Here is a 455,405-nt window from a genome sequence, read left to right on the forward strand (position 1 = left end):
GGTGGGCACAACGGCATCCGCGACATCGCCTCAGCGCTGAAGACCCCGGAATTCCTGCGGGTCCGGGTCGGCATCGGGAGGCCGCCGGGCCGCCAGGACGCCGCCGACTTCGTCCTCAAGGACTTCGCGGGAACGGAACGGGAGCAGCTCCCGATGCTGATCTCGGACGCCGCGGACGCGGTCGAACTCCTCCTGAACGAGGGCCTGTTGGCTGCACAGACCCGGTTCCACGGCGCCTGACGCCCGCTCAGCTGAGCGGTGAGCGGTCGCGTCGGGCCTGACGCGTGCCGGCGCCGACGAGCGTCGCGCCCACCAGGAGCAGCCCGCTGATGAGCAGTGCGGCTGAGCTGGGGACCTCGGCTCCCGTCCGGGCCAACGGAGCCTCCGGTTCGAGTGGAGCGAGCCCCCACACGATGCCGAGCGAGGTGTGGAGCGCCCCCGTCGAGACACGGGGTTCGTCCGGGAGCGGTAGGCGACCGGTGACGGCGGACGTCACCGACCCGGTGGGGGCGAGGTCCGACGCGCGCGAATACCCGGTCAGGACCGCCTCGAACGTGTGGGAGAACGAGCCGTGGTCGAGTGCGGTCGGTGTCAGGACGAGCGGCTCGGTGCTGGTGCAGACCGTCGAGGCACCAGGCTCGATGAACTCGCTGCTGCAGGTGAGGCGGGTGTCCGGCGTCTCCGCGAGGGTGATGTCGCCCAGCGCGTTCTCGCCGGTGTTGGTGACCGTCGCGATGACACGCAAGCGGTCACCGGGGTCGATCGTGACGGTCTCGCCCTCGACCGGAACCCACGATCCGTCGGCACCCTGGATCTCGAGGTGGACGGTGCCCTCCGCGGCCAGCGCGGGGACGAGCACGCGATAGGTGGTCTCGTCCGTGCTGCTGAGCCCCGCGGCGGTCTGCTCCACGCGGACGACCGCCTCGCCGGACTCGACGACATCGGTGCTTGCGCAACTCCAGCGGCCGGCCGGGTCCACGGTGGTCTCACACAGGGTGTGGCCCTCGCCGTCGCGCACGGCGATGTCGGCGCCCGGCTCGCCCGTTCCGGCGGAGGTCGGTCGTGAGGACTCCACGACGGCGCCGGATGCCGGGCTCTCGATCACGACCCGGTCGACGGCGCTCAGGGCCGGCTGCGAGCCGAGGTCGAGCCCGCGGACGGCGTCACCCTCCACGGCGACGGTCAGCGAGCCGCGAGCGACCGGTGTGACGTCGACCTCGATCGTGCAGGACTCCTGTCCCGCCGCGAGGTCGCCGGTGAACGCGATGTCGGCCCCGGCCCCAGGAGCGGTCACCTCTGCCGTGCAGCTCGTGGTCACTCGCGGATCGGCTGTGACCGCGAGTCCGCCGGGCAGGACCGTCCGCACGGACCAGCCGGCCTTCGCGGCGAGTTCCGGGGTGTTGTGCACGATGAAGCGGAGACGGACCGTCTCACCGACGACGGCGGTGTCCTGCGACAGCTCGACATCGAGGGTCGGGGTCACGTCGATGATGCTCAGATCGTCGAAGGCGTGGTCGTTGCCCGATCCGCCGCCACGTCCGTTTCGCATCACGACGCCGATCGAATCATCGTCGATGAAGATGGAGGAGTCGGCCGCGAAGTGGCCGGCACGAGCCGAGACGCCGCCGTGGCTGAACGATTCGGCACGGTCGTCCGTGCAAGGATCGATCGCCTGCTCGGACACCGGGTGTTCGACGCCGTCGGAGGTTCGCAGCGCCAGCTGCAATGCGGTCGGCACCGCTGCGAAGCAGTTCAGGGACGCGACGTTCACGGAGGCGGTCAGGAAGCGGCCAGTGCCGGTAGCAAGTGGGATCGGCGTGGTCGTCTCCAGTTCGACCGCGCCGTCTGGACCGTTCGTCTGGGTATAGGCCGCAACGGCGGAGTTGGTTTCGGGACCGGTGCCGTTGAGGACGCCCAGCACTCCGGCGAGGGCACGGACGTTCGCCATGGCGCTCGCGGCATCGAGGCAGTCGCCGGGCTCGGCGCCCGTCACGGAGGCGGACAGGATGAAGCCGTTGCATGCCGCTCGGTCCGTCCAGAAGTCGTCGGCGTCGAACCGCAGGTCCGAATGGCCCAGGTAATCGCCGATCGACATGGGCGTACCGGTGTCGGGGGCGCGTTCGAAGTCCTCGTGGAAGACCTCACTGCGTGGAGTGCCTGCTGCGTCAGTCGGTGGCCCGGAGGCCGCCGCTCCGGCCGGGGCCGTTTGGATCATCGAGAGGGTCCATCCGACTGCCAGCACGAGCGTCGTGGTCAGGATCGGACGGAGTGGGCTGGTCGAAACGCGCATGCAGCATCCCAAGAAATCATCGGATGGGGGAGGCCGCCAGCGTAGCAGTGCTGGTCTGCTGAGATATCAGACGGTCGAGGGGTGAATACCCGAAGAAGCGGATGCCGACGGCTCAGGCGCGTACGTACCGCGAGATCAGCAGCTCGTCCGCGCGCAGGAGGTGCTGCAACCGCATCGGTCGCGGTGCTTCGGACGCGGGACCCGCAGCGACCCGGACGCTCTCTCCGCCGACGAGCGCCGGACTGATCGTCAGGCAGAGCTCGTCGACGGCGTCGGCGGCGATGAACGAGCCGAAGAGCGCCGGCCCACCCTCGCACAGGATCTGCCGCAGACCACGGTCGGAGAGTGCCTGGACGACTCGCGCCGGTTCGACGTGTTCCTCGCCGCACGCGACCACGTCGGCGACCGCCTCGAGTGCTGCGCGCTTCGCGGGGTCGGCGCGGTCGGTCGTCACGACGAGCGGCCTGACCGGAGCCTGGGTGAAGACCTCCGAGCGCAGGTCGAGGTCGAGCGAGCCCGACACGATCGCGAACACCGGGTGCAGGGGGAGGTCGTGGTCGTCGCGCCACATCGCGGCGTCGACATCGAGCCGCATGGCACCGTAGCCCTCGTCGCGCACGGTCCCGGCACCGACGAGCACGACATCGGCGAGTCGACGCAGGATGTCGAACACGGTCTTGTCGGCAGGGCCGCCGAGCCCGCCGGAGACCCCGTCGACGGTCGCTCCACCGTCCAGGCTCGTCACGAAGTTCACGCGGACGGTCGTGACGGAGCGGTCCTCGACGGTGTAGGCCGCCACGAGCTCGTCGACCGACAGCGGTCGGTCCTGCGCGGGGACCAGGCTCGTGATGCTGGGGGTGCTCATGTGACTCCTCGAGGGTTCCGGATCAGACGTTGTGGACGGGCGCCACCGGTGCGCGGAAGCCGAGGATCGCCTCGGTCATCCGCACGGCCGCGATCGACTCGGGCACGGCGTGCATCCGCACGATGCGGGCGCCGAGGAGGATGCACGCGGCAGCGGACACCAGGGAACCCTCGAGACGTTCCGACTTCGGCCGATCGAGGGACTCGCCGATGAAGTCCTTGTTCGAGACGGCGGCGAGCGTCGGCAGCCCGAGCGCGGCGATCTCGTCGAACCGTCGCGTGAGCTCGAGCGTCTGCACGGTGTTCTTGTTGAGGTCGTGCCCGGGGTCCACGATGAGCCGTGACTCGGGGATGCCGTGCGAGAGCGCGAGGTCGACGCGGGCTGCGAGGAAGGCGGCGACCTCACCGGCGACGTCGTCGTACTGGGGACGGGGATGCGGCTGCCTGGGCCTGGCGAGACTGTGCGTGATGACGAGGGTGGCCTCGCTCGCTGCGACGACGTCCGCGAGCGCCGGATCGTGGATCCCCGTGGTGTCGTTGATGACGGAGGCGCCCGCCGCGATGCAGGCCGCGGCCACCTCGGGGCGGAAGGTGTCGACGGAGATGACGACGTCGCTCCGTGCGGCGAGCGCCTCGACGACGGGGAGCACGCGGTCGATCTCCTCGGCGGTGGGGATCTCCGGCCCGGGGGCGAACTTGGCTCCGCCGATGTCGACCCAGTCGGCGCCCTGCTCTGCGGCGGTCACGGCGGCGTCGACGGCTCGGTCGAGTGAGAACGTCGCGCCCTGGTCGAAGAAGGAGTCCGGGGTGCGGTTGATGATCGCCATGACCGCGACCTGCTTCGAGAAGTCGAACGTCCGCGCTCCGATCCGGCGGATCGGTTGGCGGATCGGGGGGAGCGGGAAGCCGCCGGTCCGTTCGGGGTGTCGGTCTGACCGGGGCTCCGTGCTCGTCATGGGTCAATCATGACGCGTCCGGCGCGCGAGGATGCCGCGTGACGCGTCGTCCGCAGCCGATTGACAGCGGTGACCGGTGGGCGATGGGGTCATGGGTGTCGGTGGCTCGGCGTAGGCTGTCCCGGTGACGCTTCAGGGTTTGACTCACGCGCTTCGGCGCGCCGCAACGATCGACGATGCCCTCGCGTACGCGGGCAAGAGCGCGGACTTCTCCGTGATCGACGGGCTGCGTGCACCGCTCCTCGCGGCGCTCATGGACGAGCGCGGTCGGCAGGGTGCCGCCCAGGCGGCCCTCGTCGTCACCGCGACCGGCCGTGACTCCGAGCGGCTCCGCTCCGCGCTCAGCGACCTCATGCCCGAGGCCGAGATCGTCGAGTTCCCGGCCTGGGAGACCCTGCCGCACGAGCGCCTCAGCCCGAGCGCCGAGATCGTCGGCCGACGCCTGGAGGCGCTGCGGCGGCTCGGCGCCTGGACAGGGGAGCGGCCGTTCCTCCTCGTCGCGTCGGTGCGCGCCGCGCTGCAGCCCGTGGCCGACAACCTCACCGAGACCGCTCCGATCGAACTCGTCCAGGGCGGTCGCGGACACGACCTCGCCGCGATCGCGCTGCGACTCGTCGAACTCGCGTACACCCGGGTCGACATGGTGTCGCGGCGTGGTGAGTTCGCGTTGCGCGGTGGCATCCTCGACGTCTTCCCGCCGGTCGCCGACCACCCGTACCGGGTCGAGTTCTTCGGCGACGAGGTCGACGGCATCCGGGCGTTCTCGGTCGCCGACCAGCGATCGCTGCCCGAGCCGGTCGACGCGATCCGCCTGCCGCCGTCTCGGGAACTGCTCCTCAGCCCGGCCGTCCGGCAGCGCGCCGCGGAGATGCAGCACGAGTTCCCGAGCCTCACCGGCATCCTCGAGAAGATCGCGGAGGGCATCGCGGTGGAGGGCATGGAGTCCCTCTCCCCGGCCCTCGTCGACCGCCTCGTTCCGATCACCCACTACCTGCCGGATGGAGCGGCCGTCGCCGTCGTCTCGCCGGAGCGCGTCGTCACGCGGTCGATCAGCCTCGCCGAGACGAACCGCGAGTTCCTCGCCGCCGCATGGAGCGCCGCGACCGTCGGTGCGAACGCGCCGATCGACCTCGCCTCCGGCGACTTCATCTCGCTGGGCGCCCTGAAGGAGTCCGTCACCTTCAGCGCTCCCGGCCAGCCGGCGCCCGACCACCCGTGGTGGACGTTCAGCGGCTTCCGCGCCGGCCCCGACGTCGAGACGCTCCCGGAGCACCTCGAACTCGACGAGCTCCTCACCGTCACGGTCGACGGCGACACCGTGCCGAGCTTCCACGGCAACGTCGAGGGTGCCATCGAACACGTCGCCGACCGCATCCGCGAAGGGTGGACGGTCGTCGTCGCCGCCCGCGGGGTCGGGCTCGTCGAGCGCGCCGCGGACGTCCTCGCCGAGCACGAGATCGCCGCTCGCATGGTCGACGAGCTGCCGGCCGACCCGGAGCCCGGCGTCGCCTACCTGTTGCAGGCCGACGTCGAGGGCGGCTTCGAGCTCGAGACGTCGAAGCTCATGCTGCTCGGCGAGACCGAGTTCTACGGACGCACCGCCGGATACGACTCGCGCCTGGTCAAGAAGCTCGCCACCCGACGCAAGAACGTCGTCGACCCGATGCAGCTCCGGTCCGGCGACTTCGTCGTGCACCAGACCCACGGCATCGGCAAGTTCGTCGAGATGACCCAGCGCGAGGTCTCGAGCGGCGGACGCAACCCCGTGAAGAGCACCCGCGAGTACCTCGTCCTCGAGTACGCACCCTCCAAGCGCGGCTACCCGGGCGACAAGCTGCTCGTCCCCACGGACCAGCTCGACCTGCTCACCCGCTACGTGGGCGGCGAGGCTCCGCAGCTCAGCAAGATGGGCGGCAGCGACTGGTCGCAGGCGAAGAGCAAGGCGCGCAAGGCCGTCCGCGACATCGCCGTCGAGCTGGTCAAGCTCTACTCGGCGCGCATGGCGTCGAAGGGGCACGCCTTCGGCCCCGACACCCCGTGGCAGCGCGAGCTCGAGGAGGCGTTCCCGTTCGCGGAGACCCCCGACCAGCTGCAGACCATCGACGAGGTCAAGGCCGACATGGAGCGCGAGATCCCGATGGACCGCCTCCTCTCCGGCGACGTGGGGTTCGGGAAGACCGAGGTCGCCGTCCGTGCCGCGTTCAAGGCCGTCCAGGACGGCAAGCAGGTCGCGATGCTCGTGCCGACCACGCTGCTCGTCAAGCAGCACTTCGAGACCTTCCAGGAGCGGTTCGCCGGGTTCCCGGTACACCTGCGGCCGCTCAGCCGGTTCCAGTCCGACAAGGAGGCTCGGGAGGCGCTCGCCGGACTCGCCGACGGCACGGTCGACGTCATCATCGGGACGCATCGGCTCCTCACGGACAAGGTGCAGTTCAAGGACCTCGGTCTCGTGATCATCGACGAGGAGCAGCGGTTCGGTGTCGAGCACAAGGACGCCCTCAAGAAGTTGAAGACGAACGTCGACATCCTGGCCATGAGCGCGACCCCGATCCCGCGCACGCTCGAGATGGCGGTCACCGGCATCCGGGAGATGTCCACGCTCGCCACGCCACCGGAGGACCGCCACCCGATCCTGTCCTTCGTCGGTCCGTACAACGGCAAGCAGGTCGGTGCGGCGATCCGGCGCGAGCTCCTGCGCGAAGGCCAGATCTTCTTCGTGCACAACCGGGTCTCGTCCATCAGTCGGGTCGCGGCGGACCTCGCGGAGCTCGTCCCCGAGGCACGCATCGCCATCGCCCACGGACAGCTCGGCGAGGCCGCGCTCGAACAGGTCGTGGTCGACTTCTGGGAGCGTCGCTTCGACGTCCTCGTCTGCACGACGATCATCGAGACCGGCCTCGACATCTCGAACGCCAACACGATCATCATCGACCGCGCCGACAAGTACGGACTGAGCCAGCTGCACCAGCTGCGGGGTCGTGTCGGGCGAGGTCGTGAGCGCGCCTACGCCTACTTCCTCTACGACGAGCACAAGCCGCTCTCCGAGACCGCCCACGACCGGCTCTCGACCATCGCGGCCAACAACGAGCTCGGCAGCGGCATGCAGGTCGCCCTGAAGGACCTCGAGATCCGTGGCGCCGGCAACATGCTCGGCGGTGAGCAGGCCGGCCACATCGCGGGAGTGGGCTTCGACCTCTATCTCCGCATGATCGGCGAGGCCGTGTCCACCTTCCGAGGCGACGTCGCCGAGGGGCAGACCGAGCTCCGGCTCGAGCTACCCGTCGACGCACACATCCCCGAGGAGTACGTCGACAGTGAGCGGCTGCGGCTGGAGGCCTACCAGAAGCTGTCGGCCGCGTCCGGGCCGGCGGCCAAGGACGGTCAGATCGACCTCGTGATCGACGAACTCACCGACCGCTACGGCGAGCCGCCGGCACAGGTGAGCACACTCATCGCCGTCTCGAGGCTCCGCCAGCGTGCGCAGCGCTCGGGACTCAGCGACCTCATCGCCGTCGGACCGAACCTGCGGGTCACCCCTGCAGACCTCCCCGACTCCATCCAGACGCGGCTGCGACGCATGTATCCCGGCGCGAAGTACCTGGCCCAGACGAACACCGTCATCGTGCCGTTGCCGCGCGTCGGCGACGAACCGCTGGCCGACACCGACCTCATCGCCTGGGTGCAGCAGTTCCTGAACGCGATCTACCCGCTGCCGGAGGGCTCGACGTCGTCCTAGCGGGCAGCAGGAGATGGGCCCGCGGGACGACAGCGTCGGTACCCGCGGCCGATCCGACAGCCGTCGTCCATCCCTAGCGTGGAGGGATGAAGAAGTTCCTCCGCATCGTCCTCACCGGGGTCGTGGCGCTCGTCGCGCTCGTGCTCGCCGGGCTCCTCACGACCACCATCGTCAACACCGCCGCATCGGCTGCTGAAGCCACGCGCATCGAGGAGTACGGGCAGCGGGTCGAGGTCGACGGCAAACGCATGAACGTGTCGGTGACGGGAGACGGCGACCAGACGATCGTCCTGCTGCCCGGCTTCGGCACCGGTTCGCCCGTGCTCGACTTCTCGCCGCTCGTCGGCGAGCTCTCGTCGTCGTACCGGGTGGTCGTCGTCGAGCCCTTCGGCTACGGGCTCAGCGATCAGACCGACGTGCCGCGAACGACCGAGAACATCGTCTCTGAGATCCACGAGGCGGTCGCCGGGCTGGGCATCGACCGGTACGTGTTGATGGGGCACTCCATCGCGGGGATCTACGCGCTGGACTATGTCGAGCGGTTCCGCGACGAGGTGACGGCGTTCGTCGGCATCGACAGCAGCGTGCCCGACCAGCCGGGCATGGACGCCGCGCTGCCGGTCGACGCCCTGCGTGCGGCCAAGGCACTCGGCATCACCCGGGTCGTCACGGCGCTGTCGGGCGACCCGTACCCCGATCCGCCGTACGACCAGCACACGCGTGAGCAGCTCGGGATGATCTCGCTCCGCAACACCTCGAGTGCGACGTCCTCGGACGAGATGTCGCGCATCGGTGCGAACTTCCGTGCGGCGAAGGGGAAGACCTTCCCGACGGACCTCCCGGTGCTGCTCTTCGCCCAGCGGGACAACCCGACGGTGGAGGGGTGGCTGCCGCTCCATAAGGAGCAGGCCGCGAGCGTCGACCGAGGCGAGGTCGTGCCGCTCGACGCCGACCACTACCTGCACCACACGACGTCCCGCGAGATCGCCGCGGACGTCGACCGCTTCCTCGCGACTCCGGGCGTCGGGTAGCCGGTCGACGGGCCAGGCCGTCGGTCTGCGGACGGACGTATGCTGGTGCCCACGATCCCGTCGAGTCGGAGGAACCCATGGCGACCAGCATCCGGACGAAGCAGGAGCCGAAGGTGGTCGTGGCCGACGCCGTGGCCCGGCTCCGACAGACCTTCGACCGCGGCACCACGAAGCCCGTCGCTTGGCGGCTCCGCCAGCTCCGTGCGCTGAAGCAACTGCTCCTCGAACGGGGCGGCGAGCTCGAGCGGGCGCTGGCGACCGACCTGGGCAAGAGCGGTACCGAGGCGCAGATCACCGAGATCGGCCTCCTCGTCGGCGAGATCGACCACACGCTGAAGCACCTGAAGCGTTGGGTGCGGCCCCGACGCGTCGCGGTACCACTCACCCTCGCCCCGGCGTCGGCTTCGGTCGTGGCGGAACCGGTCGGCGTCGTCCTCGTCATCGGCCCGTGGAACTATCCGGTCCAGCTCTGCATCGGTCCCGTCATCGGGGCGCTCGCCGCGGGTGACGCCGTCCTGCTGAAGCCCAGCGAGCTCGCCCCCGCCACGAGCGCCGCACTCGCGCGCCTCCTCCCGGAGTACCTCGACGACCGTGCCGTCGCGGTCGTCGAGGGCGATGCGGAGGTCGCCACCGCCCTCCTCGCCGAGCGGTTCGACCACATCTTCTACACGGGTGGCGCCACCGTGGGCAAGGTCGTCGCCCGGGCCGCGGCGGAGCATCTGACCCCGATCACCCTGGAACTCGGCGGGAAGTCGCCGGTGTACGTCGACGACACCGTCGACCTCGCGGATGCGGCCCGCCGGATCATCTGGGGCAAGCTCATGAACGCCGGCCAGACCTGTGTCGCCCCCGACTACCTGCTCGCGACGCGGTCGGTCGCCGATCGGCTCGTCCCGTACCTGCGCGACGCGATCGCAGCCCTCTACGGCCCGGACCCCGCCGACAGTGCCGACTACGGCCGCATCATCTCCGACAGGCACTTCGACCGGGTCAGCGGTCTGCTCGACGGTCTCGAACCGGCCCTCGGCGGCGAGGTCGACGCCTCGGAGCGGTACATCGCCCCGACGGTCGTGAACGGCGTCGACACTTCGGCGTCGATCATGCAGGAGGAGATCTTCGGTCCGATCCTGCCGATCCTCCACGTGTCCGGGCTCGAACAGGCCATCGCGCACATCCGGGCGGGGGAGAAACCGCTCGCGCTCTACGTCTTCAGCGACGACCGCGCCACGCGGAAGCGGTTCACGCGCGACACCTCCTCCGGCGCGTTGGCGTTCGGCGTGCCGGCCGCCCACCTCCTCGTGCCGGGTCTGCCGTTCGGCGGTGTCGGGGCCAGCGGGATGGGCGCGTATCACGGTCGCCATTCCTTCGACACGTTCAGTCACGCGAAGGCGGTGTTCTCCAAGCCGCTGTCCCCGGACACGCTGTCGCTCGTCTACCCGCCCTTCACCGAAGCGCGCGACCGGATCGCGCGACTGATCTCGAAGACCGGCAGCACCGACGGCCGCCGCCCGTGGGGAGCCCGTCGGTGAGCAGCGAGCCCGTCGGCGAAACCTCCGCTGAGCGCCTCGTCGACGCCATGCGGCAGATCCGCGACCGCTGTGTGTGGACGCAGGGCATCGATCACGACATGCTCGTGCCGTACCTCATCGAGGAGAGCTACGAGCTCGTCGAAGCGGTCGAGGCCGGGACGCGCGACGAACTCGTCGAGGAACTCGGCGACGTGCTGTGGCAGGTCGTCTTCCATGCGGAGATCGCATCCCGTGACGCCGATGCACCGTTCGACTTCGACGACGTCGCCGAGGCCGTCACCCGCAAGATGGTCCACCGTCATCCGCACGTGTTCGGCGACGAAGCAGCGCCGACCCCGGATGACGTGGTGCGCGTCTGGAACGCCGCGAAGGCCGAGGAGAAGGCGAAGCGCAGCAGCGCGCTCGAGGGGATCCCGCAGGGGATGCCGTCGCTCGCCCTCGCCGACAAGGTGCTCGGCAGGGCCGTGCCGCTCGGAGTCGGACCGATGGCCGTCGCCGATGTCGTCGACGACGAGGACGCCCTGGGGGAGCAGCTCCTCGCCGTGGTCGCTGCAGCACGGGCGAACGGGCTCGACGCGGAACGGGCGCTCCGGGGTGCCGTCCGTCGGTTGAGCGCGCGGGTGCGGGACGCCGAGCGTCCGGTGGCGTCACCGACCGACGACTGAGCGAGGTTCGCCGGGCGCCTGCTCACGGTGCCCGTTCCCCGTCATGCCAGAATTGAGGCATGGCAGCTCCAGTGAACCCGCCGCGCGGCATGCGCGATTTCCTCCCCGCCGACAAGGCCCGCCGGGAGCACGCGCTGGGCACCATCCGTCGCGTCTTCACCGCGCATGGCTTCGACGAGATCGAGACGCCCGTGGTGGAGGAGTACGAGCGGCTGCACTCGGGGCTCGGCGGCGACAACGAGAAGATGGCGTTCAACATCCTCCGGCGGAAGCTCACCCCGGAGGCCATCGTGGCCGCAGCGGACAACCAGACCGAACTCACCGACCTCGGCCTGCGCTTCGACCTCACCGTGCCGCTCGCCCGGTTCTACGCGACGCACCGGGCCGAGCTCCCGCCGGTGTTCCGCTCGATCCAGATCGCGCCGGTCTGGCGCGGCGAACGGCCGCAGCAGGGCCGGTACCGCCAGTTCGTGCAGTGCGACATCGACATCATCGGAGAGTCGTCGAACCTCGCGGAGACCGAGCTCATCATCGCGACCCTCGGGGCCCTCGCCGAGCTCGGCATCACCGGCTGCAGCGTGCGGATCAACGACCGCCGACTCCTCATCGGGATGCTCGAATCGCTGGGCTTCCCCGCCGACGAGCACGCACAGGTGCTCATCACGATCGACAAGCTCGACAAGATCGGTCAGCAGGGCGTGGTCGCCGAACTGCGCGACCGTGGCGTCGACGCCACCGCCGTCGACGCACTCAAGGCCTTCTTCTCCCGTCCGCAGACGATGGAGTTCAACACCTTCGGCGAGCGGGCGATCCGCAAGGCGCTGCCGCTCGGTGCCGATGACGCCGTCGTCGCGGAGCTCGACGCGCTCGGGAAGGGCGTCGCCGCGGCGACCTCCCTCCAGGGTCAGCAGGCCGACCCCTTCGCGAACCCGCTGGTGTTCGACCCCTTCCTGGTGCGGGGCATGGGGTACTACACGGGCGCCATCTTCGAGATCGCGCACCCCGACCTCGGGTACTCGCTCGGCGGCGGTGGTCGCTACGACGGCATGATCGGGCGTTTCCTCGGCCAGGACGTGCCGGCGGTCGGATTCTCGATCGGCTTCGAGCGCATCGTCGACCTCATCGAGCTCCCCGCCGGAGCGGCCGCGGATGCCGTCGTGCTCGTGCACGACCGTGACGTGGCGCCGATGACGCTGGTCGCGTTGAAGGCCAAGCTCGTCGCCCAGGGGCGTCGCGTGCGCCTCGAAGCCCGTGTGAAGAACCTCAAGGCACTCCTCGACCGCGTGTCGGCAGCCGGTTTCGGCGCCTTCGCGTTCGTCTCGGCCGACTCGACGCTCGAGTCGCTCGAGTTCAAATCGCTCGACTGACGATTCCCGCACCCGCTTCCCGATCCTCGGCGCGCTTCCGAGCCGCTGCCCAGCTCGTCGGTGCAGGATGGAGCATTCGGCCGGATCGCCTCCCTCGAGCGATCCGACCGCTCTGCCCCCGATCGAAGAACTGGTTCCCCCGATGAGCGTCATGGCCCCTGCAGCGCGCCCGCAGCGCGCCCCGGAGTCGACCGGCCCCACGCGCCGCCGGGTGAGCCTCGTGCGGCGCCGGGCGACGACGCTCGCGCTGGCCGTCGGTGTCCCGCTCGCCCTGCTGACGGCCGCCCACGCCCTCGTCCCCGACATCCTCGGCCTCGGGCTCGTCTGGGACAACGCCCTGCCGTGGACGTGGGTCCTGCTGCCGGTGCTCTTCCTCGTCCTCCTCGTCGCCCGCACGCCGGGCGCCGTCATCGGTCTCCTCGCGCCGACGCTCGTCTGGGCCTTCCTGTTCGGCCCCGGCGTCGTCCCCATGGGCGACGGGCGCTCGGCGGTCCCGGCCGAGGCCTCCCTCACGGTCGCCAGCCAGAACCTCGGGCCGGAGGGCGATCCCGCGGTCATCGCGGGTTCCCTCCAGGCGAGTGGTGCGGATCTCATCGCGCTCCAGGAGATCGAGGACCACGACCGCGAACCACTCGCCGCGACGCTCGACGAGCAGTACCCGTACTCCGTGCTCACGGGGACGGTGGGTCTCTGGAGCCGCTATCCGATCGCCGACTCGGTCGGGCTGAAGCTCGGCCTCGACTGGTACCGGGCGATCAACGCCGTCGTCGACACCCCGTCCGGGGCCGTGAGCGTCTACGTGATCCACGCCGACTCCGCGCGTCCGGGTGCGCACGCCGAACGGGACGTGATGCTCGCGGAGTTGGCCGAAACCGTCGCGGCGAACACCCGTGATCGGATCGTCGTCATGGGCGACTTCAACGCCTCCGCCTCCGACCGGGCGCTCGCCGCACTCCAGAGCGAGGTGTCTGAGCCCAACCAGAGCGAGGGAGGCTTCGGACTCACCTGGCCGGCCGGGACACCGCTCATGCGACTCGACCACGTCTTCGTCCGCGGCATGACCGCGACCCACAACGCCGTCGGCGACGCCGAGGGCAGCGACCACCACGGCATCGTGTCGAGCTTCCGGCTCGACCGCTGACCGCGCGCCTCGGGCGACGATCCGCGGCTCTGCGCCCGTTCAGCCGATGTCACTAGACTGAGCGCGGGCGGCCGTCGTACCCGTCCCACGTCCCAATCCCCACAAGGAGAACATCAGTGGCACTCATCGAGGCAGTAGGCGCTCGCGAAATTCTCGACTCCCGAGGCAACCCGACCGTCGAGGTCGAGGTGCTCCTGGAAGACGGCACGGTCAGCCGTGCAGCAGTCCCGTCCGGCGCATCGACCGGTGCGTTCGAAGCGTACGAGCTGCGTGACGGCGATGCCGCACGTTACCTCGGCAAGGGTGTCGAGAAGGCGGTCGACGCCGTCCTCGACGAGATCGGCCCGGCACTCGAGGGCATCGAGGCGGACGACCAGCGCCTCGTCGACCACACCATGATCGAGCTCGACGGCACCGAGAACAAGAGCCGCCTGGGCGCGAACGCGATCCTCGGTGCGAGCCTCGCGGTCGCCCGTGCCGCTGCGGACTCCGCAGACCTGTCGCTCTACCGCTACGTCGGCGGCGCCAACGCCCACGTCCTCCCGGTCCCGATGATGAACATCATCAACGGTGGCTCGCACGCCGACACCGGCGTCGACATCCAGGAGTTCATGATCCTCCCGATCGGCGCTCCGAGCTTCCGTGAGGCGCTCCGCTGGGGGACCGAGACGTACCACACGCTCAAGGGCCTGCTGAAGTCGAAGGGCTTCGCGACCGGCCTCGGCGACGAGGGTGGCTTCGCCCCCGACTTCGAGCACAACCGTGCGGCCCTGGACTTCATCGTCGAGGCCATCGAAAAGGCCGGCTTCACGGTCGGAACCGACATCGCACTCGGCCTCGACGTCGCCTCCAGCGAGTTCTACAAGGACGGCGCGTACCAGTTCGAGGGCAAGGCGCTCAACAGCACCGAGATGACCGCGTACTACGCCGACCTCGTCGCGAACTACCCGCTCATCACCATCGAGGACCCGCTGGCCGAGGACGACTGGGCGGGCTACGCCCACCTCACCCCCGAGCTCGGCTCCAAGGTCCAGATCGTCGGCGACGACCTGTTCGTCACGAACCCGAAGCGTCTCGCCGACGGCATCGCCAAGGGTGCGGCGAACTCGCTGCTCGTCAAGGTGAACCAGATCGGGACGCTCACCGAGACGCTCGACGCGGTGTCCCTCGCACAGCGCTCCGGCTACACGACGATCCTGTCGCACCGCTCCGGCGAGACCGAGGACACCACGATCGCCGACCTCGCGGTCGCGACGAACGCGGGCCAGATCAAGACCGGTGCGCCTGCGCGCAGCGAGCGGGTCGCGAAGTACAATCAGTTGCTGAGGATCGAAGAGGAGCTGGGCCAGGCAGCCGTCTACGCCGGCCGCAGCGCCTTCCCCCGGTTCACCGCCTAAGCATCGTCACCTGAAGGCTCTCAGGGGTGCCGATCGGCACCCCTGAGAGCCTTCGTCGTGTGCGGGAGGCGCCTGTGAAGAAGCCATCGATGCCGGCCGGCGGCGAGTCGGAGCGCACCCCGTCCGGCAGCGGAGCAGCGTCCTCCTCGTCCTCCGGCTCGTCGAAGCAGCGACCGGCGTCGAAGCCCCGGTCGAGCTCCGCGGATGCCTCCGCCAAGCGCTCCTCCTCGTCGTCCAAGCGCCCGGCGGGAGCCACCGCGAAGCCCGCACGCTCCGCAGCGACAGCCCCGCGGTCGACGACGAAGGCCCCGCGATCCGCGTCGGCCGGTTCCTCGGCACCGCGCTCGCGGACCGGCTCGACACGGACCACCCCGGCACGCCAGTCGGACGCCGGTGGCTGGTTGCGGAGTCTGCGACTGTCCGGGTTCAGCGTCCTGCTCCTCGGGATCCTCGTGCTCGGGGTCGTCGTCCTCGCGCCGAACCTCAAGACTTTCCTCGAGCAGCGGCAGCAGATCGCCGCGCTGGAGGCCGGTGTCGCCGACACCCAGAAGCAGGTGGACGCGCAGCAGGCCGAACGCGAGCGCTGGAACGACCAGAGCTACGTCATGACCCAGGCGCGCGACCGCCTGTTCTACGCTCTACCCGGCGAGGTCAGCTACATCATCATCAACGACGTCGACCCGGCCTCGCTGCCCACCACCGAGACACCCGTGAGCGACACGCTCGTCGACTCGCAGTCCGACTGGCTCGACGGGCTGCTGTCCTCGCTCGTCGCCACCGGCTATTCGCCGGCCCCGGTCGCGACCGAGACCCCTGCTCCCACGCAGACGACGCCTCCCGCCGGCGGCTGACGTCCGGACGCAGTGGTGAACCCGGCGATAATGGAACCATGAGCACCCCTCCCTTCGGCCCCGTCTCCGAGCGCGACGTCGAGATCGTGTCGGCGCAACTGGGACGCCCGGCGCGGAACGTCGTCGGCATCGCGGCGCGCTGTGTCTGCGGCGCCCCGACGGTCGTCTCCACCGCTCCTCGCCTGGCCGACGGCACGCCGTTCCCCACGTTCTACTACCTGACCCACCCGGCCGCCACGGCCGCGGTCTCCTCGCTCGAGGCGACCCAGGTGATGAACGAGTACAACGAGCTCCTGGCCGAGGACGAAGCGGTCCGCGCTGCCTACGCCACCGCGCACACGGCCTACCTCGCCGACCGCACCTCCATCGCCGAGGTCGCCGAGATCGACGGGATCTCCGCCGGCGGCATGCCGGTGCGGGTCAAGTGCCTCCACGCGCTCGTCGGCCACGCCCTTGCGGCTGGTCCGGGCGTCAACCCCATCGGCGACCTCGCGCTCGACCGCGCGAGCTGGAGCCCCGAGGTGTGCGCATGCGCGGACGGCCAGGCGGGGCAGGGATAGGCCCCGCACGCGACGGGGGTCGCCTGTGGGGGAGTGACGGACCGCGACGCGGAGACCGTCGTCGTCCGCGCGGCCTCCGAGGTGCGCTGTCGGCGCTGTCCGCGGTGCTCCTGGCGTTCTCGCTCGTGGGGACGCAGGCGCTCCCGGCGTCGGCGGACACGGTGCGCGACATGCAGTACTGGCTCGGCGACTACGGCTTCACGACGGCCTGGGAGACGACGAAGGGCGCCGGTGTCACCGTCGCCGTGATCGACACCGGCATCGCGAGCGGTCCCGCGGAGATGACCGGCGCGGTCGCGGGAGGCGTCGACGTCTCCGGGCTCGGGAGTCCCGACGGCCGGACTCCGGTCGGGTCCGAGGGGAGCGAGCACGGGACGCTGGTCGCCTCGATGATCGCCGGTCGTGGTCGCACGGGCGGTGCCGGGGTCATCGGCGTGGCGCCCGAGGCGCGCTTGCTCTCCGTCTCGGTCGGGTTCGGCTCCGACGGGTCGGCCGTCGTCCCCTGGGACGACCAGATCGCGACCGCTGTCCGTTGGGCGGTGGACAATGGCGCGGACGTCATCAACATGTCCCTGACGCGTAACAGTCTCGACTGGCCGACGAGCTGGGACGACGCCTTCCTCTACGCCTTCTCGCACGACGTGGTCGTGGTGGCTGCAGCGGGCAACCGGGGGAGTGGGACGGTCGAGGTCGGCGCTCCGGCGACGATCCCGGGCGTGCTGACCGTCGCCGGTGTGGATCGCACGGGGTCGGCGAGCTTCGACGCCTCGAGCCAGGGCATCACGATCGCCGTCGCTGCGCCGAGTGAGCAACTCGTCGGGGTGACGCCCGCCGGGTCCTACGTGCAGTGGCAGGGGACGAGCGGGGCGGCGCCGATCGTCTCCGGACTCGTGGCCCTCGTCCGCTCCGCCTGGCCGGAGCTCAGCGCCGCCGACGCCATCAAGCGCGTGACGGCAACGGCGAAGCAGGTGGGCGACTCCGCGCAGAGCCCCATCTACGGTGCAGGTCTCATCGACGCCGCGAAGGCGGTCAGCGGTTCCGTCGGTCCGGCGACGACCTCGCCGGAGCAGCAGCTGTCCGACTGGATCACGCTCTACCGACGGGCACCGCAGGTCCCCGATCCCGATCCGGGTGCCGAGCAGCCGTCGCCGACACCGGAGCCGGTACCCCCGGCGATCCCGGAGAACGAAGCCGTCGAGGTGCGCGCCAACCCCTTCCTCCCGACGCCGAGCACCCTGCTCTACGGCTCGCTGCCACTGGCGCTCCTCCTCGGAACTGGTAGCCTGGTCACGCTCGGTGTCATAGGCGCTACCAGGCATTTCAAGCGGGTGCTGCAGAAGTAGTACTCTGTTCCGATATTCTCAGACACTCATCTGAACCAATCGTCTTGACGTAGGAGATCGTTCGCCGTGCCCAAAATTCTGATCGTCGGTGGTGGTTACGCCGGGTTCTACACCGCATGGAAGCTCGAGAAGCAGCTTCGTCGTGGTGAGGCCGAAGTCACCATGGTCGACCCGCTGCCCTACATGACCTACCAGCCCTTCCTGCCGGAGGTCGCCGCCGGTTCCATCGAGCCGCGTCACGCGGTCGTCTCGCCGCGTCGTCACCTGAAGCACACCAACGTGATCACCGCCAAGGTCACGGGCATCAACCACGCCGAGAAGAAGGCGACCATCACGCCTGAGGTCGGTGAGCCCTGGGAGGTCGACTACGACATCATCGTCGTCACCGCCGGAGCCGTCTCCCGCACCTTCCCGATCCCCGGTGTCGCCGACACCGCGATCGGGCTCAAGACCATCGAAGAGGCCGTCGCGATCCGCGACCGCGTGCTCTCCAACTTCGACAAGGCCGCGAACCTGCCGGCGGGTCCCGAGCGCGACCGCCTTTTGACGTTCACGGTCGTCGGTGGCGGCTTCGCCGGTATCGAGGTCTTCGCCGAGCTGCGTTCGTTCGCGAGCTCGCTGCTGAAGTTCTACCCGCAGCTGTCCTTCGAGGACACGCACTTCCACCTCATCGAGGCCATGGGGCGCATCATGCCCGAGGTCAAGATCGAGACGAGCCACTGGGTCCTCAAGAACCTGGCCGAGCGCGGCGCGCTCGTGCACCTCGACACGCAGCTGCAGTCGGCTGTCGACGGCAAGATCGAGCTCTCGACCGGTGAGTCGTTCGAGTCCGACCTCATCGTCTGGACCGCCGGTGTCATGGCGAACCCGGGCGTCGTCCGCGGTGGCGACCTCCCCGTCGAGGAGCGCGGTCGCATCAAGACCCGCGCCGACCTCCGTGTCGGCACCGACGACGACATCGTCGAGGGCGCCTGGGCGGCCGGCGACGTCTCCGCCGTCCCCGACCTCAGCGGTGGTGGCGTCGGCGGCTTCTGCGTGCCGAACGCTCAGCACGCCGTCCGTCAGGGCAAGCTCCTCGCGAAGAACATCACCGCGGTCCTCCGTGGCGAGGAGCCGAAGAACTACTTCCACAAGAACATGGGTGCGGTCGCCGGTCTCGGCATCGGCGTCGGTGTCTTCCAGTCCGGCAACCTCGCGATCAAGGGCCTCCCGGCCTGGTTCGCGCACCGTGGGTACCACGGGCTGGCCATGCCGAGCTTCGAGCGCAAGTTCCGCGTGTTCGGTGGCTGGTGGAACAACTTCTGGCTCGGACGCGACATCGTCTCCCTGTCGGCCGTGCAGAACCCGCGTGAGGCCTTCGAGACCTTCGCATCGCGCCCGAAGCCCCCGGCAGACGCTGCGGCCCCCGCAGCCGCTCCGGCGGCTCCCGCGGCGGCTGAGAAGCCCGCTCGCAAGGCTCCTGTGAAGCGTAAGCCGAAGGCCGTCGCCCCGGCCGAGGCAGCAGCGCCCGCCGCCGAAGCACCTGCTGCAGAGGCTCCCGCCGGCACCGGTGCCCCGACCGGTGCCGACGACGAGCAGGCCTACGCGACGCCCGCTGAGGAAGTCAGCGCGAACAAGTAGTCCGGACCGGAGCCCGGCTCCGTTCCTCGAGAGGCGCATGTCATCCGGTCCGCCGGGGCATGCGCCTCTCGGCGTTCGACGCCTCGATACGATGAGGTGCACGCCCCCGTAGCCCAACTGGCAGAGGCAGGCGACTTAAAATCGCCGCAGTGTGGGTTCGAACCCCACCGGGGGTACCATTCGGCCTCCTCGACCCAGATCGCCCCACCGTGTCGGCCCGTTTCCTGATGGGATGCACGGGTCGTGGGGTGTGCGAGCAGGTCACCGCCGAGTTCGACCGGACGGCGCGGCCATCGCGGACACCGGGAGGTGCCCCGCGGCGAGGACTGCCGCCGCGACGGCGATCCACGGGTTGCTCAACCACGCTGCAGCACAGAGGAACACCACGACCGGGAGGACTGCCATCGGAATCGGCACCCACCACCAGCGCTGGTACAGCATGGTCCCGTCGCGACCGCCGAGCAGATACCGACCCCACATCGCGTAGTACCCCACCAATGCGACGAGCGCCGGGATCGCCCACTCCCACATGACAACTCCCGGCGCGGTGATGGCCGGGACCACCAGGCACGACACTTGACCTGCACGTTCGAGCCAGATCAGCGGACGAGGTGCCCGCGTGGCGGGGATGGCGACGCTCGGTGGGAACCACAGCAGCAGGAGGTTCGGTGCCAGGACCGCGAGTCCGACGACCAGACCCCAGAAGGAAAACCCCATGCTCGGAGGATAGCTCCGACCGCGCTCGCCTCCCGTCGAGCGCTTCGCCGACTCCGTGGGCCCATGGCGACGACCGAGCGGCGTTCAGAGCAACGACGACAGCCGCGCCTTCCGTCGGTTCTCCCGGATGATCCACGCGACATCGGGGTGCCGCTCGTCGAGCTCGCGGAACGCGGGAAGGCCCGTTCCGGGTCGGGCAGCCACCGCGACGCTCCAGCAGTACCCGAGTGCCTGTCGGAGCGTTCTGGCGTCGTGCTGTCGGTTTCGTTCTGGCGGCAACGCGGCCAGGAACGCTGTTGTCATCTGGCACACCTCGATGGCCGCCGCTGCGACAGCCGGGTCGTGGAGCAGTCGCGGCTCACAGATCCCGGCGACGGCAGCGCGTTGCACGAGCGGCGACGCGTCTGCAGCCCATCCGCGAGCGACGTCCGTGAGCGCTGCTGCGTTCCTGTCTCCGAGATGTTGCAGACCGATGGCCACCCCTTCGCGGACCCGCCAGCGGGCGTCTGCGGCCAGCTCGCGGGCGACGCCCTCGGGCCCGGACCGTTCGGCACGGCTCCCGAGGACGGCGGCAGCGCACATGGCCTGGTATTCACCGCCGTCAGCGAGGAGCATGCGGGCATCGGCCTCATCCGCCTGGGCGAGCAGCGCCTCCAGGAGACTGAGGTTCGCGCGCGGACCGGGTAGCCCGGAGTGCTCACCGAGGAGCTGGGGCCACGCGCTGCGAGGGACGTTTTGCAACGTCGCGTCCCTCTTCGTCGCATCCGTCATGACGTGAGCATATGGTGCCTCGAGTCTCCGTCGCACGGCCGTTCCCATGGAAGGATGGACACATGGCTACCCGCACGATCACGACGCTCGTCGACGACCTCGACGGTTCCGACATCCCCCGCGGGCTGGGGGAGACGGTCCGGTTCGGCATCGACGGCGAGAACTACGAGATCGACCTGACCGACGACAACGCGGCGGCACTGCGCGAGACGCTTGCGTCGTACGTCGAGGCCGCACGACCCGTCATCGCGTCGGCGTCGCTCCGCCGCCTGCACTGAGCTGACGCCCGCACGGCGCGCTGTACCCGTCTGCACGTTCGCCTCGATCCTGCAAGGGTCCCTGCTGGGCGAGGGAGCGCGACTAGCGTGCTCAGCATGAGTACTCCGAGCGACCACGACCACGCACTGAACGACGACGAGCAGACGAGCAAGGACCGCGCGTACAGCCCCTCCAGCGAGGCGGAGACGGCGGCCAAGCAGGACGACGGGCAGCCCGTCGTCCGCGATCCCGACATCGCCTCCGGCATGATCGATGTCGCCCCCGGCACCGGTGGTCCTGACGACAGCGGCGACGTCGACGTCGACCCGGGCGAGCTCCACATCCCTCGTGATCCCGACAGCGCGCACTGAGACAACGATGCCCGAGTGTTGACCCCTGAATGGGGTTCGCAAAACGGACGACGCGAACGCGACACGGCGGTGTTGCGTCACGCAAGGTGCCTCCCGTCCGCTACCTTCGAGGTGGGGGCGTCACCCGTGAGCCGGTCCCGGAAGCCGCAAGCTTCCTGGTCGACCGGTTGCTAGACGCCTCAAGTGAGGGCGAGGTATTCGGGTTACCTCGCCCTCACGCTTGCCCACCGCATCTCCCGGCCCGACCGCACGTCCTCGACGGTAGGCTGAAACGATGCAGGAGATCACCCCCACCGAACTGAGCAAGCTCGAGCAGGCCGTCATCATCGACGTCCGCGAAGCCGATGAGGTCGCCGTCGCCAGCGTGCCCGGTGCCCGGCACCTGCCGATGTCGTCCTTCCTCGACCACCTCGACGAGGTACCCCGCGAAGAGACTGTGTACGTCATGTGCCACTCCGGCGGCCGCAGCGCCCGCGTCACGGGCTACCTCGAGCAGCAGGGCTACGACGCCGTGAACGTCACCGGAGGCATCACCGAGTGGGCTGCGAGCGGCCTGCCGGTCGATCGTCCCGCCGACGTCGGCTGAGGCCTGACGGGCTGACCGACCGTCGAGCGTTCGACCGTCGGTCAGCGCGCGTCGATCAGCGGCCGGAGGTGACGGTTCCAGGCCCAGGTCCCGGCTCCGATCGCCGCGAACGCGAGTGAACCGAGCAGGAGTCCGACGAGCGTGTCACCCGCACCCGGAACCGTCGCCGTCGGACCCAGGAGCCCGAACAGCAGGGTGAAGCCCACGAACGCGCTGCCGAGCCACGCCGGCTTCGACCAGGCGAGGATGGCGCGTCCACCGAGTGGTCCGAGGGGGAGGAGCGCGATCGACGCGGATCCGATCCCCGCGATCGCGGTCAGGTTCACCGCCTCGACCAGCATCGCGCCGACACCACCGTTCGGCTCGCCGGCCAAGGTCGAACCGAGCCAGGCGATCGAACCGAGCCCGGCGGCCGCAGCGATCCGGGCCAGCGCGAGGCGGCCCGCGATGCGTGGCGTGATGGCCTCGGAATCGGTCTCCACCGAGGCTGTCGAGCCGACGTCATGCGTTTCGGGTCTCCGGGTCGGGCGGAGTTCGGTCAGCAACGCGAAGAGGAGAGCCGGCTGGAGGGCCAGCAGGCGTGAGAGCGCGGTGACGATGCCGACCGGCACCAGTCCGCCGACACGGACGCTGACGCGCATCGAGCCCAGCCCGGCTCGGCGGGCGACGACGAGCTGCGCGAGGAGGCCCACGACGTTGATCGCGACCACGGCGACGAGCGAGGCGAACCACAGTCGGAGATACGCCGGCTGACCGCTCACGGGGTGCGCGAACATGAGGATGCCTGCTGCGAGCACGGCGGTGACGACGGCCAGCACCGTGCGACTCGGGAGCGGGACCGACGGGACCCGCTCGAACTCGTCCCTCGGTCGATTGCGCCCGGTCACCGCTGCACGACGACGGTCGGTGATCGTGGCGCGCCAGGGGGCAATGGAGGTCGCGAGGAGTCGGGCCGGGATCGCGATGAGCGCCACTGCCGCGAGGGCGAGGAGGGCGGCGAGCCACCACACCGGCTGGCCGCGGCCGTCGATCGTGGAGGCGAGGGTCTGCGTGAACGGCGTCGTCCCCGACCAGAGGCCGCCACCGCCGCTGGGCGGGGCGGCGCCGGGCAACGGCTCGCCGCTGGGCGACGGGGTCGGCTGCTGCGTCCCCGGAGCGGGAGCCCCTGGCGCGGGCGCAGGCTTGGAGCCGTCAGACGGCGATGGGGAGGCGGGCGGCGCCGGCGTGGCGGGCGCGGCCGATGCATCGCCGAACGTCAGGGTGATCGCCCTACTCGCCCCGCTCGTGTTGCCGGCGGCATCCTGCTGGATCGCGAGGACGACGTGCGCGCCCGCAGGCACGCCACCGCCCGAGCAGCTCCAGGCGCCACCGGTGACGACCGCCGTGCAGACCGACGTCGAGTCGGCGAAGACCGTGACGGTCGCGCCTTCCTCGCCGGTGCCGGCGTAGCTCGCCGCCGAGATCGGCATCGCCTGTCCTGCCGTCGGCGAGGACATCACGGGCGGGGCCGGAGCGTCGCGGTCGACGGTGAGCACGACCGGGGCGGACGCGTCGGAGCGCTCACTGCCGCTGAACGACGCCTGCTGCGTCGCCGTCACGGAGAGGTCGCCGGACGGAAGCGGCTCGCCCAGCACGCAGAACCAACTTCCGGAGCTGTCCGCCGCGAAACTGCAGGTGGCACCGGAGTCGGCACGGACCGTGACCGTCGCCCCGGGGTAGGCGGTGCCGCGGACGCCGCCGTTGCTCGGCGTCCCCGCGGTGATGGTGGGCGGGCCGAGCGCGGAAACGGAGATCTGAGCGGAGAGCGTCTCCGGACCGCCGACCTCGACGGCGGTGATGAGCAGTCCGCCGCCGTCGGGCAGGTCGATCGTGCAGGACCAGTCGGTGCCGTCGTCCTGCGGCAGGATGCAGACCGGCTCGAGACCGTCGCCGACCTGCAGCTGGACACCCGTGCCGGCGTCCTTCGTCCCGGTGACCGTGGTGCTGCCGCTGCCGATGAAGGAACCGGAATCGGGACTCGTGATGGTCGGCCCGTCGAGGGGCGGTGGAGTCGGCGTCGCCGCGCTCTCACTCGGGGTGGGGAGCGGCTCGGGCGTCGCGGATGCAGGACCCGCAATGGTCGTCGTCCAGAGTCCGGCCGAGAGGAAGACGGCGAGAAGGATCGCGGCGCGTCCGATCGAGCGATTCGATCGGACTCCTGTTCCTGCGCGCGCGTGTTCCCCGGTCACCGTCTCCATTCCCCCAAGATCACCGCGGGAAGTCAACCTCCCGCGCCAGATCGGGTCACATTCCAGGCCGATCCGCACGGAAAAATCGTCGCGACAGGTGCGCTCGGGCCGGCGGTCCGCCATACTGGCGCGACTGGGTCATCCGTCCCAGTCGAGTCGACCGCGATGGAGCGGCACGACCCGCAGGCGCCCCGGGAAGGGTTGCGATGCCGAGGATCTCCGTTGTCGACCGACGAGCCGAGCTGATCAGGGCCGCCCTCCGCGTCGTCGCAGCCGAGGGCGTCGCGGCCGCCACGACCCGGGCCATCGTGGCCGAGGCCGGGATGTCGCTCGCCAGCTTCCACTACGCCTTCGCCTCCCGCGACGAGCTCCTCGCCGAACTGGTCGCACACGTCGTCGAGCATGAACGCGTCGTCCTCGACGTCGGCGAGCTGCTGACGGACACTGAGGCCGGTCAGGAGCATCCGCCCACCCTCGAGGCCGTCGTCCGTGCCGGCCTCGAACGCTACGTCGACCTCCTCCGCGCCGATCCGGCTCGGGAGGCGGCGATGCAGGAGCTCAGCGCCTACGCGATGCGGATGCCGGGCCTCGAGCACCTCGCGCTCGAGCAGTACCGGCGGTACGAGGAGCTCGCGTGTGAGGCGCTCGCGCTCGCCGCAACGGTCAGCGGCAGCACCTGGACCCAGCCGGTCGACGAGATCGCGCGGACCGTCATCGCCTTCACCGACGGGCTGACACTCGGCTGGCTGGTGCGACGCGACGATGCCGAGGCCCGGCGACTCGTCGGGACGGTGGCGCACCTCGTCGCAACCCTCGCCGAACCGGGGCCGGGATGAGCGGCCTCGGCACCGCAGCAGTCGACCACTCGGCAGACCGACGGGTCACCGGGCGCTGGGTCGCCGCCTTCGCGGTCGCCTGGCTGGGCGTGTGGATGGCCCAGCTCGCCCCGCTGCAGCTCCTCCTGCCCGCGCAGATCGACGCGACGCTCGCTCCCGAGCACTGGGTGGACAGCGTCGTCGCCTTCGGGGTCGTCGCCGGGGCGGCCGGACTCTGCTCGATCATCGTGTATCCGCTGACGGGCGCCCTGTCCGACCGCACCCGGTCGCGGTTCGGGAGACGCCGCCCGTGGATCGCAGGTGGTGCGCTCGTCTTCGCCCTGGGGCTCGTCCTCCTCGGCCTCCAGACCGGCATCGTCGGCATCGGCGTCTGCTGGTGCCTCGCCATCATCGGCTTCTGCATCCTGGGAGCGGCGCTCACCGCGACCATCTCCGATCAGGTGCCCGTCGGACAGCGCGGCTTCGTCTCGGGTTGGATCTCCGCTCCGCAGGCCGTCGGGGTCATCCTCGGCATCGCCCTCCTGCTCCTGCTCGGCACCCGGATGGCCGTCGGGTACCTGGCACTCGCCGTCCTCCTCATCGTGCTCGTCGTACCGTTCCTCCGGCTGCCCGATCCACTCCCGACGGGTGATCGACCCGTGACGCTCACCGTGCACGCGCTCCTGGAGAGCCTCTGGATCTCACCGCGACGGCACCCCGACTTCGCCTGGACCATGCTCAGCCGCGTCCTCGTGAACCTCGGCAACGCCTTCAGCACCTCGCTGCTCTTCTACTTCCTGCTCTTCGGGCTGGGGGACGCCGACGCCGAGACCGACCTGCTGCTGGTCACGATCGTCTACACGGTGTTCGTCGTCGGGTCCTCGATCCTGCTCGGCCGTCTGTCCGACCGCATCGGACGACGACGCGTCTTCGTCGTCGCGGCCTCCGCCTCACAGGCGCTCGCCGCACTCCTGCTCGCGATCTGGCCCTCACTGCCGATGGGGTTCGTCTCGGCGGCACTGATCGGGCTCGGCTACGGCTGTTTCATGTCGGTCGACCAGGCGCTGGCGACGCAGGTCCTGCCGGACCCGGCGTCGCACGGCAAGGACCTCGGCATCATGAACATCGCCCAGGCGGTGCCGCAGGCGGTCGCCCCGCTCATCGGCGCGTGCCTCGTCGCCTGGCTCGGCGGATTCGCCGGCCTCTACCTCGTCTCCGCGGCCTGCGCCGTCGCAGGGGCGGTCGCTGTCACCCGAGTACGAGGAGTGCGCTGATGACCATCGAACTGACCGCCGGCGGCCGGGTGTCCGAGCCGATGCCCTGGCTCGACCCGAGACGGTACTGGGGCGGTATCGAGCGGGCCGTCTCGGACGTCGACTCGCCCGTCGCCGTCCTGCATCTCGGAGCCCTCCGCCACAACACGCACGACATGCTCCGACGTGCCGCGGGGAAACCGATCCGCATCGCCAGCAAGTCCATCCGCGTGCGAGCGGTGATCGACGCGCTCCTCAGACAACCCGGGTACGCCGGTGTGCTGGCCTACTCCCTGTCCGAGGCGCTCTGGTTGTCCGAGACGGTGGACGACATCGTGGTCGGTTACCCGACAGCGGAGCGCGGTGCCATCGCACGGCTGGCAGCCGACGAACGTGCGGCCTCGCGGGTCACCCTCATGATCGACTCCCTCGACCACCTCGACCTCGTCGACGCGGTGACACCACCGGAGCGACGCGCGCGGATCCGCGTGTGCATCGAGCTCGACGCCTCCTTCCGTGCACCCGCCCTCGGCCACGTCGGTGTCCGCCGCTCGCCCCTGCGCACGCCGGACGAGGTCCGGGCTCTCGCCGAGGCGGTCGTCGCCCGACCCGGCTTCAGCCTGGTCGGGATCATGGCCTATGAGGCGCAGATCGCCGGGCAGGGGGACGACCTCGCGGGGCGACCGGCGTGGTCGGCTGCGCTCCGCGCGATCCAGCGACGCTCGTGGGCCGAACTCCGGGAACGTCGTGCCGCCGTGGTCGAGGAGGTCCGAGCGGTCGCGGATCTGGAGTTCGTCAACGGCGGCGGGACGGGATCCCTGGAGCTGACCGCGTCCGACGACTCGGTGACCGAGATCGCCGCGGGGAGTGGCGTCTTCGGCGGGCACCTCTTCGACCACTACCGGGCGTTCACGCCGGCACCGGCTGCGGCGTTCGGTCTGTCGGTCGTCCGGAAGCCGTCGCCGGAACTGGCGACGATCCTCGGCGGCGGATGGGTCGCCTCCGGTCCGCCGGGGCTCGACCGCCTCCCGCTCATCGCGTGGCCGGAGGGCCTCGAGATGCTCCCGCGCGAGATGGCCGGCGAAGTGCAGACGCCGGTCGCCGGGGCTGCGGCGGCGTCGCTCAGGCTCGGCGACCGCGTCTGGTTGCGGCACACGAAGTCCGGGGAGCTCAGTGAACGGGTGGACGCCTTCCACGTGGTCGGCGACGACGGGGTGGAAGCCGTCCTACCGACGTACCGCGGCGAAGGGCAGGGGTTCGTCTGATGGGCAGGGCGACGGCGTGGACGAACTGGGCGCGCACCGAGCGGGCGTGGCCCGTGCGGGTCGAGCGGCCCGACTCGGTCGGCGCGGTGCAGCGCCTCGTGCGTGCAGCGGCGGGAGCGGGCCTCCCGATCAAGGCGGTCGGAGCCGGACACAGCTTCACCGGGATCGCCGTGGCGCCCGGTGTGCTGCTCGAGCTCGACGCCCTGAGTGGACTGATCAGGGTCGATCGGGAACGCAGCCGGGTGACCCTCCGCGCCGGCACGCGCCTCCACGACGTCCCGCGTCTCCTCGAACCGTTCGGTCTCGCCATGCCGAACCTCGGCGACATCGACCGGCAGTCCGTCGCCGGCGCGATCTCCACCGGCACGCACGGGACCGGGATGGCGTTCGGCGGCATCGCGACGCAGGTCGTCGGGGTGACGATGGTGACGGCGGACGGCGAGCTGCTGACGTCGGACGCCGAGCAGGAACCAGGGCTCCTCCCGGCGCTGGCGCTCGGGCTCGGGGCGCTCGGGATCCTCGTCGAGGTGACGCTGCAGTGCGTCCCGGCGTTCGTGCTGCACGCGGTGGAACGGCCGGAGTCGCTCGACGAGCTGCTGCCCGTGCTGCTCGACCGGGCCGCCGCCGTCGACCACTTCGAGTTCTACTGGTTCCCGCACACCGCGACCGCCCTGACCAAGACGAACTACCGGTTGCCGGGTGATGCGCCCACGCAGCCACTCCGCCCGGTCGCGAAGTGGATCGACGACACGCTCCTCGCCAACGGGGTCTACCGGGTCCTCTGCAACACGGGCGTCGCCGCGCCGGCCATCGTCCCGCGCGTGAACCGGCTCGCGGACCGCCTCGTCGGCGACCGAGAGTTCACCGATCGGTCGCCGCGGGTGTTCACCACGAGCCGCACGGTGCGGTTCGTGGAGATGGAGTACGCGGTGCCGCTCGAGCACCTCCCGACCGCGTTCGCCCGGATCCGCACGCTCATCGAGGAGCGGGGGTGGCGGATCTCCTTCCCCATCGAGGTCCGGGTCGCAGCGGCGGACGAGCTGTGGCTCTCCACCGCATCAGGACGCGCGACCGGATACGTCGCCGTGCATCGCTTCTTCCGCGAGGACCCGGGGGAGTACTTCCGCGCCGTCGAGGCGATCATGATCGAGCTGGGCGGTCGGCCCCACTGGGGCAAACTGCACGGCCGTGACGCATCGTCCCTGCGTGGCGCCTATCCTCGCTTCGACGAGTTCATCCGCCTCCGCGACCACCTCGACCCCGGCCGCCTGTTCGGGAACCGGTACCTCGCCCGCGTCCTCGGCGAGTGACAGCCGGCCGGGAGTCCGGTGCGTCCGCGCTGCACGCCTGCTGCGTGCTTCCTCCGAACTCCCCAAGGGCACCGGCGGGTCGCAGGTAGAATGGGCAGACCCGCTCTCCATCGACTCACAAGGAGCCCATCCTCATGGAATGGCTGATCCCAGTCCTCATCGTCGTCGCCCTGGTCGTCATCGTCGGCATCTACTTCTGGGTGACGTACAACTCGCTCGTGACGCTGAACGTGCGAGTCGAGGAGGCGTGGAGCGACATCACCGTCCAGCTGAAGCGGCGCGCCGACCTGATCCCGAACCTCATCGAGGCGGTCAAGGGGTACGCGGCGCACGAGAAGGCGGTGTTCGAGAACGTGACGAAGGCTCGTGCCGAAACGCTCACCGCCCAGGGACCGGCGGCCGTGAGTGAGGCCGAGACCCACATGCAGCAGGCGCTGAAGAGCATCTTCGCCGTCGCGGAGGCCTACCCGCAGCTCCAGGCGAGCCAGAACTTCCTCCAGCTCCAGTCCGAGATCGTCGACACCGAGGACAAGATCCAGGCCTCGCGCCGCTTCTACAACGGCGGTGTCCGGGAGCTGAACACCAAGGTCAAGGTGTTCCCGAACAACCTGTTCGCCAAGGGCCTCGGGTTCTCGGAGCACGACTTCTTCGAGGTCACCGACAACGCGGCGATCGCCGAACCGCCGCGCGTCCAGTTCTGACGTGCGGTAGCGCAGTCCCATGTACCGCGCCATCGCCAGGAACAAGCTCAACACGGTCCTGATCTTCGTCGTCTTCCTGGTCATCATCGGCGGCCTCGGTTGGCTCGCGGGGTATCTCTACCAGAACCTGACGATCACGATCGTGGTCCTCGTCGTGGCCGTCGTGTACGCGGTGATCCAGTACTTCTTCGCGGGGCGGCAGGCCATCGCGATGACCGGAGCGCAGCGCATCGAGCTGGCCGACAACCCGAGGCTGTACCGCATCGTCGAGAACCTCGCGATCACGACCGGGACGCCGATGCCCGAGGTGTACCTCATCGCCGACCCGGCACCCAATGCGTTCGCGACGGGTCGCGACCCCCAGCACGCGATGGTGGCTGCGACGACCGGCCTCCTCGAGATCCTCAACGACGCCGAGCTGGAGGGGGTCATGGCCCACGAGCTCGGTCACGTCCGCAACTACGACATCCGCGTGTCCATGGTCGTCTTCGGCCTCGTCGTCGCGATCGGGTTCCTCTCCGACATGCTCCTCCGGATGACGATCTGGGGAGGCGGCAACCGGAACAACAACAACGGCGGCAACCCCGTGATGCTCATCATCGGCATCGTGGCGATGCTCGTGGCGCCGCTGCTCGCGACGCTCGTCCAGCTGTCCATCTCGCGGCAGCGTGAGTACCTCGCCGACGCGACGGGGGCCCTCACGACCCGTCATCCGGAAGCGCTCGCGAGCGCGCTGGGGAAGCTCGCCGCGTACGGTCGACCGATGGCGAAGCAGAACTCGTCCATGGCGCACCTCTGGATCTCCGACCCGTTGAAGCCCGGCGCGGTCGCCCGCTTGTTCAGCACCCACCCGCCGCTCGTCGAACGGATCAAGCGCCTGAGCACCATCGGCGGCGGCTTCTAGGCGAGGACATCCCGGTCCCGGATACACGAATGGGGCGGCACCCGGAGGTGCCGCCCCATTCGGCGTTCAGGCGAGAACCGTTACTCGGTCTGCTCGTCGGAGTCGAACGTCACCGTGACCTTGTCGTCGGCGTCGATCGTGATCTTGCCGGGGAAGTTCAGGTACGTGTCCCACACCTGCTGACCCGCCACGGCGCTGCCGTACCAGGAGGCGTCGAACGAGCCGTCGATGCGGCCGTCCGAGGTGTAGAAATACGAACCGCTCTCGTCGACCTCGACGGTCGGGGGAGAGGTGAGCGTCCAGGTCACCGGGCCGACACTCGTGAACTGCTTCTGCTGCCAGTCCGGCATGACGCCACAGGTGGTGTCGAGCGTGGTGGCGTCGAGGCACTTCTCGATCATCGCGACGACCTGCTTCGTGACCTCGGTTGTGAGCGCCTCGGTGGCGGTCACGTCGATGTCGATGAAGGCCGAACCCTCGCCGGCGCTGTACGAGCTCAGCGTGATGGTCTGGGCATCGCCCTGCAGGAACTTGCTCTCCGGCGGAGCGACCGTGTAGATGGCCGGATAGGCGAACAGGCTCTCGTCGGACGCGCCGTCGAAGTTGACGCCGTTGACGCTGAACGCCGTGCCACCGAGACCGGTGTAGACGTTGATGCTGCCGACGAGGGAGCTGGCGAGCTTCCACTGGTCGAAGAACAGGAATTGCTTGCCTTCGCTCTCGAGCGTGACCGAGTCCTCGTACTTCTTGCCACCGAGTTCGTACGTGACCTGCACGCGTGCCTCGCCGTTGCGGTTGTAGACCCGGCCGACCTCGGGGTTCTTGATGCGCTCGTCGGCGCCCTTGAGGACCTCGTTGGTGAGCAGTGCGGTCGGCTTGACGGGTTCGGGGGCTGCCGCTTCGGCGTCGGGATCGGCCGACGCGGAGGGGTCCGGCGTGGCTTCGGGCTCTGCAGACTCGTCGTCGGTGCTGCCGACGATCGACGGGTCCGGCGCGACGAGGCTCGTCGCGAGCTTCGCGTCTCCGGCGGCGATGGCCTTGAGGTATTCCTCGACCTTCGCCTGCGGGCCGAACGCCGTGGTGTTCAGCACACCGATGGTGATGGCGGCTGCAGCGATGAGCACGAGTGCGCCACCGGCGATCGACGACCACAGGATGATCCGCTTCTTCTGCTTCGGGTCCATCGGTTGCTTCGGAGCGCCGGTCGCGTACGGGTTCTGCGCCGTCGCGTACTGGCCGTTGGGCTGCTGGCCCTGCTGGTACGGGTTCTGCGCGCCGGTCTGCTGTCCGGTCTGCTGACCGTAGGGAGCCGGGGGTGCCTGGTTCGGAGTCTGCTGCTGTCCGGACTGGTACGGGTTCTGCTGACCCTGCTGGTACGGATTCGGGGTCTGCTGCTGTCCGGACTGGTACGGGTTCGGGGTCTGCTGCTGGCCCGACTGGTACGGGTTCGGCGTCTGCGGCTGTCCGGACTGGTACGGGTTGGGCTGCTCCTTACCCTGCTGGTACGAGGGCTGCTGGTCGCCCTGGGACGGCTGGTGCTGCTGCTCGCCCGGGTTCGGCGGGCCTGGTTGCTGTGGTGTGGTGTCGTCGTTGCTCATGGGCGGGTTCCCCTCGTTTCGGACCATGAAGGTGCCCGCCAATCCTATAGTTGTTGTGTATCTCCTGAGAGTGATTGTGCAGGCTGAGCATGGGGAGTAGTGCCCATGTTCGGCGTGAGTGGGAGGAGCCGGGTGCCAAGGGCATGCGCCAACGGTGCCGCCAGCGTCCCGCGGTCGACGACGGCCACCGCATCGAGTCCCTGCCAGTGGGCCGTATGGCCGAGGAGCTCCGCCAGGCGTCCCGCGATCGCGTCATCGTCGACGGGACGAAGCCCCCTGACGACGGCATCCTGGTGTCCACGCTCGAACCAGGCGGACTGGACCCGCAGGACCCCGGCCTGACGGTCGCTCTTCAGGTCGACGCGCGCGACGATCTCGCCGTCGATGAGGACCGGGAGCACGTAGTAGCCGTAGACCCGCTTGGGCTCCGGCGTGTAGATCTCGATCCGGTAGTGGAGCCCGAACATGCGGAGGGCGCGTTCGCGGAACCAGACGACCGGGTCGAACGGGCTGAGCAGCGCGGCCCCCTCGATCCGCCGCGGCCGTCGGGCGTCGCGGTGCAACCATGCCTCCTGCGGCCCGCCGCGTCGCTCCCAGCCGGCCACGGTCACGGGTTCGAGGACACCGGCGTCCACGAGCTCGTCGACCGCTCGGCGGACCGCGGTCTGCGGCTTGATCCGGAAGTAGTCCGCGAGGTCGGCGACGGTCGCGACGCCGTGCGCTGCGGCGGCCTGCTCGACGAGCGCACGGATCGCATCGGCCCGGTCGACGTCGAGGTCGAGGAGGTGCTGCGGGAGCACCTGCTCGGCCAGTGCGTACCGGCGTTCGAACCGGTCGCGACCGGCCGTGACCACTTCGCCGTAGAGGAACAGGACCTCCAACGCCCGCTTCACATCGGACCATCCCCACCAGGGTCCGCGTCGGACGTTCGCGTCGTGTTCGATCTCACTCGCCTTCAGTGGCCCCTCGACGCGGAGGAGTGCTCGCACCCAGTCCAACATCTCCGTGTTCTGGCTCGCCCAGGCGGTCTCGTCGCCGGCATGCTTCGCGCGGTGCGCGTCCATCCGCCACCGGAACAGCGGCCACGAGTCGCGGGGGATGAAGGCCGCCTCATGCGCCCAGTACTCGAGGTAGGGCGCGTCGGCTCCGAGCGTCAAGCGATCGAGCAGTGTCTTGTCGTACCCGCCGAGCCTCGCGAACAGCGGCAGGTAGTGACTGCGCTCGAACACGTTGACGGAGTCGATCTGTAGGAGCCCCAGCCGGTCGATCGTCGAGCGCAGGGTGCGGGTACCCGCCGGGGTCGTGCGCTGCGGGGCGCCGAGTCCCTGCGCACCGAGCGCGATCCGTCGGGCGAGGGCGGGGGAGAGGGAAGCGGACACGGCCCGACGCTAGCACCGGCGTCGGACACCCGCCGTGCACTGCGGAGGCGCCGCCGCCCACCGGCGTCCGCATGCGCTCACCGGCATGTGCCAGCCCTACACTTGAGCAATGGCGGACGACACTCCGAAGACCTGGTGGGGACGCTTCCTCCCCGAAGCGGCCTCGCCCGTGCGCGAACCGGACCCGAGCGGATCGAGCAGCGTCCCGCGCGGCATGCGCGTGGCCGCAGCGTGGTCCTGGCGGATCCTGCTGGTGGCCGCGGTCGTCGCGCTGCTCGTCTTCCTCGTCGTGCAGCTCCGCCTCATCGTCATCCCGCTCCTCATCGCCGTCCTCGTCTCCGCGCTGCTGAAGCCTCTCGTCGACGTCCTGGTGCGTCACCGCTGGCCGAAGGGCCTCGCCATCGCACTCGCGATGGTCGGCACGCTCTCCGTGGTGAGCGGACTGATCTTCCTCGCCATCTCGCAGATCACCTCCCAGTTCGCCTCCGTACAGGCCCGCACCATGACCGCCTACGGCGATTTCAAGGCCTTCCTGCTCGCCAGCCCGTTGCACGTGACCGAGACGCAGCTCAACGACTTCATCGCCCAGGCGTTCGACTCGCTCCAGCAGGACAGCCAGGTCCTGCTCTCAGGCGCCCTGTCGATCGGTTCGACGCTCGGCCATGTCGCGACGGGCGTCTTCCTGACGCTCTTCTGTCTGCTGTTCATGCTCATCGACGGTCGGACGATCTGGCATTGGACGGTGCGCGTCTTCCCGCAGCGGGCACGCCCCGCCGTCGACAGCGCCGGTCGCGCAGGATGGCGGACGCTCGGCAACTACGTCCGCACGCAGATCCTCGTGGCCTCGATCGATGCGGTCGGTATCGGACTCGGCGCGTTCTTCCTCGGCGTCCCGCTCGCGATCCCGGTCGCCGTGCTCGTGTTCCTCGGCTCGTTCGTGCCGATCGTCGGTGCCGTCGTGACCGGAGCCGTGGCCGTCTTCCTCGCGCTCGTCTACAACGGTCCGGTCATCGCGCTGCTCATGCTCGGTGTCGTGCTCCTCGTCCAGCAGCTCGAGGGGCATGTCCTGCAGCCGCTCATCATGGGTACGGCCGTCAAGGTGCACCCACTCGCCGTCGTCCTCGCCGTCGCGGGCGGCACGCTCGTCGCCGGCATCCCCGGCGCCCTGTTCGCGGTGCCCGTGGTGGCCGTGATCAACGTGATGGTCCACACCATCGCCAGCGGCACGTGGCGGACCGGCGGCAATGCGCCGCCGGAACCGGGTACCGACGGCGCCATCTGGCAGACCGTCCCGAGCCCCAGGCGAATCCGTCCGGGCTCCCGCTCGTCCCACGAGCCGCAGGATCGCCCAGGCGATCAGGAGCCCCAGCACCCCAGCGAAGACCTCCGAGAGACCTCGTCCCCAGAAAGTCCAGGACCCCGCACACCATGACCGATACAACGACCACCACCCCCGTGTTCCCCGGCCCGTCGCTCGCCGCGTTCGAGCGAGCCAGGGACACCCTCGTCGGCACCGTCCAGCGCACGCCGATGGAGAGTTCCCGCTACCTCGCCGACGTCCTCGGCGTGCCCGTGCACCTCAAGTGCGAGAACCTCCAGCGCACCGGCTCCTACAAGATCCGCGGCGCGTACAACCGCATGTCCAGCCTGACCCCCGAGGAGCGGGCGCGGGGCGTCGTCGCCGCCTCGGCGGGCAACCACGCGCAGGGCGTCGCCTTCGCCGCCCGCGAGCTCGGCATCACCGCGACCATCTTCATGCCGGTCGGCGTCCCGCTCCCGAAGCTCGCCGCCACGCGCGACTACGGTGCGCACGTCATCCTGCGCGGCCACACGGTGGCGGAACCGCTGATCGCCGCCGCCGAGTTCGCCGCGGAGACCGGTGCCATCCTCATCCCGCCGTTCGACCACCCGGACGTCATCACCGGGCAGGGCACGCTCGGTCTCGAGATCCTCGAGGAGGTCCCCGACGTCGAGACGGTCATCGTGCCGATCGGCGGCGGCGGGCTCATCTCGGGTGTCGCGGGGGTCATGAAGCAGCGCGCGGCCCTCGAAGGACGCACCATCCGGGTGATCGGCGTCCAGGCGGCGAACGCGGCCGCGTACCCGGTGTCGCTGGAAGCAGGAACCCCGACGACCATCGCCGTGCAGCCGACCATCGCCGACGGCATCGCCGTGGCCCGTCCCGGTGAGCTCAACTTCGAGATGATCAGCGCGCTCGTCGACGAGGTCGTCACCGTCAGCGAGGACGACCTCGCCCGGGCCATCGTGGTCCTCCTCGAGCGTGCCAAGCTCGTCGTCGAACCTGCCGGAGCCGCCGGTGTCGCGGCGATCCTGGCCGGGAAGATCGAGCCGACCGGCACGACGGTCACCATCCTCTCCGGCGGCAACATCGACCCCCTCCTGCTGCAGCGGGTCGTCAGTCACGGACTCGCGGCGTCGGACCGCTACCTGACCCTGCGCATCCCACTGCCCGACCGGCCGGGCCAGCTCGCACGGACGGCGGAGCTCGTCGCGCAGGCCAATGCGAACGTCATCGAGGTGCTGCACACCCGACACGGACACGGCCTGCAGATCAGCGACGTCGAACTCGAGCTCAGCATCGAGACGCGCGGGCCCGACCACCGCGACCTCGTCGTGCAGACGCTCCGCGAGGCGGGGTACGACCCGCAGATCGTCGACGACTGATCCGACTGCCGGAACGCAGCAGGGCCCCGCCGTGTCGGCGGGGCCCTGCTGCGTCTGGTCGGTCGCGAACGACGCGACGTGCCGGATCAGGAACCGGTGTAGGTCTCCACCGCGCTGATCGACACGGTGATCTCCTTGCCGTTCGGCGCCTCGTAGGTGGTCTTGTCACCGATCTTCAGACCGAGGATGGCGGCACCGAGCGGGCTGCCTTCGCTGTAGACGTCGAGGTCGGTGTTGCCCGCGATCTCGCGGCTGCCGAGCAGGAAGCGCTCCTCGCCGCCCGCGACGACCGCCGTGATGACGGTGCCGGACTCCACGACACCGGTGGACTGCGGTGCCTCGCTCACCTTGGCGTCGCGCAACATCTGCGTGAGCGTCCGGATGCGGGCCTCCTGCTTGCCCTGCTCGTCCTTCGCGGCGTGGTAGCCGCCGTTCTCCTTGAGGTCGCCCTCTTCGCGAGCCGCTTCGATGCGCTTGGCGATCTCCTCGCGGCCCGTCGTGCTGAGGTGTTCGAGTTCCGCCTGCAGCCGGTCGAAGGCCTGCTGGGTGAGGAACGTCTCCTGGATCTGCTCGGACACGATGGAACTCCTTTGCATGGTGGGTCCGCACACGACGGCCGAAACGCCCGTCATATGCCAGACGCCCCGGCGGAATGCCGGGGCGTATGAAGTACTGCCTTCGAGTATCGCACGATCGGCGCGGGAGTGTGGCTCGCGCGCCGACGCCCTCGAGGGTCAGGAGCGGTGCTCGACCACCCAGCAGGTGTCGACGACGCCGGTGTTGCTGAGCTCCGTGGTGCGGACGCTCTCCGTGAAGGTGCGGGTGCGCTGCTCGGACGGCGGCAGCTCGACGACCTTCCATCCGACGACCGCGAACTGCTCGTTGAGCGCCTGGACCGAGCAGGCCATGGGGGTGTCCTGCGGACCGGTGACCTCGAAGGACACGCTGACCATCGTGTCGTCGACGATCTCGTGCGCCGTGTTGCGCGACTCGATGCTCGGCCGACTGCCGTCGAGACCGGCCCACACGACCCAGGCGACGAAGACGACGGCGAACGCTGCGGCGGCCAGCCAGATCAGGCGGCGGTCGCGGGCACGGTTGCCAGGGGTGCGTCCGTAGCGCGCCGCGATGGCGTCCTGAGGGCCGGCATCCTGCAGGGGAGAGGTCACGTCACGGGCTCCGGTTCGAACGGTTAAGCTGGACCAGGAGTGCGAGACGCCTCGAGGTCGACACCTCAAGCGTATTGCCTCTTCCTGGATGCGGAGTCCCGACCGCGTCGTCACGTCACGAGTCGCGAAGCGGTCCCCTCGCGCAGACCAGCCGGAAGGCGGAGCACCATGACCATGAGACTGCTCGCCGTGCACGCGCACCCCGACGACGAGTCGAGCAAGGGGGCGGCGACCCTCGCGCACTACCGGAGCCTCGGCGCCGAGGTCATGGTCGTCAGCTGCACGGGTGGCGAACGCGGCGACCTCCAGAACCCCGCACTCGCCGACGTCGCGATGATCGAGCGCGACCTCCCCGGATACCGTCGCCTCGAGATGGCCGCGGCGCAGGAGATCCTCGACATCGAGCACCGGTGGCTCGGCTATCAGGACAGCGGGATGGCCCGCGACGACGGCACGGTCCCACACGCGAGCTTCGCCGACATCCCCCTCGAGGTCTCGACCGGTGTGCTCGTGCGCATCGTCCGTTCCTTCCGGCCGCAGGTCATCATCACCTACGACGAGAACGGCGGCTACCCGCACCCCGACCACATCCGGTGCCACGAGGTGAGCGTCGCCGCGTTCGAAGCGGCGGCCGATCCCACGCGCTATCCCGAAGCGGGCGACCCCTGGCGCGTCGACAAGCTGTACTACGACCGCTCGTTCAGCCCCGCCCGGCTCGAGGCCGTGTACGCCTACCTGCTGGAGCACCACCCCGACGACCCGGCGGTCGAGCGGCTGGCCGAGATGCGGGAGTGGATGGCCGGCCGGCCCGATCTCGCGACGACGCACGTGCCCGTCGGCGACTTCTTCGAGGCTCGCGACGCCGCGCTCCGGGCGCACGGCAGCCAGGTGCCGCCGGACTCACCGTTCTTCTTCTGGCCCAACGACGTCCTCCGTGCCGCATGGCCGTTCGAGGACTACCAACTGGTCACGTCGCACGTCGCGTCGACCACTCCAGAGTCGGAGCTGTTCGACGGCATCGACACCAGCGAAGGAACCGCATGATGCACCACCTGTTCACCGAGGTCCTGTTGGCGGTCACGCCGTCGCCGTCGCCCTCGCCGGCGTTCGACGAGAACCAGGTGACGCCGGGACCGTGGGGCTTCGTGATCACCTTCGCCATCGCCGGCATCGTCGTCTTCCTCGTCATCGACATGGTGCGTCGCGTGCGCCGGGTCAACTACCGCGCGGAGATCGACGAGCGGCTCCAGGCCGAGGTCGCCGAGCGGGCAGCCGCGGACCGCGCGGGGAGCGACACCGGCGACGCGGCCCCCGCAGGCGTCGAGGACGACCCTCGCCCGCCGTCGGACCGGTCGGCCCGCTGACACCACCACCGCGACGCCTCGCCGCGCGCCGGGCCACGGGTTGTCAGCGGTTGTAGACCGGGGCGATCGCGATCAGCAGGATCCCGGTCCAGTGGCAGAGGAACGCGAGCACCGTGCACAGGTGGAAGAGCTCGTGGAACCCGAACCGCCCCGGCCAGGGGTTCGGTCGCTTCATCGCGTACATGACCGCGCCGACCGTGTAGAACAGGCCACCGGCGGCGACGAGCACCATCGTGGTGAAGTTGCCGCGGGCGATGTCGCCGAGGTACGCGACCGCACCCCACCCGAGTGCCAGGTAGAGCGGGACGTACAGCCACCGCGGGGCGTTGATCCAGAACACGCGGAAACCGATGCCGAGGAGCGCGCCGCCCCAGACGAGCACGAGCAGGAGGTTGCCCTGCGCCGGTGGTAGCGCGAGCACGGCGAGCGGCGTGTAGGTGCCGGCGATCAACAGGAAGATGTTGGCGTGGTCGATCCGCTTGAGGAGGAGCTTGACCGAGGGGCGCCAGGAGAACCGGTGGTAGAGCGCCGAGTTCCCGAAGAGCAGCATCGAGGTGAGCACGAACACCGTCGAACTCCACTTCGCGGCCGCACCCTGTGCGAGCACGACGAGGACGATGCCGGCGACGATCGAGATGGGGAAGATCCCGGCGTGCAGCCATCCGCGCCAGGTCGGTTTGACCTCCTCCGGTGCGGCGGCATCGTCGGCGGCGACCTCGAGCAACGGCAGCTTCGGCAGCTCGGGATCTCCACTCGTCATGGGTCCAGGATACGGGGTGGCACGGAACCCGTACTGGGAGCGATGCAGGAAACTGCACTAGCGTTGCAGGGTGATGACGAGGCATTCCGCACCGGTGGACGGCTTCCTGTACGGCGTCTACGCACGGCGCCTCCGGAAGGCGCTCACTCCGCAGACGCTGCCGCACCATGTCGCGATGATCATCGACGGCAACCGGCGGTGGGCCAAGCAGCTCGGGTACGACACCGCGGCGCACGGCCACCGGGCCGGTGCGGCGAAGATGCGCGAGTTCCTGACCTGGTGCGACGATCTCGGCATCGGCGTCGTCACCCTGTACCTGCTGTCGAGCGACAACCTGGTGAACCGCGCACCGGACGAGCTGGACGACCTCGTCGACATCATCGCCGACCTCGCCGAGGGGCTGTCGCACTACCGTGACTGGCGCGTGAAGCACGTCGGTTCGAGCGACGGGCTCCCGGAGTCGCTGCGCACGGCGTTGACGAGTGCCGAGGAGCGCACGGCCGACCGTGCTGGCATGCACATCAACCTCGCGGTCGGCTACGGCGGTCGCACCGAGATCGTGGACGCGATGCGCGCGATCGTCGCCAAGCACCACCTCGAGGGTCGGAGCCTGGAAGACCTCGCAGCGCTGCTCACCCCCGACCTCATCGGTGAGCACCTCTACACGGGAGGCCAGCCCGACCCCGACCTCGTCATCCGCACCAGCGGCGAACAGCGGATGAGCGACTTCATGCTCTGGCAGAGCGCCCATAGCGAGTTCTACTTCGTCGAGGCGCTCGGGCCCGACCTCCGTGAGGTCGACTTCCTCCGCGCCCTCCGCGACTTCTCCAGGCGTCAGCGGCGGTTCGGCGGATGAGCCGGTCCACGCCCGCCTCGGAGCCGGACGAGCCGGAGACGGCGTCCCGGTTGGAGACCTTCCAAGCGGGATTCGGTGAGGTCGACGGCTATCTCAACTACGGCAGTGTCGGTCCGTTGGCCGCGTCCGTCGTCCTCGAGGCCGCCCGCTGGAACGACGTGCTCGCGAGTGCGACGCCCGGAACGCTCGGCGCGGTCGACGGGCAAGACGAACGGATGCGGACCGCCGTCGGGACGCTCACCGGGTTCCGCGCCGACCAGGTCGTCGCCCAGCCCAACACCTCGCAGGGCCTCATGCACGCGATGTTCGGTCTGAGCGGCACGGTCCTGCTCTCCCGCCTGGAATACCCCACGCTGCCGCTCGCCGCGGAGCGGGCCGCCGAGCACCGGCACGTGCTCACGCCGAGATGGCTCGAGACGCGACGCGGAAACGTGACGGCTGAGAGCGTGCACGAACAGCTCGACGACACCGTCACCGCCGTGGCCGTGAGCCTCGTCGACTACCGCACCGGATACGTCTGCGACCTCGAAGCCGTCCGCGAGGTGATCGGCGACCGCCTCCTGATCGTCGACGCCATCCAGGGCTTCGGCGTGGTCGACGCCCCCTACGCCGTCGCCGACGTGGTCGCCTCGGGCGGGCAGAAGTGGATGCGCGCAGGCTGGGGCACCGGATTCCTCGCCCTGAGCGACCGCGCCGTCGAGCGGCTCGAGCCGGTCTTCTCGGGCGTGACCGGCACCGACGAGGCCTGGCCGTTCAGCGCTACCCCGGCACCGAGCGGATCCGTGCGCGCATACTCGATCACCAGGCCCGACCCGCTCGCGGCGGCGCGGTTCGCGGCGTCCTTGGAGGACACGGTCGCCGTCGGGACCGCGACGGTGCACGCGGCGATCGCCGAGCTCACGGCCGAGGTGATCGAGCTCGCGGACGAGTTCGGTGTCGCGGTGGTCTCCTCGCGAGACGAGCACGATCGCGCGGGCATCGTGGTCCTGGAGCCGGAGGAGTCCGTCCTCGACACGCTGTGGACCTCGCTCGAGAACCACGGCGTCACCGCGACGATCCGCGCCGGGGCCGTGCGGCTCAGCGTGCACGCCGGTACCAGTCGGCAGACGCTGGACCGACTGCGCGGTGCGCTGCTCTCGTTCGCGACGGCCGCGAGCTACTGAGCCGCCGTCCGACCACCGGCGGTCCAGGAGACGGCCCCCATCTGTTCACCTCCCCGTAACAGGACACGGGGCGTGTCGTCGCATCGATGTCGGTGGCCGGACGTACGTTCATCTCATCGGGCATGGAGCCCGGTCGAGACGGCCACACAAGTTCGGCTCGAAACCCTGCAGGCGGCCGTTTCGCACAGTGATCCGAGCATCAGATGCTCGGGGTGGGAGTGGTTGTGGCCTCGCGAGAAATCCAGAACACGTCAGCCGACATCGAGACGCGGGATGCGTCGACGAGACCGAGCCGACGACCTGCCGACCACACGGTGAGCGGGGGAGATCAGGCGCAGGCCGAGATCACCTACGTGCTCGACACCTCCGTGCTGCTGTCGGACCCCAAGGCGCTCTTCCGGTTCGCCGAGCACGCCGTCGTCATCCCGGTCGTCGTCATCAGCGAGCTCGAGGGCAAGCGCAACGACCCCGAGATCGGCTACTTCGCACGTCAAGCACTCCGCATCCTCGACGAGCTCCGCATCGAGCACGAGCGCCTCGACTTCCCGATCCCCGTCGGTGACGGCGGATCCCTGCGGGTCGAGCTCAACCACTCGAGCATGGCCTCGCTGCCGTCCGGTCTCCAGCTCGGCGACAACGACTCGCGCATCCTCGCGGTCGCGCTGAACCTGGCGAACGACGGCCTGACGGTCACGGTGGTGTCCAAGGACCTGCCGCTGCGCGTCAAGGCGGCCTCCATCGGTCTCCAGGCGGAGGAGTACCGGGCGGAACTCGCGGTCGACTCCGGCTGGACGGGCATGTCCGAGATCACCCTCGGCTCCGAGGACATGAGCACGCTGTGGGAGCGCGAGGAGGGGACGACGCCGATCATCGAGGACCTGCCGATCAACACGGGCCTCGTGATCCACTCCGACCGGGGATCCGCACTCGGGCGGGTCACGGGCAAGCGCAGCTACAAGCTCGTCCGCGGCGACCGCGACGTCTTCGGTCTGCACGGACGCTCGGCCGAGCAGCGGCTCGCGATCGACCTCCTGCTCGACCCCGAGATCGGGATCCTCTCGCTGGGAGGTCGAGCCGGGACGGGGAAGTCCGCGCTCGCCCTCTGCGCGGGTCTGGAGGCCGTCCTCGAGCGACAGGCGCACAAGAAGATCATGGTGTTCCGGCCGCTGTACGCGGTCGGCGGCCAGGAGCTCGGGTACCTGCCCGGCGACCAGGGCGAGAAGATGAACCCCTGGGGACAGGCGATCTTCGACACGCTCGGCGCGGTCGTCTCGCAGAACGTGCTCGACGAGGTGGTGGAGCGGGGCATCCTCGAGGTGCTGCCGCTGACGCACATCCGAGGCCGTTCGCTCCACGACGCCTTCGTGATCGTCGATGAGGCGCAGTCGCTCGAACGCAACGTCCTCCTCACGGTCCTCAGCCGGATCGGGCAGAACTCGCGGGTCGTCCTCACGCACGACGTCGCCCAGCGCGACAACCTGCGCGTCGGCCGCCACGACGGCGTCGCCTCGGTGATCGAGACGCTCAAGGGGCACCCGCTGTTCGCGCACGTCACGCTGACGCGCTCGGAGCGCTCGGCCATCGCGGCACTCGTGACCGAGATGCTCGAAGGGAACGAACTGGCCTAGCGGCCGTCGGCGGAGCGGGCCGGCGAGGCTCGCTCCGCCGCCTCCGGCCGCCTGTGGAGAACGCCGGAGGCCGGCACGATGATCCTCCTATCCTGACGGGATGCCCTCGCGACCGACCTCCACCGGCAGGCGGCTCCGCCCGCGTGTCGCCACCGCGGCGATGGCCGGCTCGACGCTGCTGCTCGTAGCCGTCACCGTTGCCCTGCTCGGCCCCGGCCCGCGTCCGGTCGTCATCGTGCTCGTCTGGCTCGCCTGCATCACGCCGCCGCTCGTGCGCAGCGACGTCGCGGAGCGGCGGCTCCCGAACCGTCTCGTGCTGCCGGCGCTCACCGTCGCGGTGCCGCTCACGGCCATCGATGCCGCAGTGCGTCAGGTGGCCCCGCTCGAACCGCTCCTGATGGGGTCCGCGGTCGGCGCCGTCCTGTACGCATGCGCCCTCTTCGGCGGGCTGGGCATGGGGGACGTGAAGCTCGGCGCGCTGCTCGGCCTCGCGGTCGGCTGCTTCGGGACGTCCGCGGTGCTGCTCTTCGCGGTGGTGTCGGTCTCCTCGGCCGGCCTCGCGGGTGTGGTCGTCGTGCTGGTCGCGCGCTCACGTGGTGGCTCCGCCGGTTGGCGCACGCGCATCCCGTTCGGTCCGTTCCTGCTGCTCGGCTGCTGGGGCGCGATCACCGCCACGGCGTGACCACACGGATGGAGACGGCCCCGGAACCGCGAGGGTTCCGGGGCCGTTCGGTGTTTCGACGAGCGGGTCGACTCAGCCGGGGTGCGTCATCGAGAGGACGTCGAGCGCCGTGTCGAGCTGCTCCTCCGTGATCTCGCCACGTTCGACGAAGCCGAGGTCGACGACGGCCTCGCGGACGGTGAGACCCTTGGCGACGGAGTGCTTGGCGATCTTCGCCGCCGACTCGTAGCCGATGATCTTGTTCAGCGGGGTGACGATCGACGGCGAGGAGCCGGCGAGTGCCGCAGCGCGGTCGAGGTTGGCCTCGAGGCCGTCGACGGTCTTGTCGGCGAGGACCCGGGTCGCGTTCGAGAGGAGACGGATGCTCTCGAGGAGCGCCGTGCCCATGACCGGGATCGCGACGTTGAGCTCGAAGGAGCCCGAGGCGCCGGCCCAGGCGATGGTCGCGTCGTTGCCGACGACCCGTGCGCCGACCATCAGGACGGCCTCCGGGATCACGGGGTTCACCTTGCCTGGCATGATCGAGGATCCCGGCTGGAGGTCGGGGATGTGCAGCTCGCCGAGACCGGTGTTCGGGCCGGAGCCCATCCAGCGGAGGTCGTTGCAGATCTTCGTGAGGCTGACCGCGATGACCCGGAGGGCCCCCGAGGCGTCGACGAGTCCGTCGCGTGCGCCCTGGGCCTCGAAGTGGTCCTGGGCCTCGGTGATGGGCAGCTCGGTCTCCTGCGCGAGCAGCTCGATGACGAGCTGGGGGAAGCCCTTCGGCGTGTTGATGCCGGTGCCCGTAGCGGTCCCGCCGAGCGGGACCTCTGCGACCCGGGGGAGTGCCGTACGCACACGCTCGATGCCGAGACGCATCTGGCGCGCGTAGCCACCGAACTCCTGGCCGAGGGTGACCGGCGTGGCGTCCATGAGGTGCGTCCGGCCCGGCTTCACCGCGGTCTTCCACAGCTCGGCCTTGCGCTCCAGCGAGACGGCCAGGTGGTCGAGGGCCGGGATGAGGTCGTCGATGAGGGCGCTCGTGACGGCGATGTGCACGGAGGTCGGGAAGACGTCGTTCGAGGACTGCGAGGCGTTGACGTGGTCGTTGGGGTGCACCGGGCTGCCGAGGCGCGCGCTCGCGAGCGTCGCCAGAACCTCGTTCATGTTCATGTTCGACGAGGTGCCGCTGCCGGTCTGGTAGGTGTCGACCGGGAACTGCGCGTCGTGCGCGCCGGTGATGACCTCGTCGGCCGCTGCGGCGATCGCGTCGGCGACACCCTGGTCGAGGACGCCGAGCTTGGCGTTGGCGAGTGCCGCGGACTTCTTGATCCGGGCCAGTGAGGCGATCTGCGCCGACTCGAGCCCGCTGCCCGAGATCGGGAAGTTCTCGACCGCCCGCTGCGTCTGCGCACCGTAGAGCGCGTTCGCGGGGACCCGCACCTCACCCATGGTGTCGTGTTCGATGCGGTACTCGGTTGCTGAGGTGTCTACCACGCTGTTCGTTCTCCTTCGTGCGATTGCGGTGGTGCTGCGCTCGACCGGTCGGTGAGCGGGGTGGAGGTCATTCGGGGACGGTGACGTCGCCGATCACGATGTCGGCGACGGCGGTGCCCTCGAGGAGCTTGTAGTTCGCGCCGATGATGGCGACCGTCCCGGCCGCCACGGCGTCGCTGATGAGCTCGGAGCGCGAGACGACCTCCATGACGGTGCGGCGGAGGTGGCGTCGTCCGACCTCGGAGGTGTCGACGGAGGCCGCGTCGATCGGTGCGGGGCCGGCGACCGCGCTCACGGCGGGGACGATCTGCTGGATCAGCTGGTCGATGTACGGGGGGAGCGGGGTGGCGTCCTCGATCTGCGAGTCGATCGCCGCGCGGACGGCGCCGCACTCGTCGTGCGCGAGCACGAGGATGAGTGGGACCTGCAGGACGCCGACGGCGTACTCCAGGGTGCCGAGCACCGAGTCGGAGACGATCTGGCCGGCGTTGCGGACGACGAAGAGGTCGCCGAGCCCTTTGTCGAAGATGATCTCGGCCGCGAGGCGGGAGTCGGAGCAGCCGAAGATGACCGCCTCCGGGGCCTGGGAGTGCGCGAGGGTGGCGCGGCGTTCGACGTCCTGGCGGGGGTGGGCGGGCTGACCGGCGACGAACCGCGCGTTACCGCGCTGCATCTCGCGCCAGACGGCACCGGGGCGCTTCTGGGTCATTCTGAGTCCGTTTCTGCAGGGGCGCCCGACGGGGCGTCGAGGTTGGCGGTGACCCCGGTGCGCACGGAGCGTGCGACATCGAGGACGTACTCGGGCTTCGCGGTGCCGAACACGGCGATCGTGCTCCGACCGGCGACGGTCGACAGGGCGTACGCGACGTTGCCGTCGTCGGAGCCGCTGCCGTTCGCGTATTCGACCCACTCGACGCCGTCGATCGTGACGGTTCCGGTGGGGCGTGCTTCGTCGAGCTCGGCGAGGAGCCAGGTGTCGTTGGCGTCCACGCCTTGCACGAGGCCGACGAACTCGTCGTCGGGGGAGATGAGTCCGACGTTCCAGGAGCGGATGTCGGGCGTGCCGGCGACCGGTGAGGCTGCGGTGCGGACGTCGGCGTAGTTGCTGCCCCAGTCGTCGCCGAGCTCGGGGGTGAGGAGCGGGACGGGGAGGTCGGGCTGTGCCTGACCGGCGAGCTGCGCGTAGTCGACGGTCGGTCGTTCCGGGGCTTCACCTCGGGGCACGGCGAGCACGATCACGACCACGAGGCCGACCGTGGCCAGGAGCGACAGGACGAGGTTGTTGACGGTCTTGCGCGACCGGTACAGGCGGGAGTTCTCCGCCTTGCGGTCGGCGGTCTCCTGCGGCGTCTCGGGGCGGCCGAGCTCGGCAACGACGCGCGGCGGCTTGGTGTCCTTCACCGCGGTGCGTCCGGAGTGCCGGATCCGAGCTGGGCGGCGCGTGCCGCGTCCAACCGTGCCTTCGCGCCGATCAGCCACTCCTCGCAGCGCTGGGCGAGCTGTTCGCCGCGCTCCCAGAGGCGGAGGGAGTCCTCGAGCGACGCCGAGCCCTGCTCCAGCTCGGACACGACACGCACGAGCTCGTCGCGTGCCTGCTCATAGCTGAGCTCCTGGACATCGGAGGGGGTTGGCATGCTTCTATCCTATTCGTCGTCGGTCCGGGCGGCAGCCGTGGCCGGGCCGGTACTGGAGGCGCCGATCGCGCCGGAGGCGAGGGTGACCAGGAGCTCCGTCCCGGCGGGGGCGTCGCCCTCCGCACGGATCACCGCGCCACCCGGGACGCCGGCCTCCGGGTCCGCTCGTTGGACGATGGCGTAGCCGCGGTCGAGCGTGCGCTGCGGTGACAGGGCGCGGAGGTGTGCGCGGAGTTCCGTCACCTCGCGCTGGGAGCGCTCGACGGCGCGGTCGATGAGCTCGGCACCCCTGGCGACCGTTCGGGTCAGCTCGTCCGCCCGCGAGTCGACGATCCAGGACGGGTCGGCGAGCGCGGGACGGGTGCGGAGCGTCGCGAGTCGGTCGATCTCGTGACCGAGCAACGAGGTCACCCGGGAGGACAACCGGACGCGGGCCTGCTGCACGCGAGCGAACTCCTCCGCGACGTCGGGGACGACCCGCTTGGCGGCATCGGTCGGTGTGGAGGCACGGAGGTCGGCGACGTCGTCGAGCAACGGGCGGTCCGCCTCGTGGCCGATGGCGCTCACGAGGGGTGTGGTGCAGGCGGCCGCGGCACGGACCACGCGTTCGTCGCTGAACCCGAGGAGGTTCTGGAAGTCGCCACCGCCGCGCGCGACGATGATGACGTCGACCTCGGGGTCGGCGTCGAGCGTCTGCAGAGCGCTCACGACGTCGCCGGGGGTGCGGTCGCCCTGGACGGCGGCGTGGACGACGCGGAACCGGACCGAGGGCCAGCGCAGTTCCGCGTTGCGCAGGACGTCTTTCTCGGCGTCGGAGTCCTTGCCGGTGACCAGCCCGATGCACTGCGGGAGGAACGGGAGCGGCCGCTTGCGCGACGCGTCGAAGAGCCCCTCCTCGGCGAGCTGCCGACGGAGCCGCTCGAGTCGCTCGAGGAGGTCGCCGATGCCGACGTGCTTCATCGCCATGACCTGCATGGTGAGTGTGCCGCCCTTGAGCCAGTAGTTCGGCTTGACCAACGCGACCACGTGGTCGCCCTGCTTGAGGTCGGCGGGGATCTTCGCGCGGACGGACGACCAGATGGTGAAGCCGACCGTCGCATCGATCTCGAGGTCTTTGAGCTTGCCGTAGACGTTGCCGCCCGAGGCGCCCCACTGCGTGATCTCGCCCTCGACCCAGACCGTGCCGAGGCGGTCGATGTAGTCGCGGAGCTTCGTGCCGAGGAGCGCGACCGGCCAGGGGGCTTCCATGGTGGCCGGTGCATCGCTCATCCCTCAAGCCTAGCCGCGAGCACCGACGGCGCGCCGGTCGCGGACCACCCGGCCGTTCACGGCCGACTCCCGAGCGCTGCCGCGTAGAATCCACACGTGACCGATCTCCGCGACGCCCCAGCCATCGGCCTCGGCATGCCGAGGCTCCGACGTATCGCCGGACGCCTCGCAGACCTCCCCGTCGCCGGGGAGAAGCGCGTCCTGCTGGCCGCCCCGCGCGGTTACTGCGCCGGCGTGGACCGCGCGGTCGTCGCCGTCGAGAAGGCGCTCGAGCACTACGGCGCGCCGGTGTACGTCCGGAAGCAGATCGTCCACAACGTGCACGTCGTCGATCAGCTCGAGGCCCGGGGCGCCGTGTTCGTGGAAGAGGTCGACGAGGTGCCGTCCGGCGCGCACATCGTCTTCAGTGCGCATGGCGTTTCGCCCGCCGTGGTCGATGCCGCCGCCGACCGCGGGCTGCTCGCGATCGACGCCACCTGCCCGCTCGTCACGAAGGTCCACCGCGAGGCCGTGCGCTTCGCCCGCGACGACTACGAGATCCTGCTCATCGGACACGAAGGGCACGAGGAGGTCGAGGGCACGGCCGGTGAGGCACCCGAGCACGTCACGCTCGTGACGAGCCCGGAAGCCGTCGACGACCTCGTCGTCGCCGACCCCGACAAGGTCGTGTGGCTCTCGCAGACCACGCTGTCGGTGGACGAGACCATGGAGACGGTCCGCCGCCTGCGCGAGCGGTTCCCGAAGCTCCAGGATCCGCCGAGCGACGACATCTGCTACGCGACCCAGAACCGTCAGGTCGCCATCAAGAAGGTCGCCCAGGACGCCGACCTCGTGATCGTGGTCGGGTCGGCGAACTCCTCGAACTCGGTGCGCCTCGTGGAGGTCGCGCTCGAATACGGCGCGAAGGCCGCCTACCGCGTCGACTACGCGCACGAGATCCAGCAGTCCTGGCTCGACGGCGTCGTCACCGTCGGTGTCACGAGCGGCGCCTCCGTGCCGGAGGTCCTCGTCGACGAGGTCCTCGAAGAGCTCTCCGGTGCCGGCTACGGCGCGGTGCAGGAAGTCAAGACGGCCGAGGAGGACCTCATGTTCTCCCTGCCGAAGGAGCTGCGCAAAGACCTTGCCGGCACGACCGATCCGCGCGCCCTGGGAGGGCGTCGACCATGAGCGAATCCCGCCCCCGTCCGCAGTTCGGTGAGTACGCGTCCCCCGAGGAGCAGCGTGCCCGGATCGCCGAGCCCATCGACGAGCAGCGGGCGGAGGAGCTCGGCATCGCGCCGGTCGTCCCCGTCGAACGGCAGCCACGGCAGCAGCAGGAGCCCACCCTCCGCGAGCAGACGCGCGAGCAGGCGCATGAGCCTGGGGTGATGCAGCCGGGCGCTCCGGCCGTGGCCGCCAGACGACCCGTCGCCGGAGACCGGATCGCGACGTCGATCCTGCTCGGACTCGGTCTCGTCGGCCTGATCTACACGATGCCGGGCATGCTGGACCTTCCCGGGCAGATTCGGCCGTTTCTCGTGCAGATGGGAGTGTCGGGGTACTCTTCCGACGGCCTCGCGAGTGCCATGGGCATCCTGGCGCTCGGTATTCAGATCGCGCTCTGGATGGGTGCCGTCATCCTGTCCCGCCGCTCGCTCCGCGCCGGCCGCATCACCTTCTGGATCCCGATCGTCGCCGGCGTCGTGGCGAACGTGGTCTTCATTCTCTGCCTCTCGGTGGCACTCGGGGCCGACCCCGCCGTCTTCGAGTACGTCCGCTCGCAGCAGCCGTAGTCATCCACACACGAAGAACGGGCCCGGCAGCGATGCCGGGCCCGTTCTGTTCGTGCAGGTGACTAGGAGGTGCTGGTGCCGTACGAGCCGAGCTGCTTCGTCGACTCCACGACGCGAGCGGCCATCGCCGACTCGGCGACCTTGCCCCAGGCGCGGGGGTCGTAGAGCTTCTTGTTGCCGACCTCGCCGTCGAGCTTCAGCACGCCCTCGTAGTTCGAGAGCATGTAGCCGGCGATCGAGCGGGTGAACGCGTACTGCGTGTCGGTGTCGATGTTCATCTTGACGACACCGTTCGCGACGGCCTCGGCGATCTCGGCGTCGGTGGAACCCGACCCACCGTGGAACACGAGGTCGAGCGGCTTGGGGCCGTGGCCGTACTTGGCGGTGAGGCCGTCCTGGATGGTCTTCAGCAGCTCGGGCTGGAGCTTGACGTTGCCGGGCTTGTAGACGCCGTGCACGTTGCCGAAGGTGAGGGCGGCCATGTAGCGACCCTGCTCGCCGAGGCCGAGCGCCTCGACGGTCGCGATGGCGTCGTCGAGGGTGGTGTACAGGTGCTCGTTGATGTCGTGGCTGACGCCGTCCTCTTCGCCGCCGACGACGCCGATCTCGACCTCGAGGATGGCGTTGATGGCCTTGGTGCGCTTCAGCATCTCGGTCGCGATCTCGAGGTTCTCCGTGAGCGGGACCGCCGAGCCGTCCCACATGTGGGACTGGAAGATCGGGTTGCGACCGGCCTTGACCTCTTCTTCGGAGGCGGCGATGAGCGGCATGACGAAGCCGTCGAGCGCGTCCTTCGGGCAGTGGTCGGTGTGGAGCGCGACGGTGACGGGGTAGTTCTTGGCGACCTCGGTGGCGAACTTCGCGAAGGCGATCGCGCCGGCGGCGCGGTTCTTCACGGTGTGGCCGGCGAAGTAGTCGGCGCCGCCCGTGGTGACCTGGATGATGCCGTCGGAACCGGCCTCGGTGAGGCCCTGGAGGACGGAGTTGATGGTCTGGCTGCTCGAGACGTTGAACGCCGGGTACGCGAACCCGTTCGACTTCGCCTTGTCGAGCATCGCTGCGTACTGTTCCGGGGTGGCGACGGGCATGTCTTCTCCTTGCGTGGGGACGATTCGCCTTGAAGTCTAGTGACTCGGGCTCCGAGGCATACGGCACGATGGGGACATGATCGAGCACGCCCCGGACACCGACCTCCTCGACGGCTTCCTCGACGCCACGCGGGCCGCCGCTGCCGCCGTCGCGGGTCTCGTGGGTGGCGGCGACGGCATGCGGATCGACGGGGTCGCCGTCGACGCGCTCCGCCGGGCGCTCGAATCGCTCCCGGTCGACGGGCGCGTCGTCGTGGGGGAGGGCGAGAAGGACCAGGCGCCCATGCTCTTCGTGGGCGAACGCTTCGGCACGGGTGCGGGGCCGGCGATCGACCTCGCCGTCGACCCCGTGGACGGCACCAAGCTCGCGGCCGCCGGGAAGCCGGACTCCGTCGCCGTCATCGCCATCGCCCCGCGCGGTGCGATGTTCGACATCGGCCCGGCGTACTACCTCGAGAAGCTCGTCGCGGCTGGTGCGGGACGCGAGCTGTCGCTCGGCGACCCGATCGCGGTGACCCTCGACCGGCTCGCCGCGCGGCTGGGGCGGCCGGTCGAGCAACTGCGCGTCGCGGTCCAGGACCGTCCTCGGAACGCGGCGACCGCCCAGGCCGTGACCGCCGCCGGTGCCGAGCTCGTGAGCTTCACGGATGGCGACGTCGCCCTGTCACTGCGGGCCGCGGCCGCCGACGGCGACCTCGATCTGCTCCTCGGCGTGGGCGGGGCCCCGGAGGGCATCCTCACGGCTGCCGCGGTCCGGGCCCTCGATGGCTGGATGACGGCGCGCTTCGCACCGCAGTCGCCGGAGGAACGGGAGCGGCTTATCGAGGCAGGGACCGATCTCGACCGCGAGGTCCCGCTCGACGAACTCTGCCGCGACGACGGCTGGCTGCTGCTCAGCGCCGTCACGTCGACCGCGCTCGCCGCCGGAGCCGAACTCGCCGGAGTCCGGGCCGGCGCTGACGGCGGTGTCACGGTCGAGTCCGTCGTCGTCGGTCCCGGGAGCCCGCTGACGAGGTCACGGAAGCGCCTCGATCGAGACGCATCCACCGGCCTTCCCGGCCCGGTTCGATAGGCTGAAACCCTCATCCACCGAAGCGTCGTGTCCCACGAGGCGAGCGATCCATGGAGGATCCAGTGACCCAGCCTGAAACCGGCTCCCACTATCTGCAACCCGACCGCAACCTCGCCATGGAGCTCGTGAGAGCGACGGAGGCCGCCGCGATCCGGGCGGCGCCGTTCATCGGGCGAGGCGACAAGAACGCCGCCGACGGTGCGGCGGTCGACGCCATGCGCGCCTTCCTCGGCACCGTCAACTTCGACGGCGTGGTCGTCATCGGCGAGGGCGAGAAGGACGAAGCGCCCATGCTCTTCAACGGCGAGCACGTCGGCAACGGCCGCGGCCCGTCCTGCGACATCGCGGTCGACCCGATCGACGGCACGAGCCTCACCGCCGCCGGCCGGCAGAACGCCCTCTCCGTCATCGCCGTGTCCGACCGTGGCAGCATGTTCGACCCGTCCGCGGTGTTCTACATGGACAAGATCGTCACCGGCGCCGACGGCATCGGTGTCGTCGACATCAGCCAGTCCATCGGCGACAACATCCGCGAGCTCGCGAAGGCCAAGGGCAAGCAGCCCGAGGACATCCGCGTCGCCGTCCTCGACCGACCGCGCCACGCGCAGCTCATCGAGGAGATCCGCGCGGCCGGAGCTGGAACGCGTCTGCTGCTCGACGGCGACGTCGCGGGTGGCATCAACGCCGCGCGCTACGACTCACGGATCGACATGTGCGTCGGCATCGGCGGCACGCCCGAGGGCATCATCACCGCGTGTGCGGTGAAGGCGCTCGGTGGCCTCATCCAGGGCAAGCTCATGCCGAAGGACGACGCCGAACGCGAGCGTGCGCTCGCGGCCGGTCACGACCTCGAACGTGTCCTCGGCGCGAACGACCTCGTACGCGGCGACAACACGTACTTCGTCGCGACGGGCGTCACCCACGGTGAACTCGTCGACGGTGTGCAGCGCAAGGGTCCGATCATCCGCACCGAGAGCCTCGTGCTGCGGTCGCGTTCCGGCACCATCCGTCGTGTCGAGGCGGACCACCTCGCTGCGAAGTGGCTGTAGCCGCTCTTCCAGCAGCGCGAAGCGCCCGGCTCCACCTCACGGTGGTGCCGGGCGCTTCGTCGTGCGGCGTTCGTGCCGGTCAGTCCTGGAGCCGGTGCGCGAGCCGGGCCTCGAGCTCGCTCGGCTCGGCATCGGACGGCTCCGGCGAGGGCTGCGCCTCCGGTGCGGTGAGGCGCTTCGGTGAGGCGTCGCTCTGGCTCACCTGACCGATGACCGTCGCCTCTTCGAGGGCGTCGAGCTTGCGCGCCGTGACGAGCACGCGGGTCTCGAACGACGAGGCGAACTGGTTGTAGTTGGTGACCGTGCTCTCGATCGACCGGCGCAGGCGGTCGGCGTGGTCCGACAGCGTCGAGAGCCGCTGGTAGAGCTCCTTGCCGAGGTCGAACAGTCGCTTCGCGTCCTCGGTGAGGACGTCCTGCTGCCAGGTGAACGCGACCGTCTTGAGGACCGCCCACAGGTTGACGGGGGAGGCGAGGGCGACCCGTTTGCCGAAGGCGTAGTCGAGCAGGCTCGCGTCGGCCTCGAGCGCTGCGGCGAGGAGCGACTCGCTCGGGATGAAGCAGATGACGAACTCCGGGCTCGACTCGAGGCCGCGCCAGTACCCCTTCGCCGCGAGGGCGTCGACATGCGACCGCACGGCCTTCACGTGCTGCGCGAGGAGGGCGGTGCGTCGCGCGGCCTCCTCGCCCGTCGCGGTGACGGGGATGGTGCTGGCTTCGAGGTACTGCGCGAACGGCACCTTCGCGTCGACCGCGATCGACTTGCCGCCGGGGAGCCGCACGACCATGTCGGGTCGGCCGACGCCGTTGTCGGAGGTGATGCTCGACTGCAGGTCGAAGTCGACGCGTTGTGTGAGGCCCGCGGCTTCGACGACGTTGCGGAGCTGGGTCTCGCCCCAGACGCCGCGGGTCGCGTTGTTCCGGAGCGCCGAGGCGAGCGACTCCGTCGTGGACCGCAGGCGTTCCTCGGACTCCGAAGCCGTCTTCAGTTGTTGTGCGAGCTCACCGTGCTGTCGGCTGCGCTGCTGCTCGAGTTCCGCGACCTTCGCCTGCATGTGTTCGAGGCTGTGCTGCACGGGCGCGAGGGCCTGCAGGACCTGACTCTCCTCGTGTTCCTGGCGCGATCGTCGTTCGGCGTCGGCGCGGTGGCGTTCGGCGAGCTCGCGGTACTGCTCGCGCTGGGCGTTCAGCTCACGCCCGAGACCGTCGGCTGTGGCGTCGAGGGCGGCGAGTTCGGCGCGCAGTGCGGCGCGGAGTTCCGCCTCCTTCGCGGAGGCGTCGGCGAGGAGCTGCGCCTGCTGGCCACGGAGGTCGGCGAGCTGGGCGGTGTGCCTGGCCTCGAGCAGCGCCGGGTCGACCGATCCCGTGCCGGTGCGCCGCTGCAGTAGGAGGACCGCCACGGCTGCGCCGATGACGAGTCCGATGAGGAGGCCGATCCCGAGGGCGAGTGCGCTGTCCATGCCCTCAGTGTGTCGCGGGCCGCCGACATCGCTCGGAGGCCGCGCGGCGACCGCGGGCTCAGGCGGCGACGGCCGTCCCGATCCGGCCGATCTTCACGCTCGTGAGCTGCGCGAGTTCGGCGATCGAGGAGGCGCCGTGGCGGGCGGCGGCGTGGATGATGATGTGCGCGGAGGCCTCGGCGTCGCCGGTGGCGTCGTGGTGCTGGAAGTCGTCGAACCCGGCGGCGAGGGCGGCCACCGGGAGCCGGTAGGAGTCGAGCTGATACGTCTTGCGTGCGACGTTGAGACTGCACAGGTAGCTGAGGTCGGGGCAGTCGAGGCCGGTGGCTGCGCACCCACCGCGGATGACGCCCATGTCGAAGCCGGCGTTGTGGGCGACGAGCGCGTCACCCTGGGCGAAGTCGAGGAGGGTGTCGAGCTGGTCCGCCCAACCGGGCGCACCGAGGACGTCGGTCGCGACGATCCCGTGGATGCGCGTGTTCCACTCGAGGAACGCGTCGTGTCCGGCAGGGGGCTGGATGAGCCAGCCCGCGCGGTCGACGACGGCGCCGTCTCGGACCCTGACGAGGCCCACGCTGCAGGCGGAGGCGGATGACGAGTTCGCGGTCTCGAAGTCGATGGCGGTGAAATCCAGTGGCACGTCCTCACCCTCGCACCAGCGTCCGACACCGCCCGGGTGGCACGCCGCATGCCGCTCGATCGACGGTGCCGATCCGTGCCCGGAGCGGAGGCGCGACCCACGGGGCCGCGCGGCCAAGTACGATAGACCCTCGTGGCTCTTACTCTCGGCATCGTCGGCCTGCCCAACGTCGGCAAGTCCACCCTGTTCAACGCGCTCACGCGCAACAACGTGCTCGCAGCGAACTATCCGTTCGCGACGATCGAGCCGAACGTCGGCGTGGTCGAACTGCCCGACGCCCGGCTCGGCAAGCTCGCGGAGATCTTCGGCAGCGAGCGCATCCTGCCCGCCGCCGTGTCCTTCGTCGACATCGCCGGCATCGTCAAGGGCGCGAGCGAGGGGGAGGGGCTCGGCAACAAGTTCCTCGCGAACATCCGCGAGGCCGACGCCATCGCGCAGGTCGTGCGCGGCTTCGCCGACCCCGACGTCGTGCACGTGGACGGCGACGTGAACCCGGCCTCCGACATGGAGACCATCAACACCGAGCTCATCCTCGCCGACCTCGAGACGCTCGAGAAGGCGGTCACCCGGTTCGAGAAGGAGGTCAAGGGCAAGAAGCTCGACCCCTCCGTCCTCGCGGCGGCGAAGGAGGCGCAGGACGCGCTGAACGCCGGCACCCCGCTCTCGGCGACGAAGATCGACCTCACGCCCATCAAGGAGCTCGGTCTCCTCACGGCCAAGCCGTTCATCTACGTCTTCAACGTCGACGAGGAGGTCCTCCAGGACCAGGCGAAGCTCGACGAGCTGGCCGCGCTCGTGGCGCCGGCGAAGGCCGTCTTCCTCGACGCCAAGCTCGAGTCGGAGCTCGTCGACCTCGACGAGGACGACGCCCGCGAGATGCTCGAATCGACCGGCCAGACCGAGTCCGGCCTCGACCAGCTCGCACGCATCGGTTTCGCGACGCTCGGCCTGCAGACCTACCTCACGGCGGGGCCGAAGGAGTCGCGCGCGTGGACGATCCCGCAGGGTGCCAAGGCGCCCCAGGCGGCCGGCGTCATCCACACGGACTTCGAGAAGGGCTTCATCAAGGCCGAGGTCATCTCCTTCGACGACCTCGTCGAGACCGGCTCCGTCGCCGAGGCCCGCTCCAAGGGCAAGGCCCGCATGGAGGGCAAGGACTACGTCATGCAGGACGGCGACGTCGTGGAGTTCAGGTTCAACGTCTAGCCCGTCGAAAGCGCACGTTCCGTCGTCGACAGGCGCTCCAATCGACGGAATGAGCGTTCTCGGTGGTGGTCACCGCTTCCGCCGCTGTTCCGCGATCCACGTGTGATCGGCGATCGCCGCTGAGACGGCTTCACGATACTGCGGGCCGTCTGCGCTGCGGTACAGATCCCTGCTGAAGAACTTCGACTCAGCTCGATAGGGCGCGCTGTTGTGGACACGCGTCGCGAGATCCGACAGGACATCGTGGTCGCCCGCGAGGTAGGCGGCGAGCTCGGTGTCGTTCAGTCGGATGAGCGCGGAATCGTCGATGAGGGCGCTGTAGCTGTACCTCGCGTGGAGGTAGAGCGAACCCTCCTGCTCGACGAGGAACCACATTCCCGGTTCATGGTCGACGTAGCGCACCGTCACCACCACCGTCTGGCGCGAGGGAGCAAGCCCGCGAGGGCGGCGACCCCGACGAGGGCGCTGACCGCGCCGAGGAAGCCCAGAGGGGTGTCGCGGAGCGGGCCGATGACGAGCAGGGCACCGAGGCCGAGCGCTGCCACGCCGAACCCGGTGAGCCAGCGTCGGCCGACCTTCGCCGATGGGCGGCGGCGGGATGGCCCGGCGGGTCGCGGGCGCGCCCGGCGCCGCGCACTCAGCGATGGTCCGCCGTCGTCTGGCCCTTCGACGGCACGCCCGAACCCGTCGACCCACGGACCGGCACCGACCTCGGGGCAGCGGTCGTGGACGTTCGTGTCGCGGGTCGAGGCATCCGCCGGGTGGGTAGGCATGGCTGCGGCGAGATCCACGTCGAACCTGACGGAACCGTCCGGCAGGAGGGCGTCGTAGCCCACGAACCGCAGCGGCCGTCGGCGCCATCTCGACCTGCCACGGAACGCCGTCGCGCGGACGGCGACGGGACGGTCGGGCGATTCGCGCATGGATCGATGGTGGCACATCGGGTCTCCGTGGTTCAGCACCCTGATGGTTCCGAAGCCCCTGCCGTCAGCGAGGTGCTGCTCCGGCGGTACGCTCGATGAGGCGCCACCCGAACGGGCGCCTGGGGGAGGCACCGGGTGACGATCGATCTGGCGAGCATGCTGGTGGTGGCGGTGATCGTCTGCGCCGCGTGCGGGATCTTCTACGGACTCGACAGCGCGCGAACCCTAGCCGGACGCCACCTGGCAGCCTGGATGTCGGGATTCGCCACCACCCTGCTCTCGGCGGTCAGCTATCTCGCCGCCACGCTCAACGGCGACTCGGTGTGGATCGTCGCCGTCGCCAACGCCGCCATGGTCGCTTCGATCGCCGCCCTGTGGGTCGGGTGCCGGCTGTTCAACGGTCGACGCAGCCTCGTGCTGCTCGGCACCCTCTTCGTCGGGGTGACGGCGATCTCCGCCGTCCTCGACCCCACCGACGACCCGGAGTGGGCCGGTACCATCGCCCGGCTCATCTCGCTCATCATGCTGTCGCTGCTCGTCGCGTACGAGGCACGGCGGGGGCGCATGCGGACGGCGCCGGCGACGCTGGTGCTCGTCGTCGTCATGATCCTGCACGCCGTGTTCACCGCCGTGCGGCTCGCGGTCTACCTCGCGGCGGGTCCTCACTCGGAGACCTTCGAGCGGCTGTTCAGCACGCCCATCGTGACCTACATGAACCTCGTGTTCGTCGTCGCGGTCGCCGTCGGCCTCGTCCTCCTGCGCTCCTGGGAGCGCAAGCAGCGCCTCTCCTCGGAGCGGATGGGCGTCCGCGCGGTGGGGCGCCGCGCGTTCATCGCCGAGGCGACCCGACTCCGCGACGGGCAACAGTCCGATCGTCGCCTCGCGATCCTCGTCGTGGCCATCGACGGCTACGGCGACCTCCGCCGCGCCTACGGGATGGCGACGGCGGGGGAGCTGGAGGCGCTGCTCGCCGCCGCGGTCTTCCGTGAGTTGCCGGCCGGGTCCGTCTGCACCCGCGTGTGGAGTGGGACGATCCTCGTGGCCACGTCGGTCGAACCGGGGCCGACCGGCCTCTCTGGGCTGCACGACCTCGCGGCACCGATCGCCGCCGGCTACCGCGAGGCCGTGACGCAGCAGCTCGACGGTTTCGCCGGTGCTGCGAACCTCGGCGTCGTGGTGGATTCGGCCGCGACGACCCCTGTCGAGACCCTCGTGTCGATCGCACGGACGGCCCGAGCCGACGCGGAGCGGCGAGGCGAATCGGTGCGGGTCGTCGAGTCCGCGTCGGAGACGCAGGACCGCTGACGGCGCGTACCGCTCAGCGACCCTGGCGCTTCTTGTACGGGAGCGGCTCGCCCTTGACCTTGGGCGCGCGACCCTTGCCCTTGTTCGCCTTGGCCTTGCCACCCGGCGCGGGAGCCGACTTCGCTGCCGCTGCCGCAGAGGCGTCGAGTTGGCGACGCGCCTCGATGAGGAACGCGTAGCCGGCGTCCGTCAGCTGCGTGGACTCCACGTCACGGGCGAACAGTTCCGCTCCGACGCTCTCCTCGAGCTTCCGGACGTCGGCGACGACGGTGCTTCTCGGCACACCGAGCGCCTTGGCCGCCTTCGCGAAGTGGAGGGTCTCCGCGGAGGCGACGAAGGAGCGCAGCTGCTTGTGGTCCATGCCCTCAGCCTACGGTCACGGCGTCAGGCTGCCGACCAGTGTCGCGTCAGCCACCCAGCTGGTCGCGTCGACGACGTCGCACGATCACCGAGGCGATACCCGCGAGCAGGCCGAGGCCGAGCAGGGAGCCGGCCACGATCGCGAGCGTGGATCCCTGGAACCCGGTGTCGGGGAGCCTCGTGATGTCTCCGGCCGGAACCGCCGGCTGACCGGGGACCTGCGGAGTGCCCGGCGGGACGGCCTCCGTGATGACGATCGTCGATTCGATGGAGTCGTCGGGTGCGGTGCCGTTGCTCGCGGTGATGGTCACCGTGTAGGTCCCGGGCGTCGTCGGCGTACCGGTCACGCCACCGGTCACGCCGTCGAGGACGAGTCCCGGGGGCAGGGCACCCGAGGTGACGGTGTACGTCGCGTCGGGGCTGCCGGTCGAGGTGACCGTGCTGTCGTACGTCGTGCCGACGGTGCCGCCGGGGAGCGGAGTGGAGGTGATCTCCGGGCTCGTGGTCACGGCGGAGCCGCTGCCGTCGTCGCAGCCGGTCGGCCGGTTGATGACGGTGTTGATGAGCGTCACGGCGCCGGTGGAGGCGAGGAGACGTCCTTCGACGACCGTGCCCGCTCCCGTGGAGATGGACGTGTCGGCGAGGATCGTGCCGACGAAGGGCGCGCCTCCGTCGAGCGTGGCCTCGCTGCCGACACGCCAGAACACGTTGCAGGCGCTTGCGCCGCCGACGAGGGTCACCGAGGAACCGGTGGCGGTCTTCAGCGTGCTCGCAGCCTGGAAGACCCAGACCGACTCCGCGGTACCGGTGAGCGTCACGTTCCCGGTGAGGGAGATCTCTCCACCGGCGTAGACACCGGGAGTGAGGTTGAGGTCGGTGAGGTCGCCGACCTGCTGCGGGGCCGGTGTGAGGCTGGAGGCGACGCCCATCGCGGTGAGGAGGTCGTTCTTGGCGAGGGCGGCGGGCTCGTTCGTCACGTTCTGGGTGCCGTTGACGAGGCCCGGGGGGAAGCCGGTCACGGAGCTCCCCGGGCTGAGCCCGAGGTCGCCGTTGATCGTGGTCACGCCGGTGTTGGTGACGGTCGATGCGGCGAGGACGCCGTAGTCGGCTGCCGTGCCGAGGAAGATCGGGCCGTCGATCGAGGTCGCGGCGTTCGCCGGTCCGGCACCGATGGCCAGGAGTCCGACGGTCACGACTGCCGCTGCGGCGAAGAGCCGTGGGCGAGTGCGACCGGGTCTGGCGCTGTGGTCGAGTGGGGAGAGTTCGAGGCGCATCAGGGCCCCTTCCATGTGGGAGGGGCGCGAAGCCAACGAGAATGGCGACATCAACCGCAACTGTTCCCTGTGTACCACCTTCGGGGGTCGCGCGGTCAGCTAGCGCTCCTGACGTAGCCAATCGTTATCTCGGTGCGATACGCTACTCCGCCGACTCGTGGCGCGGAATGAACGTTCGGTGAAGCCTGCTCCGAATGAGACGATTGCAGCATGACTGCAACGCTCGTGGCCCAAGGCCTGGCCGGAGGACACGGCCACCGCACGCTCTTCGACGGCCTCGACCTGACGGTGGCGCCGGGGGACGTCATCGGGGTCGTCGGGATGAACGGCGCGGGGAAGTCGACGCTGCTGCATCTCCTCGGCGGCTCGCTCGAACCGCAGGCCGGCACGATCACGCTGTCGCCCTCCGACGCCTTCGTGGGCGCGCTCCCGCAGGAACACGAGCGCGTCGTCAGCGAGAGCGTCGCCGCCTACATCGCCCGGCGCACCGGCTGTGCCGCGGCGACCGAGGCGATGGACGCGGCCGCCGCGGCGCTCGCCGAACCCCCGCAGGCAGGCGCGGACCCCGCGGACGTCTACTCCGCCGCCCTCGACCGCTGGTTGGCGAGCGGGGCGGCCGATCTCGAGGAGCGGATCCCCGCGGTCCTCGCCGACCTCGGGCTGGACCTGGACGCGGATGTCACGACCACGATGATGACCTCACTGTCGGGCGGGCAGGCCGCTCGCGTCGGACTGGCGGCGCTGCTGCTGTCGCGATTCGACATCGTCCTCCTCGACGAACCGACCAACGACCTCGACCTCGACGGTCTGGAGCGGCTCGAACGCTTCGTGCAGGGATTGCGCGGGGGTGTGGTGCTCGTCAGCCACGACCGTGAATTCCTCGCCCGCTGCGTCACCCGCGTCCTCGAACTCGACCTCGCGCAGCAGAGCAACCGTGTCTTCGGGGGCGGATACGAGGCCTACCTCGAGGAGCGCGAGGTCGCCAGGCGGCACGCCCGCGACGCCTACGACGAGTTCGCCGACAAGAAGGCCGACCTCATCGGTCGTGCCCGGGTGCAGCGGGAGTGGTCCAGCCAGGGCGTGCGGAACGCGATGAAGAAGGCACCCGACAACGACAAGATCCGGCGGAAGGCCTCGGCGGAGTCCTCGGAGAAGCAGGCCCAGAAGGTCCGGCAGATGGAGAGCCGCATCGCCCGGCTGGACGAGGTGGAGGAACCGCGCAAGGAGTGGCAGCTGCAGTTCACGATCGGCAGCGCACCGCGCTCGAGCACGGTCGTCGCCACGCTCTCCGAGGCCGTCGTCCGGCAGGGCGACTTCCAGCTCGGCCCCCTGTCCCTCCAGGTGAACGTGGGCGATCGCATCGGCATCACGGGGCCCAACGGCGCCGGCAAGTCCACCCTGCTCGCGACGCTGCTCGGTCGCCGCGAACCCGATGCGGGCAGCGCGAGCCTCGGCTCCAGTGTGCGGATCGGCGAGATCGATCAGGCCCGCTCCTTGCTCGTCGGCTCGGAGCCGCTCGCCGACCGCTTCGAGGCGATCGTGCCCGACCTCAGTCCGGGAGAGGTCAGGACGCTGCTGGCGAAGTTCGGGTTGAAGGCCGACCACGTGAACCGGCCCGTCGACGAGCTGTCGCCGGGGGAGCGCACCCGCGCCGGGCTCGCGGTGCTCCAAGCCACCGGGATCAACCTGCTGGTCTTGGACGAGCCGACGAACCACCTCGACCTCGCGGCCATCGAACAGCTCGAGGAGGCGCTCGAGGGCTACGACGGGACACTCCTGCTCGTCACGCACGACCGCCGCATGCTCGACACCGTCCGGATCGAACGGCGGTGGGTCGTCGAGGCCGGGCAGGTCACCGAGCGCTAGTGGTGATCGTCATCCGGGCCGTCGGTGGAGACCCTCGCCGGACATGAGCGAGGACCCCGCGGCGTTCGCCGGGCGGGGTCCTCGTCGTTCAGGGGGCGCGTCAGTCGCGCAGCTGCTCCTTGTAGTCGTTCTTGGCCTCGGTGGTGTCGCGCTCGGCCTCGGCCTTCTTCACGTCGGCCTCCGCCTGCTTCACCTTGGCGTCGGCCTTGGCCTCGTCCAGCTTGTCGCTGATGCGCTCCTTGGTGTCGTCGACGGCCTCGCCGATCTTCTTGCCTGTCGCCTCAGCAGCGTCCTTGGCGTTGTCCAGGAATCCCATCGTCAACTCCGTCTCTGATCCCGACTGTCGGTCACAATTCAAGCGTCGTGCACCGATGCCTGCGCGGCAACCACTTGTGTTCCGCTGCGTCGGCGGCTAGCGCGTGCGACGGCGCGTTCAGGGTGCTGGGGCGCCACCGTCGGTCGGGGTCGCGTGCGGCAGCCAGTCCTTGAGGATGACCTCCTCGGGGTCGACCAGACGCTCCGTGTGGAGGTCGTACTCCGGGTCACGTTCGGCGAGGAACCGGGTGACGGCGTCAGCGTCCTCATTGTCGTGTCGACGTCGTGCGCGGTCTGCCGCGTCCTGCTCGGTGCTCATGGATCCCACCGTAGCCCAGCCTCCGTCGGTGGGCGCCGCCAGACACCCGGCATCGGACACCCGGCACCGAGCGCGCGGCCGGATCCGTCCGCTCGGTCGTCGTGGGGTTCAGCGCAGGCCCGCGACGGCCTCCACCGAGGCGACGACGGCGCTCGCCGTCCGGTCCAGATCGGCCGCGGTGACGGCGGCGGTCCAACTGAGGCGCACAGCGGTCTGCGCGACCTCCGGAGCGATGCCGATCGCGAGGAGGACCGGCGACGGCTCGTCGCTGCCGGCGGCGCACGCGGAGCCGCTCGAGGAGACGACGCCGCGCCGTTCGAGTTCGAGGAGGACCGCCTCGCCCGAGGTCCCGGGGAACACGAACGACGCGATACCCGGCAGCCGTCGTTCGGGGTGGCCCGTCAACCGAGCGCGCGGGACCTCGTTCAGGACCCTCGCGATGAACTCGTCACGCAATCCACTGACACGGTCGACCGCTTCCACCCGATCACGCTCGGCGAGCTCCAGCGCCGTCGCGAGCCCGACGGCGGCGGCCACCTGTTCGGTCCCGCTCCGGCGCCCGCGTTCCTGCCCCCCACCGTGCAGCAGCGGTTCCAGGGGCAGCGACCCGCGAACGGCGAGCAGTCCGACCCCCTTCGGCGCCCCGAGCTTGTGACCGGCGAGGCTCAGCGCGTCCACGCCGAGGCGGTCGAGTCCGAGGGGAAGCCACCCTGCCGCCTGCACGGCGTCGGTGTGGAACGGGACGCCTGCGGCGCGCGTGACGGCCCCGAGTGCCGACAGGTCCTGGACCGTGCCGATCTCGTTGTTGGCCGCCATCACCGAGACGAGCACCGTGTCCGGCCGGAGTGCCGCGGCGAGTTCTGCCGGGTCGACCAGGCCGGTCCCGTCCACCGGGAGCACGGTGGCCTCGACCCCGTGGAACCGCGTGAGGTATGCGACCGATTCCGCGACCGCCTCGTGCTCGATCGGCGAGGTGACGACATGGCGTCCGCGATCGAGGGCCGCCAGAGTGATGCCCTTGACCGCGAGGTTGTCCGCTTCGGTGCCACCCGAGGTGAACACCACGTCGCCAGGTCGGACGCCCAGCACGGTCGCGACGCGTCGCCGGGCGTCCCGTAACGCTCCGGCCGCCGCCTCGCCGACGGTGTGATGGCTCGACGGGTTGCCGAAGGTGCTCGTCAGGTACGGCCACATCGCCTCGAGCACCTCGGAGCGCACCGGCGTCGTCGCCGCGTTGTCGAGGTAGAGCATCTCAGTCGACCGAGACGTCGAGTCCGAGGTCGAGGGAGCGGACACTGTGCGTGAGGGCACCGGAGGAGATGACGTCCACACCGGTCTCCGCGATGGCCCGCACCGTCGACAGCGTCACGTTCCCGCTCGCCTCCACGATGGCGCGGCCGGCGATCAGCGCGACGCCCTCGCGGAGCTCGTCGACGGTGAAGTTGTCGAGCATGATCGTGTCGACGCCCGCCGCGAGTACCGCCTCGATCTGGTCCAGGCGGTCGACCTCGACCTCGATGGTCGTCGTGTGCGGGAGCTCCTCGCGGGCCCGCAGCAGCGCCTCGGTGACCGTCAGCCCGCGCTCGAGGAGGACCGCCAGGTGGTTGTCCTTGACCATGACCGCGTCGGAGAGCGAATGGCGGTGGTTGTGTCCGCCGCCCGATCGCACCGCATGGCGCTCGAAGACGCGCAGGCCCGGGGTCGTCTTCCGGGTGTCGACGATGCGGGCGCGGGTGTCCGACACGGCGTCGACGTAAGCCGCGGTGATGGTCGCGATGCCGCTCATCCGCTGGACGAAGTTCAGGGCGACGCGCTCGGCGGTCAGGACGGCACGCGCCGGACCCGACACCATGGCGATGGTGTCGCCCGCGGCGAACCGTTCGCCGTCGGCGACGAGGAACGCGACCGTGATGCGTGGGTCGGTCAGTCGGAACGCCGCTTCGAACACGGCCGAGCCGCTGAAGACGCCCGCCTCTCGAGCGGCCAGGGAGGCCGAGGCCGTGGCGTCCTCCGGGATGAGGGTCGCCGCCGTGAGGTCACCCCACGGGGCGTCCTCGACGAGGGCCGCGGTGACGGTGGTGTCGATGAGGTGTGGGGTCAGCATGGTGCGAGCACGGTTCCGTTCACGGATGGGTGGGTGGTGGGCTGGGACGCGGTGCCCGAGGTGGCGAGGACGATCGCGATGGGCGACGCCCGATCGGGATCGACACCGGGATGGTCGTCCCTGGCGTGGGCACCGCGCGACTCGGTGCGGGCGAGGGCAGCGGCGACCACGGCCCGGGCGAGCAGCAGGAGGTTGCGGTCCTCGGCGGCCCCGACCGACCGCGGTGCGGTGACGACGTCGTCGAGTTCGGTCGACCACCGGTCCAGGGTCCGGCGGGCGAGCTCGAGACCACGCGCCTCACGGACCAGCCCGGCATCCCGCCACATCACGGCGTGGAGCGCCGACCGGCTGAAAGGCTCGATGGGATCCGCTCGGAGCCCGGGATCGTCATCGGCCGCACGGGGATCCAGGACGACCCGCTGACCGCCGAGCCTCGGGCGACCGGCGATCGGACCCGGTTCCGCATCGATCGCCGCGACGGCGCGGGCCGCGAAGACGGCACCCTCGAGGAGCGAGTTGGAGGCGAGGCGGTTGGCACCATGGACGCCTGTGCGTGCGACCTCGCCCACGGCGAGGAGCCCGGGCAGGGTTGTCCGGCCGTCGAGGTCCGTGGCGATGCCGCCCATCCAATAGTGTGCGGCCGGGGCGACGGCGACCGGTGAGCGCGACCAGTCCACGCCGGAGGCTCGGAGATGCTCGTGGATCCCCGGGAAGCGCGCGGCGAGGCGGTCCGCACCGAGCGCGGTGGCGTCGAGCGTCACCGGCGCGCCACCCTGCGCTGCCATGGTCCGCGCGATCCCACGGGCGACCACGTCGCGGGGCGCCAGCTCGGCGTCGGGGTGGAGCGCCCGCATGAAGCGTTCACCGTTCGCGTCCCGGAGGACGGCCCCCTCGCCGCGGACGGCCTCGGAGACGAGGAAACTGCCGGGTGCGGCGAGTGCGGTCGGGTGGAACTGGACGAATTCCACGTCGGCCAGCACCGCCCCGGCACGGAGTGCTGCAGCGGCGCCGTCGCCGGTCGCCACCGCCGGGTTGGTCGTGAACGGGTAGAGCTGTCCGACACCGCCGGTGGCGAGGATCACCTGGTCGGCGTCGACGGTGAACGCACCGCGCTCGGAGGACCGGAGGTGCACACCGGTGACCGTCCCTGCCGTGACCACCAGGTCGACGAGGACGGTGTGCTCCAGCACGGTGACCCGCCGGGCTGCGAGCGTCTCGACGAGCGCCGTCTCGATCGCCGCGCCGGTCGCATCGCCGCCGGCGTGCAGCACCCGGGGGTAGGAGTGGGCCGCTTCGAGGCCCTTCGCGAAGGCGTCGCCGTCGCGGTCGAACGCCACACCGAAGTCGATGAGCTCGCGGATCCGTTCGGGCCCCTCGGTGCAGAGCACCCGCACGGCCTCCTCGTCGCACAGCCCCGCGCCGGCCAGCAGCGTGTCCCGGACGTGGTCCTCGACGCGGTCGTCGTCGAACATGACCCCGGCGATCCCACCCTGGGCATAGCGCGTATTGCTCTGGCCGAGGACGTCCTTGGTGACGACCACCACGTCGTGCCGTTCGCTCGCGTGGATCGCGGCCACGAGACCGGCGATCCCGCTCCCGACCACGAGCACCGTCGCCATGTCAGCCGGCCTGGGTTCCGGTGGCGACCGGCGGCTTCGCGGCGAGCATGCGCTCGAGCGACAGCCGCGCCGGGACGGCCACGTCGTCGGACACGGTGATGCGGTTGAGCACCTCGCCCGCGACGAGTCCCTCGAGCACCCAGGCCAGGTAGCCGGGGTGGATGCGGTACATCGTCGAGCAGGGGCAGATCACATCGTCGAGGCAGAAGATGGTGTGCTGCGGGTACTGCGCGGCGAGGCGCTGCACCATGTTGATCTCGGTGCCGATCGCGAACGTGGTGCCGTCCGGCGCCGCCGCGATGGCCTTCTGGATGTAGTCCGTCGACCCCGCTTCGTCTGCCGCGTCGACGACCGCCATCGGGCACTCGGGGTGCACGATGACCCGGACGCCGGGGTGCTGCGCCCGGGCGCGGTCGATCTGATCGACGGTGAACCGCTTGTGCACCGAGCAGAAGCCGTGCCACAGGATCACCTCGGCCTGCTCGAGGTCGGTCGCCTCGTTGCCGCCGAGCGGGCGGTTCGGGTTCCACATCGGCATGTGCTCGAGTGGCACCCCCAGCTTCTTGGCGGTGTTCCGACCCAGGTGCTGATCCGGGAAGAACAGCACCCGCTGTCCCCGCTCGAAGGCCCACCGCAGGACCGTCTCCGCGTTGCTGGACGTGCAGACGATCCCGCCGTGCCGACCGCAGAAGCCCTTGAGCGCCGCCGAGGAGTTCATGTAGGTGACGGGGATGACCGGTACCCGGCCGTCGGCGTCCGGTTCGGTCCCGTAGAGCGCCTCGAGGGCCTCCCACGCCTCCTCGACCTGGTCGATGTCCGCCATGTCGGCCATCGAGCATCCGGCGGCGAGGTTCGGGAGGATCACGGCCTGCTCGGGACCGGACAGCAGGTCGGCGGTCTCGGCCATGAAGTGCACGCCGCAGAACACGATCGCCTCGGCCTCGGTGCGGGCCTTGGCCGCGTTCGCGAGCTGGAAGGAGTCGCCGATGTAGTCGGCGTGCTGGACCACCTCGTCGCGCTGGTAGAAGTGTCCGAGGATCACGACGCGGTCTCCGAGCGTCTGCTTCGCGGCCACGATGCGGCGGTGGAGCTCATCGTTCGAGGCGTCGCGGTAGGCGGCCGGGAGCTGGCCTTGCCGAGGCGAACCGGTCGGGATGACGTCGCCCATCGACGCTCCAGGGCCGTAGCTCGGCGGTTGCAGGTCGAACACCCAGGGCCCGGCCGCGAGTTCGGGCGCGCAGGTCGCGCCGTCGGACGCACCCTCGGTGATCTGCTGGATGGTGTCGTCGACGGATGCGGTGATGGTCATGCTGGCTCCTCGGACTGCTGACGGGTGGTGGTCGGGGTGGACGTCGTGGGCCTGCGGCTCGTCGACCGGCCGGGCGACGGGGTCTCCGGTCGGTTGACGGGCTGGGTCCATCGGTAGAGCCGCGCCGGGCGGTGGCGCCCACCGGTACGGAGTTCGTCGGTCTGCAGGACGAGACCGGAGGACTCGACCTGGCGTCGGAAGTTCGCGGGGTCGAGTTGCTTCTGCAACACCGCCTCGTGCACCTCCCGGAGTTCGGAGAGGGTGAAGGTCTCCCCGAGGAAGGCGTGCGCGATGTGGCTGTACTCCAGCTTGTTGCGGAGCCGCCACAGGGCGTACTCGACGATGTCGCGGTGGTCGAACGCCAACGGGGGGAGTGCGTCGGCCGGGAACCAGCGGACGTTCTGGCCGAGCCGCGTGCGCTTCGCCTCGTCGGACCCGACGAGCGCCCAGTAGACGATCGAGACGACCCGCTCGGCGGGGGAGCGGTCGAGGTCGCCGAACGCGTAGAGCTGCTCCAAGTACCGCGGACGGAGGGAGGTGGTCGTCTCCAGGGTCGACGAGGCCGCGTCCGCGAGGGATTCCGCGGCACCGAGCGGACCACCCGGCAGCGCCCAGAGGCCGTCGTAGGGCTCACGGATGCGCCGGACGAGCGGGAGCCAGATGCCGGGTGCCGGATCGGTCGCGCCGAACCCGTCGTCGGCCCGGAGCGTGAAGATGACGGTCGAGACCGCGAGGCCGACCTGCGGGTCCGTCTGCTCCACGGGAGTCGTGGATCGCTGCATGGGGTCTCCGGGTTCCGGAGCACGGGCGGCACTTCAGGTAGAAATGACCTGTACTCGATACAGGCTTAGTGTACACCTGACTCGAACAAGGTCCTGCGCCGAGGCGACCACTCGCGATATGCTGGCGGCTCAATCGAACATCGGGCCGCGAACACGATGCGGGAGAGCCGGTACGCCGGCACCGAAGGAGCAAGCCTCCCCGCCAATCTCTCAGGTCCTGTACCGCATCGGACTGGCCACTCTGGAAAGCAGCGCACGTTCGTGGTGCGCTCGCCGACGGTGAAAGCAGTGTCCGCAGCAGCGGCACTCGTGAAGCTCTCAGGCCAATGACAGAGGGGGAGTTCCCAACGGGCACCGTCTGGTGTCCGCAGCGCACCACGCGACCCCGGAGAACTCGTGACCGACCTCGAACGAACCAGCCCGCTCCATGCCGTCCACGAAGCCGCCGGCGCGAGTTTCACGGACTTCGCCGGATGGCAGATGCCCGTACGGTACTCGAGCGATCTCGCCGAGCACCACGCCGTCCGCACCGCCGCCGGCATTTTCGACATCTCCCACATGGCCGAGATCCAGGTCGTGGGCGACGACGCAGCCGACTTCCTCGACCAGGCGCTCGCGGGCAAGCTGTCCGCCATCGACCTGCTCCAGGCCAAGTACTCCCTGCTGCTGAACGAGGCCGGCGGCATCGTCGACGACCTCGTCGTCTACCGCAACGGCGAGCACGAGTACCTCGTCGTCGCGAACGCGGGCAACCACGACGCCGTCGTCGCAGCGCTCACCGAGCGCGCCGCGGCATTCGAGCACGTGGTCGTCATGGACCGCAGCGACGAGATCGCGCTCATCGCCGTCCAGGGGCCCGCCTCCCGCGCCATCCTCCAGGCGACCGAGGGGCTCCACATCCTGGACGAGCTGCCCTCCCTCGACGAGGTGAAGTACTACCGCGCGACCGGTGCCTCTTTCGAGAACGGCACGGTCTTCATCGGGCGCACCGGCTACACCGGCGAGGACGGGTTCGAGCTGTACGTCGACGCGGCCGACGTCGTCGAGCTGTGGAACGCCATCGTCGCCGCCGGGACACCGCTCGGGCTGGTCCCCGCCGGCCTCGCCAGTCGCGACACGCTCCGCCTCGAAGCCGGCATGCCGCTCTACGGCCACGAGCTCGGTCCGGACATGCTGCCGGTCCAGGCCGGACTCGGTCGCGTCGTCGCGCTCGGGAAGCACGGCACGTTCGTCGGACGCGACGCCGTCGAGGCAGGCCCGGCGGACGGTGCACCGGTCCTCGTCGCCCTCGTCTCCGAGGGGCGTCGCGCCGGTCGTGCCGGTTACCGCGTCCTCGCCGGCGACACGACGGTCGGCGAGGTGACGAGCGGGGCACTGTCGCCCACCCTCGGGCACCCGATCGCCATGGCCTACGTACACCCCGACCACGCCGAGCCGGGCACCGTGCTCGACATCGACGTCCGCGGCACGCGGATCCCCGCGACCGTCACCACGCTCCCCTTCTATTCGAGAGAGAAGTAACCCATGGCCGACAAGACCACCCTCAAGTACACCGCCGAGCACGAGTGGATCCGCGTCGAGGGCGATCTCGCCGTCATCGGGATCACCGACTACGCCGCCGAGAAGCTCGGTGACGTCGTCTTCGTGGACCTCCCCGCCGTCGGCGCGGCGCTCTCGGCCAGCACCGTGGTCGGCGAGATCGAGTCCACGAAGTCCGTCGGCGAGCTCTTCGCCCCGCTCGACGGCGAGGTCGTCGAGGCCAACGACGCCGTCGTCGACGACCCGTCGCTCGTCAACAGCGACCCGTTCGGTGCCGGCTGGCTCGTCTCCGTCCGGTACGACGCGCTGCCCGACACGCTCCTCAGCTGGGACGACTACGCCGCGCTGGTGGGCGAGTGATGGCGGACCGCTTCGCAGAACGGCATATCGGAACCGACACCGCAGCCCAGGCGACGATGCTCGCCGCCGTCGGATACGACAGCGTCGACGCCCTGCTCGCCGCGGCCGTCCCGTCCGCGATCACTGCCGCCGAACTCGCCTCGTCGAGCATCCCCGACGCCGCGACCGAGCGGGCGGCGCTCGCCGAACTCCGAGAGCTCGCCGGCCGCAACACGGTGAACCGGAGCCTCATCGGTCTCGGCTACTTCGACACGATCACGCCGGCGGTCATCAAGCGGAACGTGCTCGAGAACCCCTCCTGGTACACGGCCTACACGCCGTACCAGCCCGAGATCTCGCAGGGCCGCCTCGAGGCGCTCATCAACTTCCAGACGATGGTCGCCGACCTCACCGGTCTCGACACGGCCAACGCCTCGATGCTCGACGAGAGCACCGCGGTCGTCGAAGGCATGCTCCTCGCGCGCCGGGCCTCGAAGCTCGCCGACGCGACGTTCATCGTCGACGCCGACGCGTACCCGCAGACGAAGGCGCTCCTCCGGAGTCGCGCCGAAGCGGTCGGCATCGACCTCGTCGAACTGCCGTTGTCGACCACCTCGGCCGAGGACCTCCCGGCGGCGTTCGGCGTCTTCGTGCAGTACCCCGGCGCCTCCGGGCTCGTATGGGATCCGTCGGCGGTCCTCGCGGCGGTCAAGGCGGCCGGCGGCGTGTCGGTCGTCGCGGCCGACCTCCTCGCCCTCACGCTCATCTCCTCGCCCGGTTCCCTCGGCGCGGACATCGCGGTCGGGACGAGCCAGCGCTTCGGTGTGCCGATGGGCTTCGGCGGGCCGCATGCAGGGTACCTCGCGGTCCGCAAGGGCCTCGAACGCCAGATGCCCGGTCGCCTCGTCGGCGTCAGCCAGGACGCGGCGGGTCACCCCGCGTACCGGCTCACGCTGCAGACGCGTGAGCAGCACATCCGCCGCGAGAAGGCCACGAGCAACATCTGCACGGCCCAGGTCCTCTTGGCCGTCATGGCCGCGATGTACGCCGTGTACCACGGGCCCGACGGGCTCAAGCGGATCGCACAGTCGGTGCACGCGACCACCGCGAGTGCAGCCCGTCTGCTGGAGTCGGCGGGTGTCGAGGTGCTCACGGAGCACTACTTCGACACCCTGCAGGTGCGGGTCGCCGACAGCGCGGCGGTGGTGGCGGGCGCGCACGACCGCGGCCTCCTGCTGTGGGCCGTCGACGAGACGACCGTCTCGATGAGCTTCGACGAGGTGAGCGCGGTCGAGAGCGTCGTCCCGACGCTCGTCGAGGTGCTCACGACCGCTGGGACCGCCACCGTCGGAGAGCCGTCGGCATACGTCTTCGACGAAGGGTCGTCCGCCTCGGCGTTCGGACCGAGCGCCGTGTCGGAGTACCCGGCCGCGCTCGCCCGCGAGACCGAGTACCTCACGCACCCGGTGTTCAACACGCACCACTCGGAGACCGCCATGATGCGGTACCTCAAGCAGCTGGCCGACCGCGACTACGCGCTCGACCGCGGGATGATCCCGCTCGGTTCGTGCACGATGAAGCTCAACGCCGCCACCGAGATGGAGGCCGTCACCTGGCCCGAGTTCGCCGGGCTGCACCCGTTCGCCCCGCGCGAGGATGTCGCAGGCTCGCTCGAACTCGTCGACCAGCTCGAGACCTGGCTGGCCGAGGTCACCGGTTACGACTCCGTGTCGCTCCAGCCGAACGCCGGCAGCCAGGGTGAGCTCGCCGGTCTCCTCGCCATCCGCGGCTACCACCGCGCGAACGGCGACGAGCAGCGGACGGTCTGCCTCATCCCGTCGAGCGCGCACGGCACGAACGCGGCCTCGGCCGTCCTCGCCGGCATGCGGGTCGTCGTCGTGGCGTGCGACGAGCAGGGCAACGTCGACCTCGACGACCTCCGGGCGAAGATCGAGGCCAACGCCGAGTCCCTCGCCGCGCTCATGATCACCTACCCGTCCACCCACGGCGTGTACGAGCACGAGGTGAAGACGATCACCCAGGCCGTGCACGACGCCGGCGGCCAGGTCTACGTCGACGGTGCGAACCTCAACGCGTTGCTCGGGTACGCGCGGTTCGGGGAGTTCGGCGGCGACGTCTCGCACTTGAACCTGCACAAGACGTTCTGCATCCCGCACGGCGGTGGCGGCCCCGGTGTCGGGCCGGTCGCGGCGAAGGCGCACCTCGCGCCGTTCCTGCCCGGTCACCCGCTGGCGCAGCGCGCCGAGCACCCGCTGCTCGGCGGCGGGACGGTCGTGCACGCCGGCGGTCCGATCTCGGCGGCTCCCTACGGCAGCCCGAGCATCCTGCCGATCTCGTGGGCGTACGTCCGCATGATGGGTTCGGAGGGGCTCCGCGAGGCGACCGGGGCCGCGGTGCTCGCGGCGAACTACATCGCTGCGCGACTGCGCGACCACTATCCCGTCCTGTACACGGGCGACAGCGACCTCGTGGCGCACGAGTGCATCCTCGACCTCCGTCCGCTCAAGGAGGCGACCGGGATCTCCGTCGACGACGTGGCGAAGCGCCTCGTCGACTACGGCTTCCACGCGCCGACGATGTCGTTCCCCGTCGCGGGGACGCTCATGGTCGAGCCGACCGAGAGCGAGGACCTCACGGAGGTCGATCGCTTCGTCGACGCGATGATCGCGATCAAGGCGGAAGCGGACGCCGTCGCGGCGGGCGAGTGGCCTGCCGACGACAACCCGCTCGTCGGGGCGCCGCACACGGCCCAGTCGGTCATCGAGGGGGAGTGGACGCACGCGTATTCGCGCGAGCTCGCCGTCTACCCCGTGCACACGCTCGTGCGCACGAAGTACTGGCCGCCGGTGCGTCGCATCGACCAGGCCTACGGCGACCGCAACCTCGTGTGCGCCTGCCCGCCGCCCGAGGCCTTCGCCTAGCCGGTCCATGAGCACTCCCTCGCCCATTCGTGGGCGAGGGAGTGCTCATTCTCGCCGACAGATCGGCGAACGGGTCGTCAGGACGACTTCGTCGCCGCGAAGATCTCCGGCCACCAGGCCACGGCGAGCGGGAAGCCCGCGAACGAGATGATGTCGATGACCGTGTGTGCCACGACCAACGGCATCACCCGACCCCAGCGCTTGTAGCACCAGCCGAACGCGATCCCCATGGCGACGTTGCCGAAGAAGGGCCCGATGCCCTGGTACAGGTGATAGCTCCCGCGAAGGACGGCGGTCGACAGGATGATCGTCCACCACCCCCACCCGATTTCGCGGAGCCTGGTGTACAGGTAGCCGATGATGATGACCTCCTCCTGGAGGCCGGCGCGGAGTGCGGAGAAGACGAGCATCGGGATCGTCCACCAGTACATGGTGTCGGGGAACGTCGAGACCGCGACCGTGACGCCGAGGGCGCGTCCCAACGCGTACACACCGATGCCCGGGACACCGATCGCGGCGACGAGGAGCAGACCGCGGCCGAGGTCGCGTCCGGGGGAGCGGAGGTCGAGTCCCATCCGCGCGAAGCCGGTGCGTCCGGGCTGCCAGAGCAGGTAGATGACGAGGGCGACCGGCGCGAGCTGGAAGAACAGCCCGAGGAACTGGTAGCTGAAGTCGAGCCACTCCCGGGTGGCCTGCGTGGTGTTGATCGCCGCCGACTGATCGGAGAGCGGTGGCCCCGCGGTGAGCTTCGCGATGAGCGAGATGATCGAGTACACCGCCGACGCCCCGAGGCTCAGCGCGAGCACGATGCCGATCTCCCACCACCGACGGCTGTCTCCGGCGCCCTCGGGGAGGTTTGGTCCCCGCTCGGTGGTGTTCTGCTCGCTCACCGGTCCATTCTGCTGGCTGGTGGCTCCGAGCGCACCGCATAGCATCTGCGCGTCCACTCGGCTGATGCCGGGAGCAAAACGGCTTACGATTCGTATCCAGAAGGTGGATGCGACCGCACGAGTTTTGCGATCACGACCGTTCTCGTGCGTGGCAGGCGGGATCCGTGCACGAAAAAGCACTCCGGAGCAACAATCCGTCGATTGGGTTACCGCTGTGTAACGTTTGGCGTCCCAGTTTGCTCGCCGTCCTGCTTCTGCTTATCGTCAGAGTATTCAAAGAGCGATCCAGCGCACACGATGCGCTGGTTTTGCTTGCCCTTTCCCCAAGGAGGAACTGTGAAGTTCAGTCGGTTCGGCTCTGCCGCCGCCATCATCGCAGCCGGGGCTCTCGTCCTCACCGGATGTTCCGGTGGCGGTTCCAGCAGCGAGAGCACCAGCAGCGCATCATCCATCATCACGACCAACGGCTCCGAGCCGGAGTCGGGCCTCATCCCCAGCGACACCAACGAGGTCGGTGGCGGAAAGATCCTCGACGAGATCTTCGCGGGCCTCGTCTACTACGACGCCAAGGGCAAGCCGGTCAACGACCTGGCTGAGTCGATCGAGACCGACGACTCGATCACCTTCACGATCAAGATCAAGCCGGACCAGAAGTTCACCAACGGTGACCCGGTCGACGCCGAGTCGTTCGTGAACGCTTGGCAGGACGCCGCGCTCCTCTCGAACGCTCGCAAGAACAGCTACTTCTTCGAGGACATCAAGGGCTTCAGCTACGACGCCGACCAGCCCCTCACCGGCCTCAACGTCGTCGACGACACGACCTTCACGGTCGAGCTCAACGAGGCTCGCTCTGACTTCCCGCTGCGCCTCGGATACTCCTCGTTCTACCCGCTGCCCAAGTCGGCGTTCGACGAGGCTGGCAAGGTCACGGCCGAGTTCGGTCAGAACCCGATCGGCAACGGCCCCTACAAGCTCGACGGCGAAAAGGCCTGGAAGCACAATGAGTCCATCGCGCTCGTCACCAACGACGAGTACAACGGTGGCCGCAAGCCGAAGAACGGCGGCGTGACGATCAACTTCTACGCCAGCTTCGACGCGGCGTACGCCGACCTGCTCGGTGGCAACCTCGACGTCCTGGACCAGATCCCCGACTCGGCCATCTCCACCTTCCAGGACGACCTGGGTGACCGCGCTGTGAACCAGCCCGCTGCCGTGTTCCAGTCCTTCACCATCCCGTCCCGCCTCCCGCACTTCAGCGGCGAAGAGGGTCAGCTGCGTCGTCAGGCGATCTCCTACGCGATCAACCGCAAGCAGATCACCGACGTCATCTTCGAGGGCACCCGCACCCCGGCGACCGACTTCACCTCGCCCGTCATCGACGGCTACTCGAAGGACATCCCCGGCAACGAGGTGCTGACCAACGACGACAAGAAGGCCAAGGAACTCTGGGCCGAGGCTGACGCCATCTCCCCGTGGGACGGCTCCTTCCAGATCGCCTACAACGCCGACGGACCGCACCAGGCCTGGGTCGACGCGGTGACGAACAACATCAAGAACACGCTCGGCATCGAGTCCTCCGGTGTTCCGGTCGCCGTCTTCGGTGACTTCCGCGAGAGCATCACGAGCCGTCAGATCCAGACCGCGTTCCGCAGCGGATGGCAGGCCGACTACCCGGGTCTGTACAACTTCCTCGGCCCGCTGTACGCGACCGGCGCTTCCTCCAACGACGGCGACTACTCGAGCCCCGAGTTCGACAAGCTGCTGAGCGAGGGTGCGAGCGAGTCCGACCTGGATGCCGCGAACAAGAAGTTCCAGGAGGCCCAGGAGGTCCTGTTCAAGGACCTGCCCGCCATTCCGCTCTGGTACCAGAACGTGAGCGGTGGTTTCGGCGAAGGCGTCCAGAACGTCGAGTTCGGTTGGAACTCCGTGCCCCTCTACTACGAGATCACCAAGTAATCTTGTAGACGGCACCACTGGGTGGGTCCGGTTCTTCCGGGCCCACCCAGTTTTCACGAGTTCAGGAGTCCCGCTTTGGGCAATTACATCCTCCGCCGTATCCTGCAGGCCATCCCGGTCCTGCTCGGTACGACCTTCCTCATCTACTTCATGGTGTTCGCCCTCCCGGGCGATCCCATCCTCGCGCTCTTCGGTGACCGGACCCCCAGCCCGGCCGTCCTCGAACAGTTGCGCGCGGAGTACAACCTCGACAAGCCGTTCATCGTGCAGTACTTCCTGTACCTCGGCGGCATCCTCACCGGCGACCTCGGTACCTCGTTCTCCGGGCAGCCGGTCTCCGAGATCCTCGCGCAGACCTTCCCGGTCACGCTCCGCCTCGCTGTCCTCGCCGTCTTCTTCGAGATGGTCGCCGGCATCACGATCGGGCTCGTCTCGGGACTCCGCAAGGGCGGTATCTTCGATGCGTCCTTCCTGGTCGTCAGCCTCATCCTCATCTCGCTGCCGGTCTTCGTGGTGGCGTTCATCGCGCAGTTCGTCTTCGGCATCCAACTCGGTTGGTTCAGGGTGACCGTCGGTGCCGGTGCGCCGATACAGGACCTGTTACTTCCGGCGCTCGTACTCGCGACGATCAGCTTCGCGCAGATCACCCGCCTGACCCGCGGCGCCGTGATCGAGACCCAGTCGCTCGACTTCGTGCGCACCGCGGCCTCGAAGGGCCTCAGCCGTCGTCGCATCATCCCGGTGCACATCCTCCGTAACTCGCTGATCCCGGTCGTCACCTACCTGGCCGTCGACTTCGGTGTGCTCATCGTCGGAGCGACGGTCACCGAGGGCATCTTCAACGTGCCCGGTGTCGGTCGCACGCTCTACCAGGCGATCATCCGCGGGGAAGGGCCCACCGTCGTGTCCTTCGTGACCGTGATGGTGCTCGTCTATCTGCTCGTCAACCTGCTGGTCGACCTGCTGTACGCCGTGCTCGACCCGAGGATCCGCTATGTCAAGTCATGATCAGGAACCACAGATGAAGCGTTCATCCACGCACTTCGTCGCCCCGCTGGAGGAGACGCCGCTTGCGGTGATCGATGCTGTCAAGGTCGACGAGAAGCCGAGTAACCTCTGGACCGACGCCTGGGCGTACATGCGCCGTCAGCCGATGTTCTGGATCTCGGCCGTACTCATCGTGCTCGTCGTCGTCGTGTCGCTGTTGCCCGGCCTGTTCTCACACGTCGATCCACGGAGCTGCAATCTCGACAACAGCCTCGGCGATCCGTCGCTCGCACACCCGCTCGGCTTCACGAAGCAGGGCTGCGACATCTACTCGCGGGTCATCTTCGGTGCCAACACCTCGCTCGCGGTCGGGCTCATCGTGACCGCGATCGTCTGCGTGCTCGGCATCAGCTTCGGTGCGTTGTCCGGCTTCTACGGCGGCTGGGTCGACTCGGTGCTCTCGCGCATCGGCGACATCTTCTTCTCGATCCCGTACATCCTCGCCGCGGTCGTCGTCATGTCGGCTCTCGCCGCATATCGCAGTGTCTGGACCATCTCCCTCGCGGTCGGACTGTTCGTCTGGCCGAGCGTCGCGAGAGTGCTTCGTGCTGAGGTCCTGCGAGTGAAGAACGCGGACTACGTGCAGGCCTCCATCGCTCTCGGCGTCTCGCGGTTCCGGATCCTCGTGCGCCACGTCCTGCCGAACTCGATCGCCCCGGTCATCGTCGTGATCACGCTGTCGTTGGCCTCGGCCATCGTCGCAGAAGCCACGCTCTCGTTCCTCGGCGTCGGACTCGGCTCGGAATCGATCTCGTGGGGCGCGGACATCTCGCAGGCCCAGCGCGACCTCCGGACCGCTCCGCAAGTGCTCATCTACCCGTCCATCGCGCTCTCGCTCACCGTGCTCAGCTTCATCATGCTCGGCGAGGTCCTGCGCGATGCACTCGACCCGAAGGCGAGGGCACTCCGTTGAGCAGCCACACCCCATCGGCCGGCGCACGCACCGGGCAGCCGCTCCTCGAGGTCAAGGACCTCGAGGTCGGGTTCCGGACGCAGAGCGGCACCGTCCAGGCCATCCGTAAGACGAGTTTCACCATGATGCCCGGTGAGACGGTCGCGATCGTCGGTGAATCGGGTTCCGGGAAGTCGACGACGGCGCACGCCATCATCAACCTGCTCCCCGGGACCGGCAAGATCACGGGCGGCGAGATCCTCTTCGAGGGTCGTGACCTCTCCAAGCTCTCGCGCAAGGAGATCGAGGACGTCCGCGGACGCCTGATCGGTTTCGTGCCCCAGGACCCGATGTCCAACCTGAACCCGGTGTGGAACATCGGGTTCCAGGTCGAGGAGGCCATCCGTGCCAACGGCATCGCCCAGGGCAAGCAGGCCGTTCGCGCCAAGGCGATCGAGGTCCTCCAGCAGGCCGGTCTGTCCGACGCCGACCGTCGCCTGAAGCAGTTCCCGCACCAGTTCTCCGGCGGCATGCGTCAGCGCGTGCTCATCGGTATCGGTCTGTCCTCGAGCCCGAAGCTGCTCATCGCGGACGAGCCCACCTCGGCGCTCGACGTCACGGTGCAGCGGAAGATCCTCGACCACCTCGAAAGCCTGACCCGCGACAGCGGCACGGCGCTGCTCTTCATCACGCACGATCTCGGCCTCGCCGCCGAGCGCGCTGAGAAGCTCATCGTCATGTACAAGGGGCAGATCGTCGAGGCCGGTCCGTCGGTCGAGATCCTGCAGAACCCGGTGCACCCGTACACCCAGCGTCTTGTCGCTGCGGCGCCGAGCCTCGCATCCCGTCGTATCCAGTCCGCGACCGGGTCGCTGGAGACGCTCGAGCACGAGGCCCCGGCCGGTTCCGAGGGGATCGACCTCATCGTGGCAGCGGAGCACCGTGCCGCCGCGCAGCTCGATCTCGCGAAGGTCGAGCCGGCGATCGTCGTCGACGACTTGGAGAAGGTGTACAAGATCCGTGGACAGAAAGGTCAGGCGAGCGAGCTGAAGGCTGTCGACGGTGTCTCGTTCCAGATCCCGAAGGGCACCACCATGGCGCTCGTCGGCGAGTCCGGTTCGGGCAAGTCCACGGTCGCGAAGCTGCTGCTCCAACTGGAGACTCCGACCTCGGGCAGTATCCGCATCGGTGGCAAGGTGATGGAGGGGCTCGATCGCAAGGGCCTCCTCGCGCTGCGCCGCAAGATGCAGCCGGTCTTCCAGGACCCCTACGGCTCCCTCGACCCGCTACGGAACATCGGGAACACGATCGCTGAACCGCTCGTCACGCACAAGGTGGGCGACAAGGCCTCCCGCCGTGCGCGCGTGCTGGAGCTCCTCGATCAGGTCTCGCTGCCGCAGGCGGTCGCGACCCGGTACCCGAACGAGCTCTCCGGTGGACAGCGTCAGCGCATCGCGATCGCCCGCGCACTCGCGTTGAAGCCGGAGATCGTCGTCCTCGACGAAGCGGTGTCCGCGCTCGACGTCCTCGTCCAGGCGCAGATCCTGCAGTTGCTCGCCGACCTCCAGTCGGAGCTGCAGCTGACGTACCTCTTCATCACCCACGACCTCGCGGTCGTGCGCGTGATCGCCGACAACGTCGCGGTCATGCAGAAGGGGAAGATCGTCGAGGCGTCGACCACGGACGACGTCTTCGAGAACCCGAAGCAGCAGTACACACGCGAACTCCTCGACGCCATCCCCGGCGCCGGGATCGAGCTCGCGCTGTAACCCGCGCAGAACGCCGAAGGGCGGTGCCACGGAGCGATCCGGGGCACCGCCCTTCGGCGTTGCGGGAGGTGTCCGCCGGTCGCTAGACGAGGAGCGCAGAGGCGACGCCCCAGGCGAGGAGTGCCGCCGTGACGCCCAGGGCGACGACGTCCCAGCGAGAGGTGGCGAGGCGGTCGTCCTTCGGGTCGATCCGACCCCAGCGTTCGTGGGCACGGTCGATGAGGTCGACGGCAGTCGGACCCTCGTTTCCGGCACGACCGGGTCGGCGGACGCCTGCAGCGCGGTCCTGATGGTCGACCCCGCTTCGTCCGGCACGTCCGCCGATCAGCGACGGGCGGTCGAGCCCAGCGCTCGGTGCGCCCCAGCTGGTGATCTTCCGCCCGTCCCGCAGGAGCACCGTGAGCTGGTAGCGGCTCGTCGCCTCCTCCATGCGCGACCAGGGGATGTCGTGGATACGCCCGACGTTCACGACCGTCAGCTGCGACGGTTCGATGATGATGCACGGACGGACGAGGACGAGGTAGACCAGCCACACGACGAGGACCTCCCACGGGAGCGCCTGGACCGCGAAGCCCCAGGCTCCACGGCTCACGGCGTCGATGATGAAGAAGACCATGAGGATGGCGGTGACCCCGAGGATCCAGAAGCCGCTCGTGCTCCGCAGGGTGGTCCGATTGCCGGCGTTCGTCGCTTCGTTCACGTCCACCATCCTTCCAGGCCGCCGACCCTCGGGCGCCGCTCGGCTCGATCAGGCGGTGACGAGCCGGTCGCTCTCCGCATGGTGGCACGCGACGAGCCGTCCGTCGACCGGGCGCTCTCGTGGATCGTCGCGTTCGCAGACCGCCTGCTTGTCGGCCGGCAGCAGCTGGAACAACGGGCACCGGCTCCGGAAACTGCAGCCGACCCGGTCGTCGCTGGGGGAGGGGAGGTCGCCGTTCAGCAGGATGCGCCGCCGACTGCGTTCGATCTCGGGGTCCGGGACCGGCACCGCGGACAGGAGCGCCTGCGTGTACGGGTGCTTCGGGTCGTCGAAGATCGTGGCGCTCGGTCCATACTCGACGATGCGTCCGAGGTACATGACCGCCACGTCGTCGGCGATGTGGCGGACGACGGCGAGGTCGTGGGCGACGAAGAGGTACGAGAGTCCGAGCCGCTGCTTGAGGTCTTCGAGCAGATTGATGACGCCGGCCTGGACGGAGACGTCGAGCGCGGAGACCGGCTCGTCGAGCACGAGGATCTTCGGTTCGACGACGAGCGCCCGAGCGATGCCGATGCGCTGTCGCTGTCCACCCGAGAACTCGTGCGGGTATCGGCCGGCGAAGGACGGCTCCAAGCCGACGAGTTCGAGCATGGCCCCGACGCGGGAGCGGATCTCGGCGGGGGAGACCCCGTGGACGGTCAACGGTTCACCGATGATGTCCTCGATCGTCATGCGCGGATCGAGTGAGGCCATCGGGTCCTGGAACACCACCTGGATGTCGCTGCGCAGCTTCCGGCGGTCGGGCTTCGACAGCGTCGCGGTGTCGACCCCGTTCACGTGGATGCTGCCGCCCTGCGTCCTGGCGAGTTCGAGGATCTCCATGATCGTCGTCGTCTTCCCGCACCCGGACTCGCCGACCAGGCCGAGGGTGCGCCCGCGCTGGACACTGAACGAGACCCCGTCGACCGCGCGGACCGTGCCGATGTTGCGACGGAACACGACGCCCTTCGTGAGCGGGAAGGCGCGGGTCAGGTCACGGACGTCGAGGACGGTCTCCGGGGCGACCTCCGCGACGAGCTCCTCCGGCACCTCGTCCGGCCGAGGGAAGATCTCCGGGCGGCGCAGCGATCCGTCGGCGATCTCGCCGGCGCGGATGCACGCGGCGGTGTGATCGACCGAGGTCGTCGGGTCCTCGACGGGCCCGTCGAGGACGGGGAGCAACGCCGGTTCGCCCTCGAGGCACGCGGCCACGGCGATCGGGCAGCGCGGGGCGAAGGGGCAGCCGGTCGGCACGGTCGTCAACAGCGGTGGGCGTCCTTCGAGCGGGACGAGTCGCTCTTGCTGGTTCGCCGCCATGTTCGGCATGGAGCGCAACAGACCGATCGTGTACGGCATGAGCGGTTCGCGGAACAGCGGGACCACGGGCGCCGTCTCGACGATCCGGCCCGCGTACATCACGGCCACCCGGTCGGCGTTGCCGGCGACGACACCGAGGTCGTGCGTGATGAGCACCACGGCGGCGCCGGTGATGTCCTTCGCCTTCTGGAGCACCTCGAGGATCTGCGCCTGGATGGTGACGTCGAGTGCGGTGGTCGGCTCGTCGGCGATGATCAGCTGCGGGTCGTTGGCGATGGCGATCGCGATCATGGCCCGCTGACGCATGCCACCGGAGAACTCGTGCGGGAACGACTTCGCACGCCGCTCCGCGTTCGGAATGCCGACGATCTTCAAGAGTTCGACGGCCCGGGTCTCTGCTGCGCGCTGCGAGAGCGCGGAGTCGTGGAGGCGGAGGCCTTCGGCGATCTGCTGACCGATCGTGTAGACGGGCGTGAGCGCCGAGAGCGGATCCTGGAAGATCATGGCGATGTCCCGCCCGCGGATCTTCGACAGCTCCTTGTCCGATTGGCCGAGCAGCTCGACGCCGTCGTAGCGGATGCTGCCGCTCACCTGCGCGTTGGTGGGGAGCAGCCCCATGACGGCCATCGAGGAGACGCTCTTGCCGGAGCCCGACTCGCCGACGATGCCGAGGAACTCTCCACGCCGCACCTCGTAGGAGACACCGCGGACGGCATGCACGGGCGTGCCGGCGTTGGGGAAGGTGACGGTGAGGTCGTCGACCTTGAGGAGCGGCGCGGTCGCCTGGGGGTCAGTCACGGTTGGCTCCTGAGGTCGGGTCGATGGCGTCGCGCAGGGCGTCGCCGAGGAGGCTGGAGGCGAGCACGGTGATGACGAGGATCGCTGCGGGGAAGACGAACAGCCAGGGCCGAGTCACGGCCGCACTCGCACCGGCGGCGAGCAGGGTGCCGAGCGAGACGTCGGGCGCCTGCACGCCGAAGCCGAAGAAGCTCAGGGTCGTCTCCGACAGGATCGCCGCGCCGATGCCGAGCGTCGCGTCGATGATGAGGAGGCTCGCGACGTTCGGGATGATGTGGCGACGGATGATCGTGAACCCGGGGACGCCCATGAACCGGGCCGCCTTGACGTACTCGCGTTCGCGGAGCGACATCGTCTGCCCACGGATGACGCGCGCGAGCACCATCCAGCCGAACAGGACGAGGAAGACGACGAGGGCGAGCCAGGACAGCGACTTGAACGCCGGGCTCAGGAGCACGAGGAGGAAGAAGCCGGGGATGACGAGGAGGAGGTCGATGAGCCACACGATCGCCTTGTCCCAGACGCCTCCGACGTAGCCGGCGATGGCCCCGACGAGTCCGGCGATGATCGCAGCGCCCGGGCCGACGATCAGACCGATGACGATGGACTTCTGCAGCCCGACGAGCGTCTGTGCGTACACGTCCTGGCCGATGTTGTTGGTACCGAACCAGTGGTCGAGCGAGGGCGGCTGGCTGAAGGCGAGGCCGTCCTGGTCGGTGAACGACCAGGGGGAGAGCAGCGGGCCGATGAACGCCCAGAGGATGATGAAGAGGAGGACACCGCCACCGATGCGGGCGCGCTTCGTGGCGAGCACCTTCCGCAGGATCGTGCGCCCGCGGGACTGCGGACGCTTGGGGGCGTCCGCCATCTTCTCCGGGTCGCCGACGGTGAGGGTCGAGGGGTCGGTCAGTGCCATGTCGTTACACCCGCACTCTCGGGTCGAGCGCCGCATAGATCACGTCGGAGAGCGTTCCGGCGATCAGGACGAGGATGGAGGTGAACAGGATGGTCCCAGCGGCGGCGTTGATGTCCGAGTTCGAGACGCTCGTGAGGAGGTACTCGCCCATGCCGTGCCAGCTGAAGACGTTCTCCGTCACACTCGCGCCGGTGAGGATGAGCCCGAAGGAGTAGGCGAAGAACGTCGACATCGGGATGAGCGCGACGCGGACACCGTGCCGGATGATCGCGGAACCGCGGGTCCGGCCCTTCGAGCGCGCGGTCCGGATGTAGTCGGCGCTCATCACGTCGAGCATGGCGCTGCGCTGGTACCGCGAGTACGAGGCGACGGCGCCGACGGTGAGGGTGATCGTGGGCAACAGCAGATGCATCGCCCGGTCGCCGAACTGTGTCCAGAACCCGCCCTGGAGGCCGGCGGTGTACTCGCCGGTGAAGTTGATGACGTTCGTGCCGACCGCCTGGTTGAGGGACGTCGCGAGGATCATGAGCACGACGCCGATGACGAAGACGGGCATCGCGAGGATCGTGAACGAGGCGTAGGTGATGATCTGGTCACTGGCCCGGTATTGGCGGACCGCGCCCCACACGCCGAGGGCGACGCCGATGACCGCGCCGAGGATGGTGCCGATGACGAGGAGGCGGAGGCTCGTGCCCGAGCGCTCGAAGATGTCGGCGGTGACCTGGGTGCCGCGCGTGCTGATCCCGAGGGAGCCGGTGGTCACCAGTTGCGTGACCCAGTCCCAGAGGCGTTCGAGCAGCGGGACCTTCGGGTTCACGCCCATCTTGTCCAGCGCCGCATCGATGGACGCCTGGGGGATGGGCGGGTTCTTCCCGAGGAACCGGGCCGACGGCTGGAGCGTCATGCTCACGAGCACGTAGCCCAGCATGGTGGCGATCGCGGAGAGGAACAGGTAGTTGACCAACCGCCGTGCAATGAACCCGATCATGTACCAGCCTTGCGAAGTCGTTGTGCGGGACCGCGTCGTCCCGTCAGCTGTGCTCCCCTCGTGGGGGTGGAGACACTGTAACCCCCAAGTGTCTGGAATCAGAAAACGACGCGTGTTCTCAGGAAACGAAACGTATGTTTCCGGCACGTGTTGCCGATAAATCGAAACGGTAACAATTCATCCCCACTTGTGGGGGATCCCCGGAGCGGGTGCAAGATGGTCCACATTGGCCTGCGCGCCTTCCGCTCCGCATCGGTGCGGCCTTGCGCAGTTACACGTCACGAAAGGTGGATCTCGATGAGTTCCAGAACACAGGGATCGAAGCGGCGCGGCGGGATGATCCTCGCCGGCGTCTCGATCGTCGCCCTCGCATTGACGGCTTGCACCGGAGGCGGTTCAGGCGGTGGCGGCTCGACGTCGAAGCCCGCCGAGCTGTCCGGCACCGGCTGGGAGCGCGCCGACGCCGACCAGATCGCCCAGGGCGGTTCGCTCAACCTCGCCGTCGACGCGATCCCCGCGAACTGGAACCTCTACAACCTCGACAGTGGCACCGTCGACGACCAGTTCCTCAGCAACCTGTACACACCGTCGTTCATCAACATCAAGGAGGACGGCACCTGGGAGGCGAACCCCGACTTCGCGACCTCCGTCGAGCTGAAGACCGAGGACCCGCAGGTCGTCGAGATCAAGATCAACCCGGACGCCGTCTGGTCGGACGGCACCGCCATGAGCGTCGACGATTTCGCCGCGACCTGGAAGTCGCTGAACGGCGTCGACCCCGCCTACGCGCCTACCGCCACGAACGTGTGGAAGGACATCGAGTCCGTCACCGCCGGCGACAGCCCGCAGGACGTCCTCATCACGTTCAAGAACAAGAACGCGGACTGGCCGTCGATCCTCGGCAACATCTGGCCGAAGTGGCTCGGCGCGACGCCGGAGTCCTTCAACACCCTCTGGGCGACCGGACCCTATGCGGCCGACGGCACGACCTACGTCTCCGGCGGTCCGTACATCGTCAGCAAGATCGACCAGACCGGCGCGGTCGTGACCTTCGAGCCCAACCCGAAGTGGTGGGGCGACAAGCCGAAGCTCGACAACATCATCTTCAAGCAGGTGTCCCGCTCGGGTCTCGCGCAGGCGTTCTCGAACAGTGAGATCGACGTCTTCAGCATCGGCTCGAACGCCGACAACTACGAGACGGCCAAGAAGCGCAGTGACGCCGAGATCCAGCGTTCGCGTGGAACGACGTACAACCACATCACCCTGAACGGCACGTCCGAGGTCCTGAGCGACCCCGAGGTCCGCCAGGCGTTCGCCAAGTCGATCAACCGTCAGACCATCGCCGAGGCCCGCCTCGCAGCGATCGACGCACCGACCGACCTGCTGAACAACCTCATCTTCCTTCCCGGCCAGGACGGCTACGAGGACGACGCCTCCAAGGTGCTCGGCTACGACATCGACGCCGCCAAGAAGCAGCTCGACGACGCCGGTTGGAAGGAAGGCAGCGGTGGCATCCGCGAGAAGGACGGCAAGAAGCTGACCGTCCGCTACGTCATCGACTCCGACAACCCGGTCTCGGCCGAGACCTCGCAGCAGGTCCAGGCCATGGTGAAGGAGTCCGGCTTCGACCTCCAGATCGACACCGTCCCGTCCGACGACTTCTTCACGAAGTACGTCACCACCGAGACCCGCGACTTCGACGCCGTGAGCTTCGCGTGGCAGGGCACCGCGTTCCCGATCTCGAGCACCGAGTCGATCTTCTACCCGGCCGACTCCGGGCAGAACTTCCCTGGCGTCACCGACGATTCGCTCGGCGAGCTCTGGGCGAGCGCCAACGCGGAGCTCGACCCCGACAAGCGCCTCGAGATCGCGAAGGAGATCGACAAGAAGATCGTCGCCCTCGCGACCACGCTGCCGCTGTTCCCGGTGCCGTACACCTACGGCGTCAAGACCGGCCTCGTGAACTACGGGCCGACCCAGTTCGAGACCATCGACTGGAAGAACGTGGGCTGGAAGAAGTAAGCATCAGCACGCGTTCGATCTGAACGCAGCCTCGACGGGCATCGGCGGGAAACCGCCGGTGCCCGTCGCCGTTCAGCCCCCGGCCAGAACTCCTGCGGTATGATGGTCCGTCGGCACCATCGTGCCCGAATCCCATCCACTTGAAGGAAGCCACCCTTTTATGGCGCTCGCCACTCGTTCCGATCTGCGCAATGTCGCGATCGTGGCCCACGTTGACCACGGCAAGACGACCCTCGTCGACGCCATGCTGCGACAGACCAACTCTTTCGCCGAACACGCCCACCTCGAAGAACGCGCCATGGACTCGAATGAGCTCGAGCGCGAAAAGGGCATCACCATCCTCGCCAAGAACACGGCGATCTCGTACAAGGGCGAACACGCCACCGACGGCCCGATCACGATCAACGTCATCGACACCCCGGGTCACGCCGACTTCGGTGGAGAGGTCGAGCGCGGCCTGTCCATGGTCGACGGCGTCGTCCTCCTCGTCGACGCGTCCGAGGGCCCCCTCCCGCAGACCCGCTTCGTGCTCCGCAAGGCGCTCGAGGCCAAGCTGCCCGTCATCCTCCTGGTCAACAAGACCGACCGTCCCGATGCGCGCATCGACGAGGTCGTCGTCGAGAGCCAGGACCTCCTCATCGGACTCGCCAGCGACATGGCCGACGACGTCCCCGACCTCGACCTCGACGCCATCCTCGACGTCCCGGTCGTGTACGCCTCGGGTAAGGCCGGCCGTGCGTCGTCCACCAAGCCCGCCAACGGCGAGCTGCCCGACAGCGAGAACCTCGAGCCACTCTTCGAGGCCATCCTCGAGCACATCCCGGCTCCGCAGTACGACGACGAGCACCCGCTCCAGGCGCATGTCACGAACCTCGACGCCTCGCCGTTCCTCGGTCGCCTCGCGCTCCTGCGCATCTTCAACGGCACGTTGAAGAAGGGCCAGACGGTCGCCTGGGTCCGCCACGACGGCGACGTCCACAACGTCCGCGTCACCGAGCTCATGATCACGAAGGCGCTCGACCGCTACCCGGCCGAGAGCGCCGGCCCCGGCGACATCGTCGCCGTCGCCGGTTTCGCCGACATCATGATCGGCGACACCCTGGCCGACCCCGAGGACGTCCGCGCGCTGCCGGCCATCACGGTCGACGACCCGGCCATCTCGATGACGATCGGTACCAACACCTCGCCGCTCATGGGCAAGGTCAAGGGCCACAAGCTCACCGCACGCATGGTCAAGGACCGTCTCGACCGCGAGCTCATCGGTAACGTCTCACTCAAGGTCCTCGACATCGGTCGACCCGACGCGTGGGAGGTCCAGGGCCGTGGAGAGCTCGCGCTCGCCATCCTCGTCGAGCAGATGCGTCGCGAAGGCTACGAGCTCACCGTCGGCAAGCCGCAGGTGGTCACGAAGCGTATCGACGGCAAGGTCCACGAGCCGTACGAGCACCTGACCATCGACGCTCCCGAGGAGCACCTCGGCGCGATCACCCAGCTCCTCGCCGCTCGCAAGGGTCGCATGGAGAACATGTCGAACCACGGCACCGGCTGGGTCCGCATGGAGTTCATCGTCCCGTCGCGCGGCCTCATCGGCTTCCGCTCCGAGTTCCTCACCGCCACGCGCGGTACCGGCATCGCCAACGCGCTCGCGCACGGCTACGGCGAGTGGGCCGGCGCGATCACGACGCGCAACAACGGCTCGATCGTCGCCGACCGCTCCGGCGTCGTCACCCCCTTCGCGATCATCGCGCTGCAGGAGCGCATGTCGTTCTTCGTGCAGCCGACCGAAGAGGTCTACGAAGGCATGGTCATCGGCGAGAACTCGCGCAACGACGACATGGACGTCAACATCACCAAGGAGAAGAAGCTGACCAACATGCGTCAGTCTTCGGCCGACAACTTCGAGTCGATGACGCCGCCGCGTGTCCTCACGCTCGAGGAGAGCCTCGAGTTCGCCCGCGAGGACGAGTGCGTCGAGGTCACGCCCGAGCACGTGCGCATCCGCAAGGTCGAGCTCGACGCTCAGGCCCGTCAGCGCAGCTACTCGCGTCTCAAGAAGCAGTCCGAGTAGGCAGTAGCCGCTCCAACCCGATGCCCGGTCCTCTCAGGAAGACCGGGCATCCGGTCGTTAAGCTGATCGCATGCGCCGACCCGCCTCCCTCGCCCTGCTGGCCGCCCTCGTCCTCGCTCCGACGCTCGCCGGGTGCAGCGTCATCGAGTCGACCGTCAAGGACTCCGTCGAGCAGGGTATCCGCGACGCCACCGGTGGCGACTTCGACGTGAACCTCGACGAGGGGCTGCCGGACGGCTACCCCGTCGACGCGGTCCCGGTGGTCGACGGCACGGTCAACGGCGGACGTGGGACGGTCGACGGCAAGGACACCTTCGTCGTCACGGTGCAGGCGACCGATGCGGCCACCGCAGCCAAGGATGCGCTCGTCGCGGTGGGCTTCACGGTCGACGGGGAGATCGCGAACGGCGACGGTTCGATCGTGACGCTGTCGACGACGGCCTACGACGTGAAGCTCGTCGCCTCGGCGGACAGCATCCTCTACACGGTGACGGTCAAGTAGCCGCCCTTCCGGTCCCTGAGCGCCCTTCCGGTCCCTGAGCTTGTCGAAGGGCGCACTTCGACAAGCTCAGAGACCAGGCTCAGCGACCGGGCAGGTCCTACGCGAAGAGCGTCTCGCCGACCCAGCCGTCCTGGTTCGCGCCCGGCGGCACCGCGAAGATCGCCGACCCGACGTGCTTGATGTACTCGTTGAGCGCATCGGTGGCCAGCGCGCGCTGCACGTCGATGAACTGCTTCGGCGATCGCTGGTACGACATGAAGAACAGTCCGGCGTTCAACCGCCCGAGGTCGTCGTTGCCGTCGACGAAGTTGTATCCGCGTCGCAGGAGCTTCGTGCCCTTGAGCTGGGTCGGGTGCGCCAGGCGCACGTGCGAGTGCTTGTCGATGAGCGGCTGATCCGTAGCCCCGACCGCTTCGAAGTCGGGCTCGGAGAACTCCTTGCCGCCCGACAGCGGTGCGCCCTCGCCCTTGCTCCGACCGATGACCCGCTCCTGCTCCTGGAGCTGCGCGCGGTCCCAGGTCTCGATGATCATGCGGATCTTGCGGACCACGAGGTAGGAACCACCGCTCAGCCAGGCGGCGCTGTCCCCGTCCTGGACCCACACCTGCTCTTCGACCGTCTTCGTCTCCTCGGACTTGACGTTCGCAGTGCCGTCTTTGAAGCCGAACAGGTTGCGCGGGGTGACCTGACTCGTAGAGGTCGACGAGGTGCGACCGAAACCGAGCTGCGACCAGCGGATGGAGGCACGTCCGAACGCGATGCGGCTCAGATTGCGGATCGCGTGCACGGCGACCTGTGGGTCGTCGGCGCAGGCCTGGATGCAGAGGTCGCCGCCGGTGAGGCCCGCCTGCAGGTTGTCGCCCGTGAAGCGGGGGAGCTTCTCCAACTCGGCAGGGCGCCGGTCGGCGATGCCGAACCGGTCCGTGCCGTCCTCGGCGGTGAAGAGTGTGGGTCCGAACCCGAAGGTGATCGTGAGCCCGCTGGCGGGCAGTCCGAGCGCCTCGCCGGTGTCGACCGGGGGAGCGAGCGGGGAGCCGTCCACGGCGCCACCGTCGGCGACCTCCTGGCCCTGCGTCATGCGTGCCGCGGCGACACTCCAGTCCTGGAGCAGCTCGACGAGCTCCTCCCTGGTGGTCCCCGCCGACACGTCGTACGCGGCGAAGTGCAGGCGGTCCTGCGCCGGCGTGGTGATCCCGCTCTGGTGCGCCCCGCTGAAGGGGTAGACCGTCGTGACGCCCGAGGCACTCGCCGAGGCGCTCACGGCTGCGGTGATGGCCGCGGTCGCCCCGGCTCCGGCCGCCAGCCCCGCGGCGCCTGCTCCGGCGAGGCCGAACAGCGCCCGTCGCGACAGCCCGCGCCGTGGGGTGTCGCTCGGCGGTGCGGACGCGGCGCCGGGTCCAGGTTCGGTGGGCGCCGATCCTGCCTCGGGTGCAGGGGGCGTGGGGGGAGTGTGCTCGGTCATCGGACCTCATGCTATTCAGGGATGGCTGGAAGGCCGCAGGGCCGGAACCCCCAGAATGCTCTGAGCGGTTCCGGCCCGGCGCGCCGCGGAGGCGGCGGTGGATCCGGTCGGTGTTACTCGGCGACGCCGAGCACCGTGTGGGTGAGCTGCGACAGCGGCTCGGAGAGGGCGTTCACCTGGTCGGAGAGCTCCTTGCGCTGCTCCTCGGTGACGGTGTCGTAGCTCACGAAACCGTTGTCGAGGCTGCCGTACTTCGCGAGCAGGTCCTGCAGTGCCGTGAACTCGGTCTCGATCTGGCCGACGAGCTTCGTGCCCGCGTCGCCCTTGCTCGCGGCGATGTCCTTGACGTTGCCGAACGCGACCTCGGCTCCCTGCACGTTGGCCGCGAAGTCGTAGAGGTCGGTGTGGGACCACCAGTCCTCCTCGCCGGAGATCTTGCCGACGGCGACCTCGTCGAGGAGACCGATGGCGCCGTTCGAGATGTCGCCGAGGCTCACGGTGAAGTCCTTCTCGGAGACGAGGTCGAATAACTGCTGCACGTCGTCGACGAGACCGGTGGCGAACTGCTGACGCTGCTCCGGCGTCGACGGCGTCCAGTCCAGCAGCGCGCTCGTGCCGTCGGAGTTCAGTGCGTCGGCTGCCGGTGGCCAGAGGTCCTTCTCGATCCGGTGGAAGCCGGTCCAGTCGAGTCCTTCAGCCACGGCGTCGACCTCGCGGTAGTCGATCTTCGGGTCGAGGTCGCCGAAGGCCTCGGCCGTCGGCTCGATGCGTTCGTACGAGACGCGCGTCGTCGCGAACAGCTGACGGGCGGTCTCGTCGTCGCCGGCGGCGTACGCGTCGGTGAAGGCCTTCACCTGCGGCACGAGTTCGGCCACCTGGGACTTGATGTAGGCGACGTAGTTCGTCACGGCCTGGTCGGTGAGCGCCTGCTCGTCCTTCGAGACGGCGGCGTTCTCGCCCGTCACGGTGAACTCGGCGAGGCCGACCGGTGCGCCGACGAGCTGGAACTTGCAGGCCGTGTAGTACGTGCCGGGGTTCAGCTGTGCGACGTAGGACACCGTCTGGCCCGGCGTCACGTTCTCCTTCTCGCCGACGATGCGCAGCTTGTCCGAGGCGAGGATCTCGAACTCGTTGACGTCGGTGCCGTTGTTGGTGATCGAGAAGGTCACGGCACCGGCCGTCGCCTTCGCCACGGACACCGAGCACGAGTCGTCGGTGATGGCGACGGTGAGTGCGTCGCTTCCCGTCTTGTTCGGGACGCATCCCGTGAGGGCGAGGGCGAGGACGCCCGCGCCGGCGAGGCCGGCGATGATGCGGTGCTGCATGGAGACTCCTGTCGGAAGGTGCTGGTGCTTGGTTCGTGGTGGGTCGGGGACCGGTCAGGCGTTCGTCGTGACCGGTTTCGTGACCGAGGTCGGGCGCCGACGGCCGAGTCCTGAGACCCGGATGAAGCAGACGAGCGTGACGATCAGGTACAGCAGCCACGCACCGAACTGTGCCCACGTCGGGGCGGGGGTGAAGTTGAAGAGTCCGCCGAGGACGGTGCCGTACCAGCTCGTCGGAGGGACGACGGCGCTCAGGTCGAACGCGGCCTGCCCCCAGCCGGGGATGACGCCCGCCTCCTGGAGGTCGCCGACGCCGTAGGCGAGGACGCCGGCGGCCACGACGACGAGGAAGAGGCCGGTCCACGTGAAGAAGGTCCCGAGGTTGATGCGGACGAATCCGCGGTAGATGAGATAGGCGATGACGACGGAGGTGAGGATGCCGAGGAGCGCGCCGATCGAGCCGACGACGGCGTTCTCGCCGGAGTTGACGCTTGCCCAGATGAAGAGGGCGGTCTCGATCCCCTCGCGGCCGACGCTGATGAAACCGAGCACGATGATTCCGATCGCCGACCCGGCGACGGCGGCGTCGAGTCGTGACTCGAGGTCGTGCTTGAGCTCTCGGGCGTTGCGCCCCATCCAGAAGATCATCCAGGTGACGAGCCCGACGGCCAGGATGGACAGTCCGCCGCCGAGGATCTCCTGCGCCTGGAAGCTCAGCCCGTACGGTCCCCAGGTGAGGATCGCACCGACCCCGAGCGAGACGACGATCGCGACGGCGACGCCGAGCCACAACCGGGGGAGGACGTCCCGGCGGCCGAGCTTGTTCAGGTAGGCGACGAGGATGCCGACGATGAGGCCGGCTTCGAGGCCTTCGCGGAGGCCGATGAGGTAGTTCGCGAGCACGTGACCGGACTTTCGGGCGTCGAGCAGGCGGTCGCCCGGGGGAGGCCGTCGTCTGCGGGGTGGGGTTGCATCCGAGGGCGCGCCGGGCGGGGACCGTGGTCCGGGCGGGGCGCTGCGACTTCGGAACGCGGTTGGGTAAGGCTAACCTTATCCGACGTCGACCATAGCGCCTGACACCGAGGGTGTCCAGATACAATCGGCGGATGACCGATCCGGCCCCCGACCCCAGCCTCCCAGACGGCCGCACGGTCGGCGACGACCGCTGGTTCCCGCCGACACCGCCGCAGCCGGACGCACCGCACGAGCCGTCCACGGCGTCGCGGGTGATCGGGATCGTCCTCGCGTTCCTCGTCGGTCTGGCGTACGGCGCCATCGGCACGGTCGCGCACGCCTGGGCGCCCTCCGTCCTCGGTGTCGCTCTCCCGGTCGGGCTGGTGCTCGGCATCCTCGGTGTGGCCATGCTCCTGATCGGACTCCGGATCGTCCTGGGAGACCGGCTCGCAGCGTCGGCAGCGGCGCTCGGGGTCATCCTCATGATCGGGATCCTGCTGCTCGAGAGCACCGGTGGCTCCGTCCTCATCCCGCAGAGCGTCTCGGGCCTCGTCTGGACCATCGCCCCCGGCCTCATCGCCGTCCTCGTCGTGGCGTGGCCGAAGCTCCCGGAGCGCGCCCGCAGGCGCGACGACCGTCCCGCGGGACCGACGCCCGAACCGCTCCCCGTCTCGCCGCAGGCGTAGACTGGACAACTCAGTGCTCGTGAAGGGAGCCACCCGCCCGTGACCTACGTGATCGCCCTGCCGTGCGTCGATGTCAAGGACCGCGCCTGCATCGACGAATGCCCCGTCGACTGCATCTACGAGGGTGAACGGTCGCTCTACATCCACCCCGACGAATGCGTCGACTGCGGTGCGTGCGAGCCGGTCTGCCCGGTGGAGGCCATCTACTACGAGGACGACCTCCCCGAGGAGTGGGCGGACTACTACAAGGCCAATGTCGAGTTCTTCGACGAGGTCGGTTCCCCGGGCGGGGCCGCGAAGGTCGGCGTGATCCCCTCGGACCACCCGCTCATCGCCGCGCTGCCGCCCCAAGCCCACGAGTAGTCGCGTGGCACTGCAGCCGCTGCCCGACTACCCCTGGGACCTCATGGTCCCGTATGCGGAGCAGGCCCGTCGGCACCCCGACGGCATCGTCGACCTCTCGATCGGTTCGCCGGTCGATCCGACTCCCGGCCTCATCCGGGATGCGCTCCGGGCGGCCACGGACGCACACGCCTACCCGACCACGGTCGGCACGCCCGAACTCCGGCAGGCGATCGTCGACTGGTTCGCGCGCCGTCGTGGCGTCGACGGGCTCACCCTCGACGCCGTCCTCCCGACGATCGGCTCGAAGGAACTCGTCGCGCTGCTCGCCTTCCTCCTCGGCCTGGGCGCCGGCGACACCGTGGTCCACCCCGTGGCCGCCTACCCGAGCTACGCGGTCGGCGCGGCGATCGCCGGAGCCGAGGCGTTCGCGTCCGACGACCCCGCCGAATGGCCGGAGAGCACCCGGCTGGTCTGGCTGAATTCCCCCGGCAACCCCGACGGTCGTGTCCTGTCGGTCGACGAGCTGCGGACAGCCCGAGCCAGAGCCCGCGAACTGGGCGCCGTCCTCGTGGGCGACGAATGCTACGCGGAACTCGGCTGGGAGAGGGAGTGGTCCGACACGCCGACCCCGTCCGTGCTCGATCCGCGCGTGACCGACGGCGACACCGAGGGTGTCCTCGCGATCTACTCCCTGAGCAAGCAGTCCAACCTCGCCGGCTACCGTGCCGCGTTCCTCGCGGGCGACGAGCGCCTGGTGCGTCGGCTGGTCACCGTGCGGCAGCACGCGGGTCTCATGCTGCCGGCCCCGCTGCAGGCCGCCATGGTCGCGGCACTCGGCGACGACGCCCACGTCGCGGAGCAGAAGGCTCGGTACCGCGCCCGACGTGAGGTGCTGCTCCCGGCCGTCCGCGAGGCCGGGTTCCGGGTCGACCGCAGCGAGGCGGGACTGTACCTGTGGATCACCGAGGGCCAGGACGCCTGGGTGAGTATCGACCGGCTGGCGTCGATCGGTGTCCTCGCCGGCCCGGGGGTGTTCTACGGCGAGGCCGGGCCGCAGCACGTGCGGCTCTCCCTGACCGCCACCGACGAGCGCATCGCGGCCGCCGCGGCCAGACTTCGGGGCCTCCGCCCGATTTCGGGGTGAACTCCAAGGAAGTCGCCGGATCACTGTGGGAAACAACAGTTGGGTCCGAAGCCGATTAGGCTGTATGTGACACGCCGTCGTATCGGAGGGCGATGTCGAGTCCCTATCGCACGAAGATATGAGGAGGCGCCGTGGGCGACGTCGAGAAACAGGCTTCCACCGAGACGCATCAGGTCACCCTGAACTACCCCGGCGGAACGGCCGAATTCCCGATCCACCAGTCAGCCCAGGGCGCGTCGAGTATCGACATCTCCTCGCTCACGCGGCAGACCGGCCTGACCACGCTCGACTACGGGTTCGTCAACACCGCGGCGACCAAGTCGGCGATCACGTACATCGACGGCGACCAGGGCATCCTGCGCTACCGCGGCTACCCGATCGAGCAGCTCGCCAAGCAGTCGACCTTCCTCGAGGTCGCCTGGCTGCTCATCCACGGGGAGCTCCCGACGGCCGACGAACTCGGCGGATTCGACGAGAAGATCCGGCGCCACACGCTCCTCCACGAGGACCTCAAGCGGTTCTTCTCCGCGCTCCCGCACACGGCCCACCCGATGGCCGTCCTGTCGAGCGCCCTGCAGGCCATGTCGACCTACTACGAGTCGGACGCCAACCCGCACGATCCCGACCACGTCGAGCTCACGACGGTCCGCATGCTCGCGAAGCTCCCGGTGATCGCCGCCTACGCGCACAAGAAGTCGGTCGGGCAGGCGTTCCTCTACCCCGACAACTCCCTGAGCTTCGTCGACAACTTCCTCAAGCTGAACTTCGGCAACCTCGCCGAGCCCTACGAGATCGATCCCGTCCTGTCGAAGGCGCTCGACCTCCTGCTCATCCTGCACGAGGACCACGAGCAGAACGCCTCGACCTCCACGGTCCGCCTCGTCGGCTCGACCGGAGCGAACCTCTACGCCTCGGTGTCCGCCGGTATCAACGCCCTGTCGGGTCCGCTGCACGGTGGCGCGAACGAGGCCGTCCTGCAGATGCTCGGCCGGATCCAGGAGTCCGGCGAGGGCGTGCAGCGCTTCGTCGACCGCGTGAAGAACAAGGAAGACGGTGTGAAGCTCATGGGCTTCGGGCACCGCGTCTACAAGAACTACGACCCGCGCGCCAAGCTCGTCAAGGAGAGCGCCGGCGAGGTGCTCCGTGCCCTCGGTATCAACGACCCGCTGCTCGACCTCGCTCAGGAGCTCGAGCAGATCGCCCTCGAGGACGACTACTTCAAGGAGCGCAAGCTCTACCCGAACGTCGACTTCTACACCGGTGTCATCTACAAGGCGATGGGCTTCCCGACGCGGATGTTCACGGTGCTCTTCGCCATCGGACGCCTGCCCGGGTGGATCGCCCACTGGCGTGAGATGAATCTCGACCCCCAGACGAAGATCGGACGCCCGCAGCAGCTGTACACGGGCTCGCCCGAGCGGCCCTTCCCGACGCGCTAGTCCCGTAGGTTCCTGAGCCTGTCGAAGGGTGGTTCCTGAACCTGTCGAAGGGCGGCCCCGCATCCACCTCGGATGCGGGGCCGTTCTGTGTTCGGGGACGCCGGGTCAGGCGTGCAGTGCCGCGTTCAGCTCGACGCCCGAGCCCGAGCGGGGGAGCACCTCGACGGCACCGGTGAGCGAGTTCCGACGGAACAGGAGGTTGGGGACACCCGACAGCTCGACCGCCTTGACCGTGCGCGGCGCGCCCTCGGCCGTGGCCGCAGCACCCGCGAGGACGACCTTGGTGCCCGCGGTCACGTAGAGACCGGCCTCGACCACGGAGTCGTCGCCGATCGAGATGCCGATGCCGGAGTTGGCGCCGAGGAGGGCGCGCTGACCGATCGCCACCCGCTGCGTACCACCGCCGGAGAGCGTCCCCATGATCGACGCACCACCGCCGATGTCGCTGCCGTCGCCGACGACGACGCCCTGCGAGATGCGGCCTTCGACCATCGACGCGCCGAGGGTCCCGGCGTTGAAGTTGACGAAGCCCTCGTGCATGACGGTGGTTCCCGGTGCCAGGTGGGCGCCGAGCCGGACGCGTGAGGCGTCGGCGATCCGGACCTTGTCGGGCGTCACGTAGTCGAGGAGTCTCGGGAACTTGTCGATGCCGGTCGCGTGGATGCCGGCGCGGAGGAGCGACGGTCGGAGACGGTCGAAGTCCGCGGGGTGCACGGGGCCGGCGTTGGTCCAGACGACGATCGGGAGGTGCGCGAAGACACCGTCGAGCGAGATCGTGTTCGGCTGGACGAGCAGGTGGCTGAGCAGGTGCAGCCGCAGGTAGGCGTCCGGGGTGCTCTGCGGAGCGGCCTGCAGCTCGATCTCGACGGTGACGATGTCGATGCGGACGGCCCGGCGCTCGTCGTCGGTCGCGAGGGCCTCGAGGTCTGCGGGGGCGATCCAGCGGTCGCGGCCCTCGGGGATCCGTCCGAGCGAGGGCTCGGGGAACCAGGTGTCGAGCACGGTGCCGTCGGCGGCGATGGTCGCGAGGCCGGAGCCCCAGGCGTGAGTCGGAACGGGGGTCTCGGCAGGCGCAGCGGTCATGGCTCCAGGGTACCGGCCAACACTCAGGCCGACGGCCAATACACTGGTGCCATGCCAGCCGAAGTCCCCGTACTCGACCTGTCCGTCTCCTCGGTGGAACTCACCCAGCAGCTGTGCGACATCGCCTCCGTCTCGGGGGATGAGGCCCGCATCGCCGACGCGATCGAGGCGTCGCTCGAGGGGCTCGAGCACCTGACGATCGTGCGCGACGGCGACACGGTCGTCGCTTCCACCTCGCTCGGACGTGCCCAGCGGGTCATCATCGCCGGACACATCGACACCGTCCCGATCAACGGCAACGTCCCGACCCGGTTCGAGGAGCGCGACGGCGAGGCGGTGCTCTGGGGTCGGGGACGGTCGACATGAAGGGCGGCGTCGCGGTCCAGCTGAAGCTCGCGGCTGAGCTCACCGATCCCGTCGTCGACATCACCTGGATGTGGTACGACAACGAGGAGGTCGCATCCGACCTCAACGGCCTCGGTCGTCTCGCGCGGAACCGTCCCGACCTGTTCGTCGGCGACTTCGCGATCCTCGGCGAGCCGAGCAACGCCGGCGTCGAGGGCGGCTGCAACGGAACGCTCCGCGTCCACGTGAGTGCCCACGGCAAGCGGTCGCACGCGGCCAGGAGCTGGGTCGGCGTCAACGCCATCCACGCGATCTCCCCGGTCCTCGCGACACTCGCCTCGTACACGCCACGGGAGGTCGAGGTCGACGGGCTCGTCTATCGCGAGGGCGTCAACGCGGTCGGGATCACCGGCGGCGTCGCCGGGAACGTGATCCCCGACCTCGTCACCGTCGAGGTGAACTACCGCTTCGCTCCGAGCCGGACGGGTGCCGAGGCGCTCGCCCACCTCGAGGAACTCTTCTCCGGCTTCGAGGTCGTGCAGACGGACGTCGCGGAGGGCGCTCGTCCCGGGCTCGACGCGCCGATCGCCCAGGACTTCCTGGCCGCGGTCGGCGGCACACCGGCCCCGAAGTACGGCTGGACGGACGTCGCACGCTTCTCCGCACTCGGCGTCCCCGCCGTCAACTACGGACCGGGTGACCCGCTCCTCGCCCATGCCGACGACGAACGCGTCCCGCTCGCGCACATCGAGGACTGCGAGCGCGGGCTCCGTGCCTGGCTGACCGGGCCCGATGGTCGCTGACGCGGCCCACTCGACCGAGGTCGAGGAGCGGCCGTCGGTGCTCCGGCGCTGGGCCCGCCTGCCCTGGTGGGGGCGGATCGTCATCGTGTACGTGTCGTCGCGCCTGGTGACGACCGTGATGTTCGCGGTCGCGAGTCTGCTGCAGGCGCCGGACTCCCGGTTCGGCGCGTTCCCCTCGCTGGGGACGCTCGCCGCCGGCTGGGACGGACAGTGGTACTGGTGGATCGCGACGTACGGCTACCCGACCCAGCTGCCGCTCGACGACGCCGGCCGGGTCGCGGAGAACGCGTGGGCGTTCATGCCGGTCTATCCGGGGGTCGTGAAGGCGCTCTCGGTCGTCACCTTCCTGCCGTGGCCGGTCATGGCCGTGATCGTCTCGCTGTGCTGTGGCCTGGGGGCGGCCCTGCTGTTCCACCGGCTCCTGCGCATCCGCCTCGGCGATGAACGGGCGATGTTCGCCGTCGTGCTGTTCTGCATCGCCCCGCTCAGCGCCCTGTTCCAGGTCGCCTACGCCGAATCGATGTTCCTGCTGCTGCTGACGCTCGCGCTGCTCCTGCTCGTGACGCGCCGGTACGGCTGGCTCCTCACGGTCATCCCGGTCATGGCGTTCACCCGCCCCGGAGTCCTGGCCTTCTCGCTCCTGCTGGGCCTCCATCTCATCGTGCGGATCGTCACGCGACACCGCGACCCGCTGGGGCGCCGCGAGGTCGTCCTCATCCTCGCGGGCGGGGCACTCGCCGCCGTCGCCGGATTCGCGTGGATGGTCATCGCCGGCCTCGTCACCGGGACGCCGGAGGCCTACCTCGAGACGGAGCTGGCGTGGCGGGCCGCCTTCATCGGGGAGCAACCCCTCGTCCCGTTCTCCGCCTGGATCCAGGGCGGCCAGTTCTGGTTCGGAGATGGTCCGGGCATCGCCGTCGTCGTAGCGGTCTTCGTCGGCTCCGTCGTGCTCCTGTTCCTCCCGCCGGTGCGTCGGCTCGGAGCCGACCTCCGGTTGTGGGTGGGGTCGTACCTCCTCTACCTCTTCGCGGTGTTCTTCCCGCAGACGAGTGTCTTCCGGCTGCTCGTCCCGGTCTTCCCGCTCCTCGGTGCGGTCGCCGTCCCACGGAACCGCTGGTACCGCGGCGGCGTCGTCATCGTCTCGCTGGCGCTGCAGTGGTGTTGGATCTTCGTCATGTACGGCCTCGCGAACGCGTATTGGACCATTCCCTGAGCGCGGATCGGGCGTCATCCTGCGCCTCGCCGCGCTCAGGATTATCACGAGCCCCCGTGATACGAGATAATGGGGGTCAGTCGAACAACGAGAGGGGACTCGCATGGCCGCAATGAAGCCACGCACCGGAGACGGGCCAATGGAGGCCGTGAAGGAGGGTCGGCTCATCATCGTGCGAGTGCCTCTTGAAGGGGGAGGGCGTCTCGTCGTGTCGGTCAACGACGCAGAGGCTCAAGAACTGCATGATGCACTCGCGGGTGTGGTGAGCGCGGGCTGATCCCCGTCACCGACGCCGCATGAGCTGAGAACCGGCCGTCATCACTGCTCGCAGAGTCAGGATGGCGGCCGGTTCGTCGTCGTGCGGAGCGCTCAGAGGTTGGGTTTGGTGATCTGCAGGAGGCCGTCGCCGGCGGGGGACAGGGCGCTGACGACCGCGTCGGACGCGGAGATCTCCTGGACGAGCGAGCGGAACAGTCCTGTGGTCTCGTCCCGCTGAGCCGGATCGGCCACGCGACCTCGCCAGAGCGCATGCGGGACGAGCACGGTGCCGCCGGGACGCACCAAACGGAGTCCGTGCTCGACGTACTCGATCACCGATCCCGGGTCGCCGTCGACGAGGACGAGGTCGTAGGAGTTCTCGTTCATCCGCGGAAGGACGTCGAGTGCGCTGCCGGTGATGAGGCGGATGCGGTTGGTCGTGATGCCGGCCTCCGTGAACGCCGCGCGTGCCTGCTGCTGGTGCACGATCTCGGTGTCGATGGACGTCAGCACCGCGCTCGTGGCGCCTCGGAGCAGCCAGAGCCCGGAGACGCCGGTGCCGGTCCCCACCTCGACGATGGACTCCGCGCGGGTGGCCGCGGCCACCACCGCGATCTGCGCGCCGATCGCCGGGGAGATCGGTTCGACACCCAGTTCGTGCGCGTGAGCGCGGGCCGTGAGCATCGCCGCGCTCTCGACGACCACGTCGCCCGCGTACTTCCAGTTGAGATTGTGTTCTGACACCTTGCCTCCGGATCCCAGCGTATGGCCTGGAACTGCTCCGACAGCTGAGGCTCGCGCGGTAGTCTGATGTCGTGTTCGGTCTGACCTTCGACAAACTCCTCATCATCGGGGTCATCGCCGTGTTCCTGCTGGGTCCGGAACGGCTGCCGTACTACGCCTCGCAACTGGCGCGACTCGTCCGCACCCTCCGCGACCTCGCCTCCGGTGCCAAGGACCGGATGCGCGAGGAGATGGGGCCGGAGTTCGACGAGGTCGACTGGAAGAAGCTCGACCCACGTCAGTACGATCCGAGGCGCATCATCCGCGAGGCGCTCCTCGACGACGAGCCCCCGGTGGCGCCGACGGTCGCGACGACCGCTCCGCTCGACGCGGCTCCCGCGGCCGCCGCTGCAGCCGTTCCGTCGCTCGAGAAACCGAAGTCGATCCAGGCGGCGACCGACGAGCGCCTGCGCCGACTCGCAGCCGGGGAGACCGCCGCGCCCCCGTTCGACCTCGAAGCCACCTGAGTCCGCTTCGGTCGCACGCGTCCGACCCGGACGGCTCAGTTCGTGCTGACGCCGAGACGGCGACCGGCGAGGCCACGCGGTCTGGCAGCGAGCTGTCCGGCCAGCCGGAGGATCTCGGCGGCCGCGGGATCCGTCGAATCCGAGAGCACGATCGGCAGCCCGGCATCTCCACCTTCCCGAAGCGGGACGCTGAGCGGGACCGAGGCGAGGAGCGGTACCGGTGCGTCCTGGCCGATCGACAACCGCGCTGCGAGCGCCTCGCCACCCCCTGAGCCGAACAGCTGCAGGATGCTGCCGTCGGACTGGGGGAGACCCGCCATGTTCTCGATGACGCCGTGGACGCGCTGCCCGGTCTGGCGCGCAACCACGCCGCTGCGCTCGGCGACCTCGGCGGCGGCCGGCTGCGGTGTCGTGACGACGAGCACCTCGGCGTGGGGGAGCAGCTGGCCGATGGAGATGGCGACGTCCCCGGTGCCGGGCGGGAGGTCGAGGAGCAGGACGTCGAGGTCGCCGAAGAACACGTCGGTCAGGAACTGCTGGATGGTGCGGTGGAGCATCGGTCCGCGCCAGGCGACGGCGACGGCGGTGGTGCCGTCCGTCGGTGCGTCGATGAACATGCCGATCGAGACGACCTTCACGCCGTGGGCGACCGGTGGCAGGATCATGTCGCCGACCTGCGTCGGTTTGACGGCCACGCCGTCCTCGACCAGGCCGAGGAGCCCCGGGATGGAGAACCCGTGGACGTCCGCGTCGACCAGGCCGACCCGCAGACCACTGGCGGCGAGTGCGACGGCCAGGTTCGCGGTCACCGTCGACTTCCCGACACCGCCTTTGCCGCTCGTCACGGCGTACACACGGGTCAGTGAGTCCGGGCCGAACGGGATGCCACGGGCGCTCCGGCCGCCTCGCAGGCGCTCCGTGAGCGCTTGACGCTCCGCCGTCGACATCACCTGGACGTCGACCGCGACGCTCGTGACCCCGGGGGTCGCCGCGGTGGCCTCACGCACGTCGCGCTCGATGCTCGCCGCTGCCGGGCAGCCGACGATCGTGAGCTTGATCGTGACGTCGGCCGCACCGTCGTCGTCCACCGTGATCGGGCCGACCATGTCGAGTTCGGTGATCGGTTTGCGGATCTCGGGGTCGATGACGCGGGCGAGAGCGGTCCTGATCCGCTCGGCGAGGCCGGTGTCGGCCGCGTCGGCGTCAGCCACGCCGACGCTCGGGCCCGTCGTGTTCGGGCTGGTCGGCGCGATCCCGATCGAGTTCCTCGAGCAGGGAGCGCAGTTCGGCGCGGATGAAGTCCTTCGACGCCATGTCCTTGAGGGCCAGGCGCAACGCGACGACCTCACGGGCGAGGTACTCGGTGTCGGCGAGGTTCCGTTCGGACCGCTGCCGATCCTGCTCGATCTGCACGCGGTCGCGGTCGTCCTGGCGGTTCTGGGCGAGCAGGATGAGCGGCGCCGCGTAGGAGGCCTGGAGGGAGAGCACGAGCGTCAGGGCGACGAAACCGATGTCGACGGAGTCGAACCGGAGGGAGAGCGGTCCGTAGGTGTTCCAGCCGATCCAGAGGATGACGAAGAGCGTGAGGCCGAGCAGGAACCACGGGGTGCCCATCGCCCGGGCGATCCACTCCGTGAAGCGGCCGAAGCGGTCGCGCGAGGCCGGCGCGCGGCGGATGGACCGCACGGAACTGCGAAGTCCCTTCGGAGCGTCGAGCCTGATCTCATTGCGGGGAGCTCGTGCCACGACCTGCCCTCCTTCCGTTCGATCCGAGCCGCTGTTCCGACGGCGGGAGTTCGTCGTTCTCGTCGATGCTGCGCCAGTCGTCGGGGAGCAGGTAGTCGAGCACGTCGTCGATCGTCACGACCCCGAGCAGGCGGTGCTGTTCGTCGACGACGGGCACCTGGACGAGGTTGTAGCTGGCGAGGATCCGCGAGACCTCGGCGGCGGAGGTACGGACGCCCACCGGGTCGAGGCTCTGATCGAGCAGCGTGCCGAGGCGCTCGTGCGGCGGGTATCGGAGCATGCGCTGGAAGTGCACCATCCCGAGGAAGCGTCCGGTGGGCGACTCGTACGGCGGCAGAGTGATGCACACGCCTGCGGCCAGCGCGGGAGCCAGCTCGGAGCGGCGGATCGACGCGAGGGCCTCCGCGACGGTGGCGTCGGCGGAGAGGATGATCGGCTCGGTCGTCATGAGACCACCCGCGGTCTCCGGGTCGAACCGGAGCAGCATGCGGACGTCCTCCGCCTCCTCCGGTTCCATGAGCTCGAGGAGGTGCTCTCCGCGATCCTCGGGGAGCTGGGCGATGAGGTCGGCGGCGTCGTCGGGCTGCATCTGGTCGAGGACGTCAGCCGCGCGGTCGTCGTCGAGCTGGCCGAGGATCTGCACCTGGTCGGTCTCGGGCATCTCCTCGAGCACGTCCGCGAGTCGGTCGTCGGACAGCTCCTCAGCGACCTCGATCATCCGGTCGCGCGGGAGGTCGAGGAGCGTGTTCGCGAGGTCGGCCGGTTTCAGGTCGGCGTAGGTCGCGATGAGCTGCTCGGCGGACTGCGCCTCGCCGAGTTCCTGCTCCTCGCGCAGCTCGTTCCAGGTGGCGAAGGTCGTCGGGCCCTTCACGAAGGGGGAGGCGGTGGTCTTCGGGCGGCGGACGAACAGCTGCGACACCTGCCACTCGCCGGGCCCCTGCTCCTCGATGGCGACATCCTCGATCGTCGCCTCCTCGCCGGTGGTCCGGAAGACGACACGTCGGCCGAAGAGTTCGGCGATCACGCGTACCTCGCCACCGCGCTGCTCGAACCGGCGGACGTTGATGAGTCCCGTGGTGATGATCTGCCCGGCACCGATGCTCGTCACGCGGCCGATCGAGACGAACACGCGGCGCTTGCCGGGGATCTCGACGATGAGGCCGACGACCCGCGGTGGTTTGCCGGTGCGGTAGACGACGAGCACGTCCCTGACCTTGCCGACACGATCGCCCGCGGGGTCGAAGACGGTGCACCCGGCGAGCCTGGCGACGAACACTCTGGTTGCACTCACGACTACTAACCTACCCGCCGGTGGTCGGCCTGGAGTGCCCGCTCCGGGCGGGGTGAGAGGATGGAGGTATGAGTGATCCGCGACAGTTCGGCCGGAAGGGCGCCCCGGCGCTCGGCGTCATCCCGCGAGGCGAGACGGTGGCCAGCTACGAGAGCTACGAGTCCGCGCAGGCCGCGATCTCGTCGCTCGCCCACACCGATTTCCCGGTCAAGGAGATCTCGATCGTCGGCAGCGATCTCAAGAGCGTCGAACGCGTCACCGGTCGCCTCAGCTACGGCCGTGCTGCGGGAGCCGGTGCGGTCAGCGGTGCCTGGCTCGGACTGTTCCTCGGGCTCGTCCTCGTCATCTTCAACCCCGAGACGAACCTCATGCTGCTCGGTGCCGCGGTGCTCATGGGTGCCGCGTTCGGCATGCTGTTCGGCATCGTGTCGTACTCGGTGACCCGCAAGCGGCAGGAGTACACCTCGGCCACGCTCGTCGTCGCGACGCGCTACGACCTCATCGTCGGCGGTGAGCTCGCGAACCGTGCACGCAACCTCCTGGAGCGCGGCCCGGAGTCCGACGCGGGCTGATCCAGCCGCGTCAGGCTCCGAGCCGTCGCCCGACGGACGGGCTCAGCGCGCGAGCCAGGCCTCGACCTCGTCCGCGGTGCGCGGGATGCCGGCGGAGAGGTTCTCCGCGCCGTCCTCGGTGACGAGGATGTCGTCCTCGATCCGGACGCCGATGCCGCGGTACTCCTCGGGGACCGTGAGGTCGTCGACCTGGAAGTAGAGGCCGGGCTCGATGGTGAAGACCATGCCTGGCTCGATCACGGCGTCGGCGTACATCTCGCGACGTGCCTGGGCGCAGTCGTGCACGTCGGTGCCGAGGTGGTGGCTCGTCCCGTGCACCATGTACCGCCGGTGCTGCTCGTTCTCCTTCAGGAGCGCTTCCTCAGCGGTGACGGGGAGCAGGCCCCACTCGGCGGTCTTGCGTGCGATGACCGCCATCGCGGCCGCGTGCACCTCGCGGAACCGGATGCCGGGGCGGACGATGGCGAAGGCCTCGTCGGCCGCCTCGCGGACGGCTTCGTAGACCCTGCGCTGGACCTCGGTGAACGTGCCGGACACCGGGAGCGTGCGGGTGATGTCGGCGGTGTAGTAGCTGTCGAGCTCGACGCCGGCGTCGATGAGGATGAGGTCGCCCGGGACGACCCGTCCGTCGTTGCGTGTCCAGTGGAGGATGCAGGCGTGCGGTCCGGCGGCGGCGATGGTCTCGTACCCGACGCCGTTCCCATCGGCGCGAGCCCGCCCGGCGAAGACGCCCTCGACGATGCGCTCGCCGCGCTCGTGAGCGAGGATCTTCGGGAGTTCGGCGATGACGTCGTCGAAGCCGCGCGCGGTCGCGTCGACGGCGAGACGCATCTGCGCGATCTCGTAGGCGTCCTTCACGAGGCGCATCTCCGACACGGCGCGCGTCAGCTCGTCGTCGACGTCGACCGTGAGATCGGCGGCGTCGGCCGTGAACGCCGAGAGGTCGGCGGTCGTGACCGCGAGGTCGGCCGCCACCTGGGCGAGCGACGGACGCGCACCGATCCAGAACTCGCCGATCGCGGCGTTCGTGTAGAACTCGTCGGTGTCGCGGCCCGCTCGCTCTCGGAAGTACAGCGTCGCGGTGTGGCCGGACCCCTCGGGATCGAGCACGAGGACGCTGTCGGGCTCGGTGTCGGCCGCCCAGCCGGTGTAGTACGAGAAGGCGGAGTGCGCCCGGTACAGGTAGTCGGTGTCGTTCGACCGCTGCTTCATCCCGCCCGCGGGGAGGACGAGACGCTGACCGGGGAACTGAGCGGACAGGCGTTCACGACGAGCCGCTGCCAGGCCGGCGGTCTCCCGCGGCTCCGGCAGGACCTCGGGGCGGTCCGCCCACCCGGTGCCGATGAAGGCACGGAAGCCCTCGGACCAGGCGGCCGCCCGGTTGGAGGTCGCCTCGGTCTGGACGGTGTTCGAACTGGATGTGTCTGCGGAAGTCGCCATGCCCCCATTGTCGCACTGCGGTGGCGACAGGTGCCCGTCGCTCAGCCCGCCGTGCGGGGGAGCAGCGTCGCGACCACGGGCCGGTGATCGCTGCCGGTGCCGTCGACGTCGGTGAGCACGCGAGCCGACACGGTGACCCATCCCGGTGACGCCATGACATGGTCGATCGGCGCGCCGAGGACCGCCGGGAGCTCGGTCGGCCAGGTACCGAGCCCGGCTGCCGCGTCGGCCGCGGCGGCGTCGTGGCATGCGCCCAGGTCGCCGACGCCGCGCAGTCCGGCGAGGTGGTCGAGCGTCGCGTTGAAGTCACCGGCCATGATCATGTCCGCGTCGTCGGTGCAGCGGTCGGCGAGATCGGCGAGTTCCGAGCGCCAGTCGTCGAGCCGACTCGGCAGTGGGGCCGTGGTGTGGACGGCGACGAGGGTCGGTCCGCGACCGAGGACCGGATCGGCGATGAGGGTCTCCGAGCGTTCGATGGCGGTCGGCCCGGTCGCCGTCGGTACGCGGACCGCGTACTCGCCGAGTCCGGTGCTGATGAGGAGGCTCGTCCCTCCTGCGTCGGCGGTGGTCGAATGCGCCACCATCGGCCGTCCGGCGGCGGTCATCGTGGCGGCGACGACCGCCGCGGTGTCGGACGAGGTCTCCGGGAGGGCGACGACGTCGGCGCCCTCACGCACCGCGATCGCCGCGATCGTCCCGGGGTCGACGGCGTCGCCGAGGGTGTTCCAGGCGAGGACCGTGACCTGATCCGCGAGATCGGTCGCCTCACCGGCGACCATCTGATCGTCGACCCCGCGGTTGGCGGTGACGACGGCGCCGGTGACCGAGACCGCGGCGAGGACGACCGCCAGGAAGGCGGGGAGCACGCGGAGGGATCCCCGGACCAGGATCGTCGTCACGAGGCAGAGGAGGGCGCCGCCGGCGGCGGCGATCGCCACGACGAGGCGGAACGCGCTCAGTTGGACGACGACCTGGGCCTGTTCGAGACCGAACAGACCGGGGAGGACGGCCACGACCAGCAGGGCCGTGGTCGCGATCGCGAGCACGGCCGCGATGACGCCACCGACGGTCTTCAGCACCCGCGTCAGCGTAGGCGAGCGGTCTGGGAGTCCTCGGGGCGGGACCTGCGACTAGGGTGGAAGCGTGGTGAGCGCTCGAGACATGCACGGCCCCGCCGATCTGCACACGCACTCGAGCGTCTCGGACGGCACGGAGACGCCGACGCAGCTGATGCGCGCTGCCGGTGCCGCAGGGCTCGGCACGATCGCCCTCACCGACCACGACTCCACCGCCGGCTGGGCCGAGGCGGCCGTCGAGTCGCGTCGCCAGGGCATCACGCTACTCCCCGGAATGGAACTGAGCACCCGCTACGAGTGGCGGAGTGTGCACCTGCTCGCGTACCTCATCGATCCGCTGAACGGCGACCTGCTCCAGGAGACCGCGAAGATCCGGGAGTCCCGGCTCCGGCGGGCCGAAGGCATCGTGGCACGCATCGGTGACGACTACCCGCTGTCCTGGTCGGACGTCCTCGCGCAGACCCGCGAAGGCGCGACTGTCGGCCGGCCCCACATCGCCGACGCCCTCGTCGCCCTCGGGATCGTGGCCGACCGTGGTGAAGCCTTCGACGGCATCCTGCATCCGCGCACCGGGTACTACGCGCCGCACTACGCGCCCGACCCGCTCACGGCGGTCAAGCTCGTCCGCGCCGCCGGTGGTGTCCCGGTGATCGCCCACCCGGTCCCGGCCGGTCGCGACCGGATGCTGCCCGAGCCGTACTTCCGCGAGCTCGCCGATGCGGGTCTGTTCGGGCTCGAGATCGAGCACCGCGAGAACACCGAGGAGGGCAAGGTCGTCGTGCGCCGGATCGCCTCAGAGCTGGGCCTCGTCGCTACCGGCTCGAGCGACTATCACGGCACCGGTAAGCCGAACCGCCTCGGCGAGAACACCACGGACATCGACGTGGTCCGGCGCATCGTGGGCGAGGCCACCGGCTCGGCGCCCGTCCTGCCCGACTGACCCGCGGCGCGTCGGGAGTTCCCGTCGAACCTCTTCCGGTCACTGAGCCTGTCGACGTGCTCACGGAGCGTCCGGCTCCGAGCGCAGCGCTCGCGACATGCGGAACGCCCGCATCCGGAAGGGTGCGGGCGTTCTGCGTGGTGGATCTACGCCGTCGGTGCCGGGGGTGCGGTGCGGCGCGTCCGGCTCCGACGGCGGGGAGCGCTGTTGCCGTCGCGGTGCTCCGGACCGTGGCCGTCGTGTGTGCCTGCCGCAGGCGCGCTGCGGTCGACGGTGTCGGTCGAGGCGGCGTCGTGCGTCCGCGAGTGGGCGCGGGTGCTCGGCTGGGACTCGAGCCGGGTGCTGGTCGGCTGGGTGCGGTCGCCTCCGCGTCCGCCGCGCTCACCACCGCGACCGCCGCTGGTCCGCGAACCGTCGCGTCCACCGCCGGTCCGGGAACCGTCGCGTCCGCCTGCGCTCCGCGAACCCTCGCGTCGCGGAGCGGGCTCGACGGCCTTGGCGGGCTTCAGTCGGCCCTTCGTGCCTTCGGCGATCCCGAGGTCGGTGAACAGGTGCGGGCTCGAGGAGTAGGTCTCCGTCGGCTCCGGCTGGCCGAACTCGAGGGCGCGGTTGATGAGCGCCCACTTGTGGAGGTCGTCCCAGTCGACGAACGTGACGGCGATACCCGTCTTCCCGGCACGACCGGTACGGCCGACGCGGTGGAGGTACGTCTTCTCGTCCTCGGGGATCGTGTGGTTGATGACGTGGGTGACGTCGTCGACGTCGATGCCACGGGCGGCGACGTCGGTGGCGATCAGGACGTCGCGTTTGCCAGCCTTGAACGACGCCATCGCCCGCTCGCGCTGCTCCTGGTTCAGGTCGCCGTGCACCGCCGCGGCGTTGAACCCGCGGTCGGTCAGTTCCTCGACGAGCTTCGCGGCGGCACGCTTGGTCCGCGTGAAGATCACGGTCTTGCCGCGACCCTCGGCCTGCAGGATGCGCGAGATCACCTCGTCCTTGTCGAGCGAGTGCGCGCGGTAGATGAGGTGCTTGATGTTGGCCTGCGTGAGCCCCTCGTCGGGGTCGCTCGCCCGGATGTGGATCGGCTTGCTCATGAAGCGGCGGGCCAGGGCCACGATCGGACCGGGCATGGTCGCCGAGAACAGCATCGTGTGACGCGCGGCTGGGGTCTTGGAGAAGAGCTTCTCGATGTCGGCGAGGAAGCCGAGGTCGAGCATCTTGTCGGCCTCGTCGAGCACCATCTCGGTGATGCCCGAGAGGTCGAGGAGACGCTGGTTGTTGAGGTCGATGAGACGGCCGGGCGTTCCGACGACGATCTGGGCGCCGGCCTTCAGCTGCTCGATCTGCCCCTCGTAGGCCTTGCCACCGTAGATGGAGACGAGCGTCGTGGAGCGGTTCGAGATGAGGATCTCGATGTCCTCGGACACCTGGACGGCGAGCTCACGGGTCGGGACGACGACGAGGGTCTTGACGCCGGGAGCCGGGTCGAGGCCGAGGCGCTGGACGATCGGGATGCCGAACCCGAAGGTCTTGCCCGTGCCCGTCTTGGCCTGGCCGATGATGTCCTGGCCGGCGAGCCCGAGGGGGATCGTCTGCTCCTGGATGGGGAATGGTTCGATGATGCCCTTGGACGTGAGGGCGTCGACGATGTCCTGGTCGACACCGAGATCAGAGAAAGTCACGGAGATACCTGTCAGTGCAGTCATGGTCTACACCTTCGATTGCACACAGGTGTAGGGCCCCGATCCGACGCCGGGGCACGGCTATTCTACCCGGGAGGTCCCGAGAGGCCGCTGGGCGCGCGGGACACGGCGATCGGCGTGCTGCGGATAGGGTGGTCGCATGGCTCGTTGGTTTGCACGACGTCGGCGTCCCGGCACGCAGACGCCTCGTCTGCGCTCGCGGGAGGACGCCGTCCAGGCGACCCGCGTCGACCTCCACGAGCTCGCGCCCAGCACCGCGGACTACCTCGGTCAGGTGGCGCAGCTGCAGCTCGGGTTCTTCATGACGCTGTCGTTCGCCGTCGAGCACGCTCCGAACGACGCCGATCGGGAGACGCTCGCAGAGGCCGCCGCCACGGCGCTGCGCAAGCACCAGGCGCTGCTCGCGTGGCTCCGGAGGACGAGCGACGACCCGGGCGCCGTGCTCGAACCCTACGCACGCACGCGGGACGAGTTCCAGGCGATCCTGCGAACCGGTACCTGGGACGAACTCCTGCTGGGCGTCCTCGTGGCGCGGGGCTTCCTCGACGAGTTCTTCGCGCAGCTCGCACGCGGCCTGGACGGAGCGGACGCCCGGGATCTGGCTGCCATCGTCGCCCCCGGTCCCGAGGAGGACCCGCTCGTCGGGATCCTGCACCGGGTGATCGCATCGCATCCGGAGCGCGCTTCGACGCTCGCGATGTGGGGCCGCCGGTTGCTCGGCGACACCATGCTCGTCGCCAGGTCGGCCCTCGTGACCGAGAGCAAGGCGCTGCCGGACGACGCCCGGGTCGAACCGGTCTACACGGAGCTCATCGCGAACCACACCAGACGGATGGACGCGCTCGGGCTCACGGCCTGACCGGTCGTCCCCTCCGACACGACGACGCCGCCGCTCCGGCTGGAGCGACGGCGTCGATCGATCGAGCGCCTCGGGTCAGGCGGCGACGCCCTGCTGCAAGCGGGTCAGCATCGCCTCGTCCGACGAGGTGCGGACGCGGACGAGCACGAGGTCGACCACCACACTCACGATGACGGACGCGCCGAAGGCGAGCACCCAGATCCAGCCGCCGTCCCACGCCATGCCGGCCCACGTCGCCGCGACCCAGACCACGGCGGCGACGAGCGTCGCGACCGCCGGGATGAGGGCTGCGCCGTGCTGGTCGCGGCCGGGCAGGAGGTAGCGGACGGCGAGACCGAGGATGGCGCCGCCGAGCACGACGAAGAGGAGTTCCATGGTCAGCCGACGAATCCGATGCGGCGGGACTCCTCGGTTCCGAGCTCGACGTAGCCGATGCCCGCGGTCGGGATGAGGTAGCTGGTGCCCTTGTCGTCCTTGAGTGCGAGCAGCTTGGCGTCCGTCTCGAGCGCGGTCTTGACCGCCTGTTCGATCTCCGACGCCGGCTGCGAGGTCTCGAAGCCGATCTCGCGAGGGCTGTTGAGGATTCCGATGCGAATTTCCACCTTGAGTGCCTTTCGGTTGCGTAGGGCAAGACTACGGGAGTCGTGGTCCTCCGACCGGCGCGGGTCGGCTGCTGTCAGCGAACAGCGGAACGCCGGTCGGCCGTCGCGGTGATGTCGGGAGCCTCCGGTAACGTGCGGACCATGACCGTTCCCGACGCCTCCGACGATCCGACGGGTGCGGTCCGTGACGCGGGCCGCGCGCCCGCCGGCGACCCGGCTGTCGGCATGGGTGTCCGGCTCGACGACTCGCAGGACGCCGTGCTGCGGCTCGCGGACGACCGGTCCGCCGTCGTACTGGGGGCTCCCGGCACGGGCAAGACCACCACGCTCATCGAAGCGGTGGCGGAACGCGTGCACTCGCGCGGCCTGCGCACCGACGAGGTGCTCGTCATCGCCTCCTCCCGGTCGTCGGCGCAGGTCCTCCGCGACCGCCTCGAGGCACGGGTCGCGCGCGCCACACCCGGATCCCTGGCGCGCACCGCCATCTCCCTCGCCCTCGAGGTCATCGCGGGCTCCGGGGCGTTCGCCGGTTCAGGACGACCGCGGTTGCTGACGGGCGGCGAGCAGGACCAGACCATCGCCGAGCGACTCCTCGGCGACGAACAGGACGCGACCGGTCCGCTGTGGCCAGCGGAGCTCGGTCCCGAGGTCAGGCGCCTGCAGGGGTTCCGCACCGAGCTCCGGAACCTCATGGAACGCAGCGTCGAACACGACGTCGCGCCAGCCGAGCTACGTCGGCTCGGTACCGAGCACGGGCGTCCGGAGTGGGTCGCGTCCGCGGGCTTCATCGAGGGGTTCCTCGCCGACGACTGGCGCGGACACCTCACGCCCGCGGCGGCCCTCGCCCGCGCCGTCCGGCTCCTCGACGAACAGGAACCGGGGACGGGCGTGCTCCGCAGCCTGCGGGTGGTCTTCGTGGACGACGCCCAGGAGGCGACCCACGGCGTCCTGCAGCTGTTCGCCGCGCTCGCCCGACACGGGGTCGCGATCGTCGCGTTCGGCGACCCCGACCTCACGACGGGTGCCTTCCACGGTGCCCGTGCCGACGCCCTCGGGCGGTTCGCCGAGGTGCTCGGCCGCCCGGTGGACACGCTCGTGCTCGAGCAGGTCCACCGCGGGACACCGGACATCCGGGCGACGGTCCGCGGCGTCGCCGAGCGCATCGGCACGGCCGGCGCCGGACTCCATCGCACGGCCGCGCCACCGGTCGATGACGCGGAGACGCCCGAGCACTCCGTCGTCACCGTGGCGGCCGGTTCCCCGGCCGAGCAGATCGCGGTCGTCGCACGCTTCCTCCGCGAGCGCCACGTCCTCGACGGTGTCGCGTGGGCCGACATGGCGGTGGTCGTCCGCAGCGGCGGGCTGATCCCGGCGATCGAACGGGGTTTGTCCTCCCTCGAGGTGCCCACCCGGGCGAGCACCGGCGGAGCACCGCTGCGCGACCACCCGTTCGTCAGGTCGGTCCTCCTCGCCATGTCGGTGGCGCTCGGGCGGACGCCGCTCGACGCCGAGGTCGTGACCGAACTCCTCCACAGCGCGCTCGGCGGACTGGACTCGATCGGGGTCAGGCGACTCCGGGCCGCGCTCCGCCACGCCGATCTCGCTGAGGGCCTCGACCGCAGCGCGGACCGCCTGCTGGAGGAGGCGTTCGCCGTCCCCGGTGCACTCATCGGACTCGAGACGCCCTCCGCCGCCCGCGCCCGCTCACTCGCCGACAGCCTCGCCGAGGCGAGCGCGCAGGCAGCGGCGGGCGCGTCCGCCGAGGAACTCGTCTACGGCCTCTGGTCGCGGAGCAGACTCGAGCGCTCCTGGGTCTCGCTGTCGAAGGGCAGCGGTCAGGCCGCCGAGGAGGCGAACCGCGACCTCGACGCGATCACCCAGCTGGCCGACGCGGCACGGACCTTCGTCGAGGCGGAGCCCGACACCCCGGCCTCCGTCTTCCTCGACCGCCTGCTCGAACAGACGGTCGGCGACGACTCCCTCGCGCCGACCGGCCTCCGGGAGGCGGTCACGATCGCGACGCCCGCCGCCCTGGTCGGTACCGCGTTCGACACGGTCGTCGTCGCCGGCATGCAGGACGGCGTGTGGCCCAACCTGCGGGTCCGCGACTCACTGCTCGGCGCCTCGGAGCTCGTGGAGCTGCTGGAGGGCACGGCCACGGCGACAGCGGACGCACGACGCGCGGTCCTCCACGACGAGCTCCGACTCTTCGCCCAGGCGACCTCCCGTGCGCACCGGTCGCTCATGGTGGTCGCGGTCGTCGACGACGACCACCAGGCGAGCCCGTTCCTCACGCTGCTCCCGGAACCCGATCCGCACCGGGCGTCCCTGTCGCCCCTGTCGCTCCGCGGCCTCGTCGGCACCCTGCGTCGCTCGCTCACTCGCCGGATCCGCCCCGCGGACCCTGCCGAGCGTGCCGCGTCCGCCTCGGCCCTGGCCATCCTCGCGACAGCGGGAGTACCCGGCGCCCCGACCGAGGAGTGGTACGGCGTGGCCGCACCGAGCTCGACGGCACCGCTGCACGACCCCGCCGTCGAGGAGCTGCCGGTCTCCCCGTCCCGCATGGAGGCCTTCGAGGAGTGCCCGCTGCACTGGGCGATCGCCCGACTGGGCGGCGGTGCCTCCGGGTTCGCCTCCGGGCTCGGCACGATCGTGCACGCCGCGCTCGAGCACGCGGAGTCCTCCGACGAGGCCGCGCTCTGGGCAGCGGTGGAGGACCGCTGGGACGAACTCCACTTCGAAGCGGACTGGGAGGGCGCGGCGACGAAACGGCGTGCGGCGGAACTCGTCCACCGGCTGTCGGCGTACCTCCACGACGCGGAGCGGGCGGGCGTGACCTCGATCGGCAACGAGAGCCGGTTCAGCCTCCGCATCCCCATCGGTGAGCTGGGCGGCGCGGCCGTGCTCGGCGGCTCGATCGACCGCGTCGAGCTCGTGCCCGACACCGACGGGACACGGCGCGTCGTGATCGCCGACCTCAAGACCGGCAGCTCGGCGCCGAGACAGGACCGGGAGGTCGCCGACATGGCGCAGCTCGGCGCCTACCAGCTCGCGCTGGCGTCCGGCGCGATCGCCGGTACGGAGGGGCTGCTGAGCGGTGGCGCGAAGCTCATCGTCGTGTCGGCAGGCACGAAGCGCAAGGAGTACTACGACCCGGCCCAGCCGGCCTTCGACGACGAGGCCCTCGAGCGCTTCCGCGAGCGTGTCCTGTCGGACGCGATCGGCATGGCGGGAGCGGTGTTCGAGGCCCGTGTCGGGACCCACTGCCATGACCCGTTCGCGTTCGGCGAGTGCGCCATCCACGTCGTCCCGGCGGTGAGCTCATGAGCACGGAGGAGACTTACTCGGCCGAGATGCTTGCCGGCCTGCTCGGCCTTCCGCAACCGACGACGCAGCAGGTCCATGTCATCGAGGCACCCATGGCCCCGGTCCTCGTCGTCGCCGGTGCCGGCAGCGGGAAGACCGAGACCATGGCCTCACGCGTCGTGTGGCTGCTCGCCAACCGGCACGTGAGCGTCGACGGGATCCTGGGGCTCACCTTCACCAGGAAGGCCGCGGGTGAGCTGGCGGCACGGATCGGCAAGCGGATCGCCGCCCTGCAGGACATCGGGATCCTGGATCCCGCGGCAGACGCGCTCTTCGACCGTCCCGAGGTGTCCACCTACAACGCCTATGCGAACGCCCTGTTCCGCGACAACGCCCTCCTGGTGGGCCGTGAGCCCGAGTCGGTCCTGCTGTCCGAGGCGTCCGCCTGGCGACTCGCGCGACGCGTCGTGGTCCGGCACGGAGACGAACGGCTCGCCGCCCTCGGCAAGTCCGTCGACCAGGTCGCCGAGCTCGTCCTCTCGCTGAGCCATGAGCTCGCCGAGATCGACGGCACCACCGAGGAGCTGCTCGGCTTCGTGGAACGGTTCGTCGGCATCGGCGAGCTCCCCGACGGCGGTCGCGGGGCGTACGCGCAGATCGACCAGGCCGTCGAGGTCGTGGGTGCCCTGCCGGTCCTGCTCGACCTCGCGCACCGGTACGCCGACGAGAAGCGCCGGCAGGGACTCGTCGAGTTCTCCGACCAGGTCGCCCTCGCGCTCGCCGCCTGCGAACGTTCGCCGAAGGTCGCCGCCGTCGCGCGCGATCGCGCGGGCGTCGTCCTGCTCGACGAGTACCAGGACACCTCGGTCGTGCAGACCAGACTGCTGTCGACCCTGTTCGCCGACCACCCCGTCATGGCGGTCGGCGACCCGCACCAGTCCATCTACGGCTGGCGCGGCGCGAGCGCGGCGAACCTCGCGCGGTTCTCCCGCGACTTCAGTCGCGAGGTCGCCGCCACCCAGTTCAACCTGTCCACGAGTTGGCGGAACGACCATACGGTTCTCGAAGCCGCGAACGTCCTCGTCCGCCCGTTGCAGCAGCAGGCGCAGACGGCGGGGAAGCTGCGTGTCCTCGACCTCGAGCCGAAGCCCGGCGCCGGGGCGGGCTCCCTCGCCGTCGAGTTCCCCGAGACCGGTGCCGAGGAGATCCGGATGGTCGCCGAGTGGTGCGCCGACCGGTTGCTCGCCGAACGCGGGGGAGATCCGGCCGGTTCGGCAGCGATCCTGTTCCGGGCGCGTCGACCGATGCAGGAGTTCGCCGACGGCCTCGCCGCCCTCGGCGTCCCGCACCACATCCTCGGCCTCGGCGGTCTGCTCTCCTCGCCGGAGATCGTCGACGTGACGGCGGCACTGCGCGTCATCCACGATCCCGGTGCCGGGTCCTCGCTCATCAGGCTGTTGAGCGGACCACGCTGGCGGATCGGCGTCCACGACCTCGGTCACCTCGTGGAGGTGGCCCGGTACCTGCAGGCCATCGACTGGAAGACGAAGCGGTACGACGCCGAACTGGCCGCCCGGCTCCGCGAGTCGGTCGCCGACGACGACGGGCGGTCGATCATCGACGCGCTCGACTTCATCGCCGCCGACCGCGTGCCGGCCGGCCTCGCCGCCGGGTTCACCGACGAGGCGCGTTCGCGTCTCCGGGAGGCCGGTCTGGTGTTCGCCTCCCTGCGGCGTCGTGCGGGCAGCGGCCTCCCCGATCTCGTCAGAGCGGTCGAGCGCGAGTTGCGACTCGACATCGAGGTCGTCGCGAACGAGTCGACCGGATCCGCGGCGCGCGCTCCGGCCAGACTGCAGGCGTTCCACGACGAGGTCATCTCGTTCATCCAGGCGGAGGAGCAGGTGACGCTCGGCAGCCTGCTGGCCTGGATCGACCGCTCGCTCGCCCGAGACGACCTCGGACCGGCGAGCGACGCACCCGACCAGGGTGCCGTCCAGCTGCTCACCATCCACGGTTCGAAGGGCCTCGAATGGGACCATGTCGCGATCCCGCGGCTCGTGGTCGACGAACTGCCCGCCAAACCGAAGGACGGCAAAGGCTGGGTGCGTCTCGGGACGCTGCCGTACGACTTCCGAGGCGACGCGGCGGAGCTGCCGGAATTCGCCTGGCGGACGGCCGAGACGCGGAAGGAGGTCGTCGACGCTCAGCTCGCCTTCTCGGAGGCGCTCGGCGAACGCGCGCTCGACGAGGAACGCCGGCTCGCGTATGTGGCGGTGACCCGCGCCAAGCACGACCTCCTGCTCACCGGCTCGTTCTGGTCGGGCGATCGGAAGCGGCCCCGTGCCGCGAGCACCTATCTTCTGGAGCTGGCGTCGGCGGGGGTCATCGCACCGCTCCCCGCCGCATCCGCCTTCGAGGAGAACCCGGTCGACTCCGGTGCCGCGGTCCTCGACTGGCCACTCGATCCGCTCGGAGCGCGTCGGAGCGTCGTCGAACGGGCGGCGGCCGAGGTCGAGCAGCGGCGCGGGCGACCTGAGTCCGAGCTGCTGGCGACCCTCGGCCCCCTCGAGAACGAGCTGACGCTGCTCCTCGAGGAACGACGCCGTGCCGCGACGACGACCGCGCGCGGTGAACTCCCGGTGCGCATCCCCGCGTCCAAGTTCAAGGAGTTCGTCACGGAACCGGACGCCGCACTCGAACGACTGCGTCGCCCCGTCCCGCAACGGCCATACCGGCAGACCCGCCTCGGAACCCGGTTCCATTCGTGGGTCGAGGCGCACTACGGACGCTTCGGATTGCAGGAGCTGGTCGACGCGCTCCCCGAGGAGCTCGACGTCGAACGCCCGGGCCGGACGCGTCGGAGGGGATCGGGTTCGAGGAGCTCACCGAACGGTTCCTCGCCTCGGAATGGGCTGACGTCCGGCCGGTCGAGGTCGAGACCGAGATCCACGTGCCGCTCGGTGACACCGGACGAGTGGTGGTCTGCAAGCTCGACGCGGTGTTCGAACGCGGGGACCGGTTCGAGATCGTCGACTGGAAGACCGGCGCGGTACCCACGACGCCTGAGGACGTACGGAACGCCTCGTTCCAGCTCGCGCTCTACCGTCTGGCGTACGCGCACCACCGGGAGGTCGACCCCGAGCGCGTCGACGCCGTGCTCTACTACGTGAGCCACGACGTGCAGCTCCGGCCGGAACGCCTCTACTCGGAGGAGGAGCTCCTGTCGGAGTGGGAGCGGTCCTTCGGGGAGGCGGCCGAGTCCCAGAGCTCGAACGACGAGGTGTCGATCTGATCCGTGGCGTTCGGGTCCGCATCGGTTCCGGCGTGGTCGCGATCGTCGTCGGTCTCAGCGTCGTCCGTGTCGTCGACGTCCGAGCCGCCGGGATCGCGGCCGAGGGCGCGCTCGAGCTCTGAGCGGTCGTAGGTGTCGGTCTGCATGGCGATGCCGGGGGAGGACGAGCCGATCGGTGTGCGGTCGAGCATGTCCTCGACCTCGTCGACGTCGAGGACGGGTCCGGTCGTGGTGCCGAGGGGGTCCGTCACGTCGCCGAGCACGCGGTCGACGAGCCCGTCGAGCATCGCGACGGCGTCCTCGACGATGGTCTCGTCGTGGCTGTCGCGACCGTGCAGGAGCCAGCGCGCGATCTCGAGTTCCGCGTAGAGCCGGGCGCGGAGGGTGACGAACCGGTCGGGTCCGCGAGAGCACGAGGCGGCGTAGGCGGACAGGGCCTGCTCGCCGGTCGCGCCGAGCGTCGCGATCCAGTGGAGGTCGAGGGCCGGGTCGCCGACCCGCAGTGAGCCCCACTCGATGACGCCGTTGACGAGGCCATGGCCGTCCTGACGGATGACGAGCACGCGGTCCGCGGCGAGGGATCCGTGGATGACGGTGGGCTGGAACTGCCAGAGCGAGTGGTCCTCGACGGCCGCCTGCCAGCGCTCCCGGACGGCGGTCGGGAGGAGCCGCGTCTCGGCGGCGCGGGACACGATGCGGTGCGCGTCCGCCCGGATGAGCTCGGTGGACAGCAACGGGAGGCCCGCTTCCGCGATGAACGCCGTCGGGAGGGAGTGGATCGCGGCGACCGCGGCACCGAGCGAGTCCGAGAGGACCTCGTCGCGGCCGAGCGCGGTCGGGTCGAGGTGACTGCCGGCCACGAAGTCGAGCACGACGGCGCGAGTGCCGTCGACGGGCAGTTGGCCCACGACGGTCGGGGCGTCGAAGGGCAACCTGCTGCGGATACCGGGCGTGAGTGCGCGCAGGGCGATGAGGTCCGCGGACTGCTCCGTCTCGGCCTGCTGCGAGGTCGGGATGCGCACGATGAGCTCGCGCCCATCGCCCGTCACGAGACGGGCCGCGTCGTAGTTCCCCTCGCCGCCGGCGGTGTGCGCGCCGGACCCGCGGACCTGGAGGTCGGCGACGGCCGAGGTGGCCAACGCGGCTAGAGTGAGATGGGATCTGGCCATGACATCCAGGGTACGGGGCCGTCCCGGTGAGCCGCGCTCGCCACGCCCTCAGAGAGGTTGTCCATGACGATTCAGGTTCGCGCACTCGCCGGTCTACCGCTCGCGAGGGGCGGACTCGACCGTCACGGCGAGCTTCGTTCCCGACCGGACGTGCTCGACGAGCTGCGGGTCGACCCGAACGCCCGAGCCGTCGTCCTCCGCGGTCGGCGCGCACTCGTGACCGGCGACGCGCTCGACCTCCTGGTTCCCTCCGATCTTCCCGAGCCGGAGCTCATGGTCTACCTCGGAAGCACCGTCGAGGACAGCCCTGGGACGCCACCGGGCACGGACATCCTGCTCTGGGTCCTCGCCGACGCCGACGCCGACGCGATCACCGAGGATGAGGACCGCTGGTTCGACCTCCGTCGGAGCGGACATCGCCTGTCGGACCGCGATGTCGGGATCCTGGCGACGTCGCTCGCCATCGCCGGCTGGCATCGTGCCGAGCCGTTCTGTGCGCACTGCGGCTCGCCGACCACGGTCCGCAACGCCGGCTGGGCGCGGCACTGCCCGGTCGACGGCAACGAGCTCTTCCCGCGCATGGACCCCGCGGTCATCGTCGCCGTCGTCGATCCTCAGGGACGGATCCTGCTCGGGTCGAACGCGATGTGGGAACACAACCGGTATTCGCTGCTGGCCGGGTACGTCGATGCCGGCGAGTCCCTCGAGCAGGCCGTCGCCCGCGAGATCTTCGAGGAGTCGGGAATGCGTCTCGGCACGCCCGTCTACCTCGGTTCGCAGCCGTGGCCGTTCCCGCGTTCGCTCATGCTCGGTTTCGTCGCCCCGCTCGCGGCGGATCAGGATCCGGAGGCACTCGTCCCGGACGGTCAGGAGATCCTCGACCTGCGGTGGTTCACGCGGGAGGAACTCGAGGACCCGTCCACCGACGTCATCCTCCCCGGACCGTCGTCGATCGCACGAGCCGTGATCGACGAATGGCTCCGCGGATCCTGGTCTCGATGAGGCGCGGTACCACCGAGGGTCGACGATGAGCAGCCCGGCCGAACTGCTGGCCGGACTCGACCCCGACCAGGCCGTCGCGGCAGAGGCGCTCCGGGGCCCCGTGTGCATGCTCGCCGGCGCAGGCACCGGCAAGACCCGGGCGATCACCCATCGCATCGCCTACGGCGTCGCGACCGGGACGTACACGGCGTCGCGCGTCATGGCGCTCACCTTCACCAGTCGCGCGGCTGCGGAACTGCGTGGCCGGCTCCGGGCCCTCGGCGCCGAGGGGGTCTCGGCCCGGACCTTCCACGCCTCCGCACTCTCGCAGCTGAACTTCTTCTGGCCCCAGGTCGTCGGCGGACCGGTTCCCGCGCTCGTCGAGAGCAAGGGCAGGGTCCTCGGGCACGCGGCGGAGCGACTCCGGTTGCGGGTCGACACGGCGACCCTGCGCGACGTGGCGGGCGAGATCGAATGGCGTAAGGTGTCCGGCCTGACCCTCGAGCAGTACGCGGCGTCGAACCGCCCGCTGCCGGCCAAGCTGTCCCTCGAGCAGGTCGTCTCGCTCCAGGAGACCTACGAGCAGTTGAAGGACGAGCGCCGACGCATCGACTTCGAGGACGTCCTGCTCGCCTGCGCCGGCATGATCGAGACCGAGCCCGCCGTCGCCATGCAGGTGCACGAGCAGTACCGGTTCTTCGTCGTGGACGAGTACCAGGACGTCTCGCCGCTGCAGCACCGACTCCTCGAACTCTGGTTGGGCGGTCGACGGGACGTGTGCGTCGTCGGCGACGCGAGCCAGACCATCTACTCCTTCGCCGGTGCCCGGTCCGACTACCTGCTCGACTTCCCGACCCGGTATCACGACGCCACGGTCGTCCGGCTCGAGCGCAACTACCGCTCCGCCCCGCCCGTCGTGGCCGCGGCGAACACGCTCATGCGGGGTCGTCCGGGGGCACTGCACCTCTCAGCGGCCACCGCACGCGACGACGAGGGCACCCAGACCGCACGGCCCGAGACGCCGGCGGTCGGCCTGCGGCAGTATCCGAACGAGCTGTCCGAGGCGAGAGGCGTGGCCTCGGAGATCCTCGTGCAGCTGCAGGCGGGCGTCCCGGCCTCGGAGATCGCCGTGCTCTACCGGATCAACGTCCAGGCGGCGGCGTTGGAGACGGCCCTCGGCGAAGCCGGCATCCCCTACGTCATGCACGGCTCCAAGCGCTTCTTCGAGCTGCCCGAGGTGCGGCAGGCCCTGCTCCAGCTCCGCGCGGCCTCCGTCTCGATCAGCGGCGAGCCCCTGTTCAAGTCCGTGAGCGACGTGCTCCGGTCGCTCGGCTGGAGCCAGGACCCGCCCGACGGCGGCGGTGCGGTGCGCGACCGCTGGGAGTCGCTCAACGCGATCATGGGGCTCGTCGACCAGGCGCCGGAAGGCACCTCGTTCCGCGCCTTCACGGATGAGCTGCAACTGCGGCAGGCCGCTCAGCACGAACCGACGGTCGAGGCGGTCACGCTGGCGACGTTGCACTCGGCGAAGGGCCTCGAGTGGGAGGCGGTGCACCTCATCGGGCTCTCCGAGGGATACCTGCCGATCTCCTACGCGAAGCAGTTCGAGCAGGCGGACGAGGAACGGAGGCTCCTCTACGTCGGCATCACGCGCGCCAAGCGGCTGCTCAACCTGTCCTGGTCCGAGATGCAGCAACGCGGTGGTCGACGCGAGCCGTCGCGGTTCCTGGCAGAGCTCGGCATGCGCACCTCGAGTGCTCCCGGACGACGCGGCGCCTGACCCCACCGGTAGCGGCGTCGACCACCAGCTGGGTGCTCGCGAGGATGGGCTGGGACGCGTCGAGATGGCGGATCACCAGGCGGGTCACGCGGGTCGCGACCTCCGCGCCGAGGAGCTGGGTGTCGAGCGGCGAACGGCGGCCGAGGAGCTGGGATGCGACGGCCGGCCAGGTCGGATCGTCGTCGGTGCGGTGCAGTTCCACGCAGTGCAGGCACGGCCCTGAGCCGGGTGTCACGAACGGCCCGATCCTGACGACACGATCACTGAAGACGACCGGCAGGTGCGGGACGTCGTCGCGCAGCCAGCGCGTGTACCGACTCGGCGGGATGACGAAGTCGGCGAAGAGGACGGCGACGTCGACGTGGTCGGGCTGCGGCCCGGGTTGCGTCGACACGGACTCCGGCGGTAGGAGTCCGACCGCCTCCTGCTCGGAGAGGAGGCGTCGGACGAGCTCGGCCGCCGGGCTCGCGCCGTCCACGACGATCCGGCGCGTCTCGGCGGTTCCGGAGGTGGGGCCGTGGTGCTCGATCACCGGGTCGAGTGTCGAAAGGACGCGATCGAATTCCTGGGCCGGGATGTCGAACGCGTCCGGCAGTCGTCGTTCGACCAGGTCAGGGAAGCCGGCACGCAGTGCCGCGACGACCTGCTCGGTCTCGGTCCGGACGCTGTCGAGCACGACCGCTTCATCGACGCCCACCTGCAGGCTGTGCGGGGTCCGCCAGAGCAGTGGTCTCCTGGGATCGAGGCGCGTCGTCATCCATCGATGATGGCGGGTCGACGACCGGTCGCGTCGGCACTGTCCACAGCTCGCCCGGTAGGACGAGCTGTGGAGCGTCGCCGTGGGTCAGACCGGGGGGCCGCCGGCACCGTTCGGGCCGGAGGGCTCCGAACCGGGCTCGTCGTCGTGCTGGTCGCCGCGTTCCTCGCCACGGAGGAGGTCTTCGAGCGCGAGATCCATCTCGTCCTGCTCCGGACGCTCACCCCTGGCCTCGGCTTCGAGGCGCGCGATGAGGGCCTCCGGGGCGTCGATGTCGGCTGCGGTGGGCACGAGGTCGGGGTGCGACCACAGGGCGTCGCGCTGCGCGGTGCCCACGGCATCGGTGACCTGCTGCCACATCTGCGCAGCCTCACGCAGCCGGCGGGGGCGCAGTTCGAGTCCCACGAGTGCACCCAGGGCCTGTTCGGCCGGCCCACCGGCGGCGCGGCGTCGGCGGACGGTCTCCGCGATGGCCGCGGAGCGGGGGAGACGCTCGGTGGCTGCCGCGGTGACGACGTCGACCCAGCCCTCGATGAGGGCGAGCGTCGTCTCGAGTCGAGCCAGGCTCGCGTCCTGTGCCTCCGTGCGGGCGGGGATGAGCGCTCCGCTCGTCATGGCCTCGCGGAGTTCCTCAGGGTTCGACGGGTCGAAGCTCTCGGCGAGTTCCTCGAGTCGCTCGGTGTCGATCCGGATGCCGCGCGCGAAGTCGGTGATCGAGGAGATGAGGTGCAGGCGGAGCCAGCGGGCGTGACGGAAGAGTCGTGCGTGCGCAAGTTCACGGACCGCGAGGTAGATCTGGACCTGATCCGCCGGGATGTCGAGACCCTCGCCGAAGTCGGCGACGTTCTGGGGCACCAGGGCTGCCTCGTTGTCGTCGAGCAGTGGGATGCCGATGTCGCCGCCGGAGACGACCTCCTTGGAGAGCTGACCGACGACCTGTCCGAGCTGCATCGCGAAGAGCGTGCCGCCGATGCCGCGGACGAGCTGTCCGGCGTTCGCGATCATGCTCGACAGCTCCTCGGGCGCGCGTTCCGTGAGCACGCCGGTCAGGGCGTTCGCGATGTTCGTGGCCACCGGCTCGGCGAGCTGCGTCCAGAACGGCATGGTCTTCGTGGCCCAGCGGGTCCTCGTGTACAGGGCCGGTTCGCTCGACAGCTCGGCCACGTCGGTGACGTCGGCGAGCCACAGGGAGGCGATGTGGAACGCTTGCTCGAACGCCGCACGCTGCTCGGGCGTCGTGTCCTGGGAGCCGTCCCCGGCGATGGTCTTCGCCTGCTGGAGCGAGGTGTCCCAGTTGATACCGTCCCCACCGGAGCGGAGTGCGCCCTGGAGCTGCGACATGAGCGCAGCGAGACTGGCCGGATCGCTGGGGAGGCCGGCGGCGCCGGCGAGCTGGCTCGCGTCGAACGAACCGTTGCCGGAGAGGAGCTCGCGGAGCATGTCGCGGAACTCGTCCTCCGGACTCTTGTCGGAATCCTCTGGCACGTCAGCCGCCTCTCAGATAGCTCGGTGCTGGGCCTTCTACGCTAGTCGCACCTCGCTGAAGAATCGCCGGGGTATGGTTGGTCGGGTTTCCGCCCACCGCGAACACTCCGGAAGGCTTGCATGTCGCTCTTCGCCGATGAGGCTCCCACCGCTTCGGCGCCGACCGGTCAGGGTCGCAATCGTCGCGCCCGGTTCGGGTGGATCGTGCTCAGCCTCTCGCTCGTCCTCCTCGGAGTGCTGTCGGCGGTACCCGCGCCGTACGTCATCGAACAGCCGGGTCCCGTGTTCAACGTGCTGGGTACGACCGAGGGCGACGACGGCGACGTCCCGCTCATCGAGGTCCACGACGAGCAGACCTACGACACCGGCGGCACGCTCGACATGCTGACGGTCCAGCTGGTCGGGAATCCGCAACGGAGCCCGGGCTGGCTCGACATCGTCTCGGCCTGGTTCGACCCGAGCCGCGCCGTCGTGCCGATGGACCTCTACTTCCCGCCCGGCGTCACGACCGAGCAGCGCGACGAGCAGAACGCGACCCTCATGGTCGATTCGCAGCAGGACTCGGTCGCGGCGGCGTTGCGCGAGCTCGGATACGAGGTCCCCGAGCACATCGTGGTGGCACAGATCGCGGAGGGCGCCCCCGCGCAGGGTGTGCTGCAGCTCGACGACGAGATCGTCGCGGTCGACGGTACGCCGGTGACCGGCCTGGCGGCCCTGCGGGACGCGATCAACGCCAACGGCACGGACAAGCCGGTCACGATCGACATCGTGCGCGGGGGAGCGGCGAGCACCGTCGAGATCACGCCGACGACCGCGACCGCGTCCGACGGGACGACCTCGACCGTGATCGGCATCGGTACCAAGACCACCTACGACCTCCCCGTCGACATCACCATCCAGCTCGACAACGTCGGCGGCCCGAGCGCCGGGATGATGTTCGCGCTCGGCATGATCGACCTGCTCACGCCGGGTGAGCTCAACGGCGGGAAGGACGTCGCCGGTACCGGGACGATCGACGCCGACGGGAACGTCGGCGCGATCGGCGGTATCCGGCAGAAGCTGTTCGGCGCGAAGGACGCCGGGGCCGAGTGGTTCCTGGCGCCGGAGAGCAACTGCGACGAGGTCGCCGGACACGTCCCCGACGGGTTGACGGTCTTCGCCGTGAAGACCCTCGACGATTCGCTCGCAGCGCTCAAGGCCATCGCGGACGGAGCCGACACGAGCAAGCTGCCCACCTGCTCGGCCGGTTGAACGCTTCGGGCGCTCTCTCAGCCCGGCCGCTTTAGGATGGGTGGGACGACCCCTATCTGAAGAGGCCACACGTGACATCCGCAGCAGCAGAGAAGCCCCTGTCCACTCAGCGCCGACGCGCCCCGATCGCGATCACGGTGGCGATCATCGCCGCGCTCCTGATCGGGTTCTTCGTGTTCTCGGGGTTCTACGCCGACCTGCTGTGGTTCCAACAGCTCGGCTTCACCGAGGTCCTGACCACGCAGTGGATCGCGGCGATCGCCATGTTCCTCGTCGGGTTCGTGGGTATGGCCCTGCCCGTGTGGCTCGCGATCGAGATCGCCTACCGGACACGCCCGGTGTACGCGAAGCTCAGCTCCCAGGTCGACCGCTACCAGCAGGTCGTCGAGCCGCTGCGCCGACTCGCGACCTACGGTATCCCCGCGCTGTTCGGCCTCTTCGGCGGTGTCGCCGCCGCTTCGCGCTGGCAGCTGGTCCTGCTCTGGATGAACGGTACGCCCGCAGGCACCAAGGACCCGCAGTTCAACCTCGACGTCTCGTTCTACCTCTTCGACCTGCCGTTCTTCCAGGCCGTGGTCGCCTTCTCCTCGGCGGTCGTCCTGATCGCCCTGATCGCCACCGCCGTCGTCACCTACCTCTACGGAGGCATCCGGGTGGTCAGCCGCGAGGTCTGGATCTCGATGGCAGCCCGCGTACAGATCTCGGTGCTCGCCGCGCTCTACCTCATCCTGCAGGCCGTCAGCCTCTGGCTCGATCAGTACACGACCCTGAACGACACCGGCACGCTCATCACCGGAGCCTCGTACACCGATGTCGCCGCGACCATCCCCGGTCGGGTGATCCTCGCCGGGATCGCGCTCATGGTCGCCGTCCTGTTCGTCGTCACCGCGTTCACCGGCCGCTGGCGTCTGCCGCTCGTCGGCACAGCGCTGCTGATCGTCGCGTCGCTCATCGTCGGCAGTCTCTACCCGTGGATCGTCCAGCGCTTCCAGGTGGAGCCGAACGCGAAGAGTCTCGAGACGCCGTACATCAAGCGGAACATCGACATGACGCGCGACGCCTACGGGATCGCCGGCGTGGAGGAGGAGGAGTACGCGGCGACCACCGACGCGACTCCCGGTGCGCTCCGTCAAGACGCCGAGACCACGGCGAACATCCGGATCATCGACCCGTCGCTCGTGAGCGCATCCGTGGCCCAGCTGGAGCAGTTCAAGCAGTTCTACTCCTTCGACAAGCAGCTCGACGTCGACCGCTACAACATCGACGGCAAGACGCAGGACGCCGTCGTCGCGGTCCGCGAACTCAACGTCGCCGGTCTCGACAACTCGCAGTCGTGGATCAACAACACGGTGGTGTACACCCACGGGTACGGGCTGGTCGCCGCCTACGGCAACCAGCGCTCGGCCTCCGGCGAGCCGGTCTTCCTCGAGTCCGGCATCCCCACCACCGGCTCGCTCGGCGATTTCGAGCCGCGCGTGTACTTCGGCGAGCAGTCGCCCGACTACTCCATCGTCGGTGCCCCCAAGGGCTCCGACCCGGTGGAACTCGACTATCCGTCGGGCACCCAGGGCGAGTCGCAGACCTACACCACCTTCGATGGCGACGGCGGGCCCAAGCTCGACAACGTCTTCAAGAAGCTCGTCTACGCCCTGAAGTTCCAGTCCGAGCAGATCTTCCTGTCGGACTCCGTGAACAGCAAGTCGCAGATCCTCTACGACCGCGACCCGCTCACCCGGGTCCAGAAGGTCGCCCCCTACCTGACGCTCGACTCCGACCCCTACCCGTCGGTGGTGGACGGTCAGATCGTCTGGATCGTCGACGGATACACGACGAGCGCCAGCTACCCGTACTCGAAGACCGTGAGCCTGTCGGACACCATCTCCGACTCGGTCACGCCGGCGCAGAACTACGCGCTCGACGACGTCAACTACATCCGGAACTCGGTGAAGGCGACCGTCAACGCGTACGACGGCAAGGTCACGCTCTACAGCTGGGACGACCAGGACCCGATCCTCAAGACCTGGCAGAAGGTGTTCCCGTCGACGGTCAAGCCGATGTCGGACATGTCCGGCGACCTGATGAGCCACGTGCGGTACCCGGCCGATCTCTTCAAGGTCCAGCGCTCGGTGCTCGGTCAGTACCACGTCACCAACGCCGGTTCGTTCTACTCGAGTGAGGACGCCTGGGTCACCCCCAACGATCCGCAGTCGACCGACACGAACAAGACCTATCAGCCGCCCTACTACCTGACGATGCAGTTGCCTGGCCAGGAGTCTCCCTCCTTCTCGCTGTACTCGACGTTCATCCCTCGTCAGGGCGGTGAACAGTCGCGGAACGTGCTCACCGGCTACCTCGCGGTCGACGCGAACGCCGGCGCCGAGGACGGTAAGCGGAGTTCCGACTACGGCAAGATCCGACTGCTGACCCTCCCGAAGGACGACACCGTGCCGGGCCCCGGTCAGGTGCAGAACACCTTCGACTCCGACCCGAGCGTGTCGAGCCAGATCAACATCCTGAAGCAGGGTCAGACCGAGGTGCTGAACGGCAACCTGCTGACGGTGCCCGTCGGAGGTGGGCTGCTGTACGTCCAACCGGTGTACGTGAAGTCCACGGGCGACACGAGCTTCCCGCTGTTGCAGAAGGTGCTCGTGGCCTTCGGCGACAAGATCGCGTTCGAGGACACCCTCGACGAAGCGCTCGACGTCCTGTTCGGTGGAGACTCGGGTGCCGACGCCGGTGACACGAACGTGCCGGGAGACAGCACCACACCCCCGACGGACGGCACGGACACCGGAGGCGGCACCGACGGTGGAACGACCCCGAGCACGGGTGACCCGACGGTCGACGCTCAAATCAAGACGCTCCTCGACCAGGCGAAGGCTGCGATGGTCGAGAAGGACGCCGCGATGGCGAGCGGCGACTGGGCTGCTTACGGGGTGGCGGACAAGAAGGTGTCGGACGCTCTCGCGCAGGCTCTCGCGCTGCTGAACGGCTGATTCCGAGCCCACGATCCGAACGGCGTCGCCCTGACGGGCGACGCCGTTCGGCGTTCCAGGGGGAGGGATTCTGCCGGCGACGGGGTCCTTGGCGGTACGCGATTTGCACGGCCCCAGAATGCATGCTAGGTTTATCTCTTGTGCCGCAGGGTGGAGCAGTTCGGTAGCTCGCTGGGCTCATAACCCAGAGGTCGTAGGTTCAAATCCTGCCCCTGCAACAGAAAAGATGAAATCCCGGTCTCCTCGAGACCGGGATTTCGTCGTTTGCGGAGATAGTCGCCCGCAGCCGGCGAGCGGTGGGTCAGTCCATCGTCGCGACGGGGAGGCCGAACGCTGCTGCCACGCCGGCGTTGGTGACCGCACCCGCGTGGACGTTGACGCCCGCGCGGAGCGCTGCGTCGGCGGCCACCGCTTCTCCCGTGCCCTGGTCGGCGATGGCGAGTGCGTACCGGAGGGTGGCGTTGGTCAGCGCGCGTGTCGAGGTCTCCGGGACGGCGCCGGGCATGTTGGCCACGCAGTAGTACAGGCTGTCGTGGACCCGGAACGTCGGGTCGTCGTGCGTCGTCGGCCGGGAGCCCTCGAAGCAGCCGCCCTGGTCGATCGCGATGTCGACGAGCACCGAGCCGGGTTTCATGTCCGCCACCATGGCGTCGGTGACGAGCTTCGGGGCCTGAGCCCCGGGGATGAGGACCGAGCCGATGACGAGGTCGGCGTCGCGGAGCTGCTCCGCGATCTCGTACGCCGATGACGGTCTGGTCTGGATCTGCCCGCTGAAACGGTTCTCCAGCTCGCGCAGGCGAGGGATGGAGATGTCGATGATCGTGACGTCCGCCTGCATGCCGAGCGCGTTGGCCGCGGCGTGCTCGCCCGCGACCCCGCCGCCGATGACGACGACCTTCGCCTTGGGGGTTCCGGGCACGCCGCCCAGGAGGATTCCGCGTCCGCCGGTGGCTCGCATGAGGTGGTACGCGCCGACCTGCGTCGACAGTCGTCCCGCGACCTCGCTCATCGGCTGCAGGAGCGGCAGGGAGCGATTGGGGAGTTGGACGGTCTCATAGGCGATCGCGGTGGTCCCAGAGGCGAGCAGGGCGTCGGTGAGGGGGCGGTCCGCTGCGAGGTGCAGGTAGGTGAAGAGCGTCTGGTCGGCCCGCAGGAAGCCGTACTCGGCGGCGACGGGCTCCTTCACCTTGAGCAGGAGGTCGCCCGTCGCCCATACGGAGGCCGCATCGGCGGCGATGGTCGCACCGGCGGCGCGATACGCTTCGTCGGGATTGCCGGACCCGAGGCCGGCGCCCGCCTGGACGACGACCTCATGGCCGTGTCGGACGAGTTCGTGGACGCCGCCGGGCGTCGCCGCCACCCGGTTCTCGTTGTTCTTGATCTCCGTGGGGATGCCGATTCGCATGGCTGGTTCCTCTCGCAGGCTGGGCCAAGGCTCGGCTCTCCCGCTCGTCGGTGGACGGTGTGCGACTATTCTGAGGTTGCTGCGTTTCAGGCTCATGAACACCGCAGCTTTCATGGAATCTCCTCTAAAAATCGCTGATGATTTGGAAAAGATCGAGAGCAGGCGCAGCATGACGAACAATCTGCACAGCAGTGCGGACCTCGACGACGTCGATCACGCACTCCTGCGGCTCCTCCAGGAGAACGCGCGCATGACGAACGCCCGCATGGCGGAGCTCGTCGGCATCGCGCCCTCGACGTGCGTCGCCCGGGTGCGGTCGCTCGTCGATCGCGGCGTGATCACGGGGTTCTCGGCGCGTATCGATCCGGTCGCGGTCGGGCTCGGTCTCGAGGCGCTCATCAGCGTCAACATCAGGGCAGGAGCTCGAGCCCGTATCGCCGAGTTCAGCGCCGGCATCCGACAGCTCCCGGAAGTCGTGCAGGTGTTCTTCCTCGGCGGCTCCGAGGACTTCGTCATCCATCTCGCGGCGCGGGACAGCGCCCACATCCGCGACTTCGTCGTCGAGCACCTGTCGGCGGATCCGACGGTCGCCTCAACGCGCACGAGTCTGGTGTTCGATCACTCGTTCATCGGCGTCGCGGTGGGGGAGTGACGGTGATCCGCGGCTGTACCGGCCGGGTGAAGATCACGAACGCATAACGAAGGACTCGAACGGAAAACCCTGACCATGTTCGGTTTTGCAATGGAGTCCGTGTGCGATGTCCGCCTTTTGGGGGATCCTCGATTAGCCAGCAGCTGTGAGTTTCGTTAGCGTTGTCGACGGCCCGCAAGGGCTGACCCACGTAACCGCGTCCCGCCCCCTGTCGCCCCGCGACGGCGTGCTGGACGTACGGTCGAACGCCACGCGGTAGCCGTTGTCGCCCCACGTGATCCGAGCCCGCGCGCTGTCCATCAGTGCGCCGATGGGGCGGATCGAGAGCCGTTCGACCCGGCCTGACGATCGACAGGAAGAGCGCACCGCGGTTCCGCGTGCGCTTCCAGGAGAACACATGACCGAAACGATTGCCGTCTCCGCGACGGGACTGTACAAGGTCTTCGGCAGGAAGCCGAAGGAAGCCGTGAAACGCCTGCAGGCCGGTGCCGCGCGTGACGAACTCGCCTCCGGCGGGACCACCGCAGCCGTCATCGACGCCTCGTTCGAGGTGAAGCAGGGCGAGATCTTCGTCGTGATGGGCCTCTCCGGCTCGGGCAAGTCGACGCTGATCCGGATGCTCAACGGCCTGCTCGAGCCGACGGCGGGCACCGTGACCATCGCCGGGAAGCCGATCTCGGGGGTGTCCTCGAAGCAGCTACGTGCGGTCCGACAGGACGACATCTCGATGGTCTTCCAGCACTTCGCCCTCCTGCCGCACCGCACGGTGCTCGAGAACGCCGCCTATGGACTCGAGGTGAAGGGTGTGCCGGCCGCTGAACGACGCGAGCGGGCCCAGGCCGTCGTCGAGCGCGTCGGGCTCGCAGGCTGGGAGGACAAGCTCCCGGGCCAGCTCTCCGGCGGGATGCAGCAGCGCGTCGGCCTTGCCCGCGCACTCGCCTCGGACACCGACATCCTCCTCATGGACGAGGCGTTCTCCGCGCTCGATCCCCTCATCCGCCGCGAGATGCAGGAGCAGCTCGTCGAGCTGCAGGCCGAGCTCGGCAAGACCATCGTGTTCATCACCCACGACCTCAACGAGGCGATGTTCCTCGGCGACCGGATCGCCGTCATGCGTGACGGCCGGATCGTCCAGGTCGGCACCCCGAACGACATCCTGACCGACCCGGCGAACGACTACGTCGCCCAGTTCGTCCAGGACGTCGACCGCGCCCGCGTCCTGACCGCCGGTGGCGTGATGGAACCCGCGCGCTCCGTCGTCTCCGCGTCCGCCGGACCCAGGGCTGCCCTGCGCATCATGCGCGATCTGCAGACCTCGACCGCCTTCGTGGTCGGTCCGGGCCGGCAGCTCCTCGGCGTCGTCCGCGACAAGGACGTGCTGCGTCTCGTCCGTGCGGGCGACCACCAGCTCGGGAGTGTCATCACCGCCGACCTCGCCACGGTCTCGCCGGAGGCGGCGCTCGTCGACCTCTTCGAGTCCGCCGTCGAGAGTGCCCTGCCCGTCGCCGTCGTGGACGAGCGGACGCGCCTGCTCGGCGTCGTCCCGCGGGTGACCCTGCTCGCCGCCGTCGGCAACGTCCCGACCAACACGGATGAGATCAGCCTTGTCGGACCGCCGGCGACGGTGCCTGTCGAGCTCATCACGGCGACCCTCCGGTCGACCGCGGAGGACCCGCAGCACCCCGACGACGTGACCTCGTCGATCGAGACCAGCGCCGCCGAACCGGCAGCGAGCCTGCCGGAAGGGAGTGTCCGATGAACGGCATCCGTCTCCAGTCGTCCGGGTTCCTGGACGCCATCACCCGCCCCGAGATCGGTGCGTGGGTCGAAGCCTTCGTCGACTTCATCACCGACGTCTTCCAGCCCGTCTTCGACGTCATCCGGACCGTCTTCCAGGGGCTGTACGACGGCGTCGACCTCGCGCTCAGCGGTCCGCCGTTCTGGGTGATCATCATCGTCGCCGCGCTGTTGGCCTTCGTCGCGCGGGGCCCGGTGTTCGCCGTCGGCTCCGCGGTCGGGCTGCTGATCATCGTCGGCGTCGAGCAGTGGGACAACGCGATGGACTCGCTCTCGCTCGTGCTCGTGGCCGGTCTCATCGCCATCGTGATCGGGATCCCACTCGGCATCCTGGCGGCTCGCTCGAAGGTCGCGTCGTCGATCATCCGCCCGTTGCTCGACTTCATGCAGACGACTCCTGCGTTCGTGTACCTCATCCCCGCGCTCATCCTGTTCCGCATCGGCGTCGTCCCGGGCATCGTCGCGACGATCGTCTTCGCGCTGGCCCCGGCAGTCCGTCTCACGGAACTCGGGATCCGCAACGTCGACCGCGAGGTCGTCGAGGCCGGCAACGCGTTCGGTGCTTCCTCCTGGCGGATCCTGCGTCAGATCCAGCTGCCGCTCGCGATGCCGAACATCATGGCCGGAGTCAACCAGGTCATCATGCTCTCGCTCTCGATGGTCGTCATCGCCGGCATGGTCGGCGCCGGCGGCCTGGGAGGCGACGTCGTCAAGAGCCTCTCCCGGATCGACATCCAGCTCGGTTCCGAAGCGGGCCTGTCGGTCGTCATCCTGGCGATCTTCCTGGACCGTCTCACCGCCTCCCTCGGCGGCGGTCGCAAGCAGCGCGGCAAGCGTACGAAGGCTGCCCCGGCCTCGCCCGCCGGGATCCGCCCGGCACCGGCCGCAAGCACCACGACGACCGACAGCACCGCCTCAGGCGAGGAGCAGCGCACCCCCGCCGAGTCGCCGACCGCCGTGCGGTGACCCACCGGCACACAGCTTTCCATCCGACGACACCGATCCCCGCGTCACGCGGGACGAAAGGAATCATCGAACATGCAGTACCGCACCAAGATCGCAACCACCATCGCAGCGGGGGCGGCGGCGACGCTCGCCATCTCCGGCTGCTCCGCCGGCGCCGCTGATGAGACGCTCGAGAACGGCGACAAGCAGGCGGTGACCATCGCCGTGTTCAGCGGCTGGGACGAGGGCATCGCGGCCTCCGAGCTGTGGAAGGCCGTGCTCGAGGAGCAGGGCTACGACGTCACCCTCGAGGAGGCGGAGCCCGCCCCGGTGTTCTCCGGCCTCAGCACCGGTGACTACGACCTGACGCTCGACGTCTGGCTGCCGACGACCCACGCGAGCTACATCGAGAAGTTCGGTGACGACGTCGTCGACCTCGGCGCCTGGAACACCGACGCCAAGCTCACGATCGCCGTCAACGAGGACGCCCCCGTCGACTCGCTCGAGGACCTCGCGGCCAACGCGGACCTCTTCGACAGCCGCCTCGTCGGCATCGACCCCGGTGCCGGACTCACGGAGGCGACCCAGGACAAGGTCATCCCCGAGTACGGCCTCGACGACTGGGAGTTCCTGACTTCGGGCACCCCGGCGATGCTGTCGGAGCTGAAGGCCGCGACCGACGCCGGTGAGAACATCGCCGTCACGCTGTGGCGTCCGCACTGGGCCTACGACGCGTTCCCGATCAAGGACCTCGAGGACCCGAAGGGCGCGCTCGGGGACGCCGAAGGCATCCACAGCTTCGGCAAGGCCGACTTCGCGGACGAGTACCCGACGCTCGCCGGGTGGCTGAAGGACTTCGACTTCGACTCGGAGCGACTGTTCTCGCTCGAGAACGCGATGTTCAACGAGGGTGACTCGAAGGACTACGCGCCGGTCGTCAAGCAGTGGATCAGCGACAACCAGGAGTACGTGGACTCGCTCACCAAGTAGCGGATCGATGAGACGACGGGCACCGGAACGATCCGGTGCCCGTCGTCTCGTGCGTCGGAGCCTCAGCCGCGGAGTCGGGCGAGACCCTCGACCGCCCGCTCCAGGACCTCGACGCGTTTGCAGAACGCGAACCGGACCAGTGACGCGTAGTCCGGGTCGTGCCGGTCGAGGCAGAACGCCGACAGCGGCACCGCCACGACGCCGGCGAGCGCGGGCAGCGCCCGGCAGAACGCCGCAGCATCGTCGAAGCCCAACGGTGCCGCATCGGCCACGATGAAGTAGGTGCCGTCCGGCCGGAAGGTGTCGAAACCGGCGGCTGAGAGGCCCGCGCTCAGGAGGTCCCGCTTGCCGCGCAGGTCGTCGGCGATGGCCGTGAACGAGGCGTCGGGCAGTCGGAGTCCGGTCGCCATCGCCGGCTGGAACGGTGCGCCGTTGACGTAACTGAGGTACTGCTTGACCGTCGAGACGGCCGAGACGAGTTCGCGGGGTCCGGTCAACCAGCCGATCTTCCACCCGGTCGTGCTGAAGGTCTTGCCACCGGATGAGATCGTGAGTGTGCGTTCGGCGGCACCCGGCAAGGTCGCGATCGGAACGTGCCGGACGTCGAAGCTCAGGTGCTCGTAGACCTCGTCGGTCACGATGATCGCATCGTGGCGCTCCGCCAACTCGGCGACCAGGTCGAGCGTCGCGCGGCCGAGGACGGTGCCGGTCGGGTTGTGCGGTGTGTTGACCAGAATGACCCTGGTCCGGTCGGTGACGGCGGCGCGGAGCTCGTCCGGGTCCGCCTGGAAGTCGGGTGCGCGCAGCTTGACCGTCCGATGCCGCCCACCGGCGAGGGCGATGAGTCCGCCGTACGCGTCGTAGAACGGCTCGAAGGTCACGACTTCGTCGCCGTGCTCGACGAGGGCGAGCAGGGTCGCGGCGAGCGCCTCGGTCGCTCCGGCGGTGACGAGCACCTCTCCCTGCGGGTCTGGCTGGAGACCGTAGAACCGTCGCTGGTGCTCGCTGATCGCGGTGCGGAGGTCGAGGGTGCCCGGGCCGGGCGGGTACTGGTTCTCGCCGCGCTCGATGGCCGCGACCGCCTCGGCCAGGACGGCCTCGGGTCCGTCCTCGTCGGGGAACCCCTGGCCGAGGTTGACGGCTCCGGTCTGCAGCGCGAGCGCGCTCATCTCCGCGAAGATCGTCGACGAGACGTGTCCGTCCTCGTCGACGAGGCCGGCGCCTTCGGCGGTGCGCCGCCAGGGTCCGTCAACCACCATGTCGATATCCTTCCGTGGCCGCGGGCGCGGGCCGCTCCCAATCTAGGACACCGTGCGCAGGTCCTTACGGCGAAGACCTAGCCGGCGCACAGCGGGCGCGAATGAAACACTCAGCTCAGCACGGGAAGCTGACTGCGCTTGGAAGGAGCAGAATCGCCATGACCGACACCGCAGACGGACAGCAGCCCGCCGAACACCCCCAGTCCACCCCGAACGGTGAGACCGCGCCGCAGTCCGCACCCGCTGAGCAGGCGGGCGGCACCGTGCCTCCCGCGGGCGAGGCACGGCCGTCGACCTCAGGAGCGTACTTCCCGCCCCCGACCGCGATGCCACCGGTCGCACCGCCCGCCGGTCAGCCGACGCAGCCGCCGTACGGCGCGGCCCAGCAGGGCTCGCCGTACCAGCAGGCGCCGCAGCACCCGTCCGCAGCCTTCTCCCGTCAGCAGCAGCCGAACCCGTACGCCGCGTACCAGCAGCCCACCGGTCAGCAGCCCACGGCACAGCCGCAGCCTGGTCAGCAGCACGGTCCCTACGGTGCGTCCCCGTACGCCCAGCAGCCGACCGGGCAGCACCCCGGTGTCCCGACGCCTCCGGCAGCGCGCACGAAGAAGACCAACCGCCCGCTGGCGGGCATGGTCGCGATGCTCGCCGTCGGCGCCCTCATCGGAGGAGCGTCCGGCGCCGGGGCGACGCTCTGGGTCACGAACGCGACGAAGTCGAGTGTCTCGAGCAACGAGGCGGGCTCGAAGGCGTTCACCATCAACGACGACGCCGACGTCAGCCTGACCACGGCCATCGCCGCGACGGCCGGACCGAGCGTCGTGACCCTCTCGGTCCAGGGCGGGCAGAGCGCCGGGACCGGCTCGGGGATCATCCTCAGCAAGGACGGTTACGTCCTGACGAACACGCACGTGGTCACCCTGGACGGCCAGGTCGCCGACCCGACCATCCGGGTCACCGATGCGAACGGCAAGCTGTACAACGCCAAGATCGTCGGCACGGACCCGATCTACGACCTGGCGGTCATCAAGCTCGAGGACGCCTCGGGTCTCAGCCCGATGGAGTTCGCGAACTCCGACAAGCTCAACGTCGGCGAGACGGCCGTCGCGATCGGTGCGCCGCTCGGACTGGCGGGAACCGTCACCGACGGCATCGTCAGCGCCCTCAACCGGAGCATCACCGTCGCCTCCTCTGCCGTTCCGGACTCCGGATCGAGCGACGACGGCGGGTCCGGCGACTCGAACGGCGACAACCAGAGCCCCTGGAACTTCGACGTGCCGGGGCAGACCACCCCGACCGCGCCGACCTCCTCGATCTCCATCGCGGTCATCCAGACCGACGCGGCGATCAACCCCGGCAACTCGGGTGGCGCGCTCGTCGACGGCACCGGCAAGCTCATCGGGGTCAACGTCGCGATCGCGAGCGCCGGAAGCACCGACTCGTCGTCGCAGAGCGGCAGCATCGGTGTCGGCTTCGCCATCCCGGCGAACATCGCCAAGCGCGTCTCGGACGAGATCATCAAGACGGGCAAGGCGACCCACGGCCTGCTCGGTGCGACCGTGAAGGACGCCTCGAGCGACGCCAAGAGCACGGTCGCCGGCGCGCTCATCGACAAGGTCACCGACAACGGCGCCGCGCAGGCCGCGGGTCTGAAGTCCGGGGACATCGTCACCGAGTTCAACGGCGTCCCGGTCACCGGTGCGAACGACCTGACCGCTCAGGTGCGGGCGCTCGCGGCGGGGGCGACGGCGAAGCTCACCTTCACCCGCGGCAACGACTCGCAGACCGCCGAGGTCACGCTCGGCGAGCTCGCGCTCTGACACCCGGGGCGTCACGCCCCGGAGGACGCCCGCACGGCCTCCGTGCGGGCGTCCTCCGCGTCCGGGCCACCCCGACGACCGGCTGCTAGGCTCGATCGAACGAAACACGGAGTGAACCCCCATGTCGAACGACACAGGCCAGGCCGACGCACCGTCGTCGCCCGGAGTCTCCTACGTGATGCCGGTGTTGAACGACGTCCGACACGTCAGAGCAGCTGTCGACAGCCTCCTGGCGCAGGACTACGCCGGCGACGTGGAGATCACGATCGCCGTCGGGCCGAGCATCGACGGCACGACCGAGCTCGTCCGAGAGCTCCAGGCGGCCGACCCCCGCATCCACGTGCTGGAGAACCGCGTCGGGTCGACCCCGGCCGGGCTCAACCTGGCGATCGCCGCGTCGACGCATCCGATCGTCATCCGGGTCGACGCCCACTCGGAGCTGCCCGACGACTACGCGCGTCTCGCGGTCGAGACCATGCTCCGCACGGGGGCGCAGAACGTGGGCGGCATCATGGACGCCCAGGGACGCACGAGCTTCGAGACGGCGGTGGCGCGGGCGTACGGCTCGCGTGTCGGACTCGGTGGCACACCCCACCACGTCGGCGGTCGAGAGGGGCCCGCCGACACGGTCTACCTCGGCGTCTTCGACCGCGAGATGCTCATGCGGGTGGGCATGTTCGACGAGCGCATCAAACGCGGACAGGACTGGGAGCTCAACCGCCGGATCAAGCAGGCCGGCGGCCTCGTCTGGTTCACGCCCGCGTTGCGCGTCGTCTACCGCCCGCGTGCGAGCATGCGCGCCCTGGCGCGACAGTTCTTCTCCACCGGACTCTGGCGCGGCGAACTCAGCCGGAGTTTCCCCACCCGCGGCACGCTCCGCTACTTCGCGCCACCGGTCCTGGTGCTCGGCATCGTGCTCGGCACGCTGCTCGGGCTCGGAGGCCTGGTCCAGCTGGGGGCGGGTGCGACACCGTGGCTGCTCCTCGGGTTCGCGGCCCCCATCGCCTATGCGGCCATCGTGCTGCTCGCGAGCATCGTCGTCACCGGGCGGGACGGGATACGCACGAGCCTCTGGATGCTCGCCGTCCTGCCGTGCATCCACTTCTGCTGGGGCACCGGGTTCGTGCTCGGCTACGGCTCGCTCGCGAAGGGCATCTCCGCGCTGCGCAATCCACCGAAGGCGGTCTAGATGTCGGATCCCAGCACGGCCGGAACCGGGCCGAGGCTCACGCCCCCGCGGACGATCGCCGAACTCCGTGCCGTGGCGCAACCGCCGGAGGTCCGTGCGCGGAAGAACGCCGAGCACTGGACCGCCGACCTCTATCTGCGAGACCTGTCGCCGTACGTCACCTGGTTGCTGCTGCGCACGAGCATCAGCGCGAACGGCGTGACGGGTCTGATGATCCTGACCGGCTGGGCCACGGCCGCCGCGCTGCTCATCCCCGGATTCGGCGGTGCGGCCCTCGCACTCGTGCTCGGGCAGACCCAGATGCTCGTCGACTGCTGCGACGGCGAGGTCGCGCGCTGGCGGCGGACGTCGAGTCCGGCAGGTGCGTTCCTGGACTCCGTCGGCCACTACTCCACCGAGTCGCTCATCGCGATCGCGCTCGGTGTCCGTGCCGCCGCGTGGCCGGTTGATGCGCCAGCGGACCTGGTCTGGATCACCCTCGGATTCGCGCTCGCGCTGTTCGTCGTGCTCAACAAGGCGCTGAACGACATGGTGCGGGTCGCCCGCGCCGGCTTCGGGGCGCCGAAGCTCACCTACTCGACGGAGGAGTCGGCACCTCGTGGGGGAGCGCTTGCGACGGCGCGGACGGTGGCGCGGTTCCTGCCGTTCCACCGCCTGTTCCACTCGGTCGAACTCACGATGGTGATCTTCGCCGCTTCCGTGGTCGGTCTGTTCGTCGGCGACGTCGAGGCGATGCGCTGGGTACTCGCGATCCTCGTACCGCTCGCGCTCCTGACGCTCGTCGGGCATTTCGTCGCGATCGTCTCGTCGAAGCGGCTCCACGCGTGATGTCCGGCCCGATCCCGGTCACGCGCTCCGTCGGTGTCGTGGTCCTGACGCAGGGGACCCGCCCGGTCGAGCTCACTGCAGCAGTGGAGAGCGTGCTCGCCCAGCAAGCGGTGGAGCTCGACGTGGTCGTGGTCGGTAACGGCTGGCAGCCGACCGGGCTTCCGGACGGCGCCCGAGGCCTGGCCCTGTCCGAGAACCTCGGGATCCCCGCCGGACGCAACCGTGGTGTCGAGGCGGTGCAGGGGGAGTTCGTCTTCTTCCTCGACGACGACGCGACCATCCCGTCCACCACGTTCCTCCGCGACGCCATCGCGATGCTCGACGCGGACCGGTCCATCGGCCTCATCCAGCCCCGGCTCGCCGACGCGGACGGTGCAGCGACGCCGTCCCGCTGGGTGCCGCGAACCCGCGACAAGGACCCCGGGCATTCGAGCGCCGTGTTCTCCTGCCTCGAAGCGGCCGTCCTGCTGCCGCGGTCGGTGTTCGACGCCGTCGGTGGGTGGGCCGACCCGTTCTTCTACGCGCATGAGGGCATCGAGCTCGCCTGGCGGGTCTGGGACCAGGGGAGGCGAGCCTGGTACGAGGCCTCCCTCGAAGCGAACCACCCGGTGACCGAACCGACGAGGCATACCGCCTACTACCGGCTCAACGCGCGGAACCGGGTCTGGCTCGCACGGCGGAACCTCCCCGTACCGCTCATTCCGCTGTATGTGGGCTCCTGGACCGCGATCCAGGTGATCCGGTGGTGGCGGAAGCCGGAGGCCCTCCGCCCCTGGTTCGGCGGCTGGCGTGAGGGCTGGCGGACGGACCCCGGCGAACGTCGCCCACTGCGCTGGCGGACGGTCTGGCGGATGACGCGCGCAGGGCGACCTCCGGTCATCTGAGGGGCGGGTGCCCGTCGTGATCCCACCGTGACCTGGCGTCGTTACGCTTGACGGATGCTGGAGCTGACATGGGCCTGATCAGAGACGGTCGTCGTGCCATCACGCTCGCCAAGGACTTGCTCGCCAACCGCCGGGCCAGAGCCGTCCTCGCGGCGCAGATGCAGGCGGCTCCCGTGATCGAGCCGGGGCGCTACAAGGTGGCCGTGTACTTCGCGGACGGCGCCGTCAACATGTACCAGATCCGCCAGTGGTACCGGCCGCTCGCCGAACTGTCGAAGCAGTGGCCCGTCCTCATCCTCAGCCGCGGTGCGACGGCGGCGGCGAAGCTGTTCGAGGAGTCGCCGATCCCGACGGCCTACGTCCGGACGGTCGTCGCCCTCGAGCGCACGCTTGCCGAACAGGACATCCGCGTCGTGCTGTACGTCAACCAGAACGCCAAGAACTTCCAGATGTTCCGCTACGGCTCCCGCTGGCACGTCTTCGTCAACCACGGCGAGAGCGACAAGATGTACATGACGACGAACCAGTTCAAGGCCTACGACTACAGCCTCATCGCCGGCCAAGCGGCGAGGAACCGGCTGGAGCGGGTGCTCTGGGACTACGACTTCGACAAGCGCGCGATCATGATCGGCCGCCCCCAGGCCGACCACTATTCGGGCGAACTGCCTTACACGCCCGATGAGCGGACCGTCGTCCTGTACGCGCCCACTTGGGAGGGCGACCGCGCGGCCGCGGCGTACGGCTCGATCGCGAGCCACGGCGTTGCCCTCGTCCGAGCACTCATCGCGACCGGGCAGCACCGCGTCGTGTACCGTCCGCACCCGAGGAGCGGTGTCGTCGATCCGGCCTACGCGAGCGCGAACCGCGAGATCATGGCCGCGCTCCAGGAGGCGAACCGTGCGGACGCCTCGGCCCAGCACGTCGTCGACACGGGTGCCGACCTCGGTTGGCAGCTGGCGGCGGCGGACGCGGCCATCGTCGACATCTCCGCGATGGTCTACGACCGCCTCGCGAGCGGGAAGCCGCTCATGATCACCCGTCCCGTGAATCCGGAGGCGGAGATCGACACCGGAGGGTACCTCTCGGCGTGCGAGTGGCTCGATGCGTCGGCCGCCGCGGACATCGTCGACGGCGTCGACCGACTCCTCGGTGATCCAGAGACGGTCGCTCGACTGCAGCACTGGGTCGAGTACTACTTCGGCGACACGACGCCGGGAGTGACGACGGCGAGGTTCCACAGCGCCATCGAGCATCTGATGTCGGAATGGGAACGGTTCGCCCTCGCGCACGCCGATGGCCGGCCGAAGCTCGACGAGCATGAGGACGATGAGGACGAAGACGAGGATGACGACGAGAGAGGACGCGCCTGAGGCGCCCTGAGCCGTTGAGTCCGCGCCCAGGAGAACCGCGTAGGGTCGGGCAGGTGAATCCGTCCTCCGGGCGACTGGCCTCCCTCGACGGAGTCCGTGGTGTCGCCAGCGTCGTCGTGGTGCTCTACCACGTGTCGTTGCTCGCACGACCTTTCGCGACCGGCCGGATCTCGGAGCCCGCCTGGGACATCGCGACCGAGACACCATTGAAGCTGCTCTTCGCCGGTACCGAGGCCGTGCAGGTGTTCTTCGTCCTGAGCGGTCTCGTCGTCGCACTCCCGCTGTTGCGAGGCGGCGCGAGCTGGCCGGGGTTCTTCGCCGCCCGATTCGTGCGGCTCTACCTCCCCGTGTGGGGATCGCTGCTGTTCGCCGCCGCCCTCATCCTCCTCATCCCGAGGGACCCGGCGTCGGTGACCACCGGTGAGTGGATCGCGAACGCGAACGCGACGAGCGTCGACCCGCTGCACCTCCTGAGGGAGGCCACCCTGACGCCGGCGAGCTACACCCTGGTGAACACCCTGTGGTCGCTGCGCTGGGAGCTGATCTTCACGCTCCTCCTCCCGATCGCCGTCCTGCTCGCTCGATTGCTGCGCCGCTGGGCGTGGCCGGTCGCCGCACTGATGTCCGTGATCATGGTGCTCGGACGGGTCGCGGGACTGGACGCCGCCGTGTACCTGCCGGCGTTCTTCATCGGTACGCTGATCGCCGTCCGGCTCGACGACCTCCGAGCCTGGGCTGCGGATCGGTCCCGCCCGCTGCAATGGGCGTTGCTCACGGGCGGGTCCGCGCTCCTGCTCGTCGCGAGCTGGCTCTCGCGACCGTTCGTCGAATCCTCATCGACGCTCGGTCAGGCGCTCTGGGGCCTGTCGGGTGTGGGCGCGGCCGGCCTCATCGTCGTCGCCATCGGAAGCCCGTTCGCCCGGCGGCTCCTCGAGGCGCCGCCGGTCCTCTGGCTCGGGAAGGTGTCCTTCAGCCTGTACCTCGTGCACGCCCCGATCCTGGCCACACTCGCCTTCTCGTTCGGAGATGAGCGTTGGTGGCTGGTCGGGATCGTCGGTGTCCCACTGAGCCTGCTGGTCGCCGCCGGGTTCTTCCAGCTCGTCGAGCGTCCGTCCCACGGCCTGGCGCGCAGCGTCGGTCGGGGGGTACAGGCGGGGGTCGCTGCGGTGCGTTCCCGGATGCTCAGCCGACGCGAGGAACGAGCGCGTTCCGCTTCTTCCGGCGAGCGGCCGCGTGCAACTCCTGAGCCCACCGACGGGTGACGGCCTCGTCGTCGTACTGCTCCGCGGTCGCCCTGGCGTGCTGACGCATCGCATCCACCTCGCCCTCGGGGAGCGACAGGAGGCGTTCGATGGCGGCTGACACGACGGCCGGTTCCGCGGACGGCACGAGGAACCCGTTCCAACCGTCACGGACGATGTCGGCCGGCCCGTACGGTACGTCGACGACGATGGGGAGACACCCGGCCGCCATCGCCTCGATGAGCACGAGTGGGAAGCCCTCGGAGGTCGAGGTCATGACGAGGAACGAACCCGAGCCGAGCTGCCGCCGGGCCGAGCGGTCGTAACCGTGCAGGACGACGCGGTGGTCCGGGTCCTCGGCGGCGAGGAGCGTCTGCAACTCGTCGAGCAGTTCCCCGCCGCCGTAGACGTCGAGTGTCGGGGGAGGCCCGTCCACCGGGGTGGTGGCGAGGACGGCGCGGATCGCGTTCGCCGGCCGTTTCCGGGCCGTGAGCGAACCGAGGAACATGCCGCGGCTGCGAGGCCGAGGTGCACGCGCGACGTCCGGTGCGACGAGTTCGCGCGAGTTCGGGATGACCCCGAGCGAGGCGTGCTCGCCGAGCATGGTCGTCACGTCCGCGAGCTGGCGGTCGCTGAGGAGGGCGACGAGGTCGAAGTCGTCGAGCGCCTCGAACACCGCTCGCCGTGACTCCCGCAGCCGACCGTGTGGTCGTTCCGTGCCCTGGAGGTGCGAGGCGTGCACCACATGCGCGGTGACGACGTTGCGTTTCCGGTAGCTCAGGACGAACGGGGCGATGGTCTTGCTGTCGACGATCATCCAGGCCGGAGCGCCCGCGGTGAGCGCGTCGAACCAGGCGCGGTACAGGGACCAGATGCGCCCCCAGGACCGGACGGGACGGCCCTGGTCGTCGCAGAGGACCACGGACCGGCCGCCCTTGACACCCCGCTCGCGCGTGTCGCGGCGGTCGGACAGGAGCAGGGTGCCGTCGGTCCGGTAGACGTCCACCTGCAGGATCTGACCGGACTCGTCATGTCGCTCGCGGCTGAGGACCACGTCGCCGCGGCGTCGTTCCACGCTGCCGTCCTCCAGGGGGAGCGGGGTGAACCCGTGGCGGGCCAGGTCGAGGGACCCACCCGGCAGGGGGTTGTCGCGCAGCCAGTCCCAGAGGTTGACGACCCGGAGGCCGTCGATCAGGTCTCCTCGCGTGCGCAGCCGTGCCTCCAACTCGGGGTAGTCCGCGCGGTGGTCGAAGGTGAGGACGTCGACGGGGGTGTCGGCCAATCGGATGAACGCGCGCGAGCGCTGGAGCATCGCCTCCGTCATGCCGCCGAAGTCGTCCGACAGACCCCAGGTCACCGCGAAGTGGCGGCCTTCCGGGAAGGGCTTCTGGGGACGGCGCAGGAATGGAAGTCTCACCCTCCGACGGTACGCGATGGACCTGGAGGGATGCCGCATCCGGACCGGCCCGGTCGGCGCCGAGCCCGAGCGCGCCGAGGGTGGTCAGGGACGCTGTTCGGGCCCGTCCGGGCCGACCGTCTCGCTGCCGGCCTCGATGGCCAGGTGCTTGCGGCGACGGAACACCTGGTCGCGGACCTTCCCGAGGCCGGACCGACCGGAGACGGCCCGCATCCGTGGCTCGAGGTCGAGGGGGACGACGAACGGCGCCGGTCCGAACGCCTGGCGAGCGGCACGGACGACCTGTCGGCCGAGCATGTGATTGCCGATGCCGCCGACGGCAGCTCCGACGCCGAAGGGCAGTGCTTTGCCGATGACGCCGGCGCTGCCGCTCGCCGCGAAGTGCTTCACGAAGCGCACCCGCAACTGGTCGGCGACGGGGCCCACGATCATGGACGGCAGACCCTGGGTGATCGTCTGGCCCCAGAACGCCTGCCGGGGGATGCCCTTCCCGGCCGCCTGGGATCCGAAGTTCCGCAGGAGGTCGGTTCCGGCCTTGCCGAGCATCATGGTCATGACGAGCGCGCGGGATCGCATCGGATCGGCCAGGGCGATGCCGTGGACCTCGGTGACCGACTGGGCGAACAGGGCGGTCGCCTCGAGGAACCCCGCCGTCTCGACACCGGAGAGCGCAAGGGTCGTCGCCGTCCCGATCGCCGGGACGACGGCGGTCGCGCCGACGGCGGCTCCCGTCGTCGTCACCGTCGTGAGGTACCGACGCTCCAGGACACGGATGAGCTGGTCCGCCGTCGCGTTCGGGTACATCCGCCGGATCGACCGGATGTGTGCCACGACCACCGGTCGCTGGACCCAGAGCAGACGGTCGAGCGCCCGCACCCATCCCGGCTCAGGCAGCATGGGCTGCTGTGCTGCGGCGGTGGGGAACTGGGCGGGACCCGGAACGGGTCCCTGCTGCGGTCCGGTCATGACGGCCTCCTCGTGGGCGGGGCGGCCAGTCTACGTCGACCCACTGCAGGTCGACTGACGCTTGCTGGCAGGCCTCAGCTGTTGTAGTCGGCGTTGTAGCGGTCGAGCACGTCATCGATCGGCGCGTCGAGCACGAGCGCCCCCTTGTCGAGGTAGAGCCCCCTCGTGCAGAAGCGTCGGAGGTCCTTCTCGTTGTGCGAGACGAAGAACAGGGTGCGCCCGCCATCGAGGAGTTCCTCGATGCGCCGGTAGCACTTCTCGCGGAACGCGCGGTCGCCGACGGCGAGGACCTCGTCGACGAGGATGATCGGCTCCTCGAGCTGTGCGATCACCGCGAAGGCGATGCGGACCTTCATGCCGCTCGAGAGATGCTTGTACGGGGTGTCCACGAAGTCGGCGATCTCGGCGAAGGCGATGATGTCGTCGAACCGTCCGTCGATCTCGCGCCGGGACATGCCGTGGAGGCCGGCCGTCAGGTACACGTTGTCGCGGACCGTCAGGTCGTTGACGAAGCCGCCGGTGATCTCGATGAGCGGCGCGACACCCTCGTGCACGCCGATGGTGCCCTCATCGGGCAGGACGACGCCCGCGACGAGCTTGAGCAGCGTCGACTTGCCCTGACCGTTCCGTCCGACGACGCCGATGGCCTCTCCGGGGGCGACATCGAAGGAGACGTGGCGCAGGGGCCAGAACTCACCCGGCTTCGAGCGTCGGTCGCGACCGGCGAAGAGGTCCTTGAAACTCCGCCGACCGCCACGGTTGCGCCGGAACCGGATCCCTGCGTCGGCCACCGAGATCGCCGGCCGAGCGGCGGTTGCGTTGCCTGTGGGCATCAGATCTCCTTCAGCACGGAGCGCTCGCAGCGCTTGAAGACGAGGAGACCGACCGCGAGGATGACCGTGGACATGGCGGCGGACACACCCACGAGGTGCCAGTTGAGCTCCTGTGGGAAGAACGCGGAACGGTAGAGCGCGAAGATCCCGCTGAGCGGGTTGAACGCCGCGAAGGGCTCGATCCTGTCGGGCAGCGCCGTCGTGCTGTAGATGATCGGCGTCGCGTAGAACATGAACCGCAGGACGAGCTTGACGGCGCGCTCGAGATCGCGGAAGAACACGACGAGCGGAGCGACGATCAGGCAGAGCCCGATCGTCAGGACGGCTTGGATGACGATGGCGAGCGGGAACAGCACGATGTCGAGGTTGACCTGCGCGCCGCTGAAGATCGCGAACGCCGCGAGGACCGGGAGCGCAGCGAGGAACTCGATGCCCTTCGACAGCACGATCCGGTTCACCCAGATGGTCCGGGGGATCGTCGTCGAACGCACGAGTTTCGCCTCGCGCAGGAAGGCGCGGGTGCTGTCGGACACCGATCCGGTGAACCACATCCACGGCAGCAGTGCCGCGAGGAGGAACACGATGTAGGGTTCCTCGCCGACGTCGCGCCGGAACACCTGCGTGAAGACGAACCAGTAGATCCCACTCATGACGAGGGGGTCGAGGATGGACCACACGTAGCCGAGCGCGCTCGTCGAGTAGCGCACGCGCAGGTCTCGGACCGTCAGGATCCAGAGCGCGTGGCGGTACCTCGCCGATCGCGACATCCTTGGCCGCGTCTCAGCTGAAGAACTCACGTGACCAACCTTATCGAGGTGACGCAGGAACGCCGCCCGCGACGCTCAGCGTCGGGACGGCGTTCGTGTGCGATGTGGACGGGGACCTCAGACGAAGAGGTTCGCGCGCTCGAGATCCTCGGCGAAGTCGACCTCGACCGCGTAGAGGTCGGAGATGTCGACCGGCTCGACGAGCATGCCCTCGCGCTCGATGGCGAGCTCGATGCCGCGCTCGAAGTAGTCCTGGTCGCCGACCTTGGTCAGGTAGCGGTGGAGCATCGTCTTGTCCTGCGACGAGATGTAGTTGATGCCCACGGCCTCGCCCAGCCCGCCGACGACGGTCTTCGAGAGCTCCTTGATGTAGCCCTCGGCGCTCGTCGTGTACTTGACCTCCTCGTCGGACACCTTGGAGGTGTTGACGGTCACGAACGAACGGTCTTTGGCGATCATCGCGGCAGCGCGGTCGAGGACGGCCGGGTCGAAGACGACGTCGCCGTTCATCCAGAGCACGCCGCCGGCCTGAGACGCCGCGAGGGCGCGCATGAGGCTCTTCGAGGTGTTGGTCTGGTCGTACTGCTCGTTGTAGACGAAGGAGGCGTCGGGGAACGCTTCGATGATGTGCTCGAGCTTGTAGCCGACGACGATCGTCACTTTGGCGCTCGCTCCGAACGCGTGGTGGATGTTGTCGAACTGCTGCTGCATGATGGTGCGGCCGTCGCTGAGCTCGGTCAGGGGCTTGGGAAGCGAGCGGCCGAGACGGCTGCCCATCCCTGCGGCAAGGATCACTACCTGGGTGGTCACGTTGTTCTCCTCAGTGTGGGTATGGAATCACGCGGTGCCACGATGCTGTGGACGATTCACCGAGGATTAACCAAGACGTGCATTGAAAGACACTCCGTTATGCCAAAATACAGGCTAGCCGCGGTGAACTCCGTCTGTCAGGGGTTCCCAGGGTCCGTTGTCGTTTTGTGATCGACCACCCGGCGTTTACACAGCTTGGGGGAGATGTGTCAACCGTTCATCCTGAGACTCCGCTGTCCGCTCCGGCCGCCGCTGTTGGTAGGTTTGCTTGGTGACTTCCACGACTCCGCCAGATCCCGCTCAGCAGCCGGCGCCTGCCGACGGCACGCCGACGAGTCCGGGCACGCCGAACACCGCCGATGCCGCCGGCGCACCTGCGCCGTCGACCGCTTCCGACGATCAGGCCGCTGCGGCGCCGACGGCACCGAAGCGCGCACCCCGCTCGACGACGCCTCGGGCTGCCGGAACGGCGAAGGCCCCGGCGAAGCGGCCGAGCACGCCCCGCACCCGCACCACGTCGGCGAGCGAGACCTCGGGGGAGCCCGGGGACGCCACGAAGCCGGCACCCAAGACGACCACGGCACGCTCGACGACCGCTCGGACCTCGACGGCGAAGACCACGGCCACCAAGTCGACGACGACGCGCACCACCGCCGCGAAGCGCACGCCCGCGAAGTCGGCTGCTGCAGCTGCCGATGCTCCGGAGGCCACTGCGTCGGCCGAGACGACCACCGCCCCGAAGACGCCCCGGTCGACGACCGCGCGCACCACCGCCGCGAAGCCGGCGACCAAGGCCGCCGGCGCCAAGACGACCACCGCCCGCACCTCGACGACGAAGTCCACGACGGCCCGGACGCCGGCCAAGCGCACGCCGGCGCGCACCAGCGTCGCGAAGCAGCCCGAACAGACGGCCGCCGCAGCCGCCGGCGTGCTCGACGAGGTCAGCGCACCGGGATCGGTCGAACGGCCGACGACGTCGACGCCCTCCGAGCAGCCTTCCCCTGAGGTCGTCGACCGGATCGCCGTCGAGGAGACTCGGGCCGACGCCACGCAGACCGAGACCCCGCCGACCGCGTCATCCATCGCCGGGGAGGCTGTGGACGACACGGCCCGGCAGGCGACGCCGGCACCGTCGGGGTCCGTATCGGTGGCGCCTCCGCGGGAGGAGGCCGTCACTCCGGTTGCAGCACCGAAGCGTCCTGCCGGCCGTCCCGCGCCGACACCGTCGTCCGCCGCCACCTCGTCACCCGCCGCGACGTCGCAGCGCAGCGAGGCCGACGGCGATGGCGCCCATCCCGTCGTCCTGTCGATCTCGGGACTCGTCAAGCAGTTCGGCGACACGGTCGCGGTGGACGGCGTCGACCTCGAGGTCCGACGTGGCTCGTTCTACGGCATCGTCGGGCCGAACGGCGCCGGCAAGACGACCACCCTGTCCATGGTCACGGGTCTCCTCCGTCCCGACGCAGGGTCCATCACGGTCCAGGGCGTCGACGTCTGGCAGGATCCCGCCGAGGCCAAGCGTGCGATCGGCGTGCTGCCCGACCGGCTGCGGCTCTTCGACCGCCTGACCGGCAGCCAGCTCCTGTACTACTCCGGCGTCCTGCGGGGGCTCGACCCCGCGACCGTCAAGTCACGGACCACCGATCTGGCTCGTGCCTTCGGTCTCGACGACGCGCTCGGCCGTCTCGTCTCCGACTACTCGGCGGGCATGACGAAGAAGATCGCGTTGGCAGCCGCACTCATCCATTCGCCGCGTGTCCTCATCCTCGACGAGCCGTTCGAATCGGTCGATCCGGTCTCCGCGGCGAACGTCATCGAGATCCTCCAGCGGTACGTCGCCAACGGCGGGACCGTCGTGCTCTCGAGCCACGGCATGGACTTCATCCAGCGCGTGTGCGATCACGTGGCCATCATCGTGCAGGGCAAGGTGCTGGCCGCCGGGTCCGTCGACGAGGTGCGCGGAACGGGCACGCTCGAGGAGCGGTTCGTCGAGCTCGCCGGGGGCCGCAAGTCGGCAGAGGGAATGGAATGGTTGCACAGCTTCTCCGACTGAAACTGCAGCTGACGCTCAACGCGTTCCGCCGCAGCCCCTGGCGACTGGTCGGGCTCGTCCTCGCGATCGCGGTCGGCGTGTGGATCGTCGTGCTCGCGAGCACCGGTCTCGTCGCGCTGCGTGGTGGCGATCCGGAGGTAACCCGCAACCTGGTCGTGCTGGCCGGATCGGCCGTCGTCCTGGGCTTCATCATCCTGCCGCTCGTCTTCGGTGTCGACGACCAGCTGGATCCTCGGGCGTTCTCGCTCTTCGGGCTGCCCAACCGCACCCTGTCCGCCGGCTTGCTCGTGACAGCGCTCGTGTCGGTGCCGTCACTCGTCCTCGCCGTCCTCGCGGCCTCGTCGGTCGTCACCTGGTCGCGGTCGCCGTTGCCCGCCGTCCTCGCCGTGATCTCCGCCGTCCTCGGCGTGCTGCTCTGCGCGCTCCTGGCCCGGATCGCCACCTCCATCTCCGCGAGTCTCCTCTCGACGCGTCGCGCCAAGGAGGTCATGGGTGTCCTCGGTCTGGTGCTCATCATCGCCGTGGCCCCGGCGATCATCGCCCTCACCACCGTGGACTGGCAGCGCGACGGGTTCGCCGTCCTCGGCCGGGTCGCTGACATCCTCAGTTGGACCCCGCTCGGCGCCGTCTGGTCGTTCCCCGGTGATGCCGCACTCGGCGGCATCGCGCCGGCGATCGTCAAGCTGCTGCTCACCGCGGCGACCATCGCGCTGCTCTGGTTCGCCTGGCAGGCGTTCGTCGCCCGATTGCTCGTGACGCCGGAACGCCTCGGGACGGGCCGCGACAGCACCGGTCTGGGCTGGTTCGACCTGCTCCCCGGTTCCCCGTCCGGAGCCATCGCCGCTCGGAGCATGACCTACTGGCTGCGCGACCCGCGGTACCTCGTCTCCCTCGTCATCATCCCGATCGCGCCCTTCATCTTCTTCGTGCCCATGCTCGTCGCCGGCATCCCGATGAACGTCCTCGCACTCGTCCCACTCCCGGTCGTGTGCTGGTTCCTCGGCTGGCTACTGCACAACGACCTCGCCTTCGATTCGACCGCGGTCTGGCTGCACGTCGCCTCGGGGGTCCGCGGACGATCGGACCGGATCGGCCGGCTCTTCCCGGTGCTCCTCATCGGCATCCCGCTCATCGCGGTCGGGTCGACGCTGAGCATCCTGTTCTACGGCGACTGGGACGCCCTGCCGTCGATGATCGGGGTGAGCACGTGCCTGTTGTTCAGCGGTGCCGGTATCGCGAGCTTTGTGTCCGCGCGGTTCCCGTACCCGACGTCGCTTCCCGGCGACAGCCCGTTCCAGCAGCCGCAGGTGCCGGGCAGCAGCGGCATGTCCGCGCAGTTCCTGAGCCTGCTCGGTACGGTCCTGCTCACGATTCCCGCCGGCTGGTTGGCCGTGCTCGGGCTCACCGGTGAGCCGAACTGGAACTTCGGGGCTCTCGCGGTCGGTGCGGGCACGGGCATCCTGGTCCTCGTGATCGGGATCTTCGCCGGCGGTCGCGTCTTCGATCGCCGCAGCCCCGAGATCGTCGGCTTCGCCAGCTCGCACTGACCCGACGTCGGCGACCGGATCGGCCCGCAGGAGACCCGGGTGCCGTCCGGCGGTACCATGGAGCCATGGCGCAGCATGACAGCACGAAGCAGCAGATGAGCACGATCGATCCCGGTGGCACGCCCGACGGTGGGAGCACGGCGATCATGGATCGTGAGCTCGAGGAGCTGATCGAGAGCGAGAACATCGAGCCCGGCGATCACGAGCGCTTCTCGCACTACGTCAAGAAGGAGAAGATCCTCGAATCGGCGTTGAGCGGTAAGCCGGTGAAGGCGCTCTGCGGCAAGAAGTGGACGCCGGGTCGCGACCCCGAGAAGTTCCCGATCTGCCCGGCCTGCAAGGAGATCTACGAGAAGCTCCTCCGCGACTGACGTTGGAGCGCACCGCGGCCGACGCTGAGATGCGTCGCCGCGGTCAGTCTTCGAGGTACACGGTCGGGAGCACGGGGTCGCCGCGGGTGAGGCTGACGGCCCGGGGTGGCAGTTCCGCCACCGCCTGTGCCCGGTGTTCCCTCGCCTGGCGCGTCCCCGCGGCGCCGAGGTACCGCTCGTCCACGAGTCCGCCTTCGACGAGCTGGACCATCAGGGGGCGTTCCGAGGCGGCGTCGGCCGCACCCTCGTGTTCGCCGGCCGGACCGTCGCCGAGGTAGATGCGCTCCTCGCGGGCGACCCCGTGCCGGTCGTAGGCCCGCGCAGCCGTCTTGCGGCCGCCGATGGTCGCCTTCTCGGCCGACTTCTTCGCGACGCTGATCCAGTCGCCCTGGTCGTCGCGGTGCGCCACGAGCTTGTAGACCATGCCCATGGCGGGGGAGCCGGAGCCGGTGACCACGGAGGTGCCGACGCCGTAGGAGTCGACCGGGGATGCGGCCAGGGCGGCGACGGCGTGCTCGTCGAGGTCGTTGGTGACCGTGATGCGGGTCGACGTGGCGCCGAGTCCGTCGAGGAGGCGGCGGACCTGGTCGACGACGATCGGCAGATCGCCGGAGTCGATGCGCACGGCTCCGAGCTCCGGGCCCGCGAGGCGCACGCCGAGTCGCACGGCCTCCTCGATGTCGTAGGTGTCGACGAGCAGCGTGGTCCCGGCGCCCATCGTGTCGATCTGGGCTCGGAAGGCGTCCTCCTCGGAGTCGTGCAGGAGGGTGAAGGAGTGTGCGGCCGTCCCCATCGTCGGGATGCCCCAGCTGCGTCCGGCCTCGAGGTTCGAGGTGGCGCTGAAGCCGGCGATGTACGCCGCCCGGGCTGCGGCGATGGCCGACCGTTCGCCCGTCCGACGGGAGCCCATCTCGGCCAGGGGACGGCTGCCCGCCGCAGAGGTCATGCGGGCGGCGGCCGTGGCGACGGCGCTGTCGTAGTTGAACACGCTGAGCGCCAGGGTCTCGAGGATGACGGCCTCGGCGAACGTGCCCTCGACGACCAGGATCGGCGAACCGGGGAAGAAGACCTCGCCCTCGCGGTAGCCCCAGATCGATCCCGAGAAACGGTAGTCGGCGAGCCAGTCGAGCGCCGTCGTGCTGACGACGCGCTCCTCGCGCAGCCACTCGAGTTCCGATTCACCGAAGCGGAAGTGCTTGAGCAGTTCGAGGAAGCGGCCCGTGCCGGCCACGACGCCGTAGCGGCGGCCGCCGGAGAGGCGTCTGGCGAAGAGCTCGAACAGGCACTCCCGATCCGCGGTGCCGCGGTGAAGGGCGGCGTCCAGCATCGTGAGTTCGTATCGGTCGGTGAGGAGAGCTGAGGACTCGTGCACCTGTTCAGCCTAGCCGCGAGCGTGCTCGGAACGTGGTGATCGGTCGGTCAGCGACGTCGATCGGCAGGGGCGGTAGGCTGGGTCATCGTGAACGACGCACCCATCGGCATCTTCGACTCCGGCGTCGGCGGACTCACGGTGGCGCGAGCGGTCAGCGATCAGCTCCCCGCCGAGTCCGTGATCTACATCGGCGACACGGCTCACTCGCCCTACGGTCCGAAGCCCATCGCCGACGTGCGGCGCTACTCGCTCGAGGTCCTCGACTCGCTCGTCGACCAGGGCGTGAAGATGCTGGTGATCGCCTGCAACACCGCATCGGCGGCCATGCTCCGCGATGCCCGAGAACGCTATTCGGTCCCGGTGGTCGAGGTGATCCAGCCCGCTGTGCGGACCGCGGTCCGGAGCACGAGGAACGGGCGCATCGGCGTCATCGGGACCGAGGGCACGATCAACTCGCGGGCGTATCAGGACCTGTTCGAGGTCAATCCCGAGCTGACGGTGTTCGGCCAGGCCTGCCCTCGGTTCGTCGAGTTCGTGGAGGCCGGCGTCACGACCGGCCCCGACCTCCTCGAGGCGGCGGAGGAGTACCTGGCCCCGCTCCGGCACGCCGGCGTCGACACCGTCGTCCTCGGATGCACCCACTACCCCTTCCTCAAGGGCGCGATCAGCTACGTGATGGGTCCGCAGGTGTCGCTCGTCTCGAGCGACACCGAGACCGCGAACGACGTCTACCGCGTACTCGTCACCCGTGACCTGTTGCGCGACAGCAGCGAACCCGCCACCCACCGGTACGAGGCGACCGGGAGCAGCGCCGACGACTTCATCGCCCTCGCCAACCGTCTGATGGGTCGGGAGATCTCCACCGTCTCGCTCGTTCAGACCGGCGTGATCGACCTTCCATCCCACCAGTTCGAGGAGCACATCCATGAGTGACATCGCGCGCGCCGACGGCCGCACCAACGACCAGCTGCGTCCCATCACGATCGAGCGCGGCTGGAGCGAGCAGGCCGAGGGTTCGGCACTCATCAGCTTCGGCCGGACGAAGGTCCTCTGCACGGCGTCCTTCACCAACGGCGTGCCGCGCTGGCTGAACGGCAAGGGTCGCGGCTGGGTCACCGCGGAGTACGCGATGCTGCCCCGTTCCACCAACGAGCGGATGGACCGTGAAGCGGTCAAGGGCAAGATCGGCGGTCGTACCCACGAGATCTCGCGACTCATCGGTCGGAGCCTCCGCGCCGTGATCGACACCAAGGCCCTCGGCGAGAACACGATCGTCATCGACTGCGACGTCCTGCAAGCGGACGGTGGCACCCGCACGGCGGCGATCACCGGCGCCTACGTCGCCCTCGCCGATGCGATCGAGTGGGCGCGCGGCAAGAAGTTCATCTCGCAGAAGGCGTCGCCCCTCACCGACAGCGTCTCGGCCGTCTCGGTCGGCATCATCGACGGCGTGCCCATGCTCGACCTCGCCTACGTCGAGGACGTGCGCGCCGAGACCGACATGAACGTCGTCGTCACCGGCGGCGGATCGTTCGTCGAAGTGCAGGGGACGGCCGAGGGTGCCCCGTTCGACCGCCGCGAACTCGACTCCCTGCTCGACCTCGCCGTCGGTGGCGCTGCGTCGCTCAAGGCCATCCAGTTCGAGGCCCTCGGACGCTGATGAGCGTCGAGATCGTCCTCGCGACGCACAACCAGCACAAGGTCGAGGAGTTCCAGCGGCTCGTCAGCCGCGACGTCCCCGGGATCACGGTCCTCGCCTACGACGGCCCGGAGCCCGTCGAGGACGGCACGACCTTCAGCGAGAACGCGTTGATCAAGGCTCGGGTCGCCGCCGCCCACACCGGCTCCATCGCGCTCGCCGACGACTCCGGCATCGGCGTCGAGATCCTGGGTGGATCGCCGGGCATCTTCTCGGCGCGCTGGGCCGGCTCGCAGCACGACTCGACCGCGAACCTCGCCCTCCTCCTCGATCAGCTGCGGGACGTGCACGAGGAGCATCGTGCCGCCTGGTTCGCCTGCCACCTCGCCCTCGTGGTGCCGCCTGGGATCGACGGGATGGAGCCGCTCGAGCACGTCGCCGTCGGCACCTGGCGCGGAGCCCTCGCGACGGAGCCGAGCGGGACCAACGGCTTCGGGTACGACCCGGCGTTCATCCCGGACGGCGAGCATCGGACGGCGGCGGAGCTGTCACCGGCTGAGAAGAACGAGCTGAGCCACCGCGCACTCGCCTTCCGAGCGCTCGTCCCGGTGCTGCAGCGGCTCGTGCCCGAGGGGCCCGCGTCGACCGCCAGCTGAGCATGATACTCAGGACCATTCCTATCTCGGCATGAACCCTTCCGCGGGCGCTGGGAAGCTCCTACGGTTGATGCATCATGGGTCACGATCACGCACACGCCGGCACCGCCAACCGCAGGAGACTCGCGGTGGCGATCGCCATCATCGCGACCGTCCTCGTGGTCGAACTCGTCGGTGCCTGGGTGAGCGGTTCGCTGTCCCTCCTCGCCGACGCCGGGCACATGCTGTCGGACCTCACCGGGCTGATCATCGCGCTCGTCGCCACGATCGTGGCCGCGCGCCCGGCCACCGACCGGCAGACCTTCGGGTATCAGCGCGCGGAGGTGTTCGGCGCGCTCATCAACGCGCTCATCCTGATCGCCGTCGCGGTGTCGGTCCTCATCGAGGGGGTGTCCCGCCTCGTCGACTCGGCGGACGCGGAGGTCAGGAGCCTTCCGATGTTGATCGTCGCCGTCATCGGTCTCGTCGCGAACCTCGTCGCCCTCCAGGTGCTGCGCGGCGGCCGCGATACGTCGATCAACATGCGAGGCGCGTACCTCGAGGTCCTCGGCGACCTCCTCGGATCGATCGCCGTGATCATCGCCGCGGTGGTCATCATGCTGACGGGCTTCGCTCAGGCCGACGCCATCGCTTCACTCGCGATCGCCGCGATGATCGTGCCGCGGGCGTGGTCGTTGCTCCGCGACGTCGTCCACGTCCTCAGCGAGTCCGCGCCGTCCGACACGGACGTGCAGGAGATCAGGGACCACCTGCTCGGCACCGAGGGGGTCGTCGCCGTCCACGACGTCCACGTCTGGCAGATCACGTCCGGCCAGCCGGTCTTCTCGGCCCACGTCGTCGCCCGGCAGGAGGTGTTCGCCGACGGTGGCACGGGGGAGCTGCTCGACCGTCTCGGTTCGTGCCTCCACGACCACTTCGACGTCGAGCACTCGACGTTCCAGCTGGAGCCCGAGGAACACGCCTCACACGAGGAGTCGCACCACCGCTGACGCGCGGGGCGGGTCCGGTTGTTGCGCCACTCGCGCGAGCGGCGCCACCGGCGATCAGACCGTGTTGTTCCCGCGGTCGCGCTTGAAGACGTCCTGGTCGGCGAGCTTCGAAGCCGCGGCCCGACGCTCCTCCTCGGTGATGGTGCCCTGCAGCGCCTTCGCTTTCCGGCTCGACTGGATGTAGTGCCAGGTGGTCGGGATGAGGGTGAGGACGACGGCCCCGATGAGGATGACGTCGATGTAGTTCTGCACGAAGGTGGCGACCGGCGGGATGTACCCGAGCAGGTAGCCGAAGAAGGTGAGCCCTGCGCCCCAGATGAGCGCACCGATGAGGTTGTAGAGCGAGTACTTCTTGTAGTTCATGTGGCCGATGCCGGCAGCGACCGGCGCGAAGGTCCGGACGATCGGGACGAAGCGCGCCAGGATGACCGCGAGGGCACCGAAGCGCTCGAAGAAGGCGTTCGTCCGCTCGACGTTCTTGATGCTGAAGAGACCGGACTCCTTGCGTTCGAACACCTTCGGCCCGAGTTTGTGCCCGATGAGGTACCCGACCTCGCCGCCGAGGAACGCTGAGAACCCGATCGCGAGGCAGACCCACCAGATGTCGATCTCGATGACGCGGGCGGAGCCGAACGCGAGGAGACCGGTGATGACGAGCAGGGTGTCGCCGGGGAGCAGGAATCCGACGAGGAGGCCGGTTTCGGCGAACACGATCGCGCAGACCACGACGAGGGCCCAGGGACCGACGGCGGTGATGATGCCCTCCGGGTCGAGCCAGGGGATGAGGGCGGTGTGGACCATGCGGAGCTCCTGCTGTCGGGGGAGGGATGGAACGGCGTACGACGATGTCGCGTGCGGGAGAAGGGACTTGAACCCTCACGCTCGAAAGCACAGGAACCTAAATCCTGCGTGTCTGCCAATTCCACCACTCCCGCGGCCCGCTCAGTCTACGGGAGCGAGGTCGGGAACGTCCTGAGCTTCGGCGAGGAGCCACGGACAGCGGAGCCCGGGTCGGCCCGTGTATGCTCGGCTCCATGCGAACGACGTGTGCAACGAGCTGGTGGCCCGCCTCCTAGGCGGACCGCGCACGTGCACACACGACGACTCGACCGCCTGACAGGGCGGTCGTTCTCGTTCGGAGGCCCTGTCGGATCGGTCCCAGCCTGAGGACACCACCATGACCACCCTGCTCCACCGCGTGCTGCACGCCGGCCCCGATTTCCCGTTCGCGGTGCTCCGCCGACACGGCAGCGACACCGTCGACCTCTACACGGGTGAGGTCGTCGACGTCGAGTCGCTCGCCGACATCCCGCTCGGAGCCACCGGCGACGACCACCAGCCCGAGGTCCTCACGCTCGTGCCCTATCGCCAGGTGGGCGAGCGCGGTTTCGCGGCGATGGACGACGGCGCCCCGCTGCGCTGCCTCGTGGTGAGCGAGCGTGAGACGGTGACGCTCGACGACATGCTCGAGCGACTCCCCGCCGACGCGGTCCCGCTGGTCGACGGCGGGTTCGACGTCTCCGACGAGGACTACGCGTCGATCGTGCGCCGCGTCATCGAGGACGAGATCGGACGCGGCGAGGGCGCCAACTTCGTCATCCGACGCGAGTTCACCGCGACGACCGAGGTGCCGGCCGAGCGCGCGGTCCTCGCCTGGTTGCGGGCGCTCCTGTCGGGGGAGACCGGCGCCTACTGGACGTTCGCCGTGCACACCCCGGGCGTCTCGATGGCCGGTGCGACGCCCGAGCGCCACGTCGCGGTCGCCCGCGACGCTTCGACCGGTGAACGCACCGTCACCATGAACCCCATCAGCGGCACCTTCCGCCACCCGCGCTCCGGCGCGACGGGCGACGACTTCCGCGCGTTCCTCGGCGACGTCAAGGAGACCGAGGAACTCTTCATGGTCGTCGACGAGGAGATGAAGATGATGAGCCGGGTGTGCGCCTCCGGTGGACGCATCCTCGGTCCCTACGTCAAGCAGATGTCGCGCCTCACCCATACCGAGTACCTGCTCGCCGGGACGAGCGAACTCGACGTCCGCGAGGTCCTGCGGTTGACGATGTTCGCACCGACGGTCACCGGCTCGCCCATGCAGAACGCGTGTTCGGTCATCGCCCGCCATGAGCGGAACGCGCGCGGCTACTACTCCGGCGTGCTCGCGCTGTTCACCCCGGTGGGCGACGGCGACTACGAACTCGACGCACCGATCCTCATCCGCACCGCCTACGTCGACGACGCCGGCCTCGTCCGCGTGCCCGCCGGTGCGACGCTCGTCCGTCATTCGGATCCCGAGTCGGAGGTGGCCGAGACGGCGGCGAAGGCGGCCGGTGTGTTGACTGCGCTCGGCGTCATGGCACCCGCCGAGCTGGGTCCGACCGTCGACCTGGCCTCGGAGCCAGGAGTCGAGGAAGCGCTCCGAGCGCGGAACGAGCGGTTGGCGTCCTTCTGGTTGCAGCCGCAGCACCCGGCGCCCGTCGGTTCGCTGTCGGGCCGTACCGCGGTCATCGTCGACGCCGAGGACGAGTTCACCGCGATGCTCGCCCACCAGCTGCGCCACTTCGGGATGACCGTCAGCGTGGAGCATTGGTCGGCGGTGACCGACGCACTCGTGGACGTCGACCTCCTCGTCGCCGGTCCGGGGCCGGGCGACCCGCTCGACCTCGCCGACCCGCGGGTCCGCCGGATGCACGAGATCGTGTCCGCGCGTCTCGCCGCCGGAGCGCCGCTGCTCGCCGTCTGCCTGAGCCATCAGGTGCTGGCGATCCAGCTCGGGCTGCCGATCGAACGCCTCGACGCGCCCGTCAGGGGCTGCAGCTCGACCTGGACCTCTTCGGCGAGCAGTCGTTGATCGGGTTCTACAACACCTTCACCGCACGGCTGGCGGGTGAGGCTCCGGTCGGTGGGGTCGAGATCGCCGCCGATGCGGCGTCGGGCGACGTGTTCGCGATGCGCGGTCGTGGGTTCGCATCGGTCCAGGGGCACCTCGAGTCGGTGCTGTCGCGCGACGGGCTCCGCACCCTCGGGTCGCTCGCGGGCCATGCGCTCGCGGGTGTCGCGTCCGGGCGATCGGCTGCCGCCGTCGGTTCCTGAGCGTCATGCGCGGCCTGGACGGTCGGTGATGCCGACCGCCCGGGAGGCGAACCGTGCGTCGCTGCTCGTCAGGCGTCCGCCTGGTCCAGCGTCGTGAACGGCGTGACGTCGGCCAGCTGCGGTCCGAGGCCGATGTCGATGAGGCGGACGTCGCCGGCGTAGGCCGAGCCGGGTGGGATGAGCAGCCCGGCCTTCACCGCGCCGAAGGTGACCGTGACCTCCGCCGGCAGGACGGCACCCTCGGGGACGCTTCCCTCGTCGGGATCGATGCCGCTCGGGACGTCCACGGCGACGACGGTCGGCCCGCCCGCGCTCTGCACGACCGGGAGGACCGCCTCGACGATCGCCTTCGGCGCACCGCGCAGGGTGGGGTTCCGGCTTGCGCCGATGCCGAAGACGGCATCGACGACGAGCGCGGCGCCCTTGGCCTCGTCTGCGCTGTCGTCCGGCTCGGCGGGGGAGTTCATGAGGAATCGGACGCCGGCCTCGACGGCGGCGGCGTAACCCGCCTCATGGACGTGGTCACCGGTCCTGGCCACGACGAGGTCGAGTGGGACGTCGTCCGGACCGGTCGTGCCGGCGAGTTCCGCCGCTGCGAAGAGGGCGTCACCGCCGTTGTCGCCTGATCCGACGAGCAGCAGGATCTTCCAGATGTCGGGTGCCTCGCCCTCGAGGCCCTCCGCGCGGTCGGCGAGCACCGCCCGCAGCTCCTCGGCGAGGCCGTGGGCGGCTCGCGCCATGAGCGGTTCCCCGGCTTTCAGGAGTGGTGCCTCTGCGGCTCGGACCTGGTCTGCGGTGTAGCCGTTGATCATGGCGCCCACTCTTCCGGCTCGGGTCGACCGCCGCAAGCGGTTGCGATCGGGGACCGGCACCGGAACAGCCGGGGGATCGACCGGTTCAGGCGAGTTCGAGTCGGATGTCCGGGTGGCCGGCGAAGACCTCGAGGAGCAGGTCGAAGTAGGTCTTGCCGCGGCCGGCGTCCAGGTCGTCGAGCTGCGCGGAGATCCGGGCCGTGTTGAACGGTGCACCCCGCTCGAGCTTCTCCTGCAACCACGCGCGGGTGGCCGTGACGCCGAGTGCGGTGCGGCTCGCGTCGTGCTCCGTCCAGACGAAGAGCACGTCGTCGAGATCGCGGAGCGAGCCGATCCCGCCGTAGAGGACGTCGTCGAGGGCGTCGAGGCTCGGACCGAGATCCCAGTACTCGTCCTGCATGAGCAGTTCGTTCATCACCGCGTAGAACGAGGCGATGTCGTGGATGCGGGAGCCGTCGATGCGGAAGGTGGTCGGCACGGTTCCCGAGCCTAGTGACCGGTCGGTGACGCGTCGAGCGGGGGTGCTGTGGATAACTTCTGCGGGGTGTGGCCGGTGTTCGTCAGGATGGCCGCATGGGGACAGCGGCGGAGATCATCACGGCGCGCGTGCGCGACCGGGTGCGTGAGGAGTTCGGGGAGCCGGGTCGGCGTGGGGGAGCGGGGCGGATCGCCCGAGAGGAGGTGCGTCGCTACAACGAGCGGGCGTTGAACGACACGACGCCGCTCATCGACGACGAGCACGGGATGACGAGCGAGGTGCTCGCCGCGGTGACGGGGTTCGGTGCGATCCAGCCGTTGCTGGATGATCCGAGTGTCGAGGAGATCTGGATCAACGAGCCGACGAAGGTGTTCGTCGCCCGTGGTGGGGTGTCGGAGCTCACGGACGTGGTCCTCGGGGAAGGTGACGTCCGCGACCTCGTGGAGCGGATGCTGCGCGCCACCGGTCGACGGGTCGACCTCGCGAACCCGTTCGTCGACGCCTCGCTCCCGGACGGCTCGCGGCTGCACGTCGTCATCCCCGACGTCACGCGTCGGCACATGTCCATCAACATCCGCAAGTTCTCCGCGCGGATCCGCGACCTCGGTCAGCTGGTGGCCGCCGGGTCGATCAGCTACCAGGCCGCCGAGTTCCTCCGCGCCAGCATGACCGCGGGCGCGAACCTGCTCGTGTCCGGCGCGACCCAGGCCGGTAAGACCACGATGCTCGGCGCCCTCATCGCGGCGCTGGACCCAGCCCTCCGCATCGTCACCGTCGAGGAGACCTTCGAGCTCGCGCCGGGCAACCGCGACGTCGTCGCGATGCAGTGCCGGCAGGCCAGTCTCGAGGGCACGGGAGAGATCACGCTGCGTCGGCTCATCAAGGAAGCGCTCCGGATGCGGCCGGACCGCATCGTCGTCGGTGAGGTCCGGGAGGCGGAGAGCCTCGACCTCCTGATCGCCCTCAACAGCGGACTGCCCGGGCTCTGCAGTATCCACGCGAACTCCGCGCGCGACGCGATCGGCAAACTCTGCACGCTGCCACTGCTCGCGGGTCGGAACATCGACTCGGGGTTCGTACGCCCGGCCGTCGCGTCCTGTGTCGACCTCGTCGTGCACTGCGAGCTCGACCGGTCCGGACGTCGACGGGTGGCGGAGATCATCGCGGTCGGCGGGAGCGGGGAGTCCCACACGATCGAGGCTTCCACCCTCTTCGAGCACCGCGACGGAGAGCTCCGCGCGACCGGTCGTTTCCCGCTGAACGACGCGAAGTACCGTGCGGCCGGGATCTCGCTCGCCTCGATCCTCGCCGTCGGCGAGCGATGAGTCTCGTCGTCGGAGCGGTCCTCGCCGCAGGGCTCCTCCTCACCGTCGCCCCCTGGTGGTGGCCCGACCCTGAGCCGCTGCGCGACACCCTGGAGCGATGGCGGCCGGTCGCTGCGCTCCGCGAACTCCTGATCCTGGCCGGTCTGCCCGGTCGGTACTGGGCGGCCGCCATCGTGGTCTCCGTCCTCGCCGGACTCGTCTCCGGCGCGGTGGTCCAGGCGCTCTGCCGTGTCCTGCCGCTGACCGCCGTCGTCGCCGTCGCCGGACTCGTCGCACCGGTCATCGTGCTCCGAGCCCGCGCCATCTCGCGACGTCGCCTGCAGCGGGGACTGTGGCCGGATGTCGTGGACCACCTGTTGTCCGCGATCCGGTCAGGGCTCTCGCTCCCGGATGCGGTGGCCGCGCTCGACACCGTCGGACCCGCACCGCTCCGCCCGGCGTTCGCCGCGTTCAGCGCCGACTACCGGGCTGCCGGCCGCTTCGCCGACGGCATCGACGACCTGAAGACCGCGCTCGCCGACCCTGTCGCGGACCGCATCCTCGAGACGGTGCGCATGGCCCGCGACGTCGGAGGCACGGAATTGCCGGCGGTGCTCCGAGCGCTGTCCGCGGGGCTGCGCGAGGAGTCGGCCATCCGAGCCGAGGCCGAGGCGCGACAGTCCTGGGTGGTGAACGCCGCGAGGCTGGGCGTCGCAGCACCCTGGGCGATCCTCCTGCTCCTGTCGTCCCGGCCGGAGGCGTCCGCCGCCTACAACTCCCGGGAAGGAGCGGTCCTGATCATCGCCGGCGTCGTGGTCTCCGCCCTCGCCTACCAGGCGATGCTCCGCGTCGGACGCCTCCAGCCCGAACGACGGTGGTTCCGGTGAGTGCCGACGGAGCGTGGGCGCTCAGCCTCGGAGCCGTGCTCGGGGTCGGCCTCTGGGCGCTCGCGATGCTCCTGCCGGCACTCGGACGACCGCGGCTCGCGGACCGCATCGCCCCCTACGTCGCCGACCTCTCCAGCGACGCCCGCTCACAAGCCGCGCGCCGCTCGACCGACCCGCTACCGGTCCTCGGGACCCTGCTGGTGCCGGTCCTCCGGGCCGTTCGATGGTCGCTCGGCCTGGTCGGCGCCGATCAGGAACTCGTCATCCGTCGATTGGGTCAAGCCGGGGGACCGACGCTCGAGCGGTACCGACTGCTGCAACTCCTGTGGGGGCTCGGCGGCTTCGCGGTCGCCGCGGCGCTCGCCGTGTTCTCCTTCAGCAACGGACGACTGGCGCTCCCGTTCGCCGCACCGCTCCCCGCGGTCGGGGCGGTGGCCGGAATCGTCCTCCGCGACCAGCTGCTGGCACTCGCCGCCAGTCGCCGCCTCGCGCGGATCGAGGAGGAGCTGCCGACGGTGCTCGAGTTCCTCAGTCTGAGTCTCGCGGCGGGCGAGGCGATCACGGACGCCATGGACCGCGTGGCGCGCATCGGGTCCAGCGGGGAGCTCGGCAGGGAGTTCCGCCGGGTGATGGCGGACGTCTCCACCGGTATCCCGTTCGCCACTGCACTCCGGCAGTTCGAGGCACGACTCGCGATGCCGATGCTGTCGCGATGCGTCGACCAGATCCTGGGCGCGCTCGAACGCGGCACACCGGTCGCAGCCGTGCTCCTCGATCACGCACACGATGGACGTGACATCGCCAAACGCCGTCTCCTCGAATCCGCCGGGAAGAAAGAGGTCGCGATGCTCGTGCCCCTCGTCTTCCTCATCCTGCCCCTGTCCATCATCATCGCCGTCTTCCCCGGAGTGTTCGTGCTCCGGACCGGCTTCTGACGAAAGGTTCCACATGTCCTCCCCCTCCTTCCTCGACCGCGCGTTTCACCGGAGTCGTTCCCTCCTCGCCGAGGAGCGCGGCGACGTCCCCGGCTGGGTCCTCATCACCCTCATGACGGCCGGGCTCGTCCTCCTCATCTGGGGTGTCGCCGGCCCGGCGCTCACGCAGGTGTTCGAACAGGCCATCGACCGTGTCTCCGGCATCTGAGCCCGAGATCGGCGGATGGCGGACGCGGCTCGTGCGCGGTGAGGACGGATCTGCCGTCGCCGAGTTCGTGTTCGTCGGAGCGATCCTCACCGTCCTGATGATGTCCGTGGTCCAGCTCGCGCTCGCCTTGCACGTCCGGAACACGCTCATCGACGCGGCGGCGGAGGGAGCCCGGTTCGGCGCACTGGCCGACACCGAGCTGCTCGACGGCGCCGACCGGGCACGCCAGCTCATCGCCGTCGCCGTGGGGGAGGGCTACACCGGTGACGTCAGCACCGCGCTGGCCGAACAGCGCGGAGTCGGCATCGTCACCGTGACCGTCCGCGCACCGCTTCCGGTCGTGGGCTTGATCGGACTGCCCGGCGTCCTGGAGGTGGAGGGTCATGCGGTCCTCGAGACACTCGAGTGATGAGCTGCGTCCCCGACCGACCGCACGGGACGACGACGGATCGGCCTCCCTCGAGTTCATCACCGTCGGTCTGGTCCTCCTCGTGCCGATCGTGTATCTCGTCGTCGCGCTCGCCGAGGTGCAGGCGGCAGTGCTCGCAGCCGGCGGGGCCGCGGCGCAGGCGGCGAAACTCTACGCGCGGGCCGACGACGACGCCACGGGTCGCGACCGCGTCGAGGACTCGCTCGCACTCGCGCTCGACGACTTCGGGCTCGACCGGTCCCAGTCGTCCGTCACGCTCGACTGCGCGCCAGCCGGTCTCCCATGCGGGCAGCGCGGCGGTGCCGTCACGGTCACCGTCGACATCCTCGTCGTCCTGCCGCTCATGCCCGAGATCCTCGGCGTCCAGGCCGCGGTCCCCGTGACCGGCGCCGTCACGGCACCGATCTCCCGGTTCGATGACCGGTTCAGCGAGGCGGAATGAGGGTGCCGGGCAGACGACGACATCTGGACGTCGGCGAGGAGGACGGGTCCACCATGCTCCTGACGATCGGATTCGCCGTCGTGGCGCTCGCCGTGGTCCTCGTCGGGAGCGCCGCCACCTCCCTGTACGTGGAGCACAAGCGGCTCCTCGACCTCGCCGACCGCCTGGCCGCGACCGCCGCGGAGTCCTTCTCCATCGACGACGTCACGATCCAGCCCGACGGGACCTTCCGACCCGTCCTCGATGACGACTCGGTCCGGTCGAGTGCACGCGACGACCTCATCACCGGCGGGGCGAGTGCGCTCACCGGCGTCGAGATCGTCGCGGCGCGGACCCCGGACGGCCGGAGCGCGGAGGTCTCGCTGGCGTCGGACTGGCGCCCGCCGATGCTGACGCTGTTCGTGCCGCAGGGCCTCCGGATCGAGGCGACCGCGAGTGCGCGCAGTGTCTTCTGGTGAGGGCGGACGTCTGTGCCGACGATCAGGGGAACGGGCGCGTGCCGCGATCGATGTAGCGGGGGATGAACCGGAAGAGGAGGAACGCGCCGATGAGCCCGACACCGCCGATGGTGCCGGCGGCGAGGGAGATCGACGCAGCCGCAGTGATCCCGGACATCGCCAGGGGAGCCGCGGCGGTGCCCGCGTCGCCCAGGAAGCGATAGGCGCCGAGGAACGGCGCGGGACGGTCCGGTGGCGCGAGGTCCGAGCCGAGGGTCATGAGGATGCCGCTGCCGAGCCCGTTGGACAGCGCCAGCACGAGGGCGACGGCGATGAACCAGACCCGTGCCCCGTCGAGGTCGTGGGTGAATGCCAGGACGATGAACCCGGAGCCCAGCCCGATCATCGAGGGGACGGCGGTCCAGATCCGCCCCCAGCGGTCCATGACCTGACCGCTGGCATAGAAGAGGGCGAACTCCACCGCGCCGACGACGCCGATGATGAGCGCCGTGTCCGTCTCCGAGACGCCGATGCTCACGGCCCACAGGGGGAGCAGGACCGCGCGGCACGACCGCAGGGCGCCGACAAGGGCAGCGGTCGTCCCCATCCTGGTGAGTACGGCACCATGGGCTCGGATCGACGCGATGAGACCGCTCGACTCCTCGGACGCGAGCTCCTCACCCTCGGTCCGCTCCTCGCCGTCGGCGGTGCGTGTCGACGGCGGTCGCCCGAACATCTCCGCAGGGTCGGGGAGGACGAGCAGGGTGATCGCGGAGCCGGCGCAGCAGATCACCATCACCCAGAACGCCGCCTGAGACGTCCCGGTGAGGTGGATGACGCCCGCGGCCAGGAACGGGCCGATGAACGTGCCGGCGCGGAAGACACCGCCGAGGGAGGAGAGCGCCCTCGCCCGGTACCGCATCGGCACGTACGTCGTCATGAACGCGTGCCGTGCCAGACCGAACACGGCGGTCGCGAGCCCGATGCAGAAGATGCCCACGGCGAGGACGAGCGGATTGGGGGAGATGGCCGCCGTCGCGACACCGACGACCGCGAGCAGCGCCGCCCACATCATCGCGAAGCGTTCGCCGATCCGACTGACGATCCAGCCGGAGGGGACGTCGCCGACGAGTTCGCCGAGCATGATGAGCGAGGAGATGACGCCGGCGACGGCGAGCGTCGCCCCCAGGTTCCCGGCGACGGCCGGGATGATCGGGATGATGGCGCCTTCACCGATCGAGAACAGGAGCGTGGGGAGGAAGACCGAGACGGCGACGGAGCGCAGCTGGAACGGGCGTTCGTCGGAAGTCATCCCCTCGATCGTACGCCCGCGGCCCTGCGCGGTAGGCTGAAGCCAAATGTTTGACTTGGACCTCTCCACACAGATCAGTACCCTCCGCTCGACCTTCGACGACATCCGCACCGTCGTCGACGTCGACCGTCTCGAAGCCGAGATCGCGACGCTGAGCGAGCAGGCGGGTGCCCAGGATCTCTGGGACGACACGACGAACGCGCAGAAGGTGACGAGTGCCCTCAGCCACCGTCAGTCCGAACTCGCCCGCATCACCAGCATCGCGAACCGGCTCGACGACCTCGAGGTACTCATCGAACTCGCGACCGACGCCCAGGACGAGGAGTCGGCCGAAGAGGCCCGCCAGGAGCTCATCAGCCTGCAGAAGGTGCTCGGCGAACTCGAGGTGCAGACGCTGCTGAGCGGCGAGTACGACCCGCGCCCCGCCGTCGTCACCATCCGCGCCGGCGCCGGCGGTGTGGACGCCGCCGACTTCGCCGACATGCTGTTCCGCATGTACCTGCGGTGGGCCGAGCAGCACAAGTACCCGGTCACCGTCATGGACACGAGCTACGCGGAGGAGGCCGGCATCAAGTCGGCGACCTTCGAGGTCGACGCGCCGTACGCCTTCGGCACCTTGAGCGTCGAGGCGGGCACGCACCGCCTGGTGCGCATGAGCCCCTTCGGTGCCGCCGGCAAGCGGCAGACGAGCTTCGCCGCCGTCGAGGTCATCCCGCTCATGGAGGAGACGGAGATCGTCGAGATCCCCGAGTCGGACATCCGTGTCGACGTCTTCCGGTCCAGCGGCCCTGGCGGCCAGTCGGTCAACACCACCGACTCCGCCGTGCGCATCACCCACCTGCCGACCGGCACGGTCGTCTCGATGCAGAACGAGAAGAGCCAGATCCAGAACCGCGCTGCAGCCATGCGCGTGCTCCAGTCGCGACTCCTCCTCATCCAGAAGGAGCAGGAGGCCGCGACGAAGAAGGAGCTGGCCGGCACCATCACGGCGAGCTGGGGCGACCAGATGCGCTCCTACGTGCTCGCGCCGTACCAGATGGTCAAGGACCTGCGGACGGAGCACGAGCAGGGGAACCCCGCAGCGGTGTTCGACGGCGATCTCGACGGGTTCATCGCCGCGGGCATCCGCTGGCGGTCGATGTCGAAGGCGGAGTAGCGCGGGGCGGCATAGTGTTCGCCCAGCCCTCGTACAGGGTACGGATCGCGGGCGTGTCCTGCCCGTAATCGGCAGGTCGCTCCTTAAGCTCAAGGAGCCATGATTCGGTTTGATCACATCTCCAAGAAGTATCCGGGAACCTCGCGTCCCGCGCTCAACGACGTCGATTTCGAGATCCTCCGGGGAGAGTTCATCTTCCTCGTCGGCGCCTCGGGGTCGGGGAAGTCGAGCTGCCTCCGCCTGATGCTCAAGGAGGACAAGCCGAGCAAGGGCAAGATCCATGTGCTCGGCCACGACCTCGGTTCCATCTCGAACCGCAAGGTGCCGTACTTCCGGCGCAGCCTCGGGGTCGTGTTCCAGGACTTCCGGCTGCTGCCGAGCAAGACGGTCTACCAGAACGTCGCCTTCACCCTTCAGGTGATCGGCAAGTCGCGCGGCTTCGTCCAGGAGGCCGTCCCCGACGTCCTCAAGATGGTCGGTCTCGACGGAAAGGCACAGCGCCTGCCGCACGAGCTGTCCGGTGGTGAGCAGCAGCGCGTCGCCATCGCCCGCGCCATTGTCAACAAGCCGCAGATCCTGCTCGCCGACGAACCGACCGGTAACCTCGACCCCGCCACCAGCGCCGGCATCATGCAGTTGCTGGAGCGCATCAACGCGGGTGGGACGACGGTCGTCATGGCCACGCACGAGGCCGGCTTCGTCGACCAGATGCAGCGCCGGGTGATCGAGCTGCAGGACGGTCAGATCGTCCGTGACGAACGCCACGGTGGATACGGCACCACCGCGGCCATCCCGGGTCTCGTCAGAGGATCCTCCAAGGCTGCCGCTCCGGCGGCACAGTCAGCTCCCGCAACGGCCTCGACTCCGGTCGCACCCGTCGTCGAGACCTCCTCGGTTCCGGTGACGACCACGACCTCGTCCGTCGCTGCCAGCTCCGAGCCCACGACGAGTGCCGTGGCCGCAGCCGCGGTCGCAGCCACCGCGGCCACGCCGATCGCTCCAGCCGCACCGACCGCGCCCGCCGCGGTCTCGCGCGAGACCACACCGCAGGCCGACACCGACGAGGTCGTCACCCGGGTGTCCGGCTCGACGCCGATCCAGGAACCGGCCGTAGCACCCGTCGCCGAGCCTGAGTCGCCGGCGACGCGATCCGAGGAATCGACACCGGAAGCGCCCGAGGCCGAGCCGACGACGCCGGATGCGGAGCCCGCCGTACCACCGGCGGCTGCGGTCCCGGAGGTCGCGCCTCCGCAACGCCTGAGCAACGCCACGGGCCCCATCGGGCTCCCGGCACGCAACGAGATCGACCCGATCGAGGTCGAACACCTGTCGCTCGCAGAGCGACTCGGCCTGCGTGCCGCGGCGCGCGGCACTGAAGACGGAGAGCAGAACGTGGGGCCGACCAAGTGAGACTCGCACTGATCTGGTCCGAGGTCTGGAACGGCCTGCGTCGCAACGTCTCGATGGTCGTCTCCGTCGTGCTCGTGACGTTCATCTCGCTGACCTTCGTCGGTACGGCCGTCCTACTGCAGATGCAGATCGGCCAGATGAAGAACTACTGGTACGACCGCGCACAGGTCGCGATCTACCTCTGCACCGCCGACAGTGCGGGCGACACCTGCGCCGCCGGCGCCGCGACCGAAGAGCAGCGCGCCGCTGTCCAGAGCGCCCTCGAGTCGTCGACCCTCGCCCCCTTCGTGGACAAGTTCTACTTCGAGGACCAGGCGCAGGCGTTCACGAACTTCCAAGAGCAGTTCAAGGGCAACGACATCGCACAGTTCGTCACGGCGGACCAGCTGCCCGAGACCTTCTGGGTGAACATGAAGGACGCCTCGCAGTCCGACGTCCTCGTCGAGGCGTTCTCCGGCGTCGCGGGCGTGGAGCAGGTGACGGATCAACGCCAGTACCTCGACCAGATCTTCTCGGTCCTGAACATCGCCAGTTACACGGCTATCGGGATCGCGGCACTCATGCTGGTCGCCGCGGCCCTGCTGATCGCGACGACCATCCGCTTGTCGGCGTACTCGAGACGCCGGGAACTCGGCATCATGCGACTGGTCGGTGCATCGAACCGGTTCATCCAGACACCGTTCATCCTCGAGGGTGTGTTCGCCGCGCTCATCGGCTCCATCCTCGCGGCCGGGGCGGTGATCACCATCGTCCAGGTGTTCGTCCAGGGATACCTGGCGGACCGCATGCGGTACGTCAACTTCGTCGATCTCGGTGACGCCTTCGTGGTCCTCCCGATCCTGCTGCTCGTCGGCGTGCTGTTGGCGGCGATCTCGGCCAACTTCGCGATCTCGCGGTACCTCAAGGTCTAGCGGGGAGGCAGTGCGGCCACCGCACCGCTCGCTCTGCGTTAGACTGACAGGCTGCCGCGATCGCGGCCGGTCCGTTCCGATGGATCCGAACCAGAACGTCAGGAGTACACCGTGCCGAGGGAACGGGGCGAGAACGTCGTGGCCACGAATCGCAAGGCCCGCCACGACTACACGATCGAGGACACCTACGAGGCCGGCATGGTCTTGACGGGTACCGAGGTGAAGTCGCTGCGAGCCGGGCGGGCGTCGCTCGTCGACGGGTACGCCTTCATCGACCGCCGTGAGGCGTGGCTCGACGCGGTGCACATCCCCGAGTACGGCCAGGGCACGTGGACGAACCACCCGCCGCGGCGCAAGCGCAAACTGCTGCTGCACCGCGAGCAGATCGACAAGATCGCCCACAAGATCGCCCCCGGTGGGTTCACCCTCGTGCCGTTGAAGATCTACTTCAAGGACGGCAAGGCCAAGGTGGAGATCGCCGTGGCGAAGGGTAAGAAGGAATACGACAAGCGGCATGCCCTGCGCGAGAAGCAGGACACCCGTGAGGCCGCGCGTGCGATGGCCACCAGGAACCGGCTCGGCGAATAGGTGACAGGCGCCACCCCGGCGCGGTACACTTGAAAGCTGCACCGCAAGGTGCTCGTCCACCGCTCGCGGTGGATTGACAACTCGACAGCGTGTGACAACGACCCTCTTCGCCTCGTTCTCCGAGGCGCTGAGTCCATGGGGATGATCGGTTTCGACATTGCCTGCGAAACTGCGAGAAGCGGGTCGAGGATGCAGGGTTATCTCGTTAACGATCTCTGCAAAACAACAAGTGCCAACTCTAAGCGCACTGACTTCGCCCTCGCTGCTTAAGCGAGCCCGATAGTCCGTCAGACCGAGCGTGTCCCCGTCTCGGATCCTGGCGTCATCTAGGGGACTTGCTGGATGACGGAGCCGCGACGTCATCCGGGACTTTTCTTCGGCTGGGCCCGTCGACCAAGATGCCCTTGTCAATGGTCGGGGCCGAGTAGAACGCATTAAGGGATACGCCCGTAGAAGGCGCAGAATCACAGCAGTGGACGGGGGTTCAATTCCCCCCATCTCCACTCCGGACGTTGTCACACGCTGCCGAGTCGACGACAGGCCCCCGCTTCGGCGGGGGCCTGTCGTCGTTCCTGGGGTCGGACGGGTACCGACGGGCTGCTAACCTGGGAGTCCAGAGGCCGCCACCACCCGGGAGACCTGCATGGCGACAATCCTGCTTGTTTTTGCTGCGATCGCCGTCGCCACGCCCACACTCACTCGAGTGCTGTCGACGAAGGTCTTCTACGTCATCGCGTGTATGCCCGCGGCGGCATTCGTCTGGACGCTCTTCCAGGCCGGCACGATCACGGCCGGCGGCACGGTCGTCGAGACGATCGAGTGGATCCCGCAACTGAGCATCGCGCTCTCGTTCCGGATGGACACGCTCGCCTGGCTGCTGTCCCTCGTCGTCACCGGCGTCGGTGCCCTCGTATTGCTCTACTGCGGCCGCTACTTCTCGTCGACCGAGCCCGGCCTCGGTCGCTTCGCCGCGCTCCTGTTCGCCTTCGCCGGCACGATGTTCGGCCTCGTAACCGCCGACGACATCATCGTCATGTTCATGTTCTGGGAGATCACGAGTGTGCTCTCCTACCTGCTCATCGGGCACTACACCGATCGCAAGGAGAGTCGCGGTGCCGCGCTCCAGGCGCTCCTGGTGACCACATTCGGCGGGCTCGTCATGCTCGTCGGCGTCATCATGATCTCCGTGCAGGCGCAGAGCACCTCGCTCGCCTCGATCGTCGAGCAGGGCCTGACCGGCCCCGCGACCACCGTCGCCATCCTCCTCATCCTCGTCGGGGCGATCTCGAAGTCCGCGCTCGTGCCGTTCCACTTCTGGCTGCCCGCCGCGATGGCCGCACCGACGCCCGTGAGCGCATACCTGCATGCTGCGGCCATGGTGAAGGCCGGGATCTACCTCGTCGCGAGGCTCGCTCCCGGTTACGCCGACACCCCGGGTTGGGACGCGATGCTCGTCGGCCTGGGGGTCCTCACCATGGTCGCCGGAGCCTGGCGGTCGCTGCGTCAGTACGACCTCAAGCTGGTCCTGGCCTACGGGACGGTGAGCCAGCTCGGATTCCTCATGGTCATCTCGGGGTACGGCACCCGCGATTCGGCCCTGGCCGCCGTCGCGCTCCTGCTCGCCCACGCCATCTACAAGGCGGCGCTCTTCCTCGTCGTCGGCATCATCGACCACCGTGCTGGGACGCGTGACTGGCGGCACCTCTCCGGTCTGGGACGCCAGACGCCGGTGCTCGCCGTCATCGCGGCGATCGCGGTCGCGTCGATGGCCGGCATCCCACCGCTCTTCGGGTTCGTCGCGAAGGAGGCGGTCTTCACCTCGCTGCTGGAGGGCGCGCTCGAGGGCGACGTGTGGGGGTGGGTCGCGATCATCGGGACCGCCGTCGGGTCCGTGCTGACCGTCGCGTACAGCGCCCGATTCCTCTGGGGCGCCTTCGGTGACCGACGCGGCGCCGCGCCGACCGAACTGCATGCCGAATCCGGAACGATCATGATCGCGCCGGGCATCCTCGCCGTCGCGACCATCGCTCTCGGCTTCGCGACGAAGCCCATCGACACGGTGCTCGCGCCGTACGCGGACTCCGTGGGGGAGGGCGACTACCACCTCGCACTCTGGCACGGCCTCGAGCCGGCGCTTGGCATCTCGGCCGTCGTGGTGCTGCTCGGTCTGCTGCTCTTCCGCTGGAGGCTCCCGGTCGCGCGTCTGCAGGACCGCCTGCCACCGCTCATCGACTCGTCGAAGGGCTACTGGGCGGCGACCCAGGGCATCGACCGGCTCTCCGCGAAGGTCACCCTGTTCGCCCAGCGCGGCGGGCTCGTCCAGTACCTGTCCACCATCCTCGTAGTCTTCGTCCTCACCCTCGGCATGATCGCCCTCCTCGGGCGCGCTTGGCCGAGCGAGATCCGACTGTGGGACTATCCCGCCCAGGTGGCCATCGCCTTCATCATGGCGACCGCGGCGATCGCGGCCGCCCGCGCGAAGCAGCGCATGGCCGCTGTGCTCCTCGTCGGCGTCACCGGGTTCGGGCTCGTCGCACTGTTCGCCCTGCACGGCGCTCCCGACCTCGCGCTCACTCAGGCCCTCGTCGAGACGATCACGATCGTGGTGTTCGTCCTCGTGCTCCGCCGACTGCCGGCCAAGATCGCGCAGCGCAACGCCCCGGTCCACCGCGTCCGTCGGGTCGTCATCGGGACGCTGACCGGCCTGGTCATGGGGCTCATCGGGGTCATCGCCCTGGGCGCGCGGCAGGCCGAGAGCATCGCGACCGAGCTGCCACGGCTCGCCGTCGAGGAGGGCCACGGCAAGAACATCGTGAACGTCATGCTCGTCGACATCCGGGCCTGGGACACCATGGGGGAGATCTCCGTGCTCGTCGTGGTGGCCACCGGTATCGCGAGCCTGCTCTTCGTCTCACAGCGGGGCGCCGAGGTCCCGCGCCTCAGCGGTGCGCGGCGCCGACGTATCCCGGGCCTCCGATCCCAGGTCGTGTCGGACCCCCACCTCGCGGACAGCGAGATGGAGGCGCCTCGCGACGCGGTGGGGCGGCACTCATGGCTCATCGGTGGCCGGGCGATCGCCGAGGCGAACCGTTCGATCCTCCTCGAGGTCCTCGTGCGGCTCCTCTTCCACCCGGCGATCGTCGTCTCCGTCTTCCTCCTCTTCGTCGGCCACAACGAGCCGGGCGGCGGCTTCGCCGGTGGTCTGCTCGCCGGCCTCGCGCTCGTGATGCGGTATCTCGCCGGCGGACGTTACGAGCTCGGCGAAGCCGTGCCGATCGACGCGGGCAAGGTGCTCGGCGTCGGGCTGCTGCTCGCGGTGGGGACGGCCGTCGGGTCCCTGTTCTTCGGCGGCGAGGCGCTCCAGTCCGCGTACTTCTCGGCCGACGTCCCGATCCTCGGACACCTCTCGTTCGGCACGTCCAGCATCTTCGACATCGGCGTCTACCTCGTCGTCGTCGGACTGGCACTCGACATCCTGCGCAGTCTCGGGGCCGAAGTCGACCGTCAACAGGAGGAAGCCGACATCGACGAGCAGAGTACGGACGAGTTCTCGGCGAGTGAGGTCGAGCAATGAGCGCCTCACTGACCCTCGTCGTCCTGATGGCCGTCATGTACGGCACCGGGGTGTACGTCATGCTCGAGCGGAGCCTCACCAGGTTCCTCATCGGGTTCGTGCTCGTCGGTAACGCGACGAACCTGCTCATCCTGATCATGAGCGGCCCGAGCGGCACCGCACCGCTCGTCACGGGCACCGCCTCCGACGAACGCATGGTCGACCCGGTGCCGCAGGTGCTCATGCTCACGGCCATCGTCATCAACTTCGGCGTGACCGCCTTCATCCTGGCGCTCATCTACCGGACCTGGTGGTTGGCGCAGCTCGGCGATGAGGGTGACACCCTCAGCGACGAGCACGCCGACGACACCGAGGCGGCGACGGAGGCGGTCTTCAACCAGGTCGACCTGGACGACGAGGCCATCCAACGGGTCCTCGACGAGAGCAACGAGCACGGCGACGATCGCAAGACGACCAGGAAGGGGGCAGGCGAATGAACGCACTCGTCCCGCTCGTGGTCATGATCCCGTTGATCGGCTCGGCGATCGCGCTCATGTTCCGCAACCGCCGCAAGACGCAGGTGGCGATCAGCGTCATCGCGCTCACCGCGGTGACCGTGATCAGCGCGATCCTGCTCGCGGCCGTCGACCAGAGCGGTACGATCGTCGTCGAGCTCGGCGGCTGGTCCCCGCCGTGGGGGATCGTGCTCGTCGTCGACCGGCTGTCGGCGATCATGCTGCTCGTCGCGGCCCTGATGCTGCTGGGCGTCCTCATCTTCGCCATCGGTCAGGGCATCGTCGACGGCGACCGCGAGACGCCGGTGTCGATCTTCCACCCGACCTACCTGGTCCTGGCGGCCGGGCTGTTCGACGCCTTCGTCGCGGGCGACCTCTTCAACATGTACGTCGGCTTCGAGATGCTCCTCGCATCCAGCTACGTCCTCCTCACCCTGGGCGGCACCGGAGCGCGGATCCGCGCCGGCGTCACGTACATCGTCATCAGCCTCATGTCGTCGCTGCTCTTCGTCGCCGCGATCGCCCTCATCTACGGCGCGACGGGCACGGTGACGATCGCCCTCGTGGCGGACCGCGTGCGCGACCTGCCGATGGAGGTGCAGGCGATCCTCTGCGCCGCACTCCTGCTCGGGTTCGCGGTGAAGGCTGCGGTGTTCCCGCTGTCGTTCTGGCTTCCCGACTCCTACCCGACCGCGCCGGCGCCGGTCACGGCGGTGTTCGCGGGCCTGCTGACGAAGGTGGGTGTGTACGCGATCATCCGGACCGACACGCTCATCTTCAAGGACGTGCCGCTCGCGACACCCTTGATGGTCATCGCCTTCCTGACCCTGCTCATCGGCATCTTCGGCGCGGTCGCCCAGGCCGACATCAAACGATTGTTGTCGTTCACGCTCGTGAGTCACATCGGCTACATGATCTTCGGCATCGCCGTCGGCGGGGTCGCCGGGACCGCCGCGACGATCTACTACATCGTCCACCACATCGTCGTCCAGACCACGCTGTTCCTCACCACCGGTCTCGTCGAGCGGATCGGTGGGACGACCTCCATCTCCCGGCTCGGCGGCATCCTGAAGGCCTCCCCGATCGTCGGCGTGCTGTTCTTCATCGGAGCGATGAACCTCGGCGGCATCCCGCCGTTCTCGGGCTTCCTCGGCAAGATCGGGCTGTTCCAGGCGGGTGTCGCCCTGGGTGACCCGCTGTCGTACATCCTCATCGCCGCCGGAGCCGCGACCTCGCTCCTGACCCTGTACGCCCTGGCACGCGTGTGGAACATGGGCTTCTGGCGCGGGAAGGACGAGGTCGCCGGATACTCGTCGCCGTTGCTCGACCAGCTCGCGGAGAGCCCCGAGGACTCGGGCTCGGTCGACACCAAGACCATCTCGCGCCCGATGATCGGTGCCACGACCGGCATGGTCGCGTTGACCCTCGCCCTCACGGTCTTCGCGGGGCCGCTCTTCGGACTGGCCACGCGCGCGGCAGAGAACATCGAGGACCCGGACAACTACATCACCGCGGTCTTCCCCGACGGAACGGAGCACCTGAAGTAATGCAACCGTCACGCCGTCGCGCACTGTTCAGCCAGGCCCTCCTCCTGGCCGGACTCATCCTGCTCTGGTGTCTCCTCTGGGGGATGTTCGACCTGCTCACCCTCGTGACCGGCCTCGGGGTCGCGTTGCTGGTGTCGTTCCTGTTCTACCTGCCGGCCGTCGAGCTGAGCGGCCGCATCAACCTCTGGCGGACCGCGATCTTCCTGGGCAAGCTCCTCGTCGACATCGTGCGGGCGAGTGCGGAGATCGCGTGGCTCGTCCTCAAGCCGAGGTTCCGGTCCAGCAACGCGGTGATCGCGGTCCGCCTGCGGACGACCTCCGACCTCATCATGAGCTGGACGGCCGAGGCGGTCTCGATCGTCCCGGGCTCGATCGTGGTCGACCTCGACCGCACGGCCTCGACGCTCTACCTGCACGCGCTCAACGTGCATGACGACGCCGACATCGACGCGGTCGTCGCCGAGGTCCTCGGGACGGAGCGACGGCTCATCCTCGCGATCGGTTCCCGCGCCGAGGCGGACGCCCTCCGCCACGACCATGACCACGTCTCGATCGGAAGGGGGCAGTGATGCTCGTCGTGATCATCATCGTCTCCGTGCTGTTCGGTGCCGCGGCCCTCGCGGCGGTCTATCGGATCATCCGCGGGCCGAGCCTCCTCGACCGCGTGATCGCCTCCGACGTGCTCGTCGCCACCGTCATGTGCGCGATCGGGGCCGAGATGGCGATCAACCGTCACACGGACGGCCTGCCGGTCCTCCTGGCGCTCGCGATGTTCGCGATCGTCGGCTCGGTCAGCGTCGCACGGTTCATGTCGAAGCAGGACGACGCATGACCGGCGAGCTGATCCGCGACATCGTCACCGGGGCACTCGTGCTCGTCGGGGCGATCATGTGCTTCGCCGCCGGTGTCGGCCTGCTGCGCTTCCCCGACGTGTTGTCCCGTCTGCACGCGGCGACCAAACCGCAGATCCTCGGGCTCATCGCGATCATGGCGGACGTCGCCGTCTCGAGCCCGACGGTCGGGACCATCACGATCGCGATCGCGATCATCGTGTTCCAGAGCCTCACCGCGCCGATCTCCGCGCACATGGTCGCCCGGGCGGCCTACCGCAGCGGCAACTTCGACGAGGCCGTCCTCGTCCGCGACGAGCTCGCGGGACGCGAAGAACTCGGCGAGGAACGACATCCCGGCCACACGCCCGAATAGCGGCACAATATCCCCATGGGAATGCTCATCTACGGGTCCGGCGACGAGTACGAGATCGAAGACCGCGCGCTCGCGCACCTGAAAGCCGTCATCGGGGCGAAGCTGCGCCGCCAGGAGAGCTTCTTCCTCAGCTGGGCGAACGATCCCGAGCACGGTTCCGGACGACGCTCGCTGTGGTTGTCCCCGAGCATCCCGCTGCAGTTCCGCTTCTTCGGGAGCCGCCCGCCGGAACTCAACCGTGCGTGGCTCGAGGTCCTCTCGGATTCATCGCACACCCCGCGAGGGCTGCAGCTCATCCCTGAGTCCGAGGTCGAGGGATACCTCGCGGGGAACGGAGCGCCGCGCGACGCGGGCGCCGAGTCCCACGACCAGGATCACGGCTAGGACGGGTCGTCCGTCCCCACGAGCAGGACGCGCAGCGCCGTCTCCGGTGAGCCGCGACCGTCCGGTGGGATCGTCTCGCCGTGCGTGTAGCGATCGACGACCCGCGGGTCGACGTAGCTGGACTTCGCGATCGCCGGGGTGTTGCCGAGGACCGCTGCTGCGTCACGCATGGCCTGCGCGAGTGCCTTCGAGCGTGCCGTCTTGGTCTGCACGGGTCCGGTCTTCGCCAGGCTCTCCGCAGCCGCGACGGTGCCGTGCAAGGTCCGGAAGTCCTTCGCGGTGAACTCGCCGTTCGTCTGCGCCCGGACGTAGTCGTTGATCTGGCTCGCCTGGAGGTGCCGCCACCGGTTCCCGTCCTTCCAGGCCAGGAGGCGGGCGTGCGGTCCACGGCGCTTCAGGGAGCGGATGAGTGAGGCCAGGTCGGCGTCGACGATGTCGGACTCCCAGGGCTGCCCACTCTTCGCCGGGAACTTCAGTGCGACGATGTCGCCGCTCACGCGAGCATGCGCACCCTCCAGGGTCGACAGGCCGTGACTCCCGTTCGCCTCCGCGTACTGCTCTCCGCCCACGCGGAGGGAGCCCGTGTCGAGCATGCGGAAGGCGCCGGCCGACACCCGTGCGAGCGGGTACCCCTCGAGCCGAAGGTCCCGGGTGACCCGACCTCGCGCGGCCGGGAGGGCCTCGGCGAGGGCCAGGGCGCGGTCGAACTTACTCCGGTCCTGACGCTCGCGCCACGACGGGTGGTAGAGGTACTGCCGCCGCCCGGCCGCGTCGATACCGGTCGCCTGGATGTGCCCGTTGGCATAAGGAGTGATCCAGACGTCGTTCCAGGCTGGAGGGACCACCAGACCGTCGATCCGGGCTCGGATCTCCTGATCGTCGAGGAGCGAACCGTCCGGCAACCGGTAGCTGAAGCCGCGCCCGGACCGAACCCGTCGGATGCCCTGGCCGTTCACGTCGCTGCGCCTCAGTCGTACCATCCGCCCAGCGTACGACGCCCTCGGATCCCGGTCGGCGGGCTTGCGCCGCGCCGTGCGCTCATGTCAGCCGACTGGCGGCAGCTCGGCGAGGAAGGCGTCGTGCAGGCGCCCGTTCGTCGCGAGGGAGCTCCGTGTGGAGATGGTCTCGATGCCGTCAATGTCCGTGAAGCGACCGCCGGCCTCGAGGACGATCGGCACGTGGGCGCCCAGGTCGTACTCCTGCACGCCGAATTCGGCCACGGCGTCGATCGAGCCTTCGGCGAGCAGCATGTAGGGCCACATGTCGCCGATGGCCCGATCGCGCCACAGGGAGCCGCACAGGGCCAGCAGCTGCGGGATCCGCCCGACCGAGGCCCACTGCGCGATGCTCTGGAAACTGAAGGACGCGTCGGCGAGGTCGGAGACGCCCGAGACGGACAGCCGGCGAGGGGTGGTCTCACCGAACCGGATGCCCCACGCGCCGTGCCCGATGGCGCCCCACCAGCGGGCGTGCATGGCGGGTGCACTGACGACGCCGACGACCGGGACGCCGTCGACGGCGAGGGAGATGAGCGTCGCCCAGTTCGAGACACCGCGGAGGAAGTTCGCCGTCCCGTCGATCGGGTCGATGATCCACTGTCGATCCGTCGGGCCCTGCGCGCCGTACTCCTCGCCGAACACGCCGTCGTCCGGGCGCTCGGTCTCGAGGATGCCGCGGATGGCGCGTTCGACGGCGAGGTCGGCGTCGGTGACGTGCGAGCGGTCCGGCTTGGTGGAGACGTCGAGGTCGCGTGCCTCGAAGCGGCCCATGGCGATGCGGTCGGCCGCGTCGGCGAGCCGGAGCGCGAGATCGAGGTCGGCGGGGGAGACGGTCACGGGTTCGGTCACCCCTCCAGGATAGGGTCGCGCGGGCCTGATCGGACGACGCCCGAAAGGCAGGAGATGTGCCTCCGCGACACGCCGACGGGCTCGATTTCGCACCCGGGCCAGTTGGGTGCTAGTGTCATATCTCGGTTCGGAACACTCCGAAACCACGCACCTCTAGCTCAATTGGCAGAGCAACTGACTCTTAATCAGTGGGTTCCCGGTTCAAGTCCGGGGGGGTGCACCACACCGGCAACGGCCTCGTCTTCGGACGGGGCCGTTCTGCATTGCGGTTGGGCTCGTGTTCGAGCATTCGGCTCGACGAAGCGCTCCGGTAGCGTTTCGCGACAGCTCCCGTCCGATTCGCGTCATCGGGCCGGTGTGGGGCTCAGGCATGAGACCCTGGAAGGGTCGGCAGCATGGCGGGATCGGGTCCTGCCGCTGCCGACGGAAGCCTCCGCGTGGGCACCCCACCGTGCGGAGCAGAGCGACGGTCGGGCATTCGTGCCCACCAGCGCCGTGACGCCTCATCGATTCGGGTTCGATGAGGCGTCATGCCCGCTCAGGGGTCCGGTACGACGAAACGGCCGCCCACCGGAGTGGACGGCCGTTGTCGACGTGCTTCGTTGCTCAGGCGACCGAGCTGCGGCGCGCCGGCACCGGGTTGACGAGGCTCGCGTCGATGAACTCGGGCTCGGCCCAGACGGTGATGGGGTAGTGCTGCGGCTCGAGGAGGGTCCGCTCGACGAGCGTCGGCTCGGTGTCGTCAGCCGCAGCCTCGGGGTGGTCGTCACCAGCCTGCGCCTCGGACGGGGCGTCGACCGTCTCGGTGATGGCGGCGGGTTCCTCGGCGACGGGCGGCTCGGTGACCTCGAGGGACCCGACCTCGTCGGCGGCGTCGACCGCGGACTCCTCCTGACCGCGTGACCAAAGGCGCCATCCACGCGCCGGAGCGGCCTCGGCACGGACCGTCACCGCTGCCTGCTCGAGGTCGATGTCCGTCGCGATCTCGTGGGCGAGCTGCTGGGCGTAGACCTCGTGGAAGATCTCGTCGCCGGAGCTCGGGGTGCGGCGCGACAGCACCCAGGCGCCGTTGGCACCGAGTTCGCTCGCCAGTCGTGCGTGGACGAGGTCGAACAGCTGCTTCTCGGACAGCTTCGATGCGGAGACTGGTGCTGCGTGGCGTCGGCGACCGAACATGGCGGGCCCTTCATCGAAAGCGGATCATCCGTGAGGCTGGACTGGCTTCATTGTCGATCACGAGGCGCGGAACGACGCGGAGACACGCGGGCGAGCGCCCTAATTCTCGGGTTTGCCGGGCGGACGTGGTAGCGCCGGTGGCGCGACCTCAGCGGCCGATCTCGGCCTGCTTGCTGTCGTCGATCACCGAGCTGATCGCGAGGGCGAGCGAGATGCCCCAGCTCACCCAGAGGAGGGCGAGCTTCCAGTCCCGCGGTCCCTGGCGGGTCGCCTGGAGGGCGGAGATGCCGCCGAAGACCGTGGAGATCATGCTGCCGTTGAAGAGGAATTTGCGCATGTCTTCACGCTAGCCGGTAGGGGAGGCCCCCGCATCCGGGCTTTCCTTCGGGTTCTCGCCTGTGCTAGCGAACGCACGCTTCGCGAAGGCCAGTGAGGCCCGCAGCTGGGCGAGGCGGAGCGTGTCGCCGCCGGTCGCGGGCAGGTGCACCTCCGCCACGATGCTTCCCGACCAGTCCGCCGCGCGCAGCAGCTCGAGGACCTCGGCGACCGGCTGCTCACCGGCACCCGGGAGGAGGTGTTCGTCGAGGAAGGGACCACGCGGCGACGGCGCGGTCCCGTCGCACAGGTGCACGTGTCGGAGGCGGTCGCCGTAGCGGGTCGCGATCTCGAGCGAGTCCTCACCCGCGAGGGCCGCGTGGGAGAAGTCGAGCGTCAGGGCGGCGCAGGCGAGTGGGGCCGGGTCGTACCCGAAGGCGAACGGCTGCACCCGGAGCCCGCGGCTCTGGAAGCACGCCATGTTCTCGACGGCCAGCTCGAGGCCGTGTGTCTCGGTCAACTCCGCGACGAGGTCGACGAAGGCGTGCGCGTAGCGCCGCTGCCAGCGGAACGGCGGGTGCACGACCACGGTCGACGCGCCGACGGCGGCGGCGAGCTCCGCCGAGCGCCGGAGCTTCTCCCGATGGTCGCGGCCCCAGACGAACGCGGTCCGGGTCAGGACCGGCGCGTGGATGGAGAGGATGTCCAGCCCGGTCTCGGCGGCGAGGCCGCGGAGCGCGTCGGCGTCCTGCGTCACGCGGTCCTGGGTGACCATGACCTCGACGCCGTCGTAGCCGGCTTCGGCGGCCAACTCGAACGCGCGCCGGGTTCCCAGCGGGTAGACGCAGGAGGTGCTCATGCCATGGCGGATCATCAGCGCAAGCATATGCTCGCCGTCTGAACACGCGGTTTCGCCATGCGGAACGCTGCTAGCCTGAACAGCGAACCCGAGTACCCCGGGAGGGCCATCATCACCAGATATTCCGCGCCTGACGGCGGATCAGCGTCGACCTTCGACTTCATCGTGGTATCCAACCGGCTGCCGGTCGACCGCGTCGTCGACGCAGACGGTGCCGAGAGCTGGCGGACCTCACCCGGTGGACTCGTGACCGCCCTCGAACCCGTCATGCGCGGTGCCGACGGCGCATGGATCGGATGGGCCGGCTCGGCCGACCTCGAGATCGAGCCGTTCGACAACGACGAGATGTGGATCATCCCGGTCCCGCTGTCTGAAGACGAGATCGCCCGCTATTACGAGGGCTTCTCGAACGACACCATCTGGCCGCTCTACCACGACGTCATCGCTCCGCCGAGTTACCACCGCGAGTGGTGGGACTCCTACGTCGCCGTGAACCGACGGTTCGCTGAGGCGGCCGCGGCGGCCGCGTCCGACGGTGCCACGGTGTGGGTGCAGGACTACCAGCTGCAGCTCGTGCCCAAGATCCTGCGTGAACTGCGACCCGACCTCACGATCGGGTTCTTCAACCACATCCCGTTCCCCGCCTACGGCATCTACTCGCAGCTCCCGTGGCGACGCCAGATCATCGAGGGACTGCTCGGCGCCGACGTCATCGGCTTCCAGCGCGTCGCGGACGCGGGCAACTTCTCCCGGGCGGTCCGCCGCCTGTTCGGGTACGAGACGAAGGGGGCCGCGATCCAGGTCCCACTCGACGCGGCACTCGTGTCGGTCACGACGGACGCCGCACCGGCCGCCTCGAAGCGCGGCGCCCCGTACCGCACGGTGATCGCCCGGCACTTCCCGATCTCGATCGACAGCAAGGGGTACCAGGCCCTCGCGCAGCGCCCCGACATCATCGCCCGTGCCAAGCAGATCCGCGAGGAGCTCGGCAACCCGGAGACGATCATGCTCGGCGTTGACCGTCTCGACTACACGAAGGGTATCGGGCACCGACTCAAGGCCTTCGGCGAACTCCTCGCACAGGGCAAGCTCGCGGTCGAGGACGTCACGCTCGTCCAGGTCGCGAGCCCCAGCCGCGAGCGCGTCGAGACGTACCGCCAGCTCCGCGACGACATCGAACAGACGGTCGGCCGGATCAACGGCGACTTCGGCACCATCGGCCACACCGCGATCCAGTATCTGCACCACGGGTACCCCCGCGAGGAGATGGCCGCGCTCTACCTCGCCGCCGACGTCATGCTCGTCACGGCCCTGCGCGACGGCATGAACCTCGTCGCGAAGGAGTACGTCGCGGCTCGCTACGACAACGACGGCGTCCTCGTCCTGAGCGAGTTCGCCGGCGCGTCCGACGAGCTGAAGCAGGCCCTCAAGATCAACCCGCACGACATCGAGGGGATGAAGTCGGCGATCCTCCAGGCCGTGCACATGACGAAGGCCGAGCGTGGTCGTCGCATGCGAGCGCTGCGCAAGCGCGTCATGGAGTACGACGTCGCGCGGTGGTCGGCGTCCTTCCTCGACGAGTTGCAGCGCGTGCGCGACCAGTCACCGACCATCGAGCAGGGGAGCACCACCCAGTCATGAGCACCACCGACGAGCCCACCGACACCCTCGGGGGCTTCCCCTCGGACTGCGCGCGGAACTCCGCCGCCTGGCCGACGTCCCGAAGCTCCTGGTGGCCCTGGACTTCGACGGCACCCTGGCCCCCGAGGTCGACGACCCGGACCAGGCGCGCGCGCTGCCCGCGGCCCGCAAGGCCGTGTTGGCGCTGATGGACCTGCCCGGGACGCGTGTCGCACTCGTGTCCGGGCGCGCGATCGACAGTCTCGTGGCGGTGGCCGAGCTGCCCGACCACGCCCTGTTCGCCGGCTCGCACGGCGTCGAGATCCGGCTCGACAACCCCGACGACGCCCTCGCCCTCGACGACGAGGAACGCGAACAGCGGGAGACCCTCCAACGGATCCTCCAGGACGTCGCGGAGGGTTACGATAATGTCTGGATCGAGCGGAAGCCGGCAGGGTTCGCCCTGCACACGAGGCTCGCCAGTGAAGAAGACTCCAGGATCGCCCACCTCGAAGCACTCGCCCACACCAAGGACGAGTTCGGCGCCCTGACGGTTCGAGAGGGCAAGAACGTCCTCGAGTTCTCGCTCAGGAGCGCGACCAAGGGCGAAGCCGTCGAACACCTCCGGCGGTACACCAAAGCAGATGCCGTGTTCTACGCGGGCGACGACGTCACGGACGAGGACGCGTTCGGCGCACTCGGCCCCGGCGACCTCGGGGTGAAGAGCGGTGCCGGCGTGACCGCCGCCGACTTCAGGGTCGAAGGACCCTCGGAGATCGCGCGCGTCCTCGGCATGCTCGCGGAATATCGAAGCAACAAGGAAGCCGTAGACTCTTAAAATGCCAGAGATCGACATCAAACCACGCAGTCGTGCCGTCACCGACGGGATCGAGGCGACCACTTCGCGCGGCATGCTCCGCGCCGTCGGCATGGGCGACGAGGACTGGGACAAGCCCCAGATCGGCATCGCGAGCTCGTGGAACGAGATCACCCCCTGCAACCTCTCGCTCGACCGCCTCGCACAGGGGGCCAAGGAGGGCGTGCACTCGGGCGGGGGATACCCGCTGCAGTTCGGCACCATCTCCGTCTCCGACGGCATCTCGATGGGCCACGAGGGCATGCACTTCTCGCTCGTCTCACGCGAGGTCATCGCCGACAGCGTCGAGACCGTGGTCATGGCCGAGCGCCTCGACGGCACGGTTCTGCTCGCCGGCTGCGACAAGTCGCTGCCGGGCATGCTCATGGCGGCCGCACGACTCGACCTCTCCTCGGTCTTCCTCTACGCCGGATCGATCGCGCCGGGTTGGGTCAAGCTCTCCGACGGCACCGAGAAGGAGGTCACGATCATCGACTCCTTCGAAGCGGTCGGGGCCTGCAAGGCCGGCAACATGAGCGAAGAGGACCTCAAACGCATCGAGTGCGCCATCGCCCCTGGCGAGGGTGCGTGCGGCGGGATGTACACGGCCAACACGATGGCGTCGGTCGCCGAGGCGCTCGGGATGAGCCTCCCGGGTTCGGCTTCGCCGCCCTCGGCCGATCGCCGTCGCGACTACTTCGCGCACCGTTCGGGCGAAGCCGTGGTCAACATGCTCCGACTCGGCATCACCGCGCGCGACATCCTGACGAAGGAGGCGTTCGAGAACGCCATCGCCGTCGCGATGGCCTTCGGCGGATCGACGAACGTGGTCCTGCACCTGCTCGCGATCGCCCGCGAGGCCGAGGTCGACCTCACGCTCGACGACTTCAACCGCATCGGCGACAAGGTGCCGCACATCGGCGACCTGAAGCCGTTCGGCCAGTACGTCATGAACGACGTCGACCGTCACGGCGGCGTCCCCGTCGTCATGAAGGCGCTGCTCGACGCCGGTCTGCTGCACGGCGACTGCCTCACCGTCACCGGCAAGACCGTCGCCGAGAACCTCGCCGACATCAACCCCGACCCGATCGACGGCACGGTCATCCGCACGCTCGACAACCCGATCCACGCGACCGGCGGCATCACGATCCTCAAGGGGTCGTTCGCGCCCGAGGGCGCCGTCGTGAAGACGGCCGGATTCGACGCCGAGGTCTTCGAAGGACCCGCGCGGGTCTTCGAACGTGAGCGCGGTGCCATGGACGCACTCACCGAGGGCAAGATCAACAAGGGCGACGTCGTCATCATCCGCTACGAGGGCCCGAAGGGCGGACCGGGGATGCGCGAGATGCTCGCGATCACGGCCGCCATCAAGGGCGCCGGACTCGGCAAGGATGTACTACTGTTGACGGACGGTCGATTCTCAGGCGGCACAACCGGACTGTGCATCGGCCACATAGCACCCGAAGCGGTGGACGCAGGTCCGATCGCCTTCGTGCGCGATGGTGATCTGATACGGGTCGATATCGCTGGCCGCTCGCTCGACCTACTCGTCGACGAAGCAGAGCTGGAAGCCCGCCGCGATGGCTGGGCGCCTCTTCCCCCGCGCTATACCCGTGGCGTTCTCGCAAAGTACTCTCGTCTCGTGCACTCCGCAGCGGAGGGCGCGATCACGGGATAACCGAGCATCTCGTTCGTGCATCTCATCGCTGAAGGAATCATCATGCCCACGGAATCCCAACCCGTGCCTCATCCCAGAACACCTGCGGCCCCGGCCGCACCGGAGATCCTGACGGGAGCCCAGGCGATCGTCCGATCGCTCGAGCTCCTCGGGGTCACCGACATCTTCGGTCTGCCCGGCGGCGCGATCCTGCCGACCTACGACCCGCTGATGGACTCGACGAAGCTCCGTCACATCCTGGTCCGACACGAGCAGGGCGCCGGCCACGCGGCGGAAGGATACGCCGCCGCCGGTGGCGGGATCGGCGTGTGCATCGCGACGTCGGGCCCCGGCGCGACGAACCTCGTCACCGCCATCGCCGACGCCTACATGGACTCGGTGCCGATGGTCGCAATCACCGGTCAGGTGTTCTCGACCCTCATGGGCACTGACGCGTTCCAGGAGGCGGACATCGTCGGCATCACCATGCCGATCACGAAGCACTCCTTCCTCGTCAAGACCCCGGAGGAGGTCCCGGCGGCCATCGCCGCGGCCTACGAGATCGCGGGTACCGGCCGTCCCGGACCGGTGCTGGTCGACATCACGAAGGACGCCCAGCAGGCCGAGGCGCCGTTCATCTGGCCGCCGAAGGTCGACCTGCCCGGCTACCGCCCGGTGACGAAGGCGCACGGCAAGCAGATCCAGGCCGCTGCGCAGCTGCTCGTCAACGCCAAGAAGCCGGTGCTGTACGTCGGAGGCGGCGTGATCCGCTCCAAGGCCTCCGAGGAACTGCTCGCGCTGGCGGAGGCGACCGGGGCTCCGGTGGTGACGACGCTCATGGCTCGCGGGGCGTTCCCCGACTCGCACACGCAGCACCTCGGCATGCCCGGCATGCACGGCACCGTCCCGGCAGTGCTCGCGCTGCAGGAGGCCGACCTGCTCGTGTCGCTCGGAGCCCGGTTCGACGACCGCGTGACCGGCAAGGCCTCGCTCTTCGCGCCGAACGCCAAGGTCGTCCACGTGGATGTCGACCCGGCAGAGATCTCGAAGATCCGCATCGCGGACGTCCCCATCGTGGGCGACGCGAAGGACGTCATCGTCGACCTCCAGTCGGCGTTCGAGTCGGCCGCCCGCGAGGTCACCCCCGACATCGCCGAGTGGTGGTCCTACCTCGACGGCCTCCGCGAGGAGTTCCCGCTGGGCTACGCCGAGCCGACCGACGGTCTGCTCTCGCCACAGCACGTCATCTCCCGCATCGGCGAGATCACCGGGCCGGAGGGCGTCTTCGCGTCGGGCGTCGGCCAGCACCAGATGTGGGCGGCGCAGTTCATCAAGTACGAGCGTCCGAACTCCTGGCTGAACTCCGGCGGTGCCGGGACCATGGGTTACTCGGTCCCCGCGGCCATGGGTGCCAAGGTGGCCCAGCCCGACCGCCACGTGTGGGCGATCGACGGCGACGGCTGCTTCCAGATGACCAACCAGGAACTCGCGACCTGCACGATCAACAACATCCCGATCAAGGTCGCGATCATCAACAACTCCTCACTGGGCATGGTCCGACAGTGGCAGACGCTCTTCTACGACGGTCGGTACTCGAACACCGACCTGAACACCGGGCACGACACCATCCGGGTCCCCGATTTCGTCAAGCTGGCCGAGGCCTACGGTTGCCTCGCGATCCGCGTGACGAAGGAGGAGGAGGTCGACGCCGCCATCAAGCTCGCCCTGGAGACGAACGACCGTCCGGTCGTCATCGACTTCGTGGTGAGTGCGGACGCGATGGTGTGGCCGATGGTGCCGCAGGGTGTCAGCAACAGCTACGTCCAGTACGCCAAGGACCACAGTCCGTCGTTCGATGAGGAGGCCTGAGCATGAGCAGCCACGTCCTGAGCCTCCTCGTCGAGGACAAGCCCGGTCTGTTGACCCGCGTCGCCGGGTTGTTCGCCCGCCGGGGCTTCAACATCGAGAGCCTCGCGGTCGGCCACAGCGAGATCGAGGGCCTGTCCCGGATCACGGTCGTCGTCGACGTCGAGGAGCTTCCGCTCGAGCAGGTGACGAAGCAGCTGAACAAGCTCATCAACGTCATCAAGATCGTCGAGCTGGATCCGGCGCAGTCCGTCCAGCGCGAGCACCTGCTCATCAAGGTCCGCGTCGACAACTCCACCCGTTCCCAGGTGCTGGAAGCCGTCAACCTGTTCCGGGCCCGCGTCGTCGACGTGGCGACCGACGCCCTCGTGATCGAGGTCACGGGCGACTCCGGGAAGACGACCGCGCTCCTCAAGGTGCTCGAGCCCTACGGCATCAAGGAGATCGCCCAATCGGGTCTCCTCGCCATCGGGCGCGGCTCGAAGTCCATCACCGAACGCGTCTTCAAGAACTAGTCGCATCTGCGACGTATTGCGAAACCACAACCAAGGAGAGAACCACCAGTGACTGAGATTTTCTACGACCAGGACGCAGACCTGTCGCTCATCCAGGGCAAGAAGGTTGCCGTTATCGGCTACGGCTCGCAGGGCCACGCACATGCGCTCAACCTCCGCGACTCCGGTGTCGAGGTCGTCGTCGGCCTGAAGGACGGCTCGAAGTCGATCGCCAAGGCCGAGGAGCAGGGCTTCACCGTCAAGAACGTCGCCGACGCCTCCGCATGGGCCGACGTCATCGTCATCCTCGCTCCGGACCAGCACCAGCGCACGATCTTCGCCGAGTCCATCAAGGACCAGCTCGCTCCGGGCAAGGCGCTCGTCTTCGGCCACGGCTTCAACATCCGCTTCGGCTACATCGAGGCTCCCGAGGGCGTCGACATCTTCATGGTCGCCCCGAAGGGACCGGGCCACACCGTCCGTCGCGAGTACGAGGCCGGCCGTGGCGTCCCCGTCATCGTCGCCGTCGAGAAGGACGAGACCGGTGGCGCCTGGGCGCTCGCCTGGTCCTACGCCAAGGCGATCGGCGGCCTCCGTGCCGGCGGCATCAAGACCACCTTCACCGAGGAGACCGAGACCGACCTCTTCGGCGAGCAGGCCGTCCTGTGCGGTGGTGTCTCGCAGCTGATCCAGTACGGCTTCGAAACCCTCACCGAGGCCGGGTACCAGCCGCAGATCGCCTACTTCGAGGTGCTCCACGAGCTGAAGCTCATCGTCGACCTCATCTGGGAGGGTGGCATCGCCAAGCAGCGTTGGAGCGTCTCCGACACGGCTGAGTACGGCGACTACGTCTCCGGCCCGCGTGTCATCGACCCGAGCGTCAAGACCAACATGCAGGCGGTCCTCAAGGACATCCAGGACGGCACCTTCGCCAAGCGCTTCATCGACGACCAGGACGCCGGCGCGCCCGAGTTCCTCGAGCTGCGCAAGAAGGGTGAGGACCACCCGATCGAGGCCACCGGTCGCGAGCTGCGCAAGCTCTTCGCATGGAACGCCTCGAACGACGACGACTACGTCGACGGCAGCGTCGCCCGCTAGTCTCCGCTCGTCCAGCCGCTCAGCGGCGCCGAGCCGGAACGCCCGCCCCGATCCGTCGGGGCGGGCGTTCCGTCGTCTGCGGAAGACCTCAGGCTGTCGTCGCTCCGATCGTGCCGGGCTCGAGGAAGATCTCGATGACCGGGATCGGGGTGTCGGGTTCACCGATCGGCAGGTGCAGGGTCACCGTGTCGGGACCGAGTCCCTTCGGTTGGGTGTGCTGGTTCGGCAGGTCGTGCTCCGGGCGATGCACCTGGAAGGGCACCTCGGAGCCGTCCGACAACAGCTGGGCGTAGCGCACCCGGCCGCCGAGACCGGGCAGGTGCAGGTGCACGAACGGCCAGGCGAAGACGTGCACGTACAGCCGGTCGCCCCGTTGCGTGTACCGGACGTCGGTCGGACTGCTGAACTCCGACGGGCCGCATCCTCGGATCGCCCGCTCGTGGAGCGCGAACCAGTCGGCGAGAACGTCGAGTCGTTCGATCGCGCGCGGATCGATCGTCCCGCGCGCGGTCGGTCCGATGTTCAGCAGCATGTTGCCGTTCTTCGAGACCGAATCGATGAGCATCCGCAGGAGCAACTCCGGCGACTTGTATTCGAGGTTGTCGCGGTCGTACCCCCAGCTGCCGTTCAGGGTCTGGCAGGCCTCCCACCGGAGGGGGTCGCCGTCGGGACCGACCGGCGTCACCACGGGCTGATACTGCTCCGGGGTGGTGACGTCGCCCGGGAGTTCGAGGCGGTCGTTGATGAGGATCTCCGGCTGCAGCCCGCGGATCATCTCGACGAGTTCCTCGGAGCCCCAGTCGGCGGCGCCCTTGCCCGGCAGGCCTTCGATGCCCTGCGAGTAGCTGAAGTCGAAGAAGAGGTAGTCGATCGGGCCGTAACCGGTGAGCAGCTCGCGCACCTGGCCGTGCAGATAGTCGCGATAGCGGGACCAGTCCCGGTCGGCGTTCGCGGCGAGCGCCTCGGCGTCCTCGCGTCGCGGGTGGATGCCGTCGACCGTGAAATCGGGGTGATGCCAGTCGATGAGCGAGTGGTAGAAGCCGATCCGGAGTCCCTCGGCGCGGAACGCCTCCACGAACTCCGCCACGAGGTCACGGCCGGCGGGCGTGTGCGTGGACGTGAAGTCGGTGAGCGCCGAGTCCCACAGGCAGAAGCCGTCGTGGTGCTTCGTCGTGAGGACCGCGTACCGGAAGCCGGCCGCCCTGGCCTGCTTGGCCCAGGAGCGGGGGTCGAACCGGTCGGGGTCGAAGTGTTCGCGGTAGCGCTCGTAGTGTTCGGCCGAGAGGCGCTCCCGCGTCTGCACCCACTCGTGGCGTGCGGGGAGGGCGTAGAGGCCCCAGTGCAGGAACAGTCCGAATCTCGCCTCGTCGAACCAGGCGGTGTCGGGTCTGGGGATGGTGGTCTCGGTCACGGCGGCCCTTCGATCGTCGAGTGGGTTCACGGCGGTGCGGGGGCAGGCTAACACGAAAGGTCGGATGTCTGCTGTCTCGTGGACCGGTGTGGTCGGGCCAGCGGACTTGCTATGTGTCGGTGGTTGGAACGTCGTTGGATTCGGAGAACTGCACGGGTATGCCGGTGTCCAATGACGCCTTCGCCGCCAACGCGACGGTCAGGGCCGCGAGGGCGCTCCGGCCGGTCACCCGGAACGGTTGGACGTCTCGATCGACGCAGTCGAGGAAGGAGGCCATCTGCCGTCGGTAGGGATCGGTCTCGTCGAGGCCGACGAAGCCGTGCGCGGCGGCCGACCCGAGCGCGTCGATCGCGAGCGGCGGTGTGTGGGTCGGGGACGCGCCGACGAATCGGTGGGCGATGAGCCCGGTGCTGCCGAGCACCTCGATGGCCGAGCTGAAGCCGAAGGCCGGCGGGAGCTCCATGGAGGTGAGGACACGCCCGATGCCGCCGTCGGCGTAGTCGACGGTCGTCTCGATCGGGCGACCGGTGCCGGTGCGGCGTGCTGACACGGATCGCGGCTGGCCGAGGACCTGGTTCAATTGGTCGAAGTCGTGGATCGCGAAGTCGACGAGGGGGCCGCCGGAGCGTCGCTCGTCCTGCCACCACGGTGACGGGGCGGTAGGGGAGCTCAGCCGTTCGGCCGTGACGGCGAGGGGTGTGCCGACGGCGCCGGCGCGCACCGCGTCGTCGATCGCCTCGTACCCGCCGAAGAACCGGACGACGTGCGCGACCATGAATATCCGGTCGGACGCGTCGGCGGTGCGCAGGATCGCGTGGGCGTCGGCGAGCGTCAGGGCGATCGGTTTCTCCAGCAGGACGTGTTTGCCGGCACGGAGCGCGCTGACGGCGAGGTCACGATGGGTGTCGGTCGGCGTGCAGATGACGACGATGCCCACGGAGGCATCGAGGAACACCTCGTCGACCGAGGTGGTGAGTCGTGCTGCCGGTGCCTCCGGCATGGCTCTCGGCGACCGGGCCGAGCACAGGTAGGCGATCCGGTCCGCTGCACCGAGTCCGGCGAGCGCGCGGACGTGCGCCAGTCCCATGGCACCGGTGCCGATGACGGCGATCCGGTCCGCCGTCACCGCGTCGCCCCTGCGGCTAGGTCCTCGCGCAGGCGGCTGAGGGTCGCGTCGTCGACGTCCCCGCCCAGCATTCTGATGCCCAGGGCGGCGGCTCCGACGAGGCCGTCGGCGACCGGGACGAGTCGGGCCCCGGCGGCAGCCGATGACAGGCGCTCCGCGGCGGAGGGGACGGACGGGAGGAGTCCGTCGACGAGCACGCTGCCGCCGACGACGAGCGTGCGCTCTCGGTGGTCGGGACCCGGAGCCAGCACCCGTTCGACGAGGACGGCCAAACGGTCCACGGCAGCGTCGAGGATGGACCGCGCGACCTCGTCGTCCGCGGCTTGGAAGGCGAGCGGCGCCAGGCGGGCGATGGCGATGGGGGGACCGTCGTTCACCGAGCGGATGAGTGTGTCGAGTACCGGGGACCGGCGGTGGTCGGCGCCACCGGATGAGGACGGGTCCGGAGTGGACCCGATCGCCTGGGAGAGCAGCCGGGTGAGGCCCGTGCGGGGTCCGATGCCGTCGAGATCGGCGGCGACCGCGCGGATCACGCGTCGGGCGATCCAGAATCCGGAGCCGCCATCACCGAGGAGCCAGCCGGCGCCGCCCACCTCTCGGACGACCAGACGGTCCCTGATCCGTCCCGCGACGCTCCCGGTCCCCGCGACGAGTACGACGCCGTCCGGCGACGCCGAGCCGGAGCCGTACATGCCGAGCAGATCCGGCTCGATGACGACCGGTCCGAGTCCGAGCGGTACGAGGTGCGCGTCCAGGGCGCGGCGGTAGGCGTCGGACACCTGCCCCGCCTGCGTGATCACCACGAGCGACCCGGACGGGAGAGGCGACATGGACGTCGTCGTCCTGGCCAGGTCGAGCGCGGCACGAGCTGCGAGCGCGATCTGCGTGGCGGCGCTGTCCACGCCGGACGAGGTCGGATTCCCGCCGCCCGCCCGACCGGAACCGAGGCGACGTCCGGAGGCGTCGACGAGCACCGCCCGGGACGAGGTGCCGCCGGCGTCGACCGCCAGAGTTGTTTTCATGGTCGTCATCATCTCGAAACATGTTGCCGTGGGCCACAACGTACTGTAAGAATCAGTTTCGCGTCACTCCAACGAAGGAGAAAAGGAATTTCCATGACTGTTTCCATCCGCACCGACCCACCGGTCGAGCACGCCACCGGCGTGACCAACCGGATTCGGTCGCGGATGCCGGAGATGTCCGGGGTCATGCTGCGTATCGCGGACTATCTGTTGGAGAACCCCGACGCCCCCCTGACCCTCACGATCGGTGAACTCGCCGCCGATTCGGGCGTCTCAGCGGCGACCATCACCCGCTTCTGCCGGATCATCGGATACACCGGCTACGCGCCGTTCCGGGTCGACCTCGCCAAGGACTTCGGTCGCAGCACCGCTCGCGACTCCTGGCAGACCGACATCGGCCGGGCGTTCGGTCCCGACGACTCGGCGCCGGACGTCCTGAGCACGCTGCTCAACGCGCACACGCGGACGCTGCGGGAGACCGCCGACGTGATCGACCTCGAGGTCATGCTCGAGATCGCCGCAGCCATCGCGCGCAGCCGGAACGTCGACATCTACGGTGTGGGCGGCAGCGCGATGCTCGCCGACGAGATGCAGGCCAGGCTGTACCGGATCGGCATCAGCACGCACGCCTGGTCGGAGGTCCACGCGGGCCTCACGAGCGCTGCGATCCAGGGCCCCGACTCGGTCGCCCTGGGGATCAGCAACACCGGGCGCACCGAGGAGACCATCCAGATGCTCCGCCAGGCGGGTCGCGCGGGCGCGCTCACCGTGGCGATCAGCAACAACCCGGACTCCCCGCTCGTCGCCGCGTCGACCCTGGCCATCATCACCTCGGCCCACGAACGGTTCCTGCAGCCCGACGACCTCTCCGCCAAGCACGGTCAGCTGTTCGTCCTGGATCTGTTGTACCTGTTCGTCGCGCAGCAGAACTTCGAGCGCACGACCAAGCGCCTCGCGGCCTCCGCCCTCGCGGTCGCCCCGCACCGCCGACCGACCAAGGCCGGCGCCCTGTCCGAGACTGCTTCGCCCGTGGGCGTCTGAGAGGAACCGAATGAGCACCACATCCACCACGAACTGGACCGATCACGTCGATCGCTACACCGACGAGGTGACCTCGCGCCTCGCGGACATCACCCGGGCGGCGCGGTCCGGCGAACTCGACCCCGCGATCGACCTGCTGGTCGCGGCCCTCGAGCGCGGAGCGGTCATCCAGGCGTTCGGCACCGGCCACTCGGAGGCGTTCGCGATGGAGATCGCCGGACGCGCCGGGGGACTGATCCCGACGAACAAGATCGCGCTGCGGGACGTCGTCCTCCGCGGCGCACGGTCCGTCGACGACCTCGGTGGTGCCGCGCTGGAGCGCAGCGGCGATGTCGCAGCGGAGCTCTTCGCGATCTCTCCGGTGGGGGAGGGTGACGTGTTAATCATCGCGTCGAACTCCGGCGTCAACGGGTCGATCGTGGGACTCGCCCTGATCGCCAAGGAACACGGCCACCCCGTCATCGCCGTGACCTCGCTCGAGCACACCTCGCGCGTCGAGCCGAAGCACCCGAGCGGGCTGCGGCTCTCCGAGGTGGCCGACGTGGTGCTCGACAACCGTGCTCCGTTCGGTGACGCGACCATCGAGGTCCAGGACGGCGTCCCGGTCGGCGCGGTGTCCTCGATCACGGCGGCCTACCTCGCGCAGCTCCTCACCATCGGCGTCGCGGCGAGGATCGCGGACACCGGCGAGACCCCACCGCTCTACATCTCGGCCAACATCCCGGGCGGCGACGAGCACAACAGTGTGCTCGAGGACCGCTACCGAGGCCGGATCAGACGTGACGCCTGAACCCGAGGCGTCGCTGTACCCGCACCACACACCCGACAACACCACCCCGACAGCACCACACCCGGGCAACACTCGAATCACTGGAAGGTAGACCGATGGACAAGCAGCCAGCAACGCTCCAACGCCGCGATTTCCTGCGAGGAGCACTCGCGACCGCGATCCTCCTCCCGCTGGGCGGGACGCTCGCGTCCTGTGTCGGCGGCGGAGGCGGGGCGACGACCACCGGCGGACCGGTCTCGGCCGACAACCCGTTCGGGATGGCCGCCAACTCGACCGTCGACGCCGTCATCTTCAAGGGCGGGTACGGCATCGAGTACACCGAGTTCGCCGGGAAGCTCGTCGAGAAGCAGCAGGCGGGCTCGACCGTCAAGGTCACGGCCGCCACGAACATCGCGCAGACCCTCCAGCCGCGGTTCGTCGCCGGCAACCCGCCGGACGTCATCGACAACAGCGGTGCCGGCCTCATCGGCATCAACACCATCCGCGAGCAGCTCGCCGACCTGACGGACGTCATCGAGGCGAAGAACTACGAGGGCAAGGTCATCAAGGACACCCTGTACCCGGGTGTCGTCGAGCCGGGCACCTTCGACGGCAAGTTCGTGCAGTTGAACTACGTGCTGACGGTCTACGCGATCTGGTACTCGGCGGCACTCTTCGAGGCCAACGGCTGGACGCCCCCGAAGACCTGGGCCGAGGCGCTCGACCTCGGTGCGAAGGCCAAAGCGCAGGGCAAATACCTGTTCGGTTGGGGCACCGAGGCGGCCACCTACTACCTCACGATGGCGATTGCCTCGGCGATCAAGGAGGGTGGCGACGAGGTCCGTCTCGCGCTCGAGAACCTCGAAGCCGATTGCTGGTCGAAGCCGGCCGTGCAGGACGTGCTCACCGCGATGAAGCAGATCGTCGACGCCGGTTACATCAAGCCCGGCGGTGCGGGGACGCAGTTCACCGCGGCCCAGGCCCAGTGGAGCAACTCGGAGGACTTCATCCTCTACCCCTCGGGTGGCTGGATCGAGAACGAGATGAAGACCCAGACGAAGGACGGGTTCAAGATGACGGGGGCCCCGGAGCCGACCGTCACCGCGAACTCGGCCCTGCCGTACACGGCGCTCCACAGCACCGCGGGTGAAGGCTTCATCGTCCCGTCGCAGGGCAAGAACGTCGGCGGCGGCAAGGAGTTCCTGCGGGCCATGCTGTCGAACGACGCCGCGGTGAACTTCGCCAAGACGACCTTCTCGTCGACGATCGTCAAGGACACGATCCCCGAGGACGGCTTCGGCTCGACGGCGCTCGTGTCCCAGGTGAAGATGCTGAACGACGCCGGCTCCGATGTGTTCTCGTGGAACTTCATCGACCTCTACGGGCTCAACACGGACCTCCTCGTTCTGTGGAACACGTTCCTGCAGGGCGGTTCCGACGTCGCCACGCTCACCAAGGGCATGCAGGACATCTCCGACAAGGTCCGCAACGACGACTCCGTGGACAAGGTCACCGTCAAATGACGGCTGTCGGCACACCGCTCGGGAAGGTGGGAGGGGCTACCCCTCCCGCCGCCCGGCGGCTGCGCCGCCGGGACTTCACGTTCGACCGGGTCACGTTCTTCCTGGTCTTCCTGATCGTGCCGGTGGTGGGGTACGTCGTCTTCGTGGTGTCGCCGTTCGCGCAAGCGGCGTACTACTCGTTGACGAACTGGTCCGGGTTCTCCCCGGGGATGGACTTCGTCGGGTTCTCGAACTACACGAAGCTCTTCCAGGACCAGACCTTCCTCCAGTCCATGGGCAACAGCGTCGCGCTCGCGATCGTCCTGCCGCTCGTGACCCTCGGGATTGCGTTCCTCTTCGCCTCCCTCATCACGATCGGTGGACCGAGCAACGGTCCGATCCGCGGCCTCCGCAACTCGAGCGTGTACCGCGTGATCACCTTCTTCCCGTACGTCGTGCCGGCCATCGTCATCGGCCTCATCTGGAAGCAGATCTACGACCCGTCGTCCGGCCTGCTGAACGGCTTCCTGACCGGCATCGGGCTCGACCAGTTCACGTCCTTCGCCTGGCTCGGTTCGCCGGACACGGCGATGATCGCGACCATGTTCGTCATCGTCTGGGGACTCATCGGGTTCTACACGGTGCTCTTCATCGCCGCGATCAAGGGCGTGCCGGCCGAGGTCTACGAGGCGGCACGGATCGACGGGGCGGGTCGCCTGCGGACCGCGCTCACGATCACGATCCCGTTGATCCGGGACAACATCCAGACGGCGTACATCTACATGGGCATCCTCGCCCTCGACGCATTTGTGTACATGGCCGCGTTGAATCCCGGCGGCGGCCCGTCCAACACGACGCTCGTGATGTCGCAGCAGCTCTTCACGACGGCGTTCACCAAGGGCCAGTTCGGCTACGCCTGTGCGATGGGAGTCGTGCTCGCGCTCGTCACCCTGATGTTCGCGGGCGTCGTCTTCCTGGTCAGCCGACTCACCGGCGGCAACGATGAAGGGGTGGCGGAATGACCGTCCAGACCACGGCGACGACCGCGAACCCGGCGGTCGTCGGAACCGGCACGCGCATACCGGCTAGCCGCAAGCCGACCACGGGCGACCGCGTCGTCGGGACGGCATCGCACACGGTGCTCATCATCTGGTCGATCGTGGTCGTCGTCCCGCTGCTCTGGACGGTCATGTCGTCGTTCAAGACGAGCTCCGAGATCTTCGCCTCGCCGTTCTCGCTGCCGTCGACATGGAACTTCGACAACTACGTGAACGCGTGGACGACGGCCGGTATCGGGAGCTTCTTCCTGAACTCGATCGTGGTGGTGTTCGGCGCCCTCATCGTGACCATGTTGTTCGGCTCGATGTGTGCGTACGTGCTGGCGCGGTTCCGCTTCTTCGGGAGCCGGGCCATCTACTACCTGATGCTCGCCGGCCTCACGTTCCCCGTGTTCCTCGCGATCGTGCCGTTGTTCTTCGTGCTGCAGAGCCTCGGGTTGCTCAACTCGCTCCCGGGACTCATCCTCACGTACGCGGCGTTCGCCTTCCCGTTCACGGTGTTCTTCCTGTTCTCGTTCTTCAAGTCGCTGCCGGTCTCCATCGCGGAGGCGGCCGCGATCGACGGAGCAGGGGAGTGGCGGACCTTCTTCCAGGTGATGCTGCCCATGGCGAGGCCGGGGCTCGCGACCGTTGCGATCCTCAACTTCGTGGGGCTGTGGAACCAGTTCCTCCTGCCCGTGGCGCTCAACTCGAACCCGCAGAACTACGTCCTGACGCAGGGGATGGCGTCGTTCGCCGCCCAGGCCGGGTACTCGGTGGACTTCGGTGCGCTCTTCGCGGCGTCCGTGATCACCGTGGTCCCCGTGCTCATCGTGTACCTGATCTTCCAGCGACAGCTGCAGGGTTCGGTGTCGCAGGGCACGGACAAGTAGCGCAGCGGCGTGCGCGTCCTCGGCTCGAGCGGATCACTGGAACAATGGGTCCAATGAGCCTCCAGTCGCCAGTCGCCGTCGAGATCGCCGTCCAGGACGTGGAGGGGGTCCGCATCGCCATCCGCGAGGGAGCCCAGCGGGTCGAGTTGTGCCAGGCCCTCGGCACCGGTGGGCTCACCCCCTCCATCGGACTGGTCATGGCGGCGGTCCGTGCTGCGGACGAAGCCGGGCTCAGCGACTTCGTGCACGTGCTCGTGCGTCCGCGAGAGGGTGGTTTCGTCTACTCGCCCGCGGAGATCGACGTCATGTCCGGCGACATCCTCGCGCTCGAGGCCGCGGGTGCTGCGGGCATCGTCGTCGGCGCCCTCCGGTCCGACCGGACGATCGACCTGGAGGCGCTGGCTCAGCTGCGTCAGGCTGCGGGCTCGCTCGCCGTGACGTTCCACCGGGCCGTCGACGCCACGACCGACCCCGTGCGGTCCGCCGACCAGCTGCGCGACGCCGGTGTGGACCGTCTGTTGACCTCCGGCGGCGCGCGCGCGAGTATCGACGGCGCGGAGAAGCTCGCGCAGATGGCCTCGAAGGGTGACAGCTCGATGCAGATCATGGCCGGTGGCGGCGTCACGATAGATGCGATCCCCGCCCTCGCCCGGGCGGGTGTCGACGCGGTGCACCTGTCCGCCCGTCGTCGTGCCGGCCGGGTCACCGAGACCGGCCCCGGCGGAGGGTCGCCGAGCTACGACATCACGGACGCGACGACCGTCGCTCGCGCGGTGGCCGCGGCCAGGCGCGCTGCCGTCGCCGTCTGAGATCCGTCGCCACCGAGAGGATCGTCGATCGGTCCTATCGAGCGATCAGAGCGCCACGATGACGAGGGCGAGGATCAGCACGAGCTGACCGATCAGTCGTGGGACGAACGGTACGGCGAGGCGACCGAACCGCTCGGGCTGGCGTGCGGCCGCGGCGTTCGCCGGGAACACCGCGACGAGGAACACGATCAGGCAGACCACTGCGGCGAGCCTGGTGGGTGGGACGAGCAGGCCGACGCCGCCCGCGATCTCGCACACACCGGTGAAGACGACGAGCATCCGCGGTGTGATGGTGCTGTTCCGGAAGGGTCCCGGGATCATCGCGGCCATGGTCTTCGCCGGTCCCGGGAGGAAGTGGAGGACTCCCATGCCGATGAACATGATCGCGAGGACGATGGTCAGGACGGACTGCAGGAGCGGGAACGGGTTCACCAGGCAATTCTGCTCCGTCGAGTGCAGATCGCCGCGCTCGACGGTCGGCCCGGCGGCGATAGGCTGGCGGTATGACTGAGCCGCGGGACGAAGACGCGCTGAGCTGGGCGGGCGACGACGATCCGACGCTCGACACCTCGGCTTCCGGCGACCGGACCACGCTCGAGCCCGCATCACAGGAGCCGATCACGCGTGGTCGGGCGACCGCGGCGGTCCCGTCGGCCTCGGAGCCCGCACGTCCGACCGCGGAACCGGTGGCCGCCGATGTCGAGGTCGACGTCGCGAAGCCGACCGATGGGGTCGCGGATGAGGCTGCCGCCGGAGACCGCGAGCAGATGAGTTCGGTCATGCTCGTCACGCTGGGCATCTTCGGTGGGGTCTTCCTGCTGTACAGCGTCGGTTGGCTGATCTCGGCGTTCCGTCCTGACGCGGCCGTCCCGAGCGACGCGGTCGGCCGATTCATGTTCGATCTCGGACAGGGACTCGCGGTCGCCGCGGGACCCGTCTGGATGGCGGCGACCCTCTGGTTGACCCGCGGCGGCAGGCCGGTCGTCAGGATCGCGATGCTCCTGCTCGGTGTCGTGCTCATCCTGCCCTGGCCGTTCCTCCGAGGAGTGTGACCCTGATGCCCTCCACCACCGCGGACCCCGTGTCGAAACCCGCCGCCGAGCGGCCCGGCTGGCTCAGCTGGTCCATCGCCGTCCTGTTCGGCCTGTTCTTCGCCTATGACGTCTTCGAGGCCGTCGGCAACCTCGTCGGCATCGTCGGAACGGCGAACGGCCTCGCCGTGCCGGTCCTGCCGCTCGGCTGGGTCGTCCTCATCGGCGGCCTGCTCCTGCCGATCGTGGCCTTCGCGATCGCCTTCTGGACCGGTCGCGACCGGTCGCTCGGCGAGCAGGCCGTGCGCTACCTCGTCGCACTGTGCGTCGTCGCGCCGATCTCGCTGTCGGTCCTCGCGATGTTCGGCGCCCAGCAGTTGATCGACCTCTCCGTCTGACCCGGCCGCCGCCTCGTCACACGACGAAGCGCCCGGTGCGCCTCCGATAGGCTTGCGATGGCCGCCGGACACCGACGCGCTGCCCACCCCACTGCTACTGCGAAGGAACCGTTCCGTGTCGAAACCGGTCGTACTGATCGCCGAAGAACTCTCACCAGCCACCGTCGACGCCCTCGGGCCCGACTTCGACGTGCGCTCCGTCGACGGGACGGACCGCCCGGCTCTGCTCGCGGCGATCGCCGACGCCGACGCCATCCTGGTCCGATCCGCGACCAAGGTCGACGAAGAGGCCATCCAGGCGGCCACCCGGTTGAAGGTCGTCGCGCGCGCGGGTGTCGGTCTCGACAACGTCGACATCAAGGCGGCCACGACGGCCGGGGTCATGGTCGTCAACGCGCCGACCTCGAACATCATCTCCGCGGCCGAGCTCACCGTCGGGCACATCCTGAGCCTCGCCCGCCACATCCCGGCCGCGCACGCAGCGCTCGCCCAGGGGCAGTGGAAGCGGTCCAAGTACACGGGTACCGAGCTGTACGAGAAGACCATCGGCATCATCGGCCTCGGCCGTATCGGTGCCCTCATCACGGCCCGTCTGCAGGCGTTCGGCACGAACGTCATCGCGTACGACCCCTACATCACGTCCGCTCGCGCGCAGCAGCTCGGGGTGCAGCTGGTCACGCTCGACGAGCTGCTGGCACAGTCCGACTTCATCACGATCCACATGCCGAAGACGCCGGAGACGACGGGCATGATCGCCGGCCCACAGTTCGCGCTGATGAAGCCGACGGCCTACGTCGTCAACGTCGCCCGAGGCGGCCTGATCGACGAGGACGCGCTGTACGAGGCGCTGTCCAACAACGTCATCGCCGGTGCCGGCCTCGACGTCTTCGTCAGCGAGCCGCCCACCGACACGAAGCTGCTCGGGCTCGAGAACGTCATCGTGACGCCGCACCTCGGTGCCTCCACCGATGAGGCGCAGGAGAAGGCCGGCGTCTCGGTCGCCAAGTCCGTGCGCCTCGCGCTCGGCGGCGAACTCGTCCCGGACGCGGTCAACGTCGCCGGCGGTGTGATCGACCCCTACGTCCGTCCCGGCATCCCGCTCGTCGAGAAGCTCGGGCAGGTCTTCGCCGCGCTGTCGACCTCATCGCTCACGAGCGTCGACGTCGAGGTCCACGGCGAACTGAGCGGGTACGACGTCAGCGTGCTGAAGCTGGCCGCGCTCAAGGGGATCTTCACGAACATCGTCAGCGAGACGGTCTCGTACGTGAACGCTCCGCTGCTCGCCGAGCAGCGCGGTGTCGTCACGCGCCTGCTCACCGACGAGGTGAGCGAGGAGTACCGCAACGTCATCACGCTGCGCGGAGCTCTCAGCGACGGATCGCAGATCTCGGTGTCGGGCACGCTGACGGGCACGAAGCAGACCGAGAAGATCGTCGAGATCAACGGCTACGACGTCGAGGTGCCGTTCGCGAAGCACCACATCGTGATGGTCTACACCGACCGGCCCGGCATCGTGGCCGTCTACGGTCAGCGTTTCGGCGAGGCGGGCATCAACATCGCGGGCATGCAGATCGCCCGTCACGAGGCCGGCGGCCCTGCGCTGAGCGTGCTGACGGTCGACTCACCGGTCGCAGACGACGTCCTCGAGGTCATCCGCGAGACGATCGACGCGACGCTGCTCCGCGAGATCGACATCACCGAGCAGTAGCCCGACCGCCGCTGCGACCCGATGCCCCGTGCCGACCGGTGCGGGGCATCGTCGTCGCTAGGTCGAGACGCCGACGCCGAGACGCCTTCGCCGCTTCGGTACGCCCGGCGGGGGTCGCGGCTCAGCGACCGCCGGCGGGAAGCAGTCGCGCGATGACGGCCAGGAGCCGCTCGATCGACTCGTCGCTGCCCTCATCGGGATCGCTGACCCCCATGCCGAGCTGCGCCGTGTTGGCGTAGAGGCCGTCGGACATCAACACGATCGCGCGGGCGGTGTCGGGATCGCCGACGGCGTCCTCCACCGTGCGCAACCAGCTCCGGCGGATGTCCGCCATCGCCTCGCTCGCCTGAGCGTGCTGTCCCTGCGCCAGCCGCGCGACGGCGATGATCGTCCGGTCGAACGGGGTGCCGCAGTCGACGGAGGTCCGCACGAAGTACTCGACGACACCCTCCGGGGCCGTGAGCATCCGCGCCGTGTCGGCCTCGCTCATGTCTGAGAGCCGCTCGATGAGGCCGTCGACGAGGGCCTCCTTGCTGCCGAAGTGGTAGAGCAGACCGCCCTTGGAGACGCCGGCCGCCGCGGCGACGGCGTCGAGGGTGGCGGCGCGTTCACCCTGCTCGATGAGGAGTTCGGCGAAGGCGTCGAGGACGCGTTCTCGGGCTGCGGTCTGCTTCGCCATGGCTCCATCGTATTCGGCTCGTCGGATTCGGATTGATACTATACCGGCTGGACGGTATAGTCGAGCAGGCGGCGCCCGACCGGCGCCGTTCTCCACGCTGTGAAAGAGGTCCCCGTGTCCACCGCCACCGAACCCACCGCCGTCGCCGCTCCCCGTGCCGGCCGGCGAGCCTGGTTCGCGCTCGCCGTCCTCATGCTCCCCGTCCTGCTGGTGTCGGTCGACAACACCGTCCTCAATTTCGCGTTGCCCGCGATCTCGAGCGCGCTCACCCCGACCGGCACGCAGCTGCTCTGGATCGTCGACGTCTACCCGCTGGTCCTCGCCGGCCTGCTCGTGTCGATGGGCAGCCTCGGCGACCGTATCGGTCGTCGTCGCCTCCTGCTCATCGGCTCCGTCGGATTCGGTGTCGTCTCCGTCGCCGCGGCGTTCGCGCCCAGCGCCGAGCTCCTCATCGCGGCTCGGGCGGCGCTCGGGTTCTTCGGAGCGATGCTCATGCCGTCGACGCTCTCGCTGCTGCGGAACATCTTCCTCGACCGCGACCAGCGACGGTTCGCCATCGCCGTCTGGGCCAGCGGGTTCGCCGCCGGCAGCGCGCTCGGGCCGATCGTCGGTGGGATCATCCTCGAGCACTTCGCCTGGGGTGCGGTGTTCCTCCTCGCCGTACCGGTCCTCCTGCCGCTCGTCGTCCTCGCGCCCTTCCTCATCCCGGAGTCGAAGGACCCGAACCCCGGACGCATCGACGTCCCGAGCATCCTGCTCATCCTCCTGACCATGACGCCACTCGTGTTCAGCATCAAGCACCTGGCGGAAGCCGGCTTCGACGTGCTCACGGTCGTCTCGATGGTCGTCGGCGTGGTCAGCGGCGTCCTCTTCATCCGTCGTCAGCTCCGCCTCGAGCACCCGCTGCTCGACCTGAGCCTGTTCCGGCGGGCCTCGTTCAGCGGCGCCGTGGTCATCAACCTGCTGAGCGTGACGGCGCTCGTCGGTGGGCTGTTCTTCGTGTCGCAGCACCTGCAGCTGGTGCTGGGCCTGCAGCCGCTCGACGCCGGGCTCGTCCTGCTCCCCGGGCTCATCGTGATGATCATCGCCGGCCTCGTGATCGTGCCGATCTCCAAGCGGGTCCGTCCGGGCATCGTGGTCCCGATCGCACTCGTCGTCTCCGCCGTCGGATACGCCTCCATCGCGATCACCGGGGGAGACGTGTCGGCCCTCGGGATCGGTCTCGCGTTCGTCGCCCTCGGGCTCGGCATCGGGTCCGCCGAGACGGTGTCGAACGAACTCGTGATCGCGAGTGCGCCGCCGGAGAAGGCCGGCGCGGCGTCCGGTGTCTCCGAGACCGCGTACGAGCTCGGCGCGGTGCTCGGCACGGCGACGCTCGGCACCGTGCTCACCGCCTCCTACCGATCGTCGGTCGTCCTGCCGGACGGACTGACCGCTGCGCAGCAGCAGGCGGCGGGGGAGACCCTGGGTGGTGCGGCGAACGTCGCCGCGCAGCTGCCCGGCGACCTCGCGGGTGCACTCATGGACTCCGCGCGGCACGCCTTCGACAGCGGTGTCGGTGTCGCAGCGTGGATCGGCGTCGGCCTCATCGTGGCCGCCATGCTCGTCGCGGCGATCGGTCTGCGCCGGGTCCGGTAGCGCTCTGTCGATCGTGCCACCCGGAGACGGGTGGCACGATCCGCCCGAGGTCGGAGGCGTTAAGCTGGGCGCACACCGTCGTCGCATCCTCAGGAGTCGCATGTCCCGCACCGTCAAGCTCGCAGTCATCCCCGGCGACGGGATCGGTCCCGAGGTCGTCGGCGAGGCGCTCAAGGTCCTCGATGCGGCGGTGCAGGGTGGCGACGTCCGGTTCGAGCAGACGCCCTTCTCGCTCGGCGCCGGCCGGTTCCTCGAGACGGGCGACGTGCTGACCGACGCGGACCTCGCCGCGATCGCCTCGCACGACGCCATCCTCCTCGGAGCGGTCGGCGGCGTGCCCGGCGACCCCCGGCTCGTGAACGCGAACATCGAGCGAGGGCTGCTCCTCAAGCTCCGGTTCAGCCTCGACCACTACGTCAACCTGCGCCCGACCGTCGTGTACCCGGGCGTCCCGAGCCCGCTGAGCGAGCCCGGCGACGTGGACTTCGTCGTCGTCCGCGAGGGCACGGAGGGGCCGTACGTCGGCAACGGCGGAGCGATCCGCCAGGGCACGCCGCACGAGATCGCGAACGAGGTGTCGGTCAACACCGCGTACGGGGTGGAGCGGGTCGTGCGCTATGCGTTCGCCGCCGCGGCCGCGCGTCGGGGGAAGCTCACCCTCGTCCACAAGACCAACGTCCTCGTCTTCGCCGGGTCGCTCTGGAAGCGCGTCGTCGACGCGGTGTCCGCGGAGTTCCCCGACGTCGCGGTCGACTACCTGCACGTCGACGCGGCCACCATCTTCCTCGTCACGGATCCTGCTAGATTTGACGTCATCGTCACGGACAACCTCTTCGGCGACATCCTCACCGATCTGGCCGGCGCGATCAGCGGCGGCATCGGACTCGCGGCCTCGGGAAACATCAACCCGGACGGCACGTACCCGAGCATGTTCGAGCCCGTCCACGGATCGGCGCCCGACATCGCCGGGAAGCAGCTGGCCGACCCGACCGCCGCCATCCTCTCCGTCTCCTTGATGCTGTCGCATCTCGGGCTCGAGACGGAGGCGGCGCGAGTCGCCACTGCCGTCACCGCCGACATCGCCGCCCGCACCGGCGCAGCACGCACGACGACCGAGGTCGGCGATGCGATCGCAGCCCTCGCGGCGAACCGGTAGACGCCCACCAGACACGCAGATCACGACGGAAGACACCATCATGACGATCAACCTCCCCATGGCGCAGCGCGAGCTCGCCTTCACCGTGACCCCCAACGAGCAGCCCGTCCCCGACGCCGAGCGCGACGTGATCCTCGCCGATCCGGGCTTCGGGCAGCACTTCACCGACCACATGGTCGACATCTGCTGGTCCGAGCGCGGTGGATGGCACCGCCCGCGGGTCCAGGCGTACGGTCCGATCTCGCTCGACCCGGCCGCCGCCGTCCTCCACTACGCCCAGGAGATCTTCGAAGGACTGAAGGCGTACCGTCACGCCGACGGCTCCATCTGGTCGTTCCGCCCCGACGCCAACGGCCGCCGCCTGCAGCGCTCGGCCAAGCGGCTCGCGCTGCCTGAGCTCCCGGTCGAGTACTTCGTCGAGTCGATCAAGCAGCTCATCGCCGTCGACGGCGCCTGGGTGCCGTCCGCGCCGGAGACCAGCCTGTACCTGCGACCGTTCATGTTCGCCAAGGAGGCCTTCCTCGGCGTCCGCCCGGCGAAGAAGGTCAACTACTACGTCATCGCCAGCCCGGCCGGCGCGTACTTCACGGGCGGCGTCACCCCCGTGTCGATCTGGCTGTCCACCGACTACAGCCGTGCGGGCAAGGGCGGCACCGGGGCGGCGAAGACCGGCGGCAACTACGCGTCCTCCCTGCTCCCGCAGGCCGAGGCGTACGAGCACGGGTGCGCCCAGGTGCTCTTCCTGGACGCACAGGAGGCGACCTACATCGAAGAGCTCGGCGGGATGAACGTCGTCCTCGTCAAGCGCGACGGCACGCTCGTCACGCCGGAGTCGGACTCGATCCTCGAGGGCATCACCCGCGACAGCATCCTGCAGCTCGCGGAGGACCGTGGACACCGGGTGGAGCGCCGTCGGGTCACGATCGACGAGTGGCGCGAAGGCGTCGAGAGCGGCGACATCGTCGAGGTGTTCGCCTGCGGGACGGCTGCGGTCGTCACACCGATCGCGCAGCTGAAGGCCAAGGACTTCACCGTGGGCGACGCCGACGCTCCGGCGGGCGAACTCACGATGTCGCTGCGTCAGGAACTGACCGACATCCAGTACGGCCGCCTGCCCGACCGCCACGGGTGGATGACGCGGCTCGACGCGGAGTAGCCTCCGAGCAGCCTGGGAAGCCCCGCACCTCGTGCGGGGCTTCCGTGTCGCCGGGGCACCTCGGGATAGGCTGGAGTGGTGAAAATCGCTCGCTTCAGTCACGATCAGGCCATCCGCTACGGCATCATCGACGATGCGGATCTCGTCGTCCTCGACGGCGATCCGCTCTACTCGGGCTTCGAACCGACGGGGGAGCGTGTCCCGCTCGCGGATGCGGTCCTGCTCGCGCCGGTCATCCCTCGCTCCAAGGTCGTCGCCGTCGGCAAGAACTACCACGACCACGCAGCCGAGATGGGCGGGGAGGCTCCCACCGAGCCGCTGCTCTTCCTGAAGCCCAACACCTCCGTGGTCGGGCCGGGAGACGCCGTCGTCTTCCCCAAGCAGTCCGAGCGCATCGACTTCGAGGGTGAGCTCGCCATCGTGATCGGCGGCGTCGCCAAGAACGTCAGCGCGGAGCGTGCCGACGAGGTCATTTTCGGCTACACGATCGCGAACGACGTCACGGCCCGCGACCTCCAGGAGTCCGACGGTCAGTGGGCCCGGGCGAAGGGCTTCGACACGTTCTGCCCGCTCGGCCCCTACATCGAGACGGAGTTCTCCTTCGACGGCGCGACGATCGAGACCCGAGTCGACGGTGAGGTCCGCCAGCACGCCCCGCTCTCCGACATGGTGCACTCCATCGGTGCGATCGTCGAGTACGCGTCCGCCGTCTGGACGCTCCTCCCGGGCGACGTCATCCTGACCGGGACCCCGGCCGGTGTCGGACCCTTCACCGACGGCCAGGTCGTCGAGGTCGAGGTCTCGGGCATCGGCATCCTCCGGAACACCGGCCGCCGGCCCTGACCCGCGTCAGCTGCGCTGGCCGAGAGCGGTCAGCGCAGCTGCGACGTCGTCGTCGGTGTTCCAGAGGTGGAACGCGACCCTCGCACGGCCCGCGCGACCCGATGCCGTGATCCCGGCCGACTGCAGCGCCCGGAGGTCGTGTCCATCGGGGTCCGTCCACGTCACGATCGCCGAGGCAGTTCCCGTCAGGAGCGACCGGCTCTCGCCGATGCCCGTCCGGAGCGATGCTGCGAGCCGGGTGTCGTGCTCGTACACGGCGACGGCGTCGACCGCCGCGAAGAGGGCGATGGCGGGCTCGGCGCCGACCCAGGCCTGCCACGCGGGGGAGACGTCGAACCGTCGAGCGCTCTCGGCGAGATGCAACGACGGTCCGTAACAGGACGACCAGACGTCGTCGCCCGAATACCAACCGGCCTGGCTCGGTCGGAGGCGGTCCGACACCTCGTCGCGCACCGTCATGAACGCCACACCTCGTGGCGCGCAGAGCCACTTGTAGGCGTGGCACACGGTGATGTCGTCGGCCGAGGCGTCGACGGGGAGCCACCCCGCGGCCTGGGTGAGGTCGTTGAGCGTCAGTGTGCCGTGGACGGCCGCCGCCTCACGGATCGCGACCACGTCGGCGACCGCGCCGGTCGCGGACTGCACCGCGGAGTAGGCGACGAGCCAGGTCGAGGCGTCGATGTGGGCGGCGAGATCGGTGAGCGGTGCGTGGCGGACACGCACGCCGCGGTGCGCCTGCATGAGGAACGGGGCGACGAGCGAGCTGAAGTCGCCCTCGACGCACAGGATCTCGGCGCCGTCCGGCACCGACGCCGCGACCATGGCGACCATGGCGGAGGTCTGGGATCCGATCGCGACCGAGCGGAGGGGCACGTTGACCAGCTCGGCGAAGGAACCGCGCACGCGCTCGACGACTGCGCCGTAGGCGGCTGCATCGGTTCGAGCAGCCTGCCACGCGGAGAGGTCGGCCATGATGGCGTCCGTCGTGCCCGTCGTCGGCAGTCCCAGCGTGCAGGCGGCCAGGTAGCCGGGTGCGGATGGGAAGGATCCGCTGGCTTCCTGGAGGCTGAGGGTGCTCATGCATTCAGTCTCTTCGCCGGGTATCCATGCGACAAGGACCGGCTCTCGATGAGAACCATAACCGTGGATTATGCTTCGAGGGTGTCCACCCTCTCACCGCATCCCTCGTCATCGGCCCTCGACGCCGGTTCCCTCCTCGTCGTCGGCGCCATCGCCTCGACCGGGTCGATCACGGCCGCCGCGCACGCGCTCGGCTCGAGTCAACCCGCGGTGAGCCAACACCTTCGTCGGCTCGAGCGTCGGCTCGGCATGCCGGTCGTCGAGCGCGTCGGTCGGGGCGTCCGCCTCACCGAGGCCGGTGCGATCCTCGCCGGACACGCGGTGGCGGTGGACCGAGCGGTGCGCGCTGCGTCCGAGGAGGTCGCGGCACTCGCGGGGTTGCGGAGTGGTCGGGTGCGCCTCGTCGCCTTCCCTTCGGCGTCGTCGATGCTCGTGCCGCAGCTCCTCGCTCGCCTGGCCGACGAGCATCCGGGGATCGGGGTCTCCTTCGTCGAGGCCGAACCGCCGGAGGCCGTCGCCGCGGTCCGTGCCGGTGAAGCCGACGTCGCGATCACCTTCAGCTACCCGGACGACCCGGACGACCCGCATCGGGAGAGCGCGGCCGGGCTCCGCGTGCGCCGGTTCGGAACCGACCCGATGCGTCTCGTGCTCCCGGTCGGCCACGCTCGAGCCGGTGACCGACAGGTCGACCTCGCTGCGCTCGCCGGTGAGCGCTGGATCGCGGGTTGTCCGCGCTGTCGAGGTCATCTCCTCGGCCTCTGCCGGTCGAGCGGCTTCGAGCCCGTCATCGCGCACGAGACCGACAATGCGATCGCGGTCACCGCCCTGGTGGCGGCCGGGCTCGGCGTCGCCCTGCTACCAACGCTCGCGCTCGCGGCCGCGCAGCTGCCGACCGAGGTGGTCGTGCTGCCGACGCGCAACGACGACGACCGGGCGCTCCACCTCGTCAGCGCCGAGCACGCGGACCGCATCCCCGCCGTCGCTGCACTCCTGCGGATCGCCGCGTCCCTGGGCGGCGCGACTAAGATGACAGGCGATGTCTGACACGATTACGCACCCCTTCTCCACGGCTTCCGGCACCGACGTCCGCGTCCGGTTCTGCCCGTCGCCGACCGGCACGCCGCACGTCGGTCTCGTCCGCACGGCGCTGTTCAACTGGGCGTACGCCCGGCACACGGGGGGCAAGCTCGTCTTCCGGATCGAGGACACCGATGCCGCTCGCGACAGCGAGGAGAGCTACGAGCAGCTCGTCGACGCGCTCACGTGGCTGCGGCTCGACTGGGACGAGGGCGTCGGCGTCGGCGGACCACACGCGCCGTACCGGCAGTCCGAGCGGAGCGACATCTACGCCGACGTGATCGCGCGGCTGACGGCTGCCGGGCACCTCTACGAGAGCTTCTCGAACGCCGACGAGATCGACGCCCGCAACGAGGCGGCCGGCCGGCCGAAGCAGTTCGGGTACGACAACTTCGACCGCGACCTCACCGACGAGCAGCGCGCCGCGTTCCGAGCCGAGGGCCGCGAACCGGCGCTCCGTCTCCGGGTCCCGGACGACGACCTCAGCTTCGACGACCTCGTGCGCGGCGAGATCACCTTCCCCGCCGGGTCGTTCACGGACTTCGTCCTCGTGCGCCCGAACGGCAAGCCGCTCTACACGCTCGTGAACCCCGTCGACGACGCCATCATGCAGATCACCCACGTCCTCCGCGGCGAGGATCTGCTGCCGTCGACGCCGCGGCAGATCGCGCTGTACCACGCGCTCATCGACATCGGTCTCACGACCTTCGTCCCACGGTTCGGTCACCTGCCGTACGTCATGGGCGAGGGCAACAAGAAGCTCTCCAAGCGCGACCCGGAGGCGAACCTCTTCCACCACCGCGACCGCGGCTTCGTGCCGGAGGGGCTCATCAACTACCTCGCGCTGCTGGGGTGGTCGCTGAGCGGCGACCGCGACGTCTTCTCGATCGACGAGATGATCGCCGCGTTCGACGTCGTCGACGTCAACCCGAACCCGGCGCGCTTCGATCTCAAGAAGGCGGAGTCGATCAACGGCGACCACATCCGACTGCTGGAGCCGGCCGACTTCCTCGGCCGCATCACGCCGTACCTCGTCGAGGCCGGCGTGGTGAGCGAGCCGGTCACCGAGGCGCAGCAGGCCGTGCTCGAGCAGGCCGCCCCGCTCGTCCAGGAGCGCATCGCGCTGCTCGGTGAGGTCCCCACGCTCCTCGGCTTCCTGTTCCGCGGCGCCTCGGAGCTCGAGTACCAGGAGGACGCGCTCAAGAGTCTTCCGGCGAACGCCGGCGAGGTGCTCGTCGCGTCCATCGGCGCGCTCGAGCTCGTCCCCGAGTCGGAGTGGACGGCCGGATCGATCCAGGACGCGCTCGCCGGCGCACTCATCGAGGGCCTCGGATTGAAGCCCCGTATCGCCTACGGCCCGCTCCGCGTCGCCGCGTCCGGGCGTCGGATCTCCCCGCCGCTCTTCGAGTCGCTCGAGATCCTCGGGAAGACGGAATCGATCACGCGACTCGATCGGCTCTCCGCGCACCTCGCGTCATGAACGACTCGTACGACGTCGTCGTGGTCGGCGCGGGACCCGCGGGGCTCTCGGCCGCGCTGAACCTGGCTCGCGCGCGTCGTCGCATCCTTGTGCTCGACGGCAATCGCCCACGGCACGCTGCGACGCTGCGCTCGCACGGCTTCCTCACCCGTGACGGCATCGCTCCGCTGGATCTCCGGCGGATCGGGCGCGAGGAGGTCGCGGCGTACGCGAACGCGGAGGTCCAGTTCGCGTCCGTGCAGTCGATCGAGCCGACTGCTGACGGCTTCCACGTCGTCGCCCAGGGGGTCCGCGGCGAGCCGGATCGCGACGTCGTGACCCGGACGGTCGTCGTCGCGAGCGGTCTGACGGAGACGTTGCCGAAGGTCACGAATCTGCGGGCCTTCTACGGAACGGATCTGCACAGCTGCGTCGAGTGCGACGGGTACGAGAAGGCCGACGCGCCGCTCGCGCTCATCGGCGAGACGGCGGACCTGGCGGAATGGGCGATCCTCGTCGCACAGTGGTCGTCGGACCTCATCGTCTTCACGAACGGGACCGACACCGTGACCGGCCCGGAGGAGGCCGCGCTCGCCTCCGCGGGCATCCGGGTCGAGCGCGGTGTGATCGCGGAGCTCGAGGGCGGTCGCGACGGCTTCACCGGTGTCCGCCTCGCCGACGGTATGCTCATCCCACGCTCCGGCGGCTTCGTCCGGCCGCAGTGGGCCGTGCCCCTCGGATATCTGGAACGGCTCGCCCTCGATCGCGACACCGACGGGTACGTCGTGGTCGACGCCTGGGGTCGCACGTCCGTGCCGGGTGTGTACGCCGCCGGCGACATCACGCCTCCCGGTCCGCAGCAGCTCATCGTCGCGGCCGGGAACGGCGCTCGGGTGTCCAGAGCGCTCAACCGTGACCTCGCTGGCGTCCCCAGCTGAGGGACCCGCGACGCGCCCGGGACGCGTCGATTTGAGACGGCCGCTTCCGTAGGCTAGTGTTGTTCTTCGGTCGGGGCTGCGGTTCTGACAGTGGGGTATGGTGTAATTGGCAACACGACTGATTCTGGTTCAGTTGTTCTTGGTTCGAGTCCAGGTACCCCAGCCAGACAGCAACATCACGAAGAAGGCCCGCGATCATCGCGGGCCTTCGTCGTTTGCGGTGTGATCAGCCCATCCGTTGGCCGGTGGACGCGGAGGCATGCCGACGTCCTCACCGAGGTCCGGAATCCTCCTGGACGGCAGTGCGCTCGAACGCGATGATGCGCTCGACGGCCGGGATGATCTGCGAGGCCATCCGACGGAAGACCTCCGGGCCCTGACCGAACGGGTCGACGACGTCGTCCTGCGCCGGATCAGGGAGTCGCGCGCTCGTCCGGTTGGCCGCCAGTTCGGGGCCAAGATGCTTCCAGCGCCCTGCTCGAGGGCGGGGGAGTCGTCCCGAGTCGACGGTGTCGAGGAGCCGGGCGAACTCACGCAGGGAGAAGGTTCGACGCAGCGCCTCCGGGCACAACCTGAGGACGGCGCTGCGATGCTCCCGCGTCATGGTGAGGACGACGTCCTGTCGAGCCACGAGGTCGGCGGTGAGCTGCGTCGCGGTGAAGTCGGCGGCCGTCGCGGCGAGCGGACCGAGCAACGCCGCACTCGAGGCGTCGATCGGGTGTCCGCGCAGCGCCCCCGTCCCGGCGCTCCGCACCTCGAAGCCGCACGCGTCGACCTCCGCCAGCCCGCTCGTGAGGAGGAACTCGGCATACGGGGACCGACAGATGTTGCCGGTGCAGACGATCAGGATTCGGGTCGGAGGCGGATCGAGCGGGGTGTTCATGCTGTGGTCCGCCGCGGTCGACGCGTCGGGGCGGTCCGGTGGTAGTACGCGTAGGACGACGACTGCTCTCCTCGAGCCACCTCGACACGGTTGAGGACGACTCCGAGGAGCTTCGCCTGGACGAAGCTGAGGTTCTCGAGCGACTGCCGGAGCTGGTCGCGGTGCAGTCGCCCGTCGGCCGACGCCACGAGCAGGACGCCGCTCGCAAGGGTCGACAGCGCTGTCGGGTCCGAGACGTTGATGAGTGGGGGAGTGTCGATGATCACCACGTCGTACGCGCGTTCCATCTCCGAGAGCGCGCGCTCCATCGCCGCTGATCCGAGGAGTTCGCTCGGATTCGGCGGCAGCTCGCCGGAGGTGAGGACGGCGAGACGTCCCGCCCCGTCGACCGCTTGCGCCGCATCGCCGAGGCTGATCCTGCCGGTGAGCACGGTCGTGAGCCCGACCGCGTCCTCGAGACCGAACATCTCGTGCTGACGGGGTCGGCGCAGATCCGCATCGACGAGGAGGACGGAGTTCCCCGCCTCCGCGAGGACGAGCGCGAGGTTCGCCGAGGTGGTGCTCTTCCCCTCGCCCGGGACCGAGGACGTGACCATCACACTGCGGAGACCGCCGTCGATGGAGGCGAACTGGAGATGTGTCCGAAGCTGCCGGAAGCTCTCGGCGCGACGGCTGTAGCTCTCCGTCGATCCGAGGATGAGTTGGGCCGTGTCGGCGGGTTCCGTGTGGAAGGCGCCGAGGATGCTCGTGTCCGTGAGCTTCTCGATCGCCGCGCGACCGCGGAGACGGGTGTCGAGGACGTCGATGAGCAGTGTGATCCCGACGCCCAGGGCGAGGCCGATGAGGACACCCACCGTGAGGTTCTGCAGCGCGTTGGGTGCGACGGGGGATCGGGGTGGAGACGCTTGTTCGACGATCGTCAGCCCGACCGGGGTCGGATCGCCCGGTGCATCGGCAGCGCCCACTTCGTTGGCGCTCTCGACGTCGTCGACGAGGTCGACGAGCACCTGGGCTGCGGTGTTCGCGATGCGGGCTGCCGCGACCGGATCGCTGTCGACGGCGGAGATGTCGATCAGGACCGACTGTGCGGGATTGGAGGCTGAGATCGTCCCGACGAGCGACGTGGGGTCGAGGTCGAGGCGCTCCGCCACCGTGGACCGCACGGTCGAACCGGTGGCGAGGATCACATACGAGGCGACGCGGCTCTGGGCGAAGGCGTTGCCCTGATTGAGGTCGCCCACGGTGTCGCCGCCGGTGACGGCGACGAACAGCTGGCCCGTCGACTGGTACACGGGCTGGGTGATGAGGGTGTACCCGTGGGCGAGCGCCGCTGCTCCCGCGGTGATCGCGACGATGAGCAGCCAGCGATGGCGGAGGATGCGCAGGTAGTCCTTCAGGTCCATCCTGATATGTTAGTCGTCTGGCATGTGCCTCTCGCGCAGCGGAGACGACGCAGGGCCCGGACTCACGAGTCCGGGCCCTGCGTGGCAGTGGTGGGGCGGTCTGCCGGTCAGGCGGCTTTCCCGAACCGGTCGGTGCCGTTCGCACGAGGTCGGCGCGGGGCGCGGTTCGTCTGACGGACCGTCGGTTCGGTCATGACCGGTCGTTCGCTGCCGACCACGGTGCGGTCTGCAACCCTGGCGTCCCGATCGACGCTCGCGCCGTGGGCGACCTGGACGTCGGCGCCGAGACGGGCGTCGCTTCCGACTCGTGCTCCGCGTCCGATGACACAGCGCTCCCCGATGTGGACGTTCGCGCCGATGAAGGCGCCTTCGCCGATCACCGCGGACCGGTCGATCCAGGTTCCGGCACCGATCCAGGCGTTGGCACGGATGTCCGCGTCAGCCTCCACGAAGGTGGTGCGTTCGATGAACGCCGACGGATCGATCAGTGCACGAGCTGCGACCATGCCCTTGCCGTTCGGGTGGTGACGGTACCGTTCCACCTCGCCGGTCCGGCCTTCGATCTCTTCGTACACTCTCGCCATGGGTGACCCCCTTCTGGTCTACTCAACACTGGGGACAACGCCGGATGGCTCCCGGTCATTCCTTCCCGGGGCCTGCCTGGGAATCCCATGAGTCTCGTGCTGTGCTGTAGAGGGTGTTCGGAGGGGGAGCCCGCCGCGGTTTGGTCGTGACGGGTCATTGGAAGTCCCGCGAACGGGTGTTCGCCCCGATCCGGAGCGCTTCCAACCGATCCGCCACCAGATTGACGATGCCTTCCGGGGATCGCTCGAGCATGCCGCGGACCACCATCGCCGGGGCCTCCCTGGCCACGCGGCGATACCGGTTCCAGACGCCGACGCTGCAGATCACGTTGACGAGACCCGCTTCGTCCTCGAGGTTCATGAAGGTAATGCCGCTCGCCGTGGCCGGCCGTTGCCGATGCGTCACGACACCCCCGACCTCCACGCGACGGTCCGTCTGCGCCGTCAGGAGTTCGTCGGACCGCAACGCCCCTCGGCGTGTGAGTTCGGCTCGGACGTGGCGGATCGGATGGTCGTCGGTCGACATCCCGGTCGACCAGATGTCGGAGATGAGTTGTTCGGCGGCCGTCGGAACCGGGAGCAACGGCGGCTGCACGGTCGTGAACGTCCCCTCGAGCTGGTCGGGACGATGCCGACTGGCCTGCGCTGCGCCCCACATCGCCTCACGACGGGTGAGGCCGAATCCGTCGAAGGCGCCCGCCGCCGACAGCGACTCCAACTGCGAGGAGCTCAGGCCGATCCGCCTGGCCAGGTCGGCCTGGCTGGTGAACAGCCCTCCGGACTCCCGTTCGGCGACGATCCGCTTCGCGAGCTCCTCACCGATCCCCTGGACGGAGGAGAGACCCAGCCGGACGGCGAGTGCGCCGTCGCGCCGGTGTCCTGCCGAATCGTCGGGAAGGAGCGGATCGAAGAGCCCGGTCGGCCCCTGCTCGTGTTCGAGGCAGCGCGTGCGCCCGCCGGGAGCGACCGGGGCGCCTGGGGCGGCCTCCGGGTCGAGCGCTTCGAGGCCGGCCTGTGCGCCGGAGCGATGCAGATCGGGACGCAGGACGGAGACGCCGTGTCGGCGGGCGTCGGCGACGAGGGTCATCGGCGAGTAGAACCCCATGGGCTGCGCCCGGAGCAGGGCCGCGAGGAAGGCCCCCGGGTAGTGCAGGCGCAGCCAGGCGCTCACGTAGACGAGGAGGGCGAAGCTCAGGGAGTGGCTCTCGGCGAAGCCGAAGTTGGCGAAGGCCTGGATCTTGGCGTACACGGCATCGGCGTCCGCACCGACGATGCCGTTACCGGCCATGCCGAGGTACAGCGTGTCCTTGAGGCTCTCGATCTTCTCCTCGCCGCGCTTCGATCCCATCGCCCGGCGCAGGAGGTCCGCATCCTCGGCCGAGCACCCACCCACGGCCATCGCCATCTGCATGAGCTGCTCCTGGAACAACGGCACGCCGAGCGTGCGTTCGAGGACAGGTTCGAGGCTCGGGTGGAGGTAGGTGATGGGCTCCTGGCCGGTCTTCCGGCGCAGGTAGGGGTGCACCGCGCCGCCCTGGATGGGCCCCGGGCGGATCATGGCGACCTCGATGACGAGATCGTAGAACCGGCGGGGGAGCAAGCGTGGCAGCATGCCCATCTGCGCGCGGCTCTCCACCTGGAAGACCCCGATGGTGTCGGCCCGGCAGAGCTGGTCGTAGACCCCTGCTTCGTCCTTCGGGATGGTCTCGAGGGTCCAGCGCTCTCCGGTGTGCTCGGTCACGAGGTCGAAGCAGTACTGGATGGCCGAGAGCATGCCGAGACCCAGGAGGTCGAACTTGACGAGCCCCATCCAGGCGCAGTCGTCCTTGTCCCACTGGAGGACCGTGCGACCGTCCATGCGCCCGTGCTCGATCGGGCAGACCTCGCCGACCGGGCGATCGGTCAGCACCATGCCACCCGAGTGGATGCCCAGGTGCCGGGGCAGGGTGAGCATCTGCTGCGCGAGGCCGACGACGCGCTCGGGGATGTCGTGGTCGGTGCTCGACATGACCCCGCCCCAACGCTCGACCTGTTTCGACCAGGCGTCCTGCTGACCGGGGCTGTACCCGAGCGCCTTGGCGGTGTCGCGGACGGCGAACTTCGGCCGATAGCTGATGATGTTCGCGACCTGAGCGGCGTTGCGGCGTCCGTAGGTCTCGTAGACGTACTGGATGGCCTCCTCGCGCCGGTCGGAGTCGAAGTCGACGTCGATGTCGGGCTCCTCCTCCCGCATGCTGGAGAGGAACCGTTCGAACGGCAGCTCGTAGAAGATCGAGTCGACGGCGGTGATCCCGAGCAGGTAGCAGACGGCCGAGTTCGCGGCGGAACCGCGTCCCTGGCAGAGGATGCCACGGCCGCGGGCGAAACTGACGATGTCGTGCACGATCAGGAAGTACCCAGGGAAGTCCTTCTGCTCGATGACCTCGAGTTCCCGTTCGATGCGTCGGAGGTGTTCGGGAGTGGCGTCGGGGTATTTGACGGGGACGGCTTCGAGCACCAGATGCCGGAGCCAGCTCATCGGCGTATGGCCCTCCGGGACGCGCTGTCGCGGGAGCTTCGGGCGGACCGCCCGCAGGCTGAAGGCGAGTTCGTCGGCCAGCTCGACGCTCCGTGCCACCGCTCCGGGGTATCTGGCGAACCGGTCCGCCATCTCGGCTCCGCTCCGCAGGTGCGCGGTTCCGGCCGCGGGAAGCCATCCGTCGAGCTCGTCGAGGCTGCGACGTGCTCGGACGGCCGCCAGCGCGGTCTGGAGTCGATGCTGCTCGGGTGTGGCGTAATGGACGTTGCCCGTGGCGACGACGGTGAGGTCGAGCAACGCCGCGATCTCGGCGAGTGCATCGTTCTCCGCCGAGTCCTCCGGGTGGCCGTGGTCGCTCAACTCGACGACGACGTGCTCCGGACCGAACAGGGCGACGAGTCGGTCGACCGCGGCGGCGGCGGCCTCCGGACCGTGCTCACGGAGCGCGGTGCGGACGAACCCCTTACGGCACCCGGTGAGCACGGTCACGTGGCCGGCGACGGAGGCGGCGAGCCGCTCGAGGTCGTAGATCGGGTGGCCCTTCTCGGCTCCGTCGGCGAGTTGTGCGTCCGTGATCGCGCCGGCCAGGCGGTGATACCCCTCTGCTCGACGGGCGAGCAGGAGCAGATGATGCCCGACGGGGTCGGGGACGCCGTTCTGCGGCCGGTCCAGGCCGATGGACAGTTCGGCACCGTAGACCGTCCGGAGGTCGGGGAACCGTTCCGCCGCCTCGGCCATCCGGACGACACCGTAGAAACCGTCGTGGTCGGTGAGCGCGAGCGCGTGCAGGCCGAGTGCCGCAGCCTCTTCGACGAGCCGCTCCGGCGGGCTCGCGCCGTCGAGGAAGCTGAAGCTCGAGTGCGCGTGGAGTTCGGCATAGGGGACCCGCGTCGTCGACGGGCGCTGCTCCGGTGGTTCGGGGACGTACGGTTGACGCTTCCGTGACCAGGCCGGGCTGTCCCCGCCGTCGGCTCCCAGCGGCAGGGTGGCCGGTCGGCTCGCGTCGGACAGACGGCGCTCGAACTCCGACCATGAGACCGGGGGGTTGTTCCATCCCATGCTGGGCTCCTTCGTCATGCGGTGTGGTGCGGACGTGATGCGGTTCAGTCGTAGCGGGCCTCGGCCCTCCAGTGCTGCTCCTCCAACAGGAGCAGCCAGGCGTCACCCTTGTCGTCGAGGACCTGGAGACGGTGGACGCGATGGTGGCCGTCGTCGTCCCACCAGCGTTCGTCGATGCTCCAGGGACCGGCCCAACCGTGGATGACGTGCCAGTCCGAGAGGGCGAAGAACCGTGCTGGTGCTGCACTCACGGTGCTGCGCTCGTCGACGGCCACAGTCTGACCCGTCGCGTCGACGACCTCGACCGGCACGGCGGTGTCGAAGACGGTCGACGGAGCCGCTCCCGGGATGGTCCCGGGCCACGGCCGGTTCCGACGTTCGGCCACGGCCGCCTCACCACCCGGCGGAACGCTGCCCCAGGGGACGAGGATGCGGCGGTCGAGGAGGAGGCGGCCGCCGGACGGCACCGCGGTCACGACGCCATCGTGGCCGAGCATGCTCTGGACGCGGGCGAGTCCGCTGTGGATACGTTCGTCCGGTCCGCTGCCCCAGAGTCCTTCCTCGTGTTCCGCAGCGTCGTCGAGGGTCTCCGGGACGACCTCGACGAGTTCGACGGGGGAGGCGAGTCCGTGATCGATGTCGGACGCGCCCTGCAACTGCCAGCGCACGCGATCGAGGACGTCGCCGGCGGTGAACCAGCGTGGGTGGAGCCAGGTGCGGGTGGAGCGCTCCCCGCGCTCGCTCCGCATGCTGATCGTGATCGCGGTGGTCACGAGGCCGGCCTCCGCCAGGCCGGTGATGAACCGTTCCGCGGACTGCCGGAACCCGAAGGTCAGCTGGTCGATGCGGTCGAGCGGGGGCTCGAAGGCGATCGACACGGCCAGCTCTGTCGGCGGCACCCGAGGGACGACGCTTCGGGCGTCCGCGCCGGCTGCGAGGCGGTGCGCTCGGGCGCCGTCGGGGCCGAAGCGGTCGCGGACCTCGGTCGCGGGCAGTGCGCCGAACGCCCCCAGGGTGCTGATCCCGAGCCGGTGCAGCAGTGAGCTGAGTTCGGGGCGCCCGAGGGTGGACAGGGGGAGTGGGGCCAGGAAGGCGGGAGAGGCCCCGGAGGGGATGGCGATGATCCGGGAACCGTCCTGCTGGAACGCGGTGGACCTCGCGGCCTGCTCCGCGGCGAAGGGGCCGTCGGCGATGCCGATCCGTGCATCGGGGACACCGAGCTCGTCGAGACGGGCCAGGAGGACCTCTGCCGCAGCCGACTCACCGCCGTAGTATCTGCTCGGTCCTCGGGATCGGATGGCGCAGAGCCCGGCCCGGAAGGGCTGGACGCCCGGCATGAGCTCCTCGATGCCGAGGAGGATCGGCTCGAAGGCGCGGGTGTCGACGACCGGGTCGTAGTCGGCGGTCGCCAGTTCCGGACAGCGGGCCTCGGCCTCGCGGACACGGAGTCCACGCCGCACTCCTGCTCGACGTGCGCTGGCGTCGCAGGCCAGGACCTCACCATGCTCGACCAGGGCCAGCGGAGCGTCGGCCGTGTCCTCGGACAGCGTTCCAGAGAGTCGTGCCGCCACGATCGGCCAGTCGGGACACCAGAGGACCATGGTGCGCTCGACCGGTCCCGCAGGCGGTTCGGTCGTCATCGGTTCACGACCATCGGGAGCCGGACGACCGTGTCGTCGTCGAGGAGGCCGGAGCCGGCGAGCGGTGCGGTGCGACCCTCGGTCGATCCCAGGGGCAGCGTCAGGTGCGCGGTCCTGGGTCGGCCCGCAGCCCCCTGGCCGAGCATCGAGCTGACGGTGAGTCGCCGATGCCGGAGATGTCCGTGCCCCGCCCCGAGGCCGCTCCAGGAGCTCTCGGTCACGCGCAACGTCGCATCGCTCTGCGGCCAGGAACCGAGGACGATCAGTGCGGCCTCGCGCTGCCGGAGGCGAGCCGCGAGTCTGGCGGCGTCGCTCGGGGCGATCCGTCCGGGAGGCGCTGTGATGAGCACGCCGGCGACGTCGGCCATGGCCGCGGTGACCGTGAGCCAGTCCGGACCGGGCTGGGGGACGAGGACGAGTCGTTCGAGGTCGATGCCCATGGAGGCCGCCGCCTCCACGCCGAACGACGGGAGACCGATGACGGCGCACCAGGTCCCGGCTGCTGACGGCCCGGCCATGAGCGACATGGCGAGCGCCGTGGAGCCGAGCACGGAGTAGCTGCCTCCGGCCTGGAGGGCGCCACCGGGCAGGAGCCGGGAGAGCTCAGGAGCGGTCGGCAGGGATCGGGTGTCGAGGCGCGTCCCCTGCATCCGCTTGATGCGCCCCTGGAGTTCGTGCAGCTCGGTCGCGGTGTCCGCCCTGACGGGGGAGTCGACGAGTGCGCGGAGGGCCATGGCTCAATATTCGAACATATCTTCGAACAAGTCAACCGGCTCGATCCGGTCTCGACGACGACTGACGGATGACTCGACCATGGTCCGGTATCCCACCGACACGCGGTCCGCGGTGTCAGCGGCGCCCGGTACGCTGGGCCCATGTGCGGACGTTTCGTCGTGACCGAATCCACCGAGGAACTCATCGAGCTCTTCGACATCGACCACGCGGCTGCCGAGCTGCCCGGGCCCTCGTACAACGTGCGCCCGACCGAGCAGATCCCGATCATCCTCGACTCGGTGAAGACGGGGCCGGCGGTCCGCCGGCTCGAATCGGCGCGGTGGTCACTCGTGCCGTCGTTCGCCACCGAGCTGAAGAGTCAGTACCCGACCTTCAACGCTCGCGCGGAGGAGGTCACCACCAAGCCCACCTTCGCGCCATCGGTCAAACAGAAGCGCGCATTGGTCCCCGCCGCCGGGTACTACGAGTGGCACACCGAGGGCGCGACGAAGACCCCGTACTACGTGCAGACCGCTGGTGGTGAACCGATCGTCTTCGCGGCCCTCTACTCGTGGTGGCGCGACCGCTCGCGACCGGACGACGACCCGCGGCGTTGGGTGCTGAGCGCGACCATCCTCACGCGGCCGGCGGTCGGTCCCTTGCAGGAGCTGCACCCACGGACGCCCGTGACGCTGCCTCCGGAATGCTGGGACGCCTGGCTCGATCCGCACCACGAGGCCGACCAGGACGAGGTCGACGAGATGGTGTCCGCAGCGACCGACGTCGCCGAGCAGCTCGTCTTCCACCGGGTGGCGCCGTTGCAGGGCGATGGACCGGAGCTCATCCTCCCCGTCCAGGAGTAGCCGCAGGAGAGTCGGCCGGATGCACGGAACGGAACCGCCCCGGAGACACGAAATCTACCCCGGACACACAGAACCGCCGCTGACGCGAACGTCAGGGGCGGTTCCCGGTGTCTCAGACGCGAGGGCTGGAATGACCGGCCGCTCGGATCGTCAGCTCCGACTGATCAGAGAATCAGAGGGGGCGGATGTTCTCGGCCTGCAGGCCCTTGGGGCCCTGGTTGGTCTCGAACTCGACCTTCTGGTTCTCCTCGAGCGAGCGGTAGCCGCTCGTCGCGATGGCGGAGAAGTGTGCGAAGACGTCGGCGCTGCCGTCGTCAGGAGTGATGAATCCGAAGCCCTTTTCGGCGTTGAACCACTTCACAGTTCCAGTTGACATGTATTTCCTCTTTCATGAGTGACCGTTCCCGACTTTCGGGCCCGTTCGTCGCGGTGTTCTTTGCTCGCTCCTCAGAAAAGCAGCGTATCCATCGGTGGAAACGCGGCTTGAAATACCTGCGCAACACAACAACTTCGATCCACGTTAGCCCATCTCGGCTCGAAACGGCAGCCGATCATGTAACGGATTGGCCAATTCCGCATCTTTTTCCGACATTCGTCGTGATGCCTGGGTATCTCCAGCGGATCTCGCGGTGTGCGGTGATTCCCCAGCCGTCGACCGTAGGCTGAGGCCATCTGCAGAGCTCATGCTCGCCCGAGCGTCCGCTCACCATCCCGGCTGGGAAGTCGACACGATTCCTCCGGAGTGCCCATGTCAACTGAAGCCATCCTCGGCCCGGTTCGTGCCACGAGCCCCCGCAAGCCCGGCGCTGCGAACGTCACCAGCTCCTACTCGTCGCTGTTGAAGACGGTTCGCGAAGCAGGACTCCTCCGCCGCCACCGCACGTTCTACATCCTCACGTTCTCGTTCCTCGTGATCGCGCTCCTCGGCTGCGTCACCGGCTTCGTCCTGCTCCGCGAGTCGTGGTTCCAGTTGCTCATCGCCGGCGCGCTCGGCATCATCCTCACCCAGTTCGCCTTCCTCGCCCACGAGGCATCGCACCGTCAGGTCTTCGATTCGGGCCGGGCGAACGACCGCGCCGGTCGCTTCCTCGCTGCGGGCATCGTCGGCATCAGCTACTCGTGGTGGATGACGAAGCACACGCGCCACCACGCGAACCCGAACCAGGTCACCAAGGACCCCGACATCGAGATCGACACGATCTCCTTCATCGAGGAGGACGCGGCGAAGGCCAAGGGCCTGCAGGCGCTGATCACCCGGAAGCAGGGCTACCTCTTCTTCCCTCTCCTCATGCTGGAGGGCATCAACCTCCACGCGCTGTCCTTCAAGACCCTCTTCGGTCCGGGCAAGGTCGACGGCCGCGCCGCCGAGATCAGCATGATCGTCGCCCGCGTCGGTCTGTACCTGGCCGCGATCTTCCTCTTCCTGCCCGTCGGCATGGCGTTCGCGTTCCTCGGCGTCCAGCTCGCGGTCTTCGGCGTCTACATGGGTGCGTCCTTCGCGCCGAACCACAAGGGCATGCCGATCATCCCGGCCGACATGAAGCTCGACTTCCTCCGCAAGCAGGTGCTGACCTCGCGCAACGTCCGCGGCTTCGGCATGGCCACCTTCATGGGCGGCCTGAACTACCAGATCGAGCACCACCTGTTCCCGAGCATGCCTCGCCCGGCTCTGGCCCGTGCTCGCGTCATCGTTCGAGAGCACTGCGAGACCCAGCAGGTGCCGTACACGGAGACGACCCTGCTGCAGTCCTACGCCATCGTCATCGAGTACCTCAACCGGGTCGGACTCTCAGCCCGCGACCCGTTCGACTGCCCGGCGGCGGCGAACTTCCGCCGCCGGTAATCGATCGGTCTCAGACCTCGAGCGTGTCGAGCGGGGCGAGCGGGTAGTAGGTCCCGCCGCCCTGTTCGGTCGCCCACTGCAGGCGGTCGTGCGACATGCTCTGTCCCGGCCCTGAGAGCACCATCTCATGCGTCCCGAACGCGCGCTTCGGCGCGACGGCGGTGACGAAGTCCATGCCCTCGGAGATCTTCATCCACGGTGCACCGGCCGGCGCGGCCAGGAGGTCGACGTCGACGCCCTCGGGGACGGCGAAGGAATCGCCGGGGTAGTACACGAGGTCGTTGATGAGGACGCCGACGTTGTCGATCACCGGGATCGACGAATGGATGACCGCGTGGGTCCCGCCGAAGAACCGGAGCGTGAACGGCCCCGCTTCGACCACGTCTCCCGGGGCGACGACGGTGATGTCGTACCCGTCCGCGGCGGCGGCGACACCGGCCGGTCCGTAGAGGACGGCCTCCGGGCTCGCGGCGAGGATGCGGTCGAGGTGCTCCGCGGTCCAATGGTCGGGGTGCAGGTGCGTGATCAGGACCGCCGCGGTGTGCTCCACATCGGCGATCGGCGACGTGAACGCGCCCGGGTCGACGATCAGCTTGGCGCCGTCCGTCTCGAGGAGGAATGCTGCATGTTCGAACTTCGTGAGTCTCATAGGACGAGTGAATACCGTGGGAGCGCCGGGGGCAACCCGGTCGTCCGGGTATCCAGCCGCCGTGGGCCTGTCAGAATCGGCAGGTGACCACGCAGCCCCGACGCATCGGCGTCGCCATCAACCCGACCGCGTCGTTCGGCTCGACCCGAGCCGTCGGCCCGATGGTGCTCGACGCCCTCGAGCAAGCCGGGCACCGCGTCGTCCGCCTGCAGGAGCGGACCGTCGGGCAGCTCCGGAGCGCGGTGCAGACGGCGATCGAGACCGGGTTGGACGCGCTCGTCGTCGTCGGTGGCGACGGCATGGTGAGTCTGGCCGTCGAGGCGGTGCGTGACTCGGGCCTGCCGTTCGGCGTGGTCCCGTCCGGTACGGGCAACGACATCGCCAGGGGACTCGGGATCCCGCTGGGGGATCCCGCAGCCGCGATCGCGTCCCTGCTCCGTGCGCTCGAGGGTGGGCCGCGCGTGATCGACGCAGGCACGGTGACGGACGGCGAGCGGACGACCTGGTTCGTCGGTGCGGTGTCCGCAGGCTTCGACGCCCTCGTCAACGAACGGGCGAACCGCATGCGACGGCCGCGCGGGCGCAGTCGGTACACGATCGCGATCCTCCGTGAGCTCCTGGCCCTGCGCCCCCGCCGGTACGAGCTGACCGTGGACGGGACGCCGGAGACGGTCGACGCCGTCCTCCTCGCCGTGGCGAACAACACCTCGATCGGTGGTGGCATGCTCATCGCGCCGCAGGCGGACCTCGCCGACGGCCGATTCGACCTGTTCGTCGTCGCACCCGTGTCCCGGTTCCGGTTCCTCCGGCTGTTCCCCAAGGTCTTCTCGGGTGCCCACACCGGCCTCGACATCGTGCGCCTGTCGCGGGTCCGTTCCGTCTCGATCGCCGCGGACGGCATCACGGCCTATGCCGACGGGGAGCGCATCGGTCCGCTGCCGGTCACGATCGACGTGGTCCCCGGAGCCCTCCGCGTCCTCGTCTGAGCCTGTCCGCCCGACCGTGAGCACCGCGCGACACGCCCGTCGGATGCCGCTGGTGGCCTCGATTTGTACGGCTCGAAATCGTATGGCATACTCATATCCGTTGCTTACGGCCCCATCGTTTAGCGGCCTAGGACACCGCCCTCTCACGGCGGCAGCACGGGTTCAAATCCCGTTGGGGTCACAACACCGAACGAAGCCTCGCTCTCCTGAGTCATCAGGGAGCGGGGCTTCGTTCATTCGGCGGCTCGAGCGTGCCCCGGGATGTCCACGCAGGCCCTCCAGGATGCGCGGAAGGCAGGGCCCGCACCGATCTCGCCGAGCGCCGCTGCGTGCTAGCTTGGCCGGGTGACCGTGAAGCAGAAGCGCCGCGCTCCGGCGACAGCCGCAGTCCTGATCCTCGCCGCGCTGCTGACGGGGTGTTCCATCCCGGTGACGGGGGAGGCAGTGGCCGGCGGTGCGGGCCCGGTCGTCGACGTGGCCGGCGGCACCGACGACACCCTGCGCAAGGACTTCGACGCGAGCCCCCAGGAGGTCAACGACTACTGGACCGAGGACAAGTTCGGGGGAGCGACGGCACCGGACCTGAAGCCGGGCGAGGACACGCTCACGGGTGACCAGGCCACCGGGGTGGTCGTACACCCGAGTACCGGCGTCGGTCCCGACGTCGACGTCAAGGCCATCGCCCCGACAGCGGCCGGCGATCCGTACCCGGCGACCGGACTGGCGGCGGCGACGCAGGGACGTCTCTACTTCTCCATCGGCGGCGCCACCTACGTCTGCTCCGCGAGCGTCGTCAACGCTCCGACCATGGACCTCGTCCTGACGGCGGGTCACTGCGTCTGGGACACGTACGGCAAACAGCTCGCCGAGAACATCATCTTCATCCCGGCCGACGCGGCCAACGGCCAGACCCAGCCCTACGGGCAATGGGCCGGGGTCAGCACCTACGTGCCCGACGAGTTCACGAGTGAGGCGACCTCGGACGCCAGCGGTGCGACGAGCGGCAACGGCTGGGCCTACGACTTCGCCTTCATCCGACTCGCTCCGAATGCTGCAGGCCAGAAGATCCAGGAGGTGACCGGCGGACAGGGCATCTCCTTCGGTACCCCGCCTGAGGGCATCACCGTGATCGGCTACCCGTCGGCTGCCCCGTTCGACGGGCAGTCGCAGCGCTACTGCGCGAGCCAGGCCGCCACCAAGGGTTATGCCGGCTACCGGGTCGACTGCCTCATGACCCCGGGTTGCTCGGGCGGCGGCTGGCTCACCCGGCTGGATCCCGCCACCGGTGCCGGGTACGTCACCTCGGTCACCTCGCGCGGCGACGGTTCCTGGCTCGAGGGCCCCGTCCTCGGACAGCGGGCGCTCACCCTGTACAACGACGCTCTGGCGGAGGGGTCATGACCGCCAGCACGAGCATGACGCGACACCGGCGGCGGATCGGCGCCGTGGCCCTGGTCGGGAGCGCCGCGCTCGCGTTGAGCGCCTGCACGACGCCCGGATCGGCGTTCCCCGACGCCGCCGCCCAGCAGGGCTACATGCAGGATCTCGCCGAGGCGAGGTTGGAGCTGCTCTCGGCCCAGATCGGCCAGGCGCCGGACGTGATCGGGTCGGCTTACGTCCACGCCGTCTCGGGAGACCTCGAGTCGCATGAGAACGACTCGGTGGTGCTCTTCGGCGACCCGACCGCGTCGTTCAGCCAGGACAAGGGCTCGGCCGACGGCGACACCGTCGACATCTATCACCAGGCGGGAGTCGACTACGACCTCCTGCTGCTCGGCGGTGAACTCAAGGAGCTCGCGCCCACGGAGTGGGTGGCCGTCCAGACGCAGTACGTGGCTGACGAGGACGCCGAGGGTTCGCTCGGGCCGGCCTGCGTCTACCCCGGTATCTCCATCGCGTGCGACATCTACAGCGCGGTCGAAACCACTCGCAGCTCGGGGGACGGCGCGCTCAGCAGCGTCGTCGTCTCGATGCGCAACGACGGCTCCTCGCAGATCTCGACGAGCGCGAGCCTCGAGAGCGTGCTGGCCGTCGGGACGCTGTTCGACCTCCCGGACGACCTCGTTTCGTCGTTCAGCGAGGACGACCTCGCGACGCTCCTCCCGGTGACGATCTTCCAGAACGCCGAGGGCGGCCTCGTGAAGATGGAGTTGAGCGGGACGGTCGACAGCAAGACGACGCTGCAGTTGCAGGCCGGCTTCGAGGTGTCGGGCACGTCGACGCTCGAGGACCTGCCGACCGCACCATCAGGATTCGACGTGACGGTGATCCCGGCGGCCGATCAGGCCGCGTTCTGGGATCGGATCGAGGAGTTGAGGAAATGACCGACGACCAGAAGCCCGAGGACCTCGGAAAGCCCCCGGTCGGCGGCCCCCTGCGCCCCGACCAGCAGCCGCCGGGATTCCCCGACCCGAACGCACCCCGCCTGGAGTTCGGACCGGGAAGCCCGCAGCGTCAGACGCCGCCGCAGAACGGTGCACCCCAGAACGGCGCGCCGCAGGGTCAGAACGGACCGCCGCAGGGCGCCCCGTCGCAGAACGGCCCGTCTCAGCCGTCCGCGCCTGGTCAGACCGGTGGAGGGCCTCGTCCGCAGGGAGGCGCCCCCGGGCAGCAGTCCAACGGTCCTGCGCCGCAGCCGCCCGCCCAGCCCGGAGCGCCGTTCACCGGCGCACCAAGCGGGCAGCCGTGGGCGCAGCAGCAGCAGCGGCCCTCGAACGCAGGTCCGAACCAGCAGCCGCAGCAGCAGGGGCGGCCAGGCGGTCCGGACGGGTTCCGGCCCCCGACATCGAATGGTCAGCCCGGTCACACGCCCGGGGGTCCTCAGCAGGGTCAGGCCCCCGGACAGGCTCCGCAGGGACGTCCGCTCGGCGCGCCGCAGGGCCAGCCGCAGGGTCAGCCTCAGGGGCCACAGGGTCAGCCGCCCTACGGTCAGGCACGCCCGACCGGGCCACAGCCCTTCGGTCCGGGACAGGCGCAGCACCCGAACGGCCCGTTCCAGCCAGGTCCACAGCAGCATGGATCGCAGTCCGGTCCACAGCAGACCGGTCCGTTCCGTCCCGGCCCCGAGTACGGCGTCGCGGGCCAGCAGCCTGCTCCGAGCCGGAAACCCGCGCGCAAGCCGCTCGGGCGCAAGCTCTGGATCGGCGTGCTCATCGGTGCGGTCGCCGCATCGCTCATCGCCGTCCCGCTCACCCTCCTCTCGGTCGGTCGCCTGTTCACGCCGATGCTCGACCGCGCCTCGGTGCAGACCGGTGTGGCCGAGGTGCTCAAACAGGACTTCGGCCTCGCGGACGTCGAGAAGGTCGAGTGCCCGAGTGACCAGCCGGCCACGACCGGGACGCAGTTCGAGTGCACGTTCTCGTACAACGCGAAGAGCTACCCGGTGGCCGTCGAGGTCATCAACGACCAGGGGCAGTACCGCGTCGGGATCGACGCGCCGAAGTAGCACGGTGTCGGCGCCGACGTCCCCTCGAGCGACGACGGTACCGACGTCTTCGCCACGGACCGGGTGGTACGCTGGGCGAATGTTGTCCGGGCTGCTCCTCCTTCCCAGCCGCGACGAGGCCTAGTTCCAGGCTCCCTCGTCGCGGAGGTCGCTGACGCCTGACCACTCATCGTTTGAAGGAATTCCACGACATGTCGCAGCTGAACGCCGATCCGTCCGTCCCGAGCATTCCCGAGCATCCACGCACGCTCGCCGAGAAGGTCTGGGACGACCACCTCGTCGTCAAGGGTGAGGACGGCACGCCCGACCTCATCTACATCGACCTGCACCTCGTCCACGAGGTGACGAGCCCGCAGGCCTTCGACGGCCTTCGCCTGGCCGACCGGCCGCTGCGTCGCGTCGACCTCACGATCGCGACCGAGGACCACAACACCCCGACGCTCGCGATCGACAAGCCGATCGCCGACCTCACCAGCCGTACGCAGATCGAGACCCTCCGTCGCAACGCCGCGGAGTTCGGGGTGCGGATCCACTCCCTCGGCGATCTCGATCAGGGGATCGTGCACGTCGTCGGGCCGCAGCTCGGCCTCACGATGCCCGGGATCACGGTCGTCTGCGGCGACTCGCACACCTCGACCCACGGCGCCTTCGGGGCCATGGCCTTCGGTATCGGCACCAGCGAGGTCGAGCACGTCATGGCCACGCAGACGCTGCCGCTGAAGCCATTCAAGACCATGGCGATCACCGTCGAGGGCACGCTGCGGCCGGGGGTGACCGCGAAGGACATCATCCTCGCCGTCATCGCGAAGATCGGCACCGGCGGCGGGCAGGGCTACGTCCTCGAATACCGCGGCTCGGCGATCCGTGCGCTCTCCATGGAGGGCCGCATGACGATCTGCAACATGTCGATCGAGGCCGGAGCCCGCGCCGGCATGGTCGCCCCGGACCAGATCACCTACGACTACCTGCAGGGTCGTCCGCACGCACCGACCGGAGCCGACTGGGACGAGGCCGTCGCCTACTGGGACACGCTTGCGACCGACGAGGGCGCCGCCTTCGACGCCGAGGTCTTCCTCGACGCCGACACGCTGGAGCCCTTCGTCACGTGGGGCACCAACCCCGGACAGGGCGTCTCGCTGAGCGAGAACGTGCCCGACCCGGCGGCCATCGCCGACCCGAACGAGCGGTCCGCCGCCGAGCGCGCCCTGGAGTACATGGCGCTCGAGGCCGGCACTCCGATGAAGGAGATCCCGGTGGACGCGGTCTTCATGGGCTCCTGCACGAACAGCCGGATCGAAGACCTGCGGGCGTTCGCATCCATCATCGAGGGCCGCACGAAGGCCGAGGGGGTGCGGGTCATGGTGGTCCCGGGTTCCGCCCGGGTTCGGATCGAGGCGGAGGCCGAGGGGCTCGACAAGATCATCACCGACTTCGGTGCGGAGTGGCGGTTCGCCGGATGCTCCATGTGCCTCGGGATGAACCCCGACCAGCTCGCTCCGGGCGAGCGCTGCGCCTCGACGTCGAACCGGAACTTCGAGGGCCGTCAGGGCAAGGGTGGCCGCACGCACCTCGTCTCGCCGCTCGTCGCCGCGGCGACCGCCATCCGTGGAACGCTCTCCAGCCCGGGCGACCTCGAGGTCGAGCCCGGTAGACACGCCGCCACCGAGCAGGAAGGCGTGCACGCCTGATGGACAAGTTCACGACCGTCACCGGCATCGCCGCTCCGATGCGACGCTCCAACGTCGACACCGACCAGATCATCCCCGCCGTCTACCTGAAGCGGGTCACGAAGACCGGCTTCGAGGACGCGCTCTTCGCGGGGTGGCGTCAGGACCCCGACTTCGTCCTGAACCAGCCCGTCTACGAGGGTGCCAGCATTCTCGTCGCGGGGCACGACTTCGGCACCGGCTCGTCGCGTGAGCACGCCGTGTGGGCCTTGCGGGACTTCGGGTTCAAGGTCGTCGTGTCGTCCCGCTTCGGCGACATCTTCCGCGGGAACTCCGGCAAGCAGGGCCTCCTGGCCGCCCAGGTCACGGAGGAGGAGCTCGAGCAGCTCTGGGCTGCGATCGAGGCCGCCCCCGGCACCGATTCCGTCGTCGACCTCATCTCCCGGACCATCACGGTCGGCGATCTCACGGTTTCGTTCCAGGTCGACGATTACACTCGGTGGCGGCTCATCGAAGGACTCGATGACATCGGGCTGACGCTCCGTAGCGAGGAGCAGATCACCGCATTCGAAGCCCGGCGGCCGAACTGGCTGCCCCGCACCATTCCCGTCAAGTAGCAAGGCAGTAGGTACCGGTTTGAATTCACTCGTCCAGGCGTCACAGGCGGCAGGCTCGTCGGTCGGACTCGATGTCGACCGCATCACGATCAACGGCGGAATCCCGCTCCGGGGCCGCATCGAGGTCAAGGGTGCCAAGAACCTCGTGACCAAGGCGATGGTGGCGTCGCTGCTCGGCGAGAACGTCAGCGTCCTGCGCAACGTGCCGAACATCAGCGATGTCCGGGTGGTCCGCTCCCTGCTCGAGATCCACGGCGTGGACGTGACGGAGGGCGAGAACCCGAACGAGCTCCGCCTCGACCCGACCAACGTCGAGTCCGCCCACATGGAGGAGATCGACGCGCACGCCGGCTTCTCCCGGATCCCGATCCTGTTCTGCGGGCCGCTGCTCCACCGCCTCGGGGCGGCGTTCATCCCCGACCTCGGAGGGTGCCGCATCGGCGACCGCCCCATCGACTTCCACCTCGACGCGCTCCGCAAGTTCGGCGCGGTCGTGGAGAAGCTGCCGCAGGGCATCCGTCTCTCAGCTCCGAACGGCCTCCACGGGACGACGGTGCACCTCCCGTACCCGAGCGTCGGTGCCACGGAGCAGGTCCTGCTCACGGCGGTCCGTGCCAAGGGCACCACGGAGCTCAAGGGTGCGGCGATCGAGCCGGAGATCATGGATCTCATCGCCGTCCTCCAGAAGATGGGCGCGATCATCTCCTACGAGCCGAACCGCGTGATCCTCATCGAGGGCGTGGACAAGCTCGAAGGGTACGACCACACGGCCATCGGCGACCGCAACGAGGCAGCGAGCTGGGCGTCGGCCGCGCTCGCGACCGACGGCGACGTCTTCGTCGGCGGCGCGAAGCAGCAGGACATGATGACGTTCCTCAACATCTTCCGCAAGGCCGGTGGCGGGTTCGACATCACCGACGACGGCATCCGGTTCTACCGCAAGGAGGAGCTGAAGCCCGTGGTCATCGAGACCGACGTGCACCCCGGCTTCATGACGGACTGGCAGCAGCCCCTCATCGTCGCGCTGACGCAGGCGACGGGCGAGTCGATCGTCCACGAGACCGTCTACGAGAACCGGTTCGGCTTCACGGACGCGCTCAACACCATGGGCGCGAACATCGTCGTGCACCCCAACGGGCTGTCGGGTACGCCTCGTCGCGTGCCGCGGCGCAACCTCGAGCAGGCCGCCGTCATCAACGGCCCGACGCCGTTGCACGGTGCCGACATCGAGGTACCCGACCTCCGCGGTGGCTTCAGCCACCTCATCGCGGCGCTCACCGCCGAGGGCAAGTCGACGGTCAGCAACGTCGGCATCATCAGCCGTGGGTACGAGAACTTCATCGTGAAGCTCCAGCAGCTCGGTGCTGACTTCGTCCTCGAAACGAAGTAGTCCGCCGTGGGGGTGGAACGGTCGAGGCCGTCGATCTACTGGTTGCTGTCATCGATCGCGATCCCGCCGTTCAGTGCTCTCGTCAAGCTCCACGTCCGGCACGGCGAGCGCCTGCCGCAGGAGGGGCCGTTCATCCTGTCGCCCAACCACGACAGCGAGTTCGACCCGCTGATCATGGGCGTGGCCGTCTGGCGGCTCGGGCGACAGCCCCGCTTCATGGCGAAGGGCAGTCTGTTCACGGTCCCGGTGGTCGGATGGCTGTTGCGGAAGTCCGGACAGATCCCCGTCGAGCGCGAGGGTTCCGCCCGCGGCATGGACCCGGTCAGCGCTGCAGCGCACCTGACCGAACGCGGTCAGGGCGTCATCGTGTACCCGGAGGGTTCGCTCACCCGCGACCCGGGTCTGTGGCCGATGCGTGGGCGCACCGGCGCGGTCCGGATCGCCCTCACGCACGGCCTGCCGATCATCCCCGCCGCGCACTGGGGCACACAGGAGGTCATGCCTCGGTACGGCAAGCTGCGGGTGTTCCCCTTGCGGAAGCGCGTCGAGGTCGCCATCGGCGAGCCGGTGGACCTCTCGGCCTTCATCGGGCGGCAGCTAGACTCGAAGACGCTGAACGAGGCGACCGAGGTCGTCATGCAGGCCATCACCGCCCTCTGCGAGGAGCTGCGCGGTGCCCAAGCTCCCGCGGAGCGTTGGGATCCCTCGAAACACCAGCAGAAGGAGACAGGCCGCTTTGAGTCCTAGGAACGTTCCGCAACCACCGGCCGCCACGAGGGTCGCCGTGCTCGGAGCGGGCAGCTGGGGCACGACGTTCGGCAAGATCCTCGCGGACGGTGGCTCCGACGTGGTCATGTGGGCCAGGCGACCCGAGCTCGCTCGCGAGATCACCGAAGCCAAGCGCAACAGCGACTACCTGCCCGGGATCAATCTGCCGATGCGGATGACCGCGACCGCGAGCATGGTCGACGCCGTGCGCGGTGCCTCGGTCGTGTTCCTGTCCGTCCCGAGCCAGTCCCTGCGCGACAACCTCATCGCGCTCCGTCCGCCCCTCGAGGACGGCACCCTCGTCGTCTCGCTCATGAAGGGCGTCGAGCGTCGCAGCGGATCCCGGATGAGCGAGGTCATCCGAGAGACCCTCGACATCGACCCGTCCCGCATCGCCGTCGCCTCGGGCCCCAACCTCGCGCTCGAGATCGCCCGCGAGCAGCCGACGGCCGCCGTGATCTCCTCGGAGAGCCTCGAGACGGCGCAGACGGTCGCGCTCCTCGCGCGCAACCGGTACTTCCGCAGCTTCGTGAACACCGACGTGATCGGTACCGAGTTCGGCGGTGTGCTCAAGAACCTCATCGCCGTCGCGATCGGCATCGTCGACGGCGTCGGCTACGGCGAGAACACGAAGGCGTCCATCATCACCCGTGGGCTGGTCGAGATGACCGACTTCGCGGTGGCCCACGGCGCGCAGCCGGAGACCCTCTCGGGCCTGGCCGGGCTCGGCGACCTCATCGCGACCTGCCAGTCGCCGCTGTCACGGAACAACACGGCGGGGCGTCTGCTCGGCCAGGGGTATCAGTTCGACGACGTCGTCAAACAGATGCAGCAGACCGCGGAGGGGCTCGCGTCCGTGGCGCCGGTGCTCGAGCTGGCCAAGGCGAAGGGGGTCGCGATGCCCATCGTCGAACAGGTCAAGCAGGTGCTCGACGGCACGCTCGACCCCAAGGACATCGCACCGCACCTCACGACCGACGACGACGAACCCCAGGGGGAGAGAAGCAACGATGACGCACAAGACCGGAGTGGTGGTGCTCTTTGGAGGCCGTTCAAGCGAGCACTCGATCAGCTGCGCAACGGCGGGCGGCGTCCTCGCCGCGATTGACCGCGAACGGTACGACGTCTACCCGGTCGGGATCGCCCACGACGGCTCGTACGTCCTCGAGGTCGACGACCCGAGCCGGTACGCGCTCGACCCCGCCCACCTGCCGGAGGTCGACCCCTCGCGGCCGGCCGTGCGCTGGCCTGAACGCGTCGGCAGCCGCGAGTTGACCGTCGTCGGGGAGGACGGCGTCCCGTTCACCCTCGGCCCCGTCGACATCGTCCTCCCGATCCTCCACGGTCGGTTCGGCGAGGACGGCACCGTGCAGGGCATGCTCGAGCTCGTCGACCTCCCGTACGTCGGCTCCGGCGTCCTCGCGTCCTCGCTCGGCATGGACAAGCACTTCACGAAGACGGTGCTCCAGGCCGCCGGGATCGCCGTCGCCCCGTGGGTGCGGTTCACCGCCCACGACTGGGCCACGGCACCCGAGGAGGTACTCGCATCGCTCGGGTCGCTCGGGTCACCGGCGTTCGTGAAGCCGGCGCGAGCCGGTTCGAGCGTCGGGGTGTCGAAGGTGTCGACGCCGGACGCGTTCCGTGCGGCGATCGAACTGGCACTCGCCGAGGACTCGACCGTGCTCGTCGAGACCGGTCTGGTGGGCCGAGAGGTCGAGTGTGCGGTCCTCGAATCCCTCCCCGGCGAGGCGCCTCGCGTCTCGGTGGCCGGCGAGGTCGTCGTGACCGGACGCGACTTCTACGATTTCGAGGCGAAGTACCTCGACGCCCCCGGTATCGAGCTCGTCTGCCCCGCCGACCTCCTTCCCGAGCAGTTGTCGGAGATGCAGGACCTCTCTCGTCGGGCGTTCGAGGCGTTGGGCTGCGCGGGGCTCGCCCGGGTCGACTTCTTCCTGACTGCGGACGGCTTCGTCGTCAACGAGGTCAACACCATGCCGGGGTTCACCCCGATCTCGATGTTCCCGAGCTGCTGGTTGGCCTCGGGGCTCAGCTACCCAGAGCTCATCACCGAGCTGATCGAGGTCGCCCGCGCCCGTTCCTGAACGGCGTGGTCCCGGGAACGGTCAACCGTCGGTGGGGATCGGGAGTTCGGCGTCGCCGAGGGCGGTGCACTTCCCGGTGACGGGGAGCACGGACACGGCAGGCGCCAGGTCGGCCAGGACGGTGCTGCTGGCGACGGCATCGCCGTCGAGCACGATCTCGACCGCGGGCGTGCGCCCGAAGGTCGTGAACCGGTAGTTCGGCGCGTCGGTGTCGTCGATGATCCAGTCGACGCCGTTCACCGACTGGCATTGCTGCGTGGTCGGGCCGGGGATCGCGACGCCGCAATGCAGGAGGACCGTCGCGGGATCGCCCCAGGCGCCGGTGGCCTGGGCGTCGGTCCCTCGCTCGGGCAGTTCGGCGACGGCGTCGGGGAGACGCACCGTGACCTCCGCGCACTGCGGGTTGTTCGCGTCGGCGGCGGGTTCGAGCGCGACGGCGGGCGCGCACCCGGCCAGGGCCAGGGTTGCGGCTGCGGCGAGGGCGGTGGCGAGGAGCACACGAATCGGGGACATCGCACACCAGGCTACCGTTGATCCCATGAACGAGTCTGGGAGCGCGTCCGACGATCACGGAACGGTCGGGGCCTGTGTCGGAGACCTCGCGGAGGGGGAGCTGCTCGAGCGCATCTTCCCTCGCCTGCCGCACGCCGACGCCGAACTCCTCGGGCCGGGCGACGATGCCGCGGTCGTCCTTGCGCCGGACGGTCGGTTCGTCGTCACGACGGACACGATGATCCACGGGCCGGACTTCCGGCTGGCGTGGTCGAGCGCCCACGACCTGGGGTGGAAGGCTGCGGCCAGCAACCTGGCGGACGTCGCGGCGATGGGGGCGCGTCCGACGGCACTCGTCGTCGCACTCGCCATGCCCAAGCAGCTGCCGGTCGCCGTGCTCGACGGGTTCGCAGACGGACTGCGCGACGCCTGTGCCGAGCTCGCGCCCGGCTGCGGTGTCGTCGGCGGCGATCTGGCCGTGTCCGACGTCTTCATGATCGCGGTGACGGCGTTCGGCGACCTGGAGGGTCGTGCCCCCGTCCGGCGTGACGGAGCGCGACCCGGCGACGTGGTCGCGGTCGCGGGGGAGTTGGGTTCGGCTGCGGCAGGTCTGCGACTCCTCTTCTCACGTGGGGTCGACACCGACGGTGTGCCTTCGGCCGAGGCAGCATCCGTCCTACGACGCGATCACCGGGTCGAGGTGGAGGCACAACTCGCGCCACGGCCACCGATCGCGGCCGGGGTCGTCGCCGCCGTCGCCGGTGCCACGGCGATGCTCGACCTGTCGGACGGGCTCGCGCTCGACGCCGGTCGCCTCGCGCGGGCGAGTGGGGTCGCGATCGACCTGCGGGCCGAGGAACTGGGTGCCGACGTGGCGCTCGCCCTCGCCGGTGGCGAGGACCACTCCCTCCTGGCGACGTTCCCGCCCGCTACGACGATCCCCGCCGGCTTCCGGACCATCGGCACGGCCCGGACCGGAGCCGGGGTCCTCGTCGACGGTGTGGCCTACGACGGTCGCGCCGGTTGGGACCCCTACCGCGACTGGGACGACGCGTCCGGTTGAGCGGTGTTCCCGGCCGCCGTGGCGCGAGGACCGTGCGGTGACGCGGTGACGCGCTGACTCAGACCGGCGTGATCCACCAGACGACGGTCTCGCCGTAGGTGCTCTTCCGCAGGACCTCGAGCGCCGCGGGAAGGGTCGGTTCGGGTGAGCGGGAGCTCCGCTCGACGAGCACGAGCCCGTCGACGGTGACCAGACCGACGAGCGCGGCGAGGTTTGCCGTGAGCTCCGCCTCGGGGAGGTCGTACGGGGGATCGATGAAGACGAGGTCGGACGGGACCGTCGCCCCGGACAGGTAGGTGCCGACCGACTTGGCGTGCACCGTGATGCGCGGTGCCGCTCCGCGAGGCGCCGCCGAGGTCACGATCCTCGCGTTGTCACGACACAGCTTCGCGGCCTCCGACCCCCGGTCGACGAGGGTGATCACGGCGGCACCCCGGCTGGCGCACTCGAGCCCCAGCGACCCCGAGCCTGCGTACAGGTCGAGCACCTCGGCGCCGGCGATCACGTCGCGGGCCTCCAACGCGGAGAAGAGGGCCTCGCGGACGCGATCGCTCGTCGGTCGTGTACCGCTGCCCGGAACCCGGATCGTGCGTGATCCGGCGAAACCCGAGATGATCCTGATGCCGGCCATGGTCCCATCCTCGCAGGCTGGGCGAAGCCGAGCGAACCGCGGTGTCCGAGGTCCCGAATAGAATCGACGGCATGACGGGGATCGAGCTGGGCACGAAGCTCGGTGGTGTCCTCGGCGGACGAACGGCGACGGCACTCCAGAAGGCGTTCGGCGTCGAGACCGTCGGCGACCTCCTCGAGCACTACCCGCGTCGCTACGCGAAGCGCGGCGAGTTGACGGTCATCGGCCAGCTGCCGCTCGGCGAGGACGTGACGATCGTCGCCGACGTCCTCGAGGTCCGCGACCGCCAGATGAAGCAACGCAAGGGCTCCATCCTCGAGGTCGTCATCTCCGACGGTCAGGGTCGACTCAACCTCACCTTCTTCAATCAGCCCTGGCGGGCGAACGAACTCCGGCCGGGCTTGCGCGGCATCTTCGCGGGCAAGGTCGGCGATTACCGCGGCAGCTATCAGCTCGCACACCCGCAGTATCAGCTCTTCCCCGACGACGCCGACGCACCGGCGCTCGCGGACGCCCAGGCGAAGGCGTGGTCGGAGGCGCCCATCCCGATCTACCCGGCGACGGGCACGATCACGAGCTGGAACCTCAAGCAGTCCGTGGAGCTGGTCCTCGACGCCCTGCCGCCGCAGGAGGACCCGGTCCCGAGGTCGGTCCGGGCGGCGAGGGGTGAACTCTCCTTCGACGCCGCCATCCGGGCCGTCCACCGCCCGACGGTCGACCGCGACTGGCAGCGTGGTCGCCGCAGCCTGCGGTATCAGGAGGCGTACCTCCTCCAGACGGCCCTGCTCCAGCAGCGAGCGGCCACCCGTGCCCTGGCGGCCGAACCCCGCGTGCCGAAGGCCGGCGGCTACCTCGAGCGCCTCGATGCCGCGCTCCCGTTCGAGCTGACCGGCGACCAGCAGACGGTCGGCGCGGAGATCGCGGCCGACCTCGCGCAGCCCAATCCGATGAACCGGCTCGTCCAGGGTGAGGTCGGCTCGGGCAAGACGCTCGTCGCCCTCCGAGCCATGGCGGCCGTCGCCGACAGCGGGGGACAGTCGGTGCTGCTGGCGCCCACCGAGGTCCTCGCGGCGCAGCACCTGCGGTCGATCGTCCGTTCGCTCGGCCCCGACCTCTCGGCCGAGCTCATGCCGACGCTGCTCACCGGCCAGCTGCCGACCTCCGATCGCAAACGGGCGCTGCTGCGGATCGTCGCAGGCCAGGCCCGGATCGTGATCGGGACGCACGCGCTGCTGGGCGACGCCGTGACCTTCGCCGATCTGGGGATGGTCGTCGTCGACGAACAGCACCGCTTCGGCGTGGAGCAGCGAGACCAGCTCCGTCAGAAGGGACGCACACCGCCGCACGTCCTCGTGCTGACCGCGACGCCGATCCCACGGACCGTGGCCATGACCGTCTTCGGCGACCTCGACGTCAGCATCATCAGGGAGCTGCCACGCGGGCGGCAGGGGATCGAGAGCTTCGTGGTCGCCCTGGCCGATCACCCGCGGTGGATCTCCCGCGTCTGGGAGCGCCTCGCCGAGGAACTCGCGCAGGGGCAGCAGGGGTTCGTGGTGTGCCCGGCGATCGACGCCAAGGAGGTCGAGCCCGGCGAGGCGCTCGAGGAGGACGTCGATCCGGCGCGGCCGATCGCGTCCGTGCTCACCACGGTGGAGCAGCTGCGTACCCACCCGCTGCTCGCGTCCCGACGCATCGACGTCCTCCACGGCCGGATGAGCGCGGAGGAGAAGGACCGCACGATGCGGGCCTTCGCCGCCGGTGAGATCGACGTGCTCGTGGCGACGACGGTCATCGAGGTGGGCGTCGACGTCCCCAACGCCTCGACGATGGTCGTGCTCGACGCGGAACGCTTCGGGGTGTCGCAGCTCCACCAGCTCCGCGGACGCGTCGGCCGAGGCGGCGTCCCCGGGCTGTGTCTGCTCGTCACCGCGGCGGAGGCGGAGAGCACCGCACGCGAGCGCGTCGACGCGGTGGCCGCGACGCTCGACGGCTTCGACCTCGCGCAGGTCGACCTCGAGCTGCGGCGCGAGGGTGACGTCCTCGGCAGCATGCAGTCGGGCGGGCGGTCCTCGCTCAAGCTGCTCCGGGTCGTGCACGACAGCGAGGTCATCATCGAGGCGCGGGCGGATGCCGCCGAGCTCCTCGAGACCGATCCCGACCTCGCCGACCACCCGGTGCTTGCCGAAGCGCTCCGTCGGCGCCTCGACGAATCAGACCGCGCCGCGCTCGCCAAGAACTGAGCACCGATAGGCTGGCGGCATGAAGCGGATCGCCGTCGTCCCCGGATCGTTCGACCCAGTCACTCTCGGTCACCTCGATGTCATCGAGCGGGCGGCGCGCATCTTCGACGAACTGCACGTGCTGGTCGTGCACAACCCCGACAAGTCCGCGCTGCTGCCGATGCCGCAGCGGGTGTCCTTGCTCGAGCGCTCCATCGCCGACGGCGGGCTGCCTGACAACATCGTCGTCGCGCAGTGGAACGTCGGCCTGCTCGTCGACTACTGCACGGACGTCGGCGCGAGCGTGCTCGTGAAGGGCATCCGCTCGCAGGTCGACGTCGCGTACGAGACGCCCATGGCCATCATGAACCGCAGTCTCGCCGGTGTGGAGACGGTCTTCCTCCTGCCCGATCCGGCGCACGCGCACGTGTCCAGTTCACTCGTCCGGCAGGTGGCCGCGCTCGGTGGCGATGTCAGCCCGTACGTCCCGCAGGTGGTGGCGACCTTCCTCCAGGAGGGCTAGGGCGTCCTCCCGGTCGGGTTCGGCGTAGAATCGTCGATCGTGACTAGGAAGAGAACGAACAATTCGCCGTTCAGCGTCAACGTGCGCGATCTGGTGAACCGTCCCGGGGAGATGCGCGAGCACGACCTCGAGGTGGTGCTCGCCGAGCGCTGGGGCGAGGGTCTGGTCGCCGTCCAGGAGGGCACGACGCTCTCCGAGCAGGTGCGTCTCGAGTCCGTGCACGAGGGGATCCTCGTGACCGTCGACGTCGACGCACTGGCGACCGGCGAGTGCGGACGCTGCCTCCGCGACATCGAACTGCCTGTCGAAGTCGAGATTCAGGAACTTTTCGCGTATCCTGATTCGGAAGCGTCTGACTTCGAGGTTCACGACGACCACGTGGATCTTGAACCTCTGGTCAGAGATGCGGTAGTTCTCGCATTACCGTTTCAGCCGGTGTGCCAGCCGGATTGCCCCGGACTCGACCCCGAGACCGGTGAGCGGCTGGCCGAACGTCCGGAACGACACCCTCACGACGTCGCAGATCCTCGCTGGTCTGCGCTCGCGGGCTTGTCCTCAGACTCCGTACTTGACACAGACGCCAGCAGCGCCCAGCGCGCCGCTGCAGACACAGAAGAGAGATAGATCATGGCTGGAAACCCCCCGAAGCGGAAGGTCTCGCGCTCGAACACCCGCTCGCGTCGCTCGCAGTGGAAGGCCGCCGTGCCGACGCTCGTGAAGACGGTGGAGAACGGCCGCGTCACGTACAGCCTGCCGCACCGCGCCAAGGTCGTCGAGGACTCGCAGGGCACCGCCCTGTACCTCGAGTACAAGGGCCGCAAGGTCGCAGACGTCTGATCCGCGCGTTGAACGTCCGCGTTCGAACAGCGTGAACACGAATCATTCCGACCACACCGGAATCGGCTCCGTATCGGAGACCGATCCCGGTGTGGTCGTTTTCGCACGGCAACTGGGTGTCGACGTCTCGTACGAGCTGCTCGACCTGGCGCTGACGCACCGCTCGTACGCGTACGAGCACGGTGGACTCCCGCACAACGAGCGCCTCGAGTTCCTCGGCGACTCGATCCTCGGGCAGGCCGTCACCGTCATGCTCTACCGCGACTTCCCGCACCTCGACGAAGGGCAGCTGGCGAAGCGACGTGCGAGCCTCGTCTCGACGATCGCGCTCGCCGAGGTCGCACGTTCGATCGGACTGGGCGAGCGGATCAAGCTCGGCAAGGGCGAGGACCAGACCGGTGGGCGCGACAAGGCGTCCATCCTGGCCGACACGATGGAGGCCGTCATCGGTGCGACGTACCTGTCGGCCGGCCCCGACGCGGCGACGGCACTCATCCTGCGACTGGTGAACCCCCTGCTCGAGAACCCTGAGCGCTTCGGCGCGGCGATGGACCCGAAGACGAGCCTCCAGGAGGCCGCTGCGGCCATCGGGGCGCCGGCGCCCGTCTACGAGATCGCCAGCTCCGGCCCCGACCACAACCGGCGGTTCGTCGCGACGGTGACCGTGGGAACCGCGGTCACGGCGACGGGCTCCGGTACGAGCAAGAAGCACGCCGAGATGGCGGCGGCCCTGGAAGCCTGGTCGAGGATCAGTGCCGGAACTCCCTGAGGTCGAGGTCGTCCGCGCCGGCTTGGAGCCCGCCGTCAGCGGCGCGACGATCGCCGGCGTCGAGGTCTTCGACGAGCGCTCCCTGCGCCGCCACGCGAGTGGTGTCGCCGACTTCACCGCACGGCTGACGGGGCGGACCATCCGATCGGCCGTCCGACGCGGGAAGTTCCTCTGGTTCCCCCTCGACGACGATGAGGCGATCGTCGGTCACCTGGGTATGAGCGGGCAGATGCTGCTCCGGTCGCCCGGTGACGACGCCGACCGCCTCCTGCGCATCCGCTTGCAGTTGGAGCATCCCGAGCACGGCGAGCTCTGGCTGCACTTCGTGGACCAGCGGATCTTCGGCTCCATGGCGGTGACCGCGCTCGTCCCGACGACGGACGGGGCTGCAGGTGGGTTCGGCGACGAGGTCGCGATGGTGCCCGACCAGGTCGCGCACATCGCCCGCGACCCGATGGACCCGGCCTTCGACGACGCCGGCTTCCTCCGACGACTGCGCGAGAAACGCACCGGTGTGAAGCGGGCGCTCCTCGATCAGACCCTGGTCAGCGGGATCGGCAACATCTACGCGGACGAGTCGCTCTGGGCGGCGCGCATCCACCCCGAGCAGGAGACCGCCCGTCTCGGGCTCGGTCGCGCCGGCCGGCTGCTCGATGAGGTGCGTGCCGTGCTCGCGAAGGCCCTGGCGGAGGGCGGGACGAGCTTCGACGCCCAGTATGTGAACGTCAACGGTCAGGCAGGGTACTTCGCGCACAGTCTGAACGCCTACGGCAGGCAGGGTAAGCCGTGTGCGCGCTGCGGCACGTTCATCGTCCGCGAGCAGTTCATGAACCGCGGCTCGCACCGCTGTCCGGTCTGCCAGCGCCGCACCTGACGATCAGTCGCTGCGGGGGAGTCGGCGCTGCCATTCTCCGGAGTAGCCGACGATGCGGAACCCGAGTCGGTCGTTGATCGCGAGCATGTGCGCGTTCTCGTCGGCGTTCCAGGTGTAGATCCGGGACCGCTCGGGTGCCTGATCGGCGAGTGCGATGAGGTTCGCCGCCTTCATCCAGAGTCCGAGGCCGTGTCCCCGGTGGTCGGCGAGCACGAGCGTGTCCCACTGCTCCGCGTGTTCCTTGCCCTCGCCGAGGACGAGCTCGCTGTACCCGGCGACCGCGCTGCTGTCGCGGTGGACAGCGGCGGCGACGATCGCGTGGTCGCCAGACGCCGCCAGCTGGTCCTCGCGCGCGCGGACCCGCTCGGGCGTCCAGACCTCGGGGTCGAGTTCCAGATCGGCGGCCGGGATGTCGGTCGCCATGTGTTCGCGGGCCGTCGCGAGCGAGCCGAGCAGCTCGTCGGGGGTGTGATCCACCCACTGCACGAGGCGGTACGCGTGTCCGGCACGGGCGGTCGACGTCTCGACGATGTCAGGCAGCTCCCCGAGCATCGAGGCGAGGTCGCAGCGGTTGGTCCGCTCGACCTGCGCGAGGGCGTATCCACGATCGAGCATGAACCGGCTGGCCGCGGCGTTCGCGGGGATCGCCCGTTCGCCGACGCTCGCACCGAGGAGTGGTTCGTCGGTCGGGATGTCGTCGACGGCGTGCTGGGTGAAGGCGGTCACCGTCGGGCGGCCGGCCGCGAGGGCCCGTCGCTCCAACTCCTGCAGGAGCGCCGTGCCGATCCCTCGACGCCGCTCCTCTGCGAGAACGCCGACGTTCAGGGAGGCCGTCACCGCGTCGGCCTCGGTGCCGTATCCGAGCCAGCCGCGACCGACCACACGCCCGTCGAGGACGGCGGCGAGCAGGACGCGTCGCTGGAACCGCTGGTCGCGGTACTCGGGAAGGGCCATCGCGGAGGTCAAGGCGAAGTCGTCGGTGGACCAGATCTCGGCTTCGAGCGTGTTCGCGACGTCCTGGACCGCGTCGAACACCGCTGAGCTCCCGGTCGCCGGGATCTCGACCTCGTCGATCGTGGCGCGCATCGTCGCCTCCCTCCCACACCAGACCGTCCTGGGTGATGCGGTCCATGCTACGACCGCCGCGGCGGGCCGGCACAGCGTGGTGTCCCTCGTCCGTCCGCGGATTCGCTACCGTAGTGCACAGCATCCGCGACGCGGGAGAGGAGGTGCGCGTGTACCTGAAGAGCCTGACGCTCAAAGGGTTCAAGTCCTTCGCGCACCCCACCACCTTCGCGTTCGAGCAGGGCGTCACCTGCGTCGTGGGTCCCAACGGCTCCGGCAAGTCGAACGTCGTCGACGCGCTCGCCTGGGTGATGGGCGAGCAGGGGGCGAAGACTCTCCGCGGCGGCAAGATGGAGGACGTCATCTTCGCGGGAACGTCGACCAGGGGACCGCTCGGTCGAGCCGAGGTCACGCTCACCATCGACAACAGCGACGGCGCGCTGCCCATCGAGTACACCGAGGTGACGATCAGTCGCACCCTGTTCCGCAACGGCGGGAGCGAGTACGCCATCAACGGCGACACGTGTCGGTTGCTGGACGTCCAGGAGCTCCTCAGCGACTCCGGTCTGGGCCGCGAGATGCACGTCATCGTCGGGCAGGGGCAGCTCGACGCGGTGCTGCGGGCGACGCCCGAGGAGCGCCGCGGCTTCATCGAGGAGGCGGCCGGCATCCTGAAGCACCGCCGACGCAAGGAGAAGACGCTCCGGAAGCTCGAGGCGATGCAGACCAACCTCACGCGGTTGAGCGACCTCGCCGGGGAGATCCGCCGGCAGCTGAAGCCACTCGGTCGTCAGGCGGAGATCGCCCGGGAGGCACAGACGATCGCCGCGGTCGTCCGCGATGCCCGCGCCCGGATCCTCGCAGACGACGTCGTGGGCCTCCGGCGCTCCCTCGACGAGCACAACCGCTCGGAGAGCGAGCGCCACAGTGAGCGCCTCGTCCTCCAGGAGCAGCTGGAGCAGGCGGAACTGCGGATCAACCGGATCGAGCAGGCACAACTCGGCGACGCGGTCGACGACGCCCGCCGGATCACCTTCGAGCTCGAGAGCGTGCAGGAGCGCCTCCGGAACCTGTACACGCTCGCCAACCAGCGGCTCGCGCTCCTCGGTTCGTCGACGGACACGACGGCCGCCGAACCCCGGATCACGAAGCAGATGGTCGCCGACGCGACCGCGGAGATCGACGGACTGCGGGTGGCGGTCGCCGACGCGGAGCGCGCGTTGCAGGAGGCGCAGGCGGACACCCGCGCGAAGCGCGCCGCACTCGACGCGGTGGACGTGGAGATCGCAGCGCAGAGCGCGCTCGTGTCACGACACGACCTGGAGCTCTCCAAGCTCGCGGGCGCCGTCGACGCCGCCGGGTCCAAACTCGCCGCGGTCCGTGGCGAGGCGTTGCGCCAGCAGAACGCGATCGACGCCGCCGCCCTCCGTCTGGACGCCGCGCGGCTGGAGTACGAGGCGCTCGAGGAGGACCCGACCGTGGCGGACGCCGCCGACTCCGGGCTCGACGACGCCTACGAGGCGGCCCAACGCGGCGCGGCGGAGGCCGAAGGGGAGATCGAGGGCCTGCGCGAGCAGCTCCACACCCTCGAACGTGAACGCGATTCGCTCGGCGCCAAGACCAGTGCACTCTCGCGCGCCCTCGACCTCAAGACCGGTTCGGCCGAACTCGCTGCGAGCGGGATCGAGGGGATCGAGGGGATCGTCGCGGACCGGGTGCAGGTCCGACCCGGCCACGAGTCGGCTGTGGCCGCAGCGCTCGGCACGCTCGCGGAGGCCGCCGTCGCCGTCGACCGGCACGCTGCACGGCGGGCGCTCGATCACGCGGCCGACCAGGATCTCGGCCGGGTCGAGATCGTCATCGCCGACGGTGCGCGAGACGTCCCGGACGCGCCCGCCGGGTTCACCTCGGCTGCCGAGCTGGTGGAGGCCCCTCCTGGCGTGCTGGGGATCCTCGCCTCGGTCCTCGTCGTCGATTCGCTCGACGACGCGATCGCGGCGTACGACCGACTCGGCTCGTCACTTGGCGCGTTCACCCTCGTGACCCGTGACGGCTCGGTCGTCACGGACAGCATCGTCCGCGGGGGGAGCGGTGGAGCGCAGAGCCGCATCGAACTGCTGGCCGAACGCGATGCGGCAGCCGATCGACACGGCGAGGTCGAGTCGCTCATCGAACGGGCGCGTTTCGCCCTGGCCGAGCAGCGCACGATCCTGCAGGAGGCGAAGCAGACCGCGCAGGCAGCGCTCAGCGCCCTCCGCGAGTTCGACACCAACCGTGCGTCACAGGCCGAGCGCGTGAACCGGGTCACGGTCCGGTACGAATCCGCACAGGCCGAACACGACCGCCTCCTCGCAGCTGCCGGGACGGCGGAGGCGGCCGTCGCCGACGCCGCTGCCGCCGTGGAGCGGGCCAAGCTGGACCACGACACCGCTCGCGCGCGTCCACGACCGCTCCTCGACGTGTCGGCACGCGACGGGCTCTTCGCCGAACTGGACGCGGCGCGCGAGGCCGAAGTGCAGCACCGCCTCCTCCTCGAGACCGCGCGCGAACGCGTGCGGGCGGAGGAGCTCGCGGTCGCGAACCTCGAGCGGCAGCGGCAGGCCGACCAGGCCGCGGCTGAGGAAGCGGCTCGGCGAGCGGTCATCCGTGCGCGCCAGGCCGCGGCCGCCACCGCTGTGACGGAGGCGCTCCCGCCCGTCCTCGACTCGGTCGACCGGTCGGTCACCGAGGCCCGCGTCGCGCTCGCGGCAGCCGAGGCGACGCGGGCCAGCCGGAACGCCGAGCTCGTACGACTGCGCGGCGAGGAGCACACGCTCCGGCAGCGGCTGCAGGTCGTCACCGAGAGCGTCCATGGTCTCGAACTCCAGATCTACGAGAAGAAGCTCCACCTGTCCGGTCTGCTCGAGCGCGCCGGGTCGGAGCTGGGACTCGTCGAGGACGTGCTCGTCGCCGAGTACGGGCCCGAGGTTCCGGTGCCCGTCGACCCTCCGACACCCCGCGCGACCGCCCGCTCGGCTGTGCGAACGGCCGACGAGACCGGTCCGGAGGTCTCGCCCGAGACGACGATGCCCGACTCGGACGAGGCGCCCGAGGCACGTGCCGACGGACCCGCGACGCCGGAAGCCGAGCCGGAGGAGGAACCCACCGAGGAGTCGGACGACGTGCCGACGACGCCCTACGTCCGCGCCGAGCAGCAGAAGCGTCTCGCATCAGCGGAGCGCACCTACGCCCAACTCGGACGGGTCAACCCGCTCGCGCTCGAGGAGTTCGCGGCACTCGAACAGCGCCACCGCTTCCTCACCGAACAGCTCGCCGACCTCACCAGCACCCGCGCCGACCTGCTGTCGATCATCGAGGACATCGACGGGAAGATGGAGGTCATCTTCGCCTCGGCGTTCGCCGACACCGAAGCCGCCTTCACCGAGGTGTTCCCGATCCTGTTCCCGGGCGGCACGGGCAGCATCTCGCTCACCGACCCCGAGCACATGCTCACCACGGGCATCGAGGTGTCGGTCAAGCCCGCCGGCAAGAAGATCGAGCGCCTGTCGCTGCTGTCGGGCGGGGAGCGCTCGCTCGCCGCGGTCGCCCTCCTCATCGCCATCTTCAAAGCCCGACCGAGCCCGTTCTACATCATGGACGAGGTGGAGGCGGCCCTCGACGACGCGAACCTCGGGCGGCTCCTCACCATCTTCGAGGACCTCCGTCAGACGAGCCAGCTCATCGTCATCACGCACCAGAAGCGCACCATGGAGATCGCCGACGCCCTCTACGGCGTCTCGATGCGCCAGGACGGGGTGTCGGCCGTCGTCGGTCAGCGCGTGGCAGCAGAACGCGCGAGCTGATCCGGTCTCGTCCCCACGCGACGGCACCGCCTCGCCGACGGCTACGCTGAGACCATGGCTGCACGCACACCCTGGTCACTCTCCGGTGCCCTCAAAGGCATGTTCCAACGTCCGACGATCGACGAGACCACCTGGGAGGACCTCGAGGACGCGCTCATCGGCGCCGACTTCGGTCCCGACGTCACCGAGTCGATCGTCACAGGCCTGCACGCCTCCGTCGACCGCTACCGCACCACCGACCCGCGCGACCTCCAGCGCATGCTGCGCGAGGAGGTCGAGGAGCGGCTGTCGAAGTTCGACACGACGCTGAAGCTCAGCGAGCGTCCGGCGGTCGTCCTCGTCGTCGGCGTCAACGGGGTCGGCAAGACGACCACCATCGGCAAGTTCGCGAAGTTCCTCCGCAACTACGACCGCACCGTCGTCGTGGGGGCCGCTGACACCTTCCGTGCCGCTGCCGTGGAGCAGCTGGCGACGTGGGCGGAGCGCGCGGGCGCACAAATCGTCCGCCCCCAACAGCAGGGACAGGACCCGGCCTCCGTCGCCTTCCAGACCATCGAGTACGCCAAGCGGACCGGCACCGAGATCGTCATCATCGACACCGCCGGTCGGTTGCAGACGAAGGGCGGGCTCATGGACGAGCTGTCCAAGATCCGTCGCGTCGTCGAGAAGCAGGCGCCCATCGCCGAGGTCCTCCTCGTCCTCGACGCGACGACCGGTCAGAACGGTCTGTCGCAGGCGCAGGCGTTCATCGAGCACGCCGGGGTGACCGGGCTCGTCCTGACGAAGCTCGACGGCTCCGCGAAGGGCGGGTTCGTCCTCGCCGTGCAGGAGAAGACCGGCATCCCGATCAAGCTCGTCGGCCAGGGTGAGGGCATCGGCGACCTCACCGGCTTCACACCGCACGTCTTCGCACAGAACCTGGTGGGCAGCTGATGGCGATCGAACACGACTACTTCGGTGTCATCGCGACCGAGCCTGGTGGTGGCGTCTACTGGTCCGACAACATCGACGTCGGGGAGCAGTCCGTCTCCATCTCGTTGAGCGCCCCCGACGAGGACGACATCCCGGCCGATGCGCTCGACCTGGCGGCGGCGATGATCCTCGCCCTCGAGGGTTTCGACCTGCGCTCGCGTGAGGCGATGCTGAGCGAGGTCGACGACCGCACCTCCGAGGTGACGGAGTACATCATCCAGGCCGTCGAGGAGCTGGGGGAGTCCCTGCCGGACGTCCTGGTCGACGAGTCCGGAGACCGCGACGTCGACGTCATCCGGTCGATGACGCTGTTGAGCGTCGGGTTCGCGCCGCACCAGCACAACGGCGACGAAGCGTTCGCGGTCTTCGAGTACTCGCTCGACGCGGACCAGCTCGACGGCGTGCTCATGGTCGCCTACAGCTCCGATGGCGAGGTCACCGGGGTCACGAGCGAGGACTGAGCCCGGCATGTCGAGGCGTCGGCCTCAGACCGCCTGGGCGAAGCCGAGTGAGGCGTCTGCGAGGTGCTGCAGTCCCTCGGGGACCTCGCGGCCCTTCGCCGTCATCGACTGCGCCCAGAGGCGTCCGGCGCGGTAGGACGATCTGACGAGCGGTCCCGCGAGCACACCGAGGAACCCGATCTCCTCGGCCTCCTCCTTGATCTCAAGGAACTCCTGCGGCTTGACCCAGCGGTCCACGGGGAGGTGCCGAGGCGTCGGTCGGAGGTACTGGGTGACGGTGATGATGTCCGTGCCGGCCTCGTGCAGATCCTCGAGCGCCTGACTGATCTCGCTCCGGTCCTCGCCCATCCCGAGGATGAGGTTGGACTTCGTGATGAGGCCGGCCGCACGTGCCTGGGTCAGGACGTCGAGGGAGCGCTCGTAGCGGAAGGCGGGCCTGATCCGCTTGAAGATGCGTGGGACCGTCTCGACGTTGTGTGCGAACACCTCCGGTCGGGAGGCGAACACCTCGCCGAGGAGGTCGGGGTCGCCGGAGAAGTCGGTCGCGAGGATCTCGACCCCCGTCCCCGGGTTCGTCTCGTGGATGCGCCGGACGGTCTCGGCGTGCAGCCACGCCCCCTCGTCGGTGAGGTCGTCGCGTGCCACACCGGTGACGGTCGCGTAGCGCAGCCGCATCCGCTGTACCGAGTCGGCCACACGCCGTGGCTCGTCGCGGTCGTACTCGGCCGGCTTGCCGGTGTCGATCTGGCAGAAGTCGCAGCGCCTCGTGCACTGCGATCCGCCGATGAGGAAGGTCGCCTCGCGATCCTCCCAGCATTCGAAGATGTTCGGGCAGCCGGCTTCCTGGCACACCGTGTGCAGACCCTCCTCCTGCACGAGCGCCTGGAGCTGTCGGTACTCGGGTCCCATCGTCGCGCGGGTCTTGATCCAGTCGGGCTTCCGCTCGATGGGGGTCTGCGCGTTCCGGACCTCGAGCCGCAGGAGCTTCCGTCCGCCGGTGTCCGCCGCGGGCGTGGGTGCCGGTGCGCCGCAGCCGCTCACGCGGCCGCTCCGATCGTGGTCGCGGACGCGGCCGTCCAGCCGGGCCGGAGTGCTTCGAAGATCTCGGAGACGCGCTCGGCGACGTCGCTCGGCGTGATCCGCCGACCGAGCTCGGTGCTGATGGTGGTGACGCCGGCATCGGCGATGCCGCACGCGACGATGTGGCCGAAGGGCTCGAGGGAGTTGTCGCAGTTGAGCGCGAAGCCGTGGAGCGTGACCCCGGCCTGCACCCGGACACCGACGGCGCCGATCTTCGCGGCCGGTCCGCCGGCGACGGGGTCGACCCAGACACCCGACCGTCCGTCGATGCGGCGGCCGGTGACGCCGAGCTCCGTGATCGTCTGCAGCATGACCTCCTCGAGCAGGCGGACGTGCGCGACGACGTCGACCGGCTCAGGGAGGCGGACGATCGGGTAGCCGGTGAGCTGTCCGGGCCCGTGCCAGGTGATGCGGCCGCCGCGGTCGACCTCGACGACCGGTGTGCCGTCGTCGGGGCGCTCGTGCGGGCGGGTCAGCTTGCCCGCCGTGTACACGGGCTCGTGTTCGCACAGGATGAGGTGCTCCGGCCCGTCATCGTTGACGACCGTCTCATGGACCCGACGCTGCAGCGCCCAACCCTCGCGGTACGGGACGAACGTGGGCGCGAGCCCGGCGATGAGGAGCTGTGTCATGGCCGCCACAATAGCATTGTTGGACGCCGTCCAAATACTCATCTTCCGACCGTGGCGGCGATCGACCGGGTCGCCCCGCGGTCTGCCCTAAACTGGAGGGATCATGGCAACGTTCGGCACACTCTCTGACCGCCTCGCGGATACGTTCAAGAACCTCCGCACCAAGGGCAAGCTCTCCGCGGCCGATGTCGACGGCACCGTCCGCGAGATCCGTCGCGCCCTCCTCGACGCGGACGTCGCACTCGACGTCGTCAAGGACTTCACGGGTCGCGTGCGCGAACGCGCCCTCGGCGACGAGGTGAGCAAGGCCCTCAACCCGGCGCAGCAGGTCGTCCAGATCGTCAACGACGAGCTCGTCACGATCCTCGGCGGGCAGCAGCGGCGTCTCGAGTTCGCGAAGAAGCCGCCGACCGTCATCATGCTCGCCGGACTCCAGGGTGCCGGAAAGACGACGCTCGCGGGCAAGCTCGCCAAGTGGCTCAAGAAGGACGGCCACACGCCGCTCCTCGTCGCGTCCGACCTCCAGCGCCCCAACGCCGTCAACCAGCTCCAGGTCGTCGGCGAGCAGGCGGGCGTCCCCGTCTACGCTCCCGAGCCGGGCAACGGGGTCGGCGATCCGGTCAAGGTCGCCCGCGACGGCGTCCGGTTCGCCGAGCAGAAGCTCTACGACACCGTCATCGTCGACACCGCCGGACGACTCGGCGTCGACGCCGAGCTCATGAAGCAGGCGTCGAACATCCGCAAGGCGGTCGATCCCGACGAGGTCCTCTTCGTCATCGACGCGATGATCGGTCAGGACGCGGTCGCGACGGCCAAGGCCTTCCTCGACGGCGTCGACTTCACCGGCGTGGTGCTCTCCAAGCTCGACGGCGACGCCCGCGGTGGTGCGGCACTCTCCATCGCCTCGGTCACCGGACGCCCCATCATGTTCGCGTCGACCGGTGAGGGTCTCGACGACTTCGAGCCGTTCCACCCCGACCGCATGGCGAGCCGGATCCTCGACCTCGGTGACATCCTCACCCTCATCGAGCAGGCGCAGCAGAACTTCGACGAGGAGGAGGCGCGCAAGGTCGCGGAGAAGTTCGCGACCGACTCCTTCACGCTCGACGACTTCCTCAAGCAGATGCAGCAGCTGCGCGGCATGGGTTCCATCAAGAAGATGATGGGCATGCTCCCCGGCATGGGGCAGATGAAGGAGCAGCTCCAGAACTTCGACGAGCGCGAGATCGTCCGGACCGAGGCCATCATCCAGTCGATGACCAAGGCCGAGCGCACGAACCCGAAGATCCTCAACGGGTCCCGTCGCCTGCGCATCGCCAAGGGTTCCGGCATGACCGTCACCGAGGTCAACGCCCTCGTCAACCGTTTCGAGCAGGCGGCCAAGATGATGAAGACCGTCGCCAAGGGTGGCGTGCCGAACATCCCCGGGATGGGTCCGGTCCCCGGTGCGCGGACGAACCGACCGAAGCCGCAGGCCAAGAAGAAGGGTTCCCGTTCGGGCAACCCGGCCAAGCGCGCGGCGGAGAACGCCGGCGCCGTCGAGACGCAGGCTGCCGCCACGGGCGCTGGCTTCGGCCTCGGCGGCGGTTCGTCGTCGGGATCGGCCGCCCCGACCGAGGCGGAGCTCGCCGAGCTGCAGAAGTTCCTGGGTCGCTGAGTCGAGCGGAGGCGGTATGCGCGCGCTGAGGGCACCGGCCTCGGTCGTCGCAGTCGTCCTGGCCGCGGGACTACTCGCCGGGTGCTCCGCGCCGTCGCCGGGCGAACGCTTCCTGGGCACCTGGGGTGAGGGCACCGGCGCCGCCGATCCGCACCTGGTGTTCACCGACGACGGACGCGTGAGCGGTTCGGACGGCTGCAACAGCCTCTCCGGCTCCTGGCGCGCCAAGGACGACGCGGTCGTCGTCTCCGACGTCGCGAGCACCCTGATGGCGTGCCCCGGCGTCGACACCTGGCTGCGGGGGATCGCACAGGCGACGCTCTCGGACGACGGCGGGCGCTTGACCGTGACCGACGACGCCGGCACGCGGATCGGGACGCTCGACCGCGCGGAGTGACGCCGCCTCGTCAGGCGGAGGGCTGGACCCCGTGTCGCAGCTCCTTCGCGAGCGAGCTCACGACCGCCTGCAGGCTGCCGCCGTTCGCGTGGGCGACGGCGAGCTGCCGCTGGTAGCTCGCGCCGTGCTCGATGATCGTGGCGATGCTCGCCAGCTCGTCGGCGCAGCCGAGCCGACGGGCGACCGGCGCGAGGGTGTCGAGCAGGTCGTGCAGGTCGTCGGTCACGAGGCGCTCGTGGCCCGAGGAGTCGAGGATGATTTCGGCGTCCAGGCCGTAGCGGGCCGCGCGCCACTTGTTCTCGCGGACGTACCACGGCTGCAGGGTCTGCAGGCGCTCTCCGGCGTCGAGGCGATCGGACAGGTGCTCGGTGAGGCAGTGGATGAGCGAGGCGAGGGCGCCGAACTCCGCGACGGTCGACGCCCCGTCGCACGCACGCATCTCCACCGTGCCCCACTGCGGCGACGGTCGCACGTCCCAGCGGACCTCGGTGTGGTCCTCGATGATGCCGGTCGCCGTCATGTCGTCGACGTAGGCCTCGAACTGCTCCCAGTCGGAGAGCTGGTAGGGGAGGCCCGCCGTCGGGAGCTGCTGGAACATGAGCGCGCGGTTCGACGCGTACCCGGTGTCGACCCCGCCCCAGTACGGGCTGGACGCCGACAGCGCCTGGAGGTGGGGCAGATAGGTCAGCAGCCCGTTCATGATCGGGAGGACCTTGTCGACCGTCTCGACGCCGACGTGCGCGTGCACACCCCAGATCATCATGTTGCGACCCCACCACTGGGTGCGGTCGATGAGCTTGTGATACCGGGGCTTGTCGGTGACCTGCTGGTCGTACCACTGGCCGAACGGGTGCGAACCGCTGCAGATGAGCTCGACGCCCATCGGATCCGTGATCGCCCGCACCTCGGCCAGCTGGCCCTCGAGGTCCGCGATCGCCTCGGGGACCGTGTGGTGGACACCCGAGACGAGTTCGACGGTGTTGAGGAGCAGCTCGTTGGTGATCTGCGGATGATCGGAACCGTCGCTCGGGCGGAGTTCCGACAGGACGGTGTCCGCTGCGCCGACGAGATCGCCGGTGTCGCGGTCGACGAGGGCGACCTCCCATTCGAGGCCGACGGTCGAACGCTCGGATCTGGCGAACTCGATGGGCATTGGCGTCGACCTCCCGCAGGGCGCGGCCGGATGCCGCGCGCCAGCCCATCTTCACACGGGGTGGAGGGGTCATCCGGTATCGGTGTCGTCGGATTACCCAGATCGCCCGATGTCTGGCAGAATAGAGAGTTGAGTCTGCGCGGAGTTCGACCCTCTATCCGACGCCCGCAGCAACCACAGTTTTCGCGTCGAGCGTGTGGCCCCACCTTTCGGCAGCGAGCACATCAAACATCACATCATTCAGGAGAATCGTGGCTGTCAAAATCCGTCTCAAGCGTCTCGGCAAGATCCGTGCGCCGTACTACCGCATCGTCGTCGCAGACTCGCGCACGAAGCGCGACGGTCGTGTCATCGAGGAGATCGGCAAGTACCACCCCACCGAGGAGCCCTCGTTCATCGAGGTCGACTCCGAGCGTGCGCAGTACTGGCTCAGCGTCGGCGCCCAGCCGACCGAGCAGGTCGCAGCACTCCTCAAGCTCACCGGTGACTGGGGCAAGTTCAAGGGCGACAAGGACGCCGTGAGCACCGTCCGCGTCAAGGAGCCGAAGGCCGCCTTCGTCGCCGACGAGAAGAAGAAGCCCGTCCTCAAGCCGAAGGCCGAGGCCCCCGCGGCCAAGGCTGCTCCGGCCGAGGCCGAGGCGCCCGCTGCCGACGCCGCTGAAGCAGAGCAGGCGTAGTCTTGCTCGCTCCCGCGCTCGAACATCTCGTCAAGGGGATCGTCGATCACCCGGATGACGTTCGCGTCACGGCACAGAACTCCGCCCGTGGCGAGGTCCTCGAGGTTCGTGTGAACCCCGAGGACCTCGGCAGGGTCATCGGTCGTGCCGGCCGGACGGCCAAAGCCCTGCGCACCCTCGTGGCAGCGCTGGCAGACGGTCGGCGGGTCCGAGTCGACGTGGTCGACACGGACGCCTCCGGCGCCAGCGCGTAGGTGGCGGACGAGACGGAGCCGAAGACCCAGTTGCGGGTCGGTCGGCTCACGAAAGCCCATGGCCTGAAGGGCGCCCTGAAGGTCGAGCTCTACACGGATGAGCCGGAGCACCGGTTCACCCCGGGCGCGACGTTCACGCTCCAGGTCCCTGCGGGATCGAAGTGGCGCGGCAAGACGCTCGAGCTCATCGAACTGCGCTGGTACAACAGCCAGCCGGTCGCCTTCTTCGTCGGCATCTCCGATCGCAGTGAGGCGGAGACCCTCGTGAAGGCGATCCTCTGGGTCGAGCAGGACCCCACCGAGCTGCCGGTCGACGACGACGCGTGGTACGACCACCAGCTCGTCGGGTTGGCCGTGCACCGAGACGGCGTCGCCGTCGGTACCGTCGCCCGCGTCGACCACTTCCCGGCTCAGGACCTCCTGATCGTGAAGACCGGCGACGGCGAGGTCATGGTCCCGTTCGTGAAGGCGATCGTCCCCACGGTCGACATCGCTGCCGGGATCGTCACGGTCACGCCGCCCACCGGTTTGTTCGAGGAACTCCCGGAGGCCGACGACGCCCCCGAGACGACGACGGCCGGTCCGGTCGAATCCGAGGCCTCCGACGAGGCTCAGGACGACACCGGAGCGTCGCAGCCGGAGCAGTAGATCGCGTTCCGAGTCGGTTCTCCCGGCTCGGAACACCCACGACGGAGGCGTCGGTTGCGTGCAACCGGCGCCTCCGTCGTCGTCTCCGGCAGATCACGCCGGCACTGGCTCGCTCTGACGATCACCGTCCGCGACCCGCTTGAGGACCGCGGCGATCCGGCCGGTGCACCCACCGCAGCCGGTACCGGCGCGGGTCGCCTTGCCAATGCAGGCGACCGTGGTACTGCCCGATTGCGCGGCATCCATGATCCTGCCGACCGTCACGCCGTTGCACGTACAGACGGTCGTCGAGGGGGCGAACGCATCAGCGGAGACACCACCGATCGCGTCCGGCCCGTCGAGCCGGAGGAGGACCGAGCGATCCGCCGGCAGTTCGCCGCCCCCGTCGTACAGGAGCGTCAGCTCGGCCGCAGTGCGCGGCATACCGACGCAGACGAAGGCGGTCAGGACCCCGGCACGGGTGATCATCTTGACGTAGCGGCCGTGGTCGGGGTCCGCCCACACCGAGACGCTGCGCGGAGCGGCCGGATGCACGCTGCACCCGTCAGCGGTCGTCTGCTCGACGTCCCAGGGCTCGGCCTGGACATCGCCGACCGCGACGACGTCGACCCGCTCGGCCTTGAGTGCGACGGTGCTCGCCCGCTCGACCGGTGGTGGACCCAGCTCGAGCGGTGATCCGCCGGCCGCGGCCTCGATGAGGAATCGAGCGGCGAGCCACTCGGCCTGCCGCCATCCTGGGCCGATGAGCCCCGACGGGCCGCCGGGGACGGTGCGTTCGTGGCGCAGGTCCGGTGTCGGCGCCAGCACGTGCGCGCAGTCGCCGATGGCGAAGATCCGTTCGTCCGACCAGCTGCTGAGGTCTTCACCGACGAGCACGCCGGAGCCGACACGGACCCCGGCGAGGATCGCCAGATCGGAGCGTGCGCTCACCCCGCACGACAGGACGAGCAGATCGCCGGTGATCCGTTTCCCGTCAGCGGTGATCAGCGCGTCGAAGTGCTTCCCGCCCGCGGGGTCGTCCCGATGACCGACCGCCTCGGCGCGGCTGTGTGCGATGACCTCCACTCCCGCTGCCCGGAGCGCCGCGGCGAGCACGGAGCCGCCGCCGCGGTCGAGGTTCCGCGGCATCGGGGTGGGGCCGTGGTGGACGACGACCACGTCGGCGCCGGCGCGCGCGGCGGAGAGCGCGAGCTCCAGTCCCAGGACGCCGGCACCCAGGACGACGATCCGGCCGCCCGATCGGACGACCTCGGCGACGGCGTCGGCGTCCGCGAGGTCACGCAGGGTGCAGACGCCGCGGGGGAGGTCGTGGTCGGACAGCAGCAACGACCGTCCGTACTTCTCGAGCGCCGGGATGTCCCGCTTCCGTCGGTCGACGCCGTCGAGTGTCGGAACGTTCGCGCGCGCACCCGTCGCCAGGACGATGCGGTCGTAGGGGAGCGTCTCCCCGGTGTCGAGTTCGACGGTCCGCGTCTCGCGATCGATCTGCATCGCGGTCGTGCCGCGCAGGACACGGATACCGTCCCGGGCGAGGTCCTCGGCACTGACGAGCGTCAGGTCGGCGAGTCCGGTCGAGCCGACCGCGTGATCGGCGACCAGCACCCGGTTGTACGCGTCGACCGGCTCCTGCCCGACCACGGTCACCTGGAGCGAGCCGTCCCGCACGCCGGGGGCGACCTCCTCGGCGAATCGCGCACCGACCGGGCCGAATCCGACCACGACGATGCGGAGGGGTCGACCTGGTCGCGGACTCATCGGAGGGCTCCGGGCGCTGTGGCTTCCGGCAGTGGTGCGCCAGCGGCCGGGCGCAGCCGCACCACCGCGCGCTTGAAGTCCGGCATCCCGGAGATCGGATCGACCGCGTCCTGTGTCAGGAGGTTCGCCGACGCGTCGCCCGGGTAGTGGAACGGCAGGAAGACGGTGTCGTGACGGATGTCGCCGTCGACACGGGCTCGGACCGTCAGCGCGCCCCGACGGTTCGACACCTCGACCAGTCCGCCCTCGACGATGCCGAGTCGTGCCGCCGTCGCGGGGTGGACCTGGACGAAGACCTCGGGGCGAGCGTCGTCGAGCTCGGGGACGCGGCGGGTCTGGGTGCCCGACTGGTAGTGCTCGAGGAGGCGTCCGGTCGTCAGGGTGAGTTCCTCCCCGGTTCCCGGTGACTCCGAGACCTTCGCGGGGCGGACCGGGACGATGCGGGCGAGACCGTCGTCGTGTGCGAACCGTTCCGTGAACAGCCGGGGCGTGCCGCCGCTGCCGGCGGGGAACGGCCAGTACGCGGCGAGCCCGGTGTCGAGGAGGGCGTGGCTCAGTCCCGAGTAGTCGGCGAGGCCTCCGGCGGATGCGGCCGCCAACTCGTCGAACACGATCGACGGGTCCAGGTCGAATCGGCCCGCAGCATCGAGACGACGGGCGAGTTCGTGCATGATCCAGAGCTCGCTGCGGACGCCGACCGGAGCATCGAGCGCCCGCCGACGGCGGATCACGCGCCCCTCCAGCGAGGTCATGGTGCCCTCCTCCTCCGCCCACTGCGTCGTCGGGAGGACGACGTCCGCGAGCGCGGCGGTCTCCGACAGGAAGAAGTCGCAGACGACGAGCAGCTCGAGGCGGCCGAGTCCGTCCCGGATCGTCTGCACGTTCGGAGCGGATACGACGACGTTCGAGCCGTGGACCAGGAGGGCGTCCACACCGTCTGGTTCACCGAGGCGGTTGAGGAGGGCGACGGCCGGCAGCCCGGGACCCGGGATCGACTCGACCGGTACACCCCATACCTCGGCGACGTGACGGCGGGCTTCCGGATCGGTGATCTTGCGGTACCCGGGCAGTTGGTCGCACTTCTGACCGTGTTCGCGGCCGCCCTGGCCGTTGCCCTGGCCGGTGAGCGTGCCGTAGCCCGATCCCGGCCGACCCGGTAGTCCGAGCACGAGTGCGAGGTTGATGGCGGCGGTGGCCGTGTCGGTGCCATCGACATGCTGCTCGACGCCGCGACCGGTGAGGATGTAGGTGCCATCCGAGGCTGCGAGCCGACGAGCCACGTGTCGGAGGACCGCCGCCGGCACACCGGTCACGGATTGGACGCGTTCCGGCCACCACGCGCTCACGCTGCGGCGCAGGCCGTCCAGCCCGGTCGTGCGCTCGGCCAGGTAGGCCTCGTCGGCGAGCCCTTCGGCGAGGACGATGTGCGTGAGCCCCAGGAGCAGGACCAGATCCGTCCCGGGCGCGGGCTGCACGTGGAGTCCACGACCGGTCTCGGTGAGTCGCGCGGTGGCCGAGCGGCGCGGATCGACCACGATGAGGCCACCGGCGGCCTGAGCACCGACGAGATGACCGATGAACGGGGGCATCGTCTCCGCGACGTTGGATCCGAGGAGGAGGACGGTCGACGCACCGTCGAGGTCCTCCAGTGGGAACGGCAGCCCCCGGTCGATCCCGAACGCACGGTTGCCCGCTGCCGCGGCGGACGACATGCAGAACCGACCGTTGTAGTCGATCCGGCTCGTCCCGATCGCGATCCTGGCGAACTTGCCCAGCTGGTAGGCCTTCTCGTTCGTGAGGCCACCGCCTCCGAAGACCCCGATGGCATCCGCCCCGCGCTCGTCGCGGATGCGGAGGATGGTCGATGCGACGAGGTCGAGGGCCGCATCCCAGCTCGTCTCGACCAGCTCACCGGTGGCGTCGCGCACCAAAGGGGTCGTGAGGCGATCGCCCCGCGCGAGAAGCTCGGCCGACGTCCACCCCTTCTTGCAGAGGCCGCCCCGGTTGGTCGGGAAGTCCCGCCCGGCGACGTCGACCGGGAGCCTCGGAGCGACCCCGTCCACCGCCGCCGTTCGGGTGAGGGACATCGCGCACTGCAACGCGCAGTACGGGCAGTGGGTGTCGGTCACCGGGGCGGTGGGACGAGGCATGCGTGGTCCTTCGATCAGGAACGGGTGGAGCGACGACTCAGAGTCGCTGGCCGGCGAGTGACGCGTTCTTGCGGAAGTAGACGAGGAAGGTGACCGCGAACAGGACGACGTACGCGCCGATGAAACCGATGAACGCGGCCGAGTAGCTGCCGGTCGCGCCGTGCGAGAGCCCCAGGATCTGCGGGATCACGAAGCCGCCGTAGGCACCGATCGCAGAGATGAGCCCGAGCGCGGCGGCGGCCTTGCGCTGCGTCCCGACGTCGCCGCTGCGGTGGTGGGCGTCGCGCAGGCCGGATCGCGCCGCGAAGACGCTCGGGATCATGCGGTACGTCGAGCCGTTCCCGACACCGGCGGCGACGAACAGGAGCAGGAAGCAGCCGAGGAACAGCCAGAAGTTCGCCAGCGGCAGGGTCCACAGCACGGCGAGCGCCCCCAGGGCCATGACGGCGAACGCGCTCATCGTGACGACGGCGCCGCCGAAGCGGTCGGCGAGACGCCCACCGAAGGGTCGTGCCAGCGAGCCGATCAGGGCTCCGAGGAACGCGAGCGAGATCGACGCGGAACCGACGGCGAAGGAGGAGAAGTCGGGGAACTGGTCCGCGATGAGTTTGGGGAACACACTCGCGAAGCCGATGAACGAGCCGAAGGTGCCGATGTACAGGAGCGCGAGGAGCCAGAGGTGCGGTTCCCGGAGCGCGGCGGCGGATCCGCGGAGGTCCGCCTTCGCTGACGACAGGTTGTCCATGTAGCGGTAGGCGCCGAACATCGCGAGGAGGATGAAGGGGACCCAGATCCATCCGGCGAGGCTCAGGTTGAGGGTGGCGGCGGCTCCGACGGTGACCGCGATGGGGACGACGAACTGCGCGACCGCTGCACCGAGGTTGCCGCCCGCCGCGTTCAGCCCGAGCGCCCAGCCCTTCTCCCGCTGCGGGTAGAAGTAGGTGATGTTCGACATGGAGCTGGCGAAGTTGCCACCGCCGAAGCCGGCGAGCCCGGCGACGACGAGCATGACGCCGAACGGGGTGTCAGGATTGCCCACACACAGCGCGAGCGCGATGGACGGGATGAGGAGCAGCCCCGCCGAGATGATCGTCCAGTTCCGCCCGCCGAAGCGCGGGACCATGAACGAGTACGGGAACCTGAGGGTCGCACCGACGAGGCTCGGCATCGAGATGAGCCAGAAGGTCTCGGCCGTGGAGAACGAGAACCCGGCCGTCGGGAGCATGACGACGACGATGCTCCAGAGCTGCCAGACCACGAAGCCGAGGAACTCCGCGAAGATCGACCACCGGAGGTTCCGCCCGGCGATGCCGCGGCCCTCCCGGTCCCAGAACGCGCTGTCCTCGGGGTTCCACCCGTCGATCCAACGACCGGGGCGGTGGGTCAGGGCGACCGAAGTGACGGTCGGGGTCGCCGTGGTCGGTGGGGCGTCGGCTGCTTCGAGGTTCGTGGTCATGGCTGCTCCGAGCGTTCGGTGAAGCGGGACGGGACGTGTGCTGTCTCCGAAGCTACCGACGCCGTGTTTCGGGGCCCCACCCGCGAGGTAACACCTGGATCACCGCCTGCTCACAGGCACTGATCACCCCGGTGAGGCGGATGACGGCGCGCTGTCCAGGGGCCGGATCGGCCGTCGTCAGACGTCGAGGCGGTAGCCGCGCTTGACGATCGTGTTGATGAGTCCAGGGACGCCGAGCGTCTGGCGGAGGCGGCTCATCTGTACTTCGAGCGCGTGGTGGTCCGCGGCTGCCGGCAGCGCGTCGGCCAGCGCGGAGCGCGAGAGGACGGCTCCGTTCGCGCGGACGAGGGCGCGGAGGAGCGCGAGGGAGTTCGGGGGGAGCCGGACCCGCGAGCCGGGCAGCTCCACGATGGCCCCACGGATGGCGATCGGGCCGTGCAGCGTCTCGGCTCGGAGGATCGCGTGCTGCTCGAGGTGTTCGCACAGCAGCCGGATGAGTGCCCCCATGCGGAACCGCTCGGGGACGATGGGCTCGATGTCCTGGGCGAGCAGTGGCGCCGCCGTGACCGGGCCGACGGCCGCGCACAGCACGTCGCGACGGAAGGCGTCGACGACGGCGTCCTCCTGACCGAGTGCTTCCGCGGCCGTGAACAGGGCGACGACCGACGGGGCACTCGTGAAGGTGACCGCGTCGAGCGAGCCGCTCACGATCGCCTCGACGAGTCGCCGCACGCGCTCGTCGGTCGCGTCGGGGTCCGTCCACCGGTACGGGGCGACCGTGTGCACCTCCTGATGGACGGCACGGAGCCGTTCGAGCTGGCGCTCGTCGGTGTACCCGTGGAGCTGGACGGCGACGCGGAGACCGGCCGGGTAGTCGGCGACAACCTTGTCGACGAGGGAGGCGGTGGTCTCGCGGTCGCTCATGCCCACGTCGTTCAGGCCGGCGGCTCGGATGGCACCGCGTGCCTTGGGCCCACGGACGAGGATGGCCGTCTCGGCCAGCGCTTCGAGGAGTTCGTCGCCGAGTCCCGCGGCGTCCGCGACCTCGAACCACCGTCGGATGCCGTACGAGGTCGTGGCGAGCAGGACGTCGGGGCGTGCGGCGATGATGTCGCGGGTGTCGTCGATGAGCGGTTCGTCGTGCTGTGCGTGTGCGATCCGCAGCGTCGGTGCGTGCACGACGGTGGCACCGCGTCGCTCGAAGGCGTCGATGAGGTCCTGCGATCGGCGGTCGCTCGTCACCCCGATCCGGAAGCCCTCGAGCTGGTCCGCGCGGAATCCCGGAACCGGGGTCGTGACATCCGGGCCGGGGTCGGCGGTCGGTGGCGTGATGTCGGTCACGCCGATGCCCCCAGACGTTCGGCCCGCGCCAGCAGTTCCGAGGCCTCGGCGTCACCGTCGAAGGCGAAGGCGACGACGTGGCCGATCACGATGACCGCCGGTGACCGCACACCGGCGGCTGCGGCGACGTGGAGGATCGTCCCGAGGTCTGCCACGGTGGTGCGCTGGGTCTCGCTGTAGCCGCGCTCGATGATCGCGACGGGGGTGTCGGCGGCGAGCCCCGAGGTGAGGAGCCCGTGGGAGATGGAGGGCAGCGTGCCGACGCCCATGAGGACGACGATCGTCCCACCGAGGCCGGCGAGGTGACGGTGTTCCTCGTCGGAGAGCGGAGCGTGACCGCTGACGACGGTGAAGAGGTGACTCAGGTTCCGGTGGGTGAGGGGGATGCCTGCCGCCGCGGGCACGGCGACGGAACTCGAGACGCCCGGGATCACGCGGACGGGGACGCCCGCGCGGTGGCAGGCCAGGACTTCCTCGCTGCCGCGCCCGAAGACGTACGGGTCGCCTCCCTTGAGGCGGACGACCGCCGCGCCGTCGAGCGCGTGTTGCACCATGACGGTCTCGATGCCGTCCTGTCCGATCGGGTGATGACCGGGGCGCTTGCCGACGTCGACGAGGAGCGCGTTCGGGGCGAACTCGGGGAGGGTGTCGTGGGGTGCGAGCCGGTCGTAGAGGACCACGTCCGCGTCGCGGAGGGCCTCGACGGCGGCGACGGTCAGCAGCGCGGGATCGCCCGGTCCGCCGCCGACGAGCGTGACCCTGCCTGGACCCGACATCTACGCCCCTTCCCTCACTGGAATGGTAGGCCCTGCGAGATAGACGGCCTCGCCGCGCTCGATCTCCTCCGTCGTCGCGGGCCGGTACTGGCCTCGCTCCGCGACCCGCGCGAGTCGTGGTTCGGCGTCGCCCGGCTCGTTGACGAAGGAACGGAACCGGCGGAGGCGCTCCGGGTCGGCGAGGGTCGCCGCCCACTCGTCCTCGTACCCGTCCACATGGGCGGCCATGGCCTGTTCGAGTTCGGCGGCGAGTCCGAGGGAGTCCTCGACGACGACCTCCCGCACGTGGTCGAGTCCGCCGTCGAGGTCCTCCATCCACCTGGCGGTGCGCTGCAGTCGATCCGCCGTCCGGATGTAGTACATGAGGTAGCGGTCGATGTACCGGATGAGCGTCTCGTCGTCGAGGTCTCCGGCGAGGAGCTGCGCGTGGGTCGGCTGGAACCCTCCGTTGCCGCCGACGTACAGGTTCCAGCCCTGCTCGGTGGCGATGATCCCCACATCCTTGCCACGTGCTTCGGCGCACTCGCGCGCGCAGCCGGAGACCCCGAACTTGAACTTGTGCGGTGCCCTGAGGCCGCGGTACCGGAGTTCGAGGTGGACCGCCATGCCCACGGAGTCCTGCACACCGAAACGGCACCAGCTGGACCCGACACAGCTCTTCACGTTGCGGAGCGACTTCCCGTACGCCTGTCCGGACTCGAAGCCGGCGTCGACGAGGATGCGCCAGATGTCGGGCAGCTGTTCGAGGCGGGCGCCGAACAGGTCGATGCGTTGACCGCCCGTGATCTTCGTGTACAGCCCGTAGTCGGTGGCGACCTGTGCGATGACCGCGAGCTTCTGCGGCGTGATCTCGCCACCGGGGATCCGGGGGACCACCGAGTAGGTGCCGTCCTTCTGCATGTTCGCGAGCGCCCGGTCGTTCGTGTCCTGCAGCGTCCCCCGGCCGCCATCGAGGATGTACCCACCCTGCTGGCTGGCCAGGATGGAACCGATCACCGGCTTGCACACGTCGCAGCCGCGTCCGGTGCCGTAGCGCGCGAGGATCTCGTCGAAGGAGGTGAGGCCGAGCACCCGGATGGTCTCGAACAGCTCCTGGCGGGACAGTTCGAAGTGCTCGCAGAGTGCGCGCGAGACGGCGATGCCGGACTTCGTCAGCTCCGTCTCGAGGATCTTCTTCACGAGCGGGACGCAGGAGCCGCACTGGGTCCCGGCACGGGAGCAGGTCTTGAGCGCCCCCAGCTCGGTGCACGCCTCGCCGTGCACGCCCGCGATCGCGTCGCGGACGGTCCCCGCGGCGACGGCGTTGCATGCGCAGACGAGCGCTGCGTCGGGGAGCTCGTCCCCGGCCGGTGCTTCGATCCCTGAGGCCGACAGGTAGGCGGCCGGCTCACTCGACAGCTCAGCGCCGAGAAGCGGACGCAGCGAGGCGTAGGGCGAGGCGTCGCCGACGAAGACCCCGCCCAGAAGGGTCTTGGCGTCGTCCGTCATGACGAGCTTCTGGTACAGCCCACGCGCCGGGTCCGCGTACACGATCTCAAGACTCTGCTCGGTGCGCGCGAGTGCGTCGCCGAAACTCGCGACGTCGACACCGGAGAGCTTCAGTTTGGTGGCGTCGTCGACGGTCGTGAACTCCGCCTCGCCACCGAGCAGCCGATCCGCGACGACCTCGGCCATCGCGTTCGCCGGCGCGACGAGGCCGGTGCATCGACCGTCGAAGCAGGCGACCTCGCCGATGGCCCAGACACCAGGCGCAGACGTCCTGCAGTCGGTCCCGATCACGACACCACCGCGGTCACCGAGCTCGATCCCGGCATCGCGGGCCACCTCGTCCCTGGCGCGGATACCGATCGCGAACACCACGATGTCGACGTCGACCTGCTGGCCGCTCGAGAACTTCACGCCCGAGACACCACCCTGCTCGTCCACGAGGATCGACCGGGGCCTCGTCCCCAGGTGCAGACCGATGCCCTGGCCGCCGATGATGCGCCCGAGGGCTCGACCGGCTCCCTCGTCCAGCTGGGCGGACATGAGCCACGACCCGGAGTGCACGACGCTCGCCTCGGCACCGAGCCGTGCCGCACCACCGGCAGCCTCGAGCCCGAGCAACCCGCCGCCGGCGACGATCACCCGGGCGGGACGACCTCGCAGAGAGCCGATGCGCGCAATCTCCGACACCAGCAGGTCCACGTCGTCGATCGTCCGGTAGACGAGGGCGTGTTCCGAACCGTCGATCTCGGGCACCGGGGCCGAGGAGCCGGTCGCCAGGATCAGCTCGTCGTACGCGACGACCCGCCCCAGGGAGGTGTGCACCGTCCGGGCCTTGCGGTCGATCCGTTCGGCGCGTTCGCCCAGCAGCAGCGACACGTGCTGCTCGTCCCAGACGCCCGTCGGCGCGAGCGTGAGATCGATCGCCGCGTCGTCGAGACGCTTGCTCAGCGCCACGCGATCGTAGGGACGGTGGAGCTCCTCGCAGACGACCGTGATGTGCATGGTGCGCCCGGCGTCGCGACTGTGCAGGGCATCGACCAGACGGTGCGCGGCCGGGCCGCCGCCGACCACGACGACGCGACGCGGCAGATCTCCTGCGGTGGGATCGATCATCATGGGCCCCCTCGGCTCGTGTTCCAGCGAGCGTACTGACGCGGCGTTTCCGGACCGTTGCCCGCATGTGTCCCGAACGCGTCCAGGACCGCACACGACGCCCGGGCGGATGTGAGGTCGGTTTCACCTCACCGAAACGTCACGGGTGATCCGACGAAACACCCCGCCCGTAGCGTCGGTGCTCCGACGCACGACCAGGAGGCCGACGATGAGCATCGCGATGCAGGAGCACACCGGGTGGACGGCGCTCGCCGAGTGGCGACGCGTCTGCGCCATCGACGACCTCGAGCTCTCCTGGGGCGAGGTGGCGTTGCTCCGCGCCCGGCAGATCGCGGTGTTCCGCATCGGGGCCGAGGAGGTCTACGCCGTCGACCATCGGGACCCGCACACGGCCGCGCCGGTGATGGCTCGCGGCATCGTCGGTTCCCGAGGGGCGCGACCGACGATCGCGTCACCGCTGCACAAGCAGGTGTACGACCTCGGCACGGGTGAGTGCTTCACCGACCCGAACCTCTTCCTCCAGACCTTCCGCACCCGCATCGTGGGCGGGTTCGTGGAGATCGAGCTGGGGGAGGACGCATGACCCTGCTTGAGCCCGCGGTGCGCCGCCCGCAGACGCGTACGCGGACGAGTCCTGCGCTCCTGGCCGTGTCCCACGGGACGAGTTGCCCGATCGGACAGGCCTCCGTCGCCGCGCTCGTCGACGCCGTCGGACGATCGCGTGCCGACCTCCACGTCGCGGGCGGCTTCGTCGACGTCCAGCAGCCCGACGTCCCGGCCACCCTCGGCTCGATCGAGCCCGAGCGGCCCGCGGTGGTCGTGCCGTTGCTCCTGTCAGCGGGGTTCCACGTCCACGTCGACCTCGTCGAGGACCTCGAGGCGACGGATCGGCCGACGGCACTCGGACGGGCGATGGGACCGGACGACCGCCTCGTAGCGGTCCTCGCCAGGAGACTGGAGGTGCTGCACGTGACGCCGGATGATCGGATCGTGCTCGGAGCGGCCGGGTCCACCGACGCCAGGGCCGTCGCCGACTGCGTCGACATGGGACGTCGGCTGGAATCGCGGCTGCGTGTTCCGGTCGAGACGGCGTTCGTCTCCGCGGCTCAGCCGTCGGTGCCCGATGCGGTGGCAGCGGCCCGAACGAGCCGACCGCGAGGGCGGGTCATCATCGCCACCTACCTGTTGGCGCCCGGCTACTTCGCGAGGCTGCTCGAGGAGGCGGGAGCGGACTTCGTGACGCCGCCGCTCCTCCACCTCGGAGAGGTGCCCGATCCCGGCATCGTCGACCTCGTGGTCGACCGCTACGAGGAGGCTTTGGCCGGACTGTCGGGCTGACCGACGCGACCGGGACGACGACCGTCGCGCGAATAGACTGCTCCTCATGCGCATCGACATCGTCACGATCTTCCCGACCTTCTTCGATGCCCTGGACCTCTCGCTGCTCGGCAAGGCGAAGCAGAGCGGGCTCATCGAACTGGACGTCCACGACCTGCGGGATTCGACGCACGACCGTCACCGCACCGTCGACGACACCCCGTACGGCGGGGGAGCCGGCATGGTCATGAAGCCGGAGCCCTGGGGTGAGGCGCTCGACGGCATCCTGGGTGACGACACCGAGGAGGAGCCGCTGGTCATCTTCCCGTCTCCGGCGGGTGAGGTGTTCACGCAGGCGATGGCCCGCGAGCTCGCGGCCGAGCCGCACCTCGTCTTCGGCTGCGGTCGGTACGAGGGCATCGACCACCGCGTCTTCGACCACACCGCCAGCCGAGCGCGGGTCCGCCTGGTGAGCCTCGGCGACTACGTCCTCAACGGGGGAGAGGTCGCCGTGATGGCGATGATCGAGGCGATCGGTCGGCTCGTCCCGGGGGTCGTCGGCAACCCCGAGAGTCTCGTCGAGGAGTCGCACGAAGACGGGCTCCTCGAGTACCCGAGCTACACGAAGCCCGCCGAGTGGCGAGGACTCCCGGTACCGCCGGTGCTGCTGAGCGGCAACCACGGTGCGATCGCCACCTGGCGTCGTCAGCAGCAGATCGAGCGGACCCGCGAGGTCCGCCCGGATCTGCTGCCCGCTGACGGGCCGGACGCCTGAGCGCGCCGGGGTCCTGTGCGTGACGGTTGTCAGGGCCGACGTCGCACGGCGGCGGCGATGCCGGCGACGACGAGGACGGCCCCGGTCGCGATGATCGCCCCGGTGATCCACCCCAGGGGGTCGATGCGCACCTCGGTGAGGTTGGTGACGAGCATGGCCCCGGCGAAGACGAGCAGGAGCACGCCCCAGAGGATCGTGCCGAAGCGCGGCGCCCGACCACCCCGATCCGTCGGGCCGACACCGGTCCTCGGCTCACCGGCCGTCGGCGCTGTGGCCGGCTGTGCAGTGGTCGGTCGCGTGGCGTCCGACTCCATGGCGGCCGTCTGATCGGTCTCCGACGGAGCCGATCCCGTCGCCGCGTCGGCTGGGGACGACATGTCTGCCGCTCCGGTCCGGTCGTCCAGCTCGCTCATCGTCCCGCCTCCGCTTCCTCGGTCACCACAGCGCTGCCGGCGACCGTCCACACCCGTACCCGCGTCGTGTCTCCTGACGCCGTTCGTCCGTACCGTGCCTCATCCTGGAAGAGGGCTCCGCCGCGTCGGTCCGTCCGGTCCCGACCGTCGTGTCCCGTCTCCAGGGTGCCCGCGATCGCTGAGAACTCGACGATCACCGGCACGTCCTCGGGGATGAGCACGTCTACCTCGCCTGCGAGGATCCACACGTCGATCGTGCCACCGCGCAACGCGTCGTCGTCGGCGAGTTCACCGAGGTCGAGCGTGGGTTGGCCGGCGATCATCACGTAGCCGCGTCGGTCGTCCGCATCCGTCGACGTCACGGTCCAGGTCGTGCGTCCGACCGGCAGGAAGGAGGAGCCGAGTGGGAACACGCCGGTGGCGAGCAAGGAGATCACAGCGGCCCACGTGAAGAGCCCGAGCCAGCCGCTCTCCCGTCCGCTGATGCCCGCGATGATCGTCGCGACGGCGAGCGCACCGAGCGCTGCGGCGAGCCCGATGACCACGACGACCGGGACCGAGAACCCGGCGCTCGCCGCGATGACGGCCGCGCCGGCACCGGCGAGCAGCGCCAGTCCGAGGGTGATCGCCACGAAAGCTGCTCCCGGCTGCTTCGACCGGTGCTCCCGCGCCCTCGTCTCGCGTTCGGCCCGCTGCTCGGCTCGCTGGCGGCTCATCTCGTCCCGGAACTCCTGACTCGTCCAGCCGCGCTGCTGGCGCGGAGCCCCGTCCCACGCGGTGGTGGTGGTGGTGGCTCCAGGGAGTGGGACGGTCGCGCTCGCATCACCAGGCGAACCGTCGGCCTTCGCGAGCGACACCGGGTTCGCGGCACCGGGGGAGGCCGGGGCCGAGCCGGCAGGGCCCGAAGGGGAGGCCGTGGGCGATGGCGCCGTCGGCTTCGGGATCGAGGCGTCGCTGGTCCACGGGTCGCGCTGTGGCGGTGTCTCAGGCGGAGTCGACCGCCCAGGGTCGCGGCGGGAGAACATCACGATCAGCCAGACCGCTGCGGCGACCAGAGCGATCACCCAACCGGCGGTCATGGTCGACTCCAGCCACCCCGGCAGGTTCCACGCATGCGGCACGCCGTCCCACCAGAGGCCGCGCATGAACGGCACGACGGTGAGGACCGCGAGGATGCCGATCGCGACGATCGCCGGGTCGAAGACGCCCCGGATCGCACGCTCGAGGTGGATCCGCCCCTGCTGGTCGGGGATGAGCGCCCAGCCCGCGGCGTAGACGAAGAGGACCGGCCCGCCCAGGATCGCGATGACGATGAGGGCTCCGCGCACGATCATCGGATCGAGGCCGAGCCGGGCCGCGACACCCCCGGCGACACCGCCGAGCCACGAGTCGCTCGAGCGACGGAGACCGGTGGACCGCCACCAGTCGAAGAAGCGGGTCGTCGGATCCTGAGGGGCTGGTGCCCCCGGTTCTGCTCCGGTGGGCGGCGTGCTGTGGTTCGTCATGGTCCGATTCTGGCGAAGCGTCCGGGTCGGGCCCATCCGGCATGACCCTGAGTGCACCCTGATCCTGCCGTCCCAGGGTGCCGACCGCACCCCGAACTGCTTGGATGGCTCCATGGGAACCGAGGTGATGATCCGTCCGAGGCGCCGCTTGCTCGGCGGTGTCTGCGCCGGCTTCGCCGAGCACACCGGTCTCCCCGTCGCTGCGGTGCGGACGGCGACCGTCATCCTCGCGTGCTGCGGCGGAGCGGGCCTGCTCCTCTACGTGTGGCTGTGGGTCATGACGCCGACGCAGGGCGCGGACGCACCGCTCGATCCCCGGGAGCACCTGCTCCGGCCGGCCTCGACCGACGAAGGAGACGACCTCGACGGCCCCCGTCGCGCGCCGATCACGGAGGTGCTGCTCGGGATCGCCCTGCTCGCGGCCGGGACCGCGCTGATCGCGACCCGGACCGGGCTGGACATCCCACTCGAGGCCGTCATCCCCGTCATCGTCGTCCTCGCGGGAGCTGCACTCGCCTGGCGGCAGTTCGGCGAGCGTGGTCGCGGTGAGGGCTCACGTGCCCTCCTGATCCGCGTGCTCGGAGCGCTGGTCCTCGTCGTCCTCGGCATCCTCCTGTTCTTCGTCACCGGTGACCGCCCGAACATGTGGACGGTCATCGTCGCCGCGATCGCCGTGCTCCTCGGGGTCGCCGTGGTCATCGCCCCGTGGGCGCTCCAGCTCAATCGCGACCTCGCCGACGAGCGCGCCGCGCGGATGCGCGAGGCCGACCGCGCCGAGATCGCAGCGCACCTGCACGACTCCGTGCTCCAGACGCTCGCGCTCATCCAGCAGCAGGCCGGTCCGGGGAGCGAGGCGTCCCGTCTCGCCAGGGCGCAGGAGCGCGAGCTGCGGAACTGGCTCTTCTCCGGCGGGACCGCTCCGACGGGCGACCTCGCGACCGAGCTGCGGACCATCGCGGCCGCGGTGGAGGCCGACCACGCCGTGCGCGTCGACGTCGTCGCGGTCGGGCGTGCGATCGACGACGCTCCGGAGCCGCTCCTCGCCGCCGTACGGGAGGCCGTGCTCAACGCGGCACGTCACGCCGGCGGCGACGTCTCCGTCTATCTGGAGACGGCACCGCAGCGGATCGAGGTGTCGATCTCCGACCGCGGCCCCGGCTTCGACCTGGAACAGGTCCCGCGGGACCGCCTCGGGGTGCGGGAGTCGATCATCGGCCGCATGCAGCGCATCGGTGGCGAGGCGACCATCCGTTCGAGGCCAGGCGGACGAGGTACCGAGGTCCGTCTCGTCCTGCCCGTCCACGACGCCGCGGCGACGGCGCCGCAGCCCGACACCGTCCCGACCGTTCCGAGGAGCCGACCATGAGCGACCGACCACTGACCGTCGTGATCGTCGACGACCATTCGATCTTCCGTTCCGGGCTGCGCAGCGAACTCGATCCCGGCATCGAGGTGCTGGGGGAGGCCGGCGACGTGGAGGAGGCGATCCGGGTGATCGGGGAGACCCGCCCGCAGGTCGTGCTGCTCGACGTCCACCTGCCGGGTGGCGCCGGCGGCGGTGGCGCGGACGTGATCGCCGGCTCGGTGACCACCGCGCCCGCCACCCGGTTCCTCGCGCTCAGCGTCTCGGACGCCGCCGAGGACGTCGTCCGGGTGATCAGGGCCGGTGCACGCGGCTACATCACGAAGAGCTCCTCGGGGGCCGAGGTCGCCGAGGCCGCACGACGGGTCGACGACGGCGACGCGGTCTTCTCACCCCGGCTCGCGGGATTCGTCCTGGACGCCTTCGGCGCCGTGACGGGAGAGACCGCGGAGTCCGTCGACGAGCTCGACCGGCTGTCCGCCCGTGAGCAGGAGGTCATGCGCCTCATCGCCCGCGGCTACGCCTACAAGGAGGTCGCGACGGAGCTGTTCATCTCCGTGAAGACCGTGGAGACCCATGTGTCGAGCGTGCTGCGCAAGCTGCAGCTGTCCTCCCGCCATGAACTCGCCGCCTGGGCGCTGCAGCGCAAGCTCCTCTGACCACGCGGGCCGGAACCGACATCGGCCGACAGCGAACGACCAGTGCGCGCTCAGGAGCCCGGCGGTAGCCTGAGAGGCATGATCATCCGTCGGGCGTTCTACTACTGGCGATTCGCCGCGATCTTCGTGCTGCCCGCCTGGCCGTTCGTCGGATGGGGACTCTTCGGTGAGAGCGGCTGGAGCCTCTTCGGGCTCTTCATCGCCATGCCGATCCTCGCCATCGCGCTCGCCGCGATCGCATTCCTCATCTCGGCCAGGGCCAGCGTCCGGACGACGAAGCTCGTGTCGTGGACGGACGTCGGCCTGCTCACGCTCTGGCACGTCACGATCATCTGCTTCGGCTCGTTCAGCTCGGGCGTCGCCCTCTGGGCGGTCCTCGGCGTCGTCGCGGGCCTCGCCGCCTTCTGGGGCGTCATCGCGCAACTCATCTCCGAGACGGCACGCCGCGCCCGGGAGACGATGGCCGAATTCGAGCGCATGGCCGCTGCGGCCGGGCCAGGCACGGTCCCCGGATCGGCGATCCCGCCGCAGCCGCGGTTCGATCGCGGTCCGATCGACGGCGGCGAGTTCATCGTCATCGAGGAGTCGAAGCCCGACGAGCGCCGCTGAGCGGTCGTCTCCAGCGCTGTCGCCCGCGCCGTCCGGGGCCCGGTTTCCCATCCGGGGCCCTTTCATGACACAATTGCTGTTTGTGCCTCCGCAGTTCTGCCACAGGGGAACGCCGGCATCGGGCACACCCTTCCTTCCGAACGTATTCAGCGGTCGACCTGTGGCGGTCGCAGAGATGGAATCATCATGCACATTCTCGACTCAGTCGATGCAGCATCCCTCAAGTCGGACATCCCCGACTTCCGCGCCGGCGACAACGTCAAGGTGCACGTGAACATCATCGAGGGCAACAAGTCCCGTATCCAGGTCTTCCAGGGTGTCGTCATCGGCCGCTCCAACGAGGGTGTCCGCGAGACCTTCACGGTCCGCAAGGTGAGCTACCAGGTCGGCGTCGAGCGTACCTTCCCGGTGCACTCCCCGAACATCGACCACATCGAGGTCGTCACCCGCGGTGACGTCCGTCGCGCGAAGCTGTACTACCTCCGCGAGCTCCGTGGCAAGAAGGCGAAGATCAAGGAGAAGCGCGACAACTAGTCGTCCTCCCGGTCGCCCTCCGCGATCATTCCTGAGCTCCCCACCGGATAAGCTGGTGGGGAGCTCAGGCGGTTAAATGACAGACAATTCCCTGGCGGCAGACGCGTCGCCCGACCACCAGCAGCGCCCCCGCGGCAAACGCGGAGCGCTGCTCTTCCTTCGCGACCTCCTGATCATCTTCGTGGTCGCGCTGCTGGTCTCCTTCCTCATCAAGACCTTCCTCGTGCGGTCGTTCTACATCCCGTCCGGGTCGATGGAGAACACGCTGCAGATCCAGGACCGCATCCTGGTGAACGAGCTCGTCCCCGACGTGGTCTCGCTGAACCGTGGCGACGTGGTCGTCTTCCAAGATCCGGGCGGTTGGCTCCCGCAGACGGTCGAGGCTCCGCAGCCTCCCGTCACCGCAGCCGTCGAATGGGTGCTGTCGATCTTCGGCCTCGTCGCTCCCGACAGTGACGACCACCTCATCAAGCGCGTCATCGGCCTGCCCGGCGACCACGTGTCGTGCTGCAACCCCCTCGGGCAGATGACGGTCAACGGGGTGCCGCTGAACGAACCGTACGTGAAGCTCCCGGCCGGCACCGAGAAGGTGTCCGGAGACCCGTTCGACATCGTCGTCCCGGAGGGCTCGCTCTGGGTCATGGGCGACAACCGGTACAACTCGAAGGACTCCCGGTACAACGGCGACACCCCCGGTGGGGGCTTCGTCCCGATCGACAACGTCGTCGGGCGCGCGTTCGTCATCACCTGGCCGTCCAGCAACTGGGCCTGGCTCGACAACTACCCGACCGTCTTCCAGGGCATCCCCGCCCCAGAAGAGGGGTGATGGCCGTCAGCGAACCGACCCTCGAGGTCGAGCACGAACTGTTCGCTGCGGGTGTCCCGTCGGTCATCGGCATGGACGAGGTGGGTCGCGGAGCGGTCGCCGGCCCGGTGGCCGTCGGCGCCGCGGTGGTCGCCCCGGCGTGCGGGCCGTTCCCTGAGGGCCTCCGCGACTCGAAGCTGTTGAGCGAGCGAGCGAGGACCCGCCTGGAACCGCTGGCCCGCGAGTGGGTGTTGTACGGGGCCGTCGGACTCGCGAGCCCGGCGGAGGTCGACGAGCTCGGCATCACCGCGTGCCTCGGACTCGCCGGCCGTCGGGCGCTGCTCGAACTGCACGCCGTCGGCGCGGACGTCACCGGGTCCACCGTCCTGCTCGACGGCAACAGCGACTGGCTGAGCCGGGCGCTCCAGCGACCGCTCACCATCACCACGAGGGTCAAAGCGGATCGGGATTGCGCGTCGGTCGCCGCTGCGTCCGTGCTCGCCAAGGTGCACCGCGACCGACTGATGATCGAGTTGCACGAGGCACTGCCGGAGTACGGGTGGGAGGGCAACAAGGGATACGGCTCGGCGCAGCATCTGTCGGCCCTCTCCGAGCACGGCCTGACCCTCCACCACCGGAGCAGCTGGCTGCCCGCCTACACGTAGACTGGAGAGACCATGGACGAAGACGAGTTCGAAGACTACGACCGCGAGGTCGAACTGGCCCTCTACCGCGAGTATCGCGATGTCGTGGGGCAGTTCAAGTACGTGATCGAGACCGAGCGCCGGTTCTACCTCGCCAACGAGGTCGACCTCGTGCGACGCGACACGGCGAACGACTTCTACTTCGAGCTCTCCATGACCGACGTCTGGGTGTGGGACGTCTACCGGTCCGACCGCTTCGTCAAGAGCGTCCGAGTGCTCACGTTCAAGGACGTCAACGTCGAGCAGCTGTCCTCGCGCGACTTCGAACTCCCGAAGGAACTCACGCTCGACGAGTAGGGCGAGGCCCCCTCGACCGACAGCGCTCCACAGGCGCGCTTCGCCGCGCGCTCGTCGACGACAGACCCACCTCCGGGTAACGAGCCTCGTCTGCACGCTTGGCTGGACGCCAGGAGGTGCACATGGCACGGAAGGACGAGCTCGGCCGACGCGGCGAGCAGGTGGCGGCGGATCATCTCGAGGCGTGTGGATACCGCATCCTCGACCGCAATTGGCGATGCCCGCAGGGTGAACTCGATCTCGTCGCGGACGACGACGGCACGCTGGTCTTCGTCGAGGTGAAGACCCGTTCGGGCGTCGGCTTCGGTGATCCCGCGGAGGCGGTCACGCCGAGCAAGCTGGCCCGGATCGGTCGCCTCGCCGGGGCCTGGTGTGCTGAGCACCGACCGCGTTCGAGGCGGATGCGCGTCGACGTCGTCGGCATCGTGCTGCCGTCCGAAGGCGACATGCGACTCCAGCACCTGCGGGGAGTCTCCTGATGGCCGTCGCACGCACGTGGTCGGTCGCACTCGCCGGCCTCACGGGCGCGATCGTGGAGGTCGAGGCGTCTGCCGCCGCGACCGTGCCGGGTATGGCGATCGTCGGTCTTCCCGACAAATCGCTCGGGGAGGCCGCGCACCGCATCAAGAGTGCGACGGCGAACTCCGGCTGCGAGCTGCCCGGCGGCAAGCTCACGATCAACCTGTCTCCCGCGTCGCTGCCCAAGCAGGGGAGCGCATTCGACCTCTCCATGGCGATCGCCTGTCTCGCCGTGGGCGGCCTGGTGCGCCGGGAGTCCGCAGAGCGGGTCGTCCACCTCGGTGAGCTCGGGCTCGACGGTCGACTCCGTCCGCTCGTCGGCGTGCTGCCGGCCGTCCTCGCCGTCGCCCGCGCCGGCTACGACGCGGTGATGGTGCCGACCGCCAACGTCGAGGAGGCGCAGCTCGTGCCCGGCGTCACGGTGATCGGGGCGACCTCGCTACGTGATGCGGCCATCTGGCACGGTGCGGAACTGTCCGCGATCGACCTCGAACCCGTCCGGAAACGGGTCGACCGGCTGCCCACGCCCGACCCACTCGATCTCGCGGACGTGGTCGGACAGCCGGATGCGGTCGACGCGATGGTCGCGGCGGCCGCCGGCGGGCACCACGTCATGATGGTCGGACCTCCCGGGGCCGGCAAGACCATGCTGGCCGCCCGGCTCCCCGAGATCCTTCCCGACCTCGACGCCGAGGCCGCGGTCGAGGTCAGCTGCCTCCGCTCGCTCATCGGTCTGCCGCCGGACGGCGCGCTCGCCCGACGACCACCGTGGGAGAGCCCGCACCACTCGTCCTCGGCGGCGGCGATCATCGGTGGCGGTTCGCGCCAGATCCGACCCGGAGCAGCCGCGCGCGCGGCGCACGGCGTGCTCTTCCTCGACGAAGCACCGGAGTTCCGCGCCGACGTCCTCGACTCGCTGCGTCAGCCACTCGAAGCCGGCGTGATCACCGTGCATCGTGCGCACGGCAGCGCGACGTTCCCGGCCGCCTTCCAACTGGTCCTCGCCGCGAACCCCTGCCCGTGCGGTCAGTACGGCACGGCGGACGGCGTCTGCACCTGTCCACCGCAGGCCCGTCGACGCTATCTCGGGCGGATCTCGGGGCCGCTCCTCGACCGGATCGACATCCGCGTGCGGGTGCACCGGATCACCTCGGCACTGACGAGTCTCTCGCAGGAGGGTGGGGTCTCCACCGCCGAGGCTCGTTCCCGCGTCGAGGAGGTGCGGGCCGCGAGTGCCGAGCGGTTGGCCGGCAGCGGCTGGACCACGAACGCACAGGCGAGCGGCACCTGGCTCAGGAGCCCGCGGATGCGGCTGCCCAGAACCGTCACCAGCGCGTTGGACCGCTCCCTCGAGCGGGGAGGCATCACCATGCGTGGCTACGACCGGATCCTCCGATTGAGCTGGACGCTCGCCGACCTCGACGGCGCCAATAGCCCCACAGCCGAGCACTTGGGGCGCGCCCTCTTCCTGCGGAAGGGCATCTCATGAGCGCGTGGTTCGGCTTGGACCGCGAGTTGGTCGAACGCCTCGTCCGAGGCCTCGGCGGCCTGGAACCGGTCGAGGCCGCGGGCAGCCCTGGCGCAGATGGAGGTGCCGAGCCCGTCTTGGAGGCCGATGACGTCGGCACCGCCGGGATCCGGGCGGCGTTCGCTCGGGCGGCCTGGACGATGATCGCCGAACCGGGCGACGGCGTCGCCGGGCTCGTGGTCGGTGCGCTCGGCCCTGCGGGCGCACTGTCAGCGGTCCTGCAACGGGTGGGGCCGACCGAACTGCAGCGCCGCATCCTCGGCAGCGAGTGGTCCAGTGGCTCGGGCTCGACGTCGGCCGATGCCGAGTCCGAGGATCCCTCCGCGGTGCCCGCCTCCCGTGTGCTCGGAAGTGCGCTGGAACGCTGGCGGCCCCGGCTCGTCTCGGCCGACCTCGTCGCCGCGTGTGAGACGGCGATCGAGGTCGGCGTCCGACTCCTCCTGCCCGGCGCTCCGGGCTGGCATGCGGGGTTCGACCACCTCGGTGTGCACGCGCCGCACGCCCTCTGGCTGCGCGGCTCTCCCAACGCCCCCGCGGGAGAACGTGCCATCGCGTTGGTCGGTGCCCGGGCCGCGTCCGGTTACGGTGAGCACGTCACCCTCGAGGCGGCGGCCGGGCTCGTCGATCGGGGCTTCGTGATCGTGTCGGGTGCCGCCTACGGCATCGACGGCGCGGCGCACCGAGCCGCCCTCGGGAGCGGAGGGGCGACCGTGGCCTACCTCGCAGGTGGGGTCGATCGGCCGTACCCTGCCGGTCACGACGCGCTCATCCGTCGAATCCGCGAGGCCGGCGGAGCCGTCATCAGCGAATCGCCGTGCGGGTCGACACCCTCGAAATGGCGGTTCCTGCAGCGGAACCGACTCATCGCCGCAGCCTCGGCGGCGACGGTGGTCATGGAGGCCGGAGACCGCTCCGGTTCGATCAACACGGCGGGTCACGCCGCGTCCCTCGGGCGTCCGCTCGGAGCCGTGCCCGGCCCGGTCACGAGTCCGTCGTCGGCTGGCTGTCATCGGTTGATCCGTGAGTACGCCGCCACGTGCGTGACGAACGCCGCGCAGATGGCGGAGCTCGCCGGGTGGACCGCGGTCGATGCGGACGCGCAGGCGTTCGCCTCCCCGGAGGAACGCCGGGTCCGTGATGTGATGAGTGCGCGCTCGCCACGCACCGTCGAGGCGCTCGCGAAAGCGAGTGGTCTGAGTCCTCGCGAGGTCACCGGCGTGCTCGGTGCGCTCGATCTCGCCGGGGCCGTCGAGGAACGGGAGCGCGGGTGGGTGCTCGTCGGGGGACGGGCGTGAGGTGATCGCTCGGCGGGGGAAGGCCACGGCGTCGGACGCGTGGGGCATGCTGTCCACGTGGACATCTGGAGCAGCATCGACGGGTTCTCGGAGCACCTCGCTTCCGAGCGTCGGCTGTCGCCGCAGACCGTTCGCGCCTACGCCTCCGATCTCCGGCAGCTCGCCGACTTCGCCACCGGACGCGACGTCGAGCTCGTCGACGGCGTGACGCTGGACCTCCTCCGCGACTGGCTCTGGGCCGCTTCCGAGGACGGCTCGTCCAAGGCGACGCTCGCGCGACGCACCGCCACGGCGAAGGCCTGGAGCGCCTGGCTCCTCCGCACCGGCAGGGTCGATTCGGACGTCGCAGCACGTCTCCGGAGTCCGAAGACGGGTCGGACCCTGCCACGCGTCGTCGGCCGGGGCCCGTTCGACGACCTCCTCGCGGGGCTCGAGGACCGCGCCGCATCGGGGGAGCCGAACGCCCTCCGCGACCTCGCCGTCGTCGAACTGCTCTACGCCTCGGCCCTTCGCGTGTCCGAGCTGTGCGGACTCGACCGGGACGACCTCGACCTCGACCGACTCACCGTCCGGGTCACGGGCAAAGGCGACAAGGAGCGGGTCGTGCCGTTCGGCGTCCCCGCTCAGTCGGCGATCGTCGACTACCTCACGAGCGCCCGCCCGCAGCTGGTCGCCCGTGCAGCCGCGAACGACCGCGGACCGACGCCCGGCGCAGCCCTCTTCCTCGGCGCGCGCGGAGGGCGGCTCGGCCCGCGCTCCGTCTACACACTCGTCGCCCGGCTCCTCGACGCCGTGCCCGGCGGCGGTCCGGCAGGGCCTCACGCCCTGAGGCACACCGCCGCGACGCACCTGCTCGACGGAGGAGCGGACCTCCGCGCCGTCCAGGAGCTCCTCGGCCACGCGAGTCTCGCGACGACGCAGATCTACACGCACGTCTCCGTCGAACGCATCAAGGAGAGCTACCGCAACGCCCACCCGCGGGCCTGAGCCCCCGCGGTCGCGGTCAGTGGGAGCAGGACGGCCGATGGCACCTCGCCGAGCAGCAGCATCGGATTGACGTAGACGCCGTCGCGCCGCACCCCGAAGTGGACGCAGCCGTCGGCGCAGTGCCCGCCGACGCCGACCGTCCCGATCGGTGCCCCACGGGTCACCGGACTGCCGACGTCGACCGAACCCACCACCGGCTCGATGCTCGAGACGTGTCCGTCGTCGTGCCGGATCACGACGAGTGGGCGGTCGACCACCGTCCCGCTGAACGTCACGACGCCGGCTGCCGCTGCGGCCACCGGCTGACCGGGCGATGTCGCGATGTCGACACCCCGGTGGCCGGCGCTGTACGGGTCGGGCGGCGCGACGAACGGCTCGGTGACGAGGTGCGGGGGAGCGATCGGCCAGCTCCAGGCCGGCGCCGCTCCGGACGTGCTCACGGGTGCGCGGAGCACCAGGCAGGAGATGAGGATCCAACTGGCGATCGAGGTCATCATGATCCGAGCCTGACGGGGTCGGGAGAGCGAGGGCGGGCGGGCGCCTCGGAGCGGGGAGACGGACCTGGTCGGACGGCCTGTGGAGCGCCGTCATCACGGTGGCCTGATGCTATGCTGAACGGAGCACCTCGCTCGTCGGGGTGACTACGCGTGCCATTTCGGCCACCACTTCCAATCGGTCCTCGCTCTCCGGAGCGTGGCGGACGTGCGCCGGGCACCAGGGACGAGGCCATCCGGTCCGTCAGACAACCGAGGCACTCCCACCCGTCCGCGTCAGCGGTGCGGTGGCGAGCGCAGAACAGGAGAACGGCTCATGGCCGTCGTAACCATCCGCCAGCTGCTCGACAGCGGCGTGCACTTCGGGCACCAGACCCGCCGTTGGAACCCGAAGATGAAGCGCTTCATCTTCACCGAGCGTTCCGGCATCTACATCATCGACCTGCAGCAGTCGCTCGGCTACATCGACCAGGCCTTCGACTTCGTCAAGGAGACGGTCGCCCACGGCGGCACCATCCTCTTCGTCGGCACGAAGAAGCAGGCGCAGGAAGTCATCGCCGAGCAGGCGACGCGCGTCGGCCAGCCCTACGTCAACCAGCGTTGGCTCGGTGGCCTCCTCACCAACTTCCAGACGGTGTCGAAGCGACTCGCCCGCATGAAGGAGCTCGAGGAGCTCGACTTCGAAGACGCCTCCAAGAGCGGCTTCACCAAGAAGGAACTCCTCATCAAGAAGCGCGAGCTGGACAAGCTCCACAAGTCGCTCGGTGGTATCCGCAACCTCTCGAAGACGCCGTCGGCGCTCTGGGTCGTCGACACCAAGAAGGAGCACCTCGCGATCGACGAGGCGCGCAAGCTCGGCATCCCGGTCATCGGCATCCTCGACACCAACTGCGACCCCGACGAGGTCACCTACCCGATCCCGGGTAACGACGACGCGATCCGTTCCGTCGGCCTGCTGACGCGCATCATCGCCGACGCCGCCGCCGAGGGTCTCATCCAGCGCCACCAGAAGCCGACCGAGGGCGACGCCCCGGCCGAGCCGCTCGCCGAGTGGGAGCAGGAGCTGCTCCAGGGCGGCGAGCAGGGTTCCGCCGAGACCGAGAAGGTCGCCGATGAGGCGATCGCCGCAACCGACGCCGTCCAGGCAGCCCCGGCTGTCGAAGACGTCGAGGTCGCTGCAACCGAGTCCGCCGCCGACGCCGAGGGCGCAGCTGCCGCCGTCGTCGCCGACGAGAAGTAATCAAGGAGGACACCAGCAATGGCCAACTTTTCTCTCGCTGACCTGAAGGTGCTGCGCGAGCAGCTCGGCACCGGCATGGTCGACACCAAGAACGCACTCGTCGAAGCCGATGGCGACGTCGAGAAGGCGACCGAGATCCTGCGTCTCAAGGGTGCGAAGGGCAACGCGAAGCGTGCCGACCGCTCCACGAGCGAGGGCCTCGTCGCCGCGAAGGAGAACGGCGACACCGCCACGCTCATCGAGCTCGCCTGCGAGACCGACTTCGTCGCGAAGGGTGAGAAGTTCCTCGCCCTGGCCGACCTCGTCCTCGACGCGGTCGTCGCCGCCGGCGCGACCACCGTCGAAGAGGGGAACGCGGCTCCGGCCGACGGCAAGACCGTCGCCGAGGTCATCGCGGACTCCGCTGCGATCATCGGTGAGAAGTTCGAGCTCCGCCGCCTCGCGGTGGTGCACGGTGAGCACTTCGCCGTCTACCTCCACAAGACCAACAAGGACCTGCCCGCGCAGGTCGGTGTGGTCGTCGGCTACTCGGGTGACGACGCGGAGACGGCTCGCAGCATCGCGCAGCACATCTCGTTCGCCAACCCGTCCTACCTCAGCCGCGACGACGTCCCGGCCGACGAGGTCGAGAAGGAGCGCGAGATCGTCACCGAGATCTCGAAGAACGAGGGCAAGCCCGAGGCCGCACTGCCGAAGATCGTCGAGGGCCGCGTGACCTCGTACTTCAAGCAGGTCGCGCTCCTCGAGCAGGACTACGCCAAGGACAACAAGCTGTCCGTGCAGAAGGTGCTCGCTGACGCGGGCCTCACCGTGACCGGGTTCGCCCGCTTCAAGGTCGGCGCGTAGCAGTTGTGACGGGGTCCGGATCGCCAGTGGCGATCCGGACCCCTTTGCGTGCGCGGGCATACCCGCGCACGTGGGATCGGTGACGATCCGGTCAGCGAGTCGACCACTGTCGCGGACAGCGGGCGGCTCCTGACGCTAAGTTGTGTGAGGGACGAGGAAGGACAGGCGGATGCCGGAGAAGAAGCGCAGGGTACTGCTCAAGCTGTCAGGTGAGGCGTTCGGAGGCGGCCAGTTGGGTGTCAACCCCGACGTGGTCGGGTCCATCGCCCGCGAGATCGCCGAGGCGACCGCCGAGGTCGAGGTCGCAGTGGTCGTCGGAGGCGGCAACTTCTTCCGCGGAGCCGAGCTCAGCCAGCGCGGCATGGACCGCGGCCGAGCCGACTACATGGGCATGCTCGGAACAGTCATGAACGCCCTGGCGCTCCAGGACTTCCTGGAACAGGCCGGCGCCGCCACGCGCGTGCAGTCGGCCATCGCCATGACGCAGGTCGCCGAACCGTACATCCCGCTCCGCGCCGAGCGACACCTGGAGAAGGGTCGCGTCGTCATCTTCGGAGCGGGCGCAGGGCTGCCGTACTTCTCGACCGACACCGTCTCCGCACAGCGCGCGCTCGAGATCGGAGCCGTCGAGGTCCTCGTCGCCAAGAACGGCGTCGACGGCGTCTACACCGCCGACCCCCGCGTCGACCCGACGGCGACGAAGATCGACACCATCTCCTATCAGGAGGCGCTCCAGCGCGGCCTCAAGGTCGTCGACTCGACGGCCTTCAGCCTCTGCATGGACAACGGCATGCCGATGCGCGTCTTCGGCATGGAGCCGGCCGGCAACGTCACGGCGGCCATCCGCGGTGCCGCGATCGGCACCCTCGTCACCTCCGCGTAGGCGGCAGGGCGGCCAGGCCGAGGCCCGCCGCCCGACTAGACTGAACCCAGTAATGCAATCAAAGGAGTGCTCGTGATCGCGGATGTCCTCTCGGATGTTGGTACCCGGATGTCGAAGGCCGTCGAGGCCGCGAAGGATGACTTCGCCACGGTGCGTACGGGTCGCGCCAACCCCCAGCTGTTCCAGAAGGTCCTGGTGAGCTACTACGGCACGCCGACGCCGCTGGCGCAGCTCGCCTCCCTGCAGAACCAGGAAGCTCGCACGATCGTCGTGACGCCCTACGACAAGTCCGCACTGCGCGACATCGAGCAGGCGATCCGCGACATCCCGAACCTCGGCGCCAACCCGACGAACGACGGCACCGTCATCCGGGTCACCATGCCCGAGCTGACCGCTGAGCGTCGCAAGGAATACGTCAAGATCGTCCGCGGCAAGGGTGAAGACGCGAAGGTGTCCATCCGCAACATCCGTCGCAAGGGCAAGGACGACCTCGAGGCGCTCAAGAGCGAGGTCGGCGACGACGACGTCGCACGCGGCGAGAAGGAGCTCGAGGTCGTCACGAAGTCGCACATCGACGCCGTCGACGCCGCGCTGAAGGCCAAGGAGACCGAGCTGCTCTCCATCTGAGCCGCTGTCCCACCGCTGATTCCGTTCGCCGACCGGTCCCTCGACCGACGGCACGCCCGCTGGAGGTACCTGTGGAAGACGATGTCGCTCCCGGGCGATCGAGCGAACCGTCGAAACCCGAGCCCGGCCGGTCCGGCAAGTCGGGCTCGCAGGAGTTGCGGTCCCAGCTGAAGGACCGCCGCGCGAAGTTCGAGCGGCAGGTCGACGCCAAACGTGCCGACATCGAACGGCAGGTCCAGGCGACGAAGGCGCAGTTCGACGCGACGAACGAACGCATCGAGGCGCGGGTCGGCCGCAATCTCGTGAACGCCATCCTCATCGGGGTCGCCGCGGGCGGCATCATGCTCGTGAGCTTGATCATCTTCAAGGTGATCTTCGTCGTCCTGGCATCGGCCGTGGTGGCCTTCGCCACGCTGGAGCTGCGGAAGGCCCTCGAGCAGACCGGCCGCCGGGTGCCGGCGATCCCGACCGTCATCTCGGCCGTCGCGATGCAACCGGCGGCGTTCTTCCTCCACGACGTCTGGCGCTGGTCCGTCGTCCTGCTCGGCATCCTGCTCGTCATCGTCTGGCGCGTGGCCGAGCAGGCCATCGCTTCGAAGCGCACCGACCTTCCCACGCTCGTCCGCGACCTCGCGTCCGGGACGTTCATCCAGGTCTACGTCCCCTTCCTCGCCTCCTTCGCCGTGTTCCTGGTGGCCCAGCCCGAGGGCGAATGGTGGACGCTGGCGTTCCTGATCCTCGTCATCTGCGTCGATGTCGGCGCCTACGTGAGTGGCCTGTCATTCGGCAAGCACAAGATGGCGCCGGTGATCAGCCCGAACAAGACCTGGGAGGGCTTCGCCGGGGCGGGTGTCGTCGCGGTCGTGGCCGGTGTGCTGCTCGCGATCCTCATGCTCGGTGTGCCGTGGTGGGTCGGTGTCCTGCTCGGCCTGCTGCTCCTCGGCAGTGCCACGGTCGGCGACCTCGCCGAGTCGCTCATCAAGCGCGACATCGGCGTGAAAGACATGAGCTCGTGGCTTCCCGGGCACGGGGGATTCCTCGACCGCCTGGACTCGATCCTGCCGTCGGCGGTCGTCGCCTACGTGGTCTACCTGCTGTTCGGCGGACTCGCGGTCTGAGCTCTGGCCCGGTCCGATTTCGCCCGATCAGCCCCTCATGGGGGAGAATGGTCCGGTGAGCACGATCTTCCCCACCTCAAAACGTTCGAAGCGTGGCTACGATCCGGCCGAGGTCGACGAGTTCCTCGACCGCGCTCGCGCCGCCTACGGGCAGGACACCGACGCCGACGCCGACGCCGACGCGATCCTGAGCGCGGAGGACATCCGGCACGTGGCGTTCCGGCTCGTCCGGGGTGGCTACAGCACCGAGCACGTCGACGCGGCGCTCGAGCGACTCGAGGACGCCTTCTCGCTCCGCGAGCGGGAACGGTCGGTCGAGGAGCGCGGCGCCAAGGAGTGGCTGCGCGACGCCCGCGGCACCGCGCAGGTCATCCTCAACCGGCTGACCAGGCCGGAGGGCCAGCGGTTCCAGCGCGTGAGCCTGCTCGCCCGCGGCTACAGCCGGAAGGACGTGGACGCCCTCGCGGATCGCCTCGTCGCCTACTTCCACGACGGCACACCGCTCAACATCGACCGCGTCCGCACGGCCGTGTTCCGCAACGAATGGGCCGGTTACCGCGAGTCGCAGGTCGACGCACTGCTCGACAGCGTCGTGGACGTCATGCTGGCGGTTCGCTGAGCGTCGGGCGACCAGGTGGCCTGATCAGGCATTCTCGGCTACCATCGATGCATCGTGCCTCAAGACTCAACTGACGTGACCCCGTGGAAGCCATCAGCCCAGCCGAACACCGGTAAGGCGGTTCAGCCGTACCGTCGGCCGCGCTCTCGCGGCAAGAAAGTCCTCGGCATCTTCGCCGCGACGGCTGCATTCGGTTTCGTCGCCGTGACGATGGTCGACCCGACCTCGAGCGTCGTGGCGTCCTCCTATGCGGAGAAGCAGGCGCAGTTCGGTGGCAACGCTGCGCAGTCCGTCGTCGCGAGTTCGAACTACCAGTACACCTTCGCCCGCGACAGCTACGAGGTCGTCGCTCCGCCCCCGCCGCCTCCCGTGGCGACGCCGGCCGCGACCGACGGCGGTTCCTCGTCCACGGGCAGCGCTCCCGCGGCAGGCACGCCCGACCCGGGTACGGCTCAGGCGATCGCTTACGACATGGTCATGGCCAACGGCTGGGGCGAGGGCGAGTACAGCTGCCTCGTCTCCCTGTGGAACCGTGAGTCGGGTTGGAACGTGTACGCCTACAACGCCAGCTCTGGCGCCACGGGCATCCCGCAGGCGCTTCCCGGCTCCAAGATGGCCTCGGCCGGAGCCGACTGGGCCACCAACCCCGCGACGCAGATCACCTGGGGTCTCGGATACATCACGAGTCGGTACAGCACGCCGTGTGGCGCGTGGGCCCACTCGGAGTCCAACGGCTGGTACTGACCGGAACCGCCTCCCGACACGGTCGTGGAGGCTGAGCCTAGACTTGACCCATGCCCCGACACCACCGCCACCGGCCACGGCCCGGCGACGACGAGGGTAACGGTCTCGAACGGCTGATGGCAGGGTGGAAACGCACCGAGGACCATCGAGACGGATCCTGGTTCGTCCAGCCCGTCAGCGGTTCCAGTGCGCAGAAGACCTACGTGTGTCCGGGATGCGGACAGTCCATCCCGCCCGGCACCGCACATGTGGTGACGTGGCGCGCCGACGGGGTCCTGGGCGACCAGGCCGACATCGCTGCCCGGCGGCATTGGCACTCCCACTGCTGGCGGATTCGGTGAACGCCCGCACGCCGCGAATCGACCCGACCACACTGCTCCGGAGGACTGACTCATGACCGACACCATCGAGATCCGTGGTGGCGCCGAGCTTCCCGCCGTCCGCGAGGAGATCGAGCTGCACACGGCCGACGGCCTGACCCTCGTCGGCGAGCTCGCGGTGCCGGCCGAGGGCGAGATCGTCGCGACCCTGGTAACGCTCCACCCGCTGCCGACCGCCGGTGGGTTCATGGACTCCCATGTGCTCCGGAAGGCCGCGGCGCGTCTGCCTGCGCTCGCGGGGATCGCGGTGCTCCGCTTCAACACCCGCGGCACCTCGTCTCCTCGAGGGACGAGCGACGGCGCCTTCGACGGCGGCGTCGGCGAGCGGGCCGATGTCGAGGCCGCGCTCGCGTTCGTGGCCGAGCGCGGGCTTCCGCACCCGTGGATCGTGGGATGGTCGTTCGGGACCGAGCTGGCCCTGAAGTACGGGCGCGACCCCGCCGTCGACGGAGTGATCCTCCTGTCTCCGCCGCTGCACCGGACGACGGAGGACGAGCTCCGGGCCTGGGCCGGCGACGACCGGCCGATGGTCGTCCTCGTGCCTGAGTTCGACGACTACCTCCGACCCGCGGAAGCGGCGGAACGGTTCGGCGTCCTCCCCGGGGTCACGCTCGTCCCGGTGGACGGCGCCAAGCACCTGTGGGTGGGGGAGAGCCAGACCCGACGCGTGCTCACCGAGATCGTCGCTGCAGTGCGTCCCGAGGCGCTGCCGCTGCCGACCCACTGGCCGGCTCCCGGCCTCCCAGCGGCCGTCTAGCCGCCTCTCAGTCATTTCCGATAGCCTGAACCACCTGCGTCTCCTGCCGGCCCGACCCGCCGGATCCCGTCGGACGCAGGATCACCCGCGTCGTTCCGACGCCAGAGGAGAGTAATCCGTGCGTTTCGTTCTCGCCATCGCCGCGTTCGTCGTGGCAGCCGTCATGATCGTGACGGGAATCGCGCAACGGACCGTGTTCCTCTCGCCCGGCACCTTCAGCCTGTCGACGACGGTCGACAGCGGAGACCGGTTCATCGTCATCCCCGGGAGCGTGCTGCAGTCGCAGCCGGGAGCGCAGTCCATCGTGGCGGGCGCGGGCGGCGACACGCAGGTGTTCATGAGCTACGGGCGCTCCGACGACATCACGGCCTGGCTCGGCGACGAGCCCTACAGCCGTGTGGGCGTCAACAGTGCCGGTACCGCCCTGACGACCACGACCGTCACGGCCGAGGCGGACGCCACCGACGACGACGGGGCGACCCCGAGTCCCGAGCCGTCGGCGACGCCGGCCCCCGAGGCCAGCGACGACACCACCACCGCCGAGAAGGGCCCGGACCCGCGCGGATCCGACCTCTGGCTCGGTGAGTACGACGAGGCGGGCGCGGTCATCGCGACGATGAACCTGCCGAAGGACATCGACGTGCTCATCGCGACCGACGGCTCGGCCGCAGCTCCGGATTCCATCCGACTCTCCTGGCCACTCGACAACGCCACCCCGTGGGCCGGTCCGCTGATCGCCGGTGGCATCCTCGTGCTCCTCGCCGGCATCGTGCTCTACCTCTCGGGGATCCAGCGCATGCGTCGCTCGCGAGGCCCGCGTCGCAAGGGTCCGGGACAAGGACAGAAGGGCATCACGAAGATGTCGAGACAACCGAAGCCGCGCCGCCCCCGTGAACTCGGAGCCGGCAAGACGAAGCGCTCTTCGCTGCGCCGTTCACTCGTCGTGGGCGTACCGCTCGTCCTCATCGGGACCCTGGGCCTGAGTGGCTGCTCCCAGGACTACTGGCCGACCATCGGAGCGCCGTCACCGACGCCCACCGTCACTGCGACGGACCTCCCGGCCGACAGTCAGGACCAGGACTTCGCCGCGCCCGTCGTCACCGTGCCACAGGTCGAGCGGATCGTGTCGCGGATCTCGACGGCGGCGTCCGAGGCCGATGCTGCGCTCGACGGCACCGCTGCAGCCGTCCGGTTCTCCGGGCCGGCTCTCGAGGAGCGCACCGCGAACTACGCCCTCCGCTCGAAGGTTGCGGACGCCGCCGGAGCGACGCCCATCCCCGCGTCGCCAGTCACGCTCACCCTGCCCCAGGCGACGGATGCCTGGCCTCGGACGGTCATGACCGCCATCCAGGACAAGGCCGACGAGACGGTGTCGCCGACGGTCCTCGTGATGACCCAGCAGGACCCGCGGTCGAACTACCAGGTCGTCTACGCGGAGAAGCTCCTCGAGGGCGCTCGACTCGAGAACGTCGCGCCCGCGACCATCGGTGCCGCGAGCGTCCCGCCGGACTCGAAGTTGCTCGTCATGCCGCCGGAGGAGATCGCCGCGGCATACGCCGACATCATCACCAACGGCGATGCGAGCACCTTCGCCGGCATGTTCAACGCCGACGGTGACGTCTTCCGGACGCAGGTCGCCGCGGACCGCGCCACGAAGGCCGCGAACCTGCCGACGACGGCGAGCATCGCCTTCTCGGCGGCCGCCGGTACCGGCCCGAACGTCGCACTGGCGACCAACGACTCGGGTGCGATCGTCGCCGTCAACGTGCAGGAGGGCGAGGTGGTCTCGGTCGTCACGGCCGGTGCTACCGTGAAACCTTCGGGTGCGGTCGCCGCGCTCTCCGGGATCACCGAGAGCGCGAAGGGGACGCAGGCCACCTACGGCGACCAGCTCCTGTTCTACGTGCCAGCCGTCAACTCCGGAGAGAAGATCACCTTGCTCGGATTCACCCAGACCCTCATCGCCGCATCGGAGCTCCCGTGAGTGCCGCGGAGCCGAGCGCAGCACACCTGCGCGGCGCCGTCGACCTCTCCGGCCTCGCTCGTCGCCACCAGACGCCGCCCGCGGGCGCGTCGACGCAGGCGGGCGCACCGGCAGAGGCGCCCGGCGCGACGACCGGCCAGACCGTCCAGGTCCCGTCCCTGGTCTTCGACGCGACGGACGACGGGTTCGGTCAGGTCGTCGAGCTGTCCTCCGTCGTCCCCGTCGTCATCGACCTCTGGGCCGAGTGGTGCGGACCGTGCAAGCAGCTCTCCCCGGTGCTCGAGCGGCTCGCCGCCGAATACGCCGGCCGCTTCGTGCTCGCCAAGGTCGACGTCGACGCGAACCCGCAGCTCTCCCAGGCGTTCCAGGCGCAGTCGATCCCGATGGTCGTCGCCGTCGTCGGCGGACGCCCGGTGCCGATGTTCAACGGCGCCATCCCGGAGTCGCAGGTGCGCGATGTGATCGAGCAGTTGCTGCAGCTGGCCGAACAGAACGGGGTCTCCGGTCGGGCCGTCGTCGCCGAAGGGGACGCCGCAGCTCCAGCCGAACCCGTGGAGGAGCCGCTGCCGCCCCTCCACGCCGAGGCGTACGAGGCCATCGAGCGTGCCGACTACCCGACGGCCATCGCCGCGTACGAGAAGGCCATCGCGCAGAATCCGAAGGACGACATGGCCGTGGCCGGCCTCGCTCAGGTCCGTCTGCTGCACCGCCTCACGGGGAAGACCCTCGATGAGATCCGCGCACGCGCCGCTGCTGCTCCCGACGACCTCGACGCCCAGCTGGCCGTCGCCGACCTCGACCTCTCCGGAGGACACCTCGAGGACGCCTTCGACCGTCTGCTGACGCTGTTCCCCGACCTCGACCAGTCGGGTAAGGACACCGTCCGGACGCGCCTGCTCGAGCTCTTCCAGGTCGCCGGCGTCACCGATCCGCGCGTCATGAAGGCCAGGGCCCGGTTGACCGGCCTCCTCTACTGACCGACCGATGCACGACGAAGGCCCGCCTCCCTCGGGAGGCGGGCCTTCGTCGTGCATCCGGGTGCTGCGGAAGCCTGATCAGCCGACGTGCTTGAGCCAGATCATGCCGAGCGGGGGGAGCGTGAGCTCGGCGGAAGCCGGGCGTCCTGCCCACGGTGACGCCGACGCCTCGATCGATCCGTAGTTGCCCACGCCGGATCCGCCGTACTCCACGGCGTCGGTGTTGAGGAGTTCCTCCCACCGACCGGCGCGAGGCAGGCCGACCCGGTACGGGCCGACGGGGGCGCCGGAGAAGTTGACCAGTGCGGCGATCACGTTGCCGTCGTCGTCCCAGCGCAGGAAGGAGAGCACGCTGTTCTGCGCGTCCCCGGCGTCGAGCCATTCGAAGCCGGCGGCGTCGTGGTCCAGGGCCCAGAGCGCCGGGTGCTCCGTGTACACGGCGTTGAGTCGTGACACGAGGCCGAGCAGCGCCCGGTGGCTCGGCTGGTCCAGGATCCACCAGTCGAGACCGCGTTCCTCAGACCATTCGGAGGGCTGACCGAACTCCTGGCCCATGAAGAGCAACTGCTTGCCGGGGTGGGCCCACATGAAGGCGAGGTAGGCGCGCATGTTCGCGAGTTGCTGCCAGTGGTCACCGGGCATCTTCGCGAGGAGGGAGCCCTTGCCGTGGACGACCTCGTCGTGGCTGATCGGCAGGAGGAAGCTCTCGCTGAAGGCATAGACCATCGAGAAGGTGATCTCGCCGTGGTGATGTGACCGGTAGAGCGGGTCGTGCTCGATGTACTGGAGCGAGTCGTGCATCCAGCCCATGTTCCACTTCAGGCCGAACCCGAGACCGCCCGCGCTCGTCGGCGCGGTGACGCCGGGCCAACTCGTCGACTCCTCGGCGATCATGACGATCCCGGGGTTCCGCCGGTAGGCCGTCGCGTTCGCCTCCTGGAGGAGACTGATCGCTTCGAGATTCTCGCGCCCGCCGTGGACGTTCGGCAGCCACTCGCCGTCCTTCCGCGAGTAGTCGAGGTACAGCATCGAGGCGACGGCGTCGACGCGCAGGCCGTCGACGTGGAACTCCTCGAGCCAGTAGAGGGCGTTGGCCACCAGGAAGTTCTTGACCTGGGGCTGCCCGAAGTCGAAGACGAGGGTGCCCCAGTCCGGCTGTTCGCCACGTCGCGGGTCGGGGTGCTCGTAGAGGGGCTGACCGTCGAAGTTCGCGAGGGCCCACTCGTCCTTGGGGAAGTGGCCGGGCACCCAGTCCATGAGGACGCCGATCCCCGCGCCGTGGAGACGGTCGATCAGGTACTTCAGGTCGTCGCTCGAACCGAAGCGGCTCGTCGGCGCGTAGTAGCCGGTGACCTGGTAGCCCCAGGAGCCGCCGAAGGGGTGCTCGGCGAGCGGCATGAACTCGACGTGCGTGTAGCCGAGCTCCGCGATGTACTCGATGAGCTGGTCCGCGAGGTCCCGGTAGCCGAGCCCGGGACGCCACGAGCCGACGTGGAGCTCGTAGACGCTCATGGGTCCGTTGTGCGGATCACTCGCGGCTCGCCGATCGAGCCACGCCTCGTCGGTCCAGCGGTAGTCGCTGACACCGGTCACGGATGCGGTGGCGGGGGAGCGCTCGGTGAACCGGGCCATCGGGTCGGACCGACGGACCCAGTCGCCGTGCTGGGTCAGGATCTCGAAGCGGTACAGCTCGCCGGCGCCGATGGTGGGGATGAACAGCTCCCAGACACCCGTCGCACCCATATTGCGCATGGCGTGCGCCGTGCCGTCCCAGGAGTTGAGGTCGCCGATGACCCGGACCGCACGTGCGTGAGGTGCCCAGACGGCGAACGCGGTGCCGGCGACCGACTCGGTGACCCCACGCAGCTCGGTGACGTGTGCGCCGAGGGCGTCCCAGAGTCGTTCGTGGCGACCCTCGCCGATGAGGTGCAGGTCGAGTTCGCCGATCGACGGCGCGAACCGGTACGGGTCGTCGGCGTTCCAGATCGATCCGTCGCTGTAGCGGGCGTCGAGCGTGTAGTCGATGATGCCGTCGACGTGGAAGCCCTGCCAGATGCCGGCGCGGACGTGCGCGAGCTCGACGCGCGCACCGTTGGCGAGCACCGCCGTCACCTGCTCGGCCAGCGGGCGTCTGGCGCGGACGACCACGAGGGGGTCGCTCACCCCGCCCAGGTCGATCAGGTGCTGCCCCAGGATCTCGTGTGGGTCGTGGTAGCGGCCCTCCGCGACGGCGTCGAGGATCCAGTCCTCGACGGAGGGGAGCGGGAGCTCCCGCGGCGCCGGTGTGGCGTCGACCGGCATGGGTGCGGCTCGACGGCCGGAGCGCTTCGGTGCAGCGGCTCCGTCTGGGGTCACAGGGCTGGTCGTCATGGTCGGATCCTCACGCTCAGGATGTGCACGGGCTCGGTGAAGGCGTCGAGGCGCACGAAGTTGCTGTCGGACCAGATCCACTCGGCTCCCGTGACGAGGTCCGTGACGTCGAAGCTGCCGCCCGGGACACCACCGAACACGGTCTGGTCGAGGTGCACCATGGTCTGTCGGACCGAGTGCGGATCGAGGTTGGCGACGACGAGCAGGGTGTCGTGTTCATCGGTCCCGGTGAACCGCTGGTCGAGATGCTTGCTGAAGACGAGGATCTGGTCGTCGTCGCTCCAGTGGAAGCTGATGTTGCGCAACTGCCGGAGGGCGGGATGCGCACGCCGGATCCGGTTGAGCAGGGTGAGGTACGGCGACAGCGAGGTGCCGGCGGCTTCCGCAGCGGCCCAGTCCCGCGGACGGTACTCGAACTTCTCGCTGTCGATGTTCTCCTCGGCACCGGGACGGGCGACGTTCTCGATGAGCTCGTACCCGGCGTAGACCCCCCACGTCGGAGCGGCGGTCGCGGCGATCGCCGCACGCACCTTGTACGCCGCCCGGCCACCGAACTGGAGGTACTCGGTGAGGATGTCCGGCGTGTTGACGAACAGGTTGGGCCGGAGGAAGTCGGCGGTCTCGGTCGCCGCCGCACCGAGGAACTCCTCGAGCTCCTCCTTCGTGTTGCGCCAGGTGAAGTAGGTGTAGCTCTGCTGGAACCCGACCTTCGCCAGACCCTGCAGCAGGGCCGGACGGGTGAAGGCCTCCGCGAGGAACACGACGTCGGGGTCCGTCCGGTTGACGGTCGCGAGCAACCACTCCCAGAAGTCGAGCGGCTTGGTGTGGGGGTTGTCGACGCGGAAGATGCGGACGCCGAGCGAGATCCAGTGGCGGACGATGCGCAACACCTCGGCCCGGATGCCCTCGGGGTCGTTGTCGAAGTTGACCGGGTAGATGTCCTGGTACTTCTTCGGCGGGTTCTCGGCGTACGCGATCGTGCCGTCGGGGAGGGTCGTGAACCACTCGGGGTGCTCGGTCACCCAAGGGTGGTCCGGCGACGCTTGCAGGGCGAGATCGAGGGCGACCTCCAGACCGACCTTCTTCGCCTGGCGGACGAAGGCGACGAAGTCCTTCTCCGTGCCGAGGTCGGGATGGATCGCGTCATGACCGCCCGCGGCACCACCGATCGCCCAGGGGGAGCCCGGGTCGTGCTCGCCGGGTGTGAGGGTGTTGTTCGGTCCCTTGCGGAACGTCACGCCGATGGGGTGGATTGGCGGCAGGTAGAGGACGTCGAACCCCATCGCGGCGACGGCCGGCAACCGACCGGCTGCGCTGCGGAAGGTGCCCGACGTCCAGGAGCCGTCCGGGTTCCGCTCGGCACCCTCCGACCGCGGGAAGAACTCGTACCAGGAACCGACGCCGGCCCGGGTGCGCTCGACGCGGACCACGCGCTCGTCGCTCGTGCTCGCGAGACCGGCGAACGGCCGACGGTCGGCGATGGCCAGGAGTTCTGGATCGTCGAGCACCGCGAACCGGGCTTCCGGCTCGGCGTCGGTGTCGCGGAGGAGCTTGGCGGCGGCGGTGAGGAAGCGGCGGTCCTTCGCCGGGCGGAGCTTGTCTGTCGCGGCGCGCTCGAGGAGTTCCGCACCGATGAGGTACATGAGCTCGACGTCGACACCGGCCTCGATCTTGACTCGGGCGTTGTGCTCCCAGGTCGCGAACTCGTCGGCGAAGGCGCGGACCTGGTACCGCCAGGTGCCCTCCGTCGCGAGTCGGACCTCGACCTCGAAGCGGTCCGTGCCCGGGGCACCGGGGGCCATCCGATGCGCGACCGTCTTCCCGCGCGGGTCGGTCAACAGGAGCTCGACGCCGATGAGGTCGTGCCCTTCGCGGAACGCGGTCGCGCCGAACGGCACCACCTCGCCCGAGAACGCCTTGGCCGGCCAACGGCCACCTTCGACCGAGGGCGTCGGATCCAGGATCGGGATGCGCCCGATGCTCGGGGACAGCGTGAGCGACACCGGTCCGGCGTCGTCGACGGTGGAGGACTGCGGTACTGACTTCGGCATAGTGCGTTCCATCTCCTTCGGTGCCACTGGTCCGACCGTACCGCGAAACGACCGCCGATGAAGGGGAGCGCGGGGTGTCGCGCGTCATGCTAAGGCCTCGGGTGCTGCCGTGTCCTGAGCGGCCGCTGCGGTTGCCCTAGAGTGAGCGCGTGAAGGCTATCCGCAGGTTTACCGTCCGCGCGCTCATCCCCGAGTCCCTGACCTCGCTCACCGCCCTCGCTGCGAACCTGCGGTGGTCGTGGCACGAGCCGACGCAGCGCCTGTTCGACGAGATCGCACCGGACGTCTGGCGCGAGTCCGACCACGATCCGATCAGCGGCCTCGGTCTCGTCACACCGGAGCGACTGGCGGAACTCGCCGCCGATGCGGACTTCGTCGGCCGCGCCGACGCCTTGCACGCCGACCTCCGCCGGTACCTGGAGGAGCCGCGTTGGTACCAGGGTCTTCCGGACCCGAAACCGCAGACGATCGCCTACTTCTCGCCCGAGTTCGGTATCGCCGCGGCCCTGCCGCAGTACTCGGGCGGACTCGGCATCCTCGCCGGCGACCACCTGAAGAGCGCGTCCGACCTGGGGGTGCCGCTCGTCGGCGTGGGCCTCCTCTACCGCTCCGGATACTTCGCGCAGTCGATCACGAACGACGGCTGGCAGCAGGAGTCCTATCCCGTGCAGGACCCCGACGGACTCCCGGTCACGGTGCTCCGGGAGCCGGACGGGACACCGGTCACCGTCACCCTGGCGCTCCCGGACGACCGGAGCCTGTCGGCACGGGTCTGGATCGCCGAGGTCGGTCGGGTGCCACTGCTGCTGCTCGACACGGACATCCCGGAGAACGTCGCCGAGCTGCGCGGCGTGACGGACCGGTTGTACGGCGGTGGCGGCGAGCATCGACTCTTGCAGGAACTCCTCCTCGGCATCGGCGGCGTCCGAGCGATCAAGCAGTGGAGCGAGCTCACGGACCACGCGCTGCCGCAGGTCTACCACTCCAACGAAGGCCACGCCGGTTTCCTGGGGCTCGAGCGGATCAGCGACCTCGTCGGCAACGGACTCTCCTTCGACGAGGCGCTGCAACTCGTGCGGGGCGGGACCGTCTTCACGACGCACACCCCCGTTCCGGCCGGGATCGACCGGTTCGACCGCGAGGTGATCACGCGGTACTTCAGCGGTGACCTGCTCCCGGGCGTCGCCGCACCGGACGTCCTCGCACTCGGCGACGAGACGGCGAACGGCGGCTCGGCCGACGTCTTCAACCTGGCGATCATGGGTCTGCGTCTGGCGCAGCGTGCGAACGGCGTCAGTCGGTTGCATGGCGAGGTGAGCCGGGCGATGTTCCGAGGCCTCTGGCCCGGCTTCGACGTCTCGGACGTGCCGATCACGTCCATCACGAACGGTGTCCACGCCCCGAGCTGGACCGATCCGTCGCTCGTCGACCTCGCCGTGGACCGGTGGGGGACGACCGACACGAGTCGGGCGGACTGGTCCGACCCCTCGCTCTCGGACGCCGAGCTCTGGTCGCGGAAGCACGGGATGCGGGAGCGCCTCGTCGCCGACGTGCGGCGCCGGATCGCCGACGGGTATCGGACCCAGAACCCGCAAGCGGTGCTCCCGTCCTGGATCGATGAACTGCTCGACCCCGAGGTGTTGACGATCGGGTTCGCCCGGCGCGTGCCGAGCTACAAGCGGCTCACCCTCATGTTGCGCGATCCCGATCGACTTCGCGCGATCCTGCTCCATCCCGAACGGCCCGTCCAGATCGTCGTCGCGGGCAAAGCGCACCCGGCGGACGACGACGGCAAGCGGCTCATCCAGCGCCTCGTACAGTTCGCCCAGGATCCCGAGCTCCGATCGCGCATCGTCTTCCTGCCCGACTACGGCATCGGGATGGCCAAGACGCTCTACCCGGGCTGTGACGTGTGGTTGAACAACCCGCTGCGTCCCCTCGAGGCCTGCGGGACCTCCGGCATGAAGGCCGCCCTCAACGGGGCCCTGAACCTGTCGATCCTCGACGGATGGTGGAACGAGTACGCCGACAGCGAGAACGGTTGGGTCATCCCGTCGGCGGACGGGGCGGCGGACGACGAGGAACGCGACGCCCTCGAGGCCACGGCGCTGTACGAGATCCTCGAGCACCAGCTGGTGCCGCGGTTCTACGAGCGTGAGGACGACGGGCTGCCGCAGCGCTGGATGCAGATGGTGCGACACACGATCTCGACGCTGTCCGAACCGCTCAGCGCCGACCGCATGGTCCGCGAGTACACGGAGCGCATGTACCTCCCGGCGGCGGCGATGGAGCGCGAGCTCAACGCGTCCGATCAGCAGCGGGCGCGCGAGCTGGCAGCCTACAAGCAGCGGGTGCGCGAGGCCTGGCCACAGCTGGCGGTCGCCCATGTCGAGAGCGGCGGTGTCGACGCGGTCCCGCAGGTCGGTGACGTACTGCGGCTGCGCGCCTACGTCCAGCTGGGATCGCTGTCACCGGAGGACGTGACCGTCGAGGTGGTCTGCGGGGTACCCGGTGCCGGGGGAGAACTGCTCGACATCCGGACGCAGCCGCTCGAGCAGCAGCAGTCCCCGTCGACGAGTCGGCCGGAGCACACGCTCGAGTACGCCGGGACGCTTCCCCTCGATCGGGCCGGCGGGTTCGGGTACACGGTGCGCATCGTGCCGAGACACGAGCTGCTCCTCACCCCCGCGGAACTCGGGCTCGTCGCCGTGGCGGATCAGTAGGGCGATCCCCTCCGACGCGCCGGTACGACCCCCGGACCGGCGCGCCGAGGGATCCGACTATCTGGCGATCCGCGCGACGACGGCGGACACGGCCGATCCGAGGTCTGATGGGGCGAGTTCGAGGTCGAACCCGCGCCGACCACCCGAGACCAACACCGTCTCGTGCTCGAAGGCGCTCTCGTCGAGCACCGTCGGGAGCGTGGTGCGTTGCCCGATCGGGCTGATGCCGCCGACCACGTAGCCCGTCTTGCGCTCGGCGACGGCGGGGTCCGCCATCGTCGCCCGCTTCCCGCCGAGGGCCGTCGCGAGCGCCTTGAGGTCGAGTTGGTCGGTGACCGGGACGATCGCGACGACGAGCGACCCGTCCACCTCCGCCAGCAGGGTCTTGAGCACCCTGGGCGGGTCGACCCCGAGCGCTGCGGCTGCTTCGAGCCCGAAGGCCGTCACCGACGGATCGTGTCGGTAGGAGCGCGGGGTGAACGGGATGCCCAGCGAGGTCAACGTCACCGTCGCCGGGGTGCCACCGCCCTCGGCCCTCCGTTTCGCCATCGTCAGACGGCTCGGAAGAGCTGCATCGACGTGGCCGAGACCGGGACCGTCTGGCCGGGGACGAACTGCTCCTCCTCGGACGTCGGTGCGTCGTCTGCGGAGTTCCAGATGCGCACGAACGCGGTCACGCCCTCGTGCTGGGGCAAGGTGACCTCGACCGGCTGCTCGACGCCGTGCACGATGAGCAGCACGCGGTCGAGCTCCTCGGACTCCGGCGTGCTCGTCGAGAAGAACTGCAACGTCCGGTTCCGTGGACTCGTCCAGTCCTCGGTGCTCATGGTCCCGCCAGACGCGTCGAACCAGTCCATGACGCTCGCGCCGGGCACCGTCGTCCCGGCGGCGGCGAAATGCTCCGGTCGGAGGGCGGGGTGTTCGCGGCGCAGTTCGAGGAGCCGGCGGCTGTGTGCGAGCAACTGGTCCTGCCAGGGCTCCCTCGTCCACCCGACCCACGTCAGTTCGGAGTCGTGACAGTAGGCGTTGTTGTTGCCGCGCTGACTCCGCCCGAACTCGTCGCCAGCCGTGAGCATCGGGACACCCGCCGACAGCAGGAGCGTGCCGAGCAGGTTCCGGATCGCCTTGCGACGAGCGGCGAGGATCGCGGGGTCGTCCGTCGGGCCCTCGGCACCGTGGTTGAAGGAACGGTTGTTGTCCGTCCCGTCGCGGTTGGATTCGCCGTTCCCGACGTTGTGCTTGACGTCGTACGAGACGAGGTCCGCCAGGGTGAACCCGTCGTGGGCCGTGATGAAGTTGACGGAGGCCAGCGGACCGCGCTCAGCGGAGATGGTGTTGCTCGATCCGGCCAGACGGGTCGCGAACCCACCGATCCCGACAGGGGCGTCCGCCCGTCTCGCGTAGTCGATGTCGGAGAGCCAGAAGTTGCGGACGCGATCCCGGTACCGGTCGTTCCACTCGTGCCACCCGGCGGGGAAGTTCCCCGTCTGCCAGCCGCCCATCCCGACGTCCCAGGGCTCGGCGATCATCTTCGCGTCGACGAGCGACGGGTCGTGGACGATCGCCTCGAGCAGGGGGTGGTCGGGCGTGAACTCGACCGCCTCGTTCCGACCGAGCGTCGCAGCGAGGTCGAACCGGAAGCCGTCGATCTGCACCTCGTCCGCCCAGTACCGCAACGAGTCGAGCACGAGCTGTTGGGGGACCGGGTGGCCGAAGTCCACGGTGTTGCCGCAGCCCGTCACGTCGATGTAGGCGCCGGTGGCGTCCTGACGGTAGTAGGTCGCGTTGTCGATGCCGCGGAAGCTCGTGCGGGGGCCGCCGGGCCCCTCTTCGGCGGTGTGGTTGTAGACGACGTCGAGGATGACCTCGAGGCCGGCCTCGTGCAGCAGCTTCACCATGCCCTTGAACTCGCGGAGGACCTCGTCCGCGCCTCCCGCCTGCGCCGTCTTCGTCGCGTAGGAGGCGTGTGGACTGAAGAAGTTCAGGGTGTTGTAGCCCCAGTAGTTGACGAGGCCCTGCTTGATGAGACGCTGCTCAGAGGTGAACGCGTGCACCGGAAGCAGTTCGACGCTCGTCACCCCGAGGTCGTGCAGATGCGCGATCATCGCGGGGTGGGCGAGGCCCGCGTACGTGCCCCGCAGCTCCTCCGGCACGTCGGGGTGCAGCTTGCTCAGCCCCTTGACGTGCGCCTCGTACACGACGGTCCGGTCGAGCGGGACACGGGGTTTCTGCACACCGCCCCAGTCGAACGCGTCGTCGACGACGACGGACCGCCACTGCTCTGCCGACACCCGGGCGAGGCCGCGGGCGTAGGGGTCGAGCAGCAGGAGGCTCGGGTCGAAGGCGTTGTTCGGCGAGGACGGCCCGGAGGCGCGGACCGCATAGCGTCGGCCGAGCACCAGCTCCTCGGAACTCCCACTCCAGACACCGTCGTCGTCGCGGGTCATCTCGACCGAGTGGGTGATCCAGTTCAGATCCTTGTCGTCGAAGATCACGAGTTCGAGGGCATCCGCATGCTCGGACCACACACGGAGCTCACCACCGGACGGGCCGAGGCGGACGCCGAGATCGTGGAAGGGGTCACCAGCGTTCATGGGTTCTACAGTAGTGAGTGCGGGAGTGCGCGAAGATCCGCGGACAACGCGGCGAGGGGAGGAGCGGCATGGTGGTGTACCTGGACCACGCCGCGACGACCCCGGTGCGATCCGAGGTGATCGAGGCCTACGCGTCCGCGATGGCGACCGTCGGCAACCCGGCCTCCATCCACGGCCCCGGGCAACAGGCCCGCCGCCTCCTCGAAGAGGCACGTGAGCGGGTCGCGGCGACCCTCGGATGCGACCCCATCGAACTCGTCTTCACCTCCGGCGGCACCGAATCCATCAACCTCGCCCTCAAGGGGCTCTACTGGCACCGCCAGCAGGATCGACGCCGCGCCGCCGTGCTCGCACCCGCGGGGGAGCACCACGCCACGCTCGACACCGTCGAGTGGCTCGAGCGCCACGAGGGTGCATCCCCGCTCTGGATCCCGCTCGACGACCTCGGCCGCGTCTCACTCGACACGGCGGCCGCGCGCTTCGCCGACCACGGCCCCGACATCGCCGTGGCGACGGCGCTCTGGGCGAACAACGAGGTCGGCACCATCCAGCCCGTCGTCCGGCTGGCGGCGCTCGCCGCAGCGTCCGAGGTGCCGTTCCACCTGGACGCGGTTTCGGCCTACGGACACCTCCCCATCGACCTCGCCGACCTTCGCGCCGCATCCGGATCCGTCGGTGCCGGTGGTCTCGTCGCGCTCAGCGTCTCCGCGCACAAGATCGGTGGTCCCGTGGGGATCGGAGCCCTGGTCGTGAGTCGCGCAGCCGTGGTCGAGCCCTTGCAGCACGGTGGCGGACAGCAACGCGGACTCCGCTCCGGCACGCAGGACGTCGCGGCAGCCGTCGGATTCGCCGTCGCCGCAGAGCTCATGGCGCTCGAGCGGACCGCGGAACAGGAGCGTCTCAGCGCCTTGCGCGACCGACTCGTGGCCGGCGTGCGGGCGACCGTTCCGGAGGCCGAGCTGACGGGTGATCCCAGCGAACGACTCGCGTCGAACGCGAACTTCGTGTTCCCCGGCGCACAGGGGGACTCGATGCTCTTCCTGCTCGACCTCGCGGGGGTGGCGGTCTCGACGGGTTCCGCATGCCAGGCCGGCGTCCCGGAACCGTCGCATGTCCTGCTCGCGATGGGACGCCCGGAGACCGAGGCCCGATCGGTCCTCCGGATCACGCTGGGCCGGACGACGACCGAGGGCGACGTGGACGACTTCCTCCAGGCACTGCCGCGCGCGTACGCGCAGGCGAGTCGGGCCGGTTCCGCCGACCGCGACACGGCACTGGGCGCTCGTCCCTGAGCAGCCCTCCCGTCGCTGCTTGCGGGTGGCCGTCCGGCGGCTGGCGCGTAGACTTGCCCGGTGAAAGTTCTGGCAGCGATGAGTGGCGGAGTCGACTCCGCCGTGGCAGCGGCACGCGCCGTCGACGCGGGCCATGAGGTGGTCGGTGTCCACCTGGCGCTCAGCCGGATGACGGGCACGCTCCGGACCGGCAGTCGCGGGTGCTGCACCATCGAGGACTCGATGGACGCCCAGCGTGCGGCGAACCTGATCGGCATCCCGTACTACGTGTGGGACTTCTCGGAGCGCTTCAAGCTCGACGTGGTCGACGACTTCATCGCCGAGTACCGCGCCGGCCGGACCCCGAACCCGTGTATGCGATGCAACGAGAAGATCAAGTTCGCCGCGTTGCTCGAGAAGGCGCTCGATCTCGGGTTCGACGCGGTCGTGACCGGCCACTACGCCACGATCGTCACGAGCCCCGACGGTGATCGAGAACTGCACCGGGCGAGTGCCTGGGCGAAGGACCAGTCGTACGTCCTGGGCGTGCTCACCGCCGAACAGCTCGCGCACTCGATGTTCCCGCTCGGAGCGACGCCGTCGAAGGCCGAGGTCCGTGCCGAGGCCGCTGAGCGCGGCTTCACGGTGGCGAACAAGCCCGACAGCCACGACATCTGCTTCATCCCTGACGGCGACACGAAGGGCTGGCTGGGGGAGCGGGTCGGTACCGAGACCGGCCAGGTCCTCGACCGCGACGGAGCCGTCGTCGGTTCGCACGAGGGTGCCCACGCGTTCACCGTCGGCCAGCGCAAGGGCCTGCACCTCGGCGTGCCGGCGCCGGACGGACGTCCCCGCTTCGTCCTCGAGGTGCGTCCGAAGGACAACACGGTCGTCGTCGGGCCGAAGGAGGCGCTCGCCATCGGCGAGATCGCCGGCTCGCGCTTCACCTGGGCTGGGAGGGCTCCGGAGGTCGGTGCCGAAGCGATCCCGTGCGACGTCCAGATCCGTGCGCACGCGGACCCGGTCCCCGCCGAGCTGACGCTCGTCGGTGGCGAACTCGTCGTCCACCCGGAGACACCGCTCGACGGCGTCGCTCCCGGACAGACCGCCGTGCTGTACAGCGGGACGCGCGTCCTCGGTCAGTTCACGATCGACCGCACCGTCAGCGCGGTACCCGTCGGAGCCGCCGCCTCCGCCTGACGACCCCGGAACGACGGAACGCCCGACGAGCCAGGCTCGTCGGGCGTTCCGCGTCGGTCTCAGGATCGGGACGGTGCGCCCGCCTTGGACTTCTTGGGCTTCTTGACGAAGAGGGTCTCCGCCTCCTCGAGCGTCAGGCCGTTCGTCTCAGGGATCTTCGCGAGGACGAAGACGAACGAGAGGAGCGCGAACAGCGCGTACATGCCGTAGGTCACCGGCAGGGAGAACGCGGCGAGGGCCGGGAAACTGACCGTGATGAGGAAGTTCGCGATCCACTGCGCCATCGCCGCGACACCGAGTGCCTTCGCGCGCAGGCGGTTCGGGAAGATCTCGCCGAGGAGCACCCAGACGAGCGGTCCCCACGACGCGCCGAACGCGACCACGAACACGTTGGCGGCCACGAGGGCGATCGTTCCCCACGGCTGGGGCAACGACACCTCACCAGCGCTGTCGGTCACCGACTGTGTGAACGCGATCGCCATCGCACCCAGCGAGACCGTCATGCCGATGGAGCCCGCGAGGAGGATCGGCCGTCGACCGATGCGGTCCACGAGCAGGATGGCGACGATGGTGACCGCGACGTTCGTCACCGAGGTGATGACCGAGATGAGGAGCGAATCGGACTCCTGGAACCCGACGGCCTTCCACAGCGTCGTCGAGTAGTAGAAGATCACGTTGATGCCGACGAACTGCTGGAAGATCGACAGGATGATGCCGATCCAGACGATCGGCAGGAGCCCGAAGCGTCCGCCCCAGAGGGTCGCCTTCTTCTGCTGCTCATCGTCCTTCACCGCCTGCTCGGCGAGCTTGACGGCGCGATCCACCTCCTCCTGCGGCCAGACGGTCGCGAAGATCCGACGGGCCTCGTCGGACTTGCCCTTGCGGACGAGGAACCGGGGCGACTCGGGGAGTCGCATCGCGAGCACGCCGTAGACCACGGCCGGGAGCGCGCAGGCGATGAACATCCAGCGCCAGGCCTCGACGCCGAACCACAGCGGGTTCGACGCGCCGCCGGCGGCGCCCGCCAGGACGGAGTCGGACAGGAGCGCGGCGAAGATGCCGAGCGTGATGGCGAGCTGCTGCAGCGAGGCGAGACGGCCGCGGATGGCGCTCGGCGCGATCTCGGCGATGTACGCCGGAGCCACGACCGAGGCGATGCCGATACCGAGCCCGCCGACGATGCGCCAGATGACGAGGTCCCAGGGGGAGAAGGCGAAGCCGGCTCCGAAGGAGGAGACGAAGAACAGGCCTGCACCGAGCAGCATCGTGAAGATGCGGCCGCGGCTGTCTGCGATCCGACCCGCGAGGTAGGCGCCGAGCGCGCAACCGAGCAGCGCTGACGCGACCGCGAAGCCGATGAGCGCCTCACTGAGCGCGAAGTGGTCCTGCATCGCGTCGACCGCGCCGTTCACCACGGAGGAGTCGAATCCGAAGAGGAAGCCACCGACCGCGGCCGAGACGGAGATGCCGATGACGCGCGCGGTCAGCTGCTTGCTGGTGGGAGCCGCCCCCGTTCCCGGACTGCTGGACTGGGACATGGTTCCTCCGATTCCGCGCGCATGGTTCCTGCGGCACTGCGACACCCTACTCCTCGATGAGACCCGCCCCGACCCCGTTGCGCACATCCGGGAGGACGTGCCGGGTGTCAAGCGCCCGCCGGTGTCGGACGCCGCTCGTAGACTGGACGCCGTGGCGAACAGCACCGGACAGACCCTCCAGCAGGCATCGACCGAGGCCGAGGAACTGACCTCGCGCATCCTCGAGCTCCGCGACGCGTACTACGAGCGAGACGAGTCGCTCGCCTCCGACGAGGAGTACGATGCGATGCTCCGGCGGCTCGAGGAGCTCGAGCGTCTGTTCCCCGAGCTGCAGAGTCAGGACAGCCCCACCCAGACCGTCGGCGGGCGCGCCGAGACCACGCTGTTCGCCCCGGTCACGCACCTCGAGCGCATGCTCAGCCTCGACAACGTCTTCTCGATCGAGGAGTTCCTCGCCTGGGCCGCCAAGGTCGAGCGCGACGCCGGAGGGTCCGTCCAGTACCTCTGCGAACTGAAGATCGACGGCCTCGCCATCAACCTCCGGTACGAGCGCGGCCGCCTCGTGAGCGCGGCCACGCGAGGCGACGGCGTCGTCGGCGAGGACGTCACGGAGAACGTGCGGTACATCCGTTCCATCCCCGAGCGACTGACCTCGTCCGACCCGGATGTCGAGTTCCCGGAGGTCGTCGAGGTCCGGGGCGAGATCTTCTTCCCGGTCGAGGCCTTCCGCGAACTGAACGCCAACCAGGCGGCGGCCGGTGAACGGGTCTTCGCCAACCCGCGCAACGCGGCGAGCGGTTCCCTGCGCCAGAAGGCGGAGAGCAAGAACCCGGCCCAGCTCGCACTCATGCACGACCGGCTCGGCCGCCTGCAGATGCTCGTCCACGGCATCGGCGCGTGGGAACAGCCGCCCGTCGCCCGGCAGTCGCAGGTCTACGAGTTGCTGCACAGCTGGGGGCTCCCGACCTCCTCGCACTACCGGGTCCACGACGAGGCGACCGGTGCGGCGGAGTTCATCGAGTACTTCGGCGCCCACCGCGACAGCGTCGAGCACGAGATCGACGGCGTCGTCGTGAAGGTCGACGATCTCGCGCTCCACGGCGAGCTCGGCGCGACGAGTCGTGCTCCGCGATGGGCCATCGCCTACAAGTACCCGCCCGAGCAGGTGAACACGAAGCTGCTCGACATCGTCGTGAGCGTCGGGCGTACCGGTCGCGCCACCCCGTTCGCCGTCATGCATAAAGTGCTCGTCGCCGGCAGCGAGGTGCGTCAGGCGACCCTGCACAACCAGGACGTCGTGAAGGCGAAGGGGGTGCTCATCGGTGACACCGTCGTCCTCCGGAAGGCCGGCGACGTCATCCCCGAGGTCCTCGGCCCGGTGGTCGAGCTCCGCGACGGTTCGGAGCGCGAGTTCGTCATGCCCGAGCACTGCCCCGAGTGCGGTACCACTCTCGCCCCCGCGAAGGAGGGCGACATCGACCTGCGCTGCCCGAACGCGCGGAGCTGCCCGGCGCAGGTGCGCGGACGCGTCGAGCACATCGGCTCCCGTGGCGCGCTCGACGTCGAGGCGCTCGGCGAGGTGGCGGCAGCGGCGCTCACCCAGCCGGTGGAGCCCGCGGAACCACCGCTGACCACCGAGGCCGGACTCTTCTCGCTCACGATGGCCGACATCTTCCCGGTCACGGTGATCGTCCGCGACAACGAGACCGGCCTGCCCAAGCTCAACGAGGACGGATCCGAGAAGCGCGTCACGCCCTTCCGCCGCCGACGCGCCAAGAAGGACGGCGTGCACGATCCGGCCGCGGCCGAGTTCGACGGTGACGAGTCCTCGGTGCCGTCCAAGAACGCGATCGAACTCCTCGCCAACCTCGACGGCGCGAAGACCCGCCCGCTCGCACGGTTGCTCGTGGCACTCAACATCCGCCACGTCGGCCCGGTCGCCGCCCGGTCACTCGCGGAGTACTTCGGTTCGCTCGATGCCATCCGTGCGGCCACCCGCGACGAGCTCGCGGAGGTCGACGGCGTGGGCGGGATCATCGCCGATGCGCTCATCGCCTGGTTCGAGGTCGACTGGCATCGCGAGATCGTCGAGGAGTGGACTGCGGCGGGCGTGCAGTGGGCGACTCCCGGACACCCGGGGCCGGGCGCCGCTGTCGCGGCCGGCGGGGTGCTGTCGGGTGTCACCGTCGTCGCCACCGGTTCGCTCGAGGGCTTCACCCGGGAGGGTGCGCTGGAAGCGATCGTGCAGGCGGGAGGGAAGGCCGCGTCGAGCGTCTCGAAGAAGACCGACTTCGTCGCCGCCGGCCCGGGTGCCGGGTCGAAGCTCGCGAAGGCCGAAGCACTCGGTCTGCGGATCATCGACGCCGAGCAGTTCGCCCTGCTCGTCTCCGAGGGTCCAGCAGCACTCGGCGAGCCGGACGCCCCGGCCGAGGATGAAGCCGAGGGTGCGGCGTCCGCCGACGGGGCGCCGACCGACTGAGCTCAGTCCTTGTCGGCCTGCAGCAGCTCGTCGCGGACCTGGCGCCGCAGCACCTTGCCGATGAGTGACTTGGGGAGTTCGTTGACGACGACGACCCGCTTCGGCACCTTGTACGGGGTGAGGATCTCCCGCGCCCAGGCTCTGAGCGCGTTCGCATCCACGGTGGCACCGGGAGCCGCGACGACGGCCGCGACGACCTGCTCGCCGGAGTGGGGATCGGGGAGACCGACGACGGCGGCGTCGGCGACCGACGCATGTCCACGGAGCACCTGCTCGACCTCGCTCGGCGACACGTTGAACCCGCCGGTGATGATGAGCTCCTTGATCCGGTCGACGACGGTCATGAACCCCTCCTCGTCGATGGACACGATGTCGCCGGTGCGGAACCAGCCGCCTGGGAGCAGGACGGCGGCGGTCTCCTCGGGCTTGTTGTAGTAGCCGCGGAAGACCTGCGGGCCGCGGACGAGCAGCTCGCCCGCCTCGCCGGCCGGACGGTCGGTCTCCGGGTCGTCGGGATCCACGACGCGCACCTCGGTGCTCGGCAGCGGGAGGCCGATGGTCCCGGGCTTCCGTGCGGTCGAGACCGGGTTCGCGGAGATGACCGGTGAGCACTCGGAGAGCCCGTAGCCCTCGACGAGGAAGCCGCCGGACGCGGCTTCGAACGGGACGACGAGGTCGTGCGGCAGCGGCATCGCTCCCGAAATGGCGATCTCGGTGCCCTGCAGCGACACGCCCTGCTCGGTCGCCGCGGTCAGGAGTCGGTCGGCGATGGGCGGTACGGCGGGCAGGAAGGTCGGCGGTCGCTTCTTCATGACCTTGAGGACGAGCGCCGGGTCGAACTTCGGGAAGAGGACGAGGCGCGAGCCCATGCTCATGGCGAAGGTCAGGCAGAGCGTCAGGCCGTAGGCGTGGAACATCGGGAGCACCGCGTAGACGACGGCCTCCCCGCGCTTCACCGTGGGCACCCAGGCTCGGGACTGCGCCGCGTTCGCGAGCAGGTTGCCGTGGGTGAGTGCGGCCCCCTTGGGCGAGCCGGTCGTCCCGCTCGTGTACTGGATGAGCGCGAGGGCGTCGGTCGCGGGCTTCGGGTGGCTCGCCGGCAGCGGCGCCGAGGTCAGGAGCTGTTCCCACCGCACGGTGCCCGAGACCGGTGCGGTGAGCTGGGCCCGTGAGGCTCTCGCCTTCGGGATGGGCAGACGGAGAGCGGCGCGCATGTGGAGCGGCATCGCCCGGGTCACGTCGATCGTCACGAGCGAGTGCACCGCCAGGTCGGCCGGGAAGTCCTGCAGGTGCTCGGCGACCTTGTCCCAGACGATCGCGAACGTCGCGCGGTGGTCCTCGAACTGGTGGCGGAGCTCTTGGGGGGTGTAGAGCGGATTGTGCTCGATGACGACGGCACCCAGCCTGAGGACGGCGTAGAACGCGACGATGTGCTGCGGGCAGTTCGGGAGCATGAGGGCGACGGGGTCGCCCGCCCGGACACCGAGTGCACGCAGGCCCGCGGCGGCACGGGCGATCAGCGCCTCGAGCTCCGTGTAGGTGGTGGTGGACCCGAAGAACTCCAGCGCGACGGCGTCCGGGTAGCTCGCCGCCGAGGCCTCGACGAGATCGCCGAGGCTGCCGGTCTGCTCGGGGATGTCGTCCGGCACGTCGGCGGCGTAGCTCGCGAGCCACGGACGCTCGTGCGGGGGACGGGGACGGCTGCTCGAGTCGTTCTGGGTCACCGTTCCACTGTAGGGGCGGAGCCCGACGGACGACCACGTCCCTGGCGAATAGACTGGAGCGACCGCCACCGCTACACGTACGGGAGACGCATGTCGGAAATCACTACCGAGCAGGTCGCGCATCTCGCGAACCTCGCTCGAATCGCCCTGAGCCAGGACGAGATCGCCCACCTCACGACGGAGCTCGACTCCATCGTGGACAACATCCAGAAGGTGCAGCAGGTGGCCACGCCTGACGTCCCGGCGACGAGCCACCCGATCCCGCTCGAGAACGTGTACCGCGACGACGTCGTCGGCAACACGCTCACGCGCGAACAGGCGCTGCAGAACGCGCCGGAATCGGCCGACGGCCGCTTCAAGGTCTCGGCGATCCTGGGGGAGGAGCAGTGAGCGGATTGATCGGTCTCACGGCAGCGGAGCTGTCGAGCAAGCTCCGCGCGGGCGAGGTCTCCAGCGTCGAAGCCACCCAGGCCCACCTCGACCGCATCGCGCAGGTCGACGGCGACGTCCACGCCTTCCTCCACGTGTCGGACCACGCGCTCGCCGTCGCCGCCGACATCGACGCACGCCGTGCCGCTGGCGAGGACCTCGGCGAGCTGGCGGGCGTCCCGCTCGCCATCAAGGACGTCCTGGTCACGACCGACATGCCGTCCACCTCGGGGAGCAAGATCCTCGAGGGGTACCTGTCGCCCTTCGACGCGACCGTCGTCGCGCGGTCACGTGCCGCCGGTCTCGTGCCGCTCGGCAAGACGAACATGGACGAGTTCGCCATGGGCTCGAGCACGGAGCACTCGGCGTACGGCCCGACCCACAACCCGTGGGACCTCGACCGCATCCCCGGCGGTTCCGGCGGTGGCTCCGCTGCCGCGGTCGCCGCGTTCGAGGCGCCCATCGCCCTCGGCAGCGACACCGGTGGTTCCATCCGCCAGCCGGCGCACGTGACCGGCACGGTCGGCGTGAAGCCCACCTACGGCGCGGTCAGCCGCTACGGGGCGATCGCACTCGCCTCCTCGCTCGACCAGGTCGGACCGGTCAGCCGCACGGTCCTCGACTCGGGCCTCCTCCACGACGTCATCGCCGGGCACGACGCCCTCGACTCCACCTCGCTCCGCGACGCGTGGCCCTCGATGGCTGCTGCGGCCCGTGAGGGCGCGCGCGGCGACGTGCTGCGCGGCCTCCGGGTCGGCGTCGTCACCGAGCTCAACGGTGAAGGCTTCCAGGCCGGTGTGAAGAGCCGCTTCCAGGAGGCGCTCGCGGTCCTCGAGGCGAACGGTGCCGAGATCGTCGAGGTCTCCGCTCCGAACTTCGAGTACGCCGTCGCCGCCTACTACCTCATCCTCCCTGCCGAAGCGTCGAGCAACCTCGCGAAGTTCGACTCGGTGCGCTTCGGGATGCGGGTCACGCCCGAGGGTGGCGGCACGGTCGAGCAGGTCATGTCCGCGACGCGCGAGGCCGGCTTCGGTCCCGAGGTGAAGCGACGGATCATCCTCGGCACCTACGCGCTCAGCGCGGGCTACTACGACGCCTACTACGGCAGCGCCCAGAAGGTCCGGACGCTCATCCAGCGCGACTTCGCGGCGGCGTTCGACCAGGTCGACGTCCTCGTGAGCCCGAGCGCCCCGACGACGGCGTTCAAGCTGGGCGAGCGCATCGACGACCCGCTGGCGATGTATCTGAACGACGTCACCACCATCCCGGCGAACCTCGCCGGTGTGCCCGGCATCAGCGTGCCGATCGGTCTCGCGCCCGAAGACGGTCTGCCCGTCGGCATCCAGTTCATGGCGCCAGCACGGGAGGACGCCAGGCTCTACCGGGTCGGCGCCGCCCTCGAGGCGCTCCTCGAATCGACGTGGGGGCACACCCTCATCTCGCAGGCACCCGCTCTCGGAGGTCGGTAACCCATGGCCAAGGACAAGCTCCTCTCCTACGAAGAAGCCCTCGAACTGTACGAGCCGGTGCTCGGCTTCGAGGTGCACGTCGAGCTGAACACCAAGACGAAGATGTTCTCTTCGGCACCGAACGGCTTCGGCGACGCTCCGAACACGAACATCTCGCCGGTCTGCCTCGGTCTGCCCGGATCGCTCCCGGTCGTGAACGAGCAGGCGGTGCGGTACTCGATCAGCCTCGGGCTCGCCCTCGGCTGCTCGATCGCACCCTCGAGCCGGTTCGCGCGGAAGAACTACTTCTACCCCGACCTCGCGAAGAACTACCAGATCTCGCAGTTCGACGAGCCGATCGCCTTCGAGGGCTCGGTCGACGTCGAGCTGGCCGACGGCACCATCGTGACGGTGCCGATCGAGCGCGCGCACATGGAGGAGGACGCCGGCAAGCTCACGCACATCGGCGGTTCCACCGGCCGTATCCAGGGTGCCGAGTACTCGCTCGTCGACTACAACCGCGCCGGTGTGCCGCTCGTCGAGATCGTCACGAAGCCGATCTACGGCACCGAGCACCGGGCGCCCGAGATCGCGAAGGCCTACGTCTCCGCGATCCGCGACATCGTCGTGGCGCTCGGCATCTCCGACGCGAAGATGGAGCGCGGGAACCTCCGCTGCGACGCCAACATCTCGCTGCGCCCGCGCGGCCAGGAGAAGCTCGGCACGCGCACGGAGACGAAGAACGTCAACTCCCTGCGTTCCGTCGAGCGCGCCGTCCGCTACGAGATCCAGCGGCAGGCTGCGATCCTCAAGGACGGCGGATCCATCGTCCAGGAGACGCGGCACTGGCACGAGGACACCGGGGCCACGTCCGCCGGCCGGCCGAAGAGCGACGCCGACGACTACCGGTACTTCCCGGAGCCCGACCTGCTCCCGGTCGTGCCGTCGCCCGAACTCATCGAGGAACTCCGAGCGGCCCTGCCCGAGCAGCCGGCGGTCCGCCGCCGTCGGCTGAAGAGCGAGTGGGGCTTCACCGACCTGGAGTTCCAGGACGTCGTGAACGGTGGTCTGCTGAACGAGATCACGGCCACCGTCGAGGCCGGCGCCGCTCCGGCCGCCGCACGGAAGTGGTGGACGGGTGAGATCTCGCGGATCGCGAACCAGCGCGACGTCGAGGCGACCAGCCTCGTGTCGCCCGAGCACGTCGCGGCACTCGCTGCGCTCGTCGAGGACGGAACGCTCAACGACAAGCTCGCGCGCCAGGTGCTCGAGGGCGTCATCGACGGGGAGGGCACTCCTCAGGAGGTCATCGACGCTCGCGGTCTCGCGCTCGTGTCCGACGACGGTCCGCTGATCGCCGCCATCGACGAGGCACTGGCCGCTCAGCCTGACGTCCTCGCCAAGATCCGCGACGGCAAGGTCCAGGCGGCCGGCGCGGTCATCGGCGCCGTGATGAAGGCGATGCGCGGACAGGCCGATGCGGCACGTGTGCGCGAACTCGTCCTGGAACGCGCCTCGCAGTAGCGGTCACTCCTGCACCATCGGGCCCGTGCCAGCGTCAACGACGGCGGCACGGGCCCGATGTCGTCGGCCAGGGGAAGCCCTGGTGCCGACTGCTGGCCCGGCATACACTTCCGCCATGCTGGTCGAAGGCACCATGCGGTGGCAGGTCACGGAAGACGCTCCGATGGCCCTCATGCTGGCGCTCGCGTTCCGCGACATGGCAGGGCTCGGGGAGCGATGCGTCGCGCAGCTTCCCGCCGTCACGCCGGGGCTGGAGCGGATCGACGTCGCCGGCCTCGACCTCGACGCGCTCGCGGTCCAATTCGACGGCTGGTGGACCGGGATCGCTCGTCGCGACACGCGCCTCTTCATGGCCGAGGTCCGTCCACCACACTTCGAGGTGTTCGATCGAGCCCTCGACCTGCAGGAGCTCGCCTACCGGGCGTACGACGAGGCGCACCGATGGGCGTCGGCTCGGATCCGTGAGTACGAACGCGCACTCGCAGGTCGATCGCCGAGCCGTCTCACCGACGTCTACGAACTCATCCGCGAGCGCCAGTTCGAGTTGCGTCGGCAATCCAGCTCGTTCCGGTTGGACCTCGAGGTGCTCCCGATCTGCCGACCGGGGGCCTGGGTGGTCGCGCCCGACACGATCGTGGTCAGTGAGTCGCTCCGGGACGACCGGGAGGCCTTTCGCGAATGGCTACGGCCGCTGGTCCACGGCCTGGTCTGATCCGCTTGCGACGCGCTCGACCGGCCGACGGGTCGGGTTCAGGAGCACGACCGCGATGATCGAGCCGACAGCGCCGGCAGCCGCCATCGCGGCGGTGAGCGGGTGGGAGATCTCCGCGAAGGGCATGATGAAGGCGCTCGCGAGAGCGATCCACACGGCGACGTGCGTTGGCTTGCGCTCGGGGTCGAGGCGCAGCTTGCGGGGGTGCTCGACGCGGCCGAGGAGTGTGCCGACGCCCGCGAGCAGGACCGCGACGACGAGCAGCACGACCGGTCGGGTCCACCACCATGCCGCGCTCAGCGGTTCCGCGAAGGGGATGCCGAGGGCGAGCTGGAGACCGGCGACCGCGATGATCAGGGGGAGATGCCAGAGGTACACCGTCATCAGCCGGGACCCGATGAGGAAGACGACGGCTCGCGCGGCGCGGGTCCGCATGATCGCCGTGAGCAGCGGGTGCACCAGGGCGAGCAGGGCGAGCTGCCCGACGCCGAGGACGACGAGGGGGAGGGTCGGTGGGTTGAGGTTGCCGAGCATGCTGGTCGAGTACGGCAGCCAGGTCGTGATCGGCACGAGCGCACCGTAGGAGACGAGCACCACGGCCACGAGGACGAGGCGAGGGACGGTGCGGAGACGACCATCGGCCAAGAAGAACCCGAACTGCTGCAGCAGCGGCCAGACGAACACCAGGTTGACGAGACCGATGCCCAGGAGGCCGGTCGAGTACCGGACGACGTCGACGAGGATCACGCCGGCCAGCAGGGCCGCACAGGTCAGGACGGGGTGGCGGTCGTGCCAGGTGGCCAGGAAGGGCGCGACCGCCTGGCACAGCAGGTAGGCGGCCAGGAACCAGAGCGGGGACCCGACGCCTGCGGCGACGGCCTCGATGATGGCGGGGTCGACACCGAGCGCCCCGGCGAGCCACAGCCCTGCGGCGAGGAAGAGCAGGACCGGGATCGTCGGCAGGGCGAGTCGGAACACCCGGGACCGGAGGAAGTCGCTGGTCCCGCCACCACGTCTGACGGTGCTGCGCCAGCCGGTGATCGTCGCGAAGCCGCCCACGATGAAGAACAGCGGCATGATCTGGCCGAACCAGGTGCCCGTGTCGAACCACGGCTGCTGCTCGAGCGCCCGGGAGATGCCGATCGCGCCGTCCGGCTCGACCGCCACGGCGACCATCAGGAGGTGGACGACGACCACCGTGACGACGCAGGCGACGCGCACGAGGTCAAGGGCGAGGTCCCGCCCGGAGAGGTCTGGGACCGCCGGGGCCGACCCGGTCCGCGTTCGCGTGCTCATCGCCGGACAGCCTAGCGTCGCCGGACACTCCCGCCTCGGCCCTTGTGGAGAGCGTGTCGGAGGCGACTGCGACAATGGAGGCATGAGTCGGCAGGATGGAGCGTCTCGTCGCGTCTCGGCGCACGATGCCGACGACAGCGGTACCCCCATCCTCCATGTCGACATGGACGCGTTCTTCGTCTCGGTCGAGCTCTTGGAACGGCCCGAGCTGCGCGGTCTGCCGATCATCGTCGGCAACAAGGAGGGGCGGTCGGTCGTCACCTCCGCCAGTTACGAGGCTCGCCGGTACGGCGTGCGCGCGGCGATGCCGGTGTCCCAGGCGATGCGGCTCTGTCCGAGCGCCGTCGTGCTGCCGCCCCACCACGGCCGGTACCGCGAGTACTCCGACCGGGTGATGGAGGTGTTCGAGTCGGTCACACCGCTCGTCGAACCCCTGAGCATCGACGAGGCCTTCCTCGACGTCTCCGGCGCGGTCCGGTTGCTCGGGAGCCCGCGGACGATCGCCGCGCTCGTGAAGCAACGGGTCCTCGACGCGACCGGCTTGCCGTGCTCGGTGGGCCTGGCGGCGACGAAGTACGTCGCGAAGCTCGCCTCCGGCCTGTCCAAGCCCGACGGTCTGCTGGTCGTGCCGGCCGACGAGACCCTGGCGTTCCTCCACCCGTTGCCGGTCGGTGCACTGTGGGGCGTCGGTGGTCGGACGGAGGAGCAGCTGACGAACCGGGGCATCCGGACCATCGGTCAGCTCGCCTCCACCCCGCTGTCGATGCTCCAGCGCGCGGTCGGTGAAGCCTCCGGTCGCCGACTCCTCGAGCTCGCGAACGGGATCGATCCGCGCGGCATCGAGCTGGCACGTCGCGAGAAGAGCGTCAGCCACGAGGTGACCTTCCCGACCGACGTCTCCGACCCGACCATCCTCAAGCGCGAACTGCTGAACCTCGCCGGCCTCGTCGCGATCCGACTCCGGAAGGGCGGCTACGCCGGCCGGACGATCAGCATCCGCGTGCGCTATGCGGACTTCAGCGTCGTCACCCGGTCGCGCACCATCGGCGAGGCCACGAACGTGGGCCGGCGGGTGTACGACGAAGCGGCCTCGCTGTTCGACGACCTCGATCGCGGCGGACGCCTCGTGCGCCTCGTGGGGGTGAAGGTCGACCAGCTCGTCCCGGCCGATGAGGCCGGTGCCGGGCTCTGGGACCCGGACGAGGAGTGGCGTGAAGCCGAGCAGACGATCGACCGGGTCGCAAGCCGGTTCGGCGATCTCGCGATCGCCCCCGCCTCCCTCCTCGGCAAGCCGAGGCGTCGCGGACTCGGCAGTCGCGGAGACTCGCAGGGTGCTGGGAGCACGGATCAACCCCTTGGACCGGGAGATGCCGAGCGATAGCCTCGCCGTATGACGAATCTCGTGGAGAAGCTGGCAGAACAGGCGAAGGGGCTCGGCGTGACCGCGGCCTATGGGGAGCAGCAGGACATCGACGGGACGAAGCTCGTGCCCGTCGCGCTGACGTACTACGGCTTCGGCGGCGGCTCCGAGGGCGACGGCGACGACGCCCCGAGCGGCGGTGGCGGCGGTGGCGTCTCCATCCCCGTCGGTGCCTACATCAAGACCGACGAGGGTCTCCGTTTCGACCCGAACCTCATCTCGCTGATCGCCGTCGCGATCCCGTTCATCTGGGTGAGCGGCAAGGCGCTCGCCGGCCTCATCAAGGCTCTCAAGAAGTAGCCCCCTCCGTCCAACCCCTGTCGTGCGACCGCGCACGGCAGGGGTTAGACTCGTGCCACCACGGGAGTCCGGTGAACCGGGCTGAGAGGAAGGTATTCGCCTTCGACCGTCGAACCTGATCTGGATCATGCCAGCGCAGGGAGACCATTTCTCGCTATCCCGTGCTCTTTTCCGTCTACAGGAAGGGCACGTATCGTGTCAGCATCGACTAAGGTATCACCCTCTGAACGCGCTGTGTCGCGGACCTTGCGCTGGAGGGTCGTCGACATCGTCGTGGTCGCCGTACTCGGCGTCGCGACCGGCCTCATCTTCTGGGCGTGGAACACGCTCGGATCACTCTGGTACGCGGGTGCCAGCGCCGTCACGCCCGGTTTCGGCGGGATCGCCGTCGGGATCTGGCTCCTCGGCGGGGTGCTCGGCGGACTCATCATCCGGAAGCCCGGCGCTGCCCTCCTCGTCGAGACCATCGGGGCGATCGTCTCCGCCCTCATCGGCAACGCATGGGGCATCACGACGGTGTACTCCGGGCTCGCTCAGGGCCTCGGTGCCGAGCTGGTGTTCGCGGCGTTCGCGTACAAGCGCTTCGGCCTCGTTCCGGCGATCCTCGCCGGGGCCGGTGCCGGGGCCGGCGCGTGGCTCCTCGAACTCGTCATGTCGGGCAACCTCGAGAAGGGTGTCGAGTTCAACGCGATCTACCTCGGTTCGCTGCTCGTCTCGGGCGCGATCCTCGCCGGTGTCGTCGGCTGGGCACTCGTCAGGGCACTCGCGTCGACCGGAGCGCTCAGTCGGTTCGCGTCGGGGCGGGACGCTCGGCGCGAGGTCTGATTGTGCCGGGAGCGGCTGCGACCGGTCCGGCGCGCGTCGTCGCGCGGGACTGGGGGTGGCGGCATGCCGGTCGGAAGGCCTGGGCGGTGAGCGACCTCGACCTCGTGATCGAACCGGGCGAGCGGGTCCTCCTGCTGGGGGCGTCCGGTGCCGGCAAGTCGACGCTGATCCACGCACTGGCCGGCGTGCTCGGCGGAGCGGACGAGGGGGAGTCCCACGGCTCGCTCCTCGTGGACGGCGTTCCGCCTGAACGAGCGAGGGGTCGCATCGGGCTCGTGCTGCAGGATCCCGACTCGCAGGTGATCCTGTCCAAGGTCGGCGACGACGTCGCCTTCGGCTGCGAGAACCTCGGCATCGAGCGCGAGGAGATCTGGCGCCGCGTCGACGCCTCGCTGGAGGCCGTCGGACTGGACCTGCCGCTGGACCACTCGACCTCGGCGCTGTCCGGCGGTCAGAAACAGCGGCTGGCCCTCGCCGGCGTACTCGCCATGCAGCCCTCGCTCCTCCTGCTCGACGAACCGACCGCGAACCTCGACCCGGCCGGGGTGGCCGAGGTGCGGGACGCCGTCGCTCGGCTGGTCGATGACGGTTCGTCCACCCTGGTCGTCATCGAACACCGCGTCGACGTCTGGCGCGAGCTGATGACCAGGGTCGTCGTGCTCGACGCCGACGGCGGTGTCCTCGCCGACGGGCCACCCGACCTCGTCCTCGACGACGTCGGGCGGCGCCTGGCCGATGCGGGCGTCTGGGTGCCGGGCGTCCCGCTGGGGTTGGCCCCTCGTCCGGTGTCCGGCCCGTCAGCGGCGGTCATCACGACCGACGACCTGGCGATCGGTCGAACGCGGAAGCAGCCGGTGCAGGAGCACCTGGGGCTCGCGGTGCCCGAAGGCGCGGCGACCGTCATCGTCGGCCCCAACGGCGCGGGGAAGTCCACGCTCGCGCTCACGCTGGCGGGACTGCTGCCGGAGATCACGGGGACGGTGACCGCCGCTCCGCAGCTCGCCGGCAGGCTGGGATCCCGGCCGATCCGCTGGAAGTCGACCGAGTTGCTCACGCGCATCGGGACGGTCTTCCAGGATCCCGAGCACCAGTTCGTCTCATCGACCGTGCGGAACGAGCTCGGTGTCGGCCTGCAGGCCCTCCGCTGGTCCCGGACCGCCATCGATGAGCGGGTCTCCGAGATCCTCGATGCGCTCGGTCTCGGTCGTCTCGCCGAGGCGAACCCGTTCAGTCTCTCGGGCGGTCAGAAGCGCCGGTTGTCGGTGGCCACCGTCCTCGCCGCCCGGCCGGCGGTCATGGTCCTCGACGAACCGACGTTCGGGCAGGATCGACGCACGTGGTTGTCACTCGTCCGCCTGCTGCAGCACGAGCTCGAACGCGGCGCGACGATCGTCTCCGTCACGCATGACGCGGGGGTCGTCGAGCATCTGGGCGACCATCGCATCCTCCTCGAACCGCCGGAGCTCCGGAGGCGGGCCGCATGACGAGCCTCACGGCAGCGGAGCGCTCGACGGTGCTGCACCATCGACCGCCGCTCGATCGGGTGAATCCGGTAACAAAGGTGCTGGCCGTCCTGATCCTGTCCGTCCCGTTGCTGCTGACGATCGACTGGGTGAGTGCGAGCACGGCGGTCCTGCTCGAAGTGATGCTGTTCCCGCTCTCCGGCCTGCGGTTCACCGCGTTGCTGAAGCGGGCCCTGCCGGTGCTCGTCTTCGCGCCCATCGGCGGGATCAGCATGCTGTTGTACGCGAAGCCGGGAGGGACGGAGTACCTGTCGCTCGGGTTCGTCCGCGTGACGGACAACTCGATCGAACTGGCGGTCGCCGTGACGATCCGCGTGTTGGCGCTCGGTCTCCCGACGATCCTGCTCTTCGCGCGGGTGGACCCGACCGATCTGGCCGACGGCATGTCCCAGATCGCGAAGCTGCCGTCGAGGTTCGTGCTCGGGATCCTCGCTGGAGCGCGGATGCTCGGACTCTTCATCGACGACTGGCGCAGTCTCGCGCTCGCCCGTCGTGCCCGTGGCTTGGGGGACCGGGGAGTGGTCCGCCGGTTCGCCTCCATGGCCTTCGTCCTGCTGGTGTTCGCAATACGAAGGGGGAGCAAACTCGCGACGGCGATGGAGGCGCGGGGGTTCGGGGCGCCGATCGAACGCACCTGGGCGAGACCGTCCCGCCTGGGCCGGGCCGATCTCGTGGCCGTCCTGGTGACGGTCGTGATCATGGCCCTCGCGCTGTCCACGGCCGTCCTCGCCGGTACGTTCCGGGTCGTGGGTCAGTGAGCGCGGTCCCGCCGGTCCTGCTCGTCGACGGTCGCTCGGGCACGGGGAAGACGACGCTCGCCTCTTCGGTGGCGTCCGCGTTGACCGACAGCACGGTCATCCACATGGACGACCTGTATCCGGGGTGGGAAGGGCTCGAGGAAGGTGCTCGACTCCTCGTCGAGTGGATCGTCAGACCGTTCGCTGAGCGGCGCGCGGGGGAGTGGCGGCGCTGGGACTGGGAACGGTCCGCCCGTGCGGAGGTGCACCTCGTGCCGAGCGACCGTCCACTCATCGTCGAGGGTTGCGGCTCGTCGTCGCGGGCGTCGCGGGTGCTCGCCGACACGGTGCTGTGGCTCGACGCGCCGATGGTGCAGCGCACGGACCGCCTCATCGGGCGCGGTGACGGTGTGGACTGGCTCGCGGGGTGGACCCTCCAGGAGGACGCGTTCATCGAGCGGGAGCGGCCCGACCTCGATGCCGGGCTCCGCATCGAGGCGACCGGCGCGGCGGACCAGGTCTCCGCACTCGTCCTCGACGCCCTCGCTCACGACAGTCGTGGACGTTGGAATCCTTGGTTGCGCGAGTGACGATGAGCGTCCGGGTATCGGTCCCTGAGCTTGTCGAAGGGTCAGGGCTCGGGTTCCGGTCCCTGAGCTTGTCGAAGGGGTGTGCCCCCGGCAGGATTCGAACCTGCGACCAAGAGATGAGAAGGGTCCGCGATGTCGTGTGAGGTGCCCCCGGCAGGATTCGAACCTGCGACCAAGAGATTAGAAGGCTCCTGCTCTATCCCCTGAGCTACGGAGGCGGGCGTCGTCCAGGATACCGCAGCGGTGTCTCAGGCGCCGACGCCGAGGAGGCCGAGGACACCGAAGACGAGCGACAGGGCTGCGAGGACGAGGGCGATGCTGATGAGGATGACGTGCACGCGCAGGAACGTCGTCGCACGTCCCTGATCATCGCGGGCACGCGGGTCGGCGACGATCCGCTTGAGGAAGCGGGGCCAGACGACGACGTTGTAGACACCGTTGACGAGCAGCAGGACGGAGATGGCGATGATCACCGCTCGAGTCTACGGAACCGGCGGCGTCGGTCGTGCTGAGTAGACTCGACCCATGAGCACAGCTGGGGACCGTCTGGTCTGGATCGACTGCGAGATGACCGGACTCGAGCTGGAGGTCGACGAACTCGTCGAGATCGCCGTCGTGATCACCGACTTCGAACTGAACATCCTCGACCCGGGTTACTCCGTCGTGATCAAGCCCGATCAGTCGGCACTCGACAACATGGGTGAGTTCGTGACGAACATGCACCGCACCTCGGGGCTGCTCGAGGAGATCCCGAACGGCGTGAGCGTCGCGGACGCGGAGTTCCAGGTCATCGAGTACATCCAGCGCTTCGTCCCCGACGAGTCGAAGGCTCCGCTGGCAGGGAACACCATCGGGACCGACCGAGGGTTCCTCGCGCGCTACATGCCACGACTCGACGCCCACCTGCACTACCGCAACGTCGACGTCTCCTCGATCAAGGAACTCGCCCGTCGGTGGTACCCGCGTGTCTACTTCAACGCCCCGTCGAAGCACGGCGGTCACCGCGCGCTGGCGGACATCCTCGAGTCGATCCGTGAGCTCGCCTACTACCGCGGAGCGTTGTTCGTCGACCTCCCCGGCCCGTCCTCCGACGACGCGAAGCAGGTTTCGGAAGCGGTCGTGTCACGGTACGCCCCAAACATGTAATAGACTCATCCAGTCGCTTGTGACGCGGTCTCCGCGGAGCAGGTCGCATGGTGGGTATAGCTCAGTTGGCAGAGCGCCTGGTTGTGGTCCAGGAGGTCGCGGGTTCAAGCCCCGTTACTCACCCCATGTCGTACAGAAGCCGGAGGATCCCTCCGGCTTCTGTCGTATCCGGGGAGCGGGCATGTTGGAGCTGGACACCGAGCCGTTCGAAGCCCTCGTGGTGGACGAACTCGACCGCTTACCCGACGAGATGGTCGACGGTCTCGACAACGTCGTCTTCGTCGTCGAGGATCGCCCTGAGAACGGCACGCTCGACACGCTCGGGTTGTACGACGGCGTCGCCTTGACGGAGCGTGACCGCTACGGCTTCGGCGAGATGCCCGACCGGATCATCGTCTACCGCGAGCCGCATCTGGCGGCATGCGAGACGCTCGACGAGCTCGCCGACGAGATCCACACCACCCTGGTCCACGAGATCGCGCACTTCTACGGGATCGACGACGAGCGGCTGCACGAGCTCGGCTGGGCCTGAGATCCGCCTCGCCCACCGAGTCGTGTTTCCGGTGTGTTGCAAGTGCCTCGGAGTTCCGGGTGCGCCTCCGGCGAGCGAGTAGCCTGGGGACATGCGCGAGATCCAGGCCCGCATCATTGCGGAACTCCATGTCAGCCCCACGATCGACCCGGCGGCCGAGGTCCGTTCCCGGATCGACTTCCTGAAGTCGTACCTGCGGGCGACGCACACGAAGGGGTTCGTTCTCGGCATCAGCGGGGGGCAGGATTCCTCGCTCGCCGGGCGCCTGTGCCAGCTGGCGGTGGAAGAGGTCCGAGCCGAGGGTGGGGAGGCCCGGTTCGTCGCCGTCCGTCTGCCGTACGCCGTGCAGCATGACGAGGATGACGCCCAGTTGGCGTTGTCGTTCATCCGCCCGGACGACTCCGTCGTGTTCAACATCCAGCGCGCGGTCGACGGGTTCGAAGCCGAGTACGCGGATGCGACCGGCGAACCCCTCAGCGACTTCGTCAAGGGCAACGCGAAGGCCCGGGCACGGATGGTCGCCCAGTACGCGATCGCCGGTCAGCAGGGGCTCCTGGTTGTCGGGACGGACCACGCGGCCGAGGCGGTCACCGGCTTCTTCACGAAGTTCGGCGACGGCGGAGCCGACGTGCTCCCGCTCAGCGGCCTGACGAAGCGTCAGGGGCGAGCCCTCCTGGAGTCGCTCGACGCTCCGGAACGGCTCTACCTGAAGGCACCGACCGCCGATCTCCTCGACGGCACTCCCGGCCAGACCGATGAGGAGAATCTCGGACTCAGCTACCAGCAGATCGACGACTTCCTCGAGGGGAGCGAGATCGATCCGGTGGCCGCCGAAGCGATCGAGGCCCGGTATACGGCGACGGAGCACAAGCGCCAGGTCCCGGTCAGCAAGTTCGACACCTGGTGGCGCTGACCACGAACCCCTGACACGAAGACGGCGGCCCGATCGGTTGATCGGGCCGCCGTCTGTCGGTCTCGCGGTCAGCTGACGCTGGACTGCTTGCGTTCGGCTTCCAGGACCGCGACGTCGTCGATGATGCGCTGCGTCGTGCTGGTGTTGATCGTGCCGCCCGTCGAGCGGGTGATGTCACCGGGCCGTGAAGCCGGCGCGGTGGATGCGGGCTTCACCTCGGCGTACTGCTCGTGGTGCTGCTTGGCGACCCAGGACTCCTGCTCCGCGACGAGCGCCTGTTCCGATCCGCTGGACTCGGCGCGCCAGCGACGGAGGTCGCCGTCGAAGTCCTTCCGGGCCCGTGCCGGCTTCTTCGACCACTCGACGAGGCGGTCGCGGAAGTCCTCGACCACCGGGTCCAACTCGTACCCGAACGTCGCGGAGTTGCGCTTCATCTCGTGGAGCTGGTGGTTCGCCCAGTCCGCGGCGACGGCCGCACCCTTGATCGGGCTGAGTCGCACGAGCGTGTCGGCCTGGGCGACCGCCCGGTCGCTCAGCACCTGCTCCTGCGGGGTGAGCGAGTTCCAGACGCTGGCCTCGGTGGCGGCGTCGACGAGCGCCAGGATCGCGACGTTCTTCTGCTCTCGATCGCGCTGGTCCACGATGGCCCGAAGCGCGCGACGGCTTGCGCCGGCGGCGACGAGGGAGGACACCACGACGGCCACGATGAAGAGGGCCGCAGCGAACAGCATGGGGCGGACCTCAGCTGAGGTCACCCACTCTACGAAGTCATTCCACCACTGCATGGCCCGCAGACTACCCCTCGTTCGGGCGTGAACACGGGCGACGCACCGGGTTCGACGGGAACGGCGGGAGGGTCGTCGCTCAGTTGCGGAAGGCGTCGATGGCGACCGCGAGATCGCTGAAGCTGCCCAATGGGGCGTACCCGAGGACGGCCGGTCGGAACCGGTTGGCCCGGTACTCCGGAACGCCGTCCGCTCCAACGGCCTCGATGTTGCCGAGCACGCGGCCGTCGGGGGTCGTCACGCGCCAGTAGCCGGGACGGATGCTCAGGGCGTTGGGCATGGGACTCCTCCTGCGCTGGTGGGGTGATGCCGGACGGGGACTGCCGGCTGGTACTCGTCAGCGTATGCGGGGCCACCGACATCGGCCCTGGTCGGAGCGGAACGAGAGTCCTCCACAGCGAGGTGCGCGGTTGTGGACATCGACGAAGGCCGCCCGGCTCGACACAGGGCCTACGGGATCGGTGAGGCTGGCAGCGCGTCCGGGGTGGCGATCGGCACGGACCCGCCCCGGACGCTTCGGTGATCCACCGCCAGGATCGACGAACCGACAGGAGAGGAACCCATGAACGACCAGATCACCGTCTGCGGGCACGTCGCGACAGACCCCAAGCACCATCGCACGACATCCGGGCTGGACATCACCAGTTTCCGCCTGGCGTCGCAGCAACGTCGGTACGACCAGAAGCAGGGCTCCTGGGTGGCGCAGGAGACGAACTGGTACACGGTGAGCGCCTTCCGTGGATTGGCGACCGCCTCCGCCGCATCGATCGTCAAAGGACAACGTGTGATCGTGCTCGGTCGGCTGCGGATCCGCGACTGGGAGCAGGGTGAGCGACGAGGAACGTCGGTCGACATCGAAGCCGATCACATCGGGCCCGACATCGGCTGGAAGCCGAAGGGGGCCGTCGAGTCGCCGGTCGGAGCTGGGGCGAGTCCGGCGTCCGCCGCATCCGAGTCGACCGGATCCGGAACCGGGGAGTGGGCGTCGGCGTCGCCGCAGGACACGCCGTTCTGACGCGCCACGTAGACTGCTCGACGTGCAGAAGAGCCTCCGCGACCGCCCCGCCTCAGCCGTCACCTCGATCCGTCGCCGCTCGTCGATCGCCGGCGTCCGGGCCGGCGTGGTGCTCGGCCTGCTCGGCATCGTCGTGACGGGTTGCACCCAGCCCGCTCCCGAGCCGACGGCCACGCCGAGCCAGACGCCGACCGCCACTGAGACGGCTCCGGCGGCACCGGTGCTGCTCCCCGAGGGCACCGCCACCGACAACCTGCCGTTCTTCGACGCGGTCAACGCCGCCACGCTCGCCGCAAACCCCGCCGCTGGCGGCCAGGCGATCATCGACGGTCTCGTCGCCGCCGGCTTCCCGAAGGCGGAGATGGAGGTCTCCTCGGACACGACGAGCATCGGCGAGCCGGCCGACTCGATCCAGTTCGCCATCCGGTGGCAAGGACAGTGCATCCTCGGGCAGAACGGGCCGGCGACGGGATACCACTCGTCGGTGGTGTCGCAGCTCGACACCGGGCGATGCCTCGTCGGGGTCACCCGCGCGATCGACTGGTAGAGCCGCTGACCACTCCCGGGCTGGTGCAAGCAGTGAGCATGCCATAACCTGACATTTCAGATATCGCCACCTCCTGGGTGGCTCGATCCGGAATCGAGGGCCCGCATGACCGCCAACCCATCACCTGGCGGGGAACCTGCCACCGAGGCCGTCTTCCTGGCCGACGGACGTCTCGCCGTCGCTCCGGCGGCGCTGGCGCACACGCTCAAGCCTCGTCACCTGGCGCTGCTCGCCCTCGGTGGCATGATCGGCGCCGGGCTCCTCGTGGCGTCGAGCACGGCGATCCTCGCAGCGGGGCCCGGCGTGATCCTCGCGTACGCCCTGGCCGGCGTGGTCGTGGTGCTCGTCATGCGCATGCTGGGGGAGATGGCCTCCGCGTCGCCCGAGACCGGGTCGTTCTCCGCCTACGCCTCGCGATTCATCGGACCCTGGGCCGGTCTCGCGATCGGATGGCTCTACTGGTGGTTCTGGGTCGTGGTCGTCGGCATCGAGGCGACCGCCGCAGCGCAGATCGTGAGCCAGTGGGTGCCAGGTCTCCCGCAATGGATCCCGGCGCTCGTCATCACCGTCGCGTTCCTCGCCGCCAACCTCGTCTCGGTGAAGTCCTTCGGTGAGTTCGAGTTCTGGTTCTCGTCGATCAAGATCGCGGCCGTGATCCTGTTCATCGCGCTCGGATCGCTCATCATCGTCGGCGTCGTCCCGACCGAGACGGCGACCGTCGCCAACCTCGCTCCGACCGACGGGGGCTTCCTGCCGTTCGGCATCGGCGGCGTCCTGGCGGCCCTGCTGCCGATCATCTTCTCGATGTTCGGTGCCGAGGTCGCCACGATCGCGGCAGGAGAATCGGTGGACCCGAAGGGTGCCGTCCGGCGAGCGGTGAACTCGGTCGTCTGGCGGATCCTGCTGTTCTACATCGGCTCGATCCTGGTCGTCCTCATCGTGGTGCCGTGGACGGAGATCACGCCGGGGATCAGCCCCTTCGTCACCATGCTGCACGCCGCCGGGATCCCCGGTGCCGGGGTGGCGATGGACATCATCGTCTTCACAGCCCTGTTGTCGACGCTCAACGCGTCGCTGTACACGGCGTCGCGCATGCTGTTCTCGCTCGGGGGCCGCGGGGAGGCTCCGCGAGCGGTCCGCGCGACGACGCGACGCGGCACGCCGGCGGTCGCGATCCTGTGCTCGGCCGTCGTCGGGCTCGTGTGCGTCCTGTTGAACTACCTCGCACCGGACGAGGTCTTCACGTTCCTCGTCAACTCCACCGGCGCGATCGCGATCTTCGTGTGGATCGTGATCGCCGTCGCCCAACTGCGCAGCCGACGGTTCGACCAGATCTCGGCGTCGGAGAGCTGCGACCGCGTCGGCGGGATCCGCATGTGGGGACACCCGTGGCTCACGGTCATCGTCGTCGTCGCGCTCGTCGCGCTGCTGGCGTCCATGTTCTTCGGCGGACCCGCCCGGCTCCTCGAGGTGACGACGAGTTGCGCGATCGCGGCGGCGGCCGTCGTCGCGGGCGTCGTCGTGCAGCGCAGACGGCGGGTCCGGCCGTAGACTGGACGGCGACATGGCTGAATACATTTACTCGATGGTCCGCGCCCGCAAGGCGGTCGGCGACAAGCTCATCCTCGACGACGTGACGATGGCGTTCCTGCCCGGAGCGAAGATCGGCGTCGTCGGCCCCAACGGTGCCGGTAAGTCCACGATCCTGAAGATCATGGCGGGGATCGACACCCCCTCGAACGGCGAGGCGAAGCTCACGCCCGGCTTCAGCGTCGGCATCCTCATGCAGGAGCCGGAACTCGACGAGGACAAGACGGTGCTCGAGAACGTCCAGGAGGGCGTCGGCGAGATCAAGGGCAAGATCGACCGCTTCAACGAGATCTCGCTCGCGATGGCCGAGCCCGACGCCGACTTCGACGCCCTGCTCGCCGAGATGGGCGTGCTGCAGGAGGCGATCGACGCCGCTGACGCCTGGGACCTCGACTCGCAGCTGGAGCAGGCGATGGACGCCCTGCGCTGCCCGCCGTCCGACGCCACGGTCGCCCACCTCTCCGGTGGTGAGAAGCGTCGCGTCGCACTCTGCAAGCTCCTCCTGCAGAAGCCCGACCTCCTGCTCCTCGACGAGCCCACCAACCACCTCGACGCCGAGAGCGTGCTCTGGCTCGAGCAGCACCTCGCCCAGTACGCGGGCGCCGTGCTCGCCGTCACCCACGACCGGTACTTCCTCGACCACGTCGCGGAGTGGATCTGTGAGGTCGACCGCGGCCGCCTGTACCCCTACGAGGGCAACTACTCGACCTACCTCGAGAAGAAGGGCGAGCGCCTCAACGTCCAGGGCAAGAAGGACGCGAAGCTCGCCAAGCGCCTCGCGAGCGAACTCGAGTGGGTCCGCAGCAACGCGAAGGGCCGCCAGGCGAAGTCGAAGGCGCGTCTCGCTCGCTACGAGGAGATGGCGACGGAGGCCGAGCGCACCAGGAAGCTCGACTTCGAGGAGATCCAGATCCCCGCCGGTCCACGACTCGGCTCGACGGTCCTCGAGGCCAAGAAGCTCGAGAAGGGCTTCGACGGACGCGTCCTCATCAACGACCTCTCCTTCAGCCTCCCGCGCAACGGCATCGTCGGCATCATCGGCCCCAACGGTGTCGGTAAGACCACGCTGTTCAAGACCATCGTCGGCATCGAGCCGCTCGACGCCGGCGAGCTCAAGGTCGGCGAGACCGTCAAGCTCTCCTACGTCGACCAGTCCCGCGGGGGCATCGACCCCAACAAGACGCTCTGGGAGGTCGTGTCCGAGGGGCTCGACTACATCCAGGTCGGCAACCAGGAGATCCCGTCCCGCGCCTACGTGTCGACGTTCGGATTCAAGGGCCCGGACCAGCAGAAGAAGGCGGGTGTCCTCTCCGGTGGTGAGCGCAACCGCCTGAACCTCGCGCTGACGCTCAAGCAGGGCGGCAACCTCCTGCTGCTCGACGAACCGACCAACGACCTCGACGTCGAGACGCTCTCGAGCCTCGAGAACGCACTCCTCGAGTTCCCGGGTTGTGCCGTGGTCATCACCCACGACCGGTGGTTCCTCGACCGCATCGCGACGCACATCCTGGCGTACGAGGGTACCGAGGAGAACCCGTCGAACTGGCACTGGTTCGAGGGCAACTTCGAGTCCTACGAAGAGGACAAGATCAAGCGCCTCGGACCGGACGCGGCCAAGCCGCACCGCTCCGCCTACCGCAAGCTCACGCGCGACTAGGACTCGTGCGAACGGCCCATCGGCTTCTGCCGGTGGGCCGTCGTCCGTTCACGACCCGTACGTCCCCGACCCACGGAGGGCCCAGCAATGACCAGACTCCACGTGCCGATCCCACTGCGGTGGGGCGACCTCGACGCCTTCAACCACGTCAACAACGCCTCGATGCTCAAACTGCTGGAGGAGGCGCGTGTCCGCGTCTTCTGGATCCCGACGCTGGCGTCGGAGGACGTGCCGCCGACCGCGGTCATCGACGCGAGCGTCGAGGCCGAGACGCTGACGCTCGTGGCGCACCAGGAGATCGAGTACCTGGCCCCGATCCCGTACCAGCGCGATCCGCTCGACGTCCAGCTCTGGATGGGCAAGATCGGCGGGGCCAGCCTGCAGGTCGCGTACGAGGTGTACTCGCCGCTGGGCGGGGCATCGCAGACGCTGTACGCCCGAGCCTCGACGACGGTCGTCATGGTGGACGCCAAGACCCTCAAGCCGCGCCGGATCTCGGACGTCGAACGTGCCGCATGGGAGCCGTTCCTCGAGGATCCGATCGAGTTCTCGCGACGCTGAGCGACCCCGGTCACCGAGGCTTCGGGAATCGCACCATGCCCTCCTGGGCGACGCTCGCGACGAGGCGACCCGCCCGATCGTAGATGCGCCCGAGGGACAGACCTCGCCCGCCGGTGGCGCTCGGGGAATCCTGCAGGTAGAGCAGCCATTCGTCCACGCGCGCGGGACGGTGCCACCACATGGCGTGGTCGAGACTGGCGATCTTGATGCCGGGCGTGGCCCACGGAACGCCGTGACGACGGAGCACCGGCTCCAGGATCGTGTAGTCACTCGCGTAGGCGAGCGCGGCACGGTGCAGCGCCGGGTCGTCGGGCAGGTCTTCGATCGTCTTGAACCACACCGCTTGCCGGGTGGTCCGCTCGCCCTCCACCCGGAGGTAGACGGGGGAGCCGACGTGTCGGAGGTCGAAGGGGCGTCCCGTCGCCCACGCCTCGGCCGCCGGGTGGTCGATCCCGCTGAGGAGCTCGGCGGCTGACGGGAGCGTCTCCGGGTCCGGGATCCCGTCGGGCAGCTCGATCTGATGCTCCGGACCCTCGTCCTGGGTCTGGAAGGACGCGATCATCGAGAGGATCGGCACCCCGTTCTGGTAGGCCTGGGTGCGCCTGGTGGCGAACGAGCGTCCATCGTGGATGCGGTCGACCGCGAAGGTGATCGGCAGGTCGACGTCGCCCGGTCGGAGGAAGTACCCGTGCATCGAGTGGATGATGCGCTCGGCGTCGACGGTCCGGGTCGCGGCGACGACGGACTGGGCGAGCACCTGACCACCGAAGACCCGCCCCTGTGGCATCCATTGCGACGGACCGGTGAAGATGTCCTCGTCGGTCCGGACACCGGGAGCACTGAGGTCCAGCGCGGTCAGCAGGGAGTGGATCGGTTCCTTCACGCGAACACGCCTTTCATCCGGGGGTCGAGGCTCGGTCGTCGATGCCCGACCCGACCCGCCGAGTCTATCCAGGCCCCGGCGGCGCGGTGCCGGAGCGCACGCGGCGGTGGCGTAGATTGAGAGGAGATGTCCACCACCTTGCAGCTCCTCGACGCCACCTCGCTCGCCGACCTCCGCACCTTCCTCGCACGCGCCGCCCGGATCGACGACTCCGGCGTGCGACTCCTGGCCGCCGGGGACGTCTTGGCGGTCTCCGCTCCGGTGCTACACCCGCAGGGTCTGCTCGACCGGAGTCCGACGATCATCGGGATGCGTACCTTCGCACTCGCCGAACCCGCCACGGCCGACGTGCTCGCGACCCCGCGTGAACTCATCGACCGCATCGTCCGCACGCTCGGCGGCGTCGCTCCCGAGGACCTGGTCGCGGATGCTCGCGAGACCGTGCCGCTCGAGCTGCCGCCGTCCACGAGGACGGCTCCGTGGGTCGGACAGGCGCCGCCGCGTTGCGGCTGGGAACGCGCGGGCGACGTGGACACCATCGAGCTCGAACTCGTCGCAAGGACCGGGGCCTCGGAGATCGCCGAGACGCTCCCCACAGCGGTGGGCGATCAGATCGTCCAGAAGGTGCGGTCGCAGGTCTGGTCCCGGCCCCTCGGCGACGGCCACGGACTCCCGACCGGTGCCGCGTTCGCCGCGGTGGGCCTCGGCTTCATCGCCGAGCCGGAGCGTGCGGCCGTCTTCCGCTCAGGCGGATGGGTCCGCTTGAGCACCCGACGCGGGCATGTGCTCGCAGGTGCCGTGTCCTGATCCTCAGCCGGCGGCCATCGCGCGGCCGGCGGTCCGACCGCTGAACAGACAGCCGCCGAGGAAGGTCCCCTCGAGCGCGCGATAGCCGTGGATCCCTCCACCGCCGAAGCCGGCCGCCTCACCGGCGGCGTAGAGACCGGGCACCGGGTTCCCGTCGGGACCGAGGACCCGGCTCGCGAGGTCGGTCTCGAGCCCACCGAGGCTCTTGCGGGTCAGCACATGCAGCTTCACCGCGATGAGCGGTCCGGCCTTCGGATCGAGGAGCCGGTGCGGTGCGGCGACGCGGATGAGTTTGTCGCCCCGGTAGGAGCGGGCACCACGGAGCGCCGTGATCTGCAGGTCCTTCGTGAACGGGTTGTCGATCTCGCGATCGCGGGCCTCCACCTCGGCGACGAGGTTCGCCGCATCGATGGGCGTCTCCGGGCTCAGCTCCTGCATGCCGGCGACCAGCTCGGTGAGCGTGTCTGCGACGACGAAGTCAGCGCCGTGTTCCTTGAACGCCTCGACGGGGCCGGGCGCTCCCGGACCGATGCGCTTCGCGAGCAGCCCGAGATCCTTCCCGGTGAGGTCGGGGTTCTGCTCGCTCCCCGACAGCGCGAACTCCTTCTCGATGATCCGCTGGGTCAGCACGAACCAGCTGTGGTCGTGGCCGGTGGCACGCAGGTGCGCGAGGGTACCGAGCGTGTCGAAGCCCGGGAAGAGCGGCACCGGGAGCCGCTTCCCGGTCGCGTCGAACCAGAGCGACGACGGCCCCGGCAGGATCCTGATGCCGTGCTGCGGCCAGATCGGATCCCAGTTGGTGATGCCTTCGACGTAATGCCACATCCGGTCGCCGTTGATGAGATGCCCGCCCGCGCGCTCGCTGATCGCCAGCATGCGTCCGTCGACGTGCGCGGGGACACCGGAGAGCATGGTCGTCGGCGGCATCCCGAGCCGGGCCGGCCACTGTTCGCGGACGAGGTCGTGGTTCCCTCCGATGCCACCGCTCGCGACGAGCACCGCGGGCGCCCTGCACGAGAACTCGCCGACGACGTCGCGTGAGCTCGGAGCCCCGCGCTCGGCACGCGACGGGGCGAGCACGGAGCCGCGCACGCCGACGACCGCGCCGTCCTCGGTGAGCAGCTCGTCCACGCGGTGCCGGAAATGCGCCGACACCGTGCCGTCCTCGACGCCGGCGCTCACCCGTCGGACGAAGGGCGCGACGACACCGGGTCCGGTGCCCCAGGTGATGTGGAAGCGGGGAACGGAGTTGCCGTGGCCGATGGCGCCGTAACCGCCCCGTTCCGCCCAGCCGACGACCGGGAAGAACCGCACGCCCTGGTCGTGGAGCCAGGCGCGCTTCTCGCCCGCGGCGAAATCGAGGTACGCCTCTGCCCAGCGCTTGGGCCAGTGGTCCTCGGGACGGTCGAACGCTGCTGCGCCGAACCAGTCCTGGGTCGCGAGCTCGAGCGAATCACGGACGCCGAGGTGGCGCTGCTCGGGGGAGTCGACCAGGAACAGGCCGCCGAACGACCAGTGCGCCTGGCCACCGAGGTTCGACTCCGGCTCCTGTTCGAGCAGGATGACCCGCTTGCCGGCGTCGATGAGCTCTGCGGCGGCGACGAGCCCGGCCAGCCCGCTGCCGATCACGATCGCGTCGGCCTCGGTCCGATCGGCGGACGGATGGGGAGGGACGGCTGCTGGCATCTGTTGACTCCTTCGGCGCGGACGTGCGTCCGATCCTACGACCGCGCGGCCGGAATCAGAGGAGACTGCGGCGCGGTACCCCTGGATCCTCGTCGAAGGTGTTGACCATGGCGTGGGCTGCCCGCTCGAGGTAGTCCCAGAGCGTCGCCTCGTGCACCGGCGCGAGGTCGAGGCTGTCGACGGCGGCGCGCATGTGCAGCAGCCAGCGGTCGCGAGCGTCGGGGTTCACGTGGAAGGGCTGGTGCCGCAGCCGGAGACGCGGATGGCCGCGTTCGGCGCTGTAGGTGCCGGGCCCGCCCCAGTACTGCTCGAGGAAGAGCATCAGCCGGTCGGCCGCCGGACCGAGGTCCTCCTCGGGGTACATCGGTTTCAGGACGGGGTCGCCGGCCACGCCGCGATAGAACTCGTCGACGAGGGCCTTGAAGGTGGCGTGCCCGCCGACCTGCTCGTAGAAGGACGTGCCTGGTGCCTGGGAGTCGGTCACTGCTGCCCTCTCGGGGGTCGCTTGGTCTTCGGCGCCCGTGGCGGGACCACCGTGGTCGGGTGGGTGCGCGGGGGACGCGAACCGGTCACACTTGCGGCACCCTCGAAGCCCGAGAGGACGATGCTGTTGAGCGACGGCAGCTTGACGTCCATCTCGTCGACGGCCCGCTTCAACCGCATCCGCAGTTCGCGAGCCACGTCGTCCTTGGCACTCGTGCGCGTCTTGATGACAAGGCGGATGACGAGGGCGTCGCCCGAGATCGACTCGAGACCCCACAGCTCGGGCTTCTCGAGGATGCGGGAGCGCCACTTGGGGTCGTGGGCGAGTTCGTTCGCCGTGTCGAGCATGCGCTCCTGGACGGCCTCGACGTCGGTGTCGTACGGGATCGCCAGGTCGATGATGACCCGCGACCAGCCCTGCGACATGTTGCCGACCCGCAGGATCTCGCCGTTCCGGACGAACCAGAGCGTGCCGTTGACATCGCGTACTTGGGTGATCCGGATACCGACGGTCTCGACGACGCCGGTGGCGGGCCCGAGATCGACCACGTCGCCCACGCCCAGTTGGTCCTCGACCACCATGAACAGGCCGTTGAGGATGTCCTTGACGATGTTCTGCGCGCCGAAACCGAGACCGGCACCGACCGCTGCCGTCAGCAGGGCGAAGGAGCCGATGATGCTCGAGTCGATGACGTTGACGACGAGGATGGCCGCGACGATGACGATGGTGACGTTGACGATGTTGCTGAGCACGGTGCCGAGGGTCCGTGTGCGTTGGACGAGTCGGACGGCGGCCAGCGGCGAGGCGAGCAGCGATTGCGTGTCGGTGACGTCGGCGCTCTTCTTGACGCCACTCACGATGCGGCCGACGACGCGTCGGATGACGAATCGGAGCACCCATGCGGCGGCGAACGCCAGGCCGATCACGATCACCACGCCGATGATCTTCCACCCCGCCGTCCAGAGGAAGGCGGTCACGTCAGGCCAGATCTCATCCCAGTTCATATGGGGCCCAGTGTATCGAGCGACGCGGAGTGAACCGTGTGAGCCGCCCGAGTGCGAGCCGGAGGGTGCCTGCGTGGACGGTCATGGACGCACGAGTCCGTGCTTGTAGGCGAAGATGACGGCCTGCACGCGGTCGCGCAGCTGCAGCTTCATGAGCACGCGACCGACGTGTGTCTTCACCGTCGACTCGGAGAGGACGAAGTGGGCGGCGATCTCCGCGTTGCTCAGCCCCTCCGCCATGGCGACGAGGATGTCGTGCTCCCGCGGTGTCAGCTCGGCGAGTTCTGCGGCCGAGCCGTCCTCGGCGGCCGCGGGCGTGCCGGGGAGGGCCGTCGCGAAGAGTTCGAGCATCCGTTTCGTGATGCGGGTCGAGACGGCGGCGTCGCCGGCGTGGACCGCACGGATCGCGGACGTCAGCTCGTTCGGCAGGGCGTCCTTCAGGAGGAAGCCGCTCGCGCCGGCCCGCAGCGCTCCGAAGGCGTACTCGTCGAGGTCGAAGGTCGTCAGGATGATGATGCGACTGTCGGGGTTCGCGGCGACGATCCTCCTGGTCGCCTCGATCCCGTCGAGTCCCGGCATCCGGACGTCCATGAGGATCACGTCGGGCCGCAGGGTGGCGGCGAGGTGGATCGCCTCGGCGCCGTTCGAAGCCTCACCGACCACGTCCAGATCGTCCTCCGCGCCGAGCACGAGACCGAATCCGAGCCGGATGAGCTGTTGGTCGTCGACGAGCAGGATGCGGACGGGGTCGGTCATGGTGTGGTTCCTCGTGGTTCGGTGGTCGGCGGGGACGTTCTCGTCGGACGTGGTTCCAGTGGCAGGACGGCATGGACGCGCCACAGTCGATCGCCGACGGCTCCGGCGGTGACCTGACCCCCCTGGAACGCGACGCGTTCACGGAGGCCCAGCAAGCCCTGGCCGGCGCCGAGCGACGGCGCGTCCGGAATGGACCCGTCGTTCTCGACGATGAGCTCGAGGTGCTCGTCGTCGGTGGTGATGACGACGTCGACGCGCTTCGGCCGCTCCGCGTACCGCAGCGCGTTCGTGAGGGCCTCCTGCGTGATGCGGTGCACGGCGAGCAGGATCGACGGGTCGTCCGTCGACGGCCCGGAGGCGGTGAGTGCGACCGGCAGGCCGAGTCCGCGGAAGGTCTCGACGAGCGCGGGGATCGACGCGGCGTCGGGTTGCGGAGCGAGGGGCGCGCTGCCGGTCTCACGGAGGACCCCCAGCATGCGTCGCATGTCGACGAGGGAGCTCCGGGCGGCGTCGGTGACGGCGGTCATGGCGGATCGGGACGCCGTCGGGTCCTTCGTCGCCAGGGCCCCCTCGCTCAGCGCGACGATGACGGTGAGACTGTGGGAGACGATGTCGTGCATCTCGCGGGCGATGCGGGTCCGCTCGGCGACGGCGGCGAGCTGGGCCTGCTGGTCGCGCTCGCGGGCCAGCTGTGCCGCCCGATCGACGAGGGCTTCGACGTACCGCTTGCGATTGCCGACGTTGATCCCGATCAGCAGCCCGAAGAGCGCGAAGAGGACGACCGAGATGATGGTCTGCTGCGGCTCTCCCGGTGCGTGTGGCGCGGCCCAGGGCAGGAAGGGGGCGAGGACGGCGACGACCGCGGCGGCGGCGAAGGCCTGCCAGCCCAGTGCGACGGTCCGGTACACGGCCACGGAGTACAGCAGGATCGGCACCGCGAACGCGTCGACGCCCACCGTCTGCGCGACCGAGACGAGCCCGACGACGATGACGAGCACGGCCATCGCGAGCGGACGCCGTCGCCTGAGCAGGACGGCGAGCGTCGTGACGCCCACGATCGCGACGGCGAGGGCGATGCGACCGGGCTGGGCCGCCAGGTCGACGTCGAACCACTCGACGGTGCTGACCGAGAGGGCGACGAGGAGGTACCCGGCGGCGATGAGCGAGTCGGCGGTCCACGGATGCCTCGACCACCAGCGTCGGACGACCCCGGGCGGGCGCGGGAGCATCAGTGCGGCTTCCGTCGCGGCCCGGTCCGGGGCGGAGGAGGGCTTCCGAGCGGTCACGACGAGGACGACCCTGAGGGTCGGTCGTCGTTCACCGGTCGGCGCATCCCTCCAGGATACGGAGAACCCCTCCACAGCGGGTCGTGCCGTGGAGGGGTTCTCGCCAGAGGATCCTGGTACCGGAGTGCTATCCGGCCGAGTGGATCATGCGGCGTCCCGTGCCTGTGCCGCGAGTGCCCGCTCGACCCCGGCGAGGGCTTCGACGAGCATGCGTCGGAGTGCCGGGACATCGGCGTTGGCGTCCAGCCACGCGCGGGTGCGGTCGCGGAGCTCGGTGGAGGCGAGCGCCGCCGGGTAGAGCCCCTCGACGATGTACTCGGCGATCTTGTAGCTGCGCGACTCCCAGACCGAGGTGAGCGCGGCGAAGTACGGCTCGACGAGCGGCTGCAGGACGGCCGGGTCGATGACATGCCCGAACCCGAGACCGACGTTCCGGACGATCGCGTTCGGCTGGTCGTCGTGCTCGACGACCGAGTCGAACGCCGCACGCTTGCCCTCGACGGTGGGGATCGTCGCCCGTGCGCGAGCGGCCGCCTGCGCACCGTTCGCCGTGTTGTCCTCGGCGAGCGCCGCATCGATGTCCGAACCGTCCGCGAGGCCGAGGAGGACCAGGCCCTCGAGGAGCTCCCAGCGGAGGTCCGTGTCGATCTCCAGGCCCGGGAGTGCCGCGGAGCCGTCGCGCAGCGCACGCAGGTGCTCGCCGTGCTCGGGGGTCGAGGCGAGGGCGGCGAAGAACTTCACGAACTGGAACTGCGCGTCCGAGCCGGCCTCAGCCTCCTGGGCGAGCGTCCAGAGCGCGTCGCCGACCCGGGAGACGGTCGCCAGGCGGCGTTCCGGAGCGACGTAGTTGCGCGCGGCCAGACCGAGCTGGCCGAGCGTCGTGCGCAGGGTCGTCGACTCGGTCTCCGTGGCGATGTTCCCGAGGACGAGCTCCACGTAGTCGGAGGCGCTCGACTCGGCGTCGCGGGTCGCGTCCCAGGCGGCGCCCCAGACCAGCGAGCGTGCGAGCGGGTCCTCGATCGAAGCGAGGTGGCCGATCGCCGTCGCGAGCGACCGCTCGTCGAGGCGGATCTTCGCGTAGGCGAGGTCGTCGTCGTTCAGCAGCACCAGGTCGGGCTGCGTCTCACCGACGAGCTCCGGCACCTCGGTGAGCGCCCCGTCGACGTCGAGTTCGACGCGTCGGGTGCGGACGAGCTTGCCGTCCTGCAGCCGGTACAGGCCGATGGCGAGGCGGTGCGGACGCAGCGTGTCGTAGTCCGCGGGGACCGTCTGACGGACGGCGAACGCGGTGAACGCGCCGTCGGCGTCGACCGTGAACTCCGGGCTCAACGTCCCGACCCCGGCGGTCTCCAGCCACAGCTTCGACCACTCGCGGAGGTCACGGCCGCTCGTCGCCTCGAGCTCGACGAGCAGGTCGTCGAGCACCGTGTTGCCGAACTCGTGCTTGCGGAAGTAGTTGCCGACTCCGGCGAAGAACGCCTCGATGCCCACCCATGCGGCGAGCTGCTTCAGGACGGAGCCGCCCTTGGCGTAGGTGATGCCGTCGAAGTTGACCTGGACGTCCTCGAGATCGTTGATGGTCGCGACGATGGGGTGCGTCGACGGCAGCTGGTCCTGGCGGTAGGCCCAGGTCTTCTCCATCGCGTTGAACGTCGTCCACGCCTCGGTCCACTCGGTGGCCTCCGCGGTGGCGATCGTCGAAGCCCATTCGGCGAACGACTCGTTCAACCACAGGTCGTTCCACCACTTCATGGTGACGAGGTCGCCGAACCACATGTGCGCGAGCTCGTGCAGGATCGTGACGACCCGGCGCTCCTTGATCGCGTCGGTCACCTTCGAGCGGAACACGTAGGTCTCGGTGAAGGTCACCGCGCCGGCGTTCTCCATCGCGCCCGCGTTGAACTCGGGGACGAAGAGCTGGTCGTACTTCTCGAACGGATAGGGGTACGCGAACTTCTCCTCGTAGTACGCGAAGCCCTGACGCGTCTTCTCGAAGATGTAGTCGGCGTCGAGGTACTCCGCCAGGCTCTTCCGCGCGAAGACGCCCAGCGGGATGGTCCGGCCGTCGCTCGAGGTGAGCTCGCTGCGCACCACGTCGTACGGGCCGGCCACGATCGCGGTGATGTAGGAGGAGATGCGCTGCGTGGGTGCGAAGCTCCAGGTCGCCGCGCCGTCGTGCGCCGGTACCGGCTCGGGCGTGGGGGAGTTGCTGACGACCTGCCAGGCCGCGGGCGCCGTGATCGTGAAGGTGAACGTCGCCTTCAGATCGGGCTGCTCGAACACCGCGAACACCCGACGGGAGTCCGGCACCTCGAACTGGCTGTACAGGTACACCTCGCCGTCGACGGGGTCGACGAATCGGTGGAGGCCCTCACCGGTGTTGGTGTACTCGGCGTCAGCGTCGACGACGAGCACGTTCTCCGCAGCGAGGCCGTCGAGCTGGATGCGCACGCCGTCGGAGACGGTCGACGGGTCGAGCTCGACGCCGTTCAGCGTGACGGAGTGGACGGTGCGCGTCATGGCGTCGATGAAGGTCGAAGCACCGGGTTCACCGGTGAAGCGGACCGTCGTGGTGCTGCGGAACACCTCGGGACCGGTCGTGAGGTCGAGCACGACCTCGTAGCTCGACGTGTCGACGAGCGCCCTGCGCTCCTGGGCTTCGACTCGGGTGAGGTTCTCTCCTGGCACAACTGCTCCCTGGTGTTGATGGACACGTGACGTGTGAACTGCACGTGGTCGCTCGTGACGACCGCGGCACGGTCAACCAGCCTAGACCCGCCGTCCGTCCGTTTCGGGGGAGTCGACGGGGATCGGCGCGTAGGGTGACGGCATGACGACTTCCGCTGCAGACAACACCCGCGTCGACTTCTGGTTCGACCCCTCCTGCCCGTGGGCCTGGATGACCTCGCGTTGGGTCGACGAGGTCACCGAAGCCCGGAACCTCGACGTCCACTGGCACATCATGAGCCTCGCCGTCCTCAACGAGGACCAGGACGTCAGCGACGACTACCGGGCCTTCTTCCCCCGGGCGCTCCGATACACGCGTCTCGTCGCCGCTGCGGCAGCCGAGCACGGACACGCGGTCGTCAAGCCGCTCTACGACGCGCTCGGGACGCGGATCCACCCCGGCGGACGCGCGGAGGACGTCGACGCCGTGATCGCCGAAGCCCTCGCCGAGACCGGGCTCCCGGCGGCGCTCGCCGAAGCGTCGACGACGGACGCCTACGACGGGCCCATGCGCGAGAGCCACTTCGACGGCATCGGCCGGGTCGGCCAGGATGTCGGCACCCCCGTCATCGCGATCGACGACGTGGCGTTCTTCGGACCCGTCATCTCGCCGGCGCCGAAGGGCGAGCAGGCGCTCGCACTGTGGGACGGTGTCGTCGCCGCTGCCGCCTACCCGGGCTTCTTCGAGCTGAAGCGCAGCCGGACGGCGGACCCGATCTTCGACTGACGCGACGCCGGCGCCCGGAACCCTAGACTTTCCACATGCGCATCCACATCGCCACCGATCACGCCGGTCTCGAGCTCAGTCAGTTCCTGCAGGACCACCTGCGCGCAGCCGGTCACGACGTCGTCGACCACGGCCCGGCCGAGTACGACGCGTTGGACGACTACCCGGCGTTCTGCATCAACGCGGCGAAGGGCGTCGTGCGCGACCAGCAGGCCGGTGTTGACGCCCTCGGCGTGGTGTTCGGCGGCTCGGGCAACGGCGAGCAGATCGCCGCGAACAAGGTCGTCGGTGTCCGCGCGGCGCTCGTCTGGAACCTCAGCACGGCGCAGCTGGCTCGGCAGCACAACGACGCCAACGTCATCTCGATCGGTGCGCGTCAGCACAGCACCGACGAGGCGGTGTCCTTCATCGACGCGTTCATCGCCGAGCCGTTCAGCCTCGAGGAACGTCACGCCCGTCGGATCGCCCAGCTCGCCGAGTTCGAGGCGACCGGCACCATCGCCGGCAAGCACGTCGACGCCTGACGCGTCCTCCACCGCCACCGCGCGGCGCGCCGGATCGCGCCCCCACCGAGTGAGGAGTCACCATGCCCGAGGGGCACTCCGTCCATCGCATCGCCCGACAGTTCGCTCAGAACTTCGTCGGACACCGGGTCGCCGTGTCGTCTCCCCAGGGGCGCTTCGCCGAGGGTGCCGCCGTGCTCGACGGCCGGACGGTCACCGACGCCAAGGCCGTGGGCAAGCAGATGTTCCTCGAGTTCGACGACGGACTGTGGTTGCGGGTGCACCTCGGTCTGTACGGCGCGTGGGACTTCGCCGGTGAGATCCGGTCGGACCCGACCATCGCCGCCTCGAACGGCCGCATGGGGCAGACGAACCAGCGCGGCACGGTGCTCGACGACGACGATGCGCCGATCCACGATGCGGACGGGGAGAACTCCCTGCACAGCATCGGTGCACCGCGCCGGGCCAGGGTCCGGATGTCCGAGCAGTCGAGTCCACTCGCCGAGATCGACGAGCGGTTCCCACCCGAACCGGTGGGTCAGGTGCGCGTGCGGCTGTTGACCGAGACGACCGTGGCGGACCTCCGCGGGCCGACCGCCTGCGAGGTGATCGACGCCGCCGGGGTGCAGGCCGTCATCGATCGGCTCGGACCGGATCCACTGCTCGACCCGAGCGCGGAGGCGGGGGAGCGGTTCGTGTCGCGTGCGCACCGCAAGGGTTCCCCGATCGGCCTGCTCCTCATGGATCAGCAGATCATCAGCGGGATCGGCAACGTCTACCGCGCCGAACTGCTGTTCCGCGCCCGTCTCGATCCGCACCGCACCGGGAAGACGGTCCCCGTCGAGACGCTCCGCGAGATCTGGCTCGACTGGACGCGTTTGCTCGCGATCGGGGTCGAGACCGGACAGATGATGACGATGGACGACCTGTCGGCGGCCGACTACCGCCTCGCGATGGCCAACCGCGCCGATCGCCACTGGGTCTACAAGCGGGAGGGACTGCCGTGCCGGGTCTGCGGGACGAACATCCTCCTCGAGGAGATGGGCGCCCGCAAGCTGTACTGGTGCCCGAACTGTCAGCGCTGAACCGAACCCGCCTGCCGAACCGACGAGGACCGATGTGATGACCGAGCACCGCCCTGGACCCGTCGGCGACCTCGTCACGACGATCGCCGACGTCCACTTGTCCGGACCGCGCCGCGGAGGCTCGTCCGACGCCGAACGGGTCGACGTCCTGCTGGATGGCGGCTCGATCGTGGCGATCCGACCCGCCGATCCCGAGGTCCTGCTCAGCTCCGACCCGGGGGTGTTGGACGGTGGTGGTGGCTTCCTCCTGCCGGGGCTCTGGGACCACCACGTGCACTTCACCCAGTGGGCGCGCACGGCCAGGCGCGTTGACCTGTCCTCGGCCGCATCCGCCGCCGAGGCGGTCGAGTTGGTCGCTGAGCGGATCGCTCAGGAGGCCGACGGTGACGGCTGGGTCGAGGGCGCGAGGTTCCGGGACGCCCTCTGGCCGGACACTCCGACGTTCGCCCTGCTCGACGCGATCGCACCGGACCGCGAGGTCGTGCTGGTCAGCGCCGACCTCCACTGCTGCTGGCTGAACAGCGCGGCGCTCCGGGCCACGGGCTTCGCCGACCATCCCACCGGCCTGTTGCGGGAGGAGGAGTCGTTCGCCGTCCTCAAGCAGCTCGACCAGGTCGCCGACGAGCTCTCCGACCGCTGGGTCGACGCCGCAGCCGACCAGGCGGCATCCCGCGGCGTCGTCGGTGTCGTCGACCTGGAGATGCGCTGGAACGCCGCGGACTGGATCCGTCGGGTCGGGAACGGGACTCGCGCGCTGCGCATCTCCTTCGGCGTGTACGCCGAGCACCTCGAGCGCGCGATCGACGCCGGGCTCGTGACCGGCGGAGTACTCGCCGGAACGGACGGTTTGGTGCAGGTCGGCCCGTTTAAGGTCATCACCGACGGATCCCTCAACACCCGGACGGCCTGCTGCGACGCGCCCTATCCGGGTTCGGCTCCTGGAACCGACGCGCACGGGATGCTCAACGTCCCGCCGGAGCGACTCACCGCATTGCTCACCCTTGCGACCGCCAACGGCCTCCACTGTGCGGTGCACGCCATCGGCGACCGAGCCAACACCCTTGCGCTCGACGCCATCGAGACGACCGGCGCGAAGGGCACGATCGAGCACGCGCAGCTCCTCCGGGCGTCGGACCTCGCGCGGTTCGCGCGGACCGGAACGGCTGCGAGCGTCCAGCCGGAACACGCGATGGACGATCGGGACATCGCCGAGGTCCACTGGGCCGGGCGCACCGACCGTGCCTTCGTGCTCCGCAGCCTCCTCGACGCCGGTGCAACGCTCCGACTCGGTTCCGACGCCCCGGTCGCTCCGCTCGACCCGTGGGTCTCCATCGCCGCCGCCGTGACGCGCAGCCGCGATGGACGCGAGGCCTGGCACGGCGAGCAGGCCATCACGGTCGAGGAGGCGCTGGCGGCGTCGACCAGAGGAGACGACGACGTGGTGGCCGTCGGCCGCCCCGCCGACCTCGTCGTCGTGGGGTTCGACCCGTTCTCCTGCGCGCCGGAGGCCCTGCGCACCATGCCGGTCCTGGCGACGATGCTGGGTGGGCGCCTGACGGCAGCCGTGAGGCCCGGCCCGGGGGCGTGACGCTGCGCGGCCCGCGGGAACACGACGAAGGGGCAGCCACGGTGGACTGCCCCTTCGTAGGTGATGCTCGCGGGTCGCCCCGCCGGGGTGCTAGCGGCTGAGGTGGGCGAAGAGGAACCAGCGGTCCTTGTCGAGGCCGCGGGCGATCTCGATCGCGATGTCCTGGCTGGTCTGGTCGAGCTCGTCGAGCTCGTCGACCGCGGTGTTGACCGAGGCGGACGCTGCGTCGATGAGGGCGATGACCTCGGCGATGGTGCGGTCGGACTGCTGGAAGCCCTCGCTCAGCTCGGGCGTGCTGGTCTTCGCGGCGACGGTGCTGAGGCGTGCGTCGACCGGGAGGCCGAGGGCGACGATGCGCTCCGCGGCGAGGTCGGCCCACTCCTGCGCGTGGTCGACGATGTCGTCGAGCAGTTCGTGGACGCCGATGAAGTTCGCACCACGCACGTGCCAGTGGGCCTGCTTGCCGTTGACGACGATGGCGGTGAGGTCGACGACGACGGGGCTGAGGAACTGCGCGGTGCCTGCTGCGACGTCCGGGTTGGCGACGGCCTGCGGAATGGAGGTGGTGATGTCGGTCATGGTGTTTCCCCTTCGTTGACGAGTGAGGCCCTGGTCGGACGGATTCGTCGGTCTGCTTGAATGCAACGGTACTCAGCCGCAGACATTCCGCAAGGAAGTCGAGGCTCGGCTTACGAAGGGTGCACTCAGCAAGGAAAGCCTGACCGTACCGGCGATTCACCCCGGAACGACGCGGGTTCCCGTCCGTCGGAGCCGCCTGCGATAGCGTGGCCGGTATGACGCTGCACGGTACGGTCAGGAAACTCTCAGACGGACGCTCGCCCCGCATCGATCCGAGCGCCTACACGGCGCCGGGATCCGTGCTGGTGGGGGCCGTCGCGCTCGCCGCGGATTCGAGCGTCTGGTACAACGCCGTCCTGCGTGCGGACTCCGACTCGATCACGCTCGGCGCCGGGTCCAACATCCAGGACGGGGTCGCCGTGCACACGGACAGCGGCCACCCGACGGTCATCGGGCGCAACGTCTCCGTCGGACACAACGCGGTCGTCCACGGCTGCACCGTCGAGGACGACTGCCTCATCGGTATGGGTTCCGTGGTCCTGAGCGGAGCCGTGATCGGTGCCGGGTCGCTCGTCGCCGGGGGAGCCGTGGTCCTCGAGGGCATGATCGTGCCGCCCGGTTCGCTCGTCGCGGGGGTCCCGGCCAAGGTGCGGCGGGAGTTGACGGCCGACGAGCAGGAGGCGATCCGGCAGAACGCAGCGCACTACGTCGCGCTCAGAGCGGTCCACGCCGCAGCCGTCGACGAGGATTAGCGGCGGCGTGCGTCGCGCTTCTTGAGGCGACGCTGCGCGGCGAGCGAGCCGGACAGGCAGACGACGCAGCCGATCATGCAGATGAGGCCGACGCCGAGTCGTCCGGTCGCGAGCGCGTACACCCCGATGAAGAAGACGAGCGCGCCGGCCACCGTCCAGATGTGGGGCCAGATCGCGTCGAGTCGCATGCGCTCAGCCTAGGCCGTCGCGCATCCCGTGCTCCGTCCTCCCCGCGCTTCGACCCCTCGAACGGCACACGAGCGACCTCCCCGCTCCGGTGGTCTCCCTCCCGACCCCGATGACCACCTCCGGTCCCTGGGGGACCTCCTCCGGTCCCTGAGCCTGTCGAAGGGCATGCGGAGAACCTCACGAATCCGGCGCTCCTCTTCCCGGTCCCTGAGCTTGTCGAAGGGCACGCGGAGAACCGGCGCTCCTCCTCCCGGTCCCTGAGCCTGTCGAAGGGCACACGAGCAACTTCCACAGTCACCCTCACTCGGCATCTGGAATGTCAGTGGTTCATGGTGGACTTGTCCCATGACCGAGACCACCCTCACCGCGACCCGCGCGAGCGACGAGCACGCCGCACGCCTCGCGGAGTTCTCGGACCACTACGCGGACATCCAGCGTCGGCGTGCTGCTCTGGACGCCGAGGAGGCCCGGCTCCTCACCCGCTCTGCCGCCTACGCCGACGCCTATGCCGACGTCACGGTTCCGGCGATCTTCCCGCCGGCGGAACGCCAGGCCCTCTCCCGCCGCTCCACCTGTGCGGCCCTCGCCATGGCGACACGGACGCCGGAACGGACGGTCCAGCGCGCGACCAACGATGCCGAACTGCTCGTGAACGAAGCACCGGCTGTACTCGAATCCCTCGAAGCCGGTCGTATCTCGGCGCGGCATGCGCAGACCATCACGGATCAGCTCTGCGACGTCCCGACCGCAGGGCGAGCGGTGTTCCTCGCCGAGGTCCTGCCGGTCGCCGAACAATCCACCAATGCGTACCTCCGGAAGCGTGCCCGCGTCCTGCGCGAGCGCCTCCACCCGGAATCGATCACCGCACGCGCAACCCGTTCGGAGGCTGACCGTCGGATCGAGTTCGAACCTGCCGCGGACGGCATGGCGTGGGTGCACCTGTTCACGACGGCACCGATCGCGCAAGGCATCATCGAGCGGGTCGAGACGGCAGCTGCGGAATCGCGCAAGGCCGGTGACACCCGCACCTGCGCACAACTCCAGGCCGACGCGCTCGCGGCGCTCGCACTCACCGGCGTCACACCCGGCGACGTCATGTCCAGCGCGGTCCTCCCGCACCCGATCGAGGTGCAGGAGCACATCAAGCCGACCGTGCAGGTCACGGTCCCGGCGCTGAGCATGGCCGGTGTCTCCGACACTCCGGCAACCCTCGACGGGTACGGTCTCATCGACCCGGAGACCGCCGCACGCATCGCGGTGAATGCACCAAGCTTCACCCGGATCCTCGTCCAGGCAGAAACGGGTGCGGTCCTCTCCGTCGGCCGGAACCGGTACCGCGTTCCGGCCGATCTCCAACGTGCGGTCCGGCTGCGGGACGGCACCTGTCGGGCACCGGGCTGCGGGAGGCGGGCCAGAGCGTGTGACCTCGATCATTCGGTCGCGTGGGAGGACGGCGGGACGACGGATGTCGGGAATCTCGCCTGTCTCTGTCGACATCATCATCGGATGAAGCACCTTCCGGGGTGGAACCTCGACCATGGACCGGGTGGGGTCCTTGAGTGGACGACACCCGACGGGAAACACCATCGGACGGAACCGGACCCCGCACCGTTCTGACCAGCTCCGGTCCCTGAGCCTGTCGAAGGGTTTCCAGTGGGCACTTCGACAGGCTCAGTGACCGGGAGAAGTGTGCCCGGAACGATCAGGCTTCCTCGTGGGCACTTCGACAGGCTCAGTGACCGGGAGAGGATCGCTCGGGACGCTTCGCGCCCGGAGCCTGTCGAAGGGTGCGGCGTCAGGAAGGCCCTGCGCGATGACGGAACCGTCGCGCCTGCTTTCGCGCCGCCGCCTGGTTCTGATGTATTGAGAGGGGATGACGGGAATCGAACCCGCGTAATCAGTTTGGAAGACTGAGGCTCTACCATTGAGCTACATCCCCGAGGCGCCGCACTGCGACGAACTCACCCGGTAATGCTACTGCATCCCGAGCGCCCATCCGTGCAGCCACGTGTGCCGAGGCCGGTTCCGCCCCGGAAACCGCACAGGGGCCGCACAGATTCTGGGCTAGACTGACCGAGGCCATTTCGCCCACCGCTCGTCGGTCGGGCCGGCTGGCCGGATTGTCGCCGATCCGGGGCGTAGCTCAGCTTGGTAGAGCGCCCGGTTTGGGACCGGGAGGTCGCAGGTTCGAATCCTGTCGCCCCGACTCCGTTTTGCGTCCTCAACTGAGGCAGAATCCCCGACACAGGAGAAGTAATCACGTGAAGACCACGGTCGAGAAGCTGAGCCCCACTCGCGTCAAGCTCGCCATCGCGGTGACGCCCGAGGAGCTCAAGCCGAGCATCACCCACGCCTACGGACACATCGCCGAGGACATCAACGTCCCCGGCTTCCGTAAGGGCAAGGTGCCACCGGCGATCATCGACCAGCGCGTCGGCAAGGGCGCCGTGATCGAGCACGCCGTCAACGAGGGCCTCGACGGCTTCTTCCGCAAGGCACTCGAGGAGAACGAACTCCGTCCGCTCGGCCGCCCGCAGGCCGACATCGTCGAGTGGCCGAACGAGAAGGACTTCTCCGGCGACCTGCTCGTGAATATCGAGGTCGACGTCCGTCCCGAGATCACGCTTCCCGACTACGAGGGCCTCAAGCTCACCGTCGACGCCCAGGAAGCCGGCGAAGCCGACGTCCAGGACGAGCTCGACCGCATCCGCGCGCGCTTCGGCACGCTCGTGACCGTCGACCGCCCGGCCAAGACGGGCGACTTCGCCCAGCTCGACCTGGTCGCCAAGATCAACGACGCCGAGGTCGACCGCGCCAGCGGCGTCTCCTACGAGATCGGTTCGGGCGAGCTGCTCACCGGCATCGACGAGGCACTCGACTCCCTCACCGCCGGTGAGACCACCACCTTCACCTCGCCGCTGCTCGGTGGCGAGCACGAGGGCGAGGACGCCGAGGTCACCGTCACCCTGACCGCCGTCAAGGAGCGCGAGCTCCCCGAGGCCGACGACGACTTCGCTCAGATCGCGAGCGAGTTCGACACCATCGACGAGTTCAAGGCGCAGCTGCGCGAGGTCGTCGAGCGCCAGCAGGTCATCACCCAGGGCCGCGACGCACGCACCGCGCTCGTCGACGCCATGCTCGAGGCCGCGCAGATCCCCGTGCCCGAGAGCGTCATCGAGGACGAGGTGCACCGTCACCTCGAGGGCGAGAACCGCCTCGAGGACGACGAGCACCGCGCCGAGGTCACCGAGTCCAGCGAGAAGGCACTGCGCACGCAGCTCCTCCTCGACGCCCTCGCCGAGTCGCTCAACGTCCAGGTGAACCAGAACGAGCTCACCGAGTACCTCATCCAGAGCGCGTCGCAGTACGGCATGGAACCCGGTGAATTCATCGAGGCACTCGGCCAGCAGGGTCAGATCCCCGCTATGGTCGGCGAGGTCGCCCGCAACAAGGCAATCGCCATCGCGCTCGGCAAGGCCGAGGTCGTCGACTCCAACGGCAAGCCCGTCGACCTGAGCGACTTCGTCGCCGTGGTCGAGGACGAGGACGCCGCCACCGAGACTGCCGCCGACGAGACGACCGAGGCTCCGGCCGAGGACGCCGCCGACGAGGCTCCGGTCGAGGCCGAGCCGAAGAAGGCCGCCGCCAAGAAGGCACCTGCGAAGAAGGCGCCCGCCAAGAAGGCACCGGCCAAGAAGGCCGCTGCCGACGAGGCCGCTGCCGAGTAGGACAGCACCAGCAGTGACGACAGGGGCGGAAGCGATTCCGCCCCTGTCGTCGTCTCCGGACACATCAGCCGAATGGGAGCAATGATGACGACGATCGAACCAACCGGCTGGGACGAACGGGTCGCAGCCGTCTGGGCCGACGAGACCATCGACGACGAGCAGCGCATCGCGGCCATCGACGCGCTGGTCGCGGAGCGTCCGGCGGGTGACGCCCGTGCCGCGTTCGAGGCTGCCGGTGCGCGCGACTCCGCCGGCCACGAGGTCGAGGCCGAGGTCTTCTACCGTGCCGCCCTCGAAGCCGGGCTCGACGAGGAGCACCGTCCGCAGGCGATCATCCAACTGGCCAGCACGCTCCGTAACCTCGGCCGGACCGCTGAGAGCGTCGATCTGCTCGAACAGCAGCTCGCGGACGATCCGACCGGTCCGTACGCGGACGCGACCGCGGCCTTCCTGGCACTGGCGCTCGCCAGCTCGGGGACCCGCGCCGAGCGACCGCGGTCGCCCTCCGTGCCCTTGTGCCGCACCTCCCGCGCTACCACCGGTCCGTCCGCGCCTACGCCGACGAACTCGAGACGGATCCGCTCCGCTGAGACCCGGCGGTCGCGCGGTCCGTCCGCCTCCGGCGAACCCCGCCGCCCGGGAGTCTGCCGAGGGCGAACAGGGCGTTGGTGGTGCGTCGCCTCCGATAGATTCGAACCACTGCACAACCGAAACGGAGCGATAATGGCCGAACCACAGTTCTCGCCCAGTGTCTTTGACCGCCTGCTGAAGGACCGGATCATCTGGCTGGGCGCCGAGGTCCGCGACGAGAACGCGAACGAGATCGCGGCCAAGCTGCTGCTGCTCGCCGCGGACGACCCGAAGCGCGACATCTACCTCTACATCAACTCGCCCGGTGGCTCCATCACGGCCGGCATGGCCATCTACGACACCATGCAGTTCGTGCCGAACGACATCGTCACGGTCGGTATCGGTATGGCCGCGTCGATGGGTCAGCTCCTCCTCACGGCCGGCACGAAGGGCAAGCGCTACATCACCCCGAACGCCCGCGTGCTTCTCCACCAGCCGCACGGCGGATTCGGCGGGACGTCGAGCGACATCCAGACCCAGGCGCAGCTCATCCTCGACATGAAGCGCCGTCTCGCCGAGATCACCGCGGCACAGACCGGCAAGAGCGTTGAGCAGATCAACGCCGATGGCGACCGCGACCGCTGGTTCAACGCCGAAGAGGCGCTCGAATACGGTTTCGTCGACCACCTCCGTGAGTCCGCGCTCGACGTGGCCGGCGGCGGCGGAACCGTCGACAGCGACAAGTAACCCGGCTTCGACCAGACAGGAATGCAACACATGGAGACTCCAACGTTCAGTGCGGCGGGCCGCTCGCTGCAGATGCCGGGTGCTCGCTACATCCTCCCGAGCTTCGAAGAGCGCACGGCCTACGGCTACAAGCGCCAGGACCCGTACGCGAAGCTCTTCGAGGACCGCATCATCTTCCTCGGCGTGCAGGTCGACGACGCATCGGCCGACGACATCATGGCGCAGCTGCTCGTGCTCGAGAGCATGGACCCCGACCGCGACATCGTCATGTACATCAACTCACCCGGCGGCTCGTTCACCGCGATGACGGCGATCTACGACACGATGCAGTACATCCGTCCGCACGTCATGACCGTGGTCCTCGGACAGGCGGCCTCCGCCGCTGCCGTGCTCACCGCCGCCGGTACGCCGGGTAAGCGCCTGGCGCTCCCGAACGCCCGCATCCTGATCCACCAGCCCGCCGTCGGCGAGGCCGGCCACGGACAGGCTTCGGACATCGAGATCCAGGCGGCCGAGATCCTCCGCATGCGCGGCTGGCTCGAGTCGACCCTGGCCCACCACTCCAACCGTTCGGTGGAGCAGGTCAACAAGGACATCGACCGCGACAAGATCCTCTCGGCCGCCGAGGCGCTCGAGTACGGTCTCATCGACCAGGTGCTCACCTCACGGAAGAACCCGATCGCGGCCATCACGGCCTGACCCGGTTCCCGTGCTCGCGACTCGGCGCGTCATCCCAGCGGGGTGGCGCGCCGAGTTGTCGCAGGGACAGGTTAGGCTCGGAGCACCGAATCTCCAGGGAGAGGGAAAGACATGGCACGGATAGGCGAAAGCGCCGATCTGCTCAAGTGCTCGTTCTGCGGCAAGAGCCAGAAGCAGGTCCAGCAGCTGATCGCTGGTCCCGGCGTGTACATCTGCGACGAGTGCGTCGAGTTGTGCAACGAGATCATCGCCGAGCGACTCGCCGAAGCGAGCGAGGAGACGGTGAGCGAGTTCGACCTCCCGAAGCCGAAGGAGATCTTCGCCTTCCTCGAGGAGTACGTCATCGGCCAGGAGGCCGCGAAGAAGGCCCTCTCGGTCGCGGTGTACAACCACTACAAGCGCGTCCGCTCCCGTGCCACGCTCGCTCCCGCCGAGACGGTGCACGACGATATCGAGATCGCGAAGAGCAACATCCTCCTCATCGGCCCGACGGGCTGCGGCAAGACCTATCTCGCGCAGACCCTCGCGAAGCGACTCAACGTCCCCTTCGCCGTCGCCGATGCGACCGCACTGACCGAGGCCGGCTACGTCGGCGAGGACGTCGAGAACATCCTCCTCAAGCTCATCCAGGCCGCCGACTACGACGTCAAGCGCGCGGAGACCGGCATCATCTACATCGACGAGGTCGACAAGATCGCCCGCAAGGCGGAGAACCCCTCCATCACGCGCGACGTCTCCGGTGAGGGCGTCCAGCAGGCGCTCCTCAAGATCCTCGAGGGCACCGTCGCCTCGGTGCCCCCGCAGGGCGGCCGGAAGCACCCGCACCAGGAGTTCATCCAGATCGACACGACGAACGTCCTGTTCATCGTGGCAGGCGCCTTCGCCGGGCTGGAGGAGATCATCTCCTCCCGCGCGGGCAAGAAGGGCATCGGTTTCGGTGCACCCCTGCACAGCAAGGGCGACGACGTGAACCTCTTCGGCGAGGTCCTGCCGGAAGACCTCCACAAGTTCGGTCTCATCCCCGAGTTCATCGGTCGCCTGCCGGTCGTCACGACGGTCACACCGCTCGACCAGCACGCACTCATGGAGATCCTCACGGTCCCGAAGAACGCGCTCGTGCGTCAGTACCAGCGCATGTTCGAGATCGACGGCGTCGAGCTGGAGTTCGACCAGGCGGCACTCGAAGCGATCGCCGACCTCGCCGTCCTCCGCAAGACCGGTGCCCGAGGGCTCCGAGCCATCATGGAAGAGGTGCTCGGGCCGATCATGTTCGAGGTGCCCTCCACCGACGAGGTCGCTCGCGTGGTCATCACCCGGGAGTCCGTCGTCGAGAACGCGGCCCCGACGATCGTCCCGCGCGCGGCTCGCCGCCAGGAGAAGTCGGCCTAGACGACACCCAGCGGTGGACAGCCCGCCGCAGCGCCCCGGATCCTCCGGAGTAGCTGCGGCGGGCTTCGTCGTTCAGTCCTCGAGCCCGCGGCGTCGGAGGAGCGGCTCGATGACCGCGTCGCGCCCACGGAAGTCGCGGTAGGCCTCCAGCGGATCCTTCGAACCGCCGACCCCGAGGAGCTTGGTGCGGAAGCGGTCGCCGTTCTCCCTCGTCAGTCCGCCGTTCTCCGTGAACCAGTCGACGGTGTCGGCGTCGAGCACCTCGCTCCAGATGTAGGAGTAGTAGCCGGCGTCGTATCCACCCGAGAAGGTGTGGGCGAAGTACGTGCTCGCGTACCGGGGCGGGACGGCCGGATTGTCGAGTCCGGCGGATCGGAGCGCCGCCGCCTCGAAGGCCTCCACATCGTCGATGCGGTCATCCGCACCGATGCTGTGCCACGCCTGGTCGAGCATCGCCGCAGCGAGGTACTCGCTCGTCGAGAAGCCCTCGTTGAATCCCTCGGACGCCTGGAGCTTCGCCACCAGTTCCTGCGGCATCGGCTCACCGGTCTCGACGTGCCTGGCGTAGCCGGCGAGCACCTCGGGCCACAGCATCCACATCTCGTTCACCTGGCTCGGGAACTCGACGAAGTCCCGGAACACGTTCGTACCGGAGAACCGCGGGTACTCGACCTCCGCGAAAAGGCCGTGCAGCGCGTGGCCGAACTCGTGGAAGAAGGTCGTGACCTCGTCGAGGCTCAGCAGGGTGGGTTCGCGCTCGGCCGGCTTCGGGACGTTCAGGTTGTTGACCACGACGGTGGGCTGGTCGAGCAGGCGGTTCTGGGAGATGAGCGCGTTCATCCAGGCGCCGCCGCGCTTGCTGTCGCGGGTGTACAAGTCGAGGAGGTACAGGCCGAGGCCGGAGCCGTCCTCGTTCCAGACCTCGAAGACACGGACGTCGGGGTGATAGCCCCGGAGATCGGTCCGTTCGGCGAAGGTGATGCCGTAGAGCTTGGTCGCAGCGGCGAACACCCCGTCGAACAGGACCCGCCCCGCTTCGAAGTACGGGCGCATCACGCTGGTGTCGACGTCGAACCGGTCGATCCTGACCTCTTCGGTCGCGAACGGCCAATCCCATGCTCCGACGGTCTCGAGGCCGGTGACCCGCTCGAGCTCGCGCTGTTCCCGATCCGCGTTGCGGGCAGCGGGGATCGCCAGACGGGAGAGGAGCGCTGCGACGGCCTCCGGGGTCCCCGCGGTCTGGTCCGCGGTGACCACCGCCGCGTGCGACGGGAACCCCAGGAGTGCGGCGCGCTCGGCTCGGAGGCGGGTGATCTCGAGCACGAGGTCACGGTTGTCGTTCGGTCCGCCGTGCGTGCCGCGGGCACGGGAGGCCGTCATGATCCGCTCGCGGACGCCGCGGTGCGTCAACGACGACAGCGCCGGATGGCCGGTCGGGAGGACGAGGGTGATGAGCCATCCGTCGAGACCTCGTTCGGCGGCCGCCTGGGCCGCGGCGGAGATCTCGCCCGCACTCAGCCCGTCGAGCTCAGCGGCATCGGTGAGGTGGACGGCGAGGTCGTTGGTGTCGGCCAGGAGCTGCTTCTCGAACCGGGTGGTCAGCGTCGAGAGGCGGAGATTGAGGTCGGAGAGCCGCTGCTTCTCCTCGGCGTCGAGACCGGCGCCCGCGAGCGTGTGTTCGCTGTACACGCGTCGGACCAGGTAGGCCGCCTCGGCCGACAGCTGGAGGTCGTCGAGACGTGCGTGGACCGCCGCGATCCGCGCGTACAGCGCGGGGTCGAGCCTGATCGCGTCCTCGTGGGCGGCCAGCTGTGGCGCGAGCTCCTCCTCGAGTGCATTGGTGAACGCGGAGCTGTCCGCCGAACTCTGATTGAAGAAGACCGCTGCGACCCGCCTGAGGATCGCGCCGCTCCGTTCGAGCGGGATCAGCGTGTTCTCGAAGGTCGGCGCGTCGTCCTGCGCGGTGATCGCCGCGATCTCGTCGAGTTGCTGCGCGAACCCGGCTGTGAAGGCGGGGCGGAAGTGTTCCTCGCGGATCTCGCCGAACGGCGGCAGCTGATAGGGGAGTGTGCTCGGCTGGAGGAACGGATTCGTGTGTGATTCCATACCTCACCCTATCCAGCGTGCCGGGGAGGAGGCTCAGTCCTCGTCGTCGTCGTGGTCGTCGTCCGGCCGGGTGAGGCTGACGGAACCGTCCGCGTGCTGACGGATGGTCGTACCGTCGTCGAGCTCGACGACGGGTCGGCGTTCGAGCCAGGTGAGGGTCCAGCGCCACGAGGATGCGTCCACGCCCTGCGCGAGCAACTCCTGCTCCTCGGCGGCGATGGCCGTCTGCACCGGCGTCGGCACGTTCTCCGGTGGCTTGGCGCCGACGGCCCAGCGGGTCCCGAGTTGCATCACGGCTCCAGGTCGTAGGTGACCCAGCTCGTGCGGGTCGCCAGTTTGTCGTACACGGCCTGGGCGCGCTCGTTGTCGGCGGCGGTGATCCACCGTACGACGCTGTGGCCGTCCGCCTTCGCGAGGTCGCGGACGTGCTCGATCAGCGCGGTCCCGACTCCTCCGGTGCGGGCGTCCTCGGCGACGAAGAGGTCGTCGAGGTAGAGCCCGGTCCCACCGGCGAGGGCACGGGGGAACACGCGATAGTGGGCGAGCCCGACGAGGGCGCCCTGTGCGTCCTCCGCGACGAGCGCGGTCAACGGGTGGGTCGGGTCGCTGAGCCAGCCCCACACGAGGACGGCCTTCTCGTCGGTCAGGGGGTTGCCGTAGAACTCCCCGTATCCGGAGTACAGCGCGTGCCAGGCGAACAGGTCGCTCTCGACGGCGGGACGGATGGTGACGCTCATGCGCGTGCCTCCTCGGCGTCGGCCGCCGGGGCGAAGACGATGTCGCCGACCGACAGGACATCGGCCGTGCGGAAGTCGAGGGACTCGATGCGTCCGACGGCGCGGAGGTCGTCTGCGACGAGCGCGAGCAGCTCGATCGATGCGGCGGGTCCGGCGATGACCGCGGAGTCCACCCGGGTCTTCTGGGACGCCTTGGCATCCGTCTTCGCGCGCCGGATGCCCGTGAGTGCCTCGCTCGCGAGCTGCAACACCTGCGGTTCGCCCGCTGCGAGTCCTGCGAACTCCTCGTCGGTCGGCCAGCTGGCACGGTGCACGGAGCCGTCGTGCGTCCAGGACCAGGCTTCCTCGGCCGCGAACGGGATGAACGGGGCGAACAGGCGGAGCAGGGTCGAGAGCGCGATCCGCAGCGCGGCCACCGCCGAAGCCTGCTCAGGGCTCTCCTCGCCGTAGGCCCGCTCCTTGACGAGCTCGAGGTAGTCGTCGCAGAACGTCCAGAAGAACGCTTCGGTGAGCTCGAGCGCGCGCGCGTGGTCGTAACCGGCCAGCGCACTGCTGGCGTCGGCGACGGTCTTGCGGAGGACGCTCAGCATGGCGAGGTCGACGGCCTCCGTCACCGGGGCGTCTTCACGACCGGTGAACCCGAGGATGAACTTCGAGGCGTTGAGCACCTTGATCGCCAGGCGTCGGCCGATCTTGATCTGCGTCGGGTTCTGCGGGTCGAAGGCGGCGTCGGTGCCGAGACGGCTCGAGGCCGCCCAGTACCGGACGGCGTCCGAACCGTGCTGTTCGAGCATGGCCGCCGGCGTGACGACGTTGCCCTTCGACTTCGACATCTTCTTGCGGTCGGGGTCGACGATGAAGCCGGACACGGAGGCGTGCTCCCACGGCTTCCGGTCGTACTCGAGGACGCTGCGGAGCATGGTGGAGAACAGCCAGGTGCGGATGATGTCCTGACCCTGCGGGCGCAGCGAGTACGGGAACACGAGATCCCAGAGCTCTGGGTCGCGCTCCCAGCCGCCGGCGAGCTGCGGGGTGAGGCTCGACGTGGCCCAGGTGTCCATGACGTCGACCTCGCCCATGAACCCACCGGGGACGCCGCGCTGCGACTCGTCGTAACCGGGTGCGGCATCGCTGGAGGGATCGACGGGCAGAGCGGCGTGGTCTGGCGCGATCGGCTGGTCGTAGACCGGGTTGCCGTCGGCGTCGAGCGGGTACCAGAGGGGGATCGGCACACCGAAGAAGCGCTGGCGGGAGATCAGCCAGTCGCCAGACAGACCACCGACCCAGTTCTCGTAGCGCACGCGCATGAAGTCGGGGTGCCACTCGAGCTCCGAGCCGAGTTCGAGGAGGCGGCTGCGGAGCTGTTCGTCGCGGGCGCCGTTGCGGATGTACCACTGGCGGGTCGAGACGATCTCCAGCGGCTTGTCGCCCTTCTCGAAGAACTTCACCGGGTGGGTGATCTGCTTCGGCTCACCGATCAGGTCGCCCGAGGCAGCGAGGAGCTCGACGACGGTCTGCTTGGCGCTGAAGACGGTCTTCCCGGCGAGCTGCGCGTACGCCTCGAGACCGGCTTCGGAGGTGATCGCCTCAGGGGCCTCCGAGATGACGCGGCCGTCGAAGCCGAGGATCGCGCGGTTGGGGAGGTCGAGTTCGCGCCACCACACGATGTCGGTGATGTCGCCGAAGGTGCACACCATCGCGATGCCGGCGCCCTTGTCGGGCTGGGCGAGGTGGTGGGCGAGCACGGGCACCTCGACGCCGAACACCGGCGTGGTCACGGTCGTGCCGAACAGCGGCTTGAAGCGCTCGTCGTCTGGGTGGGCGACGAGGGCGACGCAGGCGGGGAGGAGCTCCGGCCGTGTGGTCTCGATCTCGATGGTGCCGCCGTCCGGGCGGTGGAAGGACAGCCGACGGTAGGTGCCCGGCTGCTCCTTGTCCTCGAGCTCCGCCTGGGCGACCGCCGTTCGGAAGGTGATGTCCCAGAGGGTCGGCGCCATTGCCTGGTAGGCCTCGCCGCGGTCCAGGTTGCGCAGGAACGCGAGCTGGCTCGCCGTGATCGACTCGTCGCCGATGGTGCGGTAGCTCTGCGTCCAGTCCACGGAGAGGCCGAGCGCACGCCAGACGGCCTCGAACTGCTGCTCGTCCTCGACGGTGAGGCGCTCGCACAGCTCGATGAAGTTGCGACGCGAGATCGGGATCTGATCGGCGGCCTTCGTGCTCTTGTTGTCGCCACCCTCGAACGGCGGGGTGAAGTCCGCGTCGTAGGGGAGTGTCGGGTCGCACCGGACGCCGTAGTAGTTCTGGACGCGGCGTTCGGTCGGGAGACCGTTGTCGTCCCAGCCCATGGGGTAGAAGACGCGCTTGCCGGTCATCCGCTGGTAGCGGGCGATCACGTCGGTGTGCGTGTAGCTGAAGACGTGACCGATGTGCAGGGAGCCGGAAGCGGTCGGCGGCGGGGTGTCGATCGAGTAGATGCACTCACGCGTCGCGCCGTCGCGCTCGAACCGGTAGGTCCCCGCGGACTCCCAGGAGGAGCCCCACTTCTGCTCGAGACCTTCGAGGGCCGGCTTGTCCGGGATGCTGGCAGCGGTCATGAGGCGATCTCCTGCTGATATGTGCGGCACCGTGTCTGCGTGCCTGAGTGTGTGGGAACATCCCATGCTATCGCAGGGGACCGGGAGGTCGCCGGACCGCCGACCGCCATCCTCCGCCGATAGCATCGGACCGTGTCGACCAGAGCCGTCACCGGACCCGTCAGAGCCGACCTCCAGGGCCTTCGTGCCGTGGCGGTCTCGCTCGTCGTGGTGTTCCATCTCTGGCCGGGGCTCATACCGGGCGGGTTCGTCGGCGTCGACGTGTTCTTCGCGATCTCCGGGTTCCTCATCACGGCGCACCTCCTCGACGAGGTCGAGCGATCCGGTTCGGTCCGACTCGGGCGGTTCTGGGCCCGGCGCGCACGACGGCTGCTCCCCGCCGCACTCACCGTCCTCACCGCGACCCTCGTCGCGAGCTGGTACCTCGCGCCGCTCGGGGACCTGCCCCGGTTCCTGCGCGAGATCGCGTGGTCGGCCCTGTACATCGAGAACTGGGCGCTCGCGGGATCCGCGATCGACTACCTCGCGGCGGAGGACGCTCCGTCGCCGGTGCAGCACTTCTGGTCGCTGTCGGTCGAGGAGCAGTTCTACCTCGTCTGGCCGATCCTGGTCCTCGGCGCCGGCTGGCTCGCCGTGCGGGTCGCCCGTCGCTCGGCTGCGCCGACGGTGCGGCGTCGGGGCGTCGCGATCGCGATCGGACTCGTCTGCATCGCGTCGGCCGCCTGGTCGGTCGTCTTCACCGTGCAGGACCCGTCTCCGGCCTACTTCGCGACGACGACGAGGGCCTGGGAGTTCGCCGCCGGGGGACTGACGGCGATCCTGGTCGCCGAGGGGGCCCGGCGCGGCTGGGGGCTGCGGGCGGGTGGGCGCACGGTCGTCGCCTGGCTCGGCTTCGCCGCGATCGGGGCGGCTGCCGTCTGGTATTCGGGGGAGACACCCTTCCCGGCGTTGACCGCGGCGCTGCCGGTGGGCGGGACGATCGCCGTGATGGCGGCCTGGGCCCCGGACGTCCGGTGGTCGCCGACCGCACTGCTCGCCCGGTCGCCGATCCAATGGCTCGGCGACCGCTCCTACGCGGTCTACCTCTGGCACTGGCCCCTCATCGTGTTCGGCGGGATCGTGCTCGGTCGTTCGGCCACGGTCCCCGAGCAGCTCGTCCTCCTCGTCATCACCGGCGTCCTGGCGGAGGTGACGACGCGGTTCGTGGAGCGCCCGATCCGGTTCGGGCGTGTCGCAGCTTGGCGGCCACGACGGGTCATCGGCGCGACCGCCCTCGCGATGAGCGTCCTGTCGATCGCCTCGATCGGGGTGCTCCCCGGTGCCGAGGCACGCATCGCGGCCGAACAGCAGCGCATCGAGACCCTGGTCGCGACCCCGTCGAACTGCCTCGGTGCCGCAGAGCTCGTCGATGCTGCAGCGTGTCCGCGGGACGACGGAGCGTCATCGGACGGCAGGGAAGGCTCCGGTGGCGAGACCTCGCGCGACGGTTCCTCGGCGTCTCCAGGGGATGAGACCCGCGGGGTCGTCATTCCCGACGCGTCGCTGGCCGACCTGCCGCCGGACCGCTGCATCACCGACATCCGAGCCGCCGTGTTCGAGGTCTGCGCCTACGGTGCCGGCGCGGAGCAGGCGACGAGGACGATGGCGCTCATCGGGGACTCGCACGCCGAGCAGTGGTTGCCGGCGTTCGCGACGGCTGCCGAGACGAACGGGTGGCGGCTCCTCGTCGCGGCGAAGAGCTCCTGCCCGTTCAGCGACGCCGAGCGCACGGAGCCCGGGACGAGCGCCGCGGTGCTCGCCGAGATGCGCGCCGGGTGCCTGAGCTGGAACCGCGACGCCCTCGAGCTGCTGCGGGACGAGCCGGGGATCGACACGCTCGTCGTCTCGGCGCGCGCCCGGAACCCGGTCGTCGCCGAGGGGGACCGCGACTGGCGGGAGGTGGCTGCGGAGGCCTATGCGGAGCGCTGGGCGCTCGTGCCCGAGACGATCGAGCAGATCATCGTCCTGCGCGACACCCCGACGATGGCGGACGACGTGCTGGAGTGCGTCCGCGACGACGCTGATCCGGAGGACGGGTGCGCCCGGGACCGGAGCGACGCGCTCACGGAGGATCCGCAGTACGAGGCCGCCCTCGCGAGCACCGACCCACGGGTCCGTGCCGTCGACCTCTCGGACGCCCTGTGCGCGTCCGATCGGTGTTCGCCGGTGATCGGCGGTGTCCTCGCGTACCGCGATCACCACCACCTGAGCTGGGTGTACGCCGAGACCCTCGCGCCCGTCGTCCAGGCGGTGCTCGACCGGATCCCGACGCCGGACTCAGACCGCGTCGCTCCCTGATGCCGCACCCGGTGCGATGAGGCGCGGAGCGTCGGCTGCCAGTCGGGCGGTGTAGGGGTGGGCCGGGGCGGTGAAGACCTGCTCGGCGTCGCCATGCTCGACGACCCGCCCGTGCTGCATCACGGCGACGCGGTCGCTCATGTGGCGGATGACGCCGAGGTCGTGGGAGATCAGCAGGTAGCTGAGGCCGTGGCGTCGCTGCAGCTCGTCGAGGAGGTCCAGGATCCTGGCCTGGACGGTGACGTCGAGCGCGGAGACGGGTTCGTCGAGGATGAGCGTCGACGGTCGACTCGCGAGTGCCCGGGCGATCGCCACGCGTTGCCGCTGCCCGCCGGAGAGCGTCCGCGGGCGAGCGCGGGCCAGCGAGGGATCGAGGCCGACGTCCGCGAGGAGACGGCTGATGTCGCGAGGTGCGGCCGCGCGTCCACGAACGGCGTCGGCGAGGATGGCGTCGACGCGCCAGCGTGGGTCGAACGAGCTCAGCGGATCCTGCGAGACCCAGCCCAGACGGTTCCGTCGTGGACGACGCGCTCGCTCGGGGAGCTCCGACCACGGTTCGCCCTCGAAGAGCACGGCTCCCGACTGCGGTGCGGTGAGACCGAGTGCGATGCGGGCGAGGGTGGTCTTGCCCGAACCGGACTCGCCGACCACGCCCAGGGTCGTCCCCGGTTCCAGGCGGAGCGAGACCTCGTCGACCGCCACGATCGGCGAGGCGCTCCGGCCACGCTCGAAGCTCCGGGTGACGGATCGGAACTCCAGCGCTGGTGCATCCGATCCGGTCTGCGTCGTCGGACGGGTGCGCGTCGTCGGCTGTTCGGCCACCGGGGCCGCGTCGACCGGCTGGTCTGCGCTGAGGCGCGTCCCTCGAGCGCGGTCGGTGGGGACCGCGGCGATGAGGGCTCGGGTGTACGGGTGTGTCGGCCTGGTCAGCACCTGCTCGGCCGGCCCCTGCTCGACGACGACACCGTGCTGCATCACGACGAGGTGGTCGGCGATCGACGAGACGACGGCGAGGTCGTGGCTGATCAGGAGGAGGCCCGCCCCGCGCCGCTTGACGTCGTCGAGGAGGCCGATGACACGTGCTTGGACGGTGACGTCGAGCGCGGTCGTCGGTTCGTCGGCGATGAGGAGGTCGGGGTCCAATGCGATCGCCGATGCGATGAGCGCGCGCTGACGGAGTCCGCCGGAGAGTTCACCGGAACGCTGGCCGATGCGCGAAGCCGGGTCGGGTATGCCGACGGATTCGAGGAGTTCGAGCACCCGCCGGGTGCGGGCGGTCCGGTCGAGGTCGGTGCCGAGTCGGAGTGCGTCGTCGATCTCGCGGCCGATCGGTCGCAGGGGGTCGAGCGACACCAGCGCGTCCTGGAGGACGAGTCCGATGCGACGCCCGCGCAGGCGTCGCCAGGCCGATGCTCCGAGTCCGCGGAGATCGGTGCCGTCGAAGTCGAGTCGAGCGGCCGTCACCCGCGCCGATGCGCCGGCGAGGCCCAGGAGCGATCTGGCGGTCACGCTCTTGCCGGAGCCCGACTCGCCGACGATCGCGACGCAGGTGCCGCGCTCGACCTGGAAGGAGACGCCGGAGACGACGGCGTCCCCACTGCCGAATCCGACCGTCAGTGCTTCCACCTGGAGCAGTGGCGCGGAGTCGCTCATCGGCCGTCCTCCCGAGATCGGCGCTGGAGACCCCGGCCGAGGACCGTGGTGGACAGGGCGGTCGCGACGATCATCAGACCCGGGAACGCCGTGAGCCACCACGCCGTCGCGAGGTAGGTGCGTGCTGCGGCGAGCATGGCACCCCACTCCGGCGCGGGTGGTTGCGCCCCGAGCCCGAGGTAGCTCAGGGCGGACGCCCAGACGACCGCCTGTCCGATGCCGAGGGTCGCGAGGACGAACAGCGGGGCGACGGCGTTCGGGAGGATGTGTCGGAACAGGATCCGGGCCGGCCCGTGCCCGAGCACTCGCGCGGCCTCGACGAAGTCGGAGGAGCGGACCTGGAGCAATTGACCGCGGATGAGGCGCGCGTAGCCCGGCGCAGTCGACAGGCCGACCGCGATCGTCGCCGTGACCGGACCGGGCCCCGCGATGACGATCACGAGGAGCGCGAGCAACAGGCCGGGGAACGCGAAGAGCACCTCGAGGACGCGTCCCACGGCGAAGTCCGCGATCCGGCCGCCGACTGCGGCGATCGTCGCGAGGACCGCTCCGAGGATCAGTCCGATGGCCGTCGCGGCGACGCCGATGAGGAGCGAGGTCCCCGCACCGTGCACGACCCGGCTCCAGACGTCGCGACCGGACTCGTCCGTGCCGAACCAGTGCGCGAGGGAGGGCGGCGAAAACGCGGCCCGCGGGTCGACCGCCGTCGGTGACGCTGTCGCGAACAGCTGGGGGGCGAGCGCACAGCCGAGCAGGAACAGCACCACCACGGCCGCGACGATCTCGGGTGCGCCGAATCCCGACGAGCGGCGCCGTCCGCGGCGGACCCGGGCGTCGGGGCTTCCGGATGTCGGGGTGATCGCGAGCCCGCTCATGAGCCGGACCGCCGGATCCGGTCGCGTGGGTCGAGCAGCTCCGCCGCGAGGTCCGCGACGAACATGACGACGACGTAGGCCACCGCCGAGCTCAACACCACGCCGGTGACCACCGGGACATCACGGACGGTCACCGCTTGGAGCAGTGTCCGTCCGAGACCGGGCCGGGCGAAGATGGTCTCCACCACCACCGCGCCGCTGATGAGGTACCCGAAGGCCCATCCCGACAGGTTCACCGCGGGCACGGCGGCGTGGCGTAGGCCGTGCCTCAGCAGGAGGCCGGTGGTCGATTCACCACGGGCGGCTGCGGAGACGGCGAACGGTGCGCTCCCCGCGTCGAGCAACGGTTCCCGCATCACCTGGGCCAGGAACCCGGCGACCGGGATGGCCAGGGTCAGCACCGGGAGGATGAGACCGACCGCATCACCCGTGCTCACCGGAGGGAGCCATCCGAGCCAGGTGCTGAAGAGTGTGATGAGGACGGTCGCGAGCCAGAACTGGGGGAGCGACGCCGCCACGAGCTCGACGGCCGATCCGAGGGCCGCGGACACCCGCCCACCCCGGGTCGACCAGACCGCGAGGCCGAGCGCCAGGAGCCAGGCGACGGCGAGCGACGCCGTCGCCAGCACCAGGGTCCCGCCGAGCTGTTCGGCGAGCACCTGGGCCACCGGTGTGCGGAGCGACGCCGACTCGCCGAGATCCCCCTGGACCAGTCGGACCAGTTGCGCCAGGTACTGCACGAGGAGCGGCTGGTCCAGGCCGTACTGCTCGCGCACCCGCTCGAGCGCTTCAGCCGAGGCCTGGGAGCCGGGGCCACCGAGATAGGCCTGCGCCGGATCGCCGGGGATCAGCCGGACGGCGAAGAAGGTGACCGTCGCGACCGCCCAGAGCACGAACACCGCACCGGCCAGACGCGCCCCGATCCGCCCGGCCAGGCGGCGGAGGTCGCGTCCCGAGCGGCCGATGGAGCTCACTCCACGAGCCAGGCGTCCCCGAAGACCGGCGTCGACACCGTCGGCAGTGCGCGGACGCCCTGCAGCGAGGTGCTCAGCAGGAAGTGGTTCTGCTGGTCGTAGAGCGGCAGGATGTAGTAGCCGTCGAGGATGATCTGCTGCGCCTGCTCGTAGAGGAACGCCCGCTCCTCGGGATCGAGGGTGTCGCTCGCCTGCTTCAGGATCTCGTCGAGCGCGGGGTCGTCCAGCTGGGCGTGGTTCGCGAAGTAGCCGCTCGGCGCCGGAACGATGCCCGAGGAGTCGTAGAGCACGCGGAGCACGTCCGGTCCCACCTTCGTGTACGGAGCGCTGACGGCCTCGTAGGCGTTGGAGCCGAGCGCCTCGTACCAGCTCGACAGGTCGAGCAGCTCCAGCTGCACGTCGAAGCCGGCGTCACCGGCTCCGGCCTGGATCTGCTCGAAGAGCGACTGTTCGGCCGGGATCGACTGGTTCGTGCTGACCGGGAACCGCACGGTCAGCCGGACGCCGTCCTTCGTCCGCACGCCGTCCTCGTCCTTCTCGGTCCAGCCGGCCTCGTCCAGGAGCTTGTTGGCCGCATCGAGGTCGTAGCCGAACAGGCTCTCGTCAGAGTAGGCGGTCGCCTCCGCACTCGACAGCGGCGAGTAGGAACGCTTCGCCGTGCCGAAGAACAGGGACTCGATGCCGGCGTTCACGTCCGTCGACCGCACGAAGGCCTCACGCACGCGCTGGTCGTCGAACGGCGCCTGTCCCGCGTTGAGCTCGATGCGGTTCGAGGCGCCAGGACGTGGTGCGTCCAGATCGACGATCGTCTTCGAGTCCTTCGCCTGCGCGATCGTGTCGGGCTGCGCGTTGTCGATGATGTCGACGTCGCCGCTCTGCAGCGCCGCGAAGCGCGACGCGGAGTCGGGGATGAAGCGCCACGTGATGCCATCGAGGTACGCCGGACCGTCGTTCGCGGCATCACCCGGTGCCGAGTCGTAGGCGTCGTTCCGGACGAGCGAGACGTGGTCCTGCTTCACCCACTCGTCGATGACGAACGGCCCGGTACCGACCGGAGCGTCGCAGTTCGCCGCTTCACCGCGGGCGATCCCCGTCGGGGACTCCATCGCCGTCCACGGCTGCGACAACGACTCCAGGAGCGCGCTGTCGGGAGCGGAGAGCGTGAACCGGGCCGTCGTGGCGTCGACCGCCTCGACCGACGCGACCTTGCCCACCGCGAGGTAACCCGTGGACGACTTCGTCGCCGGGTCCTGCAGGTGCTCGATGTTCGCCTTGACCGCCGCCGCGTCGAACGGGGTGCCGTCGGTGAAGGTCACGTCCGACCGCAGGGTGAACTCCCAGGTCAGACCGTCCTCCGACGTCGTCCAGGACTCGGCGAGCCACGGGATGATCTCGCCCTTGGCGTCTCGCGAGACGAGCGGCTCGAGGAACTGCGCACTCAACAGGGCCTGTGGGTAGTTGCCGCCGACATGCGGATCGAGACACGTGGGCTCGGCGTCCCCGCTGGCGTACACGAGGGTCCCACCGGCCTTCGGCGTGCTCGACGCGGCCGGCGTCCCCGGTGCACACGCCGCGAGCAGGACCGCGAGCGGAACGAGCGCCGCGGCGATGTGCAACGGACGACGCGAGGACGCAGGGCGCCGACGGGCAGGGGAGGGGGATGCGGGCACAGGGACTCCAGAAGACGATCGACCGGGTGCTGAGGGCCCGGTGGCGGCGTCGGACGAATTATTGGACGCCGTCTCGGAACCAGCATAGAGCCTCAGCACCACGCCCCGACCCCTCGCACGACGGCTAGGCTCACAGGCGGCGGAAGGAGCCCCCATGTCACGACCACCGGCACGGAACGCCGTCGGCAGACCCCGACGATCCTCCCGACGCGTCCTCGAGGAGGCGGCCGCCGAACTCTTCCTCGAACAGGGATACCCCGGCACCACCGTCGACCAGATCGCGAGCCGCGCCGGCGTCAGCCGCAACACCTTCTTCAACTACTTCGGCTCCAAGAGCGACGTCCTCTGGGTCGACGTCGACGCCGCGCTCGCCGGACTCGAACGGGCGCTCGCCGCAGGCGGGGAAACCCCCGCGACGGATGTCGCCGACGCCATGCCGTCACTGCAGGCCGCCCTCCTGGGCATCGCCGAGGAGCGCTCGAACGGCGCCGTGCCCTGGGCGCTGACGCAGATCGAACTGATGGACACCGCCTGGGAGCTGCAGGCGTCCGGCCTCGAACGGCTGCTGCGTCTCCAAGCCGTGCTCCGGGTCTCGCTCGCGCGCCTCGCCGTCCGCGCCGACGAGCTGACGATCCGGTCCGCCGCAGCGGCGCTCGCCGGCGCGATCGTCGCCGGCGCCGGGGCCTGGGCGGCTGCAGGCGTCGGCCGGGGCGAGCTCGGCGACTACCTCCGCCGCGCGATCGCTCCGGTGGTGGACGGGTACGGCCGCGCCGTCGCCCGGGTCGAGGGGCGGAGTTCCTCGTAGCCGACCCTCCGCGGAGCCGCTCCGCAGGCTGTACGATTGGACCATCGACATCGATCCGGACATCACCGGGGAGTCCTCGGCAGAACAGCGACCGCCCAGCGGGAGCCCAGTAGAACCGAGCGGGTCAGGCCCGTCACAGCCGATGCAGAGCGGCCGTTCCAGTGGAGCGGCAAGCGGGGTGGTACCGCGTCGGCAGTGCCGGCGTCCTCGCAGGACCCACGAGACCTGCCAGGAGAACGATGAGCTACCCGAAGTCCCAGGAACCGACCCCAACCGAGTCGGCGTCGAACGGCGCGGCGTTCGGCGTGACGCCGTCGCCCAGCTTCCCGTCGATCGAGGAGGGGGTGCTCGCCCGTTGGGCCGCCGACGGCACCTTCCAGGCCTCCATCGACCAGCGCGAGGGGGCTGCGGAATGGGTGTTCTACGACGGCCCGCCCTTCGCGAACGGACTTCCGCACTACGGTCACCTCCTCACGGGCTACGCCAAGGACCTCTTCCCCCGGTTCCAGACGATGCGCGGCAAGCAGGTGCACCGCCGGTTCGGCTGGGACACCCACGGCCTCCCCGCCGAGCTCGAGGCGGAGCGACAGCTCGGCATCACCGACAAGCGCCAGATCGACGAGATGGGGCTCGCCGCCTTCAACCAGGTCGCACGCGACTCCGTCCTCCGCTACACGGAGGAATGGCAGGACTACGTGACGCGCCAGGCGCGCTGGGTCGACTTCGAGCACGACTACAAGACCCTCGACGTGACCTACATGGAGTCGGTCATCTGGGCCTTCAAGCAGCTCCACGACAAGGGCCTCGCCTACGAGGGCTACCGGGTGCTGCCCTACTGCTGGCGCGACCAGACGCCGCTCTCCAACCACGAGCTGCGGATGGACGACGACGTCTACCGCTCCCGCCAGGACCAGACCGTCACCGTCACCTTCCCGCTGGTCGGTCCGAAGGCCGAGAGCCTCGGCCTGACCGCCGTCCGCGCGCTCGCCTGGACGACCACGCCCTGGACCCTGCCGACGAACGCCGCGCTCGCCGTCGGGCCCGACATCGAGTACGCGGTCGTCCCGGCCGGCCCGAACGGCACCCCCGACGCCACGGTGCTCCGGGAGGAGGGCTCCGCCCACGCCGACACCGAGGTCCTCGGCGGCGAGTACCTCATCGCCTCGGCGCTGCTCGGCAACTACGCGAAGGACCTCGGCTACGACTCCGCGGCCGAGGCGCAGGCCGCCGTCTCCCGGACGGTCGTCGGGCGCGAGCTCGAAGGCGTCTCCTACGACCGCCTCTGGGACTACTACGCCGACGCCGAGTGGGGCATGGAGCAGGCCTGGCGCATCCTCGTCGCCGACTACGTGTCGACCGAGGACGGCACCGGCATCGTGCACCAGGCCCCCGCCTACGGTGAAGAGGACCAGAAGGTGTGCGAGGCCGCCGGCATCCCGGTGATCGTCTCCGTCGACGACGGCGGGAAGTTCCTCCCCGAGGTGTCCGACGTCGCCGGTCTCCAGGTCTTCGACGCCAACAAGCCGCTCACCCAGCTGTTGAAGGCACAGGGACGCCTCCTGCGTCAGGCGAGCTACGAGCACTCCTACCCGCACTGCTGGCGTTGCAAGCAGCCGCTCATCTACAAGGCGGTGTCGAGCTGGTTCGTCCGCGTGCCCGAGTTCCGCGACCGCATGGAGGAACTCAACCAGGAGATCACCTGGGTGCCGGAGAACGTCAAGGACGGGCAGTTCGGCAAGTGGCTCGCGGGTGCACGCGACTGGTCGATCAGCCGCAACCGGTACTGGGGTTCGCCGATCCCGGTGTGGAAGAGCGACGACCCGGCCTACCCGCGCATCGACGTGTACGGCTCGCTGGACGAGCTCGAGGCCGACTTCGGCGTACGCCCCACCGATCTGCACCGCCCGTACATCGACGAGCTCACGCGGCCGAACCCCGACGACCCCACCGGCCGGTCGACGATGCGCCGCATCACCGACGTCCTCGACGTCTGGTTCGACTCCGGATCGATGCCGTTCGCCCAGGTGCACTACCCGTTCGAGAACCGCGAGTGGTTCGACTCGCACAGCCCGGCGGACTTCATCGTCGAGTACATCGGCCAGACGCGCGGGTGGTTCTACCTCCTGCACGTGCTGTCGACCGCGCTGTTCGACCGGCCGGCGTTCACGAGCGTCGTGAGCCACGGCATCGTCCTCGGCAGCGACGGCCAGAAGATGTCGAAGTCGCTGCGCAACTACCCGGACGTCAACGAGGTCTTCGACCGCGACGGTTCCGACGCCATGCGCTGGTTCCTCATGTCGAGCTCGGTGCTGCGCGGCGGCAACCTCGTCGTCACGGAGGAAGGCATCCGTGAGGGCGTCCGACAGGTGATGTTGCCGTTGTGGAACACCTGGTACTTCTTCTCGCTGTACGCCAACACGGCGGTGCCTGGTGGCTACGACGCCGTGTGGCGCACGGACTCCACCGACGTCCTCGACCGCTACATCCTCGCCAAGACGCGTGAGCTCGTCGTCACCGTGACCGACCACCTCGAGGCGTTCGACGCGACCCTCGCAGCGGCCTCGCTGCGGGACTTCGCGGACGTCCTGACCAACTGGTACGTCCGTCGCTCCCGTGACCGTTTCTGGTCGACCGACGGTGGCGCCTTCGACCGCGACGCCTTCGACACGCTCTACACCGTCCTCGAGACGTACTGCCGGGTCACCGCTCCGCTCCTGCCGCTCGTCACGGAGCAGGTCTGGACCGGCCTGACTGGCGACCGCAGCGTGCACCTCACCGACTGGCCGGAACCCGAGGCGTTCCCGGAGGACGCGGCACTCGTCGAAGCGATGGACCGGGTCCGCGAGGTCTCCGGCGTCACCCTCGCCCTCCGCAAGCAGGCCGGTCTCCGTGTCCGGTTGCCCCTGGCATCGCTCACGGTGGTCACACCCGACCCCGCGTCGCTCGCACCGTTCGAGGCGATCCTCCGAGAGGAACTCAACCTCAAGGCCGTCTCCTTCGCCGAGCTGACCGACACCAGCGGCACCGAGTTCGGTGTCACCTCGCGCCTCTCGATCAACGCCCGCGCGGCGGGTCCGCGCCTCGGCAAGACGGTGCAGCAGGCGATCAAGGGCGCTCGGAGCGGCGACTGGTCGGAGGTCGACGGCACGGTCACGGCCGGCGGCATCGAGCTCGTCGACGGTGAGTACGAACTCGTCATGGAGGCCTCCTCGGGCGCCGCCGGTGGTGTCGCACTCGCGCTCCTGCCCTCGGGTGGATTCGCCCTGCTCGAGACCACGCTGACGCCCGAACTCGAAGCGGAGGGACTCGCCCGCGACGTCATCCGCGCCGTGCAGGACACCCGGAAGGCGGCGGATCTGCAGGTGAGCGACCGGATCCGGCTCCAGCTCCGATTCGAGGACGACGCCGACGAACGTGCGGTGCGCAGCGCCCTCGACGTGGTCGACCTCGCCGGCGACACCCTGGCGACGTCCCTGACCTGGTCGGACGTCGAGGCGCAGGCTGGGGCGTCGGGCTTCGCCCAGTCGTTCGCTGCCGGGAAGTTCGGCAACGCCGGAGCCTTCACCGTGACCGTTGCGCGTGCAGAGGAGACCGCCCATGTCCGATGACCTGATCCCCGGAGACGAGCTGTCTGCGGCCGATGCCGCCGACGCCGTGTACCGCGAACTCCTCGAACGGCTGGGGGAGGCACAGCCGCAGCCGCGTCTCGGTGCGACCAAGCGGGCGCTCGAGCTCCTCGGCAACCCTGAGTCGTCCTTCGCGATCATCCAGATCGCCGGGACGAACGGCAAGACGAGTACGGCGCGCATGATCGAGAGCATCCTCCGTGCCCACGGGCTCCGCACCGGTCTCTTCACGAGTCCGCACCTCGTCCGGTTCACCGAGCGCATTGGGATCGACGGCGAGCGGATCTCGGACGAGGCCGTCGCCAGGAACTGGGACGACATCAAGCCGTATCTCGCGATGGTCGACGCCGAGCTCACGGCGGCCGGTGAACCCGCGCTGACCTTCTTCGAGGCGCTCACCGTCCTGGGCTTCGCCTGCTTCGGCGACGCCCCCGTCGACGTCGCCGTCGTCGAGGTGGGGATGGGCGGTGCCTGGGACTCGACGAACGCCGCCGATGCCGAGGTCGCCGTCTTCACGCCCATCGACCTCGACCACGTGCAGCGGCTCGGCAAGACGATCGCCGAGATCGCGCGCACCAAGGCCGGCATCATCAAGCCCGGAGCGCAGGTGGTCTCGGCCGCTCAGCACCCCGACGCGCGTCAGGCGATCATCGACGCCGCCGCCGCGGTCGACGACCCGGCCGTGTTCGAGGGTGAGGAGTTCGCCCTCGTGCAGGACGCCGTGGCGGTGGGCGGACAACTCATCACCGTCCGAGGACGCGCCGGCACCTACCCGGAGCTGTACCTCCCGCTCTACGGGGACCACCAGGGACGGAACGCGACGCTCGCGATCGCCGCGGTCGAGGCGTTCCTCGGCGGAGCGACCCAGCCGATCGCGGAGGACGTCCTCGCGGAGGGCCTCACCGAGGTCGCCTCCCCGGGGCGTCTGCAGCTCATCGGCACCGAACCGACCGTGCTCGTCGACGCGGCGCACAACCCGCACGGCGCCGCGTCCCTGGTCGCCGCACTCGGCAGCTACTTCGACGTCGACGAGATCGCCTTCGTGGTCGGCATCCTCCAGGACAAGGACGCCGCCGGCATCCTGACGACCCTGGCGCCCGCCGCATCCGGCTTCTTCTTCACCCAGTCGGAGTCGGAGCGGGCGATCCCCGCCGAGGAGCTCTCGCGCCTCGCGGCGTCGCTCGACCTGCCGGCGTCGACCTTCGCCGACACCCTCGACGAGGCCGCGGAGGACGCACGGCGCTGGGCCGAGGAGGCGCCGCGCCGCCTGGTCGTGATCACCGGCTCGATCACCCTCGTGGGCGAGGCGATCGAGATCGCCGACGACCGGGAATGGAAGGCGACCGCATGAGCGGCACGGCACGGAGCCGGGCTCCACGGAGCATCAAGCAGACTCTCGGATCGATCATCCTGGGCTTCGAGATGATCGTCATGTTCCTCGGCGCGCTCGTCATCTTCGGGCTGAAGGCCCTCCCGGCCCCGGTCGCGTTGATCGGCGGAGCGGTGCTGTGCCTGATCATCGTCGCGACGATCCCGCTCCTGCGATTCCGCTGGGGGTATTGGCTGGGCTGGGCGGTGCAAGCCGCTATCGTGGCTACCGGCCTGCTCGTGCCGATGATGTTCCTCGTCGGCGGGATGGCCGCAGCCGTCTGGACCTATGCGATGGTCCAAGGCGACAAGATCGAGCGTCAGCAGGCGCTCTACCGAGAAGCGAAGGATTGACCGTGGCTGTTGAAGAAACCCTGGTACTCGTGAAGCCTGACGGCGTCGCACGCAACCTGACCGGCGAGATCCTCCGTCGGATCGAGGCGAAGGGCTATTCGCTCGTGGACCTGCGCATGGTCGAGCCGGACCGCGAGCTGCTGGCCGCCCACTACGCCGAGCACGAGGGCAAGCCGTTCTACGAGCCCCTCGTCGAGTTCATGCTGAGCGGTCCCGTCGTCGCGATCCGCGTCGCCGGCAACCGCGTCATCGAGGGCTTCCGCTCGCTCGCCGGCACGACCGACCCGACCACCGCCGCGCCCGGGACCATCCGCGGCGACTTCGGCCGCGACTGGGGCCTCAAGGTCCAGCAGAACCTCGTCCACGGTTCGGACAGCCCCGAGTCCGCCTCCCGCGAGCTCGCGCTCTGGTTCGCCTGACGCACCGACTCCGCACGACGAAGCCCGCCTCCGATTCCGGGGCGGGCTTCGTCGTGTGCGTGAGGCGGCCGTCCGGGCCGCCACCGGTTACAGGTAGGACAGGACGTCGAGGCGGAGCTGGGCGATGACCGCCACGACGAGGTAGCACCCGAGCGTCACCACCACGATCCAGGAGGACACGACCCCGGCGACGCGGCGGACAGCGGGGGACGCCGGGATGATGCCGTTCCGCAGGGTGAACGCGGTGATCGCGATGAAGGAGGGGATCGTCACCGACCAGGTGACCATGCACCACGGGCACAGCGTGCCGAGGACGAAGATGCTCTGCGAGATCAGCCAGATGACGAATCCCAGCGCGCCGAGGAACCCGATGTTGAAGGCGATCCAGAACCACCGCGCGAACTGCGCACCGGCGAGGACCGCGACGCCGACGGCGATCGGGGCGATCCAGGCGGCGAGGCCGATGATCGGATTCGGGAACCCGAGGATGGCACCCTGCCAGGAGTTCAGGTTGACCCCGCACTGCACGAGGATGCTCAGATTGCAGCCGAGCTGGGCGTTCGGATCCTGCAGGAGCTGGAACTTGTCGAGGGTGAGCGCGAACGCCGCGATCCACCCGATGACGCCTGCGACGATGAGGAAGATCGCGAGGCCCCTGGGGCGCGCGTCGATGACCGGAGTTGACACGCCCTGATTCTCGCACGCCCGCCTGAACGGCGGCGGGACATGCCCGGGTGGTCCGTACTCAGGACCGTCGGCCCTGTTCGTGCGATAATCGTGGGGTGGTGCCCGAGCCGCGCTCGACCGCACGACACAACAGGCTTGTTGGGCAATGAGAGCCCAGGACCCGCCGGCACGTGCCGGCACGATCGTGAGAGCTCCGAGAGCCAGCGATCACACAGGATTTGCGAACGGCTGCAACCGCGGCCGCACGCACGAGACGAAGAACCGGAGGGTGGCGCGGCCACCGACCCGGCATAGGGGAGTACACCAGGAATGGTGAAAGAGCACACCGAGGATCCGGCCACGCCGGGGACCGAGCACGAACCGACCGACCAGCACCTCACGACGCCCGAGACGGCGGACGAGTCGACCAGCACCGAGGCGGACGCCCAGGCGGCCGGGCCCGACGAGCAGTCGGCACCTGCCGCACCGGTGCGTCCACCGACCACCATGCTGCTGTTCCAGGCGCCCGACCTGCCGCCGATCGTCCACCGCGACGACGAACCGCTCGAGGCCGAGCTCAGCTCGTCGAGGCGTCGCACGCGTCGTCGTGCCGGCGAGGACGGACCGGAGCAGGGCGAGCGGGGTGGCGACTCGCGCCCCGACACCCGCAACGTGGTCAAGGTCCGCACGCCGCGTGAGCCGGAACTCATCACCGAACCGCAGAAGGTGCGCGGCTCGACGAGGCTCGAGGCCAAGAAGCAGCGTCGCCGTGACGGACGGGACGCCGGTCGTCGTCGTCCGGTCGTCACCGAGGCCGAGTTCCTCGCCCGCCGCGAGTCGGTCGACCGTGTCATGGTCGTCCGCTCCAAGAACGGCAAGACGCAGATCGGCGTGCTGGAGGACGGCGTGCTCGTGGAGCACTACGTCGCCAGGAGCCAGGAGGCGTCGCTCATCGGCAACGTCTACCTCGGCCGGGTGCAGAACGTCCTGCCCAGCATGGAGGCGGCGTTCGTCGACATCGGTCGCGGACGCAACGCGGTGCTCTACTCCGGCGAGGTCGACTGGGACTCCGTGGAGACGGGTAACCAGCCCCGCCGGATCGAGCTCGCGCTCAAGGGCGGCGACAAGGTCCTCGTCCAGGTCACGAAGGACCCGGTCGGACACAAGGGTGCGCGCCTGACGAGTCAGGTCTCGCTGCCCGGTCGGTACCTCGTCTACGTGCCGAACGGCTCGATGAACGGCATCTCGCGCAAGCTGCCCGACACGGAGCGCGCCCGCCTGAAGAAGATCCTCAAGGAGGTCCTTCCGGAGAACGTCGGCGTCATCGTCCGCACGGCCGCCGAGGGAGCGACCGAGGAGCAGCTCACGCTCGACGTCACGCGGCTGAAGTCGCAGTGGTCGGAGATCTCCCGTCAGATCGAGACGGTCCAGTCGCCGGCACTGCTGCACAGCGAGCCCGACCTGCTCATCAAGATCATCCGCGACGTCTTCAACGAGGACTTCCACAAGCTCGTCATCCAGGGCTCGGACGCGCTGCAGGACATCCAGAGCTACCTTCGCGGCGTCGCCCCCGACCTGCTCGAGCGGGTCGAGCCGTACGACGGCACGGGCGACTCCTTCGTCGACTACCGCATCGCCGAGCAGATCGAGAAGGCGCTCGACCGCAAGGTCTGGCTGCCGTCCGGCGGATCCCTCGTGATCGACCGCACCGAGGCCATGACGGTCGTCGACGTCAACACGGGGAAGTTCGTCGGTTCCGGCGGCAACCTCGAGGAGACGGTCACCAAGAACAACCTCGAGGCCGCTGAGGAGGTCGTGCGTCAGCTGCGGCTGCGCGACATCGGCGGGATCATCGTCGTCGACTTCATCGACATGGTGCTCGAATCGAACCGCGACCTCGTGCTGCGCCGCCTCGTGGAGTGCCTCAGCCGCGACCGCACGAAGCACCAGGTCGCCGAGGTCACCTCGCTCGGTCTCGTGCAGATGACGCGCAAGAAGCTCGGTCTCGGCCTGCTCGAGACGTTCAGCGAGCCCTGCGAGGTCTGCGCCGGACGCGGCGTCGTCGTGCACCACGACCCCGTCGTGAAGCATCGCCAGACGCCGCAGCCGGAGCAGCAGCGCCGGCGCGGCAAGGGTGGGTCACAGGGCGGCCAGCCGTCCTCGAACGGCCAGGGCGCCCAGCAGAAGCCGGCCGGACAGACGCACGGGATCACCGACGACGCGAAGAACGCGCTCGCCCTGATCGCGGCGCGCACGCTGCACCACGAGGAGCTCGCCGCCGCCGAGGCCGTGGCCGATGCCGTCGTGGCCGAGGCGCAGCACACGCAGTCCCAGCACACCGAGGCGCAGGGTTCCGAGGGGCCGGTCGCGGACGAGTCCACGACGTCACCGGAGGATCAGTCCGGGTCGCACGACGGTCGTCGGAGCCGGCGCGAGAAGCGTGAACCGCGTCGTCGTGGCGGTGACGGATCCCGCCGGGGTTCTTCGGAGGAACGCCCCACCGAGGCGCCGAGCGAATCCGCGGCCCCGACGTTGGCCTTGCTCGACCTGCCGATCGCACCGGTCGCCGACAAGCCGCGTCGCGCAGCCGTCGCGGACCCCGAGCACCTGCTCGAATCCGTCCTCGACGCGCTCCCCGAGCCGAAGCAGCCTGGCCAGGGTCGCGGCCGCAGCCGTCGGGTGTCCACCGCTTCTCTCGCGGGCGGACAGGCCGTCGGGTCGGACGGCGCGCAGCGTCAGACCGAATAGTCCGGTCGCATCAGGACGGCGCGTCTCCTCGGGAGGCGCGCCGTTCGCGTGCGGTGATGCGCAAGCCGCTGGCGATGAGTCGACGGACGAGTTCGCCGCCGGTCACCGCGACGGCGCCGGCCGCCACGAGCGAGGTGTGGCGCTCGGCGGGGACGTCGTAGTGGTCGAGGTCGAACGATCGCGGCGGGAGCCCGGTGCGTCCGGCGAAGGCGTGCAACTCCTCCAGGGAGCTGTCGCTCACCACGTGGGACCAGAGCGTGCCGTGCGCCGGCCACAGCGGGGGATCGATGAGCACCGTCATGCCACCATCCAACCATCGAGCGTCCATCGCGATTCCCGTCCGCGCTCGGACGCGCCGGGCACCCGGCCGGCGTTCAGGAGCCCCCGGGGTACACTGGTCGAGTGCGTCCGGTGTGGGAGCCGTGAGGAACAGCCTCGGTCACGAGGTTCTGTGCCCGCTGGTTTGACCTGGACTGCACGATGAAGTAAACTCGACCGTTGGTGTGCATTGAGTTTTCATTGCCACGCCCAACGGTTTTCTGCCATCAAGGTGTCCCACGTGTTCGAGCCTTTCCGAGCAGTAACTTCCAGCAACAGTCAGTCGGAGCGTTTCGCTCCCCAAAGAACGGGTACGTAGTGGTTTACGCAGTTGTGCGCGCCGGAGGACGGCAGGAGAAGGTCGAGATCGGAACCATCGTCACGATGGACCGGGTCAAGGCCGACAAGGATGGCAACATCGAGCTTCCCGCGGTGCTCCACGTCGACGGTGAGAAGATCATCTCCGACGCGAAGTCGCTCGCGAAGATCACGGTGACGGCCGAGGTGCTCGAGAACCTCCGCGGTCCGAAGATCATCATCCAGAAGTTCAAGAACAAGACCGGTTACAAGAAGCGTCAGGGGCACCGTCAGGAGCTCACGCGCGTCAAGATCACCGGCATCAAGTAAGGCATCGAGGAGAAGAAGAGATGGCACACAAGAAGGGTGCGAGTTCCACTCGCAACGGTCGTGACTCCAACGCACAGCGTCTCGGTGTGAAGCGCTTCGGCGGCCAGGTCGTCCTCGCGGGCGAGATCCTCGTCCGTCAGCGCGGCACGCACTTCCACCCCGGCGCCAACGTCGGTCGTGGCGGCGACGACACGCTGTTCGCCCTCGAGGCCGGCTCCGTGCAGTTCGGCAACAAGGGCGGCCGCAAGGTCGTCAACATCGTCGCTGCTGCAGAGTAGCAACAACGTCTTTCCAGCAGGGGGCGGGCTTCGGCCCGCCCCCTGCTGTCGTACAACCGAGTTCCATGATCCAGAGAGGGGCTGAGCGTCCATGGTCACATTCGTCGACCGGGTCACACTGCACCTGCGAGCGGGCGGCGGCGGCAACGGCTGCGTCTCCGTGAAGCGCGAGAAGTTCAAGCCGCTGGCCGGCCCCGATGGCGGCAACGGCGGACACGGTGGTGACATCGTGCTCGTGTCCGATCCTCAGATCACGACGCTGCTCGGGTACCACCGGTCACCGCACCGGAGCTCCGACACCGGCGGCTTCGGCATGGGCGACCACCGCAACGGGTTCCAGGGCGAGACGCTCATCCTGCCCGTCCCCGTCGGGACGGTCGTCAAGGACGTCGACGGCGTCGAACTCGTCGACTTCGTCGAGCCCGGCATGGAGTTCGTCGTCGCTCCCGGCGGCCAGGGCGGCCTCGGGAACGCGGCGCTCTCTTCGACCAAGCGCAAGGCCCCCGGGTTCGCGCTGCTCGGCACGCCCGGCTGGGAAGGCGATGTCCTCCTCGAGCTGAAGACCGTCGCGGACGTCGCGCTCGTCGGGTACCCCTCCGCCGGCAAGTCCAGCCTCATCGCGGCGATGTCCGCTGCGAAGCCGAAGATCGCGGACTACCCGTTCACCACCCTGCACCCGAACCTCGGCGTCGTCGAGGCCGGCGAGGTCCGCTACACCATGGCGGACGTCCCAGGGCTCATCGAGGGCGCCAGTGAGGGCAAGGGCCTCGGTCTCGAGTTCCTGCGTCACGTCGAGCGCTGCTCCGCGCTCCTGCACGTGCTGGACTGCGCGACGCTCGAACCGGGACGCGACCCGATCAGCGACCTCGACATCATCCTGGCCGAGCTCGCCGCCTACCCGGTACCGGAGGGGCAGACGCCGCTGGTAGAGCGCCCGCAGCTCATCGCCCTCAACAAGATCGACGTCCCGGAGGCGAGGGAGCTCGCCGAGTTCCTGCGTCCCGACCTCGAGGCGCGCGGCTACAAGGTCTTCGAGATCTCGACGGTCTCGCGCGAGGGCCTCCGACAGCTCTCGTTCGCGTTGAGCGAGCTCGTCGAGGAGAGCCGCGCCCGCGCAGCCCTCGAGGCCGCCAAGCCCCGGATCGTGCTGCGCCCGAAGCCGGTCGACGACTCCAAGTTCACCGTCACGGTCGAGGGTGGCACCTACGGCAACCTCTACCGCATCATCGGCGCGAAGCCGGAACGCTGGGTGCAGCAGACGGACTTCAACAACGAGGAGGCCGTCGGGTTCCTCGCTGACCGCCTGGCGAAGCTCGGCGTCGAAGAGGCGCTCTTCAAGGCCGGTGCCGTCGCCGGCGCGACCGTGATGATCGGTGCGGGTGGCGGTGTGGTCTTCGACTGGGAGCCCACGCTCACGAGCACCGCGGAACTGCTGACGCAGCCGCGTGGAACGGACCCGCGTCTCGACGCGAGCCACCGCCCGACGCGCAACCAGCGTCGTGACGAGTACTTCGAGCGCATGGACGCCAAGGCCGAGGCCCGTGCCGAGCTGCTCCGTGAACGTGCGGCCGGTCTCTGGAACGACGACGAGGGCTTCGAGGTCGGCTCCGTGCCGGCCGACGCACCCCAGGACGAGGGTGTCACGACGGAGGACGACGACCGGTGACCATCCACCAGCGCAGTGGCATCCCCTCGGCGCGACGCATCGTCGTGAAGGTCGGGTCCTCCTCGATCAGTGGCGACAACGCCGGGCAGATCACTGCGCTGGTCGAGGCGCTGGCCGAGGCGCACGCCCGAGGCACCGAGGTCATCCTCGTGTCCTCCGGCGCCATCGCGACCGGGATGCCCTACCTCCGCCTCGACGCCCGTCCGAGCGACCTGGCGACGCAGCAGGCGGCTGCCGCCGTCGGGCAGAACGTGCTGATCTACCGATACCAGGACAGCCTCGACCGGTTCGGCATCGTCGCAGGCCAGGTGCTGCTCACCGCCGGTGATCTCGAGAACCCCAGTCACCGGAGCAATGCCCAGCGGGCGATGGAACGCCTCCTCGGCCTGCGCATCCTGCCGATCGTCAACGAGAACGACACCGTCGCCACGCACGAGATCCGGTTCGGCGACAACGACCGCCTGGCCGCCCTCGTGTCGGTCCTCGTCGCGGCCGACGTCCTCGTCCTCCTGAGCGACGTCGACGCGCTGTACACCCGCCCTCCGCACGAAGCGGGTGCCGAGCGCATCGAAGAGGTACCGTTCGGAGACACCCTCTCGGGCGTCACCTTCGGCGACATCGGCTCCGCGGGCGTCGGTACCGGGGGAGCGGGCACGAAGGTGTCGGCCGCCCGGTTGGCCGCCGAGGCGGGGACGTCCGTCCTCGTGACGTCGACCACGAACGTCGCGTCAGCCCTCCGCGGTGAGCACCTCGGCACCTGGTTCCAACCGGCGTGACGCGGAGAGCGTCCACCAGACGCCGCTGAGTAGAATCGACGCATGTCGTCGCCAACCACCACCGTGCTGCCACTCGCGGATCGTCTCACCGCTGCGAAGCGTGCTTCCCGGGTCCTCGCCCAGGCGACCACCGCGCAGAAGAACCGGGCCCTCGAGGCCATCGCCGTCGCGATCGTCGAGGGTGCGGATGCGGTCATCGCCGCCAACGAGCGCGACCTCATCGCGGGACGCGAGCAGGGCATCAGTGTCGGTCTGCAAGATCGTCTCCGCCTCGACCGGGGCCGCATCGACGGGCTCGCGGTGGCGGTCCGCGACGTCATCGCGATCGTCGACCCGGTCGGCCAGGTGGTCCGCGGAAGCAACACTCCGGACGGGGTGAAGCTCGAGCAGGTACGCGTCCCGTTCGGCGTGGTCGGCGCGATCTACGAGGCGCGCCCGAACGTCACGGTCGACATCGCCGCCCTCGCGATCAAGAGCGGCAACGCCGTGGTGCTCCGCGGCGGGTCGGCAGCGGAACACTCGAACGCGGTCCTCGTGGGGCTGCTGCGATCGGCACTCGAGTCCGTCGGCCTTCCCGGGGATGCGGTACAGACCATCGACGAGTTCGGTCGCGACGGTGCGAAGCAGCTCATGAACGCCAGAGGCCTGATCGACGTCCTCATCCCGCGGGGGAGCGCGTCACTCATCGAGACGGTCGTCCGGGAGTCGACGGTCCCCGTGATCGAGACCGGCGCCGGCGTCGTCCACGTGTTCCTCGACGAGAGTGCCGAACTCGACTGGGCGGTGGACATCGTCCGCAACGCCAAGGTGCAGCGCCCATCGGTCTGCAACGCGCTCGAGACGATCCTCGTCCACCGTGCTGCGGCCGCGCGCGTGCTGCCCGCCGTGCTCGGCGACCTGCGCGAGCACGGGGTGCTGATCCACGCGGACGAACGCGCCAGGGAGGTCTTCGCCGACGTCGTGCCCGCCGTGGAGGAGGACTGGTCCACCGAGCACATGTCGCTCGAGCTCTCGGTGCGCGTGGTCGACGACCTCGACGCCGCGCTCGAGCACATCGACCGATACTCCACCGGACACACCGACGCGATCATCACGAACGACGTGGTGAACGCCGATCGGTTCCTCGCCGAGGTCGATTCGGCCGTCGTCATGGTCAACGCCTCGACCCGCTTCACCGACGGCGCCGAGTTCGGATTCGGCGCGGAGGTCGGCATTTCGACGCAGAAACTCCATGCCCGCGGTCCGATGGGACTGCCGGAACTCACGAGCACGAAGTGGCTCGTGCGTGGTTCGGGCCACACCCGTCGGTAGTCGCTAGACTGGTACGGGCGTCACCAGGCGTCGCACAGAAGGAGAGATCATGTCGATTGCCGCGTCCGTCTTGGCCACCGCCGTCCTGGCTGAATCGGAGCACGCCGTCGAACTCGCCGCACCGACCTGGGTGTTCGGTGCGGTCGCCCTCGTGCTGTTCGCCATCCTCGGCGCTGTGACCTTCAGCTACCGCGACGTCGCCAACCGTCACGCCGACAAGGGCGAGTCGGCCTCCGCTCACGGCGAGCACGGCCACTAGGCTGTCCGGCGTGAGCGCGCCCGTCACCGAGACGACGACCCGTCGTCCTCGGATCGGGGTCATGGGCGGGACGTTCGATCCGATCCACCACGGGCACCTCGTCGCCGCCTCGGAGGTCGCGCAGCACTTCGATCTCGATGAGGTCGTCTTCGTCCCGACCGGCATGCCGTACCGGAAGTCGGGCGTGAGCGACAGCGAGCACCGCTACCTCATGACCGTGATCGCCACCGCAGCGAACCCCCGCTTCACCGTCAGCCGGGTCGACATCGATCGAGCCGGACCGACGTACACAATCGACACGCTGCGCGATCTGCGCCGCAAGCGTCCCGATGCCGAGCTGTTCTTCATCACGGGTGCCGACGCGATCGCCCAGATCCTCAGTTGGAAAGACGTCAGGGAGGTCTGGGACCTCGCTCACTTCGTCGCTGTGAGTAGACCGGGACACGATTTGAACGTTTCCGGATTACCACAGCACGACGTAAGCTTGTTGGAAGTTCCGGCCCTAGCGATATCGTCGACGGATTGCCGGAGCCGGGTGAGCAAAGGCTTTCCGGTCTGGTATCTGGTTCCCGACGGTGTCGTGCAGTACATCACCAAGCACCACCTGTATCGGAGTGAAGCCACATGACCGCGTTGCCAGAGGATGCGCCCCTGACCAGGCGACAGGCTCGAGCGAGCCAGCAGCCCTCGACGTCCGCTGACGAAGCGACGCCCGACACTGCTGCGCCACGGACACGACGCGCGTCGACATCCGAACCCGTCGCCGGGGGAGCGATCCCCGGGCGGACCACGTCGCGCGACGAGAGCGCTCCAGCACCAGCGTCCACGTCACCCGCGCCGTCGTCGAGCGCTCCGGCATCCGGTGCGCCGGCTCCGGCCCCGACCGGTGGACTCACGCGTCGTCAGTTGCGAGAACTCGAGCGCACCGGCTCGATCGAGCAGGTGGGCTCCCCGGCAGCGCCGGTCGCTCCTCCGGTCGAGCAGCCGGTCCCCTCGGTCGCCCTGCCGCCGCGGACGCCCGATCAGGTGGTCGCTCCGCCTCAGAAGCAGAACAAGGCGGCCCGTCAGCAGGCAGCGAAGCTCGCGCAGCAGGAAGCGGACGCCAAGGCTGCCGCTGCTGCTGAGCAGGAACGTCGCGAAGCCGAGGCCACCAAGCAGGCCGAGCAGCGCCAGGCCGCCGCGCGCAAGGCCGAAGAACAGCAGGCTGCAGAACGCAAGTCGGCAGAGCGCAAGGCCGCTGAGCGGGCCGCCGCCGACGAGCGCGCGGCCAAGGCCCGGTCGGCCGAGGCGCCGACGCCTTCCGTGACCCCCGCCGCTGCGGCGCCGGTGGCCACCGGTTCACTCTTCGACGTCTCGGATCGCGACGACATCTCCGAGGACCCCGCGTCGACCCTGTCCAAGGGGTTCGGGCGCGACTCCATGCTCGTCGCGGCACTCGAGGCCGAGAAGGCTTCGCAGGCGGACAACGAGGTCGCGTTCGAGGACCTCCTCGGAAGCGGCATGACGAGCACGGGGCAGATCACCACGAGTTCGCTCATCATCCCCGTCGCTCCGGCCCAGGCTGAAGCGGGAGCCACGTCCAACTCCACTGGCGAGATCCTCATCACCGGAACCATCGATCTGCCCCGCGGACTGGGTTCCGCCGGTCAGGACCCGAACCATTTCGACGGTGCAGGGATCGACCGACTCATCGAGGGCGATGAGCTGCCGGCCTCGGTCACCGCGGCATCTCCGGTCGCGGCCAGCCGTGCGGTCAGCAGCCACGGTTCCACGCGCGACGTCGTCCCGGCCACCACCAACCAGAGCAACAAACTGTTGATGACGCTCGCGATCGCCGCCGCGGTGCTCGCCGCCGGCGTGATCGCGGTGCTCATCATCGGTTTCTTCGGCGGAGCGTTCTAGCCCTGCCGGCATTCACCCGATCGCGCTCCATGCGATCGTCAGAGGAGTACACCACATGACCCTGTCCGACACCACACTGGACGCCGTCCAGCTCGCAGCGACCGCAGCCGAGTCCAAGGGCGGCGAGGATCTCGTCGCGCTCGACGTCTCCGGTCCGTTGCCGTTCGTCGACGCCTTCCTCCTCGTCACCGGCCGGAGCGAGCGCAACGTCGTCGCCATCGCCGGCGAGGTCGAGGACCGCTTGAACGCGAGCGGCGTGAAGACGCTGCGGCGCGAAGGCAAGTCCGAGGGGCGGTGGATCCTGCTCGACTTCGGCGAGGTCGTCGTCCACGTCTTCCACGAGGAGGAGCGGATGTACTACTCGCTGGAGCGTCTGTGGAAGGACTGCCCGGTGATTCCGCTGGTCTCGTCCGCACCGCAGCCCGCGAACTGACCATCCCGTCGGTGCCGAGCACCGAAAGTGGTCACAACCGCTCTCAAGATGTAGTAACCTATTCAAGTTGCTTCCGCTGAAACAGCAGGGGCAAGCAAGTTGAATACGGGTCTGTGGCGCAGCTGGTAGCGCACCTGCATGGCATGCAGGGGGTCAGGGGTTCGAGTCCCCTCAGATCCACCCGAACACCGAGAAGTCCCCGTCAGCGGAACAGCTGACGGGGACTTCTGCGTTGGTCAGACCCTGGGTTTGGCGGGACCCTGAGGTCAGTTCACCTCGTCGGGGTGGCTGCCGACGCGCTTGCCCGAGTCGAGGGCGTCGATGGACGCGATCTCGTCGGCGGAGAGCTCGAAGCCGAAGACGTCGAAGTTCTGGGCGATGCGCTCGCGCGAGTTCGACTTCGGGAAGACGATGAGCCCGTTCTGCAGGTGCCACCGGATGACGACCTGCGCCGGCGTGACGCCGTGCGCCTCTGCTGCAGCGGAGACGGCCTGCTCGCCGAAGAGGTCGTACTTGCCCTGACCGAGCGGGCCCCAGGACTCGATGTGGATGCCGTGCTCGGCACCGAAGGCGCGCAGCTCACGTTGGGCGAACGCCGGGTGGAGTTCGATCTGGTTGACCGCAGGGACCGTCTCGGAACCGGCGATCAGCTTCTCGAGGTGCTCGACCTGGTGGTTCGACACGCCGATCGAACGCGCCTTGCCTGCCGCCTTGATCTCCTCGAGGGCGAGCCACGCTTCGAGGTAGTCGTCCTTGGCCGGGGTCGGCCAGTGGGTCAGGTACAGGTCGACGTGGTCGAGCCGGAGCTTCTCGAGACTCTCGTCGATGGCGGCGTGAGCGGACGCCTTCTGGTGACGGTCGTTCCAGAGCTTCGTGGTGATGAAGAGTTCGTCGCGGGGGATGCCGGACTTCGCGATGGCGGCGCCGACTCCCTCCTCGTTCTTGTAGATGGCCGCGGTGTCGATGTGGCGGTAGCCGACCTCGAGCGCGTCCGAGACGATGCGCTCAGCCTCCTGCGGGTCGACGAGGAAGACGCCGAAGCCGAGCTGAGGGATGGTGTGGCCGTCGTTCAGGGTGATGGTGGGAACTGTCATGTCCTCATGCTGGCACCGGAACCGTCCGGCCGGAACAGGTCTTCGCCCTGCGCGTAACCGGTCGACACGCATGGGAATACCAGCGGCGGCATGACGCTTGTGTTTCGAGAGGGCAGGCGTCTGCCCGCACGACGGCCGAGGCCTGAGAAGGATGACACCGCTATGACGACTGAAACCGTGCCGAATCCGACCGGTTCCGTCCCGACGACCGGGAAGCCCTCGGACGATCGCCTCCCACCCGGGTCCAAGCTCCTGATCGGGCTGCTCCTCGTGTCGGCGTTCGTCGTCATCCTCAACGAGACGATCATGAGCGTCGCCCTGCCGCGGCTCATGCAGGACCTCGACATCACGGCGAGTTCCGCACAGTGGCTGACCACCGGCTTCATGCTCACCATGGCCGTCGTGATCCCCGCGACCGGGTTCCTCCTCGAGCGGTTCTCCCTGCGGACGATGTTCATCACCGCGATGGTGCTGTTCAGCCTCGGTACGCTCATCGCCGCGCTGTCCCCGGGATTCGGCACGCTCCTGCTCGGTCGTGTCGTCCAGGCCAGCGGTACCGCCATCATGATGCCGCTGCTCATGACGACCGTGCTCAACGTCGTGCCGGTGTCGGCACGCGGCCGGACGATGGGGGCGATCTCGATCGTCATCTCGGTCGCGCCGGCCGTCGGGCCCACTGTCTCCGGCCTCATCCTCAGCGTGCTCGACTGGCGCTGGATGTTCTGGATCGTCCTCCCGATCGCCGTCGCCTCGCTGGTCCTCGGTGCCGTCCTCGTGCGGAACGTGACGGAGCCGCGTCGGGTCCGCTTCGACGTGCTGTCGCTTGTCCTCTCCGCGTTCGCGTTCGGTGGTCTCATCTTCGGGCTGAGCAGCATCGGCGAGTCTGCCGAGGGACACGCGCTCATGCCCGTCTGGATCCCCCTCACGGTCGGTGTCCTCGCCCTGCTGGGCTTCGTGCTCCGCCAGCGTGCGCTCGCCCGCGACGACCGGGCGTTCATGGACCTCCGCACCTTCGCGAACCGCTCGTTCTCCGTCTCGATCATCCTGGTGGTCATCGTCATGATGGCGTTGTTCGGCTCGCTGATCATCCTGCCGATCTACCTGCAGACCGTGCTCCAGGTCGACACCCTGACCACGGGCCTCATGTTGCTGCCAGGCGGCCTGACGATGGCCGCTCTCGCGCCGCTGGTCGGGTCGCTGTTCGACCGGTTCGGTCCGCGTCCACTCGTGATCCCCGGGGCCTTCGCCGTGAGTGCTGCGCTCTGGCTGTTGACGATGCTCGGCGTCGGCAGCGCCATCGTCATGATCATCGCCGTCCACGTGCTGCTGAGCGCCGGCCTCGCGTTCATGTTCACCCCGCTCCTCACCTCGGCGCTCGGTTCCCTGCGGCCCGAGCTCTACCCGCACGGCAGCGCCATCGTCGGCACGGTCCAGCAACTCGCCGGAGCGGCGGGGACGGCGTTGTTCATCACCATGATGTCGACCACGGCGGCGGCTCGTGCGGCGGCCGGGAGTGCCGCGGTCGACGCGACGGCGGCCGGTGTGCAGGCTGCGTTCATGTGCGGGGCCGTGCTCTCGCTGCTCGCGATCGGTGCGTCGTTCCTCATCCGGCGAACGGACCAGGCTTCCGCGGGCATGCACGTCGGTCACTGAACCGGAAGACCTCGGACGGCGTCAGCGCAGCCAGCGCATCGTGTAGGCGTCGGCGAGGATCGGCATCGCGGGACCGTTGAGCGCGGTTCGCAGCGCGAGGTCCCGCACGCCGACGAGCGGGCCCGGCAGTGGACGTCCCAAGCGCATGTTGAGTTCCGCCTGCCAGGAGGCCCGACGGATCGCGCGCTGTTGGCGGGAGACGGCCGCGGCCACGTCGTGCTGTGTCGAGCGATGCCCGGCGGTCATGCGGGCGATCAGTGGCGCGAAGACCCGTGCGTCGGACCAGCCCAGGTTCATGCCCTGGCCGCCGATCGGGCTGATCTCGTGGGCGGCGTCGCCCAGATAGACGACCCGATCGTCGACGACGCGCTTCCGTCGTCGACGGAGCACGCCGAACGCGCTGAGCATGGTGTTCGTCGCCGGGTCGACGTCGTCGCCGGTGCGGTCGGCGACGAGGGACGCGAGGTCGGACGCGGTGGGTTCCGGGCGGGCCGCGTCCTGACCGTCCGAGTACCCGGTGTGTACGACGTATCGTCGCATGCCATGGGGGAGCGGGAAGGACTCGACCACGCCGCGGTGGTGCAGGTGCACCCTGGCGATGGAACCTGCCCCACTCCGATCCGCGACGTCCCCCATGAGGTACCGGTCCCGATACCGGTGCACCGGGCCCGGAGCCTGCATCCCGTCGACGGCGGCGCGTCCGCCTGCTGCGACGACCACGACGGTTGCGCGGGTGCTCACCGTTCCATCGGCGTCGTTCCCGGACACGAGGACACCGTCCTCGGCCGGAGTCAACCGCGTGCAGCTCGTCCCCGTCCGAAGCGATCCCGGTGCGACGGCCTCAAGTCGAGCACGGAGGACCCGTTCGGTCCGCCATTGCTCGAGCGCGGCGACGTAGGGGTGCGGTACGGGCCGATCACGGAACACGACCGCCCCGAGGCGTCGTCCGGCGTTCCAGGCTTCGCCCTGGTCGATCCGGACCGCGTCGCGGCGGATCTCGTCGAGGACGCCGAGCTCCTCGAACAGGTCGAGTGACGGTGGGTGGATCCCGATAGCCCGGGTGCCGGAGGGGGAGTCCGACCGTCGTTCCCAGACGGTCACGTCGACGCCGGCCTGAGCGAGGAGGATCGCGGACACGAGGCCGACCGGTCCGCCTCCGATGACGAGCACCTCGGTCATCGGGGCTCGTCCGCTGCCGACGAGACGGTCTGCGAGAGCAGGAGTCGCATGGGGAACCGACGCTCGACGATCCAGTCGTTCGGCACGACGCGCTGCAGCTCCCCCTGGCGATAGCTGCGACGGATCGAGCGCAGCCCGTCGACGTGGAGGAAGGAGCGCCGTCGTCCTGCACGGGTGGCGAGCCCGTAGACCGCGTACGCGAGTCGGTTGCGCTCGAGGTCGCTGTGCAGGACGAGTCGTCTGGCGATCCGTGAACTGTCCGCGAGCAGGCTCGACAGTCCCGCGGGATCGAGGTGGTGGAGCACATGGTTGGACAGGACGATGTCGGCCTCCTCGCCAGCGGCGACGAGGTCGCTGCTGTGCGCCGGACGGAAGGCGACGGGGCCATCGAGGTACCGGCGACGGGCGAAGGCCACGGACCGCTCGTCGGGATCGATCCCCACCACCTGCACGCGGAGGTGGTCGGCCCTCGCCCAGTCGGCGATGGCCACGGCGACATCGCCGCCACCGAAGCCGATGTCGAGGATCGTCGTGGTCCGGGACGGGCGGAGGAGTGGACGGATGCGTGACCGGTACAGGCCACGCCAGCCCGAGACGAGCCGGTTCACCGTCTCGAACCTGGCGTAGGTGGCGTCCAGCAAAGCGGGATCGCAGTCGGGGTCGTCCATCAGTTCGAGGAGATCCGTCGCACGGCGGCCGAGGTCGGGCAGCATCAGACTCGGCCGGCCCGGAGCCGGAGCAGTGCGCTCTCGATCGTCAGTCCCGGACCGAAGGCGAGCGCGCACACCCGTTCATCGGCGTCAGCCGGCGCGCCGTCGAGCAGACGCTGGAGGATGAAGAGCACGGTGGCGCTCGACATGTTGCCGTACTCGCGGAGCACCGTGCGTGACGGAGCCAGCAGTTCGTCGTCGAGCCCGAATCCGCGCTGGACCCGGTCGAGGATGCTCCGGCCACCGGGATGGATCGCCCAGCGATCGATCGATGAGACCGGGGCGTCGTCGGCTGCGGCGAGGAGTGGGCGGAGGGCGATCTCGAGATGCTCGCCGATCAGCTTGGGCACCGCGCCGCTCAAGACCATCTCGAACCCGTGATCGCCGATCGTCCAGGCCATCTCCGTCTCGCCGTCCGGCACGAGCGCGGTGGACCAGCCGTCGAACTCGAGCACGGGCGCGGAGGATCCGGTGTCCCGACCGGTCACGACGGCGGCCGCAGCACCGTCGGCGAACACCGAGGAACCGAGGATCACGTCGGGGTCGTCGGAGGAACGGAGGTGGATGGAGCAGAGCTCGATGCAGACCACGAGGACGACGGCGTCGGGGTCTGCTGTACAGAACGCCTCTGCGGCGCGAAGGGCGGGGAACGCGGCGAAACACCCCTGGAACCCCAGGTGGTAGCGCTCCGTGCCCGGGTCCAGCCCGAGGTCGCGCACGAGGAGGTATTCCGGGCCGGGCGCGAAGAACCCGGTGCAGGACGCGGTTACGACGTGGGTGACGTCCGCCGCCGACAGACCGGGGGCGGCGTCCAACGCCCGCCGTGCGGCCTCCAGGAGCAGCGGGGGAGCGTGCTCGATGTAGGCGTCGTTCCGCACGCCGGTGGGCGGGGAGAGCACCTGCCGCTGAGCCGCGTCGTAGAAGGCGGCCGTGGTCGTCTCGACCTCGTGGTCGAAGGCGTCGATGACGGTGTGCCTGGTGTCGATCGCGGACGCGTCGAACGCCGCGCCGATCAGACGCTGGGCGAGCCGGGTCCGCCCGGGTTGGTCGCGGAACACATCCCTGATCTCGTCTTGATGAAGGATGGTCTGAGGAACGGCCACGCCGATCGCCCTCACGGAGACGGTCATGCTGCAGTGTACCGCCGTGGCATGGGTGTCACCCTAAGCTGAGGCGGTGTTCTCCATGGTCCGTCGTCTGTTCGCGTCCTCCCATCCCGGACCGACCGTCGCGGTGACCGTCCTCGCCGTCGTGCTCGGATCGGCCGTCGGCCTGCCACCCCTTCGGACGGCCCTGCTCGCCGTGGTGGTGTTCGTCGGACAACTCTCGATCGGCTGGTCCAACGACTGGCTCGACGCCAGACGCGATCATCGCTCGGGACGACAGGACAAACCGGTCGCACGCGGCGACCTCAGCGTCTCGGCAGTCCGGGCGGCGGCGCTGCTGGCCGGTGCGGCGAGCATTCCGCTCTCGGCATCCCTCGGCTGGGCGTCGGCTGCCTCGCACCTGCTCTTCCTGGTCTGCGGGTGGGCGTACAACCTGGGCCTCAAGTCGACGGCCTGGTCGGTCGTCCCGTTCATCGTGGGGTTCGGCGCACTGCCCGCCGTGGTCACCTTCGCTGCGGTCCCGCCGATCGTGCCGGCCGCGTGGACGCTCGCGGTCGGTGGACTGTTCGGTGTGGCGATCCACTTCACGAACGCCCTACCCGATCTCGAGGACGACCTGCGGACCGGGGTCCGCGGTCTGCCGCACCGGCTCGGCGCGCGGACCGCCGGTCGGACGGCCTTCATCGCCCTCGGCGTCTCAGGTATGGTCGCCGTCCTCGGACAGAGCGGGATCTTCGTCGGCAGGCCCATCGCCCCGCCGATCGTCGGGGTGCTGGGCGCGGTCGGCGTCCTCGCGCTCGTCGTGTGGGGGCTCGTGCTCGTCGGAACCCGAGCGCCGGACCGTCTGCTGTTCCGACTGATCATCGGGGCCGCCCTGCTCGTCACCGTGGTGCTGGCAGTGGCCGGGACGAATCTCGGCGCGGCCCAGGTTGGTTGAGACGAGGCGTCAGTACCAGTTGGTCGCTTCGGAGTGCGCCCACGCGCCGCAGGGGGAGCCGTACCGGCTGTCGATGTAGCTCAGGCCCCAGTTGATCTGCGTCGCCGCATTGGTGCGCCAGTCGTCGCCGGAGCTGGCCATCTTGCTCCCGGGCAGAGACTGCGGGATGCCATAGGCGCCGCTGGACTCGTTGTAGGCGTTGACGCGCCAGCTCGACTCCCGGGTCCAGAGCTGCAGGAGGCACTGGAATTCTCCGCTACCCCAGCCGTAGGCGCCGATCGCGGACTGCGCGTACGCCTTCGCGCCGGCCGGGTCGGCTGCCAGGTCCGGCGGCGGAGCGCTTGTGGAACCCTCGCCACCGGTCGCCTCGTTGCGTCGCTGCTCTTCCGCCGCGATCGCCTCCTGGCTCTGCGCGTAGGCCTGTTCGACCGCCGCCGTGGTGTTCTTGAGGACGGCGAGCTGCTGGTATAACCGGTCGCGATTGGCCTGCTGCTCGGCGACCGCCGCATCTGCGGCGTCGCTCGCGGACTGCGCCGTCTCGTAGCTGGCATCAGCCGCCTCCGAGAGTCGCTGACGTTCGGTCTCCGCCGCCGTCGCCTGCTCAGCGAGCGCGGTCGCCGTGTTGCTCGCGGCGGTCGCGGACGCGAGGTCTTGCGCCGAGGTCTCGCTCAGCTTGCTGATCGCACTGAGTTTGGAGAGGAGGTCGTCGTCGGCCGCACCGGAGAGGACGAGGGAGAGCGTCGGATCGACGCCTCCGGTGCGGGTCATCTGGGCGATGACCGCGCCGGCCTGACGCTTGCTCGATGCCGCTGCCGACACCGCTGCCGTCGCCTGCGCACTGATGGTGTCGGCGACGGCGGCTTGCGCCTCGAACGCCGCCTTCGCTTCACCTGCCGCCGCACCCTGGCGGACGGCTTCGTCGCCGAGCCGGGCGGATTCGTCGCGCAGACCGTCGAGGAGGGAGACGATCCGGTCGGCTTCGGCCTGAGCGGTCGATTCGTTCGCTTTGGCCGCCTGGACGTCGTCCCAGCTCGGGTAGTCGGCGGTCCGGAACGAGGTGGGGGTCACGGCGGCCGCCGGGCTCGCGACCGACACCGCGATGACGAGCGCGGCTCCGAGGGCTGCGGCTCGCGAGACGCCCCTCGAGCGGGGCGAGAGGGCTGTCAGCGGCTTGCGCATGCGTCCATCCTGGCGGTCACCCACGCAAGTGTAGCCGTCGATGTCACATTCGTCACTCCTGCCACACCGCGAGCGACGCCCAGCCTGCATGGAAGATCCGAGCCTAGAGTGGGCCGGTGCAGCTGGGACGACGAGGGTTTCTCGCAGTCGGCGCCTCGATGGCGGCGGGTGCCGTCCTCGGCCTGTCCGGGTGCACGGGGCCCGGATCCTCGAAGCCGACGAACCGTCCCACGAGCACGACTCCGGCTGCAGCCGACCAGCGTGCGGCCGCCGAACTCGCAGCGATGACCCTGGAACAGCGGATCGCGTCCATGCTGATGCTCCACGCTCCAGGAACCGACCCGGGCACGCTCCGGGCGTTCGTCGAGCGGTATCAGCCGGGCGGCTTCATCATCATGGGCGACAACGTGCCGGGCCTCGCGGGGCTGCCTGCGGTGACGAGTGCCCTCAGCCCCGACCCGACCATGCCGCTGCTCATCGGCATCGACCAGGAGGGCGGCGATGTCCGGCGCATCGACGAGGACGTCTTCGCCGCTGCCGACACCCTGAAGTCGCAAGCGCCCGCTGCGAGCGAGGAGGCGTTCCGCCAGCGAGCGGCCATGCTCGCCGGTACGGGTTGCTCCGTCAACTTCGGCATCGTCGCGGACGAGACCGCCGATCCGAACTCCTTCATCTTCGACCGTGCCCTCGGGACGACGCCGGATGCCTCGGCGGAGCGGGTGGCCGCGGCCGTCCGTGGTGAGCGGGGCGCGGTGCTCAGCACGTTGAAGCACTTCCCCGGCCACGGGCAGGCGCCGGGGGACTCGCACTCGACGGTCCCGACGACGGCCATCGGTGCCGCGGACTGGGCTGCGACCGACGCCCTGCCGTTCGTCGCCGGTATCGAGGCCGGAGCCGAGGTCGTGATGTTCGGCCATCTGGTCTATTCGGCGGTCGACGCCGCGCCGGCGACGCTGTCGGCGGCGTGGCACGAGCGCCTCCGGAACGACCTCGGCTTCACCGGCATCACGATCACCGACGACATGCTCATGCTGCAGCACACCGGCCTGGCGGAGTACCGGAACCCCTCGGAGAACGCGATCCGCGCCGTGGCCGCCGGGAACACGATGCTGCTGTTCGTCCTCGGGGCTGACCCGTCGTCGACCGGTGTCGACCCGGCCGTACTCGTGGCCGACATCGCCGCCGCGGTCCGGTCCGGCAGGATTCCGGAGTCGACGGTCGCCGATGCGGCGCACCGACTGCTCCGCGTCCGGCTCGGCCTGCCGTCGCTCCGGCCGATGTCGCGCTGATGTCGGTGAGGAGAATTTCTCGGGGATGTGGGAATAGCTTCCAGGTCCGTGCGTTTGAATAGAACGTGGCGCGAGTGCGCCGACATCGACGCAAGGAGTACCGCATGACCGACACCCTGACGATTCCCGGCTACAAGGTTGGCACCTGGGAGGTCGACACCACGCACAGCGAGGTCGGCTTCAGCATCCGCCACATCATGGTCTCGAAGGTCAAGGGCAAGTTCGAGCGCTTCAACGCGACGTTCGTCACGCCGGAGAACCCCCTCGAGACGAAGGTCACCGCGTCCGCCGAGGTCGCATCGATCAACACGAACCAGCCCGACCGCGACGGTCACCTCCGCACCGGTGACTTCTTCGACGCCGAGACCTACCCGACGATCGACTTCGTCTCGACCGGCGCCCGCGCCAAGGGCGACGACTTCCTCGTGGACGGCGACCTCACGATCAAGGGCGTGACCAAGCCCGTCACCTTCACCGTCGAGTTCGGCGGCTTCGCGACCGACCCCTACGGCAACTACAAGTTCGGCGCCACGGCGACCACCAAGATCAACCGCGAGGACTTCGGCCTCACCTACAACGCGGCGCTCGAGACCGGCGGCGTTCTGCTCGGCAACGACGTCACGATCACCATCGAACTGCAGGCCGCGCACCAGGCGTAGTCCCAGGACGTCGAAGGGCCGGTGGAGCTTCGCTCCGCCGGCCCTTCGTGTATCCGGCCGACTCAGGTCGGTTCGCCGACGATCTCGTCGCGTACGCGGCGGAGGTCCTCCATGAGCGATCCGATCAGGATCCAGTGCTGGGGGTGCGGGCGGGCGATCACGAGGGGAGCGGTCAGCGCCGGGATCTCCGCGGTCTCGGTCGGTGGCTCGTCGGACGTGGCACGATCGTTCACGAGCAGCCTGAGATCGTGGGCCGCTCGCGTCAGCTCGACGGCGATGTCCGCCACCGTCGGCTCCTCGTGCAGGGTCGGGTCGTCGTGGTCGTGCACCGATCGCGCCATGCCGAGGGTCCTCGTGACCACCGGCTCCAGTCGACGCAGCAGCAGGCGCTGACGGTCGAGCTCGTCGCGGTGCCTCGATCGACGAGGGTTGAGCAGCAGGCTGTCATCGCCTTCCTTCACCGCGGCGATCGCCCGGTCTCGCAGGGGCTTCAGCGCGCGGGCCTCCTGGAGCAGCGCCACCAGCTCCGCGTCCGAGTTCGCGCGCGTGAGTGAGGTGGCGAGATGGTCCAGGGTGTCGGCGCACGCGAGCGCGAGGGCGGTCACCGCCGCCTTCGCGGGAGCGAGGAGGACCGGTGCGACGAGGACGACGTTGACGAGCAGCCCGATGCCCGCACCGAGCACGGTCTCGACGATCCGCGCGACCGCGTAGTCCGGGGTCGCAGCGCCGATCGACAGCACGAGCATCGCACTGATCGGGATCTGGTTCGCGGATCCGGGCCCGAGGCGGAGGACCCATCCGAGCAGGATGGAGATGACGATGGCCAGGAGCACGATCCAGGCGGAGTGTCCGAAGACGATCCCGATGGCCGTCGCGAGGATGACGCCGGTGATGACCCCGAGGCTGCGCTCGAGCGCCTTCCCGAACGACTGGTTGACGCTCGGCTGCACCACGAGGATGGCCGCGATGGCGGCGAAGACCGGGAGCTGGCCCGGGATGATCGTGATCGCGACGATCCAGGACGCGATGGCGGCCAGCGCCGTCTTCAGCACCTGGAGCAGGGGCAGGCGCGATCTGGTGCGCAGGACGGGGACGACGGACATCGGTGCCGTCAGAGCTTGTCGTGGAGCTGGTCGAGCAGTTCTGCACCGTTCCCCGCGTAGACCCAAGGGGCGCCCGCGTGCTGGGTGCCGACCTTCGAGCGTCCACCGGCGAGCACCGCTTCACCGGGGGAGAGCTGACGGATCGCCACGGCGGCGACGCGGTCGGGGTGGCGTTCCTCGAAGCTCCGGTAGAGGGCCTCGTCGTGCTGTCCGTCGTCGCCCACGAGCAGCCACCGCAGACGAGGGAAGTCCTCGGCGAACCGGTCGAGGTTGTTGCGCTTGTGCTCGCGACCGCTGCGGAAGAACCGGTCGTGCGTCGGACCCCAGTCGGTGAGGAGGAGGGCGCCGGCCGGGTAGAGGTTGCGGGAGAGGAACCGGGTGAGCGTCGGCGCGACGTTCCAGGCGCCGGTGGAGAGGTAGATGATCGGCGAACCGGGGTGCTCACGCGCCGTGCGCTCGAGGAAGACCGCCATACCTGGTACCGGTGTCCTGGCGTGCTCGTCGAGGACGAAGGTGTTCCAGGCCGCGACGAGCGGGCGGGGGAGCGCCGTCACCATCACCGTGTCGTCGATGTCGGAAACGATGCCGAACTCGATGTCGTCGGCGACGATGAAGACCGGCGCTTCGACCGGGTCGCTGCCCTCCGAGCTCAGTCTGAGGGTGTGCCAGCCTGGGGTGAGCGAGACCTGGACCACCGCGTCGACCACGCCGCCTCGGTCGCCCGTGACCGTGTGACGCTGCCCGTCGACCTCCACCTCGACCGTCGGGTCGGCGATGCTCAGCGCGAAGAAGCTCTTCCAGCCGCGCACCTTCTGCTGCGGTTGGACGGTGGTCTTACCCGGTTCCGCCAGGACGACCCTGGCCAGGACACGGATCCAGGACGTCGATCCGTAGCCGGTGAAGGGGATGACCGCCGCCTCGCGTCCGTGCCGCCTCGCACGACGCTGGCGGCGCAACTGGACGGCGTCCTCCATCCGTGCGGCGAAGTGCCGGATCTGCTCGGCGGCGTCGGAGGAGGCCGTTGGACGATCGTCGGATGCCTTCACCCGTTCAGTCTGTCATGCCGGTGCGTCCGGCCCGCCGTCTCGCGGCGATGACGGTCGTCTGCTACTGGGGCGTCGAGTCGTCGTCGGGTGGTGTCGCGTCCTCCTGGGCCAGCATGTGTCGCTCCTCGCTCCGCTGGAGGAGTCGCTTCACGACGAGGACCACGACGGCGAAGACGACGATGATGCCGACGAAGACGTAGCCCGCCCAATGGAGTCGGTCCGACAGCTCGCGATAGCTGCCCGCGGCCAGTGCGCCGACGGAGACGTAGGCCGAGGACCAGATGACGCAGGCGGGCAGCGTCCAGGAGATGAAGCGTCGGTAGCTCATCGTGCTCATCCCGACCGTGAGAGGGATCAGCGAGTGCAGGACCGGGAGGAACCGCGAGATGAAGACGGCGATGCCGCCCCGCCGGTCGAGATAGCGCTCGGCCCGGGCCCAGTGCCGCTCGCCGATCCGGCGGCCGAGTCTGCTGGCACGGATGCGCGGGCCGAACCAGCGGCCGAGCGCGAAGCCCACCGACTCACCGATGAGCGCGCCGGTGATGACGGCCAGGATCATCGAGATCCACTGGACGGGTCCGACGACGGCGGTGCTGGCGACGATGACGACCGTGTCGCCCGGGACGACGAGGCCGACGAGGACCGAGGTCTCGAGCATGATGCCGACGCCGGCGAGGATCGTGCGCGTCACGGGGTCGACGCTCTGCACCAGGTCGAGCAGCCAGCCGAGCACGTCGTTCACGGCTCAGAGCCTACTGCCGCGGTTGTGGGAGCGGCTCGGAAACGCCTGTTAGGACACCCTTGGATGTGTGGTCTGACCACAGGCGTGAAGTCCTGTACCATTGATCTCGACGACATGGATCGAAGCCACGGGGATGACCACCCCGATCGGGCCGCACCTGCGCCGCCTTCCCTGGATGCCGCGAAAAATGGAGTGTTCATCGTGAACGACCTTCTCGACCCGCTACTGCTGTCCCGATGGCAGTTCGGCCTCACCACCGTCTACCACTTCATCTTCGTACCGCTCACCATCGGCATGGCGGTGACGGTCGCAGGGTTCCAGACCGCCTGGGTCCGGACCGGCAAGCTGCACTACCTGCAGCTCACCCGATTCTTCGGGAAGATCTTCCTCATCAACTTCGCCATGGGCGTCGTGACGGGCATCGTCCAGGAGTTCCAGTTCGGCATGAACTGGTCCACCTACTCCAGGTTCGTCGGCGACGTCTTCGGCGCACCGCTGGCACTCGAGGGCCTGCTCGCCTTCTTCCTCGAGGCGACGTTCATCGGGCTCTGGATCTTCGGCTGGGACAAGCTGTCACCGAAGCTCCACCTCGCCACCATCTGGATCGTGGCGCTCGGCACCGTACTCTCGGCCTACTTCATCATCGCGGCGAACGCCTTCATGCAGAACCCGGTCGCCTTCCGGATCAACGAGGAGCGCGGTCGCGCCGAGCTCACGAACATCTGGGAGCTGCTGACCAACAAGGTCGCCCTGGCAGCCTTCCCGCACACGATCTTCGCGTGCTTCATGGTCTCCGCAGCCGTCATCATCACCGCTGCGGCCTGGCACCTCGCCCGGGGCCAGCACGTCGAGGCGATGCGCCCGGCGCTCAAGGTCGGAGCGTGGAGCATGCTCCTCGCGGGCGGTGCCACCATGCTCGCCGGCGACCAGCTCAGCCTCGCCATGGTCGAGACCCAGCCGATGAAGATGGCGGCTGCGGAGGCGATGTACAACACGGCGAGCGGTGCCGACGCCTCGTTCTCGATCTTCACCCTCGGCACGCCCGACGGCGTCCACGAGCTCTTCTCGATCCGTATCCCGTACCTCCTGTCGTTCCTCTCGACCCACACCTTCGACGGCACGGTGGAGGGCATCAACGACCTGCAGGCGCAGTACACCCAGCTCTACGGTCCGGGCGACTACTCGCCCGTCATCTGGGTCACCTACTGGGCGTTCCGCTGGATGATCGGTCTCGGCCTCGCCTCGATGCTCGTCGCGGCCGCCGGTCTCTGGTTCACCCGCAAGGGCCGCGAGCCGAAGCGCTGGATGTGGCGCGTTGCGGTCTGGGCCGTCCCGATGCCGTTCCTCGCCATGACCATGGGTTGGGTCTTCACCGAGATGGGCCGCCAGCCGTGGATCGTCTTCAGCCTGTTGAAGACGGAGGACGCGGTCTCGCCGAACACCACCGGCCTCGACGTCCTGATCTCGTTGATCGCCTTCACCGTCGTCTACGGATCGCTGCTGGTCGTCGAGTTCGGCCTCCTGAAGAAGACGATCAAGGCCGGGCCCGACCCGATCGAGCTGTCCGAACCCGACGAGGACGGCGTGCAGAAGCCCGCCGCCCCCGCGACCACGGTCTACTAGGAGCGCATCATGGACCTCACGATTCTCTGGTTCTGGATCATCGCCGCACTGTTCGTCGGCTACTTCGTCCTCGACGGCTTCGACTTCGGCGTCGGCATGACGATCCCCTTCCTCGGGAAGGACGAGACCGACCGCCGGATGCTCATCAACACCATCGGGCCGGTCTGGGACCTCAACGAGACCTGGCTGATCGTCGCCGGTGCGAGCCTCTTCGCCGCCTTCCCCGAGTGGTACGCGACCCTGTTCAGCGGCTTCTACCTCCCGCTGCTGTTCATCCTGCTCGCGCTCATCATCAGAGGGGTGTCGTTCGAGTACCGGCACCAGCGGCCGGAAGCCTCCTGGAAACGGCGCTTCGACCTCATGATCATCGTCGGCTCGGCCCTGCCGGCCTTCCTCTGGGGCGTCGCCTTCGCGAACATCGTCCAGGGCGTCCCGCTCGACGCCGACCACAATTTCACCGGCACGCTCTTCACCCTGCTCAACCCGTACGGCATCCTCGGTGGTCTCACGACGCTCGTGCTCTTCTTCGCCCACGGAGCCGTGTTCGCCTCGCTGAAGACCGAGGGCGACATCCGCGAGCGCGCCCGCCGCCTCGCGAGCCGTGCCGGGCTTGTCGCGATCCTCCTCGCGGCGTCGTTCCTCGGCTGGACCGTCCTCGCGCACTTCTCGCTCCCGGTGCTGATCCTCGCCGCCATCGCCGCGGTCTCGCTCATCAGCGCCTGGTTCGCGAACAGCCGAGGGCTGGAGGGCCGTGCGTTCGCGCTCATGGCCGTGACCGTCGCGGCGGCCGTGCTCACCCTGTTCACCGCGCTCTTCCCAGCGGTGATGCCGGCGAGCAACGACCCGGCGAACAGCCTGACGATCGCGAACGCCTCCTCGACCGAGTACACCCTCACGGTGATGTCGTGGACCGCCCTGATCTTCCTGCCGCTGATCCTCGCCTACCAGGGATGGACGTACTGGGTGTTCCGCAAGCGCATCACGCGGAAGCACATCGAAGCCGCCGCGCACTAACCTGTCATCGTGCGCCCCCTCGATCCGCGACTGCTCCGCTATGCCCGCGGAGCCCGGTCGGTCCTCGGACTCGGCGCGGTCATCGCGCTCGTCCAGACCGCCTGCACGCTCGGGTTCGCCTGGTTCGTCGCCCAGCTCGTGTCCCGGTCGATCGCGGGGGATCCGGTCGAGGAGCTCCTGCCGTCGCTCTGGCTGCTGATCGGCATCGTGGTGCTGCGTGCCGGGACCGTCCTGGCATCCGACTCGGTGAACGCCCGTGGCTCCGCGATCGTCCGCAGTCAGTTGCGGCGGGCCCTCGCGGGTGCGTTCGAGACGCTCGGGCCGGGGTGGGTCTCGCGTCGGAACTCCGCCGCACTGACGACCGTGGCGGGCCGCGGGCTCGACGCCCTGGACGCGTACTTCGGTCGCTATGTCCCGCAGCTCATCCTCACGGCGATCGCCATGCCGATCATCGCGGCGGTGATCTTCGTCCAGGACCCGCTCAGCGGCATCACGGTGATCGTGACGCTCCCGCTCATCCCCGTCTTCATGATCCTCATCGGATTCGCGACCCAGGCGGTGCAGCGGCGCCAGTGGGAGACCCTGGCCCACCTGTCGCGCGGGTTCCTGGAGCTCGTCGCGGGCATGGCGACCCTCAAGCTGTTCGGACGGCAGCACCGGCAGGTGCAGCGGATCCGGACCGTCACCGAGGAGTACCGCGTCGAGACGATGAAGGTCCTGCGGTTCTCGTTCGTGAGCGGCTTCGCCCTCGAGCTGCTGTCGAGTCTCGCGGTCGCCGTGGTCGCGGTCGGCATCGGCCTGCGGCTCCTCGACGGCTCGCTCCTCCTCGGAACCGGGCTCTTCGTGCTGATCCTGGCCCCGGAGGCCTTCCTGCCACTGCGGAACGTCGGTGCGAACTACCACGCGGCCGCGGAGGGCGTCACCGCCGCCGACGAGGTCTTCGAGATCCTCGACGAAGCGAAGGCCGTGCGCGAATCGCCGTCGGCTCCTGATCAGGTCGGCGATTCTGCAACGGTCGGCGACTCCGCTCGCCCGACGTCTGGCCTGGTACTCGACGGTCTCGGCGTGCAGTACGACGAGCTGCGGGTGCTGGACGGCCTCGACGCGACGTTCCCGGCCGGCGTGTTGACGGCTGTCGTCGGCGCCAGCGGAGCCGGGAAGACGAGCATGGCGTCCGCGATCCTCGGATTCGTGGACGCCACCGGATCGATCCTGCACGACGGCGGACGCGTGCCGCCCACGCCCGGCGGACGACGCTGGCTGTCGTGGGCGCCGCAGCGTCCGGTCCTCATCGCCGGGACGGTCGGCAGCAACGTCGCGCTGGGCGACGGCGCCCCTGACGAGGCGCTCATCGTCGAGGCGTTGTCGGCACTCGGGCTGTCCGCGCTGCCGCTCGGACACCCCATCGGCGCGGTCGGCGACGGCGTGAGCGGTGGGCAGGCGCAACGGATCGCGATCGCGAGGGCCCTCTACCGGCTGCGGCGCACCCCGGCGGATGCCGGAACGCCGGTGCTGCTGCTCGACGAACCGAGTTCGGCGCTCGACGCCGCGTCCGAGGCGCTCGTCATCGAGGCCGCGCGCGACGCCGCTCGGGCCGGGGCGGTCGTGATCGTCATCACCCACCGACCGTCGATCGTCGAACACGCGGATGCCGTGCTCGAGATCCGCGTGCGGTCGGAACGCGTCCAGGACGACGAGGTGATGCTCCATGGATGAGCGCGTCCGACAGATCATCCGACTGGCGCAGCCACCGGCTCGCCGCTTCGTCCCTGGACTCCTGGCCGGCATCCTCTCCGCGGGGGCCGCCGTAGCGCTCCTCGCTTCGAGCGCGTTCCTCATCACGAAGGCCGCCGAGCAGCCCTCGATCGTCGAGCTGGGTGTCGCCGTCGTCGGGGTGCGCGCGTTCGCGCTGGCCCGGGCGTCCTTCCGGTACCTCGAACGCCTGCTGAGCCACGATGCTGCATTCCGTCAGTTGGCGCAGCTGCGCGCCGGCATCATCGAACGCGTCATCCCGGTGGCTCCCGACGGACTGCAGCTCACCGGGCGGGGCGACCTCCTCACCCGCCTGGTGACCGATGTGGACGAGCTGCAGAACGTGCCGTTGCGGGTCGTCCAACCACTGGTGGTGTCGGGTGTCGTCGCCGGAGCCTCCGTCATCCTCACGACCGCGCTGCTCCCGGCCGCCGGGATCGCGCTCGCGGTCTGCCTCGTCGCGGCATTCCTCGTCTCGTGGTTGCTCGTGAGTCGGGTGGCGGCGCGCGCCGAACGCGAACTCGCGCCGCTGCGCGGTGCGCTGTCGGAAGCCCTGCTCGAGCTCGTGACCGGTCTCGACGTGCTGACCGCCTACGGCGCGGTCGATGCCGCGCGGGCACGGATCGAACATGCCGACGCGGCACTCACGCGCGCGATGGTGCGGCGGGCCGCGGGCGCTGGGGTGGCCGGCGCCGTCCTTTCCCTGGCTTCCGGGGCGTCCGTCGTCGCGGCGCTCTGGGCAGGCATGCCTGCACTGGGAACGATCGGCGGCCCGGCGCTCACCGTGATCGTCCTCGTCCCGCTCGCCGTGTTCGAGGTCTGCGCGATGGTGCCGCTCGCGTTCGGGGCCTGGCGGGAAGCGGTCGCGAGTGCTGAGCGCGTGGCGGACGCGGTCCCGAGCGAGCGCCCACGCGAGATCCCGGACGAGGACTCCGGCAGCATCCTCACGCCGACCTTCGACGGCGTCATGCTCGAGGCGGAGCACCTCAGCGCACGTTGGCCCGGGAGTACGGCGGCGGCGCTCGCACCGATCAGCTTCCGGCTGTCGGCCGGCGACCGACTGCTCGTCGAAGGCGACAGCGGAGCCGGGAAGACCACCCTGGCGCACACCCTCGTCCGCTTCCTCGAGTACGAGGGTGGGTACCGCGTCGGCGGCGTCGAGGCACGCGACCTCCGTCCGGACACGCTGCGCGAGTCGATCGGGCTCGTCGAGCAGCGTCCGTTCCTCTTCGACGCAGACATCCGCCAGAACCTCCTCTTCGCGAGGGACACGGCCGACGACGCGGAGCTCGAGGCCGTACTCGAGCGGGTCGGGCTCTCGTCCTGGCTCGCCGAGCGTGGTGGACTCGACCGCCCGGTGGGGGAGCACGGCGCGCTCGTCTCCGGGGGGCAGGCGCAGCGCATCGCCCTCGCCCGTGCGCTCCTCCGCGAGTTCCCCGTGCTCGTGCTCGACGAGCCGACGGCCAACGTCGATCCCGAGCGTGCGACCGCCTTGCTCGAGGATCTGCTCGGTGTCGCGGGATCCGAGGGTCGTGCGGTCATCGTGATCTCGCACACGCCGGTTCCCGACGAGCTCGTGACCGGTCGCCTCCGGATCGTCGCGCCGCCGATCGCGGCCGTCGGCTGATGCGATCCACCGGAGCACGCCGGCAGGTCGTCCTCCCGGCCTGGTCCGAGCCGGAGGACGTCTACCGCCGCGTGTTCGCTGACGAGCCCTGGGCGGCCTGGTTGGATTCGGGCCAGGGCGCCCGGACCGGCGTCAGTCTCATCGGACGCGGGACCGAACGCCTCGTCGCGGACGTCCGGCTCGGCACGGTGGAGCGCGTCAGCCAGGTGTCAGCCTCGGTCGACCGGACGACGATCCTCGACGCCCTCCGCACCGTGCGTGCGGAGGGCGACCCGGGCGATTGGGTCGGGTGGTTCGGCTACGAGTCGGGGGCAGGGCTCGTCGGGGTTCCTGCACACGCGGCCGCCACCCCGGATGCGCTCTTCCTGCGCCTCGACGATCAGGTGCGGTTCGACCATGCGGCGCGGACGGTGACGATCTCGTCGGACGATCCCGACTGGATCGCGACGACCGTCGAGCGGCTCAGCACGGCGGCCGAGCCTCCTCCCGTGGCCGAGGCTGCCGGCGGGGTCTGCGCGCCTCGCCACAGCGACGCCGCATACGTGCGGCTCGTCGAGCGGTGCCAGGAACACATCACCCGTGGGGACGCCTACCAGCTGTGCCTGACGAACCACCTGCGCGTCGACGGGGTCCATGACCCGCTCGCGACCTATCTGCTGCTGCGCAGGACGAGCCCCACGCACCACGGCGGCTTCCTCCGGTTCGGTTCGATCAGTCTCGCGAGCGCGTCTCCGGAGCAGTTCCTCGAGGTCTCGGCCGACGGCCGCGTCCGGACGAAGCCGATCAAGGGGACCCGGCCGAGAGGCGCCGATCCCGAGGAGGACGCCCGTCAGCGCGCCGATCTGCTCGCGAGTCCCAAGGAGCGCGCTGAGAACCTCATGATCGTCGATCTGATGCGGAACGACCTCTCCAGAGTCTGCGAGCTGGGTTCCGTGGCGGTGACGGCGCTCCACCACGTCGAGAGTTACCCGCAGGTGCACCAACTCGTCAGCACCGTCGAGGGACGGTTGCGCGCAGGGCTGGATGCACTCGACGTCGTCGAGGTCGCGTTCCCGGCCGGATCGATGACCGGGGCCCCGAAACGCCGGGCGATGGAGCTGCTGTACGACCTCGAAGCGGGGCCGCGCGGGGTGTACGCCGGTGCCTTCGGCCTGCTGTCCGCGGACGGATCGATGGACCTCGCCATGGTCATCCGCTCGATCGTGATCGATCCGCAGGGTGCGTCGATCGGCACGGGTGGTGGCATCACGGCGCTGTCCGACGCCCGGGAGGAGCTCGAGGAGACGTGGACCAAGGCGGCGGCCCCGCTGGCAGCACTCGGCGTCGGACGTCCGCCTGCCGAATCCCGGTAGGCTTGACCGTTGGACGGAGCGCCGTCGTGCGCTCCAGCCCGTCCATCCTGCGGCCGAGCGCCGTGCGAGCAACCCACGGGATTCCACCCCCAGCACCTGCAGTGATTGAGAGTGACGTGTCAGACGAGCGCAACACCGACGACCGCCGAGACGGCGAGCGGTACGACTTCCAGGCGATCCAGGAGAAGTGGCTTCCCGTCTGGGACGAGCTGAAGCCCTTCGCAGCAGGAGATCCTGCCGACAAACGTCCGCGCAAGTACGTGCTCGACATGTTCCCGTATCCCTCGGGCGACCTGCACATGGGTCACGCCGAGGCGTTCGGTTTCGGCGACATCGTCGCGCGGTACTGGCGTCACCAGGGCTTCAACGTCCTGCACCCGATCGGCTGGGACTCGTTCGGTCTCCCCGCCGAGAACGCGGCCATCCAGCGCGGTGTCGACCCGCGCGAGTGGACCTACGCGAACATCGCGCAGCAGAAGGCCAGCTTCCGTCAGTACGGCCCCTCGTTCGACTGGGACCGCGAGCTCCACACGAGCGACCCCGAGTACTACCGGTGGAACCAGTGGCTGTTCCTCCAGCTGTTCGAGAAGGGCCTCGCGTACCGCAAGGCGAGCCCCGTCAACTGGTGCCCGAACGACCAGACCGTGCTCGCGAACGAGCAGGTCGTCGACGGACACTGCGAGCGCTGCGGCGCCGAGGTGACGAAGAAGAAGCTCACCCAGTGGTACTTCCGCATCACCGACTACGCGGACCGCCTGATCGACGACCTCAACCAGCTCGAGGGCACCTGGCCGGCCAAGGTGCTCAGCATGCAGCGGAACTGGATCGGTCGATCCAACGGTGCGGACGTCTCGTTCTCCATCGAGGGTCGTGCCGAGCCGGTCTCCGTGTACACGACCCGACCCGACACGCTGTACGGCGTGACGTTCATGGTCGTGGCGCCCGACTCCGAGCTCGCAGCCGAGCTCGTCGCCGACACCTCCGACGAGGTCAAGGGGCGCTTCCAGGCCTACCTCGACAGCGTCAAGGGCGAGAGCGAGATCGCTCGGCTCGCGACCGACCGCCAGAAGACCGGCGTGTTCCTCGAGCGCTACGCGATCAACCCGCTGAGTGGCGAGCGCCTGCCGATCTGGGCGGCCGACTACGTCCTGGCCGACTACGGTCACGGGGCGATCATGGCGGTTCCCGCGCACGACCAGCGCGACCTCGACTTCGCGCGGGCGTTCGACCTGCCCGTGCGTGTCGTGGTGGACACCACCCAGCCCGTCACCGGCGCCATCCCGATCATCGTCGACGGAGAGCTGCCGGAGGACCTCCCGTCGATCGATCCCGCCAAGACGGGTGTCGCGCTGACGGGCGACGGTCGCCTGACGAACTCCGGCCCGTTCGACGGCCTGAGCAAGGCGAACGCGATCCCGAAGGTCACTGCGGCGCTCGCGTCGAGCGGTCTCGGCGCGAAGACGAAGAACTACCGTCTCCGCGACTGGCTCATCTCGCGACAGCGCTACTGGGGCACGCCGATCCCGATCATCCACTGCGACGCCTGTGGCGAGGTGCCGGTCCCCGAGGACCAGCTCCCCGTGCGGCTGCCGGACGCCGCGGGTCTCGACCTGCGTCCGAAGGGCATGAGCCCGCTCGCGGCGGCAGCGGACTGGATCAACGTGGACTGCCCCTCGTGCGGGAAGCCTGCGAAGCGCGACTCCGACACGATGGACACCTTCGTCGACAGCTCGTGGTACTTCCTCCGGTTCCTGAACCCGACCTCCGACGAGATCGCGTTCGACCCGAAGGAGGCCGACAAGTGGGCCCCGGTCGACCAGTATGTCGGTGGTGTCGAGCACGCGATCCTGCACCTGCTCTACTCGCGGTTCATCACGAAGGTCCTGTTCGACCTCGGCAAGGTCGGCTTCACCGAGCCCTTCAGCGCGCTCCTCAACCAGGGCATGGTCATCCTCGACGGTTCGAAGATGAGCAAGAGCAAGGGCAACCTGGTGGAGTTCGCTCAGGAGCTGAGGTCGTACGGCGCCGACGCCCTGCGCGTCACGATGGCGTTCGCCGGTCCTCCGGAGGACGACATCGACTGGGCGGACGTCTCGCCGGCCGGTTCGGCCAAGTTCCTGGCACGCGCCTGGCGGGTCGCGCACGACGTCACCAGCTCGCCCGACGTCGCCTGGAAGGACGGCGACGAGAAGCTGCGGAAGGTCACGCATCACTTCCTCGCGGAGGCTCCAGGCCTCATCGAGGCGGGCAAGTTCAACGTCGTCGTGGCACGGCTCATGGAGCTCGTCAACGCGACGCGGAAGGCGATCGACGCCGGGCCCGGCGCGGGCGACCCCGCCGTGCGCGAGTCCGCCGAGGTGACGGCCATGGCGCTCGACCTCTTCGCACCGTTCACCGCCGAGGACATGTGGGCCAAGCTCGGCTACCAGCCGTCGATTTCGCTGGTGCCGTGGCGGAAGGCCGACCGGTCGCTGCTGGTCGAGGACCAGGTGACCGCGGTGGTCCAGGTCGACGGCAAGGTCCGCGACCGGCTCGAGGTGTCGCCGAAGATCTCCGGTGACGAGCTCGAGCAGCTCGCACGCGCGAGCGCGGCCGTGCAGCGTTCCGTGGGTGACCGCGAGATCGTCAACGTCGTGGTGCGTGCCCCGCGTGTGGTGAGCATCGCCACGAAGGGGTGATGCGGTTCGGGGCGGGCCCTGTGGCCCGTCCCGAACACGCTCGGAGCGCTGGGCGCCACCCTCGAGTCCGATCCGCTTGTCCCATCCGGCGGCAGTCTGCCCTGCTTCCTCGGTAGCATGACCGGGTGATCGCTCCCGCCCCAGCCGTACGAACGCTCCGCGTGTTCCAGATCCTGTGGGTGGTCGGCTTCCTCGTCGGGACGACGACGCACACCGCGGATCTGATCCTCGGCGGGTTGGACGTCTACGGCGGCTTCCCGCCCGGCGTCCGGCTGTTCTGGGTGACACTCACGGTCTTGGACCCCATCACCGCTGTGTTGATCGTCCTTCGACGGCGCTCCGGCATCGTGCTCGGTATCGCGGTGATCGTCGCCGACATCGCCGTGAACTGGACCGTCTTCGTGCTGCTCGGCGGACTCTCGTGGTTCGGCGTCGTCAATCAGAGCCTGTTCGCGGTGCTCATCGTCGTGACCGCTCGCCCGCTGTGGATCTGGTTCGGGCAGTCTTCGACGCGAGAGGGGGCTGAGCCAGCCAGAGTGGCCTGACCCCCCGGTCGGAAGACGACCAGTCAACACCGAGGCGCTCGGTGAGCTGACTGCATTCTGCATCCCAGGCGAACGCGCTCCACAGGGGTCGTCGCGGTGCGGTCGGTGCCCATGGCGACGGCGAGCGTGTGGTGCGGGGCGTCCGGGCTCGTAGCGTTCGAGGATGACCATCGAACCGGAACCCACGTCCCACCCGGTGCCGTCCAGGCGTTCGTCCACGCGCCGTGTGCTCGGTGAGCTACCGCGCCCGGAGTTCCGCGCCGGGGCGGTCGTCGTGCTGGTGATCGCGGCGCTCGTGGTCGCCATCCTCGTCTCGCTGTTCACCTCAGGCGGGGCGGTCAGGACGATCGGTGGGGTGGAGCTGTCGGCTGACGCGAGCGCCGTGCCCGCCGCCACACCGGGATCGACCACGCCCGCCGGCTCGGCGGCGGGAGAGCTGTTCATCCATGTACTCGGAGCGGTCGCGGCCCCTGGTGTCTATCGGCTGCCGGACGGATCACGTGCGTTCGATGCGGTGGCGTCCGCCGGCGGCCTCCTACCGGAAGCGGACACCAGTGCCGTGAACCTCGCACGGTTCGTGAACGACGGCGAGCAGCTCTATGTCCCCGTGGTCGGCGAGGTGCCACCTGGCGGAGGCGCGAGCGGGTCGGCTGCCGGGAGCCCGTCCGGCTCGCAGCTCGTCAACGTGAACACGGCATCCGCGGCCGAACTCACCGCACTGCCGCGGATCGGGGAGGCCCTGGCTGCACGCATCGTCGCCTGGCGGGAGGCGAACGGGCCGTTCGCCACCCTCGACGACCTGAGCGCGGTCGAAGGCATCGGTGCGAAGACCCTCGAGGGGCTTCGCGCGGCGGCGACGGTGTGACCGCGGACGCGGCCGCCGGACCGACGTCCGGGCGAGGTGAGCGCGCGATGCGGTTCCCACGCCTCCTCATCCCGGCGGCAGTCACCTGGGTCGGTGCGGCCGTCTGCAGCGCGGCTCCGACGCTGGCCTGGGGTGGGGTACTGGTCGCGTTCGTCGTCGCCTCCGCCTGCCTCGGGTGCAGCACGGTCGTCCGGCGTCGCCGTGCAGAGTATCGCCCGGGCGAGCGCCGGACAGGGTCTGTCGTCATCACGACACTCTTGCTCTGCGCGTGTGCTGCGGCGCTGTTCGGCATGGTCGCCGCATCGATCGCCGCACGCGCGCCTGATCGGCAGCCGGAGGCGCTGCAAGCGCTCGGGAGCACGCCCGTCACCGCCGAGGTCGTGGTGACCGGCGACGCCGTGCCCACCGGTTCGGTCACGGCTGCACCCACGGTTCGGTTCGCGGCCGACCTGGTGACGGTCTCGGACGACGGGGGAGCACCGGAGGGCCTCTCGGTCCCGGTCCTCGTCTTCGCACCGGTGCCGGCGGATCGGGCGCCGAGGATCGGTGAGCGCTGGCGCGTCGATGGCCCCCTCCGATGGAATGCACCGGGTGATGCGCGGGCAGCGCTGCTGTTCGCACGGAAACAACCCGAGCTGCTGGGGGAGCCACCGGCGATCCTCGACTGGTCGGCGTCACTGCGTTCCGGCCTGGTCGGGGTCGCGTCCACCTTGCCCGGCCCGGGTGGGGAGCTGCTGCCCGGCCTCGCGATCGGCGATGTGAGCCAGGTGAGCGACGCGGTCACGGAGTCGATGCAGCGCAGTTCGCTCTCGCATCTGACGGCCGTGTCCGGCGCGAACTGTGCGGTCATCGTGTGGCTCGTCAGCACCGCGGTCGCGGTACTCGGCGGTGGGCGGAAGCTCAGGATCGCCTGTGCCCTACTGTGCCTCGCCGCCTTCGTGGTCCTCGTGACGCCCCAACCGAGCGTGCAGCGGGCAGCACTCATGGCTGCCTTCGTCCTGGTGATGGGCGGCTTCGGGCGGCCGATCCGTGGCCTCGCCGCGCTGTCGTTGGCGGTGGTCGTGCTCCTCGTCGCCGACCCCTGGCTGGCCGGGCAGTACGGTTTCGGACTCTCGGTGCTCGCCACCAGCGGTCTCCTGCTCCTGAGCGGACCCCTCACGGACCTGCTCGGTAGGTGGCTGCCGCGGGGGATCGCGGCCCTCATCGCGATCCCGGCGGCCGCCCAGCTCGCCTGCCAGCCGATGCTCGTCCTCCTCGACCCCGCGATCCAGCTCGGCGGTGTCCCGGCGAATCTGCTCGCGGGCCCGGCCGCCGCGCCCGCGACCATGCTCGGACTGCTCGCCTGCGTGCTGGTCCCGTTCGCACCACCACTCGCACTGCTCGTCGCGTGGCTCGGGTGGGTGCCCGCGACCTGGATCGCCGCGGTGGCCCGGTGGTTCGAGGGCGTCCCTGCTGCGCGGGTGCCGTGGCCGGAGGGGCCGCTGGGCGTCGTGCTCGTCACCGTGCCGACGGCCCTGATCGCCACGCTCCTGCTGTTCCGTCGGGATCTGCCTCCGCGGTGGTCGAGGACGATCGGGGTGGCGGTGGTCGTGTCGCTCGTGGCACTGTGCGGTCGGGCGGTCGGGGACGGACTCGGCCCGGCCCTGCACCGGCCGGGCGACTGGATCGTCGCCGCCTGCGACGTCGGTCAGGGCGACGCGGTCCTCCTGCGACAGGGCACCGCCACCGCGCTCGTCGACGTCGGGCCCGACCCAGAACCGCTCCGCGCGTGTTTGGACGCGCTCGGGGTCTCACGCATCGAGCTGCTCGTCCTCACCCACTACGACCTCGACCACGTTGGAGGCCTCGACGCGGTCGTCGGCAGGGTCGACGAGGTGCTGCTCGGGCCGGTCGACGACCCGGAGGACGAGCGCATCGCTCGAGTGCTCCGAGCGGCCGGTGCCGAGGTGCGACAGGCCGGCGCCGGAGACCAGGGGGTGCTGGGGGATCCGGAGAGCGCGGCGCCATGGCGCGTCCTGTGGCCGGACCCCGCGGCAGGCAGCGTCGAACCGGGGAACGATGCGAGCGTGGTGGTCCGGTTCGATCTCCTCGACGCATCGGTGCTGCTGCTCGGCGACCTCGGTGAGGAGGCACAGGACCGGCTACTCGGTCGGCACACGCTCGGGGACGCGGTCGACATCGTCAAGGTGTCGCATCACGGTTCGGCCGATCAGAGCGACCGCCTAGCGCGCCGGGTGGGCGCGACGGTGGCGCTCGTCTCCGTCGGGGCCGACAACGGCTACGGGCATCCGACGCGCTCAGCGCTCGAGCTCTACGAGGCCACCGGTGCCGAGGTCCTCCGCACGGACGAGTCGGGGACCATCGTCCTCGGCCCGGGCGACGGTGGCGGGTTCCGCGTGTGGTCGGAGCGCGGCGGGTGAGCCGCCGACCGCCCCGCCTGGCGTCGGCGGTCGCCGGTAGACTCGGACGGTCGAGAGGAGCCGCTGTGGCTGCACCACGTTCCGCCGGTCGCGGGAAGGCGAAGACGGCGGCCAAGGCCTCGGCGGCGATCCCGCAACTCGGCTGGTCCGAGATCCGCCCGGCGCCGATCGTGTTGGTGTCCGGCACGGAGTCCTTCCTGGCCGACCGGGCGATCCGCCGGCTGCGCGACTTCCTCGTCTCCGAAGACCCCTCGCTCGAGGTCAACGACGTCGCCGCCGACAGTTACGCCCCGGGCGAGCTGCTCACGGTGGCAAGCCCGTCTCTCTTCGGTGAGCCCCGGCTCGTCCGCGTCAGCCAGGTCGAGAAGTGCTCCGACCAGTTCCTCACCGAAGCCATCCGGTATCTCGAAGCACCGCCGGAGGGCGCCTACCTCGTGCTGCGGCACAACGGAGGCGTGCGCGGCAAGAAGCTGCTCGACGCCATCCGCTCAGGCACCGGTGGCGGTGTCGAGATCGTCTGCACGGAACTCAAACGGGACAGCGACAAGGCCGACTTCGCCGCGGCTGAGTTCAAGACGGCCGGTCGGCGGATCACGCCCCAGGCGCTCCGGGCACTCGTCGGAGCCTTCTCCGACGACCTCGCCGAGCTCGCAGCCGCGTGCAGTCAGCTCATGGCCGACGCGTCCGAGGAGATCACCGAGCAGACGGTCAACAAGTACTACGGCGGTCGACTCGAGACGAGCGCGTTCGACGTCGCCGATGCCGCGATCGCCGGGCGTCACGGGGAGGCGCTGCTCGCCCTGCGGCAGGCGCTCGACTCCGGTGCCGACCCCGTGCCGATCGTCGCCGCGTTCGCGATGAAGATCCGCACGATGGCCAAGGTGTCCTCGGCACGCGGCGGGTCCGGGCAGATCGCCCAGCAGTTCGGTCTCGCGCCGTGGCAGGTCGACCGCGCCCGTCGGGACCTGTCCGGTTGGACGGACGCCGGCATCGGCCGCGTGGTGCAGATGCTCGCAGAGACCGACGCCGGCGTGAAGGGCGCGAGCCGCGACCCGGTGTTCGCGCTCGAGCGGCTCGTCGGCGTCATCGCGGCACGCGGGGTCGATCTCTCAGAGCGGTAACCCGTCGAGGCGGTAAAACGTCGAGCTGGCCGTGGTGGCGGGCGGCCCTTCGACAAGCTCAGGGACCCGTGTGCGCTCAAGGACCAGTGTGCGTTCAGGGACCGGTTGTGCGCTCAGGGACCGGCGTGCCCGGGGGACGCGAAAGGCCCCGCACGTTCCGAGGAACGCCGGGGCCTTGCAGCTGGTGTCGCTTAGAGCGCGTTGACCTGCTTGGCGATGGCCGACTTGCGGTTCGCTGCCTGGTTCTCGTGGATGACGCCCTTGCTCACGGCCTTGTCGAGCTTCTTCGAGGCGAGCTTGAGAGCGGACTCGGCCTGAGCCTTGTCGCCGGCGACGACGGCCTCACGGGTTGCGCGGATGGCGGTCTTCAGCTGGCTCTTGACGGCCTTGTTGCGCTCGTTGGCCTTCTTGTTGGTGCCGATGCGCTTGATCTGCGACTTGATGTTTGCCACGTTGGGTCAACTTTCGGTTCGAGGAAATGATGTTCGGTGCCGTCGGACGGAAGAGGGCGTCTTCAAGCGAGTTCTCGTGTGGTCTCAACTCACACGCAAGCCAACAGGCAACATTACCAGTCGGGCTGAGTTCTGGCAATCCAGGGTACCGCAGCGCGGGTGCTCCCCGCCGTGGGACAATGAAGGTTGCCCGATTCCACCCCTGACCCCGAGGAACGCGTGAGCCCCCAAGCAGTGAAGGCCCTCGAGCCGGCATCGACCGACCCGGCGTTCATCCGGAACTTCTGCATCATCGCCCACATCGACCACGGCAAGTCGACCCTGGCGGACCGCATGTTGCAGATCACCGGCGTCGTCTCGGACCGCGACATGCGGGCGCAGTACCTCGACCGCATGGACATCGAGCGCGAGCGCGGCATCACCATCAAGAGCCAGGCCGTGCGCATGCCGTGGTCGCTCAACGGCGAGACCTTCGCGCTCAACATGATCGACACCCCCGGGCACGTCGACTTCACCTACGAGGTCTCGCGGTCGCTCGCCGCGTGCGAGGGCGCGATCCTCCTCGTCGACGCCGCTCAGGGTATCGAGGCGCAGACGCTCGCGAACCTCTACCTCGCTCTCGAGAACGACCTCGAGATCATCCCGGTGCTCAACAAGATCGACCTCCCGGCGGCCGACCCCGACAAGTACGCGAAGGAGCTCGCGAGCCTCATCGGCGGCGAGCCCGAAGACGTCCTGCGGGTGTCCGGCAAGACCGGCATGGGTGTCGAGGACCTCCTCGACCGCGTCGTCGGACGCATCCCGAACCCCGTGGGCGACCCGGACGCACCCACGCGCGCCATGATCTTCGACTCCGTCTACGACACCTACCGTGGCGTCGTCACCTACGTCCGCATGATCGACGGCCAGCTGAGTCCGCGCGAGCGTATCCAGATGATGTCCACGCGCGCGGTGCACGACCTCCTCGAGATCGGTGTCAGCTCGCCGGAACCGACGCCCACCAAGGGCCTCGGCGTCGGTGAGGTGGGCTACCTCATCACGGGCGTGAAGGACGTCCGGCAGTCGAAGGTCGGCGACACCGTCACGACCGCGGTGAAGCCGGCGACCGACGCCCTCCCGGGCTACACCGACCCGAAGCCGATGGTCTTCTCCGGTCTGTACCCGATCGACGGCAGCGACTACCCGATCCTCCGCGACGCGCTCGACAAGCTGAAGCTCTCCGACGCCTCGCTCAACTACGAGCCGGAGACCTCCGTCGCCCTCGGCTTCGGGTTCCGCGTCGGCTTCCTCGGCCTCCTGCACCTCGAGATCGTGACCGAGCGGTTGCAGCGCGAGTTCGACCTCGACCTCATCGCCACAGCGCCGTCGGTCACCTACGAGGTGAAGACGGAGGACAAGCAGGTCGTCACCGTCACCAACCCGAGCGAGTTCCCCTCCGGCAAGATCCTCGAGGTGTCCGAGCCGATGGTCAAGGTGGGCATCCTCGCCCCCAAGGACTACGTCGGCACCATCATGGAACTCTGCCAGAGCCGTCGAGGTGCGCTGCTCGGCATGGAGTACCTCGGCGAGGACCGCGTCGAGCTGCGGTACACGATGCCGCTCGGTGAGATCGTCTTCGACTTCTTCGACCACCTGAAGAGCCGCACGCAGGGGTACGCGTCGCTCGACTACGAGCCCTCCGGCCAGCAGGCAGCCGACCTCGTGAAGGTCGACATCCTCCTGCAGGGCGACCAGGTCGACGCGTTCAGCGCCATCGTCCACCGCGAGAAGGCGTACGCCTACGGTGTGCTCATGACCGAGCGCCTGAAGAAGCTCATCCCGCGCCAGCAGTTCGAGGTGCCGATCCAGGCCGCCATCGGTGCGCGGATCATCGCCCGCGAGTCGGTCCGTGCCATGCGCAAGGACGTCCTGGCCAAGTGCTACGGCGGTGACATCACCCGCAAGCGCAAGCTCCTCGAGAAGCAGAAGGAGGGCAAGAAGCGGATGAAGATGGTCGGCAAGGTCGAGGTGCCTCAGGAGGCGTTCATCGCAGCGCTGTCCGGGGACGTGGAGACGAAGGACAAGAAGTGAACGCACGACGCAGTTCGTTCGAGGACGAAGCGGTCGACTACGCGGCCGTCGGCGCCACCCAGCGGACCGACCTCATGCAGTACCCGCCGGAGGGCTACGTGCCGTCGGAGGACGAGTTCCGCCTCGGGAGCGGAGAGGAGCGGTTCGCCCTCGCGAGCAGCGCCCTCCTCACCTGGGGACTGCACCGTTCGAGCGGCGTGGAGATCTCCGAGGTGCACCCCGGCACGGGCGTGCAGTACGGCGGCATCGCCTTCGCCGAGGACGGTACGCCGCTGGAACCCATCGAGACGCACCAAGAGCAGCGCTTCGCCGAGGACGGCACGCCGTTCATCACGCCGGGCACGACGGTCGTCTTCGCCGGCACCGTCGGCGGGGAACCGCTCGTCGGACCGCATCGCGTCATCTCCGTCACCGAGGAGCCGGGTCACGTGAGCCTGGCCATCGGCACGATGGAGGGCGATCCGGAGAGCGGTGAGCAGTCCTTCACGATCGAGCAGCGCGAGGACGACTCCGTCTGGATCGTCGTGCGCTCGTTCTTCCGCCCGACGAAGGGTGCCGCGAAGCTCGTCGGCTCCAAGCGTCGCCGCAAGACCATGAACGACGCCTACCTCCGCGCACTCCTGCCGTCGCGCGGCGTCTGAGCGACGGACCGTGCCGAGCGCCCTTCCACTCGCCGATCCGGCCCCGTCCGACGGACTCCTCCCGGAGACGGCGGCCGTCGGTGCCCACGAGCGCAACTTCGGGGTCTACCTGCACGTCCCGTTCTGCCGGGTCCGATGCGGCTACTGCGACTTCAACACCTACACGGCGACCGAGCTCCGCGGCGCGAAGCAATCGGACTACGCCGACGAGGCGGTCGCGGAACTCCGCTTCGGCAAGTCCGTCCTGGCGTCATCGACCGTCCCCGACCGACCGGTCTCGACCGTGTTCTTCGGTGGCGGCACGCCGACCCTCCTGCCTGCTGACGACCTCGTCCGGATGCTCCGTGGCGTGACGGACAACTTCGACCTCGCGCCCGGCGCCGAAGTGACGACCGAGGCGAACCCCGACTCCGTCGACGCCGCCTACCTCCGCACGCTCGCCGAAGCCGGATTCACCCGGGTGTCCTTCGGGATGCAGTCCGCGGTGCCGAGCGTGCTCGCCACCCTCGAGCGCACGCACGATCCGGCTCGGGTGCCGCTCGTCGTGCAGTGGGCTCGCGAAGCCGGCCTCGGCGTCAGCCTGGACCTCATCTACGGGACGCCGGGGGAGACCCTGGCCGACTGGCGCGTCTCACTCGAGACGGCGATCGCCTGCGCACCGGACCACGTGTCGGCCTATTCGCTCATCGTCGAACCCGGGACGAAACTCGCGCGCCAGATCCGCTCGGGCGTGGTGGGGACCCCCGACGAGGACCTGCAGGCCGACATGTACGAGCTCGCCGACGATCTCCTCACCGAAGCCGGGTACGGCTGGTACGAGGTCAGCAACTGGGCGACGGACGACACGCACCGCTCCCGGCACAACCTCTCCTACTGGACCGGCGAGGACTGGTGGGGTGTCGGCCCGGGCTCGCACAGTCACGTCGGCGGGGTGCGCTGGTGGAACGTCAAGCACCCGGCGGCGTACGCCCAGCGGATCGCGGCGGGGGAGTCGCCGGCCGCCGGGCGGGAGACCCTGGACGACGAGACGCGGGAACTCGAACGCATCCTGCTGCTCACCCGCACGCGGGACGGCATCCCCATCCGGACGCTCGCCCCCGAGGCTCGTACGGCGGTCGCCGGGCTCATCGCCGAGGAACTGGTCGACGCACGGCAGGCCCTGCTCGGACGGCTGGAGCTCACGCGCCGCGGACGGCTCCTCGCCGACGCGGTCGTCCGGCGTCTGGTCGGCGACTGACCCTGCCCGAGGCGCAGAACAGCCCCGCCCGGCGGACCGGACGGGGCTGTGCTCGTACTCGACGGATCAGGCCTTGATGAACTGGATCGTGAGCGGGTAGCTGTACAGCTCACCCTTGTTCGCCTTGATCGCGGCGATGATGCTGAACACGATCACGACGACGTAGACGGCGATGATGATGAACAGACCCACGACGACGATCGTCAGGATCGAGCCGACCACGAGCGCGATCAGCATCGTCAGCTGGAAGTTCAGCGCGGTGAGCGTGTGCGCCTTGATGAACGGGCCGCGGTCCTTGAGGACCAGGTAGCCGATCAGCGGGGGGATGAATCCGAAGAAGATCCCGCCGATGTGGATGAGCGTCGACCAGAGCTTCTCGTCCGACGGGCTCATGGGCTGAGCGGCGGCGTACGGCTGCTGGTACTGCGGGGCGCCTGCGGGCGGCGGCGGGTAGGAGCCGGCAGCGGGCGGCGGCGGCGCGTAGCCACCGGCGGGCGGGGGCGGGTAGGCGCCTGCGGGCGGCTGCTGCGGAGCTGCGGGAGGGGGCGTCGCGCCATCTCCTGCAGGCGGAACCGACCCGCCCTTCGCTGGGTCGACGGGCGGCTGAGCGTTCGGATCGGACATCTTCGCACCTTTCACGGAGAGTGATATTCAATTGGTCCAGCTGAGCGTATCGCACCAGGTGTCGCTCATCAGGGACCCACGCCTGCGGCCAACGGTATTCCCGCGGCACGGGGCCGCGCAAGGGACGGCTGCGCGGAGGCCACGATATGATTGGCAGTCAGGGTCTTCGAGTGCTGATGGTCGGCGCTCCGAGGTGGATGACGGGAGGAGATCGAGATGGTGTCGGATCGCGGTCTCGAAGTGCTCCGCGTCATCGTGCAGGACTACGTCGCCTCGCGAGAGCCCGTCGGGTCCAAGACGATCGTCGACCGCCACTCCTTCGGGGTCTCCGCAGCCACCATCCGCAACGACATGGCGCAGCTCGAGGACGAAGAGCTCATCGCCGCCCCCCATACCTCCTCCGGCCGGGTGCCGACCGACAAGGGCTACCGGATGTTCGTCGACCACCTGGCCGACCGCCGCCCGCTGAACAACGCCCAACGGACGGCGATCGAGACCTTCCTCGGTGCGTCCGGCGACCTCGACGAGGTCCTGCACCGCACGGTGCGGCTGCTCTCACAGCTGACGAACCAGGTCGCGCTCGTCCAGTACCCGATGTTCTCCCGGGCGCGCGTCCGGCACCTCGAGTTGGTGAGCGTCACCCCGAACCGTGTGCTCGCGGTCATCATCCTCGACAACGGCCGCGTCGAGCAGCGGCTCATCGAGACGGAGAGCCCGGTCGACGATGACCTCATCTCGCGTCTCCGCTCGCTGTGCAACGAGGCGGTCGCGGGCCGTCCACTCCTCGACGCCCACGACGCGATCGGCGACGTCCCCGCCGACATCGCCGATCTCGACCGCGCGGCGGCCGTCCGCATCGTCGACGCGGTGCGCGAACAGCTCTCGGCGCAGCGCCAGGACCGCCTCGTCATGGCCGGCGCCGCCAACCTCGCCCGCACCGAAGACGACTTCCCCGGCAGCATCTATCCGGTCCTGGACGCCATCGAGCAGCAGGTCGTGCTGCTCCGGCTCTTCGGTGAGATGGAGTCCGAGCGCGACGGCGTGGTCGCCAGCATCGGGCGCGAGAACGCGTCGTTCGGCCTCGAGACCACGAGCGTCCTCGCCGGGAACTACCGTTCCTCTGGTGGCGAAATCGCCCGGCTCGGCGTCCTCGGCCCCACGAGAATGGACTACGCGAGCAACATGGCTGCGGTCCGCGCCGTCGCCAGGTACCTCTCGCGCATCCTCGACGCCGAGTGACGCATCCTCGTCGCGTCCTCCAACACCTTCCGCACCTCGAACGAAAGGCCCTCAGTGGCTGACTACCCCGACCACTACGCAGCACTCGGTGTCGCCAAGGAGGCGACGCCCGAAGAGATCAAGAAGGCGTACCGCCGCCTCGCTCGCGAACTGCACCCCGACGTGAACCCGGGTTCCGACGCCTCAGAGCGGTTCAAAGAGGTCACCCACGCCTACGACGTGCTGAGCGACCCCAAGCAGCGCCAGCAGTACGACCTCGGTCCGCAGGCGGGTGGGTTCGGCGGAGGTGACGCCGGGTTCGGCGGCTTCGGCGACATCTTCGACACCTTCTTCGGCGGGGGTGGCCAGCAGCGCGGACCCAAGTCCCGCCGCGCACGCGGCGAGGACGCCCTGTTGCGCGTCGAACTCGACCTCGACGAGGTCATCTTCGGCACCCACCGCGACCTCGAGGTCGACACCGCCGTGCTCTGCAGCACCTGCAACGGCTCCTGCTGCCAGCCCGGCACCTCACCGGTGACCTGCGACATCTGTCACGGCACCGGCTCCATCCAGCGGGCCGTCCGCTCGCTGCTCGGCAACGTCATGACCTCGGCGCCCTGCGGCACCTGCCGCGGCTACGGCACGATCATCGCGACCCCGTGCGTCACCTGCCAGGGTCAGGGCCGGCTCCGTGCCCGCCGCACCGTCTCGGTCGACATCCCGGCCGGTGTCGACACCGGTCTGCGTCTGCAGATGCCGGGGAGCGGCGAGGTCGGCCCGGCAGGCGGCCCGAACGGCGACCTCTACCTCGAGATGAAGGTCAAGCACCACGACGTCTTCAGCCGCGACGGCGACGACCTGTTGTGCACGCTCGAAGTCCCGATGACCGACGCCATCCTCGGCCGCCAGGTCACCGTCCACGCGCTCGACGGCGACGTCGAGGTCGAGCTGCGACCGGGCGTTCAGAGCTCGGAGGTCATCACGGTCAAGGACCGCGGGGTCACGCGCCTCCGCGGGAACAGCCGGGGTGACCTCAAGATCGGCGTCCAGGTCGTCACCCCGACGAAGCTCGACCACCGCGAACGCGAGCTGATCAAGAGCTTCGCCTCGGGACGACGCCAGGGTGCTCCGGCGCTCGCGCAGTTCCAGCAGGGCCTGTTCGCGAAGATCCGCGACCGCTTCCACGGCGTCGGTTGAGATGAGTTCGCTGTACCTCCGCGAGGACCTCGAATCGACCGGTGTCGGCGACTCGGTGACCCTCCGTGGGCCCGAGGCGAAGCACGCCGTCGCCGTGAGTCGGCTGCGGGTCGGCGAGACGACGTCGATCGGCAACGGTCGTGGCCTGATCGCGACCGGACCGGTCGTGCGCAGCGAGCCGGGCGAGTTGGAGATCCGCGTCGAATCGGTCGTGGTGCATCCGGAGAACCGTCCCGGGCTCGTCCTCGTGCAGGCGCTGGCCAAGGGCGATCGCGACGAACTCGCCATCCAGGCGGCGACCGAGCTGGGTGTCGACCGCATCGTCCCGTGGGGTGCCGAGCGCAGCATCTCCAGGTGGCAGGGCGACAAAGCGGTCAAGGGCCGTGCGCGCTGGCAGCTCATCGTGCGCGAGGCGTCGAAGCAGTCGATCCGCGCCCGGGTACCCGAGGTGGCCGAGGTCGTCGACACCCGTGGACTCGCGGCGATCGTCGCCGGCCGGACGGTCCTCGTCCTCGAACCCAGCGCGGCACTCGCGCTCTCGGAGCTCGACCCGTCGGCACTGCTCGCCGAGGAGCTCGTCCTCGTCGTCGGTCCGGAGGGCGGCATCTCGCCGACGGAGCGGGAGCGGCTCGAAGCGGCCGGCGCGATCGAGGTCCGGATCGGCTCGGGCGTCCTGCGCACCTCGACGGCAGGGCCTGCGGCGATCGCCGCGCTCAACGTGCTGCTCGGTCGGTGGTGACGATCCACCAGCCCGCGCACGAGGCCGCCACGAACCTTAGACTGGTGGACATGAGTGAAGCACCGTCGGTATTCAGCCGCATCGTGTCGGGGGAGATCCCGACGACCCTCCTCGCCGAGACCGATCGGGTGATCGCGTTCGCCGACATCGCACCACAGGCGCCCGTGCACCTCCTCGTCGTCCCGAAGACCGCCGAGTACCGCGACGTCGTGGAGTTGGCCGCTGGAGACCCCTCCTTGCTCGCTGAGATGGTCGAGGTGGCGTCGTCGCTCGCGAAGGAGCACACCGGTGGCGAGTTCCGACTCGTCTTCAACACCGGCGAGTCCGCCGGGCAGACGGTCTTCCACGTGCACGCGCATGTCCTCGGCGGTTCCCTGCAGGAGGGCACCCTTGGCGGAGCCTGAGTCCTCGAACCCAGACCACCCCACCGCCGCTCGGCCGGAGGAGGTCGAGCACGTCCTCCTGGTGGACGGGCTCGCCATGGTCCGTCTCCTCGGCCCACAGGACCGACTCCTGACGACCGTCGAGCGCGAACACCCCGGTGTCTCGGTGCACGTGCGCGGCAATGAGATCACCATCACCGGCCCGGCGCCGCAGGCCGACGCCGCCAGACGACTCGTAGAGGAACTCATCACCATGGTCCGAGAAGGACACGACCCGGGGCCGGCGGAGGTCAGCACCTCCGCCCGCATGCTCGGGCAGGACGGCTCGGCCTCCCCGTCGGAGGTGCTCGGGCAGGTCATCCTCACCTCGCGTGGCAAGACGATCAAGGCGAAGACCGTCGGGCAGCGGGCGTACGTCGACGCGATCGACGAGAACACGATCGTGTTCGGCATCGGCCCGGCCGGTACCGGCAAGACGTATCTCGCGATGGCGAAGGCGGTGCAGGCGCTGCAACGCAAGGAGGTCAACCGGATCATCCTGACGCGCCCGGCCGTCGAGGCCGGCGAGCGACTCGGGTACCTCCCGGGCACCCTGACGGACAAGATCGACCCGTACCTGCGTCCGCTCTACGACGCGCTCAACGAGATGATGGACCCGGAGATCGTCCCGAAGCTCCTCGCGGCCGGCACGATCGAGGTCGCACCGCTCGCCTACATGCGCGGCCGGACCCTCAACGACTCGTTCATCGTCCTCGACGAGGCGCAGAACACCACGCCGGAGCAGATGAAGATGTTCCTCACCCGGCTCGGGTTCGGGTCCAAGATCGTCGTGACCGGCGACGTCACGCAGATCGACCTGCCGACCGGCGCGTCCGGTCTGCGACTCGTGACCCGCGTGCTCAAAAACGTCGACGACATCCACTTCGCCCAGCTCACGAGCGAGGACGTCGTCCGCCACACCCTCGTCGGTCGGATCGTCGACGCCTACGGCGAGTACGACGCCGTCCGACAGGCGCAGCGGTTCGAGCGCGAGCAGGCCGCCGAGTTCGCCAACCGCGCCGAGCGTCGCGGCGCCGCCAGAGACCACCAGCCGAAGCGAGGACGCTCATGACCATCGAGATCAACAACGAGTCCGGCGTCGCCGTCGACGAATCGCGCATCCTCGCCCTGGCGTCGTTCGCGCTCGACGCGATGCATGTGAGCCCCGATGCCGAGCTCGCCATCGTCCTGGTCGACGAGGGCGCCATGGAGCAGTTGCACGTCCAGTGGATGGACGAGCCGGGACCGACCGACGTCCTGAGCTTCCCGATGGACGAGCTCCGTCCCGGCACCGAGGAGAACCCGACGCCGCCCGGGCTGCTCGGCGACATCGTGCTCTGCCCGCAGGTCGCCGAGACGCAGGCGGCCGCCGCGAAGCACTCGACGATGGACGAACTCCAGCTCCTCACCTGCCACGGTGTGCTCCACCTGCTCGGGTACGACCACGCGGAGCCCGACGAGGAGAAGGAGATGTTCGGCATCCAGCGGGACATCCTCCTCGCCTTCGCGCTCCAGGAGAGACGACGCAGCAGCTGATGTCCCTCGTCGCCGTCTTCGTCATCGTCGCGTTCCTGCTCGTCGCGTTCGCGGGTCTCATGGCCGCAGCCGACGCCGCGATCGGCGTCCAGTCGGGTGCGGACATCCTCGACCTCGCAGGGGGCGCCCGCTCGGGATCCGCGCTCCGCGCCATCGCGGCCGATCCGGGTGCGCACGTCAACGCGATCAACTTCATCCGGATCCTGGCCGAGACCACGGCCGCCGTCCTCGTCACGCTCGCACTGGCCTCGTCGATCGACGAGTTGTGGCTCGTCCTCGTCCTCGCGGTCGTCATCATGACCGGCACCTCCTTCGTGCTCGTCGGTGCGAGCCCGCGAGGCGTCGGACGGACCCACGCGAGCGGAGTGCTGCGTTTCAGTGCCCCCGCCATCCGTGCCGCACGGGTGGTCCTCGGCCCGGTCGCGAACGTCCTCGTCTCCCTGGGCAACCGGGTGACCCCGGGGTTGCCCCGTTCGGTCTCCTTCACCTCGGAGGAGCAGTTGCTCAGCATGGTCGACGAGGCCGCCGCGCACTCGGTCCTCGAAGAGGACGACCGCGAGCTCATCCACTCGATCTTCGAGTTCAACGAGACGCTCGTCCGCGAGGTGATGATCCCGCGCACCGACCTCGTCAGTCTGCAGCGCGATCTCAGCGTGCGCGAGGCGCTCGAGGTGTTCCTGGAGACGGGGATCTCGCGGGCGCCCGTCAGCGACGGCGACATCGACGATCTGGTCGGCATCCTGTACCTGAAGGACCTGGTGCGCGCGATGTTCGGTGGCGACGGCGTCACCGAGGTGGGTTCGATCGAGCCGCTCCTGCGGCCGGCGAGTTTCGTACCCGAGTCCAAGAAGGCCGATTCGCTCCTGCAGCAGATGCAGAAGGAGTCCAACCACATCGCGATGGTCGTCGACGAGTACGGTGGCATCTCCGGTCTCGTCACCCTCGAGGACCTCATCGAGGAACTCGTCGGCGACATCTCCGACGAGTACGACACCGACACCCCCGAGATCACCGATCTGCACGACGGACGGTTCCGGGTCGACGCCCGCCTGCCGGTCGACGAGCTGGGGGAGTTGTTCGGCCTCGAGCTCGACGACGACGACGTCGACTCCGTCGGCGGGCTCCTCGCGAAGGCCCTCGGGAGGTTGCCCGTGGTCGGATCGACGGTGTCGACCAACGGCCTCGAACTCACCGCCGAGCGGGTCGAGGGGCGGCGGGGACGCATCCTCACCGTCATCGCCCAGCGCGACGACCAGCTGCAGGACGCCCAGCAGGCGTCCACCGACCATCGGGAGCACCCATGAACGACACCACCCCTCCGTCCGACTTCCGAGCGGGGTTCGTGTCCTTCGTCGGGCGTCCGAACGTCGGCAAGTCCACGCTGACCAACGCCCTCGTCGGGGAGAAGGTCGCGATCACGAGTTCGAAGCCGCAGACCACGCGTCGCGCGATCCGCGGGGTCGTCCACCGCGACCACGGCCAGCTCATCGTCGTCGACACCCCCGGCATCCACCGCCCGCGCACGCTGCTCGGCCAGCGGCTGAACGACCTCGTGCAGTCCACGCTCTCCGACGTCGACGTCATCGGGTTCTGCATCCCAGCCAACGAGAAGCTCGGCCCGGGCGACCGCTTCATCAACGAGTCGCTCGACGGCTTCCCGCGCGCGAAGAAGGTGGCGATCGTCACGAAGACCGACACCGCCAGCCGGACGACGATCGCGGAGCAGCTGCTCGCGATCTCGGAACTCCGAGACTGGGACGCGGTCATCCCGCTGTCCGCGGTGACCGACGACCAGCTCGACATCCTCGTCACCGAGGTCACGAAGCTCATGCCGCTGTCGGAACGGCTCTACCCGACCGAGGCCACTACCGACGAGACGGTCATCGACCGCGTGTCCGAGCTCATCCGTGAGGCCGCGCTCGAGGGCGTCCAAGACGAGCTGCCCCACTCGCTCGCGGTGACCATCGACGACATGATCCCGCGCGAGGGGACCGACCTGCTCGACATCTACGCGAACGTGTTCGTGGAGCGCGACAGCCAGAAGGCGATCATCATCGGGAAGGGCGGTTCCAGGCTCCGAGAAGTCGGTGCCCGAGCCCGCGCCGGGATCGAGCCGCTCGTCGGATCTCGGGTGTTCCTCTCCATCCGCGTCAAGGTCGCGAAGGACTGGCAGCGCGACCCGAAGCTGCTCGGTCGCCTGGGCTTCTGACCGGGATCCGGTCGACGGTCGGCGCCGTGCGCCCTCGCGGGTCTGCGCGGGAGTTGTCCGTTACCTGAATGTGACTTGCGTGTCTGCTTTGGGCCCGCTGTGGAACCCGTCGTCTGGCCGACAGGCTCGCGAGCGCGCGGACATACTGGTCCTCGGGGTCGCGAGAAGGAGTCCGAGTGTTCGACTGGTTGCTGGCCATCAGGCTGGATCGTCCGGAGCTCCTCGTCTGGGCCGGCGGTGCCGCCGTCGTCCTGGCGATCATCCTGTTGACCGGGCGCCGGTCGGTCCGCGGCTGGCTGACCATGTTGCTCATTGCGAGCGGTGGGGCGCTCCTCGCCTACGCTACGGCCTGGTTGCTCGGTGACGTGTTCGACGTCTTCGGGATCGAACTGACGCCGGTCACCCGGGCGTGGGCGGCGGTCGGATTCGCCGGTGCCGCCCTCGCGATCGCGGCGATCGTGCGGACCAGGGCGTGGCGAGTCGTCGTGGCGAGCCTCGCCATCCCCGCCTTCCTCCTCATCGGGGCGATCGGCGTGAACCAGGACTTCGGTGAGTTCGCGACGGTGCGGGCCGCGCTGGGGATCAGCCCGTACCAGTCGTTCTCGGCCCTGCCGGCCGCCCGGGGGACGACCACGACGTGGCAGCGACCCGCCGACCTGTCGAGCGAAGGCCGGGTCGAACATGTCGACATCCCGGCGACGACCTCCGGGTTCGCCCACCGGGACGCGCTCGTCTACCTGCCACCGGCCGCCCTGACCGCACACCCGCCGGCGCTGCCCGTCATCGAGGCGTTCAGCGGTCAGCCGGGAGAGCCTGCCGACCTGTTCGCCTCGGCTGGGATCGCGGGGATCCTCGACCGCTTCGCCGCCTCGCATGCGGGTCTCGCACCGATCGTGGTCGTGCCCGACCAGCTCGGCGCTCCAGACCGCAACCCGATGTGTGTCGATGGACCGCTCGGCAAGTCGGCGAGCTACCTCACGGTCGACGTCCCCGCGTGGATCTCGGCGCACCTCCCGGTGTCCGCATCGCGGACGGACTGGTTCATCGCCGGGTTCTCGCAGGGAGGGACCTGTTCCATCCAGCTCGGTGCCGCGCACCCCGGACGCTACGGCGGCATCCTCGACATCTCGGGGGAGGTCGTCCCGTCCATCGGACCGACGACGATCGCACAGGGCTTCAGCGGGTCGGCGACGGCGTACGAGGCTGCGGCCCCCTCGGCGATCCTCGCCGCACACACCCCGTACGCGGACACCGTCGGCGTCTTCGGCTACGGCAGCGACGACAGCCGCTATGGTCCCGGCGTCCGGCGGGTCGCCGCGATGGCCTCGGCCGCCGGCATGCGGACGACGACCTTCGTCTCCGACGGTACCGCGCACGACTGGCACACCGTCCACACGGTCTTCGAGCGGGCGCTCCCCGTGATCGCCGCACGATTCGGGCTCGCCTGATGCGCGCGGGGAGGGCGACGCCGTTCGGCCGACTCGTGACCAGCGTGCTCAGGTCGGTGCCGATGAGCATCGGGATCACGGCGCTGGTGCTCGTCGTCAGTGCGTTCGTGTGGCGCACGCCGCCGGTGGCGACGCCCGCCTGGCGGTCGGCGATCCGTGAGGCGGCAGGCGTGGGGTACGAGCAGGTCGTCGTCGACGGACACTGGTGGGCGCTCCTGACCGGTGCCCTGGGAACCGACGGGGTGCTCGGGCTCCTCGCCTTCCTGCTGATCGGCGTCCCCGCGCTGGTGCTCGCCGAGCGACGGTTCGGCGCCGCCAAGACGCTCCTGGCGGTGCTGGTGACCGCTGTCGCCGGGAACGCGCTCGCCATCGGGCTCCAACTCCTCGGCACGCTCGGCGGCGAGTTCTGGAGCGGCGAGGTCGCTCGCATCGTGGCATTCGACCCGGTGGCAGGCGCCCTCGGCGCCCTCGCCGCGTCGAGTGCGTTCCACGGGCCGCTCTGGCGTCGGCGGATCCGCGCGTTCGTCGTCGTCGGCGCCCTGATCGTGCTGCTGTACTCGGGACTCCCGCAGGATCTCGCACGACTGTTCGCAGCGCTGGTCGGCGTCCTGCTCGGGGTCGTGCTCGCCGGTGCCACCCCGTCGGTGCGACGCGTGCGGAGCTCGCACCACGAGACACGGGTGCTCCTGGCGTCCGTCGTCGCGATGATGGGCGTCGGACCGCTCATCACCTTCCTCTCCGGCAGGCACCTCGGTCCGCTCGCGCCGCTCGTGCTCCTGCTCGAGCAGAACATCCCGGACGCCGGACGGGTCATCGGGCAGTGCCGTACGGTCGGCGTGTCAGCACAGTGCCTGCGTGACCTCACGCTGGTGCGCGTCGACGGCTTCGGAGCGGTGCTCCTCTCGGTGGTCCCCATGATCGCGCTGCTCTTCGCAGCGTGGGGCCTGCTCCGCGGCAGACGCTTCGCGGTCTGGTTCGCCACGGCGATCATGGTGTCCTTCGCCGTCCTGAGTGCGCTGTCGCTCGGAGCGGGGGTGCGACTCCACCCGACGGGACACCCCTCCTCGTTGCTCGGGACGGGGCACGGCGCGCAGCAGCGGTCCGTCGAGATCGCGATCGCGCTGTGGGCGGCGATCCTGCTGCCGCTCGTCGTGGCGGCGCTCCTGGTCGTGCTCCGTCGTGGGTTCCCCGTGCGGGCCACCCGACGCAGCGCCTTGGGGTATCTCGCCCTGGTCGGCGCGTCGTGGGTCGTGCTCGCCGCGCTCTTCGTGGTCGTCGCCCTGCTCCAGCCTGGAGGATTCTCGCCGAGGCCCGACGTGTGGGAGGTCCTCCGTGCGGCGCCGGAGCGCTTCGTCCCCGCCGCGTACCTGCGGAACGTCCTTCCGGGCTTCGTACCGGTCGCCCCGCTCACCGGCGTGGTGTTCCACGCCGTCGGACCCGTCTGGTGGAGCATCATCCTGCTCGGCGCGGTCTGGCCGCTGAGCCGGGTCGCGAACGCCATCGCGCCGGCCGACGAGCGCCGGCTGCGCGAGCTCCTGGCCGAGGGTAGCGACTCCATCGGGCACATGGCCACCTGGCCGGGCAACCTCACCTGGTTCGACCCGCAGCGCAGCGCGGGCATCGCCTACCGGATCGTCGCCGGGGTCGCGGTCACCACGGGCGGCTTCTTCGGGAGGGACCGCCACGAACAGGGGGTCCTCGAGCGGTTCATCGAGCACTGCGAGGACTCGGGCCTGACGGTGGCGTTGTACAGCGTGGACGAGGAGACCGCAGCAGCGCTCCACCGGATCGGTTGGCGCACCGTCCAGGTCGCCGAGGAGACGGTCCTGCACCCGCAGGGCTGGAGCATGGTCGGCAAGCGCTGGCAGGACATCAGATCCTCCGTCAACCGGGCCGACCGCGCGGGGATCACCGCCGTCTGGTCCACCTACGGGGCGCTCGGCGTCGGGCTCGCGGCGCAGATCGCCGAGATCTCCGAGGAGTGGGTCGCCGAGCGGAAGCTGCCCGAGATGGGGTTCACCCTCGGTGGGATCGACGAGCTCGTCGACGAGGAGGTCCGGCTCCTGCTCGCGGTCGACGAGCAAGGACGGCTGCACGGCGTCACGAGTTGGCTCCCGGTGCGGCGCGACGGTCAACTGGTCGGTTGGACCCTCGACTTCATGCGGCGTCGGACGGACGGCATGAACGGCGTCATGGAGTTCCTCATCGCCGAAGCCGCCGCTCGGTTCAAGGAGGACGGCATCGAGGAGATGAGCCTCTCCGGGGCTCCGCTCGCGCGCTCGAGGAGCACCGAGCAACCGGAGACGGACGGGATCGACCGGGTCCTGACGTACCTCGGGAACGTCCTCGAACCCGTCTACGGGTTCCGCTCGCTCTTGGCCTTCAAGGGCAAGTTCCAACCGGAGGAGCGTCCGCTCGTGCTCGGCTACGCGGACCCCCTGACCCTCCCGGCGATCGGCATCGCGGTCGGGCGCGCCTACCTCCCGGACGTGTCCGTGCGAGACCTCGCCTCACTGGTCACCTGACCGGCGGCGCGGGGGAGTGCTATGCTGACGACGTGTTCTCCGGTCTGCTCCTCCTTAGCTGCCGCGACGAGTCCTAGTTCCAGGCCTCCCTCGTCGCGGAGTTCGTCGTTGGCTCACCCCCAATCCCACGAGGAGATCCCAGGATCATGAAGAACACCCAGACCCCATCAGGCATGCCGGTCCACCGCTACCGCGCCTACCAGGACCAGTTCAGCGTCTCGCTGCCCGACCGCACGTGGCCCGACCGTCGGATCACCGAGGCCCCGCGCTGGTGCGCCGTCGACCTCCGCGACGGCAACCAGGCCCTCATCGACCCGATGAGTCCGGAACGTAAGCGCATCATGTTCGACCTGCTCGTGAAGATGGGCTACAAGGAGATCGAGGTCGGGTTCCCGAGCGCGAGCCAGACCGACTTCGACTTCGTCCGCAGCCTCATCGACGAAGGAGCGATCCCCGAGGACGTCACCATCCAGGTGCTGACCCAGGCCCGCGACCACCTCATCGAACGCACCTACGAGTCGCTGCGCGGCGCGAAGCAGGCGATCGTGCACCTGTACAACTCGACGAGCGTTCTGCAGCGCGACGTCGTGTTCCGTAGCGACAAGCAGGGCATCATCGACCTCGCCCTCCACGGCGCCCGGAAGTGTCGCGAGATGGAGTCGACGGTCCCCGGAACGCAGATCTACTACGAGTACTCGCCGGAGAGCTACACCGGTACCGAGCTCGAGTTTGCCGTCGACATCTGCAACCAGGTGGTCGAGGTCCTCGAGGCGACGGCCGACCGCAAGGTCATCATCAACCTGCCGTCGACGGTCGAGATGGCCTCGCCGAACGTCTACGCTGACTCGATCGAGTGGATGAGCCGCAACCTCGCCAACCGCGAGAACATCATCATCTCCCTGCACCCGCACAACGACCGCGGGACCGCGATCGCGGCAGCCGAGCTCGGCTACCTGGCCGGCGCCGACCGGATCGAGGGGTGCCTCTTCGGGAACGGTGAGCGCACCGGCAACGTCGACCTCGTCGCGCTCGGCATCAACATGTTCACGCAGGGTGTCGACCCGCAGATCGACTTCAGCGACATCGACGAGGTCAAGCGGACGGCCGAGCACTGCAACCAGCTGCCGGTGCACGAGCGGAGCCCGTGGGCGGGCGACCTCGTCTTCACGGCCTTCAGCGGTTCTCACCAGGACGCGATCAAAAAGGGCTTCGAGGCGATGTCGGTCGACGCCGTCTCGCAGGGCAAGGACGTCGCCGACCTCGAATGGGCCGTGCCGTACCTGCCGGTCGATCCGCAGGACCTGGGGCGCAGCTACGAGGCCGTGATCCGCGTGAACTCCCAGTCGGGCAAGGGCGGCGTCGCCTACCTGCTCAAGACCGATCACGCGATCGACCTGCCGCGTCGTTTGCAGATCGAGTTCTCCGGCGTCGTCCAGGCGAAGACCGACGCCGAGGGCGGCGAGGTAACGAGTAGCCAGATCTGGTCGATCTTCCAGGACGAGTACCTTCCCGCGGCGGTCGCGGACGCGAAGTGGGGTCGGTTCGAACTGCAGTCCACGAAGACGTCGAGCGATCTCGCCGGCACGGTGGTCCTCGAGGTCGCCCTTCGCGACGGCGAGCGGGTCGAGGAGCGCACCTCGACCGGCAACGGTCCGATCGCGGCCTTCCTCAACCTGCTCTCCGGACGCGGCATCGAGGTCACGCTGTACGACTACGTGGAGCACACGCTGAGCGCCGGAGGCGACGCCGAGGCGGCCGCCTATGTCGAGCTCCAGGTGAACGACCAGCGCCTCTGGGGTGTCGGCATCGACGGCGACATCGCGACGGCCTCGCTCAAGGCAGTGGTCTCGGCGGTCAACCGTGCCGTGCGCACGCAGGTCGAGGCGCGGGAACTGGCCTCCATCTGACGACGCCGCCGCGCCGGGTCCGCCTTCGGGTCGGCCGGGCGCGGCGTCTCGCTCCGCGGCGTACGCCGGGAGGATGATCTTTCCGGGCGACGACCGATCCGTCAGCGGTCAGGTCGTACGGTTGGAGGATGTTCCGCACGCTCCGGCCCGGCCAGTTGGCCCTCGACATCGCGCTGCCGTCGGTGCTGTTCATCCTCACCGCCGCTGCGTACACGACGCGCCCGGCCGGGTACACCATCGTCCTGCTCGGCATGTGCGGTGCACTGGCGCTCCGCCGGCTCGCTCCGGCGATCGCGCTGTCCGTGGCCTGGGCCGCTGCTCTGCTGCAGCTCATCCTCCTGCTCGCGCCGGATCCCGCGAACTTCGCGATCCCGGTCGTGCTCTACGCCGCGGCGAGTTACGGCGGCCGGGTGGTGCGATGGGTCTCCTTCGCATCCGCGTTCGTCGGTGCCGCGCTCATCGCGTTCTACGTGATCGTCGTCCCGAGTTGGACCACGGGCATCGGCGCGGAGATCAGTACCTTCGGCCTTGCGAACGACATGACACCGGTCGCGCAGGTGACGGTCGGACTGTTCATGTTCCTCGCGTTCGCCGCCTTCTTCGGCCTCGCTTGGACCGCAGGCGTCCTCATGCGCACGTGGCGGCTCGCCCGCGAAAGCCGCCAGGCGCAACTCCTGGCCGAGCGCGACGTCGCCGTGGAACAGGAGCGCAACCGGATCGCGCGCGACATGCACGACGTGGTCGCGCACTCCCTCGCCGTCGTCATCGCCCAGGCCGACGGGGCCCGGTATGCGCTGGCCGCGGACCCGGATTCGGCCGACCAGGCCTTGCGGACGATCTCGAGCATCTCCCGAGAGGCCCTCGCCGATGTCCGGGTGCTCCTCGCGCAGTTGCGGTTCCAGCAGACCGAAGGCCCGCAGCCGGTCATGGCCGACCTCGAGCGGCTCTACGAGCAGTTGCGCGGAGCCGGACTCGACGTGGTGGTCCAGAACCACGGTCAGGAACGACCGGTGGCGACCGGTTCGCAGCTCGCCGTGTACCGCATCATCCAGGAGGCACTCACGAACGCGCTCCGACACGGCGACCATCGTGGGCCGATCGACGTCCATCTCGACTGGACCGGACCCGAGCTGCAGCTCTGGGTCGTCAACCGGGCGAAGCTCGAACCGCCGAAGGCCGGCATGGGGCACGGCCTCGCCGGGATGAACGAGCGCGCTACGCTGGCAGGCGGCAGGTTCGGGACGACCCTGGTGGACGGTCTCTTCACCGTCTACGCATCGATCCCGTACGCGACGGTGGGAGTGACGAGATGACCGATCCGAGTGACGCGACGGCAGCGGGGGCGATCACGATCGCGCTGGTCGACGACCAGGCGCTCTTCCGAGGCGGGATCCGGATGCTCATCGGTTCGCAGCCGGACCTGCGCGTCGTCGGCGAGGCCTCCGACGGGCGTCAAGCGGTCGAGTTGGCCGCACGGACACGTCCGCAGGTCATCCTCATGGACGTCCGGATGCCGGTCATGGACGGGATCGAGGCGACGAAGACGATCCTGGCGGAGGCGGATGCGCGCAGGAGCGAGCGTCCACGGATCGTCGTGCTGACCACCTTCGACCTCGATGAGGCGGCCGCGACGGCCATCCGAGCCGGTGCCAGCGGTTTCCTCCTCAAGGACGCGGAGCCGGAATTCCTCCTCGCGGCGATCCGCACCGTCCATGCCGGGAACGCGGTCATCGCCGCGTCGGCCACCCGCGAGCTGTTCGAGCACTTCCAGCAGGCGCCGGCCGCTCCGGCCGCACCGCAGCGCTATGCCGAGCTCACGGCGCGCGAGCGCGAGATCTTCCTCCTCGCGGCGCGCGGACTGAGCAACTCCGAGATCGCCGCCGCCGAGTTCCTCAGCGAGGCGACCGTGAAGACGCACATCAGCCGGATCTTCGCGAAGCTCGAGGTGCGCGACCGGGTCCAGCTCGTCGTGTTCGCCTTCGAACACGGCCTGGTCTGACGGCGGTCCAACGGGCAACCGCGGATTGATCGATGATCATCCCCAGGATGTACCCGGGTCGCTCGTGCGCCCGACGCGCACCCGGCACCTCGCTCCGTAGCTTCGGAGTATGACCACTTCAGCACAGCCGTCCGTCGTCGCCAGCGTCCACGGACTCAGGAAGAGCTACGGACCCGCCGACAACCAGGTCGTCGCCCTCGACGGCGTCGACCTCGAGATCGAACGGGGCCGGTTCACCGCCATCATGGGCCCGAGCGGCTCGGGCAAGTCGACGCTCATGCACATCATGGCGGGCCTCGATCAGGCCACCGCGGGGCGGGTGCGTCTCGGCGACCAGGACATCACGGACCTCGACGACGGGCAGCTCACGATCCTCCGTCGGCGTCGTGTCGGGTTCGTGTTCCAGGCGTTCAACCTGGTGCCGACGCTCGACGTCGCGGCCAACATCCGGCTGCCCTTCGAGCTCGACGCCCGCCGTCCGACCGGTGAGGAGCAGAGCTGGATCGACGTGCTCGTGAGCACGCTCGGACTCGCGTCCCGACTCGGGCACCGTCCGCACGAACTCTCGGGTGGACAGCAGCAGCGCGTCGCGATCGCGCGTGCCCTGGCCACGCGGCCCGAGCTGCTCTTCGCGGACGAACCGACCGGCAACCTCGACTCCCGCACTGGGCGGAGCGTCCTGGCCCTGCTGGCGGCGGCCAGCACCGAATACGGGCAGAGCATCGCGATGGTGACGCACGACCCGATCGCCGCGAGCTACGCGGACCGGATCGTGTTCCTCGCGGACGGCCGGGTGGTCGAGGACCGTCCCAGATCGACCCCCGAGCAGATCTCGGCGCTCATGCTCGGCATGGAGCGTGCGGCATGAGCCGGGCGGATCTCGGGCCCCGGGCCCGCGAGCATCGCGCGAGCCTCCTCGTCGCGACGCTCAGCGCCTCGTTCGGTGTCCTGTTGCTCATGGTGACGAGTGTGCTCTCCACGTTCATCCTGGCCGACGACGTGACCGGGTCCAGCGGCACCGTGGTGATCATGCTCATCCTCGCGGCCGCCGTGTTCGTCTCATTGGCGGTGTACGTAGGCGCGATCGTCACGGCGAACACCTTCGCCACGATCGTCGCCGGGCGGACGAGGACGATCGCGCTGCTGCGCCTGATCGGTTCGACGGCGCGATCGCAGCGTCGCGCCGTCGCGAGGGAGGGCGTCGTCGTCGGCCTGCTCGGCGGGGGAGCCGGGTTGCTCGTCGGGCTCCTCGCGACCTTCGCGCTCGTCCGGATCGGGGTCGCGACCGGTGTGCTGCCCGAGTTGCCGTACGCGATCGTCGAACCGGCCGTGCTCCTGCCGGTCGTGGCGGTCGTCTTGACCACCTGGCTCGCGTCCTGGATCGGCGCGCGTCGCGTCCTGACGGTCACCCCGATGCAGGCGATCGGAGGATCGCAGGAGTTGAGTCGGGAGGAGGCCACCGCCCGGCCCGCCCGGAACGCGGTCGCGATCGGTCTCTTCGTGGTCGGTGTCCTGCTCCTGCTCGCTGGGGTCGGTGTCGGGCTCGTGTCGCCGCTCGGCGTGCTCATCGGTATCGTCGGCGGGATCGTCTCCTTCTCCGGCCTCGTGCTCGGTGCGCACCTCGTGATGCCGCCGGCACTGCGGCTGGTCGGCCGACTGTTCGGCACCTCCGCGACGGCTCGACTCGCCGCCGAGAACGCCGTCCGCTACCCGGAGCGCAGTTCACGCACGACGATCGGACTGGTGATCGGCGTGACCCTCGTGACGATGTTCGCGGTCGCCGCGGCCAACTTCCAGGAGTTCGTGTTGAACGCACAGGCCGCGAATCCGGAGGTCTACGAGGGCACGCAGGCCGTGGTCGCGACGACCGTCGGCGTCTTCTCCGCCCTCATCGGACTGAGCGCGCTCATCGCCGCGGTCGGGATGGTCAACAACCTCTCGCTCAGCGTCCTGCAGCGCACTCGCGAACTCGGACTGCTCCGCGCCCTCGGGTTCTCCGCGGCGCAGATCCGTCGCATGATCGTGATCGAGGCGGCGCAGCTGACCATCGCGGCCGTCGTCGTCGGCCTCGTCCTCGGGACGTTCTACGGGTGGGCAGGCGCTCAGTCGATGCTCGGCGCGATCAACGGCTCGCCCGGCCTCATCTTCCCGGTCATCCCATGGGCCATCGTCGCGGTGATCGTCGTGCTCGCCGCACTCCTGACGGCCGCGGCCTCGGTGGCCCCGTCACGTCGGGCGACCCGCATCGCACCCGTCGCGGCACTCGCGGTCGACTGAGCCGACTCAGCCGCGCGTCGAGCGGCGCCAGATCCGCCATCCGCCGATCTGGCGCTGCTCGGGCAACGTCCATCCGAACCGGACGGCCAGGAGGCGGATCACCGCGGTCGAGGAGACACCGACGATCGCCGCGACCCCGAGCGGCGCACCGAAGGTCACGGCGAGGACGAGGAGGGCTGTCCCGACCGCGGCCGCCACGGCGTAGAGCGACCCGACGTGCATGAGGGCGACGGGGACGCCGAGCATCACGTCGCGGAGGACCGATCCACCGACGGCCGAGACGGTGCCGACGAAGATCGCCGGGATGACCGGCAGACCGGCTGCCAGGGCCTTGGTGGAGCCGATCGCTCCGAACATGCCGATCGTCAGGGCGTCGAGACCGATGATGACGGGCCCGAGCCTCGTGATGGTGCGCAGGAGGAACATGCCGAGCAGTGCGGCTCCCGAGGCGACGGGGAGGTACCAGTTGTTCTGGAGGGACGCCGGCACCTGTCCGAGGAGGATGTCGCGGATGAGACCTCCACCGAGTCCGACGACGACGCCGATGATGGCGACGCCGAGCCAGTCGAGCTGACGATCCTGGAACCTGGCCGCGAACATGGCACCCTGGACGGCGCCGATCGCGACCGCCGAGAGGTCGACCCACAGCGGAACGACGAAGAGGACCTCGTTCACGGCTTCATCTCTCCAGGCGCTCCTTCGATCCCCGACGGCGGTTCCCGGGTCACGTTGTCGGTGCGAGGCGGGATAATCGATGCGTGCCGGTATATCGAGACGAAGTGGTGGTGTTGCGGACCCACAAGCTCGGCGAGGCCGATCGCATCGTCACCATGCTCTCACGCAGCAGGGGCAAGATCCGGGCGGTCGCGAAGGGTGTCCGTCGGACGGGCTCGAAGTTCGGGTCCCGGCTCGAGCCGTTCATGGTCGCCGACGTGCAGTTCTACGAGGGCCGTAGTCTCGACACCATCACCCAGGCCGAGTCGCTCGGTTCGTACGGCGCCGAGATCAGCGCCGACTACGGAAGCTACACGGCCGCGAGCGCGATGGTGGAGACGGCCGATCGTCTGACCGAGTCCGAGGGCTCCCTCCAGCAGTACCTGCTCCTCGTCGGCGCCCTGCGGTCGCTATCGAAGCACGAGCACGGTCCGCGGCTCACGCTCGACTCCTACCTGCTCCGGGCGTTCTCGCTCGCCGGCTGGGCGCCGAGTTTCGGGGCCTGCTCGCGGTGCGGCACGGAGGGCGAGTACTCACACGTGGTCGTGCAGCTCGGCGGGGTCGTCTGCGACGACTGCGCGCCCTCGGGCAGCCCTCGGCTGGACGCCGACACCCTCTCGCTCCTCGGAGCACTGCTCTCCGGTGACTGGGAGTACGCGGAGGCCGCCGCCGAGCAGACGGCTTCACGCGCGAGCGGGTTCACCGCCGCCTACGCGCAATGGCATCTGGAGCGCGGCCTGCGGTCGCTCGCGCACCTCGAACAGGATCGGAGCCGCGGGTGACCCCGAAGCCCTACACCCACCGCGACGCGGTGCCGTTCAAACCGATCGATTGGACGGGGGAGGTCCCGCCATCGTTCGCCAAGGGTGAGGTGCCGTCGCACGTCGCGATCGTCATGGACGGCAACGGCCGGTGGGCGAACCGACGCGGGCTCACGCGGGTCGAAGGGCACAAGGCGGGCGAGGCCGCTCTTCTCGACGTCGTCGCCGGTGCCCTGCAACTCGGGATCAAGCACCTGTCGGTGTACGCGTTCTCGACGGAGAACTGGAAGCGCTCACCCGACGAGGTCCGCTTCCTCATGGGGTTCAACCGCGAGGTGCTCCATCGACGGCGCGACCAACTGAACGAGTGGGGCGTCCGCGTGCGCTGGTCGGGGCGTCGGCCGCGGTTGTGGACCTCCGTCATCAAGGAGCTCCAGACGGCGGAGGAGCTGACGCGCGGCAACGACCGCCTGACGCTCACCATGTGCGTCAACTACGGCGGGCGCAACGAGATCGTCGACGCGGTCCGCAGCATCGCCGACGACGTCGCCGCCGGCCGCATCAAGCCGTCGGCCGTCTCGGAGCGTCTCGTCCAGAGCCGGCTCTACCTGCCCGACCTGCCGGACGTCGACCTCTTCGTCCGGAGCTCCGGAGAGCAGCGCACCAGCAACTTCCAACTGTGGCAGTCGGCCTACGCGGAGATGGTCTTCCTCGACACCCTCTGGCCCGACTTCGGGCGGCGTCAGCTCTGGGAGGCCGTCGAGCGGTACGCCGGACGTGACCGCCGCTTCGGCGGGGCGCGCGACGTGCCAGACGCCCCGGCGCCCTCGGGGGAATGAGCGACGGGTGTCGGTGGTTGGCCCTGACATGAGTGAACCCATCAAGATCGACGTCTGGTCCGACATCGCCTGCCCATGGTGCTACATCGGCAAGCGCAAGTTCGAGCGGGGTGCGGCGGAGTTCGCACAGCTCGGCGACGGACGCGAGGTCGAGGTCGAGTACCACTCCTTCGAGCTGGCACCCGACACCCCGGTCGACTTCGACGGCACCGAGATCGACTTCCTCGTGAAGCACAAGGGCATGCCGGCCGACCAGGTGCAGCAGATGCTCGATCGGGTGACGGGGATCGCCTCGGACGCCGGTCTCGAGTACGACTTCGGCATCCTCCAGCACACGAACACGGTGAAGGCGCACGAGCTCCTGCACCTCGCCAAGGCGGAGGGGAAGCAGCTCGAGATGACCGAGCGCCTCCTGCGTGCCTACTTCACCGAGGGCCGTCATGTCGGTCGCATCGAGGACCTCGCCGACCTCGCCGTCGAGGTGGGGCTCGACCGGTCCGCCGTGGTCTCGGCGCTGGAATCCGGCCAGTACACGCAGGCGGTCCGCGAGGACCAGGCGACGGCACAGGGGTACGGCATCCAGGGCGTCCCGTTCTTCGTCATCGACGGTGCCTACGGGGTGTCCGGGGCGCAGGAGGCGGCCGCGTTCACGCAGGTCCTCGAGCAGGTCTGGACGGAACGCGCGAGCACCGAGCCGGTGCAGGCGTGAGCACGGAGACGACGTCGCCTGAGCGCAGCGTCGGCGATCGACAGCCCGCGACGGTCCGGCCGGCGCTCCGACTCCTCGGGGGCGACGCCGTCGTCTGCGAGGGCGACAGTTGCCTCGTGTTCCCGTCGGAGCCGGCTCAGGACTGAGGGTCCTCCGGCTCGGTGAGGTCGGCGGTGACGGCGCCGATGGCGGCGAGGTACTCCGCCGCATCGACGAAGGCGCTCCACCCGTGCTCCCCGGCGCCGATCGAGATGCGCCCACCGCGCTCGAGGATGCGCTCGTCCGCGTAGACGGGGAGTGGAGCACTCGCGCCGAGGACGGTGATGGTGCCGCGCTCGTAGCCGGTCGCCTGGAACGCCGTCGCCGCGTCGGGCATCGCGAGCTTGTTCACGCCGAGCAGCGTGCGGAACGGCGGCCAGGAGATCTTGCGGCCGCCCGGCACGAGGGCGAAGAGGTAGTCGCCGCTGCGACGCTTCACGACGATCGTCTTGACGATGTCCGCGGGCTCGATGCCGAGCAGCTCCGCCGCCTCGTGGAGACTGCGCGCGGGCGGTCGCTCGACCAGTTCCACGTCGAGACCGAGTGCGGCGGCCGCGGCTCGGACGCGCTCGCGGCCGGACGGCTGGAGGTCGGCGGGCGGGACGGCGTCTGGCATGTGGTCCTCACTGGGCGCGGGAGCGCCGATCATCTGGGAGAATCGAGGGTGATGTCTCTTCCTACCACGCTCTCGCAGCGCCCGAGCCTCGCGATCGGGCCCATCGTGCTCGACTCGCCGGTCGTGCTCGCCCCCATGGCCGGGATCACCAACACGGCGTTCCGTCGACTGTGCCGCGAATACGGTGCCGGACTGTACGTCAGCGAGATGATCACCTCGCGCGCGCTCGTCGAACGCACGCCGGAGACCATGCGGCTCATCCAGCACCACGAGAGCGAGACGCTCCGCTCCATCCAGCTCTACGGTGTCGACCCGAAGACGGTCTCAGAGGCCGTCACCATGCTCGTCGCCGAGGATCGCGCCGACCACATCGACCTCAACTTCGGCTGCCCGGTGCCCAAGGTCACCCGCAAGGGCGGGGGAGCGGCGCTGCCCTGGAAGACCGGGCTCTTCCGCGACATCGTCGAGGGCGCGGTCCGTGCCGCAGGCGACGTCCCGCTCACGATCAAGATGCGCAAGGGCATCGACTCCGACCACCTCACCTACCTCGAGGCCGGTCGGATCGCCGAGGGCGCCGGTGTGGCGTCGATCGCGTTGCACGCCAGGACCGCCGCCGAGTTCTACTCCGGACACGCGGACTGGTCGGCGATCACCAAGCTCAAGGAGACGGTCACCTCGGTGCCGGTCCTCGGGAACGGCGACATCTGGTCGGGCGAGGACGCCCTCAGGATGGTCGACGAGACAGGGTGCGACGGCGTCGTCGTGGGCCGCGGTTGCCTCGGTCGCCCCTGGCTCTTCGGCGACCTCAGCTCGGCGTTCGCGGGCGAGGGCGGCAAGGCGGAGCCGTCTCTCGGCGACGTCGCGGCCGCGTTCCGGCGTCACGCCGAGCTCCTGGCCGAGTTCTTCGAGAGCGAGGAGCGCGGCTGCCGCGACATCCGGAAGCACGTCGCCTGGTACTTCAAGGGCTACCCGGTCGGAGGAGACCTCCGCGCGAGCCTCGCGACCGTGGAGTCGCTCGACCAGCTCGACGACCTCCTCGCGACCCTCGACTGGACGGCCCCCTACCCGGGCGCCGCGGCCGAAGGCCAGCGCGGACGCGCGGGCACGCCGAAACGACCGGCACTGCCCTACGGCTGGCTCGACTCGCAGTCGCTGGGCGCCGACGAGCAGACCGAGATCGCGGGAGCGGAACTGGACCACAGTGGCGGATAGCATCATCGAGCAGGGGAGCGTCTCCATGGATCGGGACGGCTACAGCCTGCACGACGAAGAACGCTGGATGCCCGAGCACCACTCGACGCGACGCTCCGACTTCGCGCGCGATCGTGCACGGCTGTTGCACTCCAGTGCCCTGCGGCGACTCGCCGCAAAGACCCAGGTGCTCAGCCCGACGAGCGGTGTCGACTTCGCCCGGAACCGGCTGACGCACTCGCTCGAGGTCGCTCAGGTCGGTCGAGAGCTGGCCGCCAGCCTCGACCTCGCTCCGGACGTCGTCGACACGGCGTGCCTCGCACACGACCTCGGTCACCCGCCGTTCGGTCACAACGGCGAACGAGCGCTCAACGACTGGTCCGCCGCGATCGGCGGGTTCGAGGGCAACGCCCAGACCCTGCGGATCCTCACGCGCCTCGAATCCAAGGTCTTCGGCTCCGACGGCGAGCCGTACGGTCTGAACCTCACCCGCGCGAGCCTCGACGCCAGCTGCAAGTACCCGTGGCCGGCCGCCCAGTCGGTGCCGGATCCCGGTGGTCGCGCCAAGTTCGGGTTCTTCGACGAGGACTCCGCGGCCTTCCGCTGGTTGCGAGCCGGCGCTCCCGAGCGCGTCCGCTGCGTCGAGGCGCAGGTCATGGACCTCGCGGACGACATCGCCTACTCCGTGCACGACTTCGAGGATGCCGTCGTCGGGGAGTACATCGACCCGGCGTTCCTGAACGCGCGCGCAGGACACGATCGCCTCATCGACACCGCGCTGTCCTGGGCCGGCGACGACTTCACCCACGACGACCTCGCCGCCGCCTTCGACCGGCTGCAGTCCTCGCACACCTGGATCACCGCGTGGGACGGCTCCCGGCGCGACCTCGGTCGGCTCAAGAACTTCACGAGCCAGATGATCGGTCGGTTCGCCGGTGCGGCGACCGCGGCGACCCGGGAGGCCTTCCCGCAGGCCAGCCTCGTGCGGTTCGGGGCCGACGTCGTGGTGCCCCATGGCATCCAGGCCGAGATCGCCCTCCTCAAGGGGATCGTCGCCGCGTTCGTGATGTACAGCGACTCCCGCCAGCCGCTGTACGTCCGGCAGCGGGAGATCCTCATCGAACTGTCGGACGCGGTGTTCGCGCTCGGCGAGTCGGCCCTCGACGTCGGCTTCGCGGCGGACTGGCGCGCAGCCGGTTCCGACGCGGAACGCCGTCGCGTCGTCGTGGATCAGATCGCGAGCCTGACCGATCAGAGCGCCCTCTCCTGGCACGAACGGCATGTCGGCGCCTGACGCTCCTCCACACAGGAGCGGGAGTCGGACTCCGCTGCGCGGAGGCCCTCAGGGATGGACGATGGACGCACGAGACTAGGATCGAAGCATGGCCGGACGGATTCGACAGAGCGATGTTGAAGAGGTCAAGGCACGCACCAACATCGGCGACGTCGTCGGCGACTACGTCTCGCTGAAGTCCGCCGGTGTCGGCTCGCTGAAGGGCTTGTGCCCCTTCCACGACGAACGCAGCCCGAGCTTCCACGTGCGCCCCACGGTCGGGCTGTACCACTGCTTCGGCTGTGGCGAGAGCGGCGACGTCTACAGCTTCCTGCAGAAGATGGACCACGTGACGTTCGCGGAGTCGGTGGAACGTCTCGCGCAGCGCATCGGGTACCCGCTCAGCTACGAGGAGGGCGGTGGCAAGGTCGACCACGGCAACCGGGCGCGGCTCTTCGCCGCCAACCAGGCTGCCGCCGAGTACTTCCAGCAGCAGCTCCACGACGGCGACGCCGACCTCGGGCGGCGGTTTCTCGGCGAACGCGGCTTCGACGCCGCCGCCGCCGACCACTTCGGGATCGGGTTCGCGCCTGCCGGCTGGGACCACCTCATGAAGGCACTGCGGTCCCGCGGATTCTCCGACGAGGAGATGCTCGCGGCCGGTCTCGTGTCGAGCGGCGACCGCGGTGTCTACGACCGGTTCCGCGGACGCCTCATCTGGCCGATCCGCGATACGACCGGGCAGGTGCTCGGCTTCGGAGCCCGGCGCCTCCGCGACGACGACAAGGGGCCGAAATACCTCAACACCCCGGAGACGGCGATCTACCACAAGGCGCAGGTCCTCTACGGCCTCGACCTCGCCAAACGCGACATCTCGCGCGGCAAGCGGGTCGTCGTCGTCGAGGGGTACACCGACGTCATGGCCTGCCACCTGGCGGGGGAGACCACCGCGGTGGCGACCTGCGGGACCTCGTTCGGGGTCGACCACATCAAGATGATCCGCCGCGTCATGGGCGACGACTCCGCCACCGGCGAGGTCATCTTCACCTTCGACCCTGACGAGGCGGGGCAGAAGGCCGCGACGCGTGCGTTCGGTGAGGAGAAGCGCTTCTCCGCCCAGACGTACGTCGCGGTGTCCTCCGACGGCCTCGACCCCTGCGACCTCCGGCTCAACCGCGGCGACGGCGCCATCCGGAAACTCGTCGACGGCCGAGAGCCGATGTTCGAGTTCATCATCCGGCGGACGCTGGCGGGCTTCGACCTCGAGACGGTCGAGGGCCGCGTCGGCGCACTCCGGGCGGCCGCGCCGGTCGTCGCCGAGATCCGCGACCCCTCGCTCCGTCCCGGGTACACCCGGGTGCTCGCGAAGCAGCTCGGCATGGAACTCGACGAGGTGGCCCGCGCCGTGCGGGCCGCCGGCGGTGCCGCCGCAGGAGGCTCGCAGAACTCCGCACGAGACGCCCGCCTGCAAGGCCCTGGCGCACCGGGCACCGAGCCGCCGCGCGAGCGGCAGGCCTCGCTCAACGACCTGCCCAAGGACCCGTCGACGCGCCTCGAGCAGGACGCCCTCCGAGCGATCCTGCAGCTGCCCCAACACCTCGAACGTCCCATGCTGGAGCGCGCGGTCCAGAGCTCGGTCGCCAACAGTTCCCTCGCCGTGGTGCGCGACGCCATGAGTGTGAGCCTCGACCACCTCGGGACCAACGCCTGGCTCGAGACCGTCATCACACAGGTCCCACCCGGCTTCGACGGACTGGTACGCGAGCTCGGAGTGTCCCCACTGCCCGAGACGAACGAGGAGAAGCTGCCGAGCTATGTCCGGGACATCGCGCGGGCGCTGATCGACCGCGACCTCCTCGGTCGTAAGGCGGCGCTGCTCGGGTCGTTGCGTCGCACCGACCCCCGCGACGAGTCGCATCGGGAGATCACCCGGCAGCTTGCAGACGTCGAGGCGGAACGGCGAGCGCTCCGCGCCGAGGCCTGACGCGGTCTACCTCCACCGAGCGTGGCACGTGGCCCCGCCGGGATCGCCGGATACACTCGATGGCGATCCGGTGGCTCCCGTGCACCGGAAGGAGAGGTCTCATGAAGCACCCAGAGCAGGACGGACCCGCGGTCCGGGCGAGTGATCTGAGCGTCGACTACGCCGCGCACGGCGTGAGTCCGAGCAACCGAGCCCTGGACGGCATCAGCTTCGAGCTGCCCGTCGGCGGCTCGCTCGGGGTCATCGGCAGCTCGGGATCGGGGAAGAGCACGCTCCTGCGGGTGCTGTCCGGACGCCACCTGACCGGAGCGGACTCCCGTCCGTTCGTGTCCGGCGGCGACGTGAGCACGCTCGGTCGCTCCATGCGCAAGGTGGGCCGCAGAGAACTCACGAAGCTCACGTTCGAGGTGTCGCTGCTCGAGCAGGAGGCCGGTGCGCACCTGAAGCCCGAGCTCACCGTCACGGAGCTCATCTCGGAACCGGTCCTGGCGCGCGACAAGAAGTTCAGCGAGCAGGCGCTCGGCGTCCGGGTCGCCACATTGCTGGACGCCGTGCAGATGCCGCTCTCCAGCCTCGACAAGTACCCGTACGAGCTGAGTGGTGGTCAGCGGCAGCGGATCGCCATCGCGCGCGCCCTCGTCCTCGGCCCGAAGGTGTTCATCGCCGACGAACCGACGGCCGGGATCGACATCACGGTCCGGCACACGGTGACCGAGTTGCTCGACGGGTTCCGACGCGACGGCGGTACGGTCATCGTCGTGACACACGATCTCGCCATGCTCCGCGAGGTGACCGACGACGTGCTGGCGCTCCACCAGTCGCGGGTCGTGGGCTACGGCCCGATCGACGCGATGCTCGCCGATCCGCCGCACGAGTTCCTCGCGGCGCTCGCCCAGTCGGGCGGCACCGAGACCCAGTACGAGACGCCCGAGGCCGTCGGCATCGATTGATCGCGTGTCGATTTGGCGTCTGCGAATCCTTTGCTACAGTAGATACGCGCTGCAACGCAGAGGCCGGATCCGTCCGGCCGGTCGAAGCTCGTATTCCTCGATAGCTCAATTGGCAGAGCAATCGACTGTTAATCGATAGGTTGTTGGTTCGAGTCCAACTCGAGGAGCTGTACAGAATCCCTCGGTCCATACGGACCGGGGGATTCGTCGTTCGAGGTCGGTTTCACGAAATCGACGGGGACGCCGTAGACTGGACAACGAGGCCCGAAGACTCCACTCTTCGGGCCTCGTTGCATGTCCGGACACCCTGCGCCTGTCGAGGTGACGCCGTATCGATCGTGCCGGCGTCGTGTCCCCGTCGAGGTGGTTCAGCCCTCGAGGTCGTCGCGACCCGGCAGCCAGGAGATCCCGGGTACGCCCCAGCCCGCCTTGCGGATCGCCTTCGCCGCTCGGCGCGAGTGCGGCAGTTCGAGGCGGTCCACGTAGAGCACGCCGTTGAGGTGGTCGAACTCGTGCTGCAGGATGCGTGCGCGCCAGCCGACGACCCGCAGCTCGACCGGATCACCCTCGAGGTCGGTCCCGATGAGCATGGCTGCTTCCGCGCGACGGAGCGGGTGCCGCTCGCCTGGGACGGAGAGGCAGCCTTCCGACTCGGCCTCCTCGTCGAGCTCGCCCACCGGCGGGGGACTGATCCACAGCACCGGGTTGATCGCGACGCCACGCCACGGCTGGCCGTCGTCGTCCTCGTAGCTGTAGACGAAGAGGCGCAGCGGGACCCCGACCTGCGGAGCCGCGAGTCCGACCCCGGGAGCGAGATCCATGGTCTCGTACATGTCGGCGACGAGGCGCCGGAGGTCGTCGTCCACGGTGGTGACCGGTCGGGCGACGGAATGGAGCACCGGGTCACCGGTCACGTGGATCTCGAGAATTGCCATTGCTCGAGCCTATCCGCTGGGCTCGGCCTGCCGCGCCGGGATCGGCGGGGCTGCGGGGTACCCTCGACGGGTGATCCCCTCCGCCATCGACATCGCCGACCTCGCGGACGACTTCACCCGCAACCCCTCGCAGCTCCTCGGCATCCCGTTCGCGCTCCTCGGCGCGGTCTTCCTCTCGCTCGGCGCGCAGCTGCAGCACCGGGGCGTGGCGAAGGTCGAGTCGTCGAGCGGCACCGACGCGACATCGGGGCTCAACGTCGCTCAGCTCCTGGCGCTGCTCAGTCGGCCGTCCTGGGTGACCGGAACGGTGATGCTCGGGCTCGCGATCGTGCTCCAGCTCGGCAGCCTGTCCCTCGCACCGATCACCCTCGTCCAGCCGTTGGGTGCGGTCGCGCTCGTCATCACGGCGGTGGTGAACAGCAGGATCAGCGGCGTCCGGTTGAACCGTCGATCGGTCGTCGCGATCGTCGCCTGCGTCGGCGGCGTCGGCCTGTTCGTGACGATCGCCGCGGTCTTCACGGGCGAGCACCGGATCACCGAGGCCGAGCTCGTCACGATCCTGGTGATGCTCGGCGTCGTACTCCTGGTGTTCGGGCTCGGCTTCATGGTGTTCCGCTCCCGCTTCACGGCCATCTTCTACATCGTCGGGACCGGCGTGCTCTACGGCTTCGTCGCGACGCTCGCCAAGGTCATCATCGGACGGCTGCAGCAGGGCGAGTTCGACTGGCTCACGGTCCTCTGCGGGCTCGGCCTCGTCGCCGCGAGTGCGCTCGGCGGCTACTTCGTGCAGACCGCCTACTCCTCGGGACCTCCCGACCTCGTCATCGCGGGTCTGACGGTCATCGACCCGATGATCGCCGTCGGCATCGGCATCATCGTGCTGGGGGAGGCGAGCAACGCACCGTTCTGGGCGGGCTTCGGCTTCGTCGTGGCCGGCGCGATCGCCGTGTGGGGCGTCTTCCAGCTCGCTCGCCATCACCCGCAGGTGAGCCAGACGCCGGCGGCCGCAGCAGCTGCGAAGGCCCTCGCGACCGGCGACGCGCCCGCCTGAGCCCTGGAGCCCGAACGGGCTGCAGGTATGCTTGAGCATGGCGTTCCGCGCCGCATCAGGGTCGTGAGCGACCGCCCGCACCCCTCACATCACTGGCCAAGCACAGAGGAATCACCGATACCTTGACTTCTCCCGACGACCAGCACCTCGCGAAGGCGTCCAGCACGACGCCGAGCGCCGACACCCACAAGCCGCTGCGGGTGGTCATCGGCGCCGACACCTTCTCGCCCGACGTGAACGGCGCCGCACGCTTCGCCGAGCGCCTCGCGGCCGGACTCGTCCGCCGAGGCCACGACGTCCACATCGTCGCGCCCGCGGGCTCGCGCAAGTTCGGCACGTGGAAGGAGACCCACGAGGGTCAGACGATGACGGCGCACCGCCTCTTCAGTCTCCGGTGGTACCCGCACGACTGGCTGCGCTTCGCGATGCCGTGGTCGATGCGACGGAACGCCCGGAAGATCCTCGACCGCGTGAAGCCCGACGTCGTGCACCTGCAGTCGCACATCGTGGTGGGCCGTGGTCTCTCGATCGAGGCCGAGCAACGCGGCATCCGCATGGTGGCGACGAACCACATCATGCCCGACAACATCCTCGACTTCACCGTCATCCCCAAGCGCACCCAGGAGTGGCTCGTCCGGACGCAGTGGGCTGCCGCCCGTCGCGTGTTCGATCGTGCCTTCGCCGTGACGACCCCGACGCGCAAGGCCGCCGACTTCCTGGAGCAGTTCACGGGCCTGACCGGTGTGCACGCGATCTCCTGCGGGATCGAGGCCGGACAGTACACGCCGTCGTTCGAACCGCGGAAGCGGAACACCATCCTCTTCGTGGGTCGCATCACGAGCGAGAAGCAGATCGACGTGCTCCTGCGCGCGCTCACGAAACTCCCGAAGGAACTCGACGCCCACGTCGACGTCATCGGTGGAGGCGACCAGGCGAAGAACCTCGAGCAGCTGACCCAGCAGCTCGGCATCGGTGACCGCGTCCGATTCCTCGGCAAGGTGTCCGACGATGAGGTGAAGCAGGCCTACACGAACGCCACCGTCTTCGCGATGCCGTCCATCGCCGAGCTGCAGAGCATCGCGACGATGGAGGCCATGGCCTCCGGTCTCCCGGTGGTCGCGGCCGACGCCATGGCGCTGCCCCACCTCGTGCACGATCAGGTCAACGGGTACCTGTTCGAGCCGGGCAACGTCGACGCCCTGGCCGAGCGGCTCGCCACGGTACTCAGCGCCTCGCCCGAGGAGTACCGCCGGATGCAGGACGCATCGTTGGAGCTCGTCTCCGCACACGACATCGAGCGCACGCTCGACACCTTCGAAGCGCTCTACCGCGGCGAGCAGGTCGTCGACCCGACGACCGAGCGTCACACGGCGACCGCAGACCGCCAGGAATCCCGCGACTGACTCCCGCCCGGCGGGCCACTCGGTACACTGGGTTCCGCACGGGGCGGTAGCCAAGCTGGTGAAGGCATTCGGCTCATAACCGAACGATGCGTGGGTTCAAGTCCCACCCGCCCTACCGATATCCGGTCCATGAGCTTGTCGAAGGGGCCCTTCGACAAGCTCAGGGACCGGTGCGGGGTTGCTCAGGGACCGGTGCGGGGTTACTCAGGGACCGGGATGGGGCGGCTCGGGGACCGGTGGCGTTCCGGATCGGGACGTGCGCGTTCAGTCCGCGAGGACGAGGGCGGCAGCGCCGATGAGCGGCCCGTCGGCGTCGAGCCCGGCCGGGACCACGCGCAGCTCACGGGCGTAGGCGTGCAGCGCAGCCGCGGTCGCAGCCTCTTGGACGAGGTCGAGGTAGTCGGGCGAGACCCGCGAGAAGCCGCCGCCGATCGCGACGCGTTCCAGGTCGAGCAGGGTGGTGATGCTGCAAAGGGCTTCGCCGACGGCCTCGGCGGAACGTCGGACTGCGCGGATCGCGATCTCCGTTCCCGTCGCGTAGTCGGCCCCGAGCTGTTCGCCCGTCGCGCCGGTCCATCCCTGGGCGCGCGCCCAGGCGACCGTCGCGGTGCCTGACGCGATGCCCTCCAACGTCCAGGGTGTGCCGACGGCATCCGGCTCGCGTCGGCGGAGTTGCATCTGTCCGAGGTGGCCGGCGTTGCCCGAGGTGCCGGGGACGAGTCGGGATCCGAGGATGATCCCGCCACCGATCCCGGTGGAGACGACGATGCCCATACTGTTCTCGGTTCCGCGGAGTGCGCCCTGCCAGTGCTCGGCCAGGGCGATGCAGGTGCCGTCGAGGCGGAGTTCCACCGGACCGGACGTGAAGCGCCGGAGTTCCGCCACGACGGGGAAGTCGGCGAGTCGGGGGAGGTTGATCGGCGAGACGGTGCCGTCGGTCCTGCCGATGGGGCCGGCCGAACCGATCCCGACTCCGGACACCGGCCCGCCATGGGCCGAGACGCTCCGTTCGGCGGTTCGGAGGATCGACGCCGCGAGCTCCTCGCGGGTGGCCGCGGCGCCCGTCGGACCGCGGAACCGAGTGCCCGGCATGATTCGTCCCTCGGCGTCGACGACGGCCGCTTCGACCTTCGTGCCGCCGATGTCGATCGCCAGGGCCTCGTGCATCACCGCTCCATCCTGGATGGCCCTCGGTCCGGGCCGGCTCCCGATCCAGCGTACTGGGAACGACACGGTTGTCATTCCTCCAGGTCATGGGGCATAATGCTCGTATCGGCGCGAGTCGAACAACTGCATACACGGAGGTCCGGTCAGCCGGACACCGACATGGATCACACTGCATGGGTCGTTGGGGAAGACGCACCCGGACGCAGTGGAGGAATCATGTCGACACCGATGACGAAGGGTGTACTGTTCGTGCACTCGTCGCCTCGCGCGCTCTGCCCGCACCTCGAATGGGCGGCAGGTCGCGCTCTTGGCCGTGCCATCAGTTTCGACTGGGAAGACCAGCCGATCCTCCGCGGTGCGCAGCGTGCCGAGGTCTTCTGGGAAGGCCCGCACGGCACCGGAGCCGCACTCGCCTCAGCCCTGCGCGGCTGGGAGCACCTCCGCTACGAGGTGAGCGAAGACCCGGCCCAGGGCGTCGACGGTGCCCGGTGGATGCACACGCCCGACCTCGGGATCTTCTACGCACAGACCGACAGCATCGGCAACGTCGTCGTCCCGGAGGATCGCATCCGGTACGCCATGGAGGTCGGCGCCGGGAACGCCGCCGAACTCCAGCGCGAACTCCGCGTCGCGCTCGGACAGCCATGGGACGACGAACTCGAGCCGTTCCGTCACGCCGGCGACGGGTCCTCCGTCATCTGGCTGCACAACGTGGGCTGATCCGGCCCCGCCGGCGCGGCGGCACCGCGCACGCGAGACAACTGCACAGACGACAGGGTGCCCACGTGGCGTGGACCGTGCGAGGTCGGTGACACTCCCGGCAGACACGAGGTGACGAAACTGCGGCACCCTGGTCAGTAGACGACGACGGGTAGTGGTGCATGCACCACGACCCGTCGTCGTCTCCGTCGCGGACGGCTCAGTAGCTCCGGAACGCGACGACCGCGTTGTGGCCGCCGAACCCGAACGAGTTGCTGATGGCGAGCAGGTCGCCGGACCCGAGCTCACGCGGCGTCGTGACGACGTCGAGCGGGATCTCCGGGTCCTGGTTGTCGAGGTTGATGGTCGGTGGAATGACCCGGTGGTGCAGGGCGAGCGCCGTGTAGGCCGCTTCGATGGCACCCGCGCCGCCGAGGAGGTGGCCGGTCGAGGCCTTGGTCGCCGTCACGGCGATGTCGTCGAGGTGGGCACCGAAGACCCGACGCAGCGCGTTGTACTCCGCGATGTCGCCGACAGGCGTGCTCGTCGCGTGTGCGTTGACGTGCACGACGTCGTCGAGCGACGCGCCGCCGTTCTCGACGGCCGCACGCATGGCGCGGGCCGCAGCCGAACCCTCGGGGTCGGGAGCGGTGATGTGGTACGCGTCGCTCGTCACCGCACCACCGAGGAGCTCGGCGTAGATGCGGGCGCCACGGGCCTTGGCGTGCTCCTCGGTCTCGACGATGAGTGCTGCCGCGCCCTCACCGAGGACGAAGCCGTCGCGGTCGACGTCGTAGGGACGCGAGGCGATGGCGGGGTCGTCGTTGCGCTTGGACAACGCCTGCATCGCTGCGAAGGACGCGAGCGGGAGCGGGTGGATGGCGGCTTCGGAGCCACCGGCCACGACGATGTCGGCGAGGCCGGCCTGGAGGTGGTCGTAGGCGTTGGCGAGCGACTCGGTGCTGGAGGCGCAGGCCGAGACGACGGTGCGCTCTCCGCCTCGGGCACCGAGGTCCATGCCGATCGCCGCCGCCGGGCCGTTCGGCATGAGCATCGGGACGGTCATGGGGAGGACGCGGCGGGGGCCCTTCTCGCGCAGGGTGTCCCAGGCGTCGAGGAGCGTCCACACGCCGCCGATGCCGGTGGCCCAGTCGACGAGGAGTCGCTCCGGGTCGACCTCGGGGGCGCCGGCGTCCTGCCAGGCCTCGCGCGCGGCGATCAGGGCGAACTGGCTCGACGGGTCGAGGCGCTTGACCTCACGGCGATCAAGGATGTCCGCGGTGGGGACGGCGGCCTGTGCGGCGAAGCGTACGGGCAGCTCGAGTTCTTCAGCCCACGGCTGCTCGAGACGGCTCGCACCGCTCTTGCCGGCGAGGAGGTTGTCCCAGGAGTCGGTGGCGTTGCCGCCGAGGGGAGTGGTGGCACCGATGCCGGTGATGACGATGCGTTTGGTGGTCATTCAGTCAAACCTTCTGTGGAGACGACGAGGGGATCCGAGCCCTGCGGCGGTCGAGCCCGTGTCCGGACGGACGAGCCGCCTCGAACGCCGAAGGGCCGGTCGGCCAACTGCCGGCCGACCCTTCAGCACTGCGCTGGGACTAGCCCTGAGCCTTGACGATGAAGTCGACGGCGTCGCCGACGGTCTTCAGGTTCTTGACCTCTTCGTCCGGGATCTTCACGTCGAACTTCTCCTCCGCGTTGACGACGATGGTCATCATGGAGATCGAGTCGATGTCGAGGTCGTCGGTGAACGACTTGTCCAGCTCGACGGTGTCGGTCGCGATGCCGGTCTCGTCGTTGATCAGCTCGGCCAGGCCGGCGAGGACTTCTTCGGTGGACAGTGCCATTGTTCTACTCCTTGGGTGAGGTTTGACCGTAGTCGAGTGTAGTCGCGTCGGGCGTCCTGCTACGGCAGGACGACGACCTGAGCGCCGAAGACCAGTCCGGCACCGAACCCGATCTGCAGGGCGAGACCGCCGCTGAGCTCGGGGTGCCCCTGGAGGAGCCGGTGGGTGGCGAGCGGGATGGACGCCGCCGAGGTGTTGCCGGTGGTCTCGATGTCGCGCGCGATGACGACGGTCTCCGGCAGCTTGAGCTGCTTGGCGAACTCGTCGACGATGCGCATGTTGGCCTGGTGGGGGATGAAGGCCGCGAGGTCGGAGGCCTCGACGCCCGCTTCCTCCAGGGCCTGCTTGGCGACCTTGGCCATCTCCCAGACCGCCCATCGGAAGACCGTCTGGCCCTCCTGGCGCAGGGTCGGCCAGGCGGCGGTGCCGTCGCGGAACTCGGTGAGCGTGCCGCTCATGCCGACGGCGTCGGCCTTCGAGCCGTCGGATCCCCACACCGTGGGGGAGATGCCGGGGAAGTCGCTCGGCCCGACGACGGCCGCGCCTGCTCCGTCACCGAGGAGGAACGAGATCGACCGGTCGGTCGGATCGACGATGTCTGACAGCTTCTCGGCGCCGATGACGAGCGCGTAGTGGGCCGCGCCCGATCGGATGAGTGCGTCGGCCTGGGCGATCGCGTAGGCGTATCCGGCACACGCGGCGTTGAGGTCGTAGGCGGCCGCAGGGTTCGCTCCGACGCGGTCGGCCACGACGGCCGCCATCGACGGGGACTGCTGGACGTTGCTGATCGTCGCGATGAGGACGAGGTCGACCTGCTCGGCCGAGATGCCCGCGGCTGCGATGGCCTCCGCACCGGCTTCGGCTGCGAGGTCGACGGCGCTGACGTCCGCGGACGCCCGCGTGCGGGTGACGATGCCGGTGCGCTGCTGGATCCACTCGTCGGACGAGTTGATCGGACCGACGAGGTCGTCGTTCGGGACGCTGAGGTCTCCGCGAGCTGCGCCGAGGCCGAGGATGCGGGTGAACTCGGGACCGCGCGACTGCTTGAGGGTGGGGGTGGTCATTGACTGGTTCTCCGTCTGCGCTACTGCTGGGCGATGAGGTCGAGGGCTGCCGGCAGGTCGTCGGGGGTCTTGATGGCGACCGTCGGCACGCCCTTCAGGCCGCGACGTGCGAGTCCGGTGAGCGCCCCGGCGGGGGCGAGCTCGATGAGTCCGGTGATCCCTGCGGCGCTGAACGCGTCCATGCACAGGTCCCAGCGTACCGGGGAGGCGACCTGACCGATGAGGAGGTCGAAGAACGCCGTACCCGAGGTGACCTCGGTGCCGTCGTGGTTCGTCCAGATGCGCAGCGTCGGGTCCTGGGGCTCGACCGTGCGGCTGGCGCCGGCCAGCCAGTCGCGGGCCGACTGCATGTAGCTCGTGTGGAAGGCGCCTGCGACCTGCAGCGGGATCACCCGAGTGCCCTTGAGCGGCTCGTCGGCGAGGCGGGCGAGGGCGTCGTGCGCGCCGGCGACGACGATCTGGCCGCCGCCGTTGTAGTTGGCGGGCTCCAGCCCGAAGGAACGGACGTGCGCGACGACGGCGTCCTGGTCGCCACCGAGGACGGCACTCATGCCCGTCGGGGTGGTGGCTGCGGCTTCGGCCATGGCCACGGCGCGTTCGCTCACGAAGCTCATCGCGTCGCTGTCCGAGAGGATGCCGGCGCCGTAGGCCGCGGTGATCTCGCCGACGGAGTGTCCGGCGATGCCGCCGAACGGCGCGGCGTCGGTGGGGAGGGCCTTCCGCAGGGCGTCCAAGGCGACGATGCCGGCCGCGACGATGAGTGGCTGAGCCACCGCGGTGTCGCGGATGGTGTCGGCGTCGGAGACGGTGCCGTGCTTGACGAGGTCGAGTCCGGCTTCGTCGGAGAAGCGCGCGAGCGCGTCCTTCGCGGAGGCGTCCTGCAACCAGGGGTCGAGGAAGCCGGGGGTTTGGGAGCCCTGTCCAGGGCAGGCGATGACGATCACCGCTCTAGTCTGCCAACCGGAGGACGCCGAGCAGTGGAGCAACACCACGAACCTTTGCAAAATGTGTTGTGTGGACTCCACAACACGGACCGGTCGAACGGCCCAGCGAGCGTCAGGAGGTCAGCCGACGTCGGGACGGCTCAGGCTCAGCGATGGCACCGAGGATGAGGGCCGCCTGCAGGATGAGCGACTCGCGGGCACCCGTCGCGTCCCACCCGATGACCTCGGAGACCCGCTTGAGGCGGTACCGGACCGTGTTGGGGTGCACGAACAGCTCGCGCGCCGTCGCTTCGAGCGAGCGGCCGTTGTCGAGGTAGCACCAGAGCGTCGTCACGAGCTCGCCGGAGTAGTCCTTGAGCGGGCGGTAGACCCGCTCGATGAGCGTGGTCTTCGCGAGGTTGTCGCCGGCGAGGGCGCGCTCCGGAAGGAGGTCGTCCGCCGCGACCGGTCGAGGTGCGTGACGCCAGGACTTCGCCACGGCGAACCCGGCGAGGGCGGCCTTCGCGCTCCGTGACGCCTCGATGAGGGAGGGCACGGCATGACCGAGCACCAGGTGCCCCGGACCGAATCCGTGCTCGAGCTTGGCGGCGATGTCGAGGAAGGTGAGTTGTGAGCTGGCGCGGGCGTCCGCGGCGGCCTGTTCCGTCTCGTCGACGGGTTCGCCGTCTCCGGGCTCGGTGCTGGGCAGCTCGGCGCGACCGAGGACGAGCACGAGCCGGTTGCCTTGGACACCGATGAGGACGTCGGCATCGAGGTGTCGGGCGGTCCGGCGGAGCATGTCGACATCGAGCACCCGTGGGGTTGTCCCGACCAGGACGCAGGCCTCCCCGTGACCGTGCCACCCGAGGGCGGCGATCCGGCTGGGCAACTCGTCGTCGGCCTCGCCACTGAGGATCGAGTCGACGACGAGGGCCTCGAGGCGGGCGTCCCACAGTCCGCGCGCTTCGGCCGCGCGGGCGTACACATCGGCCGAGGCGAACGCGATGTCGCGCGAGTAGAGGAGGATCGCCTCGCGGAGGTCGACGCTTCCGGATGCGACGCGTTCCTCGACGACCTCGACGGTGACCTTGATGAGTTGCAGCGTCTGCTGCAGGCTGACGGAACGGAGCAGCTCGCGAGGAGCCGCCCCGAACACGTCGGCGGCGATCCACGGCGTCGACCGGGGATCGTCGAACCACGAGATGAACGAACTGATGCCCGCCTGAGCCACCAGGCCGACCGCGGAGCGGCGGCCTGGTGGCATCTCGGCGTACCAGGGAAGGGTGTCCTCGAGGCGTTTGAGCGTCGCGGTCGCGAGCTCACCCGAGATCCGGCGGAGCCAGTCGAGTGTCTCGGCCTTCGTCTTCGTCTTCGTCACCGTGGTAGCGATGGAATCAGCTCTCGCCACCCGCGTTGCCGGTGTTCCCGGCGTTCACGTCGTGGAGGCGGTAGCGGTCGATCGCCTGCTGCGGGAGGCTCGCATCGACCTCACCCCGAGCAGCGAGCTGCTGGAGGGTGCGGACGACGAGCGACGGGCCGTCGATCTTGAAGAAGCGACGGGCAGCGGCGCGCGTGTCGGAGAAGCCGAAGTCGTCGGCCCCCAGCGTCGCGAAGTCGCCCGGCACGAACTGACGGATCTGGTCCGGCACGGCGTGCATGTGGTCGGTCACGGCGACGAACGGGCCTGCGGCACCGCTCAGCTTCTCCGTGACGTAGGGCACACGACGCTCCTCCTGCGGGTGCAGGAAGTTGTGCTGGTCGGCGGCGAGACCGTCGCGACGGAGCTCGGTCCAGCTCGTGACGCTCCAGACGTCTGCGGAGACGCCCCAGTCGTCGGCGAGCAGCTGCTGCGCCTCGATCGCCCACGGGACCGCGACACCGGAGGCCATGAGCTGGGCCTTCGGGCCCTGCTTGTCGCTCGTGCTGATGCGGTGGATGCCGCGCACGATGCCGTCGACGTCGACACCCTCGGGCTCGACCGGCTGGACGAGCGGCTCGTTGTACACCGTGAGGTAGTACATGACGTTCGGGTCCTGGTGCTCGCCGCCGTACATGCGCTCGATACCGCTCCGCACGATGTGCGCGATCTCGTAGCCGTAGGCCGGGTCGTAGCTCACGACCGCGGGGTTCGAAGAGGAGAGGAGCAGCGAGTGGCCGTCGGCGTGCTGGAGGCCCTCACCCGTGAGCGTCGTGCGACCGGCGGTCGCGCCGATCATGAAGCCGCGGGTCATCTGGTCGCCGGCTGCCCAGATGGCGTCTGCGGTGCGCTGGAAACCGAACATCGAGTAGAAGACGTAGACCGGGATGAGCGGTTCGCCCTGCACCGAGTACGAGGTTCCGATCGCCGAGAAGGCCGCGATGGCACCCGCCTCGTTGATACCGACGTGCACGATCTGACCCTGCGGGCTCTCCTTGTAGGCGAGGAGCAGTTCGCGGTCCACCGAGGTGTAGTGCTGACCGTTCGGGTTGTAGATCTTCGCACTCGGGAAGAACGCGTCCATGCCGAAGGTGCGTGCCTCGTCGGGGATGATCGGGACGATCCGGTTGCCGAAGTCCTTGGCGCGGAGGAGGTCCTTCAGCAGTCGGACGAACGCCATGGTGGTGGCGATCTCCTGCGTGCCGGAGCCCTTCTTCGCCGCCGCGTAGGCGGAGTCGTCGGGCAGGTTCAGCTGCGTGTACTTGCTGCGACGCTCGGGGACGTAGCCGCCGAGCGCGCGGCGACGCTCGTGCAGGTACTGGATCGCCTCGTCGTCCTCGCCCGGGTGGTAGTACGGCGGGAGGTACGGGTTCTCTTCGAGCTGCGAGTCGGTGATCGGGATGCGCATCGTGTCCCTGAAGGTCTTCAGGTTGTCGAGCGTCATCTTCTTCATCTGGTGGGTCGCGTTGCGGCCCTCGAAGCTCGGGCCGAGGCCGTAGCCCTTGATGGTGTGCGCGAGGATGACCGTCGGCTGCCCCTTGTGCTCGCTGGCCGCCTTGAACGCCGCGTAGACCTTGCGGTAGTCGTGGCCGCCGCGCTTGAGGTTCCAGACCTCGTCGTCGGTGTAGCCCTCGACGAGCTTCAGGGCACGCTCGTCGCGGCCGAAGAAGTTCTCGCGGACGTAGGCGCCGTCTTCCGTCTTGTACGTCTGGAAGTCGCCGTCGGGCGTGACGTTCATGAGGTTGAGGAGCGCGCCGTCGGTGTCGCGGTTGAGGAGGTCGTCCCACTCGCGGCCCCAGATGACCTTGATGACGTTCCAGCCGGCGCCGCGGAAGAAGCTCTCGAGCTCCTGGATGATCTTGCCGTTCCCGCGGACGGGGCCGTCGAGGCGCTGCAGGTTGCAGTTGATCACGAAGTTGAGGTTGTCGAGGCCCTCGTTCGCGGCGACCTGGAGCTGACCGCGGCTCTCGACCTCGTCCATCTCGCCGTCGCCGAGGAACGCCCAGACCTGCTGGTCGCTGGCGTCCTTGATGCCACGGTTGGTGACGTACTTGGCGAGGTGCGCCTGGTAGATCGCGTTGATCGGGCCGAGACCCATGGAGACCGTCGGGAACTGCCAGAAGTCCGGCATGAGGCGCGGGTGCGGGTACGAGGAGAGCCCGTGCGGCGCGTGCGACTTCTCCTGGCGGAAGCCGTCGAGCTGGTCGGTGCTGAGGCGGCCCTCGAGGAAGGCGCGGGCGTAGGTGCCGGGGGAGGCGTGGCCCTGGATGTAGATCTGGTCGCCACCGCCCGGGGCGTCCTGGCCGCGGAAGAAGTGGTTGAAGCCGACCTCGTAGAGCGCGGCCGACGACGCGTAGGTGGAGATGTGTCCGCCGACACCGATGCCGGGGCGCTGCGCGCGGTGCACGGTCATGGCCGCGTTCCAGCGGATCCAGGCACGGTAGCGGCGCTCGATGTCCTCGTCGCCCGGGAAGTCGGGCTCGTTCTCCGAGGCGATGGTGTTGATGTAGTCGGTGGTGGGCACCATCGGCACACCGAGGTGCAGTTCCTTCGAGCGCTTGAGGAGGCTCAGCATGATGTCGCGGCCGCGCCCGCGGCCACGTTCGTCGACGAGGGCGTCGAGGGACTCATTCCACTCGGACGTCTCCTCAGGATCGGCGTCTACGTGGTTGGACGAGTATGGATCCTGGTCGTGAACAGTCACCGTCGACCTTTCTCTCGTGGCAGATCGTGCCTGGGTTGTGATGGTGAACTCCATGCGTCCTGATGGGTATGGACGCGGGCGCCACCTTTCACCCTATCCGGTCACCCCAGGGAACGGTGACCGAGCGGCGCACCCCTCCGGGTTTGTGCAGCTGCGGTGCGGGGTTAGGATGTGTGACCGGATCGGACCCGTCCACCGCTCGGGCGATCCGGAGCAGGCGAACCCGCCTGAAAGGACCCTCATGGCACTCGAGAACGACACCCTGGCACCCGACTTCGAACTGGCGAACCAGTTCGGCGAACTCGTCAGGTTGAGTCAGTTCCGCGGCAGTTCGGCTGTCGCCCTCGTCTTCTTCCCGCTGGCGTTCTCGGGGACCTGCACGGGGGAGCTGTGCGAGCTCCGCGACAACCTCAGCCTGTTCACGGACGACCAGGTCACGCTCGTCGGTATTTCCGTCGACTCCAAGCACACGCTGCGGGCGTGGGCGGAGCAGGAGCAGTACGGCTTCCAGCTGCTCGCCGACTTCTGGCCGCACGGCCAGGTCGCCAAGGAGTACGGGGTGTTCCTGCAGGAGAAGGGGTTCGCGAACCGCGCGACCTTCCTCATCGACCAGCAGGGCATCATCCGTGAGAGCTTCATCACGGCACCGGGCGAGGCTCGCTCGCTCGCGGCCTACCGCGCCGCGCTCGAAGAGCTGCGTCAGCCGGCCTGAGCCGTCTCCCGCGCCGGTCGATCCGGTTCGCCGGGCGTCTCAGCCGGTGATGGCGATCTCGGGCGCGCGCTCGTATCGGATGAACCGGTAGGGGACACCGGTCCGAGATTCCGACCAGCCGTGTGCCGGGTCGATCGTGACCGGCACCCACTCCTCGCCGATGGTCGGCGCGAAGGTGTCGCCGGCGACGTCGAGGTCGAGTTCGGTCACCTCGAGCCGGTCGGCGAGCGCGAGCGCTTCGGTGAAGAGACCCGCGCCGCCGGTCACCCACGCCTGGCCGTTGCCGGCGAGCTGCGCCGCCTCGAACGCGTCCTGCAATGAGTGCGCGACGATGGCGCCGTCGGCGGACCAGGCGTGATCGCGGGTGACGACGATGTTCGGGCGTCCTGGGAGCGGACGGAACCGCGGGGGGAGTGAATCCCAGGTGCGACGTCCCATGATCACCGCGTCCGAGCCGGTGAGCGCCTTGAAGTGCGCGAGGTCCTCGGGGACGTGCCAGGGCATGTCGCCGTCGGCTCCGATGACGCCGTTGTGGGCCTGAGCCCAGATGAGCGCCAGGCTCATACGGCGACGGCCGCGCGGATGGCGGGGTGGTGCTGGTAGTCGACGATCTCGAGGTCGTCGTACTCCACGTCGAAGATGCTGTCGCGCTTCGTGTTGATGCGCAGCTGTGGGTAGGGGAACGGTGCGCGCGTGAGCTGCTCCGTCACCTGCTCGACGTGGTTGTCGTAGATGTGGCAGTCGCCGCCGGTCCACACGAAGTCGCCGACCTCGAGGCCGACCTGCTCCGCGACGAGGTGGGTGAGGAGCGCGTAGCTGGCGATGTTGAAGGGGACGCCGAGGAAGAGGTCTGCGCTGCGCTGGTAGAGCTGGCAGGAGAGCTTGCCGTCGGCGACGTAGAACTGGAAGAAGGCGTGGCAAGGGGCGAGCGCCATGTTGGGGATGTCGGCGACGTTCCAGGCGGAGACGATGATGCGGCGCGAGTTCGGGTCGGTGCGCAGCTGGTCGATGACCTGCGAGATCTGGTCGATGTGCGAGCCGTCGGGGGTCGGCCAGGACCGCCACTGCACGCCGTACACGGGACCGAGCTCGCCCTGGTCGTCGGCCCACTCGTCCCAGATGGACACGCCGTGTTCCTGCAGCCAGCGGACGTTCCCGTCGCCGCGGAGGAACCACAGGAGTTCGTACGCGATGGACTTCCAGTGCACCCGCTTGGTGGTGATGAGCGGGAAGCCTTGAGAGAGGTCGAAGCGGAGCTGGCGGCCGAACACACTGCGCGTGCCGGTTCCGGTGCGGTCGCCTTTGGTGGCGCCGTGCTCGAGCGTGTCGCGCAGGAGGTCTTCGTACGGGGTGGGGATCGTCGTATCCATCCCCTCGATCGTACGGCCAGCGACCCTCACCGCGCCCGACCGATCGTCCGGTGTCGCGACGGATGCGCGCGGACCCGAGTTGTGGAGCGTTCCGGCTCCGATGGGGACTCCGGCTAGACTCGACGAGTCGCATCGGATGCCTCCATCCGATCGCGGGCCTTTAGCTCAGCTGGTAGAGCGCCACGTTTACACCGTGGATGTCGTCGGTTCGATCCCGGCAGGGCCCACCGGAGAAGAAGCCCCGAGATCATGCGGATCTCGGGGCTTCTTCGTATCCACGGCCCGCCGGCAGGGCTTGGCTCCCCATGTCGGCCGGTTC

General features: G+C 69.4%; 414 protein-coding genes, 14 tRNA genes, 1 other RNA gene, 3 pseudogenes and 3 riboswitches (1 of these 435 cut by a window edge). Of the genes and pseudogenes, 281 read left to right on the forward strand and 151 right to left on the reverse strand.

Features of this window, described 5'->3' with window-relative positions; translation table 11 throughout:
- Nucleotides 1-240, forward strand: the 3' end of a protein-coding gene (gene pth, locus BWO91_RS06910; RefSeq protein ID WP_079003868.1) for an aminoacyl-tRNA hydrolase. It extends 342 nt beyond the left edge of the window; only the last 240 of its 582 coding nucleotides appear in the window; its start codon lies off the left edge, out of view; the stop codon is at nt 238-240.
- A 7-nt stretch (nt 241-247) separates the two neighbouring features.
- Here the strand turns inward: pth and BWO91_RS06915 are convergent, their stop codons facing one another.
- From BWO91_RS06915 to folP, 3 genes are all read right to left on the reverse strand, one after another.
- On the reverse strand, nt 248-2,290 hold the full coding sequence (locus BWO91_RS06915) for an Ig-like domain-containing protein (protein ID WP_079001995.1): 2,043 nt from the start codon (nt 2,288-2,290) through the stop codon (nt 248-250).
- A gap of 112 nt (nt 2,291-2,402) precedes the next feature.
- Nucleotides 2,403-3,155: a pyrimidine reductase family protein gene (locus BWO91_RS06920; protein WP_079001997.1), complete on the reverse strand. Its 753-nt coding sequence runs from the start codon at nt 3,153-3,155 to the stop codon at nt 2,403-2,405.
- 22 nt (nt 3,156-3,177) lie between these two features.
- Nucleotides 3,178-4,110: a dihydropteroate synthase gene (gene folP / locus BWO91_RS06925; protein ID WP_079001999.1), complete on the reverse strand. Its 933-nt coding sequence runs from the start codon at nt 4,108-4,110 to the stop codon at nt 3,178-3,180.
- Between the two features lie 124 nt (nt 4,111-4,234).
- On the opposite strand from folP, the gene mfd reads away from it, so the two are divergent.
- From mfd to BWO91_RS06985, 12 genes are all read left to right on the forward strand, one after another.
- Nucleotides 4,235-7,846: a transcription-repair coupling factor gene (mfd, locus tag BWO91_RS06930; protein ID WP_079002000.1), complete on the forward strand. Its 3,612-nt coding sequence runs from the start codon at nt 4,235-4,237 to the stop codon at nt 7,844-7,846.
- Between the two features lie 86 nt (nt 7,847-7,932).
- Nucleotides 7,933-8,877, forward strand: coding sequence for an alpha/beta fold hydrolase (locus BWO91_RS06935; RefSeq protein ID WP_079002002.1), 945 nt, complete (start codon nt 7,933-7,935; stop codon nt 8,875-8,877).
- Nucleotides 8,878-8,954: 77 nt separating this feature from the next.
- Nucleotides 8,955-10,406, forward strand: a complete 1,452-nt coding sequence (locus BWO91_RS06940) for an aldehyde dehydrogenase family protein (RefSeq protein ID WP_079002004.1) — start codon at nt 8,955-8,957, stop codon at nt 10,404-10,406.
- A complete protein-coding gene (locus tag BWO91_RS06945) occupies nt 10,403-11,071 on the forward strand; it encodes a MazG family protein (protein WP_240555706.1) in 669 nt (222 codons plus the stop codon). Before BWO91_RS06940 ends, BWO91_RS06945 begins: the two co-directional genes overlap by 4 nt.
- 59 nt (nt 11,072-11,130) lie before the next feature.
- Entirely contained in the window at nt 11,131-12,438 is a 1,308-nt protein-coding gene (hisS, locus tag BWO91_RS06950) for a histidine--tRNA ligase (protein WP_079002006.1), read from the forward strand.
- A gap of 151 nt (nt 12,439-12,589) precedes the next feature.
- Nucleotides 12,590-13,579 (forward strand): endonuclease/exonuclease/phosphatase family protein, encoded by a 990-nt coding sequence (locus tag BWO91_RS06955; RefSeq protein WP_167620447.1) that lies wholly within the window; start codon nt 12,590-12,592, stop codon nt 13,577-13,579.
- A 116-nt stretch (nt 13,580-13,695) separates the two neighbouring features.
- The gene (gene eno / locus BWO91_RS06960; protein ID WP_079002010.1) at nt 13,696-14,976 is read left to right on the forward strand and encodes a phosphopyruvate hydratase; all 1,281 of its coding nucleotides are present in this window, start codon (nt 13,696-13,698) and stop codon (nt 14,974-14,976) included.
- 74 nt (nt 14,977-15,050) lie between these two features.
- Entirely contained in the window at nt 15,051-15,827 is a 777-nt protein-coding gene (locus tag BWO91_RS19915; RefSeq protein ID WP_079002012.1) for a septum formation initiator family protein, read from the forward strand.
- Nucleotides 15,828-15,865: 38 nt separating this feature from the next.
- Nucleotides 15,866-16,387 (forward strand): DUF501 domain-containing protein, encoded by a 522-nt coding sequence (locus BWO91_RS06970; protein ID WP_064296467.1) that lies wholly within the window; start codon nt 15,866-15,868, stop codon nt 16,385-16,387.
- Nucleotides 16,357-17,730, forward strand: a complete 1,374-nt coding sequence (locus tag BWO91_RS06975) for a S8 family serine peptidase (protein WP_079002014.1) — start codon at nt 16,357-16,359, stop codon at nt 17,728-17,730. Before BWO91_RS06970 ends, BWO91_RS06975 begins: the two co-directional genes overlap by 31 nt.
- 66 nt (nt 17,731-17,796) lie before the next feature.
- Nucleotides 17,797-19,350, forward strand: coding sequence for an NAD(P)/FAD-dependent oxidoreductase (locus BWO91_RS06980; RefSeq protein ID WP_079002017.1), 1,554 nt, complete (start codon nt 17,797-17,799; stop codon nt 19,348-19,350).
- A gap of 102 nt (nt 19,351-19,452) precedes the next feature.
- Nucleotides 19,453-19,529 (forward strand) — tRNA-Leu (locus BWO91_RS06985).
- 82 nt (nt 19,530-19,611) lie between these two features.
- On the opposite strand, the gene BWO91_RS06990 is transcribed toward BWO91_RS06985, so the two are convergent.
- Entirely contained in the window at nt 19,612-20,067 is a 456-nt protein-coding gene (locus BWO91_RS06990; protein WP_079002019.1) for a hypothetical protein, read from the reverse strand.
- 84 nt (nt 20,068-20,151) lie between these two features.
- On the reverse strand, nt 20,152-20,838 hold the full coding sequence (locus BWO91_RS06995; RefSeq protein WP_079002021.1) for a hypothetical protein: 687 nt from the start codon (nt 20,836-20,838) through the stop codon (nt 20,152-20,154).
- 62 nt (nt 20,839-20,900) lie between these two features.
- Here BWO91_RS06995 and BWO91_RS07000 point away from each other — a divergent pair, with 62 nt between their 5' ends.
- The 3 genes from BWO91_RS07000 to BWO91_RS07010 all read left to right on the forward strand — a co-directional run bounded on the left by BWO91_RS07000 (nt 20,901) and on the right by BWO91_RS07010 (nt 22,053).
- Entirely contained in the window at nt 20,901-21,116 is a 216-nt protein-coding gene (locus tag BWO91_RS07000) for a histone-like nucleoid-structuring protein Lsr2 (RefSeq protein WP_064296464.1), read from the forward strand.
- 96 nt (nt 21,117-21,212) lie between these two features.
- Nucleotides 21,213-21,467, forward strand: a complete 255-nt coding sequence (locus tag BWO91_RS07005) for a hypothetical protein (RefSeq protein WP_079003870.1) — start codon at nt 21,213-21,215, stop codon at nt 21,465-21,467.
- A 274-nt stretch (nt 21,468-21,741) separates the two neighbouring features.
- Complete coding sequence (locus BWO91_RS07010) at nt 21,742-22,053, forward strand: rhodanese-like domain-containing protein (RefSeq protein WP_079002023.1); 312 nt, start codon at nt 21,742-21,744, stop codon at nt 22,051-22,053.
- A 41-nt stretch (nt 22,054-22,094) separates the two neighbouring features.
- Here the strand turns inward: BWO91_RS07010 and BWO91_RS07015 are convergent, their stop codons facing one another.
- Complete coding sequence (locus BWO91_RS07015; RefSeq protein ID WP_079002025.1) at nt 22,095-24,290, reverse strand: hypothetical protein; 2,196 nt, start codon at nt 24,288-24,290, stop codon at nt 22,095-22,097.
- A 197-nt stretch (nt 24,291-24,487) separates the two neighbouring features.
- On the opposite strand from BWO91_RS07015, the gene BWO91_RS07020 reads away from it, so the two are divergent.
- The 6 genes from BWO91_RS07020 to BWO91_RS07045 all read left to right on the forward strand — a co-directional run bounded on the left by BWO91_RS07020 (nt 24,488) and on the right by BWO91_RS07045 (nt 30,529).
- A complete protein-coding gene (locus BWO91_RS07020) occupies nt 24,488-25,117 on the forward strand; it encodes a TetR/AcrR family transcriptional regulator (protein ID WP_079002027.1) in 630 nt (209 codons plus the stop codon).
- Nucleotides 25,114-26,370, forward strand: a complete 1,257-nt coding sequence (locus BWO91_RS07025; RefSeq protein WP_079002029.1) for an MFS transporter — start codon at nt 25,114-25,116, stop codon at nt 26,368-26,370. The genes BWO91_RS07020 and BWO91_RS07025 overlap by 4 nt, the downstream gene beginning before the upstream one ends.
- Complete coding sequence (locus BWO91_RS07030; protein ID WP_079002031.1) at nt 26,370-27,614, forward strand: alanine racemase; 1,245 nt, start codon at nt 26,370-26,372, stop codon at nt 27,612-27,614. The genes BWO91_RS07025 and BWO91_RS07030 overlap by 1 nt, the downstream gene beginning before the upstream one ends.
- Complete coding sequence (locus BWO91_RS07035; RefSeq protein WP_079002032.1) at nt 27,614-28,924, forward strand: D-arabinono-1,4-lactone oxidase; 1,311 nt, start codon at nt 27,614-27,616, stop codon at nt 28,922-28,924. The genes BWO91_RS07030 and BWO91_RS07035 overlap by 1 nt, the downstream gene beginning before the upstream one ends.
- A gap of 134 nt (nt 28,925-29,058) precedes the next feature.
- Complete coding sequence (locus BWO91_RS07040) at nt 29,059-29,625, forward strand: LemA family protein (RefSeq protein ID WP_064296457.1); 567 nt, start codon at nt 29,059-29,061, stop codon at nt 29,623-29,625.
- A gap of 19 nt (nt 29,626-29,644) precedes the next feature.
- Nucleotides 29,645-30,529, forward strand: a complete 885-nt coding sequence (locus BWO91_RS07045; RefSeq protein ID WP_079002033.1) for a M48 family metalloprotease — start codon at nt 29,645-29,647, stop codon at nt 30,527-30,529.
- A gap of 80 nt (nt 30,530-30,609) precedes the next feature.
- On the opposite strand, the gene BWO91_RS07050 is transcribed toward BWO91_RS07045, so the two are convergent.
- Nucleotides 30,610-32,127 (reverse strand): hypothetical protein, encoded by a 1,518-nt coding sequence (locus BWO91_RS07050; protein ID WP_079002035.1) that lies wholly within the window; start codon nt 32,125-32,127, stop codon nt 30,610-30,612.
- 44 nt (nt 32,128-32,171) lie between these two features.
- A complete protein-coding gene (locus tag BWO91_RS07055; RefSeq protein ID WP_079002037.1) occupies nt 32,172-33,506 on the reverse strand; it encodes a winged helix-turn-helix domain-containing protein in 1,335 nt (444 codons plus the stop codon).
- A gap of 109 nt (nt 33,507-33,615) precedes the next feature.
- Between BWO91_RS07055 and BWO91_RS07060 the strand changes: the two genes are divergently transcribed.
- Nucleotides 33,616-34,938, forward strand: coding sequence for an AI-2E family transporter (locus BWO91_RS07060; RefSeq protein ID WP_079002039.1), 1,323 nt, complete (start codon nt 33,616-33,618; stop codon nt 34,936-34,938).
- Nucleotides 34,935-36,191 (forward strand): threonine ammonia-lyase, encoded by a 1,257-nt coding sequence (gene ilvA, locus BWO91_RS07065; RefSeq protein ID WP_064296452.1) that lies wholly within the window; start codon nt 34,935-34,937, stop codon nt 36,189-36,191. Before BWO91_RS07060 ends, ilvA begins: the two co-directional genes overlap by 4 nt.
- An 86-nt stretch (nt 36,192-36,277) precedes the next feature.
- Here ilvA and greA read toward each other — a convergent pair whose 3' ends face one another.
- Both greA and BWO91_RS19920 read right to left on the reverse strand, forming a co-directional pair.
- The gene (greA, locus tag BWO91_RS07070; protein WP_240555708.1) at nt 36,278-36,769 is read right to left on the reverse strand and encodes a transcription elongation factor GreA; all 492 of its coding nucleotides are present in this window, start codon (nt 36,767-36,769) and stop codon (nt 36,278-36,280) included.
- Nucleotides 36,770-36,925: 156 nt separating this feature from the next.
- Nucleotides 36,926-37,360: a DUF4307 domain-containing protein gene (locus BWO91_RS19920; protein WP_167620448.1), complete on the reverse strand. Its 435-nt coding sequence runs from the start codon at nt 37,358-37,360 to the stop codon at nt 36,926-36,928.
- Between the two features lie 168 nt (nt 37,361-37,528).
- Between BWO91_RS19920 and mca the strand changes: the two genes are divergently transcribed.
- Entirely contained in the window at nt 37,529-38,404 is an 876-nt protein-coding gene (gene mca / locus BWO91_RS07080; protein WP_079003871.1) for a mycothiol conjugate amidase Mca, read from the forward strand.
- Nucleotides 38,401-38,724, forward strand: coding sequence for a hypothetical protein (locus tag BWO91_RS07085; RefSeq protein WP_079002042.1), 324 nt, complete (start codon nt 38,401-38,403; stop codon nt 38,722-38,724). The genes mca and BWO91_RS07085 overlap by 4 nt, the downstream gene beginning before the upstream one ends.
- Nucleotides 38,725-38,767: 43 nt before the next feature.
- Here the strand turns inward: BWO91_RS07085 and trhA are convergent, their stop codons facing one another.
- Entirely contained in the window at nt 38,768-39,484 is a 717-nt protein-coding gene (trhA, locus tag BWO91_RS07090) for a PAQR family membrane homeostasis protein TrhA (RefSeq protein WP_079002044.1), read from the reverse strand.
- Nucleotides 39,485-39,557: 73 nt separating this feature from the next.
- On the opposite strand from trhA, the gene BWO91_RS07095 reads away from it, so the two are divergent.
- From BWO91_RS07095 to BWO91_RS07110, 4 genes are all read left to right on the forward strand, one after another.
- Entirely contained in the window at nt 39,558-40,340 is a 783-nt protein-coding gene (locus BWO91_RS07095) for an isoprenyl transferase (RefSeq protein WP_064296447.1), read from the forward strand.
- Nucleotides 40,337-41,503 (forward strand): aminotransferase class V-fold PLP-dependent enzyme, encoded by a 1,167-nt coding sequence (locus tag BWO91_RS07100; RefSeq protein ID WP_079002046.1) that lies wholly within the window; start codon nt 40,337-40,339, stop codon nt 41,501-41,503. The genes BWO91_RS07095 and BWO91_RS07100 overlap by 4 nt, the downstream gene beginning before the upstream one ends.
- 203 nt (nt 41,504-41,706) lie before the next feature.
- Nucleotides 41,707-43,131, forward strand: a complete 1,425-nt coding sequence (locus tag BWO91_RS07105; protein WP_079002048.1) for a PhoH family protein — start codon at nt 41,707-41,709, stop codon at nt 43,129-43,131.
- A gap of 100 nt (nt 43,132-43,231) precedes the next feature.
- Nucleotides 43,232-43,813 carry a prepilin peptidase gene (locus tag BWO91_RS07110; protein ID WP_079002050.1) on the forward strand — a complete coding sequence of 194 codons (582 nt, stop codon included), beginning with the start codon at nt 43,232-43,234 and terminating at the stop codon, nt 43,811-43,813.
- A gap of 72 nt (nt 43,814-43,885) precedes the next feature.
- Here BWO91_RS07110 and BWO91_RS07115 read toward each other — a convergent pair whose 3' ends face one another.
- From BWO91_RS07115 to xseA, 5 genes are all read right to left on the reverse strand, one after another.
- Entirely contained in the window at nt 43,886-45,289 is a 1,404-nt protein-coding gene (locus BWO91_RS07115) for a class II fumarate hydratase (RefSeq protein WP_079002052.1), read from the reverse strand.
- Nucleotides 45,290-45,356: 67 nt separating this feature from the next.
- Nucleotides 45,357-45,998, reverse strand: a complete 642-nt coding sequence (locus BWO91_RS07120) for a carbonic anhydrase (RefSeq protein WP_064296442.1) — start codon at nt 45,996-45,998, stop codon at nt 45,357-45,359.
- Nucleotides 45,995-46,690 carry a DUF4245 domain-containing protein gene (locus tag BWO91_RS07125; RefSeq protein ID WP_167620449.1) on the reverse strand — a complete coding sequence of 232 codons (696 nt, stop codon included), beginning with the start codon at nt 46,688-46,690 and terminating at the stop codon, nt 45,995-45,997. The genes BWO91_RS07120 and BWO91_RS07125 overlap by 4 nt, the downstream gene beginning before the upstream one ends.
- Nucleotides 46,687-46,923, reverse strand: coding sequence for an exodeoxyribonuclease VII small subunit (locus BWO91_RS07130; protein ID WP_079002054.1), 237 nt, complete (start codon nt 46,921-46,923; stop codon nt 46,687-46,689). The genes BWO91_RS07125 and BWO91_RS07130 overlap by 4 nt, the downstream gene beginning before the upstream one ends.
- Nucleotides 46,924-46,932: 9 nt before the next feature.
- Nucleotides 46,933-48,192: an exodeoxyribonuclease VII large subunit gene (gene xseA / locus BWO91_RS07135; RefSeq protein ID WP_064296441.1), complete on the reverse strand. Its 1,260-nt coding sequence runs from the start codon at nt 48,190-48,192 to the stop codon at nt 46,933-46,935.
- 135 nt (nt 48,193-48,327) lie between these two features.
- Between xseA and BWO91_RS07140 the strand changes: the two genes are divergently transcribed.
- On the forward strand, nt 48,328-49,359 hold the full coding sequence (locus tag BWO91_RS07140) for a 4-hydroxy-3-methylbut-2-enyl diphosphate reductase (RefSeq protein ID WP_079003873.1): 1,032 nt from the start codon (nt 48,328-48,330) through the stop codon (nt 49,357-49,359).
- Nucleotides 49,356-49,964, forward strand: coding sequence for a DUF6264 family protein (locus BWO91_RS07145; RefSeq protein WP_079002056.1), 609 nt, complete (start codon nt 49,356-49,358; stop codon nt 49,962-49,964). The genes BWO91_RS07140 and BWO91_RS07145 overlap by 4 nt, the downstream gene beginning before the upstream one ends.
- 62 nt (nt 49,965-50,026) lie before the next feature.
- Here the strand turns inward: BWO91_RS07145 and fbaA are convergent, their stop codons facing one another.
- Nucleotides 50,027-51,052, reverse strand: a complete 1,026-nt coding sequence (gene fbaA / locus BWO91_RS07150) for a class II fructose-bisphosphate aldolase (protein ID WP_064296439.1) — start codon at nt 51,050-51,052, stop codon at nt 50,027-50,029.
- 76 nt (nt 51,053-51,128) lie between these two features.
- Here fbaA and BWO91_RS07155 point away from each other — a divergent pair, with 76 nt between their 5' ends.
- Complete coding sequence (locus BWO91_RS07155) at nt 51,129-52,124, forward strand: fructose-bisphosphatase class II (RefSeq protein ID WP_079002058.1); 996 nt, start codon at nt 51,129-51,131, stop codon at nt 52,122-52,124.
- 50 nt (nt 52,125-52,174) lie between these two features.
- Nucleotides 52,175-53,173, forward strand: a complete 999-nt coding sequence (gene glpX, locus BWO91_RS07160) for a class II fructose-bisphosphatase (RefSeq protein ID WP_079002060.1) — start codon at nt 52,175-52,177, stop codon at nt 53,171-53,173.
- Nucleotides 53,174-53,252: 79 nt separating this feature from the next.
- Here the strand turns inward: glpX and rmuC are convergent, their stop codons facing one another.
- On the reverse strand, nt 53,253-54,632 hold the full coding sequence (gene rmuC, locus BWO91_RS07165) for a DNA recombination protein RmuC (RefSeq protein ID WP_079002062.1): 1,380 nt from the start codon (nt 54,630-54,632) through the stop codon (nt 53,253-53,255).
- A 58-nt stretch (nt 54,633-54,690) separates the two neighbouring features.
- Nucleotides 54,691-55,272: an exonuclease domain-containing protein gene (locus BWO91_RS07170; protein WP_079003874.1), complete on the reverse strand. Its 582-nt coding sequence runs from the start codon at nt 55,270-55,272 to the stop codon at nt 54,691-54,693.
- Nucleotides 55,273-55,404: 132 nt separating this feature from the next.
- Between BWO91_RS07170 and ychF the strand changes: the two genes are divergently transcribed.
- A complete protein-coding gene (gene ychF, locus BWO91_RS07175) occupies nt 55,405-56,478 on the forward strand; it encodes a redox-regulated ATPase YchF (RefSeq protein ID WP_079002064.1) in 1,074 nt (357 codons plus the stop codon).
- Between the two features lie 69 nt (nt 56,479-56,547).
- Here ychF and BWO91_RS07180 read toward each other — a convergent pair whose 3' ends face one another.
- Together BWO91_RS07180 and BWO91_RS07185 are read right to left on the reverse strand one after the other, a co-directional pair.
- Nucleotides 56,548-56,853, reverse strand: coding sequence for a hypothetical protein (locus BWO91_RS07180; protein WP_079002065.1), 306 nt, complete (start codon nt 56,851-56,853; stop codon nt 56,548-56,550).
- Nucleotides 56,854-56,882: 29 nt separating this feature from the next.
- Nucleotides 56,883-57,401 (reverse strand): hypothetical protein, encoded by a 519-nt coding sequence (locus BWO91_RS07185; RefSeq protein ID WP_079002067.1) that lies wholly within the window; start codon nt 57,399-57,401, stop codon nt 56,883-56,885.
- A gap of 135 nt (nt 57,402-57,536) precedes the next feature.
- Between BWO91_RS07185 and BWO91_RS07190 the strand changes: the two genes are divergently transcribed.
- Nucleotides 57,537-58,706 carry a hypothetical protein gene (locus tag BWO91_RS07190; RefSeq protein ID WP_079002069.1) on the forward strand — a complete coding sequence of 390 codons (1,170 nt, stop codon included), beginning with the start codon at nt 57,537-57,539 and terminating at the stop codon, nt 58,704-58,706.
- Between the two features lie 13 nt (nt 58,707-58,719).
- On the opposite strand, the gene BWO91_RS07195 is transcribed toward BWO91_RS07190, so the two are convergent.
- Both BWO91_RS07195 and BWO91_RS07200 read right to left on the reverse strand, forming a co-directional pair.
- Nucleotides 58,720-59,067, reverse strand: a complete 348-nt coding sequence (locus tag BWO91_RS07195) for a LysR family transcriptional regulator (protein WP_064296432.1) — start codon at nt 59,065-59,067, stop codon at nt 58,720-58,722.
- 46 nt (nt 59,068-59,113) lie between these two features.
- Nucleotides 59,114-60,340 carry an ice-binding family protein gene (locus tag BWO91_RS07200; protein WP_167620450.1) on the reverse strand — a complete coding sequence of 409 codons (1,227 nt, stop codon included), beginning with the start codon at nt 60,338-60,340 and terminating at the stop codon, nt 59,114-59,116.
- Between the two features lie 210 nt (nt 60,341-60,550).
- On the opposite strand from BWO91_RS07200, the gene BWO91_RS07205 reads away from it, so the two are divergent.
- Nucleotides 60,551-62,206: an ABC-F family ATP-binding cassette domain-containing protein gene (locus BWO91_RS07205; RefSeq protein WP_079002073.1), complete on the forward strand. Its 1,656-nt coding sequence runs from the start codon at nt 60,551-60,553 to the stop codon at nt 62,204-62,206.
- 100 nt (nt 62,207-62,306) lie between these two features.
- Here BWO91_RS07205 and BWO91_RS07210 read toward each other — a convergent pair whose 3' ends face one another.
- From BWO91_RS07210 to BWO91_RS07240, 7 genes are all read right to left on the reverse strand, one after another.
- Complete coding sequence (locus BWO91_RS07210; protein ID WP_064296430.1) at nt 62,307-62,522, reverse strand: hypothetical protein; 216 nt, start codon at nt 62,520-62,522, stop codon at nt 62,307-62,309.
- 117 nt (nt 62,523-62,639) lie between these two features.
- Complete coding sequence (locus tag BWO91_RS07215) at nt 62,640-62,840, reverse strand: hypothetical protein (RefSeq protein ID WP_064296429.1); 201 nt, start codon at nt 62,838-62,840, stop codon at nt 62,640-62,642.
- Nucleotides 62,841-62,948: 108 nt separating this feature from the next.
- Nucleotides 62,949-64,091 (reverse strand): cysteine desulfurase family protein, encoded by a 1,143-nt coding sequence (locus BWO91_RS07220; protein WP_079002075.1) that lies wholly within the window; start codon nt 64,089-64,091, stop codon nt 62,949-62,951.
- A gap of 1 nt (nt 64,092) precedes the next feature.
- The gene (gene nadC, locus BWO91_RS07225) at nt 64,093-64,944 is read right to left on the reverse strand and encodes a carboxylating nicotinate-nucleotide diphosphorylase (RefSeq protein WP_079002077.1); all 852 of its coding nucleotides are present in this window, start codon (nt 64,942-64,944) and stop codon (nt 64,093-64,095) included.
- Nucleotides 64,938-66,563 (reverse strand): L-aspartate oxidase, encoded by a 1,626-nt coding sequence (nadB, locus tag BWO91_RS07230; protein ID WP_079002079.1) that lies wholly within the window; start codon nt 66,561-66,563, stop codon nt 64,938-64,940. Before nadB ends, nadC begins: the two co-directional genes overlap by 7 nt.
- 1 nt (nt 66,564) lies before the next feature.
- Nucleotides 66,565-67,872, reverse strand: coding sequence for a quinolinate synthase NadA (gene nadA, locus BWO91_RS07235; RefSeq protein ID WP_079002081.1), 1,308 nt, complete (start codon nt 67,870-67,872; stop codon nt 66,565-66,567).
- On the reverse strand, nt 67,869-68,654 hold the full coding sequence (locus BWO91_RS07240; protein WP_079002083.1) for an NUDIX hydrolase: 786 nt from the start codon (nt 68,652-68,654) through the stop codon (nt 67,869-67,871). Before BWO91_RS07240 ends, nadA begins: the two co-directional genes overlap by 4 nt.
- Nucleotides 68,655-68,803: 149 nt before the next feature.
- A riboswitch (glycine riboswitch) is annotated at nt 68,804-68,889 on the forward strand.
- 1 nt (nt 68,890) lies between these two features.
- Nucleotides 68,891-68,994, forward strand: a riboswitch (glycine riboswitch).
- 56 nt (nt 68,995-69,050) lie between these two features.
- On the opposite strand from BWO91_RS07240, the gene gcvT reads away from it, so the two are divergent.
- Genes gcvT through gcvP form a run of 3 tightly spaced genes read left to right on the forward strand, consistent with a single transcriptional unit; the run spans nt 69,051 to nt 73,474 of the window.
- A complete protein-coding gene (gene gcvT / locus BWO91_RS07245; RefSeq protein ID WP_079002086.1) occupies nt 69,051-70,175 on the forward strand; it encodes a glycine cleavage system aminomethyltransferase GcvT in 1,125 nt (374 codons plus the stop codon).
- A 3-nt stretch (nt 70,176-70,178) separates the two neighbouring features.
- Nucleotides 70,179-70,553, forward strand: coding sequence for a glycine cleavage system protein GcvH (gcvH, locus tag BWO91_RS07250; RefSeq protein WP_064296422.1), 375 nt, complete (start codon nt 70,179-70,181; stop codon nt 70,551-70,553).
- Nucleotides 70,553-73,474 (forward strand): aminomethyl-transferring glycine dehydrogenase, encoded by a 2,922-nt coding sequence (gene gcvP, locus BWO91_RS07255; protein WP_079002087.1) that lies wholly within the window; start codon nt 70,553-70,555, stop codon nt 73,472-73,474. Before gcvH ends, gcvP begins: the two co-directional genes overlap by 1 nt.
- Nucleotides 73,475-73,551: 77 nt before the next feature.
- Here the strand turns inward: gcvP and BWO91_RS07260 are convergent, their stop codons facing one another.
- Nucleotides 73,552-74,364 carry a CPBP family intramembrane glutamic endopeptidase gene (locus BWO91_RS07260; RefSeq protein ID WP_240555712.1) on the reverse strand — a complete coding sequence of 271 codons (813 nt, stop codon included), beginning with the start codon at nt 74,362-74,364 and terminating at the stop codon, nt 73,552-73,554.
- 336 nt (nt 74,365-74,700) lie between these two features.
- Between BWO91_RS07260 and BWO91_RS07265 the strand changes: the two genes are divergently transcribed.
- From BWO91_RS07265 to BWO91_RS07280, 4 genes are all read left to right on the forward strand, one after another.
- Nucleotides 74,701-76,320 carry a peptide ABC transporter substrate-binding protein gene (locus BWO91_RS07265; RefSeq protein ID WP_240555714.1) on the forward strand — a complete coding sequence of 540 codons (1,620 nt, stop codon included), beginning with the start codon at nt 74,701-74,703 and terminating at the stop codon, nt 76,318-76,320.
- A 75-nt stretch (nt 76,321-76,395) separates the two neighbouring features.
- A complete protein-coding gene (locus BWO91_RS07270) occupies nt 76,396-77,328 on the forward strand; it encodes an ABC transporter permease (RefSeq protein ID WP_153303412.1) in 933 nt (310 codons plus the stop codon).
- A gap of 13 nt (nt 77,329-77,341) precedes the next feature.
- The gene (locus BWO91_RS07275) at nt 77,342-78,280 is read left to right on the forward strand and encodes an ABC transporter permease (protein WP_079002091.1); all 939 of its coding nucleotides are present in this window, start codon (nt 77,342-77,344) and stop codon (nt 78,278-78,280) included.
- Nucleotides 78,277-80,028, forward strand: coding sequence for a dipeptide ABC transporter ATP-binding protein (locus tag BWO91_RS07280; RefSeq protein WP_079002093.1), 1,752 nt, complete (start codon nt 78,277-78,279; stop codon nt 80,026-80,028). The genes BWO91_RS07275 and BWO91_RS07280 overlap by 4 nt, the downstream gene beginning before the upstream one ends.
- A gap of 82 nt (nt 80,029-80,110) precedes the next feature.
- Here the strand turns inward: BWO91_RS07280 and BWO91_RS07285 are convergent, their stop codons facing one another.
- From BWO91_RS07285 to BWO91_RS07300, 4 genes are read right to left on the reverse strand one after another with little or no spacing between them, the layout of a single operon-like run.
- The gene (locus tag BWO91_RS07285; protein WP_153303413.1) at nt 80,111-80,728 is read right to left on the reverse strand and encodes a hypothetical protein; all 618 of its coding nucleotides are present in this window, start codon (nt 80,726-80,728) and stop codon (nt 80,111-80,113) included.
- A gap of 48 nt (nt 80,729-80,776) precedes the next feature.
- Complete coding sequence (locus BWO91_RS07290) at nt 80,777-82,882, reverse strand: ABC transporter ATP-binding protein (protein WP_079002097.1); 2,106 nt, start codon at nt 82,880-82,882, stop codon at nt 80,777-80,779.
- Entirely contained in the window at nt 82,875-83,798 is a 924-nt protein-coding gene (locus BWO91_RS07295; RefSeq protein ID WP_079002099.1) for an ABC transporter permease, read from the reverse strand. The genes BWO91_RS07290 and BWO91_RS07295 overlap by 8 nt, the downstream gene beginning before the upstream one ends.
- Before the next feature lie 4 nt (nt 83,799-83,802).
- Nucleotides 83,803-84,786 carry an ABC transporter permease gene (locus BWO91_RS07300; protein ID WP_064296413.1) on the reverse strand — a complete coding sequence of 328 codons (984 nt, stop codon included), beginning with the start codon at nt 84,784-84,786 and terminating at the stop codon, nt 83,803-83,805.
- A gap of 297 nt (nt 84,787-85,083) precedes the next feature.
- Between BWO91_RS07300 and BWO91_RS07305 the strand changes: the two genes are divergently transcribed.
- The 3 genes from BWO91_RS07305 (at nt 85,084) to BWO91_RS07315 (ending at nt 89,378) form a co-directional block, all read left to right on the forward strand.
- Complete coding sequence (locus tag BWO91_RS07305) at nt 85,084-86,808, forward strand: ABC transporter family substrate-binding protein (protein WP_158596550.1); 1,725 nt, start codon at nt 85,084-85,086, stop codon at nt 86,806-86,808.
- 160 nt (nt 86,809-86,968) lie between these two features.
- Nucleotides 86,969-88,876, forward strand: a complete 1,908-nt coding sequence (gene typA / locus BWO91_RS07310) for a translational GTPase TypA (protein WP_064296411.1) — start codon at nt 86,969-86,971, stop codon at nt 88,874-88,876.
- Between the two features lie 70 nt (nt 88,877-88,946).
- Nucleotides 88,947-89,378: a hypothetical protein gene (locus BWO91_RS07315; RefSeq protein ID WP_079002104.1), complete on the forward strand. Its 432-nt coding sequence runs from the start codon at nt 88,947-88,949 to the stop codon at nt 89,376-89,378.
- A 97-nt stretch (nt 89,379-89,475) separates the two neighbouring features.
- On the opposite strand, the gene efeB is transcribed toward BWO91_RS07315, so the two are convergent.
- From efeB to efeU, 3 genes are all read right to left on the reverse strand, one after another.
- A complete protein-coding gene (gene efeB, locus BWO91_RS07320; RefSeq protein WP_079002107.1) occupies nt 89,476-90,840 on the reverse strand; it encodes an iron uptake transporter deferrochelatase/peroxidase subunit in 1,365 nt (454 codons plus the stop codon).
- A gap of 113 nt (nt 90,841-90,953) precedes the next feature.
- Nucleotides 90,954-92,165 carry an iron uptake system protein EfeO gene (gene efeO, locus BWO91_RS07325; RefSeq protein ID WP_079002109.1) on the reverse strand — a complete coding sequence of 404 codons (1,212 nt, stop codon included), beginning with the start codon at nt 92,163-92,165 and terminating at the stop codon, nt 90,954-90,956.
- 54 nt (nt 92,166-92,219) lie between these two features.
- Nucleotides 92,220-93,068, reverse strand: coding sequence for an iron uptake transporter permease EfeU (efeU, locus tag BWO91_RS07330; RefSeq protein ID WP_079002111.1), 849 nt, complete (start codon nt 93,066-93,068; stop codon nt 92,220-92,222).
- A gap of 203 nt (nt 93,069-93,271) precedes the next feature.
- Between efeU and BWO91_RS07335 the strand changes: the two genes are divergently transcribed.
- From BWO91_RS07335 to BWO91_RS07350, 4 genes are all read left to right on the forward strand, one after another.
- A complete protein-coding gene (locus BWO91_RS07335; protein ID WP_079002113.1) occupies nt 93,272-93,805 on the forward strand; it encodes a hypothetical protein in 534 nt (177 codons plus the stop codon).
- A gap of 39 nt (nt 93,806-93,844) precedes the next feature.
- Nucleotides 93,845-94,168, forward strand: a complete 324-nt coding sequence (gene fdxA, locus BWO91_RS07340; RefSeq protein ID WP_056007281.1) for a ferredoxin — start codon at nt 93,845-93,847, stop codon at nt 94,166-94,168.
- A 4-nt stretch (nt 94,169-94,172) separates the two neighbouring features.
- On the forward strand, nt 94,173-95,294 hold the full coding sequence (dapC, locus tag BWO91_RS07345) for a succinyldiaminopimelate transaminase (protein ID WP_079002115.1): 1,122 nt from the start codon (nt 94,173-94,175) through the stop codon (nt 95,292-95,294).
- A gap of 179 nt (nt 95,295-95,473) precedes the next feature.
- The gene (locus BWO91_RS07350; RefSeq protein ID WP_064296340.1) at nt 95,474-96,733 is read left to right on the forward strand and encodes a citrate synthase; all 1,260 of its coding nucleotides are present in this window, start codon (nt 95,474-95,476) and stop codon (nt 96,731-96,733) included.
- 105 nt (nt 96,734-96,838) lie between these two features.
- On the opposite strand, the gene dapD is transcribed toward BWO91_RS07350, so the two are convergent.
- Nucleotides 96,839-97,816: a 2,3,4,5-tetrahydropyridine-2,6-dicarboxylate N-succinyltransferase gene (dapD, locus tag BWO91_RS07355; RefSeq protein WP_071261031.1), complete on the reverse strand. Its 978-nt coding sequence runs from the start codon at nt 97,814-97,816 to the stop codon at nt 96,839-96,841.
- Nucleotides 97,817-97,867: 51 nt separating this feature from the next.
- Here dapD and dapE point away from each other — a divergent pair.
- The 3 genes and pseudogenes from dapE to BWO91_RS07370 all read left to right on the forward strand — a co-directional run bounded on the left by dapE (nt 97,868) and on the right by BWO91_RS07370 (nt 100,454).
- Nucleotides 97,868-98,964, forward strand: a pseudogene (gene dapE, locus BWO91_RS07360) (succinyl-diaminopimelate desuccinylase).
- Nucleotides 98,954-100,177, forward strand: a complete 1,224-nt coding sequence (locus BWO91_RS07365; protein WP_079002120.1) for a hypothetical protein — start codon at nt 98,954-98,956, stop codon at nt 100,175-100,177. The pseudogene dapE and the gene BWO91_RS07365 overlap by 11 nt, the downstream one beginning before the upstream one ends.
- A 103-nt stretch (nt 100,178-100,280) precedes the next feature.
- Complete coding sequence (locus BWO91_RS07370) at nt 100,281-100,454, forward strand: DUF3117 domain-containing protein (protein WP_079002123.1); 174 nt, start codon at nt 100,281-100,283, stop codon at nt 100,452-100,454.
- A 92-nt stretch (nt 100,455-100,546) separates the two neighbouring features.
- On the opposite strand, the gene BWO91_RS07375 is transcribed toward BWO91_RS07370, so the two are convergent.
- Nucleotides 100,547-101,179, reverse strand: coding sequence for an O-methyltransferase (locus BWO91_RS07375; RefSeq protein ID WP_064296167.1), 633 nt, complete (start codon nt 101,177-101,179; stop codon nt 100,547-100,549).
- A 71-nt stretch (nt 101,180-101,250) separates the two neighbouring features.
- Here BWO91_RS07375 and BWO91_RS07380 point away from each other — a divergent pair, with 71 nt between their 5' ends.
- Nucleotides 101,251-101,685 (forward strand): Sec-independent protein translocase TatB, encoded by a 435-nt coding sequence (locus BWO91_RS07380; RefSeq protein WP_079002125.1) that lies wholly within the window; start codon nt 101,251-101,253, stop codon nt 101,683-101,685.
- Nucleotides 101,686-101,720: 35 nt separating this feature from the next.
- Here BWO91_RS07380 and BWO91_RS07385 read toward each other — a convergent pair whose 3' ends face one another.
- Genes BWO91_RS07385 through BWO91_RS07395 form a run of 3 tightly spaced genes read right to left on the reverse strand, consistent with a single transcriptional unit; the run spans nt 101,721 to nt 104,722 of the window.
- Nucleotides 101,721-102,896 (reverse strand): Mrp/NBP35 family ATP-binding protein, encoded by a 1,176-nt coding sequence (locus tag BWO91_RS07385; RefSeq protein ID WP_079002127.1) that lies wholly within the window; start codon nt 102,894-102,896, stop codon nt 101,721-101,723.
- Nucleotides 102,889-103,431 carry a DUF1003 domain-containing protein gene (locus BWO91_RS07390; RefSeq protein WP_079002130.1) on the reverse strand — a complete coding sequence of 181 codons (543 nt, stop codon included), beginning with the start codon at nt 103,429-103,431 and terminating at the stop codon, nt 102,889-102,891. The genes BWO91_RS07385 and BWO91_RS07390 overlap by 8 nt, the downstream gene beginning before the upstream one ends.
- Nucleotides 103,409-104,722 (reverse strand): magnesium transporter MgtE N-terminal domain-containing protein, encoded by a 1,314-nt coding sequence (locus BWO91_RS07395; RefSeq protein WP_064296171.1) that lies wholly within the window; start codon nt 104,720-104,722, stop codon nt 103,409-103,411. Before BWO91_RS07395 ends, BWO91_RS07390 begins: the two co-directional genes overlap by 23 nt.
- A gap of 68 nt (nt 104,723-104,790) precedes the next feature.
- On the opposite strand from BWO91_RS07395, the gene BWO91_RS07400 reads away from it, so the two are divergent.
- A complete protein-coding gene (locus BWO91_RS07400) occupies nt 104,791-105,294 on the forward strand; it encodes a general stress protein (RefSeq protein WP_071261021.1) in 504 nt (167 codons plus the stop codon).
- Between the two features lie 42 nt (nt 105,295-105,336).
- On the opposite strand, the gene BWO91_RS07405 is transcribed toward BWO91_RS07400, so the two are convergent.
- Both BWO91_RS07405 and BWO91_RS07410 read right to left on the reverse strand, forming a co-directional pair.
- A complete protein-coding gene (locus tag BWO91_RS07405; protein WP_064296173.1) occupies nt 105,337-106,734 on the reverse strand; it encodes an aminopeptidase P family protein in 1,398 nt (465 codons plus the stop codon).
- A 41-nt stretch (nt 106,735-106,775) separates the two neighbouring features.
- Nucleotides 106,776-107,813 (reverse strand): endonuclease/exonuclease/phosphatase family protein, encoded by a 1,038-nt coding sequence (locus tag BWO91_RS07410; RefSeq protein ID WP_079002132.1) that lies wholly within the window; start codon nt 107,811-107,813, stop codon nt 106,776-106,778.
- Between the two features lie 82 nt (nt 107,814-107,895).
- Between BWO91_RS07410 and BWO91_RS07415 the strand changes: the two genes are divergently transcribed.
- The gene (locus BWO91_RS07415) at nt 107,896-108,750 is read left to right on the forward strand and encodes a PHP domain-containing protein (RefSeq protein ID WP_064296175.1); all 855 of its coding nucleotides are present in this window, start codon (nt 107,896-107,898) and stop codon (nt 108,748-108,750) included.
- Nucleotides 108,751-108,896: 146 nt separating this feature from the next.
- On the opposite strand, the gene BWO91_RS07420 is transcribed toward BWO91_RS07415, so the two are convergent.
- Nucleotides 108,897-110,456, reverse strand: coding sequence for a DEAD/DEAH box helicase (locus BWO91_RS07420; protein WP_197479085.1), 1,560 nt, complete (start codon nt 110,454-110,456; stop codon nt 108,897-108,899).
- 136 nt (nt 110,457-110,592) lie between these two features.
- On the opposite strand from BWO91_RS07420, the gene BWO91_RS07425 reads away from it, so the two are divergent.
- Nucleotides 110,593-111,312: a ferritin-like fold-containing protein gene (locus tag BWO91_RS07425; protein WP_079002134.1), complete on the forward strand. Its 720-nt coding sequence runs from the start codon at nt 110,593-110,595 to the stop codon at nt 111,310-111,312.
- 75 nt (nt 111,313-111,387) lie between these two features.
- Here the strand turns inward: BWO91_RS07425 and BWO91_RS07430 are convergent, their stop codons facing one another.
- Both BWO91_RS07430 and BWO91_RS07435 read right to left on the reverse strand, forming a co-directional pair.
- The gene (locus BWO91_RS07430; RefSeq protein ID WP_064296178.1) at nt 111,388-111,687 is read right to left on the reverse strand and encodes a hypothetical protein; all 300 of its coding nucleotides are present in this window, start codon (nt 111,685-111,687) and stop codon (nt 111,388-111,390) included.
- Between the two features lie 2 nt (nt 111,688-111,689).
- Nucleotides 111,690-111,914, reverse strand: a complete 225-nt coding sequence (locus BWO91_RS07435) for a DUF3107 domain-containing protein (RefSeq protein ID WP_064296179.1) — start codon at nt 111,912-111,914, stop codon at nt 111,690-111,692.
- A gap of 141 nt (nt 111,915-112,055) precedes the next feature.
- Between BWO91_RS07435 and BWO91_RS07440 the strand changes: the two genes are divergently transcribed.
- From BWO91_RS07440 to BWO91_RS20200, 3 genes and pseudogenes are all read left to right on the forward strand, one after another.
- Nucleotides 112,056-115,241 carry a UrvD/REP family ATP-dependent DNA helicase gene (locus BWO91_RS07440; protein ID WP_240555716.1) on the forward strand — a complete coding sequence of 1,062 codons (3,186 nt, stop codon included), beginning with the start codon at nt 112,056-112,058 and terminating at the stop codon, nt 115,239-115,241.
- Nucleotides 115,242-115,333: 92 nt separating this feature from the next.
- A pseudogene (locus BWO91_RS07445) lies at nt 115,334-117,466 on the forward strand (ATP-dependent helicase); the annotation flags it as partial.
- 518 nt (nt 117,467-117,984) lie between these two features.
- Nucleotides 117,985-118,512, forward strand: a complete 528-nt coding sequence (locus BWO91_RS20200) for a PD-(D/E)XK nuclease family protein (RefSeq protein ID WP_240555788.1) — start codon at nt 117,985-117,987, stop codon at nt 118,510-118,512.
- Here the strand turns inward: BWO91_RS20200 and BWO91_RS07450 are convergent.
- Complete coding sequence (locus tag BWO91_RS07450; protein WP_079002135.1) at nt 118,422-119,681, reverse strand: phosphotransferase; 1,260 nt, start codon at nt 119,679-119,681, stop codon at nt 118,422-118,424. The two genes, BWO91_RS20200 and BWO91_RS07450, sit on opposite strands and share 91 nt — an antisense overlap.
- Before the next feature lie 63 nt (nt 119,682-119,744).
- Here BWO91_RS07450 and nudC point away from each other — a divergent pair, with 63 nt between their 5' ends.
- Both nudC and BWO91_RS07460 read left to right on the forward strand, forming a co-directional pair.
- Nucleotides 119,745-120,683, forward strand: a complete 939-nt coding sequence (gene nudC, locus BWO91_RS07455) for an NAD(+) diphosphatase (RefSeq protein WP_079002138.1) — start codon at nt 119,745-119,747, stop codon at nt 120,681-120,683.
- 25 nt (nt 120,684-120,708) lie between these two features.
- The gene (locus BWO91_RS07460) at nt 120,709-122,442 is read left to right on the forward strand and encodes an ATP-dependent helicase (RefSeq protein WP_079002140.1); all 1,734 of its coding nucleotides are present in this window, start codon (nt 120,709-120,711) and stop codon (nt 122,440-122,442) included.
- Here BWO91_RS07460 and BWO91_RS07465 read toward each other — a convergent pair.
- Both BWO91_RS07465 and BWO91_RS07470 read right to left on the reverse strand, forming a co-directional pair.
- Nucleotides 122,330-123,199, reverse strand: a complete 870-nt coding sequence (locus tag BWO91_RS07465; protein ID WP_079002142.1) for a TOMM precursor leader peptide-binding protein — start codon at nt 123,197-123,199, stop codon at nt 122,330-122,332. The genes BWO91_RS07460 and BWO91_RS07465 overlap by 113 nt on opposite strands.
- An 87-nt stretch (nt 123,200-123,286) precedes the next feature.
- Nucleotides 123,287-124,639: a zinc-dependent metalloprotease gene (locus BWO91_RS07470; RefSeq protein WP_079003878.1), complete on the reverse strand. Its 1,353-nt coding sequence runs from the start codon at nt 124,637-124,639 to the stop codon at nt 123,287-123,289.
- 165 nt (nt 124,640-124,804) lie between these two features.
- Here BWO91_RS07470 and BWO91_RS07475 point away from each other — a divergent pair, with 165 nt between their 5' ends.
- The 3 genes from BWO91_RS07475 to BWO91_RS07485 all read left to right on the forward strand — a co-directional run bounded on the left by BWO91_RS07475 (nt 124,805) and on the right by BWO91_RS07485 (nt 129,149).
- Nucleotides 124,805-125,935 carry a YlbL family protein gene (locus BWO91_RS07475; RefSeq protein WP_079002144.1) on the forward strand — a complete coding sequence of 377 codons (1,131 nt, stop codon included), beginning with the start codon at nt 124,805-124,807 and terminating at the stop codon, nt 125,933-125,935.
- A 71-nt stretch (nt 125,936-126,006) separates the two neighbouring features.
- Nucleotides 126,007-128,931 carry a UPF0182 family membrane protein gene (locus BWO91_RS07480; RefSeq protein WP_231884394.1) on the forward strand — a complete coding sequence of 975 codons (2,925 nt, stop codon included), beginning with the start codon at nt 126,007-126,009 and terminating at the stop codon, nt 128,929-128,931.
- 144 nt (nt 128,932-129,075) lie between these two features.
- Nucleotides 129,076-129,149, forward strand: a tRNA-Met gene (locus BWO91_RS07485).
- 83 nt (nt 129,150-129,232) lie between these two features.
- Here BWO91_RS07485 and ald read toward each other — a convergent pair.
- Nucleotides 129,233-130,336 (reverse strand): alanine dehydrogenase, encoded by a 1,104-nt coding sequence (gene ald / locus BWO91_RS07490; protein WP_079002146.1) that lies wholly within the window; start codon nt 130,334-130,336, stop codon nt 129,233-129,235.
- A gap of 94 nt (nt 130,337-130,430) precedes the next feature.
- On the opposite strand from ald, the gene BWO91_RS07495 reads away from it, so the two are divergent.
- From BWO91_RS07495 to BWO91_RS07510, 4 genes are all read left to right on the forward strand, one after another.
- Nucleotides 130,431-130,988: an Lrp/AsnC family transcriptional regulator gene (locus BWO91_RS07495; protein WP_430929543.1), complete on the forward strand. Its 558-nt coding sequence runs from the start codon at nt 130,431-130,433 to the stop codon at nt 130,986-130,988.
- A 397-nt stretch (nt 130,989-131,385) separates the two neighbouring features.
- Nucleotides 131,386-132,747, forward strand: a complete 1,362-nt coding sequence (locus tag BWO91_RS07500) for a quaternary amine ABC transporter ATP-binding protein (RefSeq protein WP_079002147.1) — start codon at nt 131,386-131,388, stop codon at nt 132,745-132,747.
- Complete coding sequence (locus BWO91_RS07505; RefSeq protein ID WP_079002149.1) at nt 132,744-133,751, forward strand: ABC transporter permease; 1,008 nt, start codon at nt 132,744-132,746, stop codon at nt 133,749-133,751. The genes BWO91_RS07500 and BWO91_RS07505 overlap by 4 nt, the downstream gene beginning before the upstream one ends.
- Before the next feature lie 72 nt (nt 133,752-133,823).
- The gene (locus BWO91_RS07510; RefSeq protein ID WP_064296188.1) at nt 133,824-134,720 is read left to right on the forward strand and encodes a glycine betaine ABC transporter substrate-binding protein; all 897 of its coding nucleotides are present in this window, start codon (nt 133,824-133,826) and stop codon (nt 134,718-134,720) included.
- A gap of 62 nt (nt 134,721-134,782) precedes the next feature.
- Here the strand turns inward: BWO91_RS07510 and BWO91_RS07515 are convergent, their stop codons facing one another.
- Nucleotides 134,783-135,979, reverse strand: a complete 1,197-nt coding sequence (locus BWO91_RS07515; RefSeq protein ID WP_079002151.1) for an aminotransferase class I/II-fold pyridoxal phosphate-dependent enzyme — start codon at nt 135,977-135,979, stop codon at nt 134,783-134,785.
- A gap of 158 nt (nt 135,980-136,137) precedes the next feature.
- Here BWO91_RS07515 and BWO91_RS07520 point away from each other — a divergent pair, with 158 nt between their 5' ends.
- The 6 genes from BWO91_RS07520 to BWO91_RS07545 all read left to right on the forward strand — a co-directional run bounded on the left by BWO91_RS07520 (nt 136,138) and on the right by BWO91_RS07545 (nt 143,332).
- Entirely contained in the window at nt 136,138-137,799 is a 1,662-nt protein-coding gene (locus BWO91_RS07520; protein ID WP_079002153.1) for a trypsin-like peptidase domain-containing protein, read from the forward strand.
- Nucleotides 137,800-137,920: 121 nt separating this feature from the next.
- Complete coding sequence (locus BWO91_RS07525; protein ID WP_079002155.1) at nt 137,921-138,988, forward strand: glycosyltransferase family 2 protein; 1,068 nt, start codon at nt 137,921-137,923, stop codon at nt 138,986-138,988.
- The gene (locus BWO91_RS07530) at nt 138,989-139,816 is read left to right on the forward strand and encodes a CDP-alcohol phosphatidyltransferase family protein (protein WP_079002157.1); all 828 of its coding nucleotides are present in this window, start codon (nt 138,989-138,991) and stop codon (nt 139,814-139,816) included.
- Complete coding sequence (locus tag BWO91_RS07535; RefSeq protein ID WP_079002158.1) at nt 139,816-140,700, forward strand: glycosyltransferase family 2 protein; 885 nt, start codon at nt 139,816-139,818, stop codon at nt 140,698-140,700. The genes BWO91_RS07530 and BWO91_RS07535 overlap by 1 nt, the downstream gene beginning before the upstream one ends.
- A 68-nt stretch (nt 140,701-140,768) precedes the next feature.
- Complete coding sequence (locus BWO91_RS07540) at nt 140,769-142,070, forward strand: CDP-glycerol glycerophosphotransferase family protein (protein ID WP_071260989.1); 1,302 nt, start codon at nt 140,769-140,771, stop codon at nt 142,068-142,070.
- A 53-nt stretch (nt 142,071-142,123) separates the two neighbouring features.
- The gene (locus BWO91_RS07545) at nt 142,124-143,332 is read left to right on the forward strand and encodes an acyltransferase family protein (protein WP_079002159.1); all 1,209 of its coding nucleotides are present in this window, start codon (nt 142,124-142,126) and stop codon (nt 143,330-143,332) included.
- Here the strand turns inward: BWO91_RS07545 and BWO91_RS07550 are convergent.
- The 5 genes from BWO91_RS07550 to BWO91_RS07570 form a co-directional block, all read right to left on the reverse strand.
- Nucleotides 143,253-144,728, reverse strand: a complete 1,476-nt coding sequence (locus BWO91_RS07550; RefSeq protein ID WP_139205394.1) for a glycosyltransferase — start codon at nt 144,726-144,728, stop codon at nt 143,253-143,255. The genes BWO91_RS07545 and BWO91_RS07550 overlap by 80 nt on opposite strands.
- An 84-nt stretch (nt 144,729-144,812) precedes the next feature.
- Nucleotides 144,813-145,694, reverse strand: a complete 882-nt coding sequence (locus BWO91_RS07555; protein WP_079002164.1) for a hypothetical protein — start codon at nt 145,692-145,694, stop codon at nt 144,813-144,815.
- 74 nt (nt 145,695-145,768) lie between these two features.
- A complete protein-coding gene (locus BWO91_RS07560) occupies nt 145,769-146,527 on the reverse strand; it encodes an ABC transporter ATP-binding protein (protein WP_064296198.1) in 759 nt (252 codons plus the stop codon).
- Complete coding sequence (locus tag BWO91_RS07565; protein ID WP_064296199.1) at nt 146,527-147,294, reverse strand: ABC transporter permease; 768 nt, start codon at nt 147,292-147,294, stop codon at nt 146,527-146,529. The genes BWO91_RS07560 and BWO91_RS07565 overlap by 1 nt, the downstream gene beginning before the upstream one ends.
- A gap of 117 nt (nt 147,295-147,411) precedes the next feature.
- Nucleotides 147,412-148,104, reverse strand: coding sequence for an NTP transferase domain-containing protein (locus tag BWO91_RS07570; RefSeq protein ID WP_064296200.1), 693 nt, complete (start codon nt 148,102-148,104; stop codon nt 147,412-147,414).
- A 271-nt stretch (nt 148,105-148,375) separates the two neighbouring features.
- On the opposite strand from BWO91_RS07570, the gene BWO91_RS20495 reads away from it, so the two are divergent.
- From BWO91_RS20495 to BWO91_RS07590, 3 genes are all read left to right on the forward strand, one after another.
- A complete protein-coding gene (locus tag BWO91_RS20495) occupies nt 148,376-150,157 on the forward strand; it encodes an ABC transporter ATP-binding protein (protein WP_346425822.1) in 1,782 nt (593 codons plus the stop codon).
- The gene (locus BWO91_RS07585) at nt 150,133-151,704 is read left to right on the forward strand and encodes a hypothetical protein (RefSeq protein ID WP_079002168.1); all 1,572 of its coding nucleotides are present in this window, start codon (nt 150,133-150,135) and stop codon (nt 151,702-151,704) included. The genes BWO91_RS20495 and BWO91_RS07585 overlap by 25 nt, the downstream gene beginning before the upstream one ends.
- 95 nt (nt 151,705-151,799) lie before the next feature.
- Nucleotides 151,800-152,075 (forward strand): DUF3039 domain-containing protein, encoded by a 276-nt coding sequence (locus BWO91_RS07590; protein ID WP_064296346.1) that lies wholly within the window; start codon nt 151,800-151,802, stop codon nt 152,073-152,075.
- Between the two features lie 43 nt (nt 152,076-152,118).
- On the opposite strand, the gene BWO91_RS07595 is transcribed toward BWO91_RS07590, so the two are convergent.
- The gene (locus BWO91_RS07595) at nt 152,119-153,447 is read right to left on the reverse strand and encodes a nicotinate phosphoribosyltransferase (protein ID WP_079002169.1); all 1,329 of its coding nucleotides are present in this window, start codon (nt 153,445-153,447) and stop codon (nt 152,119-152,121) included.
- A gap of 87 nt (nt 153,448-153,534) precedes the next feature.
- On the opposite strand from BWO91_RS07595, the gene murI reads away from it, so the two are divergent.
- The 4 genes from murI (at nt 153,535) to BWO91_RS07615 (ending at nt 156,731) form a co-directional block, all read left to right on the forward strand.
- Nucleotides 153,535-154,380, forward strand: coding sequence for a glutamate racemase (gene murI, locus BWO91_RS07600; RefSeq protein WP_071260977.1), 846 nt, complete (start codon nt 153,535-153,537; stop codon nt 154,378-154,380).
- A complete protein-coding gene (rph, locus tag BWO91_RS07605) occupies nt 154,373-155,107 on the forward strand; it encodes a ribonuclease PH (protein WP_064296204.1) in 735 nt (244 codons plus the stop codon). Before murI ends, rph begins: the two co-directional genes overlap by 8 nt.
- Nucleotides 155,107-155,742, forward strand: coding sequence for an RdgB/HAM1 family non-canonical purine NTP pyrophosphatase (gene rdgB / locus BWO91_RS07610; protein WP_079002171.1), 636 nt, complete (start codon nt 155,107-155,109; stop codon nt 155,740-155,742). Before rph ends, rdgB begins: the two co-directional genes overlap by 1 nt.
- Nucleotides 155,743-155,819: 77 nt before the next feature.
- On the forward strand, nt 155,820-156,731 hold the full coding sequence (locus tag BWO91_RS07615) for a cation diffusion facilitator family transporter (protein ID WP_071260973.1): 912 nt from the start codon (nt 155,820-155,822) through the stop codon (nt 156,729-156,731).
- A 54-nt stretch (nt 156,732-156,785) separates the two neighbouring features.
- On the opposite strand, the gene BWO91_RS07620 is transcribed toward BWO91_RS07615, so the two are convergent.
- On the reverse strand, nt 156,786-157,532 hold the full coding sequence (locus BWO91_RS07620) for a DedA family protein (RefSeq protein WP_071260971.1): 747 nt from the start codon (nt 157,530-157,532) through the stop codon (nt 156,786-156,788).
- 52 nt (nt 157,533-157,584) lie between these two features.
- Nucleotides 157,585-157,666 (reverse strand) — tRNA-Leu (locus BWO91_RS07625).
- Nucleotides 157,667-157,908: 242 nt separating this feature from the next.
- On the opposite strand from BWO91_RS07625, the gene BWO91_RS07630 reads away from it, so the two are divergent.
- Together BWO91_RS07630 and BWO91_RS20500 are read left to right on the forward strand one after the other, a co-directional pair.
- On the forward strand, nt 157,909-159,579 hold the full coding sequence (locus BWO91_RS07630) for a chorismate-binding protein (RefSeq protein WP_346425823.1): 1,671 nt from the start codon (nt 157,909-157,911) through the stop codon (nt 159,577-159,579).
- A complete protein-coding gene (locus BWO91_RS20500; RefSeq protein ID WP_346425824.1) occupies nt 159,576-159,821 on the forward strand; it encodes a hypothetical protein in 246 nt (81 codons plus the stop codon). The genes BWO91_RS07630 and BWO91_RS20500 overlap by 4 nt, the downstream gene beginning before the upstream one ends.
- Nucleotides 159,822-159,889: 68 nt before the next feature.
- On the opposite strand, the gene BWO91_RS07635 is transcribed toward BWO91_RS20500, so the two are convergent.
- Both BWO91_RS07635 and BWO91_RS07640 read right to left on the reverse strand, forming a co-directional pair.
- Complete coding sequence (locus BWO91_RS07635; RefSeq protein ID WP_079002172.1) at nt 159,890-160,633, reverse strand: NAD(P)H-hydrate epimerase; 744 nt, start codon at nt 160,631-160,633, stop codon at nt 159,890-159,892.
- Nucleotides 160,634-160,718: 85 nt separating this feature from the next.
- Nucleotides 160,719-161,111 carry a barstar family protein gene (locus BWO91_RS07640; protein WP_079002174.1) on the reverse strand — a complete coding sequence of 131 codons (393 nt, stop codon included), beginning with the start codon at nt 161,109-161,111 and terminating at the stop codon, nt 160,719-160,721.
- Nucleotides 161,112-161,206: 95 nt separating this feature from the next.
- Here BWO91_RS07640 and BWO91_RS07645 point away from each other — a divergent pair, with 95 nt between their 5' ends.
- From BWO91_RS07645 to BWO91_RS07675, 7 genes are read left to right on the forward strand one after another with little or no spacing between them, the layout of a single operon-like run.
- Nucleotides 161,207-162,436: a CpaF family protein gene (locus BWO91_RS07645; protein WP_079002176.1), complete on the forward strand. Its 1,230-nt coding sequence runs from the start codon at nt 161,207-161,209 to the stop codon at nt 162,434-162,436.
- A complete protein-coding gene (locus BWO91_RS07650) occupies nt 162,433-163,302 on the forward strand; it encodes a type II secretion system F family protein (RefSeq protein ID WP_064296212.1) in 870 nt (289 codons plus the stop codon). Before BWO91_RS07645 ends, BWO91_RS07650 begins: the two co-directional genes overlap by 4 nt.
- Nucleotides 163,299-164,237: a type II secretion system F family protein gene (locus tag BWO91_RS07655; protein WP_079002178.1), complete on the forward strand. Its 939-nt coding sequence runs from the start codon at nt 163,299-163,301 to the stop codon at nt 164,235-164,237. Before BWO91_RS07650 ends, BWO91_RS07655 begins: the two co-directional genes overlap by 4 nt.
- 13 nt (nt 164,238-164,250) lie before the next feature.
- A complete protein-coding gene (locus tag BWO91_RS07660) occupies nt 164,251-164,445 on the forward strand; it encodes a hypothetical protein (RefSeq protein WP_079002179.1) in 195 nt (64 codons plus the stop codon).
- Complete coding sequence (locus tag BWO91_RS07665; RefSeq protein WP_240555719.1) at nt 164,429-164,854, forward strand: TadE/TadG family type IV pilus assembly protein; 426 nt, start codon at nt 164,429-164,431, stop codon at nt 164,852-164,854. The genes BWO91_RS07660 and BWO91_RS07665 overlap by 17 nt, the downstream gene beginning before the upstream one ends.
- Complete coding sequence (locus tag BWO91_RS07670) at nt 164,829-165,317, forward strand: hypothetical protein (RefSeq protein WP_079002182.1); 489 nt, start codon at nt 164,829-164,831, stop codon at nt 165,315-165,317. Before BWO91_RS07665 ends, BWO91_RS07670 begins: the two co-directional genes overlap by 26 nt.
- Before the next feature lie 2 nt (nt 165,318-165,319).
- The gene (locus BWO91_RS07675) at nt 165,320-165,775 is read left to right on the forward strand and encodes a hypothetical protein (RefSeq protein ID WP_079002183.1); all 456 of its coding nucleotides are present in this window, start codon (nt 165,320-165,322) and stop codon (nt 165,773-165,775) included.
- A 22-nt stretch (nt 165,776-165,797) separates the two neighbouring features.
- Here the strand turns inward: BWO91_RS07675 and BWO91_RS07680 are convergent, their stop codons facing one another.
- Complete coding sequence (locus BWO91_RS07680; protein ID WP_079002184.1) at nt 165,798-167,066, reverse strand: MFS transporter; 1,269 nt, start codon at nt 167,064-167,066, stop codon at nt 165,798-165,800.
- 46 nt (nt 167,067-167,112) lie between these two features.
- Here BWO91_RS07680 and prfB point away from each other — a divergent pair, with 46 nt between their 5' ends.
- The 12 genes from prfB (at nt 167,113) to BWO91_RS07740 (ending at nt 178,336) form a co-directional block, all read left to right on the forward strand.
- A complete protein-coding gene (gene prfB, locus BWO91_RS07685) occupies nt 167,113-168,222 on the forward strand; it encodes a peptide chain release factor 2 (protein ID WP_079002185.1) in 1,110 nt (369 codons plus the stop codon).
- 99 nt (nt 168,223-168,321) lie between these two features.
- Nucleotides 168,322-169,632: a cell division ATP-binding protein FtsE gene (ftsE, locus tag BWO91_RS07690; RefSeq protein ID WP_079002186.1), complete on the forward strand. Its 1,311-nt coding sequence runs from the start codon at nt 168,322-168,324 to the stop codon at nt 169,630-169,632.
- Nucleotides 169,629-170,543, forward strand: coding sequence for a permease-like cell division protein FtsX (ftsX, locus tag BWO91_RS07695; RefSeq protein ID WP_064296231.1), 915 nt, complete (start codon nt 169,629-169,631; stop codon nt 170,541-170,543). The genes ftsE and ftsX overlap by 4 nt, the downstream gene beginning before the upstream one ends.
- A 111-nt stretch (nt 170,544-170,654) precedes the next feature.
- Nucleotides 170,655-171,131: an SsrA-binding protein SmpB gene (gene smpB / locus BWO91_RS07700; protein WP_056007115.1), complete on the forward strand. Its 477-nt coding sequence runs from the start codon at nt 170,655-170,657 to the stop codon at nt 171,129-171,131.
- 137 nt (nt 171,132-171,268) lie between these two features.
- Nucleotides 171,269-171,637: a transfer-messenger RNA gene (ssrA, locus tag BWO91_RS07705) on the forward strand.
- Nucleotides 171,638-171,774: 137 nt separating this feature from the next.
- Nucleotides 171,775-174,705 carry a Na+/H+ antiporter subunit A gene (locus tag BWO91_RS07710; RefSeq protein ID WP_079002187.1) on the forward strand — a complete coding sequence of 977 codons (2,931 nt, stop codon included), beginning with the start codon at nt 171,775-171,777 and terminating at the stop codon, nt 174,703-174,705.
- Nucleotides 174,702-175,181: a sodium:proton antiporter gene (locus BWO91_RS07715; RefSeq protein WP_064296234.1), complete on the forward strand. Its 480-nt coding sequence runs from the start codon at nt 174,702-174,704 to the stop codon at nt 175,179-175,181. The genes BWO91_RS07710 and BWO91_RS07715 overlap by 4 nt, the downstream gene beginning before the upstream one ends.
- Complete coding sequence (locus tag BWO91_RS07720) at nt 175,178-176,746, forward strand: Na+/H+ antiporter subunit D (protein ID WP_079002188.1); 1,569 nt, start codon at nt 175,178-175,180, stop codon at nt 176,744-176,746. Before BWO91_RS07715 ends, BWO91_RS07720 begins: the two co-directional genes overlap by 4 nt.
- Complete coding sequence (locus BWO91_RS07725) at nt 176,746-177,315, forward strand: Na+/H+ antiporter subunit E (RefSeq protein WP_064296236.1); 570 nt, start codon at nt 176,746-176,748, stop codon at nt 177,313-177,315. Before BWO91_RS07720 ends, BWO91_RS07725 begins: the two co-directional genes overlap by 1 nt.
- Nucleotides 177,315-177,578 (forward strand): monovalent cation/H+ antiporter complex subunit F, encoded by a 264-nt coding sequence (locus BWO91_RS07730; protein ID WP_064296237.1) that lies wholly within the window; start codon nt 177,315-177,317, stop codon nt 177,576-177,578. The genes BWO91_RS07725 and BWO91_RS07730 overlap by 1 nt, the downstream gene beginning before the upstream one ends.
- Nucleotides 177,575-177,952 carry a monovalent cation/H(+) antiporter subunit G gene (mnhG, locus tag BWO91_RS07735; protein ID WP_064296238.1) on the forward strand — a complete coding sequence of 126 codons (378 nt, stop codon included), beginning with the start codon at nt 177,575-177,577 and terminating at the stop codon, nt 177,950-177,952. Before BWO91_RS07730 ends, mnhG begins: the two co-directional genes overlap by 4 nt.
- 15 nt (nt 177,953-177,967) lie before the next feature.
- Nucleotides 177,968-178,336 carry a hypothetical protein gene (locus BWO91_RS07740; protein ID WP_079002189.1) on the forward strand — a complete coding sequence of 123 codons (369 nt, stop codon included), beginning with the start codon at nt 177,968-177,970 and terminating at the stop codon, nt 178,334-178,336.
- Here the strand turns inward: BWO91_RS07740 and BWO91_RS07745 are convergent.
- Nucleotides 178,333-179,316, reverse strand: a complete 984-nt coding sequence (locus BWO91_RS07745; RefSeq protein WP_079002190.1) for a DNA topoisomerase IB — start codon at nt 179,314-179,316, stop codon at nt 178,333-178,335. The two genes, BWO91_RS07740 and BWO91_RS07745, sit on opposite strands and share 4 nt — an antisense overlap.
- Nucleotides 179,317-179,379: 63 nt before the next feature.
- The gene (locus BWO91_RS07750) at nt 179,380-180,183 is read right to left on the reverse strand and encodes an inositol monophosphatase family protein (RefSeq protein WP_064296241.1); all 804 of its coding nucleotides are present in this window, start codon (nt 180,181-180,183) and stop codon (nt 179,380-179,382) included.
- Between the two features lie 147 nt (nt 180,184-180,330).
- Between BWO91_RS07750 and BWO91_RS07755 the strand changes: the two genes are divergently transcribed.
- Nucleotides 180,331-180,406: transfer RNA gene (locus tag BWO91_RS07755), tRNA-Lys, on the forward strand.
- A gap of 383 nt (nt 180,407-180,789) precedes the next feature.
- Here the strand turns inward: BWO91_RS07755 and BWO91_RS07760 are convergent.
- The 3 genes from BWO91_RS07760 to BWO91_RS07770 all read right to left on the reverse strand — a co-directional run bounded on the left by BWO91_RS07760 (nt 180,790) and on the right by BWO91_RS07770 (nt 182,533).
- The gene (locus BWO91_RS07760) at nt 180,790-181,359 is read right to left on the reverse strand and encodes a hypothetical protein (protein WP_079002191.1); all 570 of its coding nucleotides are present in this window, start codon (nt 181,357-181,359) and stop codon (nt 180,790-180,792) included.
- 148 nt (nt 181,360-181,507) lie between these two features.
- A complete protein-coding gene (locus tag BWO91_RS07765; protein ID WP_064296243.1) occupies nt 181,508-181,696 on the reverse strand; it encodes a hypothetical protein in 189 nt (62 codons plus the stop codon).
- A 9-nt stretch (nt 181,697-181,705) separates the two neighbouring features.
- Nucleotides 181,706-182,533, reverse strand: coding sequence for a sugar phosphate isomerase/epimerase family protein (locus BWO91_RS07770; protein WP_167620451.1), 828 nt, complete (start codon nt 182,531-182,533; stop codon nt 181,706-181,708).
- 57 nt (nt 182,534-182,590) lie between these two features.
- Here BWO91_RS07770 and otsA point away from each other — a divergent pair, with 57 nt between their 5' ends.
- The 6 genes from otsA to ilvC all read left to right on the forward strand — a co-directional run bounded on the left by otsA (nt 182,591) and on the right by ilvC (nt 190,124).
- Nucleotides 182,591-184,174 carry an alpha,alpha-trehalose-phosphate synthase (UDP-forming) gene (gene otsA / locus BWO91_RS07775; protein WP_079002193.1) on the forward strand — a complete coding sequence of 528 codons (1,584 nt, stop codon included), beginning with the start codon at nt 182,591-182,593 and terminating at the stop codon, nt 184,172-184,174.
- Nucleotides 184,175-184,265: 91 nt separating this feature from the next.
- Nucleotides 184,266-184,991, forward strand: a complete 726-nt coding sequence (gene otsB, locus BWO91_RS07780) for a trehalose-phosphatase (RefSeq protein WP_240555721.1) — start codon at nt 184,266-184,268, stop codon at nt 184,989-184,991.
- Nucleotide 184,992: 1 nt separating this feature from the next.
- A complete protein-coding gene (gene ilvD / locus BWO91_RS07785; RefSeq protein WP_064296246.1) occupies nt 184,993-186,687 on the forward strand; it encodes a dihydroxy-acid dehydratase in 1,695 nt (564 codons plus the stop codon).
- Between the two features lie 42 nt (nt 186,688-186,729).
- The gene (locus BWO91_RS07790; RefSeq protein ID WP_064296247.1) at nt 186,730-188,535 is read left to right on the forward strand and encodes an acetolactate synthase large subunit; all 1,806 of its coding nucleotides are present in this window, start codon (nt 186,730-186,732) and stop codon (nt 188,533-188,535) included.
- Between the two features lie 2 nt (nt 188,536-188,537).
- Nucleotides 188,538-189,047, forward strand: coding sequence for an acetolactate synthase small subunit (ilvN, locus tag BWO91_RS07795; RefSeq protein ID WP_064296248.1), 510 nt, complete (start codon nt 188,538-188,540; stop codon nt 189,045-189,047).
- A gap of 48 nt (nt 189,048-189,095) precedes the next feature.
- A complete protein-coding gene (gene ilvC, locus BWO91_RS07800) occupies nt 189,096-190,124 on the forward strand; it encodes a ketol-acid reductoisomerase (RefSeq protein WP_064296249.1) in 1,029 nt (342 codons plus the stop codon).
- Between the two features lie 88 nt (nt 190,125-190,212).
- Here ilvC and BWO91_RS07805 read toward each other — a convergent pair whose 3' ends face one another.
- The 3 genes from BWO91_RS07805 to BWO91_RS07815 form a co-directional block, all read right to left on the reverse strand.
- Nucleotides 190,213-191,535 carry an alpha-L-fucosidase gene (locus tag BWO91_RS07805; RefSeq protein WP_240555724.1) on the reverse strand — a complete coding sequence of 441 codons (1,323 nt, stop codon included), beginning with the start codon at nt 191,533-191,535 and terminating at the stop codon, nt 190,213-190,215.
- Nucleotides 191,536-191,644: 109 nt separating this feature from the next.
- The gene (locus BWO91_RS07810) at nt 191,645-192,661 is read right to left on the reverse strand and encodes a Gfo/Idh/MocA family protein (protein WP_079002194.1); all 1,017 of its coding nucleotides are present in this window, start codon (nt 192,659-192,661) and stop codon (nt 191,645-191,647) included.
- Nucleotides 192,658-193,683, reverse strand: coding sequence for an N-acetylglucosamine kinase (locus tag BWO91_RS07815; protein WP_167620452.1), 1,026 nt, complete (start codon nt 193,681-193,683; stop codon nt 192,658-192,660). The genes BWO91_RS07810 and BWO91_RS07815 overlap by 4 nt, the downstream gene beginning before the upstream one ends.
- Before the next feature lie 93 nt (nt 193,684-193,776).
- On the opposite strand from BWO91_RS07815, the gene BWO91_RS07820 reads away from it, so the two are divergent.
- The 6 genes from BWO91_RS07820 to BWO91_RS07845 all read left to right on the forward strand — a co-directional run bounded on the left by BWO91_RS07820 (nt 193,777) and on the right by BWO91_RS07845 (nt 199,734).
- Nucleotides 193,777-194,724 (forward strand): MurR/RpiR family transcriptional regulator, encoded by a 948-nt coding sequence (locus BWO91_RS07820; protein WP_079002196.1) that lies wholly within the window; start codon nt 193,777-193,779, stop codon nt 194,722-194,724.
- Between the two features lie 10 nt (nt 194,725-194,734).
- Nucleotides 194,735-195,514 carry a sugar isomerase domain-containing protein gene (locus BWO91_RS07825; protein WP_079002197.1) on the forward strand — a complete coding sequence of 260 codons (780 nt, stop codon included), beginning with the start codon at nt 194,735-194,737 and terminating at the stop codon, nt 195,512-195,514.
- Between the two features lie 95 nt (nt 195,515-195,609).
- Nucleotides 195,610-197,016 carry an N-acetylglucosamine/diacetylchitobiose ABC transporter substrate-binding protein gene (ngcE, locus tag BWO91_RS07830; protein WP_064296252.1) on the forward strand — a complete coding sequence of 469 codons (1,407 nt, stop codon included), beginning with the start codon at nt 195,610-195,612 and terminating at the stop codon, nt 197,014-197,016.
- A complete protein-coding gene (locus BWO91_RS07835; RefSeq protein WP_079002198.1) occupies nt 197,013-198,017 on the forward strand; it encodes a carbohydrate ABC transporter permease in 1,005 nt (334 codons plus the stop codon). Before ngcE ends, BWO91_RS07835 begins: the two co-directional genes overlap by 4 nt.
- Complete coding sequence (locus tag BWO91_RS07840) at nt 198,014-198,925, forward strand: carbohydrate ABC transporter permease (RefSeq protein ID WP_079002199.1); 912 nt, start codon at nt 198,014-198,016, stop codon at nt 198,923-198,925. The genes BWO91_RS07835 and BWO91_RS07840 overlap by 4 nt, the downstream gene beginning before the upstream one ends.
- Before the next feature lie 53 nt (nt 198,926-198,978).
- Complete coding sequence (locus BWO91_RS07845) at nt 198,979-199,734, forward strand: copper homeostasis protein CutC (RefSeq protein ID WP_079002200.1); 756 nt, start codon at nt 198,979-198,981, stop codon at nt 199,732-199,734.
- 45 nt (nt 199,735-199,779) lie between these two features.
- On the opposite strand, the gene BWO91_RS07850 is transcribed toward BWO91_RS07845, so the two are convergent.
- The gene (locus tag BWO91_RS07850) at nt 199,780-200,166 is read right to left on the reverse strand and encodes a DoxX family protein (RefSeq protein WP_240555725.1); all 387 of its coding nucleotides are present in this window, start codon (nt 200,164-200,166) and stop codon (nt 199,780-199,782) included.
- A 71-nt stretch (nt 200,167-200,237) separates the two neighbouring features.
- On the opposite strand from BWO91_RS07850, the gene BWO91_RS07855 reads away from it, so the two are divergent.
- The 3 genes from BWO91_RS07855 to serA all read left to right on the forward strand — a co-directional run bounded on the left by BWO91_RS07855 (nt 200,238) and on the right by serA (nt 202,871).
- Entirely contained in the window at nt 200,238-200,786 is a 549-nt protein-coding gene (locus BWO91_RS07855) for a hypothetical protein (RefSeq protein ID WP_167620400.1), read from the forward strand.
- A gap of 5 nt (nt 200,787-200,791) precedes the next feature.
- Nucleotides 200,792-201,163: a bacitracin resistance protein gene (locus BWO91_RS07860; RefSeq protein WP_153303415.1), complete on the forward strand. Its 372-nt coding sequence runs from the start codon at nt 200,792-200,794 to the stop codon at nt 201,161-201,163.
- Nucleotides 201,164-201,278: 115 nt separating this feature from the next.
- Nucleotides 201,279-202,871 (forward strand): phosphoglycerate dehydrogenase, encoded by a 1,593-nt coding sequence (serA, locus tag BWO91_RS07865; protein WP_071260923.1) that lies wholly within the window; start codon nt 201,279-201,281, stop codon nt 202,869-202,871.
- Between the two features lie 121 nt (nt 202,872-202,992).
- Here the strand turns inward: serA and BWO91_RS20425 are convergent, their stop codons facing one another.
- Nucleotides 202,993-203,550 carry a TetR/AcrR family transcriptional regulator gene (locus tag BWO91_RS20425; RefSeq protein WP_079002204.1) on the reverse strand — a complete coding sequence of 186 codons (558 nt, stop codon included), beginning with the start codon at nt 203,548-203,550 and terminating at the stop codon, nt 202,993-202,995.
- A gap of 114 nt (nt 203,551-203,664) precedes the next feature.
- Here BWO91_RS20425 and BWO91_RS07875 point away from each other — a divergent pair, with 114 nt between their 5' ends.
- From BWO91_RS07875 to BWO91_RS07890, 4 genes are all read left to right on the forward strand, one after another.
- On the forward strand, nt 203,665-205,188 hold the full coding sequence (locus BWO91_RS07875; RefSeq protein ID WP_240555727.1) for an MFS transporter: 1,524 nt from the start codon (nt 203,665-203,667) through the stop codon (nt 205,186-205,188).
- Between the two features lie 100 nt (nt 205,189-205,288).
- Nucleotides 205,289-206,344, forward strand: a complete 1,056-nt coding sequence (locus BWO91_RS07880) for a 3-isopropylmalate dehydrogenase (RefSeq protein ID WP_079002205.1) — start codon at nt 205,289-205,291, stop codon at nt 206,342-206,344.
- A gap of 40 nt (nt 206,345-206,384) precedes the next feature.
- The gene (locus BWO91_RS07885; protein WP_079002206.1) at nt 206,385-207,500 is read left to right on the forward strand and encodes a branched-chain amino acid aminotransferase; all 1,116 of its coding nucleotides are present in this window, start codon (nt 206,385-206,387) and stop codon (nt 207,498-207,500) included.
- 78 nt (nt 207,501-207,578) lie between these two features.
- Complete coding sequence (locus BWO91_RS07890) at nt 207,579-208,343, forward strand: fumarylacetoacetate hydrolase family protein (protein ID WP_064296260.1); 765 nt, start codon at nt 207,579-207,581, stop codon at nt 208,341-208,343.
- Nucleotides 208,344-208,349: 6 nt separating this feature from the next.
- Here the strand turns inward: BWO91_RS07890 and BWO91_RS07895 are convergent, their stop codons facing one another.
- Complete coding sequence (locus BWO91_RS07895; RefSeq protein WP_079002207.1) at nt 208,350-209,423, reverse strand: aminotransferase class V-fold PLP-dependent enzyme; 1,074 nt, start codon at nt 209,421-209,423, stop codon at nt 208,350-208,352.
- An 81-nt stretch (nt 209,424-209,504) separates the two neighbouring features.
- On the opposite strand from BWO91_RS07895, the gene BWO91_RS07900 reads away from it, so the two are divergent.
- The 4 genes from BWO91_RS07900 to BWO91_RS07915 all read left to right on the forward strand — a co-directional run bounded on the left by BWO91_RS07900 (nt 209,505) and on the right by BWO91_RS07915 (nt 213,063).
- The gene (locus tag BWO91_RS07900) at nt 209,505-210,467 is read left to right on the forward strand and encodes a LysR family transcriptional regulator (protein ID WP_240555729.1); all 963 of its coding nucleotides are present in this window, start codon (nt 209,505-209,507) and stop codon (nt 210,465-210,467) included.
- A complete protein-coding gene (gene gltX, locus BWO91_RS07905) occupies nt 210,460-211,980 on the forward strand; it encodes a glutamate--tRNA ligase (RefSeq protein WP_079002209.1) in 1,521 nt (506 codons plus the stop codon). Before BWO91_RS07900 ends, gltX begins: the two co-directional genes overlap by 8 nt.
- Nucleotides 211,977-212,897 (forward strand): NAD(P)/FAD-dependent oxidoreductase, encoded by a 921-nt coding sequence (locus tag BWO91_RS07910; protein ID WP_079002210.1) that lies wholly within the window; start codon nt 211,977-211,979, stop codon nt 212,895-212,897. Before gltX ends, BWO91_RS07910 begins: the two co-directional genes overlap by 4 nt.
- 91 nt (nt 212,898-212,988) lie before the next feature.
- Nucleotides 212,989-213,063: transfer RNA gene (locus BWO91_RS07915), tRNA-Gln, on the forward strand.
- A 105-nt stretch (nt 213,064-213,168) separates the two neighbouring features.
- Here the strand turns inward: BWO91_RS07915 and BWO91_RS07920 are convergent.
- From BWO91_RS07920 to BWO91_RS07945, 6 genes are all read right to left on the reverse strand, one after another.
- On the reverse strand, nt 213,169-213,780 hold the full coding sequence (locus BWO91_RS07920; RefSeq protein ID WP_079002211.1) for a hypothetical protein: 612 nt from the start codon (nt 213,778-213,780) through the stop codon (nt 213,169-213,171).
- The gene (locus BWO91_RS07925) at nt 213,777-215,183 is read right to left on the reverse strand and encodes a polysaccharide biosynthesis tyrosine autokinase (RefSeq protein ID WP_079002212.1); all 1,407 of its coding nucleotides are present in this window, start codon (nt 215,181-215,183) and stop codon (nt 213,777-213,779) included. The genes BWO91_RS07920 and BWO91_RS07925 overlap by 4 nt, the downstream gene beginning before the upstream one ends.
- 107 nt (nt 215,184-215,290) lie before the next feature.
- Nucleotides 215,291-215,767 (reverse strand): DapH/DapD/GlmU-related protein, encoded by a 477-nt coding sequence (locus tag BWO91_RS07930; protein WP_079002213.1) that lies wholly within the window; start codon nt 215,765-215,767, stop codon nt 215,291-215,293.
- Nucleotides 215,768-215,921: 154 nt separating this feature from the next.
- Entirely contained in the window at nt 215,922-219,344 is a 3,423-nt protein-coding gene (locus tag BWO91_RS07935) for an error-prone DNA polymerase (RefSeq protein WP_079002215.1), read from the reverse strand.
- Nucleotides 219,345-219,388: 44 nt separating this feature from the next.
- Nucleotides 219,389-220,984, reverse strand: coding sequence for a DNA polymerase Y family protein (locus BWO91_RS07940; protein WP_079002217.1), 1,596 nt, complete (start codon nt 220,982-220,984; stop codon nt 219,389-219,391).
- A complete protein-coding gene (locus tag BWO91_RS07945) occupies nt 220,981-221,718 on the reverse strand; it encodes a hypothetical protein (protein WP_193555816.1) in 738 nt (245 codons plus the stop codon). The genes BWO91_RS07940 and BWO91_RS07945 overlap by 4 nt, the downstream gene beginning before the upstream one ends.
- Nucleotides 221,719-221,859: 141 nt before the next feature.
- Here BWO91_RS07945 and BWO91_RS07950 point away from each other — a divergent pair, with 141 nt between their 5' ends.
- Entirely contained in the window at nt 221,860-222,561 is a 702-nt protein-coding gene (locus tag BWO91_RS07950; RefSeq protein ID WP_064296286.1) for an SOS response-associated peptidase, read from the forward strand.
- Nucleotides 222,562-222,733: 172 nt separating this feature from the next.
- On the opposite strand, the gene BWO91_RS07955 is transcribed toward BWO91_RS07950, so the two are convergent.
- Nucleotides 222,734-222,937: a cold-shock protein gene (locus tag BWO91_RS07955; RefSeq protein WP_056006986.1), complete on the reverse strand. Its 204-nt coding sequence runs from the start codon at nt 222,935-222,937 to the stop codon at nt 222,734-222,736.
- Nucleotides 222,938-223,309: 372 nt separating this feature from the next.
- Here BWO91_RS07955 and BWO91_RS07960 point away from each other — a divergent pair, with 372 nt between their 5' ends.
- The gene (locus BWO91_RS07960; RefSeq protein WP_071260911.1) at nt 223,310-224,404 is read left to right on the forward strand and encodes a fatty acid desaturase family protein; all 1,095 of its coding nucleotides are present in this window, start codon (nt 223,310-223,312) and stop codon (nt 224,402-224,404) included.
- A gap of 10 nt (nt 224,405-224,414) precedes the next feature.
- Here BWO91_RS07960 and BWO91_RS07965 read toward each other — a convergent pair whose 3' ends face one another.
- A complete protein-coding gene (locus BWO91_RS07965) occupies nt 224,415-225,053 on the reverse strand; it encodes an MBL fold metallo-hydrolase (protein WP_064296288.1) in 639 nt (212 codons plus the stop codon).
- A gap of 83 nt (nt 225,054-225,136) precedes the next feature.
- Here BWO91_RS07965 and BWO91_RS07970 point away from each other — a divergent pair, with 83 nt between their 5' ends.
- From BWO91_RS07970 to BWO91_RS08020, 11 genes are all read left to right on the forward strand, one after another.
- Nucleotides 225,137-226,039 (forward strand): diacylglycerol/lipid kinase family protein, encoded by a 903-nt coding sequence (locus BWO91_RS07970; RefSeq protein WP_079002219.1) that lies wholly within the window; start codon nt 225,137-225,139, stop codon nt 226,037-226,039.
- A gap of 108 nt (nt 226,040-226,147) precedes the next feature.
- Nucleotides 226,148-226,220, forward strand: a tRNA-Glu gene (locus BWO91_RS07975).
- A gap of 164 nt (nt 226,221-226,384) precedes the next feature.
- Nucleotides 226,385-227,440: a trypsin-like serine peptidase gene (locus tag BWO91_RS07980; RefSeq protein ID WP_079002221.1), complete on the forward strand. Its 1,056-nt coding sequence runs from the start codon at nt 226,385-226,387 to the stop codon at nt 227,438-227,440.
- Entirely contained in the window at nt 227,437-228,363 is a 927-nt protein-coding gene (locus BWO91_RS07985; protein ID WP_079002223.1) for a hypothetical protein, read from the forward strand. The genes BWO91_RS07980 and BWO91_RS07985 overlap by 4 nt, the downstream gene beginning before the upstream one ends.
- Complete coding sequence (locus BWO91_RS07990; RefSeq protein WP_079002225.1) at nt 228,360-229,484, forward strand: DUF4333 domain-containing protein; 1,125 nt, start codon at nt 228,360-228,362, stop codon at nt 229,482-229,484. Before BWO91_RS07985 ends, BWO91_RS07990 begins: the two co-directional genes overlap by 4 nt.
- A 191-nt stretch (nt 229,485-229,675) precedes the next feature.
- Nucleotides 229,676-231,172 (forward strand): 3-isopropylmalate dehydratase large subunit, encoded by a 1,497-nt coding sequence (gene leuC, locus BWO91_RS07995; protein WP_064296292.1) that lies wholly within the window; start codon nt 229,676-229,678, stop codon nt 231,170-231,172.
- A complete protein-coding gene (gene leuD / locus BWO91_RS08000) occupies nt 231,172-231,768 on the forward strand; it encodes a 3-isopropylmalate dehydratase small subunit (RefSeq protein WP_079002227.1) in 597 nt (198 codons plus the stop codon). Before leuC ends, leuD begins: the two co-directional genes overlap by 1 nt.
- Nucleotides 231,769-231,787: 19 nt before the next feature.
- Nucleotides 231,788-233,158, forward strand: a complete 1,371-nt coding sequence (gene murA, locus BWO91_RS08005; RefSeq protein WP_064296294.1) for a UDP-N-acetylglucosamine 1-carboxyvinyltransferase — start codon at nt 231,788-231,790, stop codon at nt 233,156-233,158.
- Between the two features lie 6 nt (nt 233,159-233,164).
- Nucleotides 233,165-233,905: a lysophospholipid acyltransferase family protein gene (locus tag BWO91_RS08010; RefSeq protein WP_153303416.1), complete on the forward strand. Its 741-nt coding sequence runs from the start codon at nt 233,165-233,167 to the stop codon at nt 233,903-233,905.
- Nucleotides 233,906-233,942: 37 nt separating this feature from the next.
- Nucleotides 233,943-235,034, forward strand: a complete 1,092-nt coding sequence (locus tag BWO91_RS08015) for an NAD(P)H-dependent glycerol-3-phosphate dehydrogenase (protein ID WP_240555733.1) — start codon at nt 233,943-233,945, stop codon at nt 235,032-235,034.
- On the forward strand, nt 234,937-236,028 hold the full coding sequence (locus BWO91_RS08020) for a D-alanine--D-alanine ligase family protein (RefSeq protein ID WP_064296297.1): 1,092 nt from the start codon (nt 234,937-234,939) through the stop codon (nt 236,026-236,028). Before BWO91_RS08015 ends, BWO91_RS08020 begins: the two co-directional genes overlap by 98 nt.
- A gap of 21 nt (nt 236,029-236,049) precedes the next feature.
- Here BWO91_RS08020 and BWO91_RS08025 read toward each other — a convergent pair whose 3' ends face one another.
- Nucleotides 236,050-236,541: a DUF3515 family protein gene (locus BWO91_RS08025; protein WP_079002232.1), complete on the reverse strand. Its 492-nt coding sequence runs from the start codon at nt 236,539-236,541 to the stop codon at nt 236,050-236,052.
- Nucleotides 236,542-236,566: 25 nt separating this feature from the next.
- Between BWO91_RS08025 and thiL the strand changes: the two genes are divergently transcribed.
- Nucleotides 236,567-237,583 (forward strand): thiamine-phosphate kinase, encoded by a 1,017-nt coding sequence (gene thiL, locus BWO91_RS08030; RefSeq protein WP_079002233.1) that lies wholly within the window; start codon nt 236,567-236,569, stop codon nt 237,581-237,583.
- Nucleotides 237,584-237,641: 58 nt separating this feature from the next.
- On the opposite strand, the gene BWO91_RS08035 is transcribed toward thiL, so the two are convergent.
- On the reverse strand, nt 237,642-238,214 hold the full coding sequence (locus BWO91_RS08035) for an RsmD family RNA methyltransferase (protein ID WP_079002234.1): 573 nt from the start codon (nt 238,212-238,214) through the stop codon (nt 237,642-237,644).
- Between the two features lie 71 nt (nt 238,215-238,285).
- On the opposite strand from BWO91_RS08035, the gene BWO91_RS08040 reads away from it, so the two are divergent.
- From BWO91_RS08040 to mutM, 6 genes are all read left to right on the forward strand, one after another.
- A complete protein-coding gene (locus BWO91_RS08040) occupies nt 238,286-240,454 on the forward strand; it encodes an ATP-dependent DNA helicase RecG (RefSeq protein WP_079002235.1) in 2,169 nt (722 codons plus the stop codon).
- Between the two features lie 19 nt (nt 240,455-240,473).
- Nucleotides 240,474-240,956 (forward strand): pantetheine-phosphate adenylyltransferase, encoded by a 483-nt coding sequence (coaD, locus tag BWO91_RS08045; RefSeq protein WP_064296302.1) that lies wholly within the window; start codon nt 240,474-240,476, stop codon nt 240,954-240,956.
- A gap of 111 nt (nt 240,957-241,067) precedes the next feature.
- The gene (locus tag BWO91_RS08050; RefSeq protein ID WP_071261222.1) at nt 241,068-241,580 is read left to right on the forward strand and encodes a YceD family protein; all 513 of its coding nucleotides are present in this window, start codon (nt 241,068-241,070) and stop codon (nt 241,578-241,580) included.
- A 3-nt stretch (nt 241,581-241,583) separates the two neighbouring features.
- The gene (gene rpmF, locus BWO91_RS08055; RefSeq protein WP_056006932.1) at nt 241,584-241,793 is read left to right on the forward strand and encodes a 50S ribosomal protein L32; all 210 of its coding nucleotides are present in this window, start codon (nt 241,584-241,586) and stop codon (nt 241,791-241,793) included.
- A 91-nt stretch (nt 241,794-241,884) separates the two neighbouring features.
- Complete coding sequence (gene rnc / locus BWO91_RS08060) at nt 241,885-242,562, forward strand: ribonuclease III (RefSeq protein WP_240555735.1); 678 nt, start codon at nt 241,885-241,887, stop codon at nt 242,560-242,562.
- Entirely contained in the window at nt 242,546-243,436 is an 891-nt protein-coding gene (gene mutM / locus BWO91_RS08065) for a bifunctional DNA-formamidopyrimidine glycosylase/DNA-(apurinic or apyrimidinic site) lyase (RefSeq protein ID WP_064296303.1), read from the forward strand. The genes rnc and mutM overlap by 17 nt, the downstream gene beginning before the upstream one ends.
- A gap of 3 nt (nt 243,437-243,439) precedes the next feature.
- On the opposite strand, the gene BWO91_RS08070 is transcribed toward mutM, so the two are convergent.
- Nucleotides 243,440-244,522, reverse strand: coding sequence for a GNAT family N-acetyltransferase (locus tag BWO91_RS08070; RefSeq protein ID WP_079002236.1), 1,083 nt, complete (start codon nt 244,520-244,522; stop codon nt 243,440-243,442).
- 149 nt (nt 244,523-244,671) lie between these two features.
- Here BWO91_RS08070 and BWO91_RS08075 point away from each other — a divergent pair, with 149 nt between their 5' ends.
- The 3 genes from BWO91_RS08075 to BWO91_RS08085 are packed head-to-tail and all read left to right on the forward strand — an operon-like array spanning nt 244,672 to nt 249,776.
- Nucleotides 244,672-248,343, forward strand: coding sequence for a chromosome segregation SMC family protein (locus BWO91_RS08075; protein ID WP_079003885.1), 3,672 nt, complete (start codon nt 244,672-244,674; stop codon nt 248,341-248,343).
- Nucleotides 248,344-248,397: 54 nt separating this feature from the next.
- On the forward strand, nt 248,398-249,276 hold the full coding sequence (ftsY, locus tag BWO91_RS08080; RefSeq protein WP_079002237.1) for a signal recognition particle-docking protein FtsY: 879 nt from the start codon (nt 248,398-248,400) through the stop codon (nt 249,274-249,276).
- Nucleotides 249,276-249,776 carry a DUF2004 domain-containing protein gene (locus BWO91_RS08085; protein WP_064296305.1) on the forward strand — a complete coding sequence of 167 codons (501 nt, stop codon included), beginning with the start codon at nt 249,276-249,278 and terminating at the stop codon, nt 249,774-249,776. Before ftsY ends, BWO91_RS08085 begins: the two co-directional genes overlap by 1 nt.
- A 24-nt stretch (nt 249,777-249,800) precedes the next feature.
- Here the strand turns inward: BWO91_RS08085 and lipA are convergent, their stop codons facing one another.
- Both lipA and lipB read right to left on the reverse strand, forming a co-directional pair.
- On the reverse strand, nt 249,801-250,817 hold the full coding sequence (lipA, locus tag BWO91_RS08090; RefSeq protein WP_079002238.1) for a lipoyl synthase: 1,017 nt from the start codon (nt 250,815-250,817) through the stop codon (nt 249,801-249,803).
- Nucleotides 250,814-251,488 carry a lipoyl(octanoyl) transferase LipB gene (lipB, locus tag BWO91_RS08095; RefSeq protein WP_079002240.1) on the reverse strand — a complete coding sequence of 225 codons (675 nt, stop codon included), beginning with the start codon at nt 251,486-251,488 and terminating at the stop codon, nt 250,814-250,816. The genes lipA and lipB overlap by 4 nt, the downstream gene beginning before the upstream one ends.
- A 103-nt stretch (nt 251,489-251,591) precedes the next feature.
- Here lipB and ffh point away from each other — a divergent pair, with 103 nt between their 5' ends.
- Nucleotides 251,592-253,145: a signal recognition particle protein gene (gene ffh, locus BWO91_RS08100; RefSeq protein ID WP_079002242.1), complete on the forward strand. Its 1,554-nt coding sequence runs from the start codon at nt 251,592-251,594 to the stop codon at nt 253,143-253,145.
- Between the two features lie 16 nt (nt 253,146-253,161).
- Complete coding sequence (locus tag BWO91_RS08105; protein ID WP_079002244.1) at nt 253,162-253,542, forward strand: META domain-containing protein; 381 nt, start codon at nt 253,162-253,164, stop codon at nt 253,540-253,542.
- Between the two features lie 10 nt (nt 253,543-253,552).
- On the opposite strand, the gene BWO91_RS08110 is transcribed toward BWO91_RS08105, so the two are convergent.
- Nucleotides 253,553-254,695 carry a glutamate--cysteine ligase gene (locus BWO91_RS08110; RefSeq protein ID WP_079002246.1) on the reverse strand — a complete coding sequence of 381 codons (1,143 nt, stop codon included), beginning with the start codon at nt 254,693-254,695 and terminating at the stop codon, nt 253,553-253,555.
- A gap of 251 nt (nt 254,696-254,946) precedes the next feature.
- Between BWO91_RS08110 and rpsP the strand changes: the two genes are divergently transcribed.
- Genes rpsP through rimM form a run of 3 tightly spaced genes read left to right on the forward strand, consistent with a single transcriptional unit; the run spans nt 254,947 to nt 256,274 of the window.
- A complete protein-coding gene (gene rpsP / locus BWO91_RS08115) occupies nt 254,947-255,372 on the forward strand; it encodes a 30S ribosomal protein S16 (protein ID WP_064296311.1) in 426 nt (141 codons plus the stop codon).
- 2 nt (nt 255,373-255,374) lie between these two features.
- Complete coding sequence (locus tag BWO91_RS08120) at nt 255,375-255,626, forward strand: RNA-binding protein (protein ID WP_064296312.1); 252 nt, start codon at nt 255,375-255,377, stop codon at nt 255,624-255,626.
- On the forward strand, nt 255,627-256,274 hold the full coding sequence (rimM, locus tag BWO91_RS08125; protein ID WP_240043911.1) for a ribosome maturation factor RimM: 648 nt from the start codon (nt 255,627-255,629) through the stop codon (nt 256,272-256,274).
- A 93-nt stretch (nt 256,275-256,367) separates the two neighbouring features.
- On the opposite strand, the gene BWO91_RS08130 is transcribed toward rimM, so the two are convergent.
- The 6 genes from BWO91_RS08130 to nirB all read right to left on the reverse strand — a co-directional run bounded on the left by BWO91_RS08130 (nt 256,368) and on the right by nirB (nt 266,356).
- Nucleotides 256,368-258,029, reverse strand: a complete 1,662-nt coding sequence (locus BWO91_RS08130) for an FAD-dependent oxidoreductase (protein WP_079002248.1) — start codon at nt 258,027-258,029, stop codon at nt 256,368-256,370.
- Nucleotides 258,026-260,179 (reverse strand): molybdopterin oxidoreductase family protein, encoded by a 2,154-nt coding sequence (locus tag BWO91_RS08135; protein ID WP_079002250.1) that lies wholly within the window; start codon nt 260,177-260,179, stop codon nt 258,026-258,028. Before BWO91_RS08135 ends, BWO91_RS08130 begins: the two co-directional genes overlap by 4 nt.
- Nucleotides 260,180-260,216: 37 nt before the next feature.
- A complete protein-coding gene (locus BWO91_RS08140; RefSeq protein WP_079002251.1) occupies nt 260,217-261,635 on the reverse strand; it encodes an MFS transporter in 1,419 nt (472 codons plus the stop codon).
- A 177-nt stretch (nt 261,636-261,812) separates the two neighbouring features.
- Nucleotides 261,813-262,976, reverse strand: a complete 1,164-nt coding sequence (locus BWO91_RS08145) for a uroporphyrinogen-III synthase (protein ID WP_240555737.1) — start codon at nt 262,974-262,976, stop codon at nt 261,813-261,815.
- A complete protein-coding gene (gene cobA / locus BWO91_RS19640) occupies nt 262,973-263,752 on the reverse strand; it encodes a uroporphyrinogen-III C-methyltransferase (protein ID WP_153303417.1) in 780 nt (259 codons plus the stop codon). Before cobA ends, BWO91_RS08145 begins: the two co-directional genes overlap by 4 nt.
- Nucleotides 263,753-266,356, reverse strand: a complete 2,604-nt coding sequence (gene nirB / locus BWO91_RS08150) for a nitrite reductase large subunit NirB (RefSeq protein WP_430929545.1) — start codon at nt 266,354-266,356, stop codon at nt 263,753-263,755.
- Nucleotides 266,357-266,561: 205 nt separating this feature from the next.
- On the opposite strand from nirB, the gene nirD reads away from it, so the two are divergent.
- From nirD to trmD, 3 genes are read left to right on the forward strand one after another with little or no spacing between them, the layout of a single operon-like run.
- Nucleotides 266,562-266,936 (forward strand): nitrite reductase small subunit NirD, encoded by a 375-nt coding sequence (gene nirD, locus BWO91_RS08155; protein WP_079002253.1) that lies wholly within the window; start codon nt 266,562-266,564, stop codon nt 266,934-266,936.
- Nucleotides 266,933-267,691 carry a sirohydrochlorin chelatase gene (locus BWO91_RS08160; RefSeq protein ID WP_079002255.1) on the forward strand — a complete coding sequence of 253 codons (759 nt, stop codon included), beginning with the start codon at nt 266,933-266,935 and terminating at the stop codon, nt 267,689-267,691. The genes nirD and BWO91_RS08160 overlap by 4 nt, the downstream gene beginning before the upstream one ends.
- A gap of 46 nt (nt 267,692-267,737) precedes the next feature.
- On the forward strand, nt 267,738-268,445 hold the full coding sequence (gene trmD / locus BWO91_RS08165; protein ID WP_079002257.1) for a tRNA (guanosine(37)-N1)-methyltransferase TrmD: 708 nt from the start codon (nt 267,738-267,740) through the stop codon (nt 268,443-268,445).
- Between the two features lie 29 nt (nt 268,446-268,474).
- Here trmD and BWO91_RS08170 read toward each other — a convergent pair whose 3' ends face one another.
- Both BWO91_RS08170 and BWO91_RS08175 read right to left on the reverse strand, forming a co-directional pair.
- Nucleotides 268,475-268,858 (reverse strand): hypothetical protein, encoded by a 384-nt coding sequence (locus tag BWO91_RS08170; RefSeq protein WP_079002259.1) that lies wholly within the window; start codon nt 268,856-268,858, stop codon nt 268,475-268,477.
- Entirely contained in the window at nt 268,855-270,363 is a 1,509-nt protein-coding gene (locus tag BWO91_RS08175; protein ID WP_167620453.1) for a PspC domain-containing protein, read from the reverse strand. Before BWO91_RS08175 ends, BWO91_RS08170 begins: the two co-directional genes overlap by 4 nt.
- 112 nt (nt 270,364-270,475) lie before the next feature.
- Between BWO91_RS08175 and BWO91_RS08180 the strand changes: the two genes are divergently transcribed.
- From BWO91_RS08180 to BWO91_RS08230, 11 genes are all read left to right on the forward strand, one after another.
- Entirely contained in the window at nt 270,476-271,729 is a 1,254-nt protein-coding gene (locus BWO91_RS08180; protein ID WP_079003889.1) for an ATP-binding protein, read from the forward strand.
- Nucleotides 271,726-272,385 carry a LuxR C-terminal-related transcriptional regulator gene (locus BWO91_RS08185; protein ID WP_071260891.1) on the forward strand — a complete coding sequence of 220 codons (660 nt, stop codon included), beginning with the start codon at nt 271,726-271,728 and terminating at the stop codon, nt 272,383-272,385. Before BWO91_RS08180 ends, BWO91_RS08185 begins: the two co-directional genes overlap by 4 nt.
- Nucleotides 272,386-272,463: 78 nt before the next feature.
- The gene (locus tag BWO91_RS08190; protein ID WP_079002261.1) at nt 272,464-272,994 is read left to right on the forward strand and encodes a hypothetical protein; all 531 of its coding nucleotides are present in this window, start codon (nt 272,464-272,466) and stop codon (nt 272,992-272,994) included.
- A gap of 186 nt (nt 272,995-273,180) precedes the next feature.
- On the forward strand, nt 273,181-273,528 hold the full coding sequence (rplS, locus tag BWO91_RS08195) for a 50S ribosomal protein L19 (RefSeq protein WP_056006851.1): 348 nt from the start codon (nt 273,181-273,183) through the stop codon (nt 273,526-273,528).
- Between the two features lie 76 nt (nt 273,529-273,604).
- A complete protein-coding gene (gene lepB, locus BWO91_RS08200) occupies nt 273,605-274,354 on the forward strand; it encodes a signal peptidase I (RefSeq protein ID WP_079002263.1) in 750 nt (249 codons plus the stop codon).
- Nucleotides 274,354-274,998 carry a ribonuclease HII gene (locus BWO91_RS08205; RefSeq protein ID WP_079003890.1) on the forward strand — a complete coding sequence of 215 codons (645 nt, stop codon included), beginning with the start codon at nt 274,354-274,356 and terminating at the stop codon, nt 274,996-274,998. The genes lepB and BWO91_RS08205 overlap by 1 nt, the downstream gene beginning before the upstream one ends.
- Nucleotides 274,999-275,010: 12 nt before the next feature.
- A complete protein-coding gene (locus tag BWO91_RS08210; protein ID WP_071260887.1) occupies nt 275,011-275,334 on the forward strand; it encodes a DUF2469 domain-containing protein in 324 nt (107 codons plus the stop codon).
- Between the two features lie 122 nt (nt 275,335-275,456).
- Nucleotides 275,457-275,813, forward strand: coding sequence for a YraN family protein (locus BWO91_RS08215; protein WP_064296323.1), 357 nt, complete (start codon nt 275,457-275,459; stop codon nt 275,811-275,813).
- Entirely contained in the window at nt 275,813-277,342 is a 1,530-nt protein-coding gene (locus BWO91_RS08220; RefSeq protein ID WP_079002264.1) for a YifB family Mg chelatase-like AAA ATPase, read from the forward strand. Before BWO91_RS08215 ends, BWO91_RS08220 begins: the two co-directional genes overlap by 1 nt.
- Complete coding sequence (gene dprA, locus BWO91_RS08225; protein ID WP_079002266.1) at nt 277,339-278,676, forward strand: DNA-processing protein DprA; 1,338 nt, start codon at nt 277,339-277,341, stop codon at nt 278,674-278,676. The genes BWO91_RS08220 and dprA overlap by 4 nt, the downstream gene beginning before the upstream one ends.
- Before the next feature lie 57 nt (nt 278,677-278,733).
- Nucleotides 278,734-279,663 carry a tyrosine recombinase XerC gene (locus BWO91_RS08230; protein WP_079002268.1) on the forward strand — a complete coding sequence of 310 codons (930 nt, stop codon included), beginning with the start codon at nt 278,734-278,736 and terminating at the stop codon, nt 279,661-279,663.
- Here the strand turns inward: BWO91_RS08230 and BWO91_RS08235 are convergent.
- Nucleotides 279,636-280,160, reverse strand: coding sequence for a murein hydrolase activator EnvC family protein (locus tag BWO91_RS08235; RefSeq protein ID WP_153303419.1), 525 nt, complete (start codon nt 280,158-280,160; stop codon nt 279,636-279,638). The genes BWO91_RS08230 and BWO91_RS08235 overlap by 28 nt on opposite strands.
- Before the next feature lie 313 nt (nt 280,161-280,473).
- On the opposite strand from BWO91_RS08235, the gene rpsB reads away from it, so the two are divergent.
- From rpsB to BWO91_RS08290, 11 genes are all read left to right on the forward strand, one after another.
- Nucleotides 280,474-281,397 (forward strand): 30S ribosomal protein S2, encoded by a 924-nt coding sequence (gene rpsB / locus BWO91_RS08240; RefSeq protein WP_079002270.1) that lies wholly within the window; start codon nt 280,474-280,476, stop codon nt 281,395-281,397.
- 18 nt (nt 281,398-281,415) lie between these two features.
- Nucleotides 281,416-282,243 (forward strand): translation elongation factor Ts, encoded by an 828-nt coding sequence (gene tsf, locus BWO91_RS08245; RefSeq protein ID WP_079002272.1) that lies wholly within the window; start codon nt 281,416-281,418, stop codon nt 282,241-282,243.
- Between the two features lie 169 nt (nt 282,244-282,412).
- Nucleotides 282,413-283,126, forward strand: coding sequence for a UMP kinase (pyrH, locus tag BWO91_RS08250; protein WP_056006822.1), 714 nt, complete (start codon nt 282,413-282,415; stop codon nt 283,124-283,126).
- Between the two features lie 72 nt (nt 283,127-283,198).
- The gene (frr, locus tag BWO91_RS08255; RefSeq protein ID WP_079003892.1) at nt 283,199-283,753 is read left to right on the forward strand and encodes a ribosome recycling factor; all 555 of its coding nucleotides are present in this window, start codon (nt 283,199-283,201) and stop codon (nt 283,751-283,753) included.
- Nucleotides 283,754-283,824: 71 nt separating this feature from the next.
- Nucleotides 283,825-284,871 (forward strand): phosphatidate cytidylyltransferase, encoded by a 1,047-nt coding sequence (locus BWO91_RS08260; protein WP_079002274.1) that lies wholly within the window; start codon nt 283,825-283,827, stop codon nt 284,869-284,871.
- A 55-nt stretch (nt 284,872-284,926) separates the two neighbouring features.
- Nucleotides 284,927-285,490, forward strand: a complete 564-nt coding sequence (locus BWO91_RS08265) for a DivIVA domain-containing protein (protein WP_240555740.1) — start codon at nt 284,927-284,929, stop codon at nt 285,488-285,490.
- A 75-nt stretch (nt 285,491-285,565) separates the two neighbouring features.
- Complete coding sequence (locus tag BWO91_RS08270; RefSeq protein ID WP_064295109.1) at nt 285,566-286,234, forward strand: hypothetical protein; 669 nt, start codon at nt 285,566-285,568, stop codon at nt 286,232-286,234.
- 50 nt (nt 286,235-286,284) lie between these two features.
- Nucleotides 286,285-286,575: a hypothetical protein gene (locus BWO91_RS20210; RefSeq protein ID WP_071260877.1), complete on the forward strand. Its 291-nt coding sequence runs from the start codon at nt 286,285-286,287 to the stop codon at nt 286,573-286,575.
- A gap of 52 nt (nt 286,576-286,627) precedes the next feature.
- The gene (locus BWO91_RS08280) at nt 286,628-287,371 is read left to right on the forward strand and encodes an alpha/beta hydrolase (RefSeq protein WP_079002277.1); all 744 of its coding nucleotides are present in this window, start codon (nt 286,628-286,630) and stop codon (nt 287,369-287,371) included.
- A gap of 118 nt (nt 287,372-287,489) precedes the next feature.
- Nucleotides 287,490-289,355, forward strand: a complete 1,866-nt coding sequence (locus tag BWO91_RS08285; protein ID WP_079002278.1) for a hypothetical protein — start codon at nt 287,490-287,492, stop codon at nt 289,353-289,355.
- Nucleotides 289,352-290,332, forward strand: coding sequence for a tetratricopeptide repeat protein (locus tag BWO91_RS08290; RefSeq protein ID WP_071260873.1), 981 nt, complete (start codon nt 289,352-289,354; stop codon nt 290,330-290,332). Before BWO91_RS08285 ends, BWO91_RS08290 begins: the two co-directional genes overlap by 4 nt.
- Before the next feature lie 78 nt (nt 290,333-290,410).
- Here the strand turns inward: BWO91_RS08290 and glgB are convergent, their stop codons facing one another.
- Nucleotides 290,411-292,633, reverse strand: a complete 2,223-nt coding sequence (glgB, locus tag BWO91_RS08295; RefSeq protein WP_153303581.1) for a 1,4-alpha-glucan branching protein GlgB — start codon at nt 292,631-292,633, stop codon at nt 290,411-290,413.
- A 65-nt stretch (nt 292,634-292,698) separates the two neighbouring features.
- Nucleotides 292,699-294,753, reverse strand: a complete 2,055-nt coding sequence (locus tag BWO91_RS08300; protein ID WP_079002280.1) for an alpha-1,4-glucan--maltose-1-phosphate maltosyltransferase — start codon at nt 294,751-294,753, stop codon at nt 292,699-292,701.
- A gap of 149 nt (nt 294,754-294,902) precedes the next feature.
- Here BWO91_RS08300 and glgP point away from each other — a divergent pair, with 149 nt between their 5' ends.
- Nucleotides 294,903-297,476, forward strand: coding sequence for an alpha-glucan family phosphorylase (gene glgP / locus BWO91_RS08305; RefSeq protein WP_079002281.1), 2,574 nt, complete (start codon nt 294,903-294,905; stop codon nt 297,474-297,476).
- Between the two features lie 57 nt (nt 297,477-297,533).
- On the opposite strand, the gene ybaK is transcribed toward glgP, so the two are convergent.
- Together ybaK and glgX are read right to left on the reverse strand one after the other, a co-directional pair.
- A complete protein-coding gene (gene ybaK / locus BWO91_RS08310) occupies nt 297,534-298,025 on the reverse strand; it encodes a Cys-tRNA(Pro) deacylase (protein ID WP_071260869.1) in 492 nt (163 codons plus the stop codon).
- A gap of 2 nt (nt 298,026-298,027) precedes the next feature.
- A complete protein-coding gene (gene glgX / locus BWO91_RS08315; protein WP_079002282.1) occupies nt 298,028-300,070 on the reverse strand; it encodes a glycogen debranching protein GlgX in 2,043 nt (680 codons plus the stop codon).
- Nucleotides 300,071-300,138: 68 nt separating this feature from the next.
- Here glgX and BWO91_RS08320 point away from each other — a divergent pair, with 68 nt between their 5' ends.
- Both BWO91_RS08320 and mnmA read left to right on the forward strand, forming a co-directional pair.
- The gene (locus tag BWO91_RS08320; RefSeq protein ID WP_079002283.1) at nt 300,139-301,362 is read left to right on the forward strand and encodes a cysteine desulfurase family protein; all 1,224 of its coding nucleotides are present in this window, start codon (nt 300,139-300,141) and stop codon (nt 301,360-301,362) included.
- Nucleotides 301,363-301,422: 60 nt separating this feature from the next.
- Nucleotides 301,423-302,541, forward strand: coding sequence for a tRNA 2-thiouridine(34) synthase MnmA (gene mnmA / locus BWO91_RS08325; protein WP_240555742.1), 1,119 nt, complete (start codon nt 301,423-301,425; stop codon nt 302,539-302,541).
- Nucleotides 302,542-302,600: 59 nt separating this feature from the next.
- On the opposite strand, the gene BWO91_RS08330 is transcribed toward mnmA, so the two are convergent.
- Nucleotides 302,601-304,079 carry a sugar porter family MFS transporter gene (locus BWO91_RS08330; RefSeq protein ID WP_064295118.1) on the reverse strand — a complete coding sequence of 493 codons (1,479 nt, stop codon included), beginning with the start codon at nt 304,077-304,079 and terminating at the stop codon, nt 302,601-302,603.
- A gap of 151 nt (nt 304,080-304,230) precedes the next feature.
- Between BWO91_RS08330 and ligA the strand changes: the two genes are divergently transcribed.
- Entirely contained in the window at nt 304,231-306,558 is a 2,328-nt protein-coding gene (ligA, locus tag BWO91_RS08335) for an NAD-dependent DNA ligase LigA (protein WP_153303420.1), read from the forward strand.
- Between the two features lie 2 nt (nt 306,559-306,560).
- Here the strand turns inward: ligA and BWO91_RS08340 are convergent, their stop codons facing one another.
- Nucleotides 306,561-308,282, reverse strand: a complete 1,722-nt coding sequence (locus BWO91_RS08340; protein ID WP_240555744.1) for a long-chain-fatty-acid--CoA ligase — start codon at nt 308,280-308,282, stop codon at nt 306,561-306,563.
- Nucleotides 308,283-308,372: 90 nt separating this feature from the next.
- Here BWO91_RS08340 and gatC point away from each other — a divergent pair, with 90 nt between their 5' ends.
- The 4 genes from gatC (at nt 308,373) to BWO91_RS08360 (ending at nt 312,395) form a co-directional block, all read left to right on the forward strand.
- Nucleotides 308,373-308,672 carry an Asp-tRNA(Asn)/Glu-tRNA(Gln) amidotransferase subunit GatC gene (gatC, locus tag BWO91_RS08345; protein ID WP_064295120.1) on the forward strand — a complete coding sequence of 100 codons (300 nt, stop codon included), beginning with the start codon at nt 308,373-308,375 and terminating at the stop codon, nt 308,670-308,672.
- Nucleotides 308,669-310,180, forward strand: a complete 1,512-nt coding sequence (gatA, locus tag BWO91_RS08350; RefSeq protein ID WP_079002286.1) for an Asp-tRNA(Asn)/Glu-tRNA(Gln) amidotransferase subunit GatA — start codon at nt 308,669-308,671, stop codon at nt 310,178-310,180. Before gatC ends, gatA begins: the two co-directional genes overlap by 4 nt.
- A 3-nt stretch (nt 310,181-310,183) precedes the next feature.
- Nucleotides 310,184-311,683, forward strand: a complete 1,500-nt coding sequence (gene gatB / locus BWO91_RS08355) for an Asp-tRNA(Asn)/Glu-tRNA(Gln) amidotransferase subunit GatB (protein WP_064295122.1) — start codon at nt 310,184-310,186, stop codon at nt 311,681-311,683.
- 115 nt (nt 311,684-311,798) lie between these two features.
- Nucleotides 311,799-312,395, forward strand: a complete 597-nt coding sequence (locus BWO91_RS08360; RefSeq protein ID WP_064295123.1) for a hypothetical protein — start codon at nt 311,799-311,801, stop codon at nt 312,393-312,395.
- On the opposite strand, the gene BWO91_RS08365 is transcribed toward BWO91_RS08360, so the two are convergent.
- Complete coding sequence (locus tag BWO91_RS08365) at nt 312,366-313,691, reverse strand: acyltransferase family protein (RefSeq protein WP_079002287.1); 1,326 nt, start codon at nt 313,689-313,691, stop codon at nt 312,366-312,368. The two genes, BWO91_RS08360 and BWO91_RS08365, sit on opposite strands and share 30 nt — an antisense overlap.
- Before the next feature lie 82 nt (nt 313,692-313,773).
- On the opposite strand from BWO91_RS08365, the gene dinB reads away from it, so the two are divergent.
- The 6 genes from dinB (at nt 313,774) to BWO91_RS08395 (ending at nt 319,086) form a co-directional block, all read left to right on the forward strand.
- Nucleotides 313,774-315,072, forward strand: coding sequence for a DNA polymerase IV (gene dinB, locus BWO91_RS08370; protein ID WP_079002288.1), 1,299 nt, complete (start codon nt 313,774-313,776; stop codon nt 315,070-315,072).
- 9 nt (nt 315,073-315,081) lie between these two features.
- On the forward strand, nt 315,082-315,411 hold the full coding sequence (locus BWO91_RS08375) for a hypothetical protein (RefSeq protein ID WP_064295126.1): 330 nt from the start codon (nt 315,082-315,084) through the stop codon (nt 315,409-315,411).
- A gap of 50 nt (nt 315,412-315,461) precedes the next feature.
- A riboswitch (TPP riboswitch) is annotated at nt 315,462-315,570 on the forward strand.
- A 75-nt stretch (nt 315,571-315,645) separates the two neighbouring features.
- Nucleotides 315,646-316,236: an ECF transporter S component gene (locus BWO91_RS20215; RefSeq protein ID WP_079002289.1), complete on the forward strand. Its 591-nt coding sequence runs from the start codon at nt 315,646-315,648 to the stop codon at nt 316,234-316,236.
- An 86-nt stretch (nt 316,237-316,322) separates the two neighbouring features.
- Nucleotides 316,323-317,720, forward strand: coding sequence for an ABC transporter ATP-binding protein (locus BWO91_RS08385; protein WP_240555746.1), 1,398 nt, complete (start codon nt 316,323-316,325; stop codon nt 317,718-317,720).
- Nucleotides 317,717-318,517, forward strand: coding sequence for an energy-coupling factor transporter transmembrane component T family protein (locus tag BWO91_RS08390; RefSeq protein WP_079002290.1), 801 nt, complete (start codon nt 317,717-317,719; stop codon nt 318,515-318,517). The genes BWO91_RS08385 and BWO91_RS08390 overlap by 4 nt, the downstream gene beginning before the upstream one ends.
- A complete protein-coding gene (locus tag BWO91_RS08395; RefSeq protein ID WP_079002291.1) occupies nt 318,514-319,086 on the forward strand; it encodes a hypothetical protein in 573 nt (190 codons plus the stop codon). The genes BWO91_RS08390 and BWO91_RS08395 overlap by 4 nt, the downstream gene beginning before the upstream one ends.
- A gap of 145 nt (nt 319,087-319,231) precedes the next feature.
- On the opposite strand, the gene BWO91_RS08400 is transcribed toward BWO91_RS08395, so the two are convergent.
- Both BWO91_RS08400 and BWO91_RS08405 read right to left on the reverse strand, forming a co-directional pair.
- A tRNA-Arg gene (locus tag BWO91_RS08400) sits at nt 319,232-319,304 on the reverse strand.
- A gap of 30 nt (nt 319,305-319,334) precedes the next feature.
- Nucleotides 319,335-319,559: an SCO4848 family membrane protein gene (locus tag BWO91_RS08405; RefSeq protein ID WP_064295131.1), complete on the reverse strand. Its 225-nt coding sequence runs from the start codon at nt 319,557-319,559 to the stop codon at nt 319,335-319,337.
- Nucleotides 319,560-319,611: 52 nt separating this feature from the next.
- Between BWO91_RS08405 and orn the strand changes: the two genes are divergently transcribed.
- The 4 genes from orn (at nt 319,612) to nadE (ending at nt 321,677) form a co-directional block, all read left to right on the forward strand.
- Nucleotides 319,612-320,232 carry an oligoribonuclease gene (gene orn / locus BWO91_RS08410; protein ID WP_064295132.1) on the forward strand — a complete coding sequence of 207 codons (621 nt, stop codon included), beginning with the start codon at nt 319,612-319,614 and terminating at the stop codon, nt 320,230-320,232.
- A gap of 50 nt (nt 320,233-320,282) precedes the next feature.
- Nucleotides 320,283-320,358: transfer RNA gene (locus tag BWO91_RS08415), tRNA-His, on the forward strand.
- A gap of 55 nt (nt 320,359-320,413) precedes the next feature.
- A complete protein-coding gene (locus tag BWO91_RS08420) occupies nt 320,414-320,764 on the forward strand; it encodes a metallopeptidase family protein (protein WP_079002292.1) in 351 nt (116 codons plus the stop codon).
- A gap of 91 nt (nt 320,765-320,855) precedes the next feature.
- Nucleotides 320,856-321,677 carry an ammonia-dependent NAD(+) synthetase gene (gene nadE, locus BWO91_RS08425; protein WP_079002293.1) on the forward strand — a complete coding sequence of 274 codons (822 nt, stop codon included), beginning with the start codon at nt 320,856-320,858 and terminating at the stop codon, nt 321,675-321,677.
- Nucleotides 321,678-321,745: 68 nt separating this feature from the next.
- Here nadE and BWO91_RS08430 read toward each other — a convergent pair whose 3' ends face one another.
- Together BWO91_RS08430 and BWO91_RS08435 are read right to left on the reverse strand one after the other, a co-directional pair.
- Nucleotides 321,746-322,408: a hypothetical protein gene (locus BWO91_RS08430; protein ID WP_064295135.1), complete on the reverse strand. Its 663-nt coding sequence runs from the start codon at nt 322,406-322,408 to the stop codon at nt 321,746-321,748.
- A gap of 133 nt (nt 322,409-322,541) precedes the next feature.
- Nucleotides 322,542-322,742, reverse strand: a complete 201-nt coding sequence (locus BWO91_RS08435) for a hypothetical protein (protein WP_064295136.1) — start codon at nt 322,740-322,742, stop codon at nt 322,542-322,544.
- A gap of 282 nt (nt 322,743-323,024) precedes the next feature.
- Here BWO91_RS08435 and BWO91_RS08440 point away from each other — a divergent pair, with 282 nt between their 5' ends.
- From BWO91_RS08440 to BWO91_RS08460, 5 genes are all read left to right on the forward strand, one after another.
- Nucleotides 323,025-323,477 (forward strand): single-stranded DNA-binding protein, encoded by a 453-nt coding sequence (locus tag BWO91_RS08440; protein ID WP_079002294.1) that lies wholly within the window; start codon nt 323,025-323,027, stop codon nt 323,475-323,477.
- Between the two features lie 22 nt (nt 323,478-323,499).
- Nucleotides 323,500-324,024 carry a DUF6993 domain-containing protein gene (locus BWO91_RS08445; RefSeq protein WP_240555748.1) on the forward strand — a complete coding sequence of 175 codons (525 nt, stop codon included), beginning with the start codon at nt 323,500-323,502 and terminating at the stop codon, nt 324,022-324,024.
- Nucleotides 324,025-324,129: 105 nt separating this feature from the next.
- On the forward strand, nt 324,130-325,575 hold the full coding sequence (locus BWO91_RS08450; RefSeq protein WP_079002295.1) for an amino acid permease: 1,446 nt from the start codon (nt 324,130-324,132) through the stop codon (nt 325,573-325,575).
- Nucleotides 325,576-325,588: 13 nt separating this feature from the next.
- Nucleotides 325,589-327,271, forward strand: a complete 1,683-nt coding sequence (ettA, locus tag BWO91_RS08455) for an energy-dependent translational throttle protein EttA (protein ID WP_064295137.1) — start codon at nt 325,589-325,591, stop codon at nt 327,269-327,271.
- A gap of 87 nt (nt 327,272-327,358) precedes the next feature.
- The gene (locus BWO91_RS08460) at nt 327,359-327,832 is read left to right on the forward strand and encodes an acyl-CoA thioesterase (RefSeq protein WP_079002296.1); all 474 of its coding nucleotides are present in this window, start codon (nt 327,359-327,361) and stop codon (nt 327,830-327,832) included.
- Nucleotides 327,833-327,842: 10 nt separating this feature from the next.
- Here BWO91_RS08460 and BWO91_RS08465 read toward each other — a convergent pair whose 3' ends face one another.
- On the reverse strand, nt 327,843-328,715 hold the full coding sequence (locus BWO91_RS08465) for an acyl-CoA thioesterase (RefSeq protein ID WP_240555750.1): 873 nt from the start codon (nt 328,713-328,715) through the stop codon (nt 327,843-327,845).
- A 126-nt stretch (nt 328,716-328,841) separates the two neighbouring features.
- Here BWO91_RS08465 and BWO91_RS08470 point away from each other — a divergent pair, with 126 nt between their 5' ends.
- Nucleotides 328,842-329,522 carry a hypothetical protein gene (locus BWO91_RS08470; protein WP_079002297.1) on the forward strand — a complete coding sequence of 227 codons (681 nt, stop codon included), beginning with the start codon at nt 328,842-328,844 and terminating at the stop codon, nt 329,520-329,522.
- Nucleotides 329,523-329,525: 3 nt separating this feature from the next.
- Here the strand turns inward: BWO91_RS08470 and BWO91_RS08475 are convergent, their stop codons facing one another.
- The 6 genes from BWO91_RS08475 to pepN form a co-directional block, all read right to left on the reverse strand.
- On the reverse strand, nt 329,526-331,208 hold the full coding sequence (locus BWO91_RS08475; RefSeq protein WP_079002298.1) for an FAD-binding dehydrogenase: 1,683 nt from the start codon (nt 331,206-331,208) through the stop codon (nt 329,526-329,528).
- Between the two features lie 55 nt (nt 331,209-331,263).
- Nucleotides 331,264-331,692 carry a globin gene (locus tag BWO91_RS08480; RefSeq protein WP_079002299.1) on the reverse strand — a complete coding sequence of 143 codons (429 nt, stop codon included), beginning with the start codon at nt 331,690-331,692 and terminating at the stop codon, nt 331,264-331,266.
- Nucleotides 331,689-332,696: a mechanosensitive ion channel family protein gene (locus BWO91_RS08485; RefSeq protein ID WP_079002300.1), complete on the reverse strand. Its 1,008-nt coding sequence runs from the start codon at nt 332,694-332,696 to the stop codon at nt 331,689-331,691. Before BWO91_RS08485 ends, BWO91_RS08480 begins: the two co-directional genes overlap by 4 nt.
- An 81-nt stretch (nt 332,697-332,777) precedes the next feature.
- Nucleotides 332,778-333,452 (reverse strand): response regulator, encoded by a 675-nt coding sequence (locus BWO91_RS08490; RefSeq protein WP_079002301.1) that lies wholly within the window; start codon nt 333,450-333,452, stop codon nt 332,778-332,780.
- Nucleotides 333,449-334,738, reverse strand: coding sequence for a sensor histidine kinase (locus BWO91_RS08495; protein ID WP_153303421.1), 1,290 nt, complete (start codon nt 334,736-334,738; stop codon nt 333,449-333,451). The genes BWO91_RS08490 and BWO91_RS08495 overlap by 4 nt, the downstream gene beginning before the upstream one ends.
- 144 nt (nt 334,739-334,882) lie before the next feature.
- The gene (pepN, locus tag BWO91_RS08500) at nt 334,883-337,426 is read right to left on the reverse strand and encodes an aminopeptidase N (protein WP_079002303.1); all 2,544 of its coding nucleotides are present in this window, start codon (nt 337,424-337,426) and stop codon (nt 334,883-334,885) included.
- A gap of 142 nt (nt 337,427-337,568) precedes the next feature.
- Between pepN and BWO91_RS08505 the strand changes: the two genes are divergently transcribed.
- From BWO91_RS08505 to BWO91_RS08520, 4 genes are all read left to right on the forward strand, one after another.
- Complete coding sequence (locus tag BWO91_RS08505; RefSeq protein ID WP_064295146.1) at nt 337,569-338,192, forward strand: DsbA family protein; 624 nt, start codon at nt 337,569-337,571, stop codon at nt 338,190-338,192.
- 35 nt (nt 338,193-338,227) lie between these two features.
- Complete coding sequence (locus tag BWO91_RS08510; RefSeq protein WP_064295147.1) at nt 338,228-338,716, forward strand: ribose-5-phosphate isomerase; 489 nt, start codon at nt 338,228-338,230, stop codon at nt 338,714-338,716.
- 62 nt (nt 338,717-338,778) lie between these two features.
- Nucleotides 338,779-339,780 (forward strand): Fpg/Nei family DNA glycosylase, encoded by a 1,002-nt coding sequence (locus tag BWO91_RS08515; protein WP_079002304.1) that lies wholly within the window; start codon nt 338,779-338,781, stop codon nt 339,778-339,780.
- Nucleotides 339,781-339,817: 37 nt separating this feature from the next.
- Nucleotides 339,818-341,368, forward strand: coding sequence for an amidohydrolase (locus tag BWO91_RS08520; RefSeq protein WP_079002305.1), 1,551 nt, complete (start codon nt 339,818-339,820; stop codon nt 341,366-341,368).
- A 90-nt stretch (nt 341,369-341,458) separates the two neighbouring features.
- On the opposite strand, the gene BWO91_RS08525 is transcribed toward BWO91_RS08520, so the two are convergent.
- A complete protein-coding gene (locus BWO91_RS08525) occupies nt 341,459-341,947 on the reverse strand; it encodes a Dps family protein (protein WP_064295149.1) in 489 nt (162 codons plus the stop codon).
- A gap of 215 nt (nt 341,948-342,162) precedes the next feature.
- Here BWO91_RS08525 and BWO91_RS08530 point away from each other — a divergent pair, with 215 nt between their 5' ends.
- A complete protein-coding gene (locus BWO91_RS08530; RefSeq protein WP_079002306.1) occupies nt 342,163-342,699 on the forward strand; it encodes a gamma carbonic anhydrase family protein in 537 nt (178 codons plus the stop codon).
- On the opposite strand, the gene BWO91_RS08535 is transcribed toward BWO91_RS08530, so the two are convergent.
- Entirely contained in the window at nt 342,696-342,887 is a 192-nt protein-coding gene (locus BWO91_RS08535) for a hypothetical protein (protein ID WP_079002307.1), read from the reverse strand. The genes BWO91_RS08530 and BWO91_RS08535 overlap by 4 nt on opposite strands.
- Before the next feature lie 346 nt (nt 342,888-343,233).
- On the opposite strand from BWO91_RS08535, the gene BWO91_RS08540 reads away from it, so the two are divergent.
- Nucleotides 343,234-344,505, forward strand: a complete 1,272-nt coding sequence (locus BWO91_RS08540) for an HNH endonuclease signature motif containing protein (RefSeq protein ID WP_079002308.1) — start codon at nt 343,234-343,236, stop codon at nt 344,503-344,505.
- A 251-nt stretch (nt 344,506-344,756) separates the two neighbouring features.
- Here BWO91_RS08540 and BWO91_RS08545 read toward each other — a convergent pair.
- A tRNA-Gly gene (locus BWO91_RS08545) sits at nt 344,757-344,827 on the reverse strand.
- A 193-nt stretch (nt 344,828-345,020) separates the two neighbouring features.
- Between BWO91_RS08545 and BWO91_RS08550 the strand changes: the two genes are divergently transcribed.
- From BWO91_RS08550 to clpX, 6 genes and pseudogenes are all read left to right on the forward strand, one after another.
- A tRNA-Pro gene (locus BWO91_RS08550) sits at nt 345,021-345,094 on the forward strand.
- Between the two features lie 55 nt (nt 345,095-345,149).
- Nucleotides 345,150-346,616, forward strand: coding sequence for a trigger factor (gene tig, locus BWO91_RS08555; RefSeq protein WP_071260850.1), 1,467 nt, complete (start codon nt 345,150-345,152; stop codon nt 346,614-346,616).
- 84 nt (nt 346,617-346,700) lie between these two features.
- A pseudogene (locus BWO91_RS08560) lies at nt 346,701-347,045 on the forward strand (tetratricopeptide repeat protein); the annotation flags it as partial.
- 294 nt (nt 347,046-347,339) lie between these two features.
- A complete protein-coding gene (locus BWO91_RS08565) occupies nt 347,340-347,933 on the forward strand; it encodes an ATP-dependent Clp protease proteolytic subunit (RefSeq protein WP_056006680.1) in 594 nt (197 codons plus the stop codon).
- Between the two features lie 30 nt (nt 347,934-347,963).
- Nucleotides 347,964-348,632, forward strand: a complete 669-nt coding sequence (locus BWO91_RS08570; protein ID WP_071260849.1) for an ATP-dependent Clp protease proteolytic subunit — start codon at nt 347,964-347,966, stop codon at nt 348,630-348,632.
- A gap of 111 nt (nt 348,633-348,743) precedes the next feature.
- On the forward strand, nt 348,744-350,021 hold the full coding sequence (clpX, locus tag BWO91_RS08575) for an ATP-dependent Clp protease ATP-binding subunit ClpX (RefSeq protein WP_064295154.1): 1,278 nt from the start codon (nt 348,744-348,746) through the stop codon (nt 350,019-350,021).
- A 72-nt stretch (nt 350,022-350,093) separates the two neighbouring features.
- On the opposite strand, the gene BWO91_RS08580 is transcribed toward clpX, so the two are convergent.
- Genes BWO91_RS08580 through valS form a run of 4 tightly spaced genes read right to left on the reverse strand, consistent with a single transcriptional unit; the run spans nt 350,094 to nt 355,458 of the window.
- Nucleotides 350,094-352,127, reverse strand: a complete 2,034-nt coding sequence (locus tag BWO91_RS08580) for a M3 family metallopeptidase (protein WP_079002310.1) — start codon at nt 352,125-352,127, stop codon at nt 350,094-350,096.
- Nucleotides 352,128-352,160: 33 nt separating this feature from the next.
- The gene (locus BWO91_RS08585) at nt 352,161-352,418 is read right to left on the reverse strand and encodes a hypothetical protein (protein WP_079002311.1); all 258 of its coding nucleotides are present in this window, start codon (nt 352,416-352,418) and stop codon (nt 352,161-352,163) included.
- Nucleotides 352,418-352,864: a GNAT family N-acetyltransferase gene (locus tag BWO91_RS08590; protein ID WP_064295157.1), complete on the reverse strand. Its 447-nt coding sequence runs from the start codon at nt 352,862-352,864 to the stop codon at nt 352,418-352,420. The genes BWO91_RS08585 and BWO91_RS08590 overlap by 1 nt, the downstream gene beginning before the upstream one ends.
- Nucleotides 352,861-355,458 carry a valine--tRNA ligase gene (gene valS / locus BWO91_RS08595; RefSeq protein WP_079002312.1) on the reverse strand — a complete coding sequence of 866 codons (2,598 nt, stop codon included), beginning with the start codon at nt 355,456-355,458 and terminating at the stop codon, nt 352,861-352,863. Before valS ends, BWO91_RS08590 begins: the two co-directional genes overlap by 4 nt.
- Nucleotides 355,459-355,590: 132 nt before the next feature.
- On the opposite strand from valS, the gene BWO91_RS08600 reads away from it, so the two are divergent.
- The gene (locus tag BWO91_RS08600) at nt 355,591-357,795 is read left to right on the forward strand and encodes an acyltransferase family protein (protein ID WP_079002313.1); all 2,205 of its coding nucleotides are present in this window, start codon (nt 355,591-355,593) and stop codon (nt 357,793-357,795) included.
- Here the strand turns inward: BWO91_RS08600 and BWO91_RS08605 are convergent.
- From BWO91_RS08605 to BWO91_RS08620, 4 genes are read right to left on the reverse strand one after another with little or no spacing between them, the layout of a single operon-like run.
- A complete protein-coding gene (locus tag BWO91_RS08605; RefSeq protein ID WP_079002314.1) occupies nt 357,775-359,448 on the reverse strand; it encodes a dipeptide ABC transporter ATP-binding protein in 1,674 nt (557 codons plus the stop codon). The two genes, BWO91_RS08600 and BWO91_RS08605, sit on opposite strands and share 21 nt — an antisense overlap.
- Nucleotides 359,445-360,323, reverse strand: coding sequence for an ABC transporter permease (locus BWO91_RS08610; protein ID WP_071260839.1), 879 nt, complete (start codon nt 360,321-360,323; stop codon nt 359,445-359,447). Before BWO91_RS08610 ends, BWO91_RS08605 begins: the two co-directional genes overlap by 4 nt.
- Nucleotides 360,320-361,297, reverse strand: a complete 978-nt coding sequence (locus BWO91_RS08615; protein WP_079002315.1) for an ABC transporter permease — start codon at nt 361,295-361,297, stop codon at nt 360,320-360,322. Before BWO91_RS08615 ends, BWO91_RS08610 begins: the two co-directional genes overlap by 4 nt.
- Nucleotides 361,294-362,913, reverse strand: a complete 1,620-nt coding sequence (locus tag BWO91_RS08620) for an ABC transporter substrate-binding protein (RefSeq protein ID WP_240555752.1) — start codon at nt 362,911-362,913, stop codon at nt 361,294-361,296. The genes BWO91_RS08615 and BWO91_RS08620 overlap by 4 nt, the downstream gene beginning before the upstream one ends.
- Nucleotides 362,914-363,121: 208 nt before the next feature.
- Between BWO91_RS08620 and BWO91_RS08625 the strand changes: the two genes are divergently transcribed.
- The 5 genes from BWO91_RS08625 to ndk all read left to right on the forward strand — a co-directional run bounded on the left by BWO91_RS08625 (nt 363,122) and on the right by ndk (nt 369,539).
- Nucleotides 363,122-363,772 carry a TetR/AcrR family transcriptional regulator gene (locus tag BWO91_RS08625; protein WP_079002317.1) on the forward strand — a complete coding sequence of 217 codons (651 nt, stop codon included), beginning with the start codon at nt 363,122-363,124 and terminating at the stop codon, nt 363,770-363,772.
- 239 nt (nt 363,773-364,011) lie between these two features.
- On the forward strand, nt 364,012-367,380 hold the full coding sequence (ileS, locus tag BWO91_RS08630; protein WP_079002318.1) for an isoleucine--tRNA ligase: 3,369 nt from the start codon (nt 364,012-364,014) through the stop codon (nt 367,378-367,380).
- A complete protein-coding gene (locus BWO91_RS08635) occupies nt 367,370-368,749 on the forward strand; it encodes a bifunctional folylpolyglutamate synthase/dihydrofolate synthase (protein ID WP_079002319.1) in 1,380 nt (459 codons plus the stop codon). Before ileS ends, BWO91_RS08635 begins: the two co-directional genes overlap by 11 nt.
- Nucleotides 368,746-369,120, forward strand: coding sequence for a DUF4233 domain-containing protein (locus BWO91_RS08640; RefSeq protein WP_167620455.1), 375 nt, complete (start codon nt 368,746-368,748; stop codon nt 369,118-369,120). The genes BWO91_RS08635 and BWO91_RS08640 overlap by 4 nt, the downstream gene beginning before the upstream one ends.
- A gap of 2 nt (nt 369,121-369,122) precedes the next feature.
- Nucleotides 369,123-369,539, forward strand: a complete 417-nt coding sequence (ndk, locus tag BWO91_RS08645; RefSeq protein ID WP_064295600.1) for a nucleoside-diphosphate kinase — start codon at nt 369,123-369,125, stop codon at nt 369,537-369,539.
- An 87-nt stretch (nt 369,540-369,626) separates the two neighbouring features.
- Here ndk and BWO91_RS08650 read toward each other — a convergent pair whose 3' ends face one another.
- Nucleotides 369,627-370,226, reverse strand: coding sequence for a vitamin K epoxide reductase family protein (locus BWO91_RS08650; RefSeq protein ID WP_079002321.1), 600 nt, complete (start codon nt 370,224-370,226; stop codon nt 369,627-369,629).
- A gap of 312 nt (nt 370,227-370,538) precedes the next feature.
- Between BWO91_RS08650 and BWO91_RS08655 the strand changes: the two genes are divergently transcribed.
- Nucleotides 370,539-372,953, forward strand: a complete 2,415-nt coding sequence (locus BWO91_RS08655; RefSeq protein WP_240555754.1) for an Rne/Rng family ribonuclease — start codon at nt 370,539-370,541, stop codon at nt 372,951-372,953.
- Nucleotides 372,954-372,963: 10 nt separating this feature from the next.
- Here the strand turns inward: BWO91_RS08655 and BWO91_RS08660 are convergent, their stop codons facing one another.
- Entirely contained in the window at nt 372,964-373,254 is a 291-nt protein-coding gene (locus BWO91_RS08660) for a DUF4031 domain-containing protein (protein WP_079002323.1), read from the reverse strand.
- A 335-nt stretch (nt 373,255-373,589) separates the two neighbouring features.
- Here BWO91_RS08660 and rplU point away from each other — a divergent pair, with 335 nt between their 5' ends.
- The 10 genes from rplU (at nt 373,590) to BWO91_RS08710 (ending at nt 380,703) form a co-directional block, all read left to right on the forward strand.
- Nucleotides 373,590-373,898, forward strand: a complete 309-nt coding sequence (gene rplU, locus BWO91_RS08665; protein WP_079002324.1) for a 50S ribosomal protein L21 — start codon at nt 373,590-373,592, stop codon at nt 373,896-373,898.
- 20 nt (nt 373,899-373,918) lie between these two features.
- Nucleotides 373,919-374,176, forward strand: a complete 258-nt coding sequence (gene rpmA / locus BWO91_RS08670) for a 50S ribosomal protein L27 (protein ID WP_056006626.1) — start codon at nt 373,919-373,921, stop codon at nt 374,174-374,176.
- A gap of 91 nt (nt 374,177-374,267) precedes the next feature.
- A complete protein-coding gene (gene obgE / locus BWO91_RS08675) occupies nt 374,268-375,842 on the forward strand; it encodes a GTPase ObgE (protein WP_071260832.1) in 1,575 nt (524 codons plus the stop codon).
- Nucleotides 375,839-376,618: a glutamate 5-kinase gene (gene proB, locus BWO91_RS08680; RefSeq protein WP_079002325.1), complete on the forward strand. Its 780-nt coding sequence runs from the start codon at nt 375,839-375,841 to the stop codon at nt 376,616-376,618. The genes obgE and proB overlap by 4 nt, the downstream gene beginning before the upstream one ends.
- A gap of 42 nt (nt 376,619-376,660) precedes the next feature.
- On the forward strand, nt 376,661-377,929 hold the full coding sequence (locus tag BWO91_RS08685) for a glutamate-5-semialdehyde dehydrogenase (protein ID WP_079002326.1): 1,269 nt from the start codon (nt 376,661-376,663) through the stop codon (nt 377,927-377,929).
- A 49-nt stretch (nt 377,930-377,978) separates the two neighbouring features.
- Nucleotides 377,979-378,188: a hypothetical protein gene (locus tag BWO91_RS08690; RefSeq protein WP_064295593.1), complete on the forward strand. Its 210-nt coding sequence runs from the start codon at nt 377,979-377,981 to the stop codon at nt 378,186-378,188.
- A gap of 10 nt (nt 378,189-378,198) precedes the next feature.
- Entirely contained in the window at nt 378,199-378,816 is a 618-nt protein-coding gene (nadD, locus tag BWO91_RS08695) for a nicotinate-nucleotide adenylyltransferase (RefSeq protein ID WP_255376693.1), read from the forward strand.
- Nucleotides 378,813-380,090: a hypothetical protein gene (locus tag BWO91_RS08700; protein ID WP_167620456.1), complete on the forward strand. Its 1,278-nt coding sequence runs from the start codon at nt 378,813-378,815 to the stop codon at nt 380,088-380,090. The genes nadD and BWO91_RS08700 overlap by 4 nt, the downstream gene beginning before the upstream one ends.
- 55 nt (nt 380,091-380,145) lie before the next feature.
- Nucleotides 380,146-380,523, forward strand: a complete 378-nt coding sequence (gene rsfS / locus BWO91_RS08705; protein WP_079002329.1) for a ribosome silencing factor — start codon at nt 380,146-380,148, stop codon at nt 380,521-380,523.
- 107 nt (nt 380,524-380,630) lie between these two features.
- Nucleotides 380,631-380,703: transfer RNA gene (locus tag BWO91_RS08710), tRNA-Ala, on the forward strand.
- Nucleotides 380,704-380,789: 86 nt separating this feature from the next.
- Here the strand turns inward: BWO91_RS08710 and BWO91_RS08715 are convergent.
- Nucleotides 380,790-381,617: an aldo/keto reductase gene (locus tag BWO91_RS08715; RefSeq protein WP_079002330.1), complete on the reverse strand. Its 828-nt coding sequence runs from the start codon at nt 381,615-381,617 to the stop codon at nt 380,790-380,792.
- 162 nt (nt 381,618-381,779) lie between these two features.
- Between BWO91_RS08715 and BWO91_RS08720 the strand changes: the two genes are divergently transcribed.
- Nucleotides 381,780-383,270: a DHA2 family efflux MFS transporter permease subunit gene (locus BWO91_RS08720; RefSeq protein ID WP_079002331.1), complete on the forward strand. Its 1,491-nt coding sequence runs from the start codon at nt 381,780-381,782 to the stop codon at nt 383,268-383,270.
- 21 nt (nt 383,271-383,291) lie between these two features.
- On the opposite strand, the gene BWO91_RS08725 is transcribed toward BWO91_RS08720, so the two are convergent.
- Genes BWO91_RS08725 through BWO91_RS08735 form a run of 3 tightly spaced genes read right to left on the reverse strand, consistent with a single transcriptional unit; the run spans nt 383,292 to nt 386,289 of the window.
- On the reverse strand, nt 383,292-384,449 hold the full coding sequence (locus tag BWO91_RS08725; RefSeq protein WP_079002332.1) for an FAD-dependent oxidoreductase: 1,158 nt from the start codon (nt 384,447-384,449) through the stop codon (nt 383,292-383,294).
- The gene (locus BWO91_RS08730; RefSeq protein ID WP_079002333.1) at nt 384,446-385,162 is read right to left on the reverse strand and encodes a methyltransferase domain-containing protein; all 717 of its coding nucleotides are present in this window, start codon (nt 385,160-385,162) and stop codon (nt 384,446-384,448) included. The genes BWO91_RS08725 and BWO91_RS08730 overlap by 4 nt, the downstream gene beginning before the upstream one ends.
- Nucleotides 385,162-386,289 (reverse strand): type III polyketide synthase, encoded by a 1,128-nt coding sequence (locus BWO91_RS08735; protein WP_079002334.1) that lies wholly within the window; start codon nt 386,287-386,289, stop codon nt 385,162-385,164. The genes BWO91_RS08730 and BWO91_RS08735 overlap by 1 nt, the downstream gene beginning before the upstream one ends.
- A gap of 55 nt (nt 386,290-386,344) precedes the next feature.
- Between BWO91_RS08735 and BWO91_RS08740 the strand changes: the two genes are divergently transcribed.
- The gene (locus BWO91_RS08740; protein WP_079003897.1) at nt 386,345-387,202 is read left to right on the forward strand and encodes a UbiA family prenyltransferase; all 858 of its coding nucleotides are present in this window, start codon (nt 386,345-386,347) and stop codon (nt 387,200-387,202) included.
- A gap of 9 nt (nt 387,203-387,211) precedes the next feature.
- On the opposite strand, the gene BWO91_RS08745 is transcribed toward BWO91_RS08740, so the two are convergent.
- Nucleotides 387,212-388,381, reverse strand: coding sequence for a lytic transglycosylase domain-containing protein (locus BWO91_RS08745; RefSeq protein WP_079002335.1), 1,170 nt, complete (start codon nt 388,379-388,381; stop codon nt 387,212-387,214).
- 116 nt (nt 388,382-388,497) lie between these two features.
- Here BWO91_RS08745 and BWO91_RS08750 point away from each other — a divergent pair, with 116 nt between their 5' ends.
- Nucleotides 388,498-389,670 (forward strand): glycoside hydrolase family 3 N-terminal domain-containing protein, encoded by a 1,173-nt coding sequence (locus BWO91_RS08750; protein WP_240555757.1) that lies wholly within the window; start codon nt 388,498-388,500, stop codon nt 389,668-389,670.
- 104 nt (nt 389,671-389,774) lie between these two features.
- Nucleotides 389,775-390,329 (forward strand): YceI family protein, encoded by a 555-nt coding sequence (locus BWO91_RS08755; protein WP_064295582.1) that lies wholly within the window; start codon nt 389,775-389,777, stop codon nt 390,327-390,329.
- 62 nt (nt 390,330-390,391) lie between these two features.
- Here BWO91_RS08755 and BWO91_RS08760 read toward each other — a convergent pair whose 3' ends face one another.
- From BWO91_RS08760 to BWO91_RS08770, 3 genes are all read right to left on the reverse strand, one after another.
- Nucleotides 390,392-391,432, reverse strand: a complete 1,041-nt coding sequence (locus BWO91_RS08760) for an FUSC family protein (protein ID WP_079002337.1) — start codon at nt 391,430-391,432, stop codon at nt 390,392-390,394.
- A gap of 8 nt (nt 391,433-391,440) precedes the next feature.
- A complete protein-coding gene (locus BWO91_RS08765; RefSeq protein WP_079003898.1) occupies nt 391,441-392,406 on the reverse strand; it encodes an App1 family protein in 966 nt (321 codons plus the stop codon).
- Between the two features lie 133 nt (nt 392,407-392,539).
- Nucleotides 392,540-393,220: a DedA family protein gene (locus BWO91_RS08770; RefSeq protein ID WP_079002338.1), complete on the reverse strand. Its 681-nt coding sequence runs from the start codon at nt 393,218-393,220 to the stop codon at nt 392,540-392,542.
- A 201-nt stretch (nt 393,221-393,421) separates the two neighbouring features.
- On the opposite strand from BWO91_RS08770, the gene BWO91_RS08775 reads away from it, so the two are divergent.
- The 10 genes from BWO91_RS08775 to holA all read left to right on the forward strand — a co-directional run bounded on the left by BWO91_RS08775 (nt 393,422) and on the right by holA (nt 408,217).
- Nucleotides 393,422-394,843, forward strand: coding sequence for a cytochrome ubiquinol oxidase subunit I (locus BWO91_RS08775; protein ID WP_079003899.1), 1,422 nt, complete (start codon nt 393,422-393,424; stop codon nt 394,841-394,843).
- A gap of 9 nt (nt 394,844-394,852) precedes the next feature.
- Nucleotides 394,853-395,857 (forward strand): cytochrome d ubiquinol oxidase subunit II, encoded by a 1,005-nt coding sequence (gene cydB / locus BWO91_RS08780; RefSeq protein ID WP_064295578.1) that lies wholly within the window; start codon nt 394,853-394,855, stop codon nt 395,855-395,857.
- Between the two features lie 9 nt (nt 395,858-395,866).
- Nucleotides 395,867-397,573 carry a thiol reductant ABC exporter subunit CydD gene (gene cydD, locus BWO91_RS08785; RefSeq protein ID WP_079002339.1) on the forward strand — a complete coding sequence of 569 codons (1,707 nt, stop codon included), beginning with the start codon at nt 395,867-395,869 and terminating at the stop codon, nt 397,571-397,573.
- Entirely contained in the window at nt 397,566-399,236 is a 1,671-nt protein-coding gene (cydC, locus tag BWO91_RS08790) for a thiol reductant ABC exporter subunit CydC (RefSeq protein WP_079002340.1), read from the forward strand. Before cydD ends, cydC begins: the two co-directional genes overlap by 8 nt.
- Nucleotides 399,236-400,588 (forward strand): anthranilate synthase component I family protein, encoded by a 1,353-nt coding sequence (locus BWO91_RS08795; protein ID WP_079002341.1) that lies wholly within the window; start codon nt 399,236-399,238, stop codon nt 400,586-400,588. The genes cydC and BWO91_RS08795 overlap by 1 nt, the downstream gene beginning before the upstream one ends.
- Nucleotides 400,589-400,704: 116 nt before the next feature.
- The gene (gene leuS / locus BWO91_RS08800) at nt 400,705-403,266 is read left to right on the forward strand and encodes a leucine--tRNA ligase (protein WP_153303422.1); all 2,562 of its coding nucleotides are present in this window, start codon (nt 400,705-400,707) and stop codon (nt 403,264-403,266) included.
- A gap of 125 nt (nt 403,267-403,391) precedes the next feature.
- A complete protein-coding gene (locus BWO91_RS08805) occupies nt 403,392-403,811 on the forward strand; it encodes a hypothetical protein (protein ID WP_153303423.1) in 420 nt (139 codons plus the stop codon).
- A gap of 163 nt (nt 403,812-403,974) precedes the next feature.
- Nucleotides 403,975-404,676 (forward strand): helix-hairpin-helix domain-containing protein, encoded by a 702-nt coding sequence (locus BWO91_RS08810; RefSeq protein ID WP_079002343.1) that lies wholly within the window; start codon nt 403,975-403,977, stop codon nt 404,674-404,676.
- A 47-nt stretch (nt 404,677-404,723) separates the two neighbouring features.
- Nucleotides 404,724-407,096 carry a ComEC/Rec2 family competence protein gene (locus tag BWO91_RS08815; RefSeq protein ID WP_153303424.1) on the forward strand — a complete coding sequence of 791 codons (2,373 nt, stop codon included), beginning with the start codon at nt 404,724-404,726 and terminating at the stop codon, nt 407,094-407,096.
- 65 nt (nt 407,097-407,161) lie between these two features.
- Nucleotides 407,162-408,217, forward strand: coding sequence for a DNA polymerase III subunit delta (gene holA / locus BWO91_RS08820; protein ID WP_071260815.1), 1,056 nt, complete (start codon nt 407,162-407,164; stop codon nt 408,215-408,217).
- Between the two features lie 191 nt (nt 408,218-408,408).
- Here holA and rpsT read toward each other — a convergent pair whose 3' ends face one another.
- The gene (gene rpsT, locus BWO91_RS08825; protein WP_064295571.1) at nt 408,409-408,669 is read right to left on the reverse strand and encodes a 30S ribosomal protein S20; all 261 of its coding nucleotides are present in this window, start codon (nt 408,667-408,669) and stop codon (nt 408,409-408,411) included.
- 219 nt (nt 408,670-408,888) lie between these two features.
- Here rpsT and lepA point away from each other — a divergent pair, with 219 nt between their 5' ends.
- Genes lepA through hemW form a run of 3 tightly spaced genes read left to right on the forward strand, consistent with a single transcriptional unit; the run spans nt 408,889 to nt 412,617 of the window.
- Nucleotides 408,889-410,739 carry a translation elongation factor 4 gene (gene lepA / locus BWO91_RS08830; protein WP_064295570.1) on the forward strand — a complete coding sequence of 617 codons (1,851 nt, stop codon included), beginning with the start codon at nt 408,889-408,891 and terminating at the stop codon, nt 410,737-410,739.
- Complete coding sequence (locus tag BWO91_RS08835) at nt 410,736-411,380, forward strand: DUF1990 family protein (RefSeq protein ID WP_229938518.1); 645 nt, start codon at nt 410,736-410,738, stop codon at nt 411,378-411,380. Before lepA ends, BWO91_RS08835 begins: the two co-directional genes overlap by 4 nt.
- A gap of 10 nt (nt 411,381-411,390) precedes the next feature.
- Nucleotides 411,391-412,617, forward strand: coding sequence for a radical SAM family heme chaperone HemW (gene hemW, locus BWO91_RS08840; protein WP_064295568.1), 1,227 nt, complete (start codon nt 411,391-411,393; stop codon nt 412,615-412,617).
- A gap of 66 nt (nt 412,618-412,683) precedes the next feature.
- Here hemW and BWO91_RS20220 read toward each other — a convergent pair whose 3' ends face one another.
- Nucleotides 412,684-413,241, reverse strand: a complete 558-nt coding sequence (locus BWO91_RS20220) for a DUF4870 domain-containing protein (RefSeq protein WP_234993956.1) — start codon at nt 413,239-413,241, stop codon at nt 412,684-412,686.
- A gap of 216 nt (nt 413,242-413,457) precedes the next feature.
- On the opposite strand from BWO91_RS20220, the gene hrcA reads away from it, so the two are divergent.
- The 15 genes from hrcA to BWO91_RS08920 all read left to right on the forward strand — a co-directional run bounded on the left by hrcA (nt 413,458) and on the right by BWO91_RS08920 (nt 430,718).
- A complete protein-coding gene (hrcA, locus tag BWO91_RS08850) occupies nt 413,458-414,480 on the forward strand; it encodes a heat-inducible transcriptional repressor HrcA (RefSeq protein ID WP_064293628.1) in 1,023 nt (340 codons plus the stop codon).
- Nucleotides 414,481-414,534: 54 nt separating this feature from the next.
- Nucleotides 414,535-415,656, forward strand: coding sequence for a molecular chaperone DnaJ (dnaJ, locus tag BWO91_RS08855; RefSeq protein ID WP_064293629.1), 1,122 nt, complete (start codon nt 414,535-414,537; stop codon nt 415,654-415,656).
- A 1-nt stretch (nt 415,657) separates the two neighbouring features.
- Nucleotides 415,658-416,395, forward strand: a complete 738-nt coding sequence (locus tag BWO91_RS08860; protein ID WP_064293630.1) for a 16S rRNA (uracil(1498)-N(3))-methyltransferase — start codon at nt 415,658-415,660, stop codon at nt 416,393-416,395.
- Nucleotides 416,396-416,445: 50 nt separating this feature from the next.
- Entirely contained in the window at nt 416,446-416,799 is a 354-nt protein-coding gene (locus tag BWO91_RS08865; protein WP_064293856.1) for an HIT domain-containing protein, read from the forward strand.
- Nucleotides 416,800-416,875: 76 nt separating this feature from the next.
- Nucleotides 416,876-417,889, forward strand: a complete 1,014-nt coding sequence (locus tag BWO91_RS08870; protein WP_240555794.1) for a PhoH family protein — start codon at nt 416,876-416,878, stop codon at nt 417,887-417,889.
- Complete coding sequence (ybeY, locus tag BWO91_RS08875) at nt 417,886-418,353, forward strand: rRNA maturation RNase YbeY (RefSeq protein WP_064293631.1); 468 nt, start codon at nt 417,886-417,888, stop codon at nt 418,351-418,353. Before BWO91_RS08870 ends, ybeY begins: the two co-directional genes overlap by 4 nt.
- Complete coding sequence (locus BWO91_RS08880; protein ID WP_079002346.1) at nt 418,353-419,657, forward strand: hemolysin family protein; 1,305 nt, start codon at nt 418,353-418,355, stop codon at nt 419,655-419,657. The genes ybeY and BWO91_RS08880 overlap by 1 nt, the downstream gene beginning before the upstream one ends.
- Complete coding sequence (era, locus tag BWO91_RS08885) at nt 419,654-420,562, forward strand: GTPase Era (RefSeq protein ID WP_064293633.1); 909 nt, start codon at nt 419,654-419,656, stop codon at nt 420,560-420,562. The genes BWO91_RS08880 and era overlap by 4 nt, the downstream gene beginning before the upstream one ends.
- 176 nt (nt 420,563-420,738) lie before the next feature.
- A complete protein-coding gene (locus BWO91_RS08890) occupies nt 420,739-422,010 on the forward strand; it encodes an alpha/beta hydrolase (RefSeq protein WP_079002347.1) in 1,272 nt (423 codons plus the stop codon).
- 62 nt (nt 422,011-422,072) lie between these two features.
- Nucleotides 422,073-424,535, forward strand: coding sequence for a bifunctional lysylphosphatidylglycerol flippase/synthetase MprF (locus tag BWO91_RS08895; RefSeq protein ID WP_167620457.1), 2,463 nt, complete (start codon nt 422,073-422,075; stop codon nt 424,533-424,535).
- Between the two features lie 146 nt (nt 424,536-424,681).
- Nucleotides 424,682-426,442: a 2-isopropylmalate synthase gene (gene leuA / locus BWO91_RS08900; protein ID WP_079002349.1), complete on the forward strand. Its 1,761-nt coding sequence runs from the start codon at nt 424,682-424,684 to the stop codon at nt 426,440-426,442.
- A 128-nt stretch (nt 426,443-426,570) separates the two neighbouring features.
- Nucleotides 426,571-427,755: a sensor histidine kinase gene (locus BWO91_RS08905; RefSeq protein WP_079002350.1), complete on the forward strand. Its 1,185-nt coding sequence runs from the start codon at nt 426,571-426,573 to the stop codon at nt 427,753-427,755.
- Nucleotides 427,752-428,441 (forward strand): response regulator, encoded by a 690-nt coding sequence (locus BWO91_RS08910; RefSeq protein WP_079002351.1) that lies wholly within the window; start codon nt 427,752-427,754, stop codon nt 428,439-428,441. Before BWO91_RS08905 ends, BWO91_RS08910 begins: the two co-directional genes overlap by 4 nt.
- 109 nt (nt 428,442-428,550) lie before the next feature.
- Entirely contained in the window at nt 428,551-429,309 is a 759-nt protein-coding gene (locus tag BWO91_RS08915) for an ABC transporter ATP-binding protein (RefSeq protein ID WP_064293637.1), read from the forward strand.
- A complete protein-coding gene (locus tag BWO91_RS08920; RefSeq protein ID WP_064293638.1) occupies nt 429,306-430,718 on the forward strand; it encodes an ABC transporter permease in 1,413 nt (470 codons plus the stop codon). The genes BWO91_RS08915 and BWO91_RS08920 overlap by 4 nt, the downstream gene beginning before the upstream one ends.
- 6 nt (nt 430,719-430,724) lie before the next feature.
- Here BWO91_RS08920 and BWO91_RS08925 read toward each other — a convergent pair whose 3' ends face one another.
- Nucleotides 430,725-431,393 carry a trimeric intracellular cation channel family protein gene (locus BWO91_RS08925; protein WP_064293639.1) on the reverse strand — a complete coding sequence of 223 codons (669 nt, stop codon included), beginning with the start codon at nt 431,391-431,393 and terminating at the stop codon, nt 430,725-430,727.
- 83 nt (nt 431,394-431,476) lie between these two features.
- Here BWO91_RS08925 and recO point away from each other — a divergent pair, with 83 nt between their 5' ends.
- From recO to BWO91_RS19925, 4 genes are read left to right on the forward strand one after another with little or no spacing between them, the layout of a single operon-like run.
- Entirely contained in the window at nt 431,477-432,214 is a 738-nt protein-coding gene (gene recO / locus BWO91_RS08930) for a DNA repair protein RecO (RefSeq protein ID WP_064293640.1), read from the forward strand.
- Nucleotides 432,211-433,032: an isoprenyl transferase gene (locus BWO91_RS08935; RefSeq protein WP_079002352.1), complete on the forward strand. Its 822-nt coding sequence runs from the start codon at nt 432,211-432,213 to the stop codon at nt 433,030-433,032. The genes recO and BWO91_RS08935 overlap by 4 nt, the downstream gene beginning before the upstream one ends.
- 28 nt (nt 433,033-433,060) lie before the next feature.
- The gene (locus BWO91_RS08940) at nt 433,061-433,741 is read left to right on the forward strand and encodes a DsbA family oxidoreductase (RefSeq protein WP_079002353.1); all 681 of its coding nucleotides are present in this window, start codon (nt 433,061-433,063) and stop codon (nt 433,739-433,741) included.
- The gene (locus BWO91_RS19925) at nt 433,738-433,887 is read left to right on the forward strand and encodes a hypothetical protein (protein WP_167620458.1); all 150 of its coding nucleotides are present in this window, start codon (nt 433,738-433,740) and stop codon (nt 433,885-433,887) included. The genes BWO91_RS08940 and BWO91_RS19925 overlap by 4 nt, the downstream gene beginning before the upstream one ends.
- Here the strand turns inward: BWO91_RS19925 and BWO91_RS08945 are convergent.
- Nucleotides 433,878-434,396, reverse strand: a complete 519-nt coding sequence (locus BWO91_RS08945) for an aminoacyl-tRNA deacylase (RefSeq protein ID WP_079003902.1) — start codon at nt 434,394-434,396, stop codon at nt 433,878-433,880. The genes BWO91_RS19925 and BWO91_RS08945 overlap by 10 nt on opposite strands.
- 51 nt (nt 434,397-434,447) lie before the next feature.
- On the opposite strand from BWO91_RS08945, the gene dusB reads away from it, so the two are divergent.
- The 5 genes from dusB to BWO91_RS08970 all read left to right on the forward strand — a co-directional run bounded on the left by dusB (nt 434,448) and on the right by BWO91_RS08970 (nt 439,961).
- Nucleotides 434,448-435,608, forward strand: coding sequence for a tRNA dihydrouridine synthase DusB (dusB, locus tag BWO91_RS08950; protein ID WP_064293643.1), 1,161 nt, complete (start codon nt 434,448-434,450; stop codon nt 435,606-435,608).
- Between the two features lie 25 nt (nt 435,609-435,633).
- The gene (locus BWO91_RS08955; RefSeq protein ID WP_079003903.1) at nt 435,634-436,881 is read left to right on the forward strand and encodes a deoxyguanosinetriphosphate triphosphohydrolase; all 1,248 of its coding nucleotides are present in this window, start codon (nt 435,634-435,636) and stop codon (nt 436,879-436,881) included.
- An 88-nt stretch (nt 436,882-436,969) separates the two neighbouring features.
- A complete protein-coding gene (dnaG, locus tag BWO91_RS08960) occupies nt 436,970-438,844 on the forward strand; it encodes a DNA primase (protein ID WP_079002354.1) in 1,875 nt (624 codons plus the stop codon).
- A gap of 101 nt (nt 438,845-438,945) precedes the next feature.
- The gene (locus BWO91_RS08965) at nt 438,946-439,794 is read left to right on the forward strand and encodes an ATP-binding cassette domain-containing protein (RefSeq protein ID WP_064293646.1); all 849 of its coding nucleotides are present in this window, start codon (nt 438,946-438,948) and stop codon (nt 439,792-439,794) included.
- Between the two features lie 94 nt (nt 439,795-439,888).
- A tRNA-Asn gene (locus BWO91_RS08970) sits at nt 439,889-439,961 on the forward strand.
- A 201-nt stretch (nt 439,962-440,162) separates the two neighbouring features.
- On the opposite strand, the gene def is transcribed toward BWO91_RS08970, so the two are convergent.
- Complete coding sequence (gene def, locus BWO91_RS08975; RefSeq protein WP_064293647.1) at nt 440,163-440,729, reverse strand: peptide deformylase; 567 nt, start codon at nt 440,727-440,729, stop codon at nt 440,163-440,165.
- Nucleotides 440,730-440,799: 70 nt separating this feature from the next.
- Between def and BWO91_RS08980 the strand changes: the two genes are divergently transcribed.
- The 3 genes from BWO91_RS08980 to BWO91_RS08990 all read left to right on the forward strand — a co-directional run bounded on the left by BWO91_RS08980 (nt 440,800) and on the right by BWO91_RS08990 (nt 443,298).
- Nucleotides 440,800-441,780 carry a DMT family transporter gene (locus BWO91_RS08980; protein WP_064293648.1) on the forward strand — a complete coding sequence of 327 codons (981 nt, stop codon included), beginning with the start codon at nt 440,800-440,802 and terminating at the stop codon, nt 441,778-441,780.
- Nucleotides 441,781-441,902: 122 nt separating this feature from the next.
- Nucleotides 441,903-443,183: a glycosyltransferase gene (locus tag BWO91_RS08985; RefSeq protein WP_369821876.1), complete on the forward strand. Its 1,281-nt coding sequence runs from the start codon at nt 441,903-441,905 to the stop codon at nt 443,181-443,183.
- A 40-nt stretch (nt 443,184-443,223) separates the two neighbouring features.
- A tRNA-Ile gene (locus BWO91_RS08990) sits at nt 443,224-443,298 on the forward strand.
- A 149-nt stretch (nt 443,299-443,447) separates the two neighbouring features.
- On the opposite strand, the gene BWO91_RS08995 is transcribed toward BWO91_RS08990, so the two are convergent.
- Entirely contained in the window at nt 443,448-444,350 is a 903-nt protein-coding gene (locus BWO91_RS08995) for an ROK family protein (RefSeq protein WP_079002356.1), read from the reverse strand.
- 216 nt (nt 444,351-444,566) lie between these two features.
- Here BWO91_RS08995 and BWO91_RS09000 point away from each other — a divergent pair, with 216 nt between their 5' ends.
- Nucleotides 444,567-445,070, forward strand: a complete 504-nt coding sequence (locus BWO91_RS09000) for a DUF3145 domain-containing protein (protein WP_064293650.1) — start codon at nt 444,567-444,569, stop codon at nt 445,068-445,070.
- 199 nt (nt 445,071-445,269) lie between these two features.
- On the opposite strand, the gene BWO91_RS09005 is transcribed toward BWO91_RS09000, so the two are convergent.
- The 6 genes from BWO91_RS09005 to aceE form a co-directional block, all read right to left on the reverse strand.
- On the reverse strand, nt 445,270-446,508 hold the full coding sequence (locus BWO91_RS09005; protein ID WP_071260783.1) for a beta-ketoacyl-[acyl-carrier-protein] synthase family protein: 1,239 nt from the start codon (nt 446,506-446,508) through the stop codon (nt 445,270-445,272).
- 139 nt (nt 446,509-446,647) lie between these two features.
- Complete coding sequence (locus tag BWO91_RS09010) at nt 446,648-446,896, reverse strand: acyl carrier protein (RefSeq protein ID WP_056006457.1); 249 nt, start codon at nt 446,894-446,896, stop codon at nt 446,648-446,650.
- 59 nt (nt 446,897-446,955) lie between these two features.
- Nucleotides 446,956-447,960, reverse strand: coding sequence for a beta-ketoacyl-ACP synthase III (locus tag BWO91_RS09015; RefSeq protein WP_064293652.1), 1,005 nt, complete (start codon nt 447,958-447,960; stop codon nt 446,956-446,958).
- 20 nt (nt 447,961-447,980) lie between these two features.
- Nucleotides 447,981-448,904, reverse strand: coding sequence for an ACP S-malonyltransferase (locus tag BWO91_RS09020; RefSeq protein WP_071260780.1), 924 nt, complete (start codon nt 448,902-448,904; stop codon nt 447,981-447,983).
- Between the two features lie 112 nt (nt 448,905-449,016).
- Nucleotides 449,017-450,261, reverse strand: coding sequence for a PucR family transcriptional regulator (locus tag BWO91_RS09025; RefSeq protein ID WP_205847584.1), 1,245 nt, complete (start codon nt 450,259-450,261; stop codon nt 449,017-449,019).
- Between the two features lie 16 nt (nt 450,262-450,277).
- Entirely contained in the window at nt 450,278-453,004 is a 2,727-nt protein-coding gene (gene aceE, locus BWO91_RS09030; protein ID WP_079002358.1) for a pyruvate dehydrogenase (acetyl-transferring), homodimeric type, read from the reverse strand.
- 241 nt (nt 453,005-453,245) lie between these two features.
- On the opposite strand from aceE, the gene BWO91_RS09035 reads away from it, so the two are divergent.
- Nucleotides 453,246-453,716 (forward strand): peroxiredoxin, encoded by a 471-nt coding sequence (locus tag BWO91_RS09035; RefSeq protein WP_064293656.1) that lies wholly within the window; start codon nt 453,246-453,248, stop codon nt 453,714-453,716.
- A gap of 39 nt (nt 453,717-453,755) precedes the next feature.
- On the opposite strand, the gene BWO91_RS09040 is transcribed toward BWO91_RS09035, so the two are convergent.
- Together BWO91_RS09040 and BWO91_RS09045 are read right to left on the reverse strand one after the other, a co-directional pair.
- A complete protein-coding gene (locus BWO91_RS09040) occupies nt 453,756-454,280 on the reverse strand; it encodes a dihydrofolate reductase (RefSeq protein WP_079002359.1) in 525 nt (174 codons plus the stop codon).
- Nucleotides 454,277-455,086 (reverse strand): thymidylate synthase, encoded by an 810-nt coding sequence (locus BWO91_RS09045; protein ID WP_079002360.1) that lies wholly within the window; start codon nt 455,084-455,086, stop codon nt 454,277-454,279. Before BWO91_RS09045 ends, BWO91_RS09040 begins: the two co-directional genes overlap by 4 nt.
- A gap of 154 nt (nt 455,087-455,240) precedes the next feature.
- On the opposite strand from BWO91_RS09045, the gene BWO91_RS09050 reads away from it, so the two are divergent.
- Nucleotides 455,241-455,313 (forward strand) — tRNA-Val (locus tag BWO91_RS09050).
- Nucleotides 455,314-455,405: the final 92 nt, after the last annotated feature.

It is taken from the genome of Plantibacter flavus (genome assembly GCF_002024505.1).
Lineage (GTDB): Bacteria > Actinomycetota > Actinomycetes > Actinomycetales > Microbacteriaceae > Plantibacter > Plantibacter flavus_A.

Excerpts from the sequence above, each read along its gene's own strand:
- BWO91_RS07470 (WP_079003878.1), bottom strand. The coding sequence starts at position 124,639 with ATGCTCCGCGAGCTCCTCTCCGGCAACGGTTCGTTCGACGCGAGCCAG.
- BWO91_RS08490 (WP_079002301.1), bottom strand. The coding sequence starts at position 333,452 with ATGACCGACCCCGTCCGCATCCTGCTCGTCGACGACCAACAGCTCATC.
- BWO91_RS07590 (WP_064296346.1), top strand. The coding sequence starts at position 151,800 with ATGAGCACGATCGATCCCGGTGGCACGCCCGACGGTGGGAGCACGGCG.
- BWO91_RS07195 (WP_064296432.1), bottom strand. The coding sequence starts at position 59,067 with ATGGACCACAAGCAGCTGCGCTCCTTCGTCGCCTCCGCGGAGACCCTC.
- ngcE (WP_064296252.1), top strand. The coding sequence starts at position 195,610 with ATGGACAAGCAGCCAGCAACGCTCCAACGCCGCGATTTCCTGCGAGGA.
- BWO91_RS08085 (WP_064296305.1), top strand. The coding sequence starts at position 249,276 with ATGGCGATCGAACACGACTACTTCGGTGTCATCGCGACCGAGCCTGGT.
- BWO91_RS08320 (WP_079002283.1), top strand. The coding sequence starts at position 300,139 with ATGGTGGTGTACCTGGACCACGCCGCGACGACCCCGGTGCGATCCGAG.
- BWO91_RS20210 (WP_071260877.1), top strand. The coding sequence starts at position 286,285 with ATGCCCCGACACCACCGCCACCGGCCACGGCCCGGCGACGACGAGGGT.
- ilvN (WP_064296248.1), top strand. The coding sequence starts at position 188,538 with ATGAGCAGCCACGTCCTGAGCCTCCTCGTCGAGGACAAGCCCGGTCTG.
- rdgB (WP_079002171.1), top strand. The coding sequence starts at position 155,107 with ATGAGCGTCGAGATCGTCCTCGCGACGCACAACCAGCACAAGGTCGAG.
- ybeY (WP_064293631.1), top strand. The coding sequence starts at position 417,886 with ATGACCATCGAGATCAACAACGAGTCCGGCGTCGCCGTCGACGAATCG.
- BWO91_RS08755 (WP_064295582.1), top strand. The coding sequence starts at position 389,775 with ATGACCGACACCCTGACGATTCCCGGCTACAAGGTTGGCACCTGGGAG.
- BWO91_RS07840 (WP_079002199.1), top strand. The coding sequence starts at position 198,014 with ATGACCGTCCAGACCACGGCGACGACCGCGAACCCGGCGGTCGTCGGA.
- BWO91_RS08365 (WP_079002287.1), bottom strand. The coding sequence starts at position 313,691 with ATGAGCACGCGAACGCGGACCGGGTCGGCCCCGGCGGTCCCAGACCTC.
- BWO91_RS20220 (WP_234993956.1), bottom strand. The coding sequence starts at position 413,241 with ATGTCCGATCCGAACGCTCAGCCGCCCGTCGACCCAGCGAAGGGCGGG.
- thiL (WP_079002233.1), top strand. The coding sequence starts at position 236,567 with ATGAACGAGTCTGGGAGCGCGTCCGACGATCACGGAACGGTCGGGGCC.
- BWO91_RS08605 (WP_079002314.1), bottom strand. The coding sequence starts at position 359,448 with ATGAGCGACTCCGCGCCACTGCTCCAGGTGGAAGCACTGACGGTCGGA.
- BWO91_RS07095 (WP_064296447.1), top strand. The coding sequence starts at position 39,558 with ATGACGAGGCATTCCGCACCGGTGGACGGCTTCCTGTACGGCGTCTAC.
- BWO91_RS08530 (WP_079002306.1), top strand. The coding sequence starts at position 342,163 with ATGACGCTGCACGGTACGGTCAGGAAACTCTCAGACGGACGCTCGCCC.
- BWO91_RS07010 (WP_079002023.1), top strand. The coding sequence starts at position 21,742 with ATGCAGGAGATCACCCCCACCGAACTGAGCAAGCTCGAGCAGGCCGTC.
- BWO91_RS09015 (WP_064293652.1), bottom strand. The coding sequence starts at position 447,960 with ATGACCACCCCCACCCTCAAGCAGTCGCGCGGTCCCGAGTTCACCCGC.
- BWO91_RS07460 (WP_079002140.1), top strand. The coding sequence starts at position 120,709 with ATGAGCAGCCCGGCCGAACTGCTGGCCGGACTCGACCCCGACCAGGCC.
- BWO91_RS07825 (WP_079002197.1), top strand. The coding sequence starts at position 194,735 with ATGAGCACCACATCCACCACGAACTGGACCGATCACGTCGATCGCTAC.
- BWO91_RS08035 (WP_079002234.1), bottom strand. The coding sequence starts at position 238,214 with ATGGCCGGCATCAGGATCATCTCGGGTTTCGCCGGATCACGCACGATC.
- ettA (WP_064295137.1), top strand. The coding sequence starts at position 325,589 with ATGGCTGAATACATTTACTCGATGGTCCGCGCCCGCAAGGCGGTCGGC.
- BWO91_RS08180 (WP_079003889.1), top strand. The coding sequence starts at position 270,476 with ATGGGAACCGAGGTGATGATCCGTCCGAGGCGCCGCTTGCTCGGCGGT.
- BWO91_RS07885 (WP_079002206.1), top strand. The coding sequence starts at position 206,385 with ATGACGATCAACCTCCCCATGGCGCAGCGCGAGCTCGCCTTCACCGTG.
- BWO91_RS07415 (WP_064296175.1), top strand. The coding sequence starts at position 107,896 with ATGCACGGCCCCGCCGATCTGCACACGCACTCGAGCGTCTCGGACGGC.
- BWO91_RS08130 (WP_079002248.1), bottom strand. The coding sequence starts at position 258,029 with ATGAGTCCGCGACCAGGTCGACCCCTCCGCATCGTCGTGGTCGGATTC.
- BWO91_RS08040 (WP_079002235.1), top strand. The coding sequence starts at position 238,286 with ATGACGGGGATCGAGCTGGGCACGAAGCTCGGTGGTGTCCTCGGCGGA.
- BWO91_RS07670 (WP_079002182.1), top strand. The coding sequence starts at position 164,829 with ATGCGGTCCTCGAGACACTCGAGTGATGAGCTGCGTCCCCGACCGACC.
- nadE (WP_079002293.1), top strand. The coding sequence starts at position 320,856 with ATGCGCGAGATCCAGGCCCGCATCATTGCGGAACTCCATGTCAGCCCC.
- trhA (WP_079002044.1), bottom strand. The coding sequence starts at position 39,484 with ATGACGAGTGGAGATCCCGAGCTGCCGAAGCTGCCGTTGCTCGAGGTC.
- rpmA (WP_056006626.1), top strand. The coding sequence starts at position 373,919 with ATGGCACACAAGAAGGGTGCGAGTTCCACTCGCAACGGTCGTGACTCC.
- BWO91_RS07855 (WP_167620400.1), top strand. The coding sequence starts at position 200,238 with ATGACTGAGCCGCGGGACGAAGACGCGCTGAGCTGGGCGGGCGACGAC.
- rplS (WP_056006851.1), top strand. The coding sequence starts at position 273,181 with ATGCACATTCTCGACTCAGTCGATGCAGCATCCCTCAAGTCGGACATC.
- BWO91_RS07185 (WP_079002067.1), bottom strand. The coding sequence starts at position 57,401 with ATGCGCGAATCGCCCGACCGTCCCGTCGCCGTCCGCGCGACGGCGTTC.
- BWO91_RS08945 (WP_079003902.1), bottom strand. The coding sequence starts at position 434,396 with ATGCCAGACGCCGTCCCGCCCGCCGACCTCCAGCCGTCCGGCCGCGAG.
- BWO91_RS07210 (WP_064296430.1), bottom strand. The coding sequence starts at position 62,522 with ATGGGATTCCTGGACAACGCCAAGGACGCTGCTGAGGCGACAGGCAAG.
- BWO91_RS08210 (WP_071260887.1), top strand. The coding sequence starts at position 275,011 with ATGGACGAAGACGAGTTCGAAGACTACGACCGCGAGGTCGAACTGGCC.
- fbaA (WP_064296439.1), bottom strand. The coding sequence starts at position 51,052 with ATGCCCGTCGCCACCCCGGAACAGTACGCAGCGATGCTCGACAAGGCG.
- BWO91_RS07940 (WP_079002217.1), bottom strand. The coding sequence starts at position 220,984 with ATGACGACCGAACCGCCTGCGGGACCGGTCGAGCGCACCATGGTCCTC.
- BWO91_RS08940 (WP_079002353.1), top strand. The coding sequence starts at position 433,061 with ATGAGTGAACCCATCAAGATCGACGTCTGGTCCGACATCGCCTGCCCA.
- BWO91_RS07615 (WP_071260973.1), top strand. The coding sequence starts at position 155,820 with ATGGGTCACGATCACGCACACGCCGGCACCGCCAACCGCAGGAGACTC.
- mnhG (WP_064296238.1), top strand. The coding sequence starts at position 177,575 with ATGACCGGCGAGCTGATCCGCGACATCGTCACCGGGGCACTCGTGCTC.
- cydC (WP_079002340.1), top strand. The coding sequence starts at position 397,566 with ATGGATGAGCGCGTCCGACAGATCATCCGACTGGCGCAGCCACCGGCT.
- BWO91_RS07005 (WP_079003870.1), top strand. The coding sequence starts at position 21,213 with ATGAGTACTCCGAGCGACCACGACCACGCACTGAACGACGACGAGCAG.
- BWO91_RS07505 (WP_079002149.1), top strand. The coding sequence starts at position 132,744 with ATGAACGGCATCCGTCTCCAGTCGTCCGGGTTCCTGGACGCCATCACC.
- BWO91_RS07730 (WP_064296237.1), top strand. The coding sequence starts at position 177,315 with ATGCTCGTCGTGATCATCATCGTCTCCGTGCTGTTCGGTGCCGCGGCC.
- BWO91_RS07050 (WP_079002035.1), bottom strand. The coding sequence starts at position 32,127 with ATGAGCAACGACGACACCACACCACAGCAACCAGGCCCGCCGAACCCG.
- BWO91_RS07295 (WP_079002099.1), bottom strand. The coding sequence starts at position 83,798 with ATGGCACTGACCGACCCCTCGACCCTCACCGTCGGCGACCCGGAGAAG.
- BWO91_RS07300 (WP_064296413.1), bottom strand. The coding sequence starts at position 84,786 with ATGATCGGGTTCATTGCACGGCGGTTGGTCAACTACCTGTTCCTCTCC.
- folP (WP_079001999.1), bottom strand. The coding sequence starts at position 4,110 with ATGACGAGCACGGAGCCCCGGTCAGACCGACACCCCGAACGGACCGGC.
- gltX (WP_079002209.1), top strand. The coding sequence starts at position 210,460 with ATGTCTGACACGATTACGCACCCCTTCTCCACGGCTTCCGGCACCGAC.
- BWO91_RS07650 (WP_064296212.1), top strand. The coding sequence starts at position 162,433 with ATGAGTCTCGTCGTCGGAGCGGTCCTCGCCGCAGGGCTCCTCCTCACC.
- ftsY (WP_079002237.1), top strand. The coding sequence starts at position 248,398 with ATGGCTGCACGCACACCCTGGTCACTCTCCGGTGCCCTCAAAGGCATG.
- dusB (WP_064293643.1), top strand. The coding sequence starts at position 434,448 with ATGTCTCTTCCTACCACGCTCTCGCAGCGCCCGAGCCTCGCGATCGGG.
- BWO91_RS08475 (WP_079002298.1), bottom strand. The coding sequence starts at position 331,208 with ATGCCAGCAGCCGTCCCTCCCCATCCGTCCGCCGATCGGACCGAGGCC.
- BWO91_RS07085 (WP_079002042.1), top strand. The coding sequence starts at position 38,401 with ATGATGCACCACCTGTTCACCGAGGTCCTGTTGGCGGTCACGCCGTCG.
- BWO91_RS08505 (WP_064295146.1), top strand. The coding sequence starts at position 337,569 with ATGACGACTTCCGCTGCAGACAACACCCGCGTCGACTTCTGGTTCGAC.
- xseA (WP_064296441.1), bottom strand. The coding sequence starts at position 48,192 with ATGAGCGATGCACCGGCCACCATGGAAGCCCCCTGGCCGGTCGCGCTC.
- mca (WP_079003871.1), top strand. The coding sequence starts at position 37,529 with ATGACCATGAGACTGCTCGCCGTGCACGCGCACCCCGACGACGAGTCG.
- BWO91_RS08220 (WP_079002264.1), top strand. The coding sequence starts at position 275,813 with ATGGCCGTCGCACGCACGTGGTCGGTCGCACTCGCCGGCCTCACGGGC.
- BWO91_RS07020 (WP_079002027.1), top strand. The coding sequence starts at position 24,488 with ATGCCGAGGATCTCCGTTGTCGACCGACGAGCCGAGCTGATCAGGGCC.
- BWO91_RS07535 (WP_079002158.1), top strand. The coding sequence starts at position 139,816 with ATGTCCGGCCCGATCCCGGTCACGCGCTCCGTCGGTGTCGTGGTCCTG.
- BWO91_RS08870 (WP_240555794.1), top strand. The coding sequence starts at position 416,876 with ATGGTCCGTCTCCTCGGCCCACAGGACCGACTCCTGACGACCGTCGAG.
- BWO91_RS07425 (WP_079002134.1), top strand. The coding sequence starts at position 110,593 with ATGGCTCGTTGGTTTGCACGACGTCGGCGTCCCGGCACGCAGACGCCT.
- BWO91_RS08050 (WP_071261222.1), top strand. The coding sequence starts at position 241,068 with ATGCGCGAGCACGACCTCGAGGTGGTGCTCGCCGAGCGCTGGGGCGAG.
- gatB (WP_064295122.1), top strand. The coding sequence starts at position 310,184 with ATGGCCAAGGACAAGCTCCTCTCCTACGAAGAAGCCCTCGAACTGTAC.
- BWO91_RS07910 (WP_079002210.1), top strand. The coding sequence starts at position 211,977 with ATGAACGACTCGTACGACGTCGTCGTGGTCGGCGCGGGACCCGCGGGG.
- BWO91_RS07105 (WP_079002048.1), top strand. The coding sequence starts at position 41,707 with ATGCTCGGGGTGGGAGTGGTTGTGGCCTCGCGAGAAATCCAGAACACG.
- BWO91_RS08590 (WP_064295157.1), bottom strand. The coding sequence starts at position 352,864 with ATGAGCGTCACCATCCGTCCCGCCGTCGAGAGCGACCTGTTCGCCTGG.
- lepB (WP_079002263.1), top strand. The coding sequence starts at position 273,605 with ATGACAGACAATTCCCTGGCGGCAGACGCGTCGCCCGACCACCAGCAG.
- BWO91_RS09000 (WP_064293650.1), top strand. The coding sequence starts at position 444,567 with ATGTCGACACCGATGACGAAGGGTGTACTGTTCGTGCACTCGTCGCCT.
- BWO91_RS07500 (WP_079002147.1), top strand. The coding sequence starts at position 131,386 with ATGACCGAAACGATTGCCGTCTCCGCGACGGGACTGTACAAGGTCTTC.
- rpmF (WP_056006932.1), top strand. The coding sequence starts at position 241,584 with ATGGCTGGAAACCCCCCGAAGCGGAAGGTCTCGCGCTCGAACACCCGC.
- BWO91_RS08300 (WP_079002280.1), bottom strand. The coding sequence starts at position 294,753 with ATGCCGAAGTCAGTACCGCAGTCCTCCACCGTCGACGACGCCGGACCG.
- BWO91_RS07950 (WP_064296286.1), top strand. The coding sequence starts at position 221,860 with ATGTGCGGACGTTTCGTCGTGACCGAATCCACCGAGGAACTCATCGAG.
- BWO91_RS07465 (WP_079002142.1), bottom strand. The coding sequence starts at position 123,199 with ATGACGACGCGCCTCGATCCCAGGAGACCACTGCTCTGGCGGACCCCG.
- BWO91_RS09005 (WP_071260783.1), bottom strand. The coding sequence starts at position 446,508 with ATGACCACCAAACGCATCGTCATCACCGGCATCGGTGCCACCACTCCC.
- BWO91_RS08580 (WP_079002310.1), bottom strand. The coding sequence starts at position 352,127 with ATGGAATCACACACGAATCCGTTCCTCCAGCCGAGCACACTCCCCTAT.
- BWO91_RS07205 (WP_079002073.1), top strand. The coding sequence starts at position 60,551 with ATGACTGCAACGCTCGTGGCCCAAGGCCTGGCCGGAGGACACGGCCAC.
- BWO91_RS08660 (WP_079002323.1), bottom strand. The coding sequence starts at position 373,254 with ATGACGGTGCTCATCGATCCCCCGCTGTGGCCGGCGCACGGCACGCTC.
- BWO91_RS08515 (WP_079002304.1), top strand. The coding sequence starts at position 338,779 with ATGCCCGAGGGGCACTCCGTCCATCGCATCGCCCGACAGTTCGCTCAG.
- BWO91_RS07965 (WP_064296288.1), bottom strand. The coding sequence starts at position 225,053 with ATGAGACTCACGAAGTTCGAACATGCAGCATTCCTCCTCGAGACGGAC.
- BWO91_RS08765 (WP_079003898.1), bottom strand. The coding sequence starts at position 392,406 with ATGGAGGACGCCGTCCAGTTGCGCCGCCAGCGTCGTGCGAGGCGGCAC.
- BWO91_RS07720 (WP_079002188.1), top strand. The coding sequence starts at position 175,178 with ATGAACGCACTCGTCCCGCTCGTGGTCATGATCCCGTTGATCGGCTCG.
- BWO91_RS07305 (WP_158596550.1), top strand. The coding sequence starts at position 85,084 with ATGAGTTCCAGAACACAGGGATCGAAGCGGCGCGGCGGGATGATCCTC.
- BWO91_RS08795 (WP_079002341.1), top strand. The coding sequence starts at position 399,236 with ATGCGATCCACCGGAGCACGCCGGCAGGTCGTCCTCCCGGCCTGGTCC.
- BWO91_RS07060 (WP_079002039.1), top strand. The coding sequence starts at position 33,616 with ATGGCGGACGACACTCCGAAGACCTGGTGGGGACGCTTCCTCCCCGAA.
- BWO91_RS08995 (WP_079002356.1), bottom strand. The coding sequence starts at position 444,350 with ATGCACGAGGCCCTGGCGATCGACATCGGCGGCACGAAGGTCGAAGCG.
- BWO91_RS07935 (WP_079002215.1), bottom strand. The coding sequence starts at position 219,344 with ATGGGATGGAACAACCCCCCGGTCTCATGGTCGGAGTTCGAGCGCCGT.
- valS (WP_079002312.1), bottom strand. The coding sequence starts at position 355,458 with ATGACCGCTGCCAGCATCCCGGACAAGCCGGCCCTCGAAGGTCTCGAG.
- cydB (WP_064295578.1), top strand. The coding sequence starts at position 394,853 with ATGGACCTCACGATTCTCTGGTTCTGGATCATCGCCGCACTGTTCGTC.
- trmD (WP_079002257.1), top strand. The coding sequence starts at position 267,738 with ATGCGCATCGACATCGTCACGATCTTCCCGACCTTCTTCGATGCCCTG.
- nudC (WP_079002138.1), top strand. The coding sequence starts at position 119,745 with ATGACGATTCAGGTTCGCGCACTCGCCGGTCTACCGCTCGCGAGGGGC.
- nadC (WP_079002077.1), bottom strand. The coding sequence starts at position 64,944 with ATGCTGACCCCACACCTCATCGACACCACCGTCACCGCGGCCCTCGTC.
- BWO91_RS07960 (WP_071260911.1), top strand. The coding sequence starts at position 223,310 with ATGTCAACTGAAGCCATCCTCGGCCCGGTTCGTGCCACGAGCCCCCGC.
- BWO91_RS07130 (WP_079002054.1), bottom strand. The coding sequence starts at position 46,923 with ATGCCAACCCCCTCCGATGTCCAGGAGCTCAGCTATGAGCAGGCACGC.
- BWO91_RS07925 (WP_079002212.1), bottom strand. The coding sequence starts at position 215,183 with ATGGACCTGAAGGACTACCTGCGCATCCTCCGCCATCGCTGGCTGCTC.
- BWO91_RS08540 (WP_079002308.1), top strand. The coding sequence starts at position 343,234 with ATGACCGAGACCACCCTCACCGCGACCCGCGCGAGCGACGAGCACGCC.
- BWO91_RS08920 (WP_064293638.1), top strand. The coding sequence starts at position 429,306 with ATGAGCCGGGCGGATCTCGGGCCCCGGGCCCGCGAGCATCGCGCGAGC.
- BWO91_RS08510 (WP_064295147.1), top strand. The coding sequence starts at position 338,228 with ATGCGCATCCACATCGCCACCGATCACGCCGGTCTCGAGCTCAGTCAG.
- BWO91_RS09040 (WP_079002359.1), bottom strand. The coding sequence starts at position 454,280 with ATGAGCCTGGCGCTCATCTGGGCTCAGGCCCACAACGGCGTCATCGGA.
- BWO91_RS08430 (WP_064295135.1), bottom strand. The coding sequence starts at position 322,408 with ATGCTGTTCGCTGCGGCCCTCTTCATCGTGGCCGTCGTGGTGTCCTCC.
- BWO91_RS07985 (WP_079002223.1), top strand. The coding sequence starts at position 227,437 with ATGACCGCCAGCACGAGCATGACGCGACACCGGCGGCGGATCGGCGCC.
- BWO91_RS06935 (WP_079002002.1), top strand. The coding sequence starts at position 7,933 with ATGAAGAAGTTCCTCCGCATCGTCCTCACCGGGGTCGTGGCGCTCGTC.
- BWO91_RS07620 (WP_071260971.1), bottom strand. The coding sequence starts at position 157,532 with ATGGTCCACACCGCCCTCATCCCCTGGCTCGACCCGGAGGGCATCATC.
- BWO91_RS08815 (WP_153303424.1), top strand. The coding sequence starts at position 404,724 with ATGCGGTTCCCACGCCTCCTCATCCCGGCGGCAGTCACCTGGGTCGGT.
- BWO91_RS08860 (WP_064293630.1), top strand. The coding sequence starts at position 415,658 with ATGAGTTCGCTGTACCTCCGCGAGGACCTCGAATCGACCGGTGTCGGC.
- BWO91_RS08215 (WP_064296323.1), top strand. The coding sequence starts at position 275,457 with ATGGCACGGAAGGACGAGCTCGGCCGACGCGGCGAGCAGGTGGCGGCG.
- BWO91_RS08375 (WP_064295126.1), top strand. The coding sequence starts at position 315,082 with ATGACGAATCTCGTGGAGAAGCTGGCAGAACAGGCGAAGGGGCTCGGC.
- BWO91_RS08520 (WP_079002305.1), top strand. The coding sequence starts at position 339,818 with ATGACCGAGCACCGCCCTGGACCCGTCGGCGACCTCGTCACGACGATC.
- BWO91_RS07765 (WP_064296243.1), bottom strand. The coding sequence starts at position 181,696 with ATGCGCAAATTCCTCTTCAACGGCAGCATGATCTCCACGGTCTTCGGC.
- BWO91_RS08955 (WP_079003903.1), top strand. The coding sequence starts at position 435,634 with ATGGATCGGGACGGCTACAGCCTGCACGACGAAGAACGCTGGATGCCC.
- BWO91_RS08235 (WP_153303419.1), bottom strand. The coding sequence starts at position 280,160 with ATGATGACCTCGATCGCCAGTTGGATCCTCATCTCCTGCCTGGTGCTC.
- BWO91_RS07450 (WP_079002135.1), bottom strand. The coding sequence starts at position 119,681 with ATGGCCAGATCCCATCTCACTCTAGCCGCGTTGGCCACCTCGGCCGTC.
- nadB (WP_079002079.1), bottom strand. The coding sequence starts at position 66,563 with ATGGCGACGGTGCTCGTGGTCGGGAGCGGGATCGCCGGTCTCGTGGCC.
- BWO91_RS08105 (WP_079002244.1), top strand. The coding sequence starts at position 253,162 with ATGCGCGCGCTGAGGGCACCGGCCTCGGTCGTCGCAGTCGTCCTGGCC.
- BWO91_RS07740 (WP_079002189.1), top strand. The coding sequence starts at position 177,968 with ATGGGAATGCTCATCTACGGGTCCGGCGACGAGTACGAGATCGAAGAC.
- BWO91_RS07530 (WP_079002157.1), top strand. The coding sequence starts at position 138,989 with ATGTCGGATCCCAGCACGGCCGGAACCGGGCCGAGGCTCACGCCCCCG.
- BWO91_RS08175 (WP_167620453.1), bottom strand. The coding sequence starts at position 270,363 with ATGACGAACCACAGCACGCCGCCCACCGGAGCAGAACCGGGGGCACCA.
- BWO91_RS08190 (WP_079002261.1), top strand. The coding sequence starts at position 272,464 with ATGATCATCCGTCGGGCGTTCTACTACTGGCGATTCGCCGCGATCTTC.
- BWO91_RS08535 (WP_079002307.1), bottom strand. The coding sequence starts at position 342,887 with ATGCGACTCGACGCGATCTGGCCCCACATCTGGACGGTGGCCGGCGCG.
- lipB (WP_079002240.1), bottom strand. The coding sequence starts at position 251,488 with ATGACACAGCTCCTCATCGCCGGGCTCGCGCCCACGTTCGTCCCGTAC.
- BWO91_RS07945 (WP_193555816.1), bottom strand. The coding sequence starts at position 221,718 with ATGGCCCTCCGCGCACTCGTCGACTCCCCCGTCAGGGCGGACACCGCG.
- pyrH (WP_056006822.1), top strand. The coding sequence starts at position 282,413 with ATGCCGGAGAAGAAGCGCAGGGTACTGCTCAAGCTGTCAGGTGAGGCG.
- BWO91_RS06955 (WP_167620447.1), top strand. The coding sequence starts at position 12,590 with ATGGCCCCTGCAGCGCGCCCGCAGCGCGCCCCGGAGTCGACCGGCCCC.
- BWO91_RS07845 (WP_079002200.1), top strand. The coding sequence starts at position 198,979 with ATGAGCCTCCAGTCGCCAGTCGCCGTCGAGATCGCCGTCCAGGACGTG.
- BWO91_RS06970 (WP_064296467.1), top strand. The coding sequence starts at position 15,866 with ATGAGCACCCCTCCCTTCGGCCCCGTCTCCGAGCGCGACGTCGAGATC.
- BWO91_RS07510 (WP_064296188.1), top strand. The coding sequence starts at position 133,824 with ATGCAGTACCGCACCAAGATCGCAACCACCATCGCAGCGGGGGCGGCG.
- rpsB (WP_079002270.1), top strand. The coding sequence starts at position 280,474 with ATGGCCGTCGTAACCATCCGCCAGCTGCTCGACAGCGGCGTGCACTTC.
- BWO91_RS08690 (WP_064295593.1), top strand. The coding sequence starts at position 377,979 with ATGTCGATTGCCGCGTCCGTCTTGGCCACCGCCGTCCTGGCTGAATCG.
- BWO91_RS08185 (WP_071260891.1), top strand. The coding sequence starts at position 271,726 with ATGAGCGACCGACCACTGACCGTCGTGATCGTCGACGACCATTCGATC.
- typA (WP_064296411.1), top strand. The coding sequence starts at position 86,969 with ATGGCGCTCGCCACTCGTTCCGATCTGCGCAATGTCGCGATCGTGGCC.
- BWO91_RS07100 (WP_079002046.1), top strand. The coding sequence starts at position 40,337 with ATGAGCCGGTCCACGCCCGCCTCGGAGCCGGACGAGCCGGAGACGGCG.
- orn (WP_064295132.1), top strand. The coding sequence starts at position 319,612 with ATGAGCACAGCTGGGGACCGTCTGGTCTGGATCGACTGCGAGATGACC.
- nirD (WP_079002253.1), top strand. The coding sequence starts at position 266,562 with ATGAGCATCGCGATGCAGGAGCACACCGGGTGGACGGCGCTCGCCGAG.
- BWO91_RS07835 (WP_079002198.1), top strand. The coding sequence starts at position 197,013 with ATGACGGCTGTCGGCACACCGCTCGGGAAGGTGGGAGGGGCTACCCCT.
- BWO91_RS09045 (WP_079002360.1), bottom strand. The coding sequence starts at position 455,086 with ATGGATACGACGATCCCCACCCCGTACGAAGACCTCCTGCGCGACACG.
- BWO91_RS07520 (WP_079002153.1), top strand. The coding sequence starts at position 136,138 with ATGACCGACACCGCAGACGGACAGCAGCCCGCCGAACACCCCCAGTCC.
- BWO91_RS07015 (WP_079002025.1), bottom strand. The coding sequence starts at position 24,290 with ATGGAGACGGTGACCGGGGAACACGCGCGCGCAGGAACAGGAGTCCGA.
- BWO91_RS08485 (WP_079002300.1), bottom strand. The coding sequence starts at position 332,696 with ATGAACTGGGATGAGATCTGGCCTGACGTGACCGCCTTCCTCTGGACG.
- BWO91_RS07820 (WP_079002196.1), top strand. The coding sequence starts at position 193,777 with ATGACTGTTTCCATCCGCACCGACCCACCGGTCGAGCACGCCACCGGC.
- BWO91_RS08140 (WP_079002251.1), bottom strand. The coding sequence starts at position 261,635 with ATGACCACGAACCTCGAAGCAGCCGACGCCCCACCGACCACGGCGACC.
- BWO91_RS07240 (WP_079002083.1), bottom strand. The coding sequence starts at position 68,654 with ATGCAGCGATCCACGACTCCCGTGGAGCAGACGGACCCGCAGGTCGGC.
- BWO91_RS08450 (WP_079002295.1), top strand. The coding sequence starts at position 324,130 with ATGACCGCCAACCCATCACCTGGCGGGGAACCTGCCACCGAGGCCGTC.
- BWO91_RS07430 (WP_064296178.1), bottom strand. The coding sequence starts at position 111,687 with ATGGAACTCCTCTTCGTCGTGCTCGGCGGCGCCATCCTCGGTCTCGCC.
- glpX (WP_079002060.1), top strand. The coding sequence starts at position 52,175 with ATGGAGGATCCAGTGACCCAGCCTGAAACCGGCTCCCACTATCTGCAA.
- dinB (WP_079002288.1), top strand. The coding sequence starts at position 313,774 with ATGAGTCGGCAGGATGGAGCGTCTCGTCGCGTCTCGGCGCACGATGCC.
- BWO91_RS08585 (WP_079002311.1), bottom strand. The coding sequence starts at position 352,418 with ATGCAACTCGGGACCCGCTGGGCCGTCGGCGCCAAGCCACCGGAGAAC.
- BWO91_RS07955 (WP_056006986.1), bottom strand. The coding sequence starts at position 222,937 with ATGTCAACTGGAACTGTGAAGTGGTTCAACGCCGAAAAGGGCTTCGGA.
- BWO91_RS07525 (WP_079002155.1), top strand. The coding sequence starts at position 137,921 with ATGTCGAACGACACAGGCCAGGCCGACGCACCGTCGTCGCCCGGAGTC.
- gcvP (WP_079002087.1), top strand. The coding sequence starts at position 70,553 with ATGGCGGACCGCTTCGCAGAACGGCATATCGGAACCGACACCGCAGCC.
- BWO91_RS07645 (WP_079002176.1), top strand. The coding sequence starts at position 161,207 with ATGGGGACAGCGGCGGAGATCATCACGGCGCGCGTGCGCGACCGGGTG.
- ilvA (WP_064296452.1), top strand. The coding sequence starts at position 34,935 with ATGACCGATACAACGACCACCACCCCCGTGTTCCCCGGCCCGTCGCTC.
- era (WP_064293633.1), top strand. The coding sequence starts at position 419,654 with ATGAACGACACCACCCCTCCGTCCGACTTCCGAGCGGGGTTCGTGTCC.
- hisS (WP_079002006.1), top strand. The coding sequence starts at position 11,131 with ATGGCAGCTCCAGTGAACCCGCCGCGCGGCATGCGCGATTTCCTCCCC.
- BWO91_RS07120 (WP_064296442.1), bottom strand. The coding sequence starts at position 45,998 with ATGACCCAGAAGCGCCCCGGTGCCGTCTGGCGCGAGATGCAGCGCGGT.
- BWO91_RS07315 (WP_079002104.1), top strand. The coding sequence starts at position 88,947 with ATGCGCCGACCCGCCTCCCTCGCCCTGCTGGCCGCCCTCGTCCTCGCT.
- BWO91_RS08685 (WP_079002326.1), top strand. The coding sequence starts at position 376,661 with ATGTCGTCGCCAACCACCACCGTGCTGCCACTCGCGGATCGTCTCACC.
- BWO91_RS08280 (WP_079002277.1), top strand. The coding sequence starts at position 286,628 with ATGACCGACACCATCGAGATCCGTGGTGGCGCCGAGCTTCCCGCCGTC.
- BWO91_RS08910 (WP_079002351.1), top strand. The coding sequence starts at position 427,752 with ATGACCGATCCGAGTGACGCGACGGCAGCGGGGGCGATCACGATCGCG.
- BWO91_RS08110 (WP_079002246.1), bottom strand. The coding sequence starts at position 254,695 with ATGCCCATCGAGTTCGCCAGATCCGAGCGTTCGACCGTCGGCCTCGAA.
- BWO91_RS06975 (WP_079002014.1), top strand. The coding sequence starts at position 16,357 with ATGCGCGGACGGCCAGGCGGGGCAGGGATAGGCCCCGCACGCGACGGG.
- dprA (WP_079002266.1), top strand. The coding sequence starts at position 277,339 with ATGAGCGCGTGGTTCGGCTTGGACCGCGAGTTGGTCGAACGCCTCGTC.
- leuA (WP_079002349.1), top strand. The coding sequence starts at position 424,682 with ATGAAGAACACCCAGACCCCATCAGGCATGCCGGTCCACCGCTACCGC.
- BWO91_RS07405 (WP_064296173.1), bottom strand. The coding sequence starts at position 106,734 with ATGGCGACTTCCGCAGACACATCCAGTTCGAACACCGTCCAGACCGAG.
- coaD (WP_064296302.1), top strand. The coding sequence starts at position 240,474 with ATGAAGCGGATCGCCGTCGTCCCCGGATCGTTCGACCCAGTCACTCTC.
- BWO91_RS07790 (WP_064296247.1), top strand. The coding sequence starts at position 186,730 with ATGCCCACGGAATCCCAACCCGTGCCTCATCCCAGAACACCTGCGGCC.
- BWO91_RS08020 (WP_064296297.1), top strand. The coding sequence starts at position 234,937 with ATGACGCACAAGACCGGAGTGGTGGTGCTCTTTGGAGGCCGTTCAAGC.
- ilvD (WP_064296246.1), top strand. The coding sequence starts at position 184,993 with ATGCCAGAGATCGACATCAAACCACGCAGTCGTGCCGTCACCGACGGG.
- hrcA (WP_064293628.1), top strand. The coding sequence starts at position 413,458 with ATGGTGTCGGATCGCGGTCTCGAAGTGCTCCGCGTCATCGTGCAGGAC.
- ald (WP_079002146.1), bottom strand. The coding sequence starts at position 130,336 with ATGCGAATCGGCATCCCCACGGAGATCAAGAACAACGAGAACCGGGTG.
- BWO91_RS08880 (WP_079002346.1), top strand. The coding sequence starts at position 418,353 with ATGTCCCTCGTCGCCGTCTTCGTCATCGTCGCGTTCCTGCTCGTCGCG.
- otsA (WP_079002193.1), top strand. The coding sequence starts at position 182,591 with ATGCGGAACGCTGCTAGCCTGAACAGCGAACCCGAGTACCCCGGGAGG.
- cobA (WP_153303417.1), bottom strand. The coding sequence starts at position 263,752 with ATGTCGGGTCCAGGCAGGGTCACGCTCGTCGGCGGCGGACCGGGCGAT.
- BWO91_RS08745 (WP_079002335.1), bottom strand. The coding sequence starts at position 388,381 with ATGCGCAAGCCGCTGACAGCCCTCTCGCCCCGCTCGAGGGGCGTCTCG.
- gatC (WP_064295120.1), top strand. The coding sequence starts at position 308,373 with ATGTCGGAAATCACTACCGAGCAGGTCGCGCATCTCGCGAACCTCGCT.
- BWO91_RS07560 (WP_064296198.1), bottom strand. The coding sequence starts at position 146,527 with ATGCCCACAGGCAACGCAACCGCCGCTCGGCCGGCGATCTCGGTGGCC.
- BWO91_RS08440 (WP_079002294.1), top strand. The coding sequence starts at position 323,025 with ATGAACGACCAGATCACCGTCTGCGGGCACGTCGCGACAGACCCCAAG.
- BWO91_RS08725 (WP_079002332.1), bottom strand. The coding sequence starts at position 384,449 with ATGACCGAGGTGCTCGTCATCGGAGGCGGACCGGTCGGCCTCGTGTCC.
- ftsE (WP_079002186.1), top strand. The coding sequence starts at position 168,322 with ATGATTCGGTTTGATCACATCTCCAAGAAGTATCCGGGAACCTCGCGT.
- BWO91_RS07275 (WP_079002091.1), top strand. The coding sequence starts at position 77,342 with ATGAAGCGTTCATCCACGCACTTCGTCGCCCCGCTGGAGGAGACGCCG.
- BWO91_RS07555 (WP_079002164.1), bottom strand. The coding sequence starts at position 145,694 with ATGACCGGACCGCAGCAGGGACCCGTTCCGGGTCCCGCCCAGTTCCCC.
- BWO91_RS09010 (WP_056006457.1), bottom strand. The coding sequence starts at position 446,896 with ATGGCACTGTCCACCGAAGAAGTCCTCGCCGGCCTGGCCGAGCTGATC.
- BWO91_RS07420 (WP_197479085.1), bottom strand. The coding sequence starts at position 110,456 with ATGACTGCACTGACAGGTATCTCCGTGACTTTCTCTGATCTCGGTGTC.
- BWO91_RS08205 (WP_079003890.1), top strand. The coding sequence starts at position 274,354 with ATGGCCGTCAGCGAACCGACCCTCGAGGTCGAGCACGAACTGTTCGCT.
- BWO91_RS08565 (WP_056006680.1), top strand. The coding sequence starts at position 347,340 with ATGGCCGAACCACAGTTCTCGCCCAGTGTCTTTGACCGCCTGCTGAAG.
- BWO91_RS08915 (WP_064293637.1), top strand. The coding sequence starts at position 428,551 with ATGACCACTTCAGCACAGCCGTCCGTCGTCGCCAGCGTCCACGGACTC.
- prfB (WP_079002185.1), top strand. The coding sequence starts at position 167,113 with ATGTTTGACTTGGACCTCTCCACACAGATCAGTACCCTCCGCTCGACC.
- BWO91_RS07200 (WP_167620450.1), bottom strand. The coding sequence starts at position 60,340 with ATGCGCCTCGAACTCTCCCCACTCGACCACAGCGCCAGACCCGGTCGC.
- BWO91_RS07760 (WP_079002191.1), bottom strand. The coding sequence starts at position 181,359 with ATGTTCGGTCGCCGACGCCACGCAGCACCAGTCTCCGCATCGAAGCTG.
- BWO91_RS07025 (WP_079002029.1), top strand. The coding sequence starts at position 25,114 with ATGAGCGGCCTCGGCACCGCAGCAGTCGACCACTCGGCAGACCGACGG.
- BWO91_RS06920 (WP_079001997.1), bottom strand. The coding sequence starts at position 3,155 with ATGAGCACCCCCAGCATCACGAGCCTGGTCCCCGCGCAGGACCGACCG.
- BWO91_RS07710 (WP_079002187.1), top strand. The coding sequence starts at position 171,775 with ATGGCGACAATCCTGCTTGTTTTTGCTGCGATCGCCGTCGCCACGCCC.
- BWO91_RS08070 (WP_079002236.1), bottom strand. The coding sequence starts at position 244,522 with ATGCGCGCCACGATCGACGAGGTCGAGATCCCGGCGACCGGGAGCTCA.
- BWO91_RS07110 (WP_079002050.1), top strand. The coding sequence starts at position 43,232 with ATGCCCTCGCGACCGACCTCCACCGGCAGGCGGCTCCGCCCGCGTGTC.
- BWO91_RS08635 (WP_079002319.1), top strand. The coding sequence starts at position 367,370 with ATGTCCGATGACCTGATCCCCGGAGACGAGCTGTCTGCGGCCGATGCC.
- BWO91_RS07220 (WP_079002075.1), bottom strand. The coding sequence starts at position 64,091 with ATGCTCTACCTCGACAACGCGGCGACGACGCCGGTGCGCTCCGAGGTG.
- BWO91_RS08730 (WP_079002333.1), bottom strand. The coding sequence starts at position 385,162 with ATGCTGCCCGACCTCGGCCGCCGTGCGACGGATCTCCTCGAACTGATG.
- BWO91_RS08420 (WP_079002292.1), top strand. The coding sequence starts at position 320,414 with ATGTTGGAGCTGGACACCGAGCCGTTCGAAGCCCTCGTGGTGGACGAA.
- BWO91_RS08625 (WP_079002317.1), top strand. The coding sequence starts at position 363,122 with ATGTCACGACCACCGGCACGGAACGCCGTCGGCAGACCCCGACGATCC.
- dnaG (WP_079002354.1), top strand. The coding sequence starts at position 436,970 with ATGGCCGGACGGATTCGACAGAGCGATGTTGAAGAGGTCAAGGCACGC.
- BWO91_RS07815 (WP_167620452.1), bottom strand. The coding sequence starts at position 193,683 with ATGAAAACAACTCTGGCGGTCGACGCCGGCGGCACCTCGTCCCGGGCG.
- BWO91_RS08170 (WP_079002259.1), bottom strand. The coding sequence starts at position 268,858 with ATGAGCGAGCTGGACGACCGGACCGGAGCGGCAGACATGTCGTCCCCA.
- BWO91_RS06940 (WP_079002004.1), top strand. The coding sequence starts at position 8,955 with ATGGCGACCAGCATCCGGACGAAGCAGGAGCCGAAGGTGGTCGTGGCC.
- BWO91_RS07335 (WP_079002113.1), top strand. The coding sequence starts at position 93,272 with ATGACCGATCCGGCCCCCGACCCCAGCCTCCCAGACGGCCGCACGGTC.
- BWO91_RS07920 (WP_079002211.1), bottom strand. The coding sequence starts at position 213,780 with ATGAACACCCCGCTCGATCCGCCTCCGACCCGAATCCTGATCGTCTGC.
- BWO91_RS08965 (WP_064293646.1), top strand. The coding sequence starts at position 438,946 with ATGAAGCACCCAGAGCAGGACGGACCCGCGGTCCGGGCGAGTGATCTG.
- BWO91_RS07030 (WP_079002031.1), top strand. The coding sequence starts at position 26,370 with ATGACCATCGAACTGACCGCCGGCGGCCGGGTGTCCGAGCCGATGCCC.
- efeO (WP_079002109.1), bottom strand. The coding sequence starts at position 92,165 with ATGCAGCACCGCATCATCGCCGGCCTCGCCGGCGCGGGCGTCCTCGCC.
- rmuC (WP_079002062.1), bottom strand. The coding sequence starts at position 54,632 with ATGGACAGCGCACTCGCCCTCGGGATCGGCCTCCTCATCGGACTCGTC.
- dapD (WP_071261031.1), bottom strand. The coding sequence starts at position 97,816 with ATGACCGCTGCGCCTGCCGAGACCCCCGTTCCGACTCACGCCTGGGGC.
- BWO91_RS07145 (WP_079002056.1), top strand. The coding sequence starts at position 49,356 with ATGAGCGAATCCCGCCCCCGTCCGCAGTTCGGTGAGTACGCGTCCCCC.
- BWO91_RS06990 (WP_079002019.1), bottom strand. The coding sequence starts at position 20,067 with ATGGGGTTTTCCTTCTGGGGTCTGGTCGTCGGACTCGCGGTCCTGGCA.
- BWO91_RS08525 (WP_064295149.1), bottom strand. The coding sequence starts at position 341,947 with ATGACCGACATCACCACCTCCATTCCGCAGGCCGTCGCCAACCCGGAC.
- BWO91_RS07180 (WP_079002065.1), bottom strand. The coding sequence starts at position 56,853 with ATGTGGTTCCTCGTCGAGCAGGAGGGTTCGCTCTACCTCCACGCGAGG.
- BWO91_RS08570 (WP_071260849.1), top strand. The coding sequence starts at position 347,964 with ATGGAGACTCCAACGTTCAGTGCGGCGGGCCGCTCGCTGCAGATGCCG.
- BWO91_RS08330 (WP_064295118.1), bottom strand. The coding sequence starts at position 304,079 with ATGTCCCAGTCCAGCAGTCCGGGAACGGGGGCGGCTCCCACCAGCAAG.
- BWO91_RS08435 (WP_064295136.1), bottom strand. The coding sequence starts at position 322,742 with ATGCCCAACGCCCTGAGCATCCGTCCCGGCTACTGGCGCGTGACGACC.
- BWO91_RS20425 (WP_079002204.1), bottom strand. The coding sequence starts at position 203,550 with ATGGCGAAGCAGACCGCAGCCCGAGAACGCGTCCTCGACGCCTTCGCC.
- BWO91_RS08640 (WP_167620455.1), top strand. The coding sequence starts at position 368,746 with ATGAGCGGCACGGCACGGAGCCGGGCTCCACGGAGCATCAAGCAGACT.
- BWO91_RS07365 (WP_079002120.1), top strand. The coding sequence starts at position 98,954 with ATGGTCGCTGACGCGGCCCACTCGACCGAGGTCGAGGAGCGGCCGTCG.
- glgB (WP_153303581.1), bottom strand. The coding sequence starts at position 292,633 with ATGCCGGTCGACGCCACACCGGCGCCGCGGGAGCTCCCGCTCCCCTCC.
- nirB (WP_430929545.1), bottom strand. The coding sequence starts at position 266,356 with ATGATGATCGATCCCACCGCAGGAGATCTGCCGCGTCGCGTCGTCGTG.
- BWO91_RS07660 (WP_079002179.1), top strand. The coding sequence starts at position 164,251 with ATGTCCTCCCCCTCCTTCCTCGACCGCGCGTTTCACCGGAGTCGTTCC.
- BWO91_RS07895 (WP_079002207.1), bottom strand. The coding sequence starts at position 209,423 with ATGAGCACCCTCAGCCTCCAGGAAGCCAGCGGATCCTTCCCATCCGCA.
- BWO91_RS07585 (WP_079002168.1), top strand. The coding sequence starts at position 150,133 with ATGGTTGCACAGCTTCTCCGACTGAAACTGCAGCTGACGCTCAACGCG.
- ffh (WP_079002242.1), top strand. The coding sequence starts at position 251,592 with ATGGCAACGTTCGGCACACTCTCTGACCGCCTCGCGGATACGTTCAAG.
- def (WP_064293647.1), bottom strand. The coding sequence starts at position 440,729 with ATGGCAATTCTCGAGATCCACGTGACCGGTGACCCGGTGCTCCATTCC.
- BWO91_RS07400 (WP_071261021.1), top strand. The coding sequence starts at position 104,791 with ATGAGTGATCCGCGACAGTTCGGCCGGAAGGGCGCCCCGGCGCTCGGC.
- BWO91_RS07140 (WP_079003873.1), top strand. The coding sequence starts at position 48,328 with ATGCCGAGGCTCCGACGTATCGCCGGACGCCTCGCAGACCTCCCCGTC.
- gcvH (WP_064296422.1), top strand. The coding sequence starts at position 70,179 with ATGGCCGACAAGACCACCCTCAAGTACACCGCCGAGCACGAGTGGATC.
- BWO91_RS07990 (WP_079002225.1), top strand. The coding sequence starts at position 228,360 with ATGACCGACGACCAGAAGCCCGAGGACCTCGGAAAGCCCCCGGTCGGC.
- nadA (WP_079002081.1), bottom strand. The coding sequence starts at position 67,872 with ATGACCATCACCGCATCCGTCGACGACACCATCCAGCAGATCACCGAG.
- BWO91_RS07035 (WP_079002032.1), top strand. The coding sequence starts at position 27,614 with ATGGGCAGGGCGACGGCGTGGACGAACTGGGCGCGCACCGAGCGGGCG.
- BWO91_RS07370 (WP_079002123.1), top strand. The coding sequence starts at position 100,281 with ATGGCCGCAATGAAGCCACGCACCGGAGACGGGCCAATGGAGGCCGTG.
- leuC (WP_064296292.1), top strand. The coding sequence starts at position 229,676 with ATGTCGCAGCTGAACGCCGATCCGTCCGTCCCGAGCATTCCCGAGCAT.
- BWO91_RS08610 (WP_071260839.1), bottom strand. The coding sequence starts at position 360,323 with ATGAGCGGGCTCGCGATCACCCCGACATCCGGAAGCCCCGACGCCCGG.
- BWO91_RS08390 (WP_079002290.1), top strand. The coding sequence starts at position 317,717 with ATGACGAGCCTCACGGCAGCGGAGCGCTCGACGGTGCTGCACCATCGA.
- BWO91_RS08905 (WP_079002350.1), top strand. The coding sequence starts at position 426,571 with ATGTTCCGCACGCTCCGGCCCGGCCAGTTGGCCCTCGACATCGCGCTG.
- BWO91_RS07880 (WP_079002205.1), top strand. The coding sequence starts at position 205,289 with ATGTCCCGCACCGTCAAGCTCGCAGTCATCCCCGGCGACGGGATCGGT.
- BWO91_RS07715 (WP_064296234.1), top strand. The coding sequence starts at position 174,702 with ATGAGCGCCTCACTGACCCTCGTCGTCCTGATGGCCGTCATGTACGGC.
- BWO91_RS07440 (WP_240555716.1), top strand. The coding sequence starts at position 112,056 with ATGACCGTTCCCGACGCCTCCGACGATCCGACGGGTGCGGTCCGTGAC.
- BWO91_RS08160 (WP_079002255.1), top strand. The coding sequence starts at position 266,933 with ATGACCCTGCTTGAGCCCGCGGTGCGCCGCCCGCAGACGCGTACGCGG.
- BWO91_RS07000 (WP_064296464.1), top strand. The coding sequence starts at position 20,901 with ATGGCTACCCGCACGATCACGACGCTCGTCGACGACCTCGACGGTTCC.
- BWO91_RS08700 (WP_167620456.1), top strand. The coding sequence starts at position 378,813 with ATGACCGCGTTGCCAGAGGATGCGCCCCTGACCAGGCGACAGGCTCGA.
- BWO91_RS07770 (WP_167620451.1), bottom strand. The coding sequence starts at position 182,533 with ATGAGCACCTCCTGCGTCTACCCGCTGGGAACCCGGCGCGCGTTCGAG.
- BWO91_RS07930 (WP_079002213.1), bottom strand. The coding sequence starts at position 215,767 with ATGGCGAGAGTGTACGAAGAGATCGAAGGCCGGACCGGCGAGGTGGAA.
- BWO91_RS08715 (WP_079002330.1), bottom strand. The coding sequence starts at position 381,617 with ATGACAGTTCCCACCATCACCCTGAACGACGGCCACACCATCCCTCAG.
- BWO91_RS07565 (WP_064296199.1), bottom strand. The coding sequence starts at position 147,294 with ATGTCGCGATCGGCGAGGTACCGCCACGCGCTCTGGATCCTGACGGTC.
- BWO91_RS06915 (WP_079001995.1), bottom strand. The coding sequence starts at position 2,290 with ATGCGCGTTTCGACCAGCCCACTCCGTCCGATCCTGACCACGACGCTC.
- BWO91_RS08895 (WP_167620457.1), top strand. The coding sequence starts at position 422,073 with ATGAGCATCGGGATCACGGCGCTGGTGCTCGTCGTCAGTGCGTTCGTG.
- BWO91_RS08470 (WP_079002297.1), top strand. The coding sequence starts at position 328,842 with ATGTCCACCACCTTGCAGCTCCTCGACGCCACCTCGCTCGCCGACCTC.
- ybaK (WP_071260869.1), bottom strand. The coding sequence starts at position 298,025 with ATGGCGAAACGGAGGGCCGAGGGCGGTGGCACCCCGGCGACGGTGACG.
- clpX (WP_064295154.1), top strand. The coding sequence starts at position 348,744 with ATGGCACGGATAGGCGAAAGCGCCGATCTGCTCAAGTGCTCGTTCTGC.
- BWO91_RS07860 (WP_153303415.1), top strand. The coding sequence starts at position 200,792 with ATGCCCTCCACCACCGCGGACCCCGTGTCGAAACCCGCCGCCGAGCGG.
- BWO91_RS07540 (WP_071260989.1), top strand. The coding sequence starts at position 140,769 with ATGGGCCTGATCAGAGACGGTCGTCGTGCCATCACGCTCGCCAAGGAC.
- BWO91_RS07475 (WP_079002144.1), top strand. The coding sequence starts at position 124,805 with ATGTCGCTCTTCGCCGATGAGGCTCCCACCGCTTCGGCGCCGACCGGT.
- BWO91_RS07725 (WP_064296236.1), top strand. The coding sequence starts at position 176,746 with ATGCAACCGTCACGCCGTCGCGCACTGTTCAGCCAGGCCCTCCTCCTG.
- glgX (WP_079002282.1), bottom strand. The coding sequence starts at position 300,070 with ATGAACGCTGGTGACCCCTTCCACGATCTCGGCGTCCGCCTCGGCCCG.
- BWO91_RS09035 (WP_064293656.1), top strand. The coding sequence starts at position 453,246 with ATGGCACTCGAGAACGACACCCTGGCACCCGACTTCGAACTGGCGAAC.
- efeB (WP_079002107.1), bottom strand. The coding sequence starts at position 90,840 with ATGACCGAGCACACTCCCCCCACGCCCCCTGCACCCGAGGCAGGATCG.
- tsf (WP_079002272.1), top strand. The coding sequence starts at position 281,416 with ATGGCCAACTTTTCTCTCGCTGACCTGAAGGTGCTGCGCGAGCAGCTC.
- rsfS (WP_079002329.1), top strand. The coding sequence starts at position 380,146 with ATGACCCTGTCCGACACCACACTGGACGCCGTCCAGCTCGCAGCGACC.
- BWO91_RS07635 (WP_079002172.1), bottom strand. The coding sequence starts at position 160,633 with ATGATCAACGGCTACACCGCAGACCAGGTCCGAGCCGCAGAGGCACCA.
- BWO91_RS08360 (WP_064295123.1), top strand. The coding sequence starts at position 311,799 with ATGCTGGTCGAAGGCACCATGCGGTGGCAGGTCACGGAAGACGCTCCG.
- rph (WP_064296204.1), top strand. The coding sequence starts at position 154,373 with ATGAGTGACATCGCGCGCGCCGACGGCCGCACCAACGACCAGCTGCGT.
- BWO91_RS08810 (WP_079002343.1), top strand. The coding sequence starts at position 403,975 with ATGACCATCGAACCGGAACCCACGTCCCACCCGGTGCCGTCCAGGCGT.
- BWO91_RS08865 (WP_064293856.1), top strand. The coding sequence starts at position 416,446 with ATGAGTGAAGCACCGTCGGTATTCAGCCGCATCGTGTCGGGGGAGATC.
- BWO91_RS08460 (WP_079002296.1), top strand. The coding sequence starts at position 327,359 with ATGACCAGACTCCACGTGCCGATCCCACTGCGGTGGGGCGACCTCGAC.
- BWO91_RS07495 (WP_430929543.1), top strand. The coding sequence starts at position 130,431 with ATGAACACCGCAGCTTTCATGGAATCTCCTCTAAAAATCGCTGATGAT.
- BWO91_RS07745 (WP_079002190.1), bottom strand. The coding sequence starts at position 179,316 with ATGGTACGACTGAGGCGCAGCGACGTGAACGGCCAGGGCATCCGACGG.
- leuD (WP_079002227.1), top strand. The coding sequence starts at position 231,172 with ATGGACAAGTTCACGACCGTCACCGGCATCGCCGCTCCGATGCGACGC.
- BWO91_RS07155 (WP_079002058.1), top strand. The coding sequence starts at position 51,129 with ATGATCGAGCACGCCCCGGACACCGACCTCCTCGACGGCTTCCTCGAC.
- BWO91_RS07680 (WP_079002184.1), bottom strand. The coding sequence starts at position 167,066 with ATGACTTCCGACGAACGCCCGTTCCAGCTGCGCTCCGTCGCCGTCTCG.
- BWO91_RS08760 (WP_079002337.1), bottom strand. The coding sequence starts at position 391,432 with ATGTCCGTCGTCCCCGTCCTGCGCACCAGATCGCGCCTGCCCCTGCTC.
- BWO91_RS08735 (WP_079002334.1), bottom strand. The coding sequence starts at position 386,289 with ATGACCGTCTCCGTGAGGGCGATCGGCGTGGCCGTTCCTCAGACCATC.
- BWO91_RS07040 (WP_064296457.1), top strand. The coding sequence starts at position 29,059 with ATGGAATGGCTGATCCCAGTCCTCATCGTCGTCGCCCTGGTCGTCATC.
- BWO91_RS08740 (WP_079003897.1), top strand. The coding sequence starts at position 386,345 with ATGGTCCGTCGTCTGTTCGCGTCCTCCCATCCCGGACCGACCGTCGCG.
- BWO91_RS07045 (WP_079002033.1), top strand. The coding sequence starts at position 29,645 with ATGTACCGCGCCATCGCCAGGAACAAGCTCAACACGGTCCTGATCTTC.
- BWO91_RS07215 (WP_064296429.1), bottom strand. The coding sequence starts at position 62,840 with ATGAGCACCGAGCAGGACGCGGCAGACCGCGCACGACGTCGACACGAC.
- BWO91_RS07515 (WP_079002151.1), bottom strand. The coding sequence starts at position 135,979 with ATGGTGGTTGACGGACCCTGGCGGCGCACCGCCGAAGGCGCCGGCCTC.
- BWO91_RS08135 (WP_079002250.1), bottom strand. The coding sequence starts at position 260,179 with ATGCCTCGTCCCACCGCCCCGGTGACCGACACCCACTGCCCGTACTGC.
- BWO91_RS06995 (WP_079002021.1), bottom strand. The coding sequence starts at position 20,838 with ATGACGGATGCGACGAAGAGGGACGCGACGTTGCAAAACGTCCCTCGC.
- BWO91_RS07630 (WP_346425823.1), top strand. The coding sequence starts at position 157,909 with ATGACCACCCTGCTCCACCGCGTGCTGCACGCCGGCCCCGATTTCCCG.
- obgE (WP_071260832.1), top strand. The coding sequence starts at position 374,268 with ATGGTCACATTCGTCGACCGGGTCACACTGCACCTGCGAGCGGGCGGC.
- BWO91_RS08025 (WP_079002232.1), bottom strand. The coding sequence starts at position 236,541 with ATGTCCCCGATTCGTGTGCTCCTCGCCACCGCCCTCGCCGCAGCCGCA.
- ileS (WP_079002318.1), top strand. The coding sequence starts at position 364,012 with ATGAGCTACCCGAAGTCCCAGGAACCGACCCCAACCGAGTCGGCGTCG.
- BWO91_RS08720 (WP_079002331.1), top strand. The coding sequence starts at position 381,780 with ATGACGACTGAAACCGTGCCGAATCCGACCGGTTCCGTCCCGACGACC.